Annotated in this window: 297 protein-coding genes, 1 tRNA gene and 2 other RNA genes; 161 read left to right on the top strand and 139 right to left on the bottom strand. The window is 41.6% G+C overall.

What is annotated here, in order from left to right:
- The 9 genes from FMM05_RS08790 to FMM05_RS08830 form a co-directional block, all read left to right on the top strand.
- Positions 1-779, top strand: a 779-nt coding sequence (locus FMM05_RS08790) for a T9SS type A sorting domain-containing protein (RefSeq protein ID WP_143373002.1), incomplete at its 5' end; no start/stop codon positions are given.
- A gap of 188 nt (positions 780-967) precedes the next feature.
- A complete protein-coding gene (locus tag FMM05_RS08795) occupies positions 968-2,251 on the top strand; it encodes a citrate synthase (RefSeq protein ID WP_143373003.1) in 1,284 nt (427 codons plus the stop codon).
- Between the two features lie 176 nt (positions 2,252-2,427).
- Complete coding sequence (locus FMM05_RS08800) at positions 2,428-4,638, top strand: C25 family cysteine peptidase (RefSeq protein ID WP_143373004.1); 2,211 nt, start codon at positions 2,428-2,430, stop codon at positions 4,636-4,638.
- A gap of 102 nt (positions 4,639-4,740) precedes the next feature.
- Entirely contained in the window at positions 4,741-5,655 is a 915-nt protein-coding gene (locus FMM05_RS08805) for a dimethylarginine dimethylaminohydrolase family protein (protein ID WP_143373005.1), read from the top strand.
- Between the two features lie 13 nt (positions 5,656-5,668).
- Positions 5,669-6,601 carry a citrulline utilization hydrolase CtlX gene (gene ctlX / locus FMM05_RS08810; protein WP_143373006.1) on the top strand — a complete coding sequence of 311 codons (933 nt, stop codon included), beginning with the start codon at positions 5,669-5,671 and terminating at the stop codon, positions 6,599-6,601.
- Between the two features lies 1 nt (position 6,602).
- Positions 6,603-7,016 carry an RrF2 family transcriptional regulator gene (locus tag FMM05_RS08815; protein WP_143373007.1) on the top strand — a complete coding sequence of 138 codons (414 nt, stop codon included), beginning with the start codon at positions 6,603-6,605 and terminating at the stop codon, positions 7,014-7,016.
- A 360-nt stretch (positions 7,017-7,376) separates the two neighbouring features.
- Positions 7,377-8,093, top strand: coding sequence for a phosphoadenylyl-sulfate reductase (locus FMM05_RS08820; RefSeq protein WP_143373008.1), 717 nt, complete (start codon positions 7,377-7,379; stop codon positions 8,091-8,093).
- A 2-nt stretch (positions 8,094-8,095) separates the two neighbouring features.
- Positions 8,096-9,007 carry a sulfate adenylyltransferase subunit CysD gene (gene cysD / locus FMM05_RS08825; protein ID WP_143373009.1) on the top strand — a complete coding sequence of 304 codons (912 nt, stop codon included), beginning with the start codon at positions 8,096-8,098 and terminating at the stop codon, positions 9,005-9,007.
- A gap of 3 nt (positions 9,008-9,010) precedes the next feature.
- On the top strand, positions 9,011-10,252 hold the full coding sequence (locus FMM05_RS08830) for a sulfate adenylyltransferase subunit 1 (protein ID WP_143373010.1): 1,242 nt from the start codon (positions 9,011-9,013) through the stop codon (positions 10,250-10,252).
- 64 nt (positions 10,253-10,316) lie between these two features.
- On the opposite strand, the gene FMM05_RS08835 is transcribed toward FMM05_RS08830, so the two are convergent.
- From FMM05_RS08835 to FMM05_RS08845, 3 genes are all read right to left on the bottom strand, one after another.
- Positions 10,317-10,967, bottom strand: coding sequence for a MarC family NAAT transporter (locus FMM05_RS08835; RefSeq protein ID WP_143373011.1), 651 nt, complete (start codon positions 10,965-10,967; stop codon positions 10,317-10,319).
- A gap of 19 nt (positions 10,968-10,986) precedes the next feature.
- Positions 10,987-11,523, bottom strand: coding sequence for a hypothetical protein (locus tag FMM05_RS08840; RefSeq protein WP_143373012.1), 537 nt, complete (start codon positions 11,521-11,523; stop codon positions 10,987-10,989).
- Positions 11,524-11,623: 100 nt separating this feature from the next.
- Positions 11,624-12,643, bottom strand: coding sequence for a T9SS type A sorting domain-containing protein (locus tag FMM05_RS08845; RefSeq protein ID WP_143373013.1), 1,020 nt, complete (start codon positions 12,641-12,643; stop codon positions 11,624-11,626).
- 192 nt (positions 12,644-12,835) lie between these two features.
- Here FMM05_RS08845 and FMM05_RS08850 point away from each other — a divergent pair, with 192 nt between their 5' ends.
- Positions 12,836-13,303 carry a gliding motility lipoprotein GldH family protein gene (locus FMM05_RS08850; RefSeq protein ID WP_143373014.1) on the top strand — a complete coding sequence of 156 codons (468 nt, stop codon included), beginning with the start codon at positions 12,836-12,838 and terminating at the stop codon, positions 13,301-13,303.
- Between the two features lie 56 nt (positions 13,304-13,359).
- Here the strand turns inward: FMM05_RS08850 and FMM05_RS08855 are convergent, their stop codons facing one another.
- The gene (locus FMM05_RS08855; protein WP_143373015.1) at positions 13,360-14,049 is read right to left on the bottom strand and encodes a pirin family protein; all 690 of its coding nucleotides are present in this window, start codon (positions 14,047-14,049) and stop codon (positions 13,360-13,362) included.
- 114 nt (positions 14,050-14,163) lie between these two features.
- Here FMM05_RS08855 and FMM05_RS08860 point away from each other — a divergent pair, with 114 nt between their 5' ends.
- Both FMM05_RS08860 and FMM05_RS08865 read left to right on the top strand, forming a co-directional pair.
- Entirely contained in the window at positions 14,164-15,249 is a 1,086-nt protein-coding gene (locus FMM05_RS08860; RefSeq protein WP_143373016.1) for a carboxypeptidase-like regulatory domain-containing protein, read from the top strand.
- A 72-nt stretch (positions 15,250-15,321) separates the two neighbouring features.
- Positions 15,322-15,687: a CoA-binding protein gene (locus FMM05_RS08865; protein ID WP_143373017.1), complete on the top strand. Its 366-nt coding sequence runs from the start codon at positions 15,322-15,324 to the stop codon at positions 15,685-15,687.
- Here FMM05_RS08865 and FMM05_RS08870 read toward each other — a convergent pair.
- The gene (locus tag FMM05_RS08870; RefSeq protein ID WP_143373018.1) at positions 15,662-17,173 is read right to left on the bottom strand and encodes a sodium:solute symporter; all 1,512 of its coding nucleotides are present in this window, start codon (positions 17,171-17,173) and stop codon (positions 15,662-15,664) included. The two genes, FMM05_RS08865 and FMM05_RS08870, sit on opposite strands and share 26 nt — an antisense overlap.
- Positions 17,174-17,297: 124 nt before the next feature.
- Between FMM05_RS08870 and recR the strand changes: the two genes are divergently transcribed.
- The 36 genes from recR (at position 17,298) to FMM05_RS09050 (ending at position 57,005) form a co-directional block, all read left to right on the top strand.
- A complete protein-coding gene (gene recR / locus FMM05_RS08875; RefSeq protein WP_143373019.1) occupies positions 17,298-17,918 on the top strand; it encodes a recombination mediator RecR in 621 nt (206 codons plus the stop codon).
- Positions 17,919-18,137: 219 nt separating this feature from the next.
- Positions 18,138-19,139, top strand: a complete 1,002-nt coding sequence (locus FMM05_RS08880; RefSeq protein ID WP_143373020.1) for an SDR family oxidoreductase — start codon at positions 18,138-18,140, stop codon at positions 19,137-19,139.
- Position 19,140: 1 nt separating this feature from the next.
- Positions 19,141-20,409 (top strand): nucleotide sugar dehydrogenase, encoded by a 1,269-nt coding sequence (locus tag FMM05_RS08885; RefSeq protein WP_143373021.1) that lies wholly within the window; start codon positions 19,141-19,143, stop codon positions 20,407-20,409.
- A 75-nt stretch (positions 20,410-20,484) separates the two neighbouring features.
- Positions 20,485-21,879: a UDP-glucose 6-dehydrogenase gene (locus FMM05_RS08890; RefSeq protein ID WP_143373022.1), complete on the top strand. Its 1,395-nt coding sequence runs from the start codon at positions 20,485-20,487 to the stop codon at positions 21,877-21,879.
- A 23-nt stretch (positions 21,880-21,902) separates the two neighbouring features.
- The gene (gene rfbB, locus FMM05_RS08895; RefSeq protein ID WP_143373023.1) at positions 21,903-22,964 is read left to right on the top strand and encodes a dTDP-glucose 4,6-dehydratase; all 1,062 of its coding nucleotides are present in this window, start codon (positions 21,903-21,905) and stop codon (positions 22,962-22,964) included.
- A gap of 12 nt (positions 22,965-22,976) precedes the next feature.
- Entirely contained in the window at positions 22,977-23,840 is an 864-nt protein-coding gene (gene rfbA, locus FMM05_RS08900; RefSeq protein ID WP_143373024.1) for a glucose-1-phosphate thymidylyltransferase RfbA, read from the top strand.
- 109 nt (positions 23,841-23,949) lie between these two features.
- On the top strand, positions 23,950-24,948 hold the full coding sequence (locus FMM05_RS08905; RefSeq protein ID WP_143373025.1) for a mannose-1-phosphate guanylyltransferase: 999 nt from the start codon (positions 23,950-23,952) through the stop codon (positions 24,946-24,948).
- Positions 24,949-25,004: 56 nt separating this feature from the next.
- A complete protein-coding gene (locus tag FMM05_RS08910) occupies positions 25,005-26,486 on the top strand; it encodes a polysaccharide biosynthesis protein (RefSeq protein WP_143373026.1) in 1,482 nt (493 codons plus the stop codon).
- A 9-nt stretch (positions 26,487-26,495) separates the two neighbouring features.
- Positions 26,496-27,818: a hypothetical protein gene (locus FMM05_RS08915; RefSeq protein WP_143373027.1), complete on the top strand. Its 1,323-nt coding sequence runs from the start codon at positions 26,496-26,498 to the stop codon at positions 27,816-27,818.
- 263 nt (positions 27,819-28,081) lie between these two features.
- Entirely contained in the window at positions 28,082-29,032 is a 951-nt protein-coding gene (locus FMM05_RS08920; RefSeq protein ID WP_143373028.1) for a GDP-L-fucose synthase family protein, read from the top strand.
- Positions 29,033-29,054: 22 nt separating this feature from the next.
- Complete coding sequence (gene gmd / locus FMM05_RS08925) at positions 29,055-30,158, top strand: GDP-mannose 4,6-dehydratase (RefSeq protein ID WP_143373029.1); 1,104 nt, start codon at positions 29,055-29,057, stop codon at positions 30,156-30,158.
- A gap of 30 nt (positions 30,159-30,188) precedes the next feature.
- A complete protein-coding gene (locus tag FMM05_RS08930) occupies positions 30,189-31,490 on the top strand; it encodes a lipopolysaccharide biosynthesis protein (RefSeq protein WP_143373030.1) in 1,302 nt (433 codons plus the stop codon).
- Positions 31,490-32,074, top strand: coding sequence for an acyltransferase (locus FMM05_RS08935; protein WP_143373031.1), 585 nt, complete (start codon positions 31,490-31,492; stop codon positions 32,072-32,074). Before FMM05_RS08930 ends, FMM05_RS08935 begins: the two co-directional genes overlap by 1 nt.
- Positions 32,071-32,997 carry a hypothetical protein gene (locus tag FMM05_RS08940; RefSeq protein ID WP_143373032.1) on the top strand — a complete coding sequence of 309 codons (927 nt, stop codon included), beginning with the start codon at positions 32,071-32,073 and terminating at the stop codon, positions 32,995-32,997. Before FMM05_RS08935 ends, FMM05_RS08940 begins: the two co-directional genes overlap by 4 nt.
- Before the next feature lie 8 nt (positions 32,998-33,005).
- Entirely contained in the window at positions 33,006-33,575 is a 570-nt protein-coding gene (locus FMM05_RS08945; RefSeq protein WP_143373033.1) for an acyltransferase, read from the top strand.
- 3 nt (positions 33,576-33,578) lie between these two features.
- Entirely contained in the window at positions 33,579-34,703 is a 1,125-nt protein-coding gene (locus tag FMM05_RS08950; RefSeq protein WP_143373034.1) for a glycosyltransferase family protein, read from the top strand.
- A 10-nt stretch (positions 34,704-34,713) separates the two neighbouring features.
- Positions 34,714-35,586: a glycosyltransferase family 2 protein gene (locus tag FMM05_RS08955; RefSeq protein ID WP_143373035.1), complete on the top strand. Its 873-nt coding sequence runs from the start codon at positions 34,714-34,716 to the stop codon at positions 35,584-35,586.
- Positions 35,587-35,594: 8 nt separating this feature from the next.
- Positions 35,595-36,698, top strand: coding sequence for an acyltransferase family protein (locus tag FMM05_RS08960; RefSeq protein WP_185965542.1), 1,104 nt, complete (start codon positions 35,595-35,597; stop codon positions 36,696-36,698).
- 26 nt (positions 36,699-36,724) lie between these two features.
- The gene (locus tag FMM05_RS08965; RefSeq protein ID WP_143373037.1) at positions 36,725-37,858 is read left to right on the top strand and encodes an acyltransferase family protein; all 1,134 of its coding nucleotides are present in this window, start codon (positions 36,725-36,727) and stop codon (positions 37,856-37,858) included.
- 26 nt (positions 37,859-37,884) lie between these two features.
- Positions 37,885-38,922: a glycosyltransferase family 4 protein gene (locus FMM05_RS08970; RefSeq protein WP_143373038.1), complete on the top strand. Its 1,038-nt coding sequence runs from the start codon at positions 37,885-37,887 to the stop codon at positions 38,920-38,922.
- A gap of 12 nt (positions 38,923-38,934) precedes the next feature.
- Positions 38,935-40,098 (top strand): glycosyltransferase family 4 protein, encoded by a 1,164-nt coding sequence (locus FMM05_RS08975; protein WP_143373039.1) that lies wholly within the window; start codon positions 38,935-38,937, stop codon positions 40,096-40,098.
- Between the two features lie 9 nt (positions 40,099-40,107).
- Entirely contained in the window at positions 40,108-41,481 is a 1,374-nt protein-coding gene (locus FMM05_RS08980) for a hypothetical protein (RefSeq protein WP_143373040.1), read from the top strand.
- Positions 41,482-41,510: 29 nt separating this feature from the next.
- Positions 41,511-42,701 (top strand): glycosyltransferase family 4 protein, encoded by a 1,191-nt coding sequence (locus FMM05_RS08985; RefSeq protein WP_143373041.1) that lies wholly within the window; start codon positions 41,511-41,513, stop codon positions 42,699-42,701.
- Between the two features lie 7 nt (positions 42,702-42,708).
- Positions 42,709-43,878 (top strand): glycosyltransferase family 4 protein, encoded by a 1,170-nt coding sequence (locus tag FMM05_RS08990; protein WP_143373042.1) that lies wholly within the window; start codon positions 42,709-42,711, stop codon positions 43,876-43,878.
- A 1-nt stretch (position 43,879) separates the two neighbouring features.
- Positions 43,880-45,055 (top strand): glycosyltransferase, encoded by a 1,176-nt coding sequence (locus FMM05_RS08995; RefSeq protein ID WP_143373043.1) that lies wholly within the window; start codon positions 43,880-43,882, stop codon positions 45,053-45,055.
- Positions 45,048-45,593: a WcaF family extracellular polysaccharide biosynthesis acetyltransferase gene (locus FMM05_RS09000; RefSeq protein ID WP_143373044.1), complete on the top strand. Its 546-nt coding sequence runs from the start codon at positions 45,048-45,050 to the stop codon at positions 45,591-45,593. The genes FMM05_RS08995 and FMM05_RS09000 overlap by 8 nt, the downstream gene beginning before the upstream one ends.
- A 47-nt stretch (positions 45,594-45,640) precedes the next feature.
- Positions 45,641-46,459 carry a glycosyltransferase family 2 protein gene (locus FMM05_RS09005; RefSeq protein WP_143373045.1) on the top strand — a complete coding sequence of 273 codons (819 nt, stop codon included), beginning with the start codon at positions 45,641-45,643 and terminating at the stop codon, positions 46,457-46,459.
- A complete protein-coding gene (locus tag FMM05_RS09010; RefSeq protein WP_143373046.1) occupies positions 46,456-47,406 on the top strand; it encodes a UDP-glucuronic acid decarboxylase family protein in 951 nt (316 codons plus the stop codon). The genes FMM05_RS09005 and FMM05_RS09010 overlap by 4 nt, the downstream gene beginning before the upstream one ends.
- A gap of 39 nt (positions 47,407-47,445) precedes the next feature.
- Entirely contained in the window at positions 47,446-47,889 is a 444-nt protein-coding gene (locus tag FMM05_RS09015; protein ID WP_143373047.1) for a VanZ family protein, read from the top strand.
- Entirely contained in the window at positions 47,886-49,112 is a 1,227-nt protein-coding gene (locus tag FMM05_RS09020; protein WP_143373048.1) for a WcaI family glycosyltransferase, read from the top strand. The genes FMM05_RS09015 and FMM05_RS09020 overlap by 4 nt, the downstream gene beginning before the upstream one ends.
- Before the next feature lie 211 nt (positions 49,113-49,323).
- Positions 49,324-50,709, top strand: a complete 1,386-nt coding sequence (locus FMM05_RS09025; RefSeq protein ID WP_143373049.1) for an undecaprenyl-phosphate glucose phosphotransferase — start codon at positions 49,324-49,326, stop codon at positions 50,707-50,709.
- A 14-nt stretch (positions 50,710-50,723) separates the two neighbouring features.
- On the top strand, positions 50,724-51,302 hold the full coding sequence (locus FMM05_RS09030) for a sugar transferase (RefSeq protein WP_143373050.1): 579 nt from the start codon (positions 50,724-50,726) through the stop codon (positions 51,300-51,302).
- Between the two features lie 50 nt (positions 51,303-51,352).
- Entirely contained in the window at positions 51,353-52,498 is a 1,146-nt protein-coding gene (locus FMM05_RS09035; RefSeq protein ID WP_143373051.1) for a DegT/DnrJ/EryC1/StrS family aminotransferase, read from the top strand.
- 68 nt (positions 52,499-52,566) lie between these two features.
- Complete coding sequence (locus tag FMM05_RS09040) at positions 52,567-53,733, top strand: UDP-N-acetylglucosamine 4,6-dehydratase family protein (protein WP_143373052.1); 1,167 nt, start codon at positions 52,567-52,569, stop codon at positions 53,731-53,733.
- Positions 53,734-53,843: 110 nt separating this feature from the next.
- Positions 53,844-54,605, top strand: a complete 762-nt coding sequence (locus FMM05_RS09045; RefSeq protein ID WP_143373053.1) for a polysaccharide biosynthesis/export family protein — start codon at positions 53,844-53,846, stop codon at positions 54,603-54,605.
- Positions 54,606-54,608: 3 nt separating this feature from the next.
- Positions 54,609-57,005, top strand: coding sequence for a GumC family protein (locus FMM05_RS09050; RefSeq protein WP_143373054.1), 2,397 nt, complete (start codon positions 54,609-54,611; stop codon positions 57,003-57,005).
- Between the two features lie 38 nt (positions 57,006-57,043).
- On the opposite strand, the gene FMM05_RS09055 is transcribed toward FMM05_RS09050, so the two are convergent.
- From FMM05_RS09055 to FMM05_RS09065, 3 genes are all read right to left on the bottom strand, one after another.
- Positions 57,044-57,781 carry a tyrosine-protein phosphatase gene (locus tag FMM05_RS09055; protein ID WP_185965543.1) on the bottom strand — a complete coding sequence of 246 codons (738 nt, stop codon included), beginning with the start codon at positions 57,779-57,781 and terminating at the stop codon, positions 57,044-57,046.
- 62 nt (positions 57,782-57,843) lie between these two features.
- Positions 57,844-58,977, bottom strand: a complete 1,134-nt coding sequence (locus tag FMM05_RS09060) for a lipoprotein N-acyltransferase Lnb domain-containing protein (protein WP_143373055.1) — start codon at positions 58,975-58,977, stop codon at positions 57,844-57,846.
- 13 nt (positions 58,978-58,990) lie between these two features.
- Positions 58,991-60,067 carry a putative type IX sorting system protein PorV2 gene (locus FMM05_RS09065; RefSeq protein WP_235894387.1) on the bottom strand — a complete coding sequence of 359 codons (1,077 nt, stop codon included), beginning with the start codon at positions 60,065-60,067 and terminating at the stop codon, positions 58,991-58,993.
- Positions 60,068-60,168: 101 nt separating this feature from the next.
- On the opposite strand from FMM05_RS09065, the gene FMM05_RS09070 reads away from it, so the two are divergent.
- The 4 genes from FMM05_RS09070 to FMM05_RS09085 all read left to right on the top strand — a co-directional run bounded on the left by FMM05_RS09070 (position 60,169) and on the right by FMM05_RS09085 (position 64,160).
- Positions 60,169-60,915 (top strand): CDP-alcohol phosphatidyltransferase family protein, encoded by a 747-nt coding sequence (locus tag FMM05_RS09070; RefSeq protein ID WP_143373056.1) that lies wholly within the window; start codon positions 60,169-60,171, stop codon positions 60,913-60,915.
- A 2-nt stretch (positions 60,916-60,917) separates the two neighbouring features.
- The gene (locus FMM05_RS09075) at positions 60,918-61,829 is read left to right on the top strand and encodes a glycoside hydrolase family 25 protein (protein ID WP_143373057.1); all 912 of its coding nucleotides are present in this window, start codon (positions 60,918-60,920) and stop codon (positions 61,827-61,829) included.
- Positions 61,830-61,835: 6 nt separating this feature from the next.
- Positions 61,836-63,716, top strand: a complete 1,881-nt coding sequence (locus FMM05_RS09080; protein ID WP_143373058.1) for an acyltransferase family protein — start codon at positions 61,836-61,838, stop codon at positions 63,714-63,716.
- Between the two features lie 66 nt (positions 63,717-63,782).
- On the top strand, positions 63,783-64,160 hold the full coding sequence (locus tag FMM05_RS09085) for a 2-dehydro-3-deoxyphosphooctonate aldolase (protein WP_235894388.1): 378 nt from the start codon (positions 63,783-63,785) through the stop codon (positions 64,158-64,160).
- Positions 64,161-64,572: 412 nt separating this feature from the next.
- Here FMM05_RS09085 and lptB read toward each other — a convergent pair whose 3' ends face one another.
- From lptB to FMM05_RS09105, 4 genes are read right to left on the bottom strand one after another with little or no spacing between them, the layout of a single operon-like run.
- Complete coding sequence (lptB, locus tag FMM05_RS09090) at positions 64,573-65,373, bottom strand: LPS export ABC transporter ATP-binding protein (RefSeq protein ID WP_143373059.1); 801 nt, start codon at positions 65,371-65,373, stop codon at positions 64,573-64,575.
- Positions 65,374-65,382: 9 nt separating this feature from the next.
- The gene (locus FMM05_RS09095; protein ID WP_143373060.1) at positions 65,383-65,745 is read right to left on the bottom strand and encodes a carboxymuconolactone decarboxylase family protein; all 363 of its coding nucleotides are present in this window, start codon (positions 65,743-65,745) and stop codon (positions 65,383-65,385) included.
- On the bottom strand, positions 65,738-66,565 hold the full coding sequence (tatC, locus tag FMM05_RS09100) for a twin-arginine translocase subunit TatC (protein ID WP_185965545.1): 828 nt from the start codon (positions 66,563-66,565) through the stop codon (positions 65,738-65,740). The genes FMM05_RS09095 and tatC overlap by 8 nt, the downstream gene beginning before the upstream one ends.
- Position 66,566: 1 nt before the next feature.
- Positions 66,567-67,532: a KpsF/GutQ family sugar-phosphate isomerase gene (locus tag FMM05_RS09105; protein ID WP_143373061.1), complete on the bottom strand. Its 966-nt coding sequence runs from the start codon at positions 67,530-67,532 to the stop codon at positions 66,567-66,569.
- An 89-nt stretch (positions 67,533-67,621) separates the two neighbouring features.
- Here FMM05_RS09105 and recQ point away from each other — a divergent pair, with 89 nt between their 5' ends.
- Complete coding sequence (gene recQ / locus FMM05_RS09110) at positions 67,622-69,817, top strand: DNA helicase RecQ (protein ID WP_143373062.1); 2,196 nt, start codon at positions 67,622-67,624, stop codon at positions 69,815-69,817.
- A 112-nt stretch (positions 69,818-69,929) separates the two neighbouring features.
- Here recQ and FMM05_RS09115 read toward each other — a convergent pair whose 3' ends face one another.
- On the bottom strand, positions 69,930-70,166 hold the full coding sequence (locus FMM05_RS09115) for a hypothetical protein (RefSeq protein ID WP_143373063.1): 237 nt from the start codon (positions 70,164-70,166) through the stop codon (positions 69,930-69,932).
- A 100-nt stretch (positions 70,167-70,266) separates the two neighbouring features.
- Here FMM05_RS09115 and FMM05_RS09120 point away from each other — a divergent pair, with 100 nt between their 5' ends.
- Positions 70,267-71,322: a DUF2891 domain-containing protein gene (locus FMM05_RS09120; RefSeq protein WP_143373064.1), complete on the top strand. Its 1,056-nt coding sequence runs from the start codon at positions 70,267-70,269 to the stop codon at positions 71,320-71,322.
- A 117-nt stretch (positions 71,323-71,439) separates the two neighbouring features.
- Complete coding sequence (locus tag FMM05_RS09125; protein WP_143373065.1) at positions 71,440-73,002, top strand: NAD(P)/FAD-dependent oxidoreductase; 1,563 nt, start codon at positions 71,440-71,442, stop codon at positions 73,000-73,002.
- A gap of 1 nt (position 73,003) precedes the next feature.
- Here FMM05_RS09125 and FMM05_RS09130 read toward each other — a convergent pair whose 3' ends face one another.
- The gene (locus FMM05_RS09130) at positions 73,004-73,723 is read right to left on the bottom strand and encodes a siderophore-interacting protein (protein ID WP_143373066.1); all 720 of its coding nucleotides are present in this window, start codon (positions 73,721-73,723) and stop codon (positions 73,004-73,006) included.
- 112 nt (positions 73,724-73,835) lie between these two features.
- Positions 73,836-74,729: an AraC family transcriptional regulator gene (locus FMM05_RS09135; protein WP_143373067.1), complete on the bottom strand. Its 894-nt coding sequence runs from the start codon at positions 74,727-74,729 to the stop codon at positions 73,836-73,838.
- A gap of 247 nt (positions 74,730-74,976) precedes the next feature.
- Here FMM05_RS09135 and FMM05_RS09140 point away from each other — a divergent pair, with 247 nt between their 5' ends.
- The 9 genes from FMM05_RS09140 (at position 74,977) to FMM05_RS09180 (ending at position 80,402) form a co-directional block, all read left to right on the top strand.
- Positions 74,977-75,645 carry a TetR family transcriptional regulator C-terminal domain-containing protein gene (locus FMM05_RS09140; protein ID WP_143373068.1) on the top strand — a complete coding sequence of 223 codons (669 nt, stop codon included), beginning with the start codon at positions 74,977-74,979 and terminating at the stop codon, positions 75,643-75,645.
- Positions 75,646-75,649: 4 nt separating this feature from the next.
- Positions 75,650-76,984, top strand: a complete 1,335-nt coding sequence (locus FMM05_RS09145; protein WP_143373069.1) for an ABC1 kinase family protein — start codon at positions 75,650-75,652, stop codon at positions 76,982-76,984.
- Positions 76,938-77,081 (top strand): DUF2256 domain-containing protein, encoded by a 144-nt coding sequence (locus FMM05_RS09150; RefSeq protein WP_143373070.1) that lies wholly within the window; start codon positions 76,938-76,940, stop codon positions 77,079-77,081. The genes FMM05_RS09145 and FMM05_RS09150 overlap by 47 nt, the downstream gene beginning before the upstream one ends.
- A 166-nt stretch (positions 77,082-77,247) precedes the next feature.
- Positions 77,248-77,775 (top strand): isopentenyl-diphosphate Delta-isomerase, encoded by a 528-nt coding sequence (idi, locus tag FMM05_RS09155; RefSeq protein ID WP_143373071.1) that lies wholly within the window; start codon positions 77,248-77,250, stop codon positions 77,773-77,775.
- Between the two features lie 84 nt (positions 77,776-77,859).
- Positions 77,860-78,270 carry a 6-carboxytetrahydropterin synthase gene (locus FMM05_RS09160; protein ID WP_143373072.1) on the top strand — a complete coding sequence of 137 codons (411 nt, stop codon included), beginning with the start codon at positions 77,860-77,862 and terminating at the stop codon, positions 78,268-78,270.
- Positions 78,271-78,276: 6 nt separating this feature from the next.
- Complete coding sequence (locus FMM05_RS09165) at positions 78,277-79,245, top strand: type I phosphomannose isomerase catalytic subunit (protein WP_143373073.1); 969 nt, start codon at positions 78,277-78,279, stop codon at positions 79,243-79,245.
- A 55-nt stretch (positions 79,246-79,300) separates the two neighbouring features.
- Positions 79,301-79,567 carry a hypothetical protein gene (locus FMM05_RS09170; RefSeq protein WP_143373074.1) on the top strand — a complete coding sequence of 89 codons (267 nt, stop codon included), beginning with the start codon at positions 79,301-79,303 and terminating at the stop codon, positions 79,565-79,567.
- An 80-nt stretch (positions 79,568-79,647) separates the two neighbouring features.
- Positions 79,648-79,721: transfer RNA gene (locus FMM05_RS09175), tRNA-Thr, on the top strand.
- 78 nt (positions 79,722-79,799) lie between these two features.
- Positions 79,800-80,402: a 5'-methylthioadenosine/S-adenosylhomocysteine nucleosidase family protein gene (locus FMM05_RS09180; protein ID WP_143373075.1), complete on the top strand. Its 603-nt coding sequence runs from the start codon at positions 79,800-79,802 to the stop codon at positions 80,400-80,402.
- Between the two features lie 5 nt (positions 80,403-80,407).
- Here the strand turns inward: FMM05_RS09180 and FMM05_RS09185 are convergent, their stop codons facing one another.
- The 15 genes from FMM05_RS09185 to htpG all read right to left on the bottom strand — a co-directional run bounded on the left by FMM05_RS09185 (position 80,408) and on the right by htpG (position 93,535).
- Positions 80,408-80,860 carry a hypothetical protein gene (locus FMM05_RS09185; protein WP_143373076.1) on the bottom strand — a complete coding sequence of 151 codons (453 nt, stop codon included), beginning with the start codon at positions 80,858-80,860 and terminating at the stop codon, positions 80,408-80,410.
- A 34-nt stretch (positions 80,861-80,894) separates the two neighbouring features.
- Positions 80,895-81,626 carry a DUF4369 domain-containing protein gene (locus FMM05_RS09190; RefSeq protein WP_143373077.1) on the bottom strand — a complete coding sequence of 244 codons (732 nt, stop codon included), beginning with the start codon at positions 81,624-81,626 and terminating at the stop codon, positions 80,895-80,897.
- A gap of 165 nt (positions 81,627-81,791) precedes the next feature.
- Positions 81,792-83,666, bottom strand: a complete 1,875-nt coding sequence (locus FMM05_RS09195; protein ID WP_143373078.1) for a T9SS type A sorting domain-containing protein — start codon at positions 83,664-83,666, stop codon at positions 81,792-81,794.
- Positions 83,667-83,793: 127 nt separating this feature from the next.
- Positions 83,794-85,632 carry a M61 family metallopeptidase gene (locus tag FMM05_RS09200; RefSeq protein WP_143373079.1) on the bottom strand — a complete coding sequence of 613 codons (1,839 nt, stop codon included), beginning with the start codon at positions 85,630-85,632 and terminating at the stop codon, positions 83,794-83,796.
- A gap of 193 nt (positions 85,633-85,825) precedes the next feature.
- On the bottom strand, positions 85,826-86,140 hold the full coding sequence (locus tag FMM05_RS09205) for a DUF3784 domain-containing protein (RefSeq protein WP_143373080.1): 315 nt from the start codon (positions 86,138-86,140) through the stop codon (positions 85,826-85,828).
- A gap of 3 nt (positions 86,141-86,143) precedes the next feature.
- Positions 86,144-86,563, bottom strand: a complete 420-nt coding sequence (locus FMM05_RS09210; RefSeq protein WP_143373081.1) for a PH domain-containing protein — start codon at positions 86,561-86,563, stop codon at positions 86,144-86,146.
- Between the two features lie 7 nt (positions 86,564-86,570).
- Positions 86,571-87,965: an alpha/beta hydrolase family protein gene (locus FMM05_RS09215; RefSeq protein ID WP_143373082.1), complete on the bottom strand. Its 1,395-nt coding sequence runs from the start codon at positions 87,963-87,965 to the stop codon at positions 86,571-86,573.
- Between the two features lie 18 nt (positions 87,966-87,983).
- Positions 87,984-88,562 (bottom strand): hypothetical protein, encoded by a 579-nt coding sequence (locus tag FMM05_RS09220; RefSeq protein WP_143373083.1) that lies wholly within the window; start codon positions 88,560-88,562, stop codon positions 87,984-87,986.
- A 10-nt stretch (positions 88,563-88,572) separates the two neighbouring features.
- Positions 88,573-88,854, bottom strand: a complete 282-nt coding sequence (locus FMM05_RS09225) for a DUF2089 family protein (RefSeq protein ID WP_143373084.1) — start codon at positions 88,852-88,854, stop codon at positions 88,573-88,575.
- A 133-nt stretch (positions 88,855-88,987) separates the two neighbouring features.
- Complete coding sequence (locus tag FMM05_RS09230) at positions 88,988-89,260, bottom strand: DUF2805 domain-containing protein (RefSeq protein WP_143373085.1); 273 nt, start codon at positions 89,258-89,260, stop codon at positions 88,988-88,990.
- Positions 89,261-89,488: 228 nt separating this feature from the next.
- Positions 89,489-89,842 (bottom strand): DoxX family protein, encoded by a 354-nt coding sequence (locus FMM05_RS09235; protein ID WP_143373086.1) that lies wholly within the window; start codon positions 89,840-89,842, stop codon positions 89,489-89,491.
- 50 nt (positions 89,843-89,892) lie between these two features.
- The gene (locus FMM05_RS09240; RefSeq protein ID WP_143373087.1) at positions 89,893-90,312 is read right to left on the bottom strand and encodes a DUF2721 domain-containing protein; all 420 of its coding nucleotides are present in this window, start codon (positions 90,310-90,312) and stop codon (positions 89,893-89,895) included.
- Positions 90,309-91,094: a Fic family protein gene (locus tag FMM05_RS09245; RefSeq protein ID WP_143373088.1), complete on the bottom strand. Its 786-nt coding sequence runs from the start codon at positions 91,092-91,094 to the stop codon at positions 90,309-90,311. Before FMM05_RS09245 ends, FMM05_RS09240 begins: the two co-directional genes overlap by 4 nt.
- A gap of 112 nt (positions 91,095-91,206) precedes the next feature.
- Positions 91,207-91,527, bottom strand: coding sequence for a hypothetical protein (locus tag FMM05_RS09250; protein ID WP_143373089.1), 321 nt, complete (start codon positions 91,525-91,527; stop codon positions 91,207-91,209).
- 118 nt (positions 91,528-91,645) lie between these two features.
- On the bottom strand, positions 91,646-93,535 hold the full coding sequence (gene htpG, locus FMM05_RS09255) for a molecular chaperone HtpG (RefSeq protein ID WP_143373090.1): 1,890 nt from the start codon (positions 93,533-93,535) through the stop codon (positions 91,646-91,648).
- A 344-nt stretch (positions 93,536-93,879) separates the two neighbouring features.
- Between htpG and FMM05_RS09260 the strand changes: the two genes are divergently transcribed.
- Both FMM05_RS09260 and FMM05_RS09265 read left to right on the top strand, forming a co-directional pair.
- On the top strand, positions 93,880-94,329 hold the full coding sequence (locus FMM05_RS09260) for a lipocalin family protein (protein ID WP_235894389.1): 450 nt from the start codon (positions 93,880-93,882) through the stop codon (positions 94,327-94,329).
- A gap of 25 nt (positions 94,330-94,354) precedes the next feature.
- Positions 94,355-95,050, top strand: coding sequence for an OmpA family protein (locus FMM05_RS09265; protein WP_143373091.1), 696 nt, complete (start codon positions 94,355-94,357; stop codon positions 95,048-95,050).
- 73 nt (positions 95,051-95,123) lie between these two features.
- On the opposite strand, the gene FMM05_RS09270 is transcribed toward FMM05_RS09265, so the two are convergent.
- A complete protein-coding gene (locus tag FMM05_RS09270) occupies positions 95,124-95,759 on the bottom strand; it encodes an outer membrane beta-barrel protein (protein WP_143373092.1) in 636 nt (211 codons plus the stop codon).
- 454 nt (positions 95,760-96,213) lie between these two features.
- Here FMM05_RS09270 and FMM05_RS09275 point away from each other — a divergent pair, with 454 nt between their 5' ends.
- The 3 genes from FMM05_RS09275 to FMM05_RS09285 all read left to right on the top strand — a co-directional run bounded on the left by FMM05_RS09275 (position 96,214) and on the right by FMM05_RS09285 (position 99,309).
- The gene (locus tag FMM05_RS09275) at positions 96,214-97,173 is read left to right on the top strand and encodes an ABC transporter ATP-binding protein (RefSeq protein ID WP_143373093.1); all 960 of its coding nucleotides are present in this window, start codon (positions 96,214-96,216) and stop codon (positions 97,171-97,173) included.
- Positions 97,174-97,303: 130 nt separating this feature from the next.
- Positions 97,304-98,317: a 3-oxoacyl-ACP synthase III family protein gene (locus FMM05_RS09280; RefSeq protein ID WP_143373094.1), complete on the top strand. Its 1,014-nt coding sequence runs from the start codon at positions 97,304-97,306 to the stop codon at positions 98,315-98,317.
- Between the two features lie 476 nt (positions 98,318-98,793).
- A complete protein-coding gene (locus FMM05_RS09285) occupies positions 98,794-99,309 on the top strand; it encodes a L,D-transpeptidase family protein (protein WP_143373095.1) in 516 nt (171 codons plus the stop codon).
- 463 nt (positions 99,310-99,772) lie between these two features.
- Here the strand turns inward: FMM05_RS09285 and FMM05_RS09290 are convergent, their stop codons facing one another.
- A complete protein-coding gene (locus FMM05_RS09290; RefSeq protein ID WP_143373096.1) occupies positions 99,773-102,187 on the bottom strand; it encodes a TonB-dependent receptor domain-containing protein in 2,415 nt (804 codons plus the stop codon).
- 600 nt (positions 102,188-102,787) lie between these two features.
- Here FMM05_RS09290 and argS point away from each other — a divergent pair.
- From argS to FMM05_RS09315, 5 genes are all read left to right on the top strand, one after another.
- The gene (argS, locus tag FMM05_RS09295; protein WP_143373097.1) at positions 102,788-104,572 is read left to right on the top strand and encodes an arginine--tRNA ligase; all 1,785 of its coding nucleotides are present in this window, start codon (positions 102,788-102,790) and stop codon (positions 104,570-104,572) included.
- A 24-nt stretch (positions 104,573-104,596) separates the two neighbouring features.
- A complete protein-coding gene (locus FMM05_RS09300) occupies positions 104,597-106,249 on the top strand; it encodes a hypothetical protein (protein WP_235894390.1) in 1,653 nt (550 codons plus the stop codon).
- Entirely contained in the window at positions 106,239-107,669 is a 1,431-nt protein-coding gene (locus FMM05_RS09305) for a LysM peptidoglycan-binding domain-containing protein (RefSeq protein WP_143373098.1), read from the top strand. Before FMM05_RS09300 ends, FMM05_RS09305 begins: the two co-directional genes overlap by 11 nt.
- Positions 107,669-109,336, top strand: coding sequence for an MBOAT family O-acyltransferase (locus FMM05_RS09310; protein ID WP_143373099.1), 1,668 nt, complete (start codon positions 107,669-107,671; stop codon positions 109,334-109,336). Before FMM05_RS09305 ends, FMM05_RS09310 begins: the two co-directional genes overlap by 1 nt.
- A 118-nt stretch (positions 109,337-109,454) precedes the next feature.
- Positions 109,455-110,849: a peptide-N-glycosidase F-related protein gene (locus tag FMM05_RS09315; protein ID WP_143373100.1), complete on the top strand. Its 1,395-nt coding sequence runs from the start codon at positions 109,455-109,457 to the stop codon at positions 110,847-110,849.
- Between the two features lie 84 nt (positions 110,850-110,933).
- On the opposite strand, the gene FMM05_RS09320 is transcribed toward FMM05_RS09315, so the two are convergent.
- From FMM05_RS09320 to FMM05_RS09330, 3 genes are read right to left on the bottom strand one after another with little or no spacing between them, the layout of a single operon-like run.
- Entirely contained in the window at positions 110,934-113,480 is a 2,547-nt protein-coding gene (locus FMM05_RS09320) for a TonB-dependent receptor plug domain-containing protein (protein WP_143373101.1), read from the bottom strand.
- A complete protein-coding gene (locus FMM05_RS09325) occupies positions 113,477-114,379 on the bottom strand; it encodes a FecR family protein (RefSeq protein ID WP_143373102.1) in 903 nt (300 codons plus the stop codon). Before FMM05_RS09325 ends, FMM05_RS09320 begins: the two co-directional genes overlap by 4 nt.
- 46 nt (positions 114,380-114,425) lie before the next feature.
- Positions 114,426-114,947, bottom strand: a complete 522-nt coding sequence (locus FMM05_RS09330) for an RNA polymerase sigma factor (protein ID WP_143373103.1) — start codon at positions 114,945-114,947, stop codon at positions 114,426-114,428.
- Positions 114,948-115,217: 270 nt separating this feature from the next.
- Here FMM05_RS09330 and FMM05_RS09335 point away from each other — a divergent pair, with 270 nt between their 5' ends.
- From FMM05_RS09335 to FMM05_RS09350, 4 genes are all read left to right on the top strand, one after another.
- Entirely contained in the window at positions 115,218-115,685 is a 468-nt protein-coding gene (locus FMM05_RS09335) for a hypothetical protein (RefSeq protein ID WP_185965546.1), read from the top strand.
- Between the two features lie 524 nt (positions 115,686-116,209).
- Entirely contained in the window at positions 116,210-117,583 is a 1,374-nt protein-coding gene (locus FMM05_RS09340) for a LamG domain-containing protein (protein ID WP_143373104.1), read from the top strand.
- 573 nt (positions 117,584-118,156) lie between these two features.
- Entirely contained in the window at positions 118,157-119,497 is a 1,341-nt protein-coding gene (gene ffh, locus FMM05_RS09345) for a signal recognition particle protein (protein WP_143373105.1), read from the top strand.
- Positions 119,498-119,655: 158 nt separating this feature from the next.
- A complete protein-coding gene (locus tag FMM05_RS09350; RefSeq protein ID WP_143373106.1) occupies positions 119,656-120,540 on the top strand; it encodes a bifunctional 5,10-methylenetetrahydrofolate dehydrogenase/5,10-methenyltetrahydrofolate cyclohydrolase in 885 nt (294 codons plus the stop codon).
- Between the two features lie 229 nt (positions 120,541-120,769).
- On the opposite strand, the gene FMM05_RS09355 is transcribed toward FMM05_RS09350, so the two are convergent.
- The 3 genes from FMM05_RS09355 to FMM05_RS09365 form a co-directional block, all read right to left on the bottom strand.
- Positions 120,770-120,991, bottom strand: a complete 222-nt coding sequence (locus FMM05_RS09355) for a hypothetical protein (protein ID WP_143373107.1) — start codon at positions 120,989-120,991, stop codon at positions 120,770-120,772.
- A 146-nt stretch (positions 120,992-121,137) separates the two neighbouring features.
- A complete protein-coding gene (locus FMM05_RS09360) occupies positions 121,138-122,136 on the bottom strand; it encodes a T9SS type A sorting domain-containing protein (protein WP_143373108.1) in 999 nt (332 codons plus the stop codon).
- Between the two features lie 542 nt (positions 122,137-122,678).
- Positions 122,679-123,296: a porin family protein gene (locus FMM05_RS09365; RefSeq protein ID WP_143373109.1), complete on the bottom strand. Its 618-nt coding sequence runs from the start codon at positions 123,294-123,296 to the stop codon at positions 122,679-122,681.
- A gap of 188 nt (positions 123,297-123,484) precedes the next feature.
- On the opposite strand from FMM05_RS09365, the gene FMM05_RS09370 reads away from it, so the two are divergent.
- Positions 123,485-124,468: an SMP-30/gluconolactonase/LRE family protein gene (locus FMM05_RS09370; RefSeq protein WP_143373110.1), complete on the top strand. Its 984-nt coding sequence runs from the start codon at positions 123,485-123,487 to the stop codon at positions 124,466-124,468.
- 120 nt (positions 124,469-124,588) lie between these two features.
- On the opposite strand, the gene FMM05_RS09375 is transcribed toward FMM05_RS09370, so the two are convergent.
- The 4 genes from FMM05_RS09375 to FMM05_RS09390 all read right to left on the bottom strand — a co-directional run bounded on the left by FMM05_RS09375 (position 124,589) and on the right by FMM05_RS09390 (position 130,970).
- A complete protein-coding gene (locus FMM05_RS09375) occupies positions 124,589-127,951 on the bottom strand; it encodes a fibronectin type III domain-containing protein (protein WP_143373111.1) in 3,363 nt (1,120 codons plus the stop codon).
- Between the two features lie 346 nt (positions 127,952-128,297).
- Entirely contained in the window at positions 128,298-129,134 is an 837-nt protein-coding gene (locus FMM05_RS09380) for an SDR family NAD(P)-dependent oxidoreductase (RefSeq protein WP_143373112.1), read from the bottom strand.
- Between the two features lie 18 nt (positions 129,135-129,152).
- Positions 129,153-129,992 carry an SDR family oxidoreductase gene (locus tag FMM05_RS09385; RefSeq protein ID WP_143373113.1) on the bottom strand — a complete coding sequence of 280 codons (840 nt, stop codon included), beginning with the start codon at positions 129,990-129,992 and terminating at the stop codon, positions 129,153-129,155.
- Between the two features lie 84 nt (positions 129,993-130,076).
- A complete protein-coding gene (locus tag FMM05_RS09390) occupies positions 130,077-130,970 on the bottom strand; it encodes an AraC family transcriptional regulator (protein WP_221932259.1) in 894 nt (297 codons plus the stop codon).
- A gap of 690 nt (positions 130,971-131,660) precedes the next feature.
- Between FMM05_RS09390 and FMM05_RS09395 the strand changes: the two genes are divergently transcribed.
- Both FMM05_RS09395 and FMM05_RS09400 read left to right on the top strand, forming a co-directional pair.
- Complete coding sequence (locus tag FMM05_RS09395; RefSeq protein ID WP_143373114.1) at positions 131,661-132,731, top strand: sensor histidine kinase; 1,071 nt, start codon at positions 131,661-131,663, stop codon at positions 132,729-132,731.
- Positions 132,728-133,456 (top strand): LytR/AlgR family response regulator transcription factor, encoded by a 729-nt coding sequence (locus FMM05_RS09400; protein WP_143373115.1) that lies wholly within the window; start codon positions 132,728-132,730, stop codon positions 133,454-133,456. The genes FMM05_RS09395 and FMM05_RS09400 overlap by 4 nt, the downstream gene beginning before the upstream one ends.
- Positions 133,457-133,642: 186 nt before the next feature.
- Here the strand turns inward: FMM05_RS09400 and FMM05_RS09405 are convergent, their stop codons facing one another.
- The gene (locus FMM05_RS09405; RefSeq protein ID WP_143373116.1) at positions 133,643-134,365 is read right to left on the bottom strand and encodes a GYF domain-containing protein; all 723 of its coding nucleotides are present in this window, start codon (positions 134,363-134,365) and stop codon (positions 133,643-133,645) included.
- A gap of 182 nt (positions 134,366-134,547) precedes the next feature.
- On the opposite strand from FMM05_RS09405, the gene mutL reads away from it, so the two are divergent.
- Genes mutL through FMM05_RS09425 form a run of 4 tightly spaced genes read left to right on the top strand, consistent with a single transcriptional unit; the run spans position 134,548 to position 139,205 of the window.
- Complete coding sequence (mutL, locus tag FMM05_RS09410; protein WP_143373117.1) at positions 134,548-136,419, top strand: DNA mismatch repair endonuclease MutL; 1,872 nt, start codon at positions 134,548-134,550, stop codon at positions 136,417-136,419.
- Positions 136,416-137,240: a rhomboid family intramembrane serine protease gene (locus tag FMM05_RS09415; RefSeq protein WP_143373118.1), complete on the top strand. Its 825-nt coding sequence runs from the start codon at positions 136,416-136,418 to the stop codon at positions 137,238-137,240. Before mutL ends, FMM05_RS09415 begins: the two co-directional genes overlap by 4 nt.
- Before the next feature lies 1 nt (position 137,241).
- Positions 137,242-138,141 carry a rhomboid family intramembrane serine protease gene (locus tag FMM05_RS09420; protein ID WP_185965547.1) on the top strand — a complete coding sequence of 300 codons (900 nt, stop codon included), beginning with the start codon at positions 137,242-137,244 and terminating at the stop codon, positions 138,139-138,141.
- A 29-nt stretch (positions 138,142-138,170) separates the two neighbouring features.
- Positions 138,171-139,205 (top strand): endonuclease/exonuclease/phosphatase family protein, encoded by a 1,035-nt coding sequence (locus tag FMM05_RS09425; RefSeq protein WP_143373119.1) that lies wholly within the window; start codon positions 138,171-138,173, stop codon positions 139,203-139,205.
- Here FMM05_RS09425 and FMM05_RS09430 read toward each other — a convergent pair whose 3' ends face one another.
- The 18 genes from FMM05_RS09430 to FMM05_RS09515 form a co-directional block, all read right to left on the bottom strand.
- On the bottom strand, positions 139,206-139,820 hold the full coding sequence (locus FMM05_RS09430) for a WbqC family protein (protein ID WP_143373120.1): 615 nt from the start codon (positions 139,818-139,820) through the stop codon (positions 139,206-139,208). It abuts the gene before it with no gap.
- A 96-nt stretch (positions 139,821-139,916) separates the two neighbouring features.
- Positions 139,917-141,596 carry a signal peptidase I gene (gene lepB, locus FMM05_RS09435; RefSeq protein WP_143373121.1) on the bottom strand — a complete coding sequence of 560 codons (1,680 nt, stop codon included), beginning with the start codon at positions 141,594-141,596 and terminating at the stop codon, positions 139,917-139,919.
- Positions 141,597-141,641: 45 nt separating this feature from the next.
- Positions 141,642-142,340, bottom strand: coding sequence for a 4-hydroxy-tetrahydrodipicolinate reductase (gene dapB, locus FMM05_RS09440; protein WP_143373122.1), 699 nt, complete (start codon positions 142,338-142,340; stop codon positions 141,642-141,644).
- Positions 142,341-142,349: 9 nt separating this feature from the next.
- Positions 142,350-142,919 (bottom strand): DUF5683 domain-containing protein, encoded by a 570-nt coding sequence (locus FMM05_RS09445; RefSeq protein ID WP_143373123.1) that lies wholly within the window; start codon positions 142,917-142,919, stop codon positions 142,350-142,352.
- Complete coding sequence (locus FMM05_RS09450) at positions 142,919-143,818, bottom strand: ParB/RepB/Spo0J family partition protein (RefSeq protein ID WP_143373124.1); 900 nt, start codon at positions 143,816-143,818, stop codon at positions 142,919-142,921. The genes FMM05_RS09445 and FMM05_RS09450 overlap by 1 nt, the downstream gene beginning before the upstream one ends.
- The gene (locus FMM05_RS09455) at positions 143,815-144,591 is read right to left on the bottom strand and encodes a ParA family protein (protein ID WP_143373125.1); all 777 of its coding nucleotides are present in this window, start codon (positions 144,589-144,591) and stop codon (positions 143,815-143,817) included. The genes FMM05_RS09450 and FMM05_RS09455 overlap by 4 nt, the downstream gene beginning before the upstream one ends.
- A gap of 159 nt (positions 144,592-144,750) precedes the next feature.
- Positions 144,751-146,010, bottom strand: a complete 1,260-nt coding sequence (locus FMM05_RS09460) for a T9SS type A sorting domain-containing protein (RefSeq protein ID WP_143373126.1) — start codon at positions 146,008-146,010, stop codon at positions 144,751-144,753.
- A 181-nt stretch (positions 146,011-146,191) separates the two neighbouring features.
- Entirely contained in the window at positions 146,192-147,073 is an 882-nt protein-coding gene (locus FMM05_RS09465; RefSeq protein WP_185965548.1) for an SDR family oxidoreductase, read from the bottom strand.
- Positions 147,074-147,439: 366 nt separating this feature from the next.
- Positions 147,440-148,327, bottom strand: a complete 888-nt coding sequence (locus FMM05_RS09470) for a tetratricopeptide repeat protein (protein ID WP_143373127.1) — start codon at positions 148,325-148,327, stop codon at positions 147,440-147,442.
- Positions 148,328-148,487: 160 nt separating this feature from the next.
- Positions 148,488-148,700 carry a hypothetical protein gene (locus FMM05_RS09475; RefSeq protein ID WP_143373128.1) on the bottom strand — a complete coding sequence of 71 codons (213 nt, stop codon included), beginning with the start codon at positions 148,698-148,700 and terminating at the stop codon, positions 148,488-148,490.
- 206 nt (positions 148,701-148,906) lie between these two features.
- Positions 148,907-149,437, bottom strand: coding sequence for a hypothetical protein (locus FMM05_RS09480; RefSeq protein ID WP_143373129.1), 531 nt, complete (start codon positions 149,435-149,437; stop codon positions 148,907-148,909).
- 81 nt (positions 149,438-149,518) lie between these two features.
- On the bottom strand, positions 149,519-150,265 hold the full coding sequence (locus FMM05_RS09485; protein WP_143373130.1) for a DUF72 domain-containing protein: 747 nt from the start codon (positions 150,263-150,265) through the stop codon (positions 149,519-149,521).
- Between the two features lie 91 nt (positions 150,266-150,356).
- Positions 150,357-151,643: a Glu/Leu/Phe/Val family dehydrogenase gene (locus tag FMM05_RS09490; RefSeq protein WP_185965549.1), complete on the bottom strand. Its 1,287-nt coding sequence runs from the start codon at positions 151,641-151,643 to the stop codon at positions 150,357-150,359.
- Between the two features lie 54 nt (positions 151,644-151,697).
- Positions 151,698-152,516, bottom strand: coding sequence for a methionine ABC transporter substrate-binding lipoprotein MetQ (gene metQ / locus FMM05_RS09495; protein WP_143373131.1), 819 nt, complete (start codon positions 152,514-152,516; stop codon positions 151,698-151,700).
- A 30-nt stretch (positions 152,517-152,546) separates the two neighbouring features.
- A complete protein-coding gene (metI, locus tag FMM05_RS09500) occupies positions 152,547-153,200 on the bottom strand; it encodes a methionine ABC transporter permease MetI (RefSeq protein WP_143373132.1) in 654 nt (217 codons plus the stop codon).
- Positions 153,193-154,224, bottom strand: a complete 1,032-nt coding sequence (gene metN / locus FMM05_RS09505; RefSeq protein ID WP_143373133.1) for a methionine ABC transporter ATP-binding protein MetN — start codon at positions 154,222-154,224, stop codon at positions 153,193-153,195. Before metN ends, metI begins: the two co-directional genes overlap by 8 nt.
- 330 nt (positions 154,225-154,554) lie before the next feature.
- Entirely contained in the window at positions 154,555-155,286 is a 732-nt protein-coding gene (locus tag FMM05_RS09510; protein ID WP_143373134.1) for an endonuclease, read from the bottom strand.
- 217 nt (positions 155,287-155,503) lie between these two features.
- Positions 155,504-156,187, bottom strand: coding sequence for an NUDIX hydrolase (locus FMM05_RS09515; protein ID WP_143373135.1), 684 nt, complete (start codon positions 156,185-156,187; stop codon positions 155,504-155,506).
- A 229-nt stretch (positions 156,188-156,416) separates the two neighbouring features.
- Here FMM05_RS09515 and FMM05_RS09520 point away from each other — a divergent pair, with 229 nt between their 5' ends.
- The 11 genes from FMM05_RS09520 (at position 156,417) to FMM05_RS09570 (ending at position 173,963) form a co-directional block, all read left to right on the top strand.
- The gene (locus FMM05_RS09520; protein WP_143373136.1) at positions 156,417-159,455 is read left to right on the top strand and encodes a SusC/RagA family TonB-linked outer membrane protein; all 3,039 of its coding nucleotides are present in this window, start codon (positions 156,417-156,419) and stop codon (positions 159,453-159,455) included.
- Positions 159,456-159,503: 48 nt separating this feature from the next.
- On the top strand, positions 159,504-161,042 hold the full coding sequence (locus FMM05_RS09525) for a RagB/SusD family nutrient uptake outer membrane protein (protein ID WP_185965550.1): 1,539 nt from the start codon (positions 159,504-159,506) through the stop codon (positions 161,040-161,042).
- A gap of 83 nt (positions 161,043-161,125) precedes the next feature.
- Positions 161,126-162,682, top strand: a complete 1,557-nt coding sequence (locus tag FMM05_RS09530) for an alpha-N-arabinofuranosidase (RefSeq protein ID WP_185965551.1) — start codon at positions 161,126-161,128, stop codon at positions 162,680-162,682.
- An 11-nt stretch (positions 162,683-162,693) separates the two neighbouring features.
- A complete protein-coding gene (locus tag FMM05_RS09535; RefSeq protein WP_143373138.1) occupies positions 162,694-164,199 on the top strand; it encodes an arabinan endo-1,5-alpha-L-arabinosidase in 1,506 nt (501 codons plus the stop codon).
- 11 nt (positions 164,200-164,210) lie between these two features.
- Positions 164,211-165,215, top strand: a complete 1,005-nt coding sequence (locus FMM05_RS09540; protein WP_143373139.1) for a glycoside hydrolase family 43 protein — start codon at positions 164,211-164,213, stop codon at positions 165,213-165,215.
- 3 nt (positions 165,216-165,218) lie between these two features.
- Positions 165,219-166,220 (top strand): arabinan endo-1,5-alpha-L-arabinosidase, encoded by a 1,002-nt coding sequence (locus tag FMM05_RS09545; protein ID WP_143373140.1) that lies wholly within the window; start codon positions 165,219-165,221, stop codon positions 166,218-166,220.
- Between the two features lie 23 nt (positions 166,221-166,243).
- Positions 166,244-168,247 (top strand): glycoside hydrolase family 127 protein, encoded by a 2,004-nt coding sequence (locus FMM05_RS09550; protein ID WP_143373141.1) that lies wholly within the window; start codon positions 166,244-166,246, stop codon positions 168,245-168,247.
- 32 nt (positions 168,248-168,279) lie between these two features.
- A complete protein-coding gene (locus FMM05_RS09555) occupies positions 168,280-170,256 on the top strand; it encodes an alpha-L-arabinofuranosidase C-terminal domain-containing protein (RefSeq protein WP_143373142.1) in 1,977 nt (658 codons plus the stop codon).
- 118 nt (positions 170,257-170,374) lie between these two features.
- Positions 170,375-172,066 (top strand): ribulokinase, encoded by a 1,692-nt coding sequence (locus tag FMM05_RS09560; RefSeq protein ID WP_143373143.1) that lies wholly within the window; start codon positions 170,375-170,377, stop codon positions 172,064-172,066.
- Positions 172,050-172,754 carry an L-ribulose-5-phosphate 4-epimerase gene (locus FMM05_RS09565; protein ID WP_143373144.1) on the top strand — a complete coding sequence of 235 codons (705 nt, stop codon included), beginning with the start codon at positions 172,050-172,052 and terminating at the stop codon, positions 172,752-172,754. The genes FMM05_RS09560 and FMM05_RS09565 overlap by 17 nt, the downstream gene beginning before the upstream one ends.
- 30 nt (positions 172,755-172,784) lie before the next feature.
- Entirely contained in the window at positions 172,785-173,963 is a 1,179-nt protein-coding gene (locus tag FMM05_RS09570) for an aldose epimerase family protein (RefSeq protein ID WP_143373145.1), read from the top strand.
- A 282-nt stretch (positions 173,964-174,245) separates the two neighbouring features.
- On the opposite strand, the gene FMM05_RS09575 is transcribed toward FMM05_RS09570, so the two are convergent.
- Both FMM05_RS09575 and FMM05_RS09580 read right to left on the bottom strand, forming a co-directional pair.
- Positions 174,246-176,171: a glycoside hydrolase family 97 protein gene (locus FMM05_RS09575; RefSeq protein WP_221932260.1), complete on the bottom strand. Its 1,926-nt coding sequence runs from the start codon at positions 176,169-176,171 to the stop codon at positions 174,246-174,248.
- Positions 176,172-176,274: 103 nt separating this feature from the next.
- Positions 176,275-177,405, bottom strand: a complete 1,131-nt coding sequence (locus tag FMM05_RS09580) for an MFS transporter (protein WP_143373146.1) — start codon at positions 177,403-177,405, stop codon at positions 176,275-176,277.
- 345 nt (positions 177,406-177,750) lie between these two features.
- Between FMM05_RS09580 and araA the strand changes: the two genes are divergently transcribed.
- From araA to FMM05_RS09610, 6 genes are all read left to right on the top strand, one after another.
- Entirely contained in the window at positions 177,751-179,244 is a 1,494-nt protein-coding gene (gene araA, locus FMM05_RS09585; RefSeq protein WP_143373147.1) for an L-arabinose isomerase, read from the top strand.
- Positions 179,245-179,287: 43 nt separating this feature from the next.
- Positions 179,288-180,994 carry a sodium:solute symporter family transporter gene (locus FMM05_RS09590; RefSeq protein WP_143373148.1) on the top strand — a complete coding sequence of 569 codons (1,707 nt, stop codon included), beginning with the start codon at positions 179,288-179,290 and terminating at the stop codon, positions 180,992-180,994.
- Between the two features lie 87 nt (positions 180,995-181,081).
- Positions 181,082-181,750, top strand: a complete 669-nt coding sequence (gene fsa, locus FMM05_RS09595; RefSeq protein ID WP_143373149.1) for a fructose-6-phosphate aldolase — start codon at positions 181,082-181,084, stop codon at positions 181,748-181,750.
- 2 nt (positions 181,751-181,752) lie between these two features.
- Complete coding sequence (locus FMM05_RS09600; RefSeq protein ID WP_143373150.1) at positions 181,753-182,598, top strand: transketolase; 846 nt, start codon at positions 181,753-181,755, stop codon at positions 182,596-182,598.
- A 104-nt stretch (positions 182,599-182,702) separates the two neighbouring features.
- Positions 182,703-183,662, top strand: a complete 960-nt coding sequence (locus FMM05_RS09605; protein ID WP_143373151.1) for a transketolase family protein — start codon at positions 182,703-182,705, stop codon at positions 183,660-183,662.
- A 136-nt stretch (positions 183,663-183,798) separates the two neighbouring features.
- A complete protein-coding gene (locus FMM05_RS09610) occupies positions 183,799-184,182 on the top strand; it encodes a hypothetical protein (protein WP_143373152.1) in 384 nt (127 codons plus the stop codon).
- Here FMM05_RS09610 and FMM05_RS09615 read toward each other — a convergent pair whose 3' ends face one another.
- Together FMM05_RS09615 and FMM05_RS09620 are read right to left on the bottom strand one after the other, a co-directional pair.
- Positions 184,183-184,932 carry a LytR/AlgR family response regulator transcription factor gene (locus FMM05_RS09615; RefSeq protein WP_143373153.1) on the bottom strand — a complete coding sequence of 250 codons (750 nt, stop codon included), beginning with the start codon at positions 184,930-184,932 and terminating at the stop codon, positions 184,183-184,185.
- Entirely contained in the window at positions 184,929-186,743 is a 1,815-nt protein-coding gene (locus FMM05_RS09620) for a tetratricopeptide repeat-containing sensor histidine kinase (protein ID WP_143373154.1), read from the bottom strand. The genes FMM05_RS09615 and FMM05_RS09620 overlap by 4 nt, the downstream gene beginning before the upstream one ends.
- A 146-nt stretch (positions 186,744-186,889) precedes the next feature.
- Here FMM05_RS09620 and FMM05_RS09625 point away from each other — a divergent pair, with 146 nt between their 5' ends.
- Positions 186,890-188,074: a vWA domain-containing protein gene (locus FMM05_RS09625; RefSeq protein WP_143373155.1), complete on the top strand. Its 1,185-nt coding sequence runs from the start codon at positions 186,890-186,892 to the stop codon at positions 188,072-188,074.
- 41 nt (positions 188,075-188,115) lie between these two features.
- Here FMM05_RS09625 and FMM05_RS09630 read toward each other — a convergent pair whose 3' ends face one another.
- The 13 genes from FMM05_RS09630 to FMM05_RS09690 all read right to left on the bottom strand — a co-directional run bounded on the left by FMM05_RS09630 (position 188,116) and on the right by FMM05_RS09690 (position 205,881).
- Positions 188,116-188,421, bottom strand: a complete 306-nt coding sequence (locus tag FMM05_RS09630; protein WP_143373156.1) for a hypothetical protein — start codon at positions 188,419-188,421, stop codon at positions 188,116-188,118.
- 326 nt (positions 188,422-188,747) lie between these two features.
- On the bottom strand, positions 188,748-189,791 hold the full coding sequence (locus FMM05_RS09635; protein WP_143373157.1) for an adenylate/guanylate cyclase domain-containing response regulator: 1,044 nt from the start codon (positions 189,789-189,791) through the stop codon (positions 188,748-188,750).
- Complete coding sequence (locus tag FMM05_RS09640; protein WP_143373158.1) at positions 189,791-190,165, bottom strand: response regulator; 375 nt, start codon at positions 190,163-190,165, stop codon at positions 189,791-189,793. The genes FMM05_RS09635 and FMM05_RS09640 overlap by 1 nt, the downstream gene beginning before the upstream one ends.
- 63 nt (positions 190,166-190,228) lie before the next feature.
- Complete coding sequence (locus FMM05_RS21165; protein WP_235894391.1) at positions 190,229-192,358, bottom strand: ATP-binding protein; 2,130 nt, start codon at positions 192,356-192,358, stop codon at positions 190,229-190,231.
- Positions 192,355-194,454 carry a sensor histidine kinase gene (locus FMM05_RS09650; protein ID WP_143373159.1) on the bottom strand — a complete coding sequence of 700 codons (2,100 nt, stop codon included), beginning with the start codon at positions 194,452-194,454 and terminating at the stop codon, positions 192,355-192,357. The genes FMM05_RS21165 and FMM05_RS09650 overlap by 4 nt, the downstream gene beginning before the upstream one ends.
- Before the next feature lie 231 nt (positions 194,455-194,685).
- A complete protein-coding gene (locus tag FMM05_RS09655) occupies positions 194,686-195,621 on the bottom strand; it encodes a glycoside hydrolase family 43 protein (protein WP_143373160.1) in 936 nt (311 codons plus the stop codon).
- Between the two features lie 4 nt (positions 195,622-195,625).
- Positions 195,626-196,807, bottom strand: coding sequence for an aldose epimerase family protein (locus FMM05_RS09660; RefSeq protein WP_143373161.1), 1,182 nt, complete (start codon positions 196,805-196,807; stop codon positions 195,626-195,628).
- Between the two features lies 1 nt (position 196,808).
- Positions 196,809-197,855, bottom strand: a complete 1,047-nt coding sequence (locus FMM05_RS09665; RefSeq protein WP_143373162.1) for a cellulase family glycosylhydrolase — start codon at positions 197,853-197,855, stop codon at positions 196,809-196,811.
- 12 nt (positions 197,856-197,867) lie between these two features.
- Positions 197,868-198,893 carry a glycoside hydrolase family 43 protein gene (locus FMM05_RS09670; RefSeq protein ID WP_143373163.1) on the bottom strand — a complete coding sequence of 342 codons (1,026 nt, stop codon included), beginning with the start codon at positions 198,891-198,893 and terminating at the stop codon, positions 197,868-197,870.
- A gap of 69 nt (positions 198,894-198,962) precedes the next feature.
- The gene (locus FMM05_RS09675) at positions 198,963-200,144 is read right to left on the bottom strand and encodes a glycoside hydrolase 5 family protein (RefSeq protein WP_143373164.1); all 1,182 of its coding nucleotides are present in this window, start codon (positions 200,142-200,144) and stop codon (positions 198,963-198,965) included.
- A 75-nt stretch (positions 200,145-200,219) separates the two neighbouring features.
- Complete coding sequence (locus tag FMM05_RS09680; protein ID WP_143373165.1) at positions 200,220-201,245, bottom strand: glycoside hydrolase family 43 protein; 1,026 nt, start codon at positions 201,243-201,245, stop codon at positions 200,220-200,222.
- A gap of 64 nt (positions 201,246-201,309) precedes the next feature.
- Positions 201,310-202,839, bottom strand: a complete 1,530-nt coding sequence (locus FMM05_RS09685) for a RagB/SusD family nutrient uptake outer membrane protein (protein WP_143373166.1) — start codon at positions 202,837-202,839, stop codon at positions 201,310-201,312.
- 18 nt (positions 202,840-202,857) lie between these two features.
- Entirely contained in the window at positions 202,858-205,881 is a 3,024-nt protein-coding gene (locus tag FMM05_RS09690; protein ID WP_143373167.1) for a SusC/RagA family TonB-linked outer membrane protein, read from the bottom strand.
- A 363-nt stretch (positions 205,882-206,244) separates the two neighbouring features.
- On the opposite strand from FMM05_RS09690, the gene FMM05_RS09695 reads away from it, so the two are divergent.
- Positions 206,245-210,204: a hybrid sensor histidine kinase/response regulator transcription factor gene (locus FMM05_RS09695; protein ID WP_143373168.1), complete on the top strand. Its 3,960-nt coding sequence runs from the start codon at positions 206,245-206,247 to the stop codon at positions 210,202-210,204.
- Positions 210,205-210,209: 5 nt separating this feature from the next.
- On the opposite strand, the gene FMM05_RS09700 is transcribed toward FMM05_RS09695, so the two are convergent.
- The 3 genes from FMM05_RS09700 to FMM05_RS09710 form a co-directional block, all read right to left on the bottom strand.
- Positions 210,210-212,288 (bottom strand): beta-galactosidase, encoded by a 2,079-nt coding sequence (locus FMM05_RS09700; RefSeq protein ID WP_221932261.1) that lies wholly within the window; start codon positions 212,286-212,288, stop codon positions 210,210-210,212.
- A gap of 173 nt (positions 212,289-212,461) precedes the next feature.
- Positions 212,462-213,514: a phytase gene (locus tag FMM05_RS09705; protein WP_143373169.1), complete on the bottom strand. Its 1,053-nt coding sequence runs from the start codon at positions 213,512-213,514 to the stop codon at positions 212,462-212,464.
- A gap of 66 nt (positions 213,515-213,580) precedes the next feature.
- Positions 213,581-216,397: a TonB-dependent receptor gene (locus FMM05_RS09710; RefSeq protein WP_143373293.1), complete on the bottom strand. Its 2,817-nt coding sequence runs from the start codon at positions 216,395-216,397 to the stop codon at positions 213,581-213,583.
- A gap of 363 nt (positions 216,398-216,760) precedes the next feature.
- On the opposite strand from FMM05_RS09710, the gene FMM05_RS09715 reads away from it, so the two are divergent.
- Positions 216,761-218,218 (top strand): glycosyltransferase, encoded by a 1,458-nt coding sequence (locus FMM05_RS09715; RefSeq protein WP_143373170.1) that lies wholly within the window; start codon positions 216,761-216,763, stop codon positions 218,216-218,218.
- Positions 218,219-218,309: 91 nt separating this feature from the next.
- Here the strand turns inward: FMM05_RS09715 and FMM05_RS09720 are convergent, their stop codons facing one another.
- A complete protein-coding gene (locus FMM05_RS09720) occupies positions 218,310-218,873 on the bottom strand; it encodes a DUF4256 domain-containing protein (protein WP_143373171.1) in 564 nt (187 codons plus the stop codon).
- Between the two features lie 113 nt (positions 218,874-218,986).
- On the opposite strand from FMM05_RS09720, the gene FMM05_RS09725 reads away from it, so the two are divergent.
- The gene (locus FMM05_RS09725; protein WP_143373172.1) at positions 218,987-219,985 is read left to right on the top strand and encodes a glycoside hydrolase family 43 protein; all 999 of its coding nucleotides are present in this window, start codon (positions 218,987-218,989) and stop codon (positions 219,983-219,985) included.
- A gap of 14 nt (positions 219,986-219,999) precedes the next feature.
- On the opposite strand, the gene FMM05_RS09730 is transcribed toward FMM05_RS09725, so the two are convergent.
- The 4 genes from FMM05_RS09730 to FMM05_RS09745 all read right to left on the bottom strand — a co-directional run bounded on the left by FMM05_RS09730 (position 220,000) and on the right by FMM05_RS09745 (position 224,145).
- Positions 220,000-222,480 (bottom strand): DUF5686 and carboxypeptidase regulatory-like domain-containing protein, encoded by a 2,481-nt coding sequence (locus tag FMM05_RS09730; protein ID WP_143373173.1) that lies wholly within the window; start codon positions 222,478-222,480, stop codon positions 220,000-220,002.
- On the bottom strand, positions 222,480-222,902 hold the full coding sequence (gene aroQ, locus FMM05_RS09735; protein ID WP_143373174.1) for a type II 3-dehydroquinate dehydratase: 423 nt from the start codon (positions 222,900-222,902) through the stop codon (positions 222,480-222,482). Before aroQ ends, FMM05_RS09730 begins: the two co-directional genes overlap by 1 nt.
- A 137-nt stretch (positions 222,903-223,039) precedes the next feature.
- A complete protein-coding gene (locus tag FMM05_RS09740) occupies positions 223,040-223,585 on the bottom strand; it encodes a porin family protein (RefSeq protein ID WP_143373175.1) in 546 nt (181 codons plus the stop codon).
- Positions 223,586-223,614: 29 nt separating this feature from the next.
- Positions 223,615-224,145, bottom strand: coding sequence for a porin family protein (locus tag FMM05_RS09745; protein WP_143373176.1), 531 nt, complete (start codon positions 224,143-224,145; stop codon positions 223,615-223,617).
- 275 nt (positions 224,146-224,420) lie between these two features.
- On the opposite strand from FMM05_RS09745, the gene FMM05_RS09750 reads away from it, so the two are divergent.
- Positions 224,421-225,071 (top strand): outer membrane beta-barrel protein, encoded by a 651-nt coding sequence (locus tag FMM05_RS09750; RefSeq protein ID WP_143373177.1) that lies wholly within the window; start codon positions 224,421-224,423, stop codon positions 225,069-225,071.
- A gap of 20 nt (positions 225,072-225,091) precedes the next feature.
- The gene (locus FMM05_RS09755; protein WP_143373178.1) at positions 225,092-225,742 is read left to right on the top strand and encodes an outer membrane beta-barrel protein; all 651 of its coding nucleotides are present in this window, start codon (positions 225,092-225,094) and stop codon (positions 225,740-225,742) included.
- Positions 225,743-225,810: 68 nt separating this feature from the next.
- On the opposite strand, the gene FMM05_RS09760 is transcribed toward FMM05_RS09755, so the two are convergent.
- Positions 225,811-226,437, bottom strand: coding sequence for a porin family protein (locus FMM05_RS09760; RefSeq protein WP_143373179.1), 627 nt, complete (start codon positions 226,435-226,437; stop codon positions 225,811-225,813).
- Between the two features lie 92 nt (positions 226,438-226,529).
- Here FMM05_RS09760 and FMM05_RS09765 point away from each other — a divergent pair, with 92 nt between their 5' ends.
- The 7 genes from FMM05_RS09765 to FMM05_RS09795 all read left to right on the top strand — a co-directional run bounded on the left by FMM05_RS09765 (position 226,530) and on the right by FMM05_RS09795 (position 236,121).
- Positions 226,530-227,429: a site-specific tyrosine recombinase gene (locus tag FMM05_RS09765; RefSeq protein ID WP_143373180.1), complete on the top strand. Its 900-nt coding sequence runs from the start codon at positions 226,530-226,532 to the stop codon at positions 227,427-227,429.
- Positions 227,430-227,514: 85 nt separating this feature from the next.
- Entirely contained in the window at positions 227,515-229,014 is a 1,500-nt protein-coding gene (locus FMM05_RS09770) for a sensor histidine kinase (protein ID WP_143373181.1), read from the top strand.
- Complete coding sequence (locus FMM05_RS09775) at positions 229,001-229,405, top strand: response regulator (protein ID WP_143373182.1); 405 nt, start codon at positions 229,001-229,003, stop codon at positions 229,403-229,405. Before FMM05_RS09770 ends, FMM05_RS09775 begins: the two co-directional genes overlap by 14 nt.
- Before the next feature lie 108 nt (positions 229,406-229,513).
- Complete coding sequence (locus FMM05_RS09780) at positions 229,514-230,107, top strand: TetR/AcrR family transcriptional regulator (RefSeq protein WP_143373183.1); 594 nt, start codon at positions 229,514-229,516, stop codon at positions 230,105-230,107.
- Between the two features lie 193 nt (positions 230,108-230,300).
- Complete coding sequence (locus FMM05_RS09785) at positions 230,301-231,443, top strand: efflux RND transporter periplasmic adaptor subunit (RefSeq protein ID WP_143373184.1); 1,143 nt, start codon at positions 230,301-230,303, stop codon at positions 231,441-231,443.
- Between the two features lie 30 nt (positions 231,444-231,473).
- The gene (locus tag FMM05_RS09790; RefSeq protein WP_143373185.1) at positions 231,474-234,644 is read left to right on the top strand and encodes an efflux RND transporter permease subunit; all 3,171 of its coding nucleotides are present in this window, start codon (positions 231,474-231,476) and stop codon (positions 234,642-234,644) included.
- Between the two features lie 52 nt (positions 234,645-234,696).
- Positions 234,697-236,121 (top strand): TolC family protein, encoded by a 1,425-nt coding sequence (locus FMM05_RS09795; RefSeq protein ID WP_143373186.1) that lies wholly within the window; start codon positions 234,697-234,699, stop codon positions 236,119-236,121.
- Between the two features lie 178 nt (positions 236,122-236,299).
- Here FMM05_RS09795 and rny read toward each other — a convergent pair whose 3' ends face one another.
- The 4 genes from rny to FMM05_RS09815 all read right to left on the bottom strand — a co-directional run bounded on the left by rny (position 236,300) and on the right by FMM05_RS09815 (position 238,704).
- Entirely contained in the window at positions 236,300-237,865 is a 1,566-nt protein-coding gene (rny, locus tag FMM05_RS09800; RefSeq protein ID WP_143373187.1) for a ribonuclease Y, read from the bottom strand.
- Between the two features lie 65 nt (positions 237,866-237,930).
- A non-coding RNA gene (ssrS, locus tag FMM05_RS09805) (6S RNA) lies at positions 237,931-238,037 on the bottom strand.
- A gap of 63 nt (positions 238,038-238,100) precedes the next feature.
- Positions 238,101-238,391: a cell division protein ZapA gene (locus FMM05_RS09810; RefSeq protein ID WP_143373188.1), complete on the bottom strand. Its 291-nt coding sequence runs from the start codon at positions 238,389-238,391 to the stop codon at positions 238,101-238,103.
- 7 nt (positions 238,392-238,398) lie between these two features.
- Positions 238,399-238,704 (bottom strand): hypothetical protein, encoded by a 306-nt coding sequence (locus FMM05_RS09815; protein ID WP_394345149.1) that lies wholly within the window; start codon positions 238,702-238,704, stop codon positions 238,399-238,401.
- A gap of 161 nt (positions 238,705-238,865) precedes the next feature.
- On the opposite strand from FMM05_RS09815, the gene FMM05_RS09820 reads away from it, so the two are divergent.
- The 3 genes from FMM05_RS09820 to FMM05_RS09830 are packed head-to-tail and all read left to right on the top strand — an operon-like array spanning position 238,866 to position 243,850.
- A complete protein-coding gene (locus FMM05_RS09820; RefSeq protein WP_143373189.1) occupies positions 238,866-240,584 on the top strand; it encodes a M23 family metallopeptidase in 1,719 nt (572 codons plus the stop codon).
- 22 nt (positions 240,585-240,606) lie between these two features.
- Positions 240,607-243,075 (top strand): TonB-dependent receptor, encoded by a 2,469-nt coding sequence (locus FMM05_RS09825; RefSeq protein ID WP_394345150.1) that lies wholly within the window; start codon positions 240,607-240,609, stop codon positions 243,073-243,075.
- A gap of 46 nt (positions 243,076-243,121) precedes the next feature.
- Positions 243,122-243,850 carry a hypothetical protein gene (locus FMM05_RS09830; protein WP_143373191.1) on the top strand — a complete coding sequence of 243 codons (729 nt, stop codon included), beginning with the start codon at positions 243,122-243,124 and terminating at the stop codon, positions 243,848-243,850.
- 90 nt (positions 243,851-243,940) lie between these two features.
- Here FMM05_RS09830 and FMM05_RS09835 read toward each other — a convergent pair whose 3' ends face one another.
- The 5 genes from FMM05_RS09835 to FMM05_RS09855 all read right to left on the bottom strand — a co-directional run bounded on the left by FMM05_RS09835 (position 243,941) and on the right by FMM05_RS09855 (position 249,926).
- Positions 243,941-244,639 (bottom strand): hypothetical protein, encoded by a 699-nt coding sequence (locus FMM05_RS09835; RefSeq protein WP_143373192.1) that lies wholly within the window; start codon positions 244,637-244,639, stop codon positions 243,941-243,943.
- A gap of 169 nt (positions 244,640-244,808) precedes the next feature.
- A complete protein-coding gene (locus FMM05_RS09840) occupies positions 244,809-246,635 on the bottom strand; it encodes an ABC transporter ATP-binding protein (protein ID WP_143373193.1) in 1,827 nt (608 codons plus the stop codon).
- Positions 246,636-246,639: 4 nt separating this feature from the next.
- Positions 246,640-248,367 (bottom strand): phospho-sugar mutase, encoded by a 1,728-nt coding sequence (locus tag FMM05_RS09845; protein ID WP_143373194.1) that lies wholly within the window; start codon positions 248,365-248,367, stop codon positions 246,640-246,642.
- Positions 248,368-248,414: 47 nt separating this feature from the next.
- Positions 248,415-249,365, bottom strand: a complete 951-nt coding sequence (locus tag FMM05_RS09850) for a glycosyltransferase family 2 protein (RefSeq protein WP_143373195.1) — start codon at positions 249,363-249,365, stop codon at positions 248,415-248,417.
- Between the two features lie 3 nt (positions 249,366-249,368).
- A complete protein-coding gene (locus tag FMM05_RS09855; RefSeq protein ID WP_143373196.1) occupies positions 249,369-249,926 on the bottom strand; it encodes a DUF4199 domain-containing protein in 558 nt (185 codons plus the stop codon).
- Positions 249,927-250,163: 237 nt separating this feature from the next.
- On the opposite strand from FMM05_RS09855, the gene FMM05_RS09860 reads away from it, so the two are divergent.
- From FMM05_RS09860 to FMM05_RS09870, 3 genes are all read left to right on the top strand, one after another.
- A complete protein-coding gene (locus FMM05_RS09860; protein WP_143373197.1) occupies positions 250,164-250,436 on the top strand; it encodes a type B 50S ribosomal protein L31 in 273 nt (90 codons plus the stop codon).
- A 178-nt stretch (positions 250,437-250,614) separates the two neighbouring features.
- Positions 250,615-251,790, top strand: a complete 1,176-nt coding sequence (locus FMM05_RS09865) for a GlmU family protein (protein ID WP_143373198.1) — start codon at positions 250,615-250,617, stop codon at positions 251,788-251,790.
- A 27-nt stretch (positions 251,791-251,817) separates the two neighbouring features.
- Positions 251,818-252,441, top strand: coding sequence for a thermonuclease family protein (locus FMM05_RS09870; RefSeq protein ID WP_143373199.1), 624 nt, complete (start codon positions 251,818-251,820; stop codon positions 252,439-252,441).
- Positions 252,442-252,479: 38 nt separating this feature from the next.
- On the opposite strand, the gene FMM05_RS09875 is transcribed toward FMM05_RS09870, so the two are convergent.
- The 4 genes from FMM05_RS09875 to FMM05_RS09890 all read right to left on the bottom strand — a co-directional run bounded on the left by FMM05_RS09875 (position 252,480) and on the right by FMM05_RS09890 (position 256,747).
- The gene (locus FMM05_RS09875) at positions 252,480-252,929 is read right to left on the bottom strand and encodes a PepSY-like domain-containing protein (protein ID WP_143373200.1); all 450 of its coding nucleotides are present in this window, start codon (positions 252,927-252,929) and stop codon (positions 252,480-252,482) included.
- Positions 252,930-253,003: 74 nt separating this feature from the next.
- Positions 253,004-254,308, bottom strand: coding sequence for a sensor histidine kinase (locus FMM05_RS09880; protein WP_143373201.1), 1,305 nt, complete (start codon positions 254,306-254,308; stop codon positions 253,004-253,006).
- Between the two features lies 1 nt (position 254,309).
- Complete coding sequence (locus FMM05_RS09885) at positions 254,310-254,987, bottom strand: response regulator transcription factor (protein ID WP_143373202.1); 678 nt, start codon at positions 254,985-254,987, stop codon at positions 254,310-254,312.
- 161 nt (positions 254,988-255,148) lie between these two features.
- The gene (locus tag FMM05_RS09890) at positions 255,149-256,747 is read right to left on the bottom strand and encodes an ABC transporter substrate-binding protein (RefSeq protein WP_143373203.1); all 1,599 of its coding nucleotides are present in this window, start codon (positions 256,745-256,747) and stop codon (positions 255,149-255,151) included.
- A gap of 240 nt (positions 256,748-256,987) precedes the next feature.
- On the opposite strand from FMM05_RS09890, the gene gltB reads away from it, so the two are divergent.
- Together gltB and FMM05_RS09900 are read left to right on the top strand one after the other, a co-directional pair.
- Positions 256,988-261,520, top strand: coding sequence for a glutamate synthase large subunit (gene gltB, locus FMM05_RS09895; protein WP_143373204.1), 4,533 nt, complete (start codon positions 256,988-256,990; stop codon positions 261,518-261,520).
- 14 nt (positions 261,521-261,534) lie between these two features.
- Positions 261,535-263,064, top strand: coding sequence for a glutamate synthase subunit beta (locus FMM05_RS09900; RefSeq protein ID WP_143373205.1), 1,530 nt, complete (start codon positions 261,535-261,537; stop codon positions 263,062-263,064).
- Positions 263,065-263,199: 135 nt separating this feature from the next.
- On the opposite strand, the gene FMM05_RS09905 is transcribed toward FMM05_RS09900, so the two are convergent.
- The 3 genes from FMM05_RS09905 to FMM05_RS09915 form a co-directional block, all read right to left on the bottom strand.
- Positions 263,200-264,528, bottom strand: coding sequence for a dihydrolipoamide acetyltransferase family protein (locus FMM05_RS09905; protein ID WP_143373206.1), 1,329 nt, complete (start codon positions 264,526-264,528; stop codon positions 263,200-263,202).
- A gap of 68 nt (positions 264,529-264,596) precedes the next feature.
- Positions 264,597-265,799, bottom strand: a complete 1,203-nt coding sequence (locus tag FMM05_RS09910) for a glycosyltransferase family 2 protein (RefSeq protein WP_143373207.1) — start codon at positions 265,797-265,799, stop codon at positions 264,597-264,599.
- A gap of 458 nt (positions 265,800-266,257) precedes the next feature.
- On the bottom strand, positions 266,258-266,674 hold the full coding sequence (locus tag FMM05_RS09915; protein WP_143373208.1) for an Hsp20/alpha crystallin family protein: 417 nt from the start codon (positions 266,672-266,674) through the stop codon (positions 266,258-266,260).
- A gap of 223 nt (positions 266,675-266,897) precedes the next feature.
- Here FMM05_RS09915 and FMM05_RS09920 point away from each other — a divergent pair, with 223 nt between their 5' ends.
- From FMM05_RS09920 to secA, 5 genes are all read left to right on the top strand, one after another.
- A complete protein-coding gene (locus FMM05_RS09920) occupies positions 266,898-268,079 on the top strand; it encodes a DUF1624 domain-containing protein (RefSeq protein WP_143373209.1) in 1,182 nt (393 codons plus the stop codon).
- 104 nt (positions 268,080-268,183) lie between these two features.
- On the top strand, positions 268,184-268,885 hold the full coding sequence (locus FMM05_RS09925; protein WP_143373210.1) for an ABC transporter ATP-binding protein: 702 nt from the start codon (positions 268,184-268,186) through the stop codon (positions 268,883-268,885).
- Positions 268,886-268,993: 108 nt separating this feature from the next.
- A complete protein-coding gene (locus FMM05_RS09930; RefSeq protein WP_143373211.1) occupies positions 268,994-269,566 on the top strand; it encodes a cob(I)yrinic acid a,c-diamide adenosyltransferase in 573 nt (190 codons plus the stop codon).
- Positions 269,567-269,755: 189 nt separating this feature from the next.
- Positions 269,756-269,977: a DUF2795 domain-containing protein gene (locus FMM05_RS09935; RefSeq protein WP_002986941.1), complete on the top strand. Its 222-nt coding sequence runs from the start codon at positions 269,756-269,758 to the stop codon at positions 269,975-269,977.
- A 97-nt stretch (positions 269,978-270,074) separates the two neighbouring features.
- Entirely contained in the window at positions 270,075-273,431 is a 3,357-nt protein-coding gene (secA, locus tag FMM05_RS09940; RefSeq protein WP_143373212.1) for a preprotein translocase subunit SecA, read from the top strand.
- 70 nt (positions 273,432-273,501) lie between these two features.
- Here the strand turns inward: secA and FMM05_RS09945 are convergent, their stop codons facing one another.
- Complete coding sequence (locus FMM05_RS09945; RefSeq protein ID WP_143373213.1) at positions 273,502-276,900, bottom strand: T9SS type B sorting domain-containing protein; 3,399 nt, start codon at positions 276,898-276,900, stop codon at positions 273,502-273,504.
- A gap of 583 nt (positions 276,901-277,483) precedes the next feature.
- Complete coding sequence (locus FMM05_RS09950) at positions 277,484-278,500, bottom strand: helix-turn-helix transcriptional regulator (RefSeq protein ID WP_143373214.1); 1,017 nt, start codon at positions 278,498-278,500, stop codon at positions 277,484-277,486.
- Between the two features lie 275 nt (positions 278,501-278,775).
- Between FMM05_RS09950 and FMM05_RS09955 the strand changes: the two genes are divergently transcribed.
- The 3 genes from FMM05_RS09955 (at position 278,776) to FMM05_RS09965 (ending at position 283,582) form a co-directional block, all read left to right on the top strand.
- Complete coding sequence (locus tag FMM05_RS09955) at positions 278,776-280,293, top strand: TROVE domain-containing protein (protein ID WP_143373215.1); 1,518 nt, start codon at positions 278,776-278,778, stop codon at positions 280,291-280,293.
- 1,096 nt (positions 280,294-281,389) lie between these two features.
- Complete coding sequence (locus tag FMM05_RS09960) at positions 281,390-282,814, top strand: RtcB family protein (RefSeq protein WP_143373216.1); 1,425 nt, start codon at positions 281,390-281,392, stop codon at positions 282,812-282,814.
- Positions 282,815-282,952: 138 nt separating this feature from the next.
- Positions 282,953-283,582, top strand: coding sequence for a M15 family metallopeptidase (locus FMM05_RS09965; RefSeq protein WP_143373217.1), 630 nt, complete (start codon positions 282,953-282,955; stop codon positions 283,580-283,582).
- Here the strand turns inward: FMM05_RS09965 and FMM05_RS09970 are convergent, their stop codons facing one another.
- Entirely contained in the window at positions 283,583-285,112 is a 1,530-nt protein-coding gene (locus FMM05_RS09970; protein ID WP_143373218.1) for a T9SS type A sorting domain-containing protein, read from the bottom strand.
- A 190-nt stretch (positions 285,113-285,302) separates the two neighbouring features.
- On the opposite strand from FMM05_RS09970, the gene FMM05_RS09975 reads away from it, so the two are divergent.
- The 9 genes from FMM05_RS09975 to FMM05_RS10015 all read left to right on the top strand — a co-directional run bounded on the left by FMM05_RS09975 (position 285,303) and on the right by FMM05_RS10015 (position 291,335).
- A complete protein-coding gene (locus tag FMM05_RS09975) occupies positions 285,303-286,079 on the top strand; it encodes a 3'-5' exonuclease (RefSeq protein WP_143373219.1) in 777 nt (258 codons plus the stop codon).
- 17 nt (positions 286,080-286,096) lie between these two features.
- On the top strand, positions 286,097-286,708 hold the full coding sequence (locus FMM05_RS09980) for a fumarylacetoacetate hydrolase family protein (RefSeq protein WP_143373220.1): 612 nt from the start codon (positions 286,097-286,099) through the stop codon (positions 286,706-286,708).
- Positions 286,708-287,052: an Hpt domain-containing protein gene (locus FMM05_RS09985; RefSeq protein ID WP_143373221.1), complete on the top strand. Its 345-nt coding sequence runs from the start codon at positions 286,708-286,710 to the stop codon at positions 287,050-287,052. The genes FMM05_RS09980 and FMM05_RS09985 overlap by 1 nt, the downstream gene beginning before the upstream one ends.
- Positions 287,053-287,054: 2 nt before the next feature.
- On the top strand, positions 287,055-288,302 hold the full coding sequence (locus tag FMM05_RS09990) for a CinA family nicotinamide mononucleotide deamidase-related protein (RefSeq protein ID WP_143373222.1): 1,248 nt from the start codon (positions 287,055-287,057) through the stop codon (positions 288,300-288,302).
- 79 nt (positions 288,303-288,381) lie between these two features.
- Positions 288,382-288,618 (top strand): 50S ribosomal protein L28, encoded by a 237-nt coding sequence (gene rpmB / locus FMM05_RS09995; protein WP_026993041.1) that lies wholly within the window; start codon positions 288,382-288,384, stop codon positions 288,616-288,618.
- 26 nt (positions 288,619-288,644) lie between these two features.
- Positions 288,645-288,827 carry a 50S ribosomal protein L33 gene (gene rpmG, locus FMM05_RS10000; protein ID WP_011963553.1) on the top strand — a complete coding sequence of 61 codons (183 nt, stop codon included), beginning with the start codon at positions 288,645-288,647 and terminating at the stop codon, positions 288,825-288,827.
- Positions 288,828-288,836: 9 nt separating this feature from the next.
- A complete protein-coding gene (locus FMM05_RS10005) occupies positions 288,837-288,989 on the top strand; it encodes a DUF4295 domain-containing protein (protein ID WP_143373223.1) in 153 nt (50 codons plus the stop codon).
- Between the two features lie 102 nt (positions 288,990-289,091).
- Positions 289,092-290,045, top strand: coding sequence for a signal recognition particle-docking protein FtsY (gene ftsY / locus FMM05_RS10010; RefSeq protein WP_143373224.1), 954 nt, complete (start codon positions 289,092-289,094; stop codon positions 290,043-290,045).
- Between the two features lie 42 nt (positions 290,046-290,087).
- Positions 290,088-291,335, top strand: a complete 1,248-nt coding sequence (locus FMM05_RS10015; protein WP_143373225.1) for a hypothetical protein — start codon at positions 290,088-290,090, stop codon at positions 291,333-291,335.
- Between the two features lie 316 nt (positions 291,336-291,651).
- On the opposite strand, the gene FMM05_RS10020 is transcribed toward FMM05_RS10015, so the two are convergent.
- On the bottom strand, positions 291,652-292,731 hold the full coding sequence (locus tag FMM05_RS10020) for a serine hydrolase domain-containing protein (RefSeq protein ID WP_143373226.1): 1,080 nt from the start codon (positions 292,729-292,731) through the stop codon (positions 291,652-291,654).
- A gap of 95 nt (positions 292,732-292,826) precedes the next feature.
- On the opposite strand from FMM05_RS10020, the gene FMM05_RS10025 reads away from it, so the two are divergent.
- Complete coding sequence (locus FMM05_RS10025; protein WP_143373227.1) at positions 292,827-293,246, top strand: lipocalin family protein; 420 nt, start codon at positions 292,827-292,829, stop codon at positions 293,244-293,246.
- Positions 293,246-293,542 carry a DUF721 domain-containing protein gene (locus FMM05_RS10030; protein WP_143373228.1) on the top strand — a complete coding sequence of 99 codons (297 nt, stop codon included), beginning with the start codon at positions 293,246-293,248 and terminating at the stop codon, positions 293,540-293,542. The genes FMM05_RS10025 and FMM05_RS10030 overlap by 1 nt, the downstream gene beginning before the upstream one ends.
- Before the next feature lie 54 nt (positions 293,543-293,596).
- On the opposite strand, the gene FMM05_RS10035 is transcribed toward FMM05_RS10030, so the two are convergent.
- The 6 genes from FMM05_RS10035 to FMM05_RS10060 all read right to left on the bottom strand — a co-directional run bounded on the left by FMM05_RS10035 (position 293,597) and on the right by FMM05_RS10060 (position 297,908).
- On the bottom strand, positions 293,597-294,016 hold the full coding sequence (locus tag FMM05_RS10035) for a nucleoside-diphosphate kinase (protein ID WP_143373229.1): 420 nt from the start codon (positions 294,014-294,016) through the stop codon (positions 293,597-293,599).
- A gap of 46 nt (positions 294,017-294,062) precedes the next feature.
- Positions 294,063-294,359 (bottom strand): type II toxin-antitoxin system RelE/ParE family toxin, encoded by a 297-nt coding sequence (locus FMM05_RS10040; RefSeq protein WP_143373230.1) that lies wholly within the window; start codon positions 294,357-294,359, stop codon positions 294,063-294,065.
- Positions 294,349-294,582, bottom strand: a complete 234-nt coding sequence (locus tag FMM05_RS10045) for a hypothetical protein (protein WP_143373231.1) — start codon at positions 294,580-294,582, stop codon at positions 294,349-294,351. The genes FMM05_RS10040 and FMM05_RS10045 overlap by 11 nt, the downstream gene beginning before the upstream one ends.
- 35 nt (positions 294,583-294,617) lie before the next feature.
- Positions 294,618-296,207 carry a bacillithiol biosynthesis cysteine-adding enzyme BshC gene (gene bshC / locus FMM05_RS10050; protein ID WP_143373232.1) on the bottom strand — a complete coding sequence of 530 codons (1,590 nt, stop codon included), beginning with the start codon at positions 296,205-296,207 and terminating at the stop codon, positions 294,618-294,620.
- A gap of 63 nt (positions 296,208-296,270) precedes the next feature.
- Positions 296,271-297,356 (bottom strand): hypothetical protein, encoded by a 1,086-nt coding sequence (locus FMM05_RS10055; RefSeq protein ID WP_143373233.1) that lies wholly within the window; start codon positions 297,354-297,356, stop codon positions 296,271-296,273.
- A gap of 12 nt (positions 297,357-297,368) precedes the next feature.
- Positions 297,369-297,908: a hypothetical protein gene (locus FMM05_RS10060; RefSeq protein WP_143373234.1), complete on the bottom strand. Its 540-nt coding sequence runs from the start codon at positions 297,906-297,908 to the stop codon at positions 297,369-297,371.
- A 93-nt stretch (positions 297,909-298,001) separates the two neighbouring features.
- On the opposite strand from FMM05_RS10060, the gene FMM05_RS10065 reads away from it, so the two are divergent.
- The gene (locus tag FMM05_RS10065; protein ID WP_143373235.1) at positions 298,002-300,284 is read left to right on the top strand and encodes a B12-binding domain-containing radical SAM protein; all 2,283 of its coding nucleotides are present in this window, start codon (positions 298,002-298,004) and stop codon (positions 300,282-300,284) included.
- 3 nt (positions 300,285-300,287) lie between these two features.
- On the opposite strand, the gene FMM05_RS10070 is transcribed toward FMM05_RS10065, so the two are convergent.
- The 4 genes from FMM05_RS10070 to FMM05_RS10085 form a co-directional block, all read right to left on the bottom strand.
- Positions 300,288-300,683 carry a hypothetical protein gene (locus FMM05_RS10070; RefSeq protein ID WP_143373236.1) on the bottom strand — a complete coding sequence of 132 codons (396 nt, stop codon included), beginning with the start codon at positions 300,681-300,683 and terminating at the stop codon, positions 300,288-300,290.
- Positions 300,684-300,750: 67 nt separating this feature from the next.
- Positions 300,751-302,079, bottom strand: a complete 1,329-nt coding sequence (gene rimO, locus FMM05_RS10075; RefSeq protein ID WP_143373237.1) for a 30S ribosomal protein S12 methylthiotransferase RimO — start codon at positions 302,077-302,079, stop codon at positions 300,751-300,753.
- Between the two features lie 69 nt (positions 302,080-302,148).
- Positions 302,149-302,793, bottom strand: coding sequence for a DUF6000 family protein (locus FMM05_RS10080; protein WP_143373238.1), 645 nt, complete (start codon positions 302,791-302,793; stop codon positions 302,149-302,151).
- A gap of 124 nt (positions 302,794-302,917) precedes the next feature.
- Positions 302,918-303,958, bottom strand: a complete 1,041-nt coding sequence (locus tag FMM05_RS10085) for a glutaminyl-peptide cyclotransferase (protein ID WP_143373239.1) — start codon at positions 303,956-303,958, stop codon at positions 302,918-302,920.
- An 86-nt stretch (positions 303,959-304,044) separates the two neighbouring features.
- Here FMM05_RS10085 and ffs point away from each other — a divergent pair.
- The 3 genes from ffs (at position 304,045) to fsa (FMM05_RS10100) (ending at position 305,875) form a co-directional block, all read left to right on the top strand.
- Positions 304,045-304,142, top strand: an RNA gene (gene ffs, locus FMM05_RS10090) — signal recognition particle sRNA small type.
- A 202-nt stretch (positions 304,143-304,344) separates the two neighbouring features.
- On the top strand, positions 304,345-305,148 hold the full coding sequence (locus FMM05_RS10095) for an SDR family oxidoreductase (RefSeq protein WP_143373240.1): 804 nt from the start codon (positions 304,345-304,347) through the stop codon (positions 305,146-305,148).
- A gap of 70 nt (positions 305,149-305,218) precedes the next feature.
- Entirely contained in the window at positions 305,219-305,875 is a 657-nt protein-coding gene (fsa, locus tag FMM05_RS10100; RefSeq protein WP_143373241.1) for a fructose-6-phosphate aldolase, read from the top strand.
- Positions 305,876-305,938: 63 nt separating this feature from the next.
- Here the strand turns inward: fsa (FMM05_RS10100) and FMM05_RS10105 are convergent, their stop codons facing one another.
- The 4 genes from FMM05_RS10105 to FMM05_RS10120 all read right to left on the bottom strand — a co-directional run bounded on the left by FMM05_RS10105 (position 305,939) and on the right by FMM05_RS10120 (position 310,095).
- Complete coding sequence (locus tag FMM05_RS10105) at positions 305,939-306,847, bottom strand: NAD(P)/FAD-dependent oxidoreductase (RefSeq protein ID WP_143373242.1); 909 nt, start codon at positions 306,845-306,847, stop codon at positions 305,939-305,941.
- Between the two features lie 105 nt (positions 306,848-306,952).
- Complete coding sequence (locus FMM05_RS10110) at positions 306,953-308,773, bottom strand: chloride channel protein (RefSeq protein WP_143373243.1); 1,821 nt, start codon at positions 308,771-308,773, stop codon at positions 306,953-306,955.
- 72 nt (positions 308,774-308,845) lie between these two features.
- Entirely contained in the window at positions 308,846-309,511 is a 666-nt protein-coding gene (locus tag FMM05_RS10115; RefSeq protein ID WP_143373244.1) for a DNA alkylation repair protein, read from the bottom strand.
- Entirely contained in the window at positions 309,511-310,095 is a 585-nt protein-coding gene (locus FMM05_RS10120) for an acyl carrier protein phosphodiesterase (RefSeq protein WP_143373245.1), read from the bottom strand. Before FMM05_RS10120 ends, FMM05_RS10115 begins: the two co-directional genes overlap by 1 nt.
- Before the next feature lie 149 nt (positions 310,096-310,244).
- Between FMM05_RS10120 and glmM the strand changes: the two genes are divergently transcribed.
- Together glmM and def are read left to right on the top strand one after the other, a co-directional pair.
- Positions 310,245-311,636, top strand: coding sequence for a phosphoglucosamine mutase (glmM, locus tag FMM05_RS10125; RefSeq protein ID WP_143373246.1), 1,392 nt, complete (start codon positions 310,245-310,247; stop codon positions 311,634-311,636).
- Positions 311,637-311,639: 3 nt separating this feature from the next.
- Entirely contained in the window at positions 311,640-312,290 is a 651-nt protein-coding gene (def, locus tag FMM05_RS10130; RefSeq protein ID WP_143373247.1) for a peptide deformylase, read from the top strand.
- A 90-nt stretch (positions 312,291-312,380) separates the two neighbouring features.
- On the opposite strand, the gene FMM05_RS10135 is transcribed toward def, so the two are convergent.
- Entirely contained in the window at positions 312,381-312,932 is a 552-nt protein-coding gene (locus FMM05_RS10135) for a DNA-3-methyladenine glycosylase I (protein WP_143373248.1), read from the bottom strand.
- Between the two features lie 253 nt (positions 312,933-313,185).
- On the opposite strand from FMM05_RS10135, the gene FMM05_RS10140 reads away from it, so the two are divergent.
- The 6 genes from FMM05_RS10140 to FMM05_RS10165 all read left to right on the top strand — a co-directional run bounded on the left by FMM05_RS10140 (position 313,186) and on the right by FMM05_RS10165 (position 319,395).
- Positions 313,186-314,067 carry a T9SS-dependent choice-of-anchor J family protein gene (locus FMM05_RS10140; protein ID WP_143373249.1) on the top strand — a complete coding sequence of 294 codons (882 nt, stop codon included), beginning with the start codon at positions 313,186-313,188 and terminating at the stop codon, positions 314,065-314,067.
- A 164-nt stretch (positions 314,068-314,231) separates the two neighbouring features.
- Positions 314,232-315,566, top strand: a complete 1,335-nt coding sequence (locus FMM05_RS10145; RefSeq protein ID WP_185965553.1) for a M43 family zinc metalloprotease — start codon at positions 314,232-314,234, stop codon at positions 315,564-315,566.
- Positions 315,567-315,807: 241 nt separating this feature from the next.
- A complete protein-coding gene (locus FMM05_RS10150) occupies positions 315,808-316,602 on the top strand; it encodes an SDR family oxidoreductase (RefSeq protein WP_143373251.1) in 795 nt (264 codons plus the stop codon).
- Between the two features lie 17 nt (positions 316,603-316,619).
- Entirely contained in the window at positions 316,620-317,534 is a 915-nt protein-coding gene (locus FMM05_RS10155) for a helix-turn-helix domain-containing protein (protein WP_143373252.1), read from the top strand.
- Positions 317,535-317,700: 166 nt separating this feature from the next.
- A complete protein-coding gene (locus FMM05_RS10160) occupies positions 317,701-318,585 on the top strand; it encodes an AraC family transcriptional regulator (protein ID WP_143373253.1) in 885 nt (294 codons plus the stop codon).
- 72 nt (positions 318,586-318,657) lie between these two features.
- On the top strand, positions 318,658-319,395 hold the full coding sequence (locus FMM05_RS10165) for an SDR family oxidoreductase (RefSeq protein ID WP_143373254.1): 738 nt from the start codon (positions 318,658-318,660) through the stop codon (positions 319,393-319,395).
- Positions 319,396-319,463: 68 nt separating this feature from the next.
- Here the strand turns inward: FMM05_RS10165 and typA are convergent, their stop codons facing one another.
- Entirely contained in the window at positions 319,464-321,260 is a 1,797-nt protein-coding gene (typA, locus tag FMM05_RS10170) for a translational GTPase TypA (protein WP_143373255.1), read from the bottom strand.
- Positions 321,261-321,667: 407 nt separating this feature from the next.
- Here typA and FMM05_RS10175 point away from each other — a divergent pair, with 407 nt between their 5' ends.
- Genes FMM05_RS10175 through FMM05_RS10190 form a run of 4 tightly spaced genes read left to right on the top strand, consistent with a single transcriptional unit; the run spans position 321,668 to position 325,395 of the window.
- Positions 321,668-322,570, top strand: coding sequence for a MerR family transcriptional regulator (locus tag FMM05_RS10175; RefSeq protein ID WP_317129564.1), 903 nt, complete (start codon positions 321,668-321,670; stop codon positions 322,568-322,570).
- Between the two features lie 41 nt (positions 322,571-322,611).
- A complete protein-coding gene (locus tag FMM05_RS10180; RefSeq protein WP_143373256.1) occupies positions 322,612-324,105 on the top strand; it encodes a phytoene desaturase family protein in 1,494 nt (497 codons plus the stop codon).
- Complete coding sequence (locus tag FMM05_RS10185; RefSeq protein WP_143373257.1) at positions 324,102-324,941, top strand: phytoene/squalene synthase family protein; 840 nt, start codon at positions 324,102-324,104, stop codon at positions 324,939-324,941. The genes FMM05_RS10180 and FMM05_RS10185 overlap by 4 nt, the downstream gene beginning before the upstream one ends.
- A 10-nt stretch (positions 324,942-324,951) precedes the next feature.
- Positions 324,952-325,395, top strand: a complete 444-nt coding sequence (locus FMM05_RS10190; RefSeq protein ID WP_143373258.1) for a sterol desaturase family protein — start codon at positions 324,952-324,954, stop codon at positions 325,393-325,395.
- A 118-nt stretch (positions 325,396-325,513) separates the two neighbouring features.
- Here the strand turns inward: FMM05_RS10190 and FMM05_RS10195 are convergent, their stop codons facing one another.
- From FMM05_RS10195 to FMM05_RS10215, 5 genes are read right to left on the bottom strand one after another with little or no spacing between them, the layout of a single operon-like run.
- On the bottom strand, positions 325,514-326,056 hold the full coding sequence (locus FMM05_RS10195) for a DUF4252 domain-containing protein (RefSeq protein WP_143373259.1): 543 nt from the start codon (positions 326,054-326,056) through the stop codon (positions 325,514-325,516).
- A gap of 5 nt (positions 326,057-326,061) precedes the next feature.
- A complete protein-coding gene (locus tag FMM05_RS10200; RefSeq protein ID WP_143373260.1) occupies positions 326,062-326,586 on the bottom strand; it encodes a DUF4252 domain-containing protein in 525 nt (174 codons plus the stop codon).
- Between the two features lie 51 nt (positions 326,587-326,637).
- Entirely contained in the window at positions 326,638-327,144 is a 507-nt protein-coding gene (locus tag FMM05_RS10205) for a DUF4252 domain-containing protein (protein ID WP_143373261.1), read from the bottom strand.
- 5 nt (positions 327,145-327,149) lie between these two features.
- The gene (locus FMM05_RS10210; protein WP_143373262.1) at positions 327,150-327,596 is read right to left on the bottom strand and encodes a hypothetical protein; all 447 of its coding nucleotides are present in this window, start codon (positions 327,594-327,596) and stop codon (positions 327,150-327,152) included.
- Positions 327,577-328,092 (bottom strand): RNA polymerase sigma factor, encoded by a 516-nt coding sequence (locus FMM05_RS10215; RefSeq protein WP_143373263.1) that lies wholly within the window; start codon positions 328,090-328,092, stop codon positions 327,577-327,579. Before FMM05_RS10215 ends, FMM05_RS10210 begins: the two co-directional genes overlap by 20 nt.
- A 103-nt stretch (positions 328,093-328,195) precedes the next feature.
- Between FMM05_RS10215 and FMM05_RS10220 the strand changes: the two genes are divergently transcribed.
- The gene (locus FMM05_RS10220; RefSeq protein WP_143373264.1) at positions 328,196-329,647 is read left to right on the top strand and encodes a S41 family peptidase; all 1,452 of its coding nucleotides are present in this window, start codon (positions 328,196-328,198) and stop codon (positions 329,645-329,647) included.
- A 53-nt stretch (positions 329,648-329,700) separates the two neighbouring features.
- Here FMM05_RS10220 and FMM05_RS10225 read toward each other — a convergent pair whose 3' ends face one another.
- The 9 genes from FMM05_RS10225 to FMM05_RS10265 form a co-directional block, all read right to left on the bottom strand.
- Positions 329,701-330,543 (bottom strand): ABC transporter permease, encoded by an 843-nt coding sequence (locus FMM05_RS10225; RefSeq protein WP_143373265.1) that lies wholly within the window; start codon positions 330,541-330,543, stop codon positions 329,701-329,703.
- Between the two features lie 8 nt (positions 330,544-330,551).
- Positions 330,552-331,457, bottom strand: a complete 906-nt coding sequence (locus FMM05_RS10230; protein ID WP_143373266.1) for an ABC transporter ATP-binding protein — start codon at positions 331,455-331,457, stop codon at positions 330,552-330,554.
- Positions 331,458-331,672: 215 nt separating this feature from the next.
- On the bottom strand, positions 331,673-333,535 hold the full coding sequence (locus FMM05_RS10235) for a hypothetical protein (protein WP_143373267.1): 1,863 nt from the start codon (positions 333,533-333,535) through the stop codon (positions 331,673-331,675).
- Between the two features lie 152 nt (positions 333,536-333,687).
- Positions 333,688-334,746 (bottom strand): nucleoid-associated protein, encoded by a 1,059-nt coding sequence (locus FMM05_RS10240; RefSeq protein ID WP_143373268.1) that lies wholly within the window; start codon positions 334,744-334,746, stop codon positions 333,688-333,690.
- A gap of 141 nt (positions 334,747-334,887) precedes the next feature.
- Entirely contained in the window at positions 334,888-335,430 is a 543-nt protein-coding gene (locus tag FMM05_RS10245) for an IS1096 element passenger TnpR family protein (RefSeq protein ID WP_143373269.1), read from the bottom strand.
- A 409-nt stretch (positions 335,431-335,839) separates the two neighbouring features.
- On the bottom strand, positions 335,840-336,229 hold the full coding sequence (gene gloA2 / locus FMM05_RS10250; protein WP_143373270.1) for an SMU1112c/YaeR family gloxylase I-like metalloprotein: 390 nt from the start codon (positions 336,227-336,229) through the stop codon (positions 335,840-335,842).
- Positions 336,230-336,238: 9 nt separating this feature from the next.
- Positions 336,239-336,613 (bottom strand): VOC family protein, encoded by a 375-nt coding sequence (locus FMM05_RS10255; RefSeq protein WP_143373271.1) that lies wholly within the window; start codon positions 336,611-336,613, stop codon positions 336,239-336,241.
- A gap of 53 nt (positions 336,614-336,666) precedes the next feature.
- Entirely contained in the window at positions 336,667-337,272 is a 606-nt protein-coding gene (locus FMM05_RS10260) for an HPP family protein (RefSeq protein WP_143373272.1), read from the bottom strand.
- A gap of 9 nt (positions 337,273-337,281) precedes the next feature.
- Positions 337,282-338,547 (bottom strand): chloride channel protein, encoded by a 1,266-nt coding sequence (locus FMM05_RS10265; protein WP_143373273.1) that lies wholly within the window; start codon positions 338,545-338,547, stop codon positions 337,282-337,284.
- A gap of 175 nt (positions 338,548-338,722) precedes the next feature.
- On the opposite strand from FMM05_RS10265, the gene FMM05_RS10270 reads away from it, so the two are divergent.
- Positions 338,723-340,876 carry a TonB-dependent receptor gene (locus tag FMM05_RS10270; RefSeq protein WP_143373274.1) on the top strand — a complete coding sequence of 718 codons (2,154 nt, stop codon included), beginning with the start codon at positions 338,723-338,725 and terminating at the stop codon, positions 340,874-340,876.
- Here FMM05_RS10270 and FMM05_RS10275 read toward each other — a convergent pair.
- Complete coding sequence (locus FMM05_RS10275) at positions 340,871-341,632, bottom strand: hypothetical protein (RefSeq protein ID WP_143373275.1); 762 nt, start codon at positions 341,630-341,632, stop codon at positions 340,871-340,873. The two genes, FMM05_RS10270 and FMM05_RS10275, sit on opposite strands and share 6 nt — an antisense overlap.
- A 14-nt stretch (positions 341,633-341,646) precedes the next feature.
- Positions 341,647-342,414, bottom strand: a complete 768-nt coding sequence (locus tag FMM05_RS10280; RefSeq protein WP_143373276.1) for an NYN domain-containing protein — start codon at positions 342,412-342,414, stop codon at positions 341,647-341,649.
- A gap of 148 nt (positions 342,415-342,562) precedes the next feature.
- Here FMM05_RS10280 and FMM05_RS10285 point away from each other — a divergent pair, with 148 nt between their 5' ends.
- Entirely contained in the window at positions 342,563-343,714 is a 1,152-nt protein-coding gene (locus tag FMM05_RS10285) for a M23 family metallopeptidase (RefSeq protein ID WP_185965554.1), read from the top strand.
- Positions 343,715-343,752: the final 38 nt, after the last annotated feature.

Here is a 343,752-nt window from a genome sequence, read left to right on the forward strand (position 1 = left end):
GGCCAATGGAAACTCCCGCCATACAAAACGGAGACGTTATTTATTATAATGTATCAATAGACGGAGGCGCAACAGATGAAACCCCTAATGATAATTTCTTTGTATTTCAACAGATTGTAAACGGTTCGTTCGATCCTAATGACATTACATGCCTTGAAGGCAGTGTTGTTTCTCCTGAAATGATAGGCGAGTATCTGCACTACACAATCAACTTTGAAAATACGGGCGATGCCGCTGCAACATTTATCGTGGTAAAAGACGTTATTGATGAAGCTAAATTTGATGTGAGCTCATTACAGGTTTTAAATGCTTCACATAATGTAGAGGTTAGGGTAACAGGAAATAAAGTAGAATTTATATTTGACGATATTAACCTTGGCGCGACCCAAAAAGGCAATGTAATTTTTAAAATAAAATCGCTTAATAGCTTGCAGGTTAATGATGAAGTTATGAACAAGGCCGATATTTTCTTCGATTACAATTTCCCAATTACTACAAATGAGGCTACAACTGCATTTCAGGTGCTTGGTGTAAAAGACCTTGCAAAAGATGCTTCGGTATCAATTTATCCTAACCCGTCTAACTCAATAGTAAACATTAAGGCAGATGGCAGTATAAAATCGTACGAGCTGTATGACTTGCAGGGTAGGGTGTTGCAAACATCAATCGTAAATAGTACAGCGGCTATTTTAGATATTTCGGCGAGAGCTAAAGGTATTTACTTTGTTAAAGTAGTTACCGAAAAAGGCGTAAGCGTACAGAAAATCGCTAAAAACTAAATTATTATAAGCTTTAAGCTTTGTAATTTAAATAATTAACAAAAGTCGGTGCCTATAGGGTGCCGACTTTTATTATATATATACTTATTTAGCGATTATATTACGTATTTTCCTTTATAAATAAATAGTAATTTATTAAATTCGCAGGAACATATTTTTTCCGAACCAAAATAAAACGAAATACAATCATGTCAAACGTTGCAATATTAGAGATTGATGGCAAGAAATACGAGTTCCCTACATTTGTAGGTACAGAGAATGAATTAGCTATTGATATTGATAAATTACGCAGTGAAACCGGCGCTGTTACTATGGATCCGGGCTTTAAAAATACAGGTGCTTGTAAAAGTGCCATTACCTTTCTTGATGGGGAAGAGGGCATCCTACGCTACAGGGGTTACTCTATTGAGCAGCTTGCCGAAAAATCTAACTTTTTAGAAGTTTCTTACCTACTTATATTTGGCGAACTTCCTACAGCTGCGCAAATTGAAAAATTTGAGAACGATATAAGAAAATATACCCTTGTTAACGAGGAAATGAAAAACATCATTGATGGTTTTCCTAAAAATGCCCATCCAATGGGTATCCTTGCATCATTAACAAGTGCGCTTACTGCATTCAACCCTGCACCGGTTAATGTAGCTAAAGAAGAGGAGCTTTACGATGCCATTTGCAAAACTATGGGTAAATTTCTTGTTGTTGCAACCTGGACATTCAGGAAAAACATGGGTTACCCTCTTAATTACTATGACAACACTAAAGGTTATGTAGAAAACTTTATGAGGCTGATGTTTGAGCTTCCTACAGGTCCTTACGAGCGTAACGAAACAGTTATTAACGCACTTGACAAATTATTTATACTGCATGCAGACCATGAGCAAAACTGTTCTACATCTACAGTGCGTATAGTTGGTTCTTCTCAGGCAGGTCTTTTTGCTTCTATCTCTGCAGGTGTTTCGGCACTTTGGGGTCCGCTTCACGGTGGGGCTAACCAGGCAGTGCTGGAAATGCTTGAAGAAATTCAGGCAAATGGTGGCGATGCCGATAAATACCTTGCAAAAGCTAAAGATAAAGATGATCCTTTCCGTCTTATGGGCTTTGGTCACAGAGTGTACAAAAACTTCGATCCAAGAGCTAAGATCATCAAAAAAGCAGCCGACGATGTGTTAGAGCATTTAGGTGTTAACGATCCTATTCTTAGCATCGCAAAAAAACTTGAAGAAGCTGCATTGCAGGATGAGTACTTTAAATCAAGGAACCTTTACCCTAACGTAGATTTCTACTCAGGTATCATATACAGGGCACTGGGCATACCAACCGAAATGTTTACTGTACTATTCGCAATAGGCCGCTTACCAGGCTGGATAGCGCAATGGAAAGAAATGCGCCTTAACAAAGAACCAATAGGCCGTCCGCGCCAAATATACACCGGCGCACCATTAAGGGATTTCGTTCCTCAGGACGCACGATAATTCTGCTACAGCAAAATAAATTATAGAGAAGCCTCACTGTAAAGTGGGGCTTTCCTGCTTTAAACTGTTCTTGTTTTATCTAACCTACATAAAAAAGCGAATAAAAAAGGCGACAATTATTTAATGATAAAATAAAAATGCTAATTTTAGGATCCTAACCAACAGTTATTTACGCTATGAAAAAGAACTTTACTATTGCAGGTACCCTGCTGCTGTTACTTTGCAGCATTGGTAGTTTTGCACAAAACATTAAACTAATATCAGATACCGACAACCGCATTACCGTGCGCAATGTAGCAAACGGCTATACCCACGATCAAAAAACGGTGGATGGTGTAGCATATAAAGACTTTAAAGGCACTAAAGTTTTTACCATGCAAAAAGATGCACCGGCGTTGCCTGCCTACCGCACATCGGTAATTGTACCGCAAGGCGGTGATGTATCGTTGGAGATCTCTTATGATGGTTATACCGATTATCCTAATGTAAATATCCTACCTTCTAAAGGTAGCCTTAAGCGCAATATAAACCCGGCAGATGTTGCCTATGGCTTTGGGCCAGCCTATCAGCAGGATGCCTTTTATCCCGGCAACCTTGCCGAGATGAGCACACCTTACACACTTCGAGATACAAAAGGTGTAACGGTGTCATTTTATCCGTACCAGTATAATCCGGTTACTAAGACCCTAAGGTTATATAACAACATTACAATAAATGTAAATTCGCAGGGTGGCAGCACACACAAAACAGGGGTGTCATCCACATTCAATACAATATACAGCCAGTATTACCTTAATGCAGCGCGTACCAACCAGGCGCCTCAGGTTAATGAGATGCTTATCATAGCTCCCGAAGGCTACATGGAAACCATAACACCCTTTAGCCAATGGAAAAACCAGAGGGGCTTAAAAACAACAACCGTTTCGTTAGAAGAGGCCGGCACAACTCCCGAAGCAATTAAAGAATATATTACCGAATATTATGCTGATAATTCACAATTGGTTTACGTGTTGCTGGTAGGCGACCACGAAAACCTGCCGAGCTATACATATGGCTTTAACGGATCGGAAGAATTATGGAGCGATAGCTATTACGGCCAGCTTGAGGGCGATGATTTTTACCCTGAAGTTTTGGTAGGGCGTTTCTCTGGCACGGTACAGGATGTTGCCGTTATGGTAAATCGTACTTTAGAGTATGAAACCGCACCTATGGCGGGCGACTGGGTGACTAAAGCCGCAGGGATAGGATCTAACGAAGGTGATGGCTATGGCGATGACGGCGAGCCGGACTGGCAGCACCTGCGCAATATTGGTACTGAGCTTTTAGACTTTGGCTACAGCCAGATCTACGAGTTTTACGATGGCTCACATGGCGGAGACGACTTGGAGGAGGGCCCAAGCCCGGAAATGATATCTGAGGCTATTAATGACGGGGTAGGGCTTTTAAACTATACCGGCCACGGCGCGCAGGATGTTTTTGTAACAGGCTGGTACACATCAGAGCATGTAAATGCACTTGAGAACAACGGTAAATATCCGTTTATAATTTCTGTGGCGTGTAACAACGGTACGTTTACTAATGGTACATCGCTTTGCGAGAGCTGGCTTAATGTGCAGCACAATGGCACTCCGGCGGGTGCTGTTGCAGCCTGTGGGTCGAGTATACTTATGGCATGGGCAGAGCCTATGGAAACCCAGGATGCCATGACCGAGCTTATAACGGCTTCAGATCCTGAAAGCAGGAAAACTACGCTTGGCGAATTGTTTTACAACGGGCAACTTAGCATGCTTGAGGCTTACGGGCTTAGCGCAACAGCGGTTGATGTAATGAAAACATGGGTGTTTTTTGGCGACCCATCGGTACAATACCGTAATGCCCCTGCCGAGGCTATCGTGGCAGAGCATTTGGAATCCATCCAGCAAAATGCAGAAACCGTAACCGTAACCAGCGATGCCGAAGGCGCATTGATATCCATAACACAAAATGGTGTCATTATAGGTACAGGTGTAATTGTAGATGGCGAAGCGGTTATTACCCTTACAGGTTTTGAGGCTATAAATGGCCCACTAATAGTTACCGCGACACAACAAAACCACACACCATATCAGGGTGAGATAGCAGTACAAACTCTTTCTACAGGTAGTTTTACAAAAACCGGCTTTGCTATTTATCCCAATCCTGCAAAAGGCCACTTTACGGTTGCCACTGCTATCGGCGGAAGCCTGCAAATAGAGCTTAGGGATATTACAGGTAAGCTGTTGTATGCTTCGGGCCAAACCAATGCGGCAGAGCATACCGTAAGCACAGCAAATTATGCTGCGGGCATTTATTTGGTAACAGTAAACAGCAGCGGTAAAACACTTACCCAAAAAATAATCATAAACTAATAAAGCAGCTGTATCAATACATTTTTAGTATTTATTATGACTATGCTATTAAAAAAGGCCTCTACATGAGGCTTTTTTTTATATTTGTGCAAAATATAAGCCATGCTGCATATAAATGTAAAGAACGAAACAAGCCGGTTACGGTCGGTTATACTGGGCACTGCCGAAAGCAACGGCCCAACGCCTGCTATACACGAGGCGTACGACCCAAAATCGCTGGAACATATACTTGCAGGCACTTATCCGGTAGAAGAGGATATGAAGGCAGAGATGGATGCCCTAATTAAGGTTTTTGAGAAATATAATGTACAGGTGTACCGCCCGCAAATTATAGAAAATTACAACCAGATATTTAGCCGCGACATTGGTTTTGTTATAGATGATTATTTTATAAAAGCGAATATATTGCCCGACAGGGAACGCGAACAGGGGGCTATAGAATATATTGTGAGCCAGATAGACCCTGCAAAGGTTATAACTCCGCCCGAAGAAGTACATATAGAAGGCGGTGATGTTATTTTGTGGGATAATCATATCTTTGTAGGAACGTATAAAGGCAGCGATTATAAAGAATACATTACGGCACGTACCAATGTGCAGGGTGTAAACTTCTTAAAAGAATTGTTTCCTGATAAGATAGTTAAGGAGTTCGACCTTGTAAAATCGCGTATTGAAGCCCGCGATAATGCCCTTCACCTTGATTGCTGTTTTCAGCCGGTAGGTAAAAATAAGGGTGTAATATATAAAAGCGGATTTCGTGAAGAGGCAGATTATATGTACCTTGTAAACCTGTTTGGGGCTGATAACCTTTTTCATATCGACAGGGAAGAAATGTACAACATGACGTCTAACTTTTTTTCTATAGACAGCGATGTGGTGGTTATAGAGCAAAATTTTACCCGCCTTAAGCATTGGCTGCAAAGCCACGGCTTTATTGTAGAGGAAGTTCCGTATGCCGAAATATCCAAACAGGAAGGTTTGCTTAGGTGCTCCACACTGCCTTTGCTAAGAGATTAATTTAAAATTTAAAATGAAACAGATTACAGATACTATATTAATGATACGCCCGGTGGCTTTCAGGATGAACGAGCAAACCGCGGTTAATAACTATTACCAAAAAGTTATAGACAGCCTTTTGCCGGCCACGGTTAACGCCAAAGCCCAGGCAGAGTTTGATGCATTTGTAGAAAAGCTAAAAGCTGTTGGTGTTAACGTTATTGTAGTTGATGATACGCTGGATCCGGATACGCCCGATTCGGTTTTCCCGAACAACTGGGTGTCCTTCCATGAAAATGGCGACGTGGCGTTGTACCCTATGTTTGCCGAGAACCGCCGTGCTGAGCGCCGCGAGGAGCTGCTGGATGTTGTAGAAGACCACGGTTTTACCATTAATAATATTGTTGATTACACCAGCGCAGAAGAAGATGGTTACTTTTTAGAAGGTACCGGCAGCCTTGTGTTAGATAGGGAAAACCACAAAGCCTATTGCGCCCTTTCGCCCCGTGCCGATGAGGAGCTTATGATAGAGTTTTGCGAGGATTTTGAATACAACCCGGTTATATTTGAAGCGTTCCAAACGGTTGATGGCGAACGCCTGCCTATTTACCATACCAATGTTATGATGTGCATAGGCAGTACATTTGCAGTTATTTGCGCCGATTGTATTGATGATAAAAAAGAACGCAAAATGGTGTTGGAAAACCTGAGGAAGGATGGCAAGGAAATAGTATTGCTAACCGAGGCACAGCTAAACCACTTTGCTGGCAACATGCTACAGGTGCAGGGAGCCGATAAAAGCTACCTTGTAATGAGCGATGCTGCAAAACAAATCTTAACGAAAGACCAAGTGGCTAAATTAGAAAAGCACACCGCTATACTAACTGCTAACCTTGATACTATTGAGGCATGCGGAGGCGGAAGCGCACGCTGCATGATGGCCGAAATATTTTCACCAAAAAAATAATATGCTCTCTAAAAAAACGAAGTACGGATTAAAAGCGCTTATTTATATTGCCAGGCAGGACCCCTCGGTACCGGTGCTTATATCTGATATTTCGGAGAGGGAACAAATACCTAAAAAGTTCCTGGAGGCCATATTGCTCGACCTTAAAAAGTTCGGCATACTGGGTTCTAAAAAAGGCAAGGGTGGGGGGTACTATCTCCTAAAAGACCCTAAAACCGTTACAGCAGCAACGCTAATAAGGGTTTTAGATGGCCCTATTGCCATGCTGCCCTGCGCCAGCCATAACTTTTATGAACGCTGCGACGATTGTCCACATGAAGAAAAATGCTCACTAAACCATTTTCTTATTACCGTGCGCGATAATACATTGAGTCTGCTACAGCAAAAAACGCTGTATGATCTTACTATGGCGTAAATGTGCTTTATTTTAAGGTAAGACTGGTCAGAGCGAAGTATGAATCAATCTTTCTGACAAAAATATTTTTAGATTACGACTAAGTTTCTTGGGTTCGTCATTGCACGAAGCGATCCCATAATTAGTAATTTCTTTCCTCCCCGAGTGAGATTACTTGGTCAGTTCGGGCAAGCCCTCGGGTGCCGCGCTACATTGCATTTCGCTCGCAATGACTGTATCCATAAAATGCGCATTCCATTTCCTGCAAAAAAATATTTTCAATAAGTCTATAAATTCTATAGAGTAATGGCTATATTTGAAAAATATTTTTTATTATATATGGTAGTGCCTTATTTAAGGCCGCCAAGAGATTGAAATACAATGAAGGAGAAATTAAAATACCTCAATAATGAAATAAAAGGAATGGCGTTGGCCGACTCCATTCCGTACATTATAAAAAACTTTGAAGGCAAAAAAGTGTTTTCTACCTCTTTTGGGATAGAAGACCAGGTGCTTACACATTACATTGCGCCGTATGCCGAATTTGTTTCGACATTCACGCTTGATACCGGCCGCCAGTTTAATGAAACGTACGAGGTTTTCCAAAAGACCCAGAACAAATACCCCAACCTTGATATTGCCACGTTTTTTCCTGAAGAGCAGGATATCAAAACCTATGTTACCTCACAAGGCATCAATGGCTTTTACAAAAGCATAGAAAGCCGCAAAGAGTGTTGTAGGATACGTAAGGTGGTTCCGCTACAAAAAGCCATTAAAGGGGCTGATTTATGGATTACAGGCCTTCGGGCAGAACAATCCGAAAATCGTGAGCACATGGATTTATTGGAGTGGGATGAAGCTAACCAGCTTATAAAGTTTAATCCACTATTGCTTTACACGCTAAAAGAAGTTGAAACCATTATAAATACCCATAATATTCCGCTAAATAGCCTGTATAAAAAAGGTTACCTGAGCATTGGCTGCGCGCCCTGTACCCGCGCCCTTGCCGAAGGCGAACCCTTTAGAGCCGGGCGCTGGTGGTGGGAAGATGGTAAAAAAGAGTGCGGCCTGCACATACACACTGATAAAAATTATTAAGAATGACACAGCATATAAACCCCTATACACACCTGCAAACGCTGGAAGATGAGAGTATTTACATCATCCGCGAAGTGGTAGCGCAGTTTCAAAAACCTGTGCTGCTTTTCTCGGGCGGTAAGGACTCCATTACGTTGGCACGCCTGGCGCAAAAGGCATTTTACCCGGCTAAAATTCCGTTCCCGTTTTTGCACATTGATACCGGGCACAACTTTCCGGAGACTATCGAATTCCGCGACCAGCTGGTTAAGGAGTTGGGTGTGGAACTTATAGTGCGTTACGTACAGGATAGTATCGACCAGAATAAAGTTAAGGAAGAAACCGGCAAGCACGCCAGCCGTAATGCATTGCAAACAGTAACATTACTGGATGCGATAGAAGAGTTTGGCTTTGATGCCTGTATGGGTGGCGCCCGCCGCGATGAAGAAAAATCGAGGGCTAAGGAACGCATTTTCTCTGTCCGTGATGATTTTGGGCAATGGGATGCCAAAAAACAGCGCCCGGAATTGTTCAACATCTTTAACGGCAAGATCCATTTTGGAGAGAACGTACGCGCTTTCCCAATAAGCAACTGGACCGAAGAAGATGTATGGACTTACATTAACCAGGAGGGTATTGGCCTGCCTACCATATATTTTGCGCACACCCGCAAACTGGTTAAGCGGGATGGTGCTTTTCTTGCCTTGTCAGATTACCTTAATTTGGTGGAAACTGATGAAATCGTGGAGACTGTAGTGCGCTTTAGGACTGTGGGCGATATGACCTGCACCGCAGCGTTTGTGTCGGAGGCCTCAGCAATTGAAGATATTATGTACGAAAACAAATCCTCTAAATCTTCGGAAAGGGGTGCGCGCATAGACGATAAACGTAGTGAAGCCGCACTGGAGCAACGTAAGAAAGGAGGCTATTTTTAAAATATGGATTTACTAAGAATAAATACAGCGGGCAGTGTAGATGATGGCAAGAGCACACTAATTGGCCGTTTCTTAAACGACAGCCATGCCCTTACTATTGAGCAGGAAGAACTTATTGCCCGTAAAACTAAAGAGAAAGGGTTGGAAGATCTTGATTTCTCGGTTATTACCGATGGCCTTATTGCCGAAAGAGAACAGGGTATTACCATTGATGTGGCACACATTTACTTTTCCAGCGCCGACAGGAAATTTATCATTGCCGACAGCCCCGGCCATGTGGAGTATACCCGCAACATGGTTACGGGAGCATCCAACTCAGAGGTTTCGATTATCCTGATCGATGCACGCAAGGGATTGCTGGAGCAAACACACAGGCATTATTTTATAAGCAGCCTGCTGAGGTTAAAAACTGTGGTGTTCTGTATCAATAAAATGGATCTGGTAGATTACAGCGAAGATGTATTTTTAAACATCGCTGCCCAAATTAATAAAATGACGGCGCAGTTTAGCCATACGCCTGATATCCATGTGTTGCCCATCAGTTCGCTAAAAGGCGACAACGTGGTAAACCCATCAAATAATACCGATTGGTATAAAGGCGATACGCTATCGGGTATCCTACATAAAATTATACCGAACGGTATAGAAAATGAGGATTTTGCCCTTGATGTACAGCAGGTACTGCATGTGCAGAATAAGGAATTCACTGATTACCGGGCTTATGCAGGCCGCATCATTAGTGGCAGGCTTGCTGTAGGTGATGAGGTTACGGTACTGCCCTCAGGAACTAAAAGTGAAGTTATAGAGATACGCAAGTTTACCAATACGCCAACATCGGCAAATGCGGGCGAGTCGATACAGCTTCGTCTTAAAGATGATGTAGATATTAGCCGTGGCATGATGCTGGTTAAGCAGCCTAACGAAAAGCTGTTGTCTAAAGATATTAACGCTACGGTGGTTTGGATGGACGAAAAACAAGCCTCTTTGTCAGGTAAGTACCTATTGCAGGCCGGTACGCGTACTGCCGTTTGCAAATTGCAGGCTATAGAGGCGGTTATTCCACCGGAAAACCCATCTCAAACCTATGAGGCTTCTGCTTTGAAACTGAATGACATCGCCAAGGTGCAGCTTAAAACCGCTGCGCCGGTATTTTTAGATTCGTTTGCGGCCAACAGGCTCAACGGTGTGTTTATCTTAATTGATACCCAGACAAACAATACGGTTGCTGTAGGATTTGTAGCATGATAATGTACTAATAGTTTGTTTGTAATTTAGTGTTAAAAGCATGAGGTTTAGGCCTTATGCTTTTTTATTTTGGCAAATTGAGGTTACTAAAATCAATACCCTCTACAATATTCACAATAGAGCTGCTAATATACTGTACGCCAATGGCAATTACTATAAAGCCTATAATGCGCGAAATAGCCACAATACCTGATGCCCCTAATATGCGCGACAGGTAGTGGGCGCTGCGCATAATTAAAAAGATAATAGCAGCTACGGCCCCCATGGCGAGGCAGGTTATAATTTGTTCTTCTATAGCATTATAATCCTGGCGCATGGCTATAAGCAGCGATATAGATCCCGGGCCTGCCAGCATGGGTATAGCCAGCGGTGTAAGGGCAATATCGTTACGTTTTTGGGCGTCGTTCTCTATGTCTTTATGTACGCCACGGCCTTTGGTAAACTTTCGGTTCAGTAATGAAAAACCTGAATTCACAATAATAAATCCGCCTGCAATACGCAGAGCGTCAATACTTATGCCGAAGAAAGCCAACGCATACTGGCCAATAAAAAAGGAGATAAGTAGTATTAAAAATACGTTTACCGCAGCCCAAAACGAGATACGCTGCCGCTCGCGGTTGCTGTCGTCCTGCGTTAGGCCTACAAATATTGGTACCGCACCAAGCGGGTTAATAACTGAAAAAATGGCTACGAAAATTTTGATGAATAATTCCATAGGTGGTTGGTGGTAAGGGTTATAGGGTTGTTGGTTTTAAAGAGTCGGTAGGTGTGGCATCGTTATAATAACAAATAGCAAGTTGCGGCTGGATGGGGAACATAACGGTTTCATATCCTGACTGTTCGTTTGTTTGCACTGAAACCAAATAGCAGTTGTTTACAATGCCTAAATACGTTAACAATGGAGAAAATAATGTAATGCCCACTTTATGGCGCGAACTGTCGGTAATATCAGTATTTACAATATCCAGCCGGTATCCGGTAAACGGAAAAAACGTAGTGCCCAGCACATCGGGCAGGCGGTAAAAGTTGCCTTTTAGCTGGCTAACATAGCTATCGGCAGCACGGCCGGTTAAAAAGTGAAGCTGCTCTGCCTTAGGGTTTTCAGAGAGTAATTCCCTAAATGTAGCTCTCGGGTTTTCTTTGTTATTAAAGAGTTGCTGCTGCATAAGGTACTCTTTATAAGTATCTTCAAAAATATACCTGTCCCACGCAGCGGTGGCAGTATTATCAATAATTACACGGTACGCCAGGCGTATTTTAGGGTGTGGCATACAGCACTTTACATTACAAATTCTACAAAACAGAAAGGAGAGAACAAAATCCTCTCCTTTCCAAATATACAAATAACCAACAATAAAATACGGGTTCTCCTTACTTAACCAGCATTTTTTTACTTTCCTCAAAACTACCGTTTTGGTTTATTATACTTACTTTATACAGGTAATAACCGCCGCTCAGGTTGTTGCGGTTAAGGGTAATGGTGTTTGCCCCGGCGCTCATGCCGCCACTGTAGGCGGTAGCTATCTTGCGGCCTGTCAGGTCATAAACGCTAACATTAACTTCGCTGTCGTACTCCAGGTTTAGGGGCAGGGTGGTAGCATCGGTAAAAGGGTTAGGGTAGTTTTGCTCCAGCTTGTACTGTGCCTTGCTTAACGAACCCACACTAAGCGTAGGGCCGTTAACATATATGGTGTGTTCTAAAGTATAACCACTTTCTATACTGCCACTTACAGTACCCAGTTCGGCACCGTTGGTGTCGTCGCTAAATACATTGTCGTCATCATTATAGGTGTAACCGTTCATGCCCTTGGTATAGCCATAGGCTGTGGCCGAGTTTACCGCCACAACAGCGCTGTCAGCACTCTCGGGGAATGATATCTGTGTGATTAACAACGACGTACCCGATGCGTTATAAACATGAACATGTATATGTGTGGCACGCCCGGTATACCAGCCCGGGAAGATAGAGGTAAACCCTACCTGTCCGTTAGCGTTTGTTACCTGCCTGCCGCGCAAAAAGTGCACTGATGTGTAGTTAGTTGGCTGCATGCCAGAGCCTCCGTACTCTGAGTAGTTACCGTCTTTATCGCAATGCCAGATGTCTACGATGGCATCGGCCAGGGCGGTACAGTTGGCATTTTTGTTCATAATATTGATATTGATGGTAAAGGGCACGCCCGTACGCCCATCGGTAATATCTATACGCTCCCAATTTGATGGTGTAATGGTTGGGAAAGGCCCCGCCGTTTCGCTGGGTGAAAGCGTACAATTATCGGTTAATATTTCACTTTCGGATTCTGTTTTCGCGTTTATTCCCCTCAAAACAGATGGGGCCGTAACTGCAAGGCCTAAAAAGCCCATGCTGTTTCTTAAAAATGCTTTCCTTTCCATGTGTCAGTTAATTTTTGTTTGAAGCAAATGTAAACGATGTTTAAGGGCAAAATTTAGATTTGAGGTAAATGGCTTTTTAGTTGCGGTGAATTGTATTTTGTTAAAATTCTGTATTTTTATATAGCTATGTTAATTCATTGTATAAAATCTTAGATTTGTTCTTTGTCTGTAAGAATACCAATAATCACCACTATGAAAAAAATACTTGCCCTACTGGCGTTATGCAGCCTGCTGTCCTGTAATAAGGCCGACACCATTACCCTGAGCGAAACCAACAAAGAGTTCCCGGCCAACCGCTGGCAAAAAGAAGATACCAAGAAGTTTAAGTTTACCATAGGGGAAGGCCTTATGAATGCCGATGTAAAGCTGCTGTTCTCGCATGTGCACGAGCCGGGATATACCAGTGTGCCGTTAGTGGTAACGATCTCAGGTCCCGATGGGCTGAATGATGAGGTACCTGTTAACCTTCAGCTGACAGGTGCTGATGGCAAACCCGCATCACAATGTGCGGGTGATGTTTGCGACCTGACTGTTACTATACAGGAGGGCGCTACGCTTAAGGCGGGTGATTATCAAATTGCGGTTACTAGTACTTTTAATAACGCTTATGTGCCTAATGTGCTTGCGGTAGGCGTTAAGATAGAGCACCCGGTTCAATAGTATTCAAGAGATTTCTCCTTCGTCGAAATGGAATATGAGGATGCACTATTATCCTCTCAGGCAGTAAACCGTGTAATGGGTACTTCGAACAATAAGATGATGGCATTTTCAGAGAGGGCCTCAATATCGGCTTCGTTGGTATCCCAAAGGGCAAGGGCATCGCGCTCTTCCAGCAGGCGGCCGTTTACTTCAAAAGAGCCGTTTATCACAAAGGCAAACAACCCGTTGGCCGAATCTTTAACGTTATACAAAGCTTCCCTGCGTCCGTCAAAAATACCCATGTAGCCAAAAACGCTTTGCTGCACAAACCCGTGCAGCCTGTTGCGCACATCAAGGTTAATGCGGTTGATGCCGAAATTAACCGTACGTATGCCCCTAAAAACAATAAACAGGTAATTAACCAGGTCGCCGTCATACGGGTTTTTTAGCTCGAGTACCGTGCCCTTTTCAAAAGGCGATATAATAAGCGCTTCGCCTGGCATGAGTACCTGCTCTTTTGCGCCCAGGCTATAATACAACGACCCTACCAACGGTATAAGCAGTGTGGTGGCATCGCCCACGTTACGGCTAATGCTGTTATGGGGTGCCAGGGTTTCATCGTTTACAACGGCAAGCGACCCAAACGGATTTCGGGTGTCATCGGCGTAAGCCCCAAAATTAAAAGTGGCTAAAAGCCTGTGTAACGAATCTTCGGTATGGCCGCGTTGTTTTGCGGTATACATTTGGGCAGGGCTTTGGCGTATCATACAAATTGCTTTTAGCCAAAAATATAGGATTGCCCAATGCTAAAAATAAATTTGCGGTAAATAGAATTTATAGTGCGGTAGATTTTTTTAATATCTTTAGAAAAAATCTTACCAATGAGGGCATTATTGCTGCTGCTGCTTTTAAATTTTGGAATAGGCTACGGCCAAACATTGTCAGGCTACGTGTATGATGAGGCCGAGAACAAACCTCTGGAAGGTGCTTTTGTGTATATAGATGGTACAACCCTTTCGGCCAGTACCGATGCCAAAGGGTATTTTAAAATAGTAACGGCACAAAAATACAATGCCCCGCTGGTTGTTAAGTACATGGGTTTTGAAACCCTTACGGTTAACGACCCCTACCAGTATAACGGCCCCATAAAAGTGCTGCTGCGGGAAGATGCCATTCAGCTTAATGAGGTGGTTATTACAAAAGGCGGACCCTTTACCCGCAAGCAGATGCTGAAGGCATTTCGTAAGCAGTTTTTAGGCGACAGGGGCGGCTCGCGCTGTAAAATTGAGAACGAGGATGATATTATCCTGCATTTTGATACTAAAGATAACACCCTGCACGCAAAAGCATTTAAGCCTATTATCATCAATAACAAGTACCTGGAGTACAAAGTGGCGTTTGACCTGAATGCTTTTCAGGCCAATTACAACTACCTTACCCTTAACGACGAAAATATAAGGGGCAGCTTTTTTGCGGGTACTACTTTTTTTACCGACCTTTCTGAAAAAGGCGGTGCGGATAAAAAGCGCAAGGAGGCTTATTTAGGTTCTTCGGTACATTTTATGCGGGCCGTGGCCGATAACAACTGGCAAAAGGAAAATTACCAGCTGTATGTGGATAAAATTCCGGCAGACCATAAAGAGTTCTTTAAAGTAACCGATACGGTTAACCTTAAAAGGGTGGAGCTTATTGCTATACCACAGAGTGTAAAGGATATCCGGGCCAGTATAGCTGCCAGTCCGGGGCTTTTTGAGCGCTATAAGGCTAACCACCCTGAAAAGTACAGCGATGTAAAGCTTATGGTGGTTCATGGTAAAGAACAAACCGCTTTAAATTTTCATAATGGTGTTTTTTATATTGATGAAAATGGGCTGTTTTTCCCGTTGCAGGAGCTTACTTTTGGCGGGTATATGGGTGAGCTAAAAGCGGGCGACCTCCTGCCTGCCGATTACAAATACACGCCTTAACTGTGTTATAGTAACCCTAAAAAACAAGGATAAGGGCACGCTTTTTGGTATCTTTATATAAATACTTTTACTATGGAAACTAAAAAAACGCTGGTTATGGGCGCCTCTACAGAGCCCAGCCGCTATGCATACAGGGCTGTAAAAATGCTGCAACGCTTTGGCCACCCGGTTGTGGCAATGGGCAAAAAAGAAGATAACCTTGATGGTATTAAGATAGAAAAAGGCGCTGCCCCGTTTGATGGGGTAGATACCGTTACGCTATACTTAAACCCCATGAACCAAAAGCCGTATTACGACTATATTATTGGGCTTAAGCCTAAACGCGTGATCTTTAATCCGGGTACAGAGAACCCCGACCTGTATTCGCTGCTGCGCGAAAATAATATTGAGATAGAAGTGGCCTGTACGCTGGTTATGCTTTCGGTAAACCAATACTAACCAGTGCTTTTTTACTGATGCACAACAGCAGTAAAAACGTAATAAGGGCATTTACCACGATAAGCTCGTTATCAAAAACATAATCGCCAAATACTGCCGCCGAGTTAAGGCTTAGTGCCAACGTAAGCAATGGCGACGCTATGCACACAAATGGTACCAGCTTGTCGCGCACGCTGAGGTTTTTCATAAATAGCCCAAAGCAGTACAAGCCCAATAGCGGCCCATACGTATATGATGCGATCCTGAAGATCATGGTTACTACCGATGCATCGTTAATGGCATTAAACACTATAATCACCAAAAACATAAGCAGCGAAAAGGATATGTGCACAAAGTGCCTTGTCCTTACGTTGTTGGTTTTAGCAAGGTTCTCGGCCTTATCCATGCCCAAAAAGTCCACACAAAATGATGTGGTAAGCGCTGTAAGGGCGCTATCGGTAGTGGCAAAGGTGGCTGCCGTTAACCCTAATAAAAATATTACAGCCGGCACTATGGTAAGGTGGTTAAACGCAATCTCGGGGAAAAGCAGGTCGGTGCGGGGTTTGCCCATTTCGGTGGGTACCCCGATACCATTCTTGGCAGCATATATGTAGAGTAGTGCACCCACACCTAAGAAAAACAGGTTTATCACTACAAATATCCCTGTAAAGGTAAACATGTTCTTTTGGGCTTCGCCAATGTTCTTGCAACTCAGGTTTTTTTGCATCAAATCCTGGTCTAAGCCTACCATGGCAATGGTTACGAACATACCGCCAATAATTTGCTTCACAAAATGGAAGCGGCTGGTAACAAAATCATCAAAGAAAAATATTTTAGAGTAGTTGCTTTGCTTCACGGTTTCAAATGCCTGTGTAATATTCAGGTTCAGGCTGTCGCAAATAAAGTATATGGTAAAAAATACCGATGATACCAAAAAGAATGTTTGCAGCGTATCGGTAATGATGATGGTTTTTAGTCCGCCCTTATACGTGTACGCAAATATCAGCAACAGCGATATTAATACCGTGGCCCAAAACGGTACGGCAAAAGCATCAAAAACATAGCGCTGCAATACAATTACCACCAAATATAACCTGAAAGCCGACCCGATTGTACGGCTTATTAAAAATATCATTGCCGATGTTTTGTAGCTGTAGTAGCCCAGCCGCCCCTCAATATAACTGTAAATAGAGGTTAGGTTTAAGCGGTAATACAGCGGCAGCAGCACCTTTGCAATTACAAGAAAACCAACGGCGTTACCCAGTATAAACTGGAAGTATTTAAACTGTTCCCCGTTAGGCGAACCCACCTCGCCGGGTACCGATATAAACGTTACGCCACTTAGCGCAGTGCCTATCATACCAAAGGCAACCAGGTACCATTTAGAGTTTTTATTGGCTTTAAAAAAGGTATCATTGCTGCTGTCTTCTTTGCTTACAAGGCGCGATATTAATATCAGTATCCCAAAGTAAACAATTATTATAGCGAGTATGGTTAGCGGTTGCATAGCGTTGTGTTTGTATTACAAAGCAACTAAAATTTTTTTAAAATCCTACAGCTAATAAACTTTGTGTTGCAGCAGGGTATATGCCAATGCAAAATTGCCCTCTATTTTGTACCTTTGCCCCACTATGGAAATGTCTTCTAAACTACTGGAAAGGGCTGTGGCCGAAATTTCGCAACTGCCCGGTATTGGCAAGCGCACTGCCCTGCGGCTTATGCTGCATTTGCTTAAGCAGCCCGAGGAGCAAACACGCCTGTTGGCAGAGGCTTTGCACAAAATGCGCACCGATATTCAGTTTTGCGAACGCTGCCATAACATTGCTGATTCCGGCTTGTGCCAGATATGCGCCAATCATGCCCGCGATACCTCAATTATTTGTGTGGTAGAAGACATCCGCGATGTAATGGCTATAGAAAATACCAGCCTGTTTAAAGGGGTGTACCATGTTTTAGGGGGTAAGATATCGCCTATAGATGGGGTAGGGCCAAGCCAGCTTAACATACCTACACTAATAGAAAAGGTTAAGGCAGGCGGCGTTAAGGAGCTTATTTTTGCCCTGAGTTCTACTATGGAGGGCGACACTACGAACTTTTATATTTACAAGCAAATTAAGGAGTATGGCATTACAACATCGGCCATTGCGCGGGGTATTGCCGTGGGCGATGAGCTGGAGTTTGCCGATGAGGTTACCCTTGGCAGGAGTATTATACACCGTGTGCCGTTTGAAATTTCTATGAAGAATATGTAAGCGCAGGCTTACAGTAATTAACACATATTTAACGGGTTTTTTAATGAAAAAACTCTCAGATTTGCGTTTTTTTGCAAATCAATAAAAACACTATTTGTTGGCTGAAATATCAATAAAAGATGCCTGCAAATTATTAAATCATCCTCGGTTACAATTATAGTATATATATTTGCAACTTAACCAGATAGCAAAAAATCGAGAAAAAATCAGCAATTACCAATGCAAACAACCCAACATGCTAAGATTCTTATAACCGGAGGTGCGGGGTTTATTGGCTCTAATTTGTGTGATTTTTTCCTGTCTGAAGGCCATGAGGTAGTATGCCTGGATAACTTCGCTACCGGTCATAAAAAAAACATACAGCATCATTTTGATAACCCTTTATTTACTTTGATAGAAGGGGATATCCGTAACCTGGCCGACTGCCAAAAAGCAGTACAGGGCGTTGATTATGTGCTGCACCAGGCGGCGTTAGGATCGGTACCGCGGTCTATAAAAGATCCTATTACCACTAACGATGTTAATGTGGGAGGCTTTTTAAACATGCTTACTGCCGCGCGCGATGCTAATGTTAAGCGCTTTGTATACGCCGCGAGTTCGTCTACTTATGGCGACTCGGAATTGCTCCCTAAAACCGAAGATGTTATTGGTAAGCCGTTATCGCCATACGCTATTACAAAATATGTAAACGAGCTGTATGCCGATATCTTTAGCCGTACCTACGGTTTGCAAACCGTCGGGCTGCGTTATTTTAATGTATTTGGCCGCAGGCAGGACCCCAACGGGGCGTATGCTGCCGTTATCCCGAAATTTGTAATGCAGTTAATGGCACACGACAGCCCAGTTATTAATGGCGACGGCAACCACTCAAGAGACTTTACTTATATAGACAATGTAGTGCAAATGAACAACCTTGCGCTGTCTACCCAAAATATAAATGCAGTTAATACTGTGTATAACACCGCATTTGGCGAACGCACCACGCTAAATGAAATGGTAAACTATTTAAAAGAATTCCTTTCGGATTACGACCCTGACATTGCAAAAGTTGCCATTGTGTACGGGCCTAACCGCGAAGGCGATATACCACACTCATTAGCCAGTATAAATAAGGCTAAGAGCCTGCTGGGCTATGCTCCGGCGTTTTCTATGGGGCAGGGGCTTAAAGAGGCCGTTGCATGGTATTGGGAAAATTTAAAACCCGTTGGTGCACACAAATAGAATGAAGATAGCAATTATAGGATTAGGCTATGTAGGTTTGCCCCTTGCCGTTTTAATGGCAAAAAAGTACCCTGTTATAGGCTTTGATATTAAACAAAACCGCATTGCCGAACTTAACAACGGCGAAGATTTTACAAAAGAGATTGAAAGTGCCGAACTTAAGGAGGTTTTAAGCAGCTATACAACCGGTAACGGCCTGCTTTGCACTAACGACCCTGAGGCTCTTAAAGATTGCAATTATTACATAGTTACCGTGCCTACCCCTGTAGATAAAAACAACCGACCTAACTTAACCGCTTTGCACCGTGCAAGCGAGGTAGTAGGCAAATCGCTTAAAAAAGGCGATATTGTAATTTATGAGTCTACGGTGTACCCGGGGGTTACTGAAGATGAATGCGTACCGGTTTTAGAGCGTGTGAGCGGGCTAAAATTTAACGTTGATTTCTTTGCAGGCTATTCGCCGGAGAGGATCAATCCGGGGGACAAGCTTCATACGGTGGAGAAGATTACCAAAGTAACATCAGGCTCAACGCCGGAGGCGGCTGTTAAAGTAGATGACCTTTACAAATCGGTAATAACGGCGGGCACGCACATGGCGCCTTCTATTAAAGTGGCCGAAGCAGCCAAGGTTATAGAGAATTCCCAGCGCGATATCAACATTGCGTTTGTAAACGAGCTTTCTAAAATATTTAACCTGCTGGATATTAATACTACCGATGTGCTTGAGGCTGCGGGTACAAAATGGAATTTCTTACCCTTTAAGCCGGGGCTTGTAGGCGGGCATTGCATAGGGGTAGACCCGTATTACCTTGCACAAAAGGCACAGGAGGCCGGCTATCACCCGGAAATTATCCTTGCAGGCCGCAGGCTAAACGACAGCATGGGCGATTATGTAGCCTCTCAGGTTGTAAAACTTATGATAAAGAGTGGGGTTGTAGTAAACGGTGCGCAGCTGCTTATGCTGGGCATTACGTTTAAAGAAAATTGCCCCGATGTGCGCAATACTAAAATTGTAGATGTTATAAAAGCACTTAACGATTATGGTATTAAGGTAGTAATATACGACCCGTGGGCCAATCCGGAAGAGGTAGCGCACGAATACCGCCTGGAAACCACCAATAAGGTACCTGCCGATACATTTGACGGGATTATACTGGGGGTGGCACACAACGAATTTTTAGAGATGGATTTAAGCCTTCTTCAAAAAGAAAAAAGCATAATATACGATGTTAAAGGAGTTTTGGGCAGTAAAGCACAGGGCAGGCTTTAACAATAAAGAAAAAACTGTAAGTTTGCATTTCATTAACCTAAATTATTAGAACAATAAACAATTATAAGTAAAAAAATGAGTAAGATAACTAATATTTGCTGTATCGGGGCAGGGTATGTTGGAGGCCCTACAATGGCTGTAATCGCAGCTAAATGTCCTCACATTAAAGTTACTATTGTTGATTTAAATGTAGCGCGTATTGCTGCATGGAACGACGAGAACTTAGATAACCTTCCTGTTTACGAGCCGGGTCTTGATAAAATTGTAGGCGAAGCAAGAGGCCGTAACTTATTTTTTACTACTGAGGTTGAAAAGGCTATAGATGAAGCCCAGATGATATTCATATCGGTTAACACGCCTACTAAAACATACGGTTTAGGTAAAGGTAAGGCAGCTGACTTAAAATATATTGAGCTATGCGCAAGGCAAATTGCTGCAGTAGCTAAAGATGATAAAATTGTTGTAGAGAAATCTACACTTCCTGTACGTACGGCAGAGGCAGTAAGGAGTATATTGGATAATACCGGTAACGGCGTTAAATTCCAGATACTTTCTAACCCTGAGTTCCTTGCCGAAGGTACTGCTATGGAAGACCTACTGGCTCCGGACAGGGTACTTATTGGTGGTGATACAGATCCTGAAGGTGTTGCAGCTATCGATGCTCTTGTAGAGGTGTATGCTAACTGGATCCCTAAAGAAAGGATACTTACTACCAATGTATGGTCGTCTGAGCTTTCTAAGCTTACGGCTAACGCATTCCTTGCACAAAGGGTATCGTCTATCAACGCAATGAGCGAGCTTTGTGAGAAAACAGGCGCTGATGTTAGCGAAGTTGCCCGTGCTATTGGTATGGACAGCCGTATTGGCCCTAAATTCCTTAAAGCATCGGTAGGTTTTGGTGGCTCATGCTTCCAAAAAGATATCCTAAATCTTGTTTACATTGCTAAATCATACGGCCTTGATGAGGTTGCAGATTACTGGGAGCAGGTAATTATAATGAACGACCACCAAAAAAGAAGGTTTGCCTCTAACATGGTTAAAACCCTTTACAACACGGTATCGGGCAAAAAACTTGCTTTCCTGGGCTGGGCATTCAAAAAAGACACTAACGATACAAGGGAGTCAGCCGCTATTTATGTAGCCGATGATCTACTATATGAGCAGGCTGGTATTGCGGTTTACGACCCTAAGGTTGAAGAAGAGCAAATATTGGCCGACCTTAATTACCTTGGTACAAGATCTAAAGAAGAGAATGCTAAAGGTGTTACTACATTTAGCGATCCTTATGATGCTTGTAAAGATGCACATGCTATTGCGGTATTAACCGAGTGGGATGAGTTTAAAGGTTACGACTGGCAGCGTATTTATGACAATATGAAAAAACCTGCGTTTGTTTTTGACGGCAGGAACGTGTTAGACGGGGAGTACTTAAAATCTATCGGTTTTGTATTCCAGACTATAGGTAAATAATTGTTGTATAGCAAAAAGCTTAAATGAAGAAGATACTTATTACGGGAGGCGCCGGTTTTATAGGCTCTCATGTGGTGCGCAGGTTTGTAACCCGTTACCCGGAGTATGCCATTTATAACCTGGATGCTCTTACGTATGCCGGAAATTTAGAGAACATTAAAGATATTGAGGATAACAAGAACTACGTTTTTGTTAAAGGCGATATTACCGATAAGGAGTTTGTAGACAGCCTTTTTTACGAACATAAGTTTGAAGGCGTTATTCACCTGGCGGCAGAATCGCACGTAGACAGGTCGATTACCGATCCGCTTGCGTTTGTAAAAACCAACGTGATAGGTACCATGAACCTGCTTAATGCCTTTAAGGCTGTTTGGCAGGACAATTGGGAAGGCAAACGCTTTTACCATGTAAGTACCGATGAGGTGTATGGCACGCTTGGCGCAGAAGGCCTGTTTACAGAGACAACGCCATATTCGCCTAACTCGCCATATTCGGCATCTAAGGCGTCGTCAGATCATTTTGTGCGTGCTTATGGCGAAACCTATGGCATGCCGTATGTGCTTACCAATTGTTCTAACAATTACGGTCCGTATCATTTTCCGGAAAAGCTTATCCCGCTTTTCATCAATAACATTATAGAGAAAAAGCCGTTGCCGGTTTACGGCGACGGCAAATATACCCGCGACTGGCTTTTTGTTAAAGACCATGCCGCAGCAATAGATTTGGCATACCATAAAGGTGTTAACCACGAAACCTATAACATAGGTGGCTTTAACGAGTGGCAAAATATAGATCTTATTAAACTGCTGTGCAGTATTTTAGATGCCAAACTGGGCAGGGAACAGGGTGAGAACCAAAAGCTTATTACCTATGTAAAAGACCGCCCGGGGCACGATTTGCGCTATGCTATAGATGCATCTAAAATAAATACCGAGCTGGGGTGGAAACCATCGGTTACTTTTGAAGAAGGCCTTGAGCAAACGGTGGATTGGTTTTTAAACAATACCGACTGGCTTAAAAGTGTAACATCGGGTGCATACATGAAATATTACGACGAACAATATTCTGAAAGGGGTACTAACTAATATGCAGCAGTAATGAAAGGAATAATTTTGGCCGGAGGTTCAGGAACCAGGCTTCATCCGTTAACGTTGTCTGTAAGCAAGCAGTTAATGCCCATTTACGATAAGCCCATGATCTATTACCCGTTGTCTACCTTAATGATGGCAGGCATACGCGAGATTCTGATCATCTCCACACCAAAAGACCTTCCGCTGTTTCGCGACCTTTTGGGCGATGGTAAAAAATACGGCTGCCGTTTTGAGTACGCCGTTCAGGCGCTGCCCAATGGCCTTGCCGAAGCTTTTGTAATTGGGGCTGATTTTATTGGTAACGATAAAGTGGCGCTTATACTGGGCGATAATATCTTTTACGGTTCCGGCCTTGCAAAACTGCTGCAATCTAACAATGACCCTGAGGGTGGCGTTATTTATGCCTACCACGTGCACGACCCTGAACGTTATGGTGTAGTGGAGTTTGATGCCGATGGCAAAGCAGTTTCTATTGAAGAGAAGCCGGAGAAGCCAAAATCTAATTATGCAGTACCGGGCATTTATTTTTACGACAATAATGTGGTGGAAATTGCCAAAAACATTAAGCCAAGCCATAGGGGCGAACTGGAAATTACCGATGTAAACAAGTTTTACCTTGAAAAAGGAAAACTAAAGGTAAGCATCCTGGATCGTGGCACCGCATGGCTGGATACAGGCACGTTTCAGAGCCTTATGCAGGCCTCACAGTTCGTAGAGGTTATAGAGGAGCGCCAGGGCCTTAAAATAGGCGCTATAGAAGGCGTTGCTTATGAAATGGGCTATATTAATGAGTCGGAATTCAGGAATTTATGCGAGCCGTTGTTAAAAAGTGGCTATGGTGTAAAACTGCTTTCGCTTATTAATACCTAATGTTGTAAAAACATTAAATTAATACTAAAATTTTTACAGCTAAGCGATAAATTAATACCTTGCGGCTGTTAAAATTTACAAGATAATACTACTAAAAAACTAAATTAAAATGAGCAAAGTTACTCACGTTATATTAACCGGAGGTGTTGGAAGCCGTTTATGGCCATTATCAAGAAAAAGCAGGCCAAAACAGTACCTGCCTATTTTTGGGGGGAAATCCCTTTTTGAAATGACCGTAGACAGGAACGATACCTTTGCCGATAATGTAATTGTAGTGGGTAGCAAGGATAATTGCCATTTAAGCAGGGAAGTTTTAGAGAAATGTAATGTTGAGTATCTTGATGTGGTAGAGGCTGTACCTAGGAACACCGCTGCCGCAATTGCTTTTGCAGCATTTGCATCAGACCCGGAAGATATTTTGATCATTACACCATCTGACCATATTATAGAAAATCCGGAAGCTTATAAGCAGGCTATTGAAGAGGCTGTTGAAAAGGCAGGCCAAAACTTTATTGTAACCTTTGGTGTACACCCAACCAAGCCGGAGACAGGCTATGGTTACATAGAGCACAAAGGCGATGAGGTAGTATCGTTTAGGGAAAAACCTAACCAGGTAACGGCACAGGAATTTATAGACCGTGGCACGTTTTTATGGAACAGTGGTATGTTTTGCTTTAAGGCAAGCGTATTGCTGGAAGAATTAAAAGAATACCAGCCTGCGGTGTACGAAAAATCGCTTATTGCATGGCAAAACGCTAACAATGGCAGGCTTGATGAAGCTCTTTCTATGGATATCCCTTCTATAAGTATTGACTATGCGGTAATGGAGCGAAGCAAAAAAATCAAAGTGGTACCGGCTATTTTCAGGTGGTCCGATCTTGGTTCTTTTGACTCTGTTTACGATTACTTAAAGAAAATGGGCCACCAGGTAGATGAGTTTGGCAACATGGTTATAGGTACAGATAATTATACTGCGTTTCTTGGCTTAGAAAATACTATTTTTGTACATACGCACAATGCTAACCTGATTTTGCACAAAGAGCATTCTCAGGAAGTTAAAAATGTATACGGCCAGCTGGAAAAAGCCAACTCTGATTTGCTTAACTAAGCTTGTTTAGCATTGCGGTATAAAAGCCGGGCACTAACAAACACTATAGTCATTAATTGTTACAACTAAAGGTTGACCGTGGCTACTTCAATTCGGTTAAGTGGGGTGGCTACTCAATAGGTATAAGCTTTGTAAGGCAAATATTATTGGTTCCGGCATTTATACATGCTGTGGGCAGCAATAACTATGCTTTCTGGATTTTACTATCCTCCATAGTTTTAATGATACGTGCTGTAAATCTGGGCCAGCTGCATTATTCTTCCAACTTAATAAATCTTGGTTACCACAAAAATGGTGATATTAAAGATGAACTTATAGTTGCGCAGGGCGCTAATTACATATATATAATCATTCAGTTACTATTAGGCGCAGTTATGGCTGTGCCTTTTCTGCTTTCGGCACTATCTACATTTTCGGTAGATTATATAATAAGCAATAATGGGCAGTACAGCCTGCTGTTGTTAGTGTTGGGCAAGGTTATTTTTCAATACAATAACTTATTCCTGCTGCGCATTTTTGAGCCTTTAGGTAAAATTAAGACCACCATAAAGTACCAAACCATAGGTGAACTGTTTGACTTTGCCGTTACTGTAGCAGCCATTTACATTACTAAGAGCATATTTATTACCTGCGCGTCTATCTTTGCATCTAACCTGCTTTTTAGTGTTTTTACACTATTGTATGTAAAAGCAAATGTGCCTTTTGTTATTCCTTTTTTTAACGGGCTAAGCGTACAGAAATCCTGGTGGGTAGTAAAAAAATCATTTTTGCTAACGTGCAGTTTCCTTGTAGAGAAAGTAAACGAAAATGGCATAAACCTGCTAATACCCAATTTATTTGCAACTTCTATACTGCCGGTATTTACCACCAGTAGGGTAATATCAAATTCGGTTTTCAGGGTGTCTAATGCGGCCGTAATCCCGCTAATGCCCGATATCCAGAAACACTTTTCGCTGGCCAACCCCGGGTATATTATCAGCCGTATGGTGTCTTTTTGGAAGATATCCGGCTTCGTTATCATTGCAGGCGTTACGATTGTTTTACCCTTGCTGCCGTATATCTACACAAAATGGACGGGCGATAAGCTGGAGTTTAACCTTAGTATTGTGTGCTACCTTATCATGGCGGTTTCTATTCAGAATTTTGGAATGATAATCAACGAGTTCTTTAAAAAGACTAATTATTCCAAGCAGATCTTTATTTATAATGTAATACGGTCTTCATTAACTGTTGCCTGCCTTATAGCTTTTGGTTATGCTTATTATTCCGAAGGGCTGGGCCTTGCAATACTAATAGGCGAGGTGCTAAGCCTTATTTACATGCTGGCAATAATCAGGAATGCCTTTAAGGCGCAATTACCGGTGTTGGTCATTATACGATTTTTAACGCCTGTGGTGCTGTTTTGCATTTCATTATCGCTGTACATGCTTTTCCTAAATTATTGGTTATTCTTGTTTTTGAATATTTTAATACTAATAAGTTATAAATTTACACCAGGCGCTATTATTGGCTATACAGATAACCTTACTAAACCTTAAACCGGCAGCATGATATTTTTATGTTTCTTTTGGTTTTTACTGCTGTACTTTTTTGCTTATAAACTTGCAGGGAAAAGCGAACTGTTTTCGCCCCTTAAATTTGTAGCTATAAAATTTGCGCTCACAAATTTGCCCTTCATACTCTTTATTGCATTTAACCGTGGGTCGTTTGTAAAAAATATATTGCTGGTATGTAATGTACGGTTAGATGATGCCTTCTTAAAATATACCCTTATACAAACGGTTGCCTTTATCAGCCTTTGTGCCGGGATGATACTTTTTAAGGCCAGGAAGCCATTGGTAAGTCCGCGGTCGGGCACTTATAATTATTTAAATGCTAAAATACTGGCATTTGCATTTTTTGGCATTGGGTTTGGGGCTTATGCTGTATTCCTAAACAGGATAGGGGGGCTTGGTTACCTATTGCATCACATGAGCCAGCGTATAGAACTGCAAAGCGGCCAGTATGTGCTCATATTGCTGCCGTTTATGGTAATATCTTGTTTATTGTTGCTGCTGTGTATAAAACTCAAAAACCGCATTGCAGATAAAATCATACTGTTGCTGTTTGCCATTGTAACAATTATTATTTTCTCCAGCTTCGGGGCAAGGAAAAGCGCAGTACTGTTCGTGATAACCTTTTTGGTGGCATTGCATTATACCATAGGGCATCTAAAGTTTAACCGAAAAACCATTGCTATGGGCGGGGTATTATTGGCATCACTATTATTTTACCTGTTTATAATTCCGGTTTTAAGGGAAAGCAGCGGATCTGATAAAAGTATCAACCAGAGCCTCGCGGCTAACGCCCGTGCCAGAAAGGTAGTTTACAGCACATCATATACCTATATAGATATTTTTGCTGCTAATTACTTTAATTCCGAAAACGCCTGGTACTTTAAAGGTTTTTTCGCCCCGGTCGTTGTACCGTTTACTAAGGCCGATAAAAAACAACTTCCGCAAATAGACCAGGGGGTGTACTTTGGCAGCATTATAGAATTTATGAAACATTTTGAGCCACCCATGCCTCGTAGTGAACTTACTAAAACCTCATGGCCTACAGAAAATTTTGGTTTAGCTTACGCTAACTTACTGCTTCCGGGTATAATTATCTTCTTTTTTTTACAGGGAATGGTGTTCTCTCTGGTGTATAGATTTATGCTGGCCGACCCAAAAAATGCAGCTCTGCAATTTTTATATGTTATGGTAATTTTCGACTTTAATTTTAGTAGTTTGCGTATTGCAGAATTTATCAGGCTCATACCAGTTATTGCAATTGCATTTATTTTAATTCATTATTTTGTAGGAAAATACAAAACATCAAAAGTATAACGTTTTAGTGCGTATTTATCGTTTAAATACTTAATTAATAGATGATTGTGTTAATTTTATGTTAACTGTTTTTGACTTGTTTAATATTGATTGATTGCTAATTTTAGTGAATTATAATTATTAAATGCAGAAAAAAAATAGGTTTAGGTAAGCCTAATTTATCAATCAGATGTAAATTCAGTAAAAAGGATTGTGCCTTAGAAATTGTTATAAATTTAGCTTACTTTTGTCAGGATTTGTTTAATTCGTAATTTAAAGTTAAGATGCAAAAAGATGCCAAAATATACATTGCCGGGCATAATGGAATGGTAGGTAGTGCAATTTGGAGAATTTTACAAAGTAAGGGCTATACCAATTTAATTGGAAAATCAAGTAAAGAGCTGGATTTAAAAAATCAACAGGCAGTACTGGATTTTATGGCTACCGAAAAACCGGATATTATTATAGATGCCGCTGCCCGTGTGGGTGGTATATTGGCCAATAACGATTACCCGTATCAGTTTTTAATGGAAAACATGCTGATACAAAACAACCTGATAGATGCTTCACTTAAAAATAACATTGATAAATTTATTTTTCTTGGCAGCTCTTGTATCTACCCTAAATTTGCCCCGCAGCCTTTAAAGGAAGAGTATTTACTTACCGATACTTTAGAGCCTACCAACGAGTGGTATGCCGTGGCTAAGATTACCGGTGTTAAAGCCTGTCAGGCAATAAGAAAACAATTCAGTAAAGATTATGTAAGCCTAATGCCTACTAATCTTTATGGTACGCACGATAATTTCGACCTAAATACATCGCACGTTTTACCGGCCATGATACGCAAGTTTCATGAGGCTAAAGAAAACGGCAACACCCCCGTTACCCTTTGGGGCAGCGGTACCCCGATGAGGGAGTTTTTGTTTGTAGATGATATGGCAGAAGGTGTGATATTCGCTTTAGAAAATACATTGCCGGAATATCTTTATAACATAGGTACAGGCGAAGACTTAACCATTAAGCACCTTGCCGAAACGATACAAAAAATTACAGGCCATACAGGAGAGATCATTTGGGACAGCACCAAGCCGGATGGTACACCACGTAAACTGATGGATGTTTCTAAAATGCACGATCTGGGCTGGAAACACAAAGTAAACCTGGAAGCAGGGATACAAAAAACCTACGATTGGTTTTTAGAGAATATAGACAGCCTTAAAAAAATAACCATATAACAGCAACACGGAAAGTTAACATATGAAAACAGCTTTAATTACAGGAGTTACAGGGCAGGACGGGTCTTACTTGGCAGAACTTTTATTAGAAAAAGGTTATAGCGTTCACGGAATTAAAAGAAGGTCGTCTTCTTTTAATACCCAAAGGATAGACCATTTGTATGTAGACCAGCACGAAAGCCATGTAAATTTTAAATTGCATTATGGCGACTTAACTGATTCTACTAACCTGATAAGGATAATTCAGGAAGTTCAGCCCGATGAAATTTATAACCTGGGTGCTATGTCGCATGTTAAGGTTTCGTTTGATTCTCCGGAGTATGTTGCAAATGTTGACGGTATAGGAACTCTAAGGATATTAGAGGCTGTTCGTATTTTAGGCCTTGAAAAGAAAACAAGGATTTACCAGGCTTCTACATCAGAGCTTTATGGAGGCCTTGCAGAAAATAAAAATGAAAAGGGTTTTTATGATGAAAATTCACCATTTTACCCTCGCTCTCCTTACGGAGTAGCAAAAATATACGGTTTCTGGATCACTAAAAACTACCGCGAAGCCTATGATATGTATGCTTGTAACGGTATTCTTTTTAACCATGAGTCGCCAAGAAGGGGTGAAACCTTTGTTACGCGTAAAATTACAATGGCTACAGCTGCTATTGCTTTAGGTAAACAGGAATGCCTGTACCTTGGTAACCTTAATTCTCAAAGAGACTGGGGCCATGCTAAAGATTATGTAGAGGCAATGTGGAGGATACTTCAGCAGGATGTTGCAGAAGATTATGTAATTGCAACGGGTGTTACTACTTACATACGCGATTTCGTAAGATTGTCTTTTGCAGAACTTGGCATTGAGCTTGAATTTGTGGGTGAAAATGAAGAAGAAATTGCTAAGGTAAAAGCCTGCAATAACCCCGACTATCAATTAGAGATTGGTAGGGTAGTGGTAAAAGTAGACCCTATATATTACAGGCCAACTGAAGTAGACCTGTTAATAGGCGATCCTACAAAATCTAAAACTCAGTTAGGCTGGGAGCCTCAGTATGACTTAGCTGCTTTAGTAAAAGAAATGGTGGCAAGCGATGTGGAAGTATTAAAAAAGACAACTAACCCAAGCTGGACGGTTTAATACCTTAAACAAGTAAGATACATTTTTATAGTGCAAAGCTTCGTTAAAAGTAATTATTCTAAAATCAAAGGCCATAAGCATTATGCTAAGGCTGTACAATGGACTAAGCTGCTTAGTATAACAGGAGGCGCGCAATTAATAGTGCAGCTAACCGGCTTGTTAACCGGCGTGTTTTTAACCAGGTTTTTACCTACAAGAGAGTATGCCCTTTATACTATAGCAAATGCAATGCTCGCTACCATGACGGTGCTTTCAGATGGTGGTATATCGTCGGGAGTAATGGCATTAGGGGGCAAAGTTTGGAAAGATAAGGTAATGTTAGGAAAAGTGCTCGCAACAGGTTTTAGCCTGCGCAAGCAATTTGCTGTCTTTAGTTTGCTTATAACATTGCCTATACTGGGCTATTTGCTGGCAAGGCAGGATGCTAAATGGTGGGAAATAGCAATAATTATTGTAACGTTAATACCGGCATTTTTCGCAGCGTTGTCAGATTCGTTATTACAGGTAGTGCCTAAGTTGCATCAAAATTTAAAGCCTTTGCAAAAAAACCAGGTGGTGGTAAATGTACTGCGCCTTGGCTTAAGCATTTCCAGTGTATTTTTCTTTCCGTTTACGGCTGTTGCGCTATTGGCAAATGGGATACCCAGGATATTTGGTAATTTTGAGCTTAAAAAGATAGCTTCCGGATTTATAGAGCCTGCAACAGAAACAGATCCTGCCATGCGAAAAGAGATACTGGCAGTTGTAAAGAGAATCTTACCGGGGTCTATTTACTTTTGTATATCGGGTCAAATCTCGGTGTGGCTTATATCACTATTCGGCTCTACAGATTCTGTAGCAAGCATTGGGGCTCTTGGAAGATTTTCGATGCTTTTGAGTTTGTTTACCCTGATGTTCGGTATGCTGTTAATACCACGATTTGCAAGGCTGGAAGAAAATAAAGGCAAGTTATTAAAGTTTTTTGTGTCGGTAACATTTATGGTTACAGCAATAAGCGTTGGAGTAATAGGGTTTTTTTACCTTTTCTCAGAACAGTTTTTATGGATTTTGGGAGATCAATACAAAGGGCTTGATAAAGAGTTGGTTTTAACAATTACAGCTTCATGTTTAAGCATGATGAGCGGTTTGTTTTTTGGCCTTTCATCATCAAGGGGCAAGCCTACAAGTCCCTGGCTAATAATTGTAGGTAATATACTTTTTGTAATATTAGGTTGTGTTTTATTTAATATAAAAGAGCTGGAGGGTATATTGTATTTTAATATTTTTATCAACACTTATCCAATAGCCATCCATATTTTTAATTTTTACTATAAAATTTATTATTCAAAATAATGAAAGCTAATAGGAGTTTACTTACACGTTTTCTTTATAGAATAGTAGCTATAAACTATAAACTTGCGCAAAAACTGCGTATTGCTAAGTTAAAGGCATTAGGCGCAACGATTGGAGCATATGCCGATATTGGCAAAGTACTCATACAGGGTGCAGAGCAAATAAGTATTGGTGCTAAATGCAAGATAGAAGACTACGTTAGGCTTAGGGTAGGTGGCCCATGGAAACAGGCGTCGATAGAAATTGGTACTAACACCTTTATAGGGCATTCTACCCAAATAAATGTGGGTACGAATTTTAAAATCGGCAACGATTGTATGATAGCGCCTTTGTGTGTTTTTAGTGATGCTAATCATGGTTTTGAAGACCTTGATATCCCTATGAAAGCGCAACCTTGCAGGTATGACAGCATTACCGTAATGGATGATGTGTGGATAGGATCTGGAACGGTGATATTAGGTGGTGTAACCATAGGTAAGGGTGTAGTAGTTGCTGCAGGCGCAGTTGTAAATAAGAGTATACCGGATTATGAAATATGGGGCGGTATACCTGCAAAAAAAATTAAATCAAGAAAGTTAGCATGATAGTTTTTACCACACTGGCAGAGAAGGATTATTTTTATGGTGTAGCTGCACTTGTAAACTCTATGGTACAAAATGGTACTTACGGAAACAAAATTGTTGTAGGCTACAGGGGTGCGCTGCCAAACTGGCTGCCACAACTTTCGGCATCAAAGAACGGTAAAAGCTTTACACTTAAAAATGGCTTTGAGATTGATTTTGTAGAGGTTCAGGGAAATTTACATATGGTGCACGAAAAGCCAAAGTGGTTTAAGCATTTAACCGATGTGTTGGAGCCGGGTGCCGATGAATATATTTTCTTTGATTCTGATATCGTGGTTATTAACCGAATGAGCTTTTTTGGAGAGTGGGTTAGGCAGGGAGTAGCACTTTGCGAGGATGTAAATAACGATATGGGTATTACACATCCTATACGCCTTCAGTGGAAAAAAATATTAAAGGATAAAGGCTATACCATTACTAATGATCTTGACAGGTACATTAACAGTGGATTTTTAGGCTGGACAAAGGATACAAAGCAGTTTGTTACCGAATGGGATGACTGTTTTATGATTTTAAAGGAAATTGCCGGCGACTTAACAAAGTTTAGGGTAAACGACAGGACAAGCGTTGTATTAAGTGCAAACCAGGACGCGTTTAATCTTGCGGCAATGGTAACACAATGCCAAATATCAATAATAGGCCCGGAGGCTATGGGCTTTCAGTATGGTTTACCATTAATGGTACATCCGTTGGGGCCTAAGCCATGGTCGCGTAAATTTTTAAGCGACTTTTTTAACGGTAATCCTCCAAGAGCTTCGGATGTTGCTTTTTGGGAGGTTGTAAACTCCGGCGAAATAAAACCGTATGGTGATGCTTACGTAAGCTTTAAGCTTAAAACTATTAAGTTCTACAGGCTTTTAGCCCGCTTTTACAGGCGTTTATAACTATACGTATGAAAAAGACATTACAAAAATCAATATTTGTATTAAGGGTTCGCTTTGTCAATAAATTTATTTCTTATTGCAGGAAAAGCTGGTTGCAGCTTTGCGGTATGAAGATTGGAAAGTCAACGGGTATACCTAAAATGCAATATACATGGCCGCATCAGGTTGCCATAGGCGATAATTGCAGGCTTGAACATAACATATATTTTCATTATGATGGTATATGGAAACAAGGCCCGTCTATCATAATAGGCAACAATGCTTTTGTAGGCTTTGGTTGCGAATTTAATATAACAAAGAAGATAACTATAGGTAACGACTGCCTTATAGCATCGGGTTGCAAGTTTATAGATCATAATCATGGTACGGCCCAAGGCAGTCTTATGAGGGAACAAAAATCAACCGAAGATGCCATTGTAATAGGCAACAATGTTTGGTTAGGCGTTAATGTTACTGTATTGAAGGGTATTACAATTGGTGATGGCGCCGTAGTTGCTGCCGGAGCTGTTGTAACAAAATCTATTGCAGCAAACGAAATTTGGGCGGGTATACCGGCTAAGAAAATAGGGGAGAGATAGTATATGAAAGTTATGTTTTTGTGCAGTTCGTTACAGCCCGGCAAAGATGGTGTAGGCGACTACAACCGCAGGCTGGTTGCTGAGCTGACTAAAAAAAACTATCAGGTAGTATTAGTTTCCTGTAATGAGAGGCAGTTAGAAGCAGATTGTGAAGAAGAGATTACAGAAGGTTCTTCCACTATCAAAGTATACAGGTTATCCGGAAGTGATTCCTGGGAGCACAGGATGAACAAGATACAGGGTTATTTAGACGGGTTTAATCCTGACTGGCTAAGCCTGCACTATGTGCCTTATGCGTTTCACCCAAAAGGATTGCCGGCAAAATTTGTGAATAGTATAAAGGCGTTGCGGTTAAAGGCCAGAACACAAATTGTGTTTCATGAAATATGGCAGGGAGAATCGTCTGAAAGTACGTTAAAAGATAAGATCATTGGTTTTGTACAACGCCGTATAGCTTTTAAGCTGATAAAAATTACTAACGCTGTGCATGTTACCACAACAAACGATTATTATAAAAATTGTTTTGTTAAAAGGGGCATTAAAGCAACGCGTATTCCGGTTTTCAGCAACATGCCGGTAGGTAACGCATCAGGACAGGCGGTTTTAAATACATTGCCTGCAGAAATTGATGATAAGGATAAATATGTGTTGGGCGTTTTCTTTGGTGGCTTTCACAGCCATAAAGACCTGGCAGGTAATTTAAAAGTACTGGCAGCAAATATAAAGAGCCAGTTAAATAAACAATTGGTAGTTACCCATATAGGGCGTAGCGGAGGAATAGAGCAGGACATGGAAGCTGTTAAGGCTGCAACCGGCCTTAAATGTTTTGTACTGGGAGAATGGAGCGAGCAGGATGTGGCAGACTATTTATGGTATGCCGATGTAGGGCTTTCTAACTATCCAAAAGTGCTGTATGAAAAAAGCGGCAGTATTGCAGCCCTGCTTAATAACAGCTGCCCGGTAATATTATTGAAAAAGAGTTTTGAGGCTGATAAGAGGGTAATACCAGAGATCAAGGAGTTTGACGAAAGTTTTAACCTTGACGAATTTTTAGGTCAGGATAAAAGCTTTGCTAACAAATATAGTGTGGCAGGCTCATGTGAATTATATAGTGAATTGTTTTCTTAAAAATGTAAATATGACAGTTGGAATTTTAACTACAAATTATAATACCTGGGACCTTTCGTCTCAGTGTATTAGCAATTGCCTTAAATATGCCGATGATACAATTGATAAGTTTGTTGTAGTAGACGATTGTTCAACGCAGGAATTTACAAATACTTTTAAGGAAGTTACGCTTATTCGTAACCAGCAAAATTCCGGCTTAATTAAGAGCCTTAATACTGGCTTGGCAGCATTATATACCGATCTTGTTATTATATTTGACTCTGATGCATGGCCTTTAGAGAACTATATTAAGGAAACGAAAAAATATTTTGAAGAAAACCCTCAGGTGGGTATTGCGGTTTACCAAACTCAGAATGCCGAAGGTAAACCAGCCGTGTCTTTCGAGCCGGAACCCGATGCCATGAGCGTAATATTAGGACAGCAATTACACACACATTACCAAAAGGTTTTTAACAAAAACCCTAAGAACATTACGCTGTATACCTGTGCAATGATCTTAAGAAAAGAGGTTATTGAGCAAACGGGCGGTTTTGACGTAAATTACGACTGGCTGGAACTGGACCATGATATATGTATGGCCGCCATAAGAAAAGGCTGGAAAATGGGTGTGGTGCCTGTTAAGGCATTTCATAAAGGCAGTGGCACACCGCAAAAAGTGGCAAACAGGGTAATACGTTTTTATAAAAACAGGATAAAACTCCTTAAAAAGTTTAATAAATATCCCGCCGCAGGACTAATAAACACCCTTGTGGTATCAAGGTTGCTGGCCGAATATCTTTTAGTAAATACCGCCGGGTTTATAAAATATCCCGCCGAAATAAGGAAAGACAAATCCTATTCAAGGTCGCAACTAATAAAATTGTTTTTATCCGGTAAAATATAATAATGCATATGCCTTTTTCAAAAACATCAAGGAACATAGCAGGCGCAAGCAGTTTCTTTCTTGATTTATTGCGGGTAACTGCTTCATTAGTGGTCTTTTATGGGCATGCGCATGATCAGTGGCATACGCCCCAAGGATATGATTACATTAATTTAGACTGGGGACATGCAGCCGTTGTGGTATTTTTTGTTTTATCGGGCTATGTAATTGCACACACAACCACCGCCAGTAATCGTGGTCCAAGGCAATATGCTCAGGCAAGACTTAGTAAACTTTACTCGGTAGTATTTCCGGCATTAATAATCACAGCAATTATAGAGTTATGCGTTCGGTTTTTTGGAGCAACAGGTTTAGAAATGTACCTTAAAGATCAATCGGTTATACGATATTTTTTATCGTCTGTTTTTTCTAATGAGGTGTGGTTCTTATCGGCATCGCCACCTATAAATGGCCCTTTGTGGTCGCTCTCTTTTGAATTTTGGTACTATGTAATTTTTGGTTTTTTCTTCTTTAAATCTAAAAATCCAAAATATATCATCTTTTTCATCGTCGCTCTTTTAATTGCCGGGCCAAAGATTTTAATAATGATGCCCATCTGGCTGTTAGGTAACCTGGCCTATAGGTTAAAGAACCCGTTAAGCAACATTTCGTTATCCTGGATATTTACATTAGCCTTTATTGCTGTTAGTATTGTTCTTGCTTACAATTTGCCGCAAATGCCATTTAAGCTTGGTGTACCCCCATTATTTTTTGCAAGCCAGTTTGTTACCGATTTTATAGTTGGAATTTTTGTGGCTGCAGCATTATGGATGTTACCAAACTCTGTAAAAGATAAAAAAGATATAAAGTCGGGCAAACTGATGACCGGTTTTAGAAATTTTGCCGATTTAACGTTCCCATTATATGTTTTGCACGCGCCGCTACTGGTTTTATTCCGGTTAGTTTGGCCGAGGGAGCTGTATAATAATATGCAAATGTGCGTAGCTATGATAAGTGTTTTTTTTATAAGCATTTTCATAGGGCACTTTATGGAAAATACACGTAGCAAATGGATAGCGCTGTTTAAATGGGTGTTAAGCAGGGAGAGGTTTTACATTAAATGGGCAACGTAAAACACATGATCAATTAACAATTTAGTATGCACAACACTAACATAAAATCTGAACGTAATATTTCCGGTACGACCAGTATCTTTTTAGATATACTGCGGTTGTTTGCAGCTATGTCTGTATTTTTGCTTCATGCCTATGCAAAATGGTATCCGGGCGATGTTGTTGATGCTAATGAACCCGGAGATTATGCACACGCTGCCGTTGTTGTGTTTTTTGTACTTTCGGGTTTTGTTATTTCGTTTACAACAATACAAAAAAACAGGGGTGCATTGCAATATGCACAGGCACGGCTTAGTAGGCTTTACTCTATATTAATACCCGGGCTAATTATTACAGCTATTGTAGAAGTTTTAATACTTTACATCTCGCCTGCAGATTTTGCTGAATTTTCAAGGGGCGGATCATTCCCAAGATACCTGCTTACATTAGGATATCTAAACGAAATTTGGTTTTTCTCGGCTGGTCCACCTATAAACGGTCCATTATGGTCGCTTACCTTTGAGTTTTGGTATTACGTTATATTTGGGTTGTGGTTTTACAGGTCATCAGGCTGGAAATCTATTGTGTTAATTTTACTTGTCTGTTTATTTGTGGGGCCTAAAATTCTAATCATGATGCCTATTTGGCTGGCCGGAGTATTGTCTTACAAACTGCCAAGACCTAATATATCATCAAATATGTCATGGCTATTAATACTGGCGTGCCTTATAATTTCATTTTATTTAATAGGCCATGTATCGCCATACCCATCAACATTAGGTTCGTATCCATTATTTTGGGCAGGGCAGTTTGTTACAGATTATATACTGGGCATTTTTATAGCTATAATGTTATGGCTGTTACCAAATGGTACTTCACAGGTTTCATATATCAGCCCGGGTAAATTAAAAGTATTTAGGGAAATAGCCGATCTTACTTTCCCTATTTATGTGTTGCACATGCCCTTTTTATTTTTATACAAATCGGTGGTTAACTATCAGGAAAACAATTTTAGCCAGTTTTTACAAGCCAGTATTATTGTTTTTTGTTTATGTTCTATCTTTGGTTTTTTCCTTAACAGAACAAGGCATGTGTGGAATTCTTTGTTTGGGTCAATGCTGTTCAAGTTAAGGAGTATATTAAATGGCAATAGCTATACCAGAAAATTATTTAATCTGTAACGGGAACTGAACCGATAACGAATATTATGAATATACTGTTTTTGTCTCATAAGTTTTATCCCGATGTAGGCGGTACGGAAGCTAATTCTGAATTTTTAGCCAATGCATTTACAGGTTTAGGAGCTAATGTTCATCTGGTTACATGGACTAAAGAAGAAGGCGATAAAAAATTTCCTTTTACAGTTATAAGAAATCCGGATATTAAAGAGTTGGTTAAGCAGCACAAATGGGCAGATGTGGTTTTTGAAAACAGCCCTGTATTAAGGATGTCATGGCTTAATTTATTCATTAAAAAGCCGTTAGTAATAGCGTTAAATACCTGGATAGGCGAAGACGGTAAAAAATCGTTACAGGCAACTGCCAAATTCAAATGGTTGGCCCGTGCTAAAAGTGTAATAGCCGTAAGTAACGCGATTAAAAATAAATGTTGGCCCCAGGCTGTCGTTATAGAAAATGCTTATAACGATAAGTTGTTTGTAAATAAGAATAAAGACGAAGACAGCAAAAAAAGTTTCGTGTTTTTAGGGAGGCTGGTGTCTGATAAAGGCGCAAATATGGCCATAGATGCTATAGCAGACCTAAAGAGGCTTAAAGTACAAAATGCTTTACTGGATTTAGATATTAACCTTACTATAATAGGGCAGGGGGCGGATTTTGACAAATTAAACGAGCAGGTTGTAAGCCTTGGCCTTTTAGATAATGTTACTTTTGCGGGCATGCTTACCGGCAATGACCTTGTAGATGCCTTAAACAATCATAAGTATCTACTTATACCGTCAATGTGGGAAGAGCCTTTTGGAATAGTTGCCCTGGAGGGTATGGCATGCGGTTGTATTCCGGTGGTATCTGATGGCGGCGGGCTGCCCGATGCAGTAGGTAAGGCAGGGGTAGTGTTCAAACGAAAAGATCAGGCAGATTTAGATAAGAGCATACTTAATCTAATACAGGACAAAAATTTTGAAGAGCGTTTAAAAAAAGAGGCTCCGGCACATTTGCATAGTCACAGTACCGAGATTGTTGCTCAAAAATATTTTAACCTGATACAACAGGCTCTGAAGCCTTAATAATTTAAATAAATGAAAGTTGTTTACACAGCGCCAAACAGGGGCCATCATTATAGGTATGCTTCGGCATTACATAAAGAGGGCATGCTATATAAATTTGTATCCGGATTTTCCAGGTTTAGTCCGCGTGCGCCTTTTCCTGAAATTGGCAATAAGCTTGTAAGGGCTGATATTTTACAAAATATATATTTGGCATCGTTAAAATTTGGTGCGCCAAAATTCATGTCGGATGCCTTGGCTTATTGGGCTAAAAAGGAGCAGGACAGGGTTAGCAGCCGTTATTTAAAAGATGCCGATGTATTTGTGTTTTACAATGGCAGCGGATTATACAGTTGTAAAAAAAGCAAAGGCAAAAAAGTTATCACAGTTGCCGAAGCGGTAAATAGTCATGTAGATTATCAGGAAAGGCTGTTAAAAGAAGAACATCTTAACTACAACCTGCCTTGGACACCTTTTAACGTTGAAGAAAAGAAAAGACGTATACAGGAATATGAATTGGCAGACTATATTTTGCTGCCATCAGAATTTGTAAAGAAAAGCTTTTTGGAATATGGCTTTCCGGAAGATAAACTCTTAAAAGTGCCTTTTGGGTTTAACCAGTTACCTGCTGAGGCCGCTCTTGGTATAAAAGAAGCTAATGCCGATGCTGAGTTTACAATTTTGTATGTGGGCAGTGTTTCTGTCAGAAAGGGACTTAGGTATTTAATTGAGGCATTTAACGAGTTTAACCATCCCAATAAAAAGTTGGTGATTGTAGGGCCAAAAGCCAAAGTTACCGGCCTGGAGGGTATAATTATCCCTGAAGGGGCTACGTTCACCGGAACTTTAAAAGGCGATGAGCTTGAAAAGGCTTATAAGAGTGCGGATGTATTTTGCCTTCCATCTATTGAGGAGGGGCTTGCATTGGTACTTGGAGAGGCTATGTCTTACGGCTTACCAATAATAGCTACCGAAAATACAGGAGCTACTGATATAATTGAAGACGGCAAAGACGGCTTTATCGTTCCCATAAGGGATAGTAAAGCTATTTCAAACAAATTAACGAATCTTGCAGAGAATAAGGAACTTTACAGGACAATAAAGGACAATGCAATAAATAAAGCTAAGACATTAAATGGCTGGGATGAAACCGGTAATTTATTATGTACTACGTTAAGGCGTATTGTAAACCAATAAGAATGATAAATGTTTAGAAACAAGATTGTTTTAGAGGAGAAATTTCGACTAAATGTCGAAAGGCTTCTTTATGCCTTGGTTTTTACAATGGTTTTTGAAGGATTAATACGAAAATTGCTGCCTTCTGCGGTAGGTTTACTTATCTTCTTTTTAAAGGATATATTTTGTATAACCGGACTATATTTTATTACAAAGGCTTTTGCAAAACCTAATGTGCAACGTAATCCGTTTTTTAACCTGCGTAAGATTTTCTTTTTTGTTTTCCTGCCACCCCTTATTGTAACTAATTTTTATGATCCTTCGTTAGTGCTGTTTGCGTTAAAACAGTATTTATTGTACATGATATTGGCATTGCTTGTACCATTGGCATTTGTTCCTTCTAAAATTGAAAGGTTTAAAAAGTTCTTTTTCTTTTTCTCTCTAACTATAATCCCTACCACTTTAGTAGCGGTTTTGCAAAATTCATTGCCGGCTAATCACTGGCTAAATCAAAGTGTAGATGGGCAATCTTTAGAGGCTTTTTCTGCAGGTGGTTTATTAAGGGTTAGTTCTACTTTTTCGTTCACCGGGCAATATTCGTGGTTTTTAAATGTGGTGTGTGTTATTTTAGCGGTAAGTTTTTGTTTACCAATAAAACGCGATAACATAATTATAAAAAAAATAGCTCCCTTACTACCGTTGGTTATAAGTGTGTGTCTTGCTGTAGGAGCTTTTATAACAGGAGGAAGAACCGCGGTACTTGGTTGCGGCCTCGTGCTTTTTTTAGGATTTGTATTTGCAGTAATCAAGGCGCCCCAAAAAATAATTACAAGAGGTTTAATACTAATGGCGGTAATGGGGTTAAGCCTTACAGCGCTACGTATTGCAAAACCTGAATTTTTTAAAGTATACGACCTTAGATCTGAAGATAAAAAAGACGAAACGCATACAGAAGAGGTAGAAGGAAGGATTTTAAAAGATATGTTTGGATGGACCGTATGGATTGCCGAACAGGATATGATCCCTTTTTTATTTGGCAATGGTTTGGGGGTTATGAGTAACGGTGCCGAAAGAATTAGTTCCTACGCAATGTCTGTGCGTTTACAGGGTATAAGTACTGAAAGTGAAATTGATTCTACTGCATGGGAAGGTGGCATGTACCTGGTTTTAATTTGGTTCGGAATGCGCATCTGGGTAATTATAAGATGCATTGGCTTGTGGAGGCAGGCCCGGGAAACTAATAATATAATTGCCTTGTCTTTTTTATTAGGGTATATCACCGTTATAGGTTTATATGGAGCGCTCTCCAGACAGCCCCCTATCGCAATTTGGTGGTGGTTATCTATTGGATGTTTTGTTGCATTATATAATTACGATAAAAACATCCAGAATATTAAGGTATAGTACTAACGTTTAAACCCAATTTCTAAAATATGGTAAAAGAATTTAACCTTGCTATTGTGGTATCGCATCCCATACAGCATTTTTGTCCGCAGTATATAAGCTTTTCTAAAATGCCTAATGTAAAAGTTAAGCTGTTTTTTGCTTCTATGCTGGGTTATAAAAAATACATGGACAAAAACTTTGGGCAGGAAATATCATGGAATAACCTAAGGCTTGAAGAATTTGACCACGTTTTTCTTAATGGCGACCAAGTGTTGCCATCCAGCGCAGAACTTGATGCCCCTACGCTTGAGGCCGAACTTGAAGCCTTTAAACCTGATGCGATTATATCCTATGGGTATTTTCAGAAATTTCAGAGGAGGGGGCATAAATGGGCTAACAAAAATAATGTACCTATCGCCTATATAACCGATGCCGAAAATAGGCAGGAAAGGCCACTTTGGAAAAATCTTGCTAAACTGGTTTACCTGAGGTGGTATTTTAACAAGATCAATTATTTCTTTACGGTTGGTAACGCTAACGAAGCCTATTATCAAACGTATGGTGTATCGCCAAAGCGTTTTATAAGGATGCATTACCCAATAGATATAGACGTTTATAAAGAGGCATACGCCAATAAACAAAAGGTTCGCAATGAAATAAGGGCTAAGTACGGCATACCTGATGATATGTTTGTAATATCGGTAGTGGGTAAGCTTGTGGAATGGAAAAACCAGTCGCACCTTATAGATTTGCTTGCTAAATTGGAACAGCAAGGAAAAAAAGCCCATGTGTTTATTTTAGGTACCGGCCAAACCATGGATGCCATGAAAGAGCACGCTAAAATATTAAAAGATAATGTAGTGCATTTTGCGGGCTTTGTAGACCCGTTAGAGCTTCCTAAATACTATGCGGCGAGCGATTTGTACCTGCACCCGGCAAGAATAGAACCGCATTCATTAGCCATTAGTGAGGCCATTTATATGGGTACCCCGGTGGTGCTTAGCAGCCGCTGCGGCAGCTATGGGGAAACAGATGACGTACAGGTAGGTAAAAACGGCTATGTATACAATTTTGGCGATATCGATGAAATGACTTCCAAAGTGGTTAAGCTTATGGATGACAAAAAACTGCTTCAGGATTTTGGAGCCTATTCGCGTGAAATATCACTTAAATTCCAGCAACGCTCGCACGGGCAGGTGGTACTCGACCTGATCGACAGGGTTAGGAACAAATCATAACAAGACAATGAAAATAATATTTTTATCACATCCCCTGTTTTTAGGCTCCAATAGCATGCCGCGGTATGCTAACTGGCTGTCTAACGGCATGCGCGAGCGTGGGCATGAGGTAGAAATATGGCAGCCGCAGCCTAAGTTCTTTAACTTACCGGCACCGGGCTCATTAAAAAAATGGCTGGGCTACATAGACCAGTATATTGTTTTCCCGTTTGTTATAAAAAGCGGAATTAAAAAGCAGCCTGCAAATACGCTTTATGTATTTACAGATCATGCCCTTGGCCCGTGGGTGCCTTATTTGGCCCAACAAAAGCACATTATACACTGCCATGATTTTTTGGCACAGCGGTCGGCAATGGGGAGTATTCCGCAAAATAAGACCGGCTTTGGCGGACGGATGTATCAAAAGTTTATACGCTCGGGCTATCGTAAAGGCGAGAATTTTATTTCGATATCAAAAAAAACCCAGCACGACCTGCATGAATTTTTAGGTGATAAAAAACCTAAATACTCTACGGTGGTTTATAACGGGCTCAACCAAAACTTCAATGTTCAGGATTCTGCCGTATGCCGAAGTGAAGTGGGCAACGCTATTGGCAGGGATGTTTCTGGTGGATATTTTTTACACGTTGGTGGTAACCAATGGTACAAAAACAGGCCGGGGGTTGTAAAAATATACAATCATTTGTCGAGGCATGCTGCATACAGCGGTTTGCCCTTGGTAATGATAGGCCCTAAGCCCAACCAGCAATTGCTTAACGAGAGGGAAGGCTCTGCTTTAAAGCAAAATATTTATTTATTAAGCGATGCATCAGATGATTTGGTTAAAAAAGCCTACAGTGGTGCATCGGCATTTATATTTCCGTCGTTAGCCGAAGGTTTTGGCTGGCCAATAGCCGAGGCTATGGCAAGTGGCAGCTTTGTGGTAACTACTAACGATGCCCCAATGAGCGAGGTTGCAGGCAATGCAGCGCTTTTGTGCGATGTATGCCCTGCAGAAACTGAAAAGCAAGATGCCTGGGCAGCAAAAACTGCAACAGAAATAGTGCAGGTCTTAGATAACCTGGCTCAAAAAGAGGCTTTGGTTAAAGCCGGAATAGAGAATGCCAAAAGGTTTGATTCTGAAAAGACATTAGATACTATAGAAACGATATACAAACAAATTACAGGGGCTAACTAATATGAGGATACTGCGCGTTATAGCTTCTATGAACCCGGAACACGGCGGCCCCTGTCAGGGCATACGCAACAGTATACCTGCGTTGCAGCAGCTTGGCGTGGAGAACGAGGTAGTTTGTTTTGATAGCCCTAATGCCGGTTATTTAGGTATGGATGGTTTCGCCATTCACGCTATTGGCCCTGCAAAAGGCCCTTATGCCTATTGCGCTGCTTTACAGCCGTGGCTCATAGAAAATTTTGCCCGGTTTGATGCGGTTATAATACACGGCTTATGGTTATATAACAGTTACGGAACGTATAAAGCGTGGAAAGCCTTTAAGAAGAATAACAGTAAGTTTCCCAAATTGTTTGTTATGCCGCACGGCATGCTCGACCCTTACTTTCAAAAAGCTAAGGAGCGCAGGGTAAAGGCCATCAGGAACTGGATATTTTGGAAATTGTTCGAAAATAAAGTTGTGAATATGTCAAGTGGGGTGTTGTTTACCTGCCAGGAAGAGTTGTTGCTGGCAAGGCAGCCTTTTACACCTTACAGCCCCAATGCCGAGTTAAATGTAGGCTACGGTATACCCAACCCGGTTGCGTTTTCTCAGGAAATGCTTACTGCGTTTTACGAGAAATGTCCGCAGGTAGCTAATAAGCCGTATATAGTTTTTTTAAGCCGAATCCATCCTAAAAAAGGTGTCGACCTGCTTATAAGTGCTTACAATTCATTATATAAAAATAATAAAACCATACCGGCACTTGTCATAGCGGGGCCCGGCCTTGATACCGATTATGGTAAACAGCTTAAAGCCACAGCCGGCGACAATATTTACTTTCCGGGCATGTTAGGAGGCAACTCTAAATGGGGTGCTTTTTATGGCAGCGAGGCATTTATACTGCCAAGCCATCAGGAAAACTTCGGGATAGCAGTCGTAGAGGCTATGGCAGCTGGCAAGGCAGTTATTATTAGCGATCAGGTTAATATTTGGCGCGAAATTAAAGACGGAAAGGGTGGCATCATTGTAAAAGACACCCAGGAAGGCGCTTTATCCGGCCTTGAACAATGGGTAAATTTAACTCCGGATCAAAAAACGGCTATGGGTGTAAATGCTCAAAATACCTATAAAAAGTTCTTTTCTATAGAACAGGCAGCTTTAAATTTAAAAACTATATTTGAACAGCAAATAAATGGTTAATACAGATACACATACAGGAGCATCGTTCTCGCTAAAAAACAGGCTGTTGCGTGTTGTATGGGGCGTTGTATATTTTGTGTTTTTCAGGTTTTCGCCAAGGCCATTGCACGCATGGCGCTCTTTTTTGCTGCGCTGCTTTGGTGCAAAGGTTGGCAAAGGGGTGCATGTGTACCCAGGCGTTATCATCTGGGCGCCGTGGAATTTAATTTTACACGACCACTGCGGTATAGCAAGCGGAGTAAATTTATATTCTCAAGGACTCATTACAGTGGGCAAAAAAGCTGTGATCTCGCAGGGCAGTTATATATGTACAGGAACGCATGATTATACAAAACATGGTTTCCCTTTATACACCATGCCTATAACCATAGGCGATAATGCGTGGGTGGCAGCCGATGCCTTTATACACCCTGGTGTTACCATACACGAAGGCTGTGTAATCGGAGCCCGATCTGTGGTAACTAAAGATATGCCGGCCTGGTCGGTTTGTGCGGGCTTTCCTTGTAAGGTTTTAAAAGACAGGGTACTTGTTGATTAAGGGATTAAATTATTTAAATACAAATCTGAAGAAATTTATAAAGTAATATGGCAAAAATCCCAATTACGGTCGTAATTCCGGTTAAAAATGAAGAGTTGAATATAATTCACTGTTTAAAGCTCGTATCGGGTTTTGACCAGGTAATGGTTATAGATTCTAACAGTACCGATAATACGGCAAAAATTGCTACAGAGCATGGTGCCGAAGTACACCAGTTTACCTGGGACGGCCAGTTTCCTAAAAAGCGTAACTGGGTGCTTAGAAATTTGCCGTTGCGCAATGAGTGGGTTTTGTTTCTGGATGCCGATGAATATATTACCGATGAATTTATTGCCGAGATACAGCAGGCTATTAAGAATCCTGAATACAACGGTTACTGGATTACTTTTATAAACTATTTTATGGGAAGGCAGCTAAAGCATGGCGACCCATTTAAAAAGCTGCCCTTTTTTAGGGTAGGCAAGGGCGAATATGAGCTTATCAAAGAAGATTCATGGAGCCACCTGGATATGGAAGTGCACGAGCATCCTATAGTTGAGGGTAAAGTAGGCGTTTTAAAATCGCCCATAATACACAACGATTATAAAGGGCTGGAGCATTATATAGCAAAGCACAACGCTTACTCTACATGGGAGGCTAAACGCTTTATAGCGTTACAGAAAGAAGGTTTTACCAACCTTACAAAAAGGCAAAAATTTAAATACTCGCTAATGCAGTCGGGGTTTCTTCCGCTTATTTATTTTGTGGGGGCCTATTTTTTAAAGCTTGGCTTTTTAGACGGCAAGCAGGGCTACTTTTTTGCTAAATACAAATCGTACTATTTTTTACAGATACAAACCAAAATTAACGAACTCAAAAAGATATGAAAAAGAGAATTCTTGTTACCGGCGGAGCAGGTTTTATAGGGTCGCATTTATGCACAAGGCTTTTAAATGAAGGAAACGAAGTAATTTCCCTTGATAACTATTTTACAGGGAATAAGAAAAACATCGTTCATTTACTGGATAACCCTTATTTTGAAATGATAAGGCATGATGTAACAGAACCCTTTTTTATTGAGGTAGACGAAATTTATAACCTGGCATGCCCTGCAAGCCCGGTACACTACCAGTACAACCCTATCAAGACCATGAAAACATCGGTTATGGGTGCTATTAACATGCTTGGCCTTGCTAAAAGGGTTAATGCAAAGGTTTTTCAGGCGAGTACCAGTGAGGTGTATGGCGACCCGGCAGAGCATCCGCAAAGGGAATCCTACTGGGGTAATGTAAACCCAATAGGTATACGTTCTTGCTATGATGAAGGTAAGCGTGCTGCCGAGACCTTATTTATGGATTATCATAACCAAAATGATGTAGACGTTAAAATCGTGAGGATATTTAATACCTACGGACCTAACATGAATCCGGAAGATGGCCGTGTGGTATCTAACTTTATCGTTCAGGCGCTTAAAGGAGAAAATATTACCATTTTTGGCGATGGCCAGCAAACACGTTCATTTCAGTATGTAGATGATCTTGTAGAAGGTTTTATAAGGCTAATGAGCACACCTAAAGGCTTTACAGGCCCGGTTAATATTGGTAATCCGCATGAGTTTACCATGCTGGAGCTTGCTCAGAATGTTATAGAGCTTACAGGCTCATCATCTCAGCTTACTTTTATGCCGTTACCACAGGATGATCCTAAGCAAAGGCAGCCGGATATTTCGCTTGCTAAAAAAGAATTGGATTGGGAGCCTAAAGTACAATTGCGTGAAGGTTTGGTTAAGACCATTGCATATTTTGATGATTTGTTAAAGAACCCAAATAAGTAATTTGGGGTATCTTCCTTACATTGCCCAATAATTTATGCTATGCGGTTTAACAATTTTCAGAAAATAGGTGCAGCTATTTATTTTTTGATAGTTGTTTGTATAACACTCATATCCGGGCAAAGGGATTTAGATGACAATTATAGAAGAAGGGCCAACTTTGACTTTTTTAGTCAGAAATGGCTTTATATAAACAATTTTAACACTATTGGTTACAAAAGGCAGGAGTTTATAGTTTTAGAAATTATTGGCAATACCCTGCTTTTTGTACCTTTTTTCCTTGCACTTTATGTACTTGTAAACAAGCGCATGGGTATAGTAAAAGCTATAGCTGTGCTGTTGCTTAACATTTTAAGTGTGGAGGGTATACAGTTTGCACTAAACCGTGGTGTTTTTGATATAGACGATATTATTTTAAATTTTGCAGGTGGTTTGGTTGGCCTTGCTGCATTTAATTTTATTTACAGGAAATATATTTTAAAATGAAGATAATAATTTACGGCATTAACTATAGCCCTGAACTTACCGGTATAGGCAAATATACCGGCGAAATGGGCAGCTGGCTGGCACAACAGGGGCACGATGTGCATGTTGTTACTGCTATGCCGTACTACCCTGAGTGGGAAGTTCATGAAAAATATAAAGGTAAAAAATGGCATACCGAAGTTATTGATGGAGCCAGGGTGCACCGCATACCGTTGTATGTGCCTAAAGAGGTTTCTTCTGCAAAAAGGATAATTCATGAGTTTACATTTATATTGGGCTTATTGCCGGTATGGTTCTCTTTTTTATTTAAAAAGAAAGCCGATGTAGTTTTTTGCATTGCACCACCATTTCACCTGGGCTTTTTCCCGCTTATTTATTCTAAACTAAGGGGTGTGCCTATGGTATCGCACGTGCAGGATTTGCAGGTAGATGCGGCCAAAGAGCTCGGCATGATAAAAAACAAGACCTTCTTAAATATAATGTTTTCCCTGGAGCGGTTCCTTCTTAAAAAGAGCGCCAAAGTATCTACCATTAGCCTTGGTATGCAGCAAAAAATTGCATCTAAGGGCATTAAGGCAGAGAACCAGATACTTTTTCCTAACTGGGTAGATGAGAACAATATAAAACCATTGCCTAAAGAGCAATCGCTGCGTGCCGAGTTTGGCATCAGCAATACAGATAAGGTAATCTTATACTCGGGTAATTTGGGTGAAAAACAGGGGTTGGAAACCATTATAGAGACTGCGGTGCATTATAAAGACCGTAACGATGTATACTTTTTAATAGTAGGATCGGGCGGTGCTAAAGAAAAACTGGAGCAGATGGTAAAAGATGCTGCTTTAACACAGGTTAAATTCTATCCGCTACAGCCTTACGAAAAGTTATCGGCACTATTAGCTACTGCCGATGCGCACCTTGTATTGCAAAAAAAATCAGCAGCAGATCTTGTAATGCCAAGTAAGCTTACCGGTATACTTGCAGCAGGTGGATGCTCTATTGTAACCGCAGAGCCCGGCACATCATTATATCATGTTATACACGAATATAATATGGGAATTCTTACAGAACCGGAATCGGCCACGGCGTTAAAGAACAGTATTGATCTTGCCATTAACAGCGATCTTGAAGTGTATAAAACAAATGCAAGAAAATATGCAGAAATGATGTTAAGTAAAGAGAATATCCTCAAAGATTTTGAAAATAATTTATTAAGTCTTAACTAAAAAAAAGTTGCAATTAAATAATTTTTGTAGTCTTTTTAATAAATAAATCCTAAATATGGTACTTATTTAAGACTAATTTGCAATCTTTGTAAATCGAATTCATTCCAATAAAGCTCTTTCTATGACTGTATACAGTATACTGTTTATGAGTAAATAGCATTTAAAATTGTTTAAAAATTGCAATTGTAGTTAGTTAATTTATTTCATAAAAATGCAGCAATATCTTAATAAGATCTCACTGGTAAGATTAATAGCCGACCTTTCTGTTGTGGCATTTACCTATATATTATGTATATACGTAACCCAACCGGATACTTTTCTGGCCGACTTTAAAGCGAAATTCTTTTTGCTAATTATACTGCTTTGGGTGTGGTTTTTTAGTGGCACATCTAACAAGCTTTATAATGACCACAGGATTAAGCCGGGCTTTTCTCTTGAAATTTATAAGACCTTTAAAAGCGTTATAATACTATCTATAACCATAGTTGTAGTGTCTTATTTTTCGCGTTCGTTCCTACCGGTAACCTTTGTTTTAATGTATGCTGCGGCACTTATGTTCTTTTTTGGTACCGAGAAATATATTATAAACAGGCTGGTGCTTTTCCTACGCAAGCAGGGCTTTAATTTAAGGCATGTTATTATTATAGGGCACGGTAATTCGGCACAGCAATTTCATCAGCTTATAATCAATAACCCTCATTTAGGGTATGATATATTGGGTTATTTTGAAGATGAAGCTAAAGAAACCGCACTTTGCCCTTACCTGGGTACGGCGTCGGGCCTTAGCGATTTTTTAAGATCCAACAAGGTAAACGAGGTTATTATTGCCACTCCTGGTATTACCATTGGCGAAATTGAAGAAATTACCCACGAGGTAGATAAGGCCGGTATAAGGGTTAGGATAATACCTGATTTTCATTTTCAGTTTTACAACAGGTACGAGTTTAAGCAGTTTGGAAACATACCTACGGTTTCTTTACGAAAAGAACCGTTGGAAGAAACCAATAACAAGTTTATTAAACGAACTTTTGATATTGTTTTTAGCGCATTAGTACTGCTGTTAATATGTTCGTGGCTTTTTATTATCATAGCCATTGTTATTAAGATAAATTCAAAAGGGCCGGTTTTATTCAGGCAAAAAAGGCTGGGCAGGGACAGGAAAGAATTTTGGTGCTATAAATTCAGGAGTATGTATGTTAACCATGATTCCGACAGGAAAATGGCTACCAAAGGCGACTCCAGGATAACATCGGTAGGGCGGTTTTTACGTAAAACCAGCCTTGATGAGTTCCCTCAGTTTTGGAATGTATTATCGGGCAACATGTCTATCGTAGGGCCAAGGCCACACATGAGCGTGCAGAATGAGCAATACCAGGAAATAATCAATAATTACCTGGTAAGACAACTTATAAAGCCGGGCATTACAGGCTGGGCACAGGTAAACGGTTACAGGGGCGAGATAGAGTCGCACTACGATATTAAAAGCAGGGTGTCTTATGATATTTGGTACCTTGAAAACTGGAGTTTTTTCCTTGATATAAAAATTATTTACCTTACGGTCTGGAATATTTTTAAAGGAGAAGATAAAGCCTACTAATTTACCGGCCGTTTATGATAAAGAGGCTTTTTGATATAACAGTATCTTTTACAGCCCTTATATTTTTAGGCTGGCTTATTGTTGTGTTATTTATTGTGGCATCTATAAGCACAGGGCAAAACGGTTTGTTTATACAAAAGCGTATAGGCAGGTACGGCAGGCCTTTTAGTATATTTAAAGTACGGTCTATGAAGGATACAGCAAACGGCAAGCAGGTTACATCTTTTGGGCGCTTTTTACGAAAATATAAGCTGGATGAATTACCGCAACTGTTTAATGTTTTATTTGGTACTATGAGTTTTGTAGGCCCACGGCCCGATTTGCCGGGTTACTACGATCAGCTAACGGGTACCGATAGGGATGTTTTAACTTTGAGGCCGGGCATTACCGGGCCCGCAAGCATTAAATACGCTAACGAAGAAGCGATTTTAGCAGCCGTGACTAATCCTGAAATTTATAACGACACGGTTATTTTTCCTGATAAGGTAAGGATCAACAAGAATTACCTGGTGCACCAGTCGTTATTTTTAGATATTAAAATAATGTTTTATACTGTTTTAGGTAAAAAACTGGAGGAAGATTATTTTAACTAACGGTACAGCAAAACGTAATTAATTAAATTTGTTGTAAAACCCTGCACTAAATGGCTCAATCTAAAATATGGCTCTCTTCGCCCCACATGGGTGGTAACGAAAAAAAGTATATAGATGATGCTTTTGCCGGCAACTGGATCGCTCCGTTAGGGCCTAACGTTACCGGTTTTGAAGAAAATTTAGAGCACTATTTGGGCGATGGGCAGCACGTTGCGGCATTAAGCTCCGGCACTGCGGCGATACATTTGGGGTTAATAATGTTAGGGGTAGGAGCAGGCGATGAAGTTATCTGCCAAAGCATGACGTTTTCTGCATCAGCAAATCCTATTGCATATCTGGGGGCAACTCCGGTATTTGTAGACAGCGAACCTGATACCTGGAATATTTGCCCTAACTTTTTAGAGGAGGCTATAATAGAAAGGCTGGCTAAAGGCAAAAAGCCAAAGGCAATAATTGCTGTACATTTATACGGCATGCCTTATAAAGTTGATGAAGTTAATGCAGTTGCAAAAAAATATGATATCCCCATTTTAGAAGATGCTGCCGAGGCTCTTGGCAGTACTTACAACGGTAAAAAATGTGGCACGTTTGGCACTATTGGTATTTTGTCGTTTAACGGCAATAAGATCATAACAACATCCGGCGGCGGGGCACTTGTAACCAATAATAAGGCAGTAAAAGAAAGGGCGGTTTATTTAGCCACACAGGCACGTGACGATAAGCCCTATTACCAGCATACTGAAATAGGTTACAATTATCGCCTAAGCAATATTAGTGCAGGCATAGGCCGCGGACAGATGGAGGTGCTTAACAGGAACGTTAACCTGCGCAGAGGTATTAATAATTTTTACAGGGATTTTTTTAAAGAGATAGAAGGGGTTACTGTGTTTACAGAATATGACGAACGGTATTTCTCTAATTTTTGGCTAACAACCATTTTAATTGATGCAGATAATACAGGTGGAATAACTCCCAATAAGGTTCGGCTGGAGCTGCTTAATGACAACATTGAAGCAAGGCCATTGTGGAAACCCATGCACCTGCAGCCGGTGTTTAAAGATGCCCCGTACTATGGTGCTAATATTAGCGAACAGTTGTTTAACAATGGTTTATGCCTGCCATCGGGTTCTAATATGGGTAAGATTGAGTTTGAAAGGATAAGCATAGCCTTAAAAAGAATATTCAATAATTTATAAATGTTTATATTTAGGGTGTAATTAGCATCCTATACAAGGCATACTGCTACGAGTGGCAATTGTTATAAATGAAAGAAAACAGCAAAATAGTTAATAGGGCACAGGTAAATTATAATTTAGAAGATTTACTTGAACGTAAGCCTATTGTGCTTGATGATAAGGCAATATCTACGCAGTTAAAAGATAAGATTGTTTTAATTACAGGCGCGGCCGGTTCTATAGGCAGCGAACTGGTTAGGCAGGTGCTTAAATTTTCGCCGCGCAGTATTATATTGCTCGATCAGGCGGAAACTCCACTGTACCTTCTTTCGCTTGAAATTGAAGAAATTGCCCTGCATACTGCGATTGCATCGGTTTTGTGTGATATTACCCGAAAGGACGCCTTAAACGAAGTTTTTAAAAAATATAGTCCGGATGTTGTATACCACGCAGCAGCCTATAAGCATGTGCCAATGCTGGAAGATAACCCCGTACAGGCTGTGCTGGCTAATGTGTTGGGTACTAAAAATGTGGCTGATTTAGTTGCGGCCTACAATGTGGCTACCTTTGTAATGATCTCTACAGATAAAGCGGTTAATCCCGGCAGTGTTATGGGCGCCAGTAAGCTTATTGCCGAAAAATACGTTCAGGCGTTGCATAACAAATTAAAGCAGGAGGGTAAATCCTTAAACAGGTATATAACCACTCGTTTTGGCAACGTGTTGGGTTCTAATGGGTCGGTAGTGCCGGTTTTTACCAGGCAAATACAGGCAGGTGGGCCGGTAACGCTTACAGATGCCGAGATTTCGCGGTATTTTATGACCATTCAGGAGGCATGCCAGCTCGTTCTGGAAGCCGGGGCCATGGGGCAGGATGCCGAGATATTTGTTTTTTATATGGGTAAACAAATTAAGATATTAGATTTGGCGCATAAAATGATACGCCTTGCAGGCCTGGAACCCAACAAGGATATTGCCATTAAAATAACGGGGCTAAGGCCCGGCGAAAAGCTAAACGAAGAGCTTATAAATGATAAGGCTGTAGTGTTGGCTACTCATAATGAATATGTTATGATATCTCAGGAAGAGCCCATGGATTTTTCTTTTGTTTTTGAAAGTATAGAACGTATGGTAAAATTTGCCAAAGATTATAAGTTTTATGAAACCGTAGCCGAAATGAAAAAAATGATACCCGATTTTAGAAGTAAAAACTCACAGTATCAAATTTTTGATGATACGCAAAACAATACCCTTTGATAATCATTATAAAATGTTAACATCTTTTAAATGTCGACAAAAATAGTATCTTTGCGCAAGGGCATAAAAAGATGTTATTACCACCCAGTAAAACAAATAGCAAGCAACAAATGATAAAAAAGATTGGATTACTACTTGTAATCGTTTTAGTATTCAGTTCATGCGCATCAAGGAAAAAAATGGCTTATTTTCAAAACATCGCAGAGGTGTCTTCAGACAGGCTTTACGAGACCACTTTACAGCCTGATGACGAGCTTCAGATCATTGTAAACGCACCTGCACCCAACCAGGAACTTGCAGCCCCTTTTAATATGACAACCCTTACACCTATTGAAGGTGGCGGTACTGCCAGCACAACAGAAGGGCGTACATACCTTTTAGATAATAAAGGCGAGATAATTATGCCTTTAGTGGGTAAAATAAAATTATCAGGCCTTACCCATGAACAGGCACTTCAAAAACTTAATGAGGAAATAAGTAAATATATAATTAACCCAATTGTAAGCTTTAAGATAATTAATTTTAAAGTTACCGTTATTGGCGATGTGGGCAAACCGGGCAGTATTCCTGTAACGGGCGAAAGGATTACCTTACCGGAGGCTATAGCCCAGGCGGGGGATCTTTCTATATACGGTATCCGTACCAATATTATGGTTATTAGGGAGGTAGATGGTAAAAAGACGTATAACTATGTGGATTTTACAAAAGCTGATTTTATGAATTCTGAATATTATTACCTTGCACAAAACGACCTGGTAGTAGTAGAACCTAACAAGGTTAAGAGAAATTCATCTGCTTTAGGAAGAGAAGTTACTATAGCTGTTTCTGTAATAGGTGTAATCTTAAGTGTAATTACCATTGCAACACGATAATATATGAGCGAAATTTCAAAAGATAAAAACGTAGATATTTCAAGCTTTAATAATAACCAGGTAGATATTAAACAAATTCTTGGGCAGTACATTATCCACTGGAAATGGTTTGCACTTAGCGCCATTGTTTGTGTAATAGCTGCGTCGGTTTATTTAAGGTATGTGTCGCCTATGTATAACATATCGGCTACCATATTAATTAAAGACGATAAAAAAGGAGGCCTTGCATCAGAGCTTTCCGCTTTTAGCGAATTAGGCGTTATTAAAGGTGTAAAAAGTAATACCAGTAATGAGTTAGAGCTTTTGCGCACGCGCTCGCTTGCTAAAAAAACGGTTAAAGAGCTGGAACTTAACGTTACTTATTTTCAGGAAGGGCGTTTTGCAAAAAAAGAGATGTATAAAAATATGCCCATAAAGGCAAGTTTTTTTAATACTACCGATGATTTTCTTACAAGGGGCTTAGGTACTTTTATAATACAGGTTAAAAGCCCTACAAAATTTGACCTTCTTAATGCTAAAGAGGTTAAAATTGGTGAATACTCATTTGGCCAGGCCATAAAAATGGACAGGGCTACCATGGTAATTACCAATACTTACAATAAAAAAGAAGCCAGTAAATCTACTTTCATAATCAGTATTGGCGGTTTAGAAAGTGTAGCCTCTGCATACCGTGGCAGGCTAAATGTTTCTAAAGGTAATGAGGAAACCAGTATTTTAACGCTTTCTATAGTAGACCCTATTAAAGAAAGGGGTATTGATTACATTAATGCAATTATTGATAATTACAACCAGGAAGCTATTGATGATAAAAACGAAGTAGCAAGAAAAACGGATACTTTTATTAACCAAAGGCTGGACTCTATTACCCGCGACCTTGATATGGTTGAAATGGGTATCGAAGGCTTTAAAAAAGAAAACAGGATAACCGACCTTGTTGCTGATGCCGGTGTGTTTTTGGAGAGTAACTCAAGCTATGAGAACAGTGCCCTTACTAACCAAACACAAATAACGGTGGTAGAGGTAATGCTTGATTTCTTAAAAAAGAGTACTATTGACGATGTTATTCCGGATAATATAGTACCAAGCGGCGATGCTGCACCCTTGGTGTCAGAATATAACAGGCTTGTACTGGCAAGGCAGCGCTATAAAAATAGCGGTACGGAGGCTAACCCTACGGTTATCTTTAACAACCAGCAAATTGAGGCTATAAAGAGAAATATTACTGAGAGCCTTATTAACCTTAAGCGCTCTTTACAAGTTTCGCAAAAAGACCTTGAGCGCCAGGAAAGTATACTTGGAGGTAAAATTAAAAAATACCCTACTCAGGAGCGTGAGTACAGGACGCGCAGCAGGCAGCAAACTGTAATAGAAGCCCTTTACCTGTATTTGTTACAAAAGAGGGAAGAGAATGCTATTAGCATGAATGTAACGGCGCCAAACTCTAAAATTATAGATGAGGCATATGCTAACCCATCGCCTATATCGCCTAAAAAGAATGTTATTTACCTTGGTGCATTTATATTTGGCTTATTTGTACCATTTAGCCTTTTATATGCTAAACAGTTATTAGATAATAAAATACACAGCGTTAAAGACCTGGAAGACCTTTCTGTTCCATACCTTGGTGATGTACCTAAATCAGAGTTTAACAGCGAGCTTATAAGCCAGCACAGCCGTTCGGCTACAGCAGAGAGTTTACGTATCATACGTACTAACCTTGAGTTTATGCTTGCCAATATACCTGATGGAAGGGCCAAAACCATATTTGTTACGTCTACCATTCCTAAAGAGGGTAAAACATTTATATCGGTTAACTTAGCGGCTACACTGGCGCTTACCGGTAAAAAAGTTTTATTGATAGCGATGGACATCAGGAACCCTAAGCTGGATGAGTATATTAATGTACCATCTAAAGGTTTAACCAACTACCTTTCTTCTAAAGAAACAGATATTGATAAGTATATCTTTAAACAGGATGGTTTTGAGAACTTTTATGTATTGCCCCCGGGTATCATTCCGCCTAACCCTGCCGAGTTGCTTATGAGCAACAAAGTAGCCGAACTGTTTGAAAAGCTTAAAGACGAATATGATTACCTTGTTGTAGATACAGCGCCGGTAAGCCTTGTTACCGATACAATGATACTGGCTCATTTTGCCGATACCTTTGTGTATGTAACCCGCGCCAACCACCTTGATAAACGTATGCTTGCATTACCTGAAACGCTATATAGGGAGGGCAAACTGCCGGGAATGGCAATGTTGCTTAATGATACCGGCAGCGAAAAAGGCTATGGTTACGGGTATGGCTACGGCTACGGATATGGTTACGGATATGGCTACGGACCGGATATACAAAAACCAAAGACTTGGAAAGACAAGATTTTCGGGAAGAGAAAATAGAAAGGGGAAACCCCAATTGAAATAAAAAAACACCTTCTTTACATGCTAAAGAAGGTGTTTTTATTTAATGCGGTTATTAAAGGCGCGGTGTTTTTTAAGAGCACCGGGTTTTTATAGGCCTGTACGTGCCTGTCGTGGTGGGTGTCAGATCCGGTAAAGTCTATCATGCTCTCTTCCAGCAGTTTTTTGGCAATATCTGCAACCGGCTTGCCATAATATCCTGTAACCGATAAAAGGTTAAGCTGAAAAAGGCATCCCACTTTTTTTAGCTTGGTGTATTCTTCCGGTTTAAAATGGTAAAATAAATAACGCTCCGGGTGGGCAAGTACAGGTTTGTACCCTTCAAGCTGCAACTGGTATACAATATCGTATAACTGTATAGGTGGATTTAGGTAGGACATCTCTACCAAAACATAATTATCTTTTAGTGTAAGCAGCGGCTCTGTTTTTAAGAGGTTTAAAAACACTTCGTCCATAAGGTATTCTGCGGCAGCTTTAAAAGGCATGGTGTGGCCATGCTGCTCTAAATACAGTTTGGTGGTGGTTTCTTTAGTAGTAATGCCCTGGCGGGTATTATTCCATACTCCTGTAAGTACGTGGGGCGTGGTTATAAACTGACCAAAACCATAGCCTTTAAGGCTTTGTATAAGCGCAATGGTATTGCTCTCGTCTTTAGAGCCATCGTCTATACCCGGCAGCAGATGCGAGTGTATATCTACATACCCGTCAGGTATCAGGTCGGCTAAGCGGGGTTTTGGCTTATTAAAGAAAAACACGGTAGTATGATTTAGGGGTTATCTAACAAAAATAATCATTATTAACCAACCTTTAGATACTATTATGCGTTATGCAGCCTTTTTTTGGTATTTGCGTTTAACGCCCTCATTAAAAGAATGGCAACTAAGGCTATAAGTGGCAGTACAATTAAAAAGTAAGGCTTGGTTATAACGATCACTAAGTATAGCGCCATGCAGGCAAAGCACACATAAATCGTTGTCTTAACTGCCGTATACCTGCCCAGGAAGATAAAAAATATAAGCAGCAGGAAAAGCGGATTGATGAGCAGGGCGTTGTAGTTTAACGCGATTTCTTGATGGTAGGAGTACAGCCCAACAAAGGTAAAAAACACGCCCAGCAGCCCGAAAACAGCTATTAACGACCTTTGCACTACTATGTTCCTGGAAAAATACATTAATGCAAGGCAGATGATTATCCAGGTATAAAAGTTATTCCATACCGATATGCTCTCACTGCCAATGGCTTTGTAAGCTGTTACGGTAGGCTGTGCAAGCGGCCCTGTTGTTGTTTTGGTATTGGCTACGCCCTGTAAAAGCTGGTTGGGCAGGAAGAGCTTATACTGCTCCATATCGGTCTTGTGGCCAAAGATAAGGCTGATGCCCAGGTTTTCGTAAAAGCTGCTGTTTAGCCTTTCGTATATTATTTCACGGTTGGTTTTGCCGGCATCATCATTTTTCATTGATATCCCTCCCGGTATGTATCTGGTAAAAATATCGCCTACCATAGTGGTGCAGTTGCGGTCGAAAAACTTATAGGTATAAAAACGCTTATCAGAATTTAACGTGGTGGTAAGCTCGTTGTATATCTGCTGCTTTTGTGTGGGGGAGAGGTTAAGCTGCTGCTCCAGCACATCGCGGTTGTAGTATTGGTAAGTGTATACAAAGTCTTCATAAGAGCTGGCAGAAACAAAATACTGTAAATCGCCTTTTACAAATTTGAGGTAAAAGTTAGGGGTGCTAAAATCAAACGTACCAAAGTTATACACCACATCCAGGTTTGCGGCAGGATCGTGAACCCTAACGGCGGTGTGCCCAAAAACCGAGTACAGCTCGTTGCCGGGCCCGCAGGTTATCAGGGTTATATTTGCCTGTGGCGACAGTGGAATTTGTGCCGAAGCTGTAGTGGTAATAAATAAGGTTACAAGTAAAAGCAGAGCAACTTTTAATGTGCGCATTGGTGGTGAGGTTTTATCGCCTAAAGATACCTAAATCTACTTTAAGAGAAAAAATATTAGAGTATAAAGCTACACTCTGGTCGCCAATATCGGTAAGGGCATAATCTACCGATATGCCTTTGTATTTAAAGCCCAGGCCAATATTGGGCTGAAAGCTCAGGCTGGTAGAGTTGTCAATTTGTTTTTCATTTTGAAAGTTACCCACGCCACCGCGAAGGAAAACAAGGTCTAAATAACCAAATTCAAAACCTACGGCCGGGTCGATGCTTACAAAATCAAGGTTAACAATATCGTTGGTCTTAAAAAACTGCATGTTCATGTTAGCGGCTACAAGCAGGCTGTAATCGTAATGAAAGATGAATTTTTTAGAGATACCCAACTGTGCTTTGGGCAGTGTGATCTCACTTGTTTCGGGGAGTTCCTGGTTTTGGCCATCTACGGCACCGCTTACGGTTGCATACTCATCTTCATCAATAGCCCAAACATTGTATGTGGTAGTGATATCACGAAGCATAAGGCCGAATTTCCATTCGCTCCTGGTTTGGTACTGAAAACCAAGATCAAAACCAAAACCCCACGAGTTGGCAAATTTACCTATTACACGGCGTATAACCTTGGCGTTTACACCATAGGTAAAGCCATCTAAAGGTGCGGCACGGGCGTAGGATACCGTCATGCCATAATCGGCAGCCGAGAAAAGGCTGATACGGTTATAATCTATGTTACCCTGGTCGTCTATTAATTGTGTGGTATTTAAGATGTCATCTACCCCAAAACGGATGATAGATACCCCAAGGGCACTCTTTCTGTCTTCCAGCGGCATAGCAAAAGCGGCATAATCATACTGGGCAATATTGGCAAAATAACTGGCGTGCATAAGGCCAAGCTGCTTATCTTCAACCGCCATAAGGCCTGCGGGGTTCCAGTAACCGGAGTTTACATCGGCAGTATGGGCAGTAACGGCATTGCTCATTCCCAGCGCAGCGGCATCTACCCCAATGCTCATAAACTCATTGGAGTACTTTCTAACGGCCTGGCTGTGAGCAAGAAATGGAATGTAGAGGAATAAAATAAAAAGTAACTTTCTCAATGCTGTTATTTTGTGCAAATATGACATAAAATTCTCAATTACTAAACTCCAATTCTATTAACTTATTGTGTTAACTTTGTGCATATAAAAAATTACCAGCTATGTCTTTTAAGAAACATGTACCTAACCTTGTAACCCTGCTTAACCTTACAAGCGGCCTTATAGCCCTTGTGTATGCTTTTGACACAAACTGGCAAATGGCTTTTTTATGGGTATGTATAGGTATATTTTTTGATTTTTGGGATGGCTTTTTTGCACGCATCTTTAAAGTGCAAAGCGAGCTTGGCTTACAGCTGGACTCCCTTGCCGATATGGTTACCAGTGGTGTTGTGCCGGGCATGATAATGTTCCAGATGCTGGTAGGCATAGCCGATAACCAGGAGGAGTACAACCTTAGCCCCGATAATTTTTACCTGGGCATGCTGCCTTACGTGGGTTTTATAATCACGCTTGCCTCTTGCTACAGGCTTGCGAAATTTAATATTGACACCCGCCAGACCGACTCTTTTATAGGGCTGCCTACACCGGCAAACGCCCTGTTTATTATGAGCCTGCCTGTTATACAGGCGCACAGCGACGGTACCGGTTATGTATTCTCATTGCTTAGTAACCCGTATGTGCTTATAGCCATAAGCCTGCTTAGCGCCTTTATGCTTAACAGCGAAATACGCCTGTTCTCCTTAAAAATTAAGTATTTTAACTGGGATACCAACAAAACACAAATTATCTTTTTAATCGTATCGGTTATACTGCTGTTCTTACTGCAATATTCGGCCATACCGTTAATTATATTGTTTTATGTGGGGCTATCGGCTATTATGGGTAAATATACCGCCAAAGCCGCATAACCATGAAGCGCACGCCGGCAAGAAAGCCAGCTGCCAACCCCATGAGGGCCGTGGCAACTACCACACACAAAAAGGCAGTACGCAAAAGGCCTAAACCAAAAAAATCTAATAAAACAAGTGCGGGTCAGCTACTTAAGTATTCATTCCTGCTGCTGTTTATTTCCTTTATTATAGCGGCGGGCTACCAGTACCGCCATGGCTTTTTGTACTACCTGGGCTTTAAAACCAACAAGCGCATAGAGGCCCTTACCAAAGAAGAAAAGAAAATTGCCAGCCTGCGCCTGTACGAAATTGTATCGCGCCATAAAGACAAGGTTTTTGGTATAGATGTTTCCCATTACCAGGGCAAGATAAACTGGGACAGCATAGAGCGCAAAACCGGCGATTTTCCGTTAGATTTTGTGTTTGCACGCGCTACGGTGGGGGTGGGGTCTGACTCTGAATTTAACCGCAACTGGCGACATGCCGGCAAAAATGGTTTTATTAGGGGTGCCTACCATTATTACCGCCCCAACGAAAACTCCCTTAAACAGGCCGAAAACTTTATTAAAACGGTAAAGCTTGGCAAGGGCGATCTGCCCCCGGTTTTAGACATTGAAAAAATACCCAGTGAGCAAAGCATGGACAGCCTTAAAAGCGGCCTGAAGCGCTGGCTTACTAAAGTAGAAAAGCACTACGGCGTTAAGCCGATTATTTATAGCGGTGAAAGCTTTTATACCGATTTCTTAAAGAAAGAATTTGAAGACTACACCCTGTGGATTGCCAACTATAGCTTTTTTGAAGATGAGATACGCAAAGAGTGGCTGTTTTGGCAGTTTACCGATAAAGGCAGCATTAAAGGCATAGAAGGCCCTGTAGATGTAAATATTTATAATGGCAATGTAAGCCACCTTAATGAGCTTAGGCTCAAGTAGCGTGGTATGAGTAACGTAACAAAACCATCGTTCAGGTATGATATTAATGGCCTTAGGGCCATTGCTATTATTGGGGTGCTTTTGTTTCATTATAAAGTGCCTGCCTTTACAGGGGGCTTTGCCGGGGTAGATGTGTTTTTTGTAATTTCAGGCTACCTGATGAGCCGTGTGGTTATGAGCCAGATTGATAAAGGCACATTTTCTTACTCTGACTACTTTGAGCGCAGGCTGCACCGCATTGTACCTGCGTTACTGTTCTTAGCCGTAACACTTACCATAGCATGTTTCTTTTTTTATTTTCCGGTTGATTATACATTGCTATCCCGAAATGCTGCTGCAAGCATAGCGTTTATCTCTAACATTGTATATCGTAGTAAAGTATCGTCTTACTTTGCCCCGTCGGCCGATGGTAATATGTTTTTGCATACGTGGTCGCTCTCGGTAGAGTGGCAGTTTTACCTTGTTTATCCGTTGGTGCTTTGGCTGATGCACAGGTTTTTAAGCAAGGGTGTTTTTAAGCCGGTATTTATAGTGCTCACTTTGTTATTGTTTGTTCTGGCCATTGCAATTTATAAGTATAGTGCCGGGTATGCTTTTTACCTGTTGCCTGCGCGTGCGTGGGAAATGCTCTTTGGAGGACTTGCCTTTTTTGCTGAAGTCCGCTTTGCATCCTTCCGGTTTAAAAGAGGTGCTGCACTCGTGGGTTATAGTATGATACTGGCAAGCTTTTATTTGTTTGATGAGGCATTGCCCTGGCCGGGATTTTACACGCTCCTGCCTGTTATGGGTACGTTTTTAATTATAGTGGCCAACTATAACAACTTTGTAGTGGTACGCCACAGCAGCATGCAATTCATCGGCAAAATATCCTACTCATTATACCTTTGGCACTGGCCGGTTTATGTAATTGCCCAATATTACGGTCTGGGAACGGGTTTTCTTGTAGTAGCTGCCTATTGCGCGGTTGCAGTACTATTAGGCTACCTGTCCTTTATATATATTGAAAGCATTACTTATAGGCGAAAACGGTTTGTAGTCTTCGCTATGCTTTTAGCAGGCGCAGGGGCATATATGCTGAGTTATTGCAATGCCAATGCGGTGTTGTTCGATAAAAAAACGCATGCTATTGCCGGTTACACTGTGGCCGGGGCTAAATTCTTCAATCAATATAAAAAAGGTACTTGTTTTGTTGAGGCTATGCCTGCCTACAAAAAAGAGCCCTGCCTTTGTATTGAACCCGGTAAAAAGAACATCCTGCTCATCGGCGACAGCCACATGGCGCAACTGGCACAGTCGTTAGATGAAGGTTTTGCCGGCACTGATATTCATTTTTTACAGGCCACGGCTACGGCTACATTGCCTACCGTAAAAAGCTATTATAATAAAAAGAACAATATCAGGCAGTTGATGGATTACGTGTACCATGATTTTATCCCTAAAAATGCCGGTAAGATCGATGGGGTTATCATAACAGGTAACTGGGCTGGGCAAAGGCTTGTGGAGCGCGATAGTATTTTAGAGGGACTTAAAGAGTCGCTGGCGTATCTTAAGAAATACAATATCCCCGTGTTTGTTATCGGGCAGACCGAACGCTATACCGTTCCGTACCCTGTAGTTGCAGCACGGGCGTGGCAGTATGGCACCGCAAACAACGATTTTTACCTTGATGGTTACACGAATGATATTGATGATTATTTGGCGAGCCATCTTAAGGGAAGTTACATAGAGGTGCTAAACAGGGGTGACTTTCCACCTTTATCTAAAAACAACGAACCCTATATGAGGGACAAAGATCATGTTACAAAATATGGCGCCGACCTGCTTGTGCAAAAAATTAAGGGTAACCCTATAGCGAAAGAATTTTTTGACATAAAGGCTGATAAATAGTTTGTTTGAAATGCGTTGCATTAATTTTCTTTGCTATTTTTGGAAGATAACCAACCATTCACAAACATGAAAAACTTACTTCTTTACGGCTGTATGGCTATTTTAGCTGTAGGCTGTGCTGCCGGTGCAGGCGGCAAAGCTGCAAAGGTTGCAGATGATTACGGCTACTCTGAAAATAACCCAATAAAAGTGGGTGGCGTGGGCGACGGCCCAGCTAATGAGAGGGCTTACCTTAACAGGCTTAAGGGGCCTAATGGAGAACGCATAACCTATACAAGAAATGGTAGCTGCTGCCATTTTGAAACGTCTAAAGGCTTTTTAGGGATGGGGCTTTTAGATATTTATATGGTAACCGTACAGGGGGATAGTGTGCCAAAGAAACTATATATTAATATGTATGATAAGGCTAAGTTATATGCTCCTAAAGGATTTTTAATAAAGTAACTGTTGTAAGAAAAATATAAGTGCGGTATTTTTAGTTTTGATGCACTCAAATAATTAATCGATCAATTTTATCTCATGGAAACTCAAACCCTGTTGAATCATTTTTTACGATATATCGTGAAAATTAATTTCATGGGTTGATGACCGATTTGAATTTAATGCGTGATTAATCGCAACTCAAAATTTTAAACTCCATATTGAATTTTCTAATAATATTTCAATCTTTCAATGTTTTAATCTTTCAATTTTGATTTCTTATCTCAATATCCAAAAGTGAAATATTAAGTATTTTGTAAGTGTAATACTATAATTTTTGGGTATAAATACAGATATTTTGTGCAACTCAAAATCCAAAAGTGAAATATTAAGCCAAAAAAAGCAGGTTTTAACCTGCTTGCTTATAATGAATATATTAAAAATTTTCCTGATCGGGGACAGTAGCATCGGCAGTATCTGTTTCGCCTTTTGCCTTATGAAAATCGATCTTTTTCTTACGAAGTTCAAAATTCTGACCCAAATATACCTTTCTAACCATCTCATCCTGAACAAGTTCCTCGGGTTTTCCTGCTTTTAGGATACCACCCTCAAACATCAGGTAGGTTTTATCGGTAATGGCAAGGGTTTCCTGTACGTTGTGGTCGGTAATCAGGATGCCGATATTCTTGTCTTTAAGCTGAGCCACAATACGTTGGATGTCCTCAACGGCCACGGGATCTACCCCTGCAAAGGGTTCATCCAGCAAGATAAACTTGGGGTCGGTAGCCAGTGCGCGGGCAATTTCGGTACGTCGGCGCTCGCCACCGCTAAGTAGATCGCCTCGGTTGGTACGTATGTGCTGCAGGGAAAATTCATCTATAAGTGCCTCCATCTTAGCCTCTTGCTCTTTTTTAGAGAGGGTGGTAAGCTGTAAAACGCTCATAATATTGTCCTCAATACTCAGCTTCCTGAATACCGATGCTTCCTGGGCAAGGTAGCCAATGCCGTGCTGGGCTCGCTTGTACATAGGGAAATCTGTAATCTCCATAGTATCAAGGTATATCTTGCCGCTGTTGGGCTTTACAAGCCCCACGATCATGTAGAAAGAGGTAGTTTTACCGGCACCGTTAGGCCCTAAGAGCCCTACGATCTCGCCCTGGTTTACCTCTACCGATATGCCTTTTACAACACTGCGGCCTTTGTAGGTTTTTATTAAGTTATCTGCTCTTAATTTCATGGTAATCAGTTATATAGTGTCGCCGGCTGCTTTTTCTTCCAGCGCTTCCCAAAACTCATAGGCACGGCGCAGGTGCGGGATAACAATGGTGCCGCCCACAAGTGTGGCAATGCCCAGTGCCTCCATAACTTCCTCTTTACTAAGGCCTTCCTTATGGCTGGTCTCTAAGTGGTATTTTACACAATCATCGCAACGCAGCACCGCCGATGCCACAAGGCCCAGCAATTCTTTAGTCTTAACATCAAGGGCACCAGGCATATAAGCGTTGGTGTCCAGGTTAAATATACGCTTAACAATTTTATTGTTATCGGCCAAAAGTTTGTCGTTCATCTTTTGGCGGTAGTCGTTAAATTCCTGTACTATATCAGCCATTTGCTTCTTCTTTTAGTTTGCGTTTATTCATTCGTGCTGCAATAAGTATGCTAACCTCATACAATATCATAAGTGGTATGGTAACAATCAGCTGGCTAACAACGTCTGGAGGCGTTACTATTGCAGCAATAATCAGGATTATCACTAACGAGTATTTTCGGTATTTCCTTAAGAATTCGGCAGTTACGAGCCCAATTTTAGCAAGGAAAAAGATAATGATGGGCATCTCAAATACCAGTCCACACGATATAACCGTTGTTTTTATGAGGCTGAGGTAAGAGTCTATATCAATATTATTTTCTACCACCGTACTGATTTGGTAATTACCTAAAAAGTTGATAGACAGCGGCATAATAAGGTAGTAGCCAAATAGCACCCCTAAAAAGAATAGTAGCGAGGTAGATAGTATAAAGCCTACTGCATTTTTGCGCTCTTTATCATACAAGGCAGGGCGTATAAATTTCCAGAACTCCCATAAAATAAAGGGGAAAGCGAGGATTATACCCGCTGTTACAGAGGTCCATATATCGGTAGAAAACTGCCCGTCCATAGTACGGCTTTGCAGTGAAAAAGGGAATTTTGCGGCACAAAAACTCTTATCGAGGTCATATTTTGTAGCAATATCACAAAAAACGCGGTAGGTAAAAAAGTCGGTTTTGGTGGGTGCAAAAATTATGTTTTCAAAAATGTAGCTGCTAAATGTAAAGGCTACACACGCACAGATAACAATTGCTATACTGCTGCGTACCAGCAGCCAGCGCAGTTCTTCTAAATGATCAAGGAACGACATTTCGCCGCCCACACTCTTGGTTTTTGCCATGTTAAACTATTCCTTCTTTTAAGATATCGTGCAGGTGCAATATGCCCTTATATTCGCCATCATCTGCCACAACAAGTTGTGTAATGGCGTGGTTTTCCATTGTATTTAAAGCATCTTTAACCATGCTTGCGGTTGTAATTGTTTTGGGGTTGCGCGTCATAACATCGGCAGCGGTAACCCCGGCAATACTATCCCTGTCGTTAAGCATGCGTCTAATGTCTCCATCGGTAATAATGCCTATAAGCTTCTCATTATCAATAACTGCGGTAACACCAAGCCTCTTTTCAGATATTTCCATGATCACATCTTTAATACCCGCGGTTGGCGCCACTATCGGCCTGTGCGTACCATCCAGCATATCGCCTACGCGAAGTAACAGCTTTTTTCCTAATGCACCACCGGGATGGTACTTTGCAAAGTCCTGGCTGGTAAAGTTACGCATTTCCATAAGGCAAATTGCAAGGGCATCGCCTAAAACCAGTTGTGCCGTGGTACTGTTGGTAGGGGCAAGGTTTATAGGGTCGGCCTCCTGTTCTACATACGCATGAAGCACGTAATCGGATTCTTTTCCTAAAAACGAATTTTTATTAGCCGTCATGCCAATAAGTATGTTGCCGCCGCGTTTAAGTAAGGGTACCAGTACTTTAATCTCGGGGCTGTTGCCGCTTTTAGAGATACAGATAACCACATCGCCCGGCTGCACCATGCCTAAGTCGCCATGAATGGCTTCTGCGGCATGTAAAAAAAGCGTTGGTGTACCTGTAGAATTAAGAGTGGCAACAATTTTTGCAGCAATAAGGGCGCTTTTACCTATACCGGTTATAACCAGCCTGCCTTTGCAGTTGTATATGCTTTGTACAGAACTTGCAAAATCGTTGTCTAAATATTGGGATAGTGCGGCAATGCTCTCACTTTCAGAAAGTATGGTTTTCCTGGCAGATGCCAGTATTGCTTCGGTATTTGTCAAACTTGCTAATTGTTTAAAAAGTTGCGGGTTTAAAAGATTTTTGTATCTTTATGTTCTGCAAATTTATGTAAATTACTATAATTGATATAATGAAATCGACCGAAATTGACTTACATAAAGAGTTAAAAAAATATTTTGGTTTTAACAAATTCAAAGGCCTGCAGGAAGGTGTTGTTCACAGTATCATCTCAGGCAATAACACGTTTGTAATAATGCCTACCGGAGGCGGTAAGTCGCTGTGTTATCAGCTGCCCGCCCTGGTGTTAGAAGGGACCGCTATTGTGGTATCCCCGCTTATTGCGCTTATGAAAAACCAGGTTGATGCCATTAGGAGCCTTTCGTCCGAAAGCGGCATTGCCCACGTATTAAACTCATCGCTTACCAAAACAGAGATCAACCAGGTAAAGAAGGATATCACATCCGGACTTACCAAACTGCTGTATGTGGCTCCGGAATCGCTTACTAAAGAAGAGTATACCACCTTTTTAAAGGGGGTGCCTATATCTTTTGTGGCCATAGATGAAGCCCACTGTATATCAGAATGGGGGCATGATTTTAGGCCGGAATACCGCAATTTAAGGACCATCATCCGCAATCTTGGCGATGTGCCGGTTATTGGCCTTACCGCCACGGCTACGCCCAAGGTACAGGAGGATATCCTTAAAAACCTGGACATGCCCGATGCAAACACCTTTAAGGCATCGTTTAACAGGCCCAACCTTTATTATGAAATACGTCCTAAAACAAAGAATGTAGAGGGAGATATTATCCGTTTTATACGCCAGCACAAGGGTAAATCGGGGGTAATATACTGCCTTAGCCGTAAAAAAGTTGAGGAAATTGCACAGGTGCTGCAGGTTAACGGAATTACTGCCGTGCCATATCATGCAGGGCTTGATGCCAAAACCCGTGCCCGCCACCAGGATATGTTCCTTATGGAAGATGTAGAGGTGGTGGTGGCTACCATTGCCTTTGGCATGGGTATAGATAAGCCCGATGTTAGGTTTGTAATTCACCATGACATTCCAAAATCCTTGGAAAGCTATTACCAGGAAACAGGCCGTGCGGGCAGAGATGGTGGCGAAGGCCATTGCCTTGCCTACTATGCCTATAAGGATATAGAAAAGCTTGAAAAGTTTATGAGTGGCAAGCCAATAGCCGAACAGGAAATAGGTTTTGCTTTGCTTCAGGAAGTTGTGGCATATGCCGAAACTTCGATGTCCCGACGCAAGTTCCTGCTGCACTATTTTGGTGAGGAATTTGATGCCGAAACCGGCGAAGGTGCCGAAATGGATGATAATACCCGTAATCCTAAGAAGAAAAAAGAAGCTAAAGACCAGGTTGTTACGCTGCTTGAGGTGGTTAGGGATACAAAAATGATGTATAAGAGTAAAGAGATCGTGTACACGCTTACAGGCAAGGTTAACGCTGTTATAAAAGCCCACAGGACCGATGCCCAGCCGTTTTTTGGCGTAGGTAAGGAGTATGAAGAAAAGCACTGGATGGCCCTTATAAGGCAGGTGCTTGTGGTTGATTACCTTAGCAAGGATATAGAAACGTATGGAGTGCTTAAGCTTACCAAAAAAGGAGAGGAGTTTATAAAGAACCCTGTCTCTTTTATGATGACCGAAGACCACGACTATAACGAAAGCGATGACGAAACCACGGTAACCAATGCCAAATCATCGGGAGTATCCGATGAAGTGTTGGCCAATATGCTGAAGGACCTTCGTAAAAAAGTGGCTAAAAAGCTTGGGGTTCCACCGTTTGTGGTGTTTCAGGATCCGTCTCTGGAAGATATGGCGCTTAAATACCCTATAACTGTAGAAGAACTTAGCGGCATTCACGGCGTGGGCGAGGGTAAGGCTAAAAAGTACGGTAAAGACTTTGTAGAGCTTATTGCCCGCTATGTAGAGGATAATGATATTATGCGTCCGGATGACCTTGTGGTTAAAACAACAGGTGCAAACTCAGCACTAAAACTGTATATTATTCAGAATATCGACAGGAAACTGTCATTAAATGATATTGCCAAAGCAAAAGGAATCGACATGGATACACTGCTTAAAGAAATGGAGCAGATTGTATATGCCGGTACCAAGCTTAATATAAAATACTGGGTAGATGATATATTAGACGATGAGCAGCAGGAAGAGATCCACGATTATTACATGGAAAGCGAAACGGATAGTATTAAGGATGCCCTTAAAGAATTTGATGGCGACTATGATACCGAAGAGCTAAGGCTGATGCGCATTAAGTTTATTAGCGAAGTAGCGAATTAGTTATCGGTTCACAGTTGATAGTTGTCAGACAAAAAAAGCAGCGGTAGTAAATCTATCGCTGCTTTTTTATTTGGGTGAAGCTGTTGTTAACCAACAACTAACAACCTAAAAACTATCCCTCATATAACTCCCCGCGGTGTGGCTTCAGGGCATCCCTTACAGGTATCATGTGCTCATCGGTTACAACCATAAAAGCAATAGCATGCATATCATTTACAACCGTAAAGCCCGTAATATTTAGCGGCAGTTTTTCCATTGCTATGTATTCTTTCAGGTGAATTTCGTGGTGTTCGGCGGTTTTAGCGGCGGCAGGCCCCCTAAAATCCCATATAAGTTTTATTTTTCTCATAGTGTGTATGTCAAAATTTGCGAATGGCAAAGTTACAAAGTTTGCAGCCGGCTTAAATACAGAATAAATATGTATTTTTGAATTTATACATCCATCTTAAATGAAGAACTACGCAGCTGCCTTACTCCTTGTAACCACTATATCTTTTGCACAGAGCCTAACGCAGGAACGCGCCAACGGCCTTGCCAAGCTTCCGCTTAAATGCCTGCAACAGGAATACCCCAACAAACTGAGCCAGCTATTGGCAGACTCTACCGAGCTTGCCGGGCCTAAAAAACTACACCCTGCATTTTATGGCTGTTTCGACTGGCACTCATCCGTTCACGGGCATTGGAGTTTGGTGTACCTGCTAAAGCATTTTCCAAACCTGGAAAACAAACAGGAGATCATCAGTAAGCTAAAAGTAAACTTATCAAAAGAGAACATACAGCAGGAGGTAGCCTACCTTAACAAGCCGCACGAAAAATCGTATGAACGTACATACGGCTGGGCGTGGGTGCTAAAACTTCAGCTGGAGCTGGAAACTTCAACTAAGGGTTATCATAAAGAAATGGCTGTCAATTTAAAGCCATTAACTAACATCATTATAGAGCGTTATATAGAATTTCTGCCTAAGCTTAACTATCCGCTAAGGGTAGGTTCGCACACCAATACGGCTTTTGGTATGGCTTTGGCCTGGGATTATGCTGTTTATGCAAATAACCTGCCTTTGCAAAACAGCCTGCGCGATAATGCGTTGCGCCTTTTTAAAAATGATGCCGATTGCCCCTTTACATGGGAGCCCAGCGGTACCGATTTTTTATCGCCATGTATGGAAGAAATTGCTATCATGCAGCGCATTATGCCCGAAAAAGAATTCCTGAAATGGCTTAAAGATTTTGCAAAGCCGCTGTTTGATAAAAATTATAAATGGGAGCCAGGTAAAGTATCCGACCGTAGTGATGGCCACCTTGTACACCTTGATGGGCTCAACTTTAGCCGCGCATGGAACTTTTACCGCCTTGCCAAACAATACCCTAAGCAATTGGGCCATTTAAGGCAACTGGCCGATGCACACCTCAACTTTTCGTTACCCGCCATTGTAGACGGTAATTATGAAGGGGAACATTGGCTGGCATCGTTTGCACTGCACGCTTTTGAGGAGAAAGGGGAGTAAGCAGTTTATAGTCGCAGTAAGCAGAGATACGTAGGCTTACGCATTCGTTACGCTGAGAACTGAGACTGAGAACTGACATCCTGCAACCAATAACTAAAAAAATGTTATTTTTGCGCCATGCCAAGAGAACTTCAAATACAGGTAGCCCCCGAGGTTGCCGCACAGCAGCCTTTACTATTAGATCATGTTGCTAAATTAATGCAGGTTAGTCCCGCCGATATTAGCCACATTACTATAGTAAAGCGCTCTATAGATGCCCGCCAAAAAGCCATTAAAATAAACCTTAAGCTGGCGGTGTATTACAAAGAAGAATATGTTGAAAAACCGGTAAGCTTACCTGACTATAAAAACGTGGATAACAGCCCCGAGGTTATCATAATTGGCGCCGGCCCCGCGGGTTTGTTCGCTGCGCTTCAGTTAATTGAGCTTGGTATAAAACCTATTGTTTTAGAGCGGGGTAAAGATGTTCAGGAGCGTCGCCGCGATCTTAAAGCAATTAACCGCGATCATATTGTGAGCGAAGACAGTAATTACTGCTATGGCGAAGGTGGTGCCGGTACTTACTCTGACGGCAAGCTGTACACGCGCTCTAAAAAACGCGGGGATGTAGACCGAATATTGCAGCTTTTTGTGGGTTTTGGAGCATCCGATGAAATTTTAGTGGAAGCCCACCCGCATATTGGTACCAACAAACTCCCTAAAATAATCGCGTCTATGCGCGAAAAGATCATTGAATTTGGCGGACAGGTATTGTTTGAAACCCGAGTGACCGACATTCTGGTTAAAGACAACGCAGTTCAGGGCGTAGTGACTCAAAAAGGCGATACTATTAACGCTAAGAAAGTTATACTGGCAACAGGCCACTCTGCGCGCGATATCTTTGAATTACTTGATAGAAAGAAAATTTATATAGAAGCAAAGCCGTTTGCCCTTGGCGTTCGTGCAGAGCATCCGCAAAGCTTAATAGACAGCATACAATACAGTTGCGATTTTAATACGGGCCGTGGCGAGTTTTTACCGCCAGCACCTTACGCCATTGTAAAGCAGGTTAACGGCCGTGGCATGTACTCATTTTGTATGTGTCCCGGTGGGGTAATTGCCCCGTGTGCCACCAGCCCCGGCGAGGTAGTAACTAACGGCTGGAGCCCATCTAAACGCGACCAGGAAACCGCAAATTCCGGTATCGTAGTAGAGCTAAAACTGGAAGATTTTGCACCGTTTGCAAAATTTGGTGCCCTTGCAGGGATGGAATTCCAAAAAAGCATTGAGCAGCGTGCCTGGCACCTTGCAGGCGAAACGCAACGCGTACCTGCCCAACGCATGATCGATTTTACCCAAAGTAAAGTGTCGGCGGATATTCCTAAAACATCTTATGTGCCGGGTACTACACCTGTAGAATTGGGTCAGGTGTTTCCGGGTTTCTTAACGCAAACGCTGCGCCAGGGCTTTATAGATTTTGGCAAGTCAATGCGGGGCTATTTAACCAACGAAGCCATACTGCATGCGCCTGAATCGCGTACTTCATCACCGGTTCGCATTCCACGCGACCCTGAAACTCTTGAGCACGTACAAATAAAAGGCCTTTACCCTTGTGGTGAAGGTGCCGGTTATGCCGGGGGTATTATTTCTGCTGCTATAGATGGAGAAAAATGTGCGCTTAAATGTGCTGATTTGGTTTAAATTATTCCAACCCCTTTTTATCGGGATGCCAAAAAGGCTTTGTCTTAATTTGTTTGGATGGCCACTCCTGTACTTTTCTAAAATAGTTGTTCATACCCGTGCAAAAAGCAGTTTCGCCGGCAATATAAACCAGTGTGTTTTCTTTAGGGATGTTGTTCCATACTACTTCTGTAATAACGGTTTCTAAAATATTTTCTTCATTTTTAAGATAACCAAAAGGTGTTGAATTGCTTAGGTCGGGGAAAATAAAGTCTTTACTATCAGCATAAATAATCCCCGTTACATTTTTGTTGATGCCCGCATGCCTGCGCAGTTCGTACAAATGCGATAGTGCAGAAACATCACCTAAAAGCAGGTAATTTTGAGCAGAATTATCTATTGTGAATTTGCCCTTAGGGCCGCTGTACAATACGGGATCGCCTACAGCTACTTTATTAGCCCATTGTGCTCCCCATCCGTCCGAAAATGTACACACAGCCAGGTCTGCCGTTTGTTGTAGCTCGTCATAATTCCAAACCGAATAGGTGCGCACCATATCGCTAAGGTTGGCGTTGTTGTGCCTGCCCACTAAAACCCTGAGATGCTCTCCCGGAATGTAGTTTTTAAAGTCGGCACCATTAACTTTAAGTTTAATGTGCCAGGTTTTGGGCGTTAATTGTTGTTTGTAAATTACAGTTGCCTTGTTTGATATGATATCGATAATAGAATTTAAGATTCCCATTTTGCGTTACAATTAATTAAATTGGCTGTATTGATTAGAAAGCCTAAATTATTGTGCAAAGTAACTGCCGGATAGCGTTTTATCTGTTAAAGGATAAAGGGCTATTATTGTACTATTCGCGGAATTTTTTACGGAAAGCTAATGGGGTTTGCCCTGTAATCTTTTTAAACTGGCGGGCAAAATAAGCATGATCCTGGTAGCCCAGTATGTAGGCTATTTGCTTGATGTCGTTATCAGTATAATAAATCAACTGTTTGGCTTCGTTTATCATAGCCTCTTGTAGCCAGTGGGTTATTGTAAAGCCGGTAGTGGTTTTTAGGCAGTGGTTAAGGTGTGCAGTAGTAATGTTTAGCTTTTGGGCAAAGAAAGAGGGCAGCTCTAAAAAAGAATGTTGTGAAAGCAGGGTATTAAACTGTTCTGTAATGGTTGCGGCCTGGTTTTGGCGGCTTTCTACAAGGGTAGATGTTGCCTCATAAAGCGCCGCAACCTGATGGATATAAGCTGTAAACAGCCCATTGATTATAGCGTTTTTATGCAGGTTATTTCCTTCTGATGTTTCATGCAACAGCTTTACAGTATTTACAAGTGTTTGCTGTGGTGTAAGGTGTAAAAATTGCTGTTTAGGGGCGAGGTTATTAAATACGGCACGGCATTGGGCGGGTATTAAAAACGATTCTATTCCTGTAAAATAACCCTCAATATCATCGCTGATATTTATGATGCCGTGTACCTGAAACGGTTTTATAACCAACAGGCCATTAGCGCTAATGGTAATATTTTCCATACCGCAGTGCATAATAGCGTTTCCCTTAGTCACCATCAGAATGATGTAATAATCATCCATGTGCTTGTCAAACACATCGTGGTTAGCATATTGCTCAGTATCTTTAGTAATTACAGGACGCATGTATTTAACAGTAATGCCGTTTGTGGCGCTGGCATCCTGTTTGTTAAGTGGTATTGTTATAGAATTTTTCAGGGCAGTACAGTAATTAAAATTTATCAAAATTAAAGAAAAAACCCTCTGTTACATTTAAAATGTCTAATTGTTTTGCTGTTTTATCTATCATAAAAATACTGTTTTGTTGTATTGATGATAGTTATGATCACCATCTTATCTTTCATTTTTTTTGAACGATAATTAACATGGCTTCAACGGCTTGATGTTAATTTAGGTATTAAATTTGTTATGATAATCTACGATTCCGGATTTTTTAAATCTTGAATCTGCAATCTTAAATCTGAACTCAATTATGGCTACAAAAAAAATATTACCACCACAGCAACTTACCAAATCGGACATTATAGATAAATATTCTGACTATTGCCTTATGCACGGCCACAAGCCTGCAACGGTTTATAAGTTTGCTAAAGAGAACGGTTTTGAAGAAGCCGACTTTTATAAATTTTTTGCATCGTTCGATTCGCTGGAGCGTTTTTACTTTGTAGAGATGTTTAATCATGCTTTAGAAACGCTGGAGCCGTCGCCAACGTATGCCGATTTTGGCGGTGTAGAAAAGCTAAGCGCCTTTTATTTTACTTTCTTTGAGATTGCCACGGCTAACAGGAGCTTTGTGGTGTACAGCCTTAACGAGGGGTCAAATACGTTTGATAACATCCGCAAGCTTAAAGAGCTTCGTGCTGAGTTTGGAAAATTTGCACAGTCAGTTTTAGACAAACCTTTTGAGCTTAAAAACCAAAAAGCAGATAAATTTCAGGGTGATGCCCTACGCGAAGCAGCCTGGCTACAGTTTTTATCCATCTTTAAATTTTGGCTCAAAGACACTTCCCCGGGTTTTGAGAAAACCGATATTTTCATCGAGAAATCGGTTAAGGCATCTAACGATTTAGTGTACAACTCGCCACTGGGCAGCCTTTTCGACCTGGGCAAATTCATCTTCAAAGAAAAATTTACAGCTTAATTACATGAAAAGATTAGATTCTATCCCCACAAATAAGATTGACAGGGTTGCCAAACTGGTTACCACAGGAGTGAAGGTAGGGGGGAATTACCTTAAATATTACGGGCAAAAAATGGTTAACCCAGAGCTAACCAAAGATGCCCTGCACGAAAATAACGCCGCTGACATTTACGACGGGCTTAAAGAACTTAAAGGCAGCGCCCTTAAAGTAGCCCAAATGCTGAGTATGGAAAAAAACCTACTGCCGCAAAGCTATGTAGAAAAGTTTTCGTTGAGCCAGTTCTCAGTTCCGCCACTTTCGGCACCATTAGTGGTTAAAACGTTTAAAAAGTATTTTGGTACAGAACCACATGTGCTGTTTGACGAATTTAGTGCCGACTCTATTAACGCTGCAAGCATAGGGCAGGTGCACCGCGCTAAGAAAGACGGTAGAGACCTTGCAGTTAAAATTCAGTATCCCGGCGTTAGGGACAGCATAAGTACCGATATTGCTATTGTAAAACCAATCGCCATAAGGATGTTTAACCTTCAGGGCACATCAGACGAGTATTTTCAGGAAATTGAGGATAAACTAACCGAGGAAACCGACTATGTGTTAGAGATCCAGCAAAGTGAATTTGTGAGACAGGCCTGCGAGAATATAGAGAACCTGCGTTTCCCGCAGTACTATCCTAAATTATCGTGCGAAAAGATCATCACTATGGACTGGATGGAGGGTATCCATTTATCTGAATATACCAAGGTACTGCACTCTCAGGAAGAGCGCGACAGGATAGGGCAGGCGCTGTTTAATTTTTATATGTTCCAGATACATAAGCTTAAATATTTTCATGCCGACCCGCACCCCGGTAACTTTTTGGTGGATAAAGAGGCCAACCTTATCGCCATTGACTTTGGCTGCATGAAAAAAATACCGGACAGCTTTTATATTCCGTATTTTGAGCTGATACAAAAAGGCGTGCTGGAAAATGATGCGTTGTTCCGCCAGAAATTAATTGAACTTGAAGTACTGAAAGTGAATGATTCGCCTGCGGATGCCGATTTTTTTACAGGATTGTTTAAAGAATTATTGCAGGTATTTACAAGGCCTTACGAGGCAGAAACATTTGATTTTTCTGATCCGTCATTCACAGGTGCAATTGCCGAGCTAAGTGAAAAGTTCGCTAACGATAAAACCCTTCGTAAAATGAATGGTAATCGTGGCTCTAAACACTTTATTTATGTAAACCGCATGTTCTTTGGGCTGTACAGCCTGTTGGCCGACCTGGGGTCTGTCATAAAAATTAATGATTATGAAAAGTACCACCTTCAAGGGCAACAAGAACTATCTGCCGTCTAAGTCCTGTGCTACATGCGGGCGAGAGTTTTCGTGGCGCAAAAAATGGGAAAAGAATTGGGATGAGGTAAAATACTGTAGTGATAAGTGTAGGAGATAATAGCAAGACACGAATTTGCCAGATGGTAGGTTCGTGTCTTGCTATTTGTGAAACTTTGCGCCTTCTTTGCGCTACTTTGTGTAATAATCCTTAACAACGCTTATCAAAAAGTTAAACCACTTCATTTCCGCAAAACTTTTCTTATTTTTGAAAGCTATTAAAGGATATGACAGAAGAACAAGTAATACTGGTTAACGAACATGATGAGCCCATAGGGCTGATGCCAAAAATGGAAGCACACGAAAAGGCGTTACTGCACCGTGCGTTCTCGGTTTTTGTGCTCAACTCTAACAACGAGGTAATGCTGCAACAGCGAGCTGCACAAAAATACCATTCGCCCCTGTTATGGACCAACACCACCTGTAGCCACCAGCGCAACGGCGAAACCAACCTTGAGGCCGGTACACGCAGGCTTAAAGAAGAAATGGGTTTTACTACAGAGCTTAAAGAATTGTTCTCATTCATATACAAAGCCCCTTTTGATAATGGCCTTACCGAGCATGAGTTTGACCATGTTATGATAGGCTATTATGATGATGCCCCGCAAATAAACCGCGAAGAGGCCGAAAGTTGGAAATGGATGGCTATAGATGATGTTAAGAGTGATATGCAAAGCCACCCGGAGTTGTACACCGTTTGGTTCAGGATAATATTTGATGAGTTTTACCATTTTTTAGAAGAACATAAGATATAGTTGCCAGTCTTCAGTGAACAGTTGCAGTTTTCAGTCGCAGTAAGCTGCTATCAACCAACAACCGACAACTACTAACCAATAACTATGAAAGTTACCGTAAGCCGTAGTGCCCATTTTAATGCTGCCCACCGCCTTTATCGTAAGGACTGGACGGAGGAGCGCAATAATGCTGTTTTTGGCAAGTGCAACAATGCGAACTTTCATGGGCATAACTACGAACTTATTGCAAGCGTTACCGGCGAAATAGACCCTGAGACCGGGTATGTTATTGATATAAAAATACTAAAGGATATTATTGTTGATGAGGTGGAAACCCCTTTTGACCATAAAAACCTTAACCTTGACGTACCGGAGTTTGCCGACCTGAACCCTACCGCCGAAAATATTGCCGTAATGATATGGAACCGCATGCGTAAGCGTATAGACCCCGCACTTACATTAGAGATTACCTTATACGAAACCCCAAGAAATTTTGTAACCTATAAAGGAGAATAAAGTATTATGAGCATAAAATTATACCCATTAGTGTTTGAACCGATACTGCAGGACAGGATTTGGGGCGGCACAAAATTAAAGACCGATCTTGGTAAAAATATACCTACCCAAACTACCGGCGAAAGCTGGGAGCTTTCTACAGTTAATAACAATGTTAGTGTTGTTAAGGCAGGCGAATACCAAGGCAAACCGTTAACCGATTTGCTGGAGCAGTATCCGGCAGAGATACTTGGCGATAAAGTGCACGCGCAGTTTGGTACGCAGTTTCCGCTGTTGTTTAAGTTTTTAGATGCCCGCGAAGATCTTTCTATACAGGTGCATCCTAACGATGAACTGGCTAAACAACGTCATAACTCTTTTGGCAAGACCGAAATGTGGTATGTAATGCAGGCCGATAAAGGATCGCGCATTATTGTGGGTTTTAAAGAAAAATCGAGTCCGCAGGAGTATTTAGACAAGCTGGAAAGCAAAAACCTTATTGATATCCTTAACCAGGAAGAAGCTAAAAAAGGCGATGTTTACTTTTTAGAGACAGGTACTATTCATGCCATAGGTGCCGGCATCGTGATTGCCGAAATCCAGCAAACCAGCGATATTACCTACCGTATTTATGACTGGGACAGGGTAGATGCTAACGGTAAAGGCCGCGAACTGCATGTAGAGCAGGCATTGGATGCTATGAACTATAATACTACCGATACTAAAAAAGAATATACCAAAGACGAGAATAAGAGCAATACCGTGGTAGACTGCCCTTATTTTACCACGAACTTTTTACCGCTAAACGGCTATACCGATATTAGCAAAAGCGGCGATAGCTTTACCGTTTACATTTGTACAGAAGGAGAATATACCCTTGAGGCAAATAACGAAACCTATGCGTTTAAAAAGGGCGATACGGTACTTGTGCCAGCTGATTTAACGGCATATTCGCTAACGGGAACTGCCACTTTGTTAGAAATATATATTTCTTAACAGATAAGTGGGCGATTAATTGTAGTTTTGCAAAATAAATTAAAAACATAGAGACATGTCAAGTGTAAGAAATCTAAAAAAAGACATCAATTTTGTATTAGGCGATATTATTGAAGCAGTATACCTTACTGAGCTTTCTACAACAGGAAAACCATCTGATAAATCAGAAGCGATAGTAGATGAGGCAATTAGTACTTTTGATAACTTAATTAAACAAGTTAACGCTAAAAAAGTAGAAAATAAAAAAGCGCACTTTAAACAAATTAACAAACAGTTAGAAGAAACTGCGGGTCAGCTTGTTGCAAAGATCAACGCACTTTAATCAAAAAAAATCAATAAAAAGTGCCAAAATAATTTTGGAAATTTAAAATCCGCTATTATATTTGCACCCGTATTGAGAACGCCGGTGTAGCTCAGCTGGCTAGAGCAGCTGATTTGTAATCAGCAGGTCGTGGGTTCGAGTCCCTCTATCGGCTCAATAAAACAACCGCCTTAGGAAACTAAGGCGGTTTTGTTTTTTCTATATTTGGGTAAAATTTTTAAATTCGTTTACCATGCTGCTTCCCGCCTATAATAACACCGATATTAAACAACTGCTTGCGCAAAACCCTTTGTACGTTTTTGCTTTAGAGTCGGAGGCATCGCAGGAGTTTGCCGATGTTAACCCGCTTTTTGTTGGTATAGGTAAGCTTAATGCTCTATACCACTTAGTAAAGGCTATAGATAAGCAAAGGCCCGGTATAGTTGTTAATTTAGGATCTGCGGGCAGTTTAACCCATAAGTGTGGCGATGTAGTGTGCTGCACTGAGTTTGTACAACGCGATATGGACGTTACAGCGCTCGGATTTAAAAAATATGAAACTCCCTTTGCTGTCCACGATCCGGTGCTTATAAACGGCCTTAAAATCGACGGTATGCCACAAGGCATATGCGGCACAGGCGACAGTTTTGTGGTAGACCATAACACGACAGACTATAGTGTGATAGATATGGAGGCATACCCGCTGGCGTGGGTGTGCATGCAGGAACAGATTCCTTTTTTGTGTTTAAAGTATATTTCTGATTGTGCCGATGGCGCTGCTGCCGAAGACTGGCCGCAAATGGTTAAGCATGCTGCTGCTGCTTTAAAGGCGGCAATAGTGAGTTTGCAGATGTAACGCGGCTAATTTGTAGTATTCCTACCCTTAACCAAACCAACAATAATATTTGCCAATAATAATAGCTGGGCAAGTATAAAAATTGCAATAACCAACACAAGGAGCAGGTTGGCGTAGCCTTTGCTCAAAATTCCGCTATCAAGGTAGTTTACTATTGGAAGAGCAATTAGGTAGATAAAAACAATGCCTGTGGTTGCCTTTGCGTGCAATTTTGTGAGCTTTGGATTGATATTGCGTTTAGATTTATACAAGAGCCAGTATATTGCCCCAATTAAAAAGTAAAACTGCGTACAAAAAAGTGCAAAATGAAATTTGTTTACAACATAGTACGTATCGTATATGTTGATGAGCATCATACGCTCATTACTAAGCATAAACTGAAACAATCCCACAATAAAAATTAAAAGGGCAGTAACCCAAAAGTAATTATCTGCCCTATGTTTAAATTTTATTTTCATTTGCTATGTGCTGACTGAATACTGAAACTATAAACTATTGTACAGGTGCTGCCTCGGCTTTTTTGCGGTCGGCTACATATTTAGTAAGCATCTTGCCGTAAAGTGAATTTGCTACTTTAGGAGTCATGCTTTTCCTTATGGTGTCAAGGTATTTTGTATTGGCATCCGGAATTTCAGATAGCGCAATGTAAGGGGCAACCTCATACTTGGCATTGGTAAGTGCAAAGTTGGCTGTATAAAGATAGCGCCTTTTTAAGTGCTGATCGCTTTGTAGCGAAATACTATCCAGCTGTGCTATATTTTTGCTTTTACGTGCCTCTATATCCTTTGCAACAAGATCCAGGCTTGCATCGGTAAGGCGCTTTTTAACCGTTAAGAACTCTTTGTATACATCGTTGTTTTTAGAGCCTGTGATTTTTGCATCCGAATAAAAACGCTCTAAGTATGTATCAATTTTAATATTTCCCGGCTCGGCAAAGAATGGCAGGTTATCATCAACCGAATTACTTTTAACCCTGTCGATTACCAGATACAGCATCTCGGGCGAATCCAGTTTTAAATGGCTCTCAAAATTAGGGCTGCCATCAACTACTATAGTGTCGATGTTTACCATAGCCGTATCAGCAAATTTTTGAATGAACAGTTTACCCTTTTTAAAACCTTTAATAGTACCTGTAATGTGCACATTAGCATCGCTATGGTCTTCTTCTTTATTACAGGCAACAAGCAATACAAGTGCACTAAGGGCAAGCAACATATTTTTCATGAAAGCAACAGTGTTAAAATTTCCGCAAAGTAATGAAAATTATGCTTAGCAGCTATTTCGATATAGAATTTTATGAAGCTGATAAATTATTTTATTTAAACGATAAAGCTTAAAATAAGTAACGGCCGCTATTTTGGCGGCCGTTACTATTATATTTGAAAATCTTTATTGTTTTAAAAGCTTTTGTACTGTTTTAGAATTGTTGTTTCCTGTAACTTCTATAAAATAAGTACCGGATGCAAATGTAGACCCGTCTATTTGCAGGCTGTTTGTAGTAATGTTATTGTTTGTATAAAGCGTTTTGCCTGTAATATCATAAATTCTTACTGCTGTTATTATATCAGCTTTACTGCCTGCTGCAACATTTATAATGTCTTTAGTTGGGTTAGGGTATACAACAAAATTAGCTGCATTAACCGTGTTAACACTAAGCGGGGCCATAAAATGTGTCTCGAAAGTATTGGTAACGATAGCCGGGTTAAAGTCGAAATATATGCTGGCGGTATTAGGTATAACTGTTTCTACTGTAACTATAGCCGGTTTTACTTTAAAGTATACAAAACCGTGGCTGCCGGGTTCGTCATTCATTTCGGCAGGTAACATTATGTTATTAAATATCCATACAAGATTGTTGTTTGTATTGCTGAATGTAAAATCGTGGCTGGCGTGCAGAACTTCTACAGTGTTTGCATCTAACTGGCCATCTAATAAATCTTCTATCCTAACATTTACCGCACTTGCCGTACCCGAGTTTTGGAACCGTATGGTGTAGTACAGATAGTCATCTTCTGTAAAATCATCAATGATGATATCGCGCCCGTGCGACTCAACTTTATCGTTAGGGTCGTATGATCCTATAATTGTCTGTACTGTTTGTGAGCTGTTGTTACTGGGCGTTACATCATCTGTTAATGGAGTTATAGTTGCCGATGAGGTTAACAGGTCGCCAAGGTTAACGGTAGGTATTACAGGTACTTCCATAGTTACTACTATGGTTCGGGTTTCAAAGGGAGCAAGGTTGGTATACGCAACGTCAAATCCGGTAGTTGTCGTTACCGCTGCGGTTTCAGAAATATCTGTAATTGTAACCAGTGCATCGTTAGTAAAGCTTACTGTGCCTGATGGAACGATCTGGTTGCCAAGATTGGTATAAATAAGGGTCTCGGTATACGTAAAGCCCGGCATTGGATTACCCGTTGGTATAACATATACGGCTACATCCTGATAATCGCCTACAGGCGTAACGGCAAAAGTATAGGTAGCAATAGAATTTTCTGCACCAAGCGGAACATCATCATACGATGATGGTGCTACAGTGTAATAAGCGGCATACTCTGCGGGAAGTGTATATTGGATGTCGTAAGTTGTACTGTTAGAAACGCCATAGATTGTATAGTTTCCATTATATGAAGTTACACTATGTGGTGCCGCCTCAGTATCGCCCTGATACACGAAATCGCCAAGCGGGAAGGGGCCTTCGCCATTATCCTGTATGCCGTTGGCATTACTGTCTAAAAAGGCAGTTAGGTTAATGCCTGCGCAATTTAAAACCCCTGTTGATTGGGGAGTATTGTTAATGGTAATATTTCCTGCCTGCGCTGAGAAGTTAGTAATAAGCAGGATGTAATATTCGCCTGCAACGGCATTGTCTATATTAACAGTTTCAAACGCGCTTCCTGAGTAGCTGCAATCAACGGTGTTTTCTTCGGTAAGTAATAGGTCGCATGCGGCGTTGGCATCTTCAAAAGGGCCGTAACAAATAAAATCAACATCAATAGGGGTGCCGCCCAGTGTATACTGTTCCAAATCGAAAACAAAGCTACCGCTTTGACTAACCGGTAAAATAAACCATACGGGATTGGGCTGAGTAGCCAGGCAACCGTAGTCGTTAACCGGGTTTGCAGGTGTTCCGCTTATAACGTTAGCAAAGGGTACACCCAATGACCCGCATAACGGATAAGCGCCAGAACACTGGCTTGAATCCTGGGCATATACAAAATGCCCACACATAAAAATAAGGGAAAGTAAAAATTTCTTCATAGCAGTAAGGTTTTACTGCAAATTACATAATTTTTTAATATGTTGGTTACGTAGGTGTTAAGTTTTTTAAGAAACTAAAAATCCCCTGCTTTTTAAGGGCAGGGGATGAATATCAATTGATGTTATATTAATTTCCTTTAAGCCATGCTTCCCTTAGCTTAGCTTTAGAAGCATCGGTAGCGTGGTAGCCTTCAACATCGTCTACAGGCATTTTTACCTTGCCTTTAAGAACAACCTCTTTGCCATCGCGCTTAACTTTCATGCTAATAGTTTCGCCGTCTTTCCAGTTGGTGCTGCTCATTATCATGTCGTAAATATTATCAAGGTTGTAGTTGGTATCGTTAACGGCAAGTATAATATCGCCTTTTTTAACGCCAAGTGTGCTAAAGAATTCATTAGGTTCTATATCGCTCCTTAAAAATATCTCTTTAGTTTGGTTTACACCAATGTACGGCTCCTGTTCACCCTTAATAAACGGATTACCCGGCTTTTTAACGGTAGTTTTAGTAACGCCCATTTTAGCAAAATAAGTATCGTAAGGTATCGGCGTATTGCCCGCTACATAGGTTTTTAAAAACTCGCCAACCGTAGGGTTGGTAAGTGTGGTAATTTTACCAAATAGGTCTTCGTCGTTAAAAGGCTTATTGTTACCATACTCTTTACTAAGGTCGCGCATTAAGGCTAAAATACCTTTTTGGCCATTGCTGCTTTCACGAAGCTGAATATCAAGGCACATTGCAATAAGGGCACCTTTTTGATATACGTTTACATAAGCATCTTTGTACGGTTGCTCCAATACGTTCTTACTCATTTTTGTAAATGGCATGGTATCGTCAAAACGTTTGGCCTGTGCAATTTTATCGGCGATACGGCCTAAAAAAGCATCCTCATCTATAAGCCCCTGCTGGATTTGGAAAAGGTTGGCAAAATATTCGGTAACACCTTCGTACATCCAAAGGTGCTCACTCATTTTAGGAGTGTTGTAGTTAAAGAACTGAATTTCTTTACTGTGCACACTAAGCGGGGTTACAATGTGGAAGAACTCGTGAGAAACAACGTCTTTAAGCGTTTCGTTAAGCTGCTCCTCCGGCATTTGCTCAGGAAGCACTACTGTAGTTGAAGTAGTGTGCTCTAAAGCGCCAAAGCCCTGTGCATCTTCTTTACCGGCTGAAGAAAGGTAAATAAGGACACTGTATTTTTTGGTACTGTTTATAGGGCCAAGGAATTTTTTTTGCGCCCTCATCATTTTCTCCATAGCCGGGGTAATATCCGCAGCTTTTACTTTGCCTGTAGGCGAATATACACTAATGATAATATCCATATCATCTACTTTAAAAGTAGTATAATCCGGTTTAGAGTACATTATAGGATGGTCTACCAATTCAGGGTAGCGTGAAGTTGTAAATACATCAACTTCATTACTTGCATTGGTATCTACCATAGATGTAGCTCCCCAAAGCGTAGCAGGGTGGGTAATGGTAACCTCATAAGGAAGTTCGCCCTTACCTTCAAAATAACCTACAAAACCGTGAGTGTTAAGTAAAATGTTCTCGCCTGCAAGGATATTGGTTCCTGATGGTGAGAAAATAGCATCTTCCTGTTGGGTTTCGTTATCAAACGTATCATTAACCAGGTACGTTACCTTAGCCAGTTTTTTAGCGCCCGATATCTTCCATGAGTTATCGTCTCCTTTAACTACGGTAAGTTCTTTACCTTTTTTATCAAAAGCTTTAAAGCCTTCAATCCATTTACCGTAATTGTCTTCAGAGTAGGTTCCCGGTATAATTTTAGGTACGTAATAGGTTGTTGTTTCGGTATCTAAAGGCTGCGGAATAACGGTAACCAGTACTTTGTCATCCTTAATGTCTTTAAGGTCTATAGCAACCTTAACTTCTTTGCCTTTTTGTGCATAGGCAAAACCGCCCATGGTTAACGCCATAGCCAGCGTGCAAATAAATCTTTTCATAATGTGTATCTAGGTTTTAGATAAGTAGGGTTTAGGGTGTTTTTGTTACAGCCTAAAGATAGAAAATAATATGAAAAACAAAATATTTGTTGGTTTACGCCTTATATTTTTTAGAATTGCACTCAACAATATAAGTGGGCATTGCTTTAAAGCAATGCCCACTTATATAAAAAGTAGGGAGACAACAATTTCCTTACACCTTATTTTCAATCTGATATTTTTTGGAATTGGACCTGATAATCAGGTATGGAATACCGATAGCAAGGGTGGTTATGAGTGAGTAGGTTTCAATTGCAGGGTTTTTAAGCCCTAATGCCAATAAATATCCCGCTAATACCCCAAGTGCCATGGCAAACATTACATTGCGTAAAAGCGTAGCTAATCCGGCAATGTCTATCAGTGCCTGTTTTTCTTTGGGCAGGGTATTGTAACCGGCTATCAGGTAATACATTTTGCCGTATTTTATCATGATGCCCAGTACCGCGAATAATAATGCAACTCCTAACATACCTTATGTATTTAAATTGATTTTCTTAAGATTTAATTCAATATCGGGTTTAATAGTTAACAGCTCTTTTACAAACCCAATTTTATCTTTTGGCGATACCACCACGCTATCATATGTGCTAAAGAATAGTTCGAGCCGGTCTAAGGATAATGCCGGTGCGCTGATCCAGTTCATATCATCGCTTATTTTCCGGATAGTTTTAATGTCTACTGTTTGTTTCGTGAATCCACAGTTAACTTTAAGGATATTACCATCTATAGTATAATACGTAGTAAAGAACATATGGACGATAAAAGCTAATGGCGGAAGCATGACTAAAAGTCCCGGCCATGCATCTCCTAATACCATTAGTACGGAAGATCCGCCAAAAACCACAACAAGGGGTATGGATAACTCTAATCCTATTTTAGACTTGTAAACCACTGTTTGATTATTTTACCTGTTGCAATATCCAGTTGCTTATTTCTGCTAAGGCAGATGGAGCAAATGTTTCTTCAATGTCGCTGTACTCCTGTGGCGAACCTGTGGTACTGTTTTGGAACAGGTGGTTAAGGTTAGGCAGTTGCTTGGTTACAACTTTTTTGTTGCCGCTTTTTGCCGCTGCCCTTTTAATAGCATCAAGGTTTGCAGTAGGAGGTACCTGTAAGTCCTTTTCGCCATTAAGTGCCAGTATGGGGCATTTAACCTGCTCCAATGCCGGGTAAGGATTGTAGCGCATAAAATTGCTAAACCACGGCGAAGCTATCTCTGCAGCCTGGTTTTCGATATACGGGCCTAACTGATCCTGCGGAATACCTTTAGAAATAAGTATCGGTTTTAGTTCGGCAGTATAAATATCGGTGGCCTTCTTTTTTATTAATGCGGGGTCAGTTTCCTGTTTTACAGCATCATATACTTTTTTGTTGATGGCGCCTAACTTATTAAGTTCGTCCTCTGGCATGCCGTTAGCTTTGCCGATTAAAAATTGCTGAAGCAGCAATAGTTCATCGCCCGGTATGGCTGTACCTGCAAGCAATACAATGTATGCCACATCCGGGTTGGCATTAGCCACAATTGGGGCAATAATTCCGCCTTCGCTATGGCCTATAAGCCCAATTTTCTTTTTGTTTACCTCTTTGCGTGTTTTAAGATAGGCCAGTGCAGCCTCGGCATCGGTGGCAAAATCCTGCGTGGTGCCTTTACCAAAATTACCTGTGGATGATGCTGTGCCACGATCGTCATAACGCAATACCCCAATACCTTTGCGTGTAAGGTAATCAGAAAGGATCAAGAATGGCTTGTGACCCAAAAGTTCTTCGTCGCGGTTTTGCGGCCCGCTACCGCTGATTAAAATAACCACAGGGTAGTTACCTTCTTTTTTAGGCAGGGTAAGCGTACCGGCGAGGGTAATGCCTGCTTTATCGTTTTTAAATGTTACTTCTTCCTCGTAATACGGGTAGGGTTTTACAGGCTCCTGTGGTCGTTTGGCTTTTTCTACCACTATTTCTTTGCGGCTCAGTTCTAACGGTAAATCGTTACCATTCTGGCTAAAGTTGCCTTTAATAACGTCATTTTCAAGCGTGCCTTTAAAGCTTATACCACCTTGTGGTATACCAAAAGCCAACAGGTTTTTTTCAAAAGCTATGGTAGGTACGGGTATGCCGTTAGCGCCCTGATCGGGACTGTCCATAGTAGCAGTATAACCGGCTTCGGTTTTGGTAATGTTAAGGTTTATGCGCAGTTTACCACCGGGAAAAACCAGCTGGCCGTACCACGGCCCGCTAATATCCTGGGCAAATAAAGATGTTGCTATAAAAAGCAGTGCAAGGGTAAGTAATTTGTTCATTTTTTTGATTGATGGTTGTTAATAGTTTGTGTAACCAATGATGAGTTTAGAGATAACCTCTGCAATAAGTATCGAAAAGCCAAAGGCAACCTTGTGGCCGGTATATTTAATGTTGGTAGCCGTTTTAAAGCCATTGTATAGTAGCGCTATAAACCAAACTAAAGTACCCAGTATAAAGGGCAGCATAAGCAGGATCATAAAGACATCAAAGGCTCCAAATTGTATGCTTTCAGGATGGGAGGGATCTAAGTTTTTTTCTATGTTGTCTAAAAACCCTCCGGCATTTATTAAGGTACTCAGGTAAAGCGGGCTCCTTGCAATTATAGATACCGCAAAAATATCTACCAGCCTTGTTTTTGTGTTTACTATAAGCCCAAGAATGTAGAGCACAATAAATAATGTAAAGGTATTTATAATGTTATCTATAAAAGGCTGCTCTATAGTCACCTCAGATGGCCCGGTGTGCATATCCAGGACGCCATCAAAGCGGGCATCAAAATAATAGCCCAAAAAGCTGCCCAGAGCAAGGAAAACAATGCCAAGGCTTATAAGTTGTACTTCAGTTAATTTTTCAAACGGATTGTAAAGTAATTTCATGTGGTGAGGTTTATTCTATGGTTGAGTTGGCTTTTACTTTTTTAATAAGGTCGTCTAACCGGTTGCGGACGGTGGGGTAGCTAATCCTCATTATGGCTGCCATTTCTTTAAGGCTGCCACTGGTTAAAAAGAATTGGAGTATAAAGGCCTGGTCTTCTTCGGGCAGCTGCATTAAGGAGGGAAGGGTAAAATTGCCCGATACCTGCGTACTGCATGTGGGGCAGGTAAGCTGCGATACATTTAGTGTACTGCTGCAGCTGGGGCATGAGGTGGGGAGTTTTGGTTTTTGCATAACATATGTGTTACATTGTTAATGCAAATATAAATAAAATTAATTTTTAGTTTAATAAAATTAAAATAAATATTTACTTAGTTGATGTTAGGTATAAAAAAACTCCCCACAATGGAGAGTTTAGTGTTTTTATTTAAAATTTATCTCTAAAGTAATATTTAGAATCAAGTTCGTCGTCTTCAATGCTGTTTAAGGGTTTAGGCTTAGGTTTTTTAGCAGCTGTTTTTTTCTTCCAAAGCTCAAAATTATCGGCAGATAATCTCTTCTTCATAATATCGGTCACTTCCTTTTCAGATAATCCAAACTGGGTTTTTATTTCTTCAAAAGGTTTCTTTTCTTCCTGGGCCAGCGTTACAATCCGTTCTAACGCGTCCCTGTCCAGTTCTGAGCGGCTACTCCTTTTCATTGCATGAAAATTAAATCAGGTAAATAATTTTTTAATTAATATTAGTTACTCAATATTAGTGAAAAAATTAATTAAATGTAAAGCATAGTAATTTTTTTACATAATGATAAAAACAACTCCTGCTGAATGCTTAAAATTAACAATTGTTTAAAAAATTAATAGCAGTTACAAATATTAATCAGTTTATTTAGATAAGCCTGATTAGTACGGTATTAATGAATATAATGGTTAAGTATATAAGTACGCCCATACAATAAGCAGCAACTGTAAAGGCAGGCGAATGAGCCTTGCCCATTTTGGCAGGCCCATACCGGCGCGCTCGTTAGTATACATGAATACATTGGCAGGAAAAATGGCAATTAATAACGCAATAATACCCCATGCAGCCCAGCTACTTACAGCAGGAATGCATAAAGCTATACCCAGTAAAATTTCGGCAAGGCCGCTTAGCAGGTTAAGTGCTCTTGGCGCGGGTAGGGAAGGCGGAATCATCCGTACATAAATTTTGGGCACCCTAAAATGGTTTAGCCCAGCCACTATGTAAAGTGCCGCCATTAAATATAAGTGCCAGGGTAATGCCATAATTGCTTAGGTGTTTACCCAAAGTTAGGTAAATAAAGTAATGGCTGTGTTTAATTAGCCTTTTTAGTGTGTTGCTTAGCCTCTTCTATAAGATCGCTTAGATGTACGCGCAATGCATTTGCCGAGATGCTTATTTCCCAAAACGAAATGGCCAGTGATATTAGCAACAGTAATAAACTAAAGCCAAACATATACGTACCCCAATCCTGTATGCCGGTAAATAATAGTGTCATGGCAAAGACTGAGAAGAACAGGCTCAGCACACCAAACATCTGCATCTGCCGGATAAGTGTAATCCTTAAGTTGAGGTTTTTGATTTCTAACAATATACTTTTTGTCTGGTTTTGCTCATAGCTTACCTTGAGCCCGCGCACTATGGTGGCAATGGTTAAAAACCTGTTGGTGTAGGCCAGCAATATCAACGAGGTTGCCGAGAAAAGCAGGGCAGGGGTTTCTATAGGGAGGTTCATAGGGTTACGACAGATTTCGGTAACATTTCTAAAAAAGGCAATGCTTTAGAATAATCTAAGTCAGGATATTCCAGTCCTAATTTACGGATATTGTAATAATAGGTTTGATGCTGACGATAATAATTTTTTTCTGATTGTATAAACCAGGCCTTAGCACCTAACTTACCGGCTAAAAACCATTTTTTAACCAGGCGGGCAGTACGGCCATTGCCATCTTCAAACGGGTGAATTTTTACAAAGACCAGGTGTAACAGCGAAGCATAAAAGAAAATCTCTGCAAAAGATAATTCGGCATTAAGCAGAATTTTAAGGTCGCTGTATAGTTTATCCATTTCTGGTTGCACTATATCCGGAGTGGCTGCAACATATTCTATCTTGCCGTCATCGGTAATAACAAACATATTTCCTTGGCGAAGTTTGCCTTGCTGGTTTTGTTGTAAGATGTTTTTAGTAAGCAACACATGCGCCTTCAAAATATTTTGAGGCGTTAATTTATTAGAAGCTGCAAATTGGTATGCCTCGTACAGATCATCTATTTTTTGTGTATAGTCAGGTTGAAAATGCGCCCCAAAACGTTTGTGCTTTATAAACGAATCCAACTGGATATCCTCTCCTTCAATCTTTGACGAAAATACTGCTGAAACCGAAGTGTAAAAACTGAATGTACTTGTGCTTAATTCGCTTTCTTGTAAAGCCTCAAATTGCGCTTGCAACGACGTATCGAAGCCCTGTTTGTAAGTCTCTAATAGTTCTGTAGGGATTATGGATGTTTTTTGAATCATATATCTTGCTTCCCATCAAAGATATAAATTAAAACAAAAAAACCTGCAACTCCCGGCGCAGGTCTATTATCTAACATCTGTTATATAAATGTCTTATTTTATCAGTTCAAAGCTATGCTCCTTTTTCGGCATAATCCAGCAATCGCAATGCGAGGTCGATATCTGTCATAGACTCGTTTAGCAGCGTTCTTTTTGTTATATTCAGGAAATAAAAAAAATCAAACAATTTATAAAACTCAGCTCCATTATAATTAAAAGGCGATTTACCGGCCGTTACATCAGTTTTAAAAAATTCAAGTTTACTATTCAGTCCAAAAGGCTTTGGCATGTAAATTTCAAGAGCCTCCATATCGCTATTAATCCTTTGTATATTACAAAATGCTTCATAGCTTCCGCCTTCCTTAAAATGATCTATTAAATCTATTAATGTCATTAGTTTAATTCTCAGTTATAAATTTGCTTCCGTCAAAGATATAAATTAAAACAAAAAACCTGCAACTCTCGCTGCAGGCCTACTATCTAATGATCGAAAGATATAAAAATCCAACAATCTATTTTATCAGTTCAAAACTACGCTTAACAAAAGCCGTAAGCTCTTCGCCTTTAAGCAGGTTTTGGCTAAGTTTAGCAAGGTCTAATGCCTGTTTAATGGCCGCTTCGCGCTGGGCATCATCGGTATTGGCAAGAATGCTGCCGGCAAACTCACTGTTAGTATTAACCACAAGGTTATACATATCAGGGAAGTTGCTCATACCAAACATACCGCCACCACCGCTGGTTTGGCTCATTTCTTTCATACGGCGCATAAACTCCGGCTGTGTTATCATAAACGGAGCAGCATTGCTGTCCATTGCCTCAAGCTGAACGGTGTAACCTGTAGAAGGTACCACTGCCTCGATAGCAGTTTTAAGTTTGTCTTTCTCTTCGTCTGACAACTTAGAGATAGCCTCTTCGTCTTTAGAGATCAGTTTATTAACGTTATCAGAGTCAACGCGAACAAAAGTAAGCTTATCGTTATCGGCCTCCAGTTTCTGAATAAGGTGTGATACAATTGGAGAGTCTAAAAGCACTACCTCATAACCTTTATCTTTAGCGGCAGAAATATAACCGTGCTGCGCCTCTTTGTTAGATGCATAAAGCACAACCAATCTACCATCTTTATCAGTCTGGTTAGGGGCAAGGGCTTCTTTAAGCTCTTCTAACGTGTAATATTTATCATCTATGGTAGGGTATAGTACAAAGGCGCCAGCTTTTTCGTAAAATTTAGGCTCGCTAAGCATACCGTACTCTAAAACAATTTTAATGTCGTTCCATTTTGGCTCAAAATCCTCACGGTTTTCGCTAAATAACGATTTAAGCTTATCGGCTACTTTACGGGTAATGTAGTTAGATATCTTTTTAACAGCGCCATCGGCCTGTAGATACGAACGTGACACGTTTAACGGAATATCCGGACTATCGATAACACCACGAAGCATGGTAAGGAACTCCGGTACAATTCCCTCTACATTATCAGTAACATACACCTGGTTTTGGTACAGTTGTATCTTATCCTTCTGAACTTGAAGGTCAGCCGACATTTTAGGGAAATATAAAATACCGGTTAAGTTAAACGGATAATCAACGTTTAGGTGAATATTAAATAATGGTTCGTCATACTGTGTAGGATACAGCTCATGGTAAAAATCGGCATAATCTGCTTCCGTTAATTCAGATGGCTGCTTTGTCCAGGCCGGGTTAGGGTTGTTGATGATGGTATCAACTTCAACCTCCTCAGGCTGGTAATCTGCTGGGGCATCTTCCGGAACAGGAAGGTTTTCTTTGTGGGTACCAAATTTAATAGGCACCGGCATAAACTTGTTGTATTTTTTAAGCAGGTCCCTAATTTTGCCTTCTTCTAAAAATTCAAGCGAATCTTCTGCAACATGCAGTACAATTTCGGTACCGCGTGTAGTTTTATCAGACGGCTCTAAGGTAAACTCAGGGCTGCCATCGCAAATCCAGTGAACGGCAGGCTCATCTTTGTATGATTTTGTAATGATCTCTACTTTTTCGGCCACCATAAAGGCAGAGTAAAAGCCAAGGCCAAAGTGGCCAATGATGCCGCTATCCTTAGCAGAGTCTTTGTATTTTTCTAAAAATTCCTCAGCACCGGAGAAAGCTACCTGATTAATGTATTTTTCTACCTCTTTGGCAGTCATACCAAGGCCCTGATCTATAACATAGATTTTTTTAGCTTCCTTATCTATCTTAACCTCAATAATAGGGTTGCCGTATTCTACAGCAGTTTCGCCTATGGTTGTAAGGTGTTTAAGTTTAAGGGTGGCATCGGTGGCGTTGCTCACAAGCTCTCTTAAAAAGATCTCGTGATCGCTGTATAAAAATTTCTTGATTAAGGGAAAGATGTTTTCTACCGAAACATTAATTTTTCCTGTTGTCATAGTAAATAGGTTTATTGTTTGTAGCACAAGGTAGTCAAATAAGATACCAAATTTCTATTGATGACAAATTGACATTTTTAAGCAACTAATAGTGATGAAGGCAAATATTACTGTTAAAGGAATTTGATTTTAAGAAAAGATTAATATGCCGCTATTCTTAAAATTAAAAATCATGCGAAGTCTTTAAAATCAATAATTTTAGAAGGTTCTGCTACACAGTACTTAAGAATTTATTAAAGTATTTCCTGTTAAAAATTTAGCCCAACTATTGTAAAGTAACCCGCATTGTATGTAACTTTATACTGTAAAACATAAGGGAACTAATCTAAAACCTATTTATTATTATGAAAAAATTATTGTCATTATGCATGTTAGTAGTTTTGTTTGCTTCATGCGGGTCTCTTGACCAAAAAGCGCAGGTGGGAATTAAAGGCAACTGGACTATCAGTAACGTATCTTACCCGGGATCTGATTATATTAAAGTAACATCTTTTGATGTGGCCGACTCTAAATGTTTTGTGGGCAGCAGCTGGAATTTTATATCTAATAATAATAAAGGTACTATGACGCTAACTAACTCATCATGCCCTGCTTTTAGCAGCCCGATTGTTTGGACGGTTACTAAAGAAGGTACATTTAACCTGAAAATTACCGAAGGCGAAAAAGCTAAAAGGGTAACCCAGGGGTATATCCTTCAGATAAGGAACCAAACCGAAAGCTCTTTCCAGTTAGTAGATAACGTTACTGTAGGTGGTAAAACTGTTGAAGTTACTTATCAGTTTAGCAAAATATAAATCAATAAAACACAAATAGATAATTATGAAAACAACAAAAATTTACATATTGGCCCTTGCAATGGTAGCCAGTATAGGCTTTACATCTTGTGAGGCAGTTAAAAATACAAATAATACACAAAGAGGCGTAGGTATAGGCGCTGCATCTGGCGCTGTAATTGGAGGCGTATTAGGTAACAACATAGGTAAAGGCGGTAATACGGCTCTTGGCGCTATTATTGGCGGTGTAGTAGGTGGTACCGTAGGTGGTGTTATTGGTAACAGGATGGACAAACAAGCCCAAAAGATTGACGAAGCACTTCCTGGAGCTGAGGTTGAAAGGGTAGGAGAAGGTATCAAAATTACATTAGGTGAAAACTCGGTAAACTTCGACCTTAATAAAGCTACTTTAACACCTACAGCTAAGGCTAACCTTGATAAACTTGTACCGGTATTTAATGAGTATCCTGATACTAACATACAGATATTTGGTTACACCGATAGTAGCGGTAGCGACGAGTACAACCTTAACCTTTCTGAGCAAAGGGCTGCAGCTGTAAAAACTTATTTAGGTGGTAAAGGTATTAAAACCGCAAGGATAGTGGCAAAAGGTATGGGCGAAGCCGACCCGATTGCTGATAATACTACTAAAGATGGCATGGCTAAAAACAGGCGTGTAGAGTTTGCTATTACAGCAAACGAGAAAATGGTACAGGATGCCCAAAAAGAGGCAAAGCAATAAAGAAGAAAGAAGTGTTTAATAGCAAAAGGCTGCCAATTGGCAGCCTTTTGTATGTTATATAAAGAAGTAATTATTACCTCCAGTCATTATCGTTACGGTTACGCCCAAAATAAACAGTTAAACCTATAGATGCGTTAAACTGGCCGCCCACAAACGCCTTAGGCCCTACAGGCTCACGAAATTCACCACTATAGTTAAAGTGCTGGCTAAGGTGTACAATGTACGATGCATCTGCATGTATCGCGATACTTTCAGATATCCAGAATTGTGGCGTTATACCCAACACAACATCACCCATCCAGTCAAAATCTCTTTGTTGAGGCCTGTTAATTAAGGGACTGTTCGATTTAAAATAAGATAAACCTAAGCCACCATGACCCAGTACATTAAAATAACCATTGGTTCTTCCGGGTAGATCAATTGCACGTCCTAAGTTATATACAGCACTTGCTGTTACGCGGTGGTGCTCTACACCTTCGTCATCATCATTTAAAAACTCATCGTGTGCATAAATTGCTTTAACGCCCCAATCTTCGTTAAACATATATCTGCCTCCAACATTAAAGTGAGACATATCAGACAACCCGGGCTTGCCGGAAATACCAATTCCGTAACCGGCTTCAACAGAATACTGGCCAAAACTTCGCTGCGAATACATTGAAAGCGAGCAAAATAGAGCCGCAATAATTAATGTAAATCTTGTTATCATAGTGCATTTTTAAGGATGCGTAAAAATATTAATATTTCTTTAACATCTTGTCAAAAATATAACAATTTATAGTAAATAATTAAAACATTGTAAATCAGAGTTTTAAGATTTAATTTTCATTCATTATTTAGGTATATATCTAAAATGTAAATATTAAATTGTTAAAATTTCACATAGAAACCTATTAATTCTTCTTAAATACTCGTTAAAAGATGTAAGGTGCATAAAATCATTATTTTAGCTAAAACGATGTAGTGAATTTAAAACCGTATTGGGTTTCTAACCGTATATATAACTGAGGATTAATTGCTATGATGATTTTTCTTCAGTGGAATGTGTTTTTATTGGTTAGGTTTTGTAAGGGCGCTAAATTTTTATTTATGCGCCCTTATTATTAACAGAGTTTTAGTGTTAATTGAATATTTTTGCAGAGCGAAAATAACTCATTGATACAATGCTGGCAATAAAAAACATTTCCTTTGGCTATACAGATAAAACCATACTGCACCAAATTAGCTTTACGGTTAAAACCGGCCAGAATATAGCCGTAATAGGCGAAAGCGGCTGTGGCAAGAGCACACTGCTTAAAGCAATTTACGGATTGTTTGACCTTGATGCCGGCGAGATTACCTATAAAGGACAGCCTGTTACCGGCCCTAAGCACAACCTTATACCGGGTATGCCGTATATGAAATACCTTGCCCAGGATTTCGATCTGATGCCATATACTACTGTGGCTGAGAATGTTGGGAGTTATCTTTCTAACTTTTATCCTGAAGAAAAGCAGCGCCGCACCCAGGAATTGCTGGAAATTGTTGAAATGCAGGACTTTGCCGATGTTAAAGCTAAATACCTAAGCGGTGGTCAGCAGCAGCGCGTGGCACTGGCTAAGGTGCTTGCCCTTGAGCCGGAGGTGCTTTTGTTAGACGAACCCTTTAGCCATATAGATAATTTTAGGAAGAATGCCTTAAGGCGTAACCTTTTTGCCTACCTTAAACAAAAGGGAATCACCGTATTAGTAGCCACACACGATAGTACTGATGCACTTTCTTTTGCCGATGAAACTATAGTGGTAAAGGCCGGACACATTGTTGATAAGGCACCATCTAAAGAAATATATTATAACCCTAAGGATAAGTACACTGCATCACTTTTTGGCGAGGTTAACGAGATAAAGCTCGAGCTGCTTACCCTAACGCAAAAGACTGATGATACGGTACTTATCTATCCGCACCAGCTTAAAATTACCGATGGCGGCCCTTTGCGCGTGGTGGTTAAACAGTGCTATTTTAAGGGTAATCGTTACTTGGTTAAGTCCGCGCTGGGCAAGCAGGTGGTGTTCTTTGAGCATTACAAGGAACTGCTTGTAAATGCAGAAGTTACACTCGCAGTAGACCGTAATGCTTTTGGGTAGCGTAATAATCTCACAATTTAAAATTTGGTATAATTTTGGCTATTATATCTTAAAAAGTTAAAAATCAGCAATCTTTAATGTGTATATTTTAAGGATTGCGTATTTTTACCGCACTAATAAACAATCAATTATGTATAATTCAAGAATATCAGGCCTGGGCTATTATGTTCCGGATAACGTGGTTACCAACAATGATCTCGCTAAGATCATGGAAACCAATGATGAATGGATACAGGAACGTACCGGTATTAATGAACGCAGGCATGTGGTTAAAGGCGATGGCGACACCACCACCACAATGGGGGTTAAAGCCGCTGTAATTGCTTTAGAACGAGCAGGTTTAGATAAAGAAGATATCGATTTTATAGTGTTTGCCACCCTTAGCCCTGATTACTACTTTCCTGGGCCGGGCGTATTGGTACAGAGGGATTTAGGTATGAAACGTACTGTTGGGGCGCTCGATGTACGCAACCAGTGTTCTGGGTTTATATATGCGCTCTCTGTGGCCGACCAGTTCATCAAAACCGGGATGTACAAAAATATCTTAGTCATTGGTTCTGAGTTACATAGCACGGGTTTAGACATGACAACCCGTGGCCGTGCCGTATCGGTTATCTTTGGTGATGGAGCAGGGGCAGCAGTGCTAACCCGCGAGGAAGATACCACCAAAGGCATCCTAAGCACCCATCTGCATAGCGAGGGGCAACATGCTGAGGAACTGAGTCTTATAGCTCCCGGAATGGGCAAGCGTTGGGTAACCGACATCATTGCGGAGGCCGACCCTAACGATGAGAGCTACTACCCGTACATGAACGGCCAGTTCGTGTTTAAAAATGCGGTGGTTCGTTTTAGTGAAGTTATCATGGAAGGGTTGAAAGCCAATAACTTACAGGTGTCCGACATTGATATGCTGGTGCCGCACCAGGCCAATTTAAGGATATCGCAGTTCATTCAGCAAAAGTTCGGACTGTCTGACGATCAGGTATATAACAACATTATGAAGTACGGTAACACTACTGCCGCCTCAATTCCTATTGCGTTAACTGAGGCATGGGAGCAAGGCAAGGTTAAAACCGGTGATACTGTGGTGCTTGCAGCATTTGGCAGCGGCTTTACATGGGCCAGTGCTATTATAAAGTGGTAATTTTAGTTGCCGGTTGCCGGTTAATGGTTGCCGGATCATCAAATTGACGACTTCTGAAAATTATAAAAAATCCCTTACAGAAATGTGAGGGATTTTTGTTTTGGTAGCCAACCCGATTTTCGTCTCAAAAGCGTAATTTTAACAGTGATATTTCACTTTTGGATTTTGAGTTGGTCATTTTTGACGTGTTTATAGGTAATTATTTGTAGGATAATATATCTAAAACAGTTAATATTTCACTTTTGGATTTTGTTTTCAAAATTTGAGATTGAAAGTATCTAAAATTTAAAATTCAATGCCCAAAATTTGTAATTTGAGCTTGTAATTTTTCGGCTTTCGATTTTGGGATTTGAAATTTGTTTTTTGGAATTTGTTTTTTGTGACTGTAATTAAATTTACTGAAAGAGCCACTTCAGTACTGTACCTGTAAATGTTTTGTAATTTTGTGCCGTTATAAGCTTCATAATATTCGCTCAATGAAAAAACGCATGCTCATAGCGCTCCTTATTCCCGCTGCGGTGGCGGCTTATTATTTTTACCCGTCGGCGCCCTTGCCAAAGGGCAGTGTGGTAGATAAGCTCGTGGTGTATAAGTCGAAGCGGAAAATGCATGCCTATGGCAACGGGCAGCTTTTAAAAACGTATACCGTTGCCCTGGGTAAGGATCCTGTAGGGCACAAACAATATGAGGGCGATAACCGCACGCCTGAGGGTACGTACACCATAAACGACCGTAACCTCAACAGCGGTTACCATAAAAACCTGGGCATATCTTACCCCAATGCGGCTGATATTGCCAATGCCCAAAAGCTGGGCAAGTCCGCCGGGAGCGCCATCAAGATTCATGGGTTGCGAAACGGCAGCGCGGGCTACATTAATAAATTTCACCACCTTAAAGACTGGACCGCCGGGTGCATTGCCGTTACCAATTCTGAGATCGACGAGCTGTATGCCGCCGTAAAGCCCAATGCGATTATCGAGATTTATCCGTAAGTTTTTAGTTGACAGTTTTCAGTCACAGTTTTCAGTCGCAGTCTCAGTTTTCATCCGTGTAAATCCGCGACTGCTCGCATCCGCGTCATCCGCGGTCCTTAAAATGCCTCTGTAAAAATTTCTTTCGTGAAAAGATATGAAATTTGTATCGAAAGCATCAAAATCCGTGTAAATCCGCGCCTGCTCGCATCAGTGTCATCCGCGTTCCATTGTAGTACTTCGCGAAACTTTGCGAAAATTCTTTCGTGAAAATATGTGGAATTCGTGTCGACAAACTTCAAAATCCGTCTAAATCCGTGTCATCCGCGTTCCATTTTCTAGTCCAAAAACCTTAAACTTAATCCGCGTTCCATAAATCATAACAAAAAAAAGCAGGCCCCGGAAACAAACGCTCCGGGGCCCACTAACCTAAACCCAAATATGAATGCATTTAAAAATGCCGTAAATAAAAGCGGGGTGTTTTTTAGAACATACCGCCGCCGCCTTGTTTGGTGTTATCCTCACGCATTTTGCGCTGCATAGCCCTGTTCTTGCCACCACCAAACATATAATTTAAGCCAAAGTAAACCGTGCGGCTCTCCCACCTAAACTCGCCCGTTTGCGGGTACGGGTTAAGCGACTCAAAGCCGTAGCGCATGGTTTTAAACATATCGTTAAACCTAACACTTATACTCATTTTATTGTCCAGCAGGCTGTAACGTGCGCCGCTGTCTATTTTGTACATATCCTTACTGTTGTTTTGTACGCCATCTACGGCGCTCCTATAAAAGCCAAACAGTAAAAAGCTAAGCCTGTTGTTAACCCTAAAGTTACTGTTAAGCCTTGCGTTAAAGGCAGCAACATCTACACTTTTATTAGTAGGCTCATAATCATCTACAGTGCCCGGTACCAGTACCGATATGATACCTTTTTGCGATATCTGGCTAAAGTCTATCGCCGGTTGGATATCCCACCATTTTGCAATTTTGTAATTGGCCGAAACTTCAAAACCAAAAGCTGTATTGTTATTAAAGTTGGCGTAGCTCATAATCTGGTCCTGGGTGTTCTCGGTATTCTCATCCGGGTACAGTACACGGCTTATCTCATCGTTAATCAGCCTGTAAAACACACCCCCGGTAATAGACGACCCTTTACCGAACATCCTGGTGTAGTTAACTTCTACGCTATTGGTAAACTGCGGCTCAAGGTACTGGTTACCTAACGATGTTACCAGCGGGGTAGAAAATTCTCTTATAGGTTTTGTCTGCTCCAGGCTTGGCCTGTCTACACGGCGGCTGTAGCTAAACTGCAGCGTGTTCTTATCGTTAAGGCTGTAGGTAACGTAAGCCGAAGGATACACGGTAAAATATTTGTTCTGAAAGGTAACCTCGCCACGGTTAAAGTTGGCATCCGACTTGTAATGCTCAAAACGCACACCACCCTGGTAGCTGAACTTACCAAATTTTTGACCGAACGTAGCGTAAGCCGAATAAATATCGATGTCATAACTGTACACCGAATTTTGCAATGCCGGGTTGGTAACGTTAGGGTTGGTAGTGTTATAGGTATTGTCGCTGCGAATTAAACGCGACTCCGCGCCAAGCTCCAACGTTGTTTTCTCGTTAAGAGGGTTAATGTAATCAAGGTTTAGCGTGGTGTTTTGCCTTTTATCTAAAATGTTGTCGTTATAAGCATTGGCAACATCGCCTGTAAGGGTGTTAAAATAAGCATCCTGCGTTTGCTTGTAGTCGTTGTAATTACCTTCAAAATCAAGCGTATGGCCTTCTTTTTCAAACTTGTGCTTGTAAGCTAAGTTATAGGTGTTGTTGCGGTTATCGGTATCATATTCAGATAATTGTGTAATGTTCGGCAGGCCGGTGCTAAGGGGGTAGTTAATGTAGGTATCTACGTTACCCGTACCATCGGTATAATTCTGGTTGGTATACACCGATATGGTGTTGTTATCATTAAGGTAATAATCAAGCCCAATTTTACCAAGGTAAGACTCGTTATCATTTACAATATCAAGCGTTTGCTTTGAGTTAATGGCATCGGTTCGGGTAACAAAACCGTCGTTAAAATTCTTACCGAAGTTACTGCCGCCGTTAGCAAAAAAGTTAACCTTTCCGGTGCGGTAGTTCATATCCAGCGAGTTATTGAATTTTGGAGTTTTACCAAAAGTAATACCGCTGTTAAAGCTGCCATTAAAACCATCGTTAGCATTTTTGTTCAGTATAATGTTAATGATACCGCTCATGCCCTCAGGGTTGTACTTGGCGCTTGGGTTGGTAATCAGCTCAATTTTTTTTATGGATGTGCTGGGTATCTGCTTAAGCAGTTGGGCAGGGTCAATGCTTGTAGGGCGGCCGTCTACCAATACCCTAACGTTAGAGTTGCCTCGAAGTGATATTTTACCGTCCTGGTCTACGTTAACCGATGGTATGTTGTTCATGATCTCGCTGGCTGTACCGCCGGCAGTGGTAAGGTCGCGCCCCACGGTAATAACCTTACGGTCCAGCTTTTGCTCTATGGTGCTTGTTTCCTTTACGATGTTAACCTCGTCCAGCGTGGTGGCTTCCTCGGCAATAACAATAGTGCCCAGCGAAAAGTCTTTTTTAGTATCAGATAAGCTTACTGCGGTTACAACCGTTTTGTAGCCCATAAACTGAATTTCTACACTGTAGTTTTTAAGGGCCAGCTTATTAATGTTAAACGCACCGTTATCATCGGTAATACCGCCGGTAACAACCGCACCGTTTTCTTTAACCACGATGTTTACGTAAGGCAGGGGTTCTTTAGTGGTTTTGTCGGTAACTTTACCGGAAATGCTACCCTGGGTTTGGGCAGTAAGAGACATGATGCTCCCGAAAAGGAGCATAACAAGAAGTTTAAGTTTCATTGTAAGTTTAATTATACCTGCCCTACAGCGTGTGTGCCTTAGGGCAGGCTTATTGATTGATGATACCCATAAGACCACTATCAATACAATTTGTTACATATTTTTTTGAATATTTTTTTATTGAGGGTGTTTAGTAGTAGTAATTTTTTGAAAAGCAGGGGAGTAGGGGGAGGTGTTTTTTTGAATGACCTCTCCCCCCGGCCCCTCTCCGAAGGAGAGGGGTGTAGCTACACTCGTACTTTAAATGCTGTGCGTGCCGAACTATACCCGTTCCTGGCTCCCCTCTCCTTCGGAGAGGGGTTGGGGGTGAGGACTACTGCCGTTTGCTTAGCTTATGTTTTTCTAATCAGGATTTCCGTTCCCGGCTCCCCTCTCCAAGGGAGAGGGGTTAGGAATGAGGACTACGGCGTTTGCTTAGCTTATGTTTTTTTGAATCAGGATTTCCGTTCCAAGCTCTCCTCTCCTTTGGAGAGGGGCTGGGGGTGAGGTCCTAAAAATCAACCGCTTCACTCCAATTTAATTAACAAATTATTTAAAGTTTTTACTGCTTACACCTTACCGAAATATCGTTATCTTTGCACGCTTTAAAAAATTATAACAATGGCATTACCTCAATTACTTACCCTTCACGTACAAAAAGCTGTAGAAGCTTTGTTTGGTATATCTGTAGACAAGATAGAGCTGCAGGCTACCCGGAAGGAATTTGAGGGCGATATTACCATGGTAATTTTCCCGCTTTTAAAGGTGGTAAAAAGCAACCCCGCCGAGCTTGGCAACAAGATAGGCCAGTACCTTACAGATAATACCAATATCGTGAGCCGCTACAATGTAGTTTCCGGCTTTTTAAATATTGTGATCAGCGATGGGTATTACAAAGAATTCTTTAACCAGGTTAAAGACGATGCGCAATTTGGTACCGTACAACCACAAGAGGGCGGCAAGGCCGTAATGGTAGAGTATGCATCGCCCAATACCAATAAGCCGCTGCACTTAGGCCACGTGCGTAATGTATTGCTGGGGTATTCGGTAGCAAATATTGTAAAGGCAGCGGGTAACAAGGTGTACAAAACCCAGGTAGTTAACGATAGGGGCATACATATTTGTAAAAGCATGCTGGCGTGGGAGAAATTCGGCAACGGAGAAACCCCCGATAGCACCGGCCTTAAAGGCGATAAGCTGGTAGGTAAATACTATGTGGAGTTTGATAAAGTTTACAAAGAACAGATAAGCCAGCTGGTTGCCAATGGCGCTACCGAAGACGACGCTAAAAAAACGGCACCTATTATGGTTGAAGCCCAGGCCATGCTCCTTAAATGGGAAGCCGGCGATGAGGCTGTAAGGTCATTATGGGCAACCATGAACGGCTGGGTGTACAAAGGCTTTGAAGAAACGTACGCCAATATCGGTGTAGACTTTGATAAAAATTACTACGAGAGCAATACCTATTTATTGGGTAAAGATGTTGTAGAGCAGGGTCTTGCAAGCGGTGTTTTCTATAAAAAGGAAGACGGTTCGGTTTGGATAGACCTTACCGATGAAGGCCTTGATGAAAAACTTGTGCTGCGTAAAGACGGTACATCGGTATACATGACCCAGGATATTGGCACTGCAATACAGCGTGTTAAAGATTTCCCGGATGTTGGCGGTATGGTGTACACTGTGGGTAACGAGCAGGATTACCACTTTAAAGTGCTGTTCCTTATCCTTAAAAAGCTTGGTTTCGACTGGGCTAAGAACCTGTATCACCTTTCTTACGGCATGGTGGATTTGCCTTCGGGTAAAATGAAAAGCCGTGAGGGTACCGTGGTAGATGCCGACGACCTGATGGCCGACATGACAGAGACTGCCCAAAAAATTGCCGAAGAACTTGGCAAGCTGGAAGGCTACAGCGCCGAAGAAAAAGCCAAACTGTACAACATTATAGGCCTCGGCGCCCTTAAATACTACATACTTAAGGTAGACCCTAAAAAACGCATCTTGTTTAATCCGGAAGAATCGGTAGATTTTGCTGGTAATACGGGTCCGTTTATACAGTATACCTATGCAAGGATACAGTCGCTGCTGCGCCGTGCCGATTTTGATATTTCGGTTACGCTTGCCGCGGATGAGATCGACCTGTATGAAAAAGAAAAGGAGCTTATAAAACTGGTTTCAGAATATCCTGCTGTAATTCAGGATGCCGCTGCCAGCCACAGCCCGGCCCTTATTGCCAATTATGTGTACGAACTGGTGCGCGGGTACAACTCGTTTTACCAAACCGTACCGGTATTGGGTACCGAGGTGCTAAACGAAAAAATATTCAGGATACAGCTATCCAAAAAAGTAGGCGAAACCATAAAATCGGCGTTTGGGCTGCTGGGTATCGGCGTGCCGGACCGTATGTAATTTTACAAACAACACACCTCTCCCGTGAGCCAGGATAAACCTTATTTTTTTCAGTCGTTTGCCATTGTGGTGCTTTCTATAGCGGCATTAATTGGCTTTAAGCAGTTTTTACCCGAAAAGATATTTACCGAAACCGCCGGCACTAAAAACGTGGTGGTAGACAGCCTTATGCTCGAAGCAGCAGAAGGTGCGGGCAATGCCCCGGTAGAAAAAGATACCCTATCCAACACCAAAATATCGTTTACGGCTACCAACGGTGTAAAATTCCCTGCCGAAACATTTGAAGACTACAAGGGCTTTCAGCACCTTGTGGCATTTTACGAAAAGTTGCTCCAGCTGGAAAAATCACAGCAGGGCAACGTGCGAATAGCTTATTTTGGCGACTCCATGACCGATGGCGATATGATAGTAAAAGACCTTCGCAGCAGCTTGCAAAACCGCTTTGGCGGAGAGGGCGTGGGCTTCGTGAACATCACATCAGAGTCGGCACCATCGCGCAGCACGCTAAGCCACTCGTTTTCGGGCAACTGGAAAACGCAGTCATACCTTAACGTAAAAAATCCGCGTAAGCCTTTTGGTATCAACGGGCACGTGTTCTTTACAAAGCGCGACACCGTTAATCCGGTTTGGGTAAAATACAAAGCCAGCAAGCTAAGCCACCTTTCAAGCCTTAACAATGCCACCCTGTTTTACGGCAGGAGCGGTAACACCCACGCAAAAATGCAGGTAATTATAGGTGCCGATACCATTAATAAAAAATTAAATGCAGGCAGCCTGTTAAACACCATGCCGGTTAGCGGCGGTGATGTTAAATCGTTTAAAGCTAATTTTATAGCAGCCGATTCTATACCATTTTATGGCTTTAATTTTGACGATGGCCGCGGCGTGCACGTAGATAACTTCTCTAACCGTGGTAACTCCGGTTTGCCTATCGCTACTTTCAATACCAATTTAATGAAGGCCTTTAACGAGAAGCTGGGTTATGACCTTATAGTGCTGCATTACGGTACTAACGTGCTTAACTATGGCTCGCTTAATTACACTTGGTACGAAAAGAAAATGAGCAAAGTGGTGGCGCATTTAAGGGAGTGTTTCCCGGGTGTGGCGATACTTATTATTTCTACTGCCGATAAAAGCAGCAAATACGGCACCGAGATGAAAACCGACTCGGCCGTGGTGCCGCTTACCCTGGCGCAAAAACGCTACGCCGTTCAAACTGAATCGGGCTACGTAAACCTGTATACCCTTATGGGAGGCAACGGCTCTATGGTTAGATGGGTAGAAGATGTTCCGGCCTATGCCAATAAAGATTACACCCATTTCAACTTTAGGGGTTCTAAAAAAATATCCGACCTTATATACAACCAGCTTAATGATGGTTACGAAAAATATAAAGCCCTGCGTGGCGGTAAGCCGTTGCCCAAGGAACCTAAGAGAGATTCGGTATTTCCTGTGGCTAAGCCTGTTCAGGTTACTAAGCCTATACTAAACAAACCGGCTGCCGATAGTTTTAAACCTGCCGCACAGCCCGTTAAAAAACCGTTGCAGCCCGCAGCTGTAAAACCGGTTAAACCCGCTATAGTTCCTGCAAAGGAGATTAAACCAAAAGAATTAAAGCCACAACCGGCCCAACCGGTAACGGCTCCCGTAATAAAAGATACTGCCAATGCCCAATAAAGCACTAACCCTTTTACTGTTTTTGCTTGTTTTTACCCGTGGTTTTGCGCAGGTAGATTCTACCGATGTGTACACTAACGAAGCGCTTATAGATACCATTGCTACCGATAGTATCGAGATGGTGGGCGATAATATTATTACCAATTCATCGGCACTTAGCCTGTTTTTTGAAAAGCTGTATTTAATGGAGCAGCAAAAAGCAGGGAAGATCAATATTGTGCACATTGGCGACAGCCACATCCAGGCCGACCTGATGACCAACTGCATACGGAAGCGCCTTCAGGAAATGTATGGCAATGCAGGGGCAGGGTTTATTTTTCCGCACCAGCTGGCAAAAACCAACGGTACCTATAACGTACGTTTTAAAAGCAATGCCTCATGGGCAGCGCGCCGCAATATCTTTACTGTTGAAGAAGGCATGCCCGTAGGCCTTAGCGGTATAGGGCTTAAAACCCGGGAAAATTTTGCCGTAGAGCTGGATGTAAAAGATAGCGCGTACCGGTTTAATACCATAAAAATTATTACACCTAAAAACGCATCGCTGTTTGATGTTGCCACCAGCTCTAAAACCATAGTGCTGGAAAGTACAGTACCTAAAAAAATTATACACCGCATAAAAAGTGGCGAGGTACTGGGCAGTATTGCCAACAAATACGGCATTACCATAACACAGCTAAAACAGGCAAACGGCTTAAAGAACAATAACATCCGTGCGGGTAAAACACTAAAGATACCTACAAACGAACTGCAAAAGAAGGAGGTAAAGCGATCGGAGTTTATCCCGCTTTCGTTAGAAGCCGATGCACTTTCGCATTTTTACCATTCAGAAAATGCCCTTGATAAGATATACCTGCTTCCTAATAAAGAAGAAAAAGAAGTTAACCTAAGCGGCCTGGTGCTGGAAAATGATGCTCCCGGCATTTTGTACCACAGCATAGGTGTAAACGGTGCCAAGGCATCTGATTATAACAAATACCCGCTGTTCTTTGAGCAGCTGCCCGCACTTGTGCCCGATCTTGTTATCGTGTCATTGGGCACTAACGAGTCGTTCGATAAAATGGCTTCGCCCGATTTTATGGTGCAGCTTAACCAGTTCCTTGCAAACGTTAAGGCTAAAAACCCCGATGCCTGCATACTGGTAATGACACCGCCGCCATCGCTTTTCAGGAGAAAATACCCCAATACATTTGCCGCATCTTACGCTAAAAGCATTGTAATGCAGGAAACCGACCTTAATTATGCGTCGTGGGACCTGTATACCGAAATGGGTGGGTTGTATGGTGTTAACCGTAATGCAGCACGCGGGCTAATGGCCGGAGATAAGGTGCACTACAGCAAGGATGGCTACGAAAAACAGGGAAAACTTTTTGCCGAATCGTTTATTAAGGCATACGATAATTTTAAAACCAACAGGAAGTAATGCAGCTTACAGATTTAGTGCCGCAAATTACAAATGAAAATTTGAGGGAATGGTTTTTATACAACGCTAAAGAACCTATGCTGTTTAGCACAGTAAAGTTTCTGCGGTTGTTTATTATATTTTATGCCATCTACATACTTATAAGGGGGCATTTTAAGGCAAGGATATTTTTTACCGCTGCCTTTTCACTCTATTTTTATTACCTGTGCAGCGAGAGGTATTTTGTGCTGCTCGTATTTTCATCGGTGGTAGATTATACGTTGAGCTACTTTTTGTATCGCGAAACCCGCCCCATACCGCGTAAAATATACTTGTGGTTCAGCGTTATTGTTAACCTTACCTTTTTAGGGTATTTTAAATACACCGGCTTTATTTTAGACAGCGCCCACACGCTTTTTGGGCTTGATTATAGTATTGGCAGGGTATTGCTTCCGGTAGGTATTTCGTTTTACACATTCCAGTCAATAAGTTATATTATAGAAATTTACCGTAAAGAAATAACCCCGGCAAAAGACTACCTGGATTACCTTTTCTTTGTGTCGTTCTTTCCGCAGCTTGTGGCGGGGCCCATTGTAAGGGCAAAAGATTTTATCCCGCAGATATACGCCAAGCTACAGCTTACCAAAGCAGATGTTAGCAACGCGCTGTTCCTTATCATTGGGGGGCTTATCAAAAAAACGGTAATATCCGATTATATCTCCCTCAACTTTGTAGACCGTGTTTTTGATGCGCCAAGCAGCTATACCGCTTTTGAGAATCTTATGGCAGCCTACGGCTACACCATACAGATATACTGCGACTTCTCGGGCTATAGTGATATGGCCATAGGTATTGCCATGCTTCTGGGCTTTAAACTGCCTACCAACTTCCGTACGCCTTATAAGTCGGCATCCATTACCGAGTTCTGGCGCAGGTGGCACATATCGTTATCCACCTGGCTAAAAGACTTCTTGTACATATCGGTAGGGGGTAACAGGCACGGCTCGTTTGCAGGTTTCCTGTTCCCGGCATTGTTCTTTTTCGGACTGATAGTATGGGGTATCAACTTTGCGCCAACAAGCAATATTCCGCTAATTATAAGTGTAACAGGTTTGGTGGTGTTTACACTAACCTTTATACTCTCTAAAGAGCGCGAAAAAACCATGTTTACCAACATAAACCTTTTAACTACCATGTTATTAGGCGGGTTATGGCACGGTGCCAGCCTTAGGTTTATAATTTGGGGTGCGTTGCACGGCATTGCCCTTTCAGTACACAAAATATGGCTGGAATTCTTTCCGAATAAAAAAGAAGGAAAACCCGGAGTATTGGGCAGCATTTGGAAGGTTGTGGCCATACTGCTAACGTTTCACTTTGTGGCATTTTGCTGGATATTCTTCCGCGCAAAAGATTTTGCCAATGCGTTAGAGCTTATTAATAACATAAGCACTATAACCTTTGACCCCAACCAATGGCAAACCATTATTATGGGCTACAAAAATGTATTCATATTAATGGGTATAGGTTATGTATGGCACTTTTTACCCGAAAATTTCACCAATAACTTAAGGCAGTCGTTCTTCCATATGCCACTGGTGCTAAAAGCGGCGATCTTTGGGCTGGTAATGTGGCTGGTATATGCAGCGGCATCGGCAGGGCCACAGCCGTTTATTTACTTCCAGTTTTAAATGTAACTTTTTGCGTTTAATTAGTGTTTTTTGTATAAAAACTCACGTATGTTATTGGTGCGTAGCTTTTTTATTGAAAATATTTCAGTAAATTGCCGCCTTTATTAATCGAATTTTTATGAAAAAAACACTACTACTGTTTTCTTTGTGCGCTTCAATGCTTGGTTTTAAAGCACATGCACAGGAACCTTACACCTTAAATCTATTTGATCAGGCTATTTATTATGGTATGTATGAGGCTACCGTAAACGAGCCTATACCGGATGGTGCCATACGCCACAGCAACTCATCGTATGCTAAAAAGCTAACGGCAGAGCAACTAAATTCGTTTGGTAACCAGCTTACCATGACCGTTACGTTACATCCACTGTGCGATAACTATGACAGGATAGGTAAAGTAAACCTTGTGCTTGTACCTGCCGGAGCTACATCTTACGGATACAACGATGCAAATATTACAAGGATAGAAATTGGCCGTTTTATTACTCCTTTTATGGATATGACCGTTACCGATCCGGATTCTGTGCCGTATGTTTATGATGTAGATAACCTTACACAGTTATTTCATGATACTACTGTTAGTTCAGAATACGATTTTTGGGTAGAGCTTGAAGTTTATGGCTATCAGGGTGGTCCCGGTCAGGGTGGTGCAGCGGTTGAAATACCGGGCTGTGCAGGCAGGAACGACGTATACATGGGTTCATTAGAATTTGAATCTACAACGGATAGTGATATCGTACAAGGGCAAAATTATTTTACACCGCTTATTACCAACTATGAGCTAAAAAAATACGCGTACCCAACTAACACAGATGTAGAAGGAGAAACTACTAAAACAGTTACTTTTACGCTTGAGGAGGCTGTACCAAATGCTAAATTTTATCTTATAACATCTAACCACGGATCTAACAGTGGTGGAGAAGAATATATAAGAAGGTGGCATTATATTTACCTTGACGATGAGCAGGTAAGCAGCTACAGGCCGGGTGGTGTATCGTGTGTGCCTTTCTTTGAGTATAATACGCAGCCAAGCTGTATTTATTATGACTGTTCTCAAAACCCATCGCCTCCAAGGCCTGATACCAATTCTGCATGGAGCTGGAACAACTGGTGCCCGGGCGATAAGATACCTACAAGGGTAATAGAGCTTGGCGATCTTGAAGCTGGCGAACACAGCTTTAAAATTGATGTGCCTGCTGCGCAGTTTGTGGGTGATCAGGGTTATTTCCCAATGTCGGTATATTTACAAGGTTATGAAGAGACCAACTTATCTACAAAGAAAGTTGATGTTGTTAACTTTAGCATAGCGCCTAACCCGGTTACTGATGTTGCTACTATCACGGCTAACGGACAGGAAGTAAGATCAGTTTCGCTAATTAACACATTAGGGCAAACTGTTTGGAACGGTACTACCGATAAAGTAAACCTTTCATCTTTAAAAAGTGGTGTTTACATGGTTAATGTAGCATTTGCTAATGGCCAGACTGCTACAAAAAAAGTGGTTAAAAACTAATATATAGTTTCTTAGATATAGAAAATCCGCCCATCGTGGCGGATTTTTTTATGTTTATAGTTTACAATGTATTATTTGATTGCGCTAAAAACTAAACTTGATCAATGCGTTCGGGGTACGTTCCAGCGAGTAGGTATTAACTACTTCTACGCCATCGCCTGTAGTGTTTATACGGTAGTAGCGATTAATTATGTTTTGCCTGTTAAATACATTCTGTACAGCCACACCTAACTGCATGCTTACTTTTTTAGGTAATTGCCAGGTATAGGATGCCGAAAAGTTTGCCTGGAAAAAGTTAGCGATATTTTCTGAGTTAGGATAGGTGTACACAACCGATGGTGTACCTGCATTGCTAAAGGTGGGGCTGTTTATTAGCGGGGCGGTATACGGTTTACCGGTATAAAATTTAGAACCTAATGCAATTTTTAGATGGTCCCATTCATAAATAACCGCGCTGTTTACAACGTGGCTCAGCTCAAAACTACTCGGGAATCTATACGGCTCAACACCCTCAAAACGGTAGTTGTTGTTGTTCCATGAATAGCTAAGCCACATATAAATATGTTTAAACTGCTTTTGCACTAAAAATTCGGTGCCGTAAACGGTATAATTTCCCGGTGCCTGTACTAACTCCAGCTGATCCTGAAACGCCTGGCCAAAGGTGGTAATACCATCAACCTTTTTATAAAAATTATCAACGGTTACAAGCCACCCTCTGTCTTTAAAAGTTGCTCCCACAGAGGCCTGGCTGCTTTTTTGCACCGGTATATCCTTATCATTAGCCAGTACCCAGCGGCGCTTTTCTATGCCTAAAAAGTCGCCCTGTAAATTTACTATTTGAGCTGCTGTCTGGCTTTTGCGCTCGCCAAGCAGTTCCAGTTTCCATTTGTCGTTAAAAGTGTAATTTACTACCACACGGGGCTCAAAGTAAAGCATAGTAAAATCCTCAATATAATTGGCGCGAAGGCCTGCACGGGCATATAAGCGGCTTTGGGTAGGGGTAAACTCCACTTCGCCAATTATGGCGTGAGTGCGCAGTACTTCTTTTACATTCCGGCTGTAATCAGGCTGGTTAACCTTATCTGTATTTTCGTTGCCAATCTCATTAAACTGGTAACCGCTGTGCAGGGTAAAGTTTTGATTTAGCTTCAAATTATCAGATACCCTTAAACCGGTATCTAATATATTGTTTTCCTGGAGTGTTACCTGATTATATTCTATCGATGCATTTTTGCCATCTACTTTATAGTACGACGCATAGATGCCGGCTTCGGTACTGTGGTTTTCGTTCCATTGGGTGCGCCAGGTAACTGTACCACCTAAAGTAAGCTGATTTAGGGTACTCATTTGGGTAACCACATTGGTGGCTGTAATGGTGCCCTGTGTAAAATCAAGCTTATTGCCTATGCCAATAACATCGGTATAAAGATCGTGTTTGGTGCCAATTTTTTGGTGGTACTGGGTAGTAAAATCATAAAAATAAAATTCTTTATCACTTTTATAATTTACATCGGTACTGTTATCCAGGCCGGTTACAACGGTATTCTGAAAAATACGCTTAGAGTATTTGCTGTAGGTAGGAAAGTCTAATGCATCGGTAAACGAACGCCGTGCCGAAACCTCAAAATTAGCTTTCTCTGATGCTTTTATTTTAGTGTAAAAGTCGGCACTAATCATATTACTGCCTATGCTTGTAGTACCACTGCCAATATCTTTAGGGCGGGAAGAAATATCTACCGCGCTCGATACGCTTTCGCCATAAAAGGCAGATGTGCCGTTTTTAGAGATCTTAATATCGTGCGCCAGGTTAGGGCTTAACGCCGATATCAGGCCAAAAAAGTGTCCGGTCTGGAACAGGCGGATGCCGTTCCACATAAAAAGGTTCTGGTCGTGCGTGCCGCCGCGAACATTAATGTTGCTCACGGTTTCATCGGTACTGTTAATGCCGGGGAGCTGTTGCATGGCCTGTAGTACATCGGGTTCTATAAGCCCCGGTAGGATGCCGAATTTTCGTGGCTTTATTGCATAGCTACCGTCTTTTTTCTTAGAGATACCTGTTGCAATATAACGTTCAGCAACTACCTCCTGCAACTGTGTAACGGTAATTTTAAGGGTAATGTGCAGGCAGTCGTCATCCGGTGCTCCGGTAGGTTTTACATGGGCTTCATCATAACCTATGTGTGTTACATAAACCGAATCTTTAAAAGCGGGGGGGAGTTCAAAATAACCATCAATAGCGGTTACAATTTTTTTTTCGCCGTTGTATACTATAACGGCATTGTCTATAGGCTGGCCAAACTCGTCGGTAACATAAGCACAAACGTGCCTGTCCTTAGGTTTAACCAAATTGGTAAAAACTATAATGTAGCGGTCTTTTTCTTTAAAATTTAAAAGGGTGCGGTTGCTAAGGTAAACCAGTTTTGCCTTAAGCGGAAGGTTTACATTGGGCGGAAAGATAGAGTGCCCTGCAACATCATTTTCAGAATAGCTGAACTTTACATTATGCTGCTTTTCTATACCCGCCATTATTTTCTTAAGCTCAATACTTTTCAGTTCGTCCTGCCCAAAGCATCGGGAGGCGAAAAAAAAAAATAAGAAAGCTAAAAAATAATGCCGGGTTTCAAACGTCATTCAGCGGTTAATATAATAGTGTCGCCGGTTTGTGTTGCTTTTAAATGATAAATAGTTTCTACTGTTTCCAGTGCAGTTTCAATATCATTCATAGGCAGCGTACCGGAGTATGGGCTTTTAGGCGTTATGCCTTTAAATGTAATAGTTTTGTTATACTGGCGCTCCAATTCTTCAATAACATCCGGCAGGTTAACTTTAGAGAATGATGTTTCATACTCCAGCCATCCCGGTGCATCGCCTTCTTCGTTAGGTAATTGCAGGTTTTTGCCATTTGCAAAACCTACAGTCATGCCGGGCGTTAGTATAATTTCCTCCTTATTGGCGGTTGTAACCTTTACTTTGCCTTCATAGCAGGTAACATCCAGGCGGCCGTTGCGGGCTTTTACATTAAATTGTGTGCCTACCACGGTAATGGTACCATTAGGGGTAACCACATCAAAAGTTTCGCCTTTGGCAACCTTAAAATAAGCCTCGCCTTTAAGTTCTATCCTGCGATTGGCAGCCCAGTTCCATTCTTTGTATTCCGCCTCAGTGCCTGAGTTTAAAACAACCTCAGAGTTATCGGGCAGCAAAAAGGTTTCCCTTTGTGCATTGTGTGCAAAGTGAGTTGTAACATGCGTACTTATAAAAAAGTAAGCAGCGCCCAGCGCTAAAACCAGCATTGCAGCAATGCGCGGCATCCACGGGTTTAGCTGACGTACCTTAACGGTATCGCGGTTTTTGCGGGCCTCTATTTTTTGATAAAGAGAATCCATATCTGCCTGTGGCACTGTTAGCTGTGCCGAGAATTCTTTTATCTTACTATATGTGGCATAACCAGGTGATTGCTCAAACTCCTTCAGCTCATTCTCATCCATCTCATTGTTTAGCCACCTTGCTAACGTAACATCATCTTTCATTAGTAACCTGTTTTATAACCTTATAACAGTTATGTTTTTAAATACCCTACCTAATGTTGTCAATTTGTTTTCTAAGTTCCTGCAGGGCACCATGTATACGTTTCTCTACCGCCTTAACGCTAATGCCTAATATCTCGGCAATTTCATGGTATTTCTTGCCGTCTATACGATGTAAAAGAAAAGCGCTGCGCTGTGCCTCACTTAAGCCCGCAATAGCATTTTGAAGCCTTACCTTAAACTGTTCCTCCTCCATAATAAACTCCGGGCTTTGGCTGTCGGTATGGCTGTGGTTGCCTTTTTTGCTGTACTCCAGCACCACCTTTTGGTGGGCTATCTGGTTAAGGGTGGTGTTGTTTGCTACGGTATATAAAAACGATTTGGCTTTTTCCGGCGGTACGCTGGCACAGTTTTCCCATAGCTTTATAAAAGCCTCCTGGGTAACATCTTCGGCCTGCTCTTCGTTACCAAACTTATAGTACAGGTAATTGCGGAGGGATTTTGCATGGCTCCTGAAAAAATTAGCGAACGTAAGTTCTTCGCAAATGCCTGTAGGGATATCCTTCTTCATTATGGCTTGTAAAAAGGCTGTTAAATTATAAATTTTTTTGATTGCAAAGCTTCAAAGCTATTTATTTTAATGAAGTTTGATAAAACGCTGATTTTATATTTAGATTTAAGGGGTGTTTTGTTAAAATACTAAACCGTTTTCGCTAAATACTAAATCATAACATATCTTTGCTCAATTATAATAAAAATACAATTTAATATTGTTTTTTTTGCATCAGGAAAATACGGTATTCAAATGCCAATTAAAAAAACAAAAACCTAACTTAACATCATGAAAAAATTAAATTTATTAGTAGCAGGCCTGGTTTGCTTTGCAACATTATCATGTTCAGACGACGATAAAACATCTGAAGTTGATAACACAAACATTACAGCTGTTGAAGATGCCATGCAATCGGGCTCATGGAAAATCACATCGTTTATTGAAGAAGGTAACGATGAAACTACCCATTTTGCCGGATATAATTTTACGTTTTCTGAAAATGGCGCCCTTAGGGCTGCAGACGGAACCACAACGATAAACGGAACATGGAGTGTAACACATAGTGATGACAGCAGCGATGATGACGATAGCAGCAGCCATGACGTAGATTTTAATATTGCTTTTGCAAACCCCGCTGAATTTACTGAGTTAAGCGATGATTGGGATATACTGGAGCGCAACGGCAATACCCTTAAACTTATAGATGTTAGCGGTGGTAACGGCGGCACTGATTATCTTACGTTTACAAAAAATTAAAGGTAACTATATACTATTTTACATTCAAACCGCTGATAAGGCGGTTTTTGTTTATGCAGATATGTTACTGGGTGTAAATTTATTGTATTAACTCAAATGAGGTAATTTCCTCGATTAGTTTTAGCCTTGAACTTGGAACTAACTTACCTTTTATCTTTACCATTCCACCATATTTGCCATGAGCATTGTAAGCAGTATTGTAGTCATCGGCATTTAAAATAGCTTTACATTTGACAGCCTCATTATCCAACGTTGACCACGAATGGGAAAAAATAAATGGCCGAGTGTAAAATTATATATACTTACCAAATTAAAAATTAAGGTAGGGTTTTTTAATACATAACTGTTTTAATAAACAGAATGAAAGATATTCCCCTGCTATGGGATAACAATATTTTGAAAAAGAAAACTCCCCTACATGCATTTAAGCCGGCTTTACGAGTCGGCTTTTTTTTATTTTTTATTTTAAGGTAGGGTATTTTAAAAGTGGTTTGTTATTATAGCATCAATCATCATATCAAACAATGAAGAGTTATATTAAAATAGCGATTTACATCCTGCTCGCATCATTTATTACGATTGCCTGCCAGGACGATTCGGTTACCGAGAATAATAACGATGCTCTTGGGCCCACATCGCAGCTTACCGCTATTTTAACAGCCCTTACAGCAAATGAATCTACCGAAATTAACGTAATAGACAGCACGGCCTGCTTTAATATTAAACTTCCGGTTGGCGTGGTTGCTAACGGGCAGCAAATTACGGTGTCATCTGAAAATGATTATGCTGCTGTTGAAGCCGTTTTTAACCAAAGTAATGATGATATAGATCAGCTTACTTATGTTTATCCTATTACGGTAGTGTATGCAAACTACAGTGAGTTTGAGGTTGGCAGTGAGCAGGAATACAATACCATATTAAATGCCTGTAACTTTAACCCGCAATATATTAGCAGCAATTGTGTGGCTATTAACTTCCCCATAACGGTATTTGGCTACAACAGTGGTTTCCAGATGGAAAACACCTACGAGCTTACCACTGATGCCGAGCTGTATAACATACTGCTTAACCTTTCGGCTAACGAATATTATGCAATAAGTTACCCTATTACGCTTACTTTAAATGGCCAGCAAATGATTACGGTAAACAGCAATACAGAGTTAGAGCAGGCTATTGTAAATGGCGTAACTAACTGTAGCAACGAACCAACTGAACCTGTTGGGTGCCAAAACCCCGGAGTGCTTACACAAGACCTTGTAATATATATGCCGTTTAGCAATAATGTGTACGACCTTAAAGGCGCTGCCGTTACCGCTCCGGCCGATACTACTTTTGTAGCTGACAGGAATAACAATGCTAAATGCGCCATTTCGTTTAACGGAAGCCAATCACTTCAGATAGCATCTACCGCAGCAAATGCATTAGTAGATGGTGATGAGTTAAGCATAAGCCTTTGGTTCAGGATGCAAAATACTGTAGGCGGCGATTTTGAAGCTCTGTTCTCGAAAAGCAATAACAATGCGGCAGGATTTTATTTAGCGGTATATGATGGTAATACACCAATGTTTGGCTTAACCCCAAATGCTCCCCAGTACAACCAAATATGGGATGATAACTGGAACCAGGACCCTGATTTATGGCAGGATACTACCAACTGGCACCATCTTGTTATTACCCTTAATGTTAATTACGAGGCTAAATTGTACCGCGACGGTATTTTACAAAATACAGAGGCACTTATTAACGGTGCTATAGGAACTGATGCTTTGGCATATTTTATTGGGCAGGACTTTACGGGGTACCTGGATGACCTTAGGGTGTATAAAAAGGTACTCTCGGCTACAGAGGTGCAAACCCTCTTTGAGCTGGAAGGCGACTGCAATACGTGTTTAGAATAGTTGTGTTTTTTTAAATATTCAAGTTTTTTTCCCAGAAAACCGGCTCTTTCCCAAGCCGGTTTTTATTTTTTAAATTTTTTACATTTCCCACGCAACCTTTTTATTTTCCTCCGACTAATAATAAATGACCTTAGAAATATAGTCATCAGTACACTAAAGTATAGTTGTGTTTTTTTTAAATATTCAAGTTTTCCTAAAAACCGGTCCCTCATCTGGCCGGTTTTTAAAAATGTTTTTCTTTATGTGTTAAGCATTATTGGTTAGAATGCTTAAATGTGTGTTATAAATTACCGGTCCCTCATCTGGCCGGTTTTTTTGTACAAAATTTTTACAAATAAAATCACTCTGTAAAGTAGGGTTTATAAGGCTTTACATGTTTATTGTAAAAATGGGTAACCCGGGAAATGTTTATAATGGCCAATTATATTGCATTTTTTAACCGGACCTTTTTTATAGTATTATATAGGTTTAAATTAGCTCCTTAACGGGAGCTGATTTTTTTATAGGGCTAACCCTCTAACTTCAAAATCAAATTCTTAAATTTGCACCTCTATAAAAAAGAAACCATAAATTATGTTTGATAATTTAAGCGATAAATTAGATAAGGCTTTTCACATCCTTAAAGGGCACGGAAAGATAACCGATGTAAACGTTGCCGACACCCTTAAAGAGGTGCGCCGCGCTTTACTTGATGCCGACGTTAACTTTAAGATTGCTAAAGACTTTACTACCCGCGTTAGGGATAAGGCCATAGGCGAAAATGTACTTACAACCCTGCAGCCGGGCCAACTTATGGTTAAGATCGTTAAAGACGAACTTACAGAGCTTATGGGTGGCGATGCTGCCGGCATAAACCTAAGCGGTACCCCAACGGTAATACTAATGTCGGGTTTACAGGGATCGGGTAAAACAACCTTCTCCGGTAAGCTTGCCAATTACCTTAAAACTAAAAAGAATAAAAAGCCATTATTGGTAGCATGTGATATTTACCGCCCAGCGGCTATAAATCAGCTGCACGTAGTGGGTGGTCAGATAGGTGTAGAGGTATATAGCGAAGAAGGCAACCGCAACCCGGTAGAAATTGCCCAGAATGCTATTAAGCACGCCAAGGCTAACGGCTTTAACGTGGTTATTGTAGATACCGCCGGCCGTTTAGCGGTAGATGAGGAAATGATGAACGAGATCGCTAACGTTCATAAAGCTATTGAGCCGCAGGAAACCCTGTTTGTTGTAGATGCCATGACAGGTCAGGATGCTGTTAATACTGCTAAAGCGTTTAACGACAGGCTTGATTTTGACGGTGTTATACTTACCAAACTTGATGGTGATACCCGTGGTGGTGCCGCTATTACCATTAAATCGGTTGTAAACAAGCCAATTAAATTTGTGGGTACGGGCGAAAAGATGGAAGCTATAGATGTTTTCTATCCGGCACGTATGGCAGAGCGTATTCTTGGTATGGGCGACGTGGTATCGTTAGTAGAACGTGCACAGGAGCAGTATGACGAAGAAGAGGCGCGCAAACTACAAAAGAAGATTGCCAAGAACGAATTTGGTTTTGATGATTTTCTTAGCCAGATACAGCAGGTTAAAAAAATGGGTAACATGAAAGACCTTGTAGGCATGATACCTGGCGCAGGTAAAGCGTTAAAAGATGTAGAGATAGAAGATGATGCCTTTAAGCATATTGAGGCTATAATACACTCTATGACGCCTGCAGAGCGTAGCAAACCGGCCGTGCTTGATGCTAAACGTAAAACAAGGATAGCAAAAGGTAGCGGTACATCAATCCAGCAGGTTAACCAGTTGCTTAAGCAGTTTGACCAAATGAGTAAAATGATGAAGATGATGCAGGGTGGCGCAGGCAAAAACCTTATGAGGATGATGGGTGGCATGAAAGGGATGAAACCGTAAATTTTAGTTTTATTTGTTTAAGGTTTCAGGTTTCAAGTTGTTCACTCTGTCCCTTAACCATTTATAACTAATAGTTTATAATATAAAAACTACTAACATAAAGTTTTTCACGTACTTGGGGTAACCTGAAACCTGAAACTTTAAACCTGAAACGAAAGATGAAGTTATTAGACGGAAAAAAAGTCTCGGAAGACATTAAAGTCGAACTTGCCGAGATCGTAAATAAAATGAAGGCCAATGGCGAAAAGGTGCCTCACCTTGCCGCGGTTATTGTGGGTAACGATGGCGCAAGCCTTACCTATGTGGGCAGCAAAGTAAAAGCCTGTGAGCGTATAGGTTTTGAGAGTACGCTTATAAAACTGCCAAGCACAATATCGGAGCTGGAGCTGCTTCAAAAAATCGAAGAGCTAAACCAAAATGATGATATTGATGGTTTTATAGTTCAGCTGCCATTGCCTAAACAAATAGATGAGCAAAAAGTACTAATGGCTATAGATCCAAGTAAGGATGTGGATGGTTTTCACCCGGAGAACTTTGGTAAAATGGCGCTGGATATGACAACGTTTATACCGGCTACACCCTTTGGCATCTTAGAGCTTTTAGAACGTTATAATGTAGAAACTGCTGGTAAACATACCGTAGTTATAGGCCGTAGCCACATTGTGGGCCGCCCTATGAGCATATTAATGGGCCGCAAGGGTTTTCCCGGTAACAGTACCGTTACGCTTACACACAGCCACACAAAGAATATTAGCCAGATAACTACCCAGGCCGATATTATTATCACTGCCCTTGGTGTACCTAATTACCTTAAAGCCGAAATGGTTAAGGATGATGTTGTGGTGATAGATGTGGGTATTACCCGTGTTGCCGATGACACAACCGAAAAAGGTTACCGCATTACAGGCGACGTTGATTTTGAGAACGTGAGCAAAAAAGCATCATTCATTACCCCGGTTCCCGGTGGTGTTGGGCCTATGACGATTGCCATGCTGCTTAAAAATACCCTCCTTGCCCGCGAAATGAGAAAAGCGAAACAATAAGCTTATCCTGATATAAATACAAATCCCGACTGTGAAAGCAGTCGGGATTTTTTGTTATTCCATCTTTTCGAAACCTTTTTTCTAAGTAGCCCTCGCTAACGCGAGCCTCTTGGCTCGTGCCGCTAATTAATATTCACGAGCGAGACGCTCGCGCCAGCAAAAGCATCTAAAATCATCTCCAAACAAAAAATCCTCTTCAAGCAAGGCTTTCATATACAATCAAAACTGTTTAATCATTATCAATCTTATAGCCCAGTTTTACCATACTTTCAATAGTAAGGGTAAACGCCTTTTTAGAGAGGCCAAGAGGCAGCTTGGGCTTAAGGTGGGCCACCTCGGTTTTAGAGTCGGCGTCATACACATAGGCATCAACCTGGTAGCGTACGTTCTCAGTAGGGTTGTATATAGTATTGCCGGCTTCTATATCAGTGTCTTTAGTTATTTTTATCATCTTTTAAAGGTAATGTAAATAATTGTAAACTAATAAGATAATGGTGTTTACTGGTGTTATACATAAAAAAAGCCCTTCCGTTTTAGCGGAAGGGCTTCAAAGTAATTAAAAAGTGGAGTAGCCTCTCTTAGTGCAAGAGTTTACGGTTATTTCTTAACTATTTTCTCTACGGTGGTACCCGTATTAAGGAAATAAACTCCCGGTGCCAGTGCCGATAGGTTCATGGTGAACTCAGTTGCGCCCTGTGTGTTGTTAGCCTGCATTAGCTGTTTGCCAAAAATATCGGTCAGCACAAAAGTTTGACCCTGGTTAGCGCCTGCAATGGTAAGGATATCATTAACCGGGTTAGGGAAAATGCTTAAAGCAAGGCCGCTTTCTGCCTCTTCCTGCTCTTTATCTATCATGCCAAATTTACCCGTGCGCTCACAAAATTTCTCGCAGTTAATATTGTCCAGGTATACGGTACCAAAGTCTTTGCTGGCACCGCAATCGGTTACTACAAACTCCAGTTTAAGTTCTTTGCCTATGTAATCTTTAGGAACAATAAGGGTTTGGCAATGCCAGTCGGTATATAAAATTTCTCCCCCTGTTGTAGAGTCGTTTGTAAGGGCAAAAATTGGGTCGGTATTATCAAGTTTAAGGCAGTAGGATGCAATTACGTTGTTGGCAAGGTCTAAAATGCGCGCCGTAAAGAACGGTTCGGTATCAGGGTCACCCTGATGTGAGTTTTGCCCCGAAAACGCAAAATTAAAGCTCACAAAACCCGATTGTGATGCAAAGTACTGCCACATAGAAGTAATGTCGGCATTACCATCGTTAACGTTAAGTTTAATAGCGAATTTTTTTTCGTACACCCTTTGTACAAATGCAGGTGGCGAGCAGGTTACCAGGTAAGGGTCTAACCCCTCGCTAACAATGGTACCATGCGGATACACAAAATCATTGGGAACGTTAGAAAGTACAGTAGTGCCAAAAGAAGGATCTTCGGTATCTACAGCACAACCGATAATACTAAAAGACTGCGATCTTTTTTTAAAGTTCCATCCGGCAATACCGCTTTCCAGGTCGCCGTTGTAAATACACTGGCCAAAGGCCGTAACAGATGATAGTGCCGCGACTATCACAGAAAAGTAAATTTTTTTCATGAGAATAAAAATTAAGGTTTATAAAAGGTGATTGGTTACAAAGCATAGATATCCCCGGCCATAATTAAACAGCAAAAAATACAAAGCATAGTTAGCCTGTTAAGCTAAAAAATCATGCTAAGGCAATAGTGGCAGGAAATAAATAGTTATGGAAGTAAACGGAGGTGCTTTCGCAAATAAATCGGGTAGATTTTGCGGTGTCATAAGTAGTAGGTTTTTAATAGTTGGTTTTATAAAAATACTAAATTTATTAACACTAAAAATTTGCGATAAGAAATACTAATAATTGTAAGATGCTGAAATTGATAGTTTTGTGAGGTTATTTTATATAATGCAGTAGATCTTTAAATAATTAATAAAATAATGCCATAAACCGCAGTATAAATTACGGAATTATTTCTTAAAATTTATAGGTATTTAAAATGTAACTATTTAATTATCATAGGTATAACATTAATGTTTACCGGCTTTAAGGATGTGGTGGCTATAAAAAAAAGTCCTTCCGGTAAAGAAAGGACTTTGATAATTGTTATGGCCAAAATTTAGAATTTGTAACCAACAGATAGCTGAAACACGCCGTTTCTAACTTTGCTATCGCCATCTTTTCCTATTTTGCTTATACCTGCTACATAACGGGCTTCAAAAAATACTCCAATAGGCAGGTCGTATCCTGCACCACCTACAAGTGCAAAATCTACCTTGTTAGAATAATCTTTAAGATCAAGAGTTTCACTATAACTTTCACCCGTGCTCGCAGAACCTGTACTTTCAACATCTGCCTTTAAAAGGTAGCTTACCTGAGGGCCGGCATGAAGGCTAAGCCCTTCTATAATATAATATTTAGCAACAACGGGTAATGCTAAATAATCAAACTTGCCTTTTTCTTCAAGCCTGTACGATATTCCGGATACTGAGCCTGACTCTTCAAACCTTGTTCCCTGTTGTGAATACAATAATTCCGGCTGGATAGAGAAATTTTCAGAAAGTTTAAACTCAGCTACAAAACCGGCATTAAATCCGGTACGTGATTTTGAGCCCTCAACATCGCCTGTAAAATTTGCAAAGTTTACACCAGCCTTTACGCCAAGTTTAGTTTCTTGTGCTTTTGCTGTAAAACCAATTGCCAACAACATTGCGGCTGATAGAATAATTTTTTTCATGTGTAAATTGTTTTATTGTTGAGCGGCAAAAGTAGTTATTTACATGTATTGTTATATATACCCATTATTAGGTGTTTTTTATCTTATTACTATGTTTTAGTGTCACTAAGCAGTTAAGTTGCCTAAAGGTGCTTTCGCAGAATTTTAGTACCTTCCCGCCTCCAAAAAAATCTATTTAAATATCCACAATGAAAAAAATCGCATTACTTATTACCCTGATTACTATTTCGGCTAATGCACAGGTGTATCCAACTATTGGCATGGTTAAAAGCTACGATGCTTCTTTTGATAAAATACTTAGCCCCAATGCAAAAATAGAAGTTATTGTTACAGGCCTTGTTTGGGCTGAGGGCCCTGCCTGGGTTAAAAACGGCAATTACCTACTATTTAGCGATGCCCCACAAAATACCATTTTTAAGTGGGAGCCTAAAGAGGGGGTAAAGCCTTTTCTAAAACCGTCGGGTTACACAGGCCTTGGACAGTATAGCGATGAACCGGGCAGTAACGGACTCCTGATTAACAAAGATGGCGAACTGGTGGCCTGCGAGCATGGCGACCGCCGTATCTCTAAAATGAATATGACCCTTGGCGGAAAACTTAGTATTGCCGACCGCTATCAAGGCAAACCTTTTAATTCGCCTAACGATATTTGCCAGCACAGCAACGGCACTTACTTTTTTACCGATCCGCCGTACGGGCTGCCCGGCCGCGAAGGCGATACTGTCAACAGGCAAATTGAGCAAAATGGTGTGTATAGTGTTGCTCCTGATGGCAAGGTTGTTATGATAGAAGCCAATTTAAAGCGCCCTAACGGCATTGCGCTATCGCCTGATGAAAGTATGTTATATGTATGCCAGTCCGACGGTTCTGCGCCTTATATTATGTCTTATCCGGTTAAGAAAGATGGTACGGTAGGGAAGGGCAGTATATTTTTTGATTTCAGCAAAGCAGGGTCGGGGCTTAACAAGGCTGCCGCCGATGGTATGAAGATTGATGCTGCGGGAAATATTTATGCAGGTGCAGCTCAGGGTATCGTAGTTATTTCGCCAAAAGGAAAGGTGCTGGGTAAAATAGAAACCGGTGTGCCAACCTCTAACTGTGCTTTTGGTGCCGATGGCTATTTGTACATAACAGCCCATCATTATGTTTGCCGCATACAGTTGCTTAAATAAGAGTTCACATTCTTTATAATACAAAACCCCGGAGCGAAACTCCGGGGTTTATTTTGCTCCCACCACAACGAGGGAACAGAAAACATAACACTTTTAACTTCTACTACTAAGATACCGGTGTTATTGCTTAATTATTTTAACCCTTTTGGTTGCACCTTCGGCGTGTACGCTAAGCAGGTACGCACCCGATGCAAGGTTCTCAAGGTTAATTTCGGTATTGGTTCCGTTAACAGCCTGGCGTAGTACCAGCTGGCCTGTAACGTTAAATAGTTCAACACTATCAATACTGGCCGAATTGTCAATTTTTATGCTGTGTGTAGCTGGGTTGGGGTAGGCTGAAAATCCTTTAAAAGTAACATCTCCTATACCGCTTGTAGGCTCTTCCTCAGTCGTAAATTCGGTAATGGTCCAGTCACTCCACATAGGGCCGCAAGATGAACGTGTAAACACATAATACGTCGTGTCCGGTAAAAGCTCATCAAGGTTTACGATTAGTGCAGGGATAAATTCACCCGCAGTAGGAGGGGTGTTTGTTGTGCCAACATAATATTGGTAAACGTTTACCGGAGAGTTACCCGTCGTCGGAACCTCCCAGGTTACGGTAGCCGTTGTTGTGGTAATACCGGTAACGGTTACGTTAGACGTAACGCCACAAATACTTTCTTCTATAGCAATATTATCTACATATAAGCTGCCTTGTTCTGAGCCGCTATGAGCGTTAAAACCAAAGTAATAAACGCCGCTTACTGCTACATTATAGTAATTGATCTCGTTAGTTACTAATGTACCGCCTGTAACTACATGTTCGGCAATTGGGGCATCGCCAATAACATACGCCTGGTTAGGGCTGCTGGCTATGGCTACTTTTAAATTCTCTGTAGTACCTGCACTATCATTGCCGTAGCTGTATGATATTTTATATAAAGTACCTGCCGTTAACTGTACACCCTGTGTAAAGAACCAAGCATTGGCAACTTCGTCACTTGGCTGGTAGTGTAATGCGTTTGTTGTAAAGCCGTTGCCCGGAGCTGCCGAAGTAATCCAGTTATTGCCAGTTTCTGCCGTAACTATTGTAGTACATGCCGGTATTGCCGGTACGGTAGCTGCATCAAAATTTTGGAAGTAAGGTACCGTGGTAGCCTCGCAAGCCGGTGTGGTAAAGCTAACCATAGCCGACCACGCGCCTGTTACCGGGCCGCAAATGCCTTTTACATAAAAGTAATAGGTTGTACCGGGAGTAAGGCTGTTAAGGCCAATAAGCGGTGCCGCCACAAAGCTTTCTGTTTCAGGAAGTGCTCCTGTGGTGTTGTATGCGTACAGGTAGCCTACAACCGGACTTCCGTTGGCAACCCACGATACCGTTGCGCTATCAGTATCAATATTGGTAACTGATAGGTTTTGGGGGTCGCTGCACGTCCACTCTTCAATTACAATGTTATCAACTAATAAATTACCTTGAGATGCTGCGCTGTTGGCATGAAAGCCAAAGTAATAGATACCTGCGGTTGCAACCGAGAAAGGATTAGCAGAGCCAAATACTGCCGATGTTCCACCGGTAATGGCTTCTAATGTAGCTATAGCCGATGTTACCGATGCAGGGTTAGGCGTTGTGCCTAATGTAACCTGTAGGCCTTCGGTAGTGGTGGCGCTGTTGTTGCCATACTTATAGCTTATTTTATAATAGGTGTTTGCCGCAAGTTGTATGCCTTGTGTAAAGAACCATGCATTTGCAGCTGCTGAGGTACCTATATATTGTAAAGCGTTGTTATCAAATCCATTGCCCGGTGCAGCTGCTGTAGCCCATTGTCCGCTCTCTGTAACCGGCGCTACCGATGTACAAGCAGGTAGTGCGGGCACTGTAGCCGATTCAAAATTCTGCGTATACGGAATCGTAGTTGCATCGCAGGTGCCCGTTGTAAAGGCAATGCTATCGCTCCAGTCGCCCATTACGGGGCCGCAAATACCTTTTATAAAAAAGTAGTATGTAGTGCCGGGTGTAAGGTTGGTAAGGTTTACACTTGTACCGGCAGCAAAAGCCTGATCGGCAGGTGTTTCATTAGTAGTATTATAAGCATACAGGTAGCCCACTACGGGGTTGCCCTGCGCCGTCCAGCTAACAGTAGCGGTTGTAGTACCTGCATTGGTAACCGCAATATTTTGAGGGTCGCTGCACGTCCACGGTTCAATTATAATATCATCTACGTAAATATTGCCCTGGCCTGTAGCGCTGTATGCGTTAACACCAAAATAGTAAATGCCTGTTTCGCCAATAGAAAAGGCTGTTTGCCCAACAAAATTGGCTGCGGTACCTCCGGTTACAGCGGGGTGGTCGCTTAGTACATTAGTAGCAGCCGCTACGGTTGGGCTGCTGCCTAAAGTAAATTTAAGGCTCTCTGTAGTATCGGCACTATTATTACCGTATTTGTAGCTTATTCTGTAATAAGCACCTGCTGTTAACTGAACGCCTTTCGTAAAAAACCAGGCATTTGCTGCTGAGGTAGTACCGGTATATTGCAACGCGTTATTGGTAAATCCGTTACCGGGATTGTTAGCAGTTACCCAGTTATTACCCAATCCTGCATTTACAAGTGTAGAACATGTAGGTAATGCCGGAGCAGTTACATCTTCAAAATCTAAAGTGTAGGGTATCGTAACTGTGTCACAGGCGGGAGGTGTGGTAAAACTAACCGACTCTGCCCATTCGCCTGTAAGCGGCCCGCACTGGCTTTTTACAAATACATAATACGTAGTTCCCGGTAACAGGTCTTCAAGGTTTGTAGTAAGGCCTGTAACGTATGGCCCACCCGTAGGGACTTCGTTAGTAGTGTTGGCAATACAAAAATAGCCGAAACTGTTATTTTCTGCCGCGTCTGCCCAGGTAACCGTAGCACCTGTTTGCGTAATGTTACTTACAGTAATGTTTTGGGGCTCGTTACATGTCCAAGGTTCAATTTTAAAATCGTCTATATAAATGTTGCCCTGGCTTGCCGCGCTGGTAGCGTTAAAGCCAAAATAGTATACACCGGTAGTGCCTACGCTAAAAAGATTGGTAGTTGCATTGTGTATAACACCATCGTTAAGGTTGCTTACCGTAGCATACGTAGTTGCCGCTGCCGAAGTTGCTGCGGTACCGTAAGTGGCCACAAAACTCTCTGTAGTGCCGGTGCCGCTATTGGCATATTTGTAGGTTATTTTATAGTATGAACCTGCTGTAAGGTTAATACCACGGGTAAAAAACCATGAGTTTGCCGCCATAGGGCTGCTTGTATATTTTAGGGCGTTGCCGGAAAAACCCTCTACCGGGTTGCTACCGTTTTGCCAAAAATTAGGAAAGCCATCTGATGAAGCAATAGTACAATTGGGTACAAATAATCCCGATTCAAAGTCGAGGTAATACGGCGGATCTGTGGGGCCGCACTCCTGTGCAGTAACCTTTACGATTGCTAAAAGGAGGACAAAAAGCAGTTGAGTAAATTTTTTCATGTAACAATAATTTAAAAATGGTTCAATAGAGTTATTAATCGATTAATAACAAGACGGCAACATTACATAAAAAATTGTGCTAAATGTTTATAATGTGCTGATATTGTGTTGAATAAAAAGTGACGTTTTTAAATAATATTGGCGACACCCTTTATTTAAGTAGTTGATCTTTATAAGGATATATGAAATTGGTGTTAATTTAATTTTATGAATTTATAAACATTATTTTTCTTACAAAAAGGTGTTTATACTACATGAATTTAAGAAATGTATTTTTCGAGCCCGGGAAATAAAAAAGCCCCATGCATAACGCATAGGGCTTTTTGGGTATTCAGGTTAGTTTAAGTTAGAAATCGGTAGATGTGCTTGAGGCTTTCCACGTATCTATCTCATTGTTTAGGAACGCTATTTTTTGGTTGGCCAAAGCAACCGCATCGCTACCTAAAAAGAAGTATAATGGAGCATCAGGTGCATCGGCTGCCTTAATGATCTCGGCTACACCTTTAACAGGGTCGCCAGCCTGGTTACCATTTATTTGCTCTTCATGTGCTTTTTGCGAATCGCGTGTAGACTGGTAAGCATCTATAGGGTTTTTAGGCGTTGCTATAGAACCTGCATCAAGGAAACTGGTCCTGAAATAGCCCGGTAACACCACGGTTACCTTAATCCCTAAGTCTTTGGTTTCTGCGGCAAGCGACTCTGAGAACCCGGCAACGGCAAATTTAGTAGAGCAGTAGATGCCAAAGCCTGGGAAGTTACCTGTAAACCCACCAATAGATGAGATGTTAAAAATGTGTCCCGACTTTTGCTCACGTAAATGTGGCAACGCATGACGGATAACGTTAAGCGATCCAAACACGTTAACTTCAAAGTTTTGGCGTGCTTCGGCATCGCTAAGTTCTTCAATGGCACCTATAAGTCCGTAGCCCGCATTGTTAACCACTACATCCAGCCTGCCAAATTTTGCAACAGTAGCCTCTATGGCCTTAGCTACGCTTTGTTCATCGGTAAGGTTAACTTCTAATGAAAGCAGGTTGTTATGGGTTCCGGCGGCCTTTTCAAGGTCGGTTATGCTGCGCGATGTAGCGGCAACATTATCGCCTTTTGCCAATAATTGTTTAATAAACTCTAAACCAAAACCTTTAGAGGCTCCGGTAATAAACCATGTTTTATTTGCACTCATGATAGTTGAAAATTTAAATTAATAATCTGTTGATAATGTGATGTTTTTGTTTGATTCTATTTCGTTGGTAAGCTTTTCAATCTGTGCCGTTGCCCTGTTGTAGGCATCGGTACCTAAAAATAACTGTACGGGAGGGTTAGGGTTAAAACCTAACTCAATCATGCGTGCAGCGGCTTTTTCGGGGTCGCCACCCTGTGCTCCATTCATTTTAAGGTATTTGGCGTGCGATTCCCTTATGGCTGTGTAAGCGGGTATGGGGTTTTTAGGCAAGGCAAGCGACTCCTCGGTTAGAAAACTGGTACGGAAACCACCCGGCGAAACCACCGTAGCATGGATGCCCAAGGAGCGTACATCATCAGCCAACGCCTGCGTTAAGCCTGTGACTGCGAACTTAGTAGCGGCATACGGAGCCCAGCCGCTTGCCGGGGTAAAGCCTGCAATAGATGATATATTAATAATGTGGCCACTTTGCTGCTGCCTCATTACCGGTAGTGCATGGCGAATAGTATTAACGGTGCCAAACACGTTGATATCAAAGGCATTGCGAATTTCTGTATCAGTAACTTCTTCAAGGCTGCCGCCGATGCCGTAGCCCGCATTGTTTATCAATACATCCAATCGGCCAAAGGCAGCTAAAGTTGCTGTAATGGCTTCATTTACAGAGGTGTCATCGCCAAGGTTGGCGTATAAGGACAGGAAATTGGCCTGTGCGCCACCTACCGCGTTAATAAGTTCTTGTGTATTGCGGGATGTTGCCGCAACCTTTTGATTTGCAGCAAGTAGTTGCTTAATAATGGCAAGCCCAAGCCCTTTTGAAGCCCCGGTTACAAACCAGGTTTTTTGAATTTGATTTTGCATAATTGTAGTGTTTTTATTACAGTACAAAGATACAATGACAGATTTAGAGCTAAATTACGCCAAGCAAACGATTAATTGCGCAAATCAAACATTTCTAAACATGGACGGGGTTTTAGTGGTAAATCGCTTAAAGAAGTTATTAAAATGGGCTGCTTCTTCAAAGCCAAGGCTGTTGCTTATTTCAGATACATTCCAGTCGGTGTGTTTAAGGAGTGCTTTGGCTTCGGCAAGGAGGCGTTCGCTAATTAAGGCGGTAGTGGTTTTGCCTGTAGTGTTTTTTACGGCACGGTTAAGGTGGTTAACGTGTACCGAAAGATTCTCCGCAAAATCAGCCGCCGACCGCATTGTAAAACGTTGCACCGGCGTTTCTATAGGAAACTGCCTTTCTAACAGCTCATTAAAAACCGACGTAATGCGCGCATTGGCATTAGGATGGCTATACAGGTTAACAGCTGGCTCCGTTTTTAAAGCCATGTGAATCATCTCTGTAAGGTAGCTGTGCAGCAGGTCGTATTTAAAGGTATAGTCAGAATTTATCTCGGCTATCATCTTCTCAAACAGCACACCCATAGCATCTTCCTGCTCCTGGTTTAAGGTATATGACGGTTTACCACCAATGGCAAACATGGGCAGTTCGGCAAGCACAGTACGCGACTTCTCGGTAAAGAAAGCCGGCGTAAAAATGCAAAAGTACCCTTTAGTATCGCCCGATAAAGACTCCCACGTGTACGGCACCTGCGGGTTAAAGAAAATCAGCGAAGTACCCTCTACCTCAATACTTTTATCGGCATAATGGTAGCGGTTGGCGCCTTTAATAAGGGTAATTTTATAATAGTCCCTGCGGGCATAGCGCACGGGGCTGCCGTGCAGGCAGTCTTCCAGCCTGAAAACATTAAAGTGGCCCACGCCGCTGTTAAGGTTAGGAGGTACCGATGCGGTTTTTTCCCTGTAAAATTCTTCAAGGCTTTGCGTTTCCATAATCAGGTCATTGTAAAATTCAAACAAAGGTAAAAAATGTGTTTTATAATAACAAATGCCATTTAGTCTATTTTTGGGCTTAATATTTCACTTTTGGATTTTGAAATGCCATTTTTTAGCCTTAAAAATGCTCTATACTGTAAGTAAAATCTTTATTTATTGCCTTTTTTTCTTTAATATTTCACTTTTGGATTCTGAAATTGGTTTTGCTTGTTTGGTTACTAAAATTATGCATTCCTAAACAGTATGGTTATGTAGGCGCCGATTGTTTTTTATGTAGGAAAATGCAGGTTTACCATTCGTCCTCAAAAAACAACCATTCGTCATAAATTCTATTTGCGTAATTAATTAATGTGATACTTTTGACTCAACAAATAACCAACCAATCTAAAACACAAAAATTATGGTAACTGTATTCGTTTATGTCGTTAAGTTCGTTGTTTCTACAATAAGCTTGCTGTTGTTTTAAACACATCGTTTATCTTTTTATACAAATCATCAATCAAAATCCAATCATCAAGTGTTTACAACGGCCACCGTTTAGCATAGCATTATCAATCATCAATCAAAAAAAGAATAAAGGTTGCAAACAGGATTCATCACCCCAATGCAGCAAACACATTTTACGTACTTTTTGAGTTAGTGCGTTGCCGGGCAATACTCATGTTGCCCGGTTTTTTTTACTATACTATGACATTACTAAATAAACCGAAATACATTTTTCTAAGCTTTTTGGGCTTCGTACTTTATGTGATCTTTACGCTGTCTTTAGATAAGATATCAATGAAGATGAACATGCCCGATGACCCCTTGCGCGCAAAAATTGTTACTTATTTTATATACGAAGGCCTGGCGTGTGGTGCACTGGCCTGGTTGCTTTCTTTTATCATCCTGTTTTTTTACGAAAAATGGATCGACTTTGCCAACCTTAAAAAGCTGTCGGTTTATAAAATGGTAGTAGTGTTTAGCCTTACCCAGATGCTGTACAGCTTTTTAATATGGCCCATTTTATTTGCTATACACAGGCATCGCATAGGCGAAGGTTTTGAATTCTCGTTTGCGCAAAAGCTTACCAATGTACCCTACTTTACGGTTATATTTTTACTGTGGATATTTAGTATTACGGCATACAAAGTGTATAACTACGTTAACGTGGTTAAAATTAACCAGATAGCGTTAGAGTCTAACCTGCGCGAATCGCAGTTAAACACGTTAAAGGGGCAAATAAACCCGCATTTTATGTTTAACAGCCTTAACAATATACGCGGACTGATACTGGAAGATGCTACCCGTGCCCGGGATATTATAACCCGCCTTAGCGAAATGCTGCGCTACAGCCTTACCAAGAACAATGTAAATACCATATCTATTAAGGAGGAACTGCAAACGGTAGATAATTACATAGAGATCTCTAAAATTCAGTTTGAGGAGCGCCTCCAGTTTAGCATGAGCGTAAACCCCGAAACGCTTAACGTTGCCATACCACCCATGATCATGCAAATGCTGGTAGAAAATGCCGTTAAGCATGGTATAGGCACTATTAAGGAAGGCGGACAGATTAACCTTGTGGTAAATACTACTGTAAACATACTTACTATTTTAGTGCAAAATTCGGGCAGCCTGAGCATCCACGAGGGTACCACGAGGCTGGGGCTGGAAAATATCAAAAAACGCCTCTCGCTAATTTATGGCGACAGGGCAAGCTTTACCCTGCAGGAAAATGGTAATTTTGTTGAAGCTAAAATAAGCATACCGGTATGAGTGTGATTAAAGTTATTATTGTAGAAGATTCCCGCCTGGCACGCAACGAACTTAAGGAGCTTATTAAAAAACATCCGCAGCTGGAAGTTATTGGCGAGGCCGAAAACGTGGATATTGCCTACCAGATGATTACCGATAAGCGGCCGGACCTGATATTTTTAGATATTAACATGCCGGGCAAGAACGGTTTTGAGCTGCTGGAAATGCTGGAGGAAGTGCCCATTACGGTATTTACCACTGCGTTTGATGAGTATGCCATAAAATCGTTTGAATATAATGCGCTCGATTACCTGCTTAAGCCAATTAACGAAAAGCGCTTTGCCGATGCGGTAGATAAAGTTCAGGTTAAAGTAGCCACCGCCGCCCGCGATGCCATTGTTATTGAATACCTTAACGAGAACAGCCAGATATTTATTAAGGATGGCGAAAAGTGCTGGTTGGTAAAAATAGGCGAGGTGTTTTTGTTTGAAATTGTGGGTAACTACACCCGCGTGTATTTTAAAGACTGTAAGCCACTTATATACAAATCGCTTAACCAGATAGAGGAGCGCCTGCCACAGCACCTTTTCTTTAGGGCCAACAGGCAGCAGGTTATTAACCTGCAATACATTAAAAGCGTAGACAACTGGTTTAACGGCAAGCTAAAAGCCACCATGCAAAACGGCAGCGAAATTGAAATTTCCCGCAGGCAGTCGGCTTTGTTTAAGGATATGTTGAGTTTGTAGGGTAATAAATAAGCTGTCTCAATTTGTGGTAATTAGATTTCTCGTTCCTGAGAATAGCACACAGCATGTCATTTTGAGCGTAGCGCAGCGGAGTCGAAAAATCCCTATGAATGATAAAGATTCCTGTTCTTTAGAATAACATACTATGCTCTTAAATAACTTTTGAAACAGCTTTTCTAATGCTTATTAAGGATTGATTTTTCTCATTTCAGATTCTAACTCATTTATCTGCCCCTGCCAGATAGTAACTTGTTCTTCAGCTGCACTTATTTGTCTATGCCTTTCGCCCGAACTGCGTAGCAATTTAAACGCTGTCGCATCGTTTAATTGTCTTTTTGCTTTGTCCAGATTTTGATAAGCTACGATCAGTTGGTCTGAGATTTCAGTAATCCTTTTTTGACGGGCTATTTCTTTTTCTCTTATTATTCGCTCTTTCTCAATTCTTTCCTGTTCAGCAATTCTTTCATTTTGTTCCTTTATAGCTTGTTCCTGTTCTTTAAGTTTCTCATTATAGCTATTTAGTTGTTCTTCTTTTTGCGCTTCTTCGTTGTTGTAACTGCTAAAAGCACTAATGCAAATTATGAATGCGATACCTAAAACGCAGTACATAAAAATATTTTTTCTGATACCAAGAATTTTCGACGGTTCATCTTCGTCATATTGGCTTGGTGCAGTATACTGTATTTGTGGTATCGGTTGCGGCGGTGGCGATGTTGCCACTACCTTATGAATAGGTGGCGGAATTGCCTTAAATAAAGATTTCAGGTCTTCAATGGTGTTGGCTTTTTGCCAGTCTGTAAGGCCTTCAAACCAAATCATGGTTTCAGCAGTAATTTTGTGCTGCTGTAATTCGTCTGTTGTTAATGGCCCAACTTGTTGGTCATCAAGGTAAATGTAATATTGTTTCATATTGGTATTTTGTTGGTTGCACCAAACCTACAAACAATTTGTTAAAATTCCTTACGGTTTTCCGTAAACATCTAAAATTTAAATAATTCGCAACGGTTTATATTTCAAAACCCTGTCCGTTTCCAATTCCACAATATTTCCTTAACTTTGATGCTTACCAATAAAACAATATCGTCAGTACAATGTCCAGTATAATCCAGTTACTTCCAGACCACGTTGCCAACCAGATAGCTGCCGGAGAGGTGGTGCAAAGGCCGGCTTCTGTAGTAAAAGAACTGCTGGAAAATGCCGTTGATGCGGGCAGTACCGAGATTAAGCTCATTGTAAAAGATGCCGGTAAAACCCTTGTTCAGGTTATAGATAACGGCAAGGGCATGAGCGTTACCGATAGCCGCCTGTGCTTTGAGCGCCACGCTACCAGTAAGATACGCCATGCCGAAGATCTTTTTGCCCTGCATACCAAAGGCTTTAGGGGAGAGGCGCTGGCATCTATAGCGGCTATTGCCCATGTAGAGCTTAAAACCCGACAGGATCAGGACGAGCTGGGTACCCACCTTATTATAGAGGGCAGTAAGTTTACCAGCCAGGAAGTGGCGGTGCTGCCCAGGGGCACATCGTTCTCGGTTAAAAACCTGTTCTTTAATATCCCTGCGCGCCGTAACTTCTTAAAAAGCGATACGGTAGAGTTCCGCCATATAATCGATGAGTTTGAGCGTGTGGCATTGGCACACCCGTCCATCAGTTTTTTACTGTACCATAACGGGTCAGAAATGTTTAACCTGCCCCACGGCAACACCCGCCAGCGTGTGGTAAATGTTTTTGGAGGCCGTACCAACGAAAAGTTAGTGCCCGTTAAGGAAACCACCGATATTGTTAGCATTACCGGTTTTGTGGCCAAACCCGAGTTTGCCAAGAAAAACAGAGGGGAGCAGTTCTTTTTTGTAAACAACCGTTTTATAAAGAGCGGTTACCTGCACCATGCCGTTATGGCAGCATACGAGGGACTGCTTAAAGATGGCTGCCAGCCGGGGTATTACCTGTACCTGGAGGTGCCGCCGCATACTATTGATATTAACATTCACCCTACAAAGACCGAGATTAAGTTTGACGATGAGCATGCGCTGTACGCTATACTCCGCTCGTCTATAAAGCATGCGCTGGGCCAGTTTAATGTGGCCCCGGTGTTAGATTTCGACAGGGATTCTAACCTTGATACGCCTTATAATTATGAAGCACGCGAGGCGGTTATGCCCAGTGTTCATGTAGACCGTAGTTTTAACCCATTCACGGCTGATGATAAGCCTATAAGGGCGTCATCGGTATCGGCATTTGCCACACCGGGGCCGTCTTTTAGGAAATCAGAGCGCCAGGCAACATGGGAGAGCCTTTACACCGGCATTAACACTGCCACAGAAGAGATTGCCGAGATGAATTTTGAATCGGAAGAGGTTACTGGTTCGCTTTTTAATGATAACGAGGTGGAGCAGGCGGTATACAAAACCTACCAGATCCATAAAAAATATATTGTAAGCCCCATAAAATCGGGCATGGTAATAATCGACCAGAAACGTGCGCACCAGCGTGTATTGTACGAACAGTTTTTGCGCAATATAACGGTTCAGCATGCCGCAAGCCAGCAGTTGTTATTTCCGTTACAATTGCACTACAACCAGGGCGAACTGGAGCTGATACGCGAAATGCAGGATGCACTGGTTAACACCGGTTTTGTTTTTGCCGAGTTTAACCACGACCATATTGTGGTATCCGGCTTGCCGGTAAACGTTGCCGAAAGTGAGGTCTCAATATTGCTGGAAGAGCTTTTAAACGACCTGCAGCAGGAGGTACCCGATAGTAGTTTTAGCCAAAGTGACAGCATTGCAAAGTCTATGGCACGAAGTTTGGCGGTAAAAACAGGAACCCTGCTTACCGAAAAGGAACAGGAAAATATGGTGAACGCACTTTTTGCCTGCAAAGAGCCCGATGTTTCGCCTTTTAATAAACCAACTTTCATTACCGTGAGTGTGGAAGACCTTGATAAACGCTTTGCTATATGATGCGAATAACCGAAACTGTTAAGCAGTTAATTATTATAAATATTATCTTTTTTGTTGGGAGCTGGATAGTGGGTCAGCCGGCTGTTGATATTTTGGCTTTGCATGCCCCACAAAACGATAAATTCCAGTTTTGGCAACTTATAACCCACATGTTTATGCATGGCGGTATTATGCATATTGCATTTAATATGTTTGCTCTTTTCTCTTTTGGCGGACTGCTTGAACAAATGTGGGGGGCTAAAAAGTTTATCTTCTTTTATGTTTCCTGTGGATTAGGATCGGCAGCCTTGCATTTAGGTGTAAATTATTTTGAAATGCAGCACGTACTTGCGGATGCGGTCAATCTTAATTTGAGTCACGATACATTACATCAAATACTTAATGTTGATTTCAGCGATGGTACTTATTTTAGAGGCGACCTATTCCAGGCACAAATAGAGCCTATTTTGGCAAAAGCAGGAAAAATCAACCTTGTAAATGATAATCCGGGGAGTATTCAAAGCCTCTACAATGCAGCTGCAATTACACAATCACCTATGCTTGGTGCATCTGGGGCAATTTACGGGCTGCTTGTTGCGTTTGCTTTTATGTTTCCCGAAGCTCCTTTAATGCTTATGTTCATACCATTCCCAATCAAGGCGAAATATTTTGTGCCGGGCGTACTGGCGATAGATTTATTCCTGGGTTTAAAAGGCCAGTCGATATTTGGTTTTGGCAGTGATGGCGTTGCGCATTTTGCCCACCTTGGGGGTGCTTTGCTGGGTTTTATCATGATGTGGTACTGGAAGAAAAACGCATTTAACAACAACCGCTGGAATTAATATGAGTATTATAAACGAACTTAAAATGCAATACCGCATTGGCGGGGTAGTACAACGGCTTATTTTTTGGAATGTAGGCCTGTTTGCCATCCCTATGATACTGTTTAGTATTTTAAAATTAAGCGGGGTTGATATTACTGCTTTCGACTGGACCGATGCTTATCCCGGCGACTGGTTTTGCCTTTCCAGTAATCCGGCCGACCTGCTTTGGAAGCCGTGGTCTTTAATAGGATATTCATTTTTACATGTAGGGTTTTTTCACCTGCTGTTCAATATGCTTATGTTGTATTTTGCAGGAGGGTTATTTCAAACCTTCTTTACACAAAAACAGCTTTTTGGGCTGTACATCCTTTCGGCAATTTTTGCAGGTTTAATATTTATAGCAGGGTATAATTTTATACCTACACTTACCGGAGTGTGGGCAGGTATGGTGGGGGCATCTGCATCGGTAATGGCTATTTTAGTGGCTACGGCAGTATATTCACCGCATTACCCGGTACGGCTTATGCTTATAGGCACGGTTAAAATGTGGCATATTGCTATCGTTTTTGTAGTGCTGGACCTCATTAACGCATCGGTAGAAAACACGGGTGGGCATATTGCTCACCTTGCGGGTGCACTCTTTGGCTTTGCATACATCAAATTGCTGCAAAATGGCACCGATTTAAGTAAGGTTGTAACTGTAGTGGTAGATTTTTTTGCCAGTATAGTTACCCCGCGCAAGCAGGCCCCGTTTAAAAAAGTACACCGTAACCCATTGCCAACACAAAGAAGCACAGCTGCAAAGCCTAAAGATATTACGCAAAAACAAATAGACGACATTCTTGATAAAATAAGCAAATCAGGGTACGACAGCCTTACAAAAGAAGAGAAAGATTTTTTATTTAAAGTTGGTAAATAATAAGTAGATTTGGGTACTTAAGGCAGCAAATGAAAAAACTTTCGTGGTTTAATAAGGTCATGTATTTTTTTAATATAGTACTCACTGTATTAACGTTCTTTGCCTATTTGTTACCGTTTATGGCACCCAAGGTTTTTCCGTTCCTATCGGTATTTACGCTGGTAATGCCGCTCATGCTGGTTTTAAATTTCCTGTTTTTTTTATACTGGCTTTTCCAAACCAAAAGGCAAATGCTGCTGTCGGGTATTTTCCTGTTACTGGGTATTACGTTTATAAGCAAATTCTATAAATTCTCTGCAAAAGAACTGCCGGAAGAAAAATCCGATTTTACCCTTATGAGCTATAACGTGCGGTTGTTTAACCTGTACGACTGGCTGCCGCAACGCGATATCCCGCAGGTTATCCCCGCTTTTGTAAAAGAGCATAATCCTGATATTGTTTGCCTGCAGGAGTACAATAAAGTAGGCGATAAGTCCTTCAGCCAGTACAAGCACAGGTATATTTTCAGGATGGAGGGGCAAACCGGGCAGGCCATCTATTCGCGATTCCCTATAATTGGCAGGGGCGATATCCAGTTTCCGGGATCGGCTAATAATGTGGTATATGCCGATATTAAAAAAGGCAAAGATACGCTGCGTGTATACAGCATGCACTTGCAGTCCATCAAAATAAGTCCTGATATTCACGAAAGTATTGATGAAGAAAAATCGAAAGTTATCTTTAACCGCCTTAGTGAAGCCTTTAAAAAACAGCAGCTACAGGGTGAGCTGGTAGAAAAGCATAAGAGCGAATGCCCATACCCAATGATCATTTGCGGTGATTTAAATAACAGTGCCTTTTCCTACGTGTATCGTAGTGTGAAAGGTAAGATGAACGATGCGTTTGAAGAAGCCGGTAAAGGCTTTGGCAAGTCGTACAACTTTAAGTATTATCCTGCGCGCATTGATTATGTTTTTACCGATAAAAGCATCGTTGTGAAGGAATACACAAGCTTCCCTAACTTTATTAATTCCGACCATTTCCCGGTACTAACGCGCCTCGCGTTTGAGGTTGAGGAGGAATAATTACAGTTCCTGTTTCTTTAAATAATCCATAGCATAGCGGCCTTCGTTAAAAAGCAGGTCGAGGATGCTGAGGTTATTAAGGTAGCCATGCTTCTCTCCAAAAACCTGGGTGTACGGTTCAAATTCCGATGTGTTTTTTTTGCCGTTTGCCAAATAGCGGTAATCCGTCATGTCTTTCGGTTCCCTGAAAAATTCGGTTGTTTTTTCATAACTGAAGTCCATGCCCAGGCATGAGGTAACTATTTCCATTATCTGGAAATTGAGGTCCATCATGAATGTGTGTTTTTTCTCGAATATGGGGCGTATATCGTCTTCAAAATACTCAAAGAAGGGTGATGTGCGGTAGGCAGCTTCAAGCGACTTAAAGTGCTGTTTTTGCCAGTCGAAAGCATGCTCTATCTTAGTGTCCTTAAACATTAGTTTTGCTTCCCCATCATTATGCTTTAGCGGTATATTAAGCAGCTGCAAACCGTTAGGGCTGTAAATGTACATACGGTTACGGTTGGTTTGCTTCTGGAAGTTGTCTTCAACCTCAAAAGTAATGGCATCTGCCTTTACCATTGCCACAAAATGGCTGATAGAGGGGAAATAGGTGGGATGTATTAGGACATTCATTGTTTTTTAGAAATTTAAAGATTTAAAAATTTGAAGATTTAAAATTTAGCAACGTGCTCTAAATCCCAAATCTTCAAATCTCAAACAAAAAAATAATTATTCTTTTGCCTTCTTTCTTTTCCTGAAGTAATCAAATCCAAACCAGGCAACTAACCCTATGATAAAGTAGTTAAAGTACGATACCGGTTCGCCATCACCGCCTACGGTTGTAAACAATCTGTCCCAACGGACAGAACCTGTTTCAGAATCGTAGCTCATCCATATAAATACCGGCTTGCCAACAATATGGTCTTCGGGAACAAAGCCAAAATAACGGCTGTCTAACGAGTTGTGGCGGTTATCTCCCATCATCCAGTAATAATTTTGCTTAAAGGTATATGATGTTGCCACCTGGCCGTTAATACGTATCTCATCTCCGGTAACTTTAAGGTCGTTGTGCTCATAATCGGCAATAATAAGTTTATAGAAAGGAAGTGTTTCCCTGTTTAGCTGAACCGTTTTACCTTCCTGCGGAATAGTAATAGGGCCCATTTTATCAACACTCCATGCAGGGTTGTTTTGAGGGAAAATATCTTTAGCTCCCGTTGCTATATAAACAGCTTGGGAAATAGATTTTACAAAAGGGTCTTTTTTAATTAGGTCGGCCCTTTCATACGTTAGGTTCGCCGATAACTTATTATATAATAGCTCTAGCCTTAATTTTATGGCATCATCTTCGCCTATATAGCCGGTAATTTCAACTTTCGTAGAGTCTCTTTTAATCTCTTTAAGGCTTGACCTGCCTACAAGGTATTTTTGAATTTCTTTATTATCCCAAAGTTCTTTGCCCATGGCATAAACTGCGGTAAATTCTTTTATTTTGTATTTACCAATAAAATCGTCCTGGCGTAAATCTCCGTTTGTTTCAATATTAAAATGGTACTGCACCCTTGCCCTGTCTGATAAAGTTAGCTCTTTCCCGTTGATAAATACGAGGCCGTCTTTAATTTCTAAATTATCACCCGGTGTACCCACACATCGTTTTACGTAGTTTGTTTTTTTGTCTATTGGTTTTACTACAACACCCTTTGCCGGTTTGGTATAATCTACAAGAGTATCAACCGGCCAGTTAAATACCACAATGTCGTTTTTCTTTACATTTTCAAAACCGGGCAGCCTTAAATACGGGAGCTGCGGCCAATTGAAGTATGATCTTGTTTTAACAAGCGGCAGGGAGTCGTGTACCATAGGGGCAGCAACGGTTGTCATAGGTACGCGTGCACCATAATTAAACTTACTTACAAAAAGGAAGTCGCCTACAAGCAGGGTTTTTTCTAATGAAGCCGTTGGAATCTGAAACGGCTGCATTACATAGGTATGCACAATGGTAGCCACTACGATGGCAAATAATAACGAACTTACCGTATCGCCGGCTTTTGTTGCCGCCATAAGGCTCCTTTGCGGCCTGTATTCTACCTCCTGTGTATAGTTAATATAATATATATAAAAGCCTAGGGTAAAGATGCCTAAAAGTGTATCAGTCGTGCTGGTCTTGCCAAAGCTTCTTAGTGTTTCTACCCACACTACGGGGAACATAATAAGGTTTACAATAGGTACAAACAATAGTATAGCCCACCAGCGCGGCCTGTTGATTATTTGCATTAAAACTATGGCGTTATAAACAGGTACGGCAGCCTGCCAGGGTTTTTTGCCTGCTTTTTGGTACAATTTCCATGTTCCTGCAAAGTGAACTACCTGTACAGCCAGGAAAAATATAAACCATTGTAATAGTGTCATCGTATCTAAGTATTTTTTATATATGTAGTATAACTAATAAAGTTGTTACAGGCCCAGCACATCTTTCATGCTGTAAATGCCTGTTTTACCAACAATCCACTCGGCAGCTACAACGGCGCCAAGGGCAAAACCCTCGCGGCTGTGTGCTGTGTGTGTTATGGCGATCGAGTCAATATCCGAATCGTAATTAACCGTATGCGTACCGGGAACTCCCTCTACACGTTTGGCATCAATAAAAATATCGCCTTCTTTTGGGTTGCCAATGGCCCAGCCGGCATAATCGGTATAATTTATAATATCTTTTGCAAGGCTTATTGCGGTGCCGCTTGGTGCATCAAGTTTTTGGGTATGGTGAATTTCTTCCATACTAACCTTATATTGCTTAAGGTTGCCCATCATTTTTGCCAGCTGTTTATTAAGCTCAAAAAAGATGTTTACGCCAAGGCTAAAGTTAGAGCCATAAATAAAAGCGCCATTTTTATCTTCGCAAAGCTGGGCCATATCGTGATAGTGCTCCAGCCAGCCTGTAGTACCGCTAATAACCGGTATATTGCCGTTTAAGCAGGCCGAAATATTACCCACGGCAGCATCAGGGATACTAAAGTCTATCGCTACATCGGCATCGGTAAGGCCATCAAAAGCATCGTTACTGCCTTTTTTTAAAACTATTTCGTGGCCCCTTTCTAAAGCAATGCGTTCTATTACTTTACCCATTTTGCCGTAGCCTAACAGTGCAATTTTCATGTATGGAATTTAGAAATTATAATTAAGGGTAAGCCCTAAATTGTGTTTGTAATCTATTTGGTTTTGCTGCAATTGCGGCTTAATGGCCAGGTTGCCGTTAACGTTAAACTGGGCAAGGTGGGCATCTACGTTTGCATCTACAATTTGCAGGGCATACAATCCTATGGTAATAAGCATAGAGAGGTCGCGGTTACGCTGGTGGAATTTTTGCGCCCTTACAAGCCTGTCGGCATCAAAACCGCTGAGTTCGCCGGTAAGCGGTCGGCCTGCAAGTACATCTTTATACGCATCGCGGTATTTGTGGTACTCGGTATTATTAAAAGAGTAGTTATAAAGGCTAAAGCCCATGGCACCATATACAATAGGTACTTTCCAGTACTTTTTATTGTAAACCTGGCCAAGCCCGGGTACTAAAGCCGAAAGGAACGCAGCCTTAGCCGGCCTAAGCGGATCTATAGTGTACGGTTTAAGCAGGGTAGAGTCTATCTCTACCGTTTTTAGTTCTTCATCATTTTGGGCGAAAGCCGAAAAGGATGAAAAAAGCAGTGTTAATGTAAGTATGAAAAATACGTTTTTCACTAAGCTTGTATCAGTTTAATGATCCTGTTAAAATCTTCTTCCGAATGAAAAGGTATGGTAATCTTGCCTTTACCTTTTGCATCTACCTTTACATCAACTTTTGCACCAAAAAAGTTAGTGATGGATTTTTTCTCCGCATCCGCTACCTCAAATGATGTTGTTTTTGCGGTTGACGAAGTACCCGACGGCTTAAGGCTCTCATGGTAGTTTTTTACCAAAGCCTCGGTTTCGCGTACCGAAAGGTTGCGGCTTACAATTTTCTGGTAAATATCGGCCTGGGCATCGTGGTCTTCTATATTGATGATGGCACGGCCGTGGCCCATAGTAATAAAGCCATCGCGAATACCTGTCTGGATTATTGGGTCCAGCTTAAGTAGGCGAAGGTAATTAGCTATGGTAGAGCGTTTTTTACCTACACGGTCGCTCATTTGCTCCTGTGTAAGCTGTATCTCATCTATAAGCCTTTGGTAGGATAAGGCAATCTCTATAGGGTCAAGGTCATGGCGTTGTATGTTCTCTACAAGGGCCATTACAAGCGACTCATTATCGTTAGCGATACGAATATAAGCCGGCACATGCGTAAGGCCTGCCAGTTTAGAGGCACGCAGCCTGCGCTCTCCCGATATTAGCTGGTATTTGTTATAATCCAGTTTACGAACCGTAATGGGCTGTATAACGCCAAGCTCTTTAATAGAGGTGCTTAGTTCCTGTAATGCCTCTTCGTTAAAACTGGTCCTTGGCTGAAAAGGGTTTATTTCTATAGCATCTAATTCAAGCTCTATAATATTGCCTACAACTTTATCTGCATTTTTATCCTCAACCGATTTAATATCGTTTTCAGGATCTTTTAATAATGCCGATAATCCCCTGCCAAGGGCTTGTTTTTTTACTGCTTTCATAAACCTACTTTACTGTTTTTCTTTATCACTTCTTCTGCAAGGTGCAGGTAGTTGGATGCCCCTTTGCTGGTGGCATCATAGTTTATAATGCTTTCGCCAAAGCTTGGGGCCTCGCTAAGCTTAATATTTCGTTGAATAATGGTGCTAAATACCATGTCGTTAAAATGCTTCTGCACTTCTTCCACCACCTGGTTAGACAATCTTAAACGTGCATCATACATGGTAAGCAGCAGGCCCTCTATATCTAACTCCGGATTGTGTATTTTTTGTACGCTCTTAATGGTATTTAACAGTTTGCCCAAACCTTCCAGCGCAAAATATTCGCATTGTATGGGTATGATAACGCTGTCGGCTGCCGTTAAGGCATTAAGGGTTAACAGGCCTAAGGATGGGGCGCAGTCTATAAGGATGTAATCATACTTATCTTTAACGCTTTCCAACGCCTGTTTAAGCATGTACTCCCTGTTCTCTTTATCTACAAGTTCTATTTCTATAGCAACAAGGTCTATGTGCGATGGTATAACCCAAACATTAGGGGCGGTACATTCCATCGTAGCCTCATCGGGCGTGTTGCTGTGTTCAAGTATCTGGTAAGTACCAATTTCTACCGACTCTACATCGATACCAAGGCCGGAACTGGCGTTAGCTTGCGGGTCGGCATCAATAAGGAGTACCTTTTTTTCAAGAACGCCCAGCGCAGCTGCAAGGTTTACCGTTGTGGTTGTTTTACCTACGCCACCTTTTTGGTTGGCAATGGCTATGATCTTACCCATTTATGTTTAAAATTTTTGAACCGTAAAAATACAATTATTTATGGTTCCTGAAAACGGAAATTGTTAACAATGCCCAAATAGCATAACAATAAAAAAAGCCGGCAAAATTGCTTTTGCCGGCTTAAGGTATAAGGTGTGATTTATGCCACTAAAAACAAATTATTTGATAACAAGTTTTTGAGTTTTAGTTACAGAACCTGCTTGTAATTTAAGGATATAAATACCGCTGTTTAAAGCAGAAAGGTTAAGGTCTTTAGTATAAAAACCTGAGTTGTTTGTAATTTGAGTTTCGTAAACTTTAGCGCCTGTTACAGAGAATACACTTACTGTGTTAGCCTCTGAAACATTGTTTTTAAGGTCGTACATCAAAGTTATGTTACCATCTTGAGATGGGTTAGGGTATACGCCAAAAGTGATGTTGCCGTTTACGTCCTCTAAACCTGTTGTTGGGGTTACGTCTTCGGCGTTAAAAGTAAGTTCACCAGTAGATGATCCTGCAAAAGAGGTAAAGTATAGCCTGTGGATAGTACCGTCAGCAATATTTTTTAGGTAATATGTCTTGTTAGTTGGCAGTACGTAAGCACCGTTAGTAAAAGATTTCCAGTCATAACCAATTGTGTTGATTGCTTCTGAATATGCAGCATCTGCCGGAAGTGAAGGCTCAGCAGTACCGGTCTGGTCAGTTTCTGCAACAGTAACCTGTGTTGAGTTGTGTAGTGTACCGGTTACAGAGTAAGGCATTGGAGCCTCTACAGTACCAAGGTTTGTAGTGTACTGAGTAAATACCATATCCCATGCTGCATCTACAGGAGCTACTGTTACAGGAGCATTGGTGTCTAAAGAGTAAAAGTTAAATGTTGTGGTTGAACCTGATGTGTTTGCAACTGTAGTTTCGGTATCTGCACTCCATGCTGTACCATCCCATGTTGCATATTTAAATGTAAAGCCACCAAAATAATCAGAGATGAAAACTTTTTTGTATAACGTTTCAGAGTATTTTAAAACAAATACTACTGTACCTTCTACGTGGTGTGTTATAGAGTTGTATTCACCCCAGCCATATGTTGCACTACCTGAACTTAGAGCGCCATCAGCCCAATCCGTATCAGAGTTTGTTAGCTGTACCCAGCCTGTTTGTGCTGTTACATCAACAGTTGCATAGTCTGCCGGTGTTGCAGAAACTTCAAAAGCAGTAATACCCCTGCCATCGTTTATACGAACTGTACCCATTGCCTGCTGTCCTGCCACGTTTTGAAACGCAAGGTCCCAGCTTGTTTTTGGTACAGATGTTTGGGTGTTTGTAGAAAATTTGTAAAATACCTGGTTTGCATAACCCGGGCCAAGTGGAACGGTAACTTCTTGTGCATTGGCAAAAAAGCCTAAAAATAATGATGCAGCGAGTAGTAAATTTTTCTTCATTTTGTTATTATTTAGATTGAATAAGAATAATATTGCGCCGCAAATATAAAATATTAATTTATACTAAGTCTAAATAAAATAAAAAAATAAATAAAAAAAGGCAGAAATTTCTCTGCCTTAGGTAATGATATATAGGGGTAGCAATAAATGGGCTACTTTTTAATAACTAATTATTAATTACTTACTTGTTTTTTTTAGCCTTTATCATTGCTTCTAACTGATCCCACAACTCTTCGGGTATTGCCTCTAAAATATTAAACTGTCCTGCGCCTTTTAGCCATTCGCCACCGTCGATGGTAATCACTTCACCGTTTACGTAGGCAGAGAAATCAGATACCAGGTAAGCGGCAATATTTGCGAGTTCCTGATGGTCGCCCACGCGTTTAAGGGGCACCTTTTGGGCAAGGTCAAACTTTTCTTTAAGGTCGCCCGGCAGGAGCCTGTCCCATGCGCCTTTGGTAGGGAAGGGGCCCGGTGCAATAGCGTTGCTGCGAATACCGTACTTAGCCCACTCTACAGCCAGGCTGCGGGTCATGGCCAATACACCTGCTTTTGCTGTGGCGCTTGGCACTACATAAGCCGATCCCGTCCAGGCATAGGTGGTTACTATGTTTAATACCACATTATTGGTTTGTTTGGTATCTATCCAGTGCTTGCCAAAGGCGAGCGTGCAGTTTTTAGAGCCCTTTAGCACAATATCTATTACGGTATCAAAAGCATTGGCCGATAGCCTTTCGGTAGGCGATATAAAGTTGCCTGCGGCGTTGTTTAACAGCACGTTTACGCTGCCATATGCATCCAGCACCGCTTTAAGCATGTTCTCAACCTCATCATAATTGCGAACGTCGCACTGCACGGCAAGGCATTTACCGCCGGTTTCCTGCTCCAGTTCCTTTGCAGTGTTTTGCAGTTTTTCCAAGTCGCGCGATGTTATGGCAACCTTTGCGCCAAGCTCCATAAAATAACGGGTCATGGCTTTGCCCAGGCCGCTGCCACCGCCGGTTACTACAATTACTTTATCGGCCAGCGCGTTATCGCGAAGCATTTTATCGGTATAGCTCATTCGTGGTGTGTATTATGATGTAGGGTAAATATATAAAATATAATGCATGCATTGCAGTTAATTGAATGTCAAATTTATGATACAGATAATAAAAGGGTTCTTATATTGATAAAAGTATAGTAAGGGAAGAAATACAGATAGTCTTTCTTTTGTCTTGAAACAAAAGAAACAAAAGTTCAAGGCTCCAACTCCTTATGCTACAAAATAGAATAAGCGGCTAAACGATTTGAACCTGCCTTCCGCAGGCAGGCTCGCTGTGCTCAAACAGCAAATCGTTTTTGACGCCTCTCATTCTATTTTGCTTAACGCAACGGAGTTTAAGGCCTTAGCCTCACTCAAAGAATCTTACGCTCTTAAGTGTCTTTTCTAACTTTTTAATTTCTGTATCTGGCTCTCGGCATTGGCCTGTTCATCGGCGTTGCCGTGCTTTTTGAGCAGTTCGTAGTATTTTATGGCGTTGGGCTTATCATTATTCAGTTTATAAGCATGCGCAATATTGCCCAGCACAATGGTATCGGTAGGTTGTACCTTATGTGCCTTTAATAACGGCACTAATGCCTTTGCAGGCTGGTTTTGCAGCATATATACCACACCCACGCTCGAAAGGCTCTCTACATGGTTGGGATAGTATTTTAATACCGACTGTGATATGCGCTGCATGTTAGGCAGCAGGTTATCGTTACCGGTTTCGTATAATTGGTACACATATTTTTGCACGGTGCTCAACATAAAATCAACGGCATCTTCCTGGGGCTTGCCGCCGCTCCACAGCCATTTGTTCTTTATTTTATTGGAGTAGTCTACCGTAGCAATAACCTCGTTGGTAAAGGCTTCATAATTGCCGTCTTCGCCTAAAAGGTATATTTTGCCAAAGCGCATATCTAACCGATTGGGGAATTTTGCAATGCCCCTACCAATGGCAGCAACAGCTTTATCAACTTCGGGACCATCGTAAATGATCCTGCTGGTCATGTAACCGGCAGTGGCATCGGTAGAGTCTTTAAGAGCAAACGATTCGTCTTCGCCGGGCTGGCTTTCAATGCTTAAAACCTCTTTTTTTGCCTTGGCAGCGTGGTAATTAAACAAGGCAATGTAATAATCAGGGTCGTTACTATTGTTCTTTTCCCATTTTTTTAGGAGTGCCAGCTGGCCTACACTGTCTTTTTGTTGTGCAAGGGTGTTGTACTCATCCAGTGTTTGTGCTGTTAAATTGCTTACTATGCAGAAAAGCAGCAGGGAAAAAAGTTGTTTCATAAGGCAGGTGGCACTTGTATGCTATAAAAATAGTGAACTTTAGTGTTGCTCCATCGTTTTAGCGGTAAAAAATCATCGGGCTATCTATTGGTGTAAAATAAAAGGGCCGGATATTTCTATCCGGCCCTCACAAGGCCATGCAGCCAAATATTTTCAGTCGTTACTTTTTAACCCTTATAGGTATAAGTTTTTTGCGGCTATTGTTAGTTTGCATAAATCCGGCAGCCATAAAAGCCATAAAAACAGGATATAGTATAAAAAAAGTTGTGTGTACAGAGGGCAGGTTTAAAACCAAAGCCAATACTATATGCAGTACAGAAATTACAATCATTCCAACAGTCCCGATTGTAAAGAAGGGGTTTCTATTTTTCATTTCCTCTATTTAGAGATTAATTAGTTATAAAATTACGCTATTAAAACGCTTGCAAATGTTAAAGCCTCTATTATTTTGAATAATTACGGTATTTAGTTTAAAAACAATAATCGTGCCTTATTTATTGCTTATAATTTATGATATCTCTAAAAAACAGCAAAACCGGGATATTTTCCCGGTTTTTGCAATATAACTTGTAATAAAGATTATGGCTCTAAGGGCATATCGGTAAAAGTACCTTCAAAAGTACCGTTAATAATCATTGGGGAGGCAATGCCATCGCCAATATGAATATTATTAAGTTCTATTTTAAATTTATTGTTACCCAGGTCGGTAACCTTAAACGTGCTGCCTTCGTTAAACGGAAAAACCATATCATCTAACATGTACGATCCTCCGCCTGTAAATTCATTTTCTACCGGACCAGCAGGATATACAGTATAAGTTCCGCTTGCATTAGTGCCGGTATAATTTGTATACAGGCTTATGCCTTTAAAAACGGTGTTGTTACCTGCCTGGCGTATAACAAAAGTACGCTCGCTAACATTGGGAGCACCGTGTGACGCAGAAGTTACTACATGCGACTCTGATGCTGTTGCCGGCGATGGTGTAAAAGCTACGCCATCAATGGTAATGGAGCTTTGGTAATCGTTTGGTAATGCAGAAGTTGAGGCATCGTCATCACCACAGGATGCAAATAGCCCAAAGGCTGTAAATAACAGTAATAAGTTTTTCATAGCAAATGAAATTTTATGGTTGAAAATCAAAGATATAAAATACTATTTTACTTACAGATGTTTTTGCGTAAAGTTTTGATATCAGATAGTTGCGTTTTTTACCCCGCTAATATCCTTAAACTGCTGCGCGTTGATGATACCCGCCGTGCTCGCGGTATTGTTAAAGTAAACATACACCTCTTTAAGGTTGTGCTGTTTCAGGATGTTGTTGTACAGTTGCTGCAATTCAGGTTCGCTGTATTCTGAGTAAAATAGCTTGGGGTTGCCGTGCAGCCGCAAATAGCCTGTTTGGGTTGTGGCAATAATTGTAGTAGGCAGCTTGGGATAATTAACGCTGCAAAACGTAATATCAGCCTTGGCTAATGCCGAATAAACATCCTCGCGCCACCAGCTTTCATGCCTAAATTCTACTACATTCTTAAATTCCGGGTTTAGCGATGATGTAACCAGTTGCAGCCGCTCCTCACTATAACTAAAGCTTGGCGGCAGCTGAAAGAGTATTGTGCCCAGCTTTTCGGCTAAGCCTTCCTTACAGGCGTTGTAAAATTTTGCTATCTCCACAGCACAGTCTTCAAAGCGTTTTATGTGGGTAATTTGCTTAGGTGCCTTAACGGCATAGGTAAAGCCATCGGGCGCTTTTTTGTACCAGCCCTGCATGCCTTTTACGGTAGGGAAACGGTAAAACGTTGCGTTTATCTCAAACGTATTAAAATGTTCGCAATAATAGGCAAACCACTGGCCTGTGGGCATATCCTCAGGGTAAAAGAGCCCCCGCCATTGCTTGTTGTACCAGCCCGAACATCCGGTTATTACAGTAGTTGTAGCCATAATAAAAAAGCAGCGGCAATTAATGCCGCTGCCTTATCACAAATGTAATTAATATAACTACAGCCCCGCCACCTCTAACGGGGCCGGATAGTTAATTTTGAGTGAAATTTTGCTTCCCCGCAACCGCCTGGTTAACCTGGTGGGTTTGAGCTACCTTTTTAACAGCCAGTACATAAGCGGCTGTGCGCAGGGTAATGTTGTACTGCAACGCGGTTGCAAACACATCGGCAAAACTTTTGTTTAAAATAGCTTCCAGGCGGGTGTTTACCTGCTCTACAGGCCACGATTGCGCCAGGCTGTTTTGCAGCCATTCAAAGTAAGAAACGGTAACGCCACCGGCATTGGCAACAATATCGGGCACTACAGTAATGTTCTTGCTTTTTAAAATTTCATCGGCATCGCTGGATACAGGGCCGTTTGCACCTTCTATAATAATGCTTGCAGCAATATCATGGGCATTGGCAGCGGTAATCACATCTTCTTTAGCAGCAGGTATCAGCACATCGGCGTTAAGCAGCAGCAAATCGTTGTGGCTTATAACCGTTGCTTTAGGGTAGCCGGTAATGCTTTTTCCGTGCAGGTTAGAGTACAAAATGAGCTCGGGTATATTGATGCCCTCCGGGTTGTGCAATGCCGTATTAACATCGCTTACGGCAACAATTTTAAGCCCCGCCTCATATAAGTACAAAGCTGTATGCAAGCCTACGTTGCCAAAGCCCTGTACCGCTACCGATGTTTTATCGTTATTGTAGCCCAGTTTCTCCAGTGTAAGCAGGGTAATAATGCTTACACCGCGGCCGGTAGCCTCTACACGCCCTAACGAGCCGCCTGCGTTTAAGTGTTTACCGGTTACCACAGCGTGTATGGGTTTGCCGTGCAGGAGCGAGAACTCATCCATTAGCCAGCCCATTTCGTCGGGGCCGGTACCCATATCTGGCGCGGGTACATCTTTAGTAGGGCCAAAGGTATCGGCCAAAGCCTTAGTATACGCACGGGTTATTTTTTCTAATTCTGATCTTGAATGGTCTTTCGGGTTACAGATGATGCCACCCTTTGCTCCACCAAACGGTATGCCCGTAACGGCCGATTTCCAGGTCATCCATGCGGCAAGCGCTTTTACCTCGTTTAAGTTAACATCGCTGTCGTAGCGGATGCCTCCTTTACTCGGACCCAATGCGGTTGAGTGGATAATGCGGTAGCCTTCAAAGTTTTGCTCTTCGCCATTATCTAACGTAATTGAAAAGTTTACGGTTACCTGTTTTTCCGGGCGTTGCAGCTTTTGCCTTAACGATGTGTGTAACTGCAATATATCGGCTGCTTCGTTAAACCTGTCCAGCATCGACTGGAAAGGATTTTGTTGTATGATTGATGAACTCATGGGATTGTATAATAATTGTAATAATTGATTTTAATTTTTTTTCTGAAATTATGGTTACCAGCCTTTTACCGCGCCGCCTTTAAACTCTTTGAGGGCAGAAGCCTCAACTTCGGCATCCTGGTAGGCTTTTACAAACTGCTTTACGTTCTCTGCATTCTTATTGTCCTCGCGGGTTACAATAAGGTTTACGTAAGGCGAATCTTTATCTTCTACAAACAACGCATCGCGCGCGGGTACCAGCCCGGCCTGGGAGGCAAAGGTGTTGTTGATGATGGCTATGGTAACATTTTGGTCTTCTAAAGCGCGGGGTAGCTGGGGTGCCTCCAGTTCCAGTATTTTTAGGTTTTTTGGGTTAGCTACTATATCTGTAACCTTTGGCAGGAGCCCAACATCCGCTTTAAGCTTTAAAAGTCCGTTTTTTTGAAGCAGCAGTAACGACCTGCCGCCGTTGGTAGGGTCATTCGGGATAATGATGGTGCTGCCGTCTTTTAACTCGGTTACCGACTTAATTTTCTTAGAATAGGCAGCAATGGGGTAAATGAACGTTTTACCTACCACGGCCAGTTTGTAGCCCCTTTGTTTAGATTGCTCATCTAAATACGGCTGGTGCTGAAAAGCATTAGCATCTATATCGCCCTGGCTTAATGCTTCGTTAGGTATTACATAATCATTAAACGATACCAGTTCTACCTCAAGCCCGTATTTTTCTTTGGCTACTTTTTTAGCGGTTTGCGCCACGTTAAGCTCAGGGCCGCTTGCCACACCCACCTTAATAAAATGCGGGTCGGTATTTTTCTTGTCAGAACAGTTGCTCAGGCTTATGGTTAAGGCAATAATGCCGGTAAAATTTATAAGTTTTGCTAATGCATTCATATTTGTGTGGAATTAATATTTGTGTTTAAATTATCTGTGGTCAAAACGTTTAGAGAGGGCATCGCCCGCATACTGAATTATAAATACCAGCACTACCAGCAGGATAAGCACGGCATTCATGGTAACGGCATCATACCCTATGTAACCGTATTGGTAGCCCACCTGGCCAAGGCCGCCTGCACCCACGGCGCCACCCATTGCACTATATCCTACCAGTGTTATTAAGGTTATGGATGCTGCGTTTATTAAAGAGGGCAGGGCTTCCGGCAATAATACTTTGTATACAATTTGCAGTGGGGTAGCACCCAGGGCACGGGCAGCTTCTATAAGCCCCGGTGGCAGGCCCAGCAGGCTGTTCTCTACAAGGCGGGCAATAAACGGGGCTGCACCAATGCTAAGCGGAACCAGCGCTGCACTTACGCCAATAGACGTGCCTACAAGGCCCCGTGTAAAAGGTATCATCCAAACGATTAAGATGATAAAAGGTATCGACCTGAAAATATTTACCAGTATAGATAATGCACGGTTGGCAACGGCCTGCTCCAGTATTTGCCCCTTGCGGGTAAGGAACAGCAGTATGCCTGTGGGCAAGCCCAGTACAAAGCCAAAAAAGCCTGACACGAACGTCATTACCAGGGTTTCCCAGGTGCCGTTAAGCAGTAATTGTATAATAGAATCAGACATAGCCTAAAATTTGCGTTTTAATTTGTTTCCCAATAAAGTAGTTTATGGCGGCTGTATAGTTGTCGCGGTTGCCCGATAGCTCTATAAGCATTACCCCAAAATTCACGTTGCCTGCATGGTCCATCTGGGCGCTGATGATCTTAAAGTTGATGCCAAACAGGCGGCTGGCTTCAGAGAGTACCGGTTCGTTGACCGACTGCCCCGTTAGTTCCAGCTTTAGCAGCGGGTGCAGCCCTTCGGCATCGGTTGCCGACAGCCTTTCGCTGTACACAGAAGGAATCTCGATATGCAATGAAGATGCTATAAACTGGCGGGTAAGCTCCTGTTTTGGGTTGGCAAAAATTTCGCCTACGGTGCCCTGCTCAATCAGCTGCCCGTTGCTTATTACGGCTACTTCATCACAAATAGATTTTACAACCTCCATTTGGTGGGTTATAAGCAGTATGGTTATGTTCAGGCGGCGGTTAATATCATTTAGCAGGTTGAGTATCGATCGTGTAGTGGCGGGGTCTAACGCGCTGGTAGCCTCATCGCATAATAACACTTTTGGGTTGTTGGCCAGTGTCCTGGCAATGGCTACACGCTGTTTTTGCCCGCCCGAAAGACTTGCCGGGTAATCGTTAGCTTTTTCTGACAGGCCAACCAGTTGCAGCAGTTCTGCCACACGCTCTTTAACAGCGCCTTTTGGCGTGCCGGATAGCTCTAACGGGAAAGCAACATTATCAAAGACCGTGCGCGACGACAGCAGGTTAAAGTGCTGAAAGATCATGCCTATCTGCCTTCTCTCCTGTGCAAGCTGCGATGCCGACAGGCTAATGAGGTTTTTGCCATCTACGATTATTTGGCCCGATGTAGGCTTTTCCAGCAGGTTTACACAGCGTATCAGTGTGCTTTTACCCGCGCCCGATGTGCCTATTACACCAAATATCTTACCCGGCGGCACCCATAACGATACGCCGTTAAGGGCGGTAACCTCGCGGTCTTTCTGGTAAAATGTTTTGGTTACGTTTTGTAATTCTATCATTACTGCTATTATTATCTATCTTAAAAATTTGTGTGCAGGGTACAAAAAAGCCCTTTTACGGTAGGTTGTAAAAGGGCTAAGTATAGGTTGGCAACTACACACAGGCACTCTCGCAACACGAAAAAAGTTTCATGCAGCAACACATTTGCATTATAGCTATGTTGGTAAATGGTGCCATGTATGTTTATTATGCTTGAAATATGATGGAGCAAATGTATATAAAAATTATTACTCTACAAATTTAGTAGGATAATAATTTTTTGTTAATAATTCGTACAACGATATAGTTAGTTTTTACACTATTAATAAACGTGTTGTAAGAAACCGGGATTATTTATAAAGTACCTGGCAATTAGTACAAAAAAAGCTGCGGCGCTTTTTAGTGCCGGTATACTCCTTATGTAAAGGGAGGTCACAGCGTTTGCAGGTTTTTTTGCTGTGCGCCAGCCAGTTCTTTTTAAGCTCGTCTTTTTCTTTCCAGTGCAGGAAGTCGAAACTGTAATTACGGGCTTCGGTAATAACCGAGTCTAATACATTATCAGGGATTTTACCTATTAAAGATTCCGGATGCACATGTACACGGTATAGCACCTCATTTTTTATGATGTTGCCCACACCCGAGAAAATATCCTGCTCCAGTAGGGCATCGCACACCTGTTTGTTAGGAACATCGGCCAGTTTGGCTTTCGCCGAAGCAGGGTTCCAGGTATCGTTCATAACATCGGCAGTAAAATCGTAATGGTCGTTAACGTTGCCTTCTAATACCTGTACATTGGCTGTATAGATGTTGAACTCCCCATTTTTAAAGGTGAGCCCCAGGCGCAGCAGGGCATTTTTGGTCTCGTTTATAAAGTAGGTGCCAAACAGCAAAAAGTGGATGCGCACGGTAAAACCGTCAAAGCACAACAGCAGGTGTTTGCCCCAGGTTTTAATATCATTTAGCTTTTGGTTCTCTAAACGGGATATGTCTATCTTCGCATTGCCGGCGGCGGCGGCAACTTTTTGACCGATGAATTGCTTTGCGGCGTTTTTTGCGATAATTATGGATGGGCCTTCGGGCATAAAATTTTATTTATGCTTAAAGTTACGCAGCAAATTTTTTAGGTGATTTGCTTTTACCGAAGTTTTAACAAGGAGGTATTGTTATGTAAGGTATAAAAATTATTTTGTACGAAAAATGTAAAACAGCTGCCGCTAAAATAGCCACCTTAAAAAAGTGCATTTAGTAGCGAATGTTGAACTCCAAAAGTGAAATATCAAGCCCTTTTTTAGTCGAAAATTACAATTTAAAGGCAAAACCGTCGGACACTTTCAGCTGGTATTTTTCGGCATCAAAAGTATAAAAGAAGGATCCCTTGCGCGACGAGTTCATATCTTTTTCGTCGGTTTTAATCAGGATATCCAGCCCGTTGATCTTGTTGATAAAGTTACGTTTATCGAGATTTTCGCCTAATATGGCCTCATAAAGTGTTTGTAACTGCTTCATTGTGAACTTCTCAGGTAGCAGTTCAAAGCCGATAGGTTTGGTAGATGCGCGGTAGCGCAGGCGGCTCATTGCGTTCTTAACCATAAGGTTATGGTCAAAAATAAGGTCGGGTTTTTCGTCAATGTTAAACCATTTCGCCGAAAAGTTCTCATTTAGCGTGTCATGTCCCTCTATATTAATAAGGGCATAGTACGAAACGGATACTGTTCGCTCTACGGGGTCCCTGTCCAGTGCACTGTAGGAGCGGAGCTGTTCCATGTAAATATCGTCCAGGCCGGTAAGGTGGTTTAGCACCCTTGTAGCGGCTGTATCGAGGTTTTCATCGTTTTTTAAGAACCCGCCCATAAGAGACCACTTACCTTTTTCGGGCTCAAAATCCCTTTTAATAAGTAAAATCTTCAGGTTTTTTTTATCGAACCCAAAAATTATACAGTCTACCGCAAGCAATACTTTGTTTTGGTTATCGTAGTTTTTCATTATTTAAAAAATGGCAAGATACTAACAATGACGGTAATTTGCAATACTATTTGCATTGCTAAATTAATATAAAATTCGAGACCGAGAACGGTTGAGTATTATGATGTTTAAGATTTATTTATGTTAAAATTTAAGATATGTGAATTTTTATTTGCTTTTTTTGGAAATCTTTATATAAATTTGGAAGTGTAAAAAATACATTTATAAAACAAACCAAATTTTATTGATTATGATGAAAATTACCAATTTGATGAGGCGCATTTCGGGCGGATTCCTTACCAGGGAATTTGCCGGTTTTGTGTTGTTATTATTTTCTGTCTGTACTGCAAGTGCGCAAAGCACCATTACAGGTAAGATAACATCTAAGGAAGACGGTCTTGGGCTTCCGGGTGCAAGCGTATTAGTAAAGGGTACCTCAAATTCTGCTGCTACAGACCTTGACGGAGCTTTTTCTATCACTGCCAGCGCAAACGATGTATTAGTTTTTTCCTACGTGGGTTATACTCCTCAGGAGATCCCGGTAGGCAATAAAACAACTATAGATGTGGCCTTAACATCTGAGAGTACTACACTAAATGATGTAGTGGTAGTGGGCTATAGCACTGTGAAGAAATCAGACATTACAGGTGCTGTATCGGTAGTTAATGTTGCCGATATCAAAAAAACAGTTAGTTATGATGTTGCAAAGATGCTTCAGGGCCAGGTTGCAGGTGTTAGCGTGCAATCATCGGGAGAGCCGGGGGGCTTTGTAAACATTAAGATAAGGGGTATTACCAGTTTTGGTAACAACAATCCGCTGTTTGTAATAGATGGTATGATCGTAGATAACCCTTATGATTTTAACCCGGGCGAAATAGAATCTATGCAGGTATTAAAGGATGCTACTGCAGCAGCTATTTACGGGGTTCGTGGCGCAAACGGTGTAGTAATTATTACAACCAAAAAAGGTAAAGAAGGTAAGCTTACTATAAACTACAAAAGCGTTGTAGGTTTCCAGACTGTTCCTCAAAAACTTGATGTTACCAACAGGGAGCAATACCAGCAAATTACCAATGCATCTTTTGTAAATGCAGGCCGCCCAATATTACCGGGTAACGACCCGGCCAGCGAATTTTATATTAACAACGTAGATACCGACTGGCAGGATGCAGCTTATAAAACAGGTATTATTCAAAACCACTCATTAACATTTAGTGCTGGCTCTGAAACCCTTAACTACAGCATGAATGTTGATTACTTTAAAAACACAAGTTATGTAGATACCCCGCAGGATTATCAGCGTTACTCTACCACCATGAACCTTGGCGGTAAAAAAGGTAAATTTAAATACGGTGGTAAACTGGCATACACAAACTCTGATAAAGAGAACTTTAACAACTACATTGCCGGTGGCGCAGGTGCTATTATTAACCTGTTGCAGGCTATACCAACAATGCCTGTTTATGATGATAACCGCCTTGGTGGTTACGGTGGTGCCGATAACCTTACACAACAGGCTATTACACTTAACGTAATAGGTTTTAATACCCTAAACCAAAACAGCAGCGAAAGGGCCCGTTTTATAGGTAATGTTTGGGGCGAACTTGAAATTATTAAAGGTTTACGCTATACCCTAAGGGCCAGTGCAGACCGTACCGATTATAAGAATAGGCTTTTTGTACCGCCAAGCGATTTAGGCTGGTACTATATTACTACTAATGATGAGGCTTCGCTGGATATTACAAATGGCTCAAGCGTGCGTACTATTATAGATAACCTTGTTAACTACGATTTTGAGCTGGGCAAACATAGCTTTGGGTTACTTGCTGGTAATGTAATGGAAGACAGGAAAGACTACTCTCACTTTACAAGGGGTGTAGGTTTTGAGCCTGGCGAAATTAGCCATCTTGAATATGCTAACGACCTTAATGCTCAGGAGCGCCAGGTGCATGAAACAAGGCTTTCTTACCTTGGATCGTTAAAATATTCGTATGATGACCGTTACTTTTTAACAGCAAACTTCAGGAACGACCAATCGTCTCTTTTCCGTGAAGAACTAAACTCAAGTAACTACTACGGTATATCAGGTGCATGGAAACTGCATAATGATATTAAATTGCCGGAATGGTGGGATACTGCAAAAATACGTACCGGTTATGGTACTATTGGTAACAATGGTGTTAATCCATACTCGTATACCTCGGTTGTTAACCAGTTTGCAAACTATACGTTTGGCAACGGAACAGCAATAGCGCCGGGTACAACGGTAACACAAATTGTAGACAGGAATATACAGTGGGAAAAAACCAATACTGCAAACGTTGCTGTAGAGTTAGGTATGCTTAACAATAAAATACAGTTTACTGCAGAGTATTACATTAAAACTACCGAAGATATTATTGCTAATATACCGTTACCAATGTCTTCCGGAGATGTAGACCTTGTTTACTCTACCAATGCGGCTAAAGTTAGGAACAAAGGTTTAGAGCTTACTTTGGGTTATACCAATAACGATCATGCATTTCAGTACAGCATTAACGCAAACGTAGGTACGCTTAAAAATGAGGTGTTAGCTACCGGTGGAGATAACCTGCCTATTTATGGTACAAACTCTAAAACAGAGGTAGGCCGTTCTTTAGGAGAGCTGTATGGTTATGTGGCAGAAGGTATCTTCCAGAACCAGGCCGATGTAGATGCACATGCTAACCAGCCGGGTGCAGTACCGGGCGACGTTAAATTTAAAGATGTAGACGGTGACGGACTTATAACCGATGACGACAGGACGTTTTTAGGTGTAACCATACCTAAAGTTAACTACGGCCTTAACTTTAGTGCTAACTACAAAGCTTTTGATTTCTCTATGTTCTGGCAGGGTAATGCCGGTAACCACGTATACAACGGTACATACAACTCTTTAATGATTGGTGGTTTATTAAACCACAGTACTGATATGCTTAACTACTGGACACCGGAAAATACCAATACAAATGTACCACGCCCGGATTTTCTTGAGACTAACCAAAATGCAAGGGGCTCAAGCCGATTTGTAGAAAAAGGCGATTACATTAAACTACAAAATATCCAGATAGGATATACTGTACCGCTTAAAGACAATAAGTTTATAGAAAAGCTAAGGGTGTATACATCAGGGCAAAACATTCTTACACTAAGCGGCTACAAGAGCTACGATCCTGATTTTATGAATGATGGTTTGTTTAACAGAGGCTATGACCTGGGTTCTTTCCCTAACCCAAGGACGATTTTATTTGGTGTAGAGGTTAATTTCTAAAAATTGTTAAAAGAAAAGATGATGAAAAATTTTAAAAACTTTAAATATATGGTAATTGCACCAGCAATGGCGCTATTACTATCCGGGTGTGTAAACGAGGACAACCTTGTGCAAAACGACCCTAATACTGCTACAGAAACTTCCTTCTGGAAAACTGATGCCGATGCATTAGCCGGTGTTAATGCCGTTTATGCTAATTTATTGGTAGATGGTAGTTATATGAGGTGTACTCAAATATTACTTGATGGCCCTGCAGACGATAGCCGCAGTAACAGTCCATGGGTATCTATGGCAAATTGCGGCAGGTTTAACACCAGTATTGCAGACCCTGCTATATACGGTTGGTCTTTTGAGTGTTACTACAAAGGTATATTCAGGGCTAACCAGGTATTAACCCATGTGCCTGAAATTGAATTTGAAGACGCAGCCTTAAAAGACAGGATATTAGGGCAGGCTTATTTTTTAAGGGGCCTATACCTTTTTCATGCGGTAAACCTGTTTAAAAATGTACCGGTGCCTTTAACTACAGAGACATTTCAGTATCCTCAAAAAACACAGGAAGAAGCCTGGGCACAGGTAAAAGCCGATTTTCAGATGGCGGCCGATTTACTGCCTGTAAGCTATAATGGCCTTTCCGGATTAGATTCGGGCCAAACAGGCCGTGCTACAAAATACGCTGCTATGGCTTACCTTGGTAAAGCACATTTGTTTACACGCGATTTTGCAAGTGCCAGAACAGCTTTTGAAAGCGTTATCAGCTCGGGTGTATACTCGCTTGTGGCTAACTACAGGGATAACTTTACTACAGTAAATGAAAACAACTCAGAGTCGCTTTTCGAAGTGCAGTTTAGCCGTGAGGCAGGCGGTGTAAACCTTGGCTGGGGTGGCGAGCCTTCTTCGGGCTGGGGTAAAACATCGGCAAGGGCCATTACCTATGCTCCACGCGATTTTGGATGGACAGATATGCAGCCTACATGGACGCTGTTTAACGAATTTCAGCAGGAGGCCACTGTAAATGGAGATGTAGATCCTCGTTTAGATGCTACAATTATATACAACAAACCGGGAATGATGCTTTACGGTCAGGAGTTTGCCGTTAAGTATGCAAACAGCCCTGCTAACCTTAACGACCTGTTTTGGAGGAAATACCAAAATGCCGACGGCCAGTTTGCCGATGAGTACGACTGGAGGAGTGGTATTAACGAGCGCCTTTTACGTTATGCCGATGTATTGCTTATGTATGCAGAGTGCTTAAACGAAACCGGAGCTACTACAGATGCTTACCAGTACATACAGCAGGTAAGAACAAGGGTTAATTTACCGGATCTTGCTACTGTTATGCCTAATATGAACCAAAGCCAGATGAGGGACCAGATAGCGCACGAGCGTTTTCTTGAATTCGCTGCCGAAGGCCACCGTTATGATGATATTAAAAGGTGGGGCTGGTTTCAGGATGCAACAAAACTTGCCATGCTAAAAACCCGCGATGAGGAGTTTAACACCTATCAGCCGGGCAGGGAGTACTACCCAATACCACAATCGGAAATGGATAATAACCCAACAAGTGTACAAAACACGGGTTACTAATTAATTTAAATATTCAAAAAACTTAATATCATGTGGTAAGCCTGTACTGGCTTGCCACGTGATATTAAAATTTAAAAAACCTTATGAGCATTCACAAAAAATATGTAGCGTTATTATTTACGGCAGTATCATTAGTTACGGGTTCGTCTTTATCAGCACAACAAAAATCAACAATAACTCTGGCAAGCCAGGAAAATGCCCCTACCATAAATAAACATATCTATGGGCATTTTGCTGAGCATTTGGGCAGGTGTATTTATGATGGTTTTTACGTGGGCGAAAAAAGCACGGTACCTAATACAAACGGCGTGCGTAACGATATTATAGCTGCATTAAAAGAGCTTGGCATACCTAACCTACGCTGGCCGGGTGGCTGTTTTGCCGATACCTACCACTGGAAAGATGGTATAGGCCCCAAAGATGAAAGGCCGGAAATGGTTAACCAATGGTGGGGCGGCGTTACCGAAGATAACAGCTTTGGTACGCATGACTTTTTAGATCTTTGTGAAACACTGGGTACAGAGCCTTACCTTGCGGCAAACGTGGGTAGTGGTACAGTGCAGGAGTTTACAGAATGGATACAATATGTAAACCACACCGGTAAGAGCCCAATGAGCGACCTTAGAAAAAAGAACCATAGGGAGAAGGCGTGGGGCGTAAATATATGGGGTGTTGGCAATGAGGCATGGGGCTGCGGAGGAAATATGACCCCTGAGCACTATGCTAACCTTTACAGGCAGTATGCTACTTTTATGAGCGACTGGACCAACTCCGGTAAAATGTTCAGGATCGCATCGGGTGCTAATGTGGCCGATTACCACTGGACAGAAGTGCTTATGCGCGACATCCCTAAGAATCTTATAGAGGGTGTGGCACTGCACTCATACTCTTTTGTAACGTGGGAAAAGAAAGGTTCGTCTACTAAATTTGATGAGCAGCAGTACTTTACAACCATGCAAACTGCCCTTAAGATGGAAGAGCTGGTTACAAAGCATACCGAAATAATGGATAAATACGACCCGGCTAAAAAAATAGCACTTATTGTAGATGAGTGGGGCGGATGGTATGATGTGGAAGAGGGTACAAACCCGGGATTCCTTTACCAGCAAAACACCATGCGCGATGCCATGATAGCGGGTACAACGCTAAATATATTTAACAACCACAGCGACAGGGTGCGTATGGCTAACCTTGCACAAACGGTAAACGTATTACAGGCTGTTATCCTTACCAAAGGCGACAAGATGATACTAACGCCTACCTACCATGTAATGCACCTGTACAAAGTGCACCAGGATGCTAAACTAATCCCTATTAAAGTGGCATCGCCTGATTATAAGTTTGGCGATAAAACGCTTCCTGCAATATCGGCTTCAGCATCAGCTAAAGATGGTAAAACACATATTTCTCTTGTAAATATCCACTCAACAGATAAGATTACTACAGAGATAAACCTGGAGTCGCTTAAGCTTAAAAACTTTACGGCAAAAATTATATCATCGGGTAAACTACAGGATCATAATACATTCGAAAATCCGAATGCTATTACTGAGAAAGAGTTTAAAGATTTCAAATTTAAGAACGGAACACTTTCGGTAACATTACCGCCATTCTCGGTAGTAGTGTTAGAAGGTAAATAATATTATTCAGCATGAAGCTTACACAAATAAAATATAAGGCGTTAGCTGCGGCATTCGTGCTGGCTTCGGTAGTAACAGCATCATGTTCTAAAGATGCACCTAACGAAGATACAGTTGCAACAGACGATGTTGTAACCGATGACACCCCACCTGCTTTTGACATTAACTCCATTACCGATACCTATTATGATATGGCCCCCGTGGCTAATATTTACCAATGGGGGTACCGTAACGTTCATGACCCATCTATCATAAAAAATGGCAATACGTACTATTGCTATAGTACCGATGTTGCTTTTGGCGCAGAGGTACAGCCCGGTATACAGGTGCGTACATCAACCGACCTTATCCAGTGGAATTTTTTGGGCTGGGTATTCCCGGAGCTTCCTGCTATGGGCAAAGCCTTTATACAATCTAAAGGCGGAGCGCCTTTTAATGCACTTTGGGCACCTTATGTTACAAAAGTAGGCAGTGAGTACAGGTTATACTACTCGTTATCATCGCCTACACCAAGGCTAAGTGTAATAGGTTTGGCAACAGCCACAACACCGCTTGGCCCCTGGACAGAGAAAGGCCTTGTGGTAACCTCTTTAGCCGATGCCTCTATACAAACCAATGCTATAGACCCTACGGTTATTGTAGACCAGAGCGGTAAGCACTGGATGTATTATGGCTCTGCCTGGGATGGTATTTACATGTTGCAGTTAAACCCATCTACGGGGCTTGCTATGAGCAGTGGCGATAAAGGTATCAGGGTGGCACAGCGCGGCTCTACCGGCAACAGCATTAACGGTAATATAGAAGGTCCGGAAATTGTTTACAACGCCCAGTTTAATAAATACTACCTGTTTATTGCTTATGACTGGTTACAGACAAAATACAACGTGCGTGTGGGCAGGAGCGATTCTGCCGAAGGGCCGTTCCTGGATTATGCGGGTAATGATATAAACAATGACCTTGACGACAGCCCTATGATACTGGCTCCGTATAAATTTAACGGCCACTCCGGCTGGCAGGGTGTTTCGCATTGCTCGGTATTTAAAGACGATGCCAGCCAGTACTATATGGCACACCAGGGCAGGCCGGGTGAGAACAGCTTTTTTATGGATTTACACGTTCGCCCTGTGTATTGGACGGAAGATGGCTGGCCTATTGTATCGCCCGAGCGTTATGCAGGCGTTGCACAAACCGCTATTGCCAGTGCCGACCTTGTAGGCAATTATGAGCAAATTATACTGGGTTACCAAGTGGTACCGGGCTATTCGGCAGAACAAACCGATCCTAATTTCCAAACCTCTGTTTCGCTTAAGCTTGATGCAGGGGGTACCATAAACGGCGATGCCAATAATACATGGAGCTATACTGCTCCGTGGCTTACCCTTACATGGGGTGGCACATGGGTAGATAAACTGCATGTAGAGCGCGGCCGCGACTGGGAAAACAAAATCGAATCTACCATCTTGCTGTCGGGGCTTAACAATGCCGGCACTGCAATTTGGGGTAAGAAAGTTCAATAACAAACACAATTATGAAGAAAGTTGTATTGGTTATACTAAATGCGTTCCTGCTGTTTTCGTGTAAAAACGAAACAGTAGCAGATGCATCGGGTAACGAAAATAAGGATGAGGGAGCAGCGGGGGCAAAACCGCTGGCGCTTAACAATCCTGTAATAAAAGGCAAATATACCGGCGATCCTGCCGCACTGGTTTACAAAGATTCGGTTTACTTATATGCCGGGCATGACGAAGCGCCAAACGATTTCAATTTTTATAAAATGAACGAGTGGCTGGTGTACAGCACCGCCGATATGGTTCATTTTAAAGAGCACCCCGTGCCTTTAAAAACTACCGATTTTAAATGGGCTAAGGGCGATGCCTGGGCAGCCCAGGTTATAGAGCGCAACGGCAAATTTTACTGGTATGTAACAGTAGAGCATGCTACCATTCCGGGTAAGGCAATTGGCGTAGCGGTGTCTGATTCGCCTACAGGGCCATTTAAAGATGCCCTTGGCAAAGCGCTAATTACTAACGATATGACCAAACAGGTAAGCATTACCTGGGATGATATAGACCCAACCGTATTTATAGATGATAACGGGCAGGCCTATTTATACTGGGGCAACCAGGTGTGTAAATACATAAAGCTTAAAGAGAACATGCTGGAGGCCGATGGCCCTATACATGTGGTGGAAGGCCTTAAAAACTTTACCGAAGCCCCGTGGCTGCACAAGCACGGTGACTGGTATTACCTTTCGTATGCATATGAGTTTCCTGAGAAAATTGCCTATGCCATGAGCAAATCGCCGGAAGGTCCGTGGGAATTTAAAGGCATTCTTAACGAACTGGCAGGCAACTGCAATACCAACCACCAGAGCATTATCGATTTTAAAGGGCAGCCGTATTTTATATACCACAACGGGGCAACACAACACGATGGCAGCAGCTTTAGAAGATCGGTTTGTGTGGATAAATTATACTATAACACAGATGGTACCATGAAACGCGTGGTAATGACATCTGAAGGAATACAATAAAATATGAAGACAGTGTTAAACTTTTGGGTTAGTTTAATTATTTCCTTCGTTTATGGCAGTGCTTTCTCGCAGAAGGCGCTGCCCATAAGCGAAACTATAGTGCACGACCCCGTAATGATCCAGCAGGACGGTACCTATTACCTGTTTTGTACCGGTCACGGCATTGGAGTGTTTTCATCTAAAGATATGAAGGAGTGGACGCAGCTTAAGCCTGTGTTCGAGACCCCACCCACTTGGGCAACCGGCGTAGCCCCCGATTTTAAAGACCACATCTGGGCTCCCGATGTTTCCTACCACAACGGGCAGTATTACTTATACTACTCGGTATCATCATTCGCAAAAAATACATCGGCCATAGGCGTTGCCACTAACAAAACGCTTAATCCTTCCGACAAGAACTTTAAATGGGAAGACCATGGCATTGTTATACAATCGGTTCCTAACCGCGACCTTTGGAATGCTATAGACCCTAACCTTATTTACGACGATAACAATATCCCGTGGTTAACCTTTGGCTCGTTTTGGAACGGACTAAAAATGGTAAAGCTTAGTCCGGATTTACTTTCGATAGACAAAAAAGAGGAGTGGTATACTGTGGCGCGCCGCGAGCGCAGCTTTAACCTGGAAGATAAAGACCCCGGCGATGCAGCCCTCGAAGCCCCATTTGTATTCAAAAAAGGCGACTGGTACTACCTGTTCCTTTCGTGGGACTATTGCTGCCGTGGCGAAAACAGCACCTACAAAGTAGTAGTAGGCCGTTCTAAAACGGTTACCGGCCCTTATGTAGATGCTTCAGGCAAGGACCTTAACCGGGGTGGTGGCACTTTAGTAATAGAGGGTAACAAGAACTGGGCAGGTGTAGGCCACAACAGTGCCTATACTTTTAACGAAAAAGACTACATGGTTTTTCATGCATATGACTCGGCTAAAAAAGGCGCACCCAAACTTAAAATTAAAGAGGTTAAATGGGAAAACGGCTGGCCTAAGGTAACACCTATGGATTAAGCGTTATCCAAATACAATACATAATGAAATATAAAATTATAAGCCTATTATTTTTAGCAGCCTCAGTTACAGGCTACGCACAAACAAAAAAAACAGCTGTTGCAAGAGGTGGTGCAACACAGGCACAACAAACCGTATTAATTTCGGGATATCCTATTCAGCCTGTTGAGATAAGTAATGTAAAAGTTACCGATGATTTCTGGCTTCCCATAATAAAAAAAGTTCAGGAAAAAACTATAGAATACGCTATTAAAAAATGCAGCGAAGAAGGCCGTTTTGAAAACTTCCTTATTGCAGGCGGCGTTAAACAGGGAACTGTAAAAGGTGTAATGCCTTTTGATGATTCTGATGTTTACAAGATAATTGAAGGTGCTTCAAACTCACTAATAAGCTCTCCAGATAAAAAGCTGGAGGTGCTTTTAGATTCGCTTATAAGCATAGTAAAAATAGGTCAGGAAAAAGATGGTTACCTTACCACCTGGCGTACTATTAACCCTGCCAAGCCACCTGCCGACTGGGTTAAGGTAGATAAAGGTGTGCGCTGGGAATATATGAACATGAGCCATGAAGAATATAACGCAGGCCACATGTATGAGGCTGCTGCGGTACATTTTAAGGCTACCGGCAAACGTAACTTTTTAGACATTGCCTTAAAAAATGCCGACCTGTTTGTAAAAACCTTTGGCGATGGGCCGGATAAGATACATGCCGTACCGGGCCACCAGATCATAGAGACCGGCCTTATAAAACTGTATGAAATTACAGGTAAGGAAGATTACCTAAAGCTTGCCAAATATTTTTTAGACCACAGGGGCGATCCGTCTAAAAAAGAGAACTATGGCGAGTATGCACAAGATCATAAGCCTGTAGTTCAGCAGGATGAGGTAGTGGGCCATGCCGTGCGTGCTGTGTATATGTATGCCGGGATGACCGATATTGCCGCCATTTATAAAGATGCAGCTTACCGTGCCGCAGTAGACAAGCTGTGGAATAATATGGTAGAAAAGAAAATATACATAACGGGGGGCATAGGTGCAAAGCACGATGGCGAGGCTTTTGGCGCAAACTACGAGCTACCTAACTTAACTGCTTATAATGAAACCTGCGCCGCCATTGGCAGCGTATACTGGAACAATCGCCTGTTTAACCTAACGGGCGATGTTAAGTATAACGATGTGCTGGAGCGTACTATGTACAACGGTTTAATATCAGGAATATCATTAGCAGGTACCGAGTTCTTTTATCCTAATGCACTGGAGGCCGATGGTAAATTTTTGTTTAACCGCGGTGCCTGTACCCGCCAGGGCTGGTTTGACTGTTCATGCTGCCCAACAAACTTAATCCGTTTTATTCCGGCAATACCGGGACTTATATATGCGCATCAAAAAAACACCTTGTATGTAAACCTGTATATGTCTAACACAGCCGATGTAGTTTTAGATGGCGTTAAGCTTAAAGTATCTCAGGAAACCGCATACCCTTGGAACGGCAAGGTGAAATTATCAGTTAATCCCGAAAAGGAAGGCAGTTTTATTATAAAAATGCGTGTACCGGGCTGGGCACGTAATGAGGTTATGCCGGGCGGATTATACTCCTACATAAATGCAGCTCCTGCAACCCCAACATTAAGCATTAATGGTAAAAAAGTGTCAGCTACCATTACAGAAGGATACTTTGTAATAAACCGTACCTGGAAGAAAAATGATGTGGTTGAGGTTAATTTTCCGATGGAAGTTAGAGAGGTTGCCGCCAGCGATAAGATTACCAATGATAAGGGTAAAATATCATTAGAATATGGCCCGCTTGTATATGCGGTGGAAGAGATAGACAACGCTAAAACCTTTGGAGACATTAGTATAGCTAAAAATACATCGTTTAAAGTAACCCATAAGCCAGAACTTTTAAAAGGTATTTATACTATAGAGGGCACTGCCGGTAAAGCTAAATTTACAGCTGTTCCATACTATTCGTGGTCTAATCGCGGCATCGGTAAAATGGAAGTTTGGATACCTATGGCATCAAAATAAAAGAAAGAAGAATATATAATACAACCCAATAAATGAAGACAAATTTTTTTAAAAGCACAGCCCTTACAATTGCCCTGGCAGGTACGGTGCTTTGCAACGCACAACAGCACAAACTTACGTTAGACCTTGCCGACACAGGAATTAAGATACAGCCTACCATGTACGGTATCTTTTTTGAGGATATTAACTTTGGTGCCGATGGCGGCCTGTATGCAGAGTTGGTTAAGAACCGCTCTTTTGAGTTTGAAGCTCCCTTAATGGGCTGGGAACAGCCTAATAGCGACCGTCATAAGCTTAACGAGAAGTCGGGCTATGCTACTGTGGTTGTGAATAATAAAGAAGGTAACAAGAATTTTTGCCGTGTTGAGGTTAAAGATGCTGCCGGCTATGTACTTACAAACGAAGGTTTCCGAGGCATAGGTGTTAAGGCTAACGATAGCTATAACCTGTCTATAATGGCAGCTAATCAGAGTGGTAATATTTCTAAAATTAAATTCCAGTTTGTAGATGCTGCCGGTAAAGTACTGGGAGAAACATCGGTAAGCCCGTCATCTAAAGAATGGAAAAAATATACAGCTCAGCTAAAAGCCACTGCTACAGAGGCTAAGGCCAAGCTAAAGATTACTTTTGAGGGCAAGGGAGTTATAGATCTTGATATGGTTTCTATTTTTCCTCAGGATACCTGGAAGAACAGGCCACAGGGTTTGCGTAAAGACCTGGTTCAGAAGTTATACGACCTCAACCCGGGCTTTCTTCGCTTTCCGGGTGGCTGTATCGTAGAAGGCCGCGTGCTGGAGCAACGTTACCAGTGGAAAAAGACTGTTGGCGCTGTAGAGCAAAGGGAAACCCTTATAAACCGTTGGAATACAGAGTTTGACCACAAGCCAACCCCTGATTACTTCCAGTCGTTTGGTTTAGGTTTTTTTGAATATTTTCAATTGGCGGAAGATATTGGTGCAGAGCCGCTTCCGGTTTTAAGCTGTGGTATTGCCTGCCAGTTTAACACGGGTGAGCTTGTACCTCTTGCAGAACTTGACCCTTACGTTCAGGATGCGTTAGATCTTATTGAATTTGCAAATGGCAGTGCTTCAACCAAATGGGGTAAACTGCGTACCGATATGGGCCACCCACAACCCTTTAACCTAAAACTTATAGGTGTTGGTAACGAGCAATGGGGGCCTGATTATATAGCGCGCTACAAAGTTTTTGAAAAAGCCATACATGCTAAGTACCCTAATATCAGGATCGTATCGGGTAGTGGCCCTTTCCCTGACGGTGATTATTTTGATTACGGCTGGGAGCAGCTTAAAGACCTTAATGCCCAGATTATAGATGAGCATTACTATAACACACCTACATGGTTTAAAGATAACGTTACCCGTTATGACAAATACGACCGTAAAGGCCCTAAAGTTTTTGCAGGAGAGTATGCTGCTCAAAGTAAGGCTATTGCAAGCCCTGACAATAAAAACAACTGGGATGGTGCCCTTGCCGAAGCTGCATTTATGACCGGCCTTGAGCGTAATGCCGAAGTGGTACACATGACGAGTTACGCACCACTTTTTGCCCATGCCGATGGCTGGCAGTGGACTCCCGACCTTATCTGGTTCAATAACCTGCAAAGTTATGCTACGCCTAACTATTATGTTCAGAAACTGTACGGTAACAACGCTGGTACCGATCTTGTTGCTATTACCGAAGGCAGTAAGGCCATTACAGGTAAAGACGGCCTTTTTGCTACCGCGGTAACCGACAAAAATACTAAAGAGGTTATTATTAAGGTAGTTAACACCTCTAACAAAGCCCAGCAGACTGATATTAGCGTTAAAGGGAAGAAACTGGGAGCAAGCGGTACGCTTATTACGTTAAAGAACGATGACCTTGCTTCAGAGAATAATTTCCAAACTGAAACGGTTACTCCTAAAGAAAGCACTTTCAAGCTAAAAGGCGGTAAAATTGATGTTGAGGTTCCGGCGTATTCTTTTGTGGTTATAAAAGTTAAGATGTAATAAAAATAACAAGTGTAAAAAATACATTTATTAAAATTTGTAATTATATTTGTCGCAAATAACGCAATCGGTTGCAGTGATATAAAACCCTGCAACCGGTATTAAAAAGATTCACACCATGAAAAAATATGTAATAGGGCTGGACTACGGTACCGATTCGGTTCGTGCAGTACTTATCGATACAGAGAACGGCGCAGAACTGGCATCTGAAGTGCACCTGTATGCCCGCTGGAAAAAAGGCATGTACTGCGATGCGCAGGCAAACCGCTTCAGGCAGCATCCGTTGGACCATATTGAAGGTTTAGAAAATACAATAAAATCGGTAGTTACTACCAGCGAGGTTAACCCCGCATCTATAGTCGGTATTTGTATAGATACCACTGGTTCATCTCCCATTCCTGTAGCGCAGGACGGTAAACCGCTTGCCTTGGTTAAAGGCTTTGAAGAAAACCCTAATGCCATGATGGTGCTGTGGAAAGACCACACCTCTATAAAAGAAGCCAACGAAATTAACCAACTTGCTGCCTCATGGGGTGGCGAGGACTTCACAAAGTTTGAGGGTGGTATTTACTCATCTGAGTGGTTTTGGGCTAAGATACTTCACATTGTACGGGAAGACGAAGCGGTTAAAAACGCGGCACATACCTGGATGGAGCACTGCGATCTTATGACGTATTTGCTTATTGATAACGCCGACCTTAAATCGTTTAAACGCAGCCGTTGTGCAGCAGGACATAAAGCCATGTGGCATGAAAGCTGGGATGGCCTTCCGGCAGAAGAATTCCTTTCGCAACTGCACCCGTACCTTGCTACGCTTCGTAACAATTTATATGATGAAACATATACATCTGATGTTGTTGCGGGTAACCTTAACGCCGAATGGGCTGCCAAATTAGGCCTTACTACCGACACGGTTATTGCTGTAGGTACATTTGATGCACATTCAGGGGCAGTAGGGGCTAAAGTAGATGAGAACGTTTTGGTGCGTATTATGGGTACTTCTACATGTGATATTATGATATCACCATCAGAAATTATTGGTACCAATACCGTTAGAGGTATCTGCGGGCAGGTAGACGGTTCTGTTATTCCGGGGCTTATCGGGCTTGAAGCAGGGCAATCGGCTTTTGGCGATGTACTGGCCTGGTTTAAAGACATCCTTTCATGGCCAATAGACAACCTGGTAATGAAATCGGCAATTTTAACCGACGATCAGAAACAAAAACTACAGGCAGAAATAGATGCCAACTTTATACGCACACTAACCGCACAAGCAGAGAACATTCCGTTATCAGAGGCTATTCCTGTAGCGTTAGACTGGGTTAACGGCCGCCGTACGCCCGATGCTAACCAGGAACTTAAAAGTGCCATGACAGGCCTTTCATTAGGTACTAAAGCACCACACATATTCAAGGCATTGGTTAATGCTATTTGCTTTGGCTCTAAAATGATCGTAGACCGTTTTGAGGCCGAAGGCGTTAAAATAAACAGTGTTATTGGTATTGGTGGTGTGGCACGTAAGTCGCCATTCATCATGCAAACACTGGCTAACGTACTTAATATGCCTATTAAAGTGGCGGAGTCAGACCAGGCTCCTGCATTAGGTGCTGCAATTTATGCAGCGGTTGCTGCCGGTGTTTACAGCAATGTAATAGAAGCCAGTAAAGTAATGGGCAGCGATTTTGAGGCGGAGTACTTCCCTCAGACCGATCAGGTAGTTAAATTTGAAACACTATTGCAATCTTACAAAGATTTAGGCAACTTTGTAGAAACCGCAATAAAATCTAAAAACTATGAGTTCCAGCTATAAAGATCTTAAACAGGAGTGTTACGAGGCTAATATGCAGCTTGATGCATTAAAGCTGGTAATTTACACTTTTGGTAATGTTAGCGCCGTAGACAGGTCTAAAGGGCTATTTGCCATTAAGCCAAGCGGGGTTCCGTATGAAGTTTTAAAGCCTGAAGATATTGTTATTGTCGACTTTGATAACAATATTATTGAGGGTACCATGCGTCCGTCGTCTGACACTAAAACACATGCTTACCTTTACAAACATTGGGATGACATAGGTGGCATTGCCCACACGCATGCAACCTATTCGGTAGCATGGGCGCAATCGCAGCGTGATATACCTATATTTGGTACTACGCATGCCGACCACCTTACGGCCGATATTCCGTGTGCACCGCCAATGGCAGACAACCTTATACAAGGTAATTATGAGCACAACACCGGTATACAGATATTGGACTGCTTTAAAGAAAAAGGCTTATCGCACCAGGAAGTAGAAATGGTATTGCTGGGCAACCACGGGCCGTTTACCTGGGGTAAGACTGCTGCTAAAGCAGTTTACAATAGTAAAGTGCTTGAGGCTGTAGCCGAAATGGCGTACTTAACGCTGCAAATAAACCCTGCGGCGCCAAGGCTTAAAGATTCTTTAATTAAAAAGCATTACGACCGTAAGCATGGTAAGGATTCGTATTACGGTCAAAACTAATGAGCTTGCAAACCGCTAAACCAAACCAAAATGATAAAAAATATTAAAACAGGCTTTTCTTTACTGCTTTGCTGCACCGTGCTGCTTACAAGCTGTAAAGATGAGAAAAAAGAAGAAGCAATGCCGGAAACAACAGAGCAGCCAGCAACAAAATCAGGGATAGTAAAGTCAGATTATGGTACAACGCCCGAAGGTGTAAAAATTGAAAAATATACCCTTACCAACGAGAAAGGTATGACAATGGAGGTAATTACCCTTGGTGGTATTATTACATCGCTTACTGCTCCGGATAAAGACGGTAAATATGAAGATGTTGTTTTAGGATACGCAAAAAAAGAAGATTATTTTAACGGTAATCCTTATTTTTTTGGCGCAGCTATTGGCCGTTACGGTAATCGTATTGCTAAAGGTAAATTTACCTTAGATGGCAAACAATACCAGTTAACGGTTAATGACGGGCCTAACTCGCTTCACGGTGGTAAAGGTTTTGATAAAAGGGTATGGACAGCAGAAGAAGTTGCCGGTGCAAACCCTACGCTTAAACTTAGCTACACTGCTAAAGACGGCGAAGAAGGCTATCCTGGTAACCTTAAAACAGTTGTTACCTATACGCTTACAAACGATAATGCTTTAGAGATTTCATACGAAGCAGAAACTGATAAAAAAACGGTTGTTAACTTAACGCAGCATTCGTATTTTAACCTTTCAGGTGCGGGTAAAACCATCTTAGACCACGAGCTTGAGCTAAAGGCGGACAGGATGTTGCCGGTTGATGCTACGCTGATACCAACAGGCGAGCTTAAAGCCGTTGCAGGTACTCCGTTTGATTTTAATACCGCTAAAGAAATTGGTAAAGACATTAATGCTACTGATGACCAGCTTAAAAAAGGCGGCGGTTATGACCATTGCTGGGTATTTACTGATAATAACGCTAAAGACCTGCGCGAAGTGGGCAGCGTTTACCACAAAGCCTCCGGCCGATACATGCAGGTATATACCACAGAGCCTGCCATACAGTTTTACAGCGGTAACTTTATAGATGGTACGAAAGACAGCAAAACAGGCGGCAAATATGAAAAGCGCAGCGGATTATGCCTGGAAACACAGCATTACCCTGATTCGCCAAACCAGCCTAAATTCCCATCAACGGTGTTAAGCCCGGGAGAAAAATATACTTCTAAAACTACTTATAAATTCTCTGTAAAATAATCAGGGAATTGCAGTAGTGAACTTATTTAAAGTTAGATGCTAAATTGGGTGATATTATTTTGGGTTATAATATTACAATGGGTTAGTTTAGTTATTTATTTCTAATGAGAAAAGGCCGTTTCTGTTGAAACGGCCTTTTGTATTTTGTAAAGACGCATGCTTTGCGTCTCGCGTACATAATAATCTTCTATATATTTGATATTACATTTCGAGAGACGCAATGCCTTGCGTCTCATGTAAATTATAGTGGGAGACGCATACAATGCGTCTCTACAAGCTGCATCAAAACTTCATAACAAATCCGCCATAAGGTTTTAAGGTAACGGTAGTCTTGCCGGGTTTAACATCGGTTTTATCAAACAGGGCAGTAGCGCCATCGGTAATCATGTAGCCGTTTTTCTTTATAAAACTTAGGTCTATGGTAATGTCTTTCGCTTTGTTTTCACCGTTAATGCCGGTAATAAACCAAACATTGCCTTTACGGCGGGCCATAACCACATCTTTACCGGGAAAGCCTGCCAATAATTTACTCTCATCCCAATTGGTATGAATGTCTTTTAGGTAGTCTTTTACAAACTCCGGCATTTTAGCCATGCCTTGTGGTGTTTCGGCTAAATGCTGAATCCCTGACAGGAATAATGTAGGCAGAGCCAACTCAAACGCGCTGGTAGACCTCCTGTTAATGTTAGGGATATTATCTAAAGCCATAGGTGTAAAATCCATAGGCTCGTACAGGTTGCGGGTAAACGGCAGCATAGCGCAGTGGCTCGGTGCCTGGTCGGCCACATTTTGTTCAAAAGATATAAACTCAAAACCTTTAATAGCCTCGGCAGTCATAAGGTTAGGGTAGGTGCGCTGCCAACCGCGGGGCAATGTAGCACCATGAAAGTTAACCAGTATCTGGTTCTTTAAAGCAGAGTCCAGTATATCGTGGTAATAAGCGATCATCGACTGGCCATCGCCACCAAAAAAATCAACTTTAACCCCCGCAATGCCCCAGTCATGCAGTTTTTTAAATTCGGCATCGCGACTTTCTTTTGTAAGGAATTTATCCTTAGGGGTATATTTAACGGTGTTCCAGCTACCTGCGGAATTGTACCAAAGTATTAGCTTAACGTTTTTGTCTTTGGCGTAAGCAATCAGCTCTTTGATCTTAGGCTCGCCAATGCGCGTATCCCAACCGGCATCAATAAGGCAGTACGGCCATTTCATATCGGCAGCATAATCTATAAACTCTTTAGTAGTATCATAGTTAACCGAATCGTCTTTTAAAATTGCCCAACTCCAAGAAGCTATGCCCGGTTTAATGTAAGATGTATCATCGCTAACCGCCTTATCGGCTAAGTCGGTCCCAAGCGTTGAGTTGGTAACCGTTTCTAAATCGCCAATGGCAACAATTCTCCAGGGTGTTTCCCACGGTAATTTGGCCTCAGGGTTAAGGGCAGCATCCGGGGTAAATATCTCTTTGGGCTGTGGGAAAACCACCTTCATAACTTTGGCTGCGTCATCATAAGCCAGGTGGGTACCGCAGTAGGTACGGCCCAGTCCGGTTTCTGAAACTGCCATCCAGGTATCGCCTTCCTTAAATAGGGCAGGGTATACCCAACCTTCACCAATTGGCGATTTAGCATTTACCGGAACGTCCATTTGGTAGTATTCCTCATAACCGGGATTGCATTGTTCCCAACCCGATTTTGCCTTGCTCATAGGCTGTAGCCAGGCTTTCGCCGAAGGCTTAAAGTTATAGGCTGTTTTTTCTTCGGTAATGTATTTTACATCATCAGATTTTTCGGGGAATTTGTATTTAAAAGCAAAACCATCATCGGATACATTAAAAACAACATCCAGCTTTTTACCGTTCTTGTTTTCAAGGTGTAATATTTTTTGATTGGCTTTATACGTTACATCTTTCTTTTTGCCGTGAAGCAGGCTGTAAGAGTCAGAAATCTTTTCTTCATCTGAAATTGATGCTATAGCCAGTTCATTAAAAAAGTTCTCGTCTTTTCTAATCAACCCAATGTAAGAAGTATCAATAACTACTTGCTTGTTTCGCTTAACAAGGTAATAGGCCTGTTGCTTTTTAGTAATACCAAAGTCAACCGTAAGGTTTCCGTTAGGGCTGGACACGTTGTCTGCTGTCTTGTTGTTAGACGATGAGCAGGATGCAAGGGCAACAAACAGTGCCCCGCAAAAATAATTCTTCATCATTTATAAGTGTTTAAATTACATTTATAAATATACAAAAAAACGTTTGCGGAACAAGAATTCTATAAAAATTATAAGGACATTTTTATGAAGTTGCCAAAAGCCTTTAAATTTTTGCTCTTGTAGAAAAGACAATTACGCAAAATGCCATTAACGCAAGAAACAAAAAGGATACTTTAAGGGTAAAGGCTTCGGCAAGAAAACCGATAACGGGCGGGCCAATTAAAAAGCCAATAAAGCTTATTGTTGAGACAGCGGCGATGGCCGGGCCCGGCAGCATTGTAGTGCTCCTTCCGGCGGCGCTGTACACCATTGGCACTACCGATGATATACCTGCGCCAATAAGCATAAAGCCTATTAAGGCAGGAGTAAAGGTTGGAAATATAACCACTATTAATAATCCGGTTGTGCTTAACGCGCCACTAAGTTGCAGCGTAGTTTTAAGCCCGAAGCGGTGCGAAAACCAATCGGCTACAAAGCGTCCGGCCGCCATAAAGCACATGCCTGCGGTATATCCGGCACCTATCCAGGCTTCCTCGGCCTGAACCACTTTTTTAAAATAAATAACGCTCCAGTCGAACATTGCTCCTTCAACCACCATAGAGCAAAAGGCAATAATACCCAGCGTAATCAGCGATTTATCGGGCTTTACAAACGCCGAACCGCTTTTGGCGGGGCTGCGGTCGTTATGTAAAAAGTTCCAGCATATAAGTACTGTGGCAACAATTACAACAGCAATGGCGATAAAGTGGGTTTCGGGTATAATGCCTTTGGCTATCATTAACGTACCTATACTTGCGCCCAGAAAGCCGGCAAGGCTCCACAAGCCGTGAAACGAAGCCATGATGGGTTTGGGGTACAAAGCTTCGGTTGCAACCGCCTGTGTATTAACCGATATGTTAACAGCATTACTGCCAAGGCCAAAGACCACTAAACATCCCACTAATAAAAACGTACTGCTACAAAAAGAGAGGCCAACAAGCGCTAAGGCATATAAGGTAAGTGATAACGCCAACACTTTCCGGCTGCCGATTTTTGTAACTGCCCAGCCCGCAAGGGGTAGCGAGAGCATAAGGCCTACGGGCAGGGCAAAGAGCACGCCGCCGAGTTCGGCTTCAGATAAAGATAGTTTTTGTTGTATGGTAGCTATACGCGAAGCCCAGCTTGCAAAACACAAGCCCGCCATAAAGAACATTGCAGCTACAGCGGTTCTAAAAACTCGCGGTGAATGGCTCATAGTATAAAAAAGTAGGGTAGGTTTTATTTCAATAACAAAGATATATCAATAAGTGTGTTTTTAACAGTTATTATTTAAATTTCATTGTTTTGTTACGAAGCTACTGTAATGCCTTGAAATAATATACTTTATTTATGAAGGCCGATTTTAACTTTAATGACAATTTTTAGATTAAATTTTGAACAACTTTATATTTTTTCAATCGATTGCTTGTATATGTCAAAAAATTAGTGTTATTTCGACACTTATTAATTTTTGTTTTCTTTAACGATTATAAGTTAGCATTTTAACAGTTGTTAGAGGGCGCAATTTTTCAAAAACAATCTTTTTATTTAATTACATACTATGATAAATTTAAAAACATTTGAAGTTTGGTTTATAACAGGAAGCCAGCACTTATATGGTGAAGAAACTTTAAATCAGGTTGCAGAACACTCTAAAGCAATTGCCGCAGGCCTTGATGCTGCGGGACAAATACCGGTGCGCGTTGTTTTTAAGCCTACCGTAAAAACAACTCAGGAAATTTATGATACCTTATTGGCTGCAAACACTACCGATAATGTAATTGGTGTTATTACCTGGATGCACACGTTTTCGCCCGCTAAAATGTGGATTCGTGGCCTAAGCGTTCTTAACAAACCGTTACTACACCTTCATACCCAATACAATCGCGATATACCGTGGAGTTCAATAGATATGGACTTTATGAACCTTAACCAGAGCGCACACGGCGACAGGGAGTTTGGTTTTATGGTATCGCGCATGCGCAAAAACCGTAAAGTTGTTGTAGGTCACTGGCAGGATCCTGAGGCATTGGCCGAAATAGGCGCATGGACAAGAGCTGCTGCAGGCTGGTATGACTGGCAGGGTGCCAAATTTGCCCGTTTTGGCGATAACATGCGTTTTGTTGCCGTTACAGATGGCGATAAAGTAGAAGCAGAACTTAAATTTGGTTTCTCTGTAAACAGTTATGGTATAGGCGATTTGGTAGCTTTAATTGATGCTGTTTCCGAAAACGATATCGAAAAACTGGTTGCAGAATACCAGGAATTATATACAATAGCAGATGACCTTAAGCCGGGTGGTGCACGATATTCATCGGTACATGAGGCTGCAAGGATAGAGATCGCGCTTCGTAAATTTTTAGTGGATGGGGGCTTTAAAGGCTTCTCTGATACGTTTGAAGACCTTCATGGTATGGTACAGCTACCGGGACTTGCTGTGCAGCGTTTATTAGCTGACGGTTATGGCTTTGCCGGAGAAGGCGACTGGAAAACCGCTGCATTAGTGCGTGCATTTAAAGTAATGGGTGCAGGTCTTGAAGGCGGTAACGGCTTTATGGAAGACTATACCTACCACTTTGCACCGGATAACTCACTGGTTCTTGGATCGCACATGCTGGAAATTGATGCATCGCTTGCAAGTACTAAGCCATCGTTAGAGGTTCACCCACTTGGAATAGGCGGTAAAGCTGACCCTGCAAGGCTTGTGTTTAACGTTGCCGGTGGCGCTGCGCTTAACGCATCTATAGTAGATATGGGCAACCGTTTCAGGATGATCGTTAACGAGGTAGAGGCTGTTGAGCCTGTAGAAGAGCTTCCTAACCTGCCTGTGGCACGTGTTTTATGGAAACCACTGCCTGATATGAAAACAGGATGTGCCGCATGGATCTATGCCGGTGGTGCACACCACACTGCTTACAGCCAGAATTTATCGGCTGAATTGATACAGGACTTTACTGATATGGCGGGGATTGAGTTCCTGCGTATAGGGAAGGATACTAAACTGGACCAGTTTAGAAACGAAATTAGATGGAATGATGCTGCTTATAAATTGTAAAGTGCTAAATTAGGCACCGCTATAACCAAACCAAATTTAAATTATGGGCAAGTTTTCTACCATTGATTACGTAATATTTATTGTTTACTTTCTTTTAGTCTCGGGCTACGGCTACTGGATTTACAAGAGCAAGAAGAAAAAAGAAGGAGAAGTGTCTGATTCTAAAGACTTTTTCCTTGCCGAAGGCTCGCTTACATGGTGGGCCATCGGAGCCTCGCTTATAGCGAGTAATATATCTGCCGAGCAGTTTATAGGCATGAGCGGTAACGGCTTTGTTGTGGGTGTGGCAGTAGCCGCCTACGAGTGGATCGCTGCTATTGCGCTTATCATCGTGGCCGTGTGGTTTATACCTGTTTATCTTAAGAACAGGATATTTACCATGCCACAGTTCCTGGAAACGCGTTACAACCAGACTACCAGCCTTATCATGGCTATCTTCTGGCTGTTTTTATACGTATTTGTTAACTTAACTTCTATCCTTTACCTGGGTGCCATAGCTATTGCCAATATGGCGGGGCCGGAGCATTTTCACGTGATTGTGATCGCTATGGCGATATTCTCTCTGGTAATTACCCTTGGCGGTATGAAAGTAATAGGCTTTACCGATGTTATACAGGTAGTAGTACTTGTAATTGGCGGACTGGCTACAACCTACATTGCCCTTACTATGGTAAGTGAGCATTTTGGCTTAGGTACCGATGCCCTTGCAGGCTTTACTAAAATGATGGAAGACGCGCCGGACCACTTTAAGCTTATGGTTGAAAAACCGGGTCCGAATGCTACACAGGCCGATGTAAACAAATACCTTATGTTACCGGGTATCGCCATGTATTTTGCAGGTATCTGGATTGTTAACCTTAACTATTGGGGCTGTAACCAGTACATTACACAGCGTGCCCTTGGCGCCGACCTTAAAACGGCACGTACCGGTATCTTGTTTGCAGGTTTCATGAAGCTTGCCATGCCGGTTATTGTAATGCTACCGGGTATCGCGGCTTATGTACTATATAAAAATGGCGCACTGCAAACCGAAATGGGTGTGGGCGATGCCTTTAACTCAGATAACGCATACTCAGCCATATTAGGTTACCTGCCAACAGGCCTTAAAGGCTTATCTGTAGCGGCGTTAACAGCAGCTATAGTAGCTTCGCTTGCGGGTAAGGCAAACAGTATCTCTACCATCTTTACATTAGATATCTACAAAAGGTACATCAACAAAGATGCAGAAGAGAAAAAACTGGTAATCGTAGGCCGTCTGGCTATCCTTGCCGCCATCATCTTCTCGGTAGTACTTACCTGGAACGATGCCTTGGGTATAGGTGGCGAAGGTGGGTTTACCTTCATCCAGAAATATACAGGTTTCTTTAGCCCGGGTGTATTTGCCATGTTCCTATTAGGTATGTTCTGGAAACGTACTACAGGTGCAGCAGCTGTTGCAGGTGTTATTGCAGGTTTTGTACTGTCAATATTCTTTAACAGCTATGCGGTAGATGTTTTTGGACCCGAAACATGGTTATGGACAGGCTATATGAACAAAGCAGGTGTTTACGAAATTCCGTTCCTTATCTGTATGGGCTGGTCGTTCGTGTTTACGCTGTTGCTAATGATTGTTATGAGCCTTGCAGGCCCTAAGATCAATCCCAAGGCATTCGAGCTGGATACTACAATGTTTAAGGTGGCACCGTCTACCCTTGCACTTATCGTGGTAACACTGTTGTGTGTTGCAGGCCTTTATATAACATTCTGGTAGGAAAGCACCAAATACAACAAGCAACTGGCAACAGGCAGCCAACAACTGTCAACCGTTAAGTAAACTGACAACCAAAAAAGAAAGAATATGAAATTTTTTATTGACACTGCAAACCTTGCACAAATTAGGGATGCCCACGATATGGGTGTACTTGACGGTGTTACCACCAACCCTTCGCTCATGGCAAAAGAAGGCATAACGGGCAAGGATAATATATTAAAGCACTATGTAGATATTTGCAACATTACTGATGGCGACGTAAGTGCCGAGGTTATTGCTACTACATTTGATGAAATGGTGGCCGAAGGCGAAGAGCTTGCTTCTTTGCACCAGCGCATTGTTGTAAAGCTGCCGATGATAAAAGACGGCGTTAAAGCCGCTAAATATTTCTCTGAAAGAGGTATTAAAACTAACGTAACACTGGTATTTTCTGCCGGGCAGGCATTGCTTGCCGCTAAAGCAGGGGCAACGTATGTATCGCCGTTTATAGGCCGTCTGGATGATATATCTACCGATGGTTTACAGCTAATTGAGGATATCCGCCTTATTTATGACAACTACGGTTATGAAACGGAGATTCTTGCGGCATCAGTACGCCATACCATGCACATTGTAAACTGTGCCAAGCTGGGTGCCGATGTTATAACCGGCCCGCTTAGCGCAATAGAATCGTTATTAAAACACCCGCTTACCGATAATGGCCTTGCCCAGTTTTTGGCAGACCACGCAAAGGCAGCGGCTACAGCAACTGTATAATTATGAAACACGATATAGCTTATTTAGAGCAGGTGGCATCGCAGGTGCGCCGCGATGTTGTAAGGATGGTACACGGCTGCCAAAGTGGACACCCGGGAGGATCTCTTGGATGTACGGATTTTTTGGTAGCCCTGTATTTTGAGGCCATGAACCGCAAAGAGGGGTTTGAGATGGATGGTAAAGGCGAAGACCTGTTCTTTCTTTCTAACGGGCACATATCGCCTGTATTTTACAGCGTACTGGCCCATTCAGGATATTTTGATAAGTCGGAGTTAGCTACCTTCCGTAAGCTTAATACAAGGCTTCAGGGGCACCCAACCACGCACGAGCACCTTCCGGGTATCCGTATTGCATCGGGTTCGTTAGGGCAGGGCATGAGCGTTGCCATTGGCGCGGCGCTTACCAAAAAGCTAAACGGCGATAACAGTATTGTATACACTCTTCATGGCGATGGCGAGTTGCAGGAAGGCCAGATATGGGAAGCCGCAATGTTTGCCCCGCACAATAAAGTAGATAACCTTATTTGTACAGTAGATTACAACGGCCAGCAAATAGACGGCCCTACAAGCCAGGTACTTTCTTTAGGCGACCTTAAAGCTAAATTCGTGGCTTTTGGGTGGACGGTTTTAGAAGGCGAAGGTAACGACATGGCACAGGTGCTTGATGTACTTGCCCAGGCAAAAGCCCTTACAGGCAAGGGCAGCCCGATCATGATCCTGCTTAAAACCGGTATGGGCCACGGAGTAGATTATATGATGGGCAGCCACAAATGGCACGGTGCAGCACCAAACGATGCACAGCTTGAGCTGGCACTGGCACAACTGGAAGAAACCTTAGGTGATTATTAAAGGCCCCCTTACCCCCAAAGGGGGAACAAGTGTGGTTGCAAACATAATTCAAACATCCTATTACCCCTAATAGGAATTCCCCCTTCGGGGGATAGGGGGCCGATATGAAAAAATATACATATACAGAAAAAAAAGATACCCGGTCGGGATTTGGCGATGGGCTTTTAGAAGCCGGTAAACGCAACCCCGATGTGGTGGCACTTTGTGCAGATCTTGTGGCATCGCTTAAAATGCAGGACTTTATCAATGCCTTCCCGGAGCGTTTTGTACAGGTAGGTATTGCCGAGGCTAACATGATAGGCATTGCTGCCGGTATGACCATAGGGGGCAAAATTCCGTTTACGGGTACGTTTGCCAACTTTAGTACCGGCAGGGTTTACGACCAGATTCGCCAGAGTGTAGCGTATTCTGATAAGAATGTAAAAATATGCGCCTCGCACGCCGGGTTAACCCTGGGTGAAGACGGTGCAACCCACCAGATACTGGAGGATATTGGGCTTATGAAAATGCTTCCGGGTATGACGGTTATCAACACCTGCGATTACAACCAGACCAAAGCAGCTACCATTGCCATTGCCGAGTATGAAGGCCCGGTGTATTTGCGTTTTGGCCGCCCGGTACTGCCTGTGTTTACAGATGCTGACCAAAAGTTTGAAATAGGAAAGGCATGGATGGTTAACGAAGGTGCCGATGTATCTATATTTGCTACCGGCCACCTTGTTTGGGAAGCCATACAAGCGGGTGAGAAGCTTGCCGAAGAAGGTATAGATGTAGAGATCATTAACATACATACCATTAAGCCACTTGATGCAGAGGCGGTATTAAAATCGGTAGCTAAAACAGGCTGCGTGGTTACTGCCGAAGAACACAACAGGCTTGGTGGGTTGGGCGACAGTATTGCCCAATTACTATCTACAACTAACCCTACACCGCAGGAATATGTGGCTGTAGATGATAGTTTTGGCGAAAGCGGGACCCCTGCCCAGCTAATGACAAAATATGGACTGGATGCCGACCATATTATTAAAGCAGTTAAAAAAGTTATTGCGCGAAAAAAAGCGTAACAAACGTTTGGTTATAGTGATAAGAAATCCCTCATGGCTCCGGCTTTGGGGGATTTTTGTTATACTAATCTTAAGGCAGTAGTACCGCCTGTACTAATTTATAGTATCTTTAATGTAAGCTATAACACTTTATTGTATGGATATTGCTAACCAGCTTTTTTGGCTTTTTACCCTTCCACTGCCCATTGGCTGTGTTGCCTGGACGGTAACGCACGAAGAAGTATTTCGTGAACCCCGCGAGTACTGCGTTAACTGTAGTAAAAATGGCAAGACATTATTGCAAAGAAAGTTTTTTTACCTTTTTACCTGCGAGTATTGTTTTAGTCATTACGTTACCGCTTTTTTTATAGTGGTAACCGATTTCCATTTACTACTGCCCGATTGGAGGGGCTACCTTATTGCAGAGTTTGCCCTGGTTTTTGTAGCCAACTTTTACATGAGTATTTTTGCCCTGCTGCGCCAGGCCATTAAAAAAGAGAAAACCGAAATTGAGGTAATGCAAAAAGAGGTAGAAAAATAATTACTTAAAATTCTTTAAGAAATCTTCTTTATAGGTTGGCGAAACTTCAATTTCGCTGCCATCCTGTAGGGTAAGGTAACCACCTTTATTGTACAGCTTTACAAAAGTAAGGTTCACAATATGCGATTTATGTACCCGTAAAAAAGGCAGTGGCAATATCTCAGAAAAATACTTTAAAAAGCGGCACGCCATTTTTTTGCTGCCGTTGGTAAGGAAAAGGTCGGTAAAGTTACCATTGCCCTTAAGCCGGATGATATCTTCCATTTTAACCACTTCAAAACCCTCAAGAGTAGGCAGGATAACCTGTTGCTTTTCGGGTTTGGTTTCCCTGAAATTCTCTACGATGATCCTGTTGCGGTTAAACAGCTCGTGGTTTACAATTTGCTGCTGTACTTTATTTACAGCCACAATAAGCTCTTCAATACTAATAGGTTTAAGCAGGTAATACGCCGCGCTACGGTTGAGCGCCTTAAGCGAGTATTCTGAAAAAGCCGTTACAAAAATGGTTTCAAATTGCAGGCCGTTGCAGGCTTCCAGCACATCAAAGGCATTGCCAAAAGGCATTTCCACATCTAAAAAAACCAGCTGGGGATGTAACTCATGCAATAACGGAACCGCTTCGCGGCTGTTTTGCGCCTCGCCAATAACCTCAATTTGTGGGCAGTAACGCGACAGGTAGTTGCGCAACACCTCCCTTGCGGCGGCTTCGTCCTCAACAATTATACTCCTTATTTTTTGCAGCGCCATCATATTTTATTTATTAACGGGAAAACAATTTGTACAACGGTGCCGGTAAGCGGCAGTTCTTTTTCGGATACATTGAATGCTATATCCTTTTTATAAAGTTCGCCCAGCAGGGTAATACGCTCTTTAGTATTGGTTATCCCGCGGGACTGGTGCACCTTTTGGTTCTCTGTTTTAAGCTCGCTACTGCGTGTAATGCCAATACCATCATCCTCAACTGTAGCAATTACCTTGTTGCCTTTCAGCGCAAAACTAAGCTGTAGCAGGCCTTTATCTTCTTTATAGCGTAGCCCGTGCCAAATGGCATTTTCCAGGTGCGGCTGTATGATCATGTTAGGTATGTAAGTGGTTTCCGGGTCCAGGTTATCATCAACGGTAATAGTAAAGTCAAACTTATCTTTAAAGCGCATGTGCTCCAGCCCTAAGTATTTTTTAAGGTGCTCGGTCTCATTGGCAAGGGTAACAAAATCCTTGTTAGAATTTTCCATCGTGTTGCGCATAAGGTTAGAGTAGGAGGTAAGGTATTTGTTGGCCTCCAGCTCGTTATTTTGCGCAATAAACTGGTTCACGCTGTTAAGGCTGTTAAATATAAAGTGCGGATTCATTTCGCGGCGCAGCGATTGCAATGCAATTTCCTTATTTTTTGTCTTGATGGAATACAGCGCCTTAACAATAAACCCAAAAAACAATATGAGCAGTAGTACCGACCCTAACAGGAAATAGTTAAACGTATTTTTGCGTGAGATAAGCTCATCCTTAAGTACTTTCTCCTTTTCCAGTTGGCGGATCTTCTCCTCGGTAACCTGTAGCGCTTTGGCATCGGTAAGTGTGCTATCGGCATGGATGAGCCTCTCAAAATCGCTGAAGAACTCCTCATACAAAGCCATTGCGGCTTTGTCATTGCCTTTAGATCGGTAATAATGTACAAGCTCGCCCAGGCTCTTTTTAACCTCTGTAGTGCGCCCTTTTTGCGAGGCAAGTGTGTAGGCTTCGCGCAGGGTCTTAACGGCATCATCAGGATTGCCCTGCTTAAAATAAATGGATGCCAACGACTGCAACTGTGTAATTTGCGTGGTGTAATCGTTCTTATCCTCCGCTTTTTGAAGCAGCTCGCGGGTAATGTTTATGGCTTCGGTAAACAGGTTGTCATCGGTATATATTTTTGCGATCTCTTTATTAATGCTCACTTCTTTAGAGGCGCTTTCGGCATAAGGAATGGCTTTTTTATAACTCTCAATCGCCATCTTTTTGTCGCTGTTTTGCAGGCTTATTTTGGCTTCCTGCACGTAGGCATCGGCAACTTCTTCTTTTTTGTTTTCCTTATCCAGCAACTGTATATTATCCTTTACATATTTATCCTGCGCCACCGGATTGTTAGATTGCCGTAGCCGGTTAAAGTCGTTACTGTTAAGTTGCTCGACGCTTTCGCTGGTAGCATTTTCGCTGGCAACCTTATAATTAGACCGTGCTGAGCTTATTTTATTTTGTAATTCCTGCACCTTAGCCAGGTTCCTAAAAACCCGGGCTTTACTGGTACTGTTGTTTAGCTTGGTGTAGAGTGCCAACGCCTTGCCAAGGTATTCTTCGGCTTTGGCATAATCGCCCTTATCGGTAAAGCCATCGGCAAGCAACTCGTAGTTTTTGGCAATAGCGTTATCGTCATTCACTTCAAATGAGCTCTCAAGTTTTTTGGCCGCCGACTTAATTTGCTTTTGCGGACTCTCTTTTTTAGATTTTTTAATTGTATCCTGTGCCATTATACCCTTTGGTACCAACAGCATCAGGAGTACTATAAAGCAGGCTGACGTAAAGCGCATTGCAATTTTTTTATAAATGTAAAGTAAATTATTTTCAAACGCTTTTCCTACTGTTTTTACCAACTGATGAGGCGGTTTTACCCTTTCTCCAAAATGTGCTTTTAAATGCAATATACATTTGTTTCATAATCATAAAACCATCGATCATGAAAACTATCACACTATCAGTACTGCTTTTAACAGCATCATTAAGCTTTGCAGGCTGCAAACAACAAGAACAGGAACCTGTTGTAGCTTTGAACACTATTACAGAACCACAGCCACAGCAACAACCCCTAAAGCCAAATGTAACCAACAAAATACAGGTTGCGCTATTGCTGGATACCTCTAATAGTATGGACGGCCTTATAGACCAGGCTAAAGCAAGGCTCTGGAATATTGTAAACACCCTTACTACCCTAAAATATTCCGGACAAACACCGGATATAGAAATTGCGCTGTACGAGTATGGTAACGATGGCCTGGGGCAGCAAACCAATTACATTCGTCAGGTGGCACCGCTAACTACTGATTTAGACCTTATCTCTGAAAAGCTGTTTACGTTGCGCACCAACGGAGGATCTGAATATTGTGGGGCTGTTATTAAAGATGCTACCCAGCAATTAAAATGGGGAGCCAACACTAACGATATGAAACTGCTTTACATTGCAGGTAACGAGGGTTTTGACCAAGGGGGGATAAGTTATAAGGAGGCAATATCTGATGCTTTAAAAAGCAATATTTATGTAAATACTATTTACTGTGGCAGTCAGGCAGAGGGTGTTCAGCTGCATTGGAAAGACGGTGCCGATAAGGGTAGTGGCAAGTTTTTTAATATAGATTCTGATAAGGCAGTGCAGTATGTAGAAACACCGTATGATGACAAAATAACCATTTGTAATGAGAGGATGAACAAAACCTACATTAACTACGGCCGTGAAGGCGAAAGTAAAAAAATGAACCAAGAAGTGCAGGATAACAATGCCAGGACGGTTTCTAAATCTAATTATACCGAGCGTGCCGTAAGTAAATCTAAAGAAGTTTATAAAAACGATAGCTGGGATTTAGTAGATAAAGTAAAGCAGGATAAGGATGCTGTTTCTAAAATTAAAAAAGAAGAGCTGCCTAAAGAGCTTCAAAATAAAAGCACTGCCGAGATTAAAGCTTTTGTAGATACCAAAGCCAAAGAAAGGGAAGCCATACAAAAAGAAATTGGAGAGCTGGCTAAAAAACGCCAGGAGTATATTGATAATGAAACCAAGAAAACTAATTCTCACGATGATTTGGGTAATGCCATGAGCACCTCTATAATTGCTTTTGCAAAGATTAAAGGATATAGTGTAGAGAAATAGTAGTGTAAATGTAAAAAGCCTTCCGTCAAGAAGGCTTTTTATTATTGATGAGGCTTAGTTTGAGGCTTGGTTTTGTTCCTAACACCATTTGCCATCATATAGAACTTATCTAAAAGCCGATTATTAACACTCTTTATTTGTTTTACGGTTTCCGGTGTTATTTCCTTGCTTTCTAACATGAATTCATCCAGAAGTTCATCAAGGTTTTTACGCAGTTCCGACCGTAATTCAATGATTCTGTTTAATAGAATTTTATCAGGATCATTAATTTCTTTTGTTATCCTGGGTAGCGTACTTACCTTGATGTTGTACAAATCTTGCGCATAGGTTTTGTAGTCTTTTATCATATGTACTTAGGTATAAGGTTAAACTATTTTATGGCTTAAAATTTAATTTATACATACGAATATATATTATTTAAACATTTAATCACTTATTACTTAATACAGGTTTTGTTATGATTTGATTAACATGATTTTTTTGACAATTACTGTTAATGATTTGATTAGCAGTGGTATACTGCTTATTTTCTATTTATGGCTTTATTATTTGCATTTTTTAAAACTTAAAGGAATGATAAGATGCATTGTAAACCAATTGGGTTGTTAATGTTTATAACTAAAAATGCCTTTGTAAAATCACAAAGGCATTTTTAGTTATAAACACTATAGGTTTACTCATTAACCTCATAAGTAACAACCGGTTTTGCTTTATTTTTAAGTGAAAAATCGCCCACATACTTGCAGTGGAATGATTCCTTTATTTTGTGGTATACTTCTTCGGTAATTAATATCTGCCCAGCCTTGGCAGCCGATTGTAAACGCTGTGCTAAATTAACCACATCACCAATTACGGTATAGTCAAGCCGCTTTAAGGATGCCGACCCTATATTGCCCGATACCATTTCGCCAGAGTTAATGCCAATAGATACCTGTGGCTTAAAAGTAGTGCCGCCTAAAGCAATCTCGTCTTCATCTTTTAACTGTTCCCTTATGGCAAGGGCAGCGTCTAACGCCCGGTCTAAGTGAAACTCACCCCTAAAGACAGCCATAACGGCATCGCCCATAAATTTATCTACGTGGCCGCTCTGGGCTATAATTTCGGTTACAATTTTATCAAAAAGTCCGTTAAGGAGGGTAACTACCGTATTGGCCGGAATTTGCTCTGTGATGGACGTAAACCCGCAAACATCAATAAATATTACGGTAGCATCCAGCAATTCATTTTTTAACAGGCTGTTTTCAAATTCTTTGTGTGCCATAAAATTAAGCACATTTTCATCTACATACATTTTAAGTATGTTGTTCTCTTTTATGGCCTTTATGGTTTCCTGCACCTGCCTTGAGTAGTTTACCGTTTTTTGTATGGTAACATCAAGGTCTTCAAAATCAACAGGCTTGGTTAAAAAATCAAAGGCACCTTTATTCATGGCAAGGCGAATATTTGTCATATCGCCATAGGCCGATACCATTACCGCTTTAAGGCTTGGGTTAGCTTCGGCCAGGCGTGTTAACAGGGTAAGCCCATCCATAACCGGCATATTAATATCGCTTAATACAACATCAAGGTCAGGGTGCTCCTTAACTTTATCAAGGGCATCTTCGCCATTTATTGCAAAAACAAACTCATAAATATTTTCGCGTATTTTTTTACGGAACTTTTGCTTTACGAGTATTTCCAGATCCGTTTCATCATCCACAACAAGTATCTTGGCCATCAGGTAAGGTGTTTTAGTTTGTCTTTAAGTAAATTAAAGTCAAGGGGTTTGGTTAAAAAATCATTAGCGCCTTTTTCCATAGCCTGCCTGTGGTTCTCTTCGTCGCCATAAGCGGTTACCATCATTACAACAGGGGGCGGTGCGCTATACTCATGCCTTATTTTAGAGAGCAGCTCCAGGCCGCTCATTCCGGGCATGTTGATGTCTGATAATATAAGTACAACTTCAGAGTGATGCTCCGTTAAATAATTTAGTGCCGCCTCACCCGAAAGGGCAAAGTCAAAATCTACCTCATGATTTTTTATTTCTTTTCTAAAGCGCTGTAAGAAAAGCGGTTGCACATCGGCCTCATCATCTACTACAAGTATTTTCATGGCTGTATTATAATTTGGTTAAATATAATAATTTAAAAATTGCTTAAAAGCAGGTATCATAAATTATAAAGGAATGTTAATAAAAAATGTACAGCCTTCGCCCTCAGTGCTTTCAATATTTATGGTGCCATTGTGTACTTTAACCACAATATCATAACTAAGGCTTAAGCCCAGCCCGGTGCCTTCGCCCGTAGGCTTGGTGGTAAAAAATGGCTGAAGAATCTTATCTTTAATAGCATCCGGTATACCGGTGCCGTTATCTCTTACTATAATTTGTACCGAATTGTCTTGTTGCAGCGTGTTTACTTCAACCACGGGTTTATAACTGCCATCGGTAAACTGTTTGCTCTTTTGTTGGGTGGCATAAAATGCATTGGTAAACAAGTTAAGCAGCACGCGGCCCAAATCCTGCGAGATGGCATTTACCTTAGGCAGGCTTTCGCCGAAGTTAGTAACCAAATCGGCATTAAAGCTCTTATCCTTAGCACGCAGGCCGTGGTAGGCAAGGCGCAGGTATTCATCGGCCAGTGCGTTAACATCGATAGGTTCTTTTTGCCCGGTTGAGGTACGGCTGTGTAGCAGCATTCCTTTTACAATACTATCGGCACGGCGGCCGTGATGGGCAATTTTTTCGAGGTTGAGTTTCAGGTCGGCCGTTATTGCTTTAACCTCTTCGGTATCGCCTTTGTCCAGCTCTTCGCCCATTTCTTCTAAAAGCTCAATACTAACATCGCTAAAGTTATTTACAAAGTTAAGCGGGTTCTGAATTTCGTGCGCAATACCGGCAGTAAGTTCGCCCAAGCTTGCCATTTTCTCACTTTGGATAAGCTGTGCCTGGGTTTGTTTAAGGTCTTCTAAAGAGCTTTGCAGTTCGGCGGTACGTGCGGCGACCTGTTGTTCTAACAGCGTATTTTGGTTGGCCAGCAGCAGACGTTTTTCCTGTTCCTGGGCAAGGTTTATAGCCGAAAGGCCTTCAATATCCTTAAGCTGTTGGGTTAATAGTTTATTTGTTGAACCAAAATCTCTCGCTAAAATAAATGATACGAGCAGGGGAGGGATAAGGAAAGCAACATCATATGAAAAGAGGTAAAAAAAGCTCCACGGTGAGTAGATGCTTGCAACAGGCAGCAGTAAAAAGGTAATTACCGATGCTATTTGCCCTGCAAAAAACAGGGTACCGCCCTGTATGCCTTTTTTCATACCAATGTAGCCTATCCGGGCGGCCTCAATTAAGGTTAACACCACCGCAAGGTTGGTGGATAATTGCTTCATAGGATCGCCTGAAATGAACTGGTGCACGGACGATAAAACACAACAAACCAGTAGTATATAAAACAAGGCTTTTTTGCGTTGGCCAAAATAGGTGTAAATAGCATATAAAAACACCATACCGGCAAACGGCGCCGAGATGTTGAACAGGAATGAACTGATGAATTGTTCGGTCATTAACGGCTTGGTTGCCCCAAAAACACCCCTAAACTGGGCAATTGCCATGGTAAAGGCATATATGGAAAATAAGAGGTTGATGCTCTTTTTCCTGTGGCTGAGGTACAGGAACAAATGCAGTATAGACAGCATTAAAAACAAGCCTGTTACGATAGTCTGGTTAAAACCGGAATCGATATTTCGTTTGTACCATTTTTCGCCATACTGCGGCAGGAAAAGGGTTGCATTAAACATGGGCAGCATGGTTGTAATGTTGTACAACGCAGGGCTGTGCGCACTGTACCGTATGGCCAGTACCTGGTGGTTATCATCAGATAAGGGCAATGTAACGGGCAGGCTCTGCGGATTGTGGCCTACTTCGTTGTTAGCATCAGCACTTACAGTACCAAAGGTGTATAGCTTTTTCCCGTTAAGGTAAATTTCTGATGCTCCAAACTGCTCAATGCAGATTGAGATAGGCCTACCCTTTAAAGTATCATTCACTTTAAATGTAAGGCGCAGCCAACTAACACTATTTTGAGCCTGTGGTAACGAATGCAACGGTAAAGACGGGTCGATATCCTTCCATCCGGTGTCATCAAAATTCAGGTTCGCCCAAGAGCTGTCATCGCCGTTTTTAAATTTCCAGCCGGTCTCTAAAAGCAAACCTTTTTCAGGGAGGTTGTCTATGGTATATTGGGTACTTTGTGCTGTTGCCGTAAAAGCGAAAACCAACATCCAAAAGTGAAATATCAATGTTAATTTCATCCTACTGGTATGGTAATTATAAATTCAGACCCCTTGCCCTCGGCGCTCATAATATCTATAGTGCCGCCGTGTGCTTTTACAACAATATCGTAGCTAAGGCTCAGGCCAAGGCCGGTGCCCTCCCCAGTAGGTTTTGTAGTAAAGAAAGGCTGTAATATCTTGTCTTTTATGGCATCGGGTATGCCGGTACCGTTATCTTTTACCCTAATTTCTATTGAATTGCCTGTAGCTATGGTAGTTATAGATACGGTAGGTTTAAAGCCTTCGCCTTCAATGTTTTTTTGCTGTTGGGTAGCGTAAAAAGCATTGGTAAATAAGTTGAGCAGCACACGGCCCAGATCCTGTGGTACAACGGTTGCCTTAGGCAGGTTTTCTTCAAAATGGGTAATCAGTTCAGCGTTAAAGCTCTTATCCTTGGCTCGTAGCCCATGATAGGCAAGGCGCAGGTATTCGTCTGATAATGTGTTGATATCGGTTAGTTCCTTTTGCCCCGATGATGCCCTGCTGTGCTGTAGCATGCCCTTAACAATACCATCGGCACGGCGGCCGTGGTGGGCAATTTTTTCAAGGTTGCCAATTACATCATCGGCAATGGCGGTAGCTTCTTCAACATCGCCCTTTTCAAGCTCTTCCTTAAGCTCCTGAAGCAATTCGACACTTACATCACTAAAGTTGTTTACAAAGTTTAAAGGGTTCTGAATTTCGTGCGCAATACCGGCAGTAAGCTCGCCCAGGCTTGCCATCTTTTCAGATTGTATAAGCTGGTTCTGAGTGAGTTTCAGTTCCTCTATAGAGTTTTGAAGTTCGGCAGTACGATCGGCTACCTGCTGTTCCAGCTCTACTTTTTGGGCGGCTATAAGGCGGGTACGTTCTTCTTCTTTTTCCAGGGCTACACGTGCATTTGCAATTTGCAGCGATTTAAAACGGGCAAACATACCCCATGAAAGCACCAGTATTGTCCACATACCAAAGGTGGTAACAATCCAGTCCCACTGTACTATTACCGCAATGATAGGGCTTACTAAAAAGGGCACGGCTGCAATTACAAAAATACGGGCTTCTTTATCTTTTTTACGCAGTAGTGAAATGATCATTACTATAGAAGCCACAAGGAAGGCAAGCACAATTAGTACTGAGAATCCGCATACTATTATTAAGAAGAGCACCTCATGCATTATATAGCCTACAAATATGAGAATCCCAATGATACCAATAAGTACAGATGAGTAAATTAAAAACCTGTCCCAGTTGGGGAAATGAATACTTATCCTGAAAAAGTAACGGATGGTGTGGATAAACATAATAATGAAACCCAATATGGTTATGCCTATAAAAAACGGATAAGCTTCTCTGTTCTCTGCAAATAAAAGCGATGAGAATACCTCCATAGCCAGTAAAAGCGCCGAAAATAAAAGTAAAAACGAGTACACCAGGTAAACTTTTTCGCGGTTTACATAGTAAAAAAACAGGTTAAAAATTACCGCAAAAAGTATGAAACCAAAAAAACCAAATGATAAAATATCATCAGTAGTATATGTTGGTTGTTCAAGATATTTAGTTTTAATAATTTTTAAGTAATCGCCAATACCGGGCGTTACGCCGGTATAAAAAACAACCTCGCCAAGATCTGCATATACCAAAACTTCTTCATTAGCAGCAAGGGTATAGGTTACCTGGTTAAGGCCTTTAATACCATCCCTTTTGCTCCAGGGTATCATATCGCCGCTCTTAAAATGCAGCCATTTATCTTTATTACTAATGTAAATATGCTCATTATCCCTTATAGAGGTAAATGAAATTATTTTAGCATGCGGATAGTTATTTTTAAGCCTGTAGCGCAGCCAGATATGCGATTTTTGATTCTGAAAACTTACTGTACGCTTGGCGGGCAAAAACCTTTTGGTGTATTTCGGTGTAATGATATCTTTAAAGGTGATGATCTTTTCGCCCGAATTAATATACTGCCAGTTATTGTCATTTAAATCCTGGTATATAAGCGAATCTGTCTTGATAACAAAGGCTTCCGGCCAGCTTTGCTGCGAAAATGCAGGTAGCGCAAACAACAATAGCGATAAGAATAGTAAAATTTTTTTCATTGGTCTGGTTGGTTGATGTAAAGGTACTTTACCTGCTTTTTCTCACTACTTTTATAAAAGCTTTGTAAAATGTTAAAATTTAGCTAATATAGGTGTATTACCTAACTTATGCAATAACAGCAGCCAAGTTAATAACAGGCTTAACCTGTTAGCTAAATATGGTATAAAAAAAAGAGAGCCATTCTTTACGAATGGCTCCCGGAAGTGAAGTGTGTGCACTCCGTGTGCACTCTATAGAACTAACCAAATTAAACCCTTACCTTTTTGTATCGATAAAGTTTTGTTCTTTAATGTTATAGGGATGATAGCCGTTTTGCGTGGGGCTACCTCTGTTTCAGAAAAATGAGTGTGGAACACGTAATACATAGTGCCCTTTTTATCGTAAAATACATCGCCATGGCCGGTGCCCGGATATTTTAAGATAGTGCGCGAAATAAATGCACTATCATGTTTTTCCCACGGCCCGTATGGGGTTTTGCCGGTAGCATACCCCACGGCGTAATCTTTATTCCTGAAATCGTTAGCCGAATAAATAAGGTAATACAAATTATCCTGTTTAAGTACGGTAGGCCCTTCGGTAACCGTCCATTGTACCTTTTCGGTATCTTCCCATTGTTTTGTGGCAGTAATACACTCTTTAAGGGTAGATGGCTTAATAGCACTCAGGTCGTTTTCCATCTCGGCTACAAAAATGCGGTTGCCTTTTTCTAATCGAACGTGGTACATATAGATCTTGCCATTATCAAAAAATACAAAAGGGTCTATCTGCCTAACATCTGATGCTAAAGCCTTGCCATCATTTGTAAACGGACCAACCGGACTATCGCTGCTTGCAATTGCAATTTGCTCATCGGCCGTATAGGCCATATAAAATTTGTTGTTGTACTTAAACACCTGTGGCGCCCAAAAGCCTTTGGTGCCAAAGCCATCGCCTTTTTTAAAAGCAAAGCCATCTTTTGTACCTTCGGGTTTCTTCCAATGGATAAGGTTGGTTGAGGTATATACTAAAAAGCCTTCGCCATCAATATCTTTAGCACCTTTTGTACCATAGAGGTAGTAGGTGCCGTTGTTTTCAAAAATGGTTGGGTCGGCCAATAGCGGGTTCTTTTCCTGCGCTTGCAGCGCACAAACGAACAATATGAAATATAACAGTTTAAAAACTTTCATAAGCTTATTTTTCGGTACTGAAATGATAATCCGATACCGTGTGATACGTGCTTCCCGGCTCTAAAATAATAGATGGGAAATCTTTCTGGTTAGGAGCGTCTGGGTAGTGTTGGGTTTCCATGGCAAACGCGGTACGGAAATCGTCTTTTGCGCCACTTTTAAACGTGTTCTTGCCCTGCATAAAGTTGCCGCTGTAAAACTGTAAGCCAGGCTCCTGCGTGGTAACTTTCATTACAATACCCGATTTATCGCCTACAACCGTTGCGGCCTCGTTCATTGCATTTGCAGCTCCCGTTTTAAGGGCAAAATTATGGTCGTACCCTTTGCCGTTCTTAAGTTGCTTATCGTTAGCCTCAACACGTTCCCCAATAGTGTGGAAGTCTGTAAAATCAAACGGTGTGCCTGCCACGGCTGCTAAATTGCCTAACGGGATAAGGCCGTCATCAACCGGGGTGTACTTATCGGCATTTATTTTAACCTTGTGGTTTAATACTGTACCGCTGCCTTCGCCATTAAGGTTAAAGAAAGCATGGTTGGTAAGGTTTACCGGTGTTTTTTTATCGGTAGTGGCTTCATACTCCATTTTCAGGTTTTGGGTGTCATCTACGCTATAGGTAACCTTAACGTTTAAAGTACCGGGAAAACCCTCTTCGCCATCTGGTGAAGTATAGGTAAACACCAGTGTTTTTTCGTTGGGCTGCTGTACATTCCAAACAATGCCCTGAAAGCCTTTTTTACCGCCGTGAAGGCTGTTCTTGTCATTATTTAGAGGTATGTGGTAGGTTTTACCATCAAAGGTAAAAGTACCTTTAGCAATACGATTGCCCACACGGCCAATGGTTGCGCCAAAATAAACCTCGGTAGAATTTTGATATGCTTTGGTGCTGTTTGGGCCAACCACAACATCAGTCATTTTGCCGTCTTTATCCGGAACCCAAAGCCCTACAATACGGGCTCCGTAGTTGGTAAAAGCAACAGTTATTTTATCAGCTTTTATATAGTAAAGGCTTACGTTTTTACCGTCTACAGTGGCATCAAAATCCTCTTTTTTAAGATGTGTGTCTAAAGTTGTATCTGCAACGGCAGTTTCTTTACCTGCAGCCGGTTCTTCTTTTTTAGTTTCCTGGCAGGCAACCATAAGCAGGGCCGATACTACCGAAGCCGCTATAATATTAGGTGTTTTCATATTATTTTACGCCGTTTAGTTTTTTGATTACGTTTACTTCGTCCTGGCGGTAAGGTGTGCCGTCTTTCCTGAATACATCGTGGAACCAGATATCCGGCTCTGTACCCGATGGTATTGGGGTATCCCAGGCGTAAATAGTATTGGTTTTGCCAGAAACAAGACCCCAGTTTATTGCACCTATGTTCTCTTTTTTAAGAAGCACCATGTGGTTAAAAAAGCTGTTATTTTTGGTACGCGCCATATATTCTGTACAAATCAGTGGCCTGTCGTGTGTTTTAAGCAGGTTGGTAATGCGCTGGTGATCGTCTAACGATTCGTAAAAGTGGTACGTTACGATATCAGAGTTTTGTGCCTGAAGGATGTTAAGGTCAACCAGGTCCCATTTCCAAAGCCCGGCAGATATTGGCTGTGATGGGTTAGCCTCACGTGCCCATTTAAACACGTCTTTAAGCAAGGCAAGGCTTTTGTTACCCTTGCCGCTGTTACCCGGCTCATTGTATAAATCCCAAAGCACGATCCTTTTATCGTTGCCAAAGGTTTTTAAAATATCTTTTACATAGGCTTCAAGCTCTTTATCGCCTGCGTGGTCTACATCGGGGTAGCCTGGATCCTGCATCCATCCGGAGTTGTGCACGCCAGGTTTTACATCGGGCTGTTTGCCAATGGCAGGGTTAGGGTTCCAGCAGTCATCAAAAAACACAAACAGGGTTTGTATGCCATGCTTGTTTGCAATTTCAAGGTATTTCTCTACGCGTTTTTTAAAACCTTTAGGATCTGCCTTGTACGCCAGGCTGTGTAAAAATACACGCATGGTATTAAAGCCAATGCCCTGGGCGTAGCCAAGCTCACGGTCTATAGTTGTAGGGTCAAACGTTGCTTCCTGCCACATTTCCATCTGGCTTATGGCAGTACTTGGTATAAAGTTGGCACCGCTCATCCATTTATACTCGGCATACCATTTATCGGCTTTTTCCTTAGTCCATTTCTGTCCCTGTGCCGCTAAGGTTAAACTTGCAAAACAGGCAATTAAAATAAAAATTTTCTTCATTGTGGTTGTAATTTATTCAGATGGTATTTGTAATGTTTGTTTGTTAGAAACAGGTACACCCAGGTTTGGCGTACCGTCTTTATTCCACTCTATTTTTTGCATCCTTGGCGAACGTTTGTTGCCGCAGCCTTCATCGGGGTTATCGTTAGCGTGGAATAGTATCCAGTCTTCCTTACCGTCCGGCGATTTAAAGAATGAGTTGTGCCCCGGTGCATACACGCTGTTAGCCTCGCTTTTTACAAAAATAGGCTGTTCATGCTTTTTCCAGTTTTTGGCATTCATAAGGTCGTCTCCGGTAAGCTGAAGCAGGCCCAGGCTGTAAAAGTCGGTCCAGCAGCCGCTTGAAGAAAACACAATGAATACGTCTTTACCATGCTGTAAAAACTGAGGGCCTTCGTTTACATTAACGTGTGGTGGGTTAACGGCATCGTCTAGGTCGCCCTGTTTTTCCCAGTTATAGGTAGGCTGCGATATTACTACGCGCTGGCTGCCCAGTGTCCACGGGTTGCTCATTTTAGCAATATAAATGTTTTGCTGGCCGTTAGTATTGCCTTCCCAGCCGCTCCATATCATGTACAGTTGGTTGTTGTAGGTAAATATGTTACCATCTATAGCCCATCTATCCGGTGCGGCAGCAATTTTACCTTTAAACTCCCATGCGCCTTTAAAAGGGTCTTCTGATTTGTTTTCCAGCACATACATCCTGTGCTGGTGGTTGTCGCCACCATCGGCTGCAAAATAGGCATACCATTTATTGTTGATTATATGAAACTCCGGTGCCCATACATCTTTAGAATATTCGGTACCGGCGGGCGGGGTCCATATTACCTTGCTTTCGGCATTGTTAAGGTCGGCCAGGTTTTTGGTCTTCCAAAGCATAAGCTTGTTGCCAAGCGTGTGTGTGTAGTAGTAATAACCATTATGGTACGTACTGTACGGATCGGCACCCGCAGGCAGTATTGGGTTGTTGAATGTTTTTTTCTGTGCGAACAAACCAGTAAAGGTCAGTAACAATAGTAAAGCTAACGTCTTTTTCATGTTAGGGTATTTTTTAAAATCCGGCGGTATAGTTTATCATATCCCTGCCGAAATTTAATGTAATCAGGATTATTTTTTATTTACTTCTGATGTTATCTGCTTAATAAAATCAGTTTCAGCTTTTATATAAGGTGTACCGTCGGTATTAAACACTTCATGGAACCATACCGGCGGTGCAGCAGTGTAGGTTTTAGTCCAGCTGTCCCAGGGATATTTGGTTTGGGTCTTGCCGTCTACCAGCCCCCAGTTTATCATACCCACATTATATTTTTTTGCAATAGGCAAAAAGCCCTGAAAGGTACTGCCATTAGGCCTTGCCATATACTCAGTACAAATCATTGGTTTGCCGTAGCGTTGTAATTCTTTAATTTTAGTTTCAAATTCCTGTGGCGTGCTGTAGTTGTGGAAGGTTATAACATCCGACTGCTCTAACTGCAATTTGTACATAGGCAGCATTTTCTCAGCATTGCTCCAGTTACCCTCCCATATACCCGATGTTAACGGTTGGCTTGGGTTGGCCTGGCGTGCCCAAACAAACACTTTGCCCAGCAGGTTATATACCAGTTCTTTTTTGTTAGGTATCTCTACCTTTTCGTATGATGCGCCTGTCATATTATCGGGCTCGTTCCAAACATCCCAGCCCAGGATTCTGCTGTCATTTTTAAAATGGCCTATGGTGCCTTTTACATATTTTTCAAGGCGGGCATACTGGGTGCTGTCCTGCAATACTTTTTGGCCCGGGCCTTGTACCCAGCCGGAGTTGTGCACATACGGTTTTGGTGCACGTTGTTTTCCCGTTACCGGGAACGGGTCCCAGCACGAATCAAACAGTACAAATAATGTTTTTATATGGTGTTTATCAGCAATTTTAAGGTATTCGTCCATGCGTTTAAAAAGGCCTTCAGGATCTTCTTTATACAACAGGTCGTGCAGGTATACGCGCATACTGTTCATACCTATGGCTTCTGCCCAGCCTAATTCTTTATCGATAGTTGCAGGGTCGAACGTATTGGCCTGAAACATCTCTAACTGGTTAATGGCAGTACTTGGGGTAAAGTTAGCACCCACATACCACGGCTGGCTGCCGTACCATTCATTTGCTTTTTCTTTAGTCCATATTGTCCTTTCAACAGCAGGGGTTTCGTTAACAGCATCTTTCTTAGCGCTCTCTTCTTTGCAGGAAAAAAGCATAAGCGAAGCCGCCAGTGTTAGGGCAAAAGGTGTTCTTTTTAAAATTTTTAATGCCTTCATAATTGTAAAGTGGTATCGGATGAACCGGAGATATTATTAAACAAACTTCTTTTTATTGGGGTAATCTTCTTCTTTCTATTTTTCTATTCCGAATTTTTTAACCAGTGCATCATATTCTTTGCCGGATATGGTAGTCATGCACCCGTGCCTAACGTGCTGTGGAAAGCTGTACTTATCCCAGTCGCTAAAAAATGTGTATCCTGAAGCCTGGTACCACGGGCCGTTTAAATTATCTGCTATAGATAACCCGTACGATACTCCCGGATATTGCTCATAATACATATACCATGCTTTATTATCGGGCGAGGGTATAAGGGTAGGGGCTTCCCTAAAGTTAGGGCTTATAGATTCGGCCGGTAATGAGTAAGGGCCTGTTAGCGATGGCGCTTTGGCTATCCTTACGGTTTTTCCTGTTGTCCAGTACAAAGTAGGGTAGGACTCATCTTTTAGTATAGCATAATAGCTGTCGCCCACTTTCCTGATGCTTACATCTATGGTGCCAAAATTCCAGTCGAACAACTTTTTAGGTGTGCCCTCAAAGGTTTTAAGGTCTTTGCTAAGTACATATAAAGTACGCTGACTTGCCCAGTAACGCTCACCATCATCTTTAGTACCGTCCAGATGGGGGGTATGCCACGTCATGATAAATTTACCCGACGGTGCATCATAATACAATTTTGGGGCTCCTATGCGCTGCATGGCTTCAGAGTAGCCCGGTGTAGATTTAAGGTTTGGCGTGTAAACGCTGTGTTTTTTCCAGCTTATTAAATCGGCAGATACCCATATATTGATATCGGGCGATGAATCGCTTGTATTCCCGGCAATGTAGTAGTTGCCGTCCGGGCCTTTAACAATATCAGGGTGGCCCTGATACTCTTCGTTAACGCGCTTTTTGCCGTTAAGCGGGTACCAGTGCAAACCATCGGTACTAACCGAATAATACAGCCTGCCATAATCTTCGTGCGTCATGTGGGCAAAAAGGTAGGCCTGGTTTACAGGGGTTTCTCCCTTTTTTACCTGACCGGGAGGATTGGGCTGCTGCGCGAAAGCACCACTGCATGCAAAAAATAAAATGGCTGCCTTAAATAGAGATCGTACCATGTTTATGTATTTTGAAAATATTCCTGTAGCAGTTTTTACAAACCGCTACAGGAACTATTATTAATTAATAACCGGGATTTTGTACTAAGTTAGGGTTGTTCTCTACCTCGCTTAGCGGTATAGGTAAGCGGAGGCTTTTACCCACAACAAAGTTGTTAAAATCAGGGTCTCTTGCTATGATCTCGTCAACACCGGCCTGGGTTTCCAGGTCGCCCCAACGTTTAAGGTCTAACCAGCGAACACTTTCGCCGCAAAGTTCAAGTACCCTTTCGTTTTTTAACTGCCTTAAGAACAGTGTAGGGTTACTGCCAATTTCCGGGTGTGCTGTGGCAAGCGGCTGCATATTAGCCCTTTCTCTTACAATATCTACATACTGGTAGGCATCGGTAGTCATACCCAGCTGGTTAAGCGCTTCTGCATACATTAGCAGGATATCTGCATAACGTATAAGCCTGTAATTAACCTGGCTGTAGTAATCTTCGTTATTACGGTAGTAATCTCTTGCCCCTTTACGGAACCACGCTTCATTATCATTCCACTCCCATTGCCTGTTGTAGGTAAGGTCGCCAAAATCGGCCTGAAGGTCAGGATAGAACAATGTGTGGCGTAGCCTTTCATCCAGTCCGCCATCGGCATTAGGCTCCTGTTTAAAGAAGTCTACCAGCCAAAAACGCGCCTGCCCGTCTGACCATCCAATACCACGGGGTGCAAAAAACTGTGCCCTTGTGTTAGATACGGCTGCATTAGCGCCTTCATCTGTACCGCCTAAACGCTGGTTACCAAACTGGATCTCAAAAACCGACTCTGCGTTGTTTTCGTTAACATCGGTAAAGTTGTCTTTGTAGTTAGCTACAAGGCTGTAGGTAGCACCGGGCCCGCTTATAATATAATCAAAAGCGGTTTTTGCCTGCTCCCATTTGCGCTGCTGCATGTATAATTTACCCAGCATAGCTTTTGCTGCACCTTTTGTAGGCCTGCCGGTATTGTTAGCATCCCACGATGCAGGAAGCGCATCAAAGGCCTCGTTAAGATCGGTCTCTACCTGAGCAAAAACCTGTTCTTTTGTGCTTTGCAGTGGCAGGTCACTTGGTTCTGAAGGTTCTAAGATTATCGGAATGTTTTCCCATAATTCTGCTGCATAAAAATAATGCAACGCTCTTAGGAACTTAGCCTCGGCTAAAATAGACTGCTTGCGTGCATCATCCGTAAACTCAATTTCCGGTACATTTGACAGTACCTGGTTACAACGGAATATCGCTTTGTAGGTGTCTCTCCATGTTACGCCGTTACCTTCCCAAAAGTTGTAGTTTACATAGTTAAAACGGGTCCAGTCGGCCAGTTCTATCCATGGGCTCACGCTGTAGCCTTCATCAGAGGTAAGGTCCATGCGGAAATACATCCACCTTGACCATAGCCCATCTTTATAAAACATAGCATAGATGGAGTTTACACCTAATTCGGCATCGTTTGGTGTTTTCCAATACTGGTCTACCGTAAGTGCGTTAGGATTATCAATATTCAGTTCTTCTTCGTTGCAGGAATAAAATGCAAGGAGCGAACATAAAAGGGTACTGTATAGTATGATTTTTTTCATCGTTACTTTTATTTAATTTTAGAAACCAAATTCTACTCCTACAGAGAAGGTGCGAACGTTAGGGAATGATCCAAAATCTACACCTCTCTCAAATATGTTGTTGTTAACAAATTCAGGATCAAGGCCACCGTATTTAGTTATGGTGATGATGTTTTGCGCAGAGAAGCTTAAACGAGCCCTGTCAAAACCTATTTGTTCAATTAACTTTTTAGGGAAGTTGTAGCCAACGCCCACATATTTAAGCCTTACAAAGTCTCCTTTTTCTATAAAGCGGTCCGTATCGCCACGATTACTCAACGAAGTACCGTTAAAAGCCCTTGGAGTGCTGGTGTTAGGGTTTTCCGGAGTCCATGGCTGTACGCCTGCGCGGTAGTTGTGGTCGCCGTTTATTACGTCAACAATACTGCTGTAACCGTTGTAAACATCTGCCCCAAAAGAGCCAATCCAGTTCATAGAGAAATCAAAATCTTTATAGGTAAAGCCTGCATTAAAGCCCATCTCGAAATCCGGCCACGGATTACCTGCTATGTTCTTATCCTCATTTGTTATCTCTCCGTCATCGTTAAGGTCTTTGTAACGAATGTCTCCCGGAAGTGCATCCGGCTGTATTTGCTGCCCTTGTGAGTTTACGTGTGCGGCAACTTCGGCTTCATTCTGAAAGATACCATCCGTTCTTAGTACATACCACATACCCACCGGCTGGCCGGCACGTGTAACGGTATTGCCCGAGAAGCTCTCGTTAAGGCCGTTACCAAGGCTTACAAGCTTGTTTCTTAACGATGTAAAGTTGATACCTGCGTTGTAGCTAAAATCGTCGCCTATTTTATCGTTATATGCTATGTTAAGCTCAAAACCTTTGTTTTGTACAGTAGCCGCGTTAGATATTGGGTTACCGCCATCATTACCGGTACTCATTAAGATAGGGAAGCCAAAAAGTACATCTTCGGTTTTGGCGATAAAGTAATCGGCTGTAATGGCAAGCCTGTTTTCATACATGGCAAGGTCAAAACCAAAGTTGGTTTGCTTAAGTGTTTCCCATTTAAGCTGTGAGTTAGCAAGCCTTACCTGCGTTGCTGCAGGCGATACATTTTGATCGTTGCCAAATACAGCGCCACCAAAGGTGTTAATAAACGCCATATACTCGTACTGGCCTATGTTACCGCTACCAAGCTCTCCGTAACTTACACGTAGTTTTAAGTCGTTTATTTTATCTGATTTAAAGAATGACTCATTGCTTATTCTCCATCCTGCCGAAACCGATGGGAAGCTGGCCCATTTATTAGCATCGCTAAACCTTGACGAACCGTCGCGGCGTATTACTGCGTTTAAAAGGTAACGGTTATCATAATTGTACTCTAACCTGCCTAAGTAAGATAGTAGTAACGATTCGTTTTTAAAACCACCTACCTGCGGGTTATCTCCAAGGTCAAGCACTGTAAAATAGCTGCCTGTGTTAGGGTTTATAAGCAGGTTCCTTTTCTGGCCGTTTTGCTGCTCATACGTATCTTTCTGGTATGTGGTACCTGCAAGTAACGTAATGTTGTGCTTGCCAAAATCCTGAGTAAAGGTAAGGGTGTTCTCAAATAATTTTGTTTGAGACTGTGCCCTGTTCTGGTTGGTAAGCGAAGGATCTATAGGCTGGTTAAGTGTCCAGTTACCCACTTTACGCAAGTATACAAAATGGTCAAAGCTGCTTTCGTAACCAAAGTTAAAACGGTATTTTAAGGCTTTCCACGGTTGTAATTCTGCCCAAAAGTTACCCCTTATCCTAAAATTCTCTATTTTTTGGTCAATAAGGTTAGCAATAGCCACCGGGTTTGCCGCAAATGTATTTGCTACACCCTGCTCACCATAACCATAGCCACCCGGGTTACGGTCGTCGCGTACAGGTATTGTAGGGTACATTCTTATGGCATCAATAAAAGGGTTACCCCTCATCGCCTCCGGCCCACCGGTTTCGTTTGCCTTAGAGTTGCTTAAGGCAAGGTTTTCGCCTACACTAAAAATACCTTTTTTGCCGCTTGAGTTAACACGGAACGATATCCTGTCAAAATCGGTGTCTATAACTGTACCTTCATTACCAAAGTAGTTAGCCGACATAAAGAAGCTTGAATTATCGCCACCGCCACTAAAGCTAACATTCTGGTCCTGTATCATACCGGTACGGAAAACTTCGTCCTGCCAGTCGGTATTTACATCCATATTAAAGTTTTGCCTTTCCATGCCTGCATTATCATAAGACATGTTGGTAATTGCAACAAACTCATCCCTGCCTGCAAGGTTGTAGGTAGGTACATTGGTTATGCTTAATTTAGAGCTTGCCTCTATTTTAAGCGGGCCTTTTTTACCTTTTTTAGTGGTAATGATAATTACCCCATTTGCAGCACGCGAACCATAGATGGCCGCCGCAGCCGCATCTTTAAGGATCTGTATGGTTTCGATATCATTAGGGTTAAAATCGCGGTTTGCCGTGGTAATGTTACCATCTATAACATAAAGCGGGTTAGAGTTTTGCAGGTTTTTAAGTCCGCGTATCTCAATTTTAGCTTCCTGTCCCGGCTGTCCGCCACCACGAACGCTCACGCCGGTTGCAAGGCCCTGTAAGCTCTCTGCTACAGTTGTGGTTTGCCTTTTTTGTATCTGGCTGGCATCTACAATAGAGATTGAACTCGTTAAGTCCTTCTTTTTTTGCGTACCATAACCTACTACGATAACCTCTTCCAACTGTGCTACATCTTCGGCTAAGGTTATGTTGATTGTTGTTTGGCCATTAACAGCGATTTCCTGTGCCTGAAAACCAATGCTGCTAAAAACCAGGGTTGCATTAGAGGCAGCACTAATGGCATAATTACCATCCATATCTGCCGATACACCTGTTGGGGTTCCTTTTACAATGACATTTACAAAAGGAATGGGTTTCCCATCCGGTGAAGTTACAATACCCGAGATCTGGACATCCTGCGCACTTACAAATTGTGCACAAAGGAGTGCCAGGAATACGAGGCATTTTGTGTTAAAAACAAATTTTACGATAGTTCTCATAGAATTCCATTTAAAAATTGTACTTGTTAGGGTTAGTTGAAACGATTTGGCGAAATAATTACTTTAAATTTCATGTTTCATTTATTTATTAGCGGTTTTGGTGCTTTCTTAAATTGCTAATACAACAATATAAAGTGTAATTTTTTGCAACATCTAAAATTAACGTGAAAAATTTCTGTAACTATATCGTTTTCAAAAGTAGATTAATTTCATCGCAGGTACTTATATGTAAATGTTTCAATTTTTGTTCAAAACGTGTCAAATGTTAATTTTTATTAATGTAATTTTTATTGTGAGAAGATTTGTTGAAAAATGACACGCTATGAATACCCGCGAAAACGTTTACTTACCGTATTTTGCAGTATGAAAAAACTTTGCCTTTATCTGTTCTTTTTTGTGTTTACTGCTACCGCAATAGGGCAGGAATACTCTTTTAAACACCTCCAGGTGGAAGACGGATTATCGCATAATTCGGTTATATGTATGCTACAGGACAGTAAAGGCTTTTTATGGTTTGGAACCAAAGATGGCCTTAACCGATACGATGGTTATAGCTTTAAAACGTTTCAGCATAACGATAAAGATGCTAAAAGCATCGGCAGTAATTTTATACGGTGCCTTTATGAGTATAACGATTATTTGTGGGTAGGTACAGAGACAGGCCTTTTTAGGTATGACGAGAAAACCGAATCGTTCTCTTTAATAGAGGCTACCCGCAACCTGCCCATAATGGATGTAGAGAGCAACATAAACGGCAGCCTTTGGTTTGTAGCAGCGGGCGGCCTGTATAAACTTGATGGCAACAGTGTAACCACAAGGCCGGAAAAATACAGCCAGTTTTACGCCAATTTTGTAACCCATAATAAAAAAGGGGAGGTGTTTGCGGCATCGGGCGCTGAACTGTTTAAGTATGTGCCGGAAAATAACTCCTTTCAAAAACTGCATATTAATTTTCCGGGGCAGGCATCTCATGCTATTATAACCACCATTGCAGCCAATGGCAATAACTCGCTTTTAATAGGCACTAATAGCCACGGGGCTTTTACATATAATTTTGCCAACCAGCAGGTACTATCTATTTTTCCGGACAAAGAGAATCCGCTCTTCATCCGCGAATTTTTAGTAAAGGGCGATGAGCTTTGGATAGGAAGTGAATCGGGTATTTTTATTTATGATACAAAAAGCCGCACCTATAAAAATTTCAAGAAAAATTATAACGACCCATATTCATTATCCGATAATGCCGTATACGGCCTGGTATTGGATAAAGAGGAAGGCGTGTGGATAGGCACTTACTTTGGCGGGGTTAATTACTACCCCAAGCCGTATACGCCCATTAACCGTTATTTTCCTAAGGTGGGCGAAAACTCTATAAGTGGTAATGCCGTTAGAGAAATTAAAAAAGATAATTACGGCAACTTATGGATAGGTACCGAAGATGCAGGCCTTAACAAACTGAACCTTACAACAGGGCAGTTTCAAAATTATTCGGTTGAGGGTGGTGGCTTATCGCATTATAATATTCATGGGCTTTTAACACGTGGTAACGAATTATGGATAGGCACTTTTGAGCACGGCCTGGATGTGATGGATATACCCACCGGGAAAGTGATCAGGCACTATAGCACCAGCCAGGGTAGGGGGCTTAAGAGCGATTTTATTTTTTACATCTATCAAACTAAGGCAAAGGATATTTATGTGCTAACCTCTAACGGTATTTATGAGTACCAGCCGGAAACCGATTTTTTTAAGCAGGCAGAGGGCTTTCCGGAAACCTACCATTACACCTATTTAATAGAAGACCATAACGGTGCTTTGTGGGCAGGTACCTATTGGGATGGCTTATACTATTACAACCCCAAAACCAAAAAGAAAAGCTTTTACCGCTATGAGCGTAACGATGCCAAAAGTTTAAGCAGCAACGTTATTAACGGTATTTTTGAAGACAGCAGCCACCGCCTGTGGGTTACTACAGAAAACGGGTTGAACCTGTTTAACCCGGCGACTAAAAATTTTAAGCATTATACCAAAGCCGATGGCCTGCCCAGTAACGTTACCTATTCCATTTTAGAAGATGCACACAAACAATTATGGATAAGCAGCTCTAACGGGCTCATAAAATTTGACCCTAAAACTAAAGATCTTAAAGTGTTTTCTAAGTCTAATGGGCTGTTAACCGGACAGTTTAATTACTGTTCGGCTTTTCAGGATACCAATGGCGAAATGTATTTTGGCAGTGTGCGGGGGCTCATTAATTTTAATCCCGGCACGTTTACTAAGAACACATTTAGCCCGCCATTGTATATTACCGATATTTTTATCAATAATGAAGATGTCCCGGTGGGCAAAGAAGACTCGCCACTGCAAAAGTCGATTATCTTTTCTGATGCCATAACGCTAACCGATAAGCAGTCTACCTTTAAGCTTGAGTTTGCCTCGCTTAGTTTTACCTCTACCGAGATGACCCAGTACTGGTACAAAATTGAGGGGCTTAATGATAACTGGGTGGCGCTGGGCAAAAACCACGAGGTTAATTTTACCGAACTGCCTGCGGGCGATTATGTTTTTAAGGTAAAATCGCTTAACAGCTATAGTGTGTGGAACAAGGAGTATGGCGTGCTGGATATTACCGTACTACCACCTTTTTATGCCAGCAAAGTGGCGTATGCCGTGTATTTTATATTGCTGGTGGTTATGGGGTATTATGCGTTGCGTTATTACCACAGGTATACCCGTAATAAAAATAACCTTAAGATACGCCAGTTAGAGAACGAAAAAGAACGTGAAATATACCAGGCAAAAATTGAGTTCTTTACCAATATTGCCCACGAGATACGCACTCCGCTAACGCTCATTAACAGTCCGCTGGAAAAACTGCTGAAGCAAAAATACAAATCGCCCGATATCCCTAAAAACCTGGGTATCATGGAAAAAAATACCACGCGGCTGCTTAACCTGGTTAATGAACTGCTGGATTTCCGTAAGGCCGAAATGAAGCACATGAAGCTGAGCTTTGTACAGGTAAACGTGAGCGATATTTTAGAGGAAACCTATGAGCGTTTTAGCCAGCTGATACAGGATAAGAATTTAAACTTTGAGCTCACGAACGTTACCCATAATTTACTGGCTTTTGTAGATGAAGAAGCGTTTAGAAAGGTGTTGAGCAACCTGTTTAGCAATGCCATTAAGTACTCTAAAAAGAATGTACAGGTATTGCTGCGTTATGATGGCGACTATTTTGAGGTCATTATTAAAAACGATGGCCAGCTTATACCGCCGCAATTAAGGAAACGAATTTTTGAGCCGTTCTTCCGCCTCCCGTCTGATGCGCAAAGTACAGGTACAGGCATAGGGCTGTCATTGGCACATTCACTTATTGAGTTGCACAACGGCTCGCTGCATGTAGATGAGAACGAAACCAAGATGAACGCCTTCGTGCTTAAACTGCCCATCCATCAAAGTGAGGAGTTTACTGCCATAAGGGGTTCGCAAAGCAGTACATTTGTACCAACAGAAAATGTTACCGTTAAGTTTGAAAAGCAGGCACCGGTAATTTTAATAGCCGAGGATAACAAAGAACTGGCCGATTTTATCTATTCCGAACTATCAGAAAGTTATAACATCATCCTTACCAAAAATGGCGACGAGGCCTGGAAGATGCTTAATAAGCACGAGGTACAGCTGGTTATAAGCGATGTTATGATGCCGGTTAAAAACGGTATAGAGCTGTGTAGGGAGATCAAAAAGACCGAAAAGACCAGTCACATCCCTGTTATCTTATTAACGGCTAAAAGCGCGCTTAATGCCAAGATAGAGGGGCTTGAATCAGGGGCGGATGCCTACATAACAAAACCGTTCTCTATAGATTACCTGTTAGTGCAGATATTTAACCTTATAGAGAACCGCAAGAACATACTGGGGCATTTTTCGAGCTCGCCACTTGCACATTTAAAGTCGCTGGCCACCTCTAATACCGATAAGACATTCCTCTCAAAACTGGATAAGGCTGTAGAAGATAACCTTAAAGACCCGGAGCTGAGCGTAGATAAACTGGCCGATTACCTTAACATGAGCCGATCTACCTTATATAGAAACATTAAGGAAATATCGCACCTTTCGCCAAACGAGCTTATTAACCTTAGCCGCCTTAAAAAGGCTGCCCAGCTTATTAAAACTACCAACATGAAAATTTATGAGGTGGCCGAGATGGTAGGGTATAAGTCGCAAACCAGTTTTGGGCGCAACTTCCATAAGCATTTTGGTATGACCCCTACCGAGTTTGAAAAAAGTAACCTGGTAGAGGAAGACCAAAAGGCAGAGTAAGGTTACTATAGCTCTTCGATTATTTCAAAACCCCATGCTGGTAAATTTATCTGGCTTTGCGCCTCAATTTTAGTGTTGTTAAGTAATGACATGCCTTTTTTATGAGGGTAGGCAAACGTTTTGGCCTCCGCCGAATAATTAAAGTAATAACGGATGGTTTTGCCGTTACGGTTAACCCCTGATTTTGCAATAAGCGGAAACTTCAGCTCCTGGTCTTTACCCCAAAGGCTGGCATCTTTTACCACGGTTTGCAGTATCTTATCGTTAAGCGCATCGTTAGTGCCAAAGCCCACATAAGTAGCCAGGCCTTTGCCGTATTTATTTTGGGTAACTGCGGCATATTTTCCCCATGCAGGGTGGTCGTACCATGCCAGTACTTTAGCTGTGGTTGGTGTTATAAGTTCCATCCATTTTTCGGCTTTATTGTTTTCTGCACCCACCTTAAACGGGTCGCCTTTAAGGGGTATCTGCACAGGTACGGTAAATTCGCTATAGGTAATTCCGCAGGCTTCATTAATGATACCGGGCTGTATGGTGTTCCTCACTTTATTATTTTCATCGGCAAAACCGCTTTTAAAGGTGTACAGCACGTGGCCGCCATTCTTTACAAAAGCATTAAGGCGTTGCAACAAAGCATCAGGCGCTGCATAAAGTGCAGGCACTACTATAAGCTTGTATTTCTCTATATCGGTGCTTGAGGGGTCTATAAAATCAACGCCAACATTCATGTTATATAGGGCATCATACATTGGCCTTAAAATGGCATTATAATTACCCGGCCCAAAAGAATTGTAGGCCGTTAAAGCCTCATTGCTGAAAAGAATGGCAACATCATTTTTCTTTTTAAGGTCTACCAGTTTAGCGCCCAGCTTTTTAAAATCGGCGCCAATGGTTTTGGCTTCCATATACGTTACATTAGGCTCAAAGTCATGGCTTAGTAAGCCTTTCCAGTAGGTTTCGGCAGAGTTGTGTATTGAGTGCCAGTGCCAGTAGGAAACCATATCGGCTCCTGATGCGAGGTGGCTGAAAGCCTGCAGGCGCAGCTGCCCCGGATACGGAACCCACTCTGCAAAGCCCTGTGCTTCGGTTTCTATAACCAGGTAATTTTGCCCGTTTTTCATAGAGCGGGTAACATCACCGCCAAACGATATTTCGGCACCCGTTAGCTTATCCTGAGAGGGGTGGTAAATATCAACACCGGCAACATCCAGCACTTTAGCAACAGCAAAATGGTCTACCTCGGTTTGTATGCCATACGAGTAGCCTTTCCAGTCAAAATCAAAATTTTGGGTAATAAACTGTTCCGGTTTTTTGTATTCGCGAACAATTTTTGCCTGCCAGCCAAGAAACTCGGTAACCAGCGAGCGCTGAAATTTAGCAAACTCGGCATTTAAGCTGGCATTAATACTACCGTTAACTGATGGGAAATCCTCCCAAATATTAATACGGTTACTCCAGTAATCTAAACCAAATACTTTATTAAGCTCATCCAGCGACGGATATTTTTGTTTCATATAGGCCACAAACTGCGCCTGTACATTAGGGCCGCTGGTTTGGTACGGCTTGGTTTCGTTATCTACCTGGTAGCCTATAATGGCAGGGTGGCCTTTAATGTGCTCCATCATTTTGCGTATCATTTTTTCGGCGGCAGCCCTAAAATGTACGTTGGTAATATCCATATTTTGGCGCGGGCCGTACTGGTTTTGCCCCCTTGGCGTTATGGCCAGTACATCGGGGTGTTTTTTTACCAGCCAGGTAGGCACGGCATAGGTTGGGATACCTATCATAACACTTATACCGGCTTTGTGCATGGCATTTAAAACACGGTCTATGTGGCTAAAATCAAAAACGCCCTCCTGCGGTTCCATCGTGCTCCAGGTAGATTCGGCAATGCGTACGATGTTAATACCTGCATCCTGCATCATTTTTATATCCTTATCCAATCGGTCATACGGCATGTATTCATCATAATAGGCCACACCATACAAAAGCTTGTCTTTTGGTACCTGAGCAAATACATTAAAAGGATTTGATATAATTGTAAAAAATACACTTATAAAAAAGGCAAAATTTTTTTGAGCCATGAGAAATTTAATTTTTGCTAAAATAGCAATAAATGACTGTAGGATGCAAGCAAAAACGGAATAAATATAACGATATAGTAATTTAACCTTAAATGATAAATCCTGATGTGATATAAACAAAAAGTCCGTTTTACAGCATGTAAAACGGACTTTTAATTGGTATTAGAAAAGTATTATTTTTTACCGGCATCTATAAGTGCCTGTAGCGTATTCCATTCATAAAAATGAAAGGTCATGCCATTGCTCATGGCAACAAACATCCCCTTATTAAATACACCGCCAAGGTTTACTTTGGTAACATCGGCACCATCGCACTCAATGGTAGATGTAGGTATCTCGGCTAAAAGCGGATAATCGTCAGGGTTGCCGTTTGCGCCTTCGCGCGGGTATACCATAAAGGTGTTGGCCTGCTGGTTAGATACCAATATGTAACCGGTACTGTTGGTTGATTTATAAATAGCGATGCCCTCATTGTCCTGCTTAAAGCCTGTAGTGCCAAAAAAGGCAAGCTCTGTATCATTTTTAGCAGCCGGGTCGGCCATGTATTTGCGTATGCCTGCACCTTCATCGCAATAGTAAATAAAGCCCAGTTCGTTATCTACTGCAATGGCTTCAATTTCCTTTTTACCGCTAAAGTTGCCAAATTTTCGCACTACCGTAGCAGCAACAGTACCATTACCTGAATCTGATAATTGGTACTGCCATAAATAGGTACCCGATGGCCCTGTTTTACGGCCTACAACAACAAAAATAGCCTTATCCTGCGGGCGGGTATATAACGAAACGCCCATTGGGTCGCGCTGTAGTTCGCCTTCAAAAACGGCAATACCGCCATTATCAATTGGTTCCAGGTCCGGAAGGCTAAAGATCCTTATTTTATTGGTTTCCCTTTCGGTAGTAACCGCGATGTCAATTTTTTTTCCATTAAGGATAAGCCCGTATGCTAAATCTACGTTATTAGGCCTTTTAAGCGTGATCGATTTTTTGATGATCTTCCCGCTTAGGTCGTACATAAAAATGCCGCCATCGCTATCCTTATCGGTACCTATCACAAGGCTTTTGGTAGCGTCTGCGGGGTTTATCCAGATAGCGGGGTCATCGGTATCGTGTGGGGTAGGCTGGGTTACCACAGCAGGCTTAATGGCATCGGGCCGTATTGCCGCCAGGTGAGAGCCACAGCTCGCTGCTGCTATCGCAGCACTACAAATTATAAGTGTTTTACGCATTGTATGTATATTGATTTAGCCCTTGCAGATTGTACAACCATGCAAGGGCTAAATTACTATTAAAAATTATAAGTCGAATTTTAGCCCCAGGTTAAACCTTGCCTGGTAGTACTCTAACTGCATTACCCTTGATGATACTCCCTGGTAATAACGCAACGGCTGATTGGTAAGGTTTTTAGCTTCGGCAAAAACACGCAGGTTCTTGGTAATTTTGTAGGATGCATTTATGTCAAGGAAAAATTGCTTGTCGTAATAAGCATCATTAAAATCATCCGATCCCAGTTCGTCTAAATAATCAGAGGCAAAGTTTGCCGATGCCCTTGCAGAAAAGCGGCTGTTTTCCCAGGATAACGACCCGTTAAACATATGCGGGGCAGTACCCGGCAGTTTTACGTCTTTTCTTTCGTTACCATCTTCATCGGCTATACCTTTTGCTTTAGAGTCGGTGTACGTATAGTTGGCATATACACCAAAGTTTTTAAGGAAACCCGGAAGGAAATCAAGCTGGCGCTGAAAAGCTACTTCAAAACCGTAAACATCTACATTATCGCCGTTTCTTGACTGGATGAACGTCCACTCCTCTCCAACCGGAACGGGGTTAGACTGGCCCGGAAAATCGGCAGCGAAATCGGCAGCAGAGTACTGGTTGTTGCTGTAGGTATAGATGAAATCTTTAAGGTTTTTGTAGAAGAAACCACCCGATACAAGGCCAACCGACTCAAAATAATTCTCGGCCATAAAATCAAAGTTGTACGAGTAGGTAGCATCAAGGTTAGGGTTACCCGCAGAAATTTCTGAATCGGATGCCACATTATTGATGTATGGTGCAAGGGCATAATAGTTAGGCCTTGCCAGTGCCGTGGTAAAGGCGGCGCGCAATATAAAATCGTTAGTAGCGGCATATTTAAACGACAGGTTAGGCAATACGTTAGTGTACGAGTTGGTAGTGTTAATCTGTCCTTCAAGCTCTTCTTCATCCAACACACGGTTACCGGTATAATCTATATGGGTACTTTCTACACGGGCGCCCAGTATCATAGATAGTTTTGTGCTAAGATCCTGGTCCCAACGCACGTAACCTGCATAAATATTTTCTTTAGCCTTGTAATTAACGGCCAAAAATTCTGATGGATCCAGCTCGCCTTCGTATAAAGACGTATCGTTAAGGTTAAGCCCGCCAAGGTAAGCCGCCGAAGCAAACGTACCGGCCACATACTGGCTGCCCGGATTAAAGCCATTACCGCCATAATAGGTAGTAGGTACATCGGCCAGGGTAACATCATTAAGGGGAGAGTAGGAGTAGAAGGTATTGTTTCGTTCTTTGTCTTTCAGCCTCAGGCGAAGACCCGTTCTTAAACGGCCTTTTTGCCCATCGATAACCGAGAACGGGAAACGGATGTTTACCCTTGCTCCAAATTCATTCTCTTTAGTATCATCGGTGCTTTGTGTAAGTTCTGATAACCCGAAAGCGGTAAGGTCTTCGCCGGTGGTGGTTACAAACGGTTTTCTTGGGTTAAGAATGTTCTGGGTCATTTCCAGCTCTTCCTGTTCAAATTCAATATAACGCTCGTTAGGCTTGTATTCGCTTGCTGTAGCATAGTTAGCCGACCAGTCTAAGTCCAGCTTAGAGCTTAATAAATGCTCACCGTGTATGGCATAGTTTTGCACCTTTTGCTCCTCCAGCCTCCTGTTTTTGCCACGGTTGCTGTCTATACCGCCTTTGTTTTCACGCTTTACATTACCGGTAAAGCCGGTTATGGTTTGCTCATCGGCGCCATATATGGGCTCCATATCATCATAGGTAAGGGCAAAACGGTTTTCGCGGTCGTCCCTCCAGTTGTATATCGCGTTAAAATAAATGGTATTATTGTCGTTAAACTTATAGTCGGTAGCAAAAGCAATACTCCTCCTTATACGCTGTACGTTGTAGTAGCGAATTGCCTGCTGCTCTACATAGGTGTTGCCAAAATCGTCCTGTACCCACGTAGCCTCAATGTTATCCGACCCATAGTCGTTATTGTTATATGAACCGCTTAACACCACGCCCAACTTGTTATTTAGGTAACGGTTACCGTAAACAAGGCCTGCGGTGTAAATAGCTTTATCCCTTATAGGGCCGTAACCGCCTGCAAGCGTAGCCGATATCCTTTCGCCGTTTGGTGTGGCACGGGTAATAAGGTTTACCGATCCTCCAATTGCATCGGCATCCATATCGGGCGTTAGGGTTTTGTTTACCTCTATAGTAGCGATCATGTCAGATGGAATAAGGTCCATCTGTACGTTACGGTTATCGCCTTCTGCCGACGGGATCCTGTCGCCGTTAAGGGTAACCGAGTTAAGTGATGGCGCTAACCCGCGGATGATAATGTTACGTGCTTCGCCCTGGTCGTTTTGCATGGTAATGCCGGGAACGCGTTTAAGCGCATCACCTATATTAGCATCGGGAAAACGGCCCACCTGGTCGCTGGATATTACATTGGTAATATTGCTGTTGCTTTTTTGCTGGTTAAGGGCCCTTGCCTGGCCTTTAATCATATCTCCGGTAATAACCACTTCCTGCAAATTTTGGGTGTTACTGCCTAAAACCACGTTTGCAAGGGTGTTTTTACCTTCTTCTACCACCACATCCTGGGTGTGGGTAGTGTATCCTAAGTACAATACCTGAAGCTGGTATGAACCTGCCGGTACGTTTAAAAATTCGTAATCGCCTATTTGGTTAGATACCGTATACCTGTTACCGGAATTTACCAATTGCACCGTGGCGCCGGGTAACGATACTTTATCCTGGGCATCGATAATTTTACCGGATATTACACCGTTATTTTGCGCAAAGCCAAGTGCAGAAAATGTGAGGGTTAGGATTAAAAAAAGTAATTTTTTCATCATGAATTTGTGAGTTGTTAATTCGTGCGAAATTATTACCGGCGTATAAAGAAGATGTTACCACCGCGTTACATGTTGATTTTGTTTTAAGATTTATTTTGTAAATCCTTAACATATTGGTAATGATGGGTGGTGGCTTTTATAAACTGTGTATATACTGCCTTAATTACCGGGGATTTGGGGAAAGTGTAGAAATTTTTCTACACTTTTCTACACTTTTAGATTGTAAGTTAAAGTTGTAAGTTGCTGATTTTTAGTGTTTTTTAGTTTACGGTATGGTGGTTGTTTGTTTGTGATTGCACACTTGTGTTTTCTTGTGTGTATAATTTTTCGAGCCAAAATAAACAATACAAGCGCTGGATCATGAAAATAGATACCTTTACTTCAAACAGATTGTACCTTACCGAAAGGGAAACAATTACCCCGAGACAAACAATTGCTAAAAAAGGCCCTGTTACACCTAAGGAAACTGACGATAAAAATGAAAGTGCGATGGAAAAAGACGGCGTATACTTGCCGGGCCTTTTTACCATTATAGCTACATTCCTTTTATTGCTTGGTTCGGCTTATTTAGTCTACGAGCTACAGGATGAGTTTGAGCAGCTTCACGCCGAGCGTATGGCATCAACCTGGGGTTTTATACTTATAGTTGTTACCACGGCACTACTGGCTGTAAAAGGGAGCTTCTTTTTATACAACCTTTATTTATACGTAAAATACAAACCGGTTAAATCAGTATCTGATGAAGAACTGCCTACGCTAACCGTGATTGTACCGGCTTACAATGAGGGTAAACTGGTGTATGACACCCTTATTAGCCTTACCAACAGCAATTATCCTGAAAGCAAACTGCAAATACTATCTATAGATGATGGTAGTAAAGATGATACCTGGAACTGGATGCAAAGGGCTAAAGCCGAATTAGGCGACAGGTTATCTATTTACCAGCAGCCTGAAAACAAAGGGAAACGCCACGCGCTTTACCGCGGCTTTAACCTTGGCTCAGGCGAAGTTTTTGTAACAGTAGACAGCGACTCTATAGTAAAAAACAACACGCTTAGAAATTTGGTTAGCCCACTGGTAACTAATGAGAACTGCGGAGCCGTTGCCGGTAATGTAAGGGTGCTTAACAACAAAAACAGCATCATTGCTAAAATGCTTAACGTTAGTTTTGTACTGAGCTTTGAATTTGTGCGTTCGGCAGAGAGCAGTGTAGGATCGGTGCTTTGTACACCGGGCGCACTGGCAGCGTACCGCAGGTCGGCCGTATTTGCCTGCCTTCCTGAGTGGATCAACCAAACGTTTATGGGGCAACCGTCGGACATTGGTGAAGACCGCGCCATGACCAACATGATCATGAAGCAGGGCTACCACATTTTATTTCAGCGTAACGCTTATGTGCTTACAAACGTTCCTGAACAATACAAAGGCCTTTATAAAATGTTTATACGCTGGGGCAGGAGCAACGTGCGCGAAAACCTTATGATGTCTAAATTTGTATTTAAGAACTTTAGGGAAGAATCTAAAGTAGGGGCAAGGCTACTGTTCATCAACCAGTTCTTATCTATAGCATTAACTTATCCGTTCCTGCTGTTAATGGTGTTCTTAATCGTAAGCTACCCAATACTGTTCTTTAGCTCTACACTTTTCAGTATATTGATAATGTCCAGTTTTCCGGTATTCTTTTACGCTAAACGTTACAGCATTAAAGAAGCGTTTTATGCCTATTCATACAGCCTGCTTTACACCTTTGGCTTATTCTGGATAACCCCTTACGCCATCGCTACAGCAAGCAAAAGAGGCTGGTTAACAAGGGGATAATAATTTTAATATTCTGCAATGACCTACATAAATGAGAGAGGCCCAGCTAATTTTAGCCGGGCCTTTTTTTATATAATCTGCTATATATCTTTTATACTTTTAAACAACCTCTAAATGCCCTTGCAGCGTAGTATGATTGTGCGCCGTTGTGGTACACAAACACAGTATTGTAGCGATAATCGGCAAAAAGGGCACCACCAAGTTTTCTAATATTGGCGGGTGTTTTTATCCAGCTTGATGTTTTGGCATCAAAATGCCCCAGTGTTTGCAGGTGCCTGTATTGTTCTTCGTCTAAAATTTCAATACCCATGTCGGCAGCCATATCTAAGGCATTATTTTGGGGTTTGTGCTCCTTTCGGGCTTCCCAGGCATCACGGTCATAACAGGTACTGCGGCGGCCTTTAGGGGTTTCGGGCGCGCAATCGTAAAAAATATATTCGCCTGTAGCAGCATCAAAACCTACAACATCGGGCTCGCCGCCGGTTGCTTCCATCTCTTCCAGCGACCACAATTTATCCGGATCCGCTTCCAACTTTGCCTGAATCTTATCCCAGTCCAAACCCTTATGGCGGTTGGTGTTTTTCTCAAAACGGGCTTTCAAGATTTTGAGTAGTTCTGTATGCTGTTCCGGTGTTAATTGCTTTTTACTGCTCATACTTTTAAATTTCACTATGTAAAGTTAGAATTATTAGCCGAAAATAAAAATCGTTATAGTTGGCATGCAACTGTAATTTAGTATTTTTATGAAATGTAACAACTACACTTAATATGAAAAATTCATTAGTTACCTTATCAGCCCTGTTGCTGTTTTCGTTTACCGTTACCGCCCAAAAGAAGGCAAGGGAAATTAAGAAGGACGTTCCGTTAGATTCCATCGTGCTTAGCGACCCTTTTATATTGGCCGATGCCAATACAAAAATGTACTACATGACGGGCACGGGCGGCAGGCTGTGGAAGAGTAAGAACCTCAAACTTTGGGAAGGGCCTTATGATGTGGCTAAAACCGATGATGCTTCATGGATGGGCCCTAAGCCTATGATTTGGGCGGCGGAAATTCATAACTATAAGAACAAGTACTATTACTTTGCCACGTTTACCAATAAGGCGGTTATAATTGATACCGTTAACGGAAACGCTGTAGAGCGCCGGGCATCGCACGTGTTGGTTAGTGATAATCCCGACGGACCTTTTGTGCCCATGAAAGATGCCGCCTATCTGCCTGCCAATAAGCCTACGCTTGATGGTACCTTTTGGATTGATAAAGACGGGAAGCCGTACATGATATATTGCTACGAGTGGCTGCAGGCGGTTGACGGTACTATAGAGAAGATAGAGCTAAAACCCGACCTGAGTGGCACAACAGGCGAGGGGAAGCTGCTCTTTAAGGCCAGTGATTCGCCGTGGAGCCGCGAAAAAGATAAAAATAGTAAGGACGTACCCAACCGTGTAACCGATGGCCCCTACCTGTTTAAAACGGGCACCGGCCGCCTGGGCATGATATGGACAAGCTGGGTGTATGATGTGTACACGCAGGGAGTTGCTTACTCGCAAAGCGGTACGCTTGATGGGCCGTGGATTCAGGAAAAAGAGCCTATTACCCCACCCAACTACGGGCATGGTATGCTGTTTAAAACCTTGGACGGCAAATTGTTAATGGCACTGCACAGCCATAAGGATATTAAGGGCAAGTACCACCGCATTCCCCACTTTTTTGAGGTTGACATTACCGGTGACAAACTTGTTGTCGGCAAGGCTTTTGTGCCTTAACGCATACTGGAAAACTACTCTAAGATATCAAGGAAAGTCAATCCAAAGATTAAACCCTGACTGCGGAAACCACTTTCATACGATCGTACATAATCAATACGCAGGAACCTGAATTTACCCCAGCCTAAGTTATCAAGGCCCACGCTAAACTCCATATATGGGTTACGTTCCGGTATGGTTAACAGGTGATAGCCCGCCACAAGATGATAATCCAGCTCGTTTATAAGTGGAATGGTATTGGTAAGGTAGCCGTTAAAGTTGTGCTCTATATGGGCTTCAAAATACTTATCGTTAGTACTGTGCGTGTAATATGGCAACAGGTTAAACACGTTTAAATAGCGTTCTGATTTACCTACATACGTTTGGTTACCGTTAAAATGCCTGTAATCAGTAAACGCAATATTATCGCCTGAATCTAAAAAAGTACCCCCTCTAAAGCTCATGCCCAAGTTACCTTTATTGCCAATGGTAACATCATAGGTTACACGGGCCGAAAGATGGTCAAAATTATAATCGTCTATGCTCGATGCAAAGCCTTTTTCATACTTTAGGAATATCTTAGGGAACTTAGTTTCCTCAATAATAAACTTACCGTTTGGTCTTGTCTGGTATTTTTGCCCAAACATAAAACTCGTGGCTATAGATGCCTTAAACATATCGTGCTTTAAGAAAGCAGGTGTGGTATAATCATCCGGTGCCCACGGGTTGTTAGAAAGGTACGGATCGTATAGGTCTTTAAGCGTGGAAAAGTTAGTATTATTAAACAACGACCTTTTTTTAGTATACTCAAAAGTACCAAACAGGTATACGCCATTTACAGGCTCTTCCTGGTAGCTTAAGCGGGCAAACTGGTTGTCGTACAATTTCATGTAATTATCCTTAAAGAACAAACTGCTTATGGAGTTAACAATCCTGTTTATAGGGTTTTCGGGGTTAAACTGCTCTATGGTGCTACCTCCTGTAAAGGTTATAATTCGCTTACTAAAGTTGTTGAACTTTCGCGATATGGTACCCGTAGCCCTAAAGCGTTTTTCGGCAAAACCGTAGTTAAGGTCGGTACCAACGGTGGTGTAGGTAACCTTTTCCGGATCACGTTTTGTAAAGTAGATCGATGGTGCAAAAGCATACGCCTGTACGGTGTTAAAGCCCAGTTTTTTAATGATACCGGTGTAGCTCAGCGTCCAGTTCTCGTAGCTGTTGTTATAGTTATAACCAATAACGGGAGAGTAGAACGAAAATTTGTTATTCTTTTTATCAAGCGAATCTTTATAGGCTTTGGTATTGATAACAAGCTCTATACTGTCTTTTTTGGTGTAATCGTTGCGTTCTTCGGCAGTAAGAGGTATAGGGCGTTCCTGCCTCCAGTAGCTTATAGGTTTTTTATTTGCATCGGGCGCAAAATTCAACACTTCATTACTGAATGTCTTCCTATCAAAAGCCGGATTAAAATTGTAGTTGCTGTACACATACGAAAACCTGCCCGATAGCTCTGCCCCAAAAAGGCTGGCTTCAAAATCAAGGGTCTGCACGTTTTTAGACCATATTTTCTCGGTAGTATTGTACCCAAAGTTTTGCTGTATCAACAGGGTGTTAAGCAAATCCTGCTGTATTTTTTTTCCGCTTATAGAAAGGCTAAGGGCATACAGCTGCCACGAATTTTCTACAACATATATATAACCGTTAAAAGACGGTTCGCTATCGCGTTTTGCGGCGACCTTAATTTTATTGATGAGGTTTTTGTTTACATCATAAAAAGTACTCTCCAGTGTGTAGTTATAGTAGGTAAAGGCATTATCGGCTATGGGTGATACAGCGTTAACCTCAAACGGAATGTAGTTTTCGTAAAAGTCAAAATCGGCAGAAGCGGCGTTGTTAAAGCTGTAACCGTTATCGCTGCCGCTGGTAAGGGAGGCTACAATATGCTCGTTAAGCTTATCAGGCTTTTGTGATTTAATTTCAGATACGGTTTCCGAAAGGTACAATACCCCGCTACCTGATGGATCAATTACATTTTGCAGGTTCCGTACCTTAAACCATAAAAATTTGGTGGGTACATCTTTAATCCTGAACAAACCTTTAGAATAAAAATCAGCAGTATAGCTGGCGGTTTTGGCAGCATTGGCCTCACGGCTTTCAATAGCTTTTTTAATGATGTCGTTAGCGGGGTTGTTCTTGCCGGAAATTACCACTTCATCCAGCGAATAGCTTTCTTCCTGTAACGTAACGTTTAGTGTAAATGGAAACTTATTTACATCGGCAATAGCCTCAAAAGTCTTAAATCCTAACGACTGTACTATAATGGTGTACGTAGCCTTGGTTTTTACATTCAAATTATATTCTCCCTCAGCATTAGATGATGTGCCGTTGTAAGTGCCTGCTATAATAACAGAGGCATAGGGTACGGGTTTACCGTTAACATCGGTAACCTTACCGGTAACCTGGGCAAAGCCGGGCAGGCTTAATAGTAGTAACAGGACAACAGCAGCGTATTTCATTATTGATTGTATATAAAAGATTGTAGGGCTAATTCGTAGCTCTTTAGCCCGAAGCCTATAATAACACCTTCGGCAACAGGCGATATAAAGCTTTGGTGCCTGTACGTTTCGCGCGAAAAAGTATTAGATATGTGAACCTCTACCACAGGCGCAGGCACAGCCTTTACAGCATCGCCAATACCTATAGAGGTGTGGGTGTAAGCACCCGCATTTAGTATAATTCCATCCAGTTCATAACCTGCTTTTTGTATAACAGTAATAAGCTCACCTTCAATATTGCTTTGAAAATACGACAGCTTAATCCCAGGGAATTTTGATTGCAGTTCGGCAAAGTAATCTTCAAAAGTTCGTCCGCCATAAATTTCAGGTTCGCGCTTGCCTAAAAGGTTAAGGTTGGGGCCGTTTATAATAATAATGTTCATGTATGCATATTTTAAGTAAATGTAGCTATAAGGCGTAATCTATGTATGTGGTTTAATAATTAATTTAACATTTAAACCCATAAAAAAACCGGTATTACCTTAAAGGTAAACCGGTTTTTGATTTTTTATCAAAAATTTTAGAAAAAGTATCCTACTGAAAGCTGGAATACAGCGTTTTTAGCATCACTGGCATAGTCGTTGTCAGAAACCTTTGTTACGCCAATGTTGTAACGCGCCTGTGCAAATAAGCCGGCAATAATTTTTACCTCTGCACCACCCGATATGGCTATATCAGTGCTTTTAGCATCAATATCATCAGCATCATTTACAAGGAATGAGAATTGAGGGCCTGCTGTTAAACTAAGTGTATTTGGCAAAATGTAAAATTTAGCAAGGATAGGCACAGACACATAATCAAGGTTAATATCTTCAGCTCCATCTAAAACATTGTCATACTTTGCACCCTGAGATGAAAAAATACCTTCTGCCTGAACAGAGAACATCGGTACAATGTTAAGTTCTAACACAGCACCTGCATGAAAGTTAGTGATGTTTTCACTATCAATGTCGCCACCATTAAATTTAGAGAAGTTGGCCCCGGCTTTGATACCAAAGTTAATTCCCTGAGCCTGCATGGCAAAGCTGCCTGCAACCATTGCTACTAATAAAAGGATCTTTTTCATTTTTATAAAGTTTAAGTTGGTTTACGTAATTAAAATATAAAGCCTAACGATACCTGTACCGTTGTGTTTTTCAGGTCGGCATTCTCTGCTACCTCTTTTGTGCCTGCATAATAGCGGGCCTGTGCAAAAAGGCCATCTGTAATAAAAAATTCAAGTCCGGCGGCTACACCAAAATCAAACGTGTTACTGTTAAAGCTTTTAAAATTGTCCGATTCGCTAAGCAGCATTCCAAATTGCGGGCCTGCCTGTATATTAAAACCATCGGTGAGGTAAAGCTTAGCCACCACAGGAACCGAAAAATAATTTAGCTTAACATCGTCATCGCTGCCTTTAAGCTTCGCCCCTTGTACAGAGTATAAAAGTTCCGGCTGAACGCTAAAAATATCCACTACATGTATCTCATACAGTAAGCCTGCATGAAAGCTGGTAAGAACGTTAAAGTTACTATCACCATCTCCTGTAAGGTTGGCAAAGTTAACTCCTCCTTTAATGCCCCAGGACTGTGCGTTAGCACCATAGCAGCCCAGGGTAAGTGCTGCTGCAAGTAATAATTTCTTCATGTGTTTGTTTTGGTTAGGGGTAAAATTAAAGAAAAGTAGTATTAATATGATAAAATTTAATTCCACTTTAACCTTTAAAGGTTTTAATTATTGATTTTCAAACACTTGCAAAGGTGAAATTTGTGTTAATAATTATTGTGTCGCTGTGAAAAGCACCATTAAAAATACTATAACGATATAGTATTTTTAATCCTGATAAGAAAAATTGTAATAATTGGTACAATTAATGATAAAGCAATTGTAAGACAAATAATCACAAACAAAAATCAAAAAACATGAAAAGACTTTTATTTTCTGTAGTTGCTTTGCTGGCACTGTCTTTTGCACATGCACAGGAAGAAACACCAACCGGAAGCGGTTTTAAAGCCGGCGATGTATTAATTACAGGCAGTGCGGGTTTTGGCACCAGTAAAACGGGTGAAGCAAAAACCACCACCTTTAATTTTACACCAAGGGTGGGCTATTTTGTAAATAACAATATTGCCATTGGGGTCGCGCTTGGCTACAGTTCCCAAAAAGATGAAGGTACAGGATATTATTATGATCCTTACGGTAATGAATATTACGGTTTTGAGCAAAAACGCACATCGTTTGATGTGGGCGCTTTCGGGAGGTATTACTTTACCCCCGCAAACAAGTTTTCAATTTTTGGGCAATTAGGCGCATCCTACCAGTTTTCTAAGTATGAATATGCAGTAGACTACGGTGCAGAGGAAAAAACCAACGGTTTTGTAGTTGCTGTAGCTCCCGGTATTAATTATTTTATATCAAGCCATTTTGCATTAGAGGCTACTTTTGGTATCCTTAGTTATACTACCTCTAAGCCTGACTATGATGCTGTTTATGCCGATGAAACATCTACAAATTCGTTTGATTTTGGGTTGAATTTTAGTAACATTAACTTTGGCTTAGTTTATAAATTTTAATAATCCCGGAATACCTTACTATGAAAAAAATACTATTTATAGCAGCCCTAATGGTTTGTGGTTTTGCCAATGCCCAGGAAACTGTTACAGAAACTGCCCCTGAAGGTTTTAAAAAAGGCGATATTATACTTACCGGTGCTATTGGTTTTGGTACATCTAAAACCGGAGAAATAAAAAGAACCAGCTATGGCGTTACACCCAGTGCGGCTTATTTTGTAACTAACAACATAGCTCTTGGGGTTTCTTTAGGCTATAGCCACTTTAAGCAAGATAGTTATATAAACATAGACGGCTTTTATCCGCAAAGGTATGATGAGGTTTTAAATTCATTCTCTGCCGATGCTTACGGGCGGTACTATTTTACGCCTGCAAGTAAATTTTCTATCTTCGGGCAGCTTTCAGCCGGATTTTTTACAAGTAAAAGAGAGGTAAAAGATACTGCTATAGAATATACAAATAACGGTTTTGATGCAACACTTGCCCCGGGTATTAGCTATTTTATATCAAGCCATTTAGCGCTCGAGGCATCTTTTGGGTTTATTAACTATCGTACCGTAGAGCCTACAACCACCGATTATTACGGTAATGAGATAGACGAAGATTCTACCGATAATTTTAGTGCAAACTTATACCTAAGTAATATTTACTTTGGCCTGGTTTACAAGTTTTAATACAGTTTATAAAAGCAAAAAACCTCCCAATTGGGAGGTTTTACTTTTTTTGTACTTAGGGGATTGTATTAAAACTTAAAGCCTATGCCAAGTTGAAATACAGAGTTTTTAACGTTTACATCTTTAACAACATCTGTTATACCTTGGTTATAACGTGCTGTTGCAAAAAGGCCCATTTCTGTTTGAAAAGTTAGGCCACCGGCAACACCAAATTCAAAGGTTTGGGTATCTACACCGTTGTCAGCAAGATCAATATCGCCATTATCAGAATTTGGGTTAAAATCAAACTCGTCGTTTACAAGAAAACTAAACTGGGGCCCTGCTTCAATGCTTAAACCTTTTACAATATAAAATTTAGCCAGTACCGGCACATTTATATAATCAAGCTGTACTTCTGCTTTGTCGCCATCCGGGCCATCAAAGTTTGCATCAAAACCCTGTCCTGAATATAGTGCCTCTACCTGTATAGAGAAAATCTCTGCAATAGGGAACTCACCAAATACACCTACGTGAAAGCTGGTTCTTGAGTCGGGCGAATCAAAATCATCGCCTGTTACTGTGGCAAAGTTAACACCACCTTTTACACCAAAGCTTGGCGACATACTGTCGGAATTGCTTGCGTCTTCCTGTGCGTTAGATACTGCTACGGCACCTAACATTAATGCACTTGCTGATAATAATTTAAATAGTTTCATCTTTTTTAAGTTTTAGTTTTGTTGGTTCAAAATTATATCTTTGGTACAGGCACCATTATCAAAAAATTCTTAATTCACATAACTTTAACCGTATGAAAAGTTGGGTTAAATACGTAAAAGACTATAAAACCTACCTTAAAATAGAGCGGGGGTTATCGGTAAATTCGGTTACCAATTATGCGTTTGATGTGCAAAGGCTAACTGATTATCTGCAAGTTAATGAGATGGAAATTTCGCCGCTGCAAATTAACGAAGATCATATCCAGCAATTTATTTACCATGTGGCGGCAGAGCTAAATCCGCGTTCGCGGGCAAGGTTAATTTCGGGCCTTAAGAGTTTTTTTAACTATTTAATCTTTGAAGATTACCGCAAAACCACCCCAATGGAGCTTATTGAGGTGCCAAAAATTGGCAGAAAACTGCCCGATACACTCTCGGTAAACGAAATTGACCAGCTTATTGCCGCTATAGATCCTCAAAAAGACGAAGCAGAACGTAATATTGCCATGCTGGAAACGCTATACAGTTGTGGGCTCAGGGTATCAGAACTTGTTACCCTAAAGCTATCCGACCTTTTTTTTGAGGAAGGCTTTGTAAAAATTACAGGTAAGGGCAACAAGCAACGATTTGTACCTATAGGCACATCAACACAAAAATTTATAAACCTGTATAGGGACACTAAGCGCAACAAGATTACCATAAAAAAAGGGCATGAAGATACCCTCTTTTTAAACAGGAGGGGCAGTGGGCTTACGCGCGCCATGGTTTTTACCATCATAAAGAACCTTGCTACCGCTATAGGCTTGCATAAAATTATAAGTCCGCACACGTTTAGGCATTCGTTTGCTACACATTTGTTGAAAAATGGCGCCGATTTGCGCTCTATCCAGCTAATGCTGGGGCATGAATCTATTACCACAACCGAAATTTATATGCATTTAGACCGATCATTCATTAAACAAGTGTTAAATACGTATCATCCAAGAAGATAATTTATTGTGTTTACAACATATATTATAAAATTCATTCGTTATTTTGTAAGACCTTTACCTTTATATTATTTATTAGTAGTTAAGAATGCCCGATAATAACGAAACCAAAAGTATTAACGCTTTTTATAAAAAGCTTATAGATGAGGTGCCCGACCTTATTTTTAAAGCCGAATATACCAATGGTAAATATTCTGTTGTGTTTTGCAGTGAATCTGTAAGGGATATTTATGAAGTTACGCCAGAGGAATTTATTGCAGACCCAGACTATATTATTACCCACCGTATTTTACCGCTGGACAGGGCAATGTTTGCAAAAAAATTAGAAGTATCGCGCATAAGGTTAAAACGATATGACCATGACTACAGGGTAAAGCTGCCACAAAAAGGGTTACGTTGGCTCAAAGTTACAGGTAAGCCGGAAGAAATAGAAGGCGGAGGTGTTGCCTTTTATACCCGTGTAAGCGACATTACCGACCTTAAACTACAGGAACAAAAATTACAGGTATCTGAAGAGCGCTACAAATTTGCACTCGAAGCGGCATCCGAAGGTTTATGGGACTGGGATATTACTAAACGTACTGTTTACTTTTCCGGACAGGCCATGAAAATTATTGGCCGCGAAAACAAAGATGCAACAGTTCCTCAAAGTTTTTGGGCAAGTCGTGTTCATCCGGATGATGTAAAAGCACGGGACGAGGCAAAGCGTAAAGGATTGCGCAGGGGTGCATCTTATGAAAGTATTTACCGTATTCGTACCGATGAAGGTAAATATCGCTGGCTGCTTAGCCGTGGCCGTGCCGTAGAGTTTGATAAAAATGGTAAGGCTACGCGCGCCATTGGCATGCATAAAGACATTACACTTCTTAAGGAAAAAGAAATACAACTGGGTAATACTATTACTATTATTGGAAATCAAAACAACAGGCTTAGCAATTTTGCACATATAGTATCGCACAATTTGCGTTCGCATGCCAGTAATTTAAAAATGCTTTTAGATCTTTTTAAAAATGCTGATAACGAAGAAAGGGAAGAAATGCTGTCGCACCTGGAAGGTATATCAGATGGATTAACCATAACTATTAGCCACCTAAAAGAACTTGTTGAGATACAAACAGAAGTAAAAACGGTAAAAGAACATTTAAACTTAAGGCATTATTTAAAGAATATACTTACTATATTACACCACGAAATTACTAAGCATAGTGTTACTATAGAAATAAACATTCCGTTAGATGTTACTGTAAATTATAATGCGGCATATTTAGAGAGTGTACTGCTAAATTTTACTACTAACGCCATTAAGTATTCCAGCAGCGAAAGAAAGCCTATTATATCATACGATTTTGAGATAGAAGATGGTAAAAAAGTACTATCCATATCAGATAATGGCTTGGGTATCGACCTGAAAAAGCACAAAAATTCATTGTTCGGTATGTATAAAACATTTCATAAAAATCAAAATTCCAGGGGTATAGGTTTGTTTATTACTAAAAATCAAATTGAGGCTATGGGAGGAAAAATAGAAGTAACCAGTGAAGTAAACAGGGGTACAACGTTTAAAATTTATTTTAATGAAGAAGATTAACAGCCTCTATGTAATTGATGACGACAGGATATACCATTTTTTACTTAAAAACTTATTTAAACAAAACGGCATAACCGTTAAAACCGATTTTTTTAGTAATGGGCAAGAAGCTATTGAGGCTTTAAAACAAGACGAAGCCGGAGACAATGCACCAGATCTTATTCTGCTTGATATAAATATGCCTATCATGAACGGGTGGCAGTTTCTTGAAGAATATGCCAAGTTGCAGGACAGGATACCTAAAACCTCAATGGTTTACATGATAAGTTCATCTAATGATGTGGTAGATATTAATAAAGCTAAGGGCTATAAAAGCCTTGTGAAAGATTATTTTTTGAAGCCTATTTGTAAGGAAGACCTCGATAAAATCTTCATTTCAAGTGAGTCATAGATTTCGCTTATAGACACTATAGATAAATATTATAGAAATTTTGTTTGTACTTATTAATTATAGGTGTAAATTTGCCTAACACTGTTAAGTGATTTAAAAGCTTTAAAAATGGGAAGTAAAGAGAGGATTTTAAGACAGAAGGAAGAAACCCGGGCTAATATAATTCAGGCAGCGAGAGATATTGTTAAAGATGAAGGCTGGCAGGGTTTAAGCATGCGTAAGATAGCCGACAAAATAGAATATACCGCTCCTATAATATACGAGTATTTTTCTAACAAAGAAGCCATACTACAGGAGTTAACCTGCAAAGGGTTTTGTTTATTGGTAAGGGATCTGGAAAGTGCGAAGGCATCTACCACCGAACCGGCGGAACAACTTGAGGCCATGTGGCTTGCCTACTGGAATTTTGCCCGCGATAACAGGGAGGCCTATCAGTTAATGTATGGCGTAGAGATGACCTGTTGTACGCAGCGCACTACCGAGAGCGATTTGCCATACCAGCTTATTACCGGTGTTATAAGGGAGATCATGAAAGATGTAAACCCTACCGATATAGTTATTAAGCAAAAGTATTTTACATTTTTTTCGGTTATACACGGCCTTATATCTATAAATATTATAGGTAACGGATTGTCTAACGACATTAACACACAAATTTTAAAAGATGCCATAACCGGTATTATACGCTATATAAAAGAATAGCTTTTTTTTGAAAAGTTACTTAACGCTGTTAAGTGTTTTAATTAGGTTAATTGCCTTATGCTATGTATATAGTTTTTTTTTGAAACAATCGCTTAACGCCGTTAAATGCTTTAATTACATTATATAGAATATCAATTTAAACCATAAATTTTTTGTACCACAGGTTAACACCATTAAATAATTTAATATCATTATGAAAGACGTAAAATTAATCCACATCATTGCCATAGCACTACTTGCTTTGCTGTATGCATGTTCCGGCAATAACGCCGCAGCTCCTGCACCACAGGCTGCAAGCCTGCCTGTATATTCTGTAACTCCATCTAATGCAATAACATACCAGGAATACCCTGTAACAGTAGAGGGAAGGACAAACGTAGAGATACGCCCGCAGGTAGACGGTTACCTTGACAAGATCTTTGTAGATGAAGGTGCCTTTGTAAACGCAGGTTCTCCCATTTTTAAAATTAACGACAACAGGTACCGCGAAGCTTTAAACAGCGCTACAGGTACGTTAAACGGGGCAGAGGCTTCACTTATTAATGCTAAGCTGGAAGTTGAAAAACTAACCCCGCTTGTTGAGAACAAGGTGGTATCTGAATATCAATTAAAATCGGCTAAAGCCAGCCTTAAAATTGCTGAGGCCAACAAAAAACAGGCCGAAGCTGCTGTGGCATCTGCTAGGATAAACCTTGGCTATACATTAATTACCGCACCGGTTTCAGGTTACATTACCCGCCTTCCTAAAAAACAGGGAAGCCTTGTTTCTGCTGCCGATCCTATTGCACTTACTACATTATCAGATATTGGCGAAGTACACGTATATTTTTCAATAGGCGAGTCTGATTTTATCAGTTTCCGCGATAATTATGCAGGAAATACCATTACCGATAAAATTAAAAACCTGCCTCCTTTAGAGCTTGTGCTGCCTAACAGGAGCACGTATGAGCAAAAAGGTAAGGTAGATATGGTAGACGGCCAGTTTGACCGTACCACGGGTGCCATTACCCTTAGGGCAAGTTTTCCTAATGCAAAGGGCCTGCTACGCTCTGGTAACACAGGTAAGATCCGTTTAGGGCTACCGCATGCCAATGTGCTGCTTATACCGCAATCGGCTACTATGGAGCTGCAGGACAAAATATTTGTCTTTACAGTAGATAAAGACAATAAAGTGGCCCGTACACCGGTAATCGTTTCGGGCAAATCAGGTACTGATTACCTGGTTCAGGATGGCCTAAAAGCAGGTGACAGGATCGTGTTTAAAGGCTTTGAAAGCCTTCAGGATGGCGCTGTAATCGTACCTGAAAAAATCACAGGGGAAATAGCCGCCAAGTAATTAACAACTAACATCTTAACGTAAACAACCATGTTTAAAAAATTTATAGACCGGCCGGTTTTGGCTACGGTCATAAGCATCCTATTGGCTATTTTAGGGGTAATTGGCCTCACCCAATTGCCTCTGGGCCAGTTCCCTGATATCGCTCCGCCGGCAGTACAGGTTACCGCACTTTACCCCGGCGCAAATGCCGAAACCGTATTGCGTTCGGTGGCACCATCGCTGGAAGAATCAATAAACGGTGTAGAGAATATGAGTTATATGAGCTCTACCGCAAGTAACGATGGCTCCCTTGTAATTACAGTATACTTTAAGTTAGGTACCAACCCAGACCAGGCTGCCGTAAACGTACAGAACAGGGTGGCGCAGGCCACCAGCCAGTTACCGGCAGAGGTTGTACAGGCAGGTGTAACCACCGCAAAACAACAAAACAGCCTTATTATGGTTGTTGACCTGTTCTCTGAAAGTGAAACCCAGTACGACCAAACGTTCCTTGCCAACTATGCCCAGATAAACATTATCCCCGAGATTAAAAGGATACCGGGCGTAGGGCAGTCCATCATCTTTGGTGGTAATAAAGATTACTCTATGAGGGTGTGGCTAAACCCATCTCAAATGGCATCATATAATGTAAGTCCAAGAGAAGTTATGGGCGCCATTCAGGATAAAAACCTTGAGGCTGCACCGGGTAAATTTGGTGAGAACAGTACCCAGTCTTTTGAGTACGTAATTAAATATAAAGGTAAGCTTACCAAACCGGCCGATTACGAAAATATCGTGGTGCGTACCAATGCCGATGGTTCTATCCTTCGCCTAAAAGATGTTGCCCGTATAGAATTTGGTTCGTACACCTATGGTAACTTTACCAGGGTTAACGGCAAGCCGGGTGTTAACATTGCAGTTATGCAGCTGCCGGGCTCTAACGCCAACGAAATTCAGATACAGATTGCCAAGTTGATGGAAAAGGCTTCTAAAAATTTTCCGAAAAACGTAAAGTATCTTACACTATATAACACTAAAGATATGCTTGATGCCTCAATAGAGCAGGTAGAGCATACGCTAATTGAAGCCTTTATACTGGTATTTATAGTTGTTTACCTGTTCCTGCAGGATTTCAGGTCAACCCTAATTCCGGCCATAGCCGTACCGGTAGCATTATTGGGTACGTTCTTTTTCATGTCCATCTTCGGGTTTTCGATAAACCTGTTAACGCTGTTCGCTTTAGTGCTCGCCATTGGTATTGTTGTGGATGATGCTATCGTTGTCGTCGAGGCGGTGCACGCAAAGATGGAGCACAAGCACCTTCCGCCTAAAGCGGCAACCACATCGGCCATGAGCGAAATTACCGGGGCCATCATCTCCATTACATTGGTAATGTCGGCCGTGTTCTTACCGGTAGGCTTTATGCAAGGGTCAACAGGGGTATTTTACAGGCAGTTTGCCTTTACGCTTGCCATAGCTATTGTTATCTCGGCTATCAACGCCTTAACATTAAGCCCGGCACTGGCAGCCCTTTTCTTAAAACAGCATGTGCCGGCACATGGCGGTACTGAAGAGAAACAAAACTTTAAACAACGTTTCTTTAGCGGGTTCAACTCCGGGTTTGATAAATTAACTAACAGATATGTAGGCAGCCTGCGCTTTTTAGTGCGCCACCGTTGGGCCAGCCTTGGCGGACTTACAGTTGTAATTGCTGCTACCGTTTGGATGGTAAAAACAACACCATCGGGCTTTATACCAAGTGAAGACCAGGGCTTTATAGCCATATCATTATCCATGCCGGCAGGTACATCGTTAGACCGTACTACAGCAGCTATGGGTGAAGCTGAAAAAGCATTGGGTTCGATGGAATCTAAAAAAACACTGATGGGCCTTTCCGGATTTAACATCCTTACCCAGTCATCAAGCCCATCGTTCGGGGTAGCGTTTATATTGCTTAAACCGTCTAAAGAGCGTGGCGAAGTGCGTGACATTAATGCCATTATGGATCAGGCAAGGCAAAGGCTTGGAGCTGTTAAAGGCGCAAATTTCTTCGTGTTTACCTTCCCAACCGTTCCTGGTTTTAGTAACGTAGATGGTCTGGACTTTGTATTGCAGGACCGTACCGGTGGCAAGCTTGATAAGTTTAGCGCCGTAGGTAACAACTTTATTGCAGAGCTTATGAAACGCCCTGAAATTGCCGTGGCCTTTACGTCGTTCCGTGCCGACTATCCTCAGTTTGAAATGGAAGTGGATGACGTTAAAGCCGACCAGCTTGGTGTTAGCGTTAAAGAGCTGATGCAAACCGTTCAGGCCTATTACGGTAGCGCCCAGGTATCCGACTTTAACCGATTTGGTAAATACTATCGTGTTATGGTTCAGGCTGATAAAGGCAACCGTGCCACGCCGGAATCTTTAGACCAGGTATTTGTAAAAAACAATGCAGGCGAAATGGTTCCTATAAACACACTGGTTAAACTGGTAAAAGTATACGGGCCGGAAAATGCATCACGTTACAACCTGTTTAACTCTATGGGTGTTAATGCGATACAAAAACCGGGATACAGCTCCGGTGATGCTATTAAAGCAGTTGAGGAAGTTGCCGCACAGCACTTGCCTGCCGGATATTCATACGAATTTTCAGGTATGACAAGGGAAGAGATATCATCAGGAGGGCAGTCGGCGGTAATTTTCATGCTGAGCTTAATCTTTATATACTTCCTGCTTGCAGCACAATACGAAAGCTATATACTGCCATTTGCAGTAATACTTTCTATACCAACCGGTATATTCGGGGTGTTTGTTGCCATTGGCTTAACTGGTGTGGCTAATAATATATATGTACAGGTAGCCCTTGTAATGCTTATAGGCTTACTGGCCAAGAATGCCATCCTTATTGTGGAGTTTGCGGTACAGCGACGCAGGGCAGGTAAATCATTACTATCAGCCTCGCTGGAAGCTGCCAAGCTGCGCCTTCGGCCAATTATAATGACATCTCTTGCCTTTGTGGTAGGGTTGGTACCAATGATGACAGCCACAGGCCCATCAGCACAGGGTAACCACTCTATTAGTATTGGTGCAGCAGGGGGTATGATATCAGGGGTAATACTCGGGTTATTCATCATACCGGTACTGTTCATTGTATTCCAGTACCTACAGGAAAAAGTATCAGGAAAAAGGCCTGTTGAAGAACAGCAGGGCGAATTAGGATTAATAGGATAAAGAACAAAAGCGCCACCCACAGTGGTGGCGCTTAAACTAACATACACATACAATGATAACGTTTATTAAATACATACTGTCGGTCATACTATTGCTTGTGCTTGCAGCGTGTTCGGTTTCTAAAGATGTAGAAACACCACAACCAGAACTGCCTGAAAATTTCAGGAATGCTCATCAAATTACCGCAAGTACAGATACTACGACCATTGCCGATATTGAGTGGAAGAGTTTTTTCCCCGATGCAGGGTTACAGGAACTCATTGGCCGTGCCATTGCCAAGAATTATGATATGCAAACCGCTATCAAAAATTTAGAGATTGCACAATTGCAGCTTCGCCAAAGCAAATGGAATTACGTACCGCAATTTAACGCGGCGGTTACGGCTAACACAACCATACCATCGCAAAACAGCCTTAACGGTATAAGCCTTAATAATTTTTTGAATACAAGCCATATAGAAGATTACAATGCCGGCGCTTCACTTTCCTGGGAAGCTGATATTTGGGGAAAGATAGGAAGCAGGAAGAGGGAAGCGCTGGCTATTTACCTTCAAACGGAGGAAGCCAGAAAAGCCGTACAAACCACTATTGTAACAACAGTAGCGCAGGGGTATTACAACCTGCTTATGCTGGATGCGCAATTAGAGATCGCGGTTAAAAACCGTGAGCTTAGTGAGAATACCGTACTGATGATCAAACAGCAGTTCAGCTCGGCGCAGGTTACATCGCTTGCTGTAGAGCAGGCCGATGCACAGCGTTTAAGGGCGGCGCAAATTGTTCCACAGCTTGAAAGGGAAATAGCTTTACAGGAAAATGCGCTTAGTGTTTTGGCAGGCTCTTTACCTGATTATATTACAAGGGATACAAAATTAGACCTTGCCGAATTGCAAACTGAACTTGCTACTGGCGTACCGGCGGGCATTTTAAGCCGCAGGCCCGATGTAAAGTCATCTGAATATGAATTGCATGCTGCAAACGCCCGTGTGGGTATTGCTAAAGCCTCAATGTACCCGGCGCTTAATATTACAGCAAGTGGGGGAGTAAACTCATTCCAGTCTAACAACTGGTTTAATATGCCTGCGTCGTTATTTGGTATGGTGGCTGGTAGCCTTACGCAGCCATTGTTGCAAAACAGGAGGTTTAAAACCCAATATGAAGTGGCTAAGGCCGAACGCGAAAAAGCAGTAATTGCTTTTAGGCAATCAGTTTTAGTGGCAGTGGGAGAGGTGTCTGATGCGTTGATTGAGGTTGAAAAACTTAAAGAAGAGCGTGAGTTTGCAGCCTCAAGGGTTAGCAACCTGCAAAGGGCGGTAACCAATGCCGATATGCTTTTTAAAAGCGGTATGGCAAACTATTTAGAGGTTATAACAGCACAAAGTAGTGTACTGCAAAGCGAACTGGAGCTTGCAGCCATAAAAAGAAACCAGCTTTCTGCGGTAGCCCGCTTGTATAAAGCAGTGGGTGGAGGCTGGAAATAATGGTGTTTATTGATGTGGAAAGAGCTGCCAATTGGCAGCTCTTTTTTATTTAAGTCGTAAAGTCTTAAGGTCGAAAGTCAAAAATCTTATAGAAGTACGTCAATAATAAAATCTATTATTTAACGTCTTTCATCTATATATGACTTCTAACGCTCCAAAATCTAACGGTCTAACTAATCTATTTAGCAATATTAACCGCCCTTGTTTCCCTTATCACGGTAATTTTTACCTGGCCCGGGTAGGTCATTTCGGTTTGTATTTTGTGCGAAATATCAAAAGAAAGGTTAGCCGCCATGTCATCGGTTACTTTTTCGCTTTCTACAATTACACGAAGCTCACGTCCTGCCTGTATGGCATAAGCGCTTTTAACGCCAGGGAAACCGTAAGCAATATCTTCAAGGTCTTTAAGACGCTGAATGTAAGAGTCAAGAACCTGCCTCCTTGCACCCGGCCTTGCACCCGATATAGCATCACACACCTGTACAATAGGCGATAGCATAAACTTCATCTCTATCTCGTCGTGGTGGGCACCAATAGCGTTGCAAACCTCTTCTTTTTCTCCGTATTTCTCAGCCCATTGCATACCTAATAATGCGTGAGGAAGGTCGCTTTCAGCATCCGGCACTTTACCAATATCGTGCAATAAACCGGCCCTTTTAGCAAGCTTAACGTTAAGGCCAAGCTCGGCTGCCATGATACCACAAAGTTTAGATACTTCGCGCGAGTGTTGCAGCAGGTTTTGACCGTAAGAAGAACGGTATTTCATCCTTCCCACAATTTTTATAAGTTCTGGGTGTAAGCCGTGTATACCAAGGTCTATAACGGTACGCTTACCTACCTCTATAATTTCATCTTCAATTTGTTTGGCTGTTTTGCCTACAACTTCTTCAATACGTGCCGGGTGAATACGCCCGTCCGTCACCAGTTTGTGTAGTGCAAGGCGTGCAATTTCCCTACGTACAGGGTCAAAACACGAAAGTATAATAGCCTCAGGGGTATCATCTACAATGATCTCTACACCTGTAGCAGCTTCAAGCGCACGAATATTACGCCCTTCACGGCCAATAATACGCCCTTTAACGTCATCGGACTCAATGTTAAATACCGATACACAGTTTTCTACTGCTTCCTCAGTACCTACACGCTGTATCGTGTTGATGATTATCTTTTTAGCTTCCTGCTGTGCAGTAAGCTTAGCCTCTTCAATCGTATCCTGAATGTGGCTCATAGCAGTACTTTTGGCTTCAGCTTTAAGGCTTTCTACCAATTGGTTCTTAGCTTCATCTGCCGATAGGCCACTAATAACCTCCAGCTGGTCTACCTGGCTTTTGTGCAGCCTGTCTATTTCCTGCTGTTTTTTGTCAAGGTGCTCTATACGCGTGTTGTATTCGGCAATTTTAGCCTCGGCATCGTCATTGGTTTTTTTAACCCTTGCAAGCTCGTTAGATACCTGGGATTCTTTATCGCGTGTCCTTTTTTCGGCTTCAGCTATTTTTTTGTCTTTGCTAAGTATAACCTGCTCGTGCTCGGCTTTAAGTTCAAGAAATTTTTCTTTAGCACGTAGTTCTTTTTCTTTTTTAAGGTTCTCTCCCTGGTTGGTTGCGTCTTTTATGATAGACTCAGCATCTTTCTTTGCGCTGCTTAATAAGCTGCCGGCACTTTTTTTCTCCAGGAATTTTGCTACCCCGAAGCCTGCTGCCAGCCCTATTACTATCCCGATAATTATCATTAATGTCATGTCCATAGGTGTTGTTTGTTTGGTGTATATGTATATGTAAAAAAAAAGCCTACATCAGTGGGTAATTGTATAAACTCGGTGTAACAAGTTTTGGGCTAACCCGCTGTTCAAGGATCTGCGCAAGGCAGCATGCTATAGTAGCGACGATTCACCCATTTTTAAAAAATTGGCGTTGAGTTTATCAAAAAAGTACTAATGTAGGCAGTATTATTGACGTATGTTTAAGAACGTATTGTAATATCTATTTAAGAAGGTCACCCAGTTTTTCATCCATTTGCAAAAGCCTTGCCTGTGCTGCCTCCAGCTCTTCAGAGCGATCTATTACCTTTTGCTCGCTAAGCGATGCAAACTGTAGTGCGCACATGGCCAGTACATCCTGCTTATCCCGTACTGCATAATTTTCTTCAAACTGTTTTATCATGGCATCAATTTTTTTAGAAGCGCTCCTTAGACCTTCCTCCTGCGACGGATCTACCGTTAGCGGGTATACCCTGTCTGCAATTGATATTTTTATTTTCAGTTTGTCGTCCATTCCTCCTTTAGTCAGAAAGTTGTGCTATGCAATAGTCAATTTCGCGGATCAATGAATTTATCTTGAGTTTCGTTTCTCTCTTGTTGTCGTCACTGCCCAGTAATGAGTTTGCCATTTTTAGAGATTCGTTTTGCTGTTTTAGCGCCACTATCTCCTCATTCTGCCTCCTGATAAGCGCGCCCGATCGTGATACTTCCCCTTCCAGTTCTTTATTAGCCTGTTTGACATGATCCAGCCTTCGGGCCAGCATATCGAGCTTACTTTCAAGAGAATCAACAATTTCAGACAATCCGCTCATCTCAGCAAATTTCATTACATGATTTTACAAAGTTAAGATTACTTTAATTAGAAACAATAGTTGGGTGTAAAAATGTTAGTTTTTTTTCGTTTTCCTGTAATATTTTACAATGTAAACAGTTATAAGTTTACGCTAAAGGGCGTGGTTTTTTTAGCGGTTTTTTATATTTTAGCCCAATGAGATTTTCCTTACTACTGCTATTATTTTGCCTAACACTTTCGGCACAAAGCCCTTATCCGCAGGATTACTTCCGTTCTCCTATGGATTTGCCCGTGCATCCCTCGGGTACTTTTGGCGAATTGCGCACCAATCATTTTCATGCAGGGCTTGATTTTCGTACCGATCAAACAACAGGCCACCCCGTGTATGCCGCGGCAGATGGCTATGTTTCGCGCATAAAAGTATCAACCTATGGCTACGGTACCGCATTATATATAGACCATCCTAACGGTTTTACCACGCTTTACGGGCATTTAAGTGCTTACGGGCCAAAAATTGAGGCGTATGTAAGAGCAAAACAATACGAAAAAAAGTCGTTTGATATAGAGCTATTCCCCAAACCGGGCGAACTGCAGGTTGTAAAGGGCGAGGTGGTAGCATTTTCGGGTAACTCGGGCGGTTCCGGCGGGCCGCACCTGCATTTTGAGTATCGCGACACCAAGACCGAGATGATACTTAACCCGTTGCTTTTTGGCCTCAACAAAAAAATGCAGGATACCAAAGCGCCAAGCATTTACGGTATAGTGGCCTATCCGCTAAGCGATGACGCTGTGGTAAACGAATCTAAAAAACCAATACTTATAAGCCTTAAGCTGCAAAAAGACGGTAGCTACATTGCCGATAAGCTTCAGGCTAAGGGCAAAATAGGCTTTTCTATAAACGCTACAGATAAATCTACAGGCAGCTCCGGCAATAATGGTATCTATAAAGTAGAGACATTTTACAACGGCAGTCCTTACTTTAGCTATATGTTCGACACCTTTGCGTTTGACGAATCGCGCTACGTAAACAATTTTATAGATTATCCGCGTTATTACAACACGGGGCAGCGTTACCAAAAGCTGTTTACGCGCCATCCGTACCCGTTATCGCTGTTAAAGCGCAATGCGGGCAACGGCCAGTTTACCATTGTGCCCGATACAATTAAAAATTACAGGATAGAGGTGAGCGATTTTCATGGTAATAAAACGGTGGTTAACGGTAGTATAGAATACAGCGATAAGCCAGGTACCGTGGCAGATGCCAAACACCTTACGCCATATTATGTTAAGGCGGCTAACGATAATAATTACAGTAAGGACAATGTATCGGTATTTATACCTGCCAATGCTTTGTACGACGATTTTTATATGGATTTTGATGTAAAAGATTCGATACTTTACCTTCATAATGCTACGGTGCCGGTGCATACCGCGGTTACCGTATCATTTGATGCCACGAACATCCCAAAGGAAAAGCTCCAAAAAACGTTTATAGCAGGCTTTAGCGACAAGCGAATTACCTACAACAATACGTATATGGAAGACGGCAGGCTTACCGCCAAGGTAAAAACGCTGGGTAACTTTAAGCTGGCACAGGACAACACCGCACCAAAAATATACAGCCCAAGCTTTGCAGAAGGCAAATGGCTCACAAAAAACAATGTTTTTAGCCTTAAGATAAGCGACGACATGAGCGGTATTGCTACTTTTGATGCATGGCTTAACGGCAAATGGATATTAATGCATTTTGATTATAAAACCAGGATTATATACCATAATTTTAGCGATGGTATTGTAGATGAAGGCCGAAACGATTTAAAAGTTACGGTTACCGATAATGTTGGAAATTCTACTACCTTTGAAACTCATTTTTTTAGATCACAAAATACTTCTTCTGTTGAAAACAATAAATAAGCTGTTAACGTTCACATTCTTAATGTTTTGTACTGTGGCTTTTGCCCAAAAAAAGCCGATATTGTACGGTATCATGATCGATGAGACCCAAAAACCTATTGAGGGGGTGAGCATTTATTATGATGGCCCACAAGGTCATGTGCAAACCATTACCGATAAAACAGGTTTTTATAGATTAGAAATACCGATTGATGTTCCCGTAACAGTATATTTTTCGCACATAAGTTTTGCACTTTCTCAAATAGATGGTGTGCAAATGGGGGTGAATGACAGCTATGAATTCAACTCGGTACTTTTAACCGGGGCGAGAGAATTGCCCGATGTGTTTATAAGTAGTAAAAAGGGGGAAAAGAGGGTAGAAGGTATTACTCAAATATCTCCTACAGCAATACGATTAATACCGGGCGCTAATGCAGGTGTAGAAAATATAGTAAAACTTTTAGGTGGTGCCAGTGGCAACAATGAGTTAAGTACAGGCTATAATGTGCGTGGAGGTAACTACGATGAAAACCTTGTGTATGTTAATGATATCGAGATCTATCGTCCGTTTCTTATCCGTTCCGGACAGCAGGAAGGCCTTAGCTTTACCAACAGCAACATGATTGAGAATGTTGATTTCTCAGCAGGTGGTTTCCAGGCACGTTTTGGCGATAAGCTGTCTTCTGTTTTAGATATTACATACCGCAAGCCGGTTGATTATGCTGCTACTATTGAGGCGAGTTTCCTTGGCGGAAGCCTAACGCTTGAGGGTATTAGCAAAGACAAAAAATGGACGGGAATTATAGGTGCACGTTACCGCGATAACAGCCTGCTGGTTAACAGTCAGGAAACTGAAACCAACTTTAAGCCAACCTTTGCCGATGTACAAAGCTACATAACATTCACACCTAATGAAAAGTGGGAGTTTACGTTTTTAGGTAATATTTCGCAAAATAAATACCACTACCAGCCCCTTACAAGGCAAACCAACTTTGGTACTATAGATGCCCCGCTTGCGTTGCAAATATTTTATGATGGGCAGGAAAAAGATGAATACAAAACCTATTTCGGCGCATTTACTTCGAGGTTTCAGGTTTCAGAAAATTTTGCTCTTAAATTTATAGGATCGCTTTACCATACACAGGAGCAGGAATATTTTGATATCCTTGCACAGTATGCACTTGGTGAGGTGGATAGTAATTTAGGGTCGGAAACTTTTGGTGATATTCAGTTTGCCCGTGGTGTGGGCTCACAGCTAAACCATGCCCGTAATAACCTTGATGGACTAATAGCTAACGCAGAGGTTAAAGGCTACCATGATATTGGTACAGAGAAAAAAGATAAGGTAGAGTGGGGCTTTAAATATACCCGCGAAGACATACGCGACCGCCTTTTAGAATATGAAGTAATAGATTCCGCAGGGTTTTCGCTTAATCCACCAATAATCGACCTCCCGGTTAACGACCAACCTTACACACCATATACTGGGCCGCTTGTGCCATATCAAAGCGTACGTGCCCTTAACTTTGTAACTATAGACCGTTTTTCGGGCTATGCACAATGGAGCCGCAGGACCAAATGGGGCAGTAACGAGATATTTTTAAATGCCGGTGTGCGTGCAAACCAGTGGCAGGTATCGGGCGATGATATAAACGGTAGCAAGAGCCAAATCGTAGTTAGCCCGCGTGCGCAGTTTTCCATCAAGCCTAAGTGGGACATGAACATGCTTTTCCGCCTTTCGGGTGGTTTATATTACCAGCCGCCGTTTTACCGTGAGCTGCGTGACTCTGTTGGCGCGGTTCGCCCTGACGTTAAAGCACAGCGCTCTATACACGTAGTGGCAGCTAACGATTATACCTTTAAACTTTGGGAAAGGCCATTTAATTTGGTTACCGAAGCCTATTATAAAGAAATGGACGATGTAAACACCTATACGCTGGAGAATGTGCGTATTCGTTACCGCGCCAATAATGATGCTGTAGCCTATGCATACGGACTTGATATGCGCCTTAACGGTGAGTTTGTACCGGGAACCGAGTCATGGGTTACTATTGGCTACATGAAAACGGAGGAGAATATTAATGGCCGTGGCTACATTGCCCGCCCAACCGACCAAAGGGTTAAGGTTGCTATCCTGTTCCAGGATTATGTGCCTAACATCCCAAGCCTTAAAATGTACCTTAACTTAGTGTACAATTCAGGGTTGCCGGGTGGTTCGCCATCGTATGCTGATTCGTATATATATCAGTCGCGCCTTAATGATTACCGCCGTGCCGATGCCGGTTTCTCTTATGTTTTTGTAGATGGTGCCAAGCCGGAAACAAAACCTTCAGCAAAATGGCTGCAGCCGTTTAAGGAGCTTGCATTAGGCCTTGAGATTTTTAACCTCTTTGATAATCAGAACTCTATTACTAATACCTGGGTGCGCGATGTGTATACCAAAAGCCAATACGGTATACCTAATTACTTAACAAGCCGCGTTTTCAGCCTTAAGCTTACGGCCAAGATATAATTATTGAAACAAATTGCTTATTTTTGGTATATATCTACTGATGAAAATGAAAAAAGCCGCGATTATAGCATTAGCCTTTACTGCCGCACTGTTTGTTAGCTGTAAGGAAGAAAAGCCGAAGCCTAAAGTAATTTACCGCGACACTAAAGCGGTTAAAGCGCAGCCTAAAAAGGTAGATTCTACCCAGATTAAAGTAGCCGACCTGCCTGTTTTAATGGACGGTACCAAATACCTTATCCATCCCGTAGGGGATATCAGGATATACGACGACAGCAATCGCAGCTATGGTTCGAGCCGTACTACAGGATCTGTTAGTTATGCGATATCCAACTATAATCGTTTTGAAATTACCGGTTATTTTGAGAACCTTAAATTTCAGCATGTTGATTCAACCACACTGAGGCCGCTTACAACCAATAAAATACAGATACAAACTGCTACCTACCTTAATAGCTTGTCTGACAGGACTAAAAAGCAGGTGCTTGTTTATACCCTTGTAGATGCCGATACCAACCAGGATGGCAAAGTAGACAGTAACGATATTAAATCGCTTTACATAAGCGAAATAAGCGGTAAAGGATTTAAAAAACTATCAGAAGACGTACAGGAACTGGTAGACTGGAATATTATTGATGCACAAAACCGTATTTACTTCCGTACTATAGAAGATATTAATAAAAATGGTGCCTTTGATAAAAACGATATGGTGCACTACCATTACGCCGACCTAATGGCAAAAGACTGGGCCGTTACCGATTATAAGCCGGTAGAGTAGGTATCAGTTACAGTTTGTCATTCTGAGCGCAACGCAGCGGAGTCGAAGAATCTCGTGTAGGTGCCTGCCTACTGAGACTGCGACTGAAAACTAAATAAGTATATCACTTTCCAAATCTGATTTTTCTATCTTAAAATCAAATCCCAATTGCTGCATTAGCTGTATTACAAGGTTTTTGTACCAGTTCTCTGATTTGGGGTGAATGTATATCTTTTCAATTAGCTGATTAATGTCTACGTTGGCTTTTACGCCCTCATTAATGCTTAAATGATGTTCGGTAAGGTCGGATATTATACGTACCTCACGCTCGTACTGAAAGCTCTTTCGTTTAAACAGGAATGGGAAAAAGCTGTCATTAAACGGAATATATTCCTTTTTATAATCAATATATTTTACCTCGCCAATGTGCTGATCGTAACGGTTTTCGGGGCCTAATGCTTCCTGTAACCGGCCTATAGTGCTTTGTATCGCCAAGCCTTCGTTGTTCTTGGTAAATATCTGCCACATGGCATAACTTTCATATTCATTAATATGCCAGCTGCTTATAACTACATTTTTACGGTGCGATTTGTAGTAATCTAAAAATTTAGGATTGTGTTCTGATATTTTACGTATCTCCTCAAAAGTAGGCTCACTAAAAGTACCCTCATATTGGTCTTCAAATTTGTCCGAACGCGACATAAAAAGCTGCCTGCAAAACAGCAGGTCCAGGAATTTGGAAAGGTCCAAATATTTCCAAACTATGGTATCCGGGTCGGGTATTGTAATCTGGCTGTTGGAGATATACATGGGTATTAAATGCGGTTTTATAGCTTAAAGATACACCTAAAAAAAATAGCTGCAAAAAATGCAGCTATTAATCAATTGTTATTTTTGGTACCCAAACTCCTTACTTGAATAAGGTTGAGATACTTACTATTTATCAAATCACCAAATAAACAAATCGCCGAATTAACTTTTACTCGAACGATTGCATCATTACCAGCTTCTTATAGGTACCGTCTTTTGCAATAAGTTCGTCATGTGTACCTTGCTCTACAATACGCCCCTTTTGCATTACCACGATCTTATCAGCTTTTTGAATGGTGCTTAGCCTGTGCGCAATAACCACCGATGTACGGTTTTGCATCATATTGTCAAGCGCTTCCTGTACTAATCTTTCACTTTCAGTATCAAGGGCAGAGGTAGCCTCGTCTAATACCATAATAGGCGGGTTTTTAAGCACGGCACGGGCAATGCTAAGGCGTTGTTTTTGTCCGCCGCTAAGCTTGTTGCCGCTATCTCCAATGTTTGTATGAATACCATCGGGCAGCCCTGCAACAAATTCATAAGCGTTGGCTATGCGCAAGGCATTCAGTACCTCCTCATCAGTAGCATTTTCGTTGCCAAGGGTTACGTTGTTCCTGATGGTATCGTTAAAAAGGATACTATCCTGTGTTACAAGCCCCATAAGGCCACGTAATGATTCCAATTTAAGAGATCTGATATCTGTCCCGTCAATTTTTATTGTGCCCTCCTGAACGTCGTAAAAGCGTGTAAGCAAATTAGCTATAGTACTTTTTCCACTACCGGATTGTCCCACTAATGCAACAGTTTGCCCTTTAGGAACGGTTAGTGAAAAATCTTTAAGTACGTTTTCTTTTTCGTACCTAAAATTAATATTCTCTATAGTAATGTTCGTTTCAAAATCTTGCTTACTAAGGGCATCAGGTTTATCAGTTATAGGATTTTCCTGTTCTAATACTTCCATTAGCCTATCGGCAGCAGCATTACCTTTCTTGATGTCATAAGATGATTTAGAAATAGCTTTCGCCGGGGTAAGGATATTATATGCAAGGCCCATATATCCTATAAATGCCGATCCTTTAAGGCTGCCTTCAACTAATACCATGTGCCCACCATACCATAACAAAATAGCAATAACCATTATACCCATAAACTCGCTTAAGGGTGATGCAAGGTTTTGGCGGTTAAGGATCCTGTTAGAAAGGTCGTAATGTTTTTCTGTTGAACCTTCAAATTTTCGCGTAAAATAGCTTTCGGCTGTAAAGCTCTTTATCACTTTAAGCCCACCTAATGTTTCTTCAATAATGGATAAAAAAGTGCCTTGTTCCTGTTGCGCCCTGCCCGACTTTTTCTTTAACGATTTACCTATCTTAGATATTACAAACCCCGAAACGGGGATAAACACAAACACAAAAAGCGTAAGTTTAAGGCTTATACCTATCATAATACCAATAGAGAACAGGATTGTAAGAGGTTCTTTTACTATTAATTCTAAAATAGACAGGTAAGATGACTGTACCTCGTTAACATCAGACGACATTCTTGCCATAACATCGCCTTTACGTTTTTCTGAATAAAAAGCTAAAGGGAGGTGGATTATTTTTTGGTACATACCGTCGCGTAAATCGCGAAGCACGCCATTTCTTAAAAATGTGGCAAAAAACAGTGCCAGATAGTTAAAAAGGTTTTTAAGTAAAAAAATGCTTATAATTACTATAACCATAGCACCCAGCGTATATTCTACGCCTTTAGTGTCGTTGGTAGTAGTAACATAATAGTTAAGGTAATTATTTAAATAATCTTTAATCTCAAAAATATCGGTATATACCGGCTTAACCCTTAATTTTACTGTGTCGCCAAAGATAACCGACAGCATAGGGATAAGCGCTAAGAAAGATAAAGTACTAAAAAGTGCGTACAGAACATTAAAAAAAATGTTCAGGTACGCATACTTTTTATAGGGAATCGCAAAGCGAAGAATTTTTCTGAAGTTACTCATTAAATTAGTTCAGGTTCATTTCCTGTATAATGTTCTTAATTTTTTGGTCGAGCGATGCCTCAACTTCTTTAAAGTTCTTAACATCGTCCAGTTTATCGTTTACACTAAAGTAAAACTTAATTTTAGGCTCTGTACCGCTTGGGCGAGCACATATTTTAGTACCGTCTTCAAGATAGTAAATCAATACGTCTGATTTTGGCAGTGTAAGTGCTTCTTCCTCGCCAGACAGCAGGTTCTTAGCGGTAGATGACTGGTAATCTTCTACCATAAGCACACGCTGGCCGTTAATTTCTTTAAGCGGGTTTTCGCGCAGGCTTATCATCATTTGTTTAATCTCGGCAGCACCTTCTATACCTTTTTTAGTGATAGAGATAAGGTACTCTTTATAAAAGCCGTATTTTACGTAAAGTTTTAAAAGCTCTTGATATAGTGAACTCGCTTTTGCTTTAGCCTGTGCAGCAATTTCGCATAGCAACAGGGTAGAGGTAACCGCATCTTTATCCCGAACGGCATCGCCCACCATGTAGCCAAAGCTCTCTTCGCCACCGCCAATAAACTCAAGTTCAGGGAAATCGACTATCATTTTAGCGATCCATTTAAAGCCGGTAAGGCCTACTTTGCACTCTAAGCCATAGGCACTTGCCAGCTCCTGCATCATTGGTGTGCTAACAATAGTTGAGCCAATAAACTGTTTGCTGTTAAGTTTGCCTTGTTTCTGCCATTCGTTCAGTAAAAACTCTGTCATAAGTACCATTGTCTGGTTACCGTTAAGCAGTGTCATGATACCGTTACCGTTGCGCACTGCAACGCCAAGTCGGTCGGCATCAGGGTCGGTGCCAATAACAACATCGGCATCTAACTGGTCTGCCAATTCTACAGCCATAGATAAAGCCTCAGGCTCTTCCGGGTTTGGCGATTTTACCGTAGGGAAATTTCCGTTAGGCACAGCCTGTTCTGCTACAAGGTGCACGTTGCTGTAACCGGCATCTTCTAAAAGGTCCGGAATTAATTTGACCGATGTACCGTGAAGCGGAGTATAAACAATTTTAAGATCAGTTTTAGCCTCAGGTGCCGTGTTGAATGACGCGTTAACCAACGACGATTTTATAAACTCTACATCAATATCGTGGCCTATAATTTCTATAAGGCTTTCGTTAGCATCAAATTTAATGGCACTGTACTCTAAGGCCTCAATAACTTCTATAAGTGCTTTATCGTGTGGTGGTACAAGCTGGCCACCATCTTCCCAATATACTTTGTAACCGTTATATTCCGGCGGGTTGTGCGATGCCGTAAGTACTATACCTGCCTGGCAGTTAAGGTATTTAACGGCAAAAGAAAGCTCAGGAGTAGGACGAAGCTCTTCAAAAAGATATACTTTAATACCGTTGGCAGAAAATACATCGGCAACTATTTTGCTAAGTACATCGCTGTTATTACGGCAATCATAAGCTATAGCAATCTTAATTTCCTGATTAGGGAAGTTGGTGTGCAAATAATCACTAAGGCCTTGTGTGGCTTTACCTAACGTATATTTATTTATACGATTGGTGCCCGGGCCCATTATGCCCCTCATACCGCCGGTACCAAACTCAAGGTTACGGTAAAAGCTGTCTTCCAGTTCTTTGGGCGATGAGGTCATCATATCTTTAATGGCATCCTGTGTTTCAGTATCAAAAACAGGGCTAAGCCATACATTTACTTTGTCGAGGATTGATTTTTCAATTTCCATGGATGTGGGGGATTTATTATTTTTTCTTCTTGATTGTTGGAATAAATTTATAAAGTTTCGCTGACTTTATAGCGCTCTTCGTTGTTTTTTGTACGAAGGATTATTTCGCCTAAAAAGCCTGCCAAAAACAGCTGCGTACCTATTATCATGGTAGCCAGTGCTATGTAAAACCAGGGATTATCGGTAATTAATATGGCCCTTTCGTGCATATACAATTTATACAGCTTGTTAATGCCTATATATACTGCCGACGACAAACCTATTAAAAACATAAGCACACCCAGCGCCCCAAAAAGGTGCATGGGCCTTTTACCAAAACGCGACAGGAACCAAATGGTAATAAGGTCTAAGAAACCGTTTATAAAACGTTCCATACCAAATTTAGTGGTACCATATTTACGCGCCTGGTGAATAACTATTTTTTCGCCTATTTTGCCAAAACCGGCATTTTTAGCAAGTACAGGTATGTAGCGGTGCATTTCGCCACTAACCTCTATATTTTTAACTACTTTTTGTTTGTATGCTTTTAACCCACAGTTAAAATCATGCAGCTTAACGCCCGATGTTTTCCTGGCAGCCCAGTTAAACAGTTTAGACGGCATATTTTTAGATAGGATAGAATCGTAACGCTTTTTTTTCCAGCCGGAAACTAAATCGAGTCCGCCGGAAGTTACCATGCTGTACAATCCCGGAATTTCTTCGGGGCTGTCCTGCAAATCGGCATCCATGGTAATAATAACATCGCCTTGAGCCTTTGCAAAACCGGCATGAAGGGCTTGCGACTTGCCGTAGTTTTTAAAAAACTTTATGCCCTTTACATTAAGGTCTTTTTGGGCAAGTTGCTGTATTATAGGCCAGGAATCATCGGTACTACCATCATCAATAAAAATAACCTCATAACTATAGTTGTTCTGGGTCATTACCGATACGATCCACTGGTGGAGTTCCTTAAGAGATTCTTCTTCGTTTAAAAGGGGGATAACTATAGATAAGTTCATGTATTAAAATGCTCCCGGATTTTCTTTTTTAACAATGGCGCCAATAATAAGGCCGTTTATTAACCCTATAAAAGCATAAATAAGCATAGACATTGGCAACATAACATAAGGTTTCATGAATAGTTCTGCAACCTGTATTCCCATTTCCAGCTGCTCGGCTGTCATGTTAGGATTTTGTGCAACCATACCCTCTTTAGCTTTTTGCAGCATTTCTGCCTGTAGCTCGGGCAATACCATATTAAATATAATGTTGAATACACCTAAGACCAAAGCAGCAATAACGGTTACAATTACACCTGCTTTAAGTGCTTGTGCCAGTGTTATATATCCGCCCGATAATTTTTTATATTGATTACAGGCCAGGAAAATAAAAATCATTGGCAGTACTATATAATTAAGTAAAGAATTTACTACAGCTATTGCACCGCCATTTTGCGGATTAATGTCAAGGGCATAAAAAACAACAAATTCAATAATTAATACAAGCCCAAATACAACTCCATAACTTAGGGCAGCTTTTGCAGGCTTTACAGGTGGCGTAATTGTAATTTTTTCATCCATGGTATTTGTTTGTTTGGTTTAAGCAACAAATATACTAAATCCGCCTTTATGTGCTGTTAAAAAAGTGTTGTGGATATTTGGAAAAAAATGGTGTGCTTTATTTGATATTAAAAAAATAGTTGTAATTTTGCACCCTGATTTAAAAAGTTTATAAACAAAAAGTTGCAGTGCATTTATACCTTCCCTTAAAAGAAGCCGCAAAACAACCTGTAACCAAACAATAAAAATTTACTCAAAATGAAAAAAGGTGTTCACCCGGAAAATTACAGATTAGTTGCTTTTAAAGACATGTCTAACGAAGAAGTGTTTTTAACTAAATCTACTGCTGATACTAAAGAAACAATTATACACGAAGGCGTTGAATACCCGGTAGTGAAAATGGAGATCTCTCGTACTTCTCACCCTTTCTACACAGGTAAATCTAAACTTATCGATACTGCAGGACGTATTGACAAGTTCAAAAACAAATATGCTAAATTTAGCAAAGAAACTAAGACTACAGAAGAGTAATCACTTCTTACCTTATATAGCAAAGCCTTCCGGAAACGGAGGGCTTTTTTTTTGAGATACTTAAGTAGCTAAGATACTTAGATGCTTAGAAATTCAGGAAACTTAGATTCTAAGCCCCTCAGATTCTAAGAACCTTTTTAGTAACTTTGGCACTTTGTAACTCTGTAACTCATAAAAAATGAACTACATTCTTTTTGATGGCCCTGTGCGCAATGCTCTGCTGCCGTTTACCTTTACCCGCCCCGTGGCCGATATTAGGATTGGCATACTAACCATTCGCGAAAAATGGGAAAAATACCTGGGCTATACCACCACTACCGTAACCGAGGAATATCTTACCGATAAGTACCCTATGGTAGAGATGGAAGAGAATGTGCTTATTAACGCTGCTTACCTGCCTAACGAGGTGCTTGCCGAAATGGTTATGGCACTGGAGGAAAACCAGGCTATTTTTAGCGGCGACGAGGTTGTGGCGTTTTACAGTAAGGAGAATCAGGAAGAGGTAGATTTTGATACTTACGAGATTATTGAATATAATGAAGAGGGCTTAAAAGTTGAGCATGTTTGGGACATTTTTAAAAAGAATGATGCCGCCCTGCGTGAAGATTTTGAGCTCCTTACCGAGGGACGTACCTCTCAGCCCATACCATCAAGCGTAAACACCCTTAGCCCCGAGAATATTTTTATTGAAGAAGGTGCCAAACTTGAGTTTGTTACGCTTAATGCTTCAACAGGGCCTATTTATATTGGTAAAAATACCGAAATTATGGAGGGCTCTATTATCCGCGGGCCGTTTGCCTTATGCGAAGGCGCCGTGGTTAAAATGTCAGCTAAAGTATATGGCGCTACGACCGTTGGGCCGGAGTGCAGGATTGGTGGCGAAGTGAGCAACTCGGTACTCTTTGGCTATTCTAACAAAGGGCATGATGGCTTTTTGGGCAACTCGGTATTAGGAGAATGGTGCAACCTTGGGGCAGACACCAACAACTCTAACCTTAAAAATAACTACGAAGAGGTTAAACTGTGGGATTATGAAAAAGGCAGCTTTGTAAAAACGGGACTCCAGTTTTGCGGCCTTATGATGGGCGACCATAGCAAAAGCGGTATCAATACCATGTTTAATACCGGTACGGTTGTAGGGGTTTGCGCCAATATTTTTGGCAGTGGCTTCCCTCGCAATTTTGTACCCAGCTTTTCATGGGGTGGCGCTGCCGGCATGATGACCTACGATGTTAAAAAGGCTTTTGAAACTGCACGCATTGTTATGTCGCGCCGCGATGTTGAATTTACTCCCGAAGATGAAGCAATTCTTGCCGAAGTGTATCAACAAACCGAAAAACTTAGAAATATATAGTCAGCTTAGCTGTACAAATACTATTGAATGGCAAGGCAAAGAAGATATAAACCTAAGTTTGGTATAGTTACATTGTTAGTGCTGTTGGCACTCGCGGTTTTTTATAACTATTACAATAAATCTCAAAATACCCCACGCCCGGAACAGGTAAAGGAAAAACGCACTAAAAAAGTCCGTAAGCCTAAAGAGCTAAAAGAACTGCGCTACCTCACGGTTTTTACAGGAAAGGTTATTGGTATTAAAGATGGCGATACTTTTGAGGTATTGTATGACGGTGCGTCTGAGCGCATTCGGCTTGCTGACATTGATTGTCCCGAAAAATCGCAGGCTTTTGGTAAAAATGCCCGCCAATATGCATCGGACTTATGTTTTGGTAAAACCGTAACGGTAAGTTCTAACGGTAAGCGCGACCGCTATAACCGCATTGTGGGTACCATAGTAACTAAAGATGGTGTTAATGTAAACGAGGCATTGTTAAAGGCCGGACTGGCATGGCACTACAAACAATACTCTAAAAATCATCCTGAATTATCCGACCTTGAAGAACAGGCGCGGCAAAGCCAGCTTGGCCTTTGGGCCGATAAAAAGCCTGTTGCCCCGTGGGATTGGCGTAAAAATAAAAGAAAAAAGAAAACGGCTGCCGCAATATGATGCGATAGCCGTTTTCTTTTTGAAAAGCATATAGCGGATTAATCATCCACCCTTAAAAACTTACCCGTGTTGTCAAATTCCAGTTCCACATCGTTGGTAAATTCCAGTTTGTAACCATAGTGTTTTTTCTCAATTTTTTCTACTGCAAGGCCTTTATAGTGGGCAGCATTATAGTCGGCAATAGCTTTAGGTAATACTGTTGCAGGCATAGTACTCCTGTTGGCATCAACCTCTTTCCAATTGCCTTTTTCATCAAATTCTACTTCGGTACCGCCGGTAAAACGCAATTCGTATTCAGTTTCGGTCAGGTCTTTATCTTTAATAATGTACGATGTCGCCTGGTTCGGAAAGTTAGCCTTGATAAAACTTTGTGCAGCGGCAGGTAATTCAGCTACGGTAATGTTAGTTTTTTGGGCAGTACAGGCAAAGCTTAGTAAAGAAGCTACTCCTAATAAAATTGTTTTTGGGTATGCAAATTGCGTTTTCATAATGTCTTGTTTTTAAATTGTAGTACAAGTTTATAACCACAATCTGGAAACAATTAGGAATCAAAAAAACTTTTCTATTTTTTATTTGGGAAGGTTACCGTAAACGCATGGTTGCCGCTAAAACTATAATTTACAGTCAATTTATAGCTGTTGGCAATAGACCATACTATAGATAATCCTAACCCGGTTGATTGCTCGTTGTTAGAGTTTCTATAAAAACGGTCAAAAACCTTACGCTCGTCCAGTGGGGCATTGGCACCAGTATTTTGTACTGAAAGGCTGTTAGGGGTAATAATAATATTTACCACACCACCGGCATGGTTATGCACCAATGCATTTTTAAGCAGGTTGGTAATTAGGGTAAGTGCAAGGCCTTTGTTCATGTTAAAACTCAATTCACCTTGGGGTATAACATTAATGGTAATCTCCCTAAATTCGGCCAGGTCTTCAAAATCTTCAGCCAGTTGTTTAACAAGGTCGTTAAAGTTTACGGCATCTTCATCGGCATATTGCCTGTTCTCTATTTTAGAGAGCAGCAGTAACGATTTATTAAGGTGCACCAAACGGTTAAGGGTATCGCTTACCTTGCCAATTTCCATCATCTGCTTATCGGGCAGGTTGTTGTTCTCGGCAAAAAGTTCCAGCTTATTAAGGCTAATGGCAAGAGGGGTTTGCAGCTCGTGCGATGCATTTTCTATAAATTGTTTCTGGCTGGAGTAAATGGCCTCGCTTCGTTTAAGTAAATCTTCAAGTTCATCGCCCAATACTTTAAACTCCGATACCGGCGAATCAGGCGCAGTAAAAGCTCTCCCGGTGCCCAGTTTGTAATTTTTAAGGTTGCCCAGCAATTCATAAAACGAATGCCAAACCCTGTGCAAAATGTAGTGGTTTAACAGCGCAATGCTAATAACCAGCATAATATAAAGCGCTACGAGGGCAGTAAGCAGGTCTTCAAGCAGTTCGTCTTCCTCTACCATACTGGCGCGGATGGTAAGCTTATAGGGGTTGCCCTGCGGGTCGTTAAAAACCGTTTCCAGCAACCGGATAGGCTCGTTATCATCGTCGTACTCCATAAACTCGAAAGTACTCGTAAACTTATCCGAAAAGTCATAACTGCCTTTTGGCAACGGCTCTATTTTGAACTGGTTAATGCCAAATTCAGATGTTTCAAATAATTCCGGATGGGCATACGCCTCGCGCTCAATAAGTATCTTGGAATTTTTAAGGCCGTCGTCTATATTATCATACACTTCCTCTAAAATAATAGCATAAAACATGCCCGCCCAAATCGCAATAATTACCAGCAGCGCCACAACAAGGTAGCGCAGCGTGTAATATTGTAGCGAGACACTTTTTTTAGGTTGTTTTATACTGCTCATTTTATGAAGTCGTTAGTTTGTAGCCCATACCGTATACTGCCTGGATATCAGCTTCGGCACCGGCATCTTTCATTTTTTTACGAAGGTTTTTTATTTGGGAATATACAAAGTCAAGGTTATCGGCCTGATCGATATAATCGCCCCAAACAGACTCTGCTAAAGCTGTTTTGTTAACCAGCCTGTTGGGGTTTATCATAAAATAATACAGCAGGTCAAACTCTTTGCGGTTAAGGGTAAGGTCGATACCATTTACGGTAACCGTTCGCAGTTCCGGCGATAGCTTTATATTTTCGAGGGTAACAAACGTATCGCCATCATGGCTTTTGCGCCTTATAGCCGATTTGATACGCGCATGCAGTTCTGCTAAATGAAAAGGTTTTGCAAGATAATCATCGGCACCCAGGTCAAGGCCTTCCACCTTATCATCCACACTATCTTTAGCCGAGATAATTATTACAGCCTCCTTTTTTTGCATTTGCTTAAGCTCGCGCACCAGGTTAAGGCCACTACCATTGGGCAGCATTATATCTACCAAAATACAATCGTAATCATAACTGCCAATTTTTTCGAGGCCGGTTATGTAGTCGTTTGCGGTCTCTACAATGTATTTTTCTTTTTCTAAAGATTCCCGTATAACCTCCCTGAGGCCCTGTTCATCTTCTACAATAAGAATTTTCATGTGTGTAATTTTATGCGTATACCAAATATACCAATTAACGCAGCAAGGAACGATTACATTCTGGAAAGATTTGGGAATTTTCCATCGTTTTTCTTGCCACGAATTACACAAATTGCCACAAAATTAATTATTGCAAATCGGTGTAATTCGTGTTAGATTTATTATTTTTTTACCCGCTTTAAAATTAAAGAATTTAGTGGGTTTATCCCTAATCCTGTTACGCCATTTCGGGTAAAACGGGCAGCCTTATCATAAAACAGCGGGATAACCGGCGCTTCCTGCATAACCAGTTCGTCCATTTTTTTGTAGAGTTCCTGGCGTTTTTTATCATCAGTTTCTAAAAAGGCCTGCTCATAAAGTTTATCGAATTCAGCATTTTTAAAATGGGTATAATTAGGCCCGCCCGGCGAAAAATTCTTACTGTAAAATAACGACAGATAGTTCTCAGCATCCGGGTAATCCGCAATCCAGGTAGCTTTAAAAAAAGCCGATTTACCTGTAGAAATAGACTGTGTAAGCGTAGTAGGCGGATTAACATCTACCTCTACATTTAGCCCAATTTTCTGCCATTCGCGTTGCAGGTATTCGGCAATATCAAGGTAGGATGCCGTAGTACTCATTTGTATTTTAGGGTTGCTATCTCCCGTTTGTTTTTTGTATTCGGCAACCAGTTCGCGTGCTTTGGCGGCATCAAAAGTGTACCCCTTAGCGCCCGACCCTGCAAGCCCGTTCGGTATTATACCTTTTGTTGCGCCCGTACCCATATTATTGCGCAGGAACAAGATCATTTTATTACGGTCGAAACCATAGTTGAGCGCCTGGCGAATGCGTTTGTCTTTAACAGCCTTATCGGCGCCATCCAGCCTAAAGCCCATGTACTCGGTATTTAAGTACGGACCCGTAATCATTTTTACGCTGTTGCGGTATTTAGGCGCCAGTTCGCCTTTTGGTGTAAGTATTTCATCTTTATACGATGGGTCAAGGCCCGAAACAAAATCAAGCTTGCCCTGCACAAACTGCAAAAAGCCGCTTTGCTTATCGGGTAAAAAGGTAATGGCAACGGCTTCAAGGTAGGGTAGTTGTACGCCTTTCTCATCGCGCTCATAATACAATGGGTTTTTACGGAGCACCAGTTTTACATTTTCTTCCCAGATTTTAAACTGAAAAGGCCCTGTACCAATGGGTGCCGACCTAAAATCGTACCCAGGTTTATCAAATGCCTCATGCGGTACTACCGATGCGTATTTCATAGTAAGTAATCCTAAAAAAGCAGGAAAGGTTTTAGTAAGCTGTATCTGGAAAACCGAATCGTTAACCGCTTTAAAGCCTTCCACATTTTGTAATATCCAACGGCCGGGAGCTGCAACTTTCTCGTCTAAAAGGCGGTTAAGGCTGTAAGTAAAGTCGGCCGCGGTAACCGTGCGGGTACTGTCGGCACCAAAAAGGCTGCTTTTATGAAAACGCACATCATTCCTAAGCAAAAAGGTATACGTTTTACCATCTGGAGATATCGTCCACGATTTGGCAATATCGGGTTTAATGTTAAGGCTGTCATCTAATTGTACGAACCCATTATATAGTTGGTTACAAACCCATATAGAGGGGCGAATCTTGGCAAAGGCAGGATCTAACGAGTTTACAGCAGCATTTTCGTTGTAACGGAAAACAAGCTTGTCGTTCGTTTCTGAATTATTTTTTGCGCATGCAGCAAATAATAACAAAAAGGCTATAAAAGGTAAATATTTAAAAATTTGGCGCATGTACTAACTATAATATAACGTTTGATGTATTTTGAGTGCCTTAAAAATGAATTTTATTTATAATTAATCTGTTTTAGCTGCATTTAATTGTTCGTTTGTCGCTTTTTTGCTTTTAAAGTAATGTAGTATTAACAAATTATATATAAATTTTTCATAATTTAACCGCCCGCTTTTACAAGTAGCATTATGGATGGCAACAAGCCATAAAGATATTGTATTTGGCGTAAATGTAATGTAGCAATGAAAAATTTAATGGAGAACGAACAGAAAGGGCTTTACAACCCCGACCATGAGCACGATGCCTGCGGTATAGGGTTTGTGGCCAGTATAAACGGAAGAAAAATGCATCAGCACATTGCGGATGCCCTAACTATATTAGAGAATTTAGAGCACCGGGGAGCTTGTGGCTGCGAAGATAATACAGGCGATGGTGCAGGTATATCATTTCAGGTTCCGCATGGTTTCTTTGTAAGCGAATGTGTTAAGCTGGGTATTAAACTGCCCGAAGCCGGCCAGTATGGTGTGGGTATGGTTTTCTTCCCGAAAGACGAACATTTAATAGAAGATTGCAAAGACCTGTTTGCCGCTGCCGCAGAACAGTTGGGTCTTGAGGTTATGGGGTACCGACAAGTACCTGTAAACCGCAATGGCATTGGCGATACCGCCCTGAGCGTAGAGCCGCATATTGAGCAGGTTTTTATTCGCAGGCCGGTTAATATTGCTACCGATATCGAGTTTGAACGCAAGCTTTTTGTGCTGCGCAACTATGCATCGCACACTATAAACAGCACCATCCGCAAAACCGAGACGGGTTATTACATGGCATCGCTGTCGGCGGCGACCATCATATATAAAGGGCAGCTAACCAGCAGCCAGGTACGCCACTATTTCCCAGATCTTCAAAACAAGATACTTACAAGTGCTTATGCTTTAGTGCATTCGCGTTTTGCAACGAATACATTCCCCTCGTGGGCGCTGGCACAGCCGTTTAGGTACATTGCCCATAATGGCGAGATAAACACGTTGCAGGGCAACCTTAACTGGCTGCGCACTAACGAAAAGAATTTTGCATCGCCCTACTTTACTAAAGAGGAGTTTAACATGCTCCTACCTTTGGTGCCGGGCAAACAGTCGGATTCCGCCAGTTTAGATAATATGGTAGAGATGCTGATGCTTTCGGGTCGGTCACTGCCTCATGTATTGATGATGCTGATACCCGAAGCCTGGGATGAGAACGAGGCGTTAGACCCGCTGCAAAAAGCATTTTACGAATACCACTCCTGCCTTATGGAACCGTGGGATGGCCCCGCTGCCGTTTGCTTTAGCGATGGTAAGATGATTGGTGCCACGCTCGACCGTAACGGTCTGCGGCCAATTCGCTACAGCATAACCGCCGATGGACGCATTATTATGGCATCCGAAACCGGTGTATTAGGCCTGCATGCATCAGAAGTGGTTAAAAAGGGTAGGCTTAGACCGGGCAAAATGCTGGTGGTAGATTTAGAGAAAGGTGAGATACAATTTAATGATACTATTAAAAAAAGTATTTGCAGGCAACAGCCGTATGGCGAGTGGCTGGAGAAATACAAAATTACCATGGGTAAAATTGCCGAGCCGCGTGTAACCTTTACACCGTTGGCACACCCACAGGTTTTTAGGTATCAAAAAGCGTTTGGCTATACCACAGAGGCTATAGAAGATATTATTATGCCAATGGCGCTTACCGGTAAAGAACCCGTAGGCTCTATGGGTACTGATACTCCGTTAGCGGTTTTAAGTAAAGAACCACAGCACTTAACAAGTTATTTTAAGCAGTTGTTCGCTCAGGTTACCAATCCGCCAATCGACCCTATAAGAGAGAAACTGGTAATGTCGCTCGCGAGTTTTGCGGGTACCAGCGGCAATATTTTGCAGGAAGATCCTTTGGCAGCACACACTATTGTGCTGCGCCATCCAATATTAGATAATTATTACTTAGAAAAGATACGCAGTATCGATACCGGGACTTTTCAGAGTAAGACCATACAATGCTACTTTAGGGCCGATGGAAGTGCCGATGCGCTTAAAAAAGCTCTTGATCGTATTTGCCGCTATGCCGTAGATGCCGTGGAAGACGGTTACCGAATGATCGTCCTACAGGACAGGGCTATCGATTCCAGACATGCGCCCATACCATCGTTATTGTCGGCTGCGGCAGTGCACCACCACCTTATCCGCAAGGGGCTAAGGGGAGAGGTTGGCATTATTGTAGAAGCCGGCGATGTTTGGGAGGTGCAGCATGCCGCATGTCTTATTGCGTACGGCGCTACGGCTATTAATCCGTATATGGCGTTTGCCACCATACGCGACCGACTTGCTGAAGGTTTGTGCGATACCAACGTGCCTTTTGAAGATCTGCGAGAAAATTACATTTCAGCTATGAACAACGGCCTGCTTAAGGTATTCTCTAAAATGGGTATATCAACATTCCAATCCTATCAGGGTGCGCAGATCTTTGAGATATTAGGTCTGAGTTCAGATGTAGTGAACCAGTATTTTACAGGGTCAACATCTAACATAGAAGGCCTTGGCCTGGATGATATTGCCGAAGAGGCATTGATTAAACATCGCTTTGCTTTCAGTAATAAGCAAATCCCTGCCGACAGGCTGCCTGTGGGTGGCGAGCTGCAATGGAAGCGCAAGGGAGAGTTTCACCTGTTTAATCCGCAAACCATACACCTATTGCAATTGTCTACACGTACAGATGACTATGCGTTATTTAAAAAATACTCTAAACTGGTTAACGAACAGGGCGAAAAAGCCTGTACGCTCCGTAGCCTTTTAACTTTCGATAAAAAACAAAAGTCAATCTCTATTGATGAGGTAGAGCCTGCTGAGAACATATACAGTCGTTTTTCTACGGGTGCCATGAGCTTTGGCTCTATTTCCTGGGAGGCGCACACTACGCTTGCCCTTGCCATGAACAAACTGGGTGCTAAAAGCAATACCGGCGAGGGTGGCGAGGACGAAGCCCGTTACGAAATTGCCGAAGACGGCAGTAGCATGCGCAGCGCCATCAAACAGGTAGCCAGTGGTCGCTTTGGCGTTACCAGCCGTTATCTTACGGAAGCAACCGAGTTACAGATAAAAATGGCGCAGGGTGCCAAGCCGGGCGAGGGCGGACAGCTTCCCGGAGAGAAAGTAGACGAGTGGATTGGCCGCACGCGCCATGCTACGCCGGGGGTAGGGTTAATTTCGCCACCACCGCACCACGATATTTATTCGATAGAAGATTTAGCACAACTGATATTCGACCTTAAAAACGCCAACCGTGAGGCGCGTATCAGCGTTAAGCTGGTAAGTAAAGCAGGCGTTGGTACCATAGCATCGGGTGTTACAAAGGCTAAGGCTGATGTGGTTTTGGTATCAGGTTTTGATGGGGGCACAGGGGCATCGCCGTTGAGTTCTATTAAGCATGCCGGGCTTCCGTGGGAGTTGGGCTTAGCCGAAACGCACCAAACCCTTATGAAGAACAAACTGCGCAGCCGCGTGGTTGTTCAGGCCGATGGCCAAATGAAAACCGGTCGCGATATTGCTATTGCTGCGCTTTTAGGTGCCGAAGAATGGGGTGTTGCCACCGCAGCTTTGGTGGTAGAGGGTTGCGTTTTGATGCGCAAATGCCACTTAAACACCTGCCCTGTGGGTGTTGCCACGCAGGATAAAGAACTGCGCAGCCGCTTTACCGGCGAAGTAGACCACGTGGTTAACCTATTTAAGTTTATAACAGAGGAACTACGCGAAATTATGGCTGAACTGGGCTTTAGGACTATCGACGAGATGATTGGCCAGAACGATAACCTGAAACAAAGGGAAGATATTGAATTCTGGAAACATAAAAATATTAACCTGTCACGTATTCTGTATAAAGAGCCAAACCCTGATAATATTAGCCTGTATTGTACCGAAAAGCAGGATCATGGCCTGGAAGATATCCTGGACTGGCAATTACTTGAGGCAGCACAGCCGGCCCTTAAAAACGGCGAAAAAGTTACCGCTTCCTTCAAAATTAAAAATACAAGGAGGGCAGTAGGTACGTTGCTTAGTAACGAGATTTCCAAACAATTTAAAAGTGAAGGCTTACCTGAAGATACCCTTAACTTTCAGTTTTATGGGGCTGCGGGCCAAAGTTTTGGAGCCTTTGCAGCCAAAGGGCTTACCATGCGCGTAGAGGGCGATGCCAACGATTATTTTGGCAAAGGCCTTAGTGGCGCTAAGTTGATTATTTGTCCGCCACCTAATGCAGGCTTCAAACCCGAGGCTAACAGCGTTGTGGGTAACGTAGTGCTGTATGGCGCTACCAGTGGCGAGGCTTACATTTATGGCCGCGCGGGCGAGCGTTTTGCAGTAAGAAATTCAGGAGCCAAAGTAGTGGTAGAGGGTATTGGCGACCACGGTTGCGAGTACATGACCGGCGGCAGGGTAGTGGTTCTGGGTAAGATCGGTCGGAACTTTGGTGCGGGTATGAGTGGCGGTATTGCTTATGTATATGATGTATATAAAGATTTTGCCGACCGTTGCAACCCGGAAATGATCGACCTGGAGCAATGCAATGAAGCCGACCGCGATGAGCTGTTTGCCATGCTGCAAAAGCACCTGGAATATACAGGTAGCGCCACGGCAAATTTTATTTTAAAAGATTTTGATAACCAGTTGGGCAGCTTTGTAAAAGTGTTCCCGAAAGACTATAAAAAGGTGCTGCTTAAACAGGAAGAGGCCGGTAAAGTGGTTAAATAATTATAAGAGTGAGCATGAAGAAGCAGGATAAAATAACAGGATTTAAACTATACGAACGTGAGCTGCCGGCTGTTGAGCCTGTAGCCAAAAGGATAAAACATTACAACGAGTTTACGCATGCCTATCCGCCGGAGCAACTGCACCAGCAGTCGGCACGATGTATGGATTGCGGCGTACCGTTTTGCCATAGCGGCTGCCCGTTGGGGAATGTAATTCCGGAATTTAACGATGCTGTTTTTAACGAACAGTGGGCAGAGGCGTATGAAATTTTGGCTTCCACAAATAACTTTCCAGAGTTTACAGGCAGGATATGCCCGGCTCCGTGCGAGTCGGCTTGTGTGCTGAATATCAACCGTCCCGCCGTAGCTATAGAGGCTATCGAGAAACATATTATAGAGATAGCTTTTCAGCAGGGGTTAGTGAAACCATTTTTGCCAGAGAATCGCACCGGTAAAAAAGTGGCCGTTGTGGGCAGTGGGCCTGCGGGTATGGCTGCTGCCGAGCAGTTAAACGCTGCCGGGCACTGGGTTACTATTTACGAAAAAGACGATGCCGCAGGCGGCTTACTGCGCTACGGTATTCCTGATTTTAAATTGGAGAAAAACGTGATCGACAGGCGTGTTGCCCTTATGGAGCAGTCGGGTATTGTGTTTAAATACCATTCGCATGTGGGTATCAACGTGTTTTTGAGTGATATTTTGCACGAGTATGATGCCGTGGTTATGGCGGGTGGTGCTATGGTGCCTCGCGATTTAACATTGCCGGGGCGTGAGCTTAAGGGTATTCATTACGCTATGGATTTTTTAAAACAGCAAAATAAGCGCGTGGCTAAAAAAGATCCATTGGCCTTTGCCGAAGTGGAGAGCAATATTATAGAGGAGGAAGTTACAGCCAAAGGTAAAGATGTGGTAATTGTGGGTAGTGGCGATACAGGATCGGATTGTATGGGTACTAGTATCCGACAGGGGGCAAAGTCGGTTACGCAATTGGCTCTGATGTTCCAGCCGGGCACTAACAGGCCTATGCATACACCGTGGCCGCAGTATCCTTCCATTCACCGTACATCGTCATCGCAGGAAGAAGGTGCAGAGCGTCTTTTTGCCACTGTTACCAAAGAGTTTATTGGCGATGATAATGGCAACCTTGCCGCACTTAGGGTAGCCGACCTGCAATGGGAGTTTGCGCCTAATGGTAAGGCTATCGGGTCGACAGAAAGGGAAGGGAGTGAACGTATCATTCCGTGCGACCTGGCATTGATCGCTATTGGTTTTTCTAAACCTGAGCAATTGTTGTTAGACCGTTACGAGATTGAAAAGGATGCCCGTGGTAATATACTGGCCGATGAGGTTACTTATAAAACATCCTACCCTAAAATATTTGCCTGTGGCGATATGCGCAGGGGCCAGAGCCTTGTAGTTTGGGCTATTAGCGAAGGCCGTGAATGTGCCCGCAATGTTGATGCGTTTTTAAATAAGCAAACATCGGTGCTGGAAAATAGGGATGCGAGCCTTGAAACTGAGGCTTTTGGTAAATGTATTAATTGATTAATTTTTTAATGTAACAATTTTTGAGCTTGCCTGCAAAGGTTGATGTTTTATATAAGTTCCTGAAATAGTTATGACTAATACAAGAAAGTCCCGCCAATGGCAGGACTTTCTATATTTAATAAATCGTATTTCTTAATAATCCCTGTTAGGGTCAAAAGCCTCAAGGTATTCGGCTACGCGCTTAACGAATGATCCTCCCAGTGCGCCATCAACCACGCGGTGGTCGTAGCTGTGCGACAGGAACATTTTTTGGCGGATGCCTATAAAGTCGCCCTCAGGGGTTTCTATAACAGCAGGCACTTTACGAATGGCCCCTAAGGCAAGGATACCCACCTGCGGCTGGTTGATAATTGGCGTACCAAACACACTGCCAAACGTACCTACATTAGTTACGGTATAGGTACCGCCCTGTGTATCGTCCGGCTTAAGCTTACCGGCCTTGGCACGGTTACCAAGGTCGTTTACCGCCTTTGCCATACCTACAAGGTTAAGCTGGTCGGCATTTTTAATTACCGGCACTATAAGGTTGCCGTTAGGCAGGGCCGCAGCCATACCCAGGTTTATGTTTTTCTTTTTAATAATGTACTCACCATCTACCGATATGTTCATGCCTGGGTAGTCTTTAAGCGCTTTGGCTACCGCCTCCATAAAAATAGGGGTAAAGGTAAGTTTCTCGCCTTCGCGTTTTTCAAAGGCTGCTTTAACCTTATCCCTCCATTTTACAATGTTGGTAACATCTATCTCTATAAACGACTGTACGTGAGCTGATGTTTGCACACTCTGCACCATATAGCCCGATATAAGCTTACGCATACGGTCCATCTCTACCACTTCATCCTGGCCGTTAACCGATACCGGCGCAGCTTTTTGAGCAGTTGCCGGTTGGGTATTTTGAGTTGTTGGTTGTTGGTTGCCGGTTGCCGGAGCAGTTTGTAATTTGGCATTTGGATTTTGTGATTTTTCTTTCACATACTCCAATATATCTGTTTTAGTTACCCTGCCATCTTTACCGGTGCCGCTTAAGGCTTCCAGTTCGGCCAGTGTAATGCCTTCTTCTTTAGCAATATTTTTTACGAGTGGCGAAAAGAATTTTTCTGAAGCCGAAAAATCAACCGGGGCAGCTACCGCTTCGCGCGCAGCATCAACCTTTTTTTCTATAGTAGTTATATCATCGTTTGCAGCTGTAGTAGCCTCGCTTGGTGCATCTACCACCACACCGCCTTCGGTTTCTATATATGCAATGGTTTGCCCCACCTGGACCACATCGTTTTCTTTAAAAAGGATCTCGGATAATATCCCCGATACTTCCGATGGCACCTCAGAGTCTACCTTATCAGTAGCAATTTCCAGTACAGCCTCGTCGGCCGCAATGTGTTCGCCTACTTTTTTAAGCCAGTTGGTAATGGTTGCTTCGGCAACACTTTCGCCCATTTTGGGTAATTTCAGTTCAAATTTTGCCATATCAATAACTTAAAGGTAAAATTAGCTTTTACACTTGCGAAAATAATAAAAAAATAGCTTTAAAAAAGTTATTTGTGTAAAATTTCGTAAGTAGAAAGAACGGGCACACTATAGTTTTGAAGTTTTACAACCTCGCCTCTGTCATTACTGCTGTTGCTGCCTAATATATAGTTGGTGCCTGCAGGCTTTATTTTGTAAGTATATTCATTTTCCTTAAAACGTTCCATTATCGCAATAATTTCACCAAACGTAAGCAGGTCGTTATCAAGTATGATCTCGGTATGCTCACTTTGCGAATGCGGACGTTCGGCAAGGATATTATCATGGTAGGCGGGGTGGCGCTCTACTTTATGTATAAGTTTTTCTTCTATAGCATTTTTAAGGCTCTCATCCTGAGAAAACAAAATATAATGCTGGGGCTTTTTTGCAGGCAAGTCGCTGTTTGTTTTGGTAACCATAAAAAACAGGGTACCCAGGCGCATGGCTGCGTTAAAAAATATAGAGTTAGAAAAATGTTTTTTGTAAAATAGCTGCATACCGTTTTTAAAACGCTTCATGTAGGTACCGTCTTTAACAGTGCTCTCGCCTTTGTAATGTATAACTGCTGTTTGCGGGAAATAGTAGTTGGCCATTCCTTTTTCCAGTATGGTATAAGAAAGATCTATATCCTCTATATACATAAAGTAGTTTTCGTCAAAGCCGCCTACTTCATCATATACGCTGCGTTTCATTATCATGAACGCACCTACAATAATATCTACTTCTGCTGTTTGGTTTTTACCAATATGCATGGCATAACACTTATTAAACAGCGGTGTATTAGGAAAAAAGCGGTACAGCCTTGCTATTTTGGTAATAGCAACCCAGGGGGTAGGTACGCCCATTTTGCTTTCGGGCAAAAATTTACCACGGCCATCTATAAGTTTTGCGCCAATAACGCCCAACTTCTCTTTGCCTTTAGCAAACTCAAGTGCTTTTGTAAACGTATCTTCGGCAACTACAGTATCCGGGTTAAGGATACATATAAACTCGCCTTTTGCGGCGGCTACGCCTATATTATTGCCTTTGGGGAAACCGGTATTTTCGTTGTTTTGTATAAGCTGTACGTCAGGAAAACGTTCACGCATCATTGCACAGCTATCGTCGGCAGAATTATTGTCTACTACAATAATCTCGCCGTCAATGCCTTGTAGGGCGCTCTTAACGCTAAGCACGCATTGCTCTAAAAAGTAGCGTACATTATAATTAAGTATGATAACCGATAACTGCATGGGCGCGAAGGTAGGTTTTTGAATAAAGAAAGGAATTATTTATCCTTTGTCAATTTTTTATCTGTAATTAAAAAATTGAGCTGGCTTATTCTTCGCGAGCAATTAACCGAATCAGCATTCTTATCTAAGTAGTTTTTTATACCCATTAAGCAATTTTTTTAATTTGGCAATCAGCATTATTATTACAACGTATGCTAATGCCAAATATTTTAACATCCTCAAAAAATCCTATCTCACATTTAACACAACATTAACCTGTGTTAATCACAGCCGCCAAAGATAATAATATATTGTATAAATCAAAGAAAAGCGCCAAGATGATGCTTGTTAATTTTGTGACATTACTGCTTGATAACTACTTTGCGTAAGGCAAAAAGTGTTAAAACATAAAACAAATGTAAAAAAAAAGCACCCTTGTATGTTACAAGAGCGCTTTTTTAACTAACCAAACTCAATCATTATGAAATCTCTACTATTCTTTTTGCTTTAGGCAGGGCTTCTTCTTTTTTAGGAAGCGTAATACTTAATATGCCAGCGTGGTATGCTGCATTAATATCCTGTTCATTTATTGTTTCCGGCAATTTAAACGACCTTTTAAAAGACGACTGCACAAATTCCCTTTTGGTAAACTTATTTTCAGGAGCACCTTCGTTTTTTTCTGATTTAACCTCAGATGAAATAGTAAGCAGGTTGTTATCTACCTCAATGTTAAAATCGGCTTTTTCAAATCCGGGCACAACCAACTGAACAGTAAAAGCTTGTTCTGTTTCTGTGATATTTACCGCCGGTATTGCTTTTTGTACATATTGCGTACCTCCTAAAAGATCCCTGAAAATTTGATCGGTGTTGCTGTAATTGCGTTTTACTAAGTTCATCGTATTTATGTTTTTTAGTTTGAAATATTATTTTCGATGATAGGGAATAGTCAATTTATATTCCAAAGTAAATCAACACGACAAAATGTCGCTTTTGCTGACTTTTTGTCAATAACTCAAAGTCCAAAAGTGAAATATCACTGTTAAAATTGAACATTTTGACACTACTATGCAATGCAATTATGGTTTATATTATATTTACAACACCAAACCAAAAACAAGCATGGAAACCATTACAAAACGCATACAAAGTATTGATATCCTGCGGGGTATAATTATGGCGCTTATGGCATTAGATCATACCCGTGATTTCTTCCATATTGATGCGATGACCCAGGATCCTACCAACATGGAAACTACTACCCCTATCCTGTTCTTTACCAGGTGGATAACTCACTTTTGCGCACCTACTTTTGTGTTCCTTTCGGGTACGAGTATCTACTTGCAGAGCCTTAGAAAGACAAAGAAAGAGTTAGCATTATTCCTGTTTACCAGGGGATTATGGCTTATTTTTGCTGAACTTACCCTTGTAGGCTTTGGCTGGAGCTTTGATTATATGTTCCATATCTTCTTTTTACAGGTAATATGGGCTATTGGGTGTAGCATGGTGATATTATCAGGGCTGATATTCTTTAACTACCGGGTACTGTTGGGGTTAGGAGTAATCATTACCCTTTCTCACAACCTCATGGACTACACCACTATAACTGACCCCGAACTGGACTCTGTTGCTAACGTGATGATAGTCACTAACTTTACACCCTATTCCATTGGGCCATTTACCTTTTTGAGTGCTTATGCAATCCTGCCCTGGACAGGTATTATGTTACTTGGTTTTGCGGTTGGTAAGTGGTTTAGTGCTAAGGACTTTACCCCTAAGCAGCGTAAAAAGCTGCTGGTAAGAACAGGACTATCGCTCATTGCTCTGTTCATAATACTAAGATTTATAAACAGTTATGGCGATTTACAACCGTGGTCGTCACAAAAGAGCCCCATATATACCCTGCTATCATTTTTGAATGTTACCAAGTACCCACCATCACTTATGTACGCCTGTATGACACTCGGCCCTTGCATGTTAGCCCTCGCCGCGCTGGAAAATGTTAGTAATAAGTTTACCGCCATAATGAATGTGTTTGGCCGCGTGCCGTTTTTTTACTACCTGCTGCACGTGTATGTAATTCACTTTCTGTGTGTTATATTATTTTACGCAGAGGGTTATGAGTTTGCCGATAACTTCCGCATCCCTATAGCGTTTGGCTTCAGGCCGAGGGAAAACTTTGGTTTCTCATTGAGCATTACGTACTTAATGTGGTTGTTGGTGCTATTTATTTGCTACTTCCCCAGCCGATGGTATAACAATTACAAGAGTACACACACTAAATGGTGGCTGAGTTATGTGTAGTTTCCAGTCACAGTCGCAGTTTCCAGCATAAATTGGAACTGAAAACTATGACTATAAACTGTGACTAAAAAAAAATGTTTACTTTTAAGCCTCAAAACTAAAGCATGTCAAAGGCAATTATAGAAATAAAGGGCATAACACGCGATTTCCCTTTGGGGAGCGAAATCGTTAAGGTTTTAAAGGGTATAGACCTGAATATCAACAAAGGTGAATACGTAGCACTCATGGGGCCGTCGGGATCCGGAAAGAGTACACTCATGAACCTTTTAGGCTGTTTAGATACGCCAACATCAGGCTCTTATATACTTAACGGTAAAGACGTTAGCAAAATGAGCGATGATGAACTGGCCGAAATCCGTAACAAAGAAATAGGTTTTGTGTTCCAAACGTTTAACCTGTTGCCCCGCACCACAGCACTTGATAATGTGGCCCTGCCTATGGTATACGCCGGCTATAAAAAAGCCGACCGCGATGCCCGTGCTACCGAAGTTTTAAAACAGGTTAGCCTGGCCGACCGTATGGACCATAAACCCAACCAGCTATCCGGTGGGCAGCGCCAAAGGGTTGCCGTGGCACGCGCCCTGGTTAACCATCCGTCTATCATCCTTGCCGATGAACCTACCGGTAATCTGGATAGTAAAACATCGGTAGAGATCATGGCCTTGTTTAACGACATCCATGCCAATGGCAACACCGTTATATTAGTAACCCACGAAGAAGACATTGCCGCTTACGCACACCGTGTTATCCGCCTTAGAGACGGTATCATAGAAAGCGATAATGTAAATCCTAATCCGCATAAGTAAAATTTCAGATTTTAGAGTTAAAAATTCAGATTACCACTCATATTCAATGATGTGTGAGGCAAGAGTGAAATTTAATCTGAAATCTGAAATCTAAAATCTGAAATCCAAATGAAAGTATACACCAAAACCGGCGATAAAGGCACCACTGCCCTTTTTGGGGGTACGCGTGTGCCTAAACACCACATACGCATAGAGAGTTACGGCACTGTAGACGAGCTTAACTCACACATTGGGCTTATCCGCGACCAGGATATCAACCCTGATTACAAGAAAATACTGGAGCGTGTGCAGGACAGGCTCTTTACTTTAGGTGCCATATTGGCAACAGACCCTGAAAAAACCATCTTAAAAAATGGCAAGGAGCGTCTAAATATACCCAAAATAACCGAAACCGATGTAGAACTTCTTGAAAACGAGATAGACGGGATGGAAAGCGAGCTGGAACCTATGACACATTTTGTGCTGCCCGGTGGCCATACAACGGTGTCATACTGTCATATAGCGCGCTGTGTTTGCCGCCGTGCAGAGCGGCTTTCGGTACATTTACACGAGTTAGAACCTACCGATGAGATAGTTTTAACCTACCTTAACCGCCTTTCTGACTACCTTTTTGTATTGGCACGAAAGTTGTCCTATGACCTGCATGCCGACGAAGTGAAGTGGATACCTGAGAAATATTAGTTTTCAGTCACAGTTACTAGTAGTAAATCAGTTGCAACTATAGCGTTTACAGCTTATAAAGTAAAAACTGCGGCTGCGACTGTAAACTCAAAAGGGACGTTCTTAATTTTTTTATATAAAATAAACATATTTTTACTTGACTTTTTCAGTAATAAATTTATTTTTGCATAAACTTTAATCGTTTAGAAGATGTATTGGACATTAGAATTAGCATCTTATTTAAGTGATGCACCGTGGCCGGCTACCAAAGATGAGCTAATTGATTACGCCATCAGGACTGGAGCTCCGCTTGAGGTCGTAGAAAACCTGCAATCCATTGAAGACGAGGGAGAGATCTACGAGTCTATGGAGGAAATTTGGCCGGATTATCCTACGGACGAAGATTATCTTTGGAACGAGGATGAATACTAAGCAAAAATAGAATCAAATTGAAAAGTCTCTTTCAGGAGGCTTTTTTTTTGGTTAAATTTGCACCTATTTATTTTAAATATACGTAATTACAAATATAATGAGTTTAATAAACAGCATTCTTAAAGCCTTTGTGGGCGATAAGTCGCAAAAAGACGTTAAGGCGATACAGCCGCTGGTAAACAAAATAAAGTCTTTTGAGGGCGCCTTAACCCAGCTATCGCATGATGAGCTAAGGGCTAAGACCATTTATTTTAAAGATACCATTAAAAAGGCCCGTGCCGAAAAAGACGCCAAAATAGCTTCATACCTTGAAGAGGTAGAGAAAACGGCCGATATTGATGCACGTGAGGATATTTATGCCTCTATAGATGCCCTTGAAAAAGAGGCTTATGAGCTTTCTGAAAAAGCGTTGTTAGAAATCCTTCCTGAGGCTTTTGCCGTGGTTAAGGAAACCGCACGCCGCTTTAAAGAAAACACATCTATAACCGTTACCGCTACAGATAAAGACAGGGAATTATCGGCTACCAAGCCATATATTACTCTTAACGGCGATACATCTACATGGGCAAACCAGTGGAATGCCGCAGGTAAAGAAATTACCTGGGACATGATACATTACGATGTTCAGCTAATAGGCGGTATCGTATTGCACCAGGGTAAAATATCTGAAATGCAAACCGGTGAAGGTAAAACCCTTGTAGCTACACTTCCATTATATTTAAATGCACTTACAGGCAACGGTGTACACCTTGTAACCGTGAATGATTACCTTGCCAAAAGGGATAGTACCTGGAAAGCACCCTTATTTGAATTCCACGGTATTACGGTAGACTGTATTGATAACCACCAGCCTAACTCTGATGCGCGCCGTAAAGCCTACGCAGCAGATATTACCTATGGTACTAATAACGAATTTGGTTTTGACTACTTAAGGGATAACATGGCTCACTCTCCGGATGACCTGGTTCAGCGCAAGCACAACTACGCCATTGTAGATGAGGTCGATTCAGTATTAGTAGATGATGCCCGTACGCCGCTTATTATTTCAGGCCCGGTTCCGCAAGGCGACCGCCACGAGTTTAATGAGCTTAAGCCCAAGGTAGACCACCTTGTAAACTTACAGCGTACATTGCTTAACGGTGTATTAGCCGAGGCTAAAAAACTCCTTAAAGAAGGCAAAACTAAAGAAGCCGGTTTCCTTTTACTAAGGGTACACCGCGGACTTCCTAAAAATAAAGCACTTATTAAAGTATTGAGTGAAGACGGTAACAAGCAATTGCTTCAAAAAACCGAAAACACTTATATGGCCGATAACAACCGCGACATGCACAAGGTTGATGAAGCCCTTTACTTTGTAATTGAAGAAAAGAACAACCAGGTAGAACTTACCGATAATGGTATTAAATTCCTTTCTCAAGATACAGATAATGACTTCTTTGTACTACCGGATATTGGTACCGAGATTGCTAACATAGAACGTAAAAAACTTGATAAAGAAGTAGAAACTGAAGTTAAAGAAGAACTGTTTAAAGACTTTTCTATTAAAAGTGAGCGCATCCATACCCTTACACAGCTTTTAAAAGCCTACACGCTTTTTGAAAAAGATGTGGAGTATGTTATCATGGAGAATAAGATCATGATAGTAGATGAGCAAACAGGCCGTATTATGGATGGCCGCCGTTACTCTGACGGATTACATCAGGCTATTGAGGCTAAAGAAAACGTAAAAATCGAGGCCGCTACCCAAACGTTTGCTACTATTACCCTGCAAAACTATTTCAGGATGTACAACAAACTTGCAGGTATGACGGGTACTGCAGTTACAGAGGCAGGTGAGTTTTGGGAAATTTACAAGCTGGATGTGGTAGAGATACCTACAAACAGGGGTATTTCCCGTAAAGACCACCACGACCTTATATACAAAACAATGCGCGAAAAGTTTAACGCTGTTATAGAAGACGTTAGCGAACTTTCGGCAGCCGGAAGGCCGGTACTTATTGGTACCACATCGGTAGAGATATCTGAGCTTTTAAGCCGTATGCTTAAAATGCGTAACGTAGCCCACAATGTACTGAACGCGAAATTGCACAAAAAAGAGGCCGACATTGTTGCCGAAGCCGGTAAGCCTGGCGTGGTAACTATTGCTACCAACATGGCAGGCCGTGGTACCGATATTAAGCTTACACCAGAGGTTAAGGCCGCAGGTGGTTTGGCAATCATTGGTACAGAACGTCACGACTCAAGGCGTGTAGACAGGCAGCTGCGAGGCCGTGCCGGTCGTCAGGGAGATCCGGGAAGCTCTCAGTTCTATGTTTCTCTTGAAGATAACTTAATGCGTTTATTTGGCTCTGAAAGGGTTGCCAAAATAATGGACCGTATGGGTCTTAAAGAAGGTGAAGTTATTCAGCACTCTATGATGACAAAATCTATAGAGCGTGCACAAAAGAAAGTAGAAGAGAACAACTTTGGTGTTCGTAAGCGCTTACTTGAGTATGATGATATCATGAACTCCCAGCGTGAGGTGGTTTACAAACGCCGTAAGCATGCTTTGCACGGTGAGCGTCTTAAAGTAGATTTAGCCAACATGATGTATGATACTGCCGAGCTTATTATAGAAAATAATAAGCCTGCAAACGACTTTAAAAACTTTGAGTTCGATCTTATACGTATCTTTTCTATAAGCGCACCGGTTAGCGAGTCGGAATTTACAAAACTGACCGACAGGGAACTTACAGGTAAAGTGTATAAAGCGGTACTTGATGCATATACCGAGCGTAACGAGCGCAATGCTACAGAGGCTTTTGTAGTTATTAAAAACGTATATGAAAACAACAATGGCCAGTACGAGCGTATTGTGGTTCCGTTTACCGATGGTATTAAAACCCTTAACGTAGTTACCAACCTTGATAAGGCGTATGAAACCGGTGGTAAATCGCTTATAACTGATTTTGAGAAAAACATTACGCTTGCCATTATTGATGAAGCCTGGAAAAAACACCTTCGTAAAATGGATGAGCTTAAGCAGTCGGTTCAGTTAGCAGTTCACGAGCAAAAAGACCCACTGCTTATTTATAAGTTTGAAGCTTTTAACCTGTTTAAGAAAACAATAGATAACATCAATAAAGATGTAATAGCATTCCTTTTTAAAGCCGACCTGCCTTCGCAAAACCCTCCTATCCAGGAAGCGAAACAAGCGGTACAGCAGGAGCAATATATTGAGCACAAAGACGAAGTTATGAATACCGATGAGATGGCTGCAAAAGCCCGTGAGGTATCACAACAGAGCCAGCAACGCCCTCAGGTAACTGAAACCATTACAAGAGATGCGCCAAAAATTAACCGTAACGATAATGTTACGCTTAAGCATGTAATGAGCGGCAAGACCGAAACCATGAAGTTTAAAAAAGCCGAGGCACTTTTACTAACTGGCGAATGGATTATTACTCACGAGTAATTTCCTTAAATTATAAATGCAAAAAGCCCAAACTTTACGTTTGGGCTTTTTCATTGGTGTTTTTACAGGATTAATTTTGCCTGTTGATGTAAATCCAGCCTGTTTTGCTTTTAGCGTTATTAAATTCTATAACATAAAAATAAGTACCGGTAGGCAGTTCATCTCCTTTGTCGGTTTGGCCTATCCACTCATTGCGGTAGTTAGGTTTGGTATAAACCTCTTTGCCATAACGGTTAAATATTTCAAGTTTCCTTACATCAAAGCCTGAAAGGTCAAAACTATTGTTTTTATCATCACCATTTGGCGATATACCACGCTGTATCATACAGTCGCCATCTGTAAGGCTAACAGGAGCTACATCAAAGCATCCAGAAGCGTTTTCTGCACGCAGGTATACTGTTGGTTCACTTTCTGTAATGGTGTACGCAGAAGGGCCTGCAATCTCATTAGTACCAGCGGCGGCATCTGCCTGGGTAGTGTAATAGGTATAGGTTAGGCTACCATCCAGTTGCGTTTCTACCGAAGTCAGGTCATATGCCTCGCAGCTTTCAACAGTAAGGGTTGCCGTAATTTCCGGAACTGCCAACACCCTTATAACAAACGATGTGGTTGTAAAGCAGGTACCATTACCCAGCCTCACATATACGGTCTGCGTAGCCGATAGGTTGCTATATGACGCCGGACTAACAATTGCATTTATGTTTGCTTCGGCATCAGCCTGGGTTGTAAAATAGTCGACAGTCACTCCGGTCTGTCCGTTAAGCAGTGCCGTTTGCTGCTGGGTAAGGTTAAAGATGGAAATACCGTCAGTATTATCGTCGCAAACCTCCAGTGCAGGTACAGCAACAACGGCAGGCAGTGCCAATACATTCAGAGTAAATTCGCTATGGTCATTGCAGCCTGCGGCATTGGTTAGTACTGCATATATAGTTTGCGGATTCACCGTATTGGTAAATGCAGCAGGAGTGGTAATAGCATTAGTACCTGCTTCGGCATCCGCCAGGCTTGTATAATATGTTACGGTAACACCTGTTTGCCCGTTTAGCAATGCAACATCCTGTTGCGAAAGGTTAAACGTTGCAAACTCATCGGCCACACCGCTATCACAAACCGAAAGATTACCAACCGTTGGGGCAACCGGAGCGCCAATTACATTTAATGTAAATGTGGTATAGTTAATACAGCCCGATGCATAAGTAACCACGGCATAAATAGTCTGGTTAGGGTTGGCCGTATTAGTAAATGTATCAGGAGTAGCTATAGGGTTGGTACCAGCCAGTGCATCGGCCTGATTGGTGTAATAAGCCACTGTAGCACCGGTTTGCCCTGCTAATAGCAACGCGTTTTGCTGTGTAAGGTTAAATACCGTAAATCCATCCTGTGTGCTAAGGTCGCACGCGGTAAGGTTAGGTACCGCAGGCACTGCAGGGGCAGGGGTAACATTAAGTACAAACAATGTAAAATCCTTACATCCTGCCGCATTGGTTAACGCTACATAAATTGTTTGCGGATTAACCGTGTTGGTAAACGTAGCAGGAGTAGTAATGGTGTTGCTGCCTGCTTCGGCATCAGCCTGGCTGGTGTAATAAGTAACCGTTACACCGGTTTGTCCTGCTAACAGGGCAGTTTCCTGAGAGGTCAGATTAAAAGTTGTAAAGCCATCGGCAGCTCCTGTATCGCACGCAGTAATCGGTGCAACCTGACTTATTGTAGGCAGTGGTGACAATACAAGTTGGAAACTTGTAGTAGCAAAACAGCTACTTACATTATTTTGTACTCTTACATAAATTGTTGCGTTGCCGGATACGTAGGTAGCAAGGTCGCCGGTAATCGCGTTTGTGCCTGCTGTAGCATCGGCTTGGGTAGTGTAGTAAGTAACAGTAAAATCAGTTGCAGGCTGCGTGCCTAAAATTACAGGCGTTTGTGCTGTAAGGTTATATGTTGCCGTAGCCGCACCAGTACATGCAGTTAAATTTGCTGGCATAGTAGCCGTTGGCGCCGGTACTATAGTTACAGTACCTGTTATCTGCAAGGTATTACCTTCTTCGCTTACAAAATCTACCGTTACGGTATACGTGCCTGGCTGGCTATAAGTGTGCGAAGGCTCAATTTGGGTTGATGTATTACTTGTGCCTGAATCCGGGTCGCCAAAATTCCAGCTGGCACTTTGCAGTTCTGTATAAGGCGATACTGTAAATGTAGTGGGGCTGCCTGCACAAAGGCCATCAAAAAGTATGTCCTCTGCAAAATAAGAGGTTAAAAAGTTAGGCAATCCATTAAAGCATGAGTTAGAAAGTGCTAAACCGCTTGCCTGAAAGTTACAACCTGTACCTAAAATATTAGGGTTGTTAATTACGTGCAGTGCACTGTTTCCTCCTTTTGCGGCATACATTTTTCCATCGGGAGCTAACTGTAACGTCAAAATTGGCTGATTTTGCGTGGTTAGCAATACCTGGGATGCCTGTATGGCGGCCTGTGTACCCAGGGTTACATCATACTGATATATTTGGTTAGGATTACCGCTCGCTGTGCTTGAGGTATATAAAACATCGCTGTTTGGCGAAAATTCTACACCATAACTTTTAAGGGTATTTACTGTTTTTGCATTAGAAACTACACCGGTTGATGCATTAAAATCAAACAATTCTACGCCTTCAATTATTAATGGGGTAGTAACAAACATACTGGCATTTCGGTATAATGCTACGGCCAGTTTTGAGCCATCGGGAGATGCCTTAATACAGCCCGCAAGGTTAGATTCTTCAAGTAATCCGGCAGGTATAAAGTAGCGGTCGTGTACAGTACCTACGGTACTTGTTACCGGTGTAGTATTTACTCCCGTAGATGATACCAGGTAAGCAATAAAATCCTGGCTGTTATTGGCCTTATGGCTTATAACCCATATTTGCTCACCATCGGCATGGTATACCGCGGTAAGTTTTTCGGCAACGGGTGTTGCCAGCGGAGGATTTGGGTTTTGGTTTAATGGAAGATTGTTTTTCTTTGTTACTGCACCTAAACCTGCATTAAGGCTCATATCTACCTCATAAAAGTTAAGGCCAAGCGGCAGGTAATTATCAAAAGCCTGCGAAGTAAAAATATAATATGATGTTGCTGAGCCCGGTTTCTTAACTATTATCGCTGCCTGAGATGAGCTTGTACCTCCCTGTAAATCGCCGCCGCCTGCCATGATCTGGTGGTTGCTGTTGTATACTACAACGCCGTTAGTGTAAAATAACAGGTTGCCGGCAGGATCTGATATGGTAGAGCAGCCTTCGCCTGTATATAGTGCCGAATTGGAAAGTGTAGTGGGTGCGCCGGAACTAAAATCCAGCCCGGCGTTGCCGCCAAAATACCAGATGTTAGCCTCTTTTTGTGCAAAGGCCTGTGTAAAGCCCAGCAGCAAAAAGAAATATAAATAAATATTGATGGCAGAGAGTTTGCCGCCCTGCCTGTATTGGTGTGCCATTGTAAATTAGTTTTTGTTGAAGTAAATAGTTTTCTTTTATAGCTTTTTTCCCTCGCTGCCTGTGCGTATAGAGGTTAGTGGGAAACAAATGAAGTAATGCCGGTTAATAGCATGGGGCATTACTTATCATTAAGGCTGCGGTTTAAAATTCGCAGGGTTTAAATAGATTATTGCCGTCGGATGGCTGTATCATAAAGCAGGCGCAATAGCATACGCCAATTAGTAATGGTTATCATATAATTTAGTTTATGTTACTTTGGGGAGGGGGAGATACATTACTAACATGTGTATTTAGTATTACCCTACAAACATAAGCTTGATAACCGTTAAAAAGTATTATGCAAAACCGTAAATAAAGCGACTATTGGTGATAATAATAGCGACATTTAGATATAATTAAGGTTTATTTGTTTGATATACAGCGTTTTGTTTTTTGTAAAGCTTTTGTGATTAAAAAGATCATAAATTGTAAAGAATCAACTAAATAATTAACTGCATGTAAATTGAAAAGTCAACTACATGGTTATTGTTGAAACAGTGTTAAGGCACTGACTTTTTTTATATTTAGCTAATTTTTTCAATTTTATTCTACCTGGTACTGTTTAGCGGCATCCTGCAGGCGTTTTTGTATGCGCGATTTAAGGTTTCGGGGCGAAAGCACCTTTACGCATTCGCCAAAACCAAGTATTTCTTTTTCCAGTTCAAAATTAAGCACCACATCTATACGTACTATAGCACCGTTCTCATTTTCGTTTATTAACTGTTGCGAGTGGTGCAGGGGTTTGGTAAGCACATAGGGCGCATGCACTTTATCAAAATGCAACAGCACTTTTTGACCGCGATCCCTTTGGGATTTTGTAACGCCTATCAGATCGTTAAAATAACGGTCAAAATCTATCCCGGTATATTCTACAAACAGTTCTTTACCCAATGCATGAAATTCAATTATCCTATCTAATGCAAGCGTTATAAGGTGCGTACTTGTTTTGCATTTAGTGACTAAAAACCAGCGGTTGCGGTGCTCCTTTAATAAATAAGGGTAGTAAATTTCTTTACTTGGCTTTGTTGCCCTAAACGACTGGTATTCTATAAGCAGCGGTGTTTTGTTAAGTATGGCCTGGTACAGCGGGTTTATATGCTCTATACCTTTAAGGTTCTTATTGTCATCAAACTGAATGTAGTTTTTGCTTTTGTGTACGGTCTTATTCACATTATTTTCCAGTTTGGCAATAAGGTCGCTCATTTCGTCAAAATAATTAAAACCGTTAAGTTGCTTAAGCACACTCACAATTTCGCGCATCTTATCCATATCGGCACTGTTAACCGGCGATTTGGTAATGCTATACGCAGGGTCTTCGTAGCTGTAAAACTTACGGTCGGTCACCGTGATGGGAGCGTTATAACCCAGGCGGTCGCTGCGCATAATCTGCAGGTCGGCCTGTACGGTACGGCGGCTTACACCTGTTGTAATGCCTTCGTATTCGTATAGCGCGTTCGATACTTTTTCTATTAAATCTTCCAGGCTCCATTTTCTAAAGCGGTTTTTAAGGCAGTCGTCTATGGTTTTATAGCGCAGCAGCGCAAGCTTGTTGGTGGACATTAGTGCAGGTTTAAGCGTTGTATTGGTTTTGATGCCTTCCAAAAATACTAAAAATGCTTTTACTGCGCAATGTAGCTGCGTACTTGCGTCATTTAAAATTTAAAATTTATCATTTAAAAATTTAAGTTGCTGTAATTCAAATATGATAAAAATATTTTCAATTTATTTTTTGCTGCGCAATTGGGCTGCGCAGTAGTGTGGCCATCTTTGCAATGTCAGGATGAGACAGCAGTTGCTATCCTGTAAAGCAAGTATAAACTATAAACATTTGTATCATGAAATTCAATTTTTTAAGCAAACTGAACAACGTTACCCAAAATTATGAGGGAGCTAAAGCTTATAAAATAACTCCCGAGCTTGAGTTGTATACCGCAGTGGTTACCACGGGACTGAATGACTCGTTTTACGAAGCGGGCGATACCAGGCTGGAACGTATTAAAACGCTTATAGCAAAATGCGACCCGGAGTTTGTTGCTAAACTTGCAGTATATGTACGTACCCGTATGCACCTGCGCTCTGTACCAATGGTACTGGCGGTAGAGCTGGCAAAAGCAGCATCGGGTACATCGGCGGTAAGCAAAACCGTTGCAAATGTAATACAAAGAGCCGATGAAATATGCGAACTTTTAGCTTACTACCAATTGGCAAATGCCCGTACCGGCGTTAAAAAGCTAAACAGGTTGTCTAAGCAGGTACAAAAAGGCCTTGCGGTATCTTTTAATAAATTTGATGAGTACCAGTTTGCCAAATACAACCGTGTTACCGATGTTAAGCTGCGTGATGCCCTGTTTTTAGTACATCCAAAAGCGAAGGACGATAACCAGCAGGCATTATTCAACAAAATAGCGTCTGATACCCTCGCAACACCTTACACTTGGGAAACCGAACTATCTCAACTTGGCCAGCTTAAATATGAAAGCCCTGCCGCAAAGGCAGCTGCTTTTAAGGCCAAATGGGAAGAGCTGATAGAAAGCAAAAAAGTTGGCTATATGGCGCTTATGCGCAACCTGCGTAACATATTAGACGCGAATGTATCTTTTGCACACGTTGAAATGGTATGCGAATATATTGCCAACCCGGCTGCGGTTGCAGCGTCTAAGCAATTGCCTTTCAGGTTTCTTTCGGCTTATCGCGAAATTAAAGGCCATACCTCTGGTTTAGCATCTATGGTTTTGGATGCACTGGAAGATGCCGTTATGCATAGCGCAAAAAACATCCAAGGCTTTAGTTATGAAACGTCGGTTGTTATAGCGTGCGATGTATCGGGCTCAATGCAACAGCCGATTTCTAAAAAAAGTACCGTGCAGTTGTATGATGTTGGCCTTATGCTGGGCATGCTTATGCAGAGCCGGTGCAAAAATGTAATAAGCGGAATGTTTGGCAATACATGGAAGATAATCAACATGCCTAAGCGTAATGTGCTGGCTAATGTAATGGAATACTATAAAAGAGAGGGTGAGGTGGGTTATGCCACTAACGGCTATCTTGTTGTAGAAGACCTCATACTTAGAAAGCAGATAGTTGATAAAGTAATGCTGTTTACCGATTTGCAGTTGTATAACAACAACATGCATGGCCATAGTTTTGAGGTGTACTGGAAACGTTACAAAGGCATAGCGCCAAACGCTAAATTGTATTTATTTGACCTTGCCGGCCATGGTAAAATGCCGCTTGATGTCCGTCGAAACGATGTGTATTTGATAGCCGGCTGGAGTGACAAGATTTTCGATATACTCGATTCTGTAGATAATGCAGGCAACGCAATCGAGAAAATAAACGCGATAGAACTATAGATCATGGAACGCGAATAAACGCTGATTTTTCCTATGAGTGTAGTTGCCCCTCTCCTTTGGAGAGGGGTTGGGGTGAGGCCAATATACGTATAAATTTAAGAAGCAAGTGCCGTAAATAAGGGTTACTTCGGCTTCTGGGTCGCGGGTTCGATTCCTGCCATATGCTGCTGTTTTACAGAGCAGGTATGTAGCTCAGTTGGTTAGAGCAAGAAAAAATACCTTTTTTTAATCTGTATTGCCTTGCTTTAAAAAATAACAATGGGTTTGCTCCCGTAGCCGCTTGGATGTTGCGGGGGCCATCGTCTAAGGATTTAAGAAAGTGGCCAGTATTCAGTCGCAGTGTTCAGTGCCATATGTACTTAAGACTGTCAACTAAAAAACTAAAATACTAAAAGGATGCCGTAGGTATGGGTTACTTCGTTGACACAATAGGGGAGGAATAGCGCAGTCGTAAATCCGGCAAGGCTATCCGGTTCGATTCCGGCGCCAACACGCCCCACAATCCCATGCCGCATTTTGCTCCTTTAAACAATATAAAAAAATAAGATGCCGTTTGTAAGCGTTACTTCGTCCGGCTGAGTATTATGGGTTAAACCTCGTATACGCAGGTTCGAATCCTGCAAGTATCAAAGCGCTTACTGCCATTGCTCTTGTAATAAGAGTGCCGTTTGTAGTGTGTTACTTCGTCTCCAAATGAAAATTAACCGTACACCACACCCATTGCCTCTTTTTATTAAAATATAATGAATAGGCAAACAGCCTTTAAATAATGAACAAAAATTAAGATGCCGTTTGATAAGCGTTACTTCGTTTGGTTGAGTGGGGAAACCCATGATTAGGTTCGAGTCCTAAAGTAAAAAACCGTTTATCAGCCATTGATCTTTCTATAAAGAGTGCCGTTTGTAGTGTGTTACTTCGTCTCCAAATGAAAATTACCTCACACTACACCCATTGCCTTTTTTACTAAAATAATGCACTTTACAAGTGTAGCTGCTCCCCCTCTCATATGGAGAGGGGTTAGGGGTAAGGATTATTTTTAAAAATTAATTAACTCAGTTAAAAATATAAAATACTAATTTGTAATACAATAAAAGCCATGAAAATGCCAGTAACAGGAAACGACCTATTATCTATAGGATATACCAAAAGCAACATACTGAGCATCGCCCTAAAGCTGGCCAATTCGGCCTTCAGCACCCAGGATAAGGATGCCGTGGTGGCGCTGTTTAAAAAACTAAAAGACTATCCTGAGAACTTTTTAGATGATGAAGTGCTGGAGCCGTTAGCTACCGCCATGATAGAAGAAGCTAATACCCCAAAAGATGAGGTTATCAGTTTAATTGATGCCCCTAAAGAATACGCTGTTTTCGGCGAAAGCCATATAGAGCCGGGCGCCAAAGCCCAAATGGATGTAGCCATGAAACTGCCGGTTACCGTTGCCGGAGCATTAATGCCCGATGCCCACCAGGGTTACGGATTACCGATTGGCGGGGTGCTGGCTACAAAAAATGCGATTATTCCGTACGGGGTGGGAGTAGATATTGGCTGCCGTATGGCACTATCGGTTTATGATATTCCGGAGAGCCATTTTTATGAGAACGAAGCCAGGTATAAACGTGAACTTATTGCCCATACTAAATTTGGTGCGGGCCACGGCTACCACGGTCAGCATAAGGCCGATCATAGTGTGCTGGATAGCGCCGACTTTAACCTGAACCCTTTTATTAAGAACCTGCACGATAAGGCATGGTCGCAACTGGGTACATCGGGCGGGGGTAACCACTTTGTGGAGTTTGGTATCATAGAATTTGATGCTACCGATGAGGCGCTTAAAATACAAAAAGGGCGATACCTTGCGTTGCTAACACATTCCGGGTCGCGTGGTTTTGGTGCCACTATTGCCGGGCATTACACCCGCATTGCCAAAGATTTGTGCAAGCTGCCTAAAGAGGCTGCAAACCTTGCCTATCTCGACCTTAACAGCCAGGAAGGGCAGGAGTACTGGATAGCCATGAACCTTGCAGGCGATTATGCATCGGCATGCCACCAGGTTATTCATGATAAAATGGCGAAAGCCATTGGCGCACAGGTGCTGACTAAAGTGGAAAACCACCATAACTTTGCCTGGAAAGAAATTTTAGATGGCGAAGAGGTTATTGTGCACCGTAAAGGCGCTACCCCGGCAGGTAAAGGCGTTATGGGTATTATTCCGGGTAGTATGACGGCCCCCGGATTTTTAGTGCGTGGCAGGGGAGAAACTGCCGCAATTAACAGTGCCTCGCATGGCGCAGGAAGGCAAATGAGCCGTACACAGGCCATAAAAAATATAACCAAAGCCGATATGAAACAGGTGCTTAAAGACCACGGTGTGAGCCTTATTGGCGCCGGCCGCGATGAAGCACCTATGGCCTACAAGGATATTAATATGGTAATGGCTGCCCAAACCGACCTGGTTGATGTTGTGGCTAAATTTACGCCTAAAATTGTACGCATGGCCGATGATGGGAGCAGGGAAGATTAAATAGTTGTCTATTTATAAGACACGAATTTCACTAATTAGCACGAATTCAATTTGTGAAAATTTGTGGAATTCGTGTCGTTTATTTTCATTTAAAGCTAAACCACGTTTACTATATTTGTGTTGTAAGCACATTACCATATGAAATTTAATTACGTCTTAATACTCTTTTTTCTGTTTTTCTTCAACACCTTTTCCGCTCAAACTAAGGTAAGCCCTGAATATATTGCGGTAGAATGGAGCGAAATACAATTTGATTCGCTTGCTATAGTTAATCGTATGGCTTACGCAGATACGGCTAATTTTATGCACGAAAAAATATATCCTTGTGCGCGGTGCTATCTTCGCCAGGAAGTGGCTGAGGCTCTGCTTGAGGCTAACGAAATTGCTAAAGACAAAGGTGTTACTCTTGTAATTTACGACTGCTATCGCCCGTACAGTTACCAGTTTAAAATGTACGAAATTGTAAACAATCCCACTTATGTTGCCAAGCCCGGCAAAGGCTCTAACCACAACCGTGGTGCTGCTATAGATCTTTCCCTTATGGATGAAAACGGCCAACTGCTGGATATGGGAGGCGCTTTTGACGATTTTTCCGCCATCTCTAATTATGCTGCCGAGGGGCTAAGTAAAGAAGCGCGTAAAAACCGCAGGCTGCTGCGCAGGATAATGACGCGCGCCGGTTTTAAGCCCTACGATGGTGAGTGGTGGCATTTTGATTACAAACAAAAACGCTACGAAACATCTGATTTTAGGTGGGATTGCCTGTAATTATTCCTTTACTACTTTTATATTGGCTGCACCCTTAGTGTTAACAATCTTAAGCAGGTAAAGGCCGCTTTGCAGTGTGCTAAGATTAATTTGATTTGCTTCAGGATTGGTAACCGTATACAGTAATTTTCCTGATATATCATACACTTCCGCTTTAGTAATGGCTTCTCCGGTAATATATAGTATGTCTTTTACCGGATTAGGATAAAAATCTAACGTTGATTTAGTAACCTGCGTTGTAGTAAGCGAACTGCCGGCAATAAATTGTAAAACAGCAGGTTTAGGTTGGCCGTCGGTGCTGCAGGCGTAGGAATTGGTTGCAATTGTAATATGGTCTTCCTCAATAAGCGTTCGGTACGTGGCGGTTAAAACCGAAAGGTCATTAGGGTTTGTTATAAGACCGTCAATGCCAAAAGAGGTGTCAAGCTGGCCGTTCTCGGTAATTCTCATCACAAATATTTTATCAGACCCAGGGTTAGTATATTGGTCAGTTCCGGTTAGTGTTAAGTAGCCACCGGTTTTATTAATGGCCCATATGCTGTAGCCGGCCAGTTCATCATTATATAAAAAGGTGCCGTTATTGCCAAAAGACGTATCGGGCTGCCCGTTAAGGTTTAGTTTGGTAACAAACAAGGTTTGGTTGGGTCCGGATATGCCTGTAGTACCGGCAAGGTAAATACTGTTGTTGTCGCTATAAAGCACATTAGGTAGTGTAGAAATGTTGTTTACCGTGTTGTAATAAATATATCCGTCTGTGCCAAAATCAGTATCTATAGCGGCCTCATCAAGGTCGTATTGTACAATGTGCGAAGAGAAATTTTCTTCGGTATACTGGTCTATAAGAACCGTTAATTTGCCAGTCTCAGGAGCATACAGTGCTGATTTTGTGTAGGTATTTATATCAATATTAAAAACAATCACACCATCATCACCGAAGGCTGAAATAATGTTTCCGTTAAGGTCGTATTTTGTAATGTAGAGATATTGCTGCGGATTATTTTCATTGGTAGAATCATTTCTAAATACAAGGAAAATTTCATTGTTAATGATCTCCGCCATTAGTATATTCAGGTAATCGGGCCAGTCCAGGTTTACGTACCCGTTATTACCAAAAGAAGCAATTGGGTTACCGTTAAGGTCGGTCATTACCATAAAGTTATGTTCCGGCAAATAGCCGGTATTGGCTACCATAAGCAGGTTGTTATTGGGTGTTGTTTTTATAAAGGCGTTTGTATTATCATAAATTGCACCCGCAGCCGATGTAAGATCAAGCTGAACATAGCCGTTGGTGCCAAAAGAGGGGTCAATTTGCCCGGTTTCGCTTAGTTTAATCAGTGCATGGTTGGTAAAACTGGTAAGCCCGTAAAACGTATTATCTACCTTAATAATATCGCCCATAATAAAGGTTTCCCCGGGCACATCTATACAGGCAGCGCCATTGTTTCCAAATTCGGTATTTAAAAATTCAGTCTGCGCAAATCCCAGTGTGCTGCAAAGCAGTGCTGATAGTAATGTAATTTTATAGTTCATAATAGTAAGGTTGATTGTTGATTATAAAGTAAATATATAATAATATTTGTAACTTTTTAAGATGTATGATAATGTATCCTGCTAATTATTAACCTAAATATAATCATATAAAACAAAAGGTTTCTAAATAATCTAAAATTGGGGGCATTATGCTTTTTCCACTTATATTTGTACTTATAGAAACATGATTATGGAACTTAAGCTGCACAGGCCTATCTGCTTTTTCGACCTCGAAACTACAGGTACCGATATATGTAAAGACCGCATTGTAGAGATATCAATACTAAAGGTATTCCCTAATGGCAATAAAGAAAGCAAAACATGGCTGGTAAACCCCGAGAGGCCCATACCGGTGCAAACCATTGCTTTTCATGGCATAACCGATGAAAAAGTGGCTAATGAGCCTACTTTTAAACAGCTGTCGCATCAAATTTATAATATGATAAAGGATGCCGATCTGGGAGGTTATAACTCTGACCGTTTTGATATTCCGCTACTGGCCGAAGAGCTGCTGCGTGCGGGTCTGGACTTTGATATGAAAAACCGCGTATCGGTAGATGTGCAGACTATTTTTCATAAAAAAGAAGAGCGTACCCTTAGTGCCGCTTATAAGTTTTACTGTGGGCTGACTTTAGAGAATGCCCATACCGCTGCCGCAGATACTGCCGCTACCTATGAGATATTAAAGTCGCAGTTAGACCGTTACGGAGACCTTGAGAACGATATGAAAGCATTATCGGAATTCACCACCCGTAAAAAATCGGTTGATTTTGCCGGCTTCATCGCGCTTGATGAAAACGGGGAAGAAATATTTACCTTCGGCAAGCACAAGGGCGCTAAAGTTGATAAAGTATTAGAGCAGGAACCAGGCTACTATGGCTGGATACAGAATGCTGATTTTCCGTTATATACTAAAAAAGTGCTAACGGCTATCAAACTCAGGAAATTAAATAATAAATTGGTATAATAATACCATAGGTACGTATGAAGATTATTTGCATTGGCAGAAATTATGTGGACCATATTGCAGAGTTGCAAAACGAAAGGCCAACCGAGCCTGTTATTTTTTTAAAGCCCGATACGGCGCTGCTGCAAAAGCAGTTTCCGTTTGTTATACCGGAGTTTAGCAGCGATGTGCACCACGAGATAGAAATTGTGGTAAAAATTAATAAAGTAGGCAAGTACATAGATGCCAAATTTGCACACAAGTATTATGATGAGGTTACCGTGGGTATCGATTTCACAGCGCGTGACGTTCAGGCAAAGCTGAAGGAAAAAGGCCTTCCTTGGGAAAAAGCCAAGGCGTTTGACGGATCGGCCGTATTGGGTGATTTTGTGCCTAAAACCGAGTTTGCATCGTTAGATAAGGTAAATTTTGAGCTTACGAATAATGGCACACCAGTACAGGTAGGCAATACAGAGCAGATGCTCTGGAAGATAGACGAGCTTATTGCAGCGGCATCGCAGTACTTTACACTTAAAACCGGCGATGTTATTTATACAGGCACCCCTCAGGGTGTGGCAAAAGTTAACCCCGGCGATGTGCTGGAGGGTTTTTTAGAAGGAAAAAAATTATTTAAGGTACAGGTAAAATAATGGCTTTAAACTACAATTTATCTAAAGTGTATGCTATATCCGACAATGATGTGGATTTTGCAAAGCAAATAGTGGTGCTTTTTACAGAGGAAGTTCCGCCGGAGATATTAAACATCCGCGAAGGGCTTAAAGCTAAAGACCACAACAGGGTGTATCATGCTGCACATAAAATTAAGCCTACGCTGGATTTGCTTGGTATGGACCTTGCCTATGATGATGTGCTTACTATAGAGAACTGGAGCAGGGCAGAGGGCAAAAAGAAAGAAATTAAAGATGTGGTTAAAAGCCTTAGGCATCTTGTAAAGCTTACACTTAAGGAACTTAAAAAAGACTATCAGTTATAATTATGAAAGCAGCTATTGTTACTGTAGGCGATGAGATACTTATTGGCCAGATAACCGATACCAACTCCGGGTATATTGCCAAAGCGCTTGATAAGATAGGTATAGAAGTTTTTGAAATGCTGTCTATAAGTGATGACAGGCTGCACATACTGCACACGCTTGCCTTTTTGCAAAACCGGGTAGATGTTGTAATTATTACCGGTGGCCTGGGCCCAACTAAAGATGATATTACCAAAACCACTCTTTGCGAGTATTTTGATGACCACCTGGTGGTTAACCCTGTGGTTGAGGCGCATGTAATAAACCTTATAGAAAAAGCCCTGCAAAGGCCGGCTTCGCAAATAAATAAAGACCAGGCACTTGTGCCGTCTAAGGCTACCGTACTGCACAATGCTGTGGGTACAGCCCCGGGTATGTGGCTAAAACGCGCCGATACGGTTTTTGTATCCTTACCGGGAGTGCCTTACGAAATGAAATACCTTGTAGATAATGAGGTTATCCCAAAACTCATTGCAGAGTACAACAGGCCTTTTATCATCCATAAAACGATAATGACCTACGGGCAGGGTGAAAGCCTCGTAGCAGAGCGCATAGAAGCCTGGGAGACCGACTTACCTGACTTTATAAGGCTGGCTTACCTGCCAAGTCCCGGTAAAGTGAGGCTAAGGTTAAGCGGCCGCGGTACCGATGAGGCTGTTTTGCGCAGCAGGATAGAATTTGAGGCGGAAAAATTAAAAAATATTATTGGCGATATAATTGTTGGGTTTGACGAAGGCGAAACCATAGAGGTGGTGCTGGGAAGGCTGCTTACCAAAAAAGGTAAAACCATTGCTGCGGCAGAGAGTTGCACCGGCGGTAAGATAGCCCAGATGATAACCAGCGTGCCAGGATCATCGGCGTATTTTAAGGGCAGTGCGGTAACGTATGCCACCAGTGCCAAGATAAATGTTTTAAAGGTACAAAGCCAGCTTATAGATGTTTACAGTGTAGTAAGCGCTAAAGTTGCCGAAAGCATGGCTAAAAATGCAAGAGAGCTTTTTAATACCGATTATGCTGTGGCCACCACCGGAAATGCGGGTCCGCACAAGGGCGATTCACCAGCCGAGGTAGGCACCGTTTTTATAGCTATTGCCACACCAAAGGGTGTGTTTAGCCAAAAGTTTGAGATGGGGCAGCCCCGCGAAAAGGTAATCGACAGGGCGTCAGGCAAAGCGCTGGAAATAATTTATCAGGAAATTTTAAAAAACTAATAAATTGTGTTTGCGTAATACTTTTATTTTTTGTTTCTTTGCACCCTGATTTTGAATAACGATATAAAAGCGAGAAATAATGTCAAGAGTTTGTGCCCTTACCGGTAAAAAAGCGATGGTTGGAAATAATGTTTCCCACGCAATGAACAAAACTAAACGTAAGTTTAGTGTGAACTTAGTGAAGAAGCGTTTTTATCTTCCTGAAGAAGACAGGTGGATCACTCTTAGGGTAGCGGCTTCTACTATCAAGACAATTAACAAAAATGGTATAGCTGCTGTTTTAAAACAGGCTAAAGCTAACGGGTTTATTAAATAATCCTTACCAAATAAATATATAGCACAATGGCAAAGAAAGGTAATAGAATCCAGGTAATTTTAGAGTGTACCGAGCATAAAGCTTCTGGCGTAGCCGGAACTTCAAGGTACATTACTACTAAGAACAAAAAAAACACTCCGGACAGGTTAGAAATTAAGAAATTCAACCCGGTTCTTAAGAGAGTGACTGTACATAAAGAAATTAAATAATAAAGAGTCATGGCAAAGAAAACCGTAGCATCGTTACAAACGTCTTCTAAGAGGTTAACTAAAGCAATCAAAATGGTAAAATCGCCTAAAACAGGTGCTTATACTTTTGTTGAAAGCGTTATGACTCCGGAAGAAGTGGATACTTTCCTTAAAAAGAAATAATTATCCTTACATTATATAAAAAAGCTACTTTCAGATAAAGAAAGTAGCTTTTTTATTTTTTACATTTACCATCGGGAAAAAACAAAGGCTATTTAAATACGTATGAATTTCTTTAAAAAAATATTTTCTTCCGAAAAGAAAGAAACCCTTGATAAGGGGCTTGAGAAAACCAAAACATCGTTTTTCTCTAAACTATCCAAAGCCGTTGCCGGAAAATCTAAAGTAGATGATGAGGTTCTTGATAACCTTGAAGAAATACTTGTAGCGTCAGACGTTGGCGTAAACACCACCCTAAAAATAATAGAGCGCATAGAGGCACGCGTGGCTCAGGATAAATATCTGGGTACCGATGAGCTTAATGGTATTTTGCGCGAAGAAATTGCAGGGCTGTTATCAGAAACCCACTCTGGCGAAGCTACAGAATTTGAAGTTCCTGCAACTAAAAAACCGTATGTTTTAATGGTAGTTGGGGTTAATGGTGTGGGTAAAACTACTACCATTGGCAAATTGGCTTACCAGTTTAAAAAAGCGGGGCACAATGTGGTGCTTGGTGCAGCCGATACCTTTAGGGCAGCGGCTATAGACCAGCTGCAAATTTGGGCTGACAGGGTAGGTGTGCCTATTGTAAGGCAGCAAATGGGCAGCGACCCTGCGTCGGTAGCATTTGATACACTACAAAGTGCCGTGAGCCAAAATGCCGATGTTGTTATTATAGATACCGCAGGCCGCCTTCATAACAAAGTAAATTTAATGAACGAGCTTACCAAGGTAAAGCGCGTTATGCAAAAAGTGATAGACGATGCCCCACACGATGTATTATTAGTGTTGGATGGCTCTACCGGCCAGAACGCTTTTGAGCAGGCCAAGCAGTTTACCGCGGCTACAGAGGTTACCAGCCTTGCCGTTACCAAGCTTGATGGTACTGCAAAGGGTGGCGTGGTAATAGGAATATCAGACCAGTTTAAAATTCCGGTTAAATATATAGGCGTGGGCGAAGGCATAGAAGACCTGCAGGTATTTAACAAATACGAATTTGTAGACTCCTTTTTTAAATAGCATGAACCAAAACAAACATAATTATATCCCCAGATCACCAAAATGAGAAAACTTTCCTTACTGTTTTTTTTACTTTTTGCTACTATCCTATACGCACAGGACTCTCAAAGCGGTTATTATATAACTAATGGCGGACAACGTGTAGAAGGCCAGTTTTTAGAAACCAATTACTTAGATGTTTCTACTCTTAAATTTAAAACCGAATCGGGTAAAAATTTTGAATCTCTTGATATAGAAAATATTAAGGAATTTGGAGTTGGTGAAGATTATAAAGCTGTAAAACATACCGTGCAAATTGATGCTACTGACGCAAGTCAGGGTCAGGTTAGTGCTAATAAGGATGCCACGTGGAAAAAACAAACTATTTTACTTAATGTTTTAGTAGAGGGTGATGCTATTCTATATTCTTATACAAGTGGTAAAGGTACCAAGTACTTTTATAAGGTAGATGGTAAGCAAATGGAGCCCGAGCAGCTTTTGTACAGAAAATATATGGCCGGTAATTTAGCCACTGCCGAAAATAATAAATACAGGCAACAATTGTATAACGATCTTAATTGTACCGGTACTAACGATATGAATAAGTTCTTAAAAATAGCTTATTCAAAGAAAGATCTTGCCCCACTGTTTGAAGAGTATAATAAATGTAAAAAATCGGCTAATAAAGTTTACGACAACAATTCGGGAAAAAGGACTAAAGTTTTTTACAGTGTTTTTGCGGGGCTTTATAACGGCAAATTTAACATTGATGGAATAGCTAATAAAGTTGAGGATGATAAATATTTTACAGTTACTGCTGGTGGCGAAATTTTAGCTTTATTACCATCAGGAAAAATTGGTTTTTTTCTTAAAGCTGAATATGAAAGTTTAAATTCAGAACTTGTAAGTGTTTACAAAAGCCCTTATGGTGGAGTTACACAAACCACTACCACATATGTTGCTAAAGGAAGCTTGTTTAATTTTCACCTTGGGCCAAGATATTACTATAACATAAACGACAAAAATAAAGTATATTTAGATGGTGCGGTGGTATTTACACTACCAACAGCAGATTTAGATCAAAGGGCTCAAGTATCAAATAATACAGACACATATGATTCTGTTAATCTTTACAAAGTTGATTTTGGCTCTACTATGTCATTTAATTTTGGTGTTGGTTATACATTAAACAATAAATTTTCTTTAGAGGCAAGGGTTAATACAAGCAGGGATTTGTTCTCAGGATATGATTATACCCTTAAAACTAAATCAACTTTAATGGGACTTAATTTAAAATATACCATAAACTAAAATAACATGGAGAAAAGGGGTAAAGCTATATTTGCTATCCTCATGGTTATCTTTTGTACAATACAAATTATTATCCTTGCAGCAAATTATGCAAAAAGTATTGCAAGCATTGGCACAAACCCATTAATACCACAGTCTCTTATTATTTATGTAAGGAATTTTACCCTTTTAATGGGCAGTGGTTATTTAACGGTTGCATTATTTAATATTTTTTACCTCATTAAGAAAAGATATTTTATCCCGGTTTGCAGTATATCTGTAGCCGGGATATTTTTATTGCGTTTTTTTATAGTAGAAATACACCATTGGTTTATGCTTAATTAATAACAGCGTTTATCTTTACCCACAAGGCCTCATCAAAGCCTGATAGTGCCCAGTTTTCTTCGTCGGCAGCTTCGCCCATACGAATTACAACCATATTTTTTGAGGGTATCACATAAATTTTCTGGTCGTTTTTGCCTAATGCCATAAACATATCTGCCGGTGCAGATGGTACAAGGCTACCGTTAAACTGTAACTGTGTTTGCGGCAGGTGGTAGCTACCTTTACCGTTAAGCCACCACAAATAGCCATAACTCTTATTTATATTTTGTGATGTGGTTGTCATTTCGTTAAAATAGGTCTCATTTATAATCTGCTCATTATTCCATTTACCTTTGTTAAGTGCCAATAATCCGAAACGAGCCATGCTGCGGGTGGTGCTCCAGTACACGCTTAAATCGTCTCCGGTACCGGTATTTGTCCATGCACCTGTCATTCCAATTTTGTTTTTAAGGCTTGTGTTAAAGTAGCTTTCCCAGGTTTGCCCAGTAGCCTGGGCAACAACATCCTGTAATTTTACATAAACATTGTGGTACGCCCAGCGCGTACCGGCATCGGCCACATAGGTTAAGTTTTCGGGCGAAACATCATCTCCGGCAGCATCATTAAGTCCGCTGGTCATGGTAAGCAAATGGCGGCAGGTAATAAGGTTTTCCTTAGCTGCGGGAGCACTTGTCCACCCCGTTCCTAAATAATCCGATACTTTATTGTTGATGTTTAAGAATCCATCCTGCTGTGCAATTCCGGTTACGGTAGCAGTAAGTGTTTTACCTGCACTGGCCCAGTACCAGGGCGTAGTGGTGCTGTGGCCATTAAAATATTCTTCCATCACAATGCGCCCATTAACCAGTATAATGAATGATTTAGAGTGTTTTTCTTCCAAAAAATTAAGCAGGTTGGGTACTGCGGCTTCATTCCACTCAAGCGTACTTATATCTTTAGTTTCCCAAACATTGCTGCCGTTGTCAGGAAAATACATTGCTTCTTCAACAGGCGTATCTACAGGGGTTTCGCTATCCGAACCGCAGGCAGTCAGCATATTTATAAATATAAAGGTCAGGAATAACTTTTTCATTGTTAAAATTTGGAATCTAAAGTTACAAAATCTTTTGGTAGGCGCTATTTTTTGCGGGCTTTAATAACTAAATTTGTCCTTAGAATATTTTACTTATGAAACATTTTTTGTTAGTGCTCCTGGCGTCTTTTACACTGCTTTCATGTGGTGGTGGCGTTAGTAGCGATGATATTGCTAAGTTAAACGGTTACTGGGAGATAGCCAGCGTAAACATGCCCGATGGTTCTGAAAAAAACTATAAAGTTAATCCTACCATCGACTTTTTTAAGGTGGAAGGCAAGGCGGGTTTCCGCAAAAAGGTAATGCCGCAGTACGACGGCAGCTATAGGGTAAATGACCTTTCGGAAAAATTTACCATATCCGAAAAAGATGGAAAGACTTTTGTGAATTATGCTACCCAATATGCAAAATGGCAGGAAGAATTATTGGAGCTTAATGATGATGAACTGGTGGTTAAAAACCAGCATGGTATAGAATACCACTACAAGAAACCGGTACCTTTTACAGTAAAATAATGGCAAAACGGCTCAATGATAACAACTCTTTAAGCGATGTGCTTAAACATATTATGGAATCTAACAACCTGCAAAAGGGGTTAGATAAGATTGATGTGCGCGAAGCGTGGAAAAACCTTATGGGTAATGGTGTAAACAATTACACCCGCGAGATCATGCTTAAAAACGGTACGCTGTATGTAGAGCTTACATCGGCCGTTTTAAGGGAAGAGCTGAGCTATGGCCGCGAAAAGATAGTGAAGATGATTAACGAAGATCTTGGCCGCGAAGTGGTTACTACCGTTGTACTACGATAAACAAAAATGCCGCTATAAAGCGGCATTTTTTATATGATCTTGTTTGTAAGATTCTTAGAACTGCTCCCTGCCGGAAAAATGGAAAGCACCTTCTAAAGCTGCATTCTCATCGCTGTCAGATCCGTGAACGGCATTTTCGCCTACAGATGTAGCATATTTTTTACGGATAGTGCCTTCGGCAGCATCAGCAGGGTTTGTAGCGCCTATAAGAGCCCTGAAATCCTCAACAGCGTTGTCTTTTTCAAGTATTGCAGCCACGATAGGGCCACGAGACATAAATTCTACAAGTTCGCCATAAAAAGGCCTTTCGCTGTGTACTGCATAAAATGCTTTAGCATCAGCTACAGTAAGTTGCGTTAATTTTAAAGATACGATCCTGAAGCCAGCATCGGTAATCATTGCTAAAATCCCACCGATATGCCCTTTTTCAACTGCATCCGGCTTAATCATGGTAAATGTCCTGTTTGTTGCCATTGTAATTTTAAATTTTTTGCAAAAGTAGGAGTTTTATATTAATTACTTAATATTTCTTTGGTTTTTGTCCCGGATTTTTCGAGGTGTTGAAGACAGCATGTATAATTACATTTTCTTCGTGTATATCATAAATTATAATAAATGGAAATTTTTTAAGAACACATTCCCTTAAAGGACGGCGCTTAACCGGAAACAGATAAGGATTTGTAATTATGTATTTCACCGTAGCAGCAAAGTCTTCGTAGAAACGATTGCCCAAACCGGGCTGCTTTTCATTATACCAATCCATGCTTTCCCAAATATCTATTTTTGCCGATAAAAGTATATCAAGCTTAAAACCCATATTTCTTTTTGATTTCAGTATCAAACTCTTCAAAGGAAATAGCCGATGACGGATTTTTAAGATACTCTTCCCGTCGTTCCATCACAATGGCATACTGCTCATCTGTCATCAGGGACGAACTACCATTTTCAGCCAGGATTTCGCTTATCCTGTCTAAAATATAGGGGTTATCTACCTTATCTATCTCATTTTTAAGCCTGTTTTTCTCTTCTGTAATATTCATGGCATAACAATTTATTATTGTAAAAATACTAAATTTTAAAGCACAATAACGTTAAATTCCTGTTGCAGAGGCTTTAACTGTTTAAACAGCTCTTCAACTATCTTACCGTCGTAATCAAGGTAGAACTCAGAGAAATTAGCCCGGCGCTCCTGCAGGCTCTGGTGCGGGAACATCTCGTTTTGCAATAATGCAATACGTTGAAGCTGAGTCTCATGGCTGCGTTTTTCAGCGCGGAGCAATTTCTTTTCAAGGTTTTCTAAACCTTTTAACTGCTTGATTCTTTGGGCTTTTACAGCACCTGTAAAGGAAGCATCCGTCTTTGTGGCCATAGCCTCCAGTGTATCAAACTGTTGGGTAAGGAATTCCTTCTGCTCGGTAAAGTCGAGCCTGAACTCAGAGAACTCGTGTATCTTTCTGTTAAGCAGGGTTTGCTGTTTTGTAAAGGCATCTGCCCAGCTAAGTTGCAGTTTATCAAGCTTTTCTGCTTGTTTTTGTGTTGCCAGTAGTACCGAATTACGCAGCAGCAAAATAGGGAAGGTAACCTTGGCAGAATTAAATAACTGCTTCAATTCCAACCAGTAAGCCAGTTCGCCCCCGCCGCCTATGTAGCACAGGTTAGGCAGTATCACTTCCTGGTACAGCGGCCTCATGATAACGTTGGGGCTAAACCTCTCCGGATGGGCCTCTAAAAGGCTTAATATTTCACTTTTGGAGTACGAGATTGGCGTATTGTTCACCTTAAATACATCGTCTTCAAAAATTATGCGTTCGCGAAGGTTGTCCTCAATATAAAACAAATTTATTTCGCGCGGGTTAACCTGAATGTTGTAGTCTTTTAAAAGTTCGGTTGCCTCGGCAACTTTTTGGTGCGACGTCTGGTTCAGAAGCTCTTCTTTAATGTGCGGAATAAATAGCCTCTTGAGGTTGGCATCATCGCCATCAATAATCATGAGCCCCTGCTTGCCAAAAAGCTTGTTGGCTAAAAAGCGGGTAGCATCGGCAAGGTTGTCGTGCTTAAGGTACGTCGACTCAAATAAACTGGTAAGCCATTTGGCATTGTTGCCCATGCCAAGTTCTTTTGCAAATACGCCCAGCACGGCTTCGAGCCCTTTAGTAGCAAACCTGCCCACAGGGCCGCCGCTTTCGCGGTTCCACTTAATTTTCTTATCCTTAAAATTAAAGTAGTTAATCTCTTCAAAATCATGGTCTTCGGTAGCCATCCAGTAAATGGGTACAAAATTTTGGTCGGGGTAAGCGGCCTTAAGCTCTTTAGTGAGGTTAATTACCGATACTATTTTGTATAAAAAGTACAGCGGGCCCGTAAACAAATTAAGCTGATGGCCCGTAGTAATGGTAAAGGTGTTGGGCTGCCTAAGCAGGCCTATGTTTTGTTGGGTAATAATGTACGGCTCCAGGCTTTTATACTGCTGGTCTAAGGCATCGGCCAGTATGGTGCGCGATTGTGCGGGGTAGTTTTGTTGCTTTTCCTCCAGCTGAAGTTTAAAATTCTCCAATGTAGGAAACCTGTGGTACAGCGGTTTCAGCGTATCTTTCTGGTTAAGGTAATCGGTTATAAGCGGGGTAAAATATCCTGAACCCTGGTAGGTGATACAGTCTGATGGCATTGTAATTTATTTTGCGTAAAATTACGGAAAAAACAATAATAAAGCTTTTCCTGCTATAGTAAGTTAATAATAAACAATTTCTCTTTTACGGATGTAAAGCGGTTTGCCATTTATGCTTTTGGTCTGCTCTGTCCAATTGTCGAATTTGTCGAATCTGTAAGTGTAGGTAGCAGTTGATGTTACACCTGCTTCGGTATACACTAATTTTACAAGCACATTATTTTTATAAGCGTGCATGGCAGAGATTTGTATTTTATTATCATATGTATGCTGTTGTTCCAGTAAATCATTGTTATTATCATATTTAAAAGTCCATTCACTAAGTCCGTCTTTTTCTGAAACTACATTGTTATTCTTATCATATTTTAAGTAATATTTTGAAGGCTGACCTGTAGAGCCTTCCATTTGGCTTTCGTAACTCTTAATCAGGGTTTTATTTCCTCTTTCATCATATTCATATTCATAACGTAAATATTCAGTCCAATATCCCTGAACCATTTTTTTTCGTTTAGGATCTTCACTCTCAACAAGCTTATAAGGTTTTAATATGTATGCCCTAACCTGCTTTCCATCGTTGTATTCGTATCTCCACTGGCTGGTTTTACCTTCATTGTCCATAAAATATTCTTCGGTATCTACAAGGTCTTCTTTATTATATTCGATGCTTTTAAAATTAAAACCAACTTCAGAAAAATATCTGTATATAGACCTGAGCCTGTTTTTATAGTCGTAACCCTTTTGAGTCACATTGATATATTCGCCATCAATTTCTTTTTCTTCAATAATTTTTCCCTCCTTATTGTATTTAAACTCATACGTGGTAAGCAATTCATTATTTTTATAATACCAGGTTTCGCGCACTAACTTGTGCAGTGTATCATATTCCTTTAAATAGTTTTGGTAATGTACCCACGGCGTTTTGTACCACAAGGTATTAAAACGCGACGTTGTATAATCCCGACTCATAAAACCATTATGCCCATACTCATCTTCGGTACTAAAAAGCTTTAAATTTTGCTGAATGCTGTCTAAAAAATACAATTTTTCCCGTACCGATTTCACATTTCCATATACACTATCCTGCACGACTGCCTGCGAAAAAGCTATAAAGGGAAATAGTAGGGTTATGAGGAGTATTTTAAATTTCATTGCTGTAAATTATCATTTTTTCAATTGCATTTTTGTCCAGTTTGCAATTTCAATGTAGCTATCCATGTTTTCAGAGAAATCATAAGTCAGTTTCACTCCGCCCCCTGTTTTTATAGCCATAATAAACGGATAGGTAGGATTGCTTTTAAGTTCAATATTTCCCAGATTGCATTTTATTACATTGCCCACATCAGTAAAATGTTCAGAATCAAAATCTTTAAGCTGTATAAAGTAATTTTGTAATTCTTCTACACCATTATCATTTTTATATTTTTCAGATAAGCAAATGGTGGCTAAAAATCCCTCAGGGCCTATTACATAACTGTATCTTCCCTGTAACCGTATTTTTGTCTTTGCATTACCAGCAGGTTCTACCGTATATGTGCAGCTTGTAAAGTTAACAACGCCTCTATGGGCTAAAAAATAAAATTCGGTAGCGTTTAAGTTGTTAGCAGGCACGGTAAAGGTTATATCATAGCCCATGTGGCTCGAAGCCTGCGGCAACGCTGCAAAACCATAAAGCAAAATAATCAGGGTTAAAATTCTTTTCATGAGATGCACATTTACCGTAAATATACTCAAATTCCCTACTCCATGTAAATCCCAAAAATATGCCGTATTTTTGCAGGCTAATACCCCAATGTTTTGAGCACCCCGGTACTAATTATTACTTCGCCTTTTACACAGCTAAACACGCCATACCCGGCATCGGCCTACATAAAAGGATTTTTAAATACTAAAGGTATCGCCTCGGTGCAGGCCGATATGGGTATAGAGGTAATACTTAAATTGTTCTCTAAAACCGGGCTTACGGATTTGTTTGAGAAGATAGAGCAGCAATACGCAATAGGCAACAGGCAATTAGCAAATCTGACAACCGACAACCATCAACTGACAACTAACTTCCAACAACCAACAACCAACAACCAACAACTATCTCCTAACGCCCAACGCATCATCGCCTTAAAAAGCGACTATCTAAAAACCATAGATGCCGTTATACTTTTTTTGCAGGGCAAGAACCCTACGCTGAGCCACGTTATTTGCCGCGAAGATTTTTTACCCGAGGCATCGCGCTTTGCCCAACTGGAAGAACTGGACTGGGCTTTTGGTACCATGGGGCTTCAGGACCGCGCCAAGCACCTTGCCACGCTGTATTTAGAGGATATATCTGATTTGATTGTGGAGTGTATCGACCCGCATTTTGGCTTTAGCCGCTATGCCGAACGCCTGGGCAGGAGCGCCAATTCGTTCGACGAGCTGTACGCCAGCCTGCACCAGCCTTTTACGTATATAGATGAGATTTTAGTGGAAATACTGCACGGCCGTATGCAAAGCGTTAACCCACAGCTGGTATGCTTTTCGGTGCCGTTTCCGGGTAACCTGTACGCTGCTTTTAGGAGTGCGCAGTATATTAAGCAAAACTTTCCGGGGGTTAAAATTGCCATGGGCGGCGGTTTCCCCAATACCGAACTCCGCTCGCTTGCTGATGTCCGTGTAATGGAGTTCTTCGACTTTATTACCCTTGATGATGGCGAAGCGCCCGTTGAGTGCCTTGTAGAACATGTTGAAGGCAAGAGGGATATTAGCCAGCTTAAACGCACCTTTGCCCTTGTAGATGGTGCGGTTAAGTACATAGATAATTCAGGCTGCCGTGATTATAAGCAAAGCGAAACGGGTACGCCCGATTATTCAGATCTGCTTTTGGATAGTTATATCTCAGTTATCGAGATCGTTAACCCCATGCACAGAATGTGGAGCGATGGCCGCTGGAACAAGCTTACCATGGCACACGGCTGCTACTGGGGCAAGTGCACATTTTGCGATATATCGTTAGATTACATAAAAATATATGAACCCGTTGCTGCCAAATTATTGGTAGACCGCATGGAAGAGCTTATAGTGCAAACGGGCCAGAATGGTTTTCATTTTGTAGATGAAGCCGCCCCGCCCGCCTTAATGCGCGAAGTAGCGTTAGAGATACTGCGCCGCAACCTTGCCGTAACGTGGTGGACGAATATTCGATTTGAAAAAAGCTTTAGCGCCGACCTGTGCCGCATATTAAAAGCATCGGGATGTATAGCAGTTTCCGGTGGTTTAGAGGTAGCGTCTGATCGATTATTGGAACTGATTCAGAAGGGTGTGACCGTAGCCCAAGTGGCGCGCGTTACCAACAATTTTACACAGGCCGGCATTATGGTGCATGCCTATTTAATGTATGGTTTCCCAACACAAACCGCACAGGAAACAATAGATTCGCTCGAAATGGTACGCCAGATGTTCGAGGCAGGTATACTGCAAAGTGGCTTTTGGCACCAGTTTGCCATGACCGCACACAGCCCCGTGGGCATGTACCCCGAGCAGTTTGGCGTGCTAAAAGAAACCGAAACCATTGGTAGCTTTGCCAATAACGATATTGTGCACATAGATAAAGGTGGCGCCCTGCACGATAAGTTTAGCTTTGGGCTTAAAAAATCGCTGTTTAATTATATGCACGGCATTTGTTTTGATTTTCAATTACAGGAGTGGTTCGATTTTAAAGTACCGCGCACTAAAATTCCGCAGGATTATATTCAGAATGTATTGCTGGAGGAAGATACCTTTACTACCAAACCTACCGCAAAAGTAGTGTGGACAGGGGGCAGACCATTAGTAACCTATTTTACCAAAAATAAAAAAGGGCGCATGTTTGAAACCGCCTCTTTAACCTTTCATGATAAAAAAGAGAGCTTTACCATACAAACTGATAAGGAGCAGGGGGAGTGGCTGGCTAATTTTTTAGAAAAAGCCGCAGTTGCCAATAAAGGTGTTACCACCTTTTTACAGGCAAAGCAAAGTTACGAAGCCGCCGGGCTTGATGATTTTGAGTTGTTGTGGTACAGCAAGCCGGTTAATACCCTTAGGGAATTTGGGTTGCTGGTGTTGTAATAGTTACGATTTTTTCCTTTTTTCCTGAAGCTCGTCGTATTTTTTTTTCTGGTCTTCAGAGAGAAGGGGCTTTATCCTTGTTTCAATTCTATCGTTAATAGCGTTAGCCTTGTCTTTACGTTCGCTGTCAGTAATGTCTTTAGCCTCGCCAAGTTGGGTAATGGCGCTCCGTTGGTCTTCCATTATTTCCCTAACGGCAGCTATTTGAAAATCATCCAGTTTTAATTCTTTGGTATAGTAATCAACTGTTAGCTGAACAAAATCAGCAGGCTTGCCTTTCTTACCCTTGGCATTTTTGTACTGCGACTGGCCCACACTGCGGTCCATCTGGGCAAAAGCGGTAACGCCTGTAAATAATAAGGCGGCGAAAAGCGCTATATAAAATACTTTAGATTTCATTTTCAGATAATTTTCAATATCAAACTTAATAAAAAAAGGCTGAAGTAGTGTGCTTTAGCCTTATATTTTAATTTTCAGATACTACTGCCGGTATGCCATAAAGGTCAAACTCGGTAGCATCAGTAATGGTAATGTTTACAAATTCGCCTGTTTTAAGGTAGGCTATGCTGGCATCTATAAGTACTTCGTTATCAACATCAGGGCTGTCAAACTCGGTACGGCCTATAAAGTGGCTGCCCTCTTTACGGTCTATAATGCAACGGAAGGTCTTACCCACTTTCTCCTGGTTAAGTTCCCATGATATTTGCGACTGTATCTCCATAATTTCGTTGGCACGCTGTTGCTTAACATCGGCCGGAACGTCGTCTACTAAGTTAAAGGCATGGGTGTTTTCTTCGTGCGAATAGGTAAAACAGCCCAGGCGCTCAAAGCGCATTTCTTCAACCCAGTTTTTCATGATCTGGAAGTCTTCCTCCGTTTCACCCGGATACCCCACAATAAGCGTTGTACGGATGGTCATGCCCGGTACCGCCTCCCTGAACTGGTGAAGCAACTTAGTGGTTTTTTCTTTTGTTGTACCGCGGCGCATTGATTTTAATATGTTATCCGATATATGCTGTAGCGGAATATCGATATAATTACAGATCTTCGGCTCACGGTTCATAAGGTCAAGCACATCCATAGGAAAGCCTGATGGAAATGCATAATGCAAGCGTATCCACTCAATGCCTTCTACCTTAACAAGGTTTTCCAGCAGCTCTGCAAGGTTACGTTTTTTATAAAGGTCCAGGCCATAATAGGTAAGGTCCTGGGCAATAAGTATAAGCTCTTTAACGCCGTTTTTAGCAAGGCCTTCGGCTTCTTTAACCAGTTTTTCTATAGGTTGCGAAACGTGATTGCCACGCATTAGCGGTATGGCGCAAAAACTGCACGGGCGGTCGCAGCCTTCGGCAATTTTAAGGTAGGCGTAATTTTTAGGGGTAGTGGTAAGGCGTTCGCCAAGCAGCTCATGCCTGTAATCTGCCCCAAGGGCTTTTAAAAGTCCCGGCAGCTCTGTAGTACCAAAATACTGGTCTACATTAGGAATTTCTTTCTGAAGATCCGGCTTATAGCGTTCTGATAAACATCCGGTAACAAACACCTTATCTACAAGGCCCTGTTCTTTTTTGTCTACATAATTCAATATCATGTTAACCGACTCTTCCTTAGCATTATCAATAAATCCGCAGGTATTTATCACGATGATGTTGCCTTCTTCGTGTGCAGGTGCTTCATGGGTAACATCTTTACCGCTTGCGCGCAGCTGGCCCATTAGCACTTCGCTGTCGTACACGTTCTTAGAACATCCCAGCGTGATTACATTGATCTTATTTTTCTTTAACGACTTGGTTCTCATTTACTTGAAATTGGAGTGCAAAATTAAGCATTTATTAACAGTAACAAGGGGTTTAGTAGTTAAAATGTATTATTTGTGTTCTTGGATTTTTTTTATCTGTTTTATCTGATATTCAATTTTTGTTGTTTCGATATGTTTATTCCAATAGGGTTTATTTTGAAGAAATTTTCCCCAATTAGATAGATGCTCAGCGGTATTGTTATTTCCGTTTACATCATCAAGAAATTTTAGAGCTTCTAAAACCTGTGCTTGGTCAAACCATAATTCAGGTTTTAATAGATAATAGTCTAAATAAGTTTTTAAATATGTTATACACTTATCTGTGTTAAACCACGCCATTACAAAGGCATAGATCCCACCTGCGTAGCAAACTTCACTTTTAAGCAGATGCACCCCGATTACATCAATAAATTGTGTATAATTTTTAATGGCGGCAAAATATGCACCCGTTTGACGGGTACGCCAATCAAAATTGCCAAGTAGCTGTGCAACTACTTCGGGCGTTATTTCATTTTTAATAGCAATTACTTTTTGATAAAAGTCATTGTCATGCTCTGCATAACCAATTTGCATATAAAAGGATTGTACCCATTTATCAATGAAAGGTTTTGAGAGTTGTTCTTCATTTAGAAATGCAGGTAACTCGCTAAACGGCGAGTTATGTATTATTGTAGCTCCCGCCGAATGGAGTTTTAATCTTTCTGATAGGTGCATACTATTTGGTATTAATAGTTTAAGTAAAATATACGTTTTGGTATAAAAAAGGCCACCTCGCGGCAGCCTATAATACAATTTATAGTCGGCATCAAATAACCGAATAACCGAATTACCAAATCAACTATTCTTTAATTCTGATCTCAAACATTTTATCCCATTTTTTACCGGTAATAAAAAATGTTTTGGTTTTAGCGTTGTAAGCAATTCCGTTAAGAACATCGGTGTCAGGGTATTTTGTTATTTTGTTTTTAAGGTCGGCCAGGTTAAGAACGCCCTCAACAGCGCCGGTAGAAGGATCAATTACGGCAATAGCATCAGTCTGGTAAATATTACCGTAAATTTTACCATCAACCCACTCCAGCTCGTTGACTGATTTCACCTTGTTATTTTCAGTATATACATTCACGTAGTCAACCTCCTTAAGCGTTTCCGGGTCAAGTTTATAAATTTTCTCCGTGCCATCACTTTGGTACAGGTTGATATCGTCGTGCGTTAGCCCCCAGCCCTGTATAGGCTTAGCATACTGAAATTCTTTTACCTTTTTAAGATTGCCCGCATCATAAATAAAACCGGTATTTTCTTTCCAGGTAAGTTCGTATATCTTGTTGTTAAATACGGTAATGCCTTCGCCAAAGTAGCGCCCTTCTAACGGAACTTCTTTATACATGGCACCTGTTTTATAGTTGGTTTTGCGCAATTTTGATTTTCCGTACTGCCCGGTGCCCTCTATAAGGGTGTCTTTATAAAACTCGAGTCCCTGGGTATACGATGCCGTGTCGTGCGGATAAGTATTTACAATATCATACGCCAACATTTTTACCTTAACGTTGCTAACCAGTTCTACACGGGTAGTAGCCTCGGTGCTTTTACCTTCGTGGTATACTAACGCTTTAATATTCTGGTAGCCAAATTTTTGATCTTTTAGCGGTGCTTCAAACTTTTCATTGCCTTTTGCAGTACCTAATTTCTTATCGTTTAGGTAATATACAACAGAGTCTATTGCAGTGTTTTTAGCGTTTTCGATAGTTAACGGAACCGATTCCTGCGACTGATATTGCCCTTTTAGGGGCGTGGCATCAATATTAAAAGAAATATTTGCATCGTTACAGCTTGTTACAACTGCTGCCAACAAAATGAATGCTAATAAGTTATATTTTTTCATGTGGTTAAATAAAGAGTAAGCAATATACAAAGCTATTTTATATTGGCAATGCCTTGCAAAAAATGAAAAACATTGTATCTTTGCACCGGCAAGTCCTACACGACCAGCTCCTGCAGACTCCTCCAGGGTGGGAACACAGCAAAGGTATGTGGTTGAGCGGTGCGATGTAGATCGCTTGCCATTTTTTTCTTTTTTTATGCAGGGTCTCCGTAAGGGAGATTTTTTTGTTTATAGGTGTTTCGAAACAAATAAAATTGTTGAGAAACAGATTTTCTTAAAGGTATAGTTAGTGAAATTTGTGCAATTCGTGGCAAACTCATTAGCGTATTTAAACTCAAAAAAGTAATTTCGCCTTGCATTAAAAGCACATCAATCTGAAAAAATTTATGAGCAAAGTAGTATTTATAACCGGCGGATCATCGGGCATTGGCAAAGCGACAGGTGAATTTTTATTAGCAAAAGGCTACACCGTTTATGGTACGAGCCGCGATCCTGAAAAAGTGATGAGGTCTTCATTTCGGCTGGTAGCAATGGATGTTAGAGATACCGCAAGCATAAAGACTGCCATAGCTACGGTTGTTGCCGAAGCCGGAACCATAGATATACTTGTAAATAATGCCGGCGTAGGTATTACCGGGCCACTGGAGGAAATTCCTGCTGAAGAAATAAAAAACAACTTTGAAACCAACCTGTTCGGACCGATTGAGGTTATGAAGGCTGTACTGCCGCAAATGCGTGCGCAAAAGAGCGGACTTATAATTAACGTTACCTCTATAGCGGGATATATGGGCCTGCCGTACCGAAGTGTATATTCGGCATCAAAAGGGGCGCTGGAGCTTATTACAGAAGCGCTACGTATGGAAGTTAAAAGCTTTGGTGTAACCATTACAAGTGTTGCCCCAGGCGATTTTGCCACCAATATTGCAGCAGGGCGATACCATGCTCCTGTGGTTAAAGGCAGCGCTTATGAGGCCGTTTACGGTGGCATACTTGCCACAATGAACGAGCATGTAGATGCCGGCAGTAACCCTAACGAAATGGCCGAAGCTGTTTATGCCATTATAAAAACCCCAAACCCTGCGGTGCACTATAAAGTAGGTGTTTTTATGCAAAAATTCTCGATAGTGCTTAAGCGAATTTTACCTGATAAAGTTTACGAAAAAATGTTGATGAACCATTATAAATTGTAGTTTTGCACCGCAATTAAACCGCTGCCCTACAGGCAGATTTATAGAACAGGAACAACATAAACATTATATCATGAAGTTTTTTATAGACACGGCAAACCTTGCCCAAATTAAAGAAGCACAGGAACTTGGAGTGCTTGATGGTGTTACAACAAACCCATCGTTAATGGCTAAAGAAGGCATTACCGGCAAAGACAACATCCTTAAGCATTATGTAGATATTTGCAATATTACCGATGGCGATGTTAGTGCTGAGGTTATTGCTGTAGATTATGACGGTATGGTTCGCGAAGGTGAAGAACTTGCCGAACTGCACCCGCAAATTGTGGTAAAACTGCCGATGACTAAAGATGGTGTTAAGGCTGCTAAATATTTTACCGATAAAGGTATTAAAACTAACGTAACCCTTGTGTTTTCTGCCGGGCAGGCTTTGCTTGCCGCTAAAGCAGGTGCTACATATGTTTCGCCGTTTATTGGCCGTTTAGATGATATTTCTACTGATGGTTTACAACTAATAGAAGATATTCGTCTTATTTATGATAATTACGGTTATGAGACCGAAATTCTTGCAGCATCTGTACGTCACACCATGCACATTGTAAATTGTGCTAAAATTGGTGCCGATGTTATTACAGGACCGCTTTCTGCAATTGCAGGTTTATTAAAACACCCACTTACAGATAGTGGCCTTGCGCAGTTCTTAGCAGATTACGAAAAAGGAAACAAATAATATCTCCGGATATTTTTAGATCATAAAGACAGGATTGCCTACTTAGGGCGATCCTGTTTTGTTTTAAAAACGTTCGTCTATAAGGCATTTGTTTATTAGTGCCCCAACCTTATTGCCTGATGCCGCAGCATGCGCAATAGACCGGTAAAGCGACAAACAATCGCCTGCTGCAAAAATTCCGGGTATAGAGGTTTCCATATGTTTAGATATACATATGAAACCCTTCTCTGTAAAGTCTAAGCCTAATTTTTCAGGAATGTCACACTGTTGTTTAAAAGGCAGTTGGGTATAAATAACCTCGGGGCTATCGGCTTCGGTATCTTTAAAAAGCAGCTTTTTTATCTCGCCGCCCGATTCTTCTATGTAGTCGATCTCATTTTCTACCACCACAATATTATGGCTGTTGAGTTTCATAACCTCATCAGGACTTAGCGTGCTGGTACCGTTAGTGTACAGTGTAAGTTTATCGGTCCAGTTTCGTATCACTTTAGCCAACTCAAACCCCATATCTCCGTTACCAATAATTCCCGTTACTTTATTAGCCGACTCAAAACCGTGGCAGTAGGGGCAATGCAATATACTAATGCCCCAGCATTCGGCAAATCCTTTAATATTAGGAATCAAATCGGTTACCCCGGTAGCAAAGATAATTTTATGGGCCGTAAAGTTTTGGTTATCGGCGGTAAGCACTTCAAACGTTACACCGTTAGGCAACACATCTGTAGCCAGTCCGTCTAAAAAATTTACAGTGGGGTAGGCTAAAACCTGCTGTCTTGCCCTATTGGCAATATCGGTGGGGTGGCTGCCGTCATTTGTAATAAAGTTGTGTGCGTAAGGCGCTTTGGTATTGCAGGGGTTGCCGCTGTCTATAATTAAAACGCTACGCAGGCTCCTGCCCAGCGCCATAGCGGCAGAGAGGCCTGCATAGCTTCCGCCTATAATAATAACATCGTATAATTGCTGTAGTTTCATTGCCAGGTACTTGATGCATAAAGTTAGCCAACACAAAAACTATATCCTGCAACTTTAACGTAACCTTATAAGGGAGGGAAAAACGCCCGAAAGGCGTCTTGACATCTATTCAATTACCATATCCTTTAGCCTTTCGCGGTAGGCAACCAGCACTTTTTCTTTGTAGATAAAGCCGTAATAACGGTCGTCTTTAAGTACGGGAAGGTAGTTAGTATTGGCGGTTTCAAACTTTTCCATGATCATTTCGATGGAGTCTTCCACCGATGCAATTTCGGGTGGAACCGTCATTAATTCTTCCATCTTGGTGTATTTAACCTTAAACGGACTGAATATCAGGTTACGGATGTTTGCAAAATCAACCATGCCCAGAAGCCTGTTCTTTTCATCGGTCACCGCAAAATGATTGTATTGCGTGTTAGATAGCAATGCCACAACATCATCTACTTTTTGGTTGAGTGATAGCGTAGGCATATCGCTGCTAACCAGCTCCATAATATCGAGGCTGGAAAGTATGTTCTTGTCTTTGTTAGAGGTAAATACCTGGCCTTTATCGGCAAGGTGCTTAACATCCATAGAGTAAGTTTCAAATTGTTTAGATACTGCAAAGCTTATAGAAGACACGATCATAAGCGGTACCATGAGGTTGTAACCCCCTGTAATTTCACCAATCAGGAATATAGCCGTTAACGGCGCGTGAAACAGTCCGCTCAAAATACCCGCCATACCCACGATGGTAAAATTATCCAGGGGAAGGTTTTTGCTAAAGCCTATCATGGTGAAAAACTTGGCGACAAAAAAACCAAGGTACGACCCTACAAAAAGCGATGGTGCAAAGTTACCGCCGTTGCCTCCGCTGGCAAGCGTAAGGCCGGTAGCGTAAGCCTTTAAAAGCATGGTAACACCGGCAAAAAGCAGCAGTACCCAGCCGTTGTGTTTAAATTCTTCTAATATGGTATTGTCTAAGAGTTCCTCAGGGTGGGCGTTAGATAGTATCCTGATGCTCTCGTACCCCTCACCAAATAGGGTAGGAAACATAAAGATGATCAATGCCAGGGGTATGGCTCCGTACAACGCTTTACGGTAACCTTTTATCCTGAGCTTTGCAAAATGGGCTTCTACCTTCTGGAAGGTTTTAGCATGGTATAGTGATACAAATCCCGCCAATAAGCCTAATATTATGTAATACGGAATGTTATGCCAGTCAAAGTGTAAGGTACGCCTGAATGTTAGCAATACCTCTTCATTTAATATAATGGTGGAAACCAGTGCACCGGTTGCGGCCGATATCATAATCGGTATGAATGCCGAAATGGTAACATCGGTAAGGATAACTTCTATGGCAAAAAGCACCCCTGCTATGGGAGCGTTAAAGGCTGCGGCCACACCGGCTGCCACACCACAGGCAAGGAGTAATATCCTGTCTTTGCGCGATAGTTTGTATTTACGGGCAAAGTTAGAGCCAAAGGCGGCCCCTGTTATAGTAATGGGCGACTCAAGCCCTGCCGATCCACCTAAGCCTACGGTAAGCGATGCTGTGATTATCTGGGCGTACATTTGCTTGCGGGGCATAATGCCACCCTTTTTTGCCACAGCAACCAGTATGCGCGAACTGCCTTTTTCCAGTTTGCCATCCAGCAATCTTTTTATAACAAAAACGGTAAGCAATATACCCACTACGGGCAGTATACTGTTTATATAAGGTAACTTAAGGTATTTATTTACATAGGTGGCCCCAAGGAATACGTTGTGGGCAAAGCTTTTAAGTACAATTACCGCGAAGGAAGTAGATATAGCTACTAAAATGCAGGACAGGTAAATAAAGTGCCTTTCGGAGAGAAGGCTTTTGGCTATAAAAAATAAGGCTTCCAGCTTACCAAGGCTGCGCCTTACAGACAACCTGATGTTAGAAATAATGCGATTGGGCATTGTAGTAGGGAAAATTTGAGAATTTGCAACAAAACGCTAATATAAGCCATTTGTGAAATTTTTCCACACGTTTTATATATTTTTTAGAGCTTCACGGGTGCTGAGGGGTTTTAAATTTGCGATTTCTACAAATTGTTTTATAGCAGATGCATCGGTCTTGGCATATTCACGTAATGCCCAGCCTATGGCTTTTTGTATAAAGAATTCTTTGCTGTGGCGGTGCTTTTCACATTCCGAAAACAGCAAAGCAACGTTAGTATCTTTCTTATACCCCAGTTGAAACAGGATGGCCGACCTGTTAAGCCACATATTCCCGGAGCCTGAAAACCGGGTTATAACTTTAGGAATCTCTTTAGGAAATTGCTGCAGATAACTGCCCAGCAGGTATTTAGAAATGGTATCTACGCTATCCCACCATGAATGGCTTACCAGCAATTTTTCTATGATGGTAATATCCTCTTTAATGAAGTTCTTTTTAAGCTCCTTCATTAAGATTTCTATGGCAGTGTAGTGGTATTCGCGTTCTTTTTTACCGTAAAGGTCTAAAGCAATCTGGCGCGGATTTTCTTTTATTTCATCCTTAAAATTAGCCAGTTCTGCTTTAAGCAATGCCCTTCGCACATCGGTCTTTAACCCTATGAAAGGGAAAAGGTTCTTCATGTATTTTGCCATTGCCTCGGCATTTTGCGCGTTGGCATTGGCTATATAGGCCTGACTTATAGCATCAATAAAAACCATTACAGTTCGGTAATTTTAATTTTTACATATGCCCGTATCTCCTCAAAAAATTCTGTGAATTCCTGTTCAAAGTCGGTGTAAAACTCCTGCAATTCGTTTATGGCATTTGTCATGCCCGATTTATTACCTGTACGGCGGTCTATCTGTGCTAAAGTTCGTGCAATGCCTTCAAGGTGTGCATTGCCCACCAGCCAGTTATTGCGTATCATGTGCGGTACCATTTGTTGCGTCTGGGTTGCCAGTACATTAAAATTATCGGTAAGTAACTCGTAAAAATCGGCAGCAAATTTCTCTAAGGGCTCGGGGTGGTAATTACTCCAGTTTTTGGCAAGAAAATGATCGTAATAAACATCGGCAATTACCCCTGCATAATGGTGGTAGTTGGCATGAAGCCTTTTGGTAGTTTGCCTGAAAACAGGGTGGCTGTCGGTAAAAGTATCTATGGCGCGGTGCAGCATAATGCCTTTGCAAATCCCCGGAGGGAAACTTTCGGGGCGGTGCCCGTGTATGCTGTCGGCCATAAAATTGCCTATCTTCAGTTCATTATCATTACCGGAAAGGTATATGTGGGCTAAAAAATTCATACACCTAAGATAGGGAAAAGTTTTTAAGTCGTAAAGTCATCAGGTCTAAAGTCGGAAGTTCCTGTAGGGCAGGAGTGGAAATCTTAAATCTTAAATCTGCAATCTTAAATTGAAACCTTATCTTTGCTTTTTACACAAATACACTTATAATGACTTTAATTAAATCGATATCAGGCATCAGGGGAACCATTGGCGGGCAAACCGGTGATAACCTTACTCCCGTAGATGCCGTTAAATTTGCTTCGGCTTACGGAACTTTCCTTAAAAATAATTCAGATAAAGAAAAGCTAACCGTGGTTATAGGCCGCGATGCGCGTATTTCGGGCCCTATGATCCATAACCTGGTTATGAATACGCTTGTAGGCTTGGGTATAAATGTAATAGACCTTGGCCTGAGCACTACGCCAACAGTTGAGGTTGCTGTGCCGCTTGAAAAAGCCGATGGTGGTATTATACTTACTGCCAGCCACAACCCTAAACAGTGGAATGCCCTTAAATTGCTGAACGAAAAAGGCGAATTTTTAAGCGGTGCCGATGGCGCTAAAATATTAGAACTTGCCGATGCTGAGGCCTTTGATTTTGCCGATGTAGATAGCCTTGGCGAAATCACGGTTAACGATGCCTATATGGACATTCACATAGATGAGGTGCTTAACCTGCCGCTTGTAGATGCCGAAGCTGTTAAAAAAGCAGGCTTTAAAGTAGTGGTAGATGGTGTTAACTCGTCGGGCGGTATCATCATCCCTAAATTGCTTGAGCAAATGGGGGTTGACGTAGTTAAGCTGTACTGTGAGCCTAACGGGCATTTTCCTCACAACCCGGAGCCGCTTAAGGAGCACTTGGGCGATATTTGTAAACTTGTGGTTGAAGAAAAAGCCGACTTTGGTATTGTGGTTGACCCGGATGTTGACCGACTTGCTTTTATTAGCGAAGACGGTGAAATGTTTGGCGAAGAATATACCCTTGTGGCCTGCGCCGATTATGTGCTGAGTAAAACACCGGGCAATGCTGTAAGTAATATGTCGTCTTCACGTGCGCTGCGCGACATTACCCAAAAATATGGCGGAACCTATGAGGCAAGCGCCGTGGGTGAGGTTAACGTTGTAGAACTGATGAAAAAAAATAACGCCATTATAGGCGGCGAGGGCAATGGCGGTATTATTTACCCTGAGCTGCATTACGGCCGTGATTCGCTTGTGGGTGTAGCATTGTTCCTTACGTATCTGGCAGAGAACAATATTAAGTCGGTAGCTGCGCTAAGGGCTTCATACCCGCAATATTACATGAGCAAGAACAAAATTGAGCTTACCCCGCAAATAGATGTTGATGCTATTTTAATTGCTATGGCAGATAAATACAGCAGCGAGGAATTTTCTACAGTAGACGGTGTTAAGATAGATTTTGCTGATGAGTGGGTACACCTTCGCAAATCGAACACCGAGCCTATCATCCGGATTTATACCGAGGCACAAATGCAGCAAAAAGCGGATGACCTTGCCGTCAGGATCATTAACGAGATTAAAGCCGTTGCGGGTATCTAAACCATGAAAAACACCTTACTGGCAGTGATTGCGCTATTTGTTGTAGCCAATGCTGCGGCCCAGAAATTTACCGATGCCGAGCGCACTCTTATTAAAGCCGGCGACAGAAATGCTAAAATGCGGGTGCTTCAGGTTACTGATGCCGCCGATTTAAAGATTCTGCAAACGCTAAGCACCAACATAGATGTTAAAGACGAGTCGCTTTTACTACTAACCCAGCGTATGTATGCCACCGTAAGGGATACTGCCAACCCCGGTGTGGGTATTGCCGCGCCACAGGTGGGCATTAATAAAAATGTTATCTGGGTACAGCGTTTTGATAAGCCCGGCGAACCGTTTGAGGTATATCTTAACCCGAAGATCACGTGGAGGTCGGCATTAATGCGCAAAGGTGCAGAAGGCTGTCTCTCGATACCCGATATAAGGGGCGATGTATTACGCAACTACACTATTAAGCTGACGTATTTTGATATGGACGGTAAATTTCATGACGAAATGATAGAGGGCTTTACGGCGGTTATCTTTCAGCATGAAACAGATCATCTGTTGGGCATATTATTTACCGACAGGCTATCGCAGCAAAACAAGCAGCAATACAGCCTAATTAACGGTGAAGTGAATTTATATTTAGAAAAAATGTTAAGAAGGCAATAATCAGGCAACATTAGCTGTTATACTATTATTGTTCGTTAAAATTAATTTACAGCCGTACCACGTTTGCCAGGTGCGGCTGTTTTTTATATGCTACATATCCTTCATCCAAAGGGCACCGGCCTTTTGGTTTTCTTTATAAACAGGGCAGCTCGCTACATGAGCACCCGGCAGCATGCCTATGCTCATAAAAAATTCGTTTACAATTTCGCCCCCCGTAAATTTAAAAGTGTTTTTAAAAAGCTTTACCCATTCTTCTTTGGTTTTGGGGTGGTTAAGTTCCAGCCATGCCTTAAACGATCCGTGTTCTTTTTGCAATTGCAAAATGGTTTTCGCATTTTCTATAGCGGCGTTTACCTTTAGCTTGTTACGAATAATTCCCGGATCGGCCAGCAGGCGTTCCCGGTCAAGTTCGGTATAAGCGGCAACTTTTGCAATATCAAAATTATCAAAGGCCTGCCTGAATGAGTTTTCTTTCTTAAGGATAATCTCCCAGCTAAGCCCCGCCTGGTTAATTTCCATCACAAGGCGGCAAAACAGTTCGTTATCACTTTCTATAGGGAAACCGTAGTGGTTATCGTGGTAGTTTTTATGAAGCGCCCTCCTATCGGGCGGCATGGTATCTATTACACTGCAGTACGACATTAATTTCTATTGTTAATTTGTTGATTCGTTAATTTGGTTATTTGATTTAAGGGTGGATTTTTTGATCTGTTGATTTGGTTATTTGATGGTAATGCAAAACTTCAACTTTGAACTCGTAACTCTAAACCCGAAACAATCAACCCAAAAGTTTTAAAAAGCTAAGTTAACACTAAATAACACAGCTTAACAACAGATAACGCTTTAAAAATTGTAATGTATTTAAGTTTGCCCTATAACTTAACAATACACAATCATGAAAAAAACACTACTAACAGGAGCCTTTTTATTAGCCCTGTCGTTTGGGGCAAATGCACAACAAACAGTAATAATTAGCCAGGATTTTGAAGACCTGCAGGAACTTGCCGACCAGGAATGGGGCGGTATAGACCTTGATGGCGATGAGGTAACCTTTTCGCCTATACAAACACAAACAGTACTAACACAGCTTGGCTTTAGCGGCAATGTTATGGGCAGTATGAACTTTATTTTAGATGACGAAAATAACCCTGTACCCGTTGAAGGGTCTGATAATATACTGATAACCCCAATTTTAGAATTACCTGTAGATGAGCCTGTAAGCCTTTCGTTAAGGTTGTCGGGTATTGGTACTACACAAACGGCGGTATCTCATTATGCTATATATGTAGTCCTTGTAGACGATTTTGAAAATAGTGGCGACGATATTGAGAGCTTTACTGCCTTTATTAACGAACAAACACCTGTTGCTGAAGATGGTACGAACGGCTTATCTGAGGTTTTTACATATGATATTTCGGAGTATGCAGGCGAGGAGGTTACAGTATTAATAAGACATTTTGAGTCAGAAGAGTCTACATACCTGTTTATAGATGACTTGGAGGTAAAATCGGGAACGCTTGGTGTAAAAGAGGTTACGGCATCGGCATTTAAAGTGTACCCTAACCCGGCAACAAGTGTCATCAACCTTGAAGGTGCTAACGGTTCACAGTTTAACAACGCAGTAATTACCGACGTAAATGGCCGTACCGTTAAAACTCTTGCTTTAAACGGCGTAACTAATGCAGTTGTAAATGTAGAAGACCTTGCAAGCGGAACCTATATACTATCTGTCACTACAGATAAAGGTGTTGTGACCAAAAAAATAGTAAAAAACTAATTTTCCCCACATATATAATTTTCTCAACTCCCGGCCCGTCTTACAGCCGGGAGTTTTACTTAAATCAAAAAAGTATTGTCCGTTAACACTAAATAACATAAGATAATAGTAGTTAACTACCCATTATGCCACCCCAAACTACATTTGTTAAAAATAAATATATTATGAGCATCAATACATTAAAAACCGTACTAACAACCTGCATAGTAGCACTTGGGGCTACTACCCATGCGCAGGATGCCAATGCGCAAAGCGCAAGTTTTACTCCCTGTGCCGCTACCGAATACAGCAGCTATCTCAAAAGTAAAAACATCGGGCAAACCACCACGCAATTCGAGTCATGGCTTGCTCCGAAATTATCAGAAACTGCAACTCTAAGGTCGGGACAATCTACCAACCAAGTAGTATCGCTGCCTGTTGTAATACACATTATACACGATGGCGACGAGGTGGGTATTAGCGAGAACATCCCGGATGCCAGGATACTATCGCAACTACAGGTGCTAAACGAAGATTTTAGGCGAATACAGGGCACACCAGGTTATGTGGAAGGTAATGCCGGTACCGATATGGAAATTGAATTTTGCCTTGCACAACAAGATCCTGATGGTAACCCAACCACAGGCATAACACGCCATAATTTAGGCAAAGCAAGCTGGAACTCTATGGAAGCGGTAGACGAAGAAATGAAGCCCGCCACAGCCTGGGACCCTACACGCTATATAAACATTTGGGTATGCCGATTTGGTGGCCAGCTGGCACAAGTGGGCGGCTATGCTTACTTTCCTGAAGGTTCAGGACTGGATGGATTGGATGAGGCGGTTTCAACAGCCTCTATAGATGGCCTTGCTATGTCTTTTAAGGCCTTTGGCACATCGGATGTTTTTCCTGCTGCCAGCTATTTTCCTGAAGCCGATAAGGGCAGGAGTGCCAGCCACGAAATGGGACATTATTTTGGGCTAAGGCACATTTGGGGCGACGAAAACAGCTGTTCTGCTACCGATTTTTGCGATGATACCCCGGCAGTGTCGGGCGTGCATACCTCGTGTACACCTGCCGATACCTGCCCGGACAGCGAAGGTGCCGACCAGATAGAAAACCACATGGACTATACGCCCGATGCCTGTAAAAGCATTTTTACTGCCGGGCAGAAAGCCAGGATGTGGACGGTATTGCAAAATTCGCCACGCCGAACATCGCTGCTTACCTCAAACGGATGCCAGGCACCTACGGCAGGTGTAAATGGACATAGCCTTAACAGTAACGGCACTAAGCTGTACCCTAACCCTGTTAATGATGAGCTGCATATTACTGCTGGTTCGGCATTGCCACAGTCGGCTTACGTGGTGTATAACATACTTGGCGCCGCGGTACTAAACGGATCTATAAATGCGGGTACCGATGCTGTTATCGATACCACTAAACTTACCCAAGGCGTTTACATTGTAACCATTACTGCCCAAAACCAAAGCAGATCGCTTCGTTTTATAAAAGAATAATTTGCAATCCCAAAAATTGACGTCGGGCTTCAAAAGTTTGTGAAGTATTTGGCAAAGTGGTGATTTGATTATACAAGAAAAAAGGCTGTAAACTTTATGTTTACAGCCTTTTTTTTGTTTGCGGCCCTATAAAATGGGTGTTTATGACACAGTTACGTCAATTTGGCTACAACCATCTGCGTTTTGGCAACACGGCGCGGTTATACATATCCGAATTTTGTCCTGTAAATATGAAACAATCATGAAAACAATTTTTATTACAGGTGCTTCTACCGGTTTAGGCAGGGCAACAGCTAAATTATTTCATCAAAAAGGGTGGGCGGTAATAGCTACCATGCGCAACCCTGAAAACGAAACCGAGTTAAACCTGCTTGAAAATGTTACCCTGCTGCCGCTTGATGTTACCAATCAGGAGCAGATAGGCAGCGCAACCGCACAGGCCATTGAGCAGGGTGTAGACGTAGTGTTTAACAACGCCGGGTACGGACTTTTAGGCCCTATGGAAGCAATAACCCATCAGCAAATAGTAAAACAGATAGATACCAACCTTTTAGGTGTAATTAGTGTTACACAGGCCTTTATACCTTATTTTAGGAAAAGAAAAAGCGGACTGTTCATTACCACAACCTCTATGGGCGGTTTGTTTGGGTTTCCGTTGGCATCTATATACCACGCTACTAAATTTGCGCTGGAGGGCTGGAGTGAAAGCCTCTCTTTAGAAATGTCGCTGTTTAATATTGGTGTAAAAACCGTTGCGCCGGGCGGTATTGCTACCGATTTTGGGGGCCGCTCTTTAGAGATGCCTTCGCACCCGGCTTATAATGATGCCAATGCTAAGGTTTGGTCGCTTTTTGATACCGATACTTTTGCCACCGCCGAAGATATTGCCACTGTAGTGTATGAAGCCGCTACCGATGGTAAAGACCAGGTGCGCTATGTTGCAGGTAACGATGCTAAAGCATTGTATGCCCGGCACAAAGAAATAGGCAACGAGGCATTTAGAATAGAAATGCGCCAGAACGTATTAGGTTTATAATTTTGTAAATTAGCAGTATGAAAAGAGTTGCACCACACCCTGTTATCATAAATTCTATTGCCGGGCTGCACCGTATATTGGGCCTGCCGGGGCCTTTGCACCCGCTCATCAGCATAGTAGACAATACTAAGATTGAAGTGGCTATGGGCGATATGCCCGAATCGTTTATACTTGATTTTTATAAGATATCATACAAAAAGGTAAAGAAAGGCAGGATAGGGTACGGGCAGGGATATTATGATTTTGATGAAGGCGGCCTTGTATTTACCGCTCCGCACCAGGTTATTACAGTGGAGCCGGATGCCGAAATGTATGGCGTAACACTCTTTATCCACCCCGACTTTATACGCAATTATCCACTTGGGAGGAACATTAAAAACTATGGTTTCTTTTCGTATGAAGCTAATGAGGCGCTACACCTTTCGGACAAGGAAAAAACAACCATCCTGGAGGTGCTGGACCACATAGGCCGCGAACTTGATAACGCTATTGATGATGTTAGCCAGGATGTACTGATTTCGTATTTAGAAGTGCTACTTAACTACAGCAACCGTTTTTATAAACGCCAGTTTATTACCCGTAAATCGGTTAATAATGATGTGCTCTCTAAAATGGAAAACCTTTTAAACAGTTATTTTGAAGCGCAGGACTCCCTAACCAAGGGTTTGCCTACGGTAGAGTTTCTGGCAAGTCAGCTGCACCTTTCGCCGCGCTATTTAAGCGATATGCTACGATCGCTAACGGGGCAAAACGCACAGCAGCATATACACGAAAAACTGATAGATAAGGCAAAAGAAAAGCTATCGGCAACCCGCTTATCGGTTAGCGAAATTGCTTACGAACTGGGTTTTGAACATCCGCAATCGTTCAGTAAACTATTTAAGATAAAAACTAATGTATCGCCTTTAGAGTTCAGGCAATCGTTTAATTGATCTGATTATTACATATCCAAAAAGGGAAGAAAGCGGGTTCAGCCTTATTTTCTTCCCTTTTTGTATTACAATACGGTCTCATTAAATTATATGCCTATCACTTTTTTAGCAATCCGATATAATGTTATACCTTAGTTTGGTTAAAATGCAAAGAATAGCTTAAACAATGCAAGTACTAAATCAAAAGCAAATACCATTATATTCTATAGAGCATGATGAAACCGGTAACAGGCATTTTAGGGTATACAATTTTGAGGGCAGTGTACCCACCCAGTCCGATCTTTTAATACCACACCGTAAAGATCATTACCTGCTTGCTTTTATGAGGCGTGGCGGCAATCGCCATTGGGTTGATATGACATCGTATGATCTTAAGGATAACGCTATTTATTTTTTGCCTCCGGATAAAGTTATAGTTAAAGAGGGAATGGAACGTTTGTGGTGTACCGGTATTGCTTTTACGGCCGAGTTCCTGTCTTTGCAGGAAAATAACGCATTGAGCAGGCTGCCGCTTATACAAAATTCTTATAATGGCAACGAGTTGCTGCTTAACGAAGCAGATGTTCGGTTTGTAGAAGATATGCTGGCGAAGATAACTACTGAATATCAAACAGCAGGTGAGTGGCAGCACCGCATGCTTAGTGCCTACATGTCGGTATTGTTAACTTATTTAAGTCGCCTATATATAGAGCAGCATAAAGATGTGTCTACCGTTGAGGATAAATTATTATTGAGGAAATATCATGCTAAGATAGACGAATGCTATCGTGAAATGCACGAAGTAAACGATTATGCCTCGCTGCTTAATATATCTGCGGGACATTTAAGCGAGGTTGTAAAAATCCAAAGCGGTAAACCTGCTATTAAACATATACATGACCGGTTAGTGTTAGAAGCCCGCCGACAGCTATTCCATACCGATAATCCTTTAAAGGAGATTGCTTTTAACCTTGGATTTTCTGATGCTTCTTATTTTAATCGTTTCTTTAAACGTGAAACCGGTACAACCCCTGCCGAGTGCCGCATTGCCATCCGTAAAATGTACCATTAATACCATAGGATGTGTCACGATCATCAGCAACCTTAAAGGTAGCTTTGTACTGTTAAACAATTAAATATAAATATGAAAACAGTACTGATAACAGGAGCCAACAAAAGCATAGGCTTAGAAACAGCAAGGCAATTGCTCAAGCAAGGATACTATGTATACCTGGGGAGCAGGGACGTTGCAAAAGGTGAGGAAGCCGTTAGCGAATTAAAAGCAGAAGGGCTTACAAATGCTGAGGTGATAGAAATTGACGTGAACAATGCTGCATCTGTAAAAGCCGCGCGAGAAGTGTTAGGTACCAAAACAAAAGTGCTTGATGTATTGGTTAACAATGCAGGTATACTGGGCGTGCAGCCGCAGGGTTCGTTACAGGCAACCGCTAACGATTTTAAAGAAGTATTTGAGACAAACTTTTTTGGTGTTATCGAGACCACACAGGCTTTTATAGATTTGCTAAAACAATCTGCTGCACCAAGAATTGTTAATGTAACCTCAGGCCTTGGTTCGCTTACATTGCATAGCGACCCAACTTGGAAATACTACCCATACAAGGCTGCCTGCTATGTGTCGTCTAAAGCGGCGCTTAATGCCTATACTATTACATTAGCTTATGATCTTCGCGAGCTGCCATTTAAGGTAAACGCAGTAGACCCCGGTTACACCGCGACCGACTTTAATAACCACTCCGGATCCGGAACTGTAGAAGATGCGGCTGCCCGTGTAGTTAAAGCAGCTACATTAGGCGCTGATGGCCTTACAGGACAATTTTTTAGTGACGATTACGATCCTGAAACTGGTATTAGCCCGTGGTAACATGTTAATCCTGTAAAACAAAACAGCCCCGCATTGCGGGGCTGTCTAATTGTATATCTAAAAAGATATTAGAATTTAAAACGTTTCCTGTCGGTTTCGTTTAGGTATATTTTACGTACACGTAAGCTCTTAGGCGTTACCTCTACGTACTCATCTTTTTGTATGTACTCTAACGCTTCTTCTAAAGAGAAGATGATAGGAGGGATGATCCTTGCCTTTTCATCATTACCCGATGAACGTACGTTAGATTGTTTCTTCATCTTAGTAACGTTAACAGTCATATCATCGCTACGGCTGTTTTCTCCAATTACCTGGCCTTCGTAAATTTCGTCGTTAGCGTTAACAAAGAATTTACCACGATCCTGTAATTTATCAATAGAGTAAGGAATTGCTTTACCATTCTCCATAGATATTAACGAACCGTTGTTACGGCCCGGAATTTCACCTTTGTAAGGCTCATATCCTATGTAACGGTGTGCCATAATTGCCTCACCTGCAGTAGCTGTAAGTAATTGGTTTCTTAAACCGATGATACCACGAGACGGGATGTTAAATTTAACGATCATACGCTCGCCTTTAGCTTCCATTGAAAGTAACTCTCCTTTACGGATGGTTACAAATTCAACAGCACGGCCAGAAAGATGCTCCGGTAAATCGATCGTTAACTCTTCAATAGGCTCTGATTTTTTACCGTCAATTTCTTTGATGATAACCTGTGGCTGACCAATTTGAAGTTCATAACCTTCTCTTCTCATTGTTTCGATAAGAACAGATAAGTGTAGTACACCACGGCCAAAAACCATAAATTTATCAGCAGAATCAGTTTCACCTAACTTCATTGCTAAGTTTTTCTCTAACTCTTTTGTTAAACGCTCCCTTATGTGGCGCGATGTAACAAATTTGCCTTCTTTACCAAAGAAAGGTGAATCGTTAATGGTGAACAACATACTCATTGTTGGCTCATCAATAGCAATTGTTTGCAATGCTTCCGGATTTTCAAAATCAGCGATTGTATCTCCAATTTCAAAACCTTCAACACCAATAATCGCACAAATATCTCCTGCAATTACTTCCTGTACTTTTTTACGGCCAAGGCCTTCAAAAGTGTGTAATTCTTTAATTCTTGATTTTGTTACCGTACCATCTCTTTTTACAAGAGATATAGGCATGCCTTCTTTTAAAACGCCTCTTTCTAAACGGCCGATAGCAATACGTCCTGTAAAGGCAGAAAAGTCTAAAGAAGTAATTAGCATTTGAGGAGTACCTTCAGATACTTTTGGCTCCGGTACATTGTTGATAACCATGTCCAGTAAAGGCTCTATGTTATCAGTCTGGTTCCTGAAATCATCAGACATCCAGTTATTTTTTGCAGAACCGTAAACCGTTGGGAAATCCAATTGCTCTTCGGTTGCGCCTAATTCAAACATCAGGTCAAAAACTTTCTCATGAACTTCTTCCGGAGTACAGTTTTCTTTATCTACCTTGTTTATAACCACGCATGGTTTAAGGCCAAGGTCTAACGCTTTTTGAAGTACAAAACGTGTTTGTGGCATCGGGCCTTCAAAAGCATCCACCAAAAGGCAAACACCATCGGCCATGTTAAGTACACGTTCTACCTCACCACCAAAGTCGGCGTGACCCGGGGTATCAATAATGTTGATCTTGGTTCCTTTATATACAACAGAAACGTTTTTAGAGGTAATGGTAATACCACGCTCACGCTCAAGGTCGTTGTTGTCAAGTATCAGGTCGCCTGTGTTCTCGTTATCACGGAACAATTGGCAATGGTACATAATTTTGTCAACCAATGTAGTCTTACCGTGGTCAACGTGGGCAATAATTGCAATGTTTCTTATAGATGCCATCTGTCTTTTTTTGAAGCTGCAAAGGTACACATTATTTCGATAAAAAAAACTTTAGTATGAGCGCTTTACAAGAAAAATACGAAATATAACGTGGGTGTGTGTATTTATTAACACTTTAGAGCTAAAAAGCCTGATTTTTAAAAATTTAGCAAGTCGTTTTATAGGCTGTTTGGCGCCGCTGTTTTTGTTAGTTCTTTGTAACGATGCTTGTAAAATTAGGGCATCAAATAGTATTAGAATTTTTAATACATCCAATTGTAAGTTAAAATAATATGGATGTATGCCGAAAATAGCTAATTTGAATATCCAAAAGTGAAATATTAAGCCATTTAAAAAGTGAAATTTTATTTAAATCATAAAGTGTTTATGAATTAAATAGCTTAGTTTTGTTTAATCTTTTAAAGAAAATGATAAACAAAGTAAAAACCAAGTTCAATATTCGCGATCTGGAAAACCTTTCCGGTATTAAAGCGCATACTATACGCATTTGGGAAAAGCGTTACAATATACTGGAGCCCATGCGAACCGATACGAATATACGGTTGTATGATATTGAGAACCTGCAAAAGTTGCTCAATATCACTACACTGCATAATTTTGGTTATAAAATATCGGCTATTTCCAAGATGCCGGATGAAAAGTTGCCGATTTTGGTAAAAGAGATACTGGGAAAGAAGAGTATGGCTAACCATGTGCTTAATAACTTTAAGCTGGCCATGATGAATTTTGATCAGGCGCTATTTTTAAGTACTTATAATGCTGTATTGCAGGAAAAAAGCTTTAGGGAGATCTTTTATGATTTTTTTATCCCGCTTTTGGAAGAGATAGGGATGCTGTGGCAAACTAATACTATTAGCCCTGCGCATGAGCACTTTGTAAGTTTTTTGATAAAGCAAAAGCTGGCTTCTAACATAGAAAAATTGCTCATGGACCCGGTTAAGCACCATGAGAGGGTATATGTGCTCTTTTTGCCTGCTAATGAGATACATGAGCTTGGTTTAATGTTTATAAACTATGAGTTGGCGCTTAACGGGTATAGGTCGGTTTTTCTTGGCGAGAGTGTGCCAATCGAAAGTTTAAAAGATGTGAAAACCTACTTTGACAATATTACGTTTGTTACTTATATGACGGTAGAACCTACTGCAGAGCACGTAAATGATTATATTGAGGAGCTTAAAGAGGGTGTAATAAATGATGATAAGACAAAGTTGTACATTTTTGGGCGCAACAGCCGCCATATAAGTCCTGAGAATTTAGATGAAAATATAAAAATTTTTGGCACTATAGGCGAATTTAGTGAAGGGCTTTAATAAAATAGTGTTTAGTTTTTTTTATAATTTGTTAAACAAATATGGCTAAAAATATAGTAATTATAGGTTCAGGGTTCTCATCGTTAGCCGCAGCATGCTACCTTGCTCAGCAGGGTAACAGGGTTACCGTGTATGAAAAAAATGCCACGCCCGGTGGTAGGGCAAGACAGCTTAAAAAAGAGGGCTTTACATTTGATATGGGACCAACGTGGTACTGGATGCCCGATGTATTTGAACGCTTTTTTGCTGATTTTGGTAAAACACCGCAGAATTATTATAGTCTTACTAAGCTATCGCCCGCTTATAGGGTGTTTTTTGGTAAAGACGATTATGTAAATATAGCTGATAATATGCCGGATATAGCGGCAACTTTTGAGGGTATAGAAAAAGGCAGCGGTGCCAGCCTTATAGAGTTTATGGATGAGGCCCGTAGCAATTATGATATTGCCATTAAAGATTTGGTGTACCGCCCGGGAGAATCACCTTTAGAACTTGTTACTACACAAACGATGACAAGGGTAGGGCAGTTTTTAGGTAATATATCGCGAGATGTGCGTAAACGCTTTAAAAACAAGAAGCTGGTGCAGGTGCTGGAGTTTCCTGTATTATTTCTCGGCGCAAAGCCCAGCGATACGCCATCGTTTTACAGCTTTATGAATTACGCCGACTTTGGCCTTGGTACCTGGCACCCTAAAGATGGTATGTTTAGTGTTGTGCAGGGTATGGTAAATTTAGCTAAAGAGCTGGGTGTTACCATTAAAACCAATGCCAATGTAACTAAAATAGACGTAAGCCATGGTTCTGCCACTTCGCTTATGATTGATGGCAAAGCAGTTAAAGCTGATATTGTAGTATGTGGTGCTGATTACCACCACGGCGAATCATTGCTTGATGAAGAGCACCGTAAGTATTCTGAAAAATATTGGGATAGCAAAACCTTTGCTCCATCATCGCTACTGTTTTATGTAGGCTTTGGCAAAAAGATTGAAAATGTAGAGCATCACAGTTTGTTTTTTGATACTGATTTTGATGTGCATGCAAGAGATATATATGATAACCCGCGTTGGCCCGATGAGCCTTTGTTCTACGCCAGTTTCCCATCTAAAACAGATGATAGCGCCGCACCGCAGGGGCAGGAGGCAGGAATATTTTTAATTCCGCTGGCACCGGGTATTGATGACACGCCGGAACTTAGGGAACAGTATTTTCAAAAAATAATAACCCGCTTTGAAAATTTAACGGGGCAGCAGGTGCAACAGGATATTTTGTTTAAAGAATCGTTTTGTGTAAACGATTTTATAAAGGACTATAACTCCTATAAAGGAAACGCTTATGGGCTTGCTAACACCTTATGGCAAACCGCTTTTTTAAGACCTAAGCTTAAAAGTAGTAAGGTTAACAACTTGTACTTTACCGGACAGCTTACCGTACCGGGGCCTGGTGTGCCCCCGGCCCTTATTTCGGGCAAACTGGTTGCGGGACTAATACAAAAACACACCAAACCAACTAAAGAACTTGTAACCCCAACCGTATGAAGTTAATTTTTGATAAGGTATCTTTTGAGTGTTGCCGCAGTGTAACGCGTGCCTACAGCACGTCGTTTTCTACGGCAGTAAAAATGCTTGCACCTGCCATACGGCAGGATATATATAATATTTACGGTTTTGTGCGCCTGGCCGATGAAATTGTAGACTCCTTTCATGATTATGATAAAGAGCGCCTTTTTGCACTGTTTGAAGTCGATCTTGATAATGCCTTACATAATGGTATAAGCCTTAACCCTGTGCTAAACGCGTTTCAGCATACGGTAAGGCAGTATAATATTCCGCGCGGTATGATAGATGCTTTTATGCATAGTATGAAACAGGACCTTGTTAAAAAAGAGTACACCACCTTTGCCGAGTATAACGAATACATTTACGGCAGTGCCGATGTTGTGGGCCTTATGTGCCTTAAGGTGTTTGTAAATAATGATGATGCCCGTTTTGAGGAGCTTAAAGCACCTGCAATGCGATTAGGGTCGGCGTTCCAAAAAGTTAACTTTCTGCGTGACCTCAAGGCCGATCTGGAAGGGTTGGAGCGTAATTACTTTCCGTCACTTAATCTTAACGAGATGAACGATGCCACTAAAAAGGCCATTATAGATGAAATTGAAGACGACCTGCACGAAGGGTATAAGGGTATTGTAAAACTGCCTGCCGAAGCTAAATTTGGCGTGTATACGGCTTATGTATATTATAAAGCGTTACTTACCAAACTTAAAAATACACCGCCTTTAGAAATTAAGAACAAGCGTATACGCGTTCCTGATTATCAAAAAGTAACCCTGTTGGCCAAATGCTATCTTGATTACCGTTTTAAATTTATTTAATTTTACAGTTATGTGGCTTTATATAGTAGTTTTTTTGCTCACTTTTTGCATGATGGAGTTTATGGCGTGGTTTACTCATAAATACATTATGCATGGTTTTTTGTGGCATCTGCACGCCGATCATCACCGTAAAGATCACGACTCGTGGTTTGAGCGTAACGATACCTTTTTTATATTTTATGCCGTAATAAGTATTGGCTTTTTCCTGCTATGGCAGTATGATATTTTAAGCATTGGCCTTGCCATTGGCCTGGGTATTTTTGCCTACGGGCTTACTTATTTTTTAGTACATGACATTTTTATACATCAACGCTTTAAAATATTCCGCAATGCTACCAGCCGTTACGGCAAAGCGGTACGACGTGCCCACAAAATGCACCACAAGCATTTAGGTAAAGACCAGGGCGAATGTTTTGGTATGCTGTTGTTTCCTCTTAAATATTTTAAGAAGTAGGGTTAGTAAAATACTTTAAAATTATTGAATAAAAGAGTCTGTTCAAATATGCTTTAAACAAAATTCCCCTTAGCATTACACTATGGGGAATTTTTATTTGAAACCTAAACTAACTCCGTTATTGTTTGCTTTTTACTAACTGCTCCAGTGGTTTAAACTGCTCGGCATTAATGCCGGTTTTCTGAATCATAGATGCAATCGTCATCACAGTATTAGGTGTTATGTTATCGCCTGTTATGCGGATAACCCCAAAGCCAGTCTCCGGTTGCTGTGCATACACCACAAACTCATCTATCTTATCACCTTCGCCTTTAGTATTTATAGAAGCCACTACGCCATTAGCATTTATTTTAACCAATGGTTCGTAGCCATCGGTTTTTAAAATGCCTTTAGCAGACGTAGATTCGCTCTCAAAAGCAGCCTTATTATCTTTAGTAGCTTTAAACACCAGTACATTAATACCTTTTATGGCATCTATGGCCTCACGCTCTTCCGCGGTAAATTTAGTAGCCTTATTTTTAAGGATACTTGGCGATGCATCAATAGCTATAAAATTTGGCGCATCTGCCTTTTCTACCAGGTATTTTTGCATGGAGGGCTCGCTGCTACAAGAAACAAAAGATAGGGCTGCGGCTGTAAGTAACATTAAAATTCTGATCATGAGGCTTATTTTTTAGCTGCTTTTTTAAGTTCCTTGCCACCCGGCAGGTTCATTTTATCGGTAAGGACACTTAGGTCGGCCAGGTCAAAACTACCGGTTAACGAAAGCAATACCGTGTTGTTTTTAGGGCCTGTGCCATCTACAAACATAAGTAATTCTTTTACCTGAGATGCCGTAGCGCCCGATTTTACAAATATCTTTACACTGTTGCCACCGTCGTTTATGCGCATAAGCTCATCAAGCGGGTGCGCTTTTAAATAAGTATCTACCGTGGCTTTCATGTCCTTACTGTATTTAGCACTTTCGGTGGTAAACACCTTAAGGTTTTCCAGCTTTTTAACCAGGTTAAGGTACTGTTGGGCATCTTTATCTTTTGCATCCAGCTTCATTTCGCCCATAAGCTGAAACATTTTTTTAGTCACTATTACCGATGTGATCTCCGGCCTGTCTTCATACTTTTCAAATGCCGACTGGGCAAAGATCAGTGTGGGTAAAAAGGTAAACATTAAAGCTATTATAAACTTTTTCATTATTTCTGATTGTAAGTATATTAAATATTCTTTGTTTTTGGTGTGCTGCAATTATTTAGAACCTTTTGGCCCTTTAGGCCCCTTAAATCCTTTTAGGTTTTTAAGGTCGTTAAGGTTAATGTTGCCGGTAAACGATACCAGTACCACATTTTTATCATCAATGTCCTGTATAAAAACCAGCCCTTCGGTAATCAGGTTTGCATCGCCACCCTGGTTTACATATATTTTAATCTTGTTGTTTTTTTCGTTAATGCTCATCAATTCTTCAAGCGGTTTAGCTTTAAGATAATCAGCAACCGCAGTGGTAATTTCTTTACGGTACTTTTTTTCAGATGTTGTAAACACCTTTAGGCTTTGTATGTTTTTAACCTGGTTAAGCATCTGTTGTGTACTGTCATCATCTTCAGATGTTTCCAGTCCGCCTATCATTTTAAACATATCGCCGCTAATAGATACGGCCTCAATGCCCTCTACATCATTAAATTTATCAAAGGCAGATTGTGCAAAGGTTACAGCAGGCAAAGCTGCTACAAGTAGGGTGATTATAAACTTTTTCATGGTTATTAGTCTTTAAAAATTGTTTTTCTTGATTGTTCGTATTCTCCTAAGTAATTCATGCTGCTTACGCCCACATTAACATTTTTAGATACCATGTTGAGCGCTTTTTGCGTTTCCTTAAAGGCAGTTTCAGGATCGTTGTAAGTGCCCAGTTCCTCCGGATTACTGGTAGGCTGGCTAATGTTAAACCAGGTAAGCATACCGGCCATAAGCACAAGGCTTGCTGCTACAGATAGCCATTTACCATAATGTTTTTTGGTTTTTAGCGGTACCTGCTTATCAAACTTTTGTGTGGCCTGGTTGGCAAAGTACCCAAACATAGGCCTGTACTGCTCCAGGTGTGGCGCCACATCCGGTAAAGAAAAGTAAGCCTTAAGCTCTTTTTCTTCGGCAATACTGGTTTCTGCATCAAAGTACTTTTCCAGTAGTTGTTCAATTATTTTTAATTCCATAGCTGTGTGTTTTTGTCAATTCTTCTCTTAATGTTTTCCTTGCCCTGGATAGTGCCACCCTAACGGCGGTTTCGTTCATATCCATAATCTTGGCGATCTCTTCAAACTCATACTGCTCTATATCGCGCATTTGCAGTATTAGCTTTTGCTGTTCGGGCAATGTTTGCATTATCTTTTCTGCCCAGCTCCAGCTATCACGATCTTCTTCTTGTTGCTGCAGGCCTGCCTGCCTGTCAGTATAGTTAGAATGTACAATGCGCATTTCGCTGGCCTGTTTGCTCTTAAGCCTGTCCAGGGAGTAATTCTTGGTTATGGTCATGGCCAGGGCTTCTACACTATTATAAGTGCCAAGTTTTTCCCTGTTGTTCCATAATTTAACCAGCACCTCCTGGGTGGCGTCCTCCGCTTCTTCGGTACTTACAAGCAGCCGTTTGGCAAGCCTGAAGACCCGGTCTTTAAACGGGGAGATGGTTTTTATAAACTCCGCCTGGTTCATTGGTTTGTTATTGGTTTATAAAAGGAAGACGAATACTGATATTTTTTGTTACAAAGAATATTAAAAATATTTAAATTTACGTTTTATATATAAAAACTGCTAAATGAAAAAAGTATCACTATTGTTGTTTTCCCTTATTATTGGGGCGTTTGTACTGTATAGCTGCGAAGATGAAGATGATAATGCCGTACCTGTAAACGACTTTATTTGGAAGGGATTAAACCTGTATTACCTATGGCAGGAAGAAATTCCTAACCTTGCCGATAATAAATTTGGTAACCAGGCACAGTTAAATAGTTTTTTAACTGCTTATAGCCCCGAGGAACTTTTTGAAAGCCTTTTATACCAGCGCGGCGTTGTAGACCGGTGGAGTGTGATATTTTCTGACTTTCATGTTTTAGAGGATGCCTTGCAGGGTGTTGCCAAGAGTACCGGTGCCGAGTTTGGCCTGATATATACTGATGCGTCTGAAACTACGGTTATGGGATATGTGCGCTACATATTGCCCAACAGTGATGCTGCATCTAAAGATATACAAAGGGGCGATATTTTTTATGCGGTAAATGGTACTACACTTACGGCAGATAACTATCGCGAATTGTTAAACCAAGACTCTTATACCCTTAATTTTGCAGATTTAAGCAATGGTGTTTTAACCCCTAACGGACAGCAGGTAACTCTTACTAAGACAGAATATGCAGAGAATCCTGTTTATAAAACTGAGGTAATTAATGAGGGTAGCCACACAATAGGCTATCTTATGTACAACGGTTTTTACAGCAATTATGATACAGACCTTAATAATGCTTTCGGGACTTTAAAAAATGCAGGTGTTACCGATCTTGTGTTAGATTTAAGGTATAATGGAGGAGGATCTGTACAAACAGCCACCTCTCTTGCCAGTATGATTACGGGCCAGTTTATGGGGCAAACTTTTGCGAGCGAGCAATGGAATGCTAAATTACAGGCTTATTATGAGGGTAATAACCCTTCGGCGCTTATAAATAAGTTTGATATGAGGCTTGCCGATGGTAGCGGCACACTTTTAAACAGCCTTAACCTTAGTAAGGTTTATATACTTACCACACAAAGTACAGCATCGGCCAGCGAACTGGTTATTAACTGCCTTAAGCCGTATATTACTGTGGTTACAATTGGCGATACAACTACGGGTAAGAATGTAGGTTCGGTTACTTTATATGATTCACCTGATTATACTGCTAACGGGCGTAGTGGCAGCCATACTTATGCCATGCAGCCTATAGTGCTTAAAATAGTAAACAAAGATGGCTTTGGCGATTATAGCAACGGTATAGCTGCCGATGTGCACCTTGATGAAGACCTTGAAAATATGGGCGTTTTAGGCCAGCCTACAGAACCTTACTTTGCCGCTGCTATAAGCCAGATAACTGCAAACGACAGGAAATGGCCCGGCACGCCAAGATATGTTCGCAAACACTTTAAAGACTCTAAAAGCATGCAGCGTTTTGGTACAGAGATGTATATAGAGCATCTGCCAACCGGTTCGCAAGGTTTAAAAAGAAATTTACAGTAACAAAAAATGCTCCCAATCGGAGCATTTTTTTTTGATATTTATATAGTGTAAGATTAAAGATCTCTCTTTTTAAGTATACGGTAAGAGAGTAATAAAAATATAATTGCCCAGGATAAAGCAATAACAACATTGTACCAATGCACCCCATAATCTTTAGGTACGGCAACACCTTGCTGCACAGCCCCCTCTATAGCTTTATACGCTTTAAAACGAGTGAATGGCTCTACAACTAAATTGCTTATAGAGGTAAGCGGGAAGAAATCAGCTACGCGCGAGGTTGCTTCAGATGAATGGAATACAAGCCACCTAAGCAACCCGTAAACAATGCCTTCTGCTATGTAACAAACCAGTATAAAGCCAAGGGCAAAAGCCGATCTTTTTACCAGGATACCTGCAAAAAGGCAGAATGAAAAGAATGCAAACAGGTTAACAAAATAGGCAGCAAGGTAAATCATATCCGAAAATACAATGGAAGCTTCTGTGTAAGCAGAGAAGCTATATCCCAGTATGAGTGACATTAAAAAAATAAAGAGGGTAGAGGCACCTGCAAAAAGCACTACCGTAAGCGTTTTAGACTGCATAAACTCTTTTTTGCTCATACCGTCTATAAGGTTTTGCTTTAAAGTGCTATACGTATATTCGTTAGCCATCATTGACACGATTACTATAGCCAGGAAAAATTTAAGATACATGGCTACATAAGTATTAAAGTGCCAGATATACGGAAAGTTGAAAATTCCCTGCTCGGCAAGTTTTATCTCAAAGCCAAAAATCTCAAATTTAATAGAGGCTATTAATGCAATAAAAGACAGGATTATAAAGTAAGAAAGTATAAGTATTTTGCTCGCCCTGTTTCTCCATAATTTTTGGAGTTCGATGCTTATAAGTCGTTTCATGGTGTGGTTTAGTTTTCGGGTTGGTTAGATGTTAACTGGATAAACTGCTCTTCAAGGCTGTTTTTACGTTTTACAAGGTAGCTAAGGCATATGCCATTATCAAACAGGTAGCGGTTAAGCTCGCCAGCCTCAAGTGTACCCTTTAAGTATACGGTTACTTTGCCATCGTTCAGCTTAATAGTGCTAACCGACGGGTGCTGAGCCAAAAGATTTTCCAGTTTAGCATTATCATCACTCTGTAATTCAAAAAAGCCTTCGCTGTTTATCATTCCATCTACCGTACCGGTATAAAGCACTACACCTTTGCGCATTACTACTACGTGGCTGCATACTTTTTCTACTTCATCTAATAAATGCGATGCTAATAATATAGTAGTTCCCTGTGCCGCTATAAGCTTAATGATTTCGCGTATTTTGTGTATACCCTGAGGGTCAAGTCCATTTGTAGGCTCATCTAAAATAAGAATTTCAGGATCGTTAAGCAGGGCAGAGGCTATAGCCAGCCTTTGTTTCATACCCAATGAAAAGGTGCGGAATTTACTGTCCTTACGTTCGGACAGGCCTACAACCTCAAGCTTTTCATCTATTTTACTAAATGGTACACCTTTTATTTCGCATACCAGTTTTAGGTTTTGGTACGCTGTCATGTACGGGTAAAAATTAGGACGCTCTATAATTGCACCTACTTTTTTTAGGGCTTCATGCGTTTCCAGCCTGCCGTTAAACCAGCTGTAATTGCCGCCGGTTTTGTTTACTACGCTCAAAATGATACCCAGAGTGGTACTTTTACCACTACCGTTGGGGCCTAAAATGCCGTATACATTTCCCTTCTGTATTTCAAAAGAAACGTTGTTAACGGCGTGAATTTTGCCAAATTTTTTGTGCAGGCCGTTAATAGATAAGATGGTTTCCAAAGTGTTATTTTTAGTTGGTTCTTATAAGTTAGACGAGAACCTTTAACATTTGTTACCAAGCAGAGCAAAATTTGTAAAATCAAAAAATCAACTCAAAATCCAAAAGTGAAATATTAGCTTTTTTACGGCCAAAAATAGGTAAAAAAGAAGGTGTTTTTAACGCAACTCGAAATCCGAAAGTGAAATATTAGCGTTAAATTCTGATTTCTGAACAATTATTGGTAGGGTACGACCCCCGGCTTTCCAACCTGAAAATCGGGCAATATAATATCAGAGTTTTGGATGGTATTGGTACGGAAAAGGTTGCTTCCCCTATCGGGAATATCGGGATAAAACGCCAGTGATAACTGGAAACTGTTGAATATCAGGTAGTCATTGTAAATTAAAAGCCCTACACCAATTTTAGTGTAGAGTTTACTCTCAAAAAGCTTATGCTCTTCAGTACCAATAACACCTGCAGTAAAACTAACAAAAGGGTTTAGCCTGAAACCCAGAACATTCCATGGGGAATAAGACTGCGTTTGCAGGGTAACAACAGCTTTTTTAGTGCCAAGCAGCGTACGGCTGTCAAACCCCGGTATGCCTGTGGCATCTCCGTTAAGGCTAAGCTGGTCGGTAATTATAGACATCCGGTTATCTCCCATAACAATCATGGGCTTAATAAAATGCCTAAAACGCCACTTGCCCCAGGTTTTAATATTGGTAAAATACAAAGCATCAAGGCTTAGTGTGGTTTGCTGGGTTTTGCCGCGATAGTAAAACGACCCTACCTGCGTATTGAGGCTAAAATAGCCCCATTTGTAGTAGTTACCAAACGCATACCGCCCGCCTATGTAAAGCCGCTTTTCCTGATTCTTGTCCTGAACACCAAACGTGGCTGAATATACCTTGCCTATGGGGATATCCTCTACAATGTCGTAATTAAAGAGGAATTTATCCTGAACGAATTTACGCGATGTTAAACCCACGCTACCCATGTAAAAATGTTCGTTAGAGTAAAAATTGACCGAATCATACTCAAACGTTGGGGTTTCAGAGTATTTACGGGCGTAGTAACGCGCTGTGGTTACCAGCCTTGTAGTACGGTCTTCCTCGGTTTCACCCTCATATATTTTAAACGCATAACCACCCCAAAAGTCCTGTGCTTTAGAGTTAAAGTTTTGATATTCCCACTCTTTCTGTGCATTAGGCAGGGTATCGCGCTGCACACGCGATTCTACATAGGCACCACCGGCCCAGCGTGTATATGCAGAGAAGAAATCCCTGTTTAACCCGAAGGCTTTAAGAGAGTTATCGCTTTGCCATATCTGGTAAGTTAATTGCGCATTAATATAGGTATTCATTATGTTAGGTACCGTGTATCGGGCCAGGTAAGAGGTTTCGCCGGTATCAAAACGCTTATCAAAATCATTTTCAAACTGGTGCCCCAGTCCAAAAAAGTTACGCTCAGTAAATTTTAAGGATGTACTGCTGCCCGAGAAGGATCCGTTGGGGATAAGGCTCCAGGAATCAAGCACCCGGATGTAAACATCTATAGAATCTTTACTATTAGTAACTTGCGGCGTAATAGCAACACGGCGCACGTAGCGCTGGCTACGTATTAAACGTTCAGAATCTAATATCAAAAGCGAATCGAGCGGTTTGTTCTTTTTAAAAAGCAGCAAATTACGTATAGTCATTTGCTTGGACTTAAGGTGTACCCTGTTTCCAAAATTTTCTAACCAGTTATCGGGTTTGCGAACAGTATCGGTAACCGAATATCCAAACGGATCAAGGGTTTCAATGATAATTTTGCGTACTATTTTACCTTGCACCCTTGCATAGTCTATTTGCATTTCGGGTGCTGCCTTTTTAATTTCCTTACGTTTTTTAGACGGTGCTTTTTCCTTAACTGCCCTAAATACAAGCTTATGTATAAACTTGGTAAACTTGCGCCTTTTAGAATAGTCCTCCAGCTTTTTATACATCTGGTCCTGCTTTTCTTTTACGGTATCGCGGGGTGTAGTTTTATCCTGGGCCTGCATGGGCGCAATGGCAAAGAACGCCAGTAGTATAAGCAGCCTTATATGTAATGCCATTTTGAATCCTTCCTGAATTAGGGTTGAAAATTAACGAATTATACCCTAAATAAAAGCCAAAATTATGCACGCATGCATGTTTTACCATAGTTTTAACACCATAAAAAAAGAGGCCGTGTGTGGCCTCTTGTAATCGTATGGTTATTATTGTGTTAACTCTTTTGTTCTTTATTAAAGTAAACAAGGTAGTAATACATTTGTTTCTCCTCATCCCAACCTTTTTCTACAAATTTCTCGGCGCTTTCAGGATTAATAAAGTCCAGCTTAATTTGTATGTTGGTATCCAGGTTAATAACGTTCTTTATCTTCTTACGGGCATCGGTAACAGCCGCATTAGCAATAGGGAAGGTAGTAACATCCTCAATACTGTATTTAGGTGCTTTTTCTACCTTATAGTTCTTAAATTCAGATGCAATGTCCGGATTATCAATAACATCATTTAAGAAAGCTGTTTCTTCAAACGTGTCATTTTTAGCAAAGTGGTTAACCGCCCTGTTCATAAACATAACCTCTTCTTTCTTGTCTTCTGCCGGCAGTACCACATCTTTAGCGAAATCCTGAACAAATTTCATGTACTTTTTGGTCATAAAGTTCTCATCCTGAAAGGCATCTACCGATAAGAAATGCTCCAGCCAGTAACGGGCATCATAACGGTTGTGGTCTATGGTAAGTATTTTGTAGCCATCTTCTTTTTTGTGGTTAAAAATAAGGCAGCCTTTATCAAGCTTATTAAGGTTAATACCTTGTTGCAGAAGGATTTCTATATTTGCCCCGTTCTCATCAAACTGAAGGAAATCGGTCTTTATTTCGCTTTTAAAGATACCAATAGCGTCAACTGGGTTGTTATCTATGGTAAGGTGCGTAAGATAACCAACATACACCTCACCGTTTTTAATATGCGGGTGGTTAGACTGCTCAAAAAGATGCTTGGTTATTTTTTTAGATACCTCATGTACCTTACTCGGGTCTGTAAAGATTTCTGTAGCAAAGTTATACATGTCATGGTAATCTAAATGCACATCGTGTGCAAACTGAAAATAGTTCTCTTCCTTATCCCTGAATGGTTTAAAAAAGTACTCTTTTAGTAGCGGAACTATCTCATCTGTAGGTTTGTACGTTTGTTCAGATAAAAATATAGCCTCGTTACGGCTTTTATTACCTACCCTGTGAACCGACAGGCTCTCTATGTGCGTATTAAATAAGTTGATCATTGGTTATGAGAGAGTTGCAAAGTTTCAAAGTAACTAAGTAGCAAAGTTACCGCCTGCAACTAAAAAATGTATTAAAATTTATTCTATCTAAATCAGGAAAGCCTTGTTACTCTGTAACTTAATTACTTTGTTACTTTTGTTTTAATTCCAATTATGGTCGTCAAAGCCTATGTCTTCTATGTTGTCATCGTTAAACATATCAAGGTCTTCTTCGTCATAATCATCATCAAATTCGCCGTACAGGTCATCGCTGGTTTCATCAGTGCCAAAGGCCATTTCAGGGGCGTTTGCGGGCATTTCGCCATGTGCAAACAGCAAGTCGGGGTAGGCGGTTCCGGCTATAGGCTCCTCAATGGCAGCAAGTTCCACAAAAAACGTCCACATGTTTAAAAAATCATACACGTAAATTATCTTATTGGCCTCTCTATCAAGCCTTTCACCTAAAATATAGTCGGCCATAGTTTTTTGCTCACCCGGAACATCACCCGTGTCAAACAGGGCAATTTCCTCTTCCTGGTTCCACTCATCATCGCAGGTGTAAAACGAGGCTATCTCAAGCCCGTCAAACCCAAAGGCATTTACAATTGCGTTGTGCAAATCTTCGAGTGTATCTTCCTCAAGAATAGCTATATCCCTAAAAATGTCTTCCTCTGCATCTAATATAACTCTAAATTTGTAAACCATAATAGTAAAATTTTTAATGCTTCAAAGGTAAAATATTAATTCTGAAATTGGGTTTTGGATTTTTAGATTTTTTAAATAAGAGTGTCAAAATTCCAAATTTCAAATTCCAAATTTCAAGCAAAAAAAGGCTTAATTTTTCACTTTTGGACTTTGAGTTGCACTAAAAACACCATTTTTTAACCCCATTTTTGACCTTAAAAGGCTAATATTTCACTTTTGGATTTTATTTTTCGAATTTAAAAATTAAAAGATTCAAAAATTGAAAAATCCAAAAAGCAAATTCCAAATCTTAAACTTCGATCCGGATTTTCACCTTCACGTTTTTTTGTAATTTGAGATTTTTTTTTTGGAATTTTCCCGTTCTAATTTTTGTTATTTGAAATTTGATGCTTGGAATTTCTTTATGAATCTATAGTTCATAAAACTCCACTGGCAAATCATCGGGGTCGGCAAAAAAGGTAAAACGCTTTCCGGTAAATTCATCTACGCGGATGGGTTCGCATTCAACATCATTCTGGCTGAGCCACGAAATGGCTGCCTCAATATCAGCCACCTCAAAAGCAATGTGGCGCAGGCCTGCCGCTTCCGGCCGCGATGGGCGCGCCGGCGGGTTGGGGAACGAGAACAGCTCAATAGCATAAGTACCGTTAATAGCCAGATCCAGCTTATAGGAGTCGCGCTCTTTGCGGTAATTCTCGGCAATAACGGTAAAGCCTAAAATGTTGGTATAAAAATGCTTAGAAGCCTCATAGTCCATACAAATAATAGCTATGTGGTGTATTTTGTTTATAGATATCATACTATTTTGTTATAGGGGCTGGTTAATCCACCAGTGGTTGCCAAAAGGGTCTTCAAAACCGGCGGCATAGCCATACTCCTGTTTTGCGGGGCTTTGTAGCGATGTACCGCCCTGCTCTATACCGGCGTTGTACACCCTGTCTACACTTTCTACATAAATAAACATGCCCGATGTTTTTTGCTGCCAGTTGCTGTTGCTGCTGGCAAACATAATAATGGCATCATTAATTTTAATCTCGCCGTGCATAATGCTGCGGCCATCCTCTCCGGGGGCAAGGTATTGCTCTATAGCGCCAAACACTTTTTTTGCATATTCCAAAAAATCAGGAGCATTATCTAAAATAAGGTAGGGCATAACCGGCAGGTAGGTAGCGGGAATGTTCATAATATCAAATTTATGATTATACCACTAAGATACTTTTTTTGACCGAAACCGCCTTACCTGCGCACCAGCCTTTTTATGCGCCTGCCGTATAATTTTATGTTCTTTACTGCTTGTGGCGATGGATACTGCCTGTGCCTGTGGATGTTATTAAAGATAAGCGCCGCGATTAACAGTATAAGCGCACCGCTTAAAACAGGGGAGAGCACATACATATAACCCAGCTCCTTAATTTGTTCCGATCCTGTTACGGCTATCAGCGCTGTAGCGCCACCGGGCGGGTGCAGCGTTTTGGTTATCTGCATTAGTATGATGGATAGCGATACTGCCAGGGGTGCGGCTATCCAAACCGTTTCGGGTAATAATTTTTGGATGGTAACGCCTATAAGTGCCGATATTACGTGCCCGCCCATAAGGTTGCGGGGTTGCGCAAGCGGACTCATAATTACCCCATATACTAATACGCATGATGCCCCAAACGAACCTATTAGCAATACAACGTCCTGTGGAGCAAATGCCTTATATTGTAAAAAGGTAATGGTACCCAGGCCGAAAAACGACCCTATAAAAGCCCAAAAGTGCTCTTTAAAATCTACAAGTGTTTCTTTATAAAACACATAGCGGGCGTGGCGGTAAGTGTGCTTGATCTTTTTGAGGGGCATGTGCAGTCTTTATTTTTTTGCGAAGCTGTATACCGTGTACGGAAAAATGCGATGTGCCATATACTTGGCAACAAAGCTTACTATAAGCAAAGGTATAAATAAAGAATAATTGTTTATAAGCCCGCATACCAGGAACAACGCGGTTAATGGTGCGTGTATGCTGGCGCTAAGCATGGCAGCCATGCCTACTATCATAAAATTAAGCGGAATAACCCCTGCATTAAAAAAGGTATTAAGGGTTATGGCAAGGAACAAGCCTAAAAAAGCACCTATAAAAATGCCGGGTGCAAACACGCCGCCATCGCCACCGGCCGATAGGGTTATAGAGGTTATAAGCGGCTTAAGCAGCAGTATGCCAAAAAGGGTAAAGGCTATAATGGGCGTAAGCACAAGGGTATTGGCGGTAAGCAAGCTTTCTTTAAGGGCGTGGTAGCCTTCGCCATACAATTGTGGCAATAGCAGTATCATTATGGTAATAGCTGCGGCGCCAAATACTATTTTATGGTAGCCGGTACTAAATTTTAAAAACTGCTTTTTAAAGAACAATACACTTTTTGTCAGGTAGATGGAATTGATACCCGCCAATATGCCTAAAAGCATAAACCACGGCAGGGCATACAAATTCCAATGGGTTATGTTTACGGTAAACAGGGCTTCTTCGCCCAGCAGGTACACAACGCCATAAGCCACAGCAGCCGATAGCAGATTGGTAACAATAAATGCCTTATTCACTTTTTTAAAGATAACCTCGTAGGCAAAGAGCAGTCCGGCAAGGGGTGTATTAAACAGGGCGGTTAACCCGGCCGTGATACCTGCGCAGATAAGTTCCTGCCTGTATTTTTTAAGGAATGATTCTTTTTGTGTGGCGACCGACCCAATTGCTGCCGTTGCCACAACGGTAGAAACTTCTATGCCCGTGCTGCCGCCAAAACTAACGGTTAAAAGCCCGTTTATAAAGTGCGATGGTATTTTGTAAGAGGGCAATGGCGTTCCGGTAGCGTTGGCATCAAACACTTCTTTAATGCCCTTGTTCTCTTTTTTCTTAAAAAGGTAGTAGCGCAAAATATAAATTAACGACAACCCAATAAACGGAAAAACCGCATACCATAAATGGTTAGCGGCTGCCCTATGGTATAATAGCTCCTCATAATGCTCTGTAATATGTTTTAAAGACACTCCTAAAAGTGCTGCCATAAAGCCAATTACAAGCGAGGCAATGATTAATTTTTTGTTGAATAGTAAAGCCTTAAAGGATCGTGATATAGAAAATTGCATTATATAACTGTTTACTATGCAAAGTTAAGTTCCATATAAATGCTATCTATAATTTTTAACATTAAAATAGTTTTATAAGGCAAACAACTCATCCTTTGAATTCCGCAACTCGGTAAGCTTTTTTATGAATCCGTGGTTTGGAGGCGCACCTTTGCTGCATCAAAACCAACCAACCATGAAAACACTATTACTACTTGCCTTGTTAGCAACCTCATTTTTTGCCAGTGCCCAGAAAACCATTAGCGGTACCGTAACTAATGATAAAGGCGAATTTATAGAGGGTGCCAACATTTATATTGATGGCACTTACGATGGTGCAACATCCGGGGCCGATGGTACTTTTAGTTTTGAAACTACCGCTACCGGCGCGCAGGTGTTGGTCATTACCTTTTTAAGTTCGGAAGACATGAGGCAGGATATCGTAGTGGAAGATTTTAAACCGAAAGCATTTAAGCTCCGCGAAAGCGTTAATACGTTAGATGGCGTTGTAATATCGGCAGGTACATTCAGCGCCGGCGATAATAGTAAGGTCAATGCCCTTAAACCGTTAGACATTGTTACCACGGCAGGATCGGCAGGCGATATTGTAGCTGCTTTGCAAACCCTTCCGGGTACGCAAACGGTGGGCGAAAGCGGCAGGCTGTTTGTGCGCGGTGGCGAGGCCGATGAAACCCAAACCTTTGTAGACGGCATACGTGTGGCGCAGCCGTATAATGCTACGGCCAACAATATCCCTACCCGCGGGCGCTTTTCGCCGTTCCTTTTTAAGGGGATGACCTTTAGTACGGGCGGTTATTCGGCGGAGTTTGGCGAGGCGTTATCCAGCGTGCTGCTCCTTAATACGATAGAAGAGCCGGCAGAAGAATCTACCGAAATTGCCGTGATGACTGTGGGCTTAGGCCTTGGCAATACTCAAAAGTGGGACAAAAGCTCGCTTAGCTTTAATGCCGCCTATACCGATTTAAAACCGTACCAATGGCTGGTACCGCAGGAGGTAAGCTGGAACAAACCCTACCAGTCGCTTGCCGGGGAGAGCGTGTACCGTTATAAATTTAACAGCGGTGTGCTTAAAGTATACGCTGCTTTTGACCATGCCAATTTCGACCTGAACCAAAAGGACATCAACCAGCCGGAACCAATAAGGGTGGATATGACGAATGATAACCTGTATGTAAACTCATCCTATAAAGGGATGTTCGGTACGCAGTGGACGATACAAACCGGCGTTGCCTACGGTTACAGTCACAATAAAATTGGCCTTGATGCTAATACCGTAACCAATGGAGAACACAGCAGCCACCTTAAGTTAAAGCTGACCAAAGGTTTCAGCAGCAGGGTTAAACTATCTTTTGGCGGCGATTATTTTATTACCGACTTTGATGAGCGCTATAAAGAGCCAACCGGGTTTGCGTACCACAGCGGTTACTACAACAATATTGCTGCTGTTTATACCGAAGGCGATATTATCTTCTCTAACAATTTTGCGCTTAAGGCAGGATTCAGGAGTTCGTACTCGCAAATTATAGGTAAGGCAACCGCCGAACCGCGTATAGCGTTGGCATATAAGGCGGGTAAAAAAGGGCAGTTTTCGTTAGCGTATGGCGATTTTTACCAAACCCCAAAACAGGATTACCTTAAATACTTTAAGCAGTTTGATTTTGAGAAAACCTCCCACTACATCTTCAACTACATGTATAACAGTAACGGGAAAACCTTTAGAGCCGAAGCGTATTATAAAGACTACAACAGCCTTGTAAAATATAATACCACGCTGCCGGAATATAACAGCGTATATAACAATAGCGGTAAGGGCTACGCACAGGGTATCGATTTATTCTGGAGGGATAGCAAGACCCTTAAAAATGTAGATTACTGGATTTCATATTCTTATATAGACAGCAAGCGCGATTATAAAAATTACGAAAGCAAGGTAACGCCAAGTTACATTGCGCCGCATAACTTCTCTATAGTTACAAAATACTGGATTAACGATTTGCGTTCGCAACTGGGCGTTACCTACAGCTATAACTCAGGCCGCCCGTATGATAACCCTAACGAAACTGCCTTTATGGCGAGCCATACCAAAAGCTACAACAACCTTAGCCTTAGCTGGGCGTACTTACTGTCGCAGCAAAAAATACTGTACTTCTCGGTATCTAACGTTACGGGTGCTGATAATGTATTTGGCTACAACTATGCCAACAACCCCGGTGCCGATGGCCAGTTTGCGCGCCAGGCCGTTACCCAGCCCGCAAGCCGTTTCTTTTTTGTAGGTTTCTTTTGGACGATCAGTTCCAACAAAAACAAAAACCAGTTAGAGAATTTATAGCCTAAAGATCAGGTCGTTTTTATTGTCGAGGGTCGATTTTGTAATGGCAGTGGCTTTAAAGCCGTATTCTTCCACCAGTTGCTCTTTATACTCTTTAAATTCCTGGTGGTTGATGGATGGGTCGAACCTGATAGACGATATAAACTCCGAAGGTTCTATCTTTAAGCGGCACAGCCTGCTGTTCTTAGCATCAATAGAATCGCTTTCCGGGAGCGCCAGTAAGCGGATCTCCTTCTCATAATTGTACGACTTCCGTTTAATAAGCAGTGATTTGATGTGCTCCTCATTAATATTTTCCGATTGCAGGCACTTAACATACTCCTCGTTAGCAGGCAGCTTAAGCAAATCGCGTTTGGTCAGGTAGTTAACCATACCGTAATAAAACAAACCCTTATTCATGTCGGCTATGTGGTGCAGCCTGTCAAAATGCGTGGTAATGCGCACACCGGGATGCCGCTTGGTAATGCCCTCGTTATTGGCTTTGGTGGTGTAAATTTGCCACAGCGCGTAAGAGTCATCATCATAACTCCAGCACTGCGCATAAATTTTATCCTTTACAGGATGTTCATACGGCACGCCATCTTTAATAATACGCGCGTTGAAGATAATATTCTCCATCGGGTCCGTCCAGCAATTGGGCTGCACAAACACAAGTTCTTTATTATCTAATACCTGAAAAAACCGTTCCAACAGCTCAATGCGGTACAGGTACGGTTTTTTAATCAGCGGCTCCTTGAGTGTTCCTATAAGTTTCATAATAAAATTGCATGCTACTTCACACGTATATATATATGCCTTGTATTACCCTTTCCGGTTTCGCGCTCATCAATCTCAAAGCGTTCGGTACTCTTAATAAGGGGTAGCAGCTTAGGGAAACCGTAATTACGGGGGTCAAAGTCGGTGCGCTTCTTTACAATAAAATTACCAAGGTCGCCAAGAAACGTCCATCCACTGTCATCAGCCAGGTCGGCCGCACTTTTAGTCAGCAGTCGGGTAAGCTTATCATCCGGGCCCTTAAGCGGTGCAGCTTCCTCTTTAACCACGGCGGCGGCGGCTTTTCCGCGGGTAGCCTTTACAGGCGGGGCAGGAGCATCCTGTTTAAGTATCTCTACATAAATAAACTTATCGCAGGCGGTAATAAACGGGGTAGGGGTTTTCTTTTCGCCAATGCCAATAACCTTCATACCCGCTTCGCGCAGGCGCATGGCAAGGCGTGTAAAATCGCTGTCGCTGCTCACAATGCAAAAACCTTCCACTTTTTCCGAATATAAAATATCCATGGCATCAATAATGAGGGCACTGTCGCTGCTGTTTTTTCCGGTGGTGTAGCTGTATTGCTGTATGGGCGTAATGGCGTTTTCCAGCAGTACCGTTTTCCAGCCGTTAGCATTAGGTTTGGTCCAGTCGGCATAAATGCGCTTAATGGTAGGGGTGCCGCTCTTGGCAATTTCCTCCAGCATCTCTTTAATATGACTGTACGAAACGTTATCGGCATCTATTAAAACGGCCAGGCGCAGTTCTTTTCTAAAAGTATCCATGAGATTTACTATATATATAGGTGTGCTAAAGTGCAGGTTATTGTAGTATAAACCTACAACAAATTTTGGTAGCCCGCAACAAAGCCGCTACAAAACACAGCCACAGTATTTTAACATACTATGGCACAGTATGTGCATACTTATAAGCGTGAAAAGAAAAAATGTAATGTATTCTTTAGCTGCAGCCGTTGCGCTGTTGCTGATAATTTCGTGTAACGGATGCTCTGGGCTAACAACCGGATTTAACTCGGTAGCCGATGCCATAACCAAACCATCGGCCCGCCAGGTATACGCCCGCGAATTTAAAGATAACAAAGAACAGATTGCCCTGTGGGAAACTGCCTATGATAACGCAAAAACCGACAGCCTGCAGGTAACACTGCCTTACGGCGAAACAGGAAAATTCCGCCCCTTTACTAATCCGGTATACACCTACACCGTGCAAATGCAGGAAGGCGAGGTGCTACAGGCAGCCGTCGTGGCCGATTCGGTTAACCACCGTATGTTCATTAACGTGCTCGCCGTGCAGGATACCGCCTATACTAATGCCGCTGAAACCATACTGGCAGAAAATGCATTAGAATTTGAAGTAAAGCAAACCGGATTTTACAAAGTAGTTATTCAGCCTGAGTTGGCGGCCAATAGTAATTTCTTTATAAGCCTTACCAAACGCCCGCTGTATGGTTTCCCCGTGTCGGGTAAAGGCAATGCCGCGATAGGCAGTTTTTGGGGAATGGAGCGCGACGGCGGTAAGCGCTCGCACGAGGGTATTGATATATTTGCCAAAAAGGGCACTCCTGTAGTTGCGGTAACCGATGGAAGCATCAGTTTTACCGGCGAGCGCGGACTTGGCGGTAAGCAGGTATGGCTGCGCGACGGGCTTTTTGGCAAATCGTTATACTACGCCCACCTGGATAGCATTGCCGTGCAAAGCGGTGCCAGCGTAAAAGCGGGTGACACACTGGGCTTTGTGGGCAACACCGGTAATGCCAGGTTTACGCCCGCCCACCTGCATTTTGGTATATATAAAGGAGCGGCGGTAAACCCGCTGCCGTTTGTATACCAAACCGAAAAGCTTAGCAAAGCTAAATTTACTACCAACTTTACTGCCGCAAGCTTAAAAACCAAAGGCAAAGCCAATCTTAGGCAGGGTCCGGGTACCACCACGCCCACTGTAGGCACCCTTGCCCCCGCCGAAACCGTAACCCTGCTGGGGCAAAACAACGAGTGGCTGCACATACAAACCCAGGCAGGCCAAAAAGCATTCTTGCACAAAAGCTTGGCGAACCCCATTAATTAATCACTCCTTATATATAGGTATAAAAAAAGCCGGGTTTA

Source organism: Flavobacterium zepuense, from assembly GCF_007097145.1.
Lineage (GTDB): Bacteria > Bacteroidota > Bacteroidia > Flavobacteriales > Flavobacteriaceae > Flavobacterium > Flavobacterium zepuense.

What these genes read in the sequence shown, in the direction of transcription:
- FMM05_RS08795 (WP_143373003.1), top strand. Translation starts at nt 968, where the DNA reads ATGTCAAACGTTGCAATATTAGAGATTGATGGCAAGAAATACGAGTTC.
- FMM05_RS08800 (WP_143373004.1), top strand. Translation starts at nt 2,428, where the DNA reads ATGAAAAAGAACTTTACTATTGCAGGTACCCTGCTGCTGTTACTTTGC.
- FMM05_RS08805 (WP_143373005.1), top strand. Translation starts at nt 4,741, where the DNA reads ATGCTGCATATAAATGTAAAGAACGAAACAAGCCGGTTACGGTCGGTT.
- ctlX (WP_143373006.1), top strand. Translation starts at nt 5,669, where the DNA reads ATGAAACAGATTACAGATACTATATTAATGATACGCCCGGTGGCTTTC.
- FMM05_RS08815 (WP_143373007.1), top strand. Translation starts at nt 6,603, where the DNA reads ATGCTCTCTAAAAAAACGAAGTACGGATTAAAAGCGCTTATTTATATT.
- FMM05_RS08820 (WP_143373008.1), top strand. Translation starts at nt 7,377, where the DNA reads ATGAAGGAGAAATTAAAATACCTCAATAATGAAATAAAAGGAATGGCG.
- cysD (WP_143373009.1), top strand. Translation starts at nt 8,096, where the DNA reads ATGACACAGCATATAAACCCCTATACACACCTGCAAACGCTGGAAGAT.
- FMM05_RS08830 (WP_143373010.1), top strand. Translation starts at nt 9,011, where the DNA reads ATGGATTTACTAAGAATAAATACAGCGGGCAGTGTAGATGATGGCAAG.
- FMM05_RS08835 (WP_143373011.1), bottom strand. Translation starts at nt 10,967, where the DNA reads ATGGAATTATTCATCAAAATTTTCGTAGCCATTTTTTCAGTTATTAAC.
- FMM05_RS08840 (WP_143373012.1), bottom strand. Translation starts at nt 11,523, where the DNA reads ATGCCACACCCTAAAATACGCCTGGCGTACCGTGTAATTATTGATAAT.
- FMM05_RS08845 (WP_143373013.1), bottom strand. Translation starts at nt 12,643, where the DNA reads ATGGAAAGGAAAGCATTTTTAAGAAACAGCATGGGCTTTTTAGGCCTT.
- FMM05_RS08850 (WP_143373014.1), top strand. Translation starts at nt 12,836, where the DNA reads ATGAAAAAAATACTTGCCCTACTGGCGTTATGCAGCCTGCTGTCCTGT.
- FMM05_RS08855 (WP_143373015.1), bottom strand. Translation starts at nt 14,049, where the DNA reads ATGATACGCCAAAGCCCTGCCCAAATGTATACCGCAAAACAACGCGGC.
- FMM05_RS08860 (WP_143373016.1), top strand. Translation starts at nt 14,164, where the DNA reads ATGAGGGCATTATTGCTGCTGCTGCTTTTAAATTTTGGAATAGGCTAC.
- FMM05_RS08865 (WP_143373017.1), top strand. Translation starts at nt 15,322, where the DNA reads ATGGAAACTAAAAAAACGCTGGTTATGGGCGCCTCTACAGAGCCCAGC.
- FMM05_RS08870 (WP_143373018.1), bottom strand. Translation starts at nt 17,173, where the DNA reads ATGCAACCGCTAACCATACTCGCTATAATAATTGTTTACTTTGGGATA.
- recR (WP_143373019.1), top strand. Translation starts at nt 17,298, where the DNA reads ATGGAAATGTCTTCTAAACTACTGGAAAGGGCTGTGGCCGAAATTTCG.
- FMM05_RS08880 (WP_143373020.1), top strand. Translation starts at nt 18,138, where the DNA reads ATGCAAACAACCCAACATGCTAAGATTCTTATAACCGGAGGTGCGGGG.
- FMM05_RS08885 (WP_143373021.1), top strand. Translation starts at nt 19,141, where the DNA reads ATGAAGATAGCAATTATAGGATTAGGCTATGTAGGTTTGCCCCTTGCC.
- FMM05_RS08890 (WP_143373022.1), top strand. Translation starts at nt 20,485, where the DNA reads ATGAGTAAGATAACTAATATTTGCTGTATCGGGGCAGGGTATGTTGGA.
- rfbB (WP_143373023.1), top strand. Translation starts at nt 21,903, where the DNA reads ATGAAGAAGATACTTATTACGGGAGGCGCCGGTTTTATAGGCTCTCAT.
- rfbA (WP_143373024.1), top strand. Translation starts at nt 22,977, where the DNA reads ATGAAAGGAATAATTTTGGCCGGAGGTTCAGGAACCAGGCTTCATCCG.
- FMM05_RS08905 (WP_143373025.1), top strand. Translation starts at nt 23,950, where the DNA reads ATGAGCAAAGTTACTCACGTTATATTAACCGGAGGTGTTGGAAGCCGT.
- FMM05_RS08915 (WP_143373027.1), top strand. Translation starts at nt 26,496, where the DNA reads ATGATATTTTTATGTTTCTTTTGGTTTTTACTGCTGTACTTTTTTGCT.
- FMM05_RS08920 (WP_143373028.1), top strand. Translation starts at nt 28,082, where the DNA reads ATGCAAAAAGATGCCAAAATATACATTGCCGGGCATAATGGAATGGTA.
- gmd (WP_143373029.1), top strand. Translation starts at nt 29,055, where the DNA reads ATGAAAACAGCTTTAATTACAGGAGTTACAGGGCAGGACGGGTCTTAC.
- FMM05_RS08935 (WP_143373031.1), top strand. Translation starts at nt 31,490, where the DNA reads ATGAAAGCTAATAGGAGTTTACTTACACGTTTTCTTTATAGAATAGTA.
- FMM05_RS08940 (WP_143373032.1), top strand. Translation starts at nt 32,071, where the DNA reads ATGATAGTTTTTACCACACTGGCAGAGAAGGATTATTTTTATGGTGTA.
- FMM05_RS08945 (WP_143373033.1), top strand. Translation starts at nt 33,006, where the DNA reads ATGAAAAAGACATTACAAAAATCAATATTTGTATTAAGGGTTCGCTTT.
- FMM05_RS08950 (WP_143373034.1), top strand. Translation starts at nt 33,579, where the DNA reads ATGAAAGTTATGTTTTTGTGCAGTTCGTTACAGCCCGGCAAAGATGGT.
- FMM05_RS08955 (WP_143373035.1), top strand. Translation starts at nt 34,714, where the DNA reads ATGACAGTTGGAATTTTAACTACAAATTATAATACCTGGGACCTTTCG.
- FMM05_RS08960 (WP_185965542.1), top strand. Translation starts at nt 35,595, where the DNA reads ATGCCTTTTTCAAAAACATCAAGGAACATAGCAGGCGCAAGCAGTTTC.
- FMM05_RS08965 (WP_143373037.1), top strand. Translation starts at nt 36,725, where the DNA reads ATGCACAACACTAACATAAAATCTGAACGTAATATTTCCGGTACGACC.
- FMM05_RS08970 (WP_143373038.1), top strand. Translation starts at nt 37,885, where the DNA reads ATGAATATACTGTTTTTGTCTCATAAGTTTTATCCCGATGTAGGCGGT.
- FMM05_RS08975 (WP_143373039.1), top strand. Translation starts at nt 38,935, where the DNA reads ATGAAAGTTGTTTACACAGCGCCAAACAGGGGCCATCATTATAGGTAT.
- FMM05_RS08980 (WP_143373040.1), top strand. Translation starts at nt 40,108, where the DNA reads ATGTTTAGAAACAAGATTGTTTTAGAGGAGAAATTTCGACTAAATGTC.
- FMM05_RS08985 (WP_143373041.1), top strand. Translation starts at nt 41,511, where the DNA reads ATGGTAAAAGAATTTAACCTTGCTATTGTGGTATCGCATCCCATACAG.
- FMM05_RS08990 (WP_143373042.1), top strand. Translation starts at nt 42,709, where the DNA reads ATGAAAATAATATTTTTATCACATCCCCTGTTTTTAGGCTCCAATAGC.
- FMM05_RS08995 (WP_143373043.1), top strand. Translation starts at nt 43,880, where the DNA reads ATGAGGATACTGCGCGTTATAGCTTCTATGAACCCGGAACACGGCGGC.
- FMM05_RS09000 (WP_143373044.1), top strand. Translation starts at nt 45,048, where the DNA reads ATGGTTAATACAGATACACATACAGGAGCATCGTTCTCGCTAAAAAAC.
- FMM05_RS09005 (WP_143373045.1), top strand. Translation starts at nt 45,641, where the DNA reads ATGGCAAAAATCCCAATTACGGTCGTAATTCCGGTTAAAAATGAAGAG.
- FMM05_RS09010 (WP_143373046.1), top strand. Translation starts at nt 46,456, where the DNA reads ATGAAAAAGAGAATTCTTGTTACCGGCGGAGCAGGTTTTATAGGGTCG.
- FMM05_RS09015 (WP_143373047.1), top strand. Translation starts at nt 47,446, where the DNA reads ATGCGGTTTAACAATTTTCAGAAAATAGGTGCAGCTATTTATTTTTTG.
- FMM05_RS09020 (WP_143373048.1), top strand. Translation starts at nt 47,886, where the DNA reads ATGAAGATAATAATTTACGGCATTAACTATAGCCCTGAACTTACCGGT.
- FMM05_RS09025 (WP_143373049.1), top strand. Translation starts at nt 49,324, where the DNA reads ATGCAGCAATATCTTAATAAGATCTCACTGGTAAGATTAATAGCCGAC.
- FMM05_RS09030 (WP_143373050.1), top strand. Translation starts at nt 50,724, where the DNA reads ATGATAAAGAGGCTTTTTGATATAACAGTATCTTTTACAGCCCTTATA.
- FMM05_RS09035 (WP_143373051.1), top strand. Translation starts at nt 51,353, where the DNA reads ATGGCTCAATCTAAAATATGGCTCTCTTCGCCCCACATGGGTGGTAAC.
- FMM05_RS09040 (WP_143373052.1), top strand. Translation starts at nt 52,567, where the DNA reads ATGAAAGAAAACAGCAAAATAGTTAATAGGGCACAGGTAAATTATAAT.
- FMM05_RS09045 (WP_143373053.1), top strand. Translation starts at nt 53,844, where the DNA reads ATGATAAAAAAGATTGGATTACTACTTGTAATCGTTTTAGTATTCAGT.
- FMM05_RS09050 (WP_143373054.1), top strand. Translation starts at nt 54,609, where the DNA reads ATGAGCGAAATTTCAAAAGATAAAAACGTAGATATTTCAAGCTTTAAT.
- FMM05_RS09060 (WP_143373055.1), bottom strand. Translation starts at nt 58,977, where the DNA reads ATGCGCACATTAAAAGTTGCTCTGCTTTTACTTGTAACCTTATTTATT.
- FMM05_RS09070 (WP_143373056.1), top strand. Translation starts at nt 60,169, where the DNA reads ATGTCTTTTAAGAAACATGTACCTAACCTTGTAACCCTGCTTAACCTT.
- FMM05_RS09075 (WP_143373057.1), top strand. Translation starts at nt 60,918, where the DNA reads ATGAAGCGCACGCCGGCAAGAAAGCCAGCTGCCAACCCCATGAGGGCC.
- FMM05_RS09080 (WP_143373058.1), top strand. Translation starts at nt 61,836, where the DNA reads ATGAGTAACGTAACAAAACCATCGTTCAGGTATGATATTAATGGCCTT.
- FMM05_RS09085 (WP_235894388.1), top strand. Translation starts at nt 63,783, where the DNA reads ATGAAAAACTTACTTCTTTACGGCTGTATGGCTATTTTAGCTGTAGGC.
- lptB (WP_143373059.1), bottom strand. Translation starts at nt 65,373, where the DNA reads ATGAAATTAAGAGCAGATAACTTAATAAAAACCTACAAAGGCCGCAGT.
- FMM05_RS09095 (WP_143373060.1), bottom strand. Translation starts at nt 65,745, where the DNA reads ATGGCTGATATAGTACAGGAATTTAACGACTACCGCCAAAAGATGAAC.
- tatC (WP_185965545.1), bottom strand. Translation starts at nt 66,565, where the DNA reads ATGGCAAAAACCAAGAGTGTGGGCGGCGAAATGTCGTTCCTTGATCAT.
- recQ (WP_143373062.1), top strand. Translation starts at nt 67,622, where the DNA reads ATGAAATCGACCGAAATTGACTTACATAAAGAGTTAAAAAAATATTTT.
- FMM05_RS09115 (WP_143373063.1), bottom strand. Translation starts at nt 70,166, where the DNA reads ATGAGAAAAATAAAACTTATATGGGATTTTAGGGGGCCTGCCGCCGCT.
- FMM05_RS09120 (WP_143373064.1), top strand. Translation starts at nt 70,267, where the DNA reads ATGAAGAACTACGCAGCTGCCTTACTCCTTGTAACCACTATATCTTTT.
- FMM05_RS09125 (WP_143373065.1), top strand. Translation starts at nt 71,440, where the DNA reads ATGCCAAGAGAACTTCAAATACAGGTAGCCCCCGAGGTTGCCGCACAG.
- FMM05_RS09130 (WP_143373066.1), bottom strand. Translation starts at nt 73,723, where the DNA reads ATGGGAATCTTAAATTCTATTATCGATATCATATCAAACAAGGCAACT.
- FMM05_RS09140 (WP_143373068.1), top strand. Translation starts at nt 74,977, where the DNA reads ATGGCTACAAAAAAAATATTACCACCACAGCAACTTACCAAATCGGAC.
- FMM05_RS09145 (WP_143373069.1), top strand. Translation starts at nt 75,650, where the DNA reads ATGAAAAGATTAGATTCTATCCCCACAAATAAGATTGACAGGGTTGCC.
- FMM05_RS09150 (WP_143373070.1), top strand. Translation starts at nt 76,938, where the DNA reads ATGAAAAGTACCACCTTCAAGGGCAACAAGAACTATCTGCCGTCTAAG.
- idi (WP_143373071.1), top strand. Translation starts at nt 77,248, where the DNA reads ATGACAGAAGAACAAGTAATACTGGTTAACGAACATGATGAGCCCATA.
- FMM05_RS09160 (WP_143373072.1), top strand. Translation starts at nt 77,860, where the DNA reads ATGAAAGTTACCGTAAGCCGTAGTGCCCATTTTAATGCTGCCCACCGC.
- FMM05_RS09165 (WP_143373073.1), top strand. Translation starts at nt 78,277, where the DNA reads ATGAGCATAAAATTATACCCATTAGTGTTTGAACCGATACTGCAGGAC.
- FMM05_RS09170 (WP_143373074.1), top strand. Translation starts at nt 79,301, where the DNA reads ATGTCAAGTGTAAGAAATCTAAAAAAAGACATCAATTTTGTATTAGGC.
- FMM05_RS09180 (WP_143373075.1), top strand. Translation starts at nt 79,800, where the DNA reads ATGCTGCTTCCCGCCTATAATAACACCGATATTAAACAACTGCTTGCG.
- FMM05_RS09185 (WP_143373076.1), bottom strand. Translation starts at nt 80,860, where the DNA reads ATGAAAATAAAATTTAAACATAGGGCAGATAATTACTTTTGGGTTACT.
- FMM05_RS09190 (WP_143373077.1), bottom strand. Translation starts at nt 81,626, where the DNA reads ATGAAAAATATGTTGCTTGCCCTTAGTGCACTTGTATTGCTTGTTGCC.
- FMM05_RS09195 (WP_143373078.1), bottom strand. Translation starts at nt 83,666, where the DNA reads ATGAAGAAATTTTTACTTTCCCTTATTTTTATGTGTGGGCATTTTGTA.
- FMM05_RS09200 (WP_143373079.1), bottom strand. Translation starts at nt 85,632, where the DNA reads ATGAAAAGATTTATTTGCACGCTGGCTATGGCGTTAACCATGGGCGGT.
- FMM05_RS09205 (WP_143373080.1), bottom strand. Translation starts at nt 86,140, where the DNA reads ATGTTAGGAGTTGCATTATTATTCGCGGTACTGGGCATCATGATAAAA.
- FMM05_RS09215 (WP_143373082.1), bottom strand. Translation starts at nt 87,965, where the DNA reads ATGAACAAATTACTTACCCTTGCACTGCTTTTTATAGCAACATCTTTA.
- FMM05_RS09220 (WP_143373083.1), bottom strand. Translation starts at nt 88,562, where the DNA reads ATGAAATTACTTTACAATCCGTTTGAAAAATTAACTGAAGTACAACTT.
- FMM05_RS09225 (WP_143373084.1), bottom strand. Translation starts at nt 88,854, where the DNA reads ATGCAAAAACCAAAACTCCCCACCTCATGCCCCAGCTGCAGCAGTACA.
- FMM05_RS09230 (WP_143373085.1), bottom strand. Translation starts at nt 89,260, where the DNA reads ATGAAAAGGAGTAGCCGCTCAGAACTGGACAGGGACGCGTTAGAACGG.
- FMM05_RS09235 (WP_143373086.1), bottom strand. Translation starts at nt 89,842, where the DNA reads ATGGCATTACCCTGGCACTTATATTTAATGGCGGCACTTTACATAGTG.
- FMM05_RS09240 (WP_143373087.1), bottom strand. Translation starts at nt 90,312, where the DNA reads ATGAACCTCCCTATAGAAACCCCTGCCCTGCTTTTCTCGGCAACCTCG.
- FMM05_RS09245 (WP_143373088.1), bottom strand. Translation starts at nt 91,094, where the DNA reads ATGATTCAAAAAACATCCATAATCCCTACAGAACTATTAGAGACTTAC.
- FMM05_RS09250 (WP_143373089.1), bottom strand. Translation starts at nt 91,527, where the DNA reads ATGACATTAATAGATTTAATAGATCATTTTAAGGAAGGCGGAAGCTAT.
- htpG (WP_143373090.1), bottom strand. Translation starts at nt 93,535, where the DNA reads ATGACAACAGGAAAAATTAATGTTTCGGTAGAAAACATCTTTCCCTTA.
- FMM05_RS09260 (WP_235894389.1), top strand. Translation starts at nt 93,880, where the DNA reads ATGAAAAAATTATTGTCATTATGCATGTTAGTAGTTTTGTTTGCTTCA.
- FMM05_RS09265 (WP_143373091.1), top strand. Translation starts at nt 94,355, where the DNA reads ATGAAAACAACAAAAATTTACATATTGGCCCTTGCAATGGTAGCCAGT.
- FMM05_RS09270 (WP_143373092.1), bottom strand. Translation starts at nt 95,759, where the DNA reads ATGATAACAAGATTTACATTAATTATTGCGGCTCTATTTTGCTCGCTT.
- FMM05_RS09275 (WP_143373093.1), top strand. Translation starts at nt 96,214, where the DNA reads ATGCTGGCAATAAAAAACATTTCCTTTGGCTATACAGATAAAACCATA.
- FMM05_RS09280 (WP_143373094.1), top strand. Translation starts at nt 97,304, where the DNA reads ATGTATAATTCAAGAATATCAGGCCTGGGCTATTATGTTCCGGATAAC.
- FMM05_RS09285 (WP_143373095.1), top strand. Translation starts at nt 98,794, where the DNA reads ATGAAAAAACGCATGCTCATAGCGCTCCTTATTCCCGCTGCGGTGGCG.
- FMM05_RS09290 (WP_143373096.1), bottom strand. Translation starts at nt 102,187, where the DNA reads ATGAAACTTAAACTTCTTGTTATGCTCCTTTTCGGGAGCATCATGTCT.
- argS (WP_143373097.1), top strand. Translation starts at nt 102,788, where the DNA reads ATGGCATTACCTCAATTACTTACCCTTCACGTACAAAAAGCTGTAGAA.
- FMM05_RS09305 (WP_143373098.1), top strand. Translation starts at nt 106,239, where the DNA reads ATGCCCAATAAAGCACTAACCCTTTTACTGTTTTTGCTTGTTTTTACC.
- FMM05_RS09310 (WP_143373099.1), top strand. Translation starts at nt 107,669, where the DNA reads ATGCAGCTTACAGATTTAGTGCCGCAAATTACAAATGAAAATTTGAGG.
- FMM05_RS09315 (WP_143373100.1), top strand. Translation starts at nt 109,455, where the DNA reads ATGAAAAAAACACTACTACTGTTTTCTTTGTGCGCTTCAATGCTTGGT.
- FMM05_RS09320 (WP_143373101.1), bottom strand. Translation starts at nt 113,480, where the DNA reads ATGACGTTTGAAACCCGGCATTATTTTTTAGCTTTCTTATTTTTTTTT.
- FMM05_RS09325 (WP_143373102.1), bottom strand. Translation starts at nt 114,379, where the DNA reads ATGAAAGATGATGTTACGTTAGCAAGGTGGCTAAACAATGAGATGGAT.
- FMM05_RS09330 (WP_143373103.1), bottom strand. Translation starts at nt 114,947, where the DNA reads ATGAAGAAGGATATCCCTACAGGCATTTGCGAAGAACTTACGTTCGCT.
- FMM05_RS09335 (WP_185965546.1), top strand. Translation starts at nt 115,218, where the DNA reads ATGAAAAAATTAAATTTATTAGTAGCAGGCCTGGTTTGCTTTGCAACA.
- FMM05_RS09340 (WP_143373104.1), top strand. Translation starts at nt 116,210, where the DNA reads ATGAAGAGTTATATTAAAATAGCGATTTACATCCTGCTCGCATCATTT.
- ffh (WP_143373105.1), top strand. Translation starts at nt 118,157, where the DNA reads ATGTTTGATAATTTAAGCGATAAATTAGATAAGGCTTTTCACATCCTT.
- FMM05_RS09350 (WP_143373106.1), top strand. Translation starts at nt 119,656, where the DNA reads ATGAAGTTATTAGACGGAAAAAAAGTCTCGGAAGACATTAAAGTCGAA.
- FMM05_RS09355 (WP_143373107.1), bottom strand. Translation starts at nt 120,991, where the DNA reads ATGATAAAAATAACTAAAGACACTGATATAGAAGCCGGCAATACTATA.
- FMM05_RS09360 (WP_143373108.1), bottom strand. Translation starts at nt 122,136, where the DNA reads ATGAAAAAAATTTACTTTTCTGTGATAGTCGCGGCACTATCATCTGTT.
- FMM05_RS09365 (WP_143373109.1), bottom strand. Translation starts at nt 123,296, where the DNA reads ATGAAAAAAATTATTCTATCAGCCGCAATGTTGTTGGCAATTGGTTTT.
- FMM05_RS09370 (WP_143373110.1), top strand. Translation starts at nt 123,485, where the DNA reads ATGAAAAAAATCGCATTACTTATTACCCTGATTACTATTTCGGCTAAT.
- FMM05_RS09375 (WP_143373111.1), bottom strand. Translation starts at nt 127,951, where the DNA reads ATGAAAAAATTTACTCAACTGCTTTTTGTCCTCCTTTTAGCAATCGTA.
- FMM05_RS09380 (WP_143373112.1), bottom strand. Translation starts at nt 129,134, where the DNA reads ATGAGTGCAAATAAAACATGGTTTATTACCGGAGCCTCTAAAGGTTTT.
- FMM05_RS09385 (WP_143373113.1), bottom strand. Translation starts at nt 129,992, where the DNA reads ATGCAAAATCAAATTCAAAAAACCTGGTTTGTAACCGGGGCTTCAAAA.
- FMM05_RS09390 (WP_221932259.1), bottom strand. Translation starts at nt 130,970, where the DNA reads ATGGAAACGCAAAGCCTTGAAGAATTTTACAGGGAAAAAACCGCATCG.
- FMM05_RS09395 (WP_143373114.1), top strand. Translation starts at nt 131,661, where the DNA reads ATGACATTACTAAATAAACCGAAATACATTTTTCTAAGCTTTTTGGGC.
- FMM05_RS09400 (WP_143373115.1), top strand. Translation starts at nt 132,728, where the DNA reads ATGAGTGTGATTAAAGTTATTATTGTAGAAGATTCCCGCCTGGCACGC.
- FMM05_RS09405 (WP_143373116.1), bottom strand. Translation starts at nt 134,365, where the DNA reads ATGAAACAATATTACATTTACCTTGATGACCAACAAGTTGGGCCATTA.
- mutL (WP_143373117.1), top strand. Translation starts at nt 134,548, where the DNA reads ATGTCCAGTATAATCCAGTTACTTCCAGACCACGTTGCCAACCAGATA.
- FMM05_RS09415 (WP_143373118.1), top strand. Translation starts at nt 136,416, where the DNA reads ATGATGCGAATAACCGAAACTGTTAAGCAGTTAATTATTATAAATATT.
- FMM05_RS09420 (WP_185965547.1), top strand. Translation starts at nt 137,242, where the DNA reads ATGAGTATTATAAACGAACTTAAAATGCAATACCGCATTGGCGGGGTA.
- FMM05_RS09425 (WP_143373119.1), top strand. Translation starts at nt 138,171, where the DNA reads ATGAAAAAACTTTCGTGGTTTAATAAGGTCATGTATTTTTTTAATATA.
- FMM05_RS09430 (WP_143373120.1), bottom strand. Translation starts at nt 139,820, where the DNA reads ATGAATGTCCTAATACATCCCACCTATTTCCCCTCTATCAGCCATTTT.
- lepB (WP_143373121.1), bottom strand. Translation starts at nt 141,596, where the DNA reads ATGACACTATTACAATGGTTTATATTTTTCCTGGCTGTACAGGTAGTT.
- dapB (WP_143373122.1), bottom strand. Translation starts at nt 142,340, where the DNA reads ATGAAAATTGCACTGTTAGGCTACGGCAAAATGGGTAAAGTAATAGAA.
- FMM05_RS09450 (WP_143373124.1), bottom strand. Translation starts at nt 143,818, where the DNA reads ATGAAAGCAGTAAAAAAACAAGCCCTTGGCAGGGGATTATCGGCATTA.
- FMM05_RS09455 (WP_143373125.1), bottom strand. Translation starts at nt 144,591, where the DNA reads ATGGGTAAGATCATAGCCATTGCCAACCAAAAAGGTGGCGTAGGTAAA.
- FMM05_RS09460 (WP_143373126.1), bottom strand. Translation starts at nt 146,010, where the DNA reads ATGAAGAAAAATTTACTACTCGCTGCATCATTATTTTTAGGCTTTTTT.
- FMM05_RS09465 (WP_185965548.1), bottom strand. Translation starts at nt 147,073, where the DNA reads ATGAGCTATACCGATAAAATGCTTCGCGATAACGCGCTGGCCGATAAA.
- FMM05_RS09470 (WP_143373127.1), bottom strand. Translation starts at nt 148,327, where the DNA reads ATGAAACAACTTTTTTCCCTGCTGCTTTTCTGCATAGTAAGCAATTTA.
- FMM05_RS09475 (WP_143373128.1), bottom strand. Translation starts at nt 148,700, where the DNA reads ATGAAAAATAGAAACCCCTTCTTTACAATCGGGACTGTTGGAATGATT.
- FMM05_RS09480 (WP_143373129.1), bottom strand. Translation starts at nt 149,437, where the DNA reads ATGAAAAACTTATTACTGTTATTTACAGCCTTTGGGCTATTTGCATCC.
- FMM05_RS09485 (WP_143373130.1), bottom strand. Translation starts at nt 150,265, where the DNA reads ATGGCTACAACTACTGTAATAACCGGATGTTCGGGCTGGTACAACAAG.
- FMM05_RS09490 (WP_185965549.1), bottom strand. Translation starts at nt 151,643, where the DNA reads ATGAGTTCATCAATCATACAACAAAATCCTTTCCAGTCGATGCTGGAC.
- metQ (WP_143373131.1), bottom strand. Translation starts at nt 152,516, where the DNA reads ATGAATGCATTAGCAAAACTTATAAATTTTACCGGCATTATTGCCTTA.
- metI (WP_143373132.1), bottom strand. Translation starts at nt 153,200, where the DNA reads ATGTCTGATTCTATTATACAATTACTGCTTAACGGCACCTGGGAAACC.
- metN (WP_143373133.1), bottom strand. Translation starts at nt 154,224, where the DNA reads ATGATAGAATTACAAAACGTAACCAAAACATTTTACCAGAAAGACCGC.
- FMM05_RS09510 (WP_143373134.1), bottom strand. Translation starts at nt 155,286, where the DNA reads ATGCCCGAAGGCCCATCCATAATTATCGCAAAAAACGCCGCAAAGCAA.
- FMM05_RS09515 (WP_143373135.1), bottom strand. Translation starts at nt 156,187, where the DNA reads ATGAAAAACTACGATAACCAAAACAAAGTATTGCTTGCGGTAGACTGT.
- FMM05_RS09520 (WP_143373136.1), top strand. Translation starts at nt 156,417, where the DNA reads ATGATGAAAATTACCAATTTGATGAGGCGCATTTCGGGCGGATTCCTT.
- FMM05_RS09525 (WP_185965550.1), top strand. Translation starts at nt 159,504, where the DNA reads ATGGTAATTGCACCAGCAATGGCGCTATTACTATCCGGGTGTGTAAAC.
- FMM05_RS09530 (WP_185965551.1), top strand. Translation starts at nt 161,126, where the DNA reads ATGAGCATTCACAAAAAATATGTAGCGTTATTATTTACGGCAGTATCA.
- FMM05_RS09535 (WP_143373138.1), top strand. Translation starts at nt 162,694, where the DNA reads ATGAAGCTTACACAAATAAAATATAAGGCGTTAGCTGCGGCATTCGTG.
- FMM05_RS09540 (WP_143373139.1), top strand. Translation starts at nt 164,211, where the DNA reads ATGAAGAAAGTTGTATTGGTTATACTAAATGCGTTCCTGCTGTTTTCG.
- FMM05_RS09545 (WP_143373140.1), top strand. Translation starts at nt 165,219, where the DNA reads ATGAAGACAGTGTTAAACTTTTGGGTTAGTTTAATTATTTCCTTCGTT.
- FMM05_RS09550 (WP_143373141.1), top strand. Translation starts at nt 166,244, where the DNA reads ATGAAATATAAAATTATAAGCCTATTATTTTTAGCAGCCTCAGTTACA.
- FMM05_RS09555 (WP_143373142.1), top strand. Translation starts at nt 168,280, where the DNA reads ATGAAGACAAATTTTTTTAAAAGCACAGCCCTTACAATTGCCCTGGCA.
- FMM05_RS09560 (WP_143373143.1), top strand. Translation starts at nt 170,375, where the DNA reads ATGAAAAAATATGTAATAGGGCTGGACTACGGTACCGATTCGGTTCGT.
- FMM05_RS09565 (WP_143373144.1), top strand. Translation starts at nt 172,050, where the DNA reads ATGAGTTCCAGCTATAAAGATCTTAAACAGGAGTGTTACGAGGCTAAT.
- FMM05_RS09570 (WP_143373145.1), top strand. Translation starts at nt 172,785, where the DNA reads ATGATAAAAAATATTAAAACAGGCTTTTCTTTACTGCTTTGCTGCACC.
- FMM05_RS09575 (WP_221932260.1), bottom strand. Translation starts at nt 176,171, where the DNA reads ATGATGAAGAATTATTTTTGCGGGGCACTGTTTGTTGCCCTTGCATCC.
- FMM05_RS09580 (WP_143373146.1), bottom strand. Translation starts at nt 177,405, where the DNA reads ATGAGCCATTCACCGCGAGTTTTTAGAACCGCTGTAGCTGCAATGTTC.
- araA (WP_143373147.1), top strand. Translation starts at nt 177,751, where the DNA reads ATGATAAATTTAAAAACATTTGAAGTTTGGTTTATAACAGGAAGCCAG.
- FMM05_RS09590 (WP_143373148.1), top strand. Translation starts at nt 179,288, where the DNA reads ATGGGCAAGTTTTCTACCATTGATTACGTAATATTTATTGTTTACTTT.
- fsa (WP_143373149.1), top strand. Translation starts at nt 181,082, where the DNA reads ATGAAATTTTTTATTGACACTGCAAACCTTGCACAAATTAGGGATGCC.
- FMM05_RS09600 (WP_143373150.1), top strand. Translation starts at nt 181,753, where the DNA reads ATGAAACACGATATAGCTTATTTAGAGCAGGTGGCATCGCAGGTGCGC.
- FMM05_RS09605 (WP_143373151.1), top strand. Translation starts at nt 182,703, where the DNA reads ATGAAAAAATATACATATACAGAAAAAAAAGATACCCGGTCGGGATTT.
- FMM05_RS09610 (WP_143373152.1), top strand. Translation starts at nt 183,799, where the DNA reads ATGGATATTGCTAACCAGCTTTTTTGGCTTTTTACCCTTCCACTGCCC.
- FMM05_RS09615 (WP_143373153.1), bottom strand. Translation starts at nt 184,932, where the DNA reads ATGATGGCGCTGCAAAAAATAAGGAGTATAATTGTTGAGGACGAAGCC.
- FMM05_RS09620 (WP_143373154.1), bottom strand. Translation starts at nt 186,743, where the DNA reads ATGCGCTTTACGTCAGCCTGCTTTATAGTACTCCTGATGCTGTTGGTA.
- FMM05_RS09625 (WP_143373155.1), top strand. Translation starts at nt 186,890, where the DNA reads ATGAAAACTATCACACTATCAGTACTGCTTTTAACAGCATCATTAAGC.
- FMM05_RS09630 (WP_143373156.1), bottom strand. Translation starts at nt 188,421, where the DNA reads ATGATAAAAGACTACAAAACCTATGCGCAAGATTTGTACAACATCAAG.
- FMM05_RS09635 (WP_143373157.1), bottom strand. Translation starts at nt 189,791, where the DNA reads ATGGCCAAGATACTTGTTGTGGATGATGAAACGGATCTGGAAATACTC.
- FMM05_RS09640 (WP_143373158.1), bottom strand. Translation starts at nt 190,165, where the DNA reads ATGAAAATACTTGTAGTAGATGATGAGGCCGATGTGCAACCGCTTTTC.
- FMM05_RS21165 (WP_235894391.1), bottom strand. Translation starts at nt 192,358, where the DNA reads ATGAAATTAACATTGATATTTCACTTTTGGATGTTGGTTTTCGCTTTT.
- FMM05_RS09650 (WP_143373159.1), bottom strand. Translation starts at nt 194,454, where the DNA reads ATGAAAAAAATTTTACTATTCTTATCGCTATTGTTGTTTGCGCTACCT.
- FMM05_RS09655 (WP_143373160.1), bottom strand. Translation starts at nt 195,621, where the DNA reads ATGAAAGTTTTTAAACTGTTATATTTCATATTGTTCGTTTGTGCGCTG.
- FMM05_RS09660 (WP_143373161.1), bottom strand. Translation starts at nt 196,807, where the DNA reads ATGAAAACACCTAATATTATAGCGGCTTCGGTAGTATCGGCCCTGCTT.
- FMM05_RS09665 (WP_143373162.1), bottom strand. Translation starts at nt 197,855, where the DNA reads ATGAAGAAAATTTTTATTTTAATTGCCTGTTTTGCAAGTTTAACCTTA.
- FMM05_RS09670 (WP_143373163.1), bottom strand. Translation starts at nt 198,893, where the DNA reads ATGAAAAAGACGTTAGCTTTACTATTGTTACTGACCTTTACTGGTTTG.
- FMM05_RS09675 (WP_143373164.1), bottom strand. Translation starts at nt 200,144, where the DNA reads ATGAAGGCATTAAAAATTTTAAAAAGAACACCTTTTGCCCTAACACTG.
- FMM05_RS09680 (WP_143373165.1), bottom strand. Translation starts at nt 201,245, where the DNA reads ATGGTACGATCTCTATTTAAGGCAGCCATTTTATTTTTTGCATGCAGT.
- FMM05_RS09685 (WP_143373166.1), bottom strand. Translation starts at nt 202,839, where the DNA reads ATGAAAAAAATCATACTATACAGTACCCTTTTATGTTCGCTCCTTGCA.
- FMM05_RS09690 (WP_143373167.1), bottom strand. Translation starts at nt 205,881, where the DNA reads ATGAGAACTATCGTAAAATTTGTTTTTAACACAAAATGCCTCGTATTC.
- FMM05_RS09695 (WP_143373168.1), top strand. Translation starts at nt 206,245, where the DNA reads ATGAAAAAACTTTGCCTTTATCTGTTCTTTTTTGTGTTTACTGCTACC.
- FMM05_RS09700 (WP_221932261.1), bottom strand. Translation starts at nt 212,288, where the DNA reads ATGGCTCAAAAAAATTTTGCCTTTTTTATAAGTGTATTTTTTACAATT.
- FMM05_RS09705 (WP_143373169.1), bottom strand. Translation starts at nt 213,514, where the DNA reads ATGCGTAAAACACTTATAATTTGTAGTGCTGCGATAGCAGCAGCGAGC.
- FMM05_RS09710 (WP_143373293.1), bottom strand. Translation starts at nt 216,397, where the DNA reads ATGAAAAAATTACTTTTTTTAATCCTAACCCTCACATTTTCTGCACTT.
- FMM05_RS09715 (WP_143373170.1), top strand. Translation starts at nt 216,761, where the DNA reads ATGAAAATAGATACCTTTACTTCAAACAGATTGTACCTTACCGAAAGG.
- FMM05_RS09720 (WP_143373171.1), bottom strand. Translation starts at nt 218,873, where the DNA reads ATGAGCAGTAAAAAGCAATTAACACCGGAACAGCATACAGAACTACTC.
- FMM05_RS09725 (WP_143373172.1), top strand. Translation starts at nt 218,987, where the DNA reads ATGAAAAATTCATTAGTTACCTTATCAGCCCTGTTGCTGTTTTCGTTT.
- FMM05_RS09730 (WP_143373173.1), bottom strand. Translation starts at nt 222,480, where the DNA reads ATGAAATACGCTGCTGTTGTCCTGTTACTACTATTAAGCCTGCCCGGC.
- aroQ (WP_143373174.1), bottom strand. Translation starts at nt 222,902, where the DNA reads ATGAACATTATTATTATAAACGGCCCCAACCTTAACCTTTTAGGCAAG.
- FMM05_RS09740 (WP_143373175.1), bottom strand. Translation starts at nt 223,585, where the DNA reads ATGAAAAAGATCCTTTTATTAGTAGCAATGGTTGCAGGCAGCTTTGCC.
- FMM05_RS09745 (WP_143373176.1), bottom strand. Translation starts at nt 224,145, where the DNA reads ATGAAGAAATTATTACTTGCAGCAGCACTTACCCTGGGCTGCTATGGT.
- FMM05_RS09750 (WP_143373177.1), top strand. Translation starts at nt 224,421, where the DNA reads ATGAAAAGACTTTTATTTTCTGTAGTTGCTTTGCTGGCACTGTCTTTT.
- FMM05_RS09755 (WP_143373178.1), top strand. Translation starts at nt 225,092, where the DNA reads ATGAAAAAAATACTATTTATAGCAGCCCTAATGGTTTGTGGTTTTGCC.
- FMM05_RS09760 (WP_143373179.1), bottom strand. Translation starts at nt 226,437, where the DNA reads ATGAAACTATTTAAATTATTATCAGCAAGTGCATTAATGTTAGGTGCC.
- FMM05_RS09765 (WP_143373180.1), top strand. Translation starts at nt 226,530, where the DNA reads ATGAAAAGTTGGGTTAAATACGTAAAAGACTATAAAACCTACCTTAAA.
- FMM05_RS09770 (WP_143373181.1), top strand. Translation starts at nt 227,515, where the DNA reads ATGCCCGATAATAACGAAACCAAAAGTATTAACGCTTTTTATAAAAAG.
- FMM05_RS09775 (WP_143373182.1), top strand. Translation starts at nt 229,001, where the DNA reads ATGAAGAAGATTAACAGCCTCTATGTAATTGATGACGACAGGATATAC.
- FMM05_RS09780 (WP_143373183.1), top strand. Translation starts at nt 229,514, where the DNA reads ATGGGAAGTAAAGAGAGGATTTTAAGACAGAAGGAAGAAACCCGGGCT.
- FMM05_RS09785 (WP_143373184.1), top strand. Translation starts at nt 230,301, where the DNA reads ATGAAAGACGTAAAATTAATCCACATCATTGCCATAGCACTACTTGCT.
- FMM05_RS09790 (WP_143373185.1), top strand. Translation starts at nt 231,474, where the DNA reads ATGTTTAAAAAATTTATAGACCGGCCGGTTTTGGCTACGGTCATAAGC.
- FMM05_RS09795 (WP_143373186.1), top strand. Translation starts at nt 234,697, where the DNA reads ATGATAACGTTTATTAAATACATACTGTCGGTCATACTATTGCTTGTG.
- rny (WP_143373187.1), bottom strand. Translation starts at nt 237,865, where the DNA reads ATGGACATGACATTAATGATAATTATCGGGATAGTAATAGGGCTGGCA.
- FMM05_RS09810 (WP_143373188.1), bottom strand. Translation starts at nt 238,391, where the DNA reads ATGGACGACAAACTGAAAATAAAAATATCAATTGCAGACAGGGTATAC.
- FMM05_RS09815 (WP_394345149.1), bottom strand. Translation starts at nt 238,704, where the DNA reads ATGAAATTTGCTGAGATGAGCGGATTGTCTGAAATTGTTGATTCTCTT.
- FMM05_RS09820 (WP_143373189.1), top strand. Translation starts at nt 238,866, where the DNA reads ATGAGATTTTCCTTACTACTGCTATTATTTTGCCTAACACTTTCGGCA.
- FMM05_RS09825 (WP_394345150.1), top strand. Translation starts at nt 240,607, where the DNA reads ATGTTTTGTACTGTGGCTTTTGCCCAAAAAAAGCCGATATTGTACGGT.
- FMM05_RS09830 (WP_143373191.1), top strand. Translation starts at nt 243,122, where the DNA reads ATGAAAAAAGCCGCGATTATAGCATTAGCCTTTACTGCCGCACTGTTT.
- FMM05_RS09835 (WP_143373192.1), bottom strand. Translation starts at nt 244,639, where the DNA reads ATGTATATCTCCAACAGCCAGATTACAATACCCGACCCGGATACCATA.
- FMM05_RS09840 (WP_143373193.1), bottom strand. Translation starts at nt 246,635, where the DNA reads ATGAGTAACTTCAGAAAAATTCTTCGCTTTGCGATTCCCTATAAAAAG.
- FMM05_RS09845 (WP_143373194.1), bottom strand. Translation starts at nt 248,367, where the DNA reads ATGGAAATTGAAAAATCAATCCTCGACAAAGTAAATGTATGGCTTAGC.
- FMM05_RS09850 (WP_143373195.1), bottom strand. Translation starts at nt 249,365, where the DNA reads ATGAACTTATCTATAGTTATCCCCCTTTTAAACGAAGAAGAATCTCTT.
- FMM05_RS09855 (WP_143373196.1), bottom strand. Translation starts at nt 249,926, where the DNA reads ATGGATGAAAAAATTACAATTACGCCACCTGTAAAGCCTGCAAAAGCT.
- FMM05_RS09860 (WP_143373197.1), top strand. Translation starts at nt 250,164, where the DNA reads ATGAAAAAAGGTGTTCACCCGGAAAATTACAGATTAGTTGCTTTTAAA.
- FMM05_RS09865 (WP_143373198.1), top strand. Translation starts at nt 250,615, where the DNA reads ATGAACTACATTCTTTTTGATGGCCCTGTGCGCAATGCTCTGCTGCCG.
- FMM05_RS09870 (WP_143373199.1), top strand. Translation starts at nt 251,818, where the DNA reads ATGGCAAGGCAAAGAAGATATAAACCTAAGTTTGGTATAGTTACATTG.
- FMM05_RS09875 (WP_143373200.1), bottom strand. Translation starts at nt 252,929, where the DNA reads ATGAAAACGCAATTTGCATACCCAAAAACAATTTTATTAGGAGTAGCT.
- FMM05_RS09880 (WP_143373201.1), bottom strand. Translation starts at nt 254,308, where the DNA reads ATGAGCAGTATAAAACAACCTAAAAAAAGTGTCTCGCTACAATATTAC.
- FMM05_RS09885 (WP_143373202.1), bottom strand. Translation starts at nt 254,987, where the DNA reads ATGAAAATTCTTATTGTAGAAGATGAACAGGGCCTCAGGGAGGTTATA.
- FMM05_RS09890 (WP_143373203.1), bottom strand. Translation starts at nt 256,747, where the DNA reads ATGCGCCAAATTTTTAAATATTTACCTTTTATAGCCTTTTTGTTATTA.
- gltB (WP_143373204.1), top strand. Translation starts at nt 256,988, where the DNA reads ATGAAAAATTTAATGGAGAACGAACAGAAAGGGCTTTACAACCCCGAC.
- FMM05_RS09900 (WP_143373205.1), top strand. Translation starts at nt 261,535, where the DNA reads ATGAAGAAGCAGGATAAAATAACAGGATTTAAACTATACGAACGTGAG.
- FMM05_RS09905 (WP_143373206.1), bottom strand. Translation starts at nt 264,528, where the DNA reads ATGGCAAAATTTGAACTGAAATTACCCAAAATGGGCGAAAGTGTTGCC.
- FMM05_RS09910 (WP_143373207.1), bottom strand. Translation starts at nt 265,799, where the DNA reads ATGCAGTTATCGGTTATCATACTTAATTATAATGTACGCTACTTTTTA.
- FMM05_RS09915 (WP_143373208.1), bottom strand. Translation starts at nt 266,674, where the DNA reads ATGAACTTAGTAAAACGCAATTACAGCAACACCGATCAAATTTTCAGG.
- FMM05_RS09920 (WP_143373209.1), top strand. Translation starts at nt 266,898, where the DNA reads ATGGAAACCATTACAAAACGCATACAAAGTATTGATATCCTGCGGGGT.
- FMM05_RS09925 (WP_143373210.1), top strand. Translation starts at nt 268,184, where the DNA reads ATGTCAAAGGCAATTATAGAAATAAAGGGCATAACACGCGATTTCCCT.
- FMM05_RS09930 (WP_143373211.1), top strand. Translation starts at nt 268,994, where the DNA reads ATGAAAGTATACACCAAAACCGGCGATAAAGGCACCACTGCCCTTTTT.
- FMM05_RS09935 (WP_002986941.1), top strand. Translation starts at nt 269,756, where the DNA reads ATGTATTGGACATTAGAATTAGCATCTTATTTAAGTGATGCACCGTGG.
- secA (WP_143373212.1), top strand. Translation starts at nt 270,075, where the DNA reads ATGAGTTTAATAAACAGCATTCTTAAAGCCTTTGTGGGCGATAAGTCG.
- FMM05_RS09945 (WP_143373213.1), bottom strand. Translation starts at nt 276,900, where the DNA reads ATGGCACACCAATACAGGCAGGGCGGCAAACTCTCTGCCATCAATATT.
- FMM05_RS09950 (WP_143373214.1), bottom strand. Translation starts at nt 278,500, where the DNA reads ATGTCCACCAACAAGCTTGCGCTGCTGCGCTATAAAACCATAGACGAC.
- FMM05_RS09955 (WP_143373215.1), top strand. Translation starts at nt 278,776, where the DNA reads ATGAAATTCAATTTTTTAAGCAAACTGAACAACGTTACCCAAAATTAT.
- FMM05_RS09960 (WP_143373216.1), top strand. Translation starts at nt 281,390, where the DNA reads ATGAAAATGCCAGTAACAGGAAACGACCTATTATCTATAGGATATACC.
- FMM05_RS09965 (WP_143373217.1), top strand. Translation starts at nt 282,953, where the DNA reads ATGAAATTTAATTACGTCTTAATACTCTTTTTTCTGTTTTTCTTCAAC.
- FMM05_RS09970 (WP_143373218.1), bottom strand. Translation starts at nt 285,112, where the DNA reads ATGAACTATAAAATTACATTACTATCAGCACTGCTTTGCAGCACACTG.
- FMM05_RS09975 (WP_143373219.1), top strand. Translation starts at nt 285,303, where the DNA reads ATGGAACTTAAGCTGCACAGGCCTATCTGCTTTTTCGACCTCGAAACT.
- FMM05_RS09980 (WP_143373220.1), top strand. Translation starts at nt 286,097, where the DNA reads ATGAAGATTATTTGCATTGGCAGAAATTATGTGGACCATATTGCAGAG.
- FMM05_RS09985 (WP_143373221.1), top strand. Translation starts at nt 286,708, where the DNA reads ATGGCTTTAAACTACAATTTATCTAAAGTGTATGCTATATCCGACAAT.
- FMM05_RS09990 (WP_143373222.1), top strand. Translation starts at nt 287,055, where the DNA reads ATGAAAGCAGCTATTGTTACTGTAGGCGATGAGATACTTATTGGCCAG.
- rpmB (WP_026993041.1), top strand. Translation starts at nt 288,382, where the DNA reads ATGTCAAGAGTTTGTGCCCTTACCGGTAAAAAAGCGATGGTTGGAAAT.
- rpmG (WP_011963553.1), top strand. Translation starts at nt 288,645, where the DNA reads ATGGCAAAGAAAGGTAATAGAATCCAGGTAATTTTAGAGTGTACCGAG.
- FMM05_RS10005 (WP_143373223.1), top strand. Translation starts at nt 288,837, where the DNA reads ATGGCAAAGAAAACCGTAGCATCGTTACAAACGTCTTCTAAGAGGTTA.
- ftsY (WP_143373224.1), top strand. Translation starts at nt 289,092, where the DNA reads ATGAATTTCTTTAAAAAAATATTTTCTTCCGAAAAGAAAGAAACCCTT.
- FMM05_RS10015 (WP_143373225.1), top strand. Translation starts at nt 290,088, where the DNA reads ATGAGAAAACTTTCCTTACTGTTTTTTTTACTTTTTGCTACTATCCTA.
- FMM05_RS10020 (WP_143373226.1), bottom strand. Translation starts at nt 292,731, where the DNA reads ATGAAAAAGTTATTCCTGACCTTTATATTTATAAATATGCTGACTGCC.
- FMM05_RS10025 (WP_143373227.1), top strand. Translation starts at nt 292,827, where the DNA reads ATGAAACATTTTTTGTTAGTGCTCCTGGCGTCTTTTACACTGCTTTCA.
- FMM05_RS10030 (WP_143373228.1), top strand. Translation starts at nt 293,246, where the DNA reads ATGGCAAAACGGCTCAATGATAACAACTCTTTAAGCGATGTGCTTAAA.
- FMM05_RS10035 (WP_143373229.1), bottom strand. Translation starts at nt 294,016, where the DNA reads ATGGCAACAAACAGGACATTTACCATGATTAAGCCGGATGCAGTTGAA.
- FMM05_RS10040 (WP_143373230.1), bottom strand. Translation starts at nt 294,359, where the DNA reads ATGGGTTTTAAGCTTGATATACTTTTATCGGCAAAAATAGATATTTGG.
- FMM05_RS10045 (WP_143373231.1), bottom strand. Translation starts at nt 294,582, where the DNA reads ATGAATATTACAGAAGAGAAAAACAGGCTTAAAAATGAGATAGATAAG.
- bshC (WP_143373232.1), bottom strand. Translation starts at nt 296,207, where the DNA reads ATGCCATCAGACTGTATCACCTACCAGGGTTCAGGATATTTTACCCCG.
- FMM05_RS10055 (WP_143373233.1), bottom strand. Translation starts at nt 297,356, where the DNA reads ATGAAATTTAAAATACTCCTCATAACCCTACTATTTCCCTTTATAGCT.
- FMM05_RS10060 (WP_143373234.1), bottom strand. Translation starts at nt 297,908, where the DNA reads ATGAAAAGAATTTTAACCCTGATTATTTTGCTTTATGGTTTTGCAGCG.
- FMM05_RS10070 (WP_143373236.1), bottom strand. Translation starts at nt 300,683, where the DNA reads ATGAAATCTAAAGTATTTTATATAGCGCTTTTCGCCGCCTTATTATTT.
- rimO (WP_143373237.1), bottom strand. Translation starts at nt 302,079, where the DNA reads ATGAGAACCAAGTCGTTAAAGAAAAATAAGATCAATGTAATCACGCTG.
- FMM05_RS10080 (WP_143373238.1), bottom strand. Translation starts at nt 302,793, where the DNA reads ATGCACCTATCAGAAAGATTAAAACTCCATTCGGCGGGAGCTACAATA.
- FMM05_RS10085 (WP_143373239.1), bottom strand. Translation starts at nt 303,958, where the DNA reads ATGAAAAAATATAACTTATTAGCATTCATTTTGTTGGCAGCAGTTGTA.
- FMM05_RS10095 (WP_143373240.1), top strand. Translation starts at nt 304,345, where the DNA reads ATGAGCAAAGTAGTATTTATAACCGGCGGATCATCGGGCATTGGCAAA.
- fsa (WP_143373241.1), top strand. Translation starts at nt 305,219, where the DNA reads ATGAAGTTTTTTATAGACACGGCAAACCTTGCCCAAATTAAAGAAGCA.
- FMM05_RS10105 (WP_143373242.1), bottom strand. Translation starts at nt 306,847, where the DNA reads ATGAAACTACAGCAATTATACGATGTTATTATTATAGGCGGAAGCTAT.
- FMM05_RS10110 (WP_143373243.1), bottom strand. Translation starts at nt 308,773, where the DNA reads ATGCCCAATCGCATTATTTCTAACATCAGGTTGTCTGTAAGGCGCAGC.
- FMM05_RS10115 (WP_143373244.1), bottom strand. Translation starts at nt 309,511, where the DNA reads ATGGTTTTTATTGATGCTATAAGTCAGGCCTATATAGCCAATGCCAAC.
- FMM05_RS10120 (WP_143373245.1), bottom strand. Translation starts at nt 310,095, where the DNA reads ATGAATTTTTTAGCCCACATATACCTTTCCGGTAATGATAATGAACTG.
- glmM (WP_143373246.1), top strand. Translation starts at nt 310,245, where the DNA reads ATGACTTTAATTAAATCGATATCAGGCATCAGGGGAACCATTGGCGGG.
- def (WP_143373247.1), top strand. Translation starts at nt 311,640, where the DNA reads ATGAAAAACACCTTACTGGCAGTGATTGCGCTATTTGTTGTAGCCAAT.
- FMM05_RS10135 (WP_143373248.1), bottom strand. Translation starts at nt 312,932, where the DNA reads ATGTCGTACTGCAGTGTAATAGATACCATGCCGCCCGATAGGAGGGCG.
- FMM05_RS10140 (WP_143373249.1), top strand. Translation starts at nt 313,186, where the DNA reads ATGAAAAAAACACTACTAACAGGAGCCTTTTTATTAGCCCTGTCGTTT.
- FMM05_RS10145 (WP_185965553.1), top strand. Translation starts at nt 314,232, where the DNA reads ATGAGCATCAATACATTAAAAACCGTACTAACAACCTGCATAGTAGCA.
- FMM05_RS10150 (WP_143373251.1), top strand. Translation starts at nt 315,808, where the DNA reads ATGAAAACAATTTTTATTACAGGTGCTTCTACCGGTTTAGGCAGGGCA.
- FMM05_RS10155 (WP_143373252.1), top strand. Translation starts at nt 316,620, where the DNA reads ATGAAAAGAGTTGCACCACACCCTGTTATCATAAATTCTATTGCCGGG.
- FMM05_RS10160 (WP_143373253.1), top strand. Translation starts at nt 317,701, where the DNA reads ATGCAAGTACTAAATCAAAAGCAAATACCATTATATTCTATAGAGCAT.
- FMM05_RS10165 (WP_143373254.1), top strand. Translation starts at nt 318,658, where the DNA reads ATGAAAACAGTACTGATAACAGGAGCCAACAAAAGCATAGGCTTAGAA.
- typA (WP_143373255.1), bottom strand. Translation starts at nt 321,260, where the DNA reads ATGGCATCTATAAGAAACATTGCAATTATTGCCCACGTTGACCACGGT.
- FMM05_RS10175 (WP_317129564.1), top strand. Translation starts at nt 321,668, where the DNA reads ATGATAAACAAAGTAAAAACCAAGTTCAATATTCGCGATCTGGAAAAC.
- FMM05_RS10180 (WP_143373256.1), top strand. Translation starts at nt 322,612, where the DNA reads ATGGCTAAAAATATAGTAATTATAGGTTCAGGGTTCTCATCGTTAGCC.
- FMM05_RS10185 (WP_143373257.1), top strand. Translation starts at nt 324,102, where the DNA reads ATGAAGTTAATTTTTGATAAGGTATCTTTTGAGTGTTGCCGCAGTGTA.
- FMM05_RS10190 (WP_143373258.1), top strand. Translation starts at nt 324,952, where the DNA reads ATGTGGCTTTATATAGTAGTTTTTTTGCTCACTTTTTGCATGATGGAG.
- FMM05_RS10195 (WP_143373259.1), bottom strand. Translation starts at nt 326,056, where the DNA reads ATGATCAGAATTTTAATGTTACTTACAGCCGCAGCCCTATCTTTTGTT.
- FMM05_RS10200 (WP_143373260.1), bottom strand. Translation starts at nt 326,586, where the DNA reads ATGAAAAAGTTTATAATAGCTTTAATGTTTACCTTTTTACCCACACTG.
- FMM05_RS10205 (WP_143373261.1), bottom strand. Translation starts at nt 327,144, where the DNA reads ATGAAAAAGTTTATAATCACCCTACTTGTAGCAGCTTTGCCTGCTGTA.
- FMM05_RS10210 (WP_143373262.1), bottom strand. Translation starts at nt 327,596, where the DNA reads ATGGAATTAAAAATAATTGAACAACTACTGGAAAAGTACTTTGATGCA.
- FMM05_RS10215 (WP_143373263.1), bottom strand. Translation starts at nt 328,092, where the DNA reads ATGAACCAGGCGGAGTTTATAAAAACCATCTCCCCGTTTAAAGACCGG.
- FMM05_RS10220 (WP_143373264.1), top strand. Translation starts at nt 328,196, where the DNA reads ATGAAAAAAGTATCACTATTGTTGTTTTCCCTTATTATTGGGGCGTTT.
- FMM05_RS10225 (WP_143373265.1), bottom strand. Translation starts at nt 330,543, where the DNA reads ATGAAACGACTTATAAGCATCGAACTCCAAAAATTATGGAGAAACAGG.
- FMM05_RS10235 (WP_143373267.1), bottom strand. Translation starts at nt 333,535, where the DNA reads ATGGCATTACATATAAGGCTGCTTATACTACTGGCGTTCTTTGCCATT.
- FMM05_RS10240 (WP_143373268.1), bottom strand. Translation starts at nt 334,746, where the DNA reads ATGATCAACTTATTTAATACGCACATAGAGAGCCTGTCGGTTCACAGG.
- FMM05_RS10245 (WP_143373269.1), bottom strand. Translation starts at nt 335,430, where the DNA reads ATGGTTTACAAATTTAGAGTTATATTAGATGCAGAGGAAGACATTTTT.
- gloA2 (WP_143373270.1), bottom strand. Translation starts at nt 336,229, where the DNA reads ATGATATCTATAAACAAAATACACCACATAGCTATTATTTGTATGGAC.
- FMM05_RS10255 (WP_143373271.1), bottom strand. Translation starts at nt 336,613, where the DNA reads ATGAACATTCCCGCTACCTACCTGCCGGTTATGCCCTACCTTATTTTA.
- FMM05_RS10260 (WP_143373272.1), bottom strand. Translation starts at nt 337,272, where the DNA reads ATGCCCCTCAAAAAGATCAAGCACACTTACCGCCACGCCCGCTATGTG.
- FMM05_RS10265 (WP_143373273.1), bottom strand. Translation starts at nt 338,547, where the DNA reads ATGCAATTTTCTATATCACGATCCTTTAAGGCTTTACTATTCAACAAA.
- FMM05_RS10270 (WP_143373274.1), top strand. Translation starts at nt 338,723, where the DNA reads ATGAAAACACTATTACTACTTGCCTTGTTAGCAACCTCATTTTTTGCC.
- FMM05_RS10275 (WP_143373275.1), bottom strand. Translation starts at nt 341,632, where the DNA reads ATGAAACTTATAGGAACACTCAAGGAGCCGCTGATTAAAAAACCGTAC.
- FMM05_RS10280 (WP_143373276.1), bottom strand. Translation starts at nt 342,414, where the DNA reads ATGGATACTTTTAGAAAAGAACTGCGCCTGGCCGTTTTAATAGATGCC.